The 405,172-nt window shown below is 71.7% G+C and carries 347 protein-coding genes, 1 tRNA gene, 1 rRNA gene, 2 pseudogenes and 1 riboswitch (1 of these 352 only partly in view); of the genes and pseudogenes, 145 read left to right on the forward strand and 206 right to left on the reverse strand.

Features of this window, described 5'->3' with window-relative positions; translation table 11 throughout:
• Positions 1 to 331, reverse strand: partial view of a hypothetical protein gene (locus tag ACF06X_RS09095; protein ID WP_392286560.1) — the start only. The gene continues 1,562 nt to the left of window position 1, outside the view; 331 of the gene's 1,893 nt are visible here — the first part of the coding sequence; its start codon is at positions 329 to 331; its stop codon lies off the left edge, out of view.
• Positions 332 to 395: 64 nt separating this feature from the next.
• Entirely contained in the window at positions 396 to 1,400 is a 1,005-nt protein-coding gene (locus ACF06X_RS09100) for a fibronectin type III domain-containing protein (protein WP_392286900.1), read from the reverse strand.
• A 142-nt stretch (positions 1,401 to 1,542) separates the two neighbouring features.
• Here ACF06X_RS09100 and ACF06X_RS09105 point away from each other — a divergent pair, with 142 nt between their 5' ends.
• Positions 1,543 to 2,121 carry a hypothetical protein gene (locus ACF06X_RS09105; RefSeq protein WP_392286561.1) on the forward strand — a complete coding sequence of 193 codons (579 nt, stop codon included), beginning with the start codon at positions 1,543 to 1,545 and terminating at the stop codon, positions 2,119 to 2,121.
• A 54-nt stretch (positions 2,122 to 2,175) separates the two neighbouring features.
• Positions 2,176 to 2,787 carry a TIGR03086 family metal-binding protein gene (locus ACF06X_RS09110; RefSeq protein ID WP_392286562.1) on the forward strand — a complete coding sequence of 204 codons (612 nt, stop codon included), beginning with the start codon at positions 2,176 to 2,178 and terminating at the stop codon, positions 2,785 to 2,787.
• Positions 2,788 to 2,926: 139 nt separating this feature from the next.
• On the opposite strand, the gene ACF06X_RS09115 is transcribed toward ACF06X_RS09110, so the two are convergent.
• The 9 genes from ACF06X_RS09115 to ACF06X_RS09155 all read right to left on the reverse strand — a co-directional run bounded on the left by ACF06X_RS09115 (position 2,927) and on the right by ACF06X_RS09155 (position 11,129).
• The gene (locus ACF06X_RS09115; protein ID WP_392286563.1) at positions 2,927 to 3,706 is read right to left on the reverse strand and encodes an aspartate/glutamate racemase family protein; all 780 of its coding nucleotides are present in this window, start codon (positions 3,704 to 3,706) and stop codon (positions 2,927 to 2,929) included.
• A gap of 62 nt (positions 3,707 to 3,768) precedes the next feature.
• Complete coding sequence (locus tag ACF06X_RS09120) at positions 3,769 to 5,223, reverse strand: nucleobase:cation symporter-2 family protein (protein ID WP_392286564.1); 1,455 nt, start codon at positions 5,221 to 5,223, stop codon at positions 3,769 to 3,771.
• A gap of 363 nt (positions 5,224 to 5,586) precedes the next feature.
• Positions 5,587 to 6,975 carry an 8-oxoguanine deaminase gene (locus ACF06X_RS09125; protein WP_392286565.1) on the reverse strand — a complete coding sequence of 463 codons (1,389 nt, stop codon included), beginning with the start codon at positions 6,973 to 6,975 and terminating at the stop codon, positions 5,587 to 5,589.
• A gap of 48 nt (positions 6,976 to 7,023) precedes the next feature.
• Positions 7,024 to 8,430, reverse strand: coding sequence for a nucleobase:cation symporter-2 family protein (locus ACF06X_RS09130; RefSeq protein WP_392286566.1), 1,407 nt, complete (start codon positions 8,428 to 8,430; stop codon positions 7,024 to 7,026).
• Positions 8,431 to 8,503: 73 nt separating this feature from the next.
• Entirely contained in the window at positions 8,504 to 9,427 is a 924-nt protein-coding gene (pucL, locus tag ACF06X_RS09135; protein WP_392286567.1) for a factor-independent urate hydroxylase, read from the reverse strand.
• A 5-nt stretch (positions 9,428 to 9,432) separates the two neighbouring features.
• Entirely contained in the window at positions 9,433 to 9,822 is a 390-nt protein-coding gene (gene uraH / locus ACF06X_RS09140; protein WP_392286568.1) for a hydroxyisourate hydrolase, read from the reverse strand.
• Complete coding sequence (gene uraD, locus ACF06X_RS09145) at positions 9,819 to 10,334, reverse strand: 2-oxo-4-hydroxy-4-carboxy-5-ureidoimidazoline decarboxylase (protein ID WP_392286569.1); 516 nt, start codon at positions 10,332 to 10,334, stop codon at positions 9,819 to 9,821. The genes uraH and uraD overlap by 4 nt, the downstream gene beginning before the upstream one ends.
• Positions 10,335 to 10,491: 157 nt before the next feature.
• Complete coding sequence (locus ACF06X_RS09150) at positions 10,492 to 10,812, reverse strand: helix-turn-helix domain-containing protein (protein WP_158994831.1); 321 nt, start codon at positions 10,810 to 10,812, stop codon at positions 10,492 to 10,494.
• Between the two features lie 44 nt (positions 10,813 to 10,856).
• Positions 10,857 to 11,129: a thiamine-binding protein gene (locus ACF06X_RS09155; RefSeq protein WP_392286901.1), complete on the reverse strand. Its 273-nt coding sequence runs from the start codon at positions 11,127 to 11,129 to the stop codon at positions 10,857 to 10,859.
• A gap of 140 nt (positions 11,130 to 11,269) precedes the next feature.
• Here ACF06X_RS09155 and ACF06X_RS09160 point away from each other — a divergent pair, with 140 nt between their 5' ends.
• The 4 genes from ACF06X_RS09160 to ACF06X_RS09175 all read left to right on the forward strand — a co-directional run bounded on the left by ACF06X_RS09160 (position 11,270) and on the right by ACF06X_RS09175 (position 15,870).
• The gene (locus ACF06X_RS09160; protein WP_392286570.1) at positions 11,270 to 12,103 is read left to right on the forward strand and encodes a TIM barrel protein; all 834 of its coding nucleotides are present in this window, start codon (positions 11,270 to 11,272) and stop codon (positions 12,101 to 12,103) included.
• Between the two features lie 56 nt (positions 12,104 to 12,159).
• Positions 12,160 to 13,050 (forward strand): 2-hydroxy-3-oxopropionate reductase, encoded by an 891-nt coding sequence (locus ACF06X_RS09165; protein WP_392286571.1) that lies wholly within the window; start codon positions 12,160 to 12,162, stop codon positions 13,048 to 13,050.
• A 188-nt stretch (positions 13,051 to 13,238) separates the two neighbouring features.
• Positions 13,239 to 14,696, forward strand: a complete 1,458-nt coding sequence (locus ACF06X_RS09170; RefSeq protein WP_392286572.1) for a catalase — start codon at positions 13,239 to 13,241, stop codon at positions 14,694 to 14,696.
• A 493-nt stretch (positions 14,697 to 15,189) separates the two neighbouring features.
• Complete coding sequence (locus ACF06X_RS09175) at positions 15,190 to 15,870, forward strand: HNH endonuclease family protein (protein WP_392286573.1); 681 nt, start codon at positions 15,190 to 15,192, stop codon at positions 15,868 to 15,870.
• A 75-nt stretch (positions 15,871 to 15,945) separates the two neighbouring features.
• On the opposite strand, the gene gcl is transcribed toward ACF06X_RS09175, so the two are convergent.
• Positions 15,946 to 17,724 (reverse strand): glyoxylate carboligase, encoded by a 1,779-nt coding sequence (gene gcl / locus ACF06X_RS09180; RefSeq protein ID WP_392286902.1) that lies wholly within the window; start codon positions 17,722 to 17,724, stop codon positions 15,946 to 15,948.
• Between the two features lie 468 nt (positions 17,725 to 18,192).
• Between gcl and ACF06X_RS09185 the strand changes: the two genes are divergently transcribed.
• The 3 genes from ACF06X_RS09185 to ACF06X_RS09195 all read left to right on the forward strand — a co-directional run bounded on the left by ACF06X_RS09185 (position 18,193) and on the right by ACF06X_RS09195 (position 20,537).
• The gene (locus tag ACF06X_RS09185) at positions 18,193 to 19,035 is read left to right on the forward strand and encodes a hypothetical protein (protein ID WP_392286903.1); all 843 of its coding nucleotides are present in this window, start codon (positions 18,193 to 18,195) and stop codon (positions 19,033 to 19,035) included.
• Positions 19,036 to 19,137: 102 nt separating this feature from the next.
• Positions 19,138 to 19,965: a TIGR04222 domain-containing membrane protein gene (locus ACF06X_RS09190; protein ID WP_392286574.1), complete on the forward strand. Its 828-nt coding sequence runs from the start codon at positions 19,138 to 19,140 to the stop codon at positions 19,963 to 19,965.
• Complete coding sequence (locus ACF06X_RS09195; protein WP_392286904.1) at positions 19,962 to 20,537, forward strand: GNAT family N-acetyltransferase; 576 nt, start codon at positions 19,962 to 19,964, stop codon at positions 20,535 to 20,537. Before ACF06X_RS09190 ends, ACF06X_RS09195 begins: the two co-directional genes overlap by 4 nt.
• A 10-nt stretch (positions 20,538 to 20,547) precedes the next feature.
• On the opposite strand, the gene ACF06X_RS09200 is transcribed toward ACF06X_RS09195, so the two are convergent.
• Entirely contained in the window at positions 20,548 to 22,179 is a 1,632-nt protein-coding gene (locus ACF06X_RS09200) for an AMP-binding protein (RefSeq protein WP_392286575.1), read from the reverse strand.
• Complete coding sequence (locus tag ACF06X_RS09205) at positions 22,176 to 23,927, reverse strand: AMP-binding protein (protein WP_392286576.1); 1,752 nt, start codon at positions 23,925 to 23,927, stop codon at positions 22,176 to 22,178. The genes ACF06X_RS09200 and ACF06X_RS09205 overlap by 4 nt, the downstream gene beginning before the upstream one ends.
• Positions 23,928 to 24,018: 91 nt before the next feature.
• Here ACF06X_RS09205 and ACF06X_RS09210 point away from each other — a divergent pair, with 91 nt between their 5' ends.
• Positions 24,019 to 24,858: a response regulator transcription factor gene (locus ACF06X_RS09210; RefSeq protein ID WP_392286577.1), complete on the forward strand. Its 840-nt coding sequence runs from the start codon at positions 24,019 to 24,021 to the stop codon at positions 24,856 to 24,858.
• A 21-nt stretch (positions 24,859 to 24,879) separates the two neighbouring features.
• On the opposite strand, the gene ACF06X_RS09215 is transcribed toward ACF06X_RS09210, so the two are convergent.
• Positions 24,880 to 26,001 carry a winged helix DNA-binding domain-containing protein gene (locus tag ACF06X_RS09215; RefSeq protein ID WP_392286578.1) on the reverse strand — a complete coding sequence of 374 codons (1,122 nt, stop codon included), beginning with the start codon at positions 25,999 to 26,001 and terminating at the stop codon, positions 24,880 to 24,882.
• A gap of 143 nt (positions 26,002 to 26,144) precedes the next feature.
• Between ACF06X_RS09215 and ACF06X_RS09220 the strand changes: the two genes are divergently transcribed.
• Positions 26,145 to 27,272 (forward strand): magnesium and cobalt transport protein CorA, encoded by a 1,128-nt coding sequence (locus tag ACF06X_RS09220; protein WP_392286579.1) that lies wholly within the window; start codon positions 26,145 to 26,147, stop codon positions 27,270 to 27,272.
• Positions 27,273 to 27,309: 37 nt separating this feature from the next.
• Here the strand turns inward: ACF06X_RS09220 and nhaA are convergent, their stop codons facing one another.
• Positions 27,310 to 28,611 (reverse strand): Na+/H+ antiporter NhaA, encoded by a 1,302-nt coding sequence (gene nhaA / locus ACF06X_RS09225; RefSeq protein WP_392286580.1) that lies wholly within the window; start codon positions 28,609 to 28,611, stop codon positions 27,310 to 27,312.
• 234 nt (positions 28,612 to 28,845) lie between these two features.
• Positions 28,846 to 30,390, reverse strand: a complete 1,545-nt coding sequence (locus tag ACF06X_RS09230; RefSeq protein ID WP_392286581.1) for an alanine/glycine:cation symporter family protein — start codon at positions 30,388 to 30,390, stop codon at positions 28,846 to 28,848.
• 572 nt (positions 30,391 to 30,962) lie between these two features.
• On the opposite strand from ACF06X_RS09230, the gene ACF06X_RS09235 reads away from it, so the two are divergent.
• Positions 30,963 to 32,024, forward strand: coding sequence for a PucR family transcriptional regulator (locus ACF06X_RS09235; protein WP_392286582.1), 1,062 nt, complete (start codon positions 30,963 to 30,965; stop codon positions 32,022 to 32,024).
• A gap of 64 nt (positions 32,025 to 32,088) precedes the next feature.
• Here the strand turns inward: ACF06X_RS09235 and ACF06X_RS09240 are convergent, their stop codons facing one another.
• Both ACF06X_RS09240 and ACF06X_RS09245 read right to left on the reverse strand, forming a co-directional pair.
• Positions 32,089 to 32,808: a potassium channel family protein gene (locus ACF06X_RS09240; RefSeq protein ID WP_392286583.1), complete on the reverse strand. Its 720-nt coding sequence runs from the start codon at positions 32,806 to 32,808 to the stop codon at positions 32,089 to 32,091.
• Positions 32,801 to 34,174: a TrkH family potassium uptake protein gene (locus tag ACF06X_RS09245; protein ID WP_392286584.1), complete on the reverse strand. Its 1,374-nt coding sequence runs from the start codon at positions 34,172 to 34,174 to the stop codon at positions 32,801 to 32,803. Before ACF06X_RS09245 ends, ACF06X_RS09240 begins: the two co-directional genes overlap by 8 nt.
• Positions 34,175 to 34,446: 272 nt before the next feature.
• Here ACF06X_RS09245 and ACF06X_RS09250 point away from each other — a divergent pair, with 272 nt between their 5' ends.
• Both ACF06X_RS09250 and ACF06X_RS09255 read left to right on the forward strand, forming a co-directional pair.
• Positions 34,447 to 34,953 (forward strand): hypothetical protein, encoded by a 507-nt coding sequence (locus tag ACF06X_RS09250; RefSeq protein ID WP_392286585.1) that lies wholly within the window; start codon positions 34,447 to 34,449, stop codon positions 34,951 to 34,953.
• A gap of 79 nt (positions 34,954 to 35,032) precedes the next feature.
• Positions 35,033 to 36,466 carry a flotillin family protein gene (locus ACF06X_RS09255; RefSeq protein WP_392286586.1) on the forward strand — a complete coding sequence of 478 codons (1,434 nt, stop codon included), beginning with the start codon at positions 35,033 to 35,035 and terminating at the stop codon, positions 36,464 to 36,466.
• A 557-nt stretch (positions 36,467 to 37,023) separates the two neighbouring features.
• Here the strand turns inward: ACF06X_RS09255 and ACF06X_RS09260 are convergent.
• The 6 genes from ACF06X_RS09260 to ACF06X_RS09285 form a co-directional block, all read right to left on the reverse strand.
• A complete protein-coding gene (locus tag ACF06X_RS09260; RefSeq protein WP_392286587.1) occupies positions 37,024 to 38,436 on the reverse strand; it encodes a vanadium-dependent haloperoxidase in 1,413 nt (470 codons plus the stop codon).
• A 170-nt stretch (positions 38,437 to 38,606) separates the two neighbouring features.
• Positions 38,607 to 39,311, reverse strand: coding sequence for a potassium-transporting ATPase subunit C (locus ACF06X_RS09265; RefSeq protein WP_392286588.1), 705 nt, complete (start codon positions 39,309 to 39,311; stop codon positions 38,607 to 38,609).
• 6 nt (positions 39,312 to 39,317) lie between these two features.
• Entirely contained in the window at positions 39,318 to 41,375 is a 2,058-nt protein-coding gene (gene kdpB / locus ACF06X_RS09270) for a potassium-transporting ATPase subunit KdpB (RefSeq protein ID WP_392286905.1), read from the reverse strand.
• Positions 41,376 to 41,449: 74 nt separating this feature from the next.
• Entirely contained in the window at positions 41,450 to 43,114 is a 1,665-nt protein-coding gene (kdpA, locus tag ACF06X_RS09275) for a potassium-transporting ATPase subunit KdpA (RefSeq protein ID WP_392286589.1), read from the reverse strand.
• 8 nt (positions 43,115 to 43,122) lie between these two features.
• Entirely contained in the window at positions 43,123 to 43,212 is a 90-nt protein-coding gene (gene kdpF / locus ACF06X_RS09280) for a K(+)-transporting ATPase subunit F (RefSeq protein ID WP_290111396.1), read from the reverse strand.
• Entirely contained in the window at positions 43,209 to 43,337 is a 129-nt protein-coding gene (locus ACF06X_RS09285) for a hypothetical protein (protein WP_392286590.1), read from the reverse strand. The genes kdpF and ACF06X_RS09285 overlap by 4 nt, the downstream gene beginning before the upstream one ends.
• Positions 43,338 to 43,726: 389 nt before the next feature.
• Between ACF06X_RS09285 and ACF06X_RS09290 the strand changes: the two genes are divergently transcribed.
• The 4 genes from ACF06X_RS09290 to ACF06X_RS09305 all read left to right on the forward strand — a co-directional run bounded on the left by ACF06X_RS09290 (position 43,727) and on the right by ACF06X_RS09305 (position 46,365).
• Positions 43,727 to 43,930 (forward strand): cold-shock protein, encoded by a 204-nt coding sequence (locus ACF06X_RS09290; RefSeq protein ID WP_158991800.1) that lies wholly within the window; start codon positions 43,727 to 43,729, stop codon positions 43,928 to 43,930.
• A gap of 232 nt (positions 43,931 to 44,162) precedes the next feature.
• Positions 44,163 to 45,584, forward strand: coding sequence for a DEAD/DEAH box helicase (locus ACF06X_RS09295; RefSeq protein ID WP_392286591.1), 1,422 nt, complete (start codon positions 44,163 to 44,165; stop codon positions 45,582 to 45,584).
• 119 nt (positions 45,585 to 45,703) lie between these two features.
• Positions 45,704 to 45,961, forward strand: coding sequence for a CBS domain-containing protein (locus ACF06X_RS09300; RefSeq protein WP_392286592.1), 258 nt, complete (start codon positions 45,704 to 45,706; stop codon positions 45,959 to 45,961).
• 38 nt (positions 45,962 to 45,999) lie between these two features.
• Positions 46,000 to 46,365, forward strand: a complete 366-nt coding sequence (locus tag ACF06X_RS09305) for an SCO5918 family protein (RefSeq protein WP_392286593.1) — start codon at positions 46,000 to 46,002, stop codon at positions 46,363 to 46,365.
• Positions 46,366 to 46,476: 111 nt separating this feature from the next.
• Here ACF06X_RS09305 and ACF06X_RS09310 read toward each other — a convergent pair whose 3' ends face one another.
• A complete protein-coding gene (locus ACF06X_RS09310; RefSeq protein ID WP_392286594.1) occupies positions 46,477 to 46,848 on the reverse strand; it encodes a hypothetical protein in 372 nt (123 codons plus the stop codon).
• A 485-nt stretch (positions 46,849 to 47,333) separates the two neighbouring features.
• Here ACF06X_RS09310 and ACF06X_RS09315 point away from each other — a divergent pair, with 485 nt between their 5' ends.
• Positions 47,334 to 47,672, forward strand: a complete 339-nt coding sequence (locus ACF06X_RS09315) for a MerR family transcriptional regulator (RefSeq protein ID WP_392286595.1) — start codon at positions 47,334 to 47,336, stop codon at positions 47,670 to 47,672.
• A 61-nt stretch (positions 47,673 to 47,733) separates the two neighbouring features.
• Here the strand turns inward: ACF06X_RS09315 and ACF06X_RS09320 are convergent, their stop codons facing one another.
• Positions 47,734 to 49,821, reverse strand: a complete 2,088-nt coding sequence (locus ACF06X_RS09320) for a SpoIIE family protein phosphatase (RefSeq protein ID WP_392286596.1) — start codon at positions 49,819 to 49,821, stop codon at positions 47,734 to 47,736.
• Positions 49,822 to 50,086: 265 nt separating this feature from the next.
• On the opposite strand from ACF06X_RS09320, the gene ACF06X_RS09325 reads away from it, so the two are divergent.
• From ACF06X_RS09325 to ACF06X_RS09340, 4 genes are all read left to right on the forward strand, one after another.
• Positions 50,087 to 50,404 (forward strand): hypothetical protein, encoded by a 318-nt coding sequence (locus ACF06X_RS09325; RefSeq protein ID WP_392286597.1) that lies wholly within the window; start codon positions 50,087 to 50,089, stop codon positions 50,402 to 50,404.
• Between the two features lie 109 nt (positions 50,405 to 50,513).
• Positions 50,514 to 51,665 (forward strand): acyl-CoA dehydrogenase family protein, encoded by a 1,152-nt coding sequence (locus tag ACF06X_RS09330; protein WP_392286598.1) that lies wholly within the window; start codon positions 50,514 to 50,516, stop codon positions 51,663 to 51,665.
• A gap of 28 nt (positions 51,666 to 51,693) precedes the next feature.
• A complete protein-coding gene (locus tag ACF06X_RS09335) occupies positions 51,694 to 52,479 on the forward strand; it encodes an electron transfer flavoprotein subunit beta/FixA family protein (protein WP_392286599.1) in 786 nt (261 codons plus the stop codon).
• 35 nt (positions 52,480 to 52,514) lie between these two features.
• On the forward strand, positions 52,515 to 53,471 hold the full coding sequence (locus ACF06X_RS09340) for an electron transfer flavoprotein subunit alpha/FixB family protein (RefSeq protein ID WP_392286600.1): 957 nt from the start codon (positions 52,515 to 52,517) through the stop codon (positions 53,469 to 53,471).
• Between the two features lie 77 nt (positions 53,472 to 53,548).
• Here the strand turns inward: ACF06X_RS09340 and ACF06X_RS09345 are convergent, their stop codons facing one another.
• The 4 genes from ACF06X_RS09345 to ACF06X_RS09360 all read right to left on the reverse strand — a co-directional run bounded on the left by ACF06X_RS09345 (position 53,549) and on the right by ACF06X_RS09360 (position 56,857).
• The gene (locus tag ACF06X_RS09345) at positions 53,549 to 53,935 is read right to left on the reverse strand and encodes a zinc ribbon domain-containing protein (RefSeq protein WP_392286601.1); all 387 of its coding nucleotides are present in this window, start codon (positions 53,933 to 53,935) and stop codon (positions 53,549 to 53,551) included.
• A gap of 133 nt (positions 53,936 to 54,068) precedes the next feature.
• Positions 54,069 to 54,743: a TetR/AcrR family transcriptional regulator gene (locus ACF06X_RS09350; RefSeq protein WP_392286906.1), complete on the reverse strand. Its 675-nt coding sequence runs from the start codon at positions 54,741 to 54,743 to the stop codon at positions 54,069 to 54,071.
• Between the two features lie 131 nt (positions 54,744 to 54,874).
• Positions 54,875 to 55,636: an SDR family NAD(P)-dependent oxidoreductase gene (locus tag ACF06X_RS09355; protein WP_392286602.1), complete on the reverse strand. Its 762-nt coding sequence runs from the start codon at positions 55,634 to 55,636 to the stop codon at positions 54,875 to 54,877.
• Between the two features lie 75 nt (positions 55,637 to 55,711).
• Complete coding sequence (locus ACF06X_RS09360) at positions 55,712 to 56,857, reverse strand: acyl-CoA dehydrogenase family protein (protein ID WP_392286603.1); 1,146 nt, start codon at positions 56,855 to 56,857, stop codon at positions 55,712 to 55,714.
• Between the two features lie 124 nt (positions 56,858 to 56,981).
• On the opposite strand from ACF06X_RS09360, the gene ACF06X_RS09365 reads away from it, so the two are divergent.
• From ACF06X_RS09365 to ACF06X_RS09375, 3 genes are all read left to right on the forward strand, one after another.
• On the forward strand, positions 56,982 to 57,587 hold the full coding sequence (locus tag ACF06X_RS09365; protein ID WP_392286604.1) for a TetR/AcrR family transcriptional regulator: 606 nt from the start codon (positions 56,982 to 56,984) through the stop codon (positions 57,585 to 57,587).
• Positions 57,588 to 57,778: 191 nt separating this feature from the next.
• On the forward strand, positions 57,779 to 58,426 hold the full coding sequence (locus ACF06X_RS09370) for a TNT domain-containing protein (protein WP_392286907.1): 648 nt from the start codon (positions 57,779 to 57,781) through the stop codon (positions 58,424 to 58,426).
• Positions 58,423 to 58,659, forward strand: a complete 237-nt coding sequence (locus ACF06X_RS09375) for a hypothetical protein (protein WP_392286605.1) — start codon at positions 58,423 to 58,425, stop codon at positions 58,657 to 58,659. The genes ACF06X_RS09370 and ACF06X_RS09375 overlap by 4 nt, the downstream gene beginning before the upstream one ends.
• Here the strand turns inward: ACF06X_RS09375 and ACF06X_RS09380 are convergent.
• From ACF06X_RS09380 to ACF06X_RS09405, 6 genes are all read right to left on the reverse strand, one after another.
• Positions 58,656 to 59,894 carry a GNAT family N-acetyltransferase gene (locus ACF06X_RS09380; protein ID WP_392286606.1) on the reverse strand — a complete coding sequence of 413 codons (1,239 nt, stop codon included), beginning with the start codon at positions 59,892 to 59,894 and terminating at the stop codon, positions 58,656 to 58,658. The genes ACF06X_RS09375 and ACF06X_RS09380 overlap by 4 nt on opposite strands.
• Before the next feature lie 60 nt (positions 59,895 to 59,954).
• Complete coding sequence (locus tag ACF06X_RS09385; protein ID WP_392286607.1) at positions 59,955 to 61,103, reverse strand: XdhC family protein; 1,149 nt, start codon at positions 61,101 to 61,103, stop codon at positions 59,955 to 59,957.
• Between the two features lie 42 nt (positions 61,104 to 61,145).
• On the reverse strand, positions 61,146 to 62,621 hold the full coding sequence (locus tag ACF06X_RS09390) for an NCS2 family permease (RefSeq protein ID WP_392286608.1): 1,476 nt from the start codon (positions 62,619 to 62,621) through the stop codon (positions 61,146 to 61,148).
• Positions 62,622 to 62,871: 250 nt separating this feature from the next.
• On the reverse strand, positions 62,872 to 65,271 hold the full coding sequence (locus ACF06X_RS09395; RefSeq protein WP_392286609.1) for a xanthine dehydrogenase family protein molybdopterin-binding subunit: 2,400 nt from the start codon (positions 65,269 to 65,271) through the stop codon (positions 62,872 to 62,874).
• A gap of 1 nt (position 65,272) precedes the next feature.
• Positions 65,273 to 65,866 carry a (2Fe-2S)-binding protein gene (locus tag ACF06X_RS09400; RefSeq protein WP_392286610.1) on the reverse strand — a complete coding sequence of 198 codons (594 nt, stop codon included), beginning with the start codon at positions 65,864 to 65,866 and terminating at the stop codon, positions 65,273 to 65,275.
• 2 nt (positions 65,867 to 65,868) lie between these two features.
• Positions 65,869 to 66,759 (reverse strand): FAD binding domain-containing protein, encoded by an 891-nt coding sequence (locus tag ACF06X_RS09405; protein WP_392286611.1) that lies wholly within the window; start codon positions 66,757 to 66,759, stop codon positions 65,869 to 65,871.
• 311 nt (positions 66,760 to 67,070) lie between these two features.
• On the opposite strand from ACF06X_RS09405, the gene ACF06X_RS09410 reads away from it, so the two are divergent.
• The 3 genes from ACF06X_RS09410 to ACF06X_RS09420 all read left to right on the forward strand — a co-directional run bounded on the left by ACF06X_RS09410 (position 67,071) and on the right by ACF06X_RS09420 (position 70,253).
• Complete coding sequence (locus ACF06X_RS09410) at positions 67,071 to 68,765, forward strand: PucR family transcriptional regulator (RefSeq protein WP_392286612.1); 1,695 nt, start codon at positions 67,071 to 67,073, stop codon at positions 68,763 to 68,765.
• Between the two features lie 318 nt (positions 68,766 to 69,083).
• Complete coding sequence (locus tag ACF06X_RS09415; RefSeq protein ID WP_392286613.1) at positions 69,084 to 69,287, forward strand: hypothetical protein; 204 nt, start codon at positions 69,084 to 69,086, stop codon at positions 69,285 to 69,287.
• 177 nt (positions 69,288 to 69,464) lie between these two features.
• Entirely contained in the window at positions 69,465 to 70,253 is a 789-nt protein-coding gene (locus ACF06X_RS09420) for a hypothetical protein (RefSeq protein ID WP_392286614.1), read from the forward strand.
• Between the two features lie 72 nt (positions 70,254 to 70,325).
• Here the strand turns inward: ACF06X_RS09420 and ACF06X_RS09425 are convergent, their stop codons facing one another.
• Both ACF06X_RS09425 and ACF06X_RS09430 read right to left on the reverse strand, forming a co-directional pair.
• Positions 70,326 to 72,275 carry a WD40 repeat domain-containing protein gene (locus ACF06X_RS09425; protein ID WP_392286615.1) on the reverse strand — a complete coding sequence of 650 codons (1,950 nt, stop codon included), beginning with the start codon at positions 72,273 to 72,275 and terminating at the stop codon, positions 70,326 to 70,328.
• Between the two features lie 134 nt (positions 72,276 to 72,409).
• Entirely contained in the window at positions 72,410 to 73,312 is a 903-nt protein-coding gene (locus ACF06X_RS09430) for a GntR family transcriptional regulator (protein WP_392286616.1), read from the reverse strand.
• A gap of 148 nt (positions 73,313 to 73,460) precedes the next feature.
• On the opposite strand from ACF06X_RS09430, the gene ACF06X_RS09435 reads away from it, so the two are divergent.
• Together ACF06X_RS09435 and ACF06X_RS09440 are read left to right on the forward strand one after the other, a co-directional pair.
• Positions 73,461 to 74,318 (forward strand): (2Fe-2S)-binding protein, encoded by an 858-nt coding sequence (locus ACF06X_RS09435; RefSeq protein ID WP_392286617.1) that lies wholly within the window; start codon positions 73,461 to 73,463, stop codon positions 74,316 to 74,318.
• 206 nt (positions 74,319 to 74,524) lie between these two features.
• Complete coding sequence (locus ACF06X_RS09440; RefSeq protein ID WP_392286618.1) at positions 74,525 to 75,604, forward strand: DUF2637 domain-containing protein; 1,080 nt, start codon at positions 74,525 to 74,527, stop codon at positions 75,602 to 75,604.
• A 54-nt stretch (positions 75,605 to 75,658) separates the two neighbouring features.
• On the opposite strand, the gene ACF06X_RS09445 is transcribed toward ACF06X_RS09440, so the two are convergent.
• From ACF06X_RS09445 to ACF06X_RS09460, 4 genes are all read right to left on the reverse strand, one after another.
• Positions 75,659 to 76,141 (reverse strand): ATP-binding protein, encoded by a 483-nt coding sequence (locus ACF06X_RS09445; RefSeq protein WP_392286619.1) that lies wholly within the window; start codon positions 76,139 to 76,141, stop codon positions 75,659 to 75,661.
• Between the two features lie 191 nt (positions 76,142 to 76,332).
• Positions 76,333 to 78,075, reverse strand: a complete 1,743-nt coding sequence (locus ACF06X_RS09450; RefSeq protein ID WP_392286620.1) for a pyruvate dehydrogenase — start codon at positions 78,073 to 78,075, stop codon at positions 76,333 to 76,335.
• A 27-nt stretch (positions 78,076 to 78,102) separates the two neighbouring features.
• Entirely contained in the window at positions 78,103 to 79,545 is a 1,443-nt protein-coding gene (locus ACF06X_RS09455) for a protein phosphatase 2C domain-containing protein (RefSeq protein WP_392286621.1), read from the reverse strand.
• A 110-nt stretch (positions 79,546 to 79,655) separates the two neighbouring features.
• The gene (locus ACF06X_RS09460; protein ID WP_392286622.1) at positions 79,656 to 79,901 is read right to left on the reverse strand and encodes a hypothetical protein; all 246 of its coding nucleotides are present in this window, start codon (positions 79,899 to 79,901) and stop codon (positions 79,656 to 79,658) included.
• Between the two features lie 35 nt (positions 79,902 to 79,936).
• Between ACF06X_RS09460 and ACF06X_RS09465 the strand changes: the two genes are divergently transcribed.
• The 3 genes from ACF06X_RS09465 to ACF06X_RS09475 all read left to right on the forward strand — a co-directional run bounded on the left by ACF06X_RS09465 (position 79,937) and on the right by ACF06X_RS09475 (position 81,925).
• Complete coding sequence (locus ACF06X_RS09465; RefSeq protein ID WP_392286623.1) at positions 79,937 to 80,101, forward strand: hypothetical protein; 165 nt, start codon at positions 79,937 to 79,939, stop codon at positions 80,099 to 80,101.
• Positions 80,102 to 80,335: 234 nt separating this feature from the next.
• Positions 80,336 to 81,319, forward strand: coding sequence for a helix-turn-helix domain-containing protein (locus tag ACF06X_RS09470; protein WP_392286624.1), 984 nt, complete (start codon positions 80,336 to 80,338; stop codon positions 81,317 to 81,319).
• Between the two features lie 123 nt (positions 81,320 to 81,442).
• Entirely contained in the window at positions 81,443 to 81,925 is a 483-nt protein-coding gene (locus ACF06X_RS09475; RefSeq protein WP_392286625.1) for a DUF456 domain-containing protein, read from the forward strand.
• A gap of 44 nt (positions 81,926 to 81,969) precedes the next feature.
• Here ACF06X_RS09475 and ACF06X_RS09480 read toward each other — a convergent pair whose 3' ends face one another.
• The 3 genes from ACF06X_RS09480 to rsgA form a co-directional block, all read right to left on the reverse strand.
• A complete protein-coding gene (locus ACF06X_RS09480; RefSeq protein WP_392286626.1) occupies positions 81,970 to 82,443 on the reverse strand; it encodes a GNAT family N-acetyltransferase in 474 nt (157 codons plus the stop codon).
• Between the two features lie 17 nt (positions 82,444 to 82,460).
• The gene (locus tag ACF06X_RS09485; RefSeq protein ID WP_392286627.1) at positions 82,461 to 83,927 is read right to left on the reverse strand and encodes a bifunctional transcriptional activator/DNA repair enzyme AdaA; all 1,467 of its coding nucleotides are present in this window, start codon (positions 83,925 to 83,927) and stop codon (positions 82,461 to 82,463) included.
• A gap of 70 nt (positions 83,928 to 83,997) precedes the next feature.
• Complete coding sequence (gene rsgA, locus ACF06X_RS09490) at positions 83,998 to 85,116, reverse strand: ribosome small subunit-dependent GTPase A (protein ID WP_392286628.1); 1,119 nt, start codon at positions 85,114 to 85,116, stop codon at positions 83,998 to 84,000.
• Between the two features lie 367 nt (positions 85,117 to 85,483).
• Here rsgA and ACF06X_RS09495 point away from each other — a divergent pair, with 367 nt between their 5' ends.
• Positions 85,484 to 85,882: a VOC family protein gene (locus ACF06X_RS09495; RefSeq protein ID WP_392286629.1), complete on the forward strand. Its 399-nt coding sequence runs from the start codon at positions 85,484 to 85,486 to the stop codon at positions 85,880 to 85,882.
• Here the strand turns inward: ACF06X_RS09495 and ACF06X_RS09500 are convergent.
• Together ACF06X_RS09500 and ACF06X_RS09505 are read right to left on the reverse strand one after the other, a co-directional pair.
• Positions 85,819 to 86,595 carry a helix-turn-helix domain-containing protein gene (locus ACF06X_RS09500; RefSeq protein WP_392286630.1) on the reverse strand — a complete coding sequence of 259 codons (777 nt, stop codon included), beginning with the start codon at positions 86,593 to 86,595 and terminating at the stop codon, positions 85,819 to 85,821. The genes ACF06X_RS09495 and ACF06X_RS09500 overlap by 64 nt on opposite strands.
• 48 nt (positions 86,596 to 86,643) lie before the next feature.
• A complete protein-coding gene (locus ACF06X_RS09505) occupies positions 86,644 to 87,759 on the reverse strand; it encodes a YihY/virulence factor BrkB family protein (RefSeq protein WP_392286631.1) in 1,116 nt (371 codons plus the stop codon).
• Between the two features lie 17 nt (positions 87,760 to 87,776).
• Here ACF06X_RS09505 and ACF06X_RS09510 point away from each other — a divergent pair, with 17 nt between their 5' ends.
• Positions 87,777 to 89,414 carry an acyl-CoA dehydrogenase family protein gene (locus ACF06X_RS09510; RefSeq protein WP_392286632.1) on the forward strand — a complete coding sequence of 546 codons (1,638 nt, stop codon included), beginning with the start codon at positions 87,777 to 87,779 and terminating at the stop codon, positions 89,412 to 89,414.
• Positions 89,415 to 89,668: 254 nt separating this feature from the next.
• On the forward strand, positions 89,669 to 90,967 hold the full coding sequence (locus tag ACF06X_RS09515; protein WP_392286633.1) for a GAF domain-containing protein: 1,299 nt from the start codon (positions 89,669 to 89,671) through the stop codon (positions 90,965 to 90,967).
• Positions 90,968 to 91,049: 82 nt separating this feature from the next.
• Here the strand turns inward: ACF06X_RS09515 and ACF06X_RS09520 are convergent, their stop codons facing one another.
• Both ACF06X_RS09520 and ACF06X_RS09525 read right to left on the reverse strand, forming a co-directional pair.
• The gene (locus tag ACF06X_RS09520; protein WP_392286634.1) at positions 91,050 to 92,006 is read right to left on the reverse strand and encodes a carbohydrate kinase; all 957 of its coding nucleotides are present in this window, start codon (positions 92,004 to 92,006) and stop codon (positions 91,050 to 91,052) included.
• Between the two features lie 47 nt (positions 92,007 to 92,053).
• A complete protein-coding gene (locus ACF06X_RS09525; RefSeq protein WP_392286635.1) occupies positions 92,054 to 94,099 on the reverse strand; it encodes a glycoside hydrolase family 32 protein in 2,046 nt (681 codons plus the stop codon).
• 138 nt (positions 94,100 to 94,237) lie between these two features.
• On the opposite strand from ACF06X_RS09525, the gene ACF06X_RS09530 reads away from it, so the two are divergent.
• The 16 genes from ACF06X_RS09530 to ACF06X_RS09605 all read left to right on the forward strand — a co-directional run bounded on the left by ACF06X_RS09530 (position 94,238) and on the right by ACF06X_RS09605 (position 108,519).
• Positions 94,238 to 95,290 (forward strand): sugar ABC transporter substrate-binding protein, encoded by a 1,053-nt coding sequence (locus ACF06X_RS09530; protein WP_392286636.1) that lies wholly within the window; start codon positions 94,238 to 94,240, stop codon positions 95,288 to 95,290.
• A gap of 101 nt (positions 95,291 to 95,391) precedes the next feature.
• Entirely contained in the window at positions 95,392 to 96,408 is a 1,017-nt protein-coding gene (locus ACF06X_RS09535; RefSeq protein ID WP_392286637.1) for an ABC transporter permease, read from the forward strand.
• On the forward strand, positions 96,405 to 97,199 hold the full coding sequence (locus tag ACF06X_RS09540; protein ID WP_392286638.1) for an ATP-binding cassette domain-containing protein: 795 nt from the start codon (positions 96,405 to 96,407) through the stop codon (positions 97,197 to 97,199). The genes ACF06X_RS09535 and ACF06X_RS09540 overlap by 4 nt, the downstream gene beginning before the upstream one ends.
• 24 nt (positions 97,200 to 97,223) lie before the next feature.
• Positions 97,224 to 98,270 (forward strand): LacI family DNA-binding transcriptional regulator, encoded by a 1,047-nt coding sequence (locus tag ACF06X_RS09545; RefSeq protein WP_392286639.1) that lies wholly within the window; start codon positions 97,224 to 97,226, stop codon positions 98,268 to 98,270.
• 95 nt (positions 98,271 to 98,365) lie between these two features.
• Positions 98,366 to 98,932, forward strand: coding sequence for a GNAT family N-acetyltransferase (locus ACF06X_RS09550; RefSeq protein ID WP_392286640.1), 567 nt, complete (start codon positions 98,366 to 98,368; stop codon positions 98,930 to 98,932).
• 119 nt (positions 98,933 to 99,051) lie between these two features.
• Complete coding sequence (locus tag ACF06X_RS09555; protein WP_310591794.1) at positions 99,052 to 99,135, forward strand: putative leader peptide; 84 nt, start codon at positions 99,052 to 99,054, stop codon at positions 99,133 to 99,135.
• 126 nt (positions 99,136 to 99,261) lie between these two features.
• Complete coding sequence (locus tag ACF06X_RS09560) at positions 99,262 to 100,959, forward strand: nitrite/sulfite reductase (protein ID WP_392286641.1); 1,698 nt, start codon at positions 99,262 to 99,264, stop codon at positions 100,957 to 100,959.
• A gap of 31 nt (positions 100,960 to 100,990) precedes the next feature.
• A complete protein-coding gene (locus ACF06X_RS09565) occupies positions 100,991 to 101,170 on the forward strand; it encodes a hypothetical protein (RefSeq protein ID WP_392286642.1) in 180 nt (59 codons plus the stop codon).
• Positions 101,167 to 101,874, forward strand: a complete 708-nt coding sequence (locus tag ACF06X_RS09570; RefSeq protein ID WP_392286643.1) for a phosphoadenylyl-sulfate reductase — start codon at positions 101,167 to 101,169, stop codon at positions 101,872 to 101,874. Before ACF06X_RS09565 ends, ACF06X_RS09570 begins: the two co-directional genes overlap by 4 nt.
• On the forward strand, positions 101,874 to 102,440 hold the full coding sequence (cysC, locus tag ACF06X_RS09575) for an adenylyl-sulfate kinase (RefSeq protein ID WP_392286644.1): 567 nt from the start codon (positions 101,874 to 101,876) through the stop codon (positions 102,438 to 102,440). The genes ACF06X_RS09570 and cysC overlap by 1 nt, the downstream gene beginning before the upstream one ends.
• A complete protein-coding gene (gene cysD / locus ACF06X_RS09580; protein ID WP_392286645.1) occupies positions 102,437 to 103,372 on the forward strand; it encodes a sulfate adenylyltransferase subunit CysD in 936 nt (311 codons plus the stop codon). The genes cysC and cysD overlap by 4 nt, the downstream gene beginning before the upstream one ends.
• A gap of 2 nt (positions 103,373 to 103,374) precedes the next feature.
• Positions 103,375 to 104,733 (forward strand): sulfate adenylyltransferase subunit 1, encoded by a 1,359-nt coding sequence (locus ACF06X_RS09585; RefSeq protein WP_392286646.1) that lies wholly within the window; start codon positions 103,375 to 103,377, stop codon positions 104,731 to 104,733.
• A 200-nt stretch (positions 104,734 to 104,933) separates the two neighbouring features.
• Complete coding sequence (locus ACF06X_RS09590) at positions 104,934 to 106,040, forward strand: aliphatic sulfonate ABC transporter substrate-binding protein (RefSeq protein ID WP_392286647.1); 1,107 nt, start codon at positions 104,934 to 104,936, stop codon at positions 106,038 to 106,040.
• 34 nt (positions 106,041 to 106,074) lie between these two features.
• The gene (locus ACF06X_RS09595) at positions 106,075 to 106,872 is read left to right on the forward strand and encodes an ABC transporter ATP-binding protein (protein ID WP_392286648.1); all 798 of its coding nucleotides are present in this window, start codon (positions 106,075 to 106,077) and stop codon (positions 106,870 to 106,872) included.
• Positions 106,859 to 107,773 (forward strand): ABC transporter permease, encoded by a 915-nt coding sequence (locus ACF06X_RS09600; RefSeq protein ID WP_392286649.1) that lies wholly within the window; start codon positions 106,859 to 106,861, stop codon positions 107,771 to 107,773. Before ACF06X_RS09595 ends, ACF06X_RS09600 begins: the two co-directional genes overlap by 14 nt.
• A gap of 8 nt (positions 107,774 to 107,781) precedes the next feature.
• Complete coding sequence (locus tag ACF06X_RS09605) at positions 107,782 to 108,519, forward strand: sirohydrochlorin chelatase (protein ID WP_392286650.1); 738 nt, start codon at positions 107,782 to 107,784, stop codon at positions 108,517 to 108,519.
• A 40-nt stretch (positions 108,520 to 108,559) separates the two neighbouring features.
• Here ACF06X_RS09605 and ACF06X_RS09610 read toward each other — a convergent pair whose 3' ends face one another.
• From ACF06X_RS09610 to ACF06X_RS09640, 7 genes and pseudogenes are all read right to left on the reverse strand, one after another.
• A complete protein-coding gene (locus ACF06X_RS09610) occupies positions 108,560 to 109,183 on the reverse strand; it encodes a DsbA family protein (RefSeq protein ID WP_392286651.1) in 624 nt (207 codons plus the stop codon).
• A gap of 76 nt (positions 109,184 to 109,259) precedes the next feature.
• Positions 109,260 to 109,814 carry a DUF1697 domain-containing protein gene (locus tag ACF06X_RS09615; protein WP_392286652.1) on the reverse strand — a complete coding sequence of 185 codons (555 nt, stop codon included), beginning with the start codon at positions 109,812 to 109,814 and terminating at the stop codon, positions 109,260 to 109,262.
• A 73-nt stretch (positions 109,815 to 109,887) separates the two neighbouring features.
• Positions 109,888 to 111,090, reverse strand: a complete 1,203-nt coding sequence (locus tag ACF06X_RS09620) for a S8 family serine peptidase (RefSeq protein WP_392286653.1) — start codon at positions 111,088 to 111,090, stop codon at positions 109,888 to 109,890.
• A 232-nt stretch (positions 111,091 to 111,322) separates the two neighbouring features.
• Positions 111,323 to 112,516: a macrolide-inactivating glycosyltransferase gene (gene mgt, locus ACF06X_RS09625; RefSeq protein ID WP_392286654.1), complete on the reverse strand. Its 1,194-nt coding sequence runs from the start codon at positions 112,514 to 112,516 to the stop codon at positions 111,323 to 111,325.
• A gap of 65 nt (positions 112,517 to 112,581) precedes the next feature.
• Positions 112,582 to 113,892: an ABC transporter substrate-binding protein gene (locus ACF06X_RS09630; RefSeq protein ID WP_392286655.1), complete on the reverse strand. Its 1,311-nt coding sequence runs from the start codon at positions 113,890 to 113,892 to the stop codon at positions 112,582 to 112,584.
• Positions 113,892 to 114,730 (reverse strand): annotated as a pseudogene (locus ACF06X_RS09635) (carbohydrate ABC transporter permease). The gene ACF06X_RS09630 and the pseudogene ACF06X_RS09635 overlap by 1 nt, the downstream one beginning before the upstream one ends.
• A complete protein-coding gene (locus tag ACF06X_RS09640) occupies positions 114,727 to 115,668 on the reverse strand; it encodes a carbohydrate ABC transporter permease (RefSeq protein WP_392286908.1) in 942 nt (313 codons plus the stop codon). The pseudogene ACF06X_RS09635 and the gene ACF06X_RS09640 overlap by 4 nt, the downstream one beginning before the upstream one ends.
• A 149-nt stretch (positions 115,669 to 115,817) precedes the next feature.
• On the opposite strand from ACF06X_RS09640, the gene ACF06X_RS09645 reads away from it, so the two are divergent.
• Positions 115,818 to 116,681, forward strand: a complete 864-nt coding sequence (locus ACF06X_RS09645) for a phosphotransferase enzyme family protein (protein WP_392286656.1) — start codon at positions 115,818 to 115,820, stop codon at positions 116,679 to 116,681.
• A gap of 46 nt (positions 116,682 to 116,727) precedes the next feature.
• Positions 116,728 to 117,561, forward strand: a complete 834-nt coding sequence (locus ACF06X_RS09650) for an alpha/beta fold hydrolase (protein ID WP_392286657.1) — start codon at positions 116,728 to 116,730, stop codon at positions 117,559 to 117,561.
• Between the two features lie 39 nt (positions 117,562 to 117,600).
• Here the strand turns inward: ACF06X_RS09650 and ACF06X_RS09655 are convergent, their stop codons facing one another.
• The 4 genes from ACF06X_RS09655 to ACF06X_RS09670 all read right to left on the reverse strand — a co-directional run bounded on the left by ACF06X_RS09655 (position 117,601) and on the right by ACF06X_RS09670 (position 122,020).
• Positions 117,601 to 118,323, reverse strand: a complete 723-nt coding sequence (locus tag ACF06X_RS09655; RefSeq protein WP_392286658.1) for a 3'-5' exonuclease — start codon at positions 118,321 to 118,323, stop codon at positions 117,601 to 117,603.
• 75 nt (positions 118,324 to 118,398) lie between these two features.
• Positions 118,399 to 119,652 carry an SAV2148 family HEPN domain-containing protein gene (locus ACF06X_RS09660; protein ID WP_392286659.1) on the reverse strand — a complete coding sequence of 418 codons (1,254 nt, stop codon included), beginning with the start codon at positions 119,650 to 119,652 and terminating at the stop codon, positions 118,399 to 118,401.
• A 109-nt stretch (positions 119,653 to 119,761) separates the two neighbouring features.
• On the reverse strand, positions 119,762 to 121,069 hold the full coding sequence (locus ACF06X_RS09665; RefSeq protein WP_392286660.1) for a copper amine oxidase: 1,308 nt from the start codon (positions 121,067 to 121,069) through the stop codon (positions 119,762 to 119,764).
• A 102-nt stretch (positions 121,070 to 121,171) separates the two neighbouring features.
• Complete coding sequence (locus ACF06X_RS09670; protein ID WP_392286661.1) at positions 121,172 to 122,020, reverse strand: Tat pathway signal sequence domain protein; 849 nt, start codon at positions 122,018 to 122,020, stop codon at positions 121,172 to 121,174.
• A gap of 146 nt (positions 122,021 to 122,166) precedes the next feature.
• Between ACF06X_RS09670 and glgX the strand changes: the two genes are divergently transcribed.
• Positions 122,167 to 124,287, forward strand: a complete 2,121-nt coding sequence (glgX, locus tag ACF06X_RS09675; protein ID WP_392286662.1) for a glycogen debranching protein GlgX — start codon at positions 122,167 to 122,169, stop codon at positions 124,285 to 124,287.
• Positions 124,288 to 124,639: 352 nt separating this feature from the next.
• On the opposite strand, the gene ACF06X_RS09680 is transcribed toward glgX, so the two are convergent.
• On the reverse strand, positions 124,640 to 125,851 hold the full coding sequence (locus ACF06X_RS09680) for an MFS transporter (protein WP_392286663.1): 1,212 nt from the start codon (positions 125,849 to 125,851) through the stop codon (positions 124,640 to 124,642).
• An 81-nt stretch (positions 125,852 to 125,932) separates the two neighbouring features.
• Here ACF06X_RS09680 and treY point away from each other — a divergent pair, with 81 nt between their 5' ends.
• A complete protein-coding gene (treY, locus tag ACF06X_RS09685; RefSeq protein ID WP_392286664.1) occupies positions 125,933 to 128,302 on the forward strand; it encodes a malto-oligosyltrehalose synthase in 2,370 nt (789 codons plus the stop codon).
• On the opposite strand, the gene ACF06X_RS09690 is transcribed toward treY, so the two are convergent.
• The 3 genes from ACF06X_RS09690 to ACF06X_RS09700 all read right to left on the reverse strand — a co-directional run bounded on the left by ACF06X_RS09690 (position 128,259) and on the right by ACF06X_RS09700 (position 132,366).
• Positions 128,259 to 129,332 (reverse strand): cytochrome P450, encoded by a 1,074-nt coding sequence (locus ACF06X_RS09690; protein ID WP_392286665.1) that lies wholly within the window; start codon positions 129,330 to 129,332, stop codon positions 128,259 to 128,261. The two genes, treY and ACF06X_RS09690, sit on opposite strands and share 44 nt — an antisense overlap.
• Before the next feature lie 94 nt (positions 129,333 to 129,426).
• Complete coding sequence (locus ACF06X_RS09695; RefSeq protein WP_392286666.1) at positions 129,427 to 131,691, reverse strand: MMPL family transporter; 2,265 nt, start codon at positions 131,689 to 131,691, stop codon at positions 129,427 to 129,429.
• 126 nt (positions 131,692 to 131,817) lie between these two features.
• Complete coding sequence (locus tag ACF06X_RS09700) at positions 131,818 to 132,366, reverse strand: DUF1707 and FHA domain-containing protein (protein WP_392286667.1); 549 nt, start codon at positions 132,364 to 132,366, stop codon at positions 131,818 to 131,820.
• A gap of 252 nt (positions 132,367 to 132,618) precedes the next feature.
• Between ACF06X_RS09700 and treZ the strand changes: the two genes are divergently transcribed.
• A complete protein-coding gene (treZ, locus tag ACF06X_RS09705; protein ID WP_392286668.1) occupies positions 132,619 to 134,370 on the forward strand; it encodes a malto-oligosyltrehalose trehalohydrolase in 1,752 nt (583 codons plus the stop codon).
• Positions 134,371 to 134,428: 58 nt separating this feature from the next.
• On the opposite strand, the gene ACF06X_RS09710 is transcribed toward treZ, so the two are convergent.
• The 4 genes from ACF06X_RS09710 to ACF06X_RS09725 form a co-directional block, all read right to left on the reverse strand.
• Positions 134,429 to 135,562, reverse strand: a complete 1,134-nt coding sequence (locus tag ACF06X_RS09710; RefSeq protein ID WP_392286669.1) for an aminopeptidase P family protein — start codon at positions 135,560 to 135,562, stop codon at positions 134,429 to 134,431.
• A 56-nt stretch (positions 135,563 to 135,618) separates the two neighbouring features.
• A complete protein-coding gene (locus tag ACF06X_RS09715; RefSeq protein WP_392286670.1) occupies positions 135,619 to 136,614 on the reverse strand; it encodes a hypothetical protein in 996 nt (331 codons plus the stop codon).
• A 200-nt stretch (positions 136,615 to 136,814) separates the two neighbouring features.
• The gene (locus ACF06X_RS09720) at positions 136,815 to 137,720 is read right to left on the reverse strand and encodes a poly-gamma-glutamate hydrolase family protein (RefSeq protein WP_392286671.1); all 906 of its coding nucleotides are present in this window, start codon (positions 137,718 to 137,720) and stop codon (positions 136,815 to 136,817) included.
• Positions 137,721 to 137,764: 44 nt separating this feature from the next.
• The gene (locus tag ACF06X_RS09725) at positions 137,765 to 138,391 is read right to left on the reverse strand and encodes a nucleoside/nucleotide kinase family protein (protein ID WP_392286672.1); all 627 of its coding nucleotides are present in this window, start codon (positions 138,389 to 138,391) and stop codon (positions 137,765 to 137,767) included.
• Positions 138,392 to 138,608: 217 nt separating this feature from the next.
• Here ACF06X_RS09725 and ACF06X_RS09730 point away from each other — a divergent pair, with 217 nt between their 5' ends.
• From ACF06X_RS09730 to ACF06X_RS09750, 5 genes are all read left to right on the forward strand, one after another.
• A complete protein-coding gene (locus ACF06X_RS09730) occupies positions 138,609 to 139,034 on the forward strand; it encodes a VOC family protein (protein WP_392286673.1) in 426 nt (141 codons plus the stop codon).
• 245 nt (positions 139,035 to 139,279) lie between these two features.
• Positions 139,280 to 140,542, forward strand: coding sequence for a hypothetical protein (locus ACF06X_RS09735; RefSeq protein ID WP_392286674.1), 1,263 nt, complete (start codon positions 139,280 to 139,282; stop codon positions 140,540 to 140,542).
• Between the two features lie 90 nt (positions 140,543 to 140,632).
• On the forward strand, positions 140,633 to 141,718 hold the full coding sequence (locus ACF06X_RS09740; RefSeq protein ID WP_392286675.1) for a hypothetical protein: 1,086 nt from the start codon (positions 140,633 to 140,635) through the stop codon (positions 141,716 to 141,718).
• Positions 141,715 to 142,746: a hypothetical protein gene (locus ACF06X_RS09745; RefSeq protein WP_392286676.1), complete on the forward strand. Its 1,032-nt coding sequence runs from the start codon at positions 141,715 to 141,717 to the stop codon at positions 142,744 to 142,746. Before ACF06X_RS09740 ends, ACF06X_RS09745 begins: the two co-directional genes overlap by 4 nt.
• 27 nt (positions 142,747 to 142,773) lie before the next feature.
• A complete protein-coding gene (locus tag ACF06X_RS09750) occupies positions 142,774 to 145,269 on the forward strand; it encodes a hypothetical protein (protein ID WP_392286677.1) in 2,496 nt (831 codons plus the stop codon).
• Here ACF06X_RS09750 and ACF06X_RS09755 read toward each other — a convergent pair.
• From ACF06X_RS09755 to fxsA, 3 genes are all read right to left on the reverse strand, one after another.
• Positions 145,244 to 146,308 carry a hypothetical protein gene (locus tag ACF06X_RS09755; protein WP_392286678.1) on the reverse strand — a complete coding sequence of 355 codons (1,065 nt, stop codon included), beginning with the start codon at positions 146,306 to 146,308 and terminating at the stop codon, positions 145,244 to 145,246. The genes ACF06X_RS09750 and ACF06X_RS09755 overlap by 26 nt on opposite strands.
• A 173-nt stretch (positions 146,309 to 146,481) precedes the next feature.
• Entirely contained in the window at positions 146,482 to 150,231 is a 3,750-nt protein-coding gene (fxsT, locus tag ACF06X_RS09760) for an FxSxx-COOH system tetratricopeptide repeat protein (protein WP_392286679.1), read from the reverse strand.
• A gap of 166 nt (positions 150,232 to 150,397) precedes the next feature.
• Positions 150,398 to 150,625, reverse strand: coding sequence for an FxSxx-COOH cyclophane-containing RiPP peptide (gene fxsA / locus ACF06X_RS09765; RefSeq protein WP_392286680.1), 228 nt, complete (start codon positions 150,623 to 150,625; stop codon positions 150,398 to 150,400).
• Between the two features lie 251 nt (positions 150,626 to 150,876).
• On the opposite strand from fxsA, the gene ACF06X_RS09770 reads away from it, so the two are divergent.
• The 3 genes from ACF06X_RS09770 (at position 150,877) to ACF06X_RS09780 (ending at position 155,134) form a co-directional block, all read left to right on the forward strand.
• Entirely contained in the window at positions 150,877 to 152,124 is a 1,248-nt protein-coding gene (locus ACF06X_RS09770) for an FxsB family cyclophane-forming radical SAM/SPASM peptide maturase (protein ID WP_392286681.1), read from the forward strand.
• Entirely contained in the window at positions 152,121 to 153,452 is a 1,332-nt protein-coding gene (locus ACF06X_RS09775) for an aKG-HExxH-type peptide beta-hydroxylase (protein WP_392286682.1), read from the forward strand. Before ACF06X_RS09770 ends, ACF06X_RS09775 begins: the two co-directional genes overlap by 4 nt.
• 335 nt (positions 153,453 to 153,787) lie before the next feature.
• Positions 153,788 to 155,134 (forward strand): hypothetical protein, encoded by a 1,347-nt coding sequence (locus ACF06X_RS09780; RefSeq protein ID WP_392286683.1) that lies wholly within the window; start codon positions 153,788 to 153,790, stop codon positions 155,132 to 155,134.
• Positions 155,135 to 155,166: 32 nt separating this feature from the next.
• Here the strand turns inward: ACF06X_RS09780 and ACF06X_RS09785 are convergent, their stop codons facing one another.
• Positions 155,167 to 155,601 carry an ATP-binding protein gene (locus ACF06X_RS09785; protein ID WP_392286684.1) on the reverse strand — a complete coding sequence of 145 codons (435 nt, stop codon included), beginning with the start codon at positions 155,599 to 155,601 and terminating at the stop codon, positions 155,167 to 155,169.
• Positions 155,602 to 155,729: 128 nt separating this feature from the next.
• Between ACF06X_RS09785 and ACF06X_RS09790 the strand changes: the two genes are divergently transcribed.
• Together ACF06X_RS09790 and ACF06X_RS09795 are read left to right on the forward strand one after the other, a co-directional pair.
• Positions 155,730 to 156,554, forward strand: coding sequence for a Scr1 family TA system antitoxin-like transcriptional regulator (locus ACF06X_RS09790; RefSeq protein ID WP_392286909.1), 825 nt, complete (start codon positions 155,730 to 155,732; stop codon positions 156,552 to 156,554).
• Positions 156,551 to 156,796 (forward strand): DUF397 domain-containing protein, encoded by a 246-nt coding sequence (locus ACF06X_RS09795; RefSeq protein ID WP_392286685.1) that lies wholly within the window; start codon positions 156,551 to 156,553, stop codon positions 156,794 to 156,796. Before ACF06X_RS09790 ends, ACF06X_RS09795 begins: the two co-directional genes overlap by 4 nt.
• 50 nt (positions 156,797 to 156,846) lie before the next feature.
• Here ACF06X_RS09795 and ACF06X_RS09800 read toward each other — a convergent pair whose 3' ends face one another.
• Both ACF06X_RS09800 and ACF06X_RS09805 read right to left on the reverse strand, forming a co-directional pair.
• Positions 156,847 to 158,205 carry a TerD family protein gene (locus ACF06X_RS09800; RefSeq protein WP_392286686.1) on the reverse strand — a complete coding sequence of 453 codons (1,359 nt, stop codon included), beginning with the start codon at positions 158,203 to 158,205 and terminating at the stop codon, positions 156,847 to 156,849.
• Between the two features lie 79 nt (positions 158,206 to 158,284).
• Positions 158,285 to 159,577 (reverse strand): TerD family protein, encoded by a 1,293-nt coding sequence (locus ACF06X_RS09805; RefSeq protein WP_392286687.1) that lies wholly within the window; start codon positions 159,575 to 159,577, stop codon positions 158,285 to 158,287.
• Between the two features lie 132 nt (positions 159,578 to 159,709).
• Between ACF06X_RS09805 and ACF06X_RS09810 the strand changes: the two genes are divergently transcribed.
• The 6 genes from ACF06X_RS09810 to ACF06X_RS09835 are packed head-to-tail and all read left to right on the forward strand — an operon-like array spanning position 159,710 to position 163,765.
• Positions 159,710 to 160,099 carry a WXG100 family type VII secretion target gene (locus tag ACF06X_RS09810; protein ID WP_392286688.1) on the forward strand — a complete coding sequence of 130 codons (390 nt, stop codon included), beginning with the start codon at positions 159,710 to 159,712 and terminating at the stop codon, positions 160,097 to 160,099.
• Positions 160,100 to 160,126: 27 nt separating this feature from the next.
• Positions 160,127 to 160,426, forward strand: coding sequence for a WXG100 family type VII secretion target (locus ACF06X_RS09815; RefSeq protein WP_391934534.1), 300 nt, complete (start codon positions 160,127 to 160,129; stop codon positions 160,424 to 160,426).
• On the forward strand, positions 160,426 to 162,138 hold the full coding sequence (locus ACF06X_RS09820; protein ID WP_392286689.1) for an RNase A-like domain-containing protein: 1,713 nt from the start codon (positions 160,426 to 160,428) through the stop codon (positions 162,136 to 162,138). The genes ACF06X_RS09815 and ACF06X_RS09820 overlap by 1 nt, the downstream gene beginning before the upstream one ends.
• Positions 162,135 to 162,803, forward strand: coding sequence for a hypothetical protein (locus ACF06X_RS09825; protein ID WP_392286690.1), 669 nt, complete (start codon positions 162,135 to 162,137; stop codon positions 162,801 to 162,803). The genes ACF06X_RS09820 and ACF06X_RS09825 overlap by 4 nt, the downstream gene beginning before the upstream one ends.
• Positions 162,800 to 163,120, forward strand: coding sequence for an RNase A-like domain-containing protein (locus ACF06X_RS09830; RefSeq protein ID WP_392286691.1), 321 nt, complete (start codon positions 162,800 to 162,802; stop codon positions 163,118 to 163,120). Before ACF06X_RS09825 ends, ACF06X_RS09830 begins: the two co-directional genes overlap by 4 nt.
• 9 nt (positions 163,121 to 163,129) lie before the next feature.
• On the forward strand, positions 163,130 to 163,765 hold the full coding sequence (locus ACF06X_RS09835; protein WP_392286692.1) for a contact-dependent growth inhibition system immunity protein: 636 nt from the start codon (positions 163,130 to 163,132) through the stop codon (positions 163,763 to 163,765).
• 49 nt (positions 163,766 to 163,814) lie between these two features.
• On the opposite strand, the gene msrB is transcribed toward ACF06X_RS09835, so the two are convergent.
• The 4 genes from msrB to ACF06X_RS09855 all read right to left on the reverse strand — a co-directional run bounded on the left by msrB (position 163,815) and on the right by ACF06X_RS09855 (position 167,240).
• Complete coding sequence (gene msrB, locus ACF06X_RS09840; RefSeq protein ID WP_392286693.1) at positions 163,815 to 164,219, reverse strand: peptide-methionine (R)-S-oxide reductase MsrB; 405 nt, start codon at positions 164,217 to 164,219, stop codon at positions 163,815 to 163,817.
• A gap of 36 nt (positions 164,220 to 164,255) precedes the next feature.
• Entirely contained in the window at positions 164,256 to 165,662 is a 1,407-nt protein-coding gene (murC, locus tag ACF06X_RS09845; RefSeq protein ID WP_392286694.1) for a UDP-N-acetylmuramate--L-alanine ligase, read from the reverse strand.
• A 219-nt stretch (positions 165,663 to 165,881) separates the two neighbouring features.
• A complete protein-coding gene (locus ACF06X_RS09850) occupies positions 165,882 to 166,355 on the reverse strand; it encodes an indole-3-glycerol phosphate synthase (protein ID WP_392286695.1) in 474 nt (157 codons plus the stop codon).
• 105 nt (positions 166,356 to 166,460) lie between these two features.
• On the reverse strand, positions 166,461 to 167,240 hold the full coding sequence (locus ACF06X_RS09855; protein ID WP_392286696.1) for a pyrimidine reductase family protein: 780 nt from the start codon (positions 167,238 to 167,240) through the stop codon (positions 166,461 to 166,463).
• A 78-nt stretch (positions 167,241 to 167,318) separates the two neighbouring features.
• Here ACF06X_RS09855 and zapE point away from each other — a divergent pair, with 78 nt between their 5' ends.
• The 4 genes from zapE to ACF06X_RS09875 all read left to right on the forward strand — a co-directional run bounded on the left by zapE (position 167,319) and on the right by ACF06X_RS09875 (position 171,415).
• Complete coding sequence (gene zapE / locus ACF06X_RS09860) at positions 167,319 to 168,401, forward strand: cell division protein ZapE (protein ID WP_392286910.1); 1,083 nt, start codon at positions 167,319 to 167,321, stop codon at positions 168,399 to 168,401.
• 34 nt (positions 168,402 to 168,435) lie between these two features.
• Positions 168,436 to 168,864, forward strand: coding sequence for an OsmC family protein (locus ACF06X_RS09865; RefSeq protein ID WP_392286697.1), 429 nt, complete (start codon positions 168,436 to 168,438; stop codon positions 168,862 to 168,864).
• A gap of 159 nt (positions 168,865 to 169,023) precedes the next feature.
• A complete protein-coding gene (locus ACF06X_RS09870; RefSeq protein ID WP_392286698.1) occupies positions 169,024 to 170,382 on the forward strand; it encodes an alkaline phosphatase PhoX in 1,359 nt (452 codons plus the stop codon).
• Between the two features lie 121 nt (positions 170,383 to 170,503).
• The gene (locus ACF06X_RS09875; protein ID WP_392286699.1) at positions 170,504 to 171,415 is read left to right on the forward strand and encodes a polyphosphate kinase 2 family protein; all 912 of its coding nucleotides are present in this window, start codon (positions 170,504 to 170,506) and stop codon (positions 171,413 to 171,415) included.
• Here the strand turns inward: ACF06X_RS09875 and ACF06X_RS09880 are convergent.
• Positions 171,401 to 172,918 (reverse strand): helix-turn-helix domain-containing protein, encoded by a 1,518-nt coding sequence (locus tag ACF06X_RS09880; RefSeq protein WP_392286700.1) that lies wholly within the window; start codon positions 172,916 to 172,918, stop codon positions 171,401 to 171,403. The genes ACF06X_RS09875 and ACF06X_RS09880 overlap by 15 nt on opposite strands.
• A gap of 195 nt (positions 172,919 to 173,113) precedes the next feature.
• Here ACF06X_RS09880 and ACF06X_RS09885 point away from each other — a divergent pair, with 195 nt between their 5' ends.
• Genes ACF06X_RS09885 through ACF06X_RS09895 form a run of 3 tightly spaced genes read left to right on the forward strand, consistent with a single transcriptional unit; the run spans position 173,114 to position 174,589 of the window.
• Positions 173,114 to 173,311 carry a hypothetical protein gene (locus ACF06X_RS09885; protein WP_391934523.1) on the forward strand — a complete coding sequence of 66 codons (198 nt, stop codon included), beginning with the start codon at positions 173,114 to 173,116 and terminating at the stop codon, positions 173,309 to 173,311.
• A gap of 47 nt (positions 173,312 to 173,358) precedes the next feature.
• Positions 173,359 to 174,201, forward strand: a complete 843-nt coding sequence (locus ACF06X_RS09890) for a polysaccharide deacetylase family protein (protein ID WP_392286701.1) — start codon at positions 173,359 to 173,361, stop codon at positions 174,199 to 174,201.
• Positions 174,202 to 174,226: 25 nt separating this feature from the next.
• Entirely contained in the window at positions 174,227 to 174,589 is a 363-nt protein-coding gene (locus ACF06X_RS09895; RefSeq protein WP_392286702.1) for a DUF4180 domain-containing protein, read from the forward strand.
• Positions 174,590 to 174,616: 27 nt separating this feature from the next.
• Here ACF06X_RS09895 and ACF06X_RS09900 read toward each other — a convergent pair whose 3' ends face one another.
• The 5 genes from ACF06X_RS09900 to ACF06X_RS09920 all read right to left on the reverse strand — a co-directional run bounded on the left by ACF06X_RS09900 (position 174,617) and on the right by ACF06X_RS09920 (position 177,836).
• Positions 174,617 to 175,249: a methyltransferase domain-containing protein gene (locus tag ACF06X_RS09900; protein WP_392286911.1), complete on the reverse strand. Its 633-nt coding sequence runs from the start codon at positions 175,247 to 175,249 to the stop codon at positions 174,617 to 174,619.
• A 101-nt stretch (positions 175,250 to 175,350) separates the two neighbouring features.
• Positions 175,351 to 175,536 (reverse strand): hypothetical protein, encoded by a 186-nt coding sequence (locus ACF06X_RS09905; protein WP_392286703.1) that lies wholly within the window; start codon positions 175,534 to 175,536, stop codon positions 175,351 to 175,353.
• A gap of 20 nt (positions 175,537 to 175,556) precedes the next feature.
• Positions 175,557 to 176,207, reverse strand: a complete 651-nt coding sequence (locus ACF06X_RS09910; RefSeq protein WP_392286704.1) for an ABC transporter — start codon at positions 176,205 to 176,207, stop codon at positions 175,557 to 175,559.
• A 20-nt stretch (positions 176,208 to 176,227) separates the two neighbouring features.
• Positions 176,228 to 177,151 carry an ATP-binding cassette domain-containing protein gene (locus ACF06X_RS09915; protein WP_392286705.1) on the reverse strand — a complete coding sequence of 308 codons (924 nt, stop codon included), beginning with the start codon at positions 177,149 to 177,151 and terminating at the stop codon, positions 176,228 to 176,230.
• Between the two features lie 7 nt (positions 177,152 to 177,158).
• Positions 177,159 to 177,836, reverse strand: coding sequence for an AIM24 family protein (locus ACF06X_RS09920; protein WP_392286706.1), 678 nt, complete (start codon positions 177,834 to 177,836; stop codon positions 177,159 to 177,161).
• A gap of 86 nt (positions 177,837 to 177,922) precedes the next feature.
• Between ACF06X_RS09920 and ACF06X_RS09925 the strand changes: the two genes are divergently transcribed.
• The 5 genes from ACF06X_RS09925 (at position 177,923) to ACF06X_RS09945 (ending at position 184,302) form a co-directional block, all read left to right on the forward strand.
• The gene (locus ACF06X_RS09925; protein ID WP_392286707.1) at positions 177,923 to 178,639 is read left to right on the forward strand and encodes a peptidyl-tRNA hydrolase; all 717 of its coding nucleotides are present in this window, start codon (positions 177,923 to 177,925) and stop codon (positions 178,637 to 178,639) included.
• A gap of 119 nt (positions 178,640 to 178,758) precedes the next feature.
• Positions 178,759 to 179,508: a DUF4142 domain-containing protein gene (locus tag ACF06X_RS09930; RefSeq protein ID WP_392286708.1), complete on the forward strand. Its 750-nt coding sequence runs from the start codon at positions 178,759 to 178,761 to the stop codon at positions 179,506 to 179,508.
• 127 nt (positions 179,509 to 179,635) lie between these two features.
• Positions 179,636 to 181,537, forward strand: coding sequence for a DUF692 family multinuclear iron-containing protein (locus ACF06X_RS09935; RefSeq protein WP_392286709.1), 1,902 nt, complete (start codon positions 179,636 to 179,638; stop codon positions 181,535 to 181,537).
• A gap of 7 nt (positions 181,538 to 181,544) precedes the next feature.
• Entirely contained in the window at positions 181,545 to 182,582 is a 1,038-nt protein-coding gene (locus ACF06X_RS09940) for a TIGR04222 domain-containing membrane protein (RefSeq protein ID WP_392286710.1), read from the forward strand.
• 109 nt (positions 182,583 to 182,691) lie between these two features.
• The gene (locus ACF06X_RS09945; protein ID WP_392286912.1) at positions 182,692 to 184,302 is read left to right on the forward strand and encodes an alpha/beta hydrolase; all 1,611 of its coding nucleotides are present in this window, start codon (positions 182,692 to 182,694) and stop codon (positions 184,300 to 184,302) included.
• 63 nt (positions 184,303 to 184,365) lie between these two features.
• Here the strand turns inward: ACF06X_RS09945 and hemQ are convergent, their stop codons facing one another.
• Both hemQ and hemG read right to left on the reverse strand, forming a co-directional pair.
• Positions 184,366 to 185,079 carry a hydrogen peroxide-dependent heme synthase gene (gene hemQ, locus ACF06X_RS09950; protein ID WP_392286711.1) on the reverse strand — a complete coding sequence of 238 codons (714 nt, stop codon included), beginning with the start codon at positions 185,077 to 185,079 and terminating at the stop codon, positions 184,366 to 184,368.
• Positions 185,080 to 185,171: 92 nt separating this feature from the next.
• Entirely contained in the window at positions 185,172 to 186,698 is a 1,527-nt protein-coding gene (gene hemG, locus ACF06X_RS09955; protein WP_392286712.1) for a protoporphyrinogen oxidase, read from the reverse strand.
• 127 nt (positions 186,699 to 186,825) lie between these two features.
• Here hemG and ACF06X_RS09960 point away from each other — a divergent pair, with 127 nt between their 5' ends.
• The 3 genes from ACF06X_RS09960 (at position 186,826) to ACF06X_RS09970 (ending at position 189,759) form a co-directional block, all read left to right on the forward strand.
• On the forward strand, positions 186,826 to 187,860 hold the full coding sequence (locus tag ACF06X_RS09960) for a DUF4349 domain-containing protein (RefSeq protein WP_392286713.1): 1,035 nt from the start codon (positions 186,826 to 186,828) through the stop codon (positions 187,858 to 187,860).
• Between the two features lie 27 nt (positions 187,861 to 187,887).
• Positions 187,888 to 189,261 (forward strand): FAD-dependent oxidoreductase, encoded by a 1,374-nt coding sequence (locus ACF06X_RS09965; protein ID WP_392286714.1) that lies wholly within the window; start codon positions 187,888 to 187,890, stop codon positions 189,259 to 189,261.
• 66 nt (positions 189,262 to 189,327) lie between these two features.
• Positions 189,328 to 189,759, forward strand: a complete 432-nt coding sequence (locus ACF06X_RS09970) for a hypothetical protein (protein WP_392286715.1) — start codon at positions 189,328 to 189,330, stop codon at positions 189,757 to 189,759.
• An 81-nt stretch (positions 189,760 to 189,840) separates the two neighbouring features.
• On the opposite strand, the gene hemE is transcribed toward ACF06X_RS09970, so the two are convergent.
• Positions 189,841 to 190,917, reverse strand: coding sequence for a uroporphyrinogen decarboxylase (gene hemE, locus ACF06X_RS09975; protein WP_392286716.1), 1,077 nt, complete (start codon positions 190,915 to 190,917; stop codon positions 189,841 to 189,843).
• A gap of 92 nt (positions 190,918 to 191,009) precedes the next feature.
• Here hemE and ACF06X_RS09980 point away from each other — a divergent pair, with 92 nt between their 5' ends.
• The 7 genes from ACF06X_RS09980 to ACF06X_RS10010 all read left to right on the forward strand — a co-directional run bounded on the left by ACF06X_RS09980 (position 191,010) and on the right by ACF06X_RS10010 (position 199,158).
• Positions 191,010 to 191,714, forward strand: a complete 705-nt coding sequence (locus ACF06X_RS09980) for a DUF3000 domain-containing protein (RefSeq protein ID WP_392286717.1) — start codon at positions 191,010 to 191,012, stop codon at positions 191,712 to 191,714.
• Between the two features lie 235 nt (positions 191,715 to 191,949).
• A complete protein-coding gene (locus tag ACF06X_RS09985; RefSeq protein WP_015037008.1) occupies positions 191,950 to 192,615 on the forward strand; it encodes a response regulator transcription factor in 666 nt (221 codons plus the stop codon).
• A gap of 113 nt (positions 192,616 to 192,728) precedes the next feature.
• The gene (locus ACF06X_RS09990) at positions 192,729 to 194,012 is read left to right on the forward strand and encodes a ribonuclease D (protein WP_392286718.1); all 1,284 of its coding nucleotides are present in this window, start codon (positions 192,729 to 192,731) and stop codon (positions 194,010 to 194,012) included.
• Positions 194,013 to 194,213: 201 nt separating this feature from the next.
• Positions 194,214 to 195,440, forward strand: a complete 1,227-nt coding sequence (locus tag ACF06X_RS09995) for a thiolase family protein (protein WP_392286719.1) — start codon at positions 194,214 to 194,216, stop codon at positions 195,438 to 195,440.
• Entirely contained in the window at positions 195,437 to 197,566 is a 2,130-nt protein-coding gene (locus ACF06X_RS10000) for a 3-hydroxyacyl-CoA dehydrogenase NAD-binding domain-containing protein (protein ID WP_392286720.1), read from the forward strand. Before ACF06X_RS09995 ends, ACF06X_RS10000 begins: the two co-directional genes overlap by 4 nt.
• A gap of 125 nt (positions 197,567 to 197,691) precedes the next feature.
• Positions 197,692 to 198,762, forward strand: a complete 1,071-nt coding sequence (locus tag ACF06X_RS10005) for an LCP family protein (protein ID WP_392286721.1) — start codon at positions 197,692 to 197,694, stop codon at positions 198,760 to 198,762.
• A 12-nt stretch (positions 198,763 to 198,774) separates the two neighbouring features.
• The gene (locus ACF06X_RS10010) at positions 198,775 to 199,158 is read left to right on the forward strand and encodes an NTP pyrophosphohydrolase (protein WP_392286722.1); all 384 of its coding nucleotides are present in this window, start codon (positions 198,775 to 198,777) and stop codon (positions 199,156 to 199,158) included.
• Here the strand turns inward: ACF06X_RS10010 and ACF06X_RS10015 are convergent.
• The 9 genes from ACF06X_RS10015 to ngcE all read right to left on the reverse strand — a co-directional run bounded on the left by ACF06X_RS10015 (position 199,155) and on the right by ngcE (position 211,567).
• Positions 199,155 to 200,630 (reverse strand): amino acid permease, encoded by a 1,476-nt coding sequence (locus ACF06X_RS10015; RefSeq protein ID WP_392286913.1) that lies wholly within the window; start codon positions 200,628 to 200,630, stop codon positions 199,155 to 199,157. The genes ACF06X_RS10010 and ACF06X_RS10015 overlap by 4 nt on opposite strands.
• 220 nt (positions 200,631 to 200,850) lie before the next feature.
• Positions 200,851 to 202,770 carry a 1-deoxy-D-xylulose-5-phosphate synthase gene (gene dxs / locus ACF06X_RS10020; protein ID WP_392286723.1) on the reverse strand — a complete coding sequence of 640 codons (1,920 nt, stop codon included), beginning with the start codon at positions 202,768 to 202,770 and terminating at the stop codon, positions 200,851 to 200,853.
• Positions 202,771 to 202,942: 172 nt separating this feature from the next.
• Positions 202,943 to 204,325, reverse strand: a complete 1,383-nt coding sequence (locus ACF06X_RS10025; RefSeq protein WP_392286724.1) for a sugar ABC transporter permease — start codon at positions 204,323 to 204,325, stop codon at positions 202,943 to 202,945.
• The gene (locus tag ACF06X_RS10030) at positions 204,322 to 205,128 is read right to left on the reverse strand and encodes an ATP-binding cassette domain-containing protein (RefSeq protein ID WP_392286725.1); all 807 of its coding nucleotides are present in this window, start codon (positions 205,126 to 205,128) and stop codon (positions 204,322 to 204,324) included. Before ACF06X_RS10030 ends, ACF06X_RS10025 begins: the two co-directional genes overlap by 4 nt.
• Before the next feature lie 190 nt (positions 205,129 to 205,318).
• Positions 205,319 to 206,419, reverse strand: a complete 1,101-nt coding sequence (locus ACF06X_RS10035) for a substrate-binding domain-containing protein (protein WP_392286726.1) — start codon at positions 206,417 to 206,419, stop codon at positions 205,319 to 205,321.
• Positions 206,420 to 206,542: 123 nt separating this feature from the next.
• Positions 206,543 to 207,766, reverse strand: a complete 1,224-nt coding sequence (locus ACF06X_RS10040; protein ID WP_392286727.1) for an ROK family protein — start codon at positions 207,764 to 207,766, stop codon at positions 206,543 to 206,545.
• A 202-nt stretch (positions 207,767 to 207,968) separates the two neighbouring features.
• Positions 207,969 to 208,898 carry a carbohydrate ABC transporter permease gene (locus tag ACF06X_RS10045; RefSeq protein ID WP_392286914.1) on the reverse strand — a complete coding sequence of 310 codons (930 nt, stop codon included), beginning with the start codon at positions 208,896 to 208,898 and terminating at the stop codon, positions 207,969 to 207,971.
• A gap of 139 nt (positions 208,899 to 209,037) precedes the next feature.
• On the reverse strand, positions 209,038 to 209,967 hold the full coding sequence (locus tag ACF06X_RS10050; protein ID WP_392286728.1) for a carbohydrate ABC transporter permease: 930 nt from the start codon (positions 209,965 to 209,967) through the stop codon (positions 209,038 to 209,040).
• 154 nt (positions 209,968 to 210,121) lie between these two features.
• Positions 210,122 to 211,567, reverse strand: coding sequence for an N-acetylglucosamine/diacetylchitobiose ABC transporter substrate-binding protein (gene ngcE / locus ACF06X_RS10055; RefSeq protein ID WP_392286729.1), 1,446 nt, complete (start codon positions 211,565 to 211,567; stop codon positions 210,122 to 210,124).
• 363 nt (positions 211,568 to 211,930) lie between these two features.
• Here ngcE and ACF06X_RS10060 point away from each other — a divergent pair, with 363 nt between their 5' ends.
• A complete protein-coding gene (locus ACF06X_RS10060) occupies positions 211,931 to 215,782 on the forward strand; it encodes a GH92 family glycosyl hydrolase (RefSeq protein WP_392286730.1) in 3,852 nt (1,283 codons plus the stop codon).
• 150 nt (positions 215,783 to 215,932) lie between these two features.
• Complete coding sequence (locus ACF06X_RS10065; protein WP_392286731.1) at positions 215,933 to 216,841, forward strand: FG-GAP repeat domain-containing protein; 909 nt, start codon at positions 215,933 to 215,935, stop codon at positions 216,839 to 216,841.
• 112 nt (positions 216,842 to 216,953) lie between these two features.
• Here the strand turns inward: ACF06X_RS10065 and acnA are convergent, their stop codons facing one another.
• Positions 216,954 to 219,671, reverse strand: coding sequence for an aconitate hydratase AcnA (acnA, locus tag ACF06X_RS10070; RefSeq protein WP_392286732.1), 2,718 nt, complete (start codon positions 219,669 to 219,671; stop codon positions 216,954 to 216,956).
• 355 nt (positions 219,672 to 220,026) lie between these two features.
• On the opposite strand from acnA, the gene ACF06X_RS10075 reads away from it, so the two are divergent.
• A complete protein-coding gene (locus ACF06X_RS10075; protein WP_392286733.1) occupies positions 220,027 to 220,383 on the forward strand; it encodes a VOC family protein in 357 nt (118 codons plus the stop codon).
• A 50-nt stretch (positions 220,384 to 220,433) separates the two neighbouring features.
• Positions 220,434 to 221,963, forward strand: coding sequence for a helix-turn-helix domain-containing protein (locus ACF06X_RS10080; protein ID WP_392286734.1), 1,530 nt, complete (start codon positions 220,434 to 220,436; stop codon positions 221,961 to 221,963).
• 88 nt (positions 221,964 to 222,051) lie between these two features.
• Here ACF06X_RS10080 and ACF06X_RS10085 read toward each other — a convergent pair whose 3' ends face one another.
• Genes ACF06X_RS10085 through ACF06X_RS10095 form a run of 3 tightly spaced genes read right to left on the reverse strand, consistent with a single transcriptional unit; the run spans position 222,052 to position 223,886 of the window.
• The gene (locus ACF06X_RS10085; protein ID WP_392286735.1) at positions 222,052 to 223,113 is read right to left on the reverse strand and encodes a threonine aldolase family protein; all 1,062 of its coding nucleotides are present in this window, start codon (positions 223,111 to 223,113) and stop codon (positions 222,052 to 222,054) included.
• Positions 223,114 to 223,137: 24 nt separating this feature from the next.
• Positions 223,138 to 223,716 (reverse strand): helix-turn-helix domain-containing protein, encoded by a 579-nt coding sequence (locus ACF06X_RS10090; protein WP_392286736.1) that lies wholly within the window; start codon positions 223,714 to 223,716, stop codon positions 223,138 to 223,140.
• Positions 223,716 to 223,886 (reverse strand): hypothetical protein, encoded by a 171-nt coding sequence (locus ACF06X_RS10095; protein ID WP_392286737.1) that lies wholly within the window; start codon positions 223,884 to 223,886, stop codon positions 223,716 to 223,718. The genes ACF06X_RS10090 and ACF06X_RS10095 overlap by 1 nt, the downstream gene beginning before the upstream one ends.
• A 182-nt stretch (positions 223,887 to 224,068) precedes the next feature.
• Between ACF06X_RS10095 and ACF06X_RS10100 the strand changes: the two genes are divergently transcribed.
• The 3 genes from ACF06X_RS10100 to ACF06X_RS10110 all read left to right on the forward strand — a co-directional run bounded on the left by ACF06X_RS10100 (position 224,069) and on the right by ACF06X_RS10110 (position 228,146).
• Positions 224,069 to 225,259: a PP2C family protein-serine/threonine phosphatase gene (locus ACF06X_RS10100; RefSeq protein WP_392286738.1), complete on the forward strand. Its 1,191-nt coding sequence runs from the start codon at positions 224,069 to 224,071 to the stop codon at positions 225,257 to 225,259.
• Between the two features lie 415 nt (positions 225,260 to 225,674).
• A complete protein-coding gene (locus ACF06X_RS10105; protein WP_392286739.1) occupies positions 225,675 to 226,067 on the forward strand; it encodes a DUF2267 domain-containing protein in 393 nt (130 codons plus the stop codon).
• A 504-nt stretch (positions 226,068 to 226,571) separates the two neighbouring features.
• The gene (locus ACF06X_RS10110) at positions 226,572 to 228,146 is read left to right on the forward strand and encodes a carbohydrate-binding protein (RefSeq protein ID WP_392286740.1); all 1,575 of its coding nucleotides are present in this window, start codon (positions 226,572 to 226,574) and stop codon (positions 228,144 to 228,146) included.
• A gap of 74 nt (positions 228,147 to 228,220) precedes the next feature.
• Here the strand turns inward: ACF06X_RS10110 and ACF06X_RS10115 are convergent, their stop codons facing one another.
• The 3 genes from ACF06X_RS10115 to ACF06X_RS10125 all read right to left on the reverse strand — a co-directional run bounded on the left by ACF06X_RS10115 (position 228,221) and on the right by ACF06X_RS10125 (position 231,576).
• Positions 228,221 to 229,774, reverse strand: a complete 1,554-nt coding sequence (locus ACF06X_RS10115; RefSeq protein ID WP_392286741.1) for an MFS transporter — start codon at positions 229,772 to 229,774, stop codon at positions 228,221 to 228,223.
• A gap of 159 nt (positions 229,775 to 229,933) precedes the next feature.
• On the reverse strand, positions 229,934 to 230,332 hold the full coding sequence (locus ACF06X_RS10120; RefSeq protein WP_392286742.1) for a RidA family protein: 399 nt from the start codon (positions 230,330 to 230,332) through the stop codon (positions 229,934 to 229,936).
• On the reverse strand, positions 230,329 to 231,576 hold the full coding sequence (locus tag ACF06X_RS10125) for an acyl-CoA dehydrogenase family protein (RefSeq protein ID WP_392286743.1): 1,248 nt from the start codon (positions 231,574 to 231,576) through the stop codon (positions 230,329 to 230,331). The genes ACF06X_RS10120 and ACF06X_RS10125 overlap by 4 nt, the downstream gene beginning before the upstream one ends.
• Before the next feature lie 130 nt (positions 231,577 to 231,706).
• Here ACF06X_RS10125 and ACF06X_RS10130 point away from each other — a divergent pair, with 130 nt between their 5' ends.
• Both ACF06X_RS10130 and ACF06X_RS10135 read left to right on the forward strand, forming a co-directional pair.
• Positions 231,707 to 233,362, forward strand: coding sequence for an AMP-binding protein (locus ACF06X_RS10130; RefSeq protein WP_392286744.1), 1,656 nt, complete (start codon positions 231,707 to 231,709; stop codon positions 233,360 to 233,362).
• 55 nt (positions 233,363 to 233,417) lie between these two features.
• Positions 233,418 to 234,239: a PaaX family transcriptional regulator C-terminal domain-containing protein gene (locus ACF06X_RS10135; protein ID WP_392286745.1), complete on the forward strand. Its 822-nt coding sequence runs from the start codon at positions 233,418 to 233,420 to the stop codon at positions 234,237 to 234,239.
• Here the strand turns inward: ACF06X_RS10135 and ACF06X_RS10140 are convergent.
• From ACF06X_RS10140 to ACF06X_RS10180, 9 genes are all read right to left on the reverse strand, one after another.
• Positions 234,175 to 236,541, reverse strand: coding sequence for a bifunctional salicylyl-CoA 5-hydroxylase/oxidoreductase (locus ACF06X_RS10140; protein WP_392286746.1), 2,367 nt, complete (start codon positions 236,539 to 236,541; stop codon positions 234,175 to 234,177). The two genes, ACF06X_RS10135 and ACF06X_RS10140, sit on opposite strands and share 65 nt — an antisense overlap.
• Before the next feature lie 2 nt (positions 236,542 to 236,543).
• Positions 236,544 to 237,371: an enoyl-CoA hydratase family protein gene (locus ACF06X_RS10145; RefSeq protein WP_392286747.1), complete on the reverse strand. Its 828-nt coding sequence runs from the start codon at positions 237,369 to 237,371 to the stop codon at positions 236,544 to 236,546.
• Between the two features lie 116 nt (positions 237,372 to 237,487).
• Positions 237,488 to 238,495, reverse strand: coding sequence for an ornithine carbamoyltransferase (gene argF / locus ACF06X_RS10150; protein ID WP_392286748.1), 1,008 nt, complete (start codon positions 238,493 to 238,495; stop codon positions 237,488 to 237,490).
• 110 nt (positions 238,496 to 238,605) lie between these two features.
• Positions 238,606 to 239,838, reverse strand: coding sequence for an arginine deiminase (locus tag ACF06X_RS10155; protein WP_392286749.1), 1,233 nt, complete (start codon positions 239,836 to 239,838; stop codon positions 238,606 to 238,608).
• Positions 239,839 to 239,887: 49 nt separating this feature from the next.
• Entirely contained in the window at positions 239,888 to 240,130 is a 243-nt protein-coding gene (locus ACF06X_RS10160; protein WP_392286750.1) for a hypothetical protein, read from the reverse strand.
• Positions 240,131 to 240,330: 200 nt separating this feature from the next.
• On the reverse strand, positions 240,331 to 242,886 hold the full coding sequence (locus tag ACF06X_RS10165) for a polynucleotide kinase-phosphatase (RefSeq protein WP_392286751.1): 2,556 nt from the start codon (positions 242,884 to 242,886) through the stop codon (positions 240,331 to 240,333).
• Positions 242,883 to 244,394 (reverse strand): 3' terminal RNA ribose 2'-O-methyltransferase Hen1, encoded by a 1,512-nt coding sequence (locus tag ACF06X_RS10170; protein ID WP_392286752.1) that lies wholly within the window; start codon positions 244,392 to 244,394, stop codon positions 242,883 to 242,885. The genes ACF06X_RS10165 and ACF06X_RS10170 overlap by 4 nt, the downstream gene beginning before the upstream one ends.
• 154 nt (positions 244,395 to 244,548) lie before the next feature.
• On the reverse strand, positions 244,549 to 245,478 hold the full coding sequence (mmuM, locus tag ACF06X_RS10175) for a homocysteine S-methyltransferase (RefSeq protein ID WP_392286753.1): 930 nt from the start codon (positions 245,476 to 245,478) through the stop codon (positions 244,549 to 244,551).
• A 55-nt stretch (positions 245,479 to 245,533) separates the two neighbouring features.
• Positions 245,534 to 246,457 carry an LLM class F420-dependent oxidoreductase gene (locus ACF06X_RS10180; protein WP_392286754.1) on the reverse strand — a complete coding sequence of 308 codons (924 nt, stop codon included), beginning with the start codon at positions 246,455 to 246,457 and terminating at the stop codon, positions 245,534 to 245,536.
• 249 nt (positions 246,458 to 246,706) lie between these two features.
• Here ACF06X_RS10180 and ACF06X_RS10185 point away from each other — a divergent pair, with 249 nt between their 5' ends.
• The gene (locus tag ACF06X_RS10185) at positions 246,707 to 246,934 is read left to right on the forward strand and encodes a hypothetical protein (RefSeq protein WP_392286755.1); all 228 of its coding nucleotides are present in this window, start codon (positions 246,707 to 246,709) and stop codon (positions 246,932 to 246,934) included.
• 20 nt (positions 246,935 to 246,954) lie between these two features.
• Here ACF06X_RS10185 and ACF06X_RS10190 read toward each other — a convergent pair whose 3' ends face one another.
• The 5 genes from ACF06X_RS10190 to ACF06X_RS10210 form a co-directional block, all read right to left on the reverse strand.
• Positions 246,955 to 247,452 (reverse strand): DUF6099 family protein, encoded by a 498-nt coding sequence (locus tag ACF06X_RS10190; RefSeq protein WP_392286756.1) that lies wholly within the window; start codon positions 247,450 to 247,452, stop codon positions 246,955 to 246,957.
• Positions 247,453 to 247,577: 125 nt separating this feature from the next.
• The gene (locus ACF06X_RS10195) at positions 247,578 to 247,958 is read right to left on the reverse strand and encodes a nucleotide pyrophosphohydrolase (RefSeq protein ID WP_392286757.1); all 381 of its coding nucleotides are present in this window, start codon (positions 247,956 to 247,958) and stop codon (positions 247,578 to 247,580) included.
• A complete protein-coding gene (locus ACF06X_RS10200; protein WP_392286758.1) occupies positions 247,951 to 249,255 on the reverse strand; it encodes an ATP-binding protein in 1,305 nt (434 codons plus the stop codon). The genes ACF06X_RS10195 and ACF06X_RS10200 overlap by 8 nt, the downstream gene beginning before the upstream one ends.
• 55 nt (positions 249,256 to 249,310) lie before the next feature.
• Positions 249,311 to 249,724 carry a cell division protein SepF gene (locus tag ACF06X_RS10205; RefSeq protein ID WP_392286759.1) on the reverse strand — a complete coding sequence of 138 codons (414 nt, stop codon included), beginning with the start codon at positions 249,722 to 249,724 and terminating at the stop codon, positions 249,311 to 249,313.
• Positions 249,725 to 249,824: 100 nt separating this feature from the next.
• Positions 249,825 to 250,280 carry an Lrp/AsnC family transcriptional regulator gene (locus ACF06X_RS10210; protein WP_158991425.1) on the reverse strand — a complete coding sequence of 152 codons (456 nt, stop codon included), beginning with the start codon at positions 250,278 to 250,280 and terminating at the stop codon, positions 249,825 to 249,827.
• A 130-nt stretch (positions 250,281 to 250,410) separates the two neighbouring features.
• Here ACF06X_RS10210 and ACF06X_RS10215 point away from each other — a divergent pair, with 130 nt between their 5' ends.
• Positions 250,411 to 251,496: an asparaginase gene (locus ACF06X_RS10215; protein ID WP_392286760.1), complete on the forward strand. Its 1,086-nt coding sequence runs from the start codon at positions 250,411 to 250,413 to the stop codon at positions 251,494 to 251,496.
• 91 nt (positions 251,497 to 251,587) lie between these two features.
• The gene (gene aspA, locus ACF06X_RS10220; protein WP_392286915.1) at positions 251,588 to 253,027 is read left to right on the forward strand and encodes an aspartate ammonia-lyase; all 1,440 of its coding nucleotides are present in this window, start codon (positions 251,588 to 251,590) and stop codon (positions 253,025 to 253,027) included.
• Here aspA and ACF06X_RS10225 read toward each other — a convergent pair.
• From ACF06X_RS10225 to ACF06X_RS10235, 3 genes are all read right to left on the reverse strand, one after another.
• Positions 253,024 to 254,286 (reverse strand): NAD(P)/FAD-dependent oxidoreductase, encoded by a 1,263-nt coding sequence (locus ACF06X_RS10225; protein ID WP_392286761.1) that lies wholly within the window; start codon positions 254,284 to 254,286, stop codon positions 253,024 to 253,026. The genes aspA and ACF06X_RS10225 overlap by 4 nt on opposite strands.
• A gap of 159 nt (positions 254,287 to 254,445) precedes the next feature.
• Entirely contained in the window at positions 254,446 to 255,765 is a 1,320-nt protein-coding gene (locus tag ACF06X_RS10230) for a class I SAM-dependent RNA methyltransferase (RefSeq protein ID WP_392286762.1), read from the reverse strand.
• Positions 255,766 to 255,822: 57 nt separating this feature from the next.
• Positions 255,823 to 257,874, reverse strand: a complete 2,052-nt coding sequence (locus tag ACF06X_RS10235; protein WP_392286763.1) for an APC family permease — start codon at positions 257,872 to 257,874, stop codon at positions 255,823 to 255,825.
• Positions 257,875 to 258,109: 235 nt separating this feature from the next.
• Here ACF06X_RS10235 and ACF06X_RS10240 point away from each other — a divergent pair, with 235 nt between their 5' ends.
• Together ACF06X_RS10240 and ACF06X_RS10245 are read left to right on the forward strand one after the other, a co-directional pair.
• Positions 258,110 to 258,778, forward strand: a complete 669-nt coding sequence (locus tag ACF06X_RS10240) for a potassium channel family protein (RefSeq protein WP_392286764.1) — start codon at positions 258,110 to 258,112, stop codon at positions 258,776 to 258,778.
• Positions 258,778 to 259,461 carry a potassium channel family protein gene (locus ACF06X_RS10245; RefSeq protein ID WP_392286765.1) on the forward strand — a complete coding sequence of 228 codons (684 nt, stop codon included), beginning with the start codon at positions 258,778 to 258,780 and terminating at the stop codon, positions 259,459 to 259,461. The genes ACF06X_RS10240 and ACF06X_RS10245 overlap by 1 nt, the downstream gene beginning before the upstream one ends.
• 136 nt (positions 259,462 to 259,597) lie before the next feature.
• Here ACF06X_RS10245 and ACF06X_RS10250 read toward each other — a convergent pair whose 3' ends face one another.
• The 8 genes from ACF06X_RS10250 to ACF06X_RS10285 form a co-directional block, all read right to left on the reverse strand.
• Positions 259,598 to 260,335: a DUF3159 domain-containing protein gene (locus ACF06X_RS10250; protein WP_392286766.1), complete on the reverse strand. Its 738-nt coding sequence runs from the start codon at positions 260,333 to 260,335 to the stop codon at positions 259,598 to 259,600.
• A 3-nt stretch (positions 260,336 to 260,338) separates the two neighbouring features.
• Positions 260,339 to 260,737: an OB-fold nucleic acid binding domain-containing protein gene (locus ACF06X_RS10255; RefSeq protein WP_189601845.1), complete on the reverse strand. Its 399-nt coding sequence runs from the start codon at positions 260,735 to 260,737 to the stop codon at positions 260,339 to 260,341.
• A 54-nt stretch (positions 260,738 to 260,791) separates the two neighbouring features.
• Positions 260,792 to 261,478, reverse strand: a complete 687-nt coding sequence (locus tag ACF06X_RS10260; protein ID WP_392286767.1) for a response regulator — start codon at positions 261,476 to 261,478, stop codon at positions 260,792 to 260,794.
• The gene (locus tag ACF06X_RS10265) at positions 261,475 to 264,024 is read right to left on the reverse strand and encodes an ATP-binding protein (protein ID WP_392286768.1); all 2,550 of its coding nucleotides are present in this window, start codon (positions 264,022 to 264,024) and stop codon (positions 261,475 to 261,477) included. Before ACF06X_RS10265 ends, ACF06X_RS10260 begins: the two co-directional genes overlap by 4 nt.
• A gap of 129 nt (positions 264,025 to 264,153) precedes the next feature.
• Positions 264,154 to 264,855 carry an ABC transporter ATP-binding protein gene (locus tag ACF06X_RS10270; protein WP_392286916.1) on the reverse strand — a complete coding sequence of 234 codons (702 nt, stop codon included), beginning with the start codon at positions 264,853 to 264,855 and terminating at the stop codon, positions 264,154 to 264,156.
• 201 nt (positions 264,856 to 265,056) lie between these two features.
• Entirely contained in the window at positions 265,057 to 265,818 is a 762-nt protein-coding gene (locus ACF06X_RS10275) for a DUF3710 domain-containing protein (protein ID WP_158991356.1), read from the reverse strand.
• Between the two features lies 1 nt (position 265,819).
• The gene (gene dut / locus ACF06X_RS10280) at positions 265,820 to 266,341 is read right to left on the reverse strand and encodes a dUTP diphosphatase (RefSeq protein ID WP_392286769.1); all 522 of its coding nucleotides are present in this window, start codon (positions 266,339 to 266,341) and stop codon (positions 265,820 to 265,822) included.
• Positions 266,341 to 266,925, reverse strand: coding sequence for a PaaI family thioesterase (locus ACF06X_RS10285; RefSeq protein WP_158991350.1), 585 nt, complete (start codon positions 266,923 to 266,925; stop codon positions 266,341 to 266,343). The genes dut and ACF06X_RS10285 overlap by 1 nt, the downstream gene beginning before the upstream one ends.
• Positions 266,926 to 266,983: 58 nt before the next feature.
• Between ACF06X_RS10285 and ACF06X_RS10290 the strand changes: the two genes are divergently transcribed.
• Positions 266,984 to 267,511: a DUF3093 domain-containing protein gene (locus ACF06X_RS10290; RefSeq protein WP_392286770.1), complete on the forward strand. Its 528-nt coding sequence runs from the start codon at positions 266,984 to 266,986 to the stop codon at positions 267,509 to 267,511.
• Positions 267,512 to 267,519: 8 nt separating this feature from the next.
• Here ACF06X_RS10290 and ACF06X_RS10295 read toward each other — a convergent pair whose 3' ends face one another.
• The 4 genes from ACF06X_RS10295 to ACF06X_RS10310 all read right to left on the reverse strand — a co-directional run bounded on the left by ACF06X_RS10295 (position 267,520) and on the right by ACF06X_RS10310 (position 271,107).
• Complete coding sequence (locus ACF06X_RS10295) at positions 267,520 to 268,506, reverse strand: hypothetical protein (protein WP_392286771.1); 987 nt, start codon at positions 268,504 to 268,506, stop codon at positions 267,520 to 267,522.
• A gap of 12 nt (positions 268,507 to 268,518) precedes the next feature.
• Complete coding sequence (locus tag ACF06X_RS10300; protein ID WP_003955561.1) at positions 268,519 to 268,815, reverse strand: DUF4193 domain-containing protein; 297 nt, start codon at positions 268,813 to 268,815, stop codon at positions 268,519 to 268,521.
• 395 nt (positions 268,816 to 269,210) lie between these two features.
• Entirely contained in the window at positions 269,211 to 270,446 is a 1,236-nt protein-coding gene (locus tag ACF06X_RS10305) for a sensor histidine kinase (RefSeq protein ID WP_392286772.1), read from the reverse strand.
• A gap of 7 nt (positions 270,447 to 270,453) precedes the next feature.
• Positions 270,454 to 271,107 carry a response regulator transcription factor gene (locus ACF06X_RS10310; protein WP_158991339.1) on the reverse strand — a complete coding sequence of 218 codons (654 nt, stop codon included), beginning with the start codon at positions 271,105 to 271,107 and terminating at the stop codon, positions 270,454 to 270,456.
• 359 nt (positions 271,108 to 271,466) lie between these two features.
• Here ACF06X_RS10310 and ACF06X_RS10315 point away from each other — a divergent pair, with 359 nt between their 5' ends.
• Complete coding sequence (locus ACF06X_RS10315; RefSeq protein WP_189601841.1) at positions 271,467 to 271,640, forward strand: hypothetical protein; 174 nt, start codon at positions 271,467 to 271,469, stop codon at positions 271,638 to 271,640.
• Between the two features lie 71 nt (positions 271,641 to 271,711).
• Here ACF06X_RS10315 and ACF06X_RS10320 read toward each other — a convergent pair whose 3' ends face one another.
• Positions 271,712 to 272,515, reverse strand: coding sequence for an inositol monophosphatase family protein (locus ACF06X_RS10320; protein WP_392286917.1), 804 nt, complete (start codon positions 272,513 to 272,515; stop codon positions 271,712 to 271,714).
• 60 nt (positions 272,516 to 272,575) lie between these two features.
• On the reverse strand, positions 272,576 to 273,703 hold the full coding sequence (locus tag ACF06X_RS10325) for a ferrochelatase (protein WP_392286773.1): 1,128 nt from the start codon (positions 273,701 to 273,703) through the stop codon (positions 272,576 to 272,578).
• A gap of 148 nt (positions 273,704 to 273,851) precedes the next feature.
• Here ACF06X_RS10325 and ACF06X_RS10330 point away from each other — a divergent pair, with 148 nt between their 5' ends.
• The 3 genes from ACF06X_RS10330 (at position 273,852) to sepH (ending at position 277,882) form a co-directional block, all read left to right on the forward strand.
• A complete protein-coding gene (locus tag ACF06X_RS10330) occupies positions 273,852 to 275,123 on the forward strand; it encodes an MFS transporter (RefSeq protein ID WP_392286774.1) in 1,272 nt (423 codons plus the stop codon).
• Complete coding sequence (locus tag ACF06X_RS10335; protein ID WP_392286775.1) at positions 275,095 to 276,402, forward strand: D-arabinono-1,4-lactone oxidase; 1,308 nt, start codon at positions 275,095 to 275,097, stop codon at positions 276,400 to 276,402. The genes ACF06X_RS10330 and ACF06X_RS10335 overlap by 29 nt, the downstream gene beginning before the upstream one ends.
• Positions 276,403 to 276,814: 412 nt before the next feature.
• Positions 276,815 to 277,882, forward strand: a complete 1,068-nt coding sequence (sepH, locus tag ACF06X_RS10340) for a septation protein SepH (protein ID WP_392286776.1) — start codon at positions 276,815 to 276,817, stop codon at positions 277,880 to 277,882.
• Positions 277,883 to 277,946: 64 nt separating this feature from the next.
• Here sepH and ACF06X_RS10345 read toward each other — a convergent pair whose 3' ends face one another.
• Positions 277,947 to 278,786 carry a sulfurtransferase gene (locus tag ACF06X_RS10345; protein WP_392286777.1) on the reverse strand — a complete coding sequence of 280 codons (840 nt, stop codon included), beginning with the start codon at positions 278,784 to 278,786 and terminating at the stop codon, positions 277,947 to 277,949.
• A gap of 299 nt (positions 278,787 to 279,085) precedes the next feature.
• On the opposite strand from ACF06X_RS10345, the gene ACF06X_RS10350 reads away from it, so the two are divergent.
• Complete coding sequence (locus tag ACF06X_RS10350; protein WP_392286778.1) at positions 279,086 to 279,859, forward strand: VOC family protein; 774 nt, start codon at positions 279,086 to 279,088, stop codon at positions 279,857 to 279,859.
• 31 nt (positions 279,860 to 279,890) lie between these two features.
• On the opposite strand, the gene ACF06X_RS10355 is transcribed toward ACF06X_RS10350, so the two are convergent.
• The 7 genes from ACF06X_RS10355 to ACF06X_RS10385 form a co-directional block, all read right to left on the reverse strand.
• A complete protein-coding gene (locus ACF06X_RS10355; RefSeq protein ID WP_392286779.1) occupies positions 279,891 to 281,246 on the reverse strand; it encodes a polysialyltransferase family glycosyltransferase in 1,356 nt (451 codons plus the stop codon).
• A 2-nt stretch (positions 281,247 to 281,248) separates the two neighbouring features.
• Positions 281,249 to 282,214 (reverse strand): glycosyltransferase family 2 protein, encoded by a 966-nt coding sequence (locus tag ACF06X_RS10360; RefSeq protein WP_392286780.1) that lies wholly within the window; start codon positions 282,212 to 282,214, stop codon positions 281,249 to 281,251.
• A 114-nt stretch (positions 282,215 to 282,328) separates the two neighbouring features.
• Complete coding sequence (locus ACF06X_RS10365; protein WP_392286781.1) at positions 282,329 to 285,151, reverse strand: YfhO family protein; 2,823 nt, start codon at positions 285,149 to 285,151, stop codon at positions 282,329 to 282,331.
• A gap of 170 nt (positions 285,152 to 285,321) precedes the next feature.
• The gene (locus ACF06X_RS10370; RefSeq protein ID WP_392286782.1) at positions 285,322 to 285,969 is read right to left on the reverse strand and encodes a thymidine kinase; all 648 of its coding nucleotides are present in this window, start codon (positions 285,967 to 285,969) and stop codon (positions 285,322 to 285,324) included.
• Between the two features lie 74 nt (positions 285,970 to 286,043).
• Positions 286,044 to 287,246 (reverse strand): alkaline phosphatase family protein, encoded by a 1,203-nt coding sequence (locus ACF06X_RS10375; protein WP_392286783.1) that lies wholly within the window; start codon positions 287,244 to 287,246, stop codon positions 286,044 to 286,046.
• Positions 287,246 to 287,830, reverse strand: coding sequence for a DUF5998 family protein (locus ACF06X_RS10380; protein WP_158991310.1), 585 nt, complete (start codon positions 287,828 to 287,830; stop codon positions 287,246 to 287,248). The genes ACF06X_RS10375 and ACF06X_RS10380 overlap by 1 nt, the downstream gene beginning before the upstream one ends.
• 57 nt (positions 287,831 to 287,887) lie before the next feature.
• A complete protein-coding gene (locus ACF06X_RS10385; protein ID WP_392286784.1) occupies positions 287,888 to 290,989 on the reverse strand; it encodes a GNAT family N-acetyltransferase in 3,102 nt (1,033 codons plus the stop codon).
• Between the two features lie 184 nt (positions 290,990 to 291,173).
• Between ACF06X_RS10385 and ACF06X_RS10390 the strand changes: the two genes are divergently transcribed.
• A complete protein-coding gene (locus ACF06X_RS10390; protein ID WP_215067828.1) occupies positions 291,174 to 291,455 on the forward strand; it encodes an HPr family phosphocarrier protein in 282 nt (93 codons plus the stop codon).
• Positions 291,456 to 291,694: 239 nt separating this feature from the next.
• On the opposite strand, the gene ACF06X_RS10395 is transcribed toward ACF06X_RS10390, so the two are convergent.
• From ACF06X_RS10395 to ACF06X_RS10410, 4 genes are all read right to left on the reverse strand, one after another.
• Entirely contained in the window at positions 291,695 to 292,378 is a 684-nt protein-coding gene (locus tag ACF06X_RS10395; RefSeq protein WP_392286785.1) for a GntR family transcriptional regulator, read from the reverse strand.
• Positions 292,379 to 292,621: 243 nt separating this feature from the next.
• The gene (locus tag ACF06X_RS10400) at positions 292,622 to 293,404 is read right to left on the reverse strand and encodes a M23 family metallopeptidase (protein WP_392286786.1); all 783 of its coding nucleotides are present in this window, start codon (positions 293,402 to 293,404) and stop codon (positions 292,622 to 292,624) included.
• A gap of 12 nt (positions 293,405 to 293,416) precedes the next feature.
• A riboswitch (cyclic di-AMP (ydaO/yuaA leader) is annotated at positions 293,417 to 293,583 on the reverse strand.
• Positions 293,584 to 293,785: 202 nt separating this feature from the next.
• Positions 293,786 to 295,153, reverse strand: coding sequence for a M16 family metallopeptidase (locus tag ACF06X_RS10405; RefSeq protein ID WP_392286918.1), 1,368 nt, complete (start codon positions 295,151 to 295,153; stop codon positions 293,786 to 293,788).
• Positions 295,154 to 295,179: 26 nt separating this feature from the next.
• Complete coding sequence (locus tag ACF06X_RS10410) at positions 295,180 to 296,526, reverse strand: M16 family metallopeptidase (protein ID WP_392286787.1); 1,347 nt, start codon at positions 296,524 to 296,526, stop codon at positions 295,180 to 295,182.
• A 317-nt stretch (positions 296,527 to 296,843) separates the two neighbouring features.
• Between ACF06X_RS10410 and ACF06X_RS10415 the strand changes: the two genes are divergently transcribed.
• Entirely contained in the window at positions 296,844 to 299,300 is a 2,457-nt protein-coding gene (locus tag ACF06X_RS10415) for a DNA topoisomerase (ATP-hydrolyzing) subunit A (RefSeq protein WP_392286788.1), read from the forward strand.
• Here ACF06X_RS10415 and ACF06X_RS10420 read toward each other — a convergent pair.
• On the reverse strand, positions 299,297 to 300,436 hold the full coding sequence (locus tag ACF06X_RS10420) for a CobW family GTP-binding protein (RefSeq protein ID WP_392286789.1): 1,140 nt from the start codon (positions 300,434 to 300,436) through the stop codon (positions 299,297 to 299,299). The two genes, ACF06X_RS10415 and ACF06X_RS10420, sit on opposite strands and share 4 nt — an antisense overlap.
• Before the next feature lie 217 nt (positions 300,437 to 300,653).
• On the opposite strand from ACF06X_RS10420, the gene ACF06X_RS10425 reads away from it, so the two are divergent.
• Positions 300,654 to 302,360 carry an ATP-binding protein gene (locus tag ACF06X_RS10425; protein ID WP_392286790.1) on the forward strand — a complete coding sequence of 569 codons (1,707 nt, stop codon included), beginning with the start codon at positions 300,654 to 300,656 and terminating at the stop codon, positions 302,358 to 302,360.
• A complete protein-coding gene (locus tag ACF06X_RS10430; protein WP_392286791.1) occupies positions 302,357 to 303,046 on the forward strand; it encodes a response regulator in 690 nt (229 codons plus the stop codon). Before ACF06X_RS10425 ends, ACF06X_RS10430 begins: the two co-directional genes overlap by 4 nt.
• 16 nt (positions 303,047 to 303,062) lie before the next feature.
• On the opposite strand, the gene ACF06X_RS10435 is transcribed toward ACF06X_RS10430, so the two are convergent.
• From ACF06X_RS10435 to ACF06X_RS10445, 3 genes are all read right to left on the reverse strand, one after another.
• Positions 303,063 to 304,661, reverse strand: a complete 1,599-nt coding sequence (locus tag ACF06X_RS10435; protein WP_392286792.1) for a cation acetate symporter — start codon at positions 304,659 to 304,661, stop codon at positions 303,063 to 303,065.
• A complete protein-coding gene (locus ACF06X_RS10440; RefSeq protein ID WP_392286793.1) occupies positions 304,658 to 305,152 on the reverse strand; it encodes a DUF485 domain-containing protein in 495 nt (164 codons plus the stop codon). The genes ACF06X_RS10435 and ACF06X_RS10440 overlap by 4 nt, the downstream gene beginning before the upstream one ends.
• A 185-nt stretch (positions 305,153 to 305,337) precedes the next feature.
• The gene (locus ACF06X_RS10445) at positions 305,338 to 307,455 is read right to left on the reverse strand and encodes a type IIA DNA topoisomerase subunit B (RefSeq protein WP_392286794.1); all 2,118 of its coding nucleotides are present in this window, start codon (positions 307,453 to 307,455) and stop codon (positions 305,338 to 305,340) included.
• 431 nt (positions 307,456 to 307,886) lie between these two features.
• Between ACF06X_RS10445 and ACF06X_RS10450 the strand changes: the two genes are divergently transcribed.
• Complete coding sequence (locus ACF06X_RS10450; RefSeq protein ID WP_392286795.1) at positions 307,887 to 308,117, forward strand: hypothetical protein; 231 nt, start codon at positions 307,887 to 307,889, stop codon at positions 308,115 to 308,117.
• A gap of 147 nt (positions 308,118 to 308,264) precedes the next feature.
• Here ACF06X_RS10450 and ACF06X_RS10455 read toward each other — a convergent pair whose 3' ends face one another.
• From ACF06X_RS10455 to ACF06X_RS10485, 7 genes are all read right to left on the reverse strand, one after another.
• Positions 308,265 to 309,101, reverse strand: a complete 837-nt coding sequence (locus tag ACF06X_RS10455) for a serine protease (protein WP_392286796.1) — start codon at positions 309,099 to 309,101, stop codon at positions 308,265 to 308,267.
• Positions 309,102 to 309,256: 155 nt separating this feature from the next.
• Positions 309,257 to 310,804, reverse strand: a complete 1,548-nt coding sequence (locus tag ACF06X_RS10460; RefSeq protein ID WP_392286797.1) for an RNA polymerase sigma factor — start codon at positions 310,802 to 310,804, stop codon at positions 309,257 to 309,259.
• A gap of 375 nt (positions 310,805 to 311,179) precedes the next feature.
• Positions 311,180 to 312,067, reverse strand: coding sequence for a FadR/GntR family transcriptional regulator (locus ACF06X_RS10465; protein ID WP_392286798.1), 888 nt, complete (start codon positions 312,065 to 312,067; stop codon positions 311,180 to 311,182).
• Positions 312,068 to 312,227: 160 nt separating this feature from the next.
• Positions 312,228 to 314,012: an ATP-binding cassette domain-containing protein gene (locus ACF06X_RS10470; RefSeq protein WP_392286799.1), complete on the reverse strand. Its 1,785-nt coding sequence runs from the start codon at positions 314,010 to 314,012 to the stop codon at positions 312,228 to 312,230.
• Positions 314,013 to 314,132: 120 nt separating this feature from the next.
• Complete coding sequence (locus ACF06X_RS10475; protein ID WP_392286800.1) at positions 314,133 to 314,903, reverse strand: NUDIX domain-containing protein; 771 nt, start codon at positions 314,901 to 314,903, stop codon at positions 314,133 to 314,135.
• Positions 314,904 to 315,021: 118 nt separating this feature from the next.
• On the reverse strand, positions 315,022 to 317,073 hold the full coding sequence (locus ACF06X_RS10480) for a glycogen debranching N-terminal domain-containing protein (RefSeq protein WP_392286801.1): 2,052 nt from the start codon (positions 317,071 to 317,073) through the stop codon (positions 315,022 to 315,024).
• A gap of 115 nt (positions 317,074 to 317,188) precedes the next feature.
• Positions 317,189 to 318,655, reverse strand: coding sequence for a DUF4192 domain-containing protein (locus tag ACF06X_RS10485; RefSeq protein WP_392286802.1), 1,467 nt, complete (start codon positions 318,653 to 318,655; stop codon positions 317,189 to 317,191).
• A gap of 153 nt (positions 318,656 to 318,808) precedes the next feature.
• Here ACF06X_RS10485 and ACF06X_RS10490 point away from each other — a divergent pair, with 153 nt between their 5' ends.
• Both ACF06X_RS10490 and ACF06X_RS10495 read left to right on the forward strand, forming a co-directional pair.
• Entirely contained in the window at positions 318,809 to 320,992 is a 2,184-nt protein-coding gene (locus tag ACF06X_RS10490) for a RecQ family ATP-dependent DNA helicase (protein ID WP_392286803.1), read from the forward strand.
• A gap of 216 nt (positions 320,993 to 321,208) precedes the next feature.
• Positions 321,209 to 321,838 carry a hypothetical protein gene (locus ACF06X_RS10495; RefSeq protein WP_392286804.1) on the forward strand — a complete coding sequence of 210 codons (630 nt, stop codon included), beginning with the start codon at positions 321,209 to 321,211 and terminating at the stop codon, positions 321,836 to 321,838.
• A gap of 154 nt (positions 321,839 to 321,992) precedes the next feature.
• Here ACF06X_RS10495 and ACF06X_RS10500 read toward each other — a convergent pair whose 3' ends face one another.
• The 3 genes from ACF06X_RS10500 to ACF06X_RS10510 all read right to left on the reverse strand — a co-directional run bounded on the left by ACF06X_RS10500 (position 321,993) and on the right by ACF06X_RS10510 (position 324,147).
• Positions 321,993 to 322,640 (reverse strand): hypothetical protein, encoded by a 648-nt coding sequence (locus tag ACF06X_RS10500; protein ID WP_392286805.1) that lies wholly within the window; start codon positions 322,638 to 322,640, stop codon positions 321,993 to 321,995.
• 91 nt (positions 322,641 to 322,731) lie between these two features.
• A complete protein-coding gene (locus ACF06X_RS10505; protein WP_392286806.1) occupies positions 322,732 to 323,442 on the reverse strand; it encodes a ribonuclease HII in 711 nt (236 codons plus the stop codon).
• A gap of 75 nt (positions 323,443 to 323,517) precedes the next feature.
• On the reverse strand, positions 323,518 to 324,147 hold the full coding sequence (locus ACF06X_RS10510; RefSeq protein WP_392286807.1) for a TetR/AcrR family transcriptional regulator: 630 nt from the start codon (positions 324,145 to 324,147) through the stop codon (positions 323,518 to 323,520).
• 134 nt (positions 324,148 to 324,281) lie between these two features.
• Here ACF06X_RS10510 and ACF06X_RS10515 point away from each other — a divergent pair, with 134 nt between their 5' ends.
• Entirely contained in the window at positions 324,282 to 325,835 is a 1,554-nt protein-coding gene (locus ACF06X_RS10515; RefSeq protein ID WP_392286808.1) for an MFS transporter, read from the forward strand.
• A gap of 60 nt (positions 325,836 to 325,895) precedes the next feature.
• Here the strand turns inward: ACF06X_RS10515 and ACF06X_RS10520 are convergent, their stop codons facing one another.
• From ACF06X_RS10520 to ACF06X_RS10535, 4 genes are all read right to left on the reverse strand, one after another.
• Complete coding sequence (locus tag ACF06X_RS10520) at positions 325,896 to 327,737, reverse strand: DUF4153 domain-containing protein (RefSeq protein WP_392286809.1); 1,842 nt, start codon at positions 327,735 to 327,737, stop codon at positions 325,896 to 325,898.
• Positions 327,738 to 327,965: 228 nt separating this feature from the next.
• Complete coding sequence (locus ACF06X_RS10525) at positions 327,966 to 328,877, reverse strand: ADP-ribosylglycohydrolase family protein (protein ID WP_392286810.1); 912 nt, start codon at positions 328,875 to 328,877, stop codon at positions 327,966 to 327,968.
• 12 nt (positions 328,878 to 328,889) lie between these two features.
• Positions 328,890 to 329,549 (reverse strand): histidine phosphatase family protein, encoded by a 660-nt coding sequence (locus ACF06X_RS10530; RefSeq protein WP_392286811.1) that lies wholly within the window; start codon positions 329,547 to 329,549, stop codon positions 328,890 to 328,892.
• Between the two features lie 170 nt (positions 329,550 to 329,719).
• On the reverse strand, positions 329,720 to 330,325 hold the full coding sequence (locus ACF06X_RS10535; RefSeq protein WP_392286812.1) for a YdbC family protein: 606 nt from the start codon (positions 330,323 to 330,325) through the stop codon (positions 329,720 to 329,722).
• Between the two features lie 164 nt (positions 330,326 to 330,489).
• Here ACF06X_RS10535 and ACF06X_RS10540 point away from each other — a divergent pair, with 164 nt between their 5' ends.
• Positions 330,490 to 331,020, forward strand: coding sequence for a TerD family protein (locus tag ACF06X_RS10540; RefSeq protein WP_392286813.1), 531 nt, complete (start codon positions 330,490 to 330,492; stop codon positions 331,018 to 331,020).
• A gap of 115 nt (positions 331,021 to 331,135) precedes the next feature.
• Here ACF06X_RS10540 and ACF06X_RS10545 read toward each other — a convergent pair whose 3' ends face one another.
• On the reverse strand, positions 331,136 to 334,024 hold the full coding sequence (locus tag ACF06X_RS10545) for a vitamin B12-dependent ribonucleotide reductase (RefSeq protein ID WP_392286814.1): 2,889 nt from the start codon (positions 334,022 to 334,024) through the stop codon (positions 331,136 to 331,138).
• Positions 334,025 to 334,187: 163 nt separating this feature from the next.
• Entirely contained in the window at positions 334,188 to 334,700 is a 513-nt protein-coding gene (gene nrdR / locus ACF06X_RS10550) for a transcriptional regulator NrdR (protein WP_392286815.1), read from the reverse strand.
• 478 nt (positions 334,701 to 335,178) lie between these two features.
• Between nrdR and lexA the strand changes: the two genes are divergently transcribed.
• Positions 335,179 to 335,970, forward strand: coding sequence for a transcriptional repressor LexA (gene lexA / locus ACF06X_RS10555; RefSeq protein ID WP_392286816.1), 792 nt, complete (start codon positions 335,179 to 335,181; stop codon positions 335,968 to 335,970).
• Between the two features lie 161 nt (positions 335,971 to 336,131).
• On the opposite strand, the gene ACF06X_RS10560 is transcribed toward lexA, so the two are convergent.
• The 5 genes from ACF06X_RS10560 to ACF06X_RS10580 form a co-directional block, all read right to left on the reverse strand.
• Positions 336,132 to 338,105, reverse strand: a complete 1,974-nt coding sequence (locus ACF06X_RS10560; RefSeq protein WP_392286817.1) for an ATP-dependent DNA helicase — start codon at positions 338,103 to 338,105, stop codon at positions 336,132 to 336,134.
• Between the two features lie 37 nt (positions 338,106 to 338,142).
• Entirely contained in the window at positions 338,143 to 339,972 is a 1,830-nt protein-coding gene (locus ACF06X_RS10565; RefSeq protein ID WP_392286818.1) for an IucA/IucC family protein, read from the reverse strand.
• Positions 339,973 to 340,033: 61 nt separating this feature from the next.
• On the reverse strand, positions 340,034 to 340,768 hold the full coding sequence (locus ACF06X_RS10570; RefSeq protein ID WP_392286819.1) for a GNAT family N-acetyltransferase: 735 nt from the start codon (positions 340,766 to 340,768) through the stop codon (positions 340,034 to 340,036).
• 40 nt (positions 340,769 to 340,808) lie between these two features.
• The gene (locus ACF06X_RS10575; protein WP_392286820.1) at positions 340,809 to 342,707 is read right to left on the reverse strand and encodes an IucA/IucC family protein; all 1,899 of its coding nucleotides are present in this window, start codon (positions 342,705 to 342,707) and stop codon (positions 340,809 to 340,811) included.
• A gap of 39 nt (positions 342,708 to 342,746) precedes the next feature.
• Positions 342,747 to 344,192, reverse strand: coding sequence for a diaminobutyrate--2-oxoglutarate transaminase family protein (locus ACF06X_RS10580; protein WP_392286821.1), 1,446 nt, complete (start codon positions 344,190 to 344,192; stop codon positions 342,747 to 342,749).
• Positions 344,193 to 344,512: 320 nt separating this feature from the next.
• On the opposite strand from ACF06X_RS10580, the gene ACF06X_RS10585 reads away from it, so the two are divergent.
• Together ACF06X_RS10585 and ACF06X_RS10590 are read left to right on the forward strand one after the other, a co-directional pair.
• Positions 344,513 to 345,688 (forward strand): trypsin-like serine peptidase, encoded by a 1,176-nt coding sequence (locus tag ACF06X_RS10585; RefSeq protein ID WP_392286822.1) that lies wholly within the window; start codon positions 344,513 to 344,515, stop codon positions 345,686 to 345,688.
• Between the two features lie 231 nt (positions 345,689 to 345,919).
• Positions 345,920 to 347,080 (forward strand): trypsin-like serine peptidase, encoded by a 1,161-nt coding sequence (locus ACF06X_RS10590; RefSeq protein WP_392286823.1) that lies wholly within the window; start codon positions 345,920 to 345,922, stop codon positions 347,078 to 347,080.
• 103 nt (positions 347,081 to 347,183) lie between these two features.
• Here ACF06X_RS10590 and hflX read toward each other — a convergent pair whose 3' ends face one another.
• From hflX to miaA, 6 genes are all read right to left on the reverse strand, one after another.
• Positions 347,184 to 348,677 carry a GTPase HflX gene (hflX, locus tag ACF06X_RS10595; RefSeq protein WP_392286824.1) on the reverse strand — a complete coding sequence of 498 codons (1,494 nt, stop codon included), beginning with the start codon at positions 348,675 to 348,677 and terminating at the stop codon, positions 347,184 to 347,186.
• A gap of 119 nt (positions 348,678 to 348,796) precedes the next feature.
• Positions 348,797 to 350,290, reverse strand: a complete 1,494-nt coding sequence (locus ACF06X_RS10600; RefSeq protein WP_392286825.1) for a M1 family metallopeptidase — start codon at positions 350,288 to 350,290, stop codon at positions 348,797 to 348,799.
• A gap of 88 nt (positions 350,291 to 350,378) precedes the next feature.
• Positions 350,379 to 352,511: a RelA/SpoT family protein gene (locus tag ACF06X_RS10605; protein WP_392286826.1), complete on the reverse strand. Its 2,133-nt coding sequence runs from the start codon at positions 352,509 to 352,511 to the stop codon at positions 350,379 to 350,381.
• Between the two features lie 139 nt (positions 352,512 to 352,650).
• Positions 352,651 to 353,550: a diaminopimelate epimerase gene (gene dapF, locus ACF06X_RS10610; RefSeq protein ID WP_392286827.1), complete on the reverse strand. Its 900-nt coding sequence runs from the start codon at positions 353,548 to 353,550 to the stop codon at positions 352,651 to 352,653.
• 203 nt (positions 353,551 to 353,753) lie between these two features.
• Complete coding sequence (locus ACF06X_RS10615; protein ID WP_392286919.1) at positions 353,754 to 354,218, reverse strand: hypothetical protein; 465 nt, start codon at positions 354,216 to 354,218, stop codon at positions 353,754 to 353,756.
• 108 nt (positions 354,219 to 354,326) lie between these two features.
• Complete coding sequence (miaA, locus tag ACF06X_RS10620; protein WP_392286828.1) at positions 354,327 to 355,265, reverse strand: tRNA (adenosine(37)-N6)-dimethylallyltransferase MiaA; 939 nt, start codon at positions 355,263 to 355,265, stop codon at positions 354,327 to 354,329.
• Positions 355,266 to 355,447: 182 nt separating this feature from the next.
• On the opposite strand from miaA, the gene ACF06X_RS10625 reads away from it, so the two are divergent.
• Positions 355,448 to 355,717 (forward strand): hypothetical protein, encoded by a 270-nt coding sequence (locus ACF06X_RS10625; RefSeq protein ID WP_392286829.1) that lies wholly within the window; start codon positions 355,448 to 355,450, stop codon positions 355,715 to 355,717.
• A gap of 52 nt (positions 355,718 to 355,769) precedes the next feature.
• A complete protein-coding gene (locus tag ACF06X_RS10630; protein ID WP_392286830.1) occupies positions 355,770 to 356,024 on the forward strand; it encodes an antitoxin in 255 nt (84 codons plus the stop codon).
• 103 nt (positions 356,025 to 356,127) lie between these two features.
• Here ACF06X_RS10630 and ACF06X_RS10635 read toward each other — a convergent pair whose 3' ends face one another.
• The 5 genes from ACF06X_RS10635 to ACF06X_RS10655 form a co-directional block, all read right to left on the reverse strand.
• Positions 356,128 to 356,835, reverse strand: a complete 708-nt coding sequence (locus ACF06X_RS10635) for a class III extradiol dioxygenase subunit B-like domain-containing protein (RefSeq protein ID WP_392286831.1) — start codon at positions 356,833 to 356,835, stop codon at positions 356,128 to 356,130.
• 29 nt (positions 356,836 to 356,864) lie between these two features.
• Positions 356,865 to 358,385 (reverse strand): tRNA (N6-isopentenyl adenosine(37)-C2)-methylthiotransferase MiaB, encoded by a 1,521-nt coding sequence (gene miaB, locus ACF06X_RS10640; RefSeq protein WP_392286832.1) that lies wholly within the window; start codon positions 358,383 to 358,385, stop codon positions 356,865 to 356,867.
• A gap of 65 nt (positions 358,386 to 358,450) precedes the next feature.
• Positions 358,451 to 359,146: a HisA/HisF-related TIM barrel protein gene (locus ACF06X_RS10645; protein ID WP_392286833.1), complete on the reverse strand. Its 696-nt coding sequence runs from the start codon at positions 359,144 to 359,146 to the stop codon at positions 358,451 to 358,453.
• A complete protein-coding gene (gene pdxA / locus ACF06X_RS10650) occupies positions 359,118 to 360,191 on the reverse strand; it encodes a 4-hydroxythreonine-4-phosphate dehydrogenase PdxA (RefSeq protein WP_392286834.1) in 1,074 nt (357 codons plus the stop codon). Before pdxA ends, ACF06X_RS10645 begins: the two co-directional genes overlap by 29 nt.
• Entirely contained in the window at positions 360,188 to 361,462 is a 1,275-nt protein-coding gene (locus ACF06X_RS10655) for a four-carbon acid sugar kinase family protein (protein ID WP_392286835.1), read from the reverse strand. The genes pdxA and ACF06X_RS10655 overlap by 4 nt, the downstream gene beginning before the upstream one ends.
• A gap of 135 nt (positions 361,463 to 361,597) precedes the next feature.
• Between ACF06X_RS10655 and ACF06X_RS10660 the strand changes: the two genes are divergently transcribed.
• Entirely contained in the window at positions 361,598 to 362,497 is a 900-nt protein-coding gene (locus ACF06X_RS10660) for a LysR substrate-binding domain-containing protein (protein ID WP_392286836.1), read from the forward strand.
• Positions 362,498 to 362,586: 89 nt separating this feature from the next.
• Complete coding sequence (locus tag ACF06X_RS10665) at positions 362,587 to 363,585, forward strand: TAXI family TRAP transporter solute-binding subunit (RefSeq protein ID WP_392286837.1); 999 nt, start codon at positions 362,587 to 362,589, stop codon at positions 363,583 to 363,585.
• Between the two features lie 91 nt (positions 363,586 to 363,676).
• On the opposite strand, the gene ACF06X_RS10670 is transcribed toward ACF06X_RS10665, so the two are convergent.
• Together ACF06X_RS10670 and ACF06X_RS10675 are read right to left on the reverse strand one after the other, a co-directional pair.
• Entirely contained in the window at positions 363,677 to 365,074 is a 1,398-nt protein-coding gene (locus tag ACF06X_RS10670) for an ATP-binding protein (protein ID WP_392286838.1), read from the reverse strand.
• A 22-nt stretch (positions 365,075 to 365,096) separates the two neighbouring features.
• Entirely contained in the window at positions 365,097 to 365,801 is a 705-nt protein-coding gene (locus tag ACF06X_RS10675; RefSeq protein ID WP_392286839.1) for a response regulator transcription factor, read from the reverse strand.
• 329 nt (positions 365,802 to 366,130) lie between these two features.
• On the opposite strand from ACF06X_RS10675, the gene ACF06X_RS10680 reads away from it, so the two are divergent.
• From ACF06X_RS10680 to ACF06X_RS10715, 8 genes are all read left to right on the forward strand, one after another.
• Entirely contained in the window at positions 366,131 to 366,916 is a 786-nt protein-coding gene (locus ACF06X_RS10680; protein ID WP_392286840.1) for an amino acid ABC transporter ATP-binding protein, read from the forward strand.
• Between the two features lie 62 nt (positions 366,917 to 366,978).
• Entirely contained in the window at positions 366,979 to 367,896 is a 918-nt protein-coding gene (locus tag ACF06X_RS10685) for a glutamate ABC transporter substrate-binding protein (protein WP_392286841.1), read from the forward strand.
• 153 nt (positions 367,897 to 368,049) lie between these two features.
• Positions 368,050 to 368,697, forward strand: a complete 648-nt coding sequence (locus ACF06X_RS10690; RefSeq protein WP_392286842.1) for an amino acid ABC transporter permease — start codon at positions 368,050 to 368,052, stop codon at positions 368,695 to 368,697.
• Positions 368,694 to 369,620 carry an amino acid ABC transporter permease gene (locus ACF06X_RS10695; RefSeq protein WP_392286843.1) on the forward strand — a complete coding sequence of 309 codons (927 nt, stop codon included), beginning with the start codon at positions 368,694 to 368,696 and terminating at the stop codon, positions 369,618 to 369,620. The genes ACF06X_RS10690 and ACF06X_RS10695 overlap by 4 nt, the downstream gene beginning before the upstream one ends.
• A 163-nt stretch (positions 369,621 to 369,783) precedes the next feature.
• Positions 369,784 to 371,670, forward strand: coding sequence for an FAD-dependent monooxygenase (locus ACF06X_RS10700; RefSeq protein WP_392286844.1), 1,887 nt, complete (start codon positions 369,784 to 369,786; stop codon positions 371,668 to 371,670).
• A gap of 47 nt (positions 371,671 to 371,717) precedes the next feature.
• Positions 371,718 to 371,789, forward strand: coding sequence for a putative leader peptide (locus ACF06X_RS10705; RefSeq protein WP_309544753.1), 72 nt, complete (start codon positions 371,718 to 371,720; stop codon positions 371,787 to 371,789).
• Positions 371,790 to 371,979: 190 nt separating this feature from the next.
• Positions 371,980 to 372,483, forward strand: a complete 504-nt coding sequence (locus ACF06X_RS10710; protein ID WP_392286845.1) for a cysteine dioxygenase — start codon at positions 371,980 to 371,982, stop codon at positions 372,481 to 372,483.
• Complete coding sequence (locus ACF06X_RS10715; RefSeq protein ID WP_392286846.1) at positions 372,480 to 372,887, forward strand: rhodanese-like domain-containing protein; 408 nt, start codon at positions 372,480 to 372,482, stop codon at positions 372,885 to 372,887. The genes ACF06X_RS10710 and ACF06X_RS10715 overlap by 4 nt, the downstream gene beginning before the upstream one ends.
• Before the next feature lie 145 nt (positions 372,888 to 373,032).
• Here the strand turns inward: ACF06X_RS10715 and recX are convergent, their stop codons facing one another.
• The 4 genes and pseudogenes from recX to ACF06X_RS10735 all read right to left on the reverse strand — a co-directional run bounded on the left by recX (position 373,033) and on the right by ACF06X_RS10735 (position 376,640).
• Entirely contained in the window at positions 373,033 to 373,743 is a 711-nt protein-coding gene (gene recX, locus ACF06X_RS10720; protein ID WP_392286847.1) for a recombination regulator RecX, read from the reverse strand.
• Between the two features lie 64 nt (positions 373,744 to 373,807).
• Positions 373,808 to 374,881, reverse strand: a pseudogene (recA, locus tag ACF06X_RS10725) (recombinase RecA); the annotation flags it as partial.
• 73 nt (positions 374,882 to 374,954) lie between these two features.
• Entirely contained in the window at positions 374,955 to 376,112 is a 1,158-nt protein-coding gene (locus ACF06X_RS10730) for an AI-2E family transporter (protein WP_392286920.1), read from the reverse strand.
• A 333-nt stretch (positions 376,113 to 376,445) separates the two neighbouring features.
• Complete coding sequence (locus ACF06X_RS10735; protein ID WP_392286848.1) at positions 376,446 to 376,640, reverse strand: DUF3046 domain-containing protein; 195 nt, start codon at positions 376,638 to 376,640, stop codon at positions 376,446 to 376,448.
• A gap of 79 nt (positions 376,641 to 376,719) precedes the next feature.
• Here ACF06X_RS10735 and ACF06X_RS10740 point away from each other — a divergent pair, with 79 nt between their 5' ends.
• On the forward strand, positions 376,720 to 377,649 hold the full coding sequence (locus tag ACF06X_RS10740) for a hypothetical protein (RefSeq protein ID WP_392286849.1): 930 nt from the start codon (positions 376,720 to 376,722) through the stop codon (positions 377,647 to 377,649).
• A gap of 77 nt (positions 377,650 to 377,726) precedes the next feature.
• Here ACF06X_RS10740 and ACF06X_RS10745 read toward each other — a convergent pair whose 3' ends face one another.
• The 5 genes from ACF06X_RS10745 to ACF06X_RS10765 all read right to left on the reverse strand — a co-directional run bounded on the left by ACF06X_RS10745 (position 377,727) and on the right by ACF06X_RS10765 (position 380,521).
• The gene (locus ACF06X_RS10745; RefSeq protein ID WP_392286850.1) at positions 377,727 to 378,122 is read right to left on the reverse strand and encodes a PucR family transcriptional regulator; all 396 of its coding nucleotides are present in this window, start codon (positions 378,120 to 378,122) and stop codon (positions 377,727 to 377,729) included.
• Entirely contained in the window at positions 378,119 to 378,448 is a 330-nt protein-coding gene (locus tag ACF06X_RS10750) for a hypothetical protein (RefSeq protein ID WP_392286851.1), read from the reverse strand. The genes ACF06X_RS10745 and ACF06X_RS10750 overlap by 4 nt, the downstream gene beginning before the upstream one ends.
• Before the next feature lie 114 nt (positions 378,449 to 378,562).
• The gene (locus ACF06X_RS10755) at positions 378,563 to 378,874 is read right to left on the reverse strand and encodes an AzlD domain-containing protein (RefSeq protein ID WP_392286852.1); all 312 of its coding nucleotides are present in this window, start codon (positions 378,872 to 378,874) and stop codon (positions 378,563 to 378,565) included.
• Entirely contained in the window at positions 378,871 to 379,608 is a 738-nt protein-coding gene (locus ACF06X_RS10760) for an AzlC family ABC transporter permease (protein WP_392286853.1), read from the reverse strand. The genes ACF06X_RS10755 and ACF06X_RS10760 overlap by 4 nt, the downstream gene beginning before the upstream one ends.
• 70 nt (positions 379,609 to 379,678) lie before the next feature.
• Positions 379,679 to 380,521, reverse strand: a complete 843-nt coding sequence (locus ACF06X_RS10765) for an AraC family transcriptional regulator (RefSeq protein WP_392286854.1) — start codon at positions 380,519 to 380,521, stop codon at positions 379,679 to 379,681.
• A gap of 91 nt (positions 380,522 to 380,612) precedes the next feature.
• On the opposite strand from ACF06X_RS10765, the gene ACF06X_RS10770 reads away from it, so the two are divergent.
• Genes ACF06X_RS10770 through ACF06X_RS10780 form a run of 3 tightly spaced genes read left to right on the forward strand, consistent with a single transcriptional unit; the run spans position 380,613 to position 386,901 of the window.
• Positions 380,613 to 385,238, forward strand: a complete 4,626-nt coding sequence (locus ACF06X_RS10770) for an ATP-dependent helicase (RefSeq protein ID WP_392286855.1) — start codon at positions 380,613 to 380,615, stop codon at positions 385,236 to 385,238.
• 59 nt (positions 385,239 to 385,297) lie between these two features.
• Positions 385,298 to 386,104 (forward strand): Fpg/Nei family DNA glycosylase, encoded by an 807-nt coding sequence (locus tag ACF06X_RS10775; protein WP_392286856.1) that lies wholly within the window; start codon positions 385,298 to 385,300, stop codon positions 386,102 to 386,104.
• Positions 386,105 to 386,136: 32 nt separating this feature from the next.
• On the forward strand, positions 386,137 to 386,901 hold the full coding sequence (locus ACF06X_RS10780) for an SDR family NAD(P)-dependent oxidoreductase (RefSeq protein WP_392286857.1): 765 nt from the start codon (positions 386,137 to 386,139) through the stop codon (positions 386,899 to 386,901).
• Here ACF06X_RS10780 and ACF06X_RS10785 read toward each other — a convergent pair.
• The 10 genes from ACF06X_RS10785 to ACF06X_RS10830 form a co-directional block, all read right to left on the reverse strand.
• On the reverse strand, positions 386,849 to 387,148 hold the full coding sequence (locus ACF06X_RS10785) for a hypothetical protein (RefSeq protein WP_392286858.1): 300 nt from the start codon (positions 387,146 to 387,148) through the stop codon (positions 386,849 to 386,851). The two genes, ACF06X_RS10780 and ACF06X_RS10785, sit on opposite strands and share 53 nt — an antisense overlap.
• Positions 387,149 to 387,352: 204 nt before the next feature.
• Positions 387,353 to 387,823: a Dps family protein gene (locus tag ACF06X_RS10790; RefSeq protein ID WP_392286859.1), complete on the reverse strand. Its 471-nt coding sequence runs from the start codon at positions 387,821 to 387,823 to the stop codon at positions 387,353 to 387,355.
• Positions 387,824 to 388,065: 242 nt separating this feature from the next.
• On the reverse strand, positions 388,066 to 388,449 hold the full coding sequence (locus tag ACF06X_RS10795; RefSeq protein WP_392286860.1) for a helix-turn-helix domain-containing protein: 384 nt from the start codon (positions 388,447 to 388,449) through the stop codon (positions 388,066 to 388,068).
• Between the two features lie 109 nt (positions 388,450 to 388,558).
• Positions 388,559 to 389,068, reverse strand: coding sequence for a CinA family protein (locus ACF06X_RS10800; RefSeq protein WP_392286861.1), 510 nt, complete (start codon positions 389,066 to 389,068; stop codon positions 388,559 to 388,561).
• Positions 389,065 to 389,793 carry a CDP-diacylglycerol--glycerol-3-phosphate 3-phosphatidyltransferase gene (gene pgsA, locus ACF06X_RS10805; RefSeq protein ID WP_392286862.1) on the reverse strand — a complete coding sequence of 243 codons (729 nt, stop codon included), beginning with the start codon at positions 389,791 to 389,793 and terminating at the stop codon, positions 389,065 to 389,067. Before pgsA ends, ACF06X_RS10800 begins: the two co-directional genes overlap by 4 nt.
• The gene (gene rimO / locus ACF06X_RS10810) at positions 389,790 to 391,304 is read right to left on the reverse strand and encodes a 30S ribosomal protein S12 methylthiotransferase RimO (RefSeq protein ID WP_392286863.1); all 1,515 of its coding nucleotides are present in this window, start codon (positions 391,302 to 391,304) and stop codon (positions 389,790 to 389,792) included. The genes pgsA and rimO overlap by 4 nt, the downstream gene beginning before the upstream one ends.
• A gap of 193 nt (positions 391,305 to 391,497) precedes the next feature.
• Entirely contained in the window at positions 391,498 to 392,325 is an 828-nt protein-coding gene (locus ACF06X_RS10815) for a helix-turn-helix domain-containing protein (RefSeq protein ID WP_392286864.1), read from the reverse strand.
• A gap of 239 nt (positions 392,326 to 392,564) precedes the next feature.
• Positions 392,565 to 395,417 carry a DNA translocase FtsK gene (locus ACF06X_RS10820; protein WP_392286865.1) on the reverse strand — a complete coding sequence of 951 codons (2,853 nt, stop codon included), beginning with the start codon at positions 395,415 to 395,417 and terminating at the stop codon, positions 392,565 to 392,567.
• A gap of 126 nt (positions 395,418 to 395,543) precedes the next feature.
• Complete coding sequence (locus tag ACF06X_RS10825) at positions 395,544 to 396,218, reverse strand: two-component system response regulator (RefSeq protein WP_392286866.1); 675 nt, start codon at positions 396,216 to 396,218, stop codon at positions 395,544 to 395,546.
• 250 nt (positions 396,219 to 396,468) lie between these two features.
• A complete protein-coding gene (locus tag ACF06X_RS10830) occupies positions 396,469 to 401,970 on the reverse strand; it encodes a HAMP domain-containing protein (protein WP_392286867.1) in 5,502 nt (1,833 codons plus the stop codon).
• Positions 401,971 to 402,238: 268 nt separating this feature from the next.
• On the opposite strand from ACF06X_RS10830, the gene ACF06X_RS10835 reads away from it, so the two are divergent.
• Positions 402,239 to 404,890, forward strand: coding sequence for a SpoIIE family protein phosphatase (locus ACF06X_RS10835; RefSeq protein ID WP_392286868.1), 2,652 nt, complete (start codon positions 402,239 to 402,241; stop codon positions 404,888 to 404,890).
• A 111-nt stretch (positions 404,891 to 405,001) separates the two neighbouring features.
• On the opposite strand, the gene ACF06X_RS10840 is transcribed toward ACF06X_RS10835, so the two are convergent.
• A tRNA-Thr gene (locus tag ACF06X_RS10840) sits at positions 405,002 to 405,074 on the reverse strand.
• A 5-nt stretch (positions 405,075 to 405,079) separates the two neighbouring features.
• Positions 405,080 to 405,172 (reverse strand): 5S ribosomal RNA (gene rrf, locus ACF06X_RS10845); the annotation flags it as partial.

The raw sequence follows: 405,172 nt of genomic DNA on the forward strand, positions 1-405,172 counted from the left end.
CGGTCTCCATGATCGCGGCCACGATCCGCGCCTGCCGCTTCCGGTTGAGCCGCCCGGCCTCGCGCACCCGCTCGGTCAGCGCCACGAGCACGGCCGGGTAGGCGGCCAGCTCCTCGGGCGTCGCGTAGACGAAGGCCGGCAGGTCCTCGACGAGCACATGCCGTACGAGATCGACGGTGGGCTCGGGCAGCCCGCTCCTGCGGTCGGCCCCGCGCAGGGACAACAGCCCGAGCAGGGCGTCGGCGGCGCGCGTGTACGAGGGGTCGCGGGACTCGGGGGTTCCGTCGAGGAACGTCTCGAGCCCGGTGTTGGTGAGCACGGTGACTGCCACCTTTCCCAGGGTAGTTCCGCAGCGGGCCGGACGCCGAGGCGGCGGCCGTCGGCGGGGAGCGCTGTCATATGACAACAACGGTGCGCTGGGCGGAGAAGTCACCCCAGGTGCCGTCCGGGAGCTTGGCGCGGAGTTTGACGCTGTAGCGGGTGCCGGGGCTGTCGGGGACGGTGAAGGTGTAGGTCGCGCGGCCGAGGGGCGGTTCGGCGCCCCAGACGATGGTCGTGGCGAACTTTTCGTTGAGGTAGAGCTGGTGCTCCTTGACCACGGCGCCGGTCTTCGGCGGGGTCCAGGTCAGGGTGATCCCGTCCTTGGTGGCGGTCGCCTTCAGGTCGGTGGGGGCGGTGTTCGCCGGGGCGCCGGGGGCGCGGGCGGTGGTGAGGTCGGCGGGGGCGCTGTCCGGGGAGGAGTTCTCGGCGGCGTCGCGGGCGCGGACGGTGAAGGTGTAGACGGTGCCGGGGCGCAGGCCGGTGACGCGGGCGGTGGTGGCGGTGCCGGAGACGGTGTGGATCCGGGAGTCGGCCTGGTAGACGTCGTAGGCGGTGACCTTGGTGTCGTCGCGGGCCGGTGTCCAGGTCAGGGTGGCCGCGCGACCGCCGTCAGGGGTGGCGCGCAGGGCGGCGGGGGCGGTGGGGGGTGTGCGGTCCCGGGCGGTGGCGGCGAGGGTGGTGGCGGGGACGGCGGCGCTGTGCGGGGAGCGGTTTCCGGCGGCGTCGCGGGCGCGGACGGTGAAGGTGTAGGGGGTGGCCGGGGTGAGGTTCACGATGTCGGTCATGAGGGTCGTGGCCCGGAGCTCCTTCACCTTGCGGCCCTGCTGGTAGACCTCGTAGGCGGTGACGGCGCGGTCGTCGGTGGCCGCGCTCCACATGACGTGGACCGTGCGGGCGCTGCCGGAGGCGGCGGTGACGCCGGTGGGGGCGGTGGGGGCGGCGGTGTCCTCAGCGGGGGCCGGGGAGCAGGCCGCGACGCAGAGCGCGGCGGCGGTCAGGAGGGGTACGGCGGCCAAGCGGGGTACGGCGGCCAAGCGGGTTGCGGGGGTCAAGTGGGTTGCGGCCAGCGGGCGTTGCACGGGAATGCCTCCGTCCGTCGACATGGTCCAGACCTTTATTGCACCTGGGTGGGAGCCGCGACAAGAGGGCGGGGCGGGGTCGTTGTCAGTGGGGTGCGCTTCACTGGATTCATCACTCTCCGTGACGGGTTCTGGGGGAATCATGACGGACCGTATGACCTATACGACGCTCGGCGGACTGCGCGAGCGCGGCTGGACGGACGCGATGGTGCGCGACCTGCTGGGCGAGCCCGATGTGCAGGGCCGGGATCCGCGGCGCTGGTCGCTCGCGCCCGTGCGGCTCTATCTGCTGGCGCGGGTGGAGGCGGTGGAGCGGACGCCCGAGTTCGCGCAGTGCGCTGCCGCCTCGGGGTCGAGGTCCGCGGCCGCGGAGGCGGGGGCGGAGCGCCGGCGCCGGGCGGTGCTGGCGGCGATCCGCGCGGAGCCGATCGAGGTGCCCCGGCTCCCCGCCGCGGAGCTGGAGCGCAGGGCGGTCCGCCACCGGCACCTGCTCGGCGCCCGCGGCCCGGGCGGGGTCGCCGCGGGGGCTCTGGTGCGGTGGCAGGTGAGCTATTTACGGCACGCGCTGTCGCGGTACGACACGCTGCTCGACGGGCTGTACGGCTCGACGGGCCGGGCGGAGGCCGAACGGCTGCTGAGCAGAAGGCTGTACGAAGCGATCGCGGCGGCCTATCCGGCGCTGGCGCGGGAGTGCTCGCGGCGCATGGGAGCGGAGCGGTGAGCACCGATGAGTTCCGGCGGTGGGGACGGTCTTCCACCTATGGAGAACATGGAAATGGAAAGCATGGAGAAGGCCGAGAAGACGGCGCACATCGATCTGGGCGCGGCCGCGGAGCGGGTCGCGCGGCTGGCGGCGCGCGTCGGCGACGAGCGGCTGGACGACCCGACGCCGTGTCCCGCCTATGCGGTACGGGAGGTGCTCGGGCACCTGGCGGGGCTGAGCGTGGCCTTCCGCGACGCGGCGCGCAAGGACTTCGGCCCGACGACGAACACGCCGCCCGGATCGTCCCTGCCGGTCCTGCCGGACGACTGGCGTACGGCGCTGCCGCGGGCGCTGGACGAGCTGGCGGCGGCCTGGCGGGAGCCGGGCGCCTGGGAGGGGGACACCCGGGCGGGCGGGGTCGAGCTGCCGGCCGTGGTGATGGGCCGGGTCGCGCTCAACGAGCTGGTGATCCACGGCTGGGACCTGGCCCGGGCGACGGGCCAGGAGTACGGGGTGAGCGAGGAGGAACTGACGGTCTCCGAGACCCTGCTGGCTCCGGCGGAGGACGCCGCCCCCGGGGACGAGGGCTTCTTCGGCCCGATCGTGCCGGTCTCCCCGACGGCCCCTCGCCTGGACCGCGTGATCGGTCTGAGCGGCCGCCACCCGGACTGGCGCGCCGCGTAGGGAGGTTCGGGAGCGGGGACGGGCGCGGGGGCGGGGGCGGGGGCGAGGCTCGGGGAACTGCTCGCCCGGTCGGGCCCTGCGGGGCCGGTACGCGGTGGTGGCGTGGTGCGCGTGGTGGTGCGGGTCGCTGGTTCGGGGCTCACGCCCCCGAAGGCGTTGCCGTCAGGCGTGTGACGAGGCGGCAGGCCGCGGGGATCGGGGCGATCAGGGGGACGTCGAAGTCGGGGCGGAGGGACTCCGCCGCGTCGGACAAGGGGCCGCCGGCGATGACGATCGCGCGGGCTCCGTCCCGTAGGACGCAGCGCTCCCCCGCGAGCGCCAGACTCTCGCGCAGTGACTCCGGTCGGGCGGCGAGCTTCTCGGGGGCGCCCTGCGTCAGGCGGAGGCCGGTGAAGAGGTGCGTGAGGCCGAGGCGGGCGACCTGGTCGGCGATCGAGTCCGCGAGCAGGGGGGTCGTCGTCGCGATGCCGAACGGAGTGCCTCCGGCGGACGCCTCCAGGAGGGCGGCCTCGCCGATCCCCACGACCGGCACGCCACCACCCGCCAGTGCCCGCAGGTCGTCCAGGCCCGGGTCGCCGAAGGCGGCCACGATCAGGGCCGCCCCGTCTCCGGCGGCCAGCGCCCGGCGGCCGGCCGCGACCACCTCGGGGGCCGCGGCCCGCAGCGCGGCGGGTTCGGTGAGCATGCGGGGGCCGCGCTCCACGGTCACGCCCTGGACGGGGACCGCCGGACCCAGGGTCCGCCGTGCGACGGCGGTCATCATCGCCGTCGTACTGACGGAGGTGTTGGGGTTGATGAGCACGACCCCGCGCCCGCCGACGCCCTGGTTCGTCCCGCCGAGGCCCTGGTTCGTCTGGCCGAGGCTCTGGTTCGTCCCGCCGACGCCCTGGTTCGTCCGGCCGGCGCCCCGGCCGGGCACGCGCGCGAGGCCGGCCCCCGCGTGGTGTGCGGGGGCCGGCTCGGCGGCGGGGCGGGGCGTGTTCAGTGGACGTGCGCCGCCTTGGCCGTACGGGTCTCGGAGATCTCCTCGCCCGGTTCCATGGGCGCCGTGACCTCGTCGTCGTCCCGGCGCCTGCCGAGGTGGTTGAAGACCAGGTTCAGCAGGACCGCCGCGACGCAGCCGGTCGAGATGCCCGAGTCCAGGATGATCTTCGCGGTCTCCGGGAAGGCGTGATAGAACTCCGGCTCCGTGATCGGGATGATGCCGACGGCCAGCGATACCGCCACGATCAGCACGTTGTTGTCCTTCTCCAGGCCGGCCTTGACCAGGGTCTGGATGCCGCTGGCCGCGACCGAGCCGAAGAGGACCACGCCCGCGCCGCCGAGCACCGGGCGCGGGACGACCGAGATCAGCGAGGCGGCCACCGGCGAGAGGCCCATCAGGACCAGGAAGCCGCCGCCGCAGGCGACGACGAAGCGGCTGCGGATCTTGGTCATCGCGACCAGACCGATGTTCTGGGCGAACGCGCTGCACATGAAGCCGTTGAAGAGCGGGCTGATGGCGGAGCCGAGGGTGTCGGCGCGCAGGCCGGCCGCGATGGTCTTCTCGTCGGCGGGCCGGTCGACGATCTCGCCGAGCGCCAGCATGTCGGCGGTCGACTCGGTCATCGAGACCAGCATGACCACGCACATGGAGATGATCGCGGCGAGCGCGAACTGCGGGGCGCCGAAGTGGAAGGGGTTCGGGAAGCCGACGACGGACGCCTCGGTCACCGGGCTGAAGTCCGTGACGCCGAAGGGGATCGCGATGAGCGTGCCGATGACGAGACCGACCAGGACGGCGATCTGCTTCAGGAAGCCCCGGGTGAAGCGGCGCAGGACCAGGACCACCGCGAGGGTGATGCCCGCGAGGGTGAGGTACGTGGTCGAACCGTAGTCGTCGGCCGCGGGGTTGGGCCCCTGGGCCCAGCCGAAGGCGACCGGGAGCAGCGAGACGCCGATGAGCGTGATCACCGTGCCGGTGACGACCGGCGGGAAGAAGCGGACCAGCTTGGAGAAGTAGGGAGCGGCTATGAAGCCCAGTACACCGGCGACGATGATCGCGCCGAAGATGATGGGCAGGGCGTCGGCCTTGTCGTCGGTCGTGTCGATGATGGCGAGCATCGGCGCGACGCCGGCGAAGGTGACGCCGTTGACGAAGGGGAGCCGGGCGCCGATGTTCCAGACGCCGAGCGTCTGGAGGAAGGTGGCGAGTCCGGCGGTGAAGAGGCTGGCTCCGGTGAGGAAGGTCAGCTCGGTGCCGGAGAGCCCGACAGCCGCACCGACGATCAACGGCGGGGCCACCACGCCCGCGTACATGGCGGCCACGTGCTGCAGACCGCTGGTGATCATTTTCAGGGGCGGCAGAGTCTCGTCGACCGGATGCTTCTCGCTCCGGTCTTCGGTGTCGGCGCCTGCGTCTTGTGCATCATTGCGAAACCTGGGCTTGGCGGCCACGGCGGTTCCTCCGGTCGGTTACACGTCAGCGAAGACGTGGATGTCAGGGAGGTGGTGCAAGGTGGTGCAAAGTGGTGCAGAAATGCGCCTCACGGTGTGCGGCTCATGAGGAACGCTGGGGTGGTGCGGGGCTGCTGCTTTTCTTCGTGTGGTCGCGCAGGCCTGGGGGTGCCGTGCGTTTGTCGTGCGTTTGTCGTGTGTCGAGCGTCGTGTGTCCGGGATGGGTGGACACACGTCGACCGTCCGGGGGGCGCCGTACCTCTTTACGTACGGACACCCCCCGTCGGGCCGGCCACGGGCCCCGCTCGGGTCCGTGGCGACCGACCGAGGGCCGTCCCCCTCGGTCGGACTCCTTGGGGTGGATCAGCCCTGGGCCGTGATGCGGGCCAGGCGCTGAGCCTCCGCGCGCGCGTCGCGCGCGATCGCCTCTTCGTCCGCGAACAGCAGGCGGTTGTTCTCGACGATCTGCTTGCCGTTGACGAACGAGGCCGTCACCGGGGCAGCGGCGCCGAAGACGATCGCGGTCACCGGGTCGGCGATCGAGGAGTGGCCGAGCCCGTCGATCTTCCAGAGCACGAAGTCGGCGAGCTTGCCGGCCTCCAGCGAACCGATCGAGTCGGCCCGGCCGAGGACCTGGGCGCCGCCGTACGTGCCGAGGCGCAGGGCCTGGCGGGCGTTGAGCGCGGCCTCGCGGTGGGCGCCGAGGCGGTTGACGAGGAGCGCGTTGCGCAGCTCGGTGTGGAGCTCGCCCGACTCGTTGGACGCCGTGCCGTCGACGCCGAGGCCGACCGGCACGCCCGCCTTGAGCATGTCGGGGACCCGGGCGATGCCTGCGGCGAGGCGCGCGTTGGAGGAGGGGCAGTGCGCCACGCCCGTACCGGTACGGGCGAAGGCGGCGATGTCGGAGTCGTTCATGTGGACGCAGTGCGCCATCCACACGTCCTCACCGAGGAAGCCGGTCGACTCGAAGTAGTCGGTCGGGCCCATGCCGAAGAGCTCGTGGCAGAACTTCTCCTCCTCCACCGTCTCCGAGCCGTGGGTGTGCATCCGCACGCCGAGGCGGCGGGCCAGCTCGGCACCCTCCTTGAGGAGGCGGGTGGAGATGGAGAAGGGGGAGCAGGGGGCGACGGCGACCTGGGTCATCGCGTCGAAGGAGGCGTCGTGGAACTTCTTGACCGTCTCCTCGGTCGCGGCGAGCGCGCCCTCGGTAGTCTCCACGGCGAAGTCCGGCGGGAGGAAGCCGTCCTTCTCGCTCATGTCCATCGAGCCGCGGGCGAGGGTGAAGCGCACGCCCATGTCCGAGGCGGCGCCGATGATGGCGCCGGACAGGTCGCCGGAGTTCTTCGGGAAGACGTAGTGGTGGTCCATGGCCGTGGTGACACCACCGCGGGCCATCATGGCCAGCGAGCCCTGGGCGGCGACGCGGACCATCGACTCGTCGATGCGGGCCCACGTCGGGTAGAGCGCGACGAGCCAGTTGAAGAGGTTGTGGTCGGTGGCCAGGCCCCGGGTGATCCACTGGTAGAAGTGGTGGTGCGTGTTGATCAGACCGGGCGTCACCAGGTGACCGGTGGCGTCGATCCGGCGTACCACGTTCTCCAGGCCCTCGGGCGCCTTGCCGGCGCCGATGGACTCGATCTTGTTGCCGGCGACGACCAGGTACCCGGAGGCGTACTCGGTGTCGTTGGCGTCTACGGTCGCGATCGCACAGTTCTCGATGACGATGCGCTGGGCTGCCGAAGGTGCTGCCATGGCGGTGGTTCCTTCATTCCTCTGCGGTGGTGTGGGCACGGCAGGACCCTAGGAGGATTTGAGTGCCGGGGCCGCGTGACGGCTCCGGGTGCCGAGATGGTGGAAGAACAGATTGAGCATGACCGCCGCCAGCGCTCCGGCGCTGATGCCGGAGCCGAGCACGGTCTGCGCCCAGGCGGGGAAGTCCGTGTAGAAGGTGGGTGCGGCGAGCGGGATGATGCCCGCTCCGAGCGCCACCGCCACCAGGACGATGTTGGAGCTGTCGTCGAGCCCGGCTTCGGAGAGGGTACGGATACCGCTGACCGCGATCGAGCCGAAGAGGACGATGCCGGCGCCGCCGAGGACGGGCATCGGCACCATGGAGACGACCGCGCCGAGGACCGGGAAGGCGCCGAGGACCAGCAGGGCGCCGCCGGCGGCGGCGACGACGTAGCGGGAGCGGACGCGGGTCAGCGAGACCACGCCGACGTTCTGGGCGAAGGCCGAGGTGGGGAAGCCGCCGAAGACGGGGCCGAGGAGGGTCGCGACGCCGTCGGTCCGCAGGCCGCGGGTGATCGTCCGCCCGTCGCTGCGGCGCTCGCAGATCTCGCCGAGGGCGAGCATGCCCGCGCTGGACTCGGTCATGAGGACGAGCATCACGATGCACAGCGAGAGGATCGCGGCGGGCTGGAACTCCGGTGCGCCGAAGGCGAAGAGCGAGGGCAGTGCCGCGACCGGCGCCTCCCTCAGGGCGGAGAAGTCGGCCATCCCGAAGGGGACCGCGGCGAGCGTTCCGATGAAGAGGCCGAGCAGCAGGGCGATCTGCTTGAGGAAGCCCTTGCAGAAGCGCTGGAAGAGCAGGATCACGACGAGCGTGAAGGCGGCGAGCGCGAGGTACTTGGCGGCGCCGAAGTCGACGGCCTCCTTGTCGCCTCCCTGGGCCCAGCTCACCGGTACGGGCATCAGGGTGACGCCGATGAGGGTGATCACGACGCCCGTGACGAGCGGCGGGAAGAAGCGCAGGAGCCGGCCGAAGAAGGGGCCGACGGCGAGGCAGAAGACTCCGGCGACCATCACCGCGCCGTAGATGGCGGGCAGTTGGTGACCCGGGGCGCTGGTCTCGGCGATCGCCAGCATCGGTGCGATGCCGGCGGACGAGGCCGCGTTGACGAACGGGAGCCGGTTGCCGGCGAACCGCCCGGCACCGATGGTCTGCAGGAGCGTGGCACAGCCGGCGATGAGCAGACTCGCGGCGATGAGGCGGGTCATCCCGGCGGCGTCCAGACCGACCGCCTGGCCGATGATGAGCGGAGGGGTGACGACGCCCGCGTACATGGCCGCGATGTGCTGGAGTGCGGCGGGTACGAGCCGCGAGGCGGGAAGCTTCTCGTCCACCGGGTGGACCTCGGTCGAGGTGGCCGGCGGGGTGGAACACGGGCCTGCGGCAGGTGCCGGCCCCGTTGCGGGCTGTGCCATGGGTACGTCCCTCCGGTCTGGTGGTCGGCCCCCGCCCGACTGCGGGCGGGCGGGGGCGACCACACAGGGCCGCTTAGAGGTTGGTCATGTCGACCGGGATCTGTGCCGTGGCTCCGTCGCGCAGCACGGTCGCCTCGATGAGGCCGTACGGGCGGTCGGCGGCGTAGTAGACCTCGTTGTCGTTCTTGAGCCCGAAGGGCTCCAGGTCCACCAGGAAGTGGTGCTTGTTCGGGAGCGAGAAGCGGACCTCGTCGATCTCCGAACGGTGGCTGATGATCCGGGTGGCCATCTGGTACAGCGTCTGCTGCAGCGAGTACGAGTACGTCTCGGCGAAGGCCTGGAGCATGTGCTTGCGCGTCTGCTCGTAGGACTTCTCCCAGTTCGGCATCCGCTGCTCGTCGTCGGTCCAGTTGAACCGCCAGCGGCCGGAGACCTGCGTGGCCAGGATGCGGTCGTACGCCTCCTGGAGCGTCGTGTACTTGTCCTTGATGTAGCCCCAGAACTCCGAGTTGGTGGAGTTCATGACGATGAGGTCCTTGAGGCCGGAGATGACCTCCCACTTCTCACCGTCGTACGTGATCTGGGTGACGCGGGTCTCCTGGCCCTTGCGGGCGAAGGAGTGGTTGACGTCGTCGGCCCCGATGAACTTGGAGTTGGCGTCGGAGGTGGCGATGCGCTCCCAGGAGTACTCCTCGATCCGGATCCGGGCCCGGTGGATGGGCTCCTGGCTGGTCACGAAGTGACGCGCCAGGTGGATGCCGAACTGCTCGGCCGACTCGATCCCGTACTCCTTGGCGAAGGCGTAGACGGTGTTCTTCGTCGTGTCGGTGGGCAGGCAGTGGGCGTTGGAGCCGGTGAGGTGGACGTCGTCGAGGTCGCCGGAGAGGGCGACGGAGACGTTGAGGTCCTTGATGTGGTGGGTGTCGCCGTCCCGCGTGATCTTGACGACGCGGTTCTCTGCTTTGCCGTACTGGTTCTGGCCGAGAATCGTGGGCATGTCTGCTAGCTCCCTCGGTAAACGGAGTAGCCGAACGGGTTGAGCAGCAGCGGTACGTGGTAATGCTCGCCCGGCTTGACGGCGAACGTGATCGCCACCTCCGGGAAGAACGCACCGCTGTCCCTTACGCGGGGGGCGTCCTGCTGCGCCTCGGCTTGCTTCTTGGAGAAGTACTCCTCGACCTCGAAGTCGAGTCGTACGTGGGTGGTGCCCTCCGGCAGGGCCGGCAGGTCCTTGCAGCGCCCGTCCGCGTCGGTGGCGGAGCCGCCGAGTGCGACCCACTCCGCGTCGAAGCCGCTGCGGGCCGCGAGCGAGATGGCGACGCCCTCGGCGGGGCGGCCGATGCTGGTGTCCAGGATGTGCGTGGACACCGAGGCGGTGGTGTCGGTGCTCATGCGGCGCTCTCTTCCTCTACGAGACGGGTCAGGCGGATGCGGTTGATCTTGCCCAGTTCGGTGCGGACGATCTCCCGCTCCTGCTCGGGCGAGTGCTCGATCCGCTCGCGGACCGCGTCGCGCATCTCTTCGCCGGTCTTGCCGGTGGCGCAGATCAGGAAGACATGACCGAACTTGTCCTGGTAGGCCAGGTTGAGTTCGAGCATCTCGGCCTTGAGCTCCTCGGAGGCACCGGCCATCCCGCTCTGCTCGCGGGAAGAGGTCGGGTCCCCTGCCTTCGGACGACCGATCGGCGGGTGGCCCGCCATCGCCTCTGCCAGGTCCTCGGCGGTCAGCTCGGCCATGGCGGCGTCGCTGGCGCGGAAGAGGGCTTCGACGGTGGCGTACGGGCGCTGGGCGAGGATCTTGCTCCCCCACGCCGAACTGGAACACACCTCGTGGAGCGCGGCGACAGCGTCGCTGTCCGCCGAGGTGTTGAACCGGGTGAGGCCCGGTGTCGTACCTGAAGTCACGGGAAGCCTCCGTGGCTGTTTTTCGCTGTGCGTCGGACGGGCTGCGGATAGCTAACGCCCTCCCGCAACACCACGTCAACACTTTGTTGAAAACTCGGCCACACAAAAGCCGTCGTCCCGACATCCGGACGACGGCTCATGGTCAACACATGATCGACTAGCCGTTCTTGGCGGCGTTTTCCCTGTTCAGGTAGTTGTACACGGTGAAGCGGCTGACACCCAGTGCCCCGGCCACGGTCTCCACTCCATGCCGTACGGAGAAGGCCCCGCGGGCTTCGAGCAGGCGGACCGCCTCCTGCTTGGCCTTGCGGTCGAGCTCGGCCAGTGGCATCCCGTGCCGCCGTTCCATCGCGGCCAGGATGTGATCGAGCGAGTCGGAGAGCTGCGGCAGGCGGACGGCGAGCACGTCCTCGCCCTCCCAGGCGAGGACCACGTCGTCCGGCTCGGCCTGCTCGGGGCCCAGTATCTCCGCGCCCATCGCGTCGACCAGCGGTTTCACCGCGGCGACCAGGGGGTGTTCGTTCACTTCTCGCCCTCCCCGCCACCATCGGCGGCGCCGTCGATCACATTGACCTGGAGGGAGACACGGGTCGCACCGGCCGCCAGTGACTTGCGCAGCAGGGCGTCGACGGCGGTCAGCACCTCGTCGGCGGCGCCCTCCGCCGTATTGCCGAAGGGGCCGACGTCGACCGCGTCGAGCTCGGCCGCCTGGATGACCTCACGCGCCACGACGGCGTGCGCGGGCGCCTCGTCCAGGTCGAACGGCTCGGTCGTGAACTCCACTCTCAAACGCACCATGGCCCCACGCTACTGGTCAGGAGGCGGCCGGCGGCAGCCCGGAGCGGCCGGGCCCTCTTGACACCCCCGCACACCTCCGTGCAACATTCCGTCAGACAGAAACTTACTTCCGCAATACGGAAGGAGCGCCGCCCCTCATGGGATACACGGACCAGCGCTTCGATGTGAACCTGTCGATCCTCTTCACGGAACTCCCGCTTCTGGAGCGCCCCGCGGCCGCCGCCGCGGCGGGCTTCACCGCGGTCGAGCTGTGGTGGCCCTGGATCGACACCGCCACCCCCGACCAGAGCGAGCTCGACGCGCTCAAGAAGGCTCTGGACGACGCCGGCACCCAGCTGGTGGGCCTGAACTTCTACGCCGGACAGCTGCCTGGACCGGACCGCGGCGCCCTCTCGGTGCCCGGTGAGGAGTCCGACCGCTTCCGCGCCAACATCGACGTGGCGGCCGACTTCGCCGCCTCGGTCGGCTGCAAGGCGCTCAACGCGCTCTACGGCAACCGCGTCGACGGCGTCGACCCGCAGATCCAGGACTCCCTCGCCCTGGAGAACCTGGTCCTCGCCGCCCGCGCGGCGGACCGGATCGGCGCGATCCTGCTGATCGAGACCCTGAACAAGCCGGAGTCGCCGCTCTACCCGCTGGTGAGCGCCCCCTCCGCGATCGAGGTCGTCGACAAGGTCAACGCGGCCACCGGGCTCGGCAACGCCAAGTTCCTCCTCGACATCTACCACCTGTCGATGAACGGCGAGAACGTGAGCGAGGTCATCGCCCAGTACGCGGACAAGACCGGCCACGTCCAGATCGCCGACAACCCGGGCCGCGGCGCGCCGGGCACCGGCGACCTGCCGCTGGAGCAGCTCCTCGACGAGCTCAAGAAGGCCGGCTACGACGGCTGGGTCGGCCTGGAGTACAAGGCCGCCGACGCCGCCGCGTCCTTCGAGTGGCTCCCGGCCGAGGCCCGCGCGGCCCGCTGACGGCCGACCCGCCGACTTCCTCCCCGTACCACCAGTTTTTGAGAGGCACCCTCATCATGAGCACACTCCCCAAGATCGCGTGGATCGGTCTCGGCATCATGGGCTCCCCCATGTCCGAGAACCTGATCAAGGCCGGCTACTCGGTCACCGGCTTCACCCTGGAGCAGGACAAGCTGGACCGCCTGGCCAAGGCCGGCGGCACCGCCGCCGCGTCGATCGCCGAGGCCGTCAAGGACGCCGACGTCGTCATCACGATGGTTCCGGCCTCCCCGCAGGTCGAGGCCATCGCCTACGGTGAGAACGGCATCCTGGAGAACGCGAAGTCCGGTGCGCTGATCATCGACATGTCGTCGATCACCCCGCAGACCTCCGTCGACCTGGCCAAGAACGCCAAGGAGAAGGGCATCCGCGTCCTCGACGCGCCCGTCTCCGGCGGCGAGGCCGGCGCCATCGAGGCCGTCCTGTCGATCATGGTGGGTGGCGAGCAGGCCGACTTCGACGAGGCCCTGCCGATCCTCGAGGCCCTCGGCAAGACCATCGTCCTGTGCGGTCCGCACGGCTCCGGCCAGACGGTGAAGGCGGCCAACCAGCTCATCGTCGCGGTCAACATCCAGGCCTGCGCCGAGGCCGTCGTCTTCCTCGAGAAGTCCGGCGTGAACCTCCAGGCCGCCCTGGACGTCCTCAACGGCGGTCTGGCCGGCTCCACGGTCCTGACCCGCAAGAAGGACAACTTCCTGAACCGGGACTTCAAGCCCGGCTTCCGGATCGACCTGCACCACAAGGACATGGGCATCGTCACCGACGCCGCCCGCAACGTCGGCGCGGCCCTCCCGGTCGGCGCGGTCGTCGCCCAGCTCGTCGCCTCCCTGCGTGCGCAGGGCGACGGCGGCCTGGACCACTCGGCCCTGCTGCGCGCCGTCGAGCGCCTCTCCGGCCAGCAGGTCTGACCCTCCACCCCTGAGAAGGGGCCCAGATTTCCGGACGGCGGCGGCGCTGACACCTGTCCTGTCGCGCCCAGGCGTCGTCGCCGTCCGGAACACCCACTTCATTTTCAACAAACTGTTGACGTTGGCTCCGGGACGTACTTACGCTCCAGCCACCCCCCAGCAGTGCAGCTCCCGTACGGAAGGTCACGATGTCGAAGCGCGTGCTTACGACCGAGTCCGGCGCCCCGGTCGCCGACAACCAGAACTCCGCCACCGCCGGCGTCGGTGGCCCCATCCTGCTGCAGGACCAGCACCTGCTGGAGAAGCTCGCGCGCTTCAACCGTGAGCGGATCCCGGAGCGCGTGGTCCACGCCCGCGGCTCCGGCGCGTACGGCTACTTCGAGGTGACCGACGACGTCACCGGCTTCACGAAGGCCGCCTTCCTCTCCGAGGTCGGCAAGCGGACCGAGACCTTCATCCGGTTCTCGACCGTGGCCGACTCGCTCGGTGGCGCGGACGCCGTCCGCGACCCGCGCGGCTTCGCGCTGAAGTTCTACACCGAAGAGGGCAACTACGACCTCGTCGGCAACAACACCCCGGTGTTCTTCATCAAGGACCCGATCAAGTTCCCCGACTTCATCCACTCCCAGAAGCGCGACCCGTTCACGGGCAAGCAGGAGCCGGACAACGTCTGGGACTTCTGGGCGCACTCCCCCGAGGCGACCCACCAGATCACCTGGCTGATGGGTGACCGCGGCATCCCGGCCTCGTACCGTCACATGAACGGCTACGGCTCGCACACCTACCAGTGGACCAACGAGGCGGGCGAGGCCTTCTTCGTCAAGTACCACTTCAAGACGAACCAGGGCATCCGCTCGCTCTCCGCCGAGCAGGCCGCCGAGCTCGTCGGCAAGGACGCGAACTCGCACCAGACCGACCTGCTGCAGGCCATCGAGCGCGGTGTGAACCCCTCCTGGACCCTGTACGTCCAGGTCATGCCGGCCTCCGAGGCCGCGGACTACCGCTTCAACCCGTTCGACCTCACCAAGGTGTGGCCGCACGCCGACTACCCGCTGCAGCGCGTGGGCCGTCTGGTCCTCGACCGCAACCCGGACAACGTCTTCGCCGAGGTCGAGCAGGCCGCGTTCTCGCCGAACAACTTCGTCCCGGGCATCGGCCCCTCGCCGGACAAGATGCTCCAGGGCCGCCTCTTCGCCTACGCGGACGCCCACCGCTACCGCCTCGGTGTCAACCACACCCAGCTGCCGGTGAACGCCCCGAAGGCGACCGTGGCCGACAACTACGGCCGCGACGGCTTCATGGCCACCCGCAACGGCTCGCGCACGGACAAGAACTACGAGCCCAACTCGTACTCCGGTCCCTCGCAGACCGACGCGGCGCTCTCCGCCCCGCTGGCCATCGCCGGCTGGACCGGCACGCACGAGGCCCCGCGGCACAACAAGGACGACGACTTCTTCCAGGCCGGTGAGCTCTACCGCCTGATGTCGGAGGACGAGAAGAGCCGTCTGATCGCCAACATCGCCGGTGGCCTCTCGCAGGTCTCCCGCGAGGACGTCATCGAGAAGAACATCGCGCACTTCGCCGCCGCCGACCCGGAGTACGGCAAGCGCGTCGAGGAGGCGGTCCGCGCCCTGCGCGAGGACTGATCTCCAGCGGTTTCCAGACCGCGTACGGCACATGACGGGAGGTCAGGTGTCGTACGCCGTCCGGCCCGCCGGCCCGGATGAGGGGTGGTCGGCGGTACGGACAGCGTGAGGACCGCGGCGGTGCGCGAGCCAGTGCGGTGGTAAGGGCGAGCCGGGCCCCTTCTTGACCTGAAGGAAGGGTGCCCCGGACATCCCGTCGTCACCGCCGCGGTCCCAACGCCCCACCACCTCCCCCCTATGCTCCGCCCGGCGGCGCGAACGTCCTGTCGCGCCAGCCTCGCACCGTCGGGCGGGTTTCAGACGAGAGCGCGGAACCAGGTTTACGGTCCCTGGTTCCGCGCTCTTCTGCGTGCGCTCTCTCCGTGCGCCCCCGGGTGTTCCTCGTGTACGCCCCTCAGCGCATCGTTTCTGCGGTGAAGATCCACACCCGCTCGGGGGAGCGCACCGCGTTTCGGCCCCTGTGCGCCCCGTCCGCGCCGCTATCCCCTCGTACATGATGAAGAACGTGCTGCGCGGTCTGACCCCGCTCGCCCTGATCCTGTCCCCGCTGGCCGTGCCCTCCCCGGCCCTCCTGTCCCCCGCGCTCGCCGCCAACGTCGTCCTCCTCCCCGACGCCCTCGCCGACATCCCGGAGGCGACCGAGGACCCCGAGGGCTACCGGATGTCCGCGTTCCCCCACTGGAACGAGGGACGCGACCTCGCCGACGGCTGCGACACCCGCGCCGAGGTGCTCCTGGAGGAGGCCGTGGACGCCCCGACGACCGGATCGGGCTGCGTGCTCACGGGCGGCAGATGGACCTCGTACTACGACGGCCAGAACGTCACCGACTCCGCGTCCCTCCGCGTCGACCACGTCGTCTCCCTCGACGAGGCCTGGGAGTCCGGCGCCTCCGGCTGGACCGCGGCCCGGCGCGAGAGGTACGCCAACGACCTGGGCGCGCGCGGCACCCTCGTCGCCGTCACCGCCCGCAGCCAGAAGGACAAGGCCGGCCGTGACCCGGCCGACTGGCTCCCGTCCGAGTCCGCTCAGTACTGCCGTTACGTCACCGACTGGGTGAGCACCAAGCTGCGCTGGGGGCTGTCCGCCGACAAGGAGGAGATGGACGCCCTCAAGCTGCTCGCGGACGGCCCCTGCGAGGAGACCGTCGTGGTCCGCTCGAAGGCCCCTCAGTGAGTCGTCCGGACACAGAGCGGCCCCCGCTCCGATGCACTCGGGGCGGGGGCCGGTCCGTCAGGGTGAGGCTCGCGGTCAGACCTTGAGGGTCTTGATCGCGGTCGGCGCGTGGCCGGGCTCGGTGGCGAGCTCCTCGAACTCGGTGACGTCGCTCATGTCGACCGTCTTGCTCATCGCGATGTTGGTGATGCGCTCCAGGATGGCCTCGACGACGACCGGGACCTGGTGCTCGACGGCCAGCTTCTTGGCCTCCTCGAAGGCCTCGCCCAGCTTCTCCGGGTCGGTGACGCGGATGGCCTTGACGCCCAGGCCCTCGGCGACCTTGACGTGGTCGACGCCGTAGACGCCGATCTCCGGGGTGTTGATGTTCTCGAACTCGAGGTTGACCTCGAAGTTGATGCCGAGGCCGCCCTGCGCCTGACGGATCAGACCGAGGTAGGCGTTGTTCACCAGCACGTGGACGTAGGGGACCTTGTGCTGGGCGGCGACCGCCAGCTCCTCGATCATGAACTGGAAGTCGTAGTCGCCGGACAGCGCGACGATCGGGGTCTCCGGGTCGGCGGTGGCGGCGCCGATGGCGGCCGGGATGGTCCAGCCGAGCGGGCCGGCCTGGCCGCAGTTGATCCAGTGGCGCGGCTTGTAGACGTGCAGGAACTGCGCGGCGGCGATCTGGGAGAGGCCGATGGTGGTGACGTAGCGGGTCTCCGGGCCGAAGGCCTTGTTCATCTCCTCGTAGACGCGCTGCGGCTTGATCGGGACGTTCTCGAAGTGCGTACGGCGCTGCAGCGTGGCCTTGCGCTCCTGGGCGGAGGCGGCCCAGGCGCTGAAGTCCGGCAGCTTGCCCGCGGCCTTGAGCTCCTTGGCGATCTCGATGAAGAGCTCGAGGGCGGCCTTGGCGTCGGAGGCGATGCCGTAGTCCGGGGCGAAGATCTTGCCGAGCTGGGTGGGCTCGATGTCGACGTGGACGAACTTGCGTCCCTTGGTGTACGCCTCCATGTTGTAGCCCGTGTGGCGGTTGGCCCAGCGGTTGCCGATGCCGAGGACGAAGTCCGACTCGAGGAACGTCGCGTTGCCGTAGCGGTGCGCGGTCTGCACACCGACCATGCCGGCGGCCAGCTCGTGGTCGTCCGGGATGGTGCCCCAGCCCATCAGGGTGGAGATGACCGGGATGTTCGTCAGCTCGGCGAACTCGACCAGCAGGTCGGAGGCGTCGGCGTTGATGATGCCGCCGCCGGCGACGATCAGCGGACGCTCGGACTCCAGCAGGAAGTTCAGGGCCTTCGCGGCCTGGGCGCGGGTCGCCTGCGGCTTGTAGACCGGCAGCGGCTCGTAGGTCTCCGGGTCGAACTCGATCTCGGTCAGCTGGACGTCGATCGGCAGGTCGATGAGGACCGGGCCGGGGCGGCCGGAGCGCATCAGGTGGAACGCCTGCTGGAAGACGCCGGGGACCTGCGCGGCCTCCAGGACCGTGGTGGCGGCCTTGGTGACGGGCTTGGCGATCGAGGCGATGTCGACGGCCTGGAAGTCCTCCTTGTGGAGCTTCGAGACCGGGGCCTGGCCGGTGATGCACAGGATCGGGATCGAGTCCGCGATCGCGGAGTACAGACCGGTGATCATGTCGGTGCCGGCGGGGCCGGAGGTACCGATGCAGACACCGATGTTGCCGGCCTTGGCACGGGTGTAGCCCTCGGCCATGTGGGACGCGCCCTCGACGTGGCGGGCGAGGGTGTGGCTGATACCGCCGACGTTCTTGAGCTCGCGGTAGAAGGGGTTGATCGCCGCGCCGGGCACGCCGAACGCGTTGGTGACGCCTTCGCGCTTGAGGATCTCAACGGCCGCTGCGGCGGCGGTCATACGAGGCATGGGAGGGCTCCTGCTTCAACCGGCGGAACCGGGCGCGCCACCGTCTCTCGCGGTCTCGCGGAACCCGTTTCCGTATTGCGGAAGTATTGTTCTGCTATACGGAAGCAATGTAGGTCGGGGGGCCGAGAGCCGTCAAGGGAGTAGGGGTCGGCCGTTGGCCGAAGTCCCTCCCCTCGCGTGGCGGATTGGTGGACGATGGGGCGGGACGACAGGGGGTTGGGCGTGAGCTTCGGGGTGGGGTTCGGTATGGGTGAATCGGTACCGGTGCGCTGTCCGGAATGCCTCCGCACGCAGCGGTACGCGGCGCCGGTCTTCCCCTGCGCCTGCGGCGCTCCGGTCGCGCCGCCGGTCATAGCGGGCGTGACGGGCGAGCCCGTCACGCACCGCAACTGGACGGACGAGTGGGTCGCGGTGCGGTGCCTCTCCTGCGGCCGCGAGGACGAGTGGCCGCACCCGGAGCTGGGCTGCGCCTGCGGGGCGGTCCTGCGGGTGCCGGTCAGGGGGCCTGGCGAGGGAAAGGGCACGGGAGAAGGCGGTGGGGAGGGCCCGAGCGCGGCTGCGGGCGCGGGAGAGGGCCCGGGGGCGGGTGCGGGCCCGGGCGCGGGTGCGGGCCTCTCGGAGGCCGGGCCTGGGCCTGGGCCGGATCACGGGGCGGGGTCACCCCTCGCCATGGGTACGTGGGCGTGTACGGGCTCCGGCCCGGCCTCCGGCCCCGACGGCGCGCCCGGCCGCGACGGCGAGCCCGGCCCCGACGCCGGCCCCCACCCCGAGCCGGATACCGGTTTCGGTACGGAGGTCACGCCCTGGGCGGCCGAACCGGAGGCCCGGAGCGGCGTGCGTGGCGACGGCCACCGCCCCTTCGCCGAGCGCTACCCCGCCCACATACCGCTGCCGCCCACGGCCCGGCGCCCCGCCCCGCCGAGGCCCTCGTTCCGGCCGGTGACCATCCGTACGGCCAGGGACGCCGTCGCCGCGTCCGCCGGTTATCTGCGCTGGCTGGGCTTCCGGGACGTCGTCCAGCCCGAGGAGCGGTCCGCGTCCGGCGTCGACCTGCGGGCCCCGGGGCTCGTCGCCCAGGTCGACCCGAGCACCCGCCCCGCCACCCCGAAGGCCGTGGAGTGCCTCTGGCTCACCGGGCTCAGCAATTCGTCCGTGAGCGTCTTCTTCTCCCTCGCCGGCTACACCCCGGAGGCCCGCTCCCGCGCCGACGAGCTCGGGATCCCCCTCTTCGTCCTGGACCTGACGGGCACCCCTCAGCCCGTCAACGCCCCCGCCGACGAACTGATCATCACCGGCGCCTAGAGGCCGCCCCCGGCCCCACGCACGCCGCCCCGATCTGAATTCGGCCATTCACGCGTGATGATCATGCTTCCCCGGGCACAACACTCTCGGGGGGTGGGCGTCATGCCGACGGCAATGTGGTGGTTCATCGGCGCGTCCTGCGCGCAAATGCTGGGCGCGGTGGCTCTGCTGCGCACGCGCGGCCCGGAGCAGGGCGAACTCGCCCCGCAGGCGCTCGCGCTGCTCCGTGGCGGGCGGCTGGCCGCCGTCACCGTGGCGCTCGTGGCGCTGCACCAGCGCGGGGCCGTGGCCGCCGGCCGGAAGGGAACGATTCGGGCCAATGGCGGCCCCGGGCGAACCCGTGACCCCATTCAGCTCGGCGTGCACGGTTCACTTCAACGGGCGCTGGGAGTAAGGGCGCTGGCCTCCCGCCCCGAGGCGCGGCGGGCCGTCGACGAGCTGCGGGCCGAGCTCGACCGGGCCGGGCTGCTGCGTCCGCTCGGGCGCCTGCGGGCGGCGCGCGTGCTGCTCCTCGGCGCGGCGGCGACGATCCCGGCGGGGCTCATGCTCACGGCACACACCGGCACGGAGTTCGCCCTCGCGGCCGGTGTCGGCGCCGTGCCGGGCATCGCCGCGCTCGTGCTGCTCCGACTGCCCTCGACGCCCCGCGCCGCGCGCGACCTCCTCGCGGGCCTGCGCGAACGCCACCCCCTGCCGGCCCACCGCCGGGAGGTGACGGACGGCCGTCTCGTGCAGCTGTACGTGGCGCTCTACGGCGATCCGGCGCTCGCCCTCTTCCTGCCGCGCTTCTCGCGTGACGGCGGGCTGCTCGGCCAGGGCGGCGACGACGACGGCTACGCCGGCCGCCGCCACGGAAGGGGGGCCGGAGGAGGAGGGGACCGAGGAGGAGCGGCCGGAAGCGGTGTCGGCGGGGGCGGCGGCTCGGACTGACCTCGCGCCATACTCGTCGTATGCGCATCCGAGCGGCCGCACCGGCCGAACTCCCGCTGCTCCAGGACATCGAACGGGCCGCGGGCGAGCCCTTCCGCTCCCTCGGCATGGCGGTCATCGCCGACGACGAACCCCTGCCGCTGGACGTCCTGGAGGCCTACCGGCTCGCCGGCCGCGCCTGGGTGGCCGCCGACGAGGCCGACCGGCCGGTCGCGTACCTGCTGACGGACACGGTGGACGGCGCCGCCCACATCGAGCAGGTGTCCGTGCACCCGGCCGCTGCCCGCCGGGGCATCGGCCGTGCGCTCATCGAGCACCTCGCGGCGGGGGCCGCGGCGCGGGGCCTGACAGCGGTCACCCTGACGACCTTCACGGAGGTCCCCTGGAACGCCCCGTACTACACCCGCCTCGGCTTTCGGGCCCTCACGGAGTCCGACCCGGCCCTCACCGCCGGCCTGCGCGCCATCCAGCGGGCCGAGGCCGCCCACGGCCTGGCGACCTGGCCCCGGGTCTGCATGCGCCGCGATCTCGTCCCGACCCCCCGCCCGCGCCCTCGACCCTCGGCCGGCTGAGCCCGCACGGTCACGCCCCGTCTTCCCCGAAGCGCTGCCTCAGCTCCACCTTGCGCACCTTGCCGCTGACCGTCAGGGGGAACTCGCCGAGGATCTCCACCCTCCTCGGGATCTTGTAGTGCGCGAGCCGGTCGCGGCAGAAGTCCGTGATGTCCTCGAGAGTGGGCGGGTCGGCGGGGTCGCGCGGGATCACGCAGGCCAGGATCTCCTCGCCGTAGCGCTCGTCGGGGACGCCGACGACCTGGACGTCGGCGATCTTGTCGTACCCGTGGAGCAACTCCTCGATCTCGCGCGGGTACACGTTCTCGCCACCCCGGATGATCATGTCCTTGATGCGGCCGACGATCTGGACGTAACCGTCCTCGCGCATCACGGCCAGGTCGCCGGTGTGCATCCAGCGGCCCGCGTCGACGGCCTCGGCGGTCTTCTCCGGCTCGTTCCAGTAGCCCAGCATGACGCTGTAGCCGCGGGTGCACAGCTCTCCGGCGGTCCCCCGGGGCACGGTGAGGCCGGTGGCCGGGTCGACGACCTTCACCTCGACGTGCGGCATGACGCGGCCGACCGTGCCCGTCCGGCGTTCGAGGTCGTCGTCGCGCCGGGTCTGGGTGGAGACCGGCGAGGTCTCCGTCATGCCGTAGCAGATGGACACCTCCGCCATGTTCATCTCGGCGACCACCCGCTTCATCACCTCCACCGGGCAGGGCGAGCCGGCCATGATCCCGGTCCGCAGCGTGGAGAGGTCGTACGAGGCGAAGTCGGGGAGGTTCAGCTCGGCGATGAACATCGTCGGCACGCCGTACAGCGAGGTGCACCGCTCCTCCTGCACCGCGCGCAGAGCCGCGGCGGGGTCGAAGGACGGGGCCGGGATCACGATGCAGGCGCCGTGCGAGGTGGCCGCGAGGTTCCCCATGACCATGCCGAAGCAGTGGTAGAAGGGGACGGGGACGCAGATGCGGTCATGCTCGGTGTAGGCGATCATCTCGCCCACGAAGTAACCGTTGTTGAGGATGTTGTGGTGGGAGAGGGTCGCCCCCTTGGGGAAGCCCGTGGTGCCCGAGGTGTACTGGACGTTGACCGGCTCGTCGCAGGACAGCTCGGCCGGCCGGAGGCCACCTGCCGTACGGCTGAGGAGCGCGTCCCAGCTCGCGTCGCCGAAGTAGACCGTCTCGCGCAACTCCGGGCACTCACCGCCGACTTGCCCGACCATCGCGCGGTAGTCGCTCGTCTTGTGCGCCAGCGAGGCGAAGAGCAACGAGACCCCTGCCTGCCGCAGGACGTACTCCAACTCGTGGGCGCGGTAGGCCGGGTTGATGTTCACCATGATGGCGCCGATGCGGGCGGTCGCGTACTGGACGAGCACCCACTCGGCGCAGTTGACCGCCCAGATCCCCACCCGATCGCCCTTGGCGACCCCGCTGCCGAGCAGAGCGGACGCCAGGCGCTCGACGTCGGCGCCGAATTCGGCGTACGTCCAGCGGCGTCCGGTCGGGACGTCGACCAGCGCCTCACGGTCGGGCCAGGTGGCGACGGCGCGGTCCAGATTGGCCCCGATGGTGTCGCCGAGGAGCGCGGTGCCGGACACCCCGTGGGCGTACGAGAGTTCCCCCGAGGCTTCCCACCGCTGCGTCGCGTCGCTGCTCATGCGAGGTCACCCTCCACGTACTCCTTGCCGCCGCCTTCCGCCGTCAGCCGCCGCAGCTCCACCCGCCGGATCTTGCCCGAGACGGTCTTGGGCAGCTCGGCGAACTCGATGCGCCGCACCCGCTTGTACGGGGCGAGGACCGCGCGCGAGTGCGCGAAGAGGAGCCTCGCGGTCTCCTCGTCCGCCTCCCAGCCCGCCGCGAGGACGACGTACGCCTTGGGGACGGCGAGCCGCACCGGGTCGGGGGCGGGGACGACCGCCGCCTCGGCCACCGCCTCGTGCTCCAGGAGGGCGCTCTCCAGCTCGAACGGCGAGATCTTGTAGTCGGAGGCCTTGAATACGTCGTCGGCGCGCCCGATGTACGTGATGTAGCCGTCGGCGTCGCGGGAGCCGATGTCGCCGGTGCGGTAGTAGCCGCCGGCCATCGCCTCGGCCGTGCGCTCCGGGTCCCCGTGGTAGCCGGTCATCAGACCGACCGGGTCGGTGGAGAGGTCGAGGCAGATCTCGCCCTCCTCGACGTCCGCGCGACCGCTCACCGGGTCGACCAGCGTGACCCGGAAGCCGGGGCTCGGCCGGCCCATGGAGCCCTCCTTGAGGCGCTGGCCGGGGCTGTTGGAGACCTGCACGGCGGTCTCGGTCTGTCCGAAACCGTCCCGGATGGTGACGCCCCAGGCCCGGCGCACGGACTCGATCACCTCGGGGTTGAGGGGCTCGCCGGCGGCGACGACCTCGCGCGGGGGCTTCCTCAGCTGCGTCAGGTCGGCCTGGATCAGCATGCGCCAGACGGTCGGCGGCGCGCAGAAGCTGGTGACGCCGCCGCGCTCCATCTCGGCCATCAGCCGCGCCGGGTCGAAGCGCGTGTAGTTGTGGATGAAGACGGTCGCCTCGGCGTTCCAGGGGGCGAAGAGGTTGGACCAGGCGTGCTTGGCCCAGCCCGGCGAGGAGATGTTCAGGTGCACGTCGCCGGGCTGGAGGCCGATCCAGTACATGGTGGCGAGGTGGCCGATGGGGTACGAGGTGTGGGTGTGCTCGACGAGTTTGGGGCGGGCGGTCGTGCCGGAGGTGAAGTAGAGCATCAGCGGGTCGTCGGCGAGGGTGACGCCGTCGGGGACGAAGGCCGCGGACTCGTCGTACGCCCGCTCGTAGCGGAGCCAGCCCGTCCGCCCGGCGGTGCGGTCACCGGCACCGGAACCGTCACGGTCACCGTCACCGTCACCGTCACCGTCACCGTCACCGTCACCGTCACCGACGACGATCCGGGTGTACTCCCCCGGTACGTCGTCGAACTTGGCGGTGTCCTCGGCGCGCACGATCACATGCCGGGCCCGGCCGCGCTCGACGCGGTCCCGCAGGTCGGCGGGGCCCAGGAGAGGAGTGGCCGGGATGACGACGGCGCGCAGCTTCATGGCGGCGAGCGAGGTCTCCCACAGCTCGGCCTGGTTGCCGAGCATGACGACGATCCGGTCCCCGGCCCGTACGCCTTGGGCGCGCAGCCAGTTGGCGGCCCGGTCCGAGCGGGCGGACATCTCGGCGAAGCTCAGCTTCGTCTCGCCGCCGTCCTCCTCGACGATGTGGAGGGCGGTCCTGTCGTTGCCGGCCGCGATGACGTCGAACCAGTCGAGGGCCCAGTTGAACCGGTCGGGGCGCGGCCAGGCGAAGCCCTCGTAGGCCGTCTCGTAGTCCTCGCGGTGCCGCAGCAGGAAGTCGCGGGCGGTCCGGAACCTCTCCGTGGCGGTGGCTTCCGTCATGTGTCCTCCTCGTTGCGGGACCGGTCACGGACATCGTGTAATCAGTGACCCAGGTCTCACTACCCCCGTTCGGGGGTGAAGGAGTGGTTCCGTGCCCGAGCGGATGGAAGTGGTGGAGATGCGCGCGGCGCTGCTGCGGCTGCGCCGGGCCACCGGGCTCCAGGTGGTCTTCGGCGGACTGCCGCAGGACGGCCGCGTGCTGCGGATCGCGGAGCTGAACGGGGCGGTGACCCCGGCCCTGCACGGCCTGGCGATCTCGGCCGGCAGTGGCCTTGGCGGCAAGTGCCTGGCTCTGGCGCGGCCCTGCGCGGTCACCGACTATCCGTCGGCGCGGCACATCACCCACGAGTACGACGGGCCGGTGTCGGCGGAGGGTCTGCGTTCGGTGATCGCCGTGCCGGTGGTCGTACGGCGGAAGGTGCGGGGCGTGCTGTACGGAGCGCTGCGGGACGCCCTCCCGCTCGGCGAGCGGGTCTTCGACGCGGCGGTGGCGGCGGCGCGGGACGTGGAACAGGCGCTGGCGGTACGGGACGAGATGGGGGGCGAGGTGCGGCGGCACCTGCCGGAGCCCCCGTCCGGCCCTTCCTGGGAGGAGGTCCGGCAGGCGCACGGCGAGCTGCGGGAGCTGGCGGCCCGGATCGAGGACCCGGAGTTGCGCGGGCGGCTGCTCGCGGTGTGCGGCCGCCTGGAGACGGCGTCGGCCGTGGCGCCGGGCGGGGCGCCGGGCGGCGCGGGCGTGAGGTTGACGCCGCGGGAGCTGGACGTCCTGGCGGCGGTGGCCCCGGGGGCGACGAACGCGGCGGCGGCGGAGCGGCTCGGGCTGCGCCCGGAGACGGTGAAGGGCTATCTGCGCTCGGCGATGCGGAAGCTGGGTGCGCACACCCGGATGGAGGCGGTGGTGGCGGCCCGCAGGGCGGGCGTGCTGCCGTAGCCCCGGCCGACAAGACACCCCCTAGGCCTCCGTCTCCCCACTGCCGAAGACGATGTCGTACGGAAGCTCCGGCGGGGCCATGACTCCCAGCATCCGCTCGGCCTCCTGCGTCAGCTCGGCGCGCTGGGCCCTGCTCGTACGGTCGAAGGGCTGGATGGTCATCGTCGTGCGCTGTCGGGTCTCCTCCAGGCGCCACAGCCCGGCGAGGAGGCCGTCGAGCAGGAAGCAGCAGGAGGCCTGGTTGCCCTTCCAGGTGAGGTTCCTGGCGTCGCCGGGTACGACGCGGCCGCGGTCGGCGTGGGAGAGGAGCAGGTTGTCGAACTCCGGCAGGAAGCGCGGCGGTGCCGGGGTGTCCTCGTCGGGGCGGGGCGCGTCGGGCAGGTCGAAGAGTTCGGTGCCGTGCTCGTCCTGGAAGGTGAGGAGCCGGGGCCGCAGGCGCTCGAAGGCGTCGCGGAGGCGGGTGAGGCCGCACCAGGTCTGCATGTCCTTGACGGAGGCGGGCCCGAAGGCGGCGAGGTAGCGCAGGACGGTTTCGTCGGGTGCGGGGACGGCTCCGGCGGGCCGGCCGAACCAGGTCTCGGCGGTGGTCAGACGGACCTGCCCGCTCTGGCGCCACAGGCCGCGGGGGGTGACCTGGACCAGCGGGAGCAGGCAGCGGGCGGCGACGGAGAGAGCCTGCGGATCGGCGTCGGGCCACTCGACGAGGAGGGCCTCGCGGATCTCCTTCGGCGTACGGGGCCGCTCCTCGACCAGTTCCCGGGCGAGGACGGCGAGCCGGTCGAGGTCGACGCCGACGAGGCCTTTGCGGAAGATGCCGAGCTCGCGGTCGCGGGCCGCCTGGACCAGGGGGCGCAGGGTGAAGACGTCGTCGGCGGTGTGGGTGTGGATGGTGGAGCGCATGGTGACGATCCGGCCGACCTCGCGGGCCTCCATGAGCGCGGAGAGGTCTTCGGGCCGGAATCCGTCGAGCCGGGCGGCGAGGGCGTAGTACGGCGGCTTGGTGTTCTGCGCCTGGAGCCCGAGGAGGTGGGAGACGGCATCCTTCGCGGACATCGCGGCGGGGGTGAGGAGCAGCTGGCGGGCGAGCGTGGCGCGGCCCAGCGCGCGGGTGGAGAGGACCGGGTGCGTCGTCTTGGAGGCCATGCGTGGCACGCTACTCCGGCTTGCGGACAGGTACGGTCCGCAATTCCGGGGGGCGACCCGGGCGCCACCACACCGGCACGATTCACCCCGTATATCCTGCCGGGAGACCCTGGCCCGATCATGTACGCGGAGGTGTACCCACGATGTCGGAGCGCCGCCCCCGCGCCGCCTGGCGCCGCCAGCCGGAGCCCCCGGCCGCCGGACCGCCGGCCCGGCCGTCCGCGAAGGCCCTCGCCGCTCCGCCGGACACGCCGAGCGTGGTGCAGGCCACGCTGTACCGGGACGGCCGCCGGGTCGCCTCCCCCGGTTCGCTCGCGGAGACCTTCCGTCAGCTGCGGCAGTACCCGGACGGCATGGCGTGGATCGGCCTGCACCGCCCGACGGAGTCTGAACTGCACTCCCTGGCCGGGGAGTTCGACCTCCATGAACTGGCGATCGAGGACGCGCTCGAGGCCCATCAGCGCCCGAAGCTGGAACGTTACGGCGACACCCTCTTCGTCGTGCTGCGGGCGGCCCGCTACCTCGACGCCCAGGAGGAGGTCGACTTCGGCGAGCTGCACGTCTTCGTGGGCCGGGATTTCGTCATCACCGTCCGCCACGGAGCGGCCCCTGACCTCTCGGCGGTCCGCCACCGCATGGAGGAGAACCCGGACCTCCTGGCGCTGGGCCCGGAGGCGGTGCTGTACGCGATCCTCGACGCGGTGGTGGACGGCTACGCCCCGGTCGTGGCGGGCGTCCAGAACGACATCGACGAGATCGAGACCGAGGTCTTCGGCGGCGACCCGTCCGTCTCCCGCCGCATCTACGAACTCTCCCGCGAAATGGTCGAGTTCCAGCGCGCGACCCGCCCCCTGGTCGCCATGCTCCACGGCCTGATGGCCGGCTTCGCCAAATACGGCACGGACGAGGAACTCCAACGCTACCTCCGCGACGTCGCCGACCACGTCACCCACACCAGCGAACGCGTCGACGGCTTCCGCCAGGCCCTGACCGAAATCCTGACGGTGAACGCGACCCTGGTGACCCAACAACAGAACGCGGAGATGCGCGCGTTGGCGGAGGCAGGCTTCGAGCAGAACGAGGAGATCAAGAAGATCTCCTCCTGGGCGGCCATCCTCTTCGCCCCCACCCTGGTCGGCACGATCTACGGCATGAACTTCGACGCGATGCCGGAACTGAAGTGGGCGTACGGCTACCCCTTCGCGATCCTGCTGATGGCGGGGGTGTGCACGAGCCTGTACTTCATCTTCAAGCGGCGCGACTGGCTGTAGACCGGTGGCGGACCTCCAGGTCCGCCACGAGGGACGTTCATCCGGAGCTGCTGGACCGTGTGCTGGTCTGGTAGATGTCGGGGATGCCGTCGGCGTCCTCGTCGCGTTCCTCCTCTTCCCAGAGCTGCTTGTAGACGCGGTTGCGGCGGCGCAGGAGGACCGCGGCGAGGACGGCGGCGATGAGGGAGCCGGCCAGGACGGCGGCCTTGACGTGTTCGCCGGCGGCCGGGTCCGGGAAGGCCAGTTCGCCGATGAGGAGGGCGACGGTGAAGCCGATCCCGGCCAGGGTCGCGAGGCCCAGGACGTCGGCCCAGGCGAGGTCGGGGTTGAGCTCGGCGCGGGTGAAGCGGGCGGCGAAGTAGGTGCCGAGGAAGATGCCGAGGACCTTGCCCGCGACGAGGCCGATGACGACGCCGAGGGGTTCGGGGTCGGTGAAGACGTGGCCGAGTGCGGCGCCCGACACGCCGACGCCTGCGGCGAAGAGGGCGAAGAGGGGGACGGCGACACCCGCCGAGACGGGGTGGACGAGGTGGGAGACGCGGGCGGCCGGGGAGGCTTTCTCGCCCTTGTCGCGGGTGGTGCGCAGGATGAGGCCCATGGCGACTCCGGCGACGGTCGCGTGGACACCGGAGTTGTACATCAGCGCCCAGGTCGTGACGCCGAGTGGCACGTACCACCACCAGCCGCGTATCCGGAAACGCTGGAGCGCGTAGAAGAGGGCCAGGCCGGCGAACGCCCCGCCCAGGGCCCAGAAGTTGAGGTCCGAGGTGAAGAAGACGGCGATGATGAGGATGGCGCCGAGGTCGTCGACGACGGCCAGGGTGAGCAGGAACGCCCGCAACGCCGAGGGCAGATGAGTGCTGATCACCGCGAGGACGGCGAGCGCGAAGGCGATGTCGGTGGCCATCGGAACGGCCCAGCCCGCCAGGCTTCCGCCGCCCGACGCGGCGACGAGGAGGTAGAGCGCTGCCGGTACGACCATTCCGCAGAGGGCGGCGATGACGGGCAGTGCGGCCGTGGCGGGGGTGCGCAGTTCGCCGACGACCAGTTCACGCTTCAGCTCGATGCCCGCGACGAGGAAGAAGATCGCGAGGAGGCCGTCGGCGGTCCAGTGCCCCACCGACAGGTCCAGGCCGAGGGCGGGTATGCCGAAGTGGAAGTCACGTATCTGCTCGTACGTTTCGCTCCACGGGCTGTTCGCCCAGACGAGGGCGACGACAGCGGCGGCGAGGAGGACCAGCCCGCCCACGGTCTCGGTCCGGAGCGCCTCGGAGATCGCCTGCCGTTCGGGCCATGGCAGCACGCCGAGGAGGGGGCCGCGCTGGCGTGGCTGCGTCATGGGATGAGCCTCCGGGAGGGGGTGTCGACAGATGGGCACACAGGTCCCTCGGACGCCGACCAGACTTCCCGGCACACCAGCATCATTTTGATGCGTTCTTCACACCCTATCGGGTGACCGAGGGTCTCACCATTGCGTCCCTCACCTGCCGGGACGGGCGAGAGGGCCCGTGACCACCAAGGCGCGAGGTGGGTACGGGCCCTCTCGAGGGGCCGGGCCGCCGGGGGGGGGCGGTCAGACGGTGGTCTTCACCGGCTCCTGGTCGGGGTCGGCCTCGTCATCGGTGTCGAGGCCGGCGTCGCGCTTCTTCACGAAGGCGAGGAACGAGTTCAGCTCGCGCTTGACGACCGGGGCGAGGAGGTACAGGCCGATGATGTTGATGACGGCGAGCATGAAGAGCACCGCGTCGGCCATGTCGATGAGGGTCTGGAGCGTGAGCAGGGAACCGGCCACCGCGAACACGGTGTAGAGCACCTTGAAGGTCAGCTCGCTGCCCTTGCTGCGGCCGAACAGGTGCGTCCACGCCTTCATGCAGTAGTAGCCCCAGGTCAGCACCGTGGAGATGGCGAACAGCATCACCGCGATGGTGAGGATGTACGGGAACCAGGGCAGGACCGTGGCGAAGGCGTCGGAGGTGATGGTCACGCCGCCGATGGACTCACCGCCGTTACGGAGCTCGACATAGCTGGCCGGGTTGGCGATGACGATCGTCAGCGCGGTCATGGTGCAGATGACGACCGTGTCGATGAACGGCTCGAGGAGCGCGACCAGGCCCTCGCTCGCGGGGTGCTTCGTCTTCACCGCGGAGTGGGCGATCGGGGCGGAGCCGAGACCGGCCTCGTTGGAGAACGCGGCCCGCTTGAAGCCGATGATCAAGGCGCCGAGGACACCGCCGGCGACGCCCTGCGGGTTGAAGGCGCCCTCGATGATCGTGGAGATCGCGGTGGGGATGGCGCTCGCGTTGACGGCGATGACGACGAGACAGGCGGCGATGTAGATGCCGGCCATGGCGGGCACCAGCTTGCTGGTGACGGAGGCGATGGAGCGGATGCCGCCGAGGAGCACGATGCCGACGAGGGCCGCGATCAGGATGCCGAAGAACAGCGCACCGGCCGACGAGCCCATCAGGCCGTCGTCGCCGCCGGTGACGGAGACCAGCTGCGCGTAGGACTGGTTGACCTGGAAGAGGTTGCCGCCGAAGAGACCGAAGAACAGGATCATGAAGGAGGCGAGGACCGCGAGGACCTTGCCGAGGGTCTTGCCGTTCTTGCCGAAGCGCTCGGTCAGGCCCTTGGGCAGGTAGTGCATGGGGCCGCCGGAGACGGTGCCGTCGGCGTGCACCTCGCGGTACTTCACACCGAGGGTGACCTCGACGAACTTCGTGGCCATGCCGAGGAGCCCGCAGAGGATCATCCAGAACGTGGCGCCGGGACCACCGATGGAGACGGCGACGGCCACGCCCGCGATGTTGCCGAGGCCGACCGTGCCGGAGACGGCGGCCGTCAGGGCCTGGAAGTGGTTGACCTCACCGGCCGACCCCTTCTCGTCGTACTTGCCGCGCACGACGTCGACCGCGAGGCGGAACTTGCGCAGCTGGACGAAGCCGAACCAGCCGGTGAAGACGACGCCGGCCACGACGAGCCAGGCCACGATCAGCGGCAGCTGGGTACCGCCGACGGGGACGGAGTAGAAGACGATGTCGCCGAGCCACTTGGCTATGGGCTCGAAGAAGCCGCTGACGGCGTCGTCGACGGACTGGGTGAAGGAATCGAGTGACACGGTGGGGACCTCAGTGCGCAGGACCGGCGCGCGGGAGGCTGCGCCGGTGAGGGTGCGGTGTGTGAGCGAACGCCGCTGTCCGATCGGCGACCAGAGGAGTCACGTCCGTGGACTCGGAGCGTGATCACCTTGAGCGGTACTGCCGGTGCGTGCCGGCACTACGCAGGATGGCGAGGGGTGGTGCCACCTGCGGAGTTGCGCATTCCTACCACGACACGACCCCTCTGTCGTGTGATGCAGATCACGCTACGTACGGTGATCTCAGGAAAGCCCAGGAGCTGTGATGCGACCGTTATCCGGACAGCGCTGTCCGTTCACCGTGCATCTAATTTCGCTGGTCAGGAGCCTGCGGCGAAACACCCCTGTCGGTGTGCGGCCTGGCACGGTCGGGTCGCCGGCCGCGAAGCGTGGCGGGAAGCCTGACGCGAAGCCGTCCGAAGGCGGCGGAGACCGCGATCATCAGCACGGCGGGCGAGAGCGGCGCCGTCGCGAGCGCCGGCGAGCGACGTGCCAGTCTTGATCCCCGCACGTCAAGAGCTTGTCAGAGACGCATCAGGAATCCGGGAGGGACCGTGACGGCGAGAGGGCCGGCCGAAGAGTACCTGGAGGGGTACGCCGAGATCCTCAGGGGTGTGTGCACGGCTCGCCGCAGGCTCACCCGGGAGGAACGCGAGGCCCTGCGCTCACTCGGGGAGCGAGCCGCGGAGGCCGGCATCGGACTGCGGGTCCTCGTCCGGGCGCATCTCTCCGCCGCTCAGCGGGTACGTCCCGAGTTGCCGCCGGCCGGCGCGGACCATCTCCTGTCCGCCGTGGAGCAGGCCGTCGACGCCTTCGCCGAGGGACACGAGCGAGCGCAGCATGTCGCGATGCGGCAGGAGGAGGCCGCCCGGCGCGAGTTCATCGACGACCTCCTCTACGGCCGGAGTGACCTCGGCAGGCTGGCCGAGCGCGCCGAGCGCTTCGGGCTGCTCCTTTCCCACGCCCACGCCGTGGCCGTCGCGCAGGGCCCGGAACCGTACAGCGACGGTTACGCGGTCACCCGTACCGTCGAGTCCTCGCTCGTGGCCCGCTTCGGCAATCGCCGCATTCTGCTCACCACCAAGGACGGGCGGTTGATCTGCATCGCACCGGCGGACGAACCCGAGGTGCTGGCCCACTTCGCCAAGCAGGCGCACGCCGCGACCGACGGCGGCCAGGTCGCCATCGGCCGGTCCCACCCGGGCGCCGGTGGCGTCGTCCACTCCTACGAGGAAGCCCTCAACGCTCTCGACCTCGCCGCCCGCATGAACCTGGACGAACCCGTCCTGCACGCCGCCGACCTGCTCGTCTACCCCGTCCTCACGCGCGACCGACAGGCCATGGCCGACCTCGTGGGCACCGTCCTCGGCCCGCTCCAGCAAGCACGCGGCGGCGCGAAGCCGCTCCTGGACACCCTCACGGCGTACTTCGACACCGGCTGCGTCACCGCGCAGGCGGCCCGCCGCCTCAGCCTCAGCGTGCGGGCGATGACCTACCGCCTGGACCGCATCCACCGCCTGACCGGCGCGGACCCTGGTGATCCCGTCCAGCGCTACACCCTCCAGACGGCCGTCGTCGGCGCCCGCCTGCTGGACTGGCCCGACCAGCAGCTGTGACCACGGGGCGGCCGTGGCCGCTGAGGTGGGGGTGTGGTGTGCACCCTTGGGTCGATCCTCGTCGTCAGGGCAGCTCGGTGAAGGTTTCCACCGCCCCGGTCTTGCCGGTGACGACGATGATGTCGCCCTCCTCGACGACCGTGTCGGCGGTGGCGTAGGTGAAGTCCTCGCCGGGGCGCTTGATCCCGACGACGGTGATGCCGTACGCGCTGCGCACCCTGGACTGGCCGAGAGTCTGTCCGGTGGCGACCCTGGGGGCGACGGTCTTGACGAGGGCGTAGTCGTCGTCGAACTCGATGAAGTCGAGCATGCGGCCGGTGACGAGGTGGGCGACGCGCTCGCCCATCTCGTGCTCGGGAAGCACGACGTGGTGCACGCCGAGGCGTTCGAGGATCTTGCCGTGCTGACGGCTGATGGCCTTGGCCCAGATGTTGGGGACGCCGGCTTCGAGGAGGTTGGAGCTGACGAGGATGCTCGCCTCGATGTCGCTGCCGATGCCGACGACGGCGCTGGAGAACTCGTGGACGCCGAGCTGGTTCAGGACTTCGGGGTCGGTGGAGTCGGCGACGGCGGCGTGGGTGAGGCTGTCGCTGTACCTCTGTACCAGTCGGGCGTCGGTGTCGATGCCGAGGACGTCCCAGCCCCGGCGCATCAGCTCGTTGGCCAGCGAGCTGCCGAAGCGCCCCAGACCGATGACGGCCACGCGCTGGTCACCGGCGGGCCGGAGCGGTTCGGCGGGCCGTTGGCGGCGCCGCTTGCGCAGGTTGTGGAGGTAGTTAGCCAATGACGGGTCGCTCCTCGGGCAGTTCGTACCGTCGCGTGCGTTCGCGCAGCGCGAGCGCGGAGACCAGCGTGATGGGACCGATGCGCCCGACGAACATCAGGGCGACCAGGATGAGTTGTCCGACGGCGGGCAGGTCGGCGGTGATGCCGGTGGACAGGCCCACGGTCGCGAAGGCGGACACGGCCTCGAACAGCACCGCCTCGAACGGCGCCTTGCTCACCGAGAGCAGGGCGAGAGTGGCGCTCATGACGATCCCCACGCCGAGGAGCGCCACCGTCAGGGCCTGACGCAGCACGTGCGGGGCGAGACGCCGGCCGAGGACGACGGAGTTCGGCTCGCCGCGCACTTCGGCGAGGATCGCGGCGGCCAGGACGGCGAAGGTGGTGACCTTGATGCCACCCGCGGTTCCCGCGCTGCCGCCGCCGATGAACATCAGCACGCACGTCGTCAGGAGGGTGGAGGCCTGCAGGGCGCCGATGTCAAGGGAGTTGAAGCCCGCGGTGCGGCTCATCGCCGAATGGAAGAAGCTGTTGAGGAGCTTGCCCCAGACGTCATGCGCACCGAGCGTGGCCGGGTTGCTCCACTCGAGCAGGCCGGTGAGCACCGTGCCGAGCACCAGCAGTACGGCGCTGGTGAGGACGGTGAGCTTGGTGTGCAGCGTCCAGTTCTTCCGGCCGGTGGTGCGGGCCCTGTTGCGGTGGCGCAGCATCTCCAGCAGGACCGGGAAGCCGATGCCGCCCAGGATGACGGCGACGGCGATCGGCAGGGTGACCCACGGGTCCTGGGCATAGCGAGTGAGATTGTCCGCGTGCAGGCCGAAGCCCGCGTTGTTGAACGCGGACACGGCGTGGAAGAAACCGAGGTAGACGGCCTCGCCGATGCCGTTTCCGTACGCGAAACGGAACCGCAGCGCCAGGAAGGCGCCCACGGCCAGCTCGACCATCAGCGTGGTGCCGGCGACGCCGAGCAGGACGCGGCGTACGTCTCCGATGCCCAGGCTCTTCGTCTCGGCCTGCGCCGTCAGCTGCATGCGCAGCCGCAGCCGGCCCGAGACCAGCAGGGCGAGAAGCGAGGCCATCGTCATGATGCCGAAGCCGCCGACCTGGATCAGGGCCAGGATGACGCCTTCGCCGAAGCCGCTCCAGTACGTGCCCGTGTCCACGACCGCGAGGCCTGTCACGCAGACGGCGGATGTCGACGTGAACAGCGCGGTCAGAACGCTGGGGGCGCCGCCGTCCTCGGCCGCGAGCGGCAGCGTCAGCAGGACCGTGCCGACCGCCACGACGCCGGCGAAGGCGAGGACGACGGTCCGGGCGGGATGCGCCGAGAAGAACGAGCGCGCACGGTGCTGTGCGACGGTGACCACGGTTCCGAGGCCTCCTTTCCGGCGGTTGCGCGATGCCTCACTACTGATGCCTCACGTACTGACGACGCGTCAGCCGACGCGTCAAGAACGGCCGCCACCCTACCCGCGCCTCTGCTGAGGGGACGGCATGCCGCGTTGTCGACGGCGCCGGCCGTGTGGGGACGGCATTAAGAAGGCGTAAAGATTGCCGGATTCCGGCAGTGAACACCTGTGCTGCTCCGTGAAACCATCCCTGGACAACGGGAGAGGCGAGGCGGGGGCGGGTGGCGTACATGGGCTGGTTTCTCGGTCTCGGCATCGCGGGTCTTGTGCTTCTGGTCCTGGCGTTGGTCTTCGACGGGGTGCTGGAAGGCGTCCTCGACTCGATCGGTGGCGGTCTCGACGGGTTTCTTTCCTTGCCGGTGATCGCCGGGTTCGTGTCGGCGCTCGGGTTCACGGGCGCGATCGTCCTGGGGACCACGGGTACGGGGGCGGGGGGCGCCGCCGGTGCGGGCGCGGTTGCGGGGGTCGTCGTGGGGTGGGTGACCTGGCGGTTCAGCCGTGCCCTCCTCCGGGACGGCGCCGCGCCCGCACCGCGTGGCCGGGATCTGACCGGTACGTCGGGTTCGGTGGTGACGGAGATCCCGGCGGGCGGGTACGGCGAGGTGCTGCTGTATCTCGCGGGCCAGCCGGTGAAGTACGCGGCGAAAGCGGCGACTCCCGTCACGCGAGGCACCGAAGTGTGGGTGGAGTCCGTGCTCTCACCGACATCCGTCGCCGTCCGCCCGGTCGAGCGCTGACCGGGCGCCGCGTTCCGTTCTTTTCATTCTGTTCTTTTTCATTCTGATCGAATTCATTCTGATCGAAGGGGGTTTCTTCATGAGCCCTGTCCTCACCGCCGTGGTGGGCATCGTCGTCCTTCTGGTGCTGCTCGGACTCGTCGTCATCACCCGCTACAAGGTCGCCGGGCCCAGCGAGGCGTTCATCATCACCGGCCGGCGCGGCAAGCAGGCCACCGACCCGCAGACCGGCCGCGTGTTCACCGACAACAGCGGCCAGAAGGTCGTGGTCGGCGGCGGCGTGTTCGTCGTGCCGTTCGTCCAGCAGAAGTTCACCCTCGACCTCTCCAGCCGGCACATCCCCGTCGCCGTGCGCGGCGCGGTCACCCTGCGCGGGGTGAAGGCCAATCTGGAAGGCGTCGCGATCGTCAAGGTCGGCGGCACCGAGGACTCGATCCGGGCCGCCGCCCAGCGGTTCCTGATGCAGCAGGACGGCATCGTCGGCTTCACCCAGGAAGTGCTGTCCGGCGCGCTGCGCTCCATCGTGGGCCGGATGTCGGTCGAGGACATCATTCGCGACCGGGCCGCGTTCGCCGGTCAGGTCGCGGAAGAGGCGGAGGCCAGCCTCTCCGGTCAGGGCCTGGTCCTGGACGCGTTCCAGATCCAGGACATCACCACCGAGGGCTCCTATCTGGAGGACCTCGGCCGCCCGGAGGCCGCCCGCGCCAAGCAGGAGGCCGACATCGCCGAGGCCGTCGCCCGCCGCGCCGCCGAACAGGCCCGGCTCAAGGCGGAGGAGGAGATCGCCATCGCGCAGCGGACCCTGTACCTGAAGCAGGCCGAGATCAAGGCCCAGACCGACGAGGCCGCCGCCCAGGCGAATGCCGCGGGGCCGCTCGCCGAAGCCGACCGCCAGCAGCAGATCCTCGCCGAGCAGGAGAAGGTCGCCGAACGGCAGGCGGCACTGACCGACCGTCAGCTCGACACGCAGGTCCGCAAGCCCGCCGACGCCGCCCGCTACCAGGCCGAACAGGAGGCCGAGGCGCGCCGGATCGCCCTGGTCAAGCAGGCCGAGGCCGACGCCCAGCGCTCCCGCCTGACCGGTGAGGGCGAGAAGGCCCACCGCGCGGCGCTCGCCGACGCCGTACGCATCGAGGGCGAGGCCCAGGCCGCCGCCATCGCCGCCAGGGGCTCCGCCGAGGCCGAGGCCATGCGGAAGAAGGCCGACGCGTTCGCCCAGTACGGCGACGCCGCCGTCCTCCAGATGCTCGTCGAGGTCCTTCCCCAGGTCGTCGCCAAGGCGTCCGAACCGCTCTCCGCCATCGACAAGATGACGGTCATCTCCACCGACGGGGCGAGCCGGCTGTCCCGAACGGTCGCCGACAACGTGGCCCAGGGCATGGAACTCCTCTCCTCCACCACTGGAGTGGACCTGGCCCAGCTCCTCCAGGGCATCACCCAGAAGAAGCCCGTGCCGGCCCCCGCCCCGGCGACGACACCCGCCGACAACGGAGCCGTCGAGATCACCGATTAGGACAGGTCCTCAGAGGGGCCGGTGCACCGCGGTCGACACCTCCGGCCCGCGCCACACGCGGGTCACCGTCACCAAGGGCGAATACGACGCCCTACGGAAGCAGGAGCAGCGGCCCATGTTCGCGATCTACGGGCTCATTGCCGCGGGCGGCGGCGCCTTCACTCTCGTCGTCGCGGAGCTCGACGCCTCCACCCGGCTCCCGGCCCGTGCCCCTGCCCCTGCGGAGGGGGCATGAGCCTCCACCCGCAGGGCCGCCGAGTTCCGGCCGGTCACCGCCTCACACCACGACGGCGAACACCGGCAACTGCTGTGGGAACTCCACCCCGGCTACGTCCTGCGCCCGGAGGACCGCGTCGTCATCGCCGTCACGCGCCGCGGCTCGCCGAACTCCTGGGACGGCATCGGGCGGACGCGGACCACTGACCCGCGTCCGTCCGATGCCGGTGCCCCCGCCAGGCCGCCAGGTGGAGCTGCCGGGCGTCCGCTCCGGCCCGGGGGGAGCGCGGGTTCACACCGTGCGCCAGGGGACGGCATCGGGCCAGGACGTGCCCGCCCGCTCAGAGCGTGCGCAGCTTGGTGGTGAAGACGTGGTGGGCGATCTTGTCGCCGAGGGTGAGGCCGTCCTCGGCGTCCCACGGGAAGTGGACGCCGAGCCAGATCCTGCTGTACGCGTCCTCCCGGGCGGCGGCGCTGAAGCTCGTGAAGTGACGGGACTTGACCGGCGAGCGCGGCTCGTCGGTGGTCATGTCGAAGGCGATGCCGTCCGAGCCGAAGTACCGCGTCATGATGCCCGCCCAGGCCGCTCCGAACGTGGCGTGGCCGGAGGCCCACGCGGGGAAGCAGGGGGTGACGTTGACCCCGGCGGGGTTCTTCAGGAGGGGCTTCCACTCCGGGTCGAGCCCGCCTTCCCGGATGGCGGAGACCGGGCGCCACAGGTCGATGGGCGTCAAGAACTTCACGTCGCGGACAGCGATGCCGGCGTCGGCCATCGCGATCGACACGAGGGCGAACAGCTTCGCGTTCTGGTACGTGTTCAGCCCGCGCGTGGTGGCGATCTCGCGGGTGGCCTGGAGGAGCTGGCCGGGCGGCTTGTACGTGCCGTCGTTGTCGTTGGCCCAGAACCAGGCGGCGGCCTCCTGGTCGGGAGTGCGATTGATCACCGGGGTCTTCGCGGTCGGCTTGTCGGCGCCGGCCGCCCGGACGGCCTCCACCTGCGCCTTGTAGACGTCGCCGGCGAGCAGCTTCTCGTACGTGCCGTAGAGCCCGGGGGTCGGCGGCCGGAACTGCGATCCGGAGGTGAGGGCGAAGGGCTTGACCAGTCCCCAGTACGGCGTGACGGCCTGGCTCGCCTGGGTGCAGCTCGGGTCCTGCATGTCCGGGTAGCTCGTCGGCCGCCAAGCCCCCGGCGCGGAATCGCCGGCATAGACGCGGTTGTCGTCCGAACCGTCGCCGTTGCGGGCATCCATCATCTGGGTCACCATCTTGCCGACGACGGTGGCGTCGAGGAGGTCGAACTCGGTCGGCTCGGTGCCGAACCGCTCCCGGAAGCGGGCGTCGAGGTAGGCCGTCTGGTTCTTGCCGTAGAGCTTGAGCAGGATGTTGTAGGCCGTGCGCCCGACGACCCGCTCCTCCTCGTCCGGTCCCTCGAGCCAGCCGGCGTACTTCTCGGCGTGGATGTACGGCTCGGAGGTGATCCGGCCCTTCCACTTGAGCTGGTAGGAGCTCTCGGCGTCGTAGATCGCCGCGTTCATCATGGCCGCGGCGCGCGCCATCGGCCCGGGGCCGCCGCCCTCGCGCCGGACCACGTTCAGCAGGACGTCGTTCCAGTAGTGGACGGGATCCTTGATCGTCTGCGGTGGCAGGGCCGCCTGCGCGGGCTGCGGGGAGGCCGCCAGAAGCGTCCCGGTCGTGGCGAGGACGGCGGCGACCGCCAGGGCTCTGAGCCGGTTGCGTCGCGGAGTGGGTGCCATCACGATGCTCCTTTGTGACCACGTCGGCTGATCACCACACGTCTGGTGGCGCGCGAGAGCATGGCGCGCCCAGTGCGCGGACCGGCTCCGTACCGGCGCGGAATGGCCGACCCCGCGCCCGTAGATGACCGAAAAGCCGGTGCCCCCACCGCCAGACGTCGCGATGGGCCTCAGCCGGCAGGCGCGATGGGCGTACTCCGGCCGCCCTTCTGACGCAGGCGTTCCTTCAGGGCGAGGTTGAGCTGGAGGACGTTGACGCGGGGTTCGCCGATGAAGCCGAGGAGGCGGGTGTCGGTGTGGGCGGCGACGAGCTGTTCGACCTGGGGGACGGGGAGGCCGTTGCGTTCCGCGACGCGGGGGATCTGGAGGGTCGCGTACTCCGGGGAGATGTGGGGGTCCAGGCCCGAGCCGGAGGAGGTGACGGCGTCGGCGGGGACGTCCTCCGGTCTCACCGTGTGGGTGGCGGTGGAGTTGTCCCTGATCACCGCCGCCTTGGCGGCCTTGACCCACTGGATCAGGTCGGCGTTGTCGGCGGAGCGGTTCGTCGCGCCGGAGAGGATCAGGTCGTACCGCGTGTTGAGGGTGTTGGAGCCCAGGCCGTTCGAGGGGCGGGGCTGGAACCAGCGCAGGTCCGGGGCCGGAGTCGCGTCGCCGTCCTTCGTCGGCAGGTCGTAGCGCTGGCCGATGAGTTCCGAGCCGACGGTCCTGCCGCTCGCGTCCTTGATCTCGGAGCCGTTCGCCTTGTGGGGGAAGAGGCCCTGGGCGAGGCCCGTGACGGCCAGCGGGTAGAGCACGCCGCACACGACGGTGAGGACGAGGAGGGCCCGGAGTCCCGCCCACAGGACACGGCCGGTGTTCGCTGCTGAGTTGTTCATCGTGGGTCAGCCGATTCCGGGGATGAGGGAGAGGAGCAGGTCGATGAGTTTGATGCCGACGAACGGGGCGATCAGGCCGCCCAGACCGTAGACGCCGAGGTTCCGGCGGAGCATCGAGTCCGCGCTGGACGGGCGGTAGCGCACGCCCTTCAGCGCCAGCGGGACCAGAGCCACGATGATCAGCGCGTTGAAGACGACGGCCGACAGGATCGCCGACTCCGGGGAGGCGAGGCCCATGATGTTGAGCCTGTCCAGCGACGGGTAGGCCACCGCGAACATCGCCGGGATGATCGCGAAGTACTTCGCCACGTCGTTGGCGATCGAGAATGTCGTCAACGCTCCCCGGGTGATGAGGAGTTGCTTGCCGATCTCGACGATTTCGATGAGCTTGGTCGGGTCGGAGTCGAGGTCGACCATGTTGCCGGCCTCCTTCGCGGCCGACGTGCCCGTGTTCATCGCCACGCCGACGTCCGCCTGGGCGAGCGCCGGGGCGTCGTTCGTACCGTCACCCGTCATCGCGACGAGCTTGCCGCCGGCCTGCTCGCGCTTGATGAGGGCCATCTTGTCCTCGGGGGTGGCCTCGGCGAGGAAGTCGTCGACGCCCGCCTCCTCGGCGATGGCCTTCGCGGTCAGCGGGTTGTCACCCGTGATCATGATCGTCTTGATACCCATACGGCGCAGCTCGTCGAACCGCTCCCGCATGCCCTCCTTGACGACGTCCTTCAGGTGGACGACCCCGAGCACCCGCGCGCCCCTGTCGTCCTCCACGGCCACCAGCAGCGGCGTGCCGCCGGCCTGGGAGATCGTGTCGGTGAGTGTCCGGGTGTCGGCGGCGACGGTGCCGCCCTGCTCCTCGACCCAGGTGATGACCGAACCGGCCGCGCCCTTGCGGACCTTGCGGCCGTCGACGTCCACACCCGACATACGGGTCTGGGCGGTGAAGGGGATCCACTCGGCGTGGGCGATCTCGCCCTGGTGACGTTCGCGCAGGCCGTACGTGTTCTTCGCCAGGACCACGATGGAGCGGCCCTCCGGTGTCTCGTCCGCGAGGGAGGAGAGCTGGGCGGCGTCGGCGACCTCCGCCTCCGTCGTCCCGCGCACGGGGACGAACGCGGCGGCCCGGCGGTTGCCGAGCGTGATGGTGCCGGTCTTGTCCAGGAGCAGTGTGGAGACGTCGCCGGCGGCCTCGACGGCCCGGCCGGACATGGCGAGGACGTTGCGCTGAACCAGCCGGTCCATGCCCGCGATGCCGATCGCCGAGAGCAGCGCGCCGATCGTGGTCGGGATCAGGCAGACCAGCAGAGCCGTGAGGACGATCAGCGACTGCTCGGCACCCGCGTAGATCGCGAAGGGCTGCAGGGTGACCACGGCCAGCAGGAAGACGATGGTGAGGGCCGCCAGGAGGATGTTGAGGGCGATCTCGTTGGGGGTCTTCTGCCGGGCCGCGCCCTCGACCAGGCTGATCATCCGGTCGATGAAGGTCTCCCCCGGCTTGGTCGTGATCTTGACGACGATCCGGTCGGACAGCACCTTCGTACCGCCGGTCACGGCCGAGCGGTCGCCGCCGGACTCGCGGATGACGGGGGCCGACTCGCCGGTGATCGCGGACTCGTCGACGGACGCCACACCCTCGACGACGTCCCCGTCGCCGGGGATGATGTCGCCGGCCTCGCAGACCACCAGATCACCGATGCGCAGCTCGGTGCCGGGGACCTTCTCCTCGCCCGTCGCGGCGAGGCGGCGGGCGACGGTGTCGGTCTTGGCCTTGCGGAGCGTGTCCGCCTGCGCCTTGCCACGGCCCTCGGCCACCGCCTCCGCCAGGTTGGCGAAGATCGTGGTCAGCCACAGCCAGGCGGTGATCGCCCAGCCGAACCAGTCCCCCGGGTTCGCGACCGCCAGCACGGTGGTGACCACCGAGCCGACAAACACCACGAACATCACGGGCGACTTGACCATCACGCGGGGGTCGAGCTTGCGCATCGCGTCCGGGAAGGACGCGGCCACCTGCTTCGGGTCGAACAGGCCCCCGCCGACCCGGCCGGCCGGCGGCCGCCCCCCGGCCATCGTGTCCTCGTGCTTCTCCACGTCGGTCTTCTGTGCGTCCGTCTTCTCCACGTCGGTCGTCTTCACGTTGATGGTCATGCCGCGAGCCCTTCGGCGAGCGGGCCCAGGGCGAGGGCCGGGAAGTACGTCAGACCGGTGATGATCATGATGGTGCCGACGAGAAGGCCGGTGAACAGCGGCTTCTCGGTCCGCAGAGTGCCCGCGGTCTCGGGGACGGGCTTCTGCTCGGCGAGCGAGCCGGCCAGCGCGAGGACGAACACCATGGGCAGGAACCGGCCGAGCAGCATCGCGATGCCGATCGTCGTGTTGAACCACTGGGTGTCGGCATTGAGGCCGGCGAAGGCGGAACCGTTGTTGTTCGCGCCGGAGGTGTACGCGTAGAGGATCTCGGAGAACCCGTGCGCACCGGAGTTCGTCATCGAGTGCGCGGGCGTCGGCAGGGCCATCGCCGCGGCCGTGAAGGAGAGCACCAGCGCCGGCGTGACCAGGATGAAGCAGGCGGCGTACGTGATCTCCCGGGTGCCGATCTTCTTGCCCAGGTACTCGGGCGTCCGGCCGACCATCAGACCCGCGAGGAACACCGCGACGATCGCCATGACCAGCATGCCGTAGAGGCCGGAGCCGACCCCGCCGGGCGCGATCTCGCCGAGCTGCATGCCCAGCATGGCGATGCCGCCGCCGAAGCCGGTGTAGGAGGAGTGGAAGGAGTTGACCGCGCCGGTGGAGGTGAGGGTGGTGGCCACGGCGAAGATCGACGAGCCGCCGATGCCGAACCGGGTCTCCTTGCCCTCCATGGCGCCGCCGGCGATGTCGAAGGCCGGGCCCTTGCCCGCGAACTCGGTCCACATCATCAGACCCGTGAACACGAGCCAGATGGTGACCATCGTCGCCAGGATCGCGTAACCCTGCCTGAGCGAGCCGACCATGCGACCGAAGGTGCGGGTCAGCGCGAAGGGGATGAGCAGGATCAGGTAGATCTCGAAGAGGTTCGAGAGCCCGTTGGGGTTCTCGAAGGGGTGGGCGGAGTTGGCGTTGAAGTAACCGCCGCCGTTGGTGCCCAGCTCCTTGATGACCTCCTGCGAGGCGACCGCGCCGCCGTTCCACTGCTGCGACCCGCCCGCGAACCGGCCCACTTCGTGGATGCCCGCGAAGTTCTGGATCGCGCCGCACGCCACGAGGACGAGCGCGCCGATCACGGAGAGGGGCAGCAGGACGCGTACGACACCGCGGACCAGGTCGGCCCAGAAGTTGCCCAGCTCACCGGTGTTCGAGCGCGCGAAACCGCGCACGAGGGCGACCGCGACCGCGATGCCCACCGCCGCCGAGACGAAGTTCTGCACCGCCAGGCCGCCGGTCTGCACCACATGGCCCATCGCCTGCTCACCGGCGTACGACTGCCAGTTGGTGTTCGCGACGAACGAGGCGGCCGTGTTGAACGCCTGGTCCGGGTCGATCGAGGCGAAGCCGAGCGATCCGGGCAGGGAGCCCTGCAGCCGCTGGAGCAGGTAGAGGAAGAGCACGCTCACGGCGGAGAAGGCGAGGACGCCGCGCAGGTAGGCGGGCCGGCGCATCTCCGTGTCCGGGTCGGCGCCGATCGCCTGGTAGATCCACTTCTCGGGCCGCAGATGCCGCTCGGAGGAGTAGACCCGCGCCATGTGGTCACCCAGCGGCCGGTACGACAGGCCGAGGGCGCCGATGAGCGCCAGAAGCTGGAGAACCCCAGCGAGAACGGGACTCATGGCCGGGCTCAGAACCTCTCCGGCTTGACGAGGGCGAGGACGAGATAGCCCAGCAGGGCGGCGGCCACGAGCAGGCCGACGACGTTTTCGGCGGTCACAGCTTGGCCACCCCCTTGGCGATGAAGGCCACCAGCGCGAAGACCGCGACCGTGGTGACGACGAAGGCCGCGTCGGCCATCGTGAGCTCCTGAGTGAAGAACGGATTCTCTGACGAGATGAGCAAACCGTTCCCCCGCCGGGCCACCGCGTTCGTTGACGCCTCCCATACGGTCCGCGGCGTCCTCTTGACGCATCCCCTACGCCGGACGGCCTGCGGAGACGGCCGCCCCGGAATATCTGTGACCGCGAAGTGAGAAATCAGAGCAAGGCGCGGTGAGGGTATCTGGCACAAACACGGTGTGTGGAATTCTTCACCGCACATGACCGATCGCGCCGTGCTACTGTCGATCTCAGTTGCAGTTGTGGTTCCCAAAACTCCAAGCGCCCATCGGTACTTCGTACCGTCGGCAGCGCTTCTGTATTTCCGGTCATTTTTCCGGGCGGGGCAATCATCGCGGCGACGCGGAGTCCGCACAGTGTGGGCTCCGGGCACTGCCCCTAAGGAGATCTGACATGACGACTGGCACCGTGAAGTGGTTCAACGCTGAAAAGGGCTTCGGCTTCATCGAGCAGGACGGTGGCGGCCCCGACGTCTTCGCCCACTACTCGAACATCGCCGCCCAGGGCTTCCGTGAGCTCCAGGAAGGCCAGAAGGTGAACTTCGACATCGCGCAGGGCCAGAAGGGCCCGACGGCGGAGAACATCGTTCCCGCCTGACGCTGACGCGTAGTACGAGCTGGGGCCCGCACCTTGGGGTGCGGGCCCCAGCTCGTTGCCGTTCCGGGAGCGCTTGCCGTTCCGGGATCGCTCGCTCCATTCATGCCGGCGATTCATACCGGCGATTCCCCCTTTCCTTTTCATTCTCGAGGTTGGCTCGTTCTGCGATTCTCCGTGCTCGTCACATGTTGCGGAAATTCCCTGATACGTGCCGCATCAAGGAAGGTTCCACATGAACCGCACACGCACGAACGACCGCTTCTCCCGCAGCTCCAGGGGCTCGTACGGCCGCAGGCCGGCCCCCGTACAGGGTGAGTTCGCTCTCCCCAGGACGATCACCCCCGCGCTGCCCGCCGTCGAGGCTTTCGCCGATCTCGACATGCCCGCGCCGCTGCTCGCCGCGCTCAGCGCACAGGGCGTCTCCGTACCGTTCCCGATCCAGGGCGCGACCCTGCCGAACACGCTCGCGGGACGCGACGTCCTCGGACGCGGCCGCACCGGCTCCGGAAAGACGCTGGCCTTCGGGCTTGCCCTGCTGGCCCGCACCGCCGGCCGGCGCGCCGAGCCCCGGCAGCCGCTCGCGCTGGTCCTCGTCCCGACCCGGGAACTGGCCCAGCAGGTGACCGACGCGCTCGCTCCGTACGCCCGCTCCGTCAAGCTGCGGCTGGCCACGGTCGTCGGCGGGATGTCGATCGGCCGCCAGGCGCACGCCCTGCGCGGCGGCGCCGAGGTCGTCGTCGCCACGCCCGGCCGGCTGGCGGACCTCATCGAGCGCGGCGACTGCCGGCTCGACGCGGTGGACGTCACCGTCCTCGACGAGGCCGACCAGATGGCCGACATGGGGTTCATGCCGCAGGTCACGGCGCTGCTCGACCTGGTCCGTCCCGGCGGTCAGCGGATGCTGTTCTCCGCCACCCTGGACCGCAATGTCGACCTGCTGGTACGCCGCTACCTGAGCGACCCGGTCGTGCACTCGGTCGACCCCTCCGCCGGCGCCGTCACGACGATGGAGCACCACGTCCTCCACGTCCACGGCTCCGACAAGGAGGCCACCACGACGGAGATCGCCGCCCGCGACGGGCGCGTGATCATGTTCCTCGACACCAAGCACGCCGTCGACCGGCTGACCAAGGATCTGCTGGCCAACGGCGTACGGGCGGCGTCGCTGCACGGTGGCAAGTCGCAGCCGCAGCGCACCCGGACCCTGGCGCAGTTCAAGACCGGGCACGTCACCGTGCTCGTCGCGACCAACGTCGCCGCGCGCGGCATCCACGTCGACAACCTCGACCTCGTCGTCAACGTCGACCCGCCGACCGACCACAAGGACTACCTGCACCGCGGCGGACGCACCGCCCGCGCCGGCGAGTCGGGCAGCGTCGTCACGCTCGTCACGCCGAACCAGCGCCGCAGCATGGTGCGTCTGATGTCGGACGCGGGGATCCGTCCGCAGATCACCGAGGTCCGCTCCGGTGGGACCGAACTGCGGCGCATCACCGGCGCGCAGGCCCCTTCCGGCGTCCCCGTGGTCATCGCGGCGCCGGTCGTCGAGCGCTCCCGCCCCAGCGCCTCCACCCGCCCGCGGCGCAACCGCCCCTCCCGGGCGGCCGCCCACCGGACCGCCCAGCGGCGGTCCTCCTACGACCCGGCGGCGTAGGACCTTCGTACCCCCGTCGTCGCTCCGACGGCCGCCCACACGGCCGTCAGTACGGCAGTCAGTACGGGCCGTCGGATCGACGACGCCCACACCCTTCGCACTCTCCGCAGGAGGCCCTCGTGACACTGGTTTCTCCGCAGTCCGGCCCCGCGACCGCTCACGACGAGTCCGGGCCGCAGGTCGGTGACTACATGACCGTCGAGGTGGCGCTCTCCGTCATGGCCGGCGCCCGCGCCGGGCATCTGGTCGTCCGCGACGACGACGGGCGGCGCACCGGCCTGGTCACCCGCGCTCAGCTGACCGCCGTCCGTGACGGCTCCACGTACACGGACCGGATCCGCCTGCGCGAGCTCGCCGGCGTCCGCCGCTCCCACTGAACCACGGGACCCGTTCCCCCTCCCCCTTTGAGGCCGCATTGCGCTGTGTCATCGCCCGCTTCCCATTCGACCTGACCAAGAACGACGTGCTGGAATCGATGAAGGGCATCAAGCCCGAGCCGATCACCGGCGAGTCCGTGATCATCGGCCGTCGTTCCTACCCCGTCAAGCAAGTGGGTGAGGTCATCACCCGCCAGGACCGCCGTGACTTCAGCGCCGGCGAGGTCGTCCGGGCCATGACCCTCCTGGGCTTCACCTGCCGCCCCTTCCCCGGCGCCGGGTCCACGGCCACCACCGCGGCCACCACCACGTCCGGCTCCGTGCCGACGCATGGGCACACGCGCGCGCACGTCAGCGCGATGGAACGCGCCTCGGCGCTGCTGGGCGCGCCCGCGCCCGTGTGACCCGCCGCACCAAGCATTGACGAGAGGGCCCGGCCTGCGTACGCAGGCCGGGCCCTCTCGTCATGCCTCGTCATACTGGATCAGGATCGGTGGACCAAGAGGGACGGCGGATCAGTGGTCGGAGTAGCTGAAGTCGCCCACGGTCCACGCGGTGACATCATCGATGGAGACGCGGTACATCCCACCCGTCTCGGGGATCCCCACCGTGCCCTGCAGGATCCGGGCGACGTGGAAGTGCAGATGCCTGGGCGGCCCGTCCTCCCCCGTGGTGGTACCCGTCGTGGTACCGAAGATCCCGGAGAACTCGTTCAGTCGCTCCGAATCGTTCAGGACCTCCGAAACGCGCTGTCTCCAGACCGCTTCGGGGGCCAGCCGACCCGTGATGACGGCGCCACCCGTGACCACGGTCAGGGACATCTGGTTGCTCTGCCCGGACTCCACCATGGCGGCGATGTCAACGAGCAACTCGTCAGGCTTCGACATGAGCGCTGATTCTATTCGGGCCGCGCCGGTCGCCGGGGCGCCGGGGCCTCACGTCTGCCCCTCCGACCGTTCGAAGCCGATTCCTCACCGTCGAACACCCGAAAATCTGCCTTCGCCGGAGTAGACATTGGGGCTCGATGGGGCTACGGTTTCTCTCGTACCCAAGATCGGAAGAGCCCGGCAGAGACGAACTGCCGGGAAGCGGTTCAGTACAAGGTGTCAGCAAGCGAGAACGGAGGAACGAGCGCCATCAGGATCGCCCGGGCAGCGAAGACTCGGCCCGGGTACCGCAAGACCCCGGATTGGAAGGTGGTCCCCGGTCACGCATCCACGATCCCCGCACTCCCGCCCTTCTCCAGGGCGTGACGGCGGAAACAGAAGGTCGGCGCAGCACTAGGGCCGACAGATGGTGTTGAATTTCCTTCGGGGCCTTGGTGCCGTACGGCACCAAGGCCCCTCGACGCGTTCCCCAGGAAGAGGTGCAGATGACAGCGGATAATGCGCTCGGCGGCCGACTCGACGATGACGACTACCCCGCCTACACGATGGGCCGGGCGGCCGAGATGCTCGGCACCACCCCCGGCTTCCTCCGTGCCATCGGCGAGGCCCGGCTGATCACGCCGCTGCGCTCCGAGGGCGGGCACCGGCGCTACTCCCGGTATCAGCTGCGGATCGCGGCCCGCGCCCGGGAACTCGTCGACCAGGGCACCCCCATCGAGGCCGCCTGCCGCATCGTCATCCTCGAGGACCAGCTCGAAGAGGCCCAGCGCATCAACGCCGAGTACCGCCGCGCCGCGGCCGCCTCGGACGAGAACTCCCGCTGAGTCGACGCACCCACCGCCCCGATCAGCGCATCCGCACGGCTCAGCACATGGTCACCAGGGATCACCGCGCCGGTCGGACGACCCGGGCGATGAGCAGCGCGACGTCGTCGTGGTTCCCGGGGTGCCGCAGTGAGCGCAGGAGCATGTCGCAGGTCTCCTCCAGGGAGTCCAGCGGCGTGGCGAGCAGGGCGACCAGCGCCTCCAGGCGCTCGTCGATGGCCTGGTCCCGCGTCTCCACCAGACCGTCGGTGTAGAGAACCAGGGCGTCTCCGGGGTGCAGGGCGACCGTGGTCGTGGCGAAGGGGACGTCGCCGACGCCGAGCGGCGCGCCCGTGGGCAGGTCGAGCAGTTCGGGCGGTCGCCCCGGACGCAGCACCACCGGCGGCAGGTGCCCGGCGCTGGAGATGAGGCAGGTGGCGCCTTCGGGGTCGTAGACGGCGTGGACGCAGGTGGTGATGGTCTGCTCCATCCGGTCGGCGATCCGGTCGAGGTGGTGCAGCACCTGGGCGGGGTCGAGGTCGAGTTCGGCCAGCGTGCGGGTGGCGGTACGGAGCTGGCCCATCGTGGCGGCGGCGCTGATGCCGCTGCCCATGACGTCACCGACGACGAGGGCGGTCTTCTCGCCCGTCAGGGGGATGACGTCGAACCAGTCGCCGCCCACCTCGTCGGCCGCCTGGGCGGGCTGGTAGCGGTAGGCGATCTCCAGGCCGGGTGGGTTCGGCGGCCGCTGCGGCAGGAGGCTGCGCTGGAGGGTGAGGCCGGTGTCGCGGGCCTGCTGGTACCAGCGGGCGTTGTCGATGCAGACGGCGGCCCGCGCGGCGAGTTCGCCGGCGAGGGTCTCGTCGTCGGCGGTGAAGGGTTCCGGGTTGCGGGTGCGCTTGAGGTCGAGGGCGCCGAGGACCTCGCCGCGGGCGATCAGCGGCACGGCGAGATACGAGCGCAGGCCGGCGGCGGCCAGCTGGGCGGCGGCCTCGGGGCTGCGGGCGATCCGGATCAGGTCGTCGGCCGTCACGTGCGGCACACGGACCGGGCGGCCGGTCTTCACGCACCGGGTGACGAGCCGGTCGGCGTCGTAGCGCGCCATCTCCCCCGGCGGGTCCGCCGCGCGGGTCGCGTCGGTGGGGTACGCGGAGGCGAGGGCCAGCGCCCTGAAGACGGCCGAGCCCTCGTCCGCCCCCGAGGTGGCCGCGCGGCCGTGCAGGATGCTGTCGAGGACGTCCACGGCGGCCACGTCGGCCAGCTCCGGCACCGACACGTCGGCGAGCTCGCGGGCGGTCTGGTCGAGGTCGAGCGTGGTCCCGATACGGATGGAGGCGTCGGCGACGACCGCCAGGCGCTGCCGGGCCCGCGCGGCCTCGGCGGTGGCGTGGTGCCGCTCGGTGACGTCCACGACCGAGGTGGCGACGCCGAGCACCTTCCGGTCGGGCGCCTCCAGGCGGTAGAACGACGCCGACCAGACGTGCTCATGCTCCGGGTCGGCCGGGGTGTGTCCGGCGAACTCGCGGTCGATGATCGGGATCCCGGTGGCCAGGACCTGGCGCATCGCGGACTCGATGCCCTCGGCGTCCAGGAAGGGCAGGGCCTCCCGGACGCCGCGGCCCACGTGCTCGGCGGCCGGGAGTCCGTTGATGGCCTCCAGGGCCGGGTTGACCGTCACGTACCGCAGATCGGTGTCGACCACCGCGAGCCCGATCGGGGACTGCGAGATCAGCCGTGTGGAGAGTGCCAGGTCGCGTTCCGTCTGCCGAACCGTCGCCTGGTCGGTCGCCAGGCCGAGGGCGTACACGCCGTTACGGCCGTCCTCGAGGCGCATGTTCCGGAACTCCACGAGGCGGGTGCCGCCGTCCTTGTGGCGCACGGGGAACACGCCCGCCCAGCTGCCCTCGCCCGCCATGACCCGGGCGAAAAGGGCGATCACCCGCTCCAGGTCCCGCTCGTGGACCATGAGCCGGCCCGCGAACTGCCCGAGGGCCTCGTCGGCGGTGTAGCCGAACAGCTCCTCCGCCTGCGGGCTCCAGAGCATGATCCGTCCGTCCGCGTCCAGGACCACGGCCGCGACGTTCAGGACGTCCAGCAGGCCCCCCGGGCGGAGTGCATCGCCCGCCGTCGTCCGGCCGGACGGGGCCGGGGAGGATTCGGCCGCGCGCATCCGGTACTCCTTCCACCCGCCGCCGGGGCCGGACGTCCCGCGCCCGACCGCTGCCGGCGCGCCTGCGGCTCCCGAAACTCCCGACGCCTCCCATCCTCTCCCCGCGACGGCCGACCCCGCACTTCTGCGCGCCGGCAAGATCCCCGATGAGTCCCCGCACGCCGTCGGAGTTCCACGCGTCCCGTCGGCGACACTGGGGGTCCGGGCGCCGCTCATCCCCGAGCCGCCCCTGCGGTGCTGTCCTGGCCCGAACGGGAGACCGAACATGCTGATCAGCCACATCGCCCGGGAGGGCACCCTGCACGTCACGCTGAACCAGCACCTGGACATCACCAACCGCGCGGCGGCGGCCCTGCAGATCGAAGCCCTCGTCTACGCCCACCAGCCCGCGCGGGTCACCCTGGAGCTGCCCTCGGGCGAGACGACCCCCGCGACGCTCAGCGCCGTCGCCCGCGCGCGCCGGATGTGCCAGAGCATCGGCGTCCCCCTCACCCTGACCGGCTCCGGCGCTCCACTCGCCGACCGGAGCGCCGGCCAGGCGGCTGAGCGGCGGCTCGAGTACGGGGCCCGGCAGGACCACTGACCGGACGGCCCCCCGGAACGGGTAGCACCCCCGGCACTGGCATCATGGCACTGAGTGTGTTTTGCTGAGGGTACTCAGTGCCAAAAGCGTTCTAGGGGAGCTCACGATCATGGGCAATGACTTCGACCTGTATCGACTGTCGGAAGAGCACGACATGCTCCGGGAGACGGTGCGTGCGCTGGCGGAGGCGAAGATCACGCCGTTCGCCGCGGCGGTCGACGAGGAGGCGCGGTTCCCCCAGGAGGCGCTGGACGCGCTGGTGGCGGCCGACCTGCAGGCCGTGCACGTGCCGGAGTCGTACGGGGGTGCGGGGGCGGACGCCCTGGCGACCGTGATCGTGATCGAGGAGGTCGCGCGCGCGTGCGGTTCCTCCTCGCTGATCCCGGCCGTCAACAAGCTGGGCTCGCTGCCGGTGATCCTGTCCGGCTCGGAGGAGCTGAAGAAGAAGTACCTCGCTCCGCTGGCGCGGGGCGAGGCGATGTTCTCGTACTGCCTCTCGGAGCCGGACGCCGGTTCCGACGCGGCCGGCATGAAGACCCGCGCGGTCCGTGACGGCGACTTCTGGGTCCTCAACGGCGTCAAGCGGTGGATCACCAACGCGGGCGTGTCGGAGTACTACACGGTGATGGCCGTCACCGACCCGGAGAAGCGCTCCAAGGGCATCTCCGCGTTCGTCGTCGAGAAGAGCGACGAGGGCGTGTCCTTCGGCGCCCCGGAGAAGAAGCTCGGCATCAAGGGCTCCCCGACCCGCGAGGTCTACCTCGACAACGTACGGATCCCCGCGGACCGGATGATCGGCGCGGAGGGCACCGGTTTCGCCACCGCGATGAAGACCCTGGACCACACCCGGATCACGATCGCCGCGCAGGCCATCGGCATCGCCCAGGGCGCCCTCGACTACGCCAAGGGCTATGTCCAGGAGCGCAAGCAGTTCGGCAAGCCGATCGCCGACTTCCAGGGTGTGCAGTTCATGCTCGCCGACATGGCGATGAAGCTCGAGGCCGCCCGTCAGCTCACCTACGCCGCCGCCGCCAAGTCCGAGCGCGTCGACAGCGACCTGACGTTCTTCGGCGCCGCGGCCAAGTGCTTCGCCTCCGACGTCGCCATGGAGGTCACCACCGACGCCGTCCAGCTCCTCGGCGGCTATGGCTACACCCGTGACTACCCCGTCGAGCGCATGATGCGCGACGCCAAGATCACCCAGATCTACGAGGGCACCAACCAGGTCCAGCGCATCGTCATGGCCCGCAACCTCCCGTAACCGTCCGCCACTTGAAAGGAGCCAGGCCGTGACCCTGAGGATCGCTGTCTGTGTGAAGTACGTACCCGACGCGACCGGCGACCGCGGCTTCGCGGACGACCTGACCGTCGACCGCGACGAGGTCGACGGCCTCCTCTCGGAGCTCGACGAGTACGCGGTCGAGCAGGCGCTGCGCATCTCCGAGGAGTCCGACGACGCCGAGGTCACCGTCATCACCGTCGGCCCGGACGACGCCAAGGACGCGCTGCGCAAGGCGCTGTCCATGGGCGCCGACAAGGCCGTCCACGTCAACGACGACGACATCCACGGCAGCGACGTCATCGGCACCTCGGCGATCGTCGCCAAGGCACTGGAGAAGACCGGTTTCGACCTGGTCATCTGCGGCATGGCGTCGACCGACGGCACCATGGGCGTGCTGCCGGCACTGCTGGCCGAGCGGCTGAACCTGCCCCAGGTGACGCTGCTGTCCGAGGTCTCGGTCGAGGGTGAGCTGGTGAAGGGCCGCCGTGACGGCGACGCCGCCACCGAGCTCCTGGAGGCCCCGCTGCCGGCCGTCGTCTCGGTCACCGACCAGTCCGGCGAGGCGCGTTACCCCTCCTTCAAGGGGATCATGGCCGCCAAGAAGAAGCCGGTCGAGGAGCTGGACCTGGACGACCTCGGCATCGACGCCGACGAGGTCGGTCTGGCCGGGTCCTGGACCAAGGTCGGCGAGGTCACCGCGCGCCCGCCCCGTACCGCGGGCACGATCGTCACGGACGAGGGCGACGGCGGCAAGCAGCTGGCCGCGTTCCTGTCCTCGCAGAAGTTCATCTGACCGCTCACCGTTCACCGTTTCAGGAGCAATGAATCATGGCTGAGATCCTGGTTCTCGTGGACCACGCCGACGGTGCGGTCCGCAAGCCGGCGCTCGAACTGCTCACCCTGGCCCGCCGTCTCGGCGAGCCCTCGGCCGTCGTCCTCGGCGCGGGCGAGGCGGCGGCGTCGATCGCCGCCACCGCGGGCGAGTACGGCGCGGCCACCGTGTACGTCGCGGACGGCGCGGAGTTCGCCGAGCAGCTCGTCGTGCCGAAGGTCGACGCGCTCACCCAGATCGCCCAGGACAAGGGCGTCGCCGCCGTCCTGGTGACCTCCTCCGGCGAGGGCAAAGAGGTCGCCGCCCGCGTCGCCCTGCGCCTCGGCTCCGGCCTCATCACCGACGCCGTGGAGCTGGAGGCCGGCGACAGCGGCCCCGTCGCGACGCAGTCCGTCTTCGCCGCCTCGTACCAGGTGAAGTCGACCGTCTCGCACGGCGTCCCGGTCATCACCGTCAAGCCCAACTCCGCCGCGCCGGAGGCCCTCCCGGCCGCCGGCACGGTCGAGAACGTGGCCGTCGCCTTCACCGGCAACGCCGCCAAGGTCGTCTCGCGCACCCCGCGCGTCTCCACCGGCCGCCCGGAGCTGACCGAGTCCGCGATCGTCGTCTCCGGCGGCCGTGGCGTCGGCGCGGCCGAGGGCTTCGAGGTCGTCGAGAAGCTCGCCGACTCGCTCGGCGCGGCGGTCGGCGCCTCGCGCGCCGCGGTCGACGCCGGCTGGTACCCGCACTCCAACCAGGTCGGCCAGACGGGCAAGCAGGTCTCGCCGCAGCTGTACATCGCGGCGGGCATCTCCGGTGCGATCCAGCACCGGGCCGGTATGCAGACCTCGAAGACGATCGTGGCCGTCAACAAGGACCCGGAGGCCCCGATCTTCGACCTGGTCGACTACGGCGTGGTCGGCGACCTGTTCGCCGTACTGCCGCAGCTGACGGACGAGATCGGCGCGCGGTAGGCGCTCGTCCCGCAAGAGAAAGATCGGGCGGTGGCACTCTGTGCCACCGCCCGATCTTTCGTCTCCGCGTGCGCGGCTCAGATCCAGCCGTCGAGGGGAACCTCCTCGCAGAGGCGGACGACCGGCTGGCAGCCGGACGCCGAGACCCCGGAGGCGAGCTTGACCCGGACTCCGGGGCGCACCGCGTGCAGCGGTCCGTCGACCCGGCAGCGGACGACGAAGCCCTCGGTCATGTGGACCGGCCACAGGTCGGCGTCGGCGGCGGTGACCCCGCGGCGTACGGAGATCACGCCCTCTCCGTCGCTGCGCTCGGGCGCGAGGTCCGTCGACCCGCAGGTCGGACAGAGCAGGCGCTGGAATGTCGTGGTGTGGCACCAGCGGCAGCGCTGGAAGTAGAGCTCGGCGCCGGTGGCCGATTCCTCGGTCCGGACGGCGCTTGCGTTCCTCAGTCCCGTGTGGAACACGATGCCTTCTCCTTGCACTCGGCGACTCGACCGTGCATGGAGCAAAGATATGGCACTGAGTGCCATCAAATAAAGACCTGAGTTCCCTCAATTCAAGACACTGAGATCCCTAGGTCTCGCGGTGGTGTGCCGTTCAGCCCTCTCCGAGGCTCGATTCCACCTCGCGCACCACGCGCCACATGGGGGTGGAGCGCTTGGTGATCACCACGACGACGTCCTCGGCCTCCTCGGCCGGCGTCTCGGAGGCGGCGCCGTCCGGGCGCCAGGTGTCCCGGACGAACTCCAGGGCCCGGTCCACCTCGGCCAGCGGGTCCCCCTCGCCGCCCGAGCGGAGCCAGTGCCGCAGCGCGTGGTTGTGCGCGGCGACCACCGCGGCGGCGACCACGTTGGCGCGCAGGGTCCCGTCGCGGCGGTCGGCGAAGCGGCTGCGCAGATAGTCCCCGAGCGTCTTCTCGTACCGCCAGACGACCGAGAGCTCGTACGTCCGGAGGCCCGCGACCTCGCGGGTGAGGCGGTAGCGCTGCACGGAGAACGTGGGGTTCTCGGCGTACATCCGCATCACGAGCCGGGCGGCGTCGCAGACCCGCGCCAGCGGGTCGTCGGTGTCCGCGCTCGCGGCGAGGAACTCGGTCATGTCGGCGAGGCACTGCTCGTGGTCGGGGAAGACCACGTCCTCCTTCGACGGGAAGTACCGGAAGAAGGAGCGCCGGCCGACCCCCGCGGTCTTCACGATGTCGTCGACCGTCGTCTGCTCGTAGCCGCGTTCCAGGAAGAGCTGGAAGGCCGCCGCGACGAGGGAGTCACGCATCGAGGGCTTGGCAGGGTGGGTGCTCATGCCCCGAACCTAACACTCGGACCCCTCGCACGGCGGCACTTGGTGCCACGGGCCAGGTCGACGCCCCGCCATGGGCAGGGCCCGAGACCCGGCCATCGGCGAGGTCAGCGGGCGGCCATGCGCAGGGCGCCGTCCATCCGGATCGTCTCGCCGTTGAGGTAGTCGTGCTCGGCGATCATGGTGACGAGCCGGGCGTACTCCTCGGGGCGGGCAAGGCGCTGCGGGAAGGTGACGCTCGCGGCGAGTCCGGCCCGGATCTCCTCGCTGAATCCGGCCATCATCGGGGTGTCGACGATGCCGGGGGCGATGGTGACGACCCGGATGCCGTACTGCGCGAGGTCGCGGGCGGCGGTGACGGTCATGCCGGCGACGCCCGCCTTGGAGGCGGCGTAGGCGATCTGGCCGACCTGGCCCTCGAAGGCGGCGATCGAGGCGGTGTTGACCACCAGGCCACGCTGGCCGTGCTCGTCCGGTTCCTGACGTGCGATGGCCTCGGCGGCCAGGCGCATCACGTTGAACGTACCGAGCAGATTGACGTTCAGGACCGTGCGGAAGAGGTCGAGGTCATGCGGTCCCCCGCGGCCCAGGACGCGGGCCGAGGGGGCGATCCCGGCGCAGTTGACGGCGAGGCGCAGCGCGGCGCCGTCCGCCTCGATCCGAGCGAGGGCTTCGCGGACCGGCTCCTCCTCGGTGACGTCGGCCGCGAGCAGGGTGACGCCGTCGGGGCGCGGGCCCGCCGCGACGACGGCCTTGTCCAGGTCCAGGCCGTAGACGGTGGCGCCCCGGGCGGCGAGAGCGGCGGCGGTGGCGGCACCCAGGCCGGATGCGGCGCCGGTGACGAGCGCGGCGGAGCCGGCGATGTCCATGGAACTCCTCGATCGTGTGCGAAGGGTCGACGAGCGGATCGTCGAGCGGGAGGGCGGAGGGCGGGAGCGGGTCGGTCAGCGGGCGAGCTGGCGGCTGATGACGAGCCGCTGGATCTGGTTCGTCCCCTCGAAGATCTGCATGATCTTCGCCTCGCGCATGTAGCGCTCGACGGGGAAGTCGCGGGTGTAGCCATACCCGCCGAGGACCTGCACCGCGTCCGTGGTCACCTTCATGGCGGCGTCGGTCGCGATCAGCTTGGCGGCGCTGGCCTGGCGGCTGAAGGGGCGGCCGAGGTCCCGGCGGCGGGCCGCGTCGAGGTAGGTGGCGCGGGCGGAGTCGACGGCGGCGGCCATGTCGGCGAGGAGGAAGCCGAGCCCCTGGTGGTCGACGATCCTGCGGCCGAAGGTGGTGCGTTCGTTGGCGTACTCGACGGCGGCGGCCAGCGCCGCCTGCGCGAGCCCCGTGGCGCAGGCGGCGATGCCGAGGCGGCCGCAGTCGAGCGCGCTGAAGGCGATCTGGAGGCCCTGGCCCTCGTCGCCGATGAGCCGGTCGGCGTCGAGCAGGGCGCCGTCCCAGTGGGCGGAGGTGGTGGGGACGGCCTGGAGTCCCATCTTCCGCTCCGGCCTGCCGAAGGTGAGCCCGTCGGCCTCTCCGGGGGCGAGGAAGCAGGAGACGCCGTGGCTGCCGGGGGCGGTGCGGGCGAAGAGGGCGTAGAAGCCGGCCTTGCCGCCGTGGGTGATCCAGGCCTTGTTGCCGGTGATCCGGTACGCCGCGCCGTCGTCGGTGCGCTCGGCCTTGCAGGTCAGGGCGGCGGCGTCGGAACCGGCCTGGGGCTCAGAGAGGCTGTAGCCGCCGATGGTCTCGCCCGCGAGCATCGCGGGGAGCCAGCGCTCCTTCTGCTCGGTGGTGCCGAACGAGTGCAGGGGGTGGCAGGCGAGCGTGTGGACGCTGGTGGCGACGGCGACGGCCGCCCAGCGGGCCGCCAGCTCCTCAAGGACCTGCAGGTAGACCTCGTACGGCTGTCCTCCGCCGCCGAACTCCTCGGGGTACGCGAGGCCGAGCAGTCCGGCCTCTCCGAGGGTGGTGAAGAGACCTTCGGGGTACGTCTCGGCGGCCTCGTGCTCGTTCACGCGGGGAGAGAGCTCCTTGTCGGCGATCTCCCGGGTGAGGGCGATGAGGTCCGCTGCCTCGGGGGTGGGAAGCAGGCGGTCGACATCCATGGCGACTCCAGTGACACTCAGCGCCGCCGAAGCGGTACTGGGGGCGGTACGGCAGTACCGTTGAGAGTAGCGCAGAAGGGTGCTGCCGTAACCCCCTGAACAGGTCGACCGGCATACTGTTCGGGTGATCGAGACCTCAGCCACCAACGCTCCGAAGCTGACGGGCCGCGGCGCGGCCCGCCGGTCCGCCCTGTTCGAGGAGCTGGTGGCCCTCCTGGTCGGCGAGGGCTTCGCCCAGCTGACGCTGGACGATCTCGCCGCCCGGCTGCGCTGCTCCAAGCGCACCCTGTACGGCCTGGCGGGCAGCAAGGAGCAGCTTGTCCGGGCGGCCGTGGTCCACTTCTTCCGGCGGGCGACCACACGGGTGGAGGCGGTCCTGGCGGCGGAGACGGAACCGGCGGAGCGCCTGGCGGCGTATCTGCGCGCGGTCGCGGCGGAGCTGGCCCCGGTCTCCCCCCGGTTCTTCGACGACGTCGCCGCCTTTGAACCGGCCGCCGAGGTGTACGAACGCAACACGCGGGCGGCGGCGGGCCGGGTGCAGCAGCTGATCGAGGAGGGCGTGACCGCGGGCGTCTTCCGCGAGGTCCATGTGACCTTCGCGGCCGATGTCATCGCCTCCGTCATGGTCCGCATCCAGCAACGGCAGGTCGCCGCGGCGACCGGGCTCGCGGACGCGGAGGCGTACGAGCAGCTGGCGGAGCTGCTCCTGAACGGACTGCGCAAGGGCTGAACGGCCTAAGGGGCCGGCCGACCCCTCCCGCCGGATCCTGGCCCATCCCGACGTCACCGTAGGTCACTCTCCGCAGGCGATCCACTACTGTGTGCGGCGCATCGACCATGCCGTGCCACACCACGAGACACAGGGAGATCCGCGTGGAGCGCAGCCGTACCGACCTGAGGATCCGTGCCGTACTCGCCGCGATGGGCGTCACCGTCGCCCTGGCGACGGCCCCCGCGGCGCAGGCCGCACCCGCACCCGCACCCGCCCCCGCCGGGAGCTACGCGCCGCCCGCGCCGTGCACCGGCGAGTTCGAGGGCGACAAGCGGCTCGGCCCGGCGCACCTGCCGAAGAAGAAGCAGGCGCCGGTGGGCCCGCTGCTCCATCACTACGAGCGGACCGGAAAGCTCTCCTCGGCGGACTTCCTGAAGAAGTACTGGGAGGGCCCGGCTGACACCGGCAGCTGGAAGTACCCGCCGAACGACGGCTTCGCGGAGGTCAACGGCGAGCTGGACAAGGGGCCGGACGTCCTGCAGGTGGGCGAGCGGCTGGACCGCTTCGGCTCCGAGTACGGCGCGTACCTCGCCCCGGCCGGTGATCCGTACACCAAGCGCGCGCTGCCCCCGCAGAACCTCAACACCCGGGACGCGGCCTTCCCCTGCGACTACCACCTGTACGAGGTGACGAAGCAGTTCATCGTCTGGGCGGGCGGGATCGCGCCCTGGTTCGAGCAGCCGGGCGGCGGCCGCCAGATCAAGCTGGACCCGGTCTTCCTGAACCCGGGCGAGGGGCAGCGGCTGAACGTGAAGTGGCTCCTCGATCACGGTTATCTGAAGTCCGTCACCGCGTGAACCGAACCGCCCTGGCCAGGGCACTCCGCGAGGCCGGGGTGCCCGACGGCCACTACTGGATCGAGGGCGTCCACGAACCGGCGCCCACCCCGCCGGACTTCGTCTACCTGCGCACCGCGCCGGGCGGCGGGGGCTGGGAGACGGGCGTGTACGAGCGGGGCGGCCACGAGCCGGTGGCCACCCACGCCACCGAGGCGGAGGCCTGCGCGCATCTGCGTGGCCTCATCCTCTAGAACTCGTCGTCGGTGTGCGGGAGTCGGGCCGTGCGCAGGGCCGTGTCGAACGTCTCGGCCGCGCCCGGGATGTGTTCCTCCACCAGGCCCGCGGCGACCAGGTCCACGACCCGGGTGCCGCCGAGGCAGCAGGCGGCGAGGTCCCGTACGTCGAGGGCGAGATCGGCCGGGTCGACGGTCGGCTCGTACCGTGCGCCGCGACCGCCGCCGGCACCGCCGGCGCCCGCGTCCGTCGTGAGGCGGAAGCGGCCGGAGTTGGCCGGGATCCGGCTGTCGTGCACCTCCAGGACGAGCTCGGCCGGGGCGGCCCAGCTCCGCGCGGTCAGCACCGCGCCGACGTCGATCAGCCGCACCCACAGGGCGGGGTACGTCCCGGTGACCTTCACCTGGTCGCGGTCCGCGGCGAGGAGGAGGAGCGGGTCGTCGAGCGGCCTGCCCCAGGCGCGGACGGTTTCGGTGAGGTCGATCGAGGCGAGGTAGCGCCAGAGCGCGGCGGCGACGGCCGGGGTCTCGGCCTCCACCTCGTCGACGCGGACGAGGGCGGGCGTGCCCGCGTCCTCGTTCTCGCCCTTGGTGCGGTAGACGGCGTAGCCGGCGAGCGGCTCGCCGAGGGCCACGATCCGGGGCGGGGAGAGCGCGTCGTCCTCCTCGTCCTCGTCCTGGAGCCACTCGCCGCTCCAGCGCTCCTCGTCGCGGGCGACCCGGCCGGCCCGGTGGGCGCGCGTGGACTCGTAGAACGGGCCGAGGACGGCGGGCGCGTCGGCGGGGTCGACGAGCCGCAGGGGGCGTTCGTCCGGGTCGACGCGCAGGGCGAGGGGGCGCCGGGAGTCGATCTCGACGGAGGCGCCCTGGGTGGCGGGCCCGAAGCCGAAGCGGCCGTAGATGGCGTCCTCGGAGGCCCACAGCGCGGCGATCGGCACGCCCCGCCCGGCGCACCGGTCGTACAGCTCGGCGAGCATGGCGGAGAGCACACCGCGGCGCCGGTGGGTGGGGGCGACGGAGACGAACGTCAGGCCGGGGCAGGGCAGATCGCCGCCGGGCACGGAGAGGGTGAAGTGGTGGGCGGCGATGAAGCCGACCAGCGTCTCGCCGTCGTACGCCCCGATCCGTTCGCAGGGCAGCAGCAGTTCGCGGTGGTGCTTGCGCTTCTCGTCTTCTGGACGCTCGTGGAAGACGAGGTACGCGAGGTCGAGGGCCCGGTCGATATGCGCTTCTGGTACGTCGCGAATGTCCATGTCGCGGACCCTAACGCTCCGTGCCTCCCGGCCCGGTCGGGCGGGCCGGATCCGGCCAGGTCAGGCGACGGAACCTATCCGTCCGGCGGGTTCGCGCGGGACGTCGTGGTGGATCGGGGTGTGGGCCCCCGTCAGGGAGGCGCCGGAGCCGCCGCGGCGGTTGGCGACGATCTCGGCGGCGATGGACAGGGCCGTCTCCTCCGGGGTGCGGGCGCCGAGGTCGAGGCCGATCGGGGAGCGCAGCCGGGTGAGTTCGAGTTCGGTGACGCCGACCTCGCGCAGCCGCTTGTTGCGGTCCTCGTGGGTGCGGCGGGAGCCCATCGCGCCGATGTAGGCGACGGGAAGCTTGAGGGCGGCTTCGAGGAGCGGGACGTCGAACTTGGCGTCGTGGGTGAGCACGCACAGGACGGTCCGCGCGTCGACGTCGCCGGAGGCGGCGGCCGCCTCCAGGTAGCGGTGGGGCCATTCGACGACGATCTCGTCGGCCTCGGGGAAGCGGGCCGGGGTCGCGAAGACCGGGCGGGCGTCGCAGACGGTCACGTGGTAGCCGAGGAACTTGCCGACCCGGACGAGCGCGGAGGCGAAGTCGATGGCGCCGAAGACGATCATGCGGGGGGCGGGGACGGAGGATTCGACGAGGAGGGTGAGCGGCTGGCCGCAACGGCTGCCGTCCTCGCCGATCTCCACGGTGCCGGTCCGGCCGGCGTCCAGCATCGCGTGGGCCTCGCCCGCCGCGGTGCGGTCCAGCTCGGGGTGGCCGCCGAGGCCACCCTCGTACGAGCCGTCGGGGCGGACGAGCAGCGCCCGCCCCCTCAGCTCCTCGGGCCCGGAGACGATCCGGGCCAGGGCCGCCGGCTGCTTGGCGGCCGCCGCCGCCAGCGCGGCGGGGAAGACCCCGCCGCGTACCGGCGTGACGAGAATGTCGATGACGCCGCCGCAGGTCAGACCCACGGCGAAGGCATCCTCGTCGCTGTATCCGAAGCGCTCGACGACGGTCTTGCCGTCCTCGAGGGCCTGTTGGCACAGCTCGTAGACCGCGCCCTCCACACACCCGCCGGAGACCGATCCGATCGCCGTGCCGTCGCTGTCGACGGCGAGTGCGGCGCCCGGCTGCCGGGGCGCGCTGCCGCCGACCGCCACCACGGTGGCGACGGCGAACGCGCGTCCCTGCTCGACCCACCGGTGCAGCTCTTCGGCGATGTCCAGCATGTCGAACTCCTCGATGCGTGTGGGGAGGGCGGCGGTGCGACGTCAGCCGACGCCGAGCCAGCTCTCGATCGGATGGATCGCGAAGTACACCACGAAGATCGCGGTCAGGCCCCACATGAAGGCGCCCACCTCGCGTGCCTTGCCCTGCGCCACCTTGATGACGGCGTAGGAGATGACACCGGCCGCGACACCCGTGGTGATGGTGTACGTGAACGGCATGAGGACCACGGTGAGGAACACCGGGATCGCCACGGAGCGGTCGCTCCAGTCGACGTGCTTGGCGTTCTGCATCATCATCGCGCCGATGACGACCAGGGCCGCGGAGGCGACCTCGGCGGGGACGATCGCGGTGAGCGGGGTGAAGAAGAGGCAGGCCGCGAAGAAGACGCCGGTGACGACGGAGGACAGACCCGTGCGGGCTCCCTCGCCGACGCCGGTGGCCGACTCGACGAAGACGGTCTGGCCGGAGCCGCCGACGCCGCCGCCGATGACGCCGCCGGCGCCGTCGATGAACAGGGCCTTGGAGAGGCCCGGCATGCGTCCCTTGTCGTCGGCCAGGTTGGCCTCGGAGCCGACACCGATGATGGTGGCCATGGCGTCGAAGAAGCCGGCCAGGACCAGGGTGAAGACGATCATGGTGATCGTGATGTAGCCGACGTCGCCCCAGCCGCTGAAGGACACTTCGCCGATGAGCGAGAAGTCCGGTGCGGAGACGGCGCTGCCGTTGAGCTCCGGCGCGCCGGAGAACCAGGCGCCCGCGCCCTTGGCCGGGATGTCGGCGACGGCGTTGACGATCATGGCGACGACGGTGCCCGCGACGATGCCGATGAGGATGGCGCCGGGGATGTTGCGGGCCTGGAGGGCGAAGATCAGCAGCAGGGTGACCGCGAAGATCAGTACGGGCCAGCCCTGGAGTTCACCGAGGGGGCCGAGGGTGACCGGGCCGCCGCCGGGCGAGGGGTTCTCGTGGACGAAGCCGGCCTTGACGAAGCCGATGATCGCGATGAAGAGGCCGATGCCTATGGTGATCGCGTGCTTGATCGCCAGCGGGATCGCGTTCATGATCATCTCACGGAGGCCGGTGACGACCAGGAGACAGATGATCACACCGTAGGCCACACACATGGCCATGGCCTGCGGCCAGGTCATGACGGAGATGACCTGCGAGGAGAGCACGCCGGAGACGCTGAGACCGGCTGCCAGGGCGAGCGGGACCTTGCCCCAGAAGCCCATGAGCAGAGTGGTCACAGCGGCGGCCAGAGCAGTCGCCGTGATGAGTGCGGGCTGGCTGAGGACGTTGCCTTCAACGTCCTTGCCGCCGAGGATCAGAGGGTTGAGGAGGAGAATGTACGCCATCGCCATGAAGGTGGTGACGCCGCCGCGGATCTCCGTCGCGACGGAGGATCCTCTCTCCGAGATGTGAAAGTACCGGTCGAGCCAAGAGCGGCCGGCGGGGACGTTCGAGCCGGGGCCCGCGTCCTCCGAGGCGGTCTTGGGCTCCACTGACGACTGGGTCATGGGGCCTACTCCCAAGGTTCAAAGGGGCACCCGCGTAAGACTGGGAAGTCAGACAAGCCTGCGGGATTTGGGATGCTGCGTGGGCTGCACGACCCGGGGGACGGCCCGAGACGAACTGGGTGAATCAGTGACGCTGGTACTGCGGGTACTGCGGTACTACGGGGGTGGTGCGGGTACTGCCGGGTTGCTCCGGGCGGTGCGGGCTGGGGAAGTGTGACGTTCCTGGGAGGCACGCACCGCCCGGAGAGTCCTACAGGGTGCCGGTGAGCGCCTCGGGGCGGACCGGCGTCTTGTTGAGCTCCAGGCCCGTCGCGTTCCGGATCGCCGCGAGGACGGCCGGGGTGGACGACAGGGTCGGGGCCTCACCGATGCCGCGTACTCCGTACGGGGCGTTCGGGTCCGCCAGCTCGAGGTAGTCGACCGGGATGGTCGGCGTGTCGAGGATGGTGGGGATCAGGTAGTCCGTGAAGGACGGGTTCTTCACCTTCGCGGTCTTCGGGTCGACGATGATCTCCTCCATCACCGCGACGCCCAGGCCCTGGGTGGTTCCACCCTGGATCTGGCCGACCACGGAGAGGGGGTTGACCGCCTTGCCGACGTCCTGGGCGCAGGCCAGTTCGATGACCTTGACCAGGCCGAGCTCGGTGTCGACCTCCACCACCGCGCGGTGCGCGGCGAAGGCGTACTGGACGTGGCCGTTGCCCTGTCCGGTGACGAGGTCGAAGGCCTGGGTGGGGCGGTGCCGGAACTCCTCCTCCACCTCCACGACCTGGTCCTCGAGGACGTCCGCGATGGTGGCGAGGGCCTCGCCGCCGTCGGTGACGACCTTGCCGCCCTCCAGGAGGAGTTCGGCGTTGGCCCACGCCGGGTGGTACGAACCGAACTTGCGCCGGCCGATCTCCAGGACCTTCTCGCGGACGATCTCGCAGGAGTTCTTGATGGCGCCGCCGGTCATGTACGTCTGGCGGCCCGCGGAGGTCGAACCGGCCGAGCCCACCTGGGTGTCGGCGGGGGCGATGGTCACCTGCTGGACGCCCAGCTCCGTGCGGGCGATCTGGGCGTGGATGGTGACACCACCCTGGCCGACCTCCGCCATGGCCGTGTGGACCGTGGCGACCGGCTCGCCGTTGATGACCTCCATGCGGATCTTGGCGGTCGAGTAGTCGTCGAAGCCCTCGGAGAAGCCGACGTTCTTGATGCCGACCGCGTAGCCGACACCGCGGACGACGCCCTCGCCGTGGCTGGTGTTGGACAGGCCGCCCGGCAGCGCGCGGACGTCCGCGCCCTCGCCGGCGGTCTCCCACTGGCGCTCCGGCGGCATCGGGCGGGCCTTGACGCGGCGCAGCAGCTCGGCGACCGGGGCCGGGGAGTCGACCGGCTGGCCGGTCGGCATGATCGTGCCCTGCTCCATGGCGTTGATCTGGCGGAACTCCACCGGGTCCATGTCGAGCTTGGCGGCGAGCTTGTCCATCTGGGCCTCGTAGGCGAAGCACGCCTGGACCGCGCCGAAGCCGCGCATGGCGCCGCAGGGCGGGTTGTTGGAGTAGAGGCCGATCGCCTCGATCTGCACGTCGTCGATGACGTACGGGCCGACCGAGAGGGAGGCGGCGTTGCCGACGACCGAGGCCGTGGACGACGCGTAGGCGCCGCCGTCGAGCACGATCTTGCACTTCATGTGCGTGAGCTTGCCGTCCTTGGTGGCGCCGTGCTCGTAGTAGAGCTTCGCCGGGTGCCGGTGGACGTGCCCGAAGAAGGACTCGTAACGGTTGTAGACCATCTTCACCGGCTTGCCGGTGCGCAGGGCCAGCACGGAGGCGAGGATCTGCATCGAGATGTCCTCGCGGCCGCCGAACGCGCCGCCGACGCCGGCCATCGTCATACGGACCTTCTCCTCGGGCAGGCCGAGGCAGGGCGCGATCTGCTTGAGGTCCGAGTGCAGCCACTGGGTGGCGACGTACAGGTCGACACCGCCGTCCTCGGCGGGCACCGCGAGGCCGGACTCCGGGCCGAGGAAGGCCTGGTCCTGCATGCCGAAGGTGTACTCGCCCTTGACGATGACGTCGGCGCGCTTGGCGGCCTCGTCGGCGTTGCCGCGGATGATCGGCTGGCGGTGCACGATGTTGGGGTGCGGCACGTGGCCGGCGTGGTGGTCGTCCCGGTTCTCGTGGACCAGGATCGCGTCCGGGGCGAGCGCCGAGGCCTCATCGGTGATGAGGGGCAGCTCCCGGTACTCGATCTTGATCTTCGCGGCGGCGCGGCGCGCGGTCTCCGGGTGGTCGGCGGCCACGAGGGCGACCGGCTCACCGTGGTGACGGACCTTGCCGTAGGCCAGGACCGGGGTGTCCTGGAACTCCATGCCGTAGTTCTTCGCGGCCGGCAGGTCCTCGTGCGTCAGAACGGCGTAGACGCCGTCCATCGTGAGGGCCTCGGAGGTGTCGATTGACACGATCTCGGCGTGCGCGACCGTGGACCGCAGGATCTGGCCCCACAGCATGTCCTCGTGCCACATGTCCGAGGAGTAGGCGAACTCGCCGGTGACCTTGAGAGTGCCGTCCGGGCGGAGGGTGGACTCGCCGACGCCGCCCTTGGTGTGGTTCTGGGTGACCTCGGTGGGCGTGCCCACCGGAACGGTGCGTGTGTTCTGAGCCATGTCAGACCGCCTCTCCCTGGCGCTCCTGGCGAGCGGCCGCGAGGCGGACCGCGTCGAGGATCTTCTCGTAACCCGTGCAGCGGCAGAGGTTGCCGGAGAGCGCCTCGCGGATGTCCGCGTCCGTCGGGGACGGGTTGCGCTCCAGCATCTCGTCGGCCGCGACCAGCAGACCGGGGGTGCAGAAGCCGCACTGCACGGCGCCGGCGTCGATGAACGCCTGCTGGATCGGGGACAGCTCGATGCCCTCGCCGGTCTGCGAGTCCTGGCCGGGCTTGGCCTCCCACTTCTTGGCCGCGTCGAGCGGGGTGCCGCAGGCGCCGGAGGCACAGCCGTGCTCCTCGCGCTGCTTGGCGTACTCCGCCAGGCCCTCGACGGTGACGACCTCGCGGCCCTCGACCTGACCAGCCGCGACGAGACAGGAGCAGACCGGCACGCCGTCGAGACGGACGGTGCAGGAACCGCACTCGCCCTGCTCGCAGGCGTTCTTGGAGCCGGGCAGACCCAGGCGCTCACGCAGGACGTAGAGGAGGGACTCGCCCTCCCAGACGTCGTCGGCTTCCTGCCGACGACCGTTGACGGTGAAGTTGACGCGCATGGTTATGCAGCTCCCTCAAGCGTGCGGCCGGCGCCGCGGTACTGCTCCCAGGTCCAGCCGAGCTGGCGGCGAGCCATGATTCCGACGGCGTGGCGGCGGTACTTGGCGGTGCCTCGGACGTCGTCGATGGGGTTGGCGGCCGCCGAGCAGAGGTCGGCGAACTGCTTGGCGATCGACGGGGTGATGATCTTGCCGTTGTCCCAGAAGCCGCCCTCTTCCAGGGCCGCGTTCAGGAACTCCTCGGCCTCCTTGGCGCGGATCGGGGTCGGCGCGGCCGAACCGATGCCGGTGCGCACGGTCCGGGTCTCCGGGTGGAGGGCCAGGCCGAAGGCGCAGACGGCGATGACCATCGCGTTGCGGGTGCCGACCTTGGAGTACTGCTGGGGGCCGTCCGCCTTCTTGATGTGGACGGTCTTGATGAGCTCGTCGGGCTGGAGCGCGTTGCGCTTCACGCCCGTGTAGAACTCGTCGATCGGGATGAACCGGTTGCCGCGCACCGACTCGACCTCGACCTCGGCACCGGCGGCGAGCAGCGCGGGGTGCGCGTCACCGGCCGGGGACGCGGTGCCCAGGTTGCCGCCGACGCCGCCGCGGTTGCGGATCTGCGGCGAGGCCACCGTGTGCGAGGCGAGCGCCAGGCCCGGCAGCTCGGCCCGCAGCTCCTCCATGATCTGGGTGTACGGAACGGAGGCGCCGAGGCGGACGTTCTCCTCGCCGACCTCCCACTCGCGCAGGAGCTCGATACGGTTCAGGTCCAGGAGGTACTCGGGACGCCGGTGGTCGAAGTTGATCTCGACCATGATGTCGGTGCCACCGGCGATGGGCACGGCCGTGGGGTGCTCGGCCTTGGCGGCGAGCGCCTCCTCCCAGCTGGCGGGGCGAAGGAAGTCCATGGTGGCTCTCTTCTAGTGCTTCTAGTGATCGGGGTCCGTCGCGCGGGCCCGGGGGGACGGCCGGCCCTTCGACTTCGATTTCGTGTTCACGTGCTGTTCACGATGTGTGGCCTAGTACACAAGCCAGGTCTCGCCCGGGTGCAGTCACCGAAAACATGAAGGAGTTGGCTGGTGACCTTCCTCGTCTTGTAGATTCGAACGAAAGGCGAGGCTCAGTAACCTCGCCGTTTCCCCCTGGAAACGGTGGCACCGGGCCACCGACGACAACGCGACAGTTTTCGCGAACGACGAGAAGGAACGGCGGCGACGAGATGCGGCTGCGCGCACTGCTGGAAACCGACGCGCTGGGGCTGCGCCTGCTCGGCGGTGAGGACGAGCTGGACCGCTCCGTGCGGGGCGTGATGACGACCGACCTGAAGGACCCCAGCCGGTATCTCTCGGGAGGTGAGCTGGTCCTCACCGGGCTCGCCTGGTATCGGGTGCCGGAGGACGCGGAGCCGTTCGTCCGGATTCTCGCCTCCGCCGGGGTCGCCGGGCTCGCGGCCGGCGAGGCGGAGCTCGGGGACATCCCCGACGATCTCGTACAGGCGTGTTCGCGCCATCGGCTGCCGCTGTTCGCAGTGAACGAATCCGTTGCGTTCGCGACGATCACCGAGCACGTTGTTCGACAGGTCTCCGGTGAGCGGGCGGGAGACCTGGCGGCCGTCGTAGACCGCCACCGGCGCCTCATGACCTCCGGTCCCGCGGGCGGCGGCCCCGAGGTCGTCCTCGACCTCCTCGGCTCCGACCTGGACCTGCGGGCCTGGGTCCTGTCCCCCACCGGCCGCCAGATCGCGGGTGCCGGGGCGCCGCTGGAGAGCGGCCTCGCCGCCACCCTGGCGGGCGAGCACCTGGCCGCCACGAGGACCGGCCGGCGCGGGCCGCACCGGCTGACCACCGGCGGAACCACGTTCTCCCTCTTCCCGATCCGCAACACCGGGCGCGGCGCCGCGCCCGCCTCGCGCGACGTGCGCGAGACGGTGCTCTCGGACTGGCTGCTGGCCGTCGAGGCGGACGCGAGCGACTGGCCGGCGGCCCGGCTCGACCTGCTGCAGGGCGTCACGCAGCTGATCGCGGTCGAACGGGACCGGCGGGACGCGGCGCGTACGGTACGGCGCCGGCTCGCGCAGGAGGTCCTCGAACTGGTCCAGACGGGCGCCGCGCCCGCCGAGATCGCCGCACGCCTGCGGGTGGCCGCGCCCGTGCTGCTGCCGGGGCTCGGGACCGCGCCGCACTGGCAGGTCGTCGTGGCGCGCGTGGAGTGGGACCCGGAGAGCGGGTCGGGCGTCGTGGACGGCGGTCCGATCGCCCAGGCGCTCCTTGAGGAGATCCTGGTCGACCCGGCGACCGTGGGCGCCGACTCCGCCGACCGGATCGCCGTCGCCCACCACGGCGACGAGGCCATCGCCCTGGTCCCGCTGCCCGCCGGTCCGCTCCCGGACAGCGAGGACGAGGGCCAGGTCGCCGAGATCGGCCTGCACGCCGACGCGCTGCTCGCGGCGGTACGGGAGCCGCTGTCGTCCGGCCTGGACGGCGACGGGCGCCTCACCCTGGGCGTCAGCGCGGCCGTCCACTCGGCGGAGGGCCTGCGGGGCGCCCTGGAGGAGGCCCGCCACGCCCGCCGCGTCGCCGCCGCCCGCCCGGGCCGCGTCTGCGCGGCCGGCCACCACGAACTGGCCTCCCACGTCCTGCTCCTCCCGTTCGTCCCGGACGACGTCCGCCGCGCCTTCACGGCCCGCCTCCTGGACCCGCTCCGCGACTACGACCGGCGCCACCGCGCGGAACTCATCCCGACCCTGGAAGCCTTCCTCGACTGCGACGGCTCCTGGACCCGCTGCGCGACGCGCCTGCACCTGCATGTGAACACCCTGCGCTACCGAGTGGGCAGGATCGAGCAACTGACGGGCAGGGACTTGTCGCGTCTGGAGGACAAGCTGGACTTCTTCCTGGCGCTGCGGATGAGCTGATCTTTGAGGGGGGTGGGGCCGGGCGGGGGCTGAGTCGGGGGCTGGGGCCCCGCGCGGCGCCGCGCGGGGGCGCGCGGCGCCGGGGAGGCTGGCGCGCCTCCGGGGGCGCTTCCCCCGGCCGGGACGGCGAGACTCGCGGCGCCGTCGGTGGGCGCTTGCCCCGGCCGGAACGGCGAGGCTCGCGGCGCCTTCGGGTGGTCCCTGGTCCGGCCGGGGCCACCACCACCTGCGGCTGGACCCGGTCCGCCGCACCCTTGGTCCCGCGTCCGCGGCGGGCCTGCGGACCTGGGGCGCGGCAGCCTGCCGCTGCCCGCCCCGGTGGGCGGCACGCCGTGGGACGGCGGCCAGCGGCGGGTGCTCGCGGCCTCGCCGGGCGACGCGTACACCGCCGTCACCCGTGGCGGTCACGGCGAGATTCATCTCTTCGAGGGAGAGCGCACCCCGACCGTGCGGAAGATGCCGACACCTCTGGACGACGGCGGGCATCTCGCCCTGTTCGCGCCGGGCGACGGAGCCCAGTAAGACCGGGTCGGCCGCTGAGCCGACGCGGTCACCGTGTCCGTATACCGGATGAACACACGGCACTTGTGAAATGATTCACCTGACCCCTTGGCCCGGCCCACCCCTTCGTGCTGAGATGCGAGCCTGACTCAACAGCTCAATGGCGCGCTCGGGGAGGGCAATGTGGCGGACACCGCCATGTCTGGTTCCGAAACAACGGGTGGCGACGATCCGTCCCTTGCCTACGGCAGGGCGACCCCCATGGAGACCGCCATATGGCGGCTGCGCTCACGAGGCTGCTGGACGGACGCCGCGGCGCTGCTCCTGCCCCGCGCGGCCGAGCCGGCCGCGGCGCTGGAGCGGGCGGCGCTGCTGATCGAACGCTGTCTGTACACCGAACAGGGCTGGGCGGAGGCGGAGGAGGCGCTCCGGGCGGCCGAGGCGGTCGCACAGAGCGACGAGGAGCGCGGGGCGGCGGCGTGCGAACGGGGCTATCTCGCCTACGCGTCGACACTGCTGGGCGTACGGGACCGGGCGGACGAGGCGACGGCCGCGCTCGGCCGCGCGGCGGCGCTGATCGGCCCCTCGGCGGAGGGGCGGCCACTGCTCGACTACCGGCGGGGCCTTGTCGCCCAGAACATCGGGGACTCCCCGCAGGCGGCCCGCGCCGCCTACCGTCGCGCCCACGCGGGAGCGGCGGCCCAGGGCGACTCCCTGCTGCTCTCCTCCACCTGGCGCCATCTCGCCGGACTCGCCCTGCGCGAGGGCGAGTTGGCGGAGGCGCGGCATGGCTTCGCGGAGTCGCTGCGGATCCGTGAGGAGCTCGGCTACCTGGTGGGCACGGCTCCGGCGCTGACCGCTCTCGCCGGCACGGAGACCGAGCCGGAGGCGGGGCGCCTGCGGGCGGAGGCGGCGCGCCTCTTCCGGCTCCTGGGCGGGGTGCCGACCTGGCTCGCGACCCAGCTGGCGCCTCAGACGGCGGCTTGAGGGTCGGTCCCGTAGTGTGACGGGGCGTCACCAGCCTTGGCGTGACGCCCTGTCCGGCGAATCGGCGCTTCGTCACTTCCTCCCATATAGCGCCCTGTCCAGGCGGACCAGCGCTTCGTCCATGCCCACGACGACGCCTCCGTCCTCGCTCAGCGTCACCGCGCGGACGGGCGGGCCGGGGCGGAAGGAGAGCCGGTCCTCCGTGTCGAGCAGGCGGAGTTCGACCAGGCCGTCGGCCCAGGCGATCACCAGGGCAGGGCCCTCGGGAGTCGGGGCGGCGGCCAACGCCACGACGGGCGTGGGGCGTTCGGCGAGCGGCTCCGGGTGCGGGTCCTGGCCCGGGATCCACCGGCGCACCGTGCCGTCGAGGCCGCCGCTGCAGAGGAAGGGCGCGGGCGTCTCGACGGCGGTCACGGCCGTGACCCGGCCGCTGTGCAGCGCCGCCTGGTGGATGCCGGTCAGACCGAAGGCGTGCACGGATCCGAGCCGGTCCCCCACCACCACGGAACCGCTGATCGCGGCGAGCGCCGTACCGGGGTGCCGGGTGAGGGTCGCGGTGACGGCGGCGGTGAGCCGCTCCAGATAGGGCGGGCGCGGCGCCGGTCCGTGGACGGTGTGCAGCCGGCCCCGCTCGTCCAGGAGGAGGACGCTGCCGTCCGGCACGGGCGCCAGCGCCTCGACCCGGCCCGCCGGGCTCGTGAGCGGCTCCCCTACGGGGGTGGCGTCGGCCGGGTCGAGGAGCCGTACGGTGCCGTTCGGGCCGCCCACGAGCAGCCGGTCGCCGATCGCGGCGAGGGCGGTGACGGGGCCGGGCCAGGGAGGGGTCAGGTCGCCACGGACCCGTGACCACCTCACCCGCCATGGCTCGTCGGCGGCCAGCTCCTCCAGGGCCGGCCGCAGCCGGGGATCGGCGCCGTCCCCGAGGGCGGCGCGCAGGACGAGGGCGCGCGTGGCGGGTTCCTGGTCTCGTGAGAGGGACTGCCCGGCGCGCAGCCAGGCGGCGCGCAGCCCGCCGTGGTCGTTCTCGGCCTCCGCCACGTAGCGGGCGGTCACCTGCCGCGGATCCGCCCGGCAGACGGCGACGGGGTCGGCCGGGTCCAACTCGACGTGGGTCGGGTGGGGTTGAGGCCGAGTGACGGGGCCGGACGCGGGCGTCGCGAGGCCGGACGGGTCCAACCCGAGCCCCTCCCCTCTCGGTTGCGACTCCTGCTCTCCACCCCGCCCGGCCGGCCGGGGCGTGCGGGCGTCCGGGGCTCCTCCGGGTTCCTCAGACTCTGCGAGCTCCGGGGGCTCCGGGGGCTCCGCGAACGCCTGGGCATCCCGAGGCTCGGCAACCTCCCCGGGCTCGGGAAAGTCCGCACTCGCCCCGGCGGTTCGGCCGGCGCCTCGGGTTCCTCCAGCCTCTCCGGCCGCACCGAGGTCCCGGGAGTCGCCGACGGCCGTTCGGGGCTGTCCGGGCTCGTCGGACTCGCCGAAGTCCCGGGCAGCACCGAGGTCGATGACCGTGGCGCGGCAGGCCGTCAGGAGTGCGTGCGACGGCGTTCCCGTGCGGGTCTCGACGACCAGGCGGATTCGGCCGAGAGCGGCGAGTTCCGCGATCAGTTCGGCGAGGGCGTCCGGTTCGGCGGCGGCGTGCAGGTCCGGGAGGAGGAGCGTCGCGCGGCGCGTTTCGGTGGTGGCGAGCACGTGGATCAGCTCGCCCGGCGTTCTGGCCACGACGCCGAGGCGGTCGGCGATCACCCAGGCCGCGCCGAGCGCGCTCTGGCCCGCCAGTGGGACCACGGTCCGAGCCGCGCGCTTGCGGCGCGGTCCGGAGCGACCACCGGATCGACCGCCGGGGCGCCTGCCGGAGCGGCCGCCCGATCGCGTGCCGTGTGCGGCGAACCAGGCGAGCAGCGCGGACTTGCCCGTTCCTGGCCCGCCCGTGACCAGGCAGAGGCGGGGAGCGTCCGGGTCGGTGAGCCAGCCCAGCAAGGCCGCGGCCTGGGCCTCCGTACCGGCGGCGGATCCGAATCCGGTCACGGGCACCCTCGCGCCGGGGTCGGGGTCACGGACGGCATGGGACACCTCACGGACGCGCTGTGCGGGCGGGAAAGCGGGGACAAGGGGGGAGGACGGGAGGGACGGTAACGGGCCGAGGGCAACGACCTTAGTCGTCAGCCTTCCGAACCGGTGAAGTGCTCCCGTACGAGTGACTGCACCACGGTCAGGTCCTGCGCGACGAGCGCGTCGAGGAGAGCCGTGTGCTCGGCCGCGTCCGCGACGAGATCGCCGTGCCGGGTCGCCGGGGCGCTCGTCAACGGCCACTGGGACCGCCGGTGCAGGTCGTCGGCGACGGCGAGGAGCTGTTCGTTGCCGGCGAGCGAGAGGACCGCGCGGTGGAACGCGCGGTCGGCCTCCGCGTAGTGCGCGCGGTCGCCGCGGGCGGCGGCCGCGCCGGTCGCCTCGGCGAGGGGCCGGAGCTCGGCCCAGCGGGCGGCCGGGACGGTACGGGCGAGCCTCAGCATCACGGGGACTTCGATGAGCGCGCGGACCTCGGCCAGCTCGGCGAGCTCGCGCGGGGTGCGTTCGGCGACCCGGAAGCCGCGGTTCGGTACGACCTCGACGGCGCCCTCGGTGGCCAGCTGCTGCATCGCCTCGCGCACGGGGGTCGCCGAGACGCCGAAGCGCTCGGCGAGCACCGGGGCGGAGTACACCTCGCCGGGGACGAGCTCGCCGCCGACGAGCGCGGTACGCAGGGCCTGGAGGATCTGACCCCGCACGGAGTGGCGCTGCACGGACCGGGGCGCGAGCCCGGGCACGGGCACCTCGCCGAGAGCGCTGACAGCACCGACCGTGCTGATAGAGCTGACGGAGCTCGGGGAGCCCACAGACCGCGCCGCGAGCCCCGGCGCGCCCGGCTCGCTGTGGGTGTGTTCGCCGCGCGCCCTCGCCCCGTGCGCCTCCGAGGGGGCCGCGGGCAGGCCGCCTCGCGCCTGTTCCGGGACCCGTACGGCGTCGTCGTCGAACGGCGGATACGTCGCCTCCGCCGCCCGCTCACGCGCTCTGCCCTGCTCCACCCGGGTCCTCCTGCGGGCTCGTGCCGGGCCCGGCTCGCGATACCGGCGCCCCCTGTGCACCATAGGCGGACAGGGCAGCAGTTCAAACATCGCGCACATCGGGTAAGGTAAGGCTTACCTGCTAACGATCGCGATTCGGTGGTCCCGTATGGCCGTCCCCGCCCTGCTCCCCGCCCCCTTCACCTCGCCCGTCGCGGCCTCGTACGCCCGTCTCGGTGAGGTGTTCTCCGGCCTGCGGATAGAGGAGCTGGGCCAGGACGAGCGGTCGCCGCGCGGCGGCGGCTGGGTGGGCGCGGACGAGCTCGCGGCCGGTGGCGCCGCCCTCGACGCCTTCCTCGCCTGGGACAACGCGCAGGTGCTGCGCGACTACGGTCGGCAGGCGCGCCCCGACGTGATCGCCAGTTTCGGACTGCACCGGTACGCCTGGCCCGCCTGCCTCCTGGTCACGGTCCCCTGGTTCCTGCACCGCAGGGTCCCGCGCGTGCCGGCCCGGAACGTCGCCTTCCAGCGCGCGCTCGGGCGGATGACCGTCCGCGTCGAGTCGTTCGCCTGCCTGCCCGGCGACCCCGCCGCCGCACTGCCGGGCGCCCGGGTCGTACCGGACGAGGAGGCGCTGCGCGCCGAGGTCCGCGCCTCGCTGGCCGAGCACTTCGAGGACGTCCTGGCCGGCTTCGGACCCCGGATGCGGCGGGGCAAGAGGGCCCTGTGGGGCATGGCGACCGACGAGATCGTCGAAGGGCTCTGGTACATCGCCGCCCTGCTGGGCGAGGAGCAGCGGGCCATGGAGGAGCTGGAGCTGTTGATGCCCGGCACCGCCAAGCCGTACGTCGGCGCCGCGGGCTTCCGCGAGCTGGCCGGTTCGGACGCCGCCGGCGGAACGCTCCACTCCACCCGCGACCGTGCGACGTGCTGCTTCTTCTACACCCTCCGCCCCGAGGACACCTGCATGACGTGCCCGCGCACCTGCGACGCCGAGCGGGTCCGCAGGCTCGCCGCGACCGCCTGACCCGAACGCCGTGATTACGCCACCCTCACGGGTGGCGGGAATCGAACGCAACTCCCTTGCATCGTGCGGTCGTTCGACCAGATCGCACCTATTCGTATGCTGTGCGGCCCCGATGGCGTGCTCTTGCCGGGAAACCCCCTGAGGTGCCCGTGGGGTCGGCCAGTATGGGCCGCCGAAACGCCTTACTGCGATGCAAGGGACACCGCATGAGACTGACCGACATATCGCTGGACTGGCTGCTTCCGGGCGGCGTCATGGTGGCCGGAGTCCTGACGGCGGTGGCGGTGCTCGCGCGCGGCAAGCGCGCCGGTGACCAGGCCGCGGCCGAGGACTCCTGGGAGCGCAGCGAGGAACGCCGCAGACGCAAGGAAGCCATCTACGGAACCGCCTCCTACGTCCTGCTGTTCTGCTGCGCGGCGGTCGCCGCAGCACTCTCCTTCCACGGGCTCGTCGGCTTCGGCCGGCAGAACCTCAATCTCACCGGGGGCTGGGAGTACCTCGTCCCCTTCGGCCTCGACGGCGCGGCCATGTTCTGCTCGGTGCTCGCGGTCCGCGAGGCGAGCCACGGTGACGCCGCCCTCGGCTCGCGCCTTCTCGTGTGGACGTTCGCCGGCGCCGCGGCCTGGTTCAACTGGGTGCACGCGCCCCGGGGCCTGGGCCACGCGGGAGCCCCGCAGTTCTTCGCGGGCATGTCCCTCTCGGCGGCGGTCCTCTTCGACCGGGCTCTCAAGCAGACCCGCAGGGCGGCCCTGCGGGAGCAGGGCCTGGTGCCCCGCCCGCTGCCGCAGATCCGGATCGTACGGTGGCTCCGCGCCCCTCGGGAGACCTTCGGCGCCTGGTCGCTGATGCTCCTCGAGGGCGTACGGACCCTGGACGAGGCGGTCGACGAGGTCCGGGAGGACCGGCGCGAGAAGCAGCAGAACCGGCTGCGCAGGCGCGAGCAGCAGAAGCTGGACCGGGCGAGACTCAAGGCGATCAACCGGCAGCACCGGGCCTTCAGTCTCGGCCGCGGCGGGGGCGGTGGCGGTGGCGGCCGTCAGGTCGAGGTCGCGGCGCTGAACTCCGGCGCGGGCTCCGCGACGTCGTCCATGGGGACGGCTGTCGCGGAGCCCGCCATAGCGGACCCCGGACAACTGCCGCTTCGACACCGGCCCTCCCTCCAAGCCGTGAAGGGCGACGCTGAACCGCGGACTGTGGACCTCACCGCCGAGGACGACACCCAGACGCTGCCCCGGCTCGACTCCCTGGAGCGCAAACTCAAGGACCTCGAGCAGCAGTTCGGCTGAGCGGGACCATCGGACGGACCGGACGGACCGGACGGCGGGGCCGCCGATCGCCACTCAGGCGGCGGCGGCCCCGCCGTTCAGTTCGAACCAGACCACCTTGCCCACGCCGTGGTTCTCCACCCCCCAGGAGTCGGCCAGCGCCTGGACCAGGACGAGGCCCCTGCCGTTCGTACTCTCCCCGTCCGCCGCCACCACGTCCGTATCTGTGCCGTCCGAACCCGTGCCGTCCGAACCCGTGCCGTCCGAACCCGTGCCGTCCGAACCCGTGCCGTCCGTACCGTTGTCGGCGGCCGGTACGTCCAGTGGGTGCGGCGCGGTCAGGCCCGAGACAAAGTCCCGCACCTCGACCCGGAGGCTGTCGGGGACGACGGTGGCGGTGACCACCGCGCCGTGGTCGGTGTGGATCAGCGCGTTCGTGACCAGCTCGCTGGTGAGCAGCTCCGCCACGTCGGAGGCGCCCGGCCCTCCCCACTTCCGCAGCATCTTCCGCAGCGCATGCCGCACCTCCGGCACCGCGGTGAGATCGGCGCATCCCACCTTCCTGAGCAGTTGAGTCGGCTGTCTCGCCTCCCCTGCCATAACCCCCACCCACATGTCGGAACGGCATCGCGCCGCTCGCCTCGAACAGGCTCACGGGGATGCATGCCCCACCACATCGCCCGCATTCATGCGATGCGGTAGCCCACGCCCGGATTCGTGGTGATGACGCGGGGTTCCGACACGATCCCTCAGGGCCGGGGAACGTTGCGCAGGTTGGAGCGGGCCATCTGGAGCATGCGGCCCACACCGCCGTCCAGGACGATCTTCCCGGCGGAGAGGGCGAAGCCGGAGACCATCTCGCGGCTGATCTTCGGCGGCATGGAGAGGGCGTTGGGGTCGGTGACGACGTCGACGAGGGCCGGGCCCTTGTGCTTGAAGGCGTCCTTGAGGGCGCCCGCGAGCTGCTTGGGCTTCTCGACGCGGACGCCGTAGGCGCCGGCCGCGCGGGCGATCGCGGCGAAGTCGGGGTTGTGGTTCGTCGTTCCGTACGAAGGGAGTCCGGCGACCAGCATCTCCAACTCCACCATGCCGAGAGAGGAGTTGTTGAAAAGAACGATCTTCACGGGCAGGTCGTGCTGGACCAGCGTGAGGAAGTCGCCCATCAGCATGGAGAATCCGCCGTCACCCGACATCGAGATCACCTGGCGGCCACGGTCCACGAACTGGGCGCCGATGGCCTGGGGCAGGGCGTTGGCCATGGAGCCGTGCGAGAAGGAGCCGATGATCCGGCGGCGTCCGTTGGGCGAGATGTAGCGGGCGGCCCAGACGTTGCACATGCCGGTGTCGACGGTGAACACGGCATCGTCGTCGGCGAGTTCGTCGAGGACCGAGGCGACGTACTCCGGGTGGATCGGCACGTGCTTCTCGACCTTGCGGGTGTACGCCTTGACGACGCCCTCCAAGGCGTCGGCGTGTTTCTTCAGCATCTTGTCGAGGAAACGGCGGTCGGTCTTGGCGCGCACGCGCGGGATGACGCAGCGCAGGGTCTCGCGGACGTCGCCCCAGACGGCGAGGTCGAGCTTGGTGCGGCGGCCGAGGTGCTCGGGCCTGATGTCCACCTGGGCGATGGTGACGTCGTCGGGCAGGAAGGCGTTGTACGGGAAGTCGGTGCCGAGCAGGAGCAGCAGGTCGCACTCGTGGGTGGCCTCGTAGGCGGCGCCGTAGCCGAGCAGTCCGCTCATGCCGACGTCGAACGGATTGTCGTACTGAATCCATTCCTTGCCGCGCAGCGCGTGGCCGACGGGCGCCTTCAGCCGTTCGGCGAACTGCATCACCTCGGCGTGCGCGCCGGCGGTGCCGCTACCGCAGAACAGCGTCACCCGTTTGGCGGCGTCGATCATCCGCACCAGGGCGTCGATCTCGGCGTCACCCGGCCGGGCGGTGGGCCGGGCGGTGACGAGGTCGTGCTCCACGGCCTCCTTCGGGGCCGGCTCGGAGGCGATGTCGCCGGGCAGCGCGACGACGCTGACGCCGCCCCGGCCGACGGCGCGCTGAATGGCCGTCCGTAGCAGCCGGGGCATCTGCTGCGGACTGGAGATCAGCTCGCTGTAGTGGCTGCACTCGGTGAACAGCCGGTCGGGGTGGGTCTCCTGGAAGAAGCCGAGGCCGATCTCGCTCGACGGGATGTGCGAGGCGAGGGCGAGAACGGGGGCCATCGAGCGGTGGGCGTCGTACAGGCCGTTGATCAGGTGCAGATTGCCCGGGCCGCAGGAGCCCGCGCAGGCGGCGAGGCGGCCGGTGATCTGCGCCTCGGCCCCGGCGGCGAAGGCGGCGGCCTCCTCGTGTCTGACGTGGACCCAGTCGATGCCGGGGGTGCGGCGCACGGCGTCGACGACGGGGTTCAGGCTGTCGCCGACGACTCCGTACAGGCGCTGCACGCCCGCGCGGACGAGGATGTCGACGAACTGTTCTGCGACATTCTGTTTGGCCATGGGTCCATCAACACATGGGCAGGAGCGTTACGCCTCCCAGACGGCCACCCCCGTACGGTCATCGGCGTACCCCTTCACCCTCAGCTGGATGTCGGCGAGGAAGGCGGCGAGTCCGGGCGGCTCGGCGCCGGCCGCCCAGCGCTCGGCGAGCTCCTCGGCCAGGGCGGGCTCGCCGCGCATCGGCTCGGCGAGTCCTTCGGAGGCGAGCAGCAGGGTGTCGCCGGGGCGGGCGACCGAGGCGCGGAAGCGGAACGGCTCCGCGGGCGGGGCGAGCGAAGCGAGATGGGCGGGGTCCCCCCGGCCGGAGGCTGGGGGAGGAGCCTCTACGAAGGGGCCGGGCGGGGTCGTGATGCCGAGGTCCATGGTGAGCCGGTCGCCTTCCTCGGTCTCCGCCGGCACGTCGGACGACGGGGGTGAGCCGAAGCCGACGACGGGCGCGCCGCTCAGCGCCGACCGTTCGGGGATCGGCGGCTCTATGTCCTGCCAGGCGCCGTCGCGCAGCCGGAACAGACCGCCGGGGCCGATGCCGAAGAAGACCCGGGTGCGGCAGCCGGGGTCGGCGGAGAGCAGCAGGCAGCGCAGGCTCGCGGTGTACTCCTCGGGCTCCAGGCCCCGTTCGGCGGCGCGGGCGCGGAGCTTGCCGTAGGTGCGGTCGGTGAGGCGGTGGAGCCCCGACTTGAGGTCGCCGCGGCGGCCGGCCCTGACGTCCTCCGAGAGCCGGGCGTGGCTGCGTCCGACGGCGTCGCCGATCCAGCGGCAGGCCTCGGCGGCGGCGAGGTGGGCGCCTTCGGCGGCGCGGGCGCCGGTCGCCACGGCGACGAGGAGGAGCGCGGCCTCGTCGTGGCCGAAGCGTGCGGTGAGCAGGGTGTCCCTGCGGGGTTCGCCGCGGTAGCGGGCGGAGTCGCCGCGCAGGGAGGCGGCGCGCAGGGTGCAGGGGCCGTAGCGGGCGCCGTCGAGGACGGTGTCGGGGACCAGGTCGGCGAGTTCACCGGGGCGGGCGGGGGGCAGCGCGGTGGGCTCGGCCTCGTAGGTGGGCGGGCGGCTGCCGAGGTGGCCGGTACGGGGCCGGGGGACGGCGGTGATGCCGGCCGCCCGGATTGCCGACGGGGCCTCGACGGGCGGCGCCGGAGAGGGTGGGGCCGCTGGTGCCGGAGGCGGTGGCGGCGGAGGCGGTGAGGCCGCTGGTGTCGGAGGCGGTGGCGCCGGTGATGGGGACGGGGTCGGCGGCGGGGCGTCGGGGGGCCGCGGCGGGAAGGCCCGGGGGTCTCCCCCGCCCTCCTCGGTGTCGAGGGGTTCCCACGGGGGCCGCTCCGGCCGCGGCGGGGCGCTGTCCCTTCGTACGGCGGCGGGCATGGCCCGGGACGCGGAGTCGAAGCGGTCGTCCAGCGTGTCACCCGTCGCGGTCGGCGCCGTGTCCGGTGCCGACTCGTCGTAGAGCTTGTCCCACCAGTTGTCCCCCTGCTGAGTCATGCCCTTATTGTCCACCGCGCAGGCCGCATGAAAACGGGACATCCGGAAAAAGGTGGGTCCGCCGGGCGACCCCACCCCCCACGGGAAGGACGCCCGGCGGACCGGCGTGGTCAGCGCACGTCGTCAGCGCGGACCACGGTCTGGGTGACGGAGTTACCGTGGGCGTCCGTCAGTCCGTCGTAGGAGTACGAGAGCCTGGCCGAGGTGAGCGCGGCGGGCGTGTAGCCCGCGTGACCCGTCGCGCTGAGGCCGATCTTCGGGCCGTCGGTCGCGGCGAGGGTCTTGAGGCCGTCCTCCGGCAGGTCGTACCGGGGGGAAGAGAATCGGGATGCTTCGAGAGTAGACGCTCTCGTCAAGCTTCGAGGTGAATTCCCACACGGAGTTGACGTAGATGGAGCGCGCCCACACCTTGCTGCCGATTTTCATGACGTTCTGTTCGAGCGTGAACGTGCTGTTCCCGGACGGCACTTCGAAGACACCGAACGGCCATGCGCTCTCGCCGAGCGGCGCCCCCAGGGCCGTACGCGAAATCGGGCGTATCACTCTCCTCATCTGATTCCGGACATAGGCAGGCAAAGCCCCTGGACCCGGGAGCTGTTGGTGCTGCGGTGCCGCCACATTGGCAGAGGTGAGGGTGGTGCGGGGATGATGGGCGCGGCGGGAATGCGTCGTGGCCGATTCCCGCCATGGCACCAACGGAACGAATGCGTCCGCTGAACGTCCGGGGCAGGTCCGGGACGTCCGGGGCGTCGGGCACGTCCGGAGACATCCGGCGAGGGGTGGGGCAACGATGCTGGGAGCGATAGGTCTCGACGAACGGCAGGAGTCCGCGTACCGCGCGCTCGTCGCACTGGGCGCGGCCGAGGTGACCGACCTGGCCCACCGGCTCGCCCTTCCGGAGACGGACACCGAGCGGGCGCTGCGCCGTCTCGAGTCGCAGGGCCTGGCCGCGCAGTCCTCGGCCAGGAGCGGGCGGTGGGTGGCGGCCCCGCCGGGGGTCGCGCTGGGCGCGCTGCTCACCCAGCAGCGGCACGAACTGGAGCAGGCGGAACTGGCCGCGGCGCTGCTCGCGGAGGAGTACCGGGCGGAGGCGGCGGAGCCGGCCGTCCACGACCTCGTGGAGGTCGTGACCGGGGCGAGCGCCGTCACGCACCGATTCCTCCAGCTGCAGCTGGGCGCGACGGAGGAGGTCTGCGCGCTCGTGACGGGCAAGCCGGTCGCGGTGACCGGCGTGGAGAACGACGCGGAGGAGCTGGCGGCGGGCCGGGGCGTCGCCTACCGGGTGGTCGTCGAGCGCGAGGTGCTGACGCAGCCGTCGGGGCTCGTCGAGCTGTCCGCGGCGCTCGGCCGCGAGGAGCGGATCCGGGTGGTGGACCGGGTCCCCACCAAGCTGGTGGTCGCGGACCGGAGCCTGGCGATGGTCCCGCTGACGGGCCGGGGCGCGGAGCCGGCGGTGCTGGTGGTGCACGCGAGCGGGCTCCTGGAGTCCCTGATGGGCCTCTTCGAGGCGGTCTGGCGCGACGCGCTGCCGCTCCGCCTGGGCGCGGGGGCGCAGGTCATGGAGGCGGAGGCGCCGGGCCCCGACGCGACGGACCTGGAGATCCTCTCGCTGCTGCTGGCCGGCATGACGGACGCGAGCGTGGCGAAACAACTGGACCTGGGCCTGCGCACGGTCCAGCGCCGCGTGAAGGGCCTGATGGAACTGACGGGCGTGACGACCCGCCTCCAGCTGGGCTGGCACGCCTACGAGAAGGGATGGGTGGCCCGGAGGTAGGGGGCGGGGGGCTCTCGACGCCGGCGTGGGGCGGCGGCCACGGGGGGCTTCGCGTACGTATGCCCGTAGCCCGGACGTACGGCGCGACCTGCGGGAACACGTGCCGTCCTGCACGCTGGGCAGATGGGTGTGTGGCAGCTGTTGCTCGTCGCGATGGTCATGCTGCTCGGCCTGTTCGGGGTACTGGCTCCCGGCGTGCCCGGGCCGTGGCTGGTGTGGGCGGCCATGCTCTGGTGGTCCCTCCACGAGCAGAGCGGTCTCGCCTGGATCCTGCTCGTCTCCTCCACGGCGCTGCTCCTGCTCACCCAGGTGGTCGTCTGGCAGCTGCCGCAGCGGCGGATCCGCGGGGTGGGGATCACCCGCCGGATGGTGACGTACGCCGGTGTCGGCGCGTTCCTCGGCTTCTTCCTGGTCCCCGTGCTCGGCGCGATCCCCGGATTCATCGGCGGGATCTACCTCTCCGAGCGCCTCCGCCTCGGCGGCCACGGCCAGGCCCGGGCCTCCACGAGGACCGTGATGCGGGCGGCCGGGAGGAGCATCCTCGTCGAGCTGTTCGCGTGTTTGCTGATCGTCGGCGCGTGGGCGGGGGCGGTGATCTGGGGCTGAGACGCGCCGGATCCACAGCTGCGGTCCTCCCGGGCCGGAGGGCGCTACGGAAGATCGATCTGGTACTTGATGAACCCGGTGTTCCTCGCCACCTTGTCGTAGAGGCGCCGGGCCGTGGTGTTGGACTCCTGGGTGTTCCAGTACACCCGGTCGCAGCCCTCGCTCCGCGCCCACTCGGCGACGGCCGCGATGAGGGCGCGCGCCACACCCTTGCCGCGCGCCTCGGGCTCGGTGAAGAGGTCCTGGAGGTAGCAGACGTCCGGTCCCGAGGTGCTGGGGTGGACGAAGAAGTGGGTGAAGCCGACGAGCCGTCCGTCGAGCCGGGCGGCTCGCGCGTGGAGCCGGGTGTCGTCCTGGAACTCCCGCCAGGCGCGGTCGTACATCTCGGGGCCTGCGGTGCGGCCGTAGAAGTCGATGTAGGCGCGGAAGTGCCGCTCCCAGGCCTCGCGGTCCTCCGGACGGAGCCGGTCGACGGTGATCATGGCGTCCTTGGCGTCCTTGGCGTTCATGGCGTTCATGAGGGCATTGTGCCTGGTCAGGCCGCGGGCACCGGCACCGCGTCCAGGTAGCGGAGGGCGTACGACCGCCAGGGGCGCCAGGCCTCGGCGTCGGGGCCGTCCACGGGGCTGCCGGCCGGGGCGGCGTCGGGGTCGCCGAGGGCGCGCATGCGGACGAGCGCGGCCCGGGCGGCGGTCATGCCGGGGACGCCGCGCAGGGCCTGCTCGGCCTCCTCGCGGTCGGCGCCCGCGTCCAGGCGCAGGGCCCCGGTGGCGAGCGCCGTCGCGAGCGGGCCGGCGACGGGGTGGCCGGTGAGTGCGGCGGGCTCGGGGAAGAGGCGGGTGAGCGTGGAGCAGGCGGTGTCCAGGGCGGTGCCGTGCGCCAGGACGAGCCGCGCCGCCTCCTCGGGACCGACCAGGGTCCGCAGCGCGAACTCCTCGGGGTCCGCCGCGCCCGGCGACCGTACGCCGGGGCGGGCCGCGACCCGACCGGCGAGAACGGGGTCGGCGCCGAGGCGCTCGGCGACCGCGTAGGGGTCGGCGTCGAGGTCGAACAGGCGGCGCAGCCGCTGGACGGCGGTGGTCAGATCGCGCAGGTCGGTGAGGTGGATCCGCGCCTCAAGCCAGGGCCCGGCGGCGCGCTCGTCGACGGAGACGACGCCGGTTCCGTACGGGAGGCGGAGCGTACGGCGGTAGGTGCGGGCGCCGGGGGCGCCGAGGATCTCCTCGACGTGCGGCAGGGCCTCGGCGGCGAGCAGGTCGAACACCTCACGGGCGGCGTACGGCCCCCGGTACGCGAGCCGCAGGGGCACTCCGGCGGCGAGCGCGGCCTGGTGACGGGGGGCGGGGGTGGGGGTGGGGGTGGGGGTGGTGAGGGGGCGGGTGCGGGGGCTGGTGCCGGACTCGGTGCGGAGTTCGGTGGGGGTACGGGCGTAGATGCGGCGGATCGTGTCGTTGAACTGGCGCACGCTGGCGAAGCCGGACGCGAAGGCGATCTCGGTGATCGGGAGTTCGGTGGTCTGCAGGAGCAGCCGGGCGGTGTGCGCCCGCTGGGCGCGGGCGAGGGCGATCGGGCCGGCGCCTAGCTCGGCGGTGAGCTGCCGCTGGACCTGCCGGGGGCTGTAGCCGAGCCGCCCGGCGAGTCCGGGCACGCCCTCGCGGTCGACGACGCCGTCGCCGATCATCCGCATGGCGCGCCCGACGACATCGGCGCGGACGTTCCAGGCGGCGGACCCGGGCACGGCGTCCGGCCGGCACCGCCGGCAGGCCCGGAATCCGTGCCCCTGCGCGGCGGCGGCGGTCGGGAAGAAGGTGACGTTCTTGCGCCGGGGAGTGACGGCGGGACAGCTGGGCCGACAGTAGATCCCGGTCGTCCGCACGGCGAAGAAGAACTCCCCGTCGAACCGCGCGTCGCGGCTACTGACCGCCTCGTACCTGGTGTCCTCATCCGTCACGGGATCCAGTGTGCGGGAGCCCGGGGGGCGGGTCTGGCGGTTTTCGGACATCGCGTTGCGCCGGGGCGGGTGGGGGCCGCCCGTCGGCGGCCCCGAGCCGTGCCCGCTCCCCGTACCGCCCCTACCGCCCCCTGCCGCCCCGCTTCGCCTCCAGGGCCGCGCGGCCCGACGCGTGGCGGCGCTTCCAGTCCTTGAGCAGCTCGGCGCGGAGGCGGGCGTCCGTCTTGGCGACGATGCGCTGGTTCTCGCGGAGGAGCTTGTGGTAGCTCTCCAGCCGGCGTACCGACAGAGAACCGTCGTCCAACGCCGCGCGCACCGCGCAATCCGGCTCCGCCTCGTGGGCGCAGTCGTGGAAGCGGCAGTCCGCCGCCAGCTCCTCGATCTCCGAGAAGACCTGGCCCACGCCGGTCCCGGCGTCCCAGAGCCCGACTCCGCGCAGCCCCGGGGTGTCGATGAGGACACCGCCCTCCGGCAGGAGGAGCAGGTTCCGCGTGGTCGTGGTGTGACGGCCCTTGCCGTCGACGTCACGCGCGGCCTGGACGGTCATGAGGTCCTCGCCGAGCAGGGTGTTGGCGAGCGTGGACTTCCCGGCGCCCGAGACCCCGAGCAGCACACTCGTCCCGCTCGCCACGATCGCGGCGAGCACCTCGACGCCCTCCCCGGTGGCGGCGCTGACCGGCAGCACCTGCGCGCCGGGGGCCACGCTCTCCACGTCCTCGACGAGGTAGGAGAGGCCGACGGGGTCGGGGACGAGGTCCGCCTTGCTGAGCACGACGAGCGGCTGCGCGCCCGACTCCCACGCGAGGGCGAGGAAGCGTTCGATACGGCCGAGGTCGAGCTCGACGGCGAGCGAGACGGTGATGATCGCGTGGTCGACGTTGGCGGCGAGGATCTGGCCCTCGGACCGCTTGGACGAGGTGGACCGCGCGAACGCCGTCCGCCGAGGCAGCAGCGTCCGTACGTACCGGGGGTCGCCGTCCGCGTCGACGGCGGCCCAGTCGCCCGTGCAGACGACCTTCAACGGATCGCGCGGCACGACGAATTCGGTGTCCGCCCGGACGGTCCCCAGAGGGGTGACCAGGTCGCACTGCCCCCGGTCGACGCGCAGCACCCGCCCCGGCATAAGCCCCTGCCGGGCGTACGGGGCGAACGCGGCCGCCCAGTCCTCGTCCCAGCCGTACGGGGCGAGGTCATGCGAAGCCGAAGCCTGAAGAGAAGAGATGGACGAAGAGAAAGACAAGGGGTGACCCTTCACAAGGGTGGCCCCGGCACGCGCACTTGGGCGCGAGGGATGAGTCAGGAAGGTCAGCCGGAGACCACAGAGGTGGAGTTGACGCGCTTCTGGATGAGGGCAGGGCCCGGCGTCATGACAGCCATCGGTCACACCTCCTGGATCACACACAGCGACACACTCGCGGACGGCCGTGCGGCCGTCCCGGGAACGACCCCACCCTAGAACGGAGATGCGGGACCGCGCGAGGTATTTTCCCGCGTCTCCCTCTCCGTCGCCATCTCCGTCGCCGTCGCCGCCGTGGGGGACGCCGCCGCCCGGGGCCGCGTCCGATTCGTTCAAGACGCGGTGCCGGGGCCCGTCCTAGCGTGGCGGCATGAACGCACCACGACTCGATGTCATCGGCCTGGTGGTCTCCGACATGGCCGCCTCGCTCGCCTTCTACCGCCGCCTCGGGCTCGACGTGCCGGCCGGCGCCGACACAGCGCCGCACGTGGAGGTCGTGCTGCCCGGCGGGATGCGGATCGCCTGGGACACGGAGGAGGTCATCCGCTCCTTCGACCCCGGCTGGGCGCGGCCCGAGGGCGGCGACCGGATCGGGCTCGCCTTCCGCTGTGCCTCGCCCCAGGAGGTGGACGACACGTACGACTCGCTCGTCTCGGCCGGATACCGCGGGCACCTCAAGCCCTGGGACGCGGTCTGGGGGCAGCGCTACGCCGTGGTTCTCGACCCGGACGGCTGCGGCGTCTCCCTCTTCGCCCAGGCGGCCGCGTAGGCGGACAGCGTGGTCCCGGCGAGCGCCCGCGTCTCGCGCGCCAGATGGGCCTGGTCGGCGCAGCCGGCGCGCAGCGCCGCCTCGGCGTACGGCAGTCCGGCCCTGACCAGGGCCAGGGCGCGCTGGAGCCGGAGGATCCGGGCGAGGGTCTTGGGGCCGTAGCCGAACGCGTCGAGTGACCGGCGGTGCAGCGCCCGGGGTCCGATGCCGACGGCGTCGGCCGTCTCGGCCACGGGGCGGCCGGCGTTCAGGCGCCGGACGACGGCCCGGAGCAGCGGATCGGGGGCCGGGGCCTCCGCGGCCCGACGCAGGACGAGTTCCTCCAGCGCGGCGGCCGGGTCGGCGGCCTCGGCGATCCGCTCGCCGAGCCGCCGGGCCCGCGCCTCGCCCCAGAGGGCGCCGAGCCCGACCCGCCGGTCGCGCAGTTCGCGCGCGGGGACGCCGAGGAACACGGGCCCGTCGCCGGGTGCGAAGCGGACGCCGGTGTAGTGGGCGGCCGAGTTGTCCGGGACGAACGCCCGGGTGTCGGGTCCCGCCACGAGCAGCCGCCCGTCGCACCACATCAGGTCCATGCAGCCGTCCGGCAGTACGGCGAACGGCTCGGCCGGCCGGGCGGCCGCACCGCCGCCGGGCCCGGGCGCCCGGGACCAGACGACGGCACCGTCAAGGCGCGCGGCCCTCTCCTCGTACACCGAGGTTCTCTCCTCGTACACGCCAACGAGGGTAGGCGGCCCGCCGGGCGACCCGGAGAAGCTCCGCCCTCAGTCCTTCTCCCAGCCCGAATGCAGCCGCGACTTCACGTCGTCGGGGGGCAGGAACCTGGACCAGCGTTCCGGGAACTCCGACGGCATGTCCGGGTCGTCCTCGTCCACCTCGTCCGCCTCCGCCCGCAGCCGTGCCACGAGGTCCGCCGCCTGGGCCGCGCGTGCCCGGTCGGAGGCCTCGCGGGCCGCGGCGGTCGCGACCGAGGGCCAGACGCGGTCGATCGCCGCGTTCACCGCCGCGCCGACCAGCACGGCGAAGGCCGAGATGCCGATCCAGAGCAGGACGGCGATCGGGGCGGCGAGGGAGCCGTAGATGGTGGGGCCCTCGACCTGGCTGGTCAGGTAGATCCGGAGCAGGAAGCTGCCCAGGACCCACATCCCGAGCGCCATCAGCGCGCCCGGGATGTCCTCGATCCACGGCGAGCGGACCGGGACGGACACGTGGTAGAGCGTGGTGAGGAAGGCGATGGAGAGCAGGATGACGGCCGGCCAGTACAAGACGGAGACGACCTCCGTGCCCCAGGGCACCAGCTCCACGACCCGGTCGGGTCCGACCACCGCGAGCGGCAGGACGACCGCGCCGATGAGCAGCGCGACGATGTAGAGCAGGAAGGCGAGGAGCCGGGTCTTGACGATGCCGCGGTGGCCGTCGAGCCCGTACATCACGGTGATGGTGTCGATGAAGACGTTCACGGCGCGCGACCCGGACCACAGGGCGAAGGCGAAGCCGAGGGAGATCAGCTCCGGCCGCTTGCCGTGCGTGACGTCCGCGAGGAGGGGCTGGGCGATCTCGCGGACGCCCCGGTCGGAGAGGACGGTCCGGGCGGCGTTGAGGATGTTCTCCTCGATGCTGGCGACCGTGTTGGTGTTGGTCCAGTCGTCCGCGTAGCCGAGGAGCGCGATCATGCCGAGCAGCAGTGGAGGCAGGGACAGCAGGGTGAAGAACGCCGCCTCGGCGGCCAGGCCGAGGATGCGGTACTCGATGCACGAATTGACGGTGTCCTTCAGGAGCAGCCAGACCATCTTCCGCTTGGATACGTTGCGGTAGAGGACTCGCGCCCGGTGGAGCCTGCTCCCGGGCCGCCGCTCGGGTGTTTCCTTTGCTGCCTGCACCTCCTTACCGTATCGGCATGGCAGCCACCACCCACACAGTGACCAACCAGGCTCCGCCCCTGGTGGGATACGACGTCTTCGCCTCCGACCGGGCTCTGGCGGAGGCCGTCGAGCGCCATCTGGCACCGGAGGTCCTCCCGGACGCGCGCGGGGAGCTTCAGACCCTGGGCCGGTCCGCCGGGTCGGCGCAGGGGCAGGCGTGGGGGACGCTCGCCAACGAGTTTCCGCCGCGGCTGCGGACGCACGACCGCTACGGCAACCGGATCGACGAGGTCGAGTTCCATCCGTCCTGGCACCGGCTCCTCGGCAAGTCCGTCAACGCCGGGCTGACGGCGGCCTGGGGCCGTCCGGGTGGTCATGTGCGCCGGGCCGCCGGGTTCATGGTGATGACCCAGGTCGACGCGGGCCACGGCTGCCCGCTGTCGATGACGCACGCCGCGGTGCCCGCGCTGCGGGCGGATCCGGCTCTGGCCGGCGCCTGGGAGCCGCTGCTGACCTCGCTCGTCTACGAGGAGGGGCTGCGGCCGCCTCACCAGAAGGCCGGGGTGCTCCTCGGCATGGGGATGACGGAGAAGCAGGGCGGCAGCGACGTACGGGCGAACACGACCGAGGCCCGGCCGCTGGCGGCGGACGGGGAGTACGTCCTGACGGGGCACAAGTGGTTCTGCTCGGCGCCGATGTCGGACGGGTTCCTGGTCCTGGCCCAGACGGCCGGGGGGCCGACGTGCTTCCTGGTGCCGCGGGTCCTGGAGGACGGCACGCGCAACCCGTTCCTGATCCAGCGGCTCAAGGACAAGCTCGGCAACCGGTCGAACGCCTCGGCGGAGGTGGAGTTCGACGGGACGACGTGGGCGCGCCGCGTCGGTGAGGAGGGGCGCGGGGTCCGCACGATCATCGAGATGGTGGCGGCGACCCGGCTCGACTGCGTGCTCGGCTCGGCGGCGCTGATGCGCCAGGCGGTGGCACAGGCGGTGCACCACGCCGCGTACCGCGGAGCTTTCGGAGGGCTCCTGATCGACAAGCCGCTGATGCGCAACGTACTGGCCGATCTGGCGCTGGAGTCGGAGGCGGCGACGGTGCTCGGGATGCGGCTGGCGGCGGCCTGGGACGCCGGTACGGAACGGGAGCGGGCGTTCACGCGGATCGCGGTGCCGGCGGCGAAGTACTGGGTGACGAAGCGGTGCGCGCCGCTGGTGGCGGAGGCGCTCGAATGCCTGGGCGGCAATGGTTACGTGGAGGAGTCGGGGATGCCCCGCCTGCTGCGCGAATCGCCCCTGAACTCGATCTGGGAGGGCTCCGGCAACATCCAGGCGCTGGACGTGCTGCGGGCGTTGCGGCAGGAGCCGGCGGCGCTGGACGCGTTCCTGACGGAGGTGGGGCGGGCGCGGGGGGCGGACCACCGGCTCGACCGGGCGATCACGGGAATGCTGACGGAGCTGGCCGATCTGGACGGGATCGAGGCGCGGGCGCGGCGGCTCGCGGAGCGGATGGCGCTGGTACTGCAGGGTTCGCTGCTGGTGCGGTGGGCGCCGCCGGAGGTGGCGGACGCGTTCTGCGCCTCGCGGCTCGGGGGCGACTGGGGGGCGGCGTTCGGGACGCTGCCGCACACCTTGGACCTGGGGACGGTGGTGGAGCGGGCGCGGGTGGAGGTCTGAGCCGACCGGCCCGAGACCGCGCTGCGAAGCGGGGTCCGAGGGCGTACGAAAGCGGAGGGTGGTGCTGCGCCGACACGGCACCACCCTCCGCTGTGCACAGCCTCATGCACCGGGCGGGCGACTGCCAGAGTTGCAAAGGGTTGCAGGATTACCCGAACCGCCCTTCAGCGGGGAGCGGCGGGCGGCACGATGGGCTCCACGACTCCGTAGTTGCGCAGAACCGATACAGCACCGCGGGTGGCTGGGAGAGACCGATGAAGAACACTCAGCTCGACATGAACCGGCTCGCCACCATGGACGCCGCCCAGGCGACCCGACTGTTGCACCGGGTACGGGAGGAGACCCTGGCGGGCCGGACGCCGCCGATCGCGCCGCGCCCGGTCATCGACGCGTCCTGGCGACGGATGTTCCGGCTCGGCCTCGATCCCGACCAGGGCACCAGCAGTGTGCTGCTCCGGCGCGACGAGCTGGAGCAGCGGCGGCGCGCGACGGTCCTCGGCGAGGTCATGCGGACGCTGAGCACCGGGCTCGCCGGGATCGCGGACGCCTCGATGCAGATCATGGTGGTCACCGACGAGCAGGGCCGGGTGCTGTGGCGCGAGGGCAACAACGCGGTGCTGCGGCAGGCGCACACCATCTGCCTGGAGGAGGGCGCGGCCTGGTCCGAGCACGCCACCGGGACGAACGCGGTGGGGACGGCGCTCGCCATGGGCCGGCCGGTCCAGGTCCACTCCGCCGAGCACTACGTCCACACGCTGCACAACTGGACCTGCGCCGCGGCCCCCGTCCACGACCCGCGCGACCAGCGGCTCCTGGGGATCGTCGACGTGAGCGGTCCGGCCTCCAGTTTCCATCCCGCGACCCTGGCGCTTGTCCGCTCGGTGGCGCAGCTCGCCGAGGCGGAGATGCGTGAGCGCCATCTGCGGTCGATCGAGCGGCTGCGGTCGGTGGCCGCACCGATCCTGTGCCGGGTGGGCGGCCGGGCGGTCGCGGTGGACACGCACGGCTGGACGGCGGCGGTGACCGGGATGGCGCCCGTGGACCGGATCGCGCTGCCCAAGTCCTTTCGTGCCGGGCGGGTCTGGCTGCCGTCGCTGGGGATGTGCGCGGTGGAGCCGCTGCCGGGCGGCTGGCTGCTGCGGGTGGAGGAGGAGCGGGCCGCGGTGGACGGCGCCTCGGGCGCGGCGAGCCGGGTGGTGCTGGACCTGAGCCGGCCGCGCCGCTGGTCGGTGGCGGTGTCGGGGGCGGCCGGCAGCTGGACGCAGGAGCTGAGCCCGCGCCACGCCGAGCTGCTGTACGTCCTGGCGCTGCACCGCGACGGCCGGACGGCGGCGGAGCTGGCGCAGGACGTGTTCGGCGACCGGACGAGGACGGTGACGGTACGGGCGGAGATGTCGCGGGTCCGCCGGAACCTGGCGAGCGTGCTGGCCCACCGTCCGTACCGCTTCAGCGAGGAGGTCGAGGTCGAGATCGTCCACCCGCCCCACCCGGACGACCTGCTCCCGCACTCGACGGCCCCGGCGGTCCGCGCGGCGCGCAGGGGCGCGGCCTGAAGGAGGGCGGCCGGAAGGAGGGCGGCCTGACGGAGGGCGGCCTGAAGGAGGCCGGTGGCTTCGCGAGGCGGGCCGGCCGGGCTCATACGGGGGCGGCCACGTCCTCCGCGTACGGCGGGTTCGCGCCGCGGACGGCGCAGGTGGCGGCGGCGACCTTCGTGCCGAAGGCGACGGCGTCCTGGAGGGTGTCCCACGTCAGCGCGGAGAGGCGTCCGCCGAGCGCGCCGGCCGTGTGGAGCCGGTGGAGGAGGCCGGCCGTGAAGGCGTCGCCCGCGCCGACGGTGTCGACGACGTCGACGGGCGGGGCCGGGACCAGCCGGCGGACGCCGTCGTACGAGACGAGGGCGCCTGCCCCGCCGAGGGTGACGAGCACGAGCGGGACGCCCGCGCGGTGCCAGGTGTCGCAGGCGGCCTCGGGGGACGTCCCAGGGTGGAGGTGGGCGAGGTCGTCCTCGCTGAGGCGGAGGAGGTCGGCCAGGGCGCACCAGCGCGGCAGGCGGGCCCGGTACCGCTCGGGCGCCACGAGCAGCGGGCGGACGTTGGGATCGAGGGAGATCGTGGTGGTGGGGCGCAGGGTGTCGAGGAGTTCCTCGACGGCCGGCGCCCCGGGCTCCCGCACCAGTGCGAGCGAGCCGGTGTGGAGGCAGGCCGCGTCCAGGCGGCCGACGGGGGCCAGTTCGCGGCGGGTCCACTGCCAGTCGGCGGTGGCCTCGGCGTGGAAGGAGTATTCGGCGGCGCCGTCCGGGCCGAGGCCGGCGACGGCCAGGGTGCTGGGTTCGGCGGCGTCGGGGCAGAGGTCGATGCGGACTCCGGACTCGGTGAGCCGGCGGCGGAAGAGGCCACCGAAGACGTCGCCGGAGAGCCGGGCGAGGAAGTGGGTGGGGGTGCCGAGGCGGGCGAGCGCCACGGCGGTGTTCGCGGGCCCGCCGCCCGGCAGTACGTCGAGCCGGAGGCCTGGGCCTTCGGCGCCCGTGGGGGCGACGAAGGCGTCGGCGACGCATTCGCCGAGGACTGCCACGGGGCGGCGGGTCGCGGTCATGCGGGGAACCTTTCAGGGAGTGCGGGGATGTGGCGGGGGACGGTGGGTCAGTCGGGGAGGACGGCGGAGCCGAGCGGGGTCAAGGAGGCGCTCCTGAGGCGTAGTTGTCCGCCGGTGGCGGTGAACTCGACGGCATCGGACTCGCGGTAGCGCGGATACACGCGGGCGGTGAGGGCCTCGCCGTCACCGGTGAAGACCTCGACCGACGAGCGGTCGACGAAGACGTCGAGGGAGAGGGTCCCGTCCGCCGCCGGCTCGACATGGGTGGTGTACGTGGCTCGGGTGCCGTAGCCCGCCCCGGTGGTGTCCAGGGTGAGGGTGCCGGTGGACTTCTCGTACCGCAGGAGGGTCGCCTCCGCCGGGGACGCCTTCAGCCGGAGGGTGACGGTGTCGGCGGTGCTGCCGGCCACGTCGAGGACGGCCTTGATCCGTGCGGTGTCGCCCCGGCCCAGCCGCCAGGTTCCGTCGACCGCCTTGTCGGTGACGCGGACCGGCCGGCTCGAGGCCAGCGAGTCGGCGGCGGCGAGCGGCCGTTGACCGAGACGCCCGTCGGCGGTGAGGAAGAGTTCCCGGTGGAGGGACTGGGCCCCGGCCCAACCGCCCACCCTGGTGGGCTCCTTGGCGCTCCAGTCGCTCATCCAGGCGGTCATCAGCCGCCGTCCGGCGTCGTCGCGGTAGCTCTGGCCGGCGTAGATGTCACCGCCGCCGTCGAGGACGCCGTGCCGCTCGGCGCGGAAGCGGCTGCCGTCGTAGGCGCCGACGGCGTACCGCTGGAGCGACTGCCCGCCCTCGTTGGTGGAGTAGAGCAGCACCCACTTCCCGTCGAGCTCGAAGAGGTCGGGGCACTCCCACATGGCGCCGGTCGTGCCGTCGCCCTCGGTGAGGACGCCCGTGTACGTCCAGGCGCGCAGGTCGTCGGAGGCGTAGAGGTGCACCTTGCCGCGTCCGCCGTCGCCCGATCCGACGACCATCTTCCACCGGCCGTCGACCGGGTCGCGGAAGAGCTTGGGGTCGCGGAATCCGGCGGAGGAGCCGGGCGGGGCCTCGCCGATGACCTCGGTGCCGGGGGTGAAGGTGACGCCGTCGGCGCTGGTGGCGATCTCCACGGTCTCCGGGGTGGCGCCGGGGTGCGCGCTCGTGTCGGTGAACCGGGTGTACGCGACGGTCAGGGTGCCGTCGTCGTCGACGGCGCTGCCGCTGAAGATCCCGCTGTTGTCGGTGGGGGTCGCGCGCGGCGGCGGGGTGAGGGCGACCGGCAGGTCCCGCCAGTGGACGGCGTCGGGGCCTTCGGCGTGCGACCAGTGCATCGGCCCCCACTTGGGGGCGTCCGGGTAGTACTGGCTGAAGAGGTGGTGGCGGCCGCGCCACTGGATCACGCCGTTGGGGTCGTTGATCCAGCCCTGGTAGGGCGTGTGGTGGAACTGCGGCCGCAGCGGGTCGGCGGCGTAGTCCCTGGTCGCCGTGGGGTGGTTGGCCTGTCCGAGCGTACGGAAGGTGAGGCCGTTGTCGTCCCGGACGGCGGCGTCCCCGGTGCGTACGTCGTCGAGGTTGACGTGTCCCCAGCCGCCGGTCTTGCGGTCGACGACTTCGAGGTGGACGGCCTGGCCGCGCCAGGCGGAGGTGTCCCAGACGATCCTGACGTACGCCTCGTCCTCGGGTCCGGTCTGCCGCAGCAGCGTGCGGCCGTCGCTGTCCCTGACGAGGGCGACGTAGAGGCGCTCGGGGTCCCAGCCGCCGCCGACCAGGAAGCTGATGCGCGCGGGGGCGGCGAAGGTGGAGGAGCGGAGCGTGCCGGTGGCGTCGTCGCCGGCGGCGGCGTGGCCCCAGAGGTGGTGGCTGCCCCGGTGGTGGAAGGGGCCTCCCCAGTAGGTGTCGGTGGCGGTGACGGCGGCGGGACCGAAGGCGGTGCCCTCGGTGACCGTCCAGCCGGTGAGATCCCCGGTGTCGAATCCGGGGTTGACCGGGCCGGTGGCCTGGGGTCGGGGTGTCGCGGCGTAGGCGTGGTGCGGGGTGACGTTCGCGCTGATGGGCAGGGTCGCGGCGACGAGCAGGGCCGCGACGCTGATCAGTTTCGGTGCTCTCCAGCGGCTCATCCGGAAGCCTCCGTTGCCGACTCGTTACGAGTAAGGGGCATTGACGTTGCTCGCGGCGGAGTCCATCATCCTGGCCAGTCGATGTCAACGTTGACATAAGTCAACGATGACAGTCCTGCGTCCTCGAGGAGCCGCGCCATGAAGCGCACTTTCCGCACCGCGTTCCCCCTCCCCCTCCCGCGCCGCCTCCCGCTCCCGCTCCCCCTCGCCGCGAGCCTCGCCTCGGCGGCCCTGCTGCTCACCGCCTGCGGCGAGGGGGCGAAGGGTTCCGCCGGCAGTGGCAGCAGCGGCGGCCCGGTGAAGGTCGGCCTGATCACCAAGACGGACACCAACCCGTTCTTCGTGAAGATGAAGGAGGGCGCCGAGGCGGCGGCCGAGAAGTCCGGCGCCGAACTCTCCACGGCCGCAGGCAAGTTCGACGGCGACAACGAAGGCCAGGTCACCGCGATCGAGAACATGGTGGCGGCCGGGGTGAAGGGCATCCTGATCACGCCGAACGACTCCAAGGCGATCGTCCCCGCCATCCAGCAGGCCCGGAAGAAGGGTGTCCTGGTGATCGCCCTGGACAGCCCGACCGACCCGCAGGACGCCGCCGACGCCCTCTTCGCCACGGACAACCTCAAGGCCGGCGAACTGATCGGCCGGTACGCCAAGGCCGCGATGGCCGGCAGGCCCGCGAAGATCGCCACGCTCGACCTCGCGCCCGGCGTCGCCGTCGGGCAACTGCGCCACGACGGCTTCCTGAAGGGGTACGGCATCGAGGACGGCGACCCGGCCGTGGTCTGCTCCCAGGACACCGGAGGCGACCAGGCCAAGGGGCAGACGGCCATGGAGAACTGTCTGCAGAAGGCCCCGGACATCAATGTCGTCTACACCATCAACGAGCCCGCGGCGCTGGGCGCCTACACCGCGCTCAAGGCGAAGGGCCGGGAGAAGGACGTCCTGATCGTCTCGGTCGACGGCGGCTGCACCGGCACGGAGGCGGTCAAGTCCGGGAAGATCGCGGCCACTTCACAGCAGTACCCGCTCCTCATGGCCGCCAAGGGTGTCGACGCGGTCGTGTCGTACGCCAAGGGCGGCACGAAGGCGTCCGGGTACGTCGACACGGGCGTGAACCTCATCACGGACAAGGCGGCCCCCGGAGTGAGCGCGAAGGACACGGCGTACGGCCTGGAGAACTGCTGGGGCTGAGCCGCGAGCCGGCCCGCCGCCCCCTCACCGACCACTTCCCTGCGCTCAACCGGCCCGCCGCCCCCCTTCACCGACCAATCCCCTTTGCTTGAGGAGCATCGTTGACCACGACCGCCGCACCCCCGACCGCCGCACCTCCGGCCGCCCCGCGTCGCCTCCCCGGCGCGGCCCGCGGCCTCGTCACCCATCCCACCGCGGGGCCGCTCGTCGCCCTGCTCGCCGCCTGCCTCTTCTTCTCCTTCCAGAGCGAGCAGTTCCTCTCCGGCGGCAACCTCTCCCTCGTCGTCCAGCAGGTGATGGTCGTCGGCACGCTCGCCCTCGGCCAGACCCTGATCATCCTCACCGCCGGCATCGACCTGTCCTGCGGCGCCGTGATGGCGTTCGGCACGATCGTGATGGCCAAGCTCGCCGCCGAGGGCACCCTCCCGCCGCTCGTCGCGATCGCGGCCGGCATCGGGATCTGCGCGCTGTTCGGGCTCGCCAACGGCGCCCTCGTCACCTTCGTCAAGCTGCCGCCGTTCATCGTGACGCTCGGCATGCTCAACATCGCCTTCGCCCTCACCCACATCTACTCGGAGGAGCAGACCGTCACCGAACTGCCCGGCCTCCTCACCGGGTTGGGCGAGACGTTCCCGCTGGGCCGCACCGACATCACGTACGGCTCGGTCCTCACCATCGTGCTCTTCCTCTGCTTCGCCTACCTCCTCGGCCGCACCGCCTGGGGCAAGCACACCTACGCGCTCGGCAACAGCCCCGAGGTCGCCCGGCTCACCGGCATCCGCACGACCCGGCTCCAGCTCGGCATCTACACCCTCGCCGGCGTGATCTACGGCATCGCCGCCCTGCTGCTCGTCTCCCGCACCGGCGTCGGCGACCCGAAGGCCGGCCAGACCGACAACCTGGACGCGATCACCGCCGTGGTGCTCGGCGGGACGAGCCTGTTCGGCGGCCGCGGCGCCGTCCTGGGCACGCTCGTCGGCGCGCTGATCGTCGGCGTGTTCCGCAACGGGCTGCAGCTGATGGGCGTCGGCTCGATCTACCAGACCCTCATCACCGGCGGCCTGGTGATCCTCGCCGTGACCGTCGACCAGATCTCCCGCAGGAAGGCCCGCCGATGACCACCCCTGTTCTGAAGGCCCGCGGCCTGGTGAAGCGGTACGGCCAGGTCACCGCGCTCGACGGCGCCGACTTCGATCTGCTGCCCGGCGAGGTGCTCGCCGTCATCGGCGACAACGGCGCCGGCAAGTCCAGTCTGATCAAGGCCCTCACGGGTGCGCTCCAGCCCGACGAGGGCACCCTCGAGCTCGACGGCGCTCCCGTCCGGTTCCGCGATCCGGCCGACGCGCGCCGGCACGGCATCGAGACCGTCTACCAGGACCTGGCCGTCGCCGCCTCGCTCGACATCGCGAGCAACATGTTCCTCGGCCGCGAGGTCCGCCGCCGGGGGCCGCTCGGCTCGGTGCTGCGGATGCTCGACAACAAGAGGATGCGCGAGGAGTCCGCCGCCCACATGGCGGACCTGAAGATCGGGCTGCGCTCCCTCACCCAGGCCGTCGAGACCCTCTCGGGCGGCCAGCGGCAGGGTGTCGCGGTGGCGCGGGCGGTCGCGTGGGCCCGGCACGTGGTGGTGATGGACGAGCCGACGGCCGCGCTGGGGGTGAAGGAGTCCGGTCAGGTCCTGGACATGATCCGGCGGGTCCGGGACCGGGGGCTGCCGGTGGTGCTGATCAGCCACAACATGCCGCACGTCTTCGAGATCGCGGACCGGATCCACGTCCAACGTCTTGGCCGCCGGGTGGCGCAGATCCGGCCCTCGGACCACTCGATGTCGGACGTGGTGGCGATCATGACCGGGGCCCTGACCGTGGCGCCCGAGAACGGCGGTACCGTCGGAGCCGAGCAACGCTGAATCGACGACGGAGATGCGGTGACCATGGGGAGCACCCGACGGCCGACCCTGGCCGATGTGGCGGCGCGGGTCGGCGTGACCCCGAAGACCGTGTCACGGGTGCTCAACGAGGACGGGCCGGTCTCCGAGGCGACCCGGGCGAAGGTGCTCGCGGTCGTCGAGGAGCTGGGTTTCCGCCCCAACCTCATGGCCCGCAACATGCGGGTCGGGGCGCGGGACTCGACGGTGGGCCTCGTCGTGCCGGACATGGGCAACCCCTTCTTCGGCACGGTCGCGGGCGGCGTCGAGGAGGTCGTACGGGACCGGGGGCTGACCCTTCTCATGGGGTCGTCGGCGGAGCGCGAGCCGCTGGAGCACGCGCTCATCACGACCTTCCTCGCCCGCCGGATCAGCGGGCTGCTCGTCGTGCCCGCGGCCGGCAGCGACCACCGCTTCCTGCGCCGGGAGCGGGAGAGCGGCCTGCCGGTGGTGTTCGTGGACCGGCCGGGGGCCGGTCTCGCGGCGGACGCGGTGGTCAGCGCCAACGAGGAGGGAGCGCGGGTGGGCGTGGCCCATCTGATCGCGCACGGGCACCGGCGGATCGCCTTCGTCGGGGACCGGCCGGCCACCCTCTACACCCGCAAGACGCGGCAGCGCGGCTACCGGTCGGCGCTGGAGGCGGCGGGGATCGGCCACGACCCGGCGCTGGTGGTCACCGCCCACGACCCGTACGCCGCGGGGGTGGCCGTGCGGCGCCTCCTGGCGCTCGCGGACCCGCCGACCGCCGTCTTCGCGGCGAACAACTTCGCCTCGCTCGGGATCGTGCCGGCGCTGGCCGAGGCGGGGCGGCGGGACGTGGCCCTGGTCGGCTTCGACGACCTGCCGCTGGCGGCGGTCCTGGAGCCGGGCCTGACGGTGGTCGCCCAGGACCCGGCCGCGATCGGCCGGGCGGCGGCGGAGCAGGTCCTCGCCCGCCTGGGCGGTGACCGCTCCCGCGCGGTGACCCGCACGGTCCCGGTCGCCCTGATCCCCCGGGGCTCCGGCGAACTGCCACCGCCGCCGGCCTCGCCTTCGTCCTCGACCTCGCGCTGAGCGAGGGCGCGGAGGCCGCGGAGCCACCGGTCGGCCGGCGGCGGGCCGCGGAGGCCGCTGTGGGAATCGGGCGCTCCGCATGATCCGATGGACGTATGAGCATCTCCCTGACCACCTGGTCCCTCGAACAGACCTCGCCGTCCGACCTGCGTCCCGCGGCCCCGCCCGAGGGCGACGACATCACGATCGCGCGGGCCGAGGTGCCTTCTCCCGAGTTCAGCCGCTTCCTCTATACGGCGGTCGGCGGCGACATCCGCTGGAACGACCGGCTGTCGCTGACGTACAAGCAGTGGCAGGAGATCGTCGAGAAGCCGGGGGCGGAGGTCTGGGTGGCGTACGAGAAGGGGACGCCGGCCGGGTACGTGGAGCTGGACCCGCAGGACGACGGGGTGGTGGAGATCGTCTACTTCGGTCTGATCCCGGCCTTCCGGGGTCGCCGGATCGGCGGCCATCTGCTGTCGTACGGTGTCGAGCGCGCCTGGGACCTGGCCGAGCGCTGGCCGAAGCGCGAGCCGACCCGGCGCGTGTGGCTGCACACCTGCTCGCTGGACGGGCCGCACGCGATGGACAACTATCTTCGACGGGGCTTCCGGCTCTTCGACACCAAGGTGGAGGAGGTCGAGGAGTCCGAGGCTCCCGGCCCCTGGCCCGGTGCCCACTGACACCTTGAAGCCGCCCCTCTGAAGTGACCCAGGACACACCGTCTCGCGATGCGGGACGGCTGTGTCCACATTTTGGACGAAGCTGGACTGGGTCCAAAGTCCCGTGACACGCTTCCGTCATGTCTGGAACTGGAATTGCCTTGGTGAGTCGGCGGCACGTCGACCTCGGCCGCATGTCCAGCGCCATCTGTCCGGCGCGCTGAGAGAACCAGCACCGCCGCGATCCCACTTCTGCCCGACCCTGCTGCGCACCGTCGCGCCATCCCCTGACCCGCGTACGAGTGTGCTGGTCAGAGCCGCCCTCCCGCAGTCCCGAAGGACAAAACGCCATGGCCGCCACCCCGGAAAACCCCGCACCCGCAACGCCCCGCCGCAAGGTGAGCCGTCACCGTGGCGAGGGTCAGTGGGCCGTGGGGCACTTCACCCCGCTGAACGGCAATGAGCAGTTCAAGAAGGACGACGACGGTCTCAACGTGCGGACACGTATTGAGACGGTCTACTCGAAGCGCGGATTCGACTCCATCGACCCCAACGACCTGCGCGGTCGCATGCGCTGGTGGGGCCTCTACACCCAGCGCAAGCAGGGTCTGGACGGCACCAAGACGGGCGTCCTGGAGCCGGAGGAGCTGGACGACGAGTTCTTCATGCTCCGGGTCCGCATCGACGGCGGTCGGCTGACGACGCAGCAGCTCCGGGTCATCGGCGAGATCTCGCAGGAGTTCGCGCGCGGCACCGCCGACATCACGGACCGGCAGAACGTGCAGTACCACTGGATCCGCATCGAGGACGTCCCCGAGATCTGGAACCGGCTGGAAGCGGTCGGCCTGTCCACCACCGAGGCCTGCGGCGACACCCCGCGCGTCATCCTCGGCTCCCCGGTGGCCGGGATCGCCGAGGACGAGATCATCGACGGCACCCCCGCCATCGACGAGATCTACCGCCGGATCGTGGGCAACAAGGACTTCTCCAACCTGCCCCGTAAGTTCAAGTCCGCCGTCTCCGGCTCGCCGCTGCTCGACGTGGCGCACGAGATCAACGACATCGCCTTCGTCGGCGTGCACCACCCGGAGCACGGCCCCGGATTCGACGTCTGGGTCGGCGGCGGTCTCTCCACCAACCCCAAGCTCGGTGTGCGCCTGGGCACCTGGGTCTCGCTCGACGAGGTCCCGGACGTCTACGAGGGCGTCATCTCGATCTTCCGCGACTACGGCTACCGCCGGCTGCGCACCCGCGCCCGCCTGAAGTTCCTCGTCGCCGACTGGGGCCCGGAGAAGTTCCGCCAGGTCCTGGAGGACGAGTACCTGAAGCGCAAGCTGACCGACGGTCCGGCTCCGGCCCAGCCCGCCGGCCAGTGGCGCGACCACGTCGGCGTGCACCGGCAGAAGGACGGCCGGTTCTACGTCGGCTTCGCGCCGCGCGTCGGCCGGGTCGACGGCGCCACGCTGACCAAGATCGCCGAGATCGCCGAGGCGCACGGCTCGGGCCGGCTCCGTACCACCGCCGAGCAGAAGATGATCGTCCTCGACATCGAGGAGGCGCAGGTCGAGTCCCTCGTCTCCGCCCTGGAGGCGCTGGACCTGCGGGTCACCCCCTCGCCCTTCCGGCGCGGCACGATGGCCTGCACCGGCATCGAGTTCTGCAAGCTGGCGATCGTCGAGACGAAGGCGCGCGGCGCCTCGCTGATCGACGAGCTCGAGCGCCGCATCCCGGAGTTCGACGAGCCGATCACCATCAACATCAACGGCTGCCCGAACGCCTGTGCCCGTATCCAGGTGGCGGACATCGGTCTCAAGGGCCAGCTGGTCCTGGACGACGACGGCAACCGGGTCGAGGGCTACCAGGTCCACCTGGGCGGCGCACTCGGCCTGGAGGCGGGCTTCGGCCGCAAGGTCCGCGGCCTGAAGGTCACCGCGGCCGAGCTGCCGGACTACGTCGAGCGGGTCCTCACGCGGTTCCAGGAGCAGCGCGAGGACGGCGAGCGCTTCGCCACGTGGGCGGCGCGCGCCTCCGAGGAAGCACTGTCGTGAGCGGCGGCGAACGGCAGCGAACGGAGGGGCCATGAGCGAGCGTGCCGCGCCGTTCTTCTGCCCGTACTGCGGCGACGAGGACCTGCGCCCGAACGAGCAGGGCCACGGCGCCTGGGAATGCCGGGCATGCGGTCGAGCCTTCCAGCTGAAGTTCCTGGGGCTCCTCGCCCCGGGCAGCCTCAGCGAATCCCATGGAGGGGAAGAGATATGACGACGACTCAGCTCACCGAGGACACCGATCTGAAGGCGCTGGCCGAGCAGGCGGGCCGCGACCTGGAGGACGCCTCCGCGCTGGAGATCCTCCAGTGGGCGGCCGACACCTTCGGTCCCGCCTTCTGCGTCACCTCCTCCATGGAGGACGCGGTGGTCGCCCACCTCGCCTCGCGTGCCATGCCCGGCGTCGACGTCGTCTTCCTCGACACCGGCTACCACTTCCCCGAGACCATCGGCACCCGTGACGCGGTCGAGGCGGTGATGGACGTCAACGTCATCACCCTGACCCCGCGCCAGTCGGTCGCGGAGCAGGACGCCGAGTACGGTCCGAAGCTGCACGACCGCGACCCGGACCTGTGCTGCGCGCTGCGCAAGGTCAAGCCCCTCGAAGAGGGCCTGACCGCCTACCGGGCGTGGGCGACGGGCCTGCGCCGCGACGAGTCCCCGACCCGGGCGAACACCCCGGTCGTCGGCTGGGACGAGAAGCGGCGGAAGGTCAAGATCTCCCCCATCGCCCGCTGGACGCAGGACGACGTCGACGCGTACGTCGCCGAGCACGGCGTCCTCACCAACCCGCTGCTCATGGACGGTTACGCCTCCGTCGGCTGCGCGCCCTGCACCCGCCGCGTCGCGGAGGGCGAGGACGCCCGGGCCGGCCGCTGGGCCGGCCGGGCCAAGACCGAGTGCGGACTGCACGGCTGATGACCACCACCCAGACTTTCCAGGAGAACCACGTGACCGGTGCCACCATCTGGCTCACGGGCCTGCCGAGCGCCGGCAAGACCACCATCGCGTACGAGCTGGCCGGCCGCCTGCGCGGCGAGGGCCACCGTGTGGAGGTGCTCGACGGCGACGAGATCCGCGAGTTCCTCTCCGCGGGCCTCGGCTTCACCCGCGAGGACCGCCACACCAACGTGCAGCGGATCGGCTTCGTCGCCGAGCTGCTCGCCTCGAACGGCGTGAAGGTCCTGGTCCCGGTCATCGCTCCGTACGAGGACAGCCGCGAGGCCGTCCGCAAGCGCCACCAGTCCGAGGGCACCGCCTATGTCGAGGTGCATGTCGCCACTCCGGTGGACGTGTGCTCCGTGCGCGATGTGAAGGGGCTGTACGCCAAGCAGGCCGCGGGCGAGATCAGTGGTCTCACCGGGGTCGACGACCCGTACGACGAGCCGCGGAACCCGGATCTGCGGATCGAGTCCCAGAACCAGACCGTGCAGGAGTCCGCGGCGCAGCTCCACGCGCTGCTCACCGAGAGGGGTCTCGCATGACGACCGCCGTCACCGTCCACGAGGCGACCGACAGTCCGTTCGCGCTGTCGCACCTGGACTCCCTGGAGTCCGAGGCCGTCCACATCTTCCGTGAGGTGGCGGGCGAGTTCGAGCGGCCGGTGATCCTCTTCTCCGGCGGCAAGGACTCCATCGTCATGCTGCACCTGGCGCTCAAGGCGTTCGCGCCGGCGCCGGTGCCGTTCACGCTGCTGCACGTCGACACCGGGCACAACTTCCCCGAGGTCATCGAGTACCGCGACCGTGTGGTCGCGCAGCACGGTCTGCGGCTCCACGTCGCCTCCGTGCAGGAGTACATCGACGCCGGGAAGCTGCGCGAGCGTCCCGACGGGACGCGCAACCCGCTCCAGACGGTGCCGCTGACCGAGGCGATCCAGCAGCACCGTTTCGACGCGGTGTTCGGCGGTGGCCGGCGCGACGAGGAGAAGGCCCGCGCCAAGGAGCGGGTGTTCAGCCTCCGCGACGAGTTCTCGCAGTGGGACCCGCGCCGGCAGCGCCCGGAGCTGTGGCAGCTCTACAACGGCCGCCACGCCCCCGGCGAGCACGTCCGGGTGTTCCCGCTGTCGAACTGGACCGAGCTCGACGTGTGGCAGTACATCCAGCGGGAGAAGATCGAGCTCCCGGAGATCTACTTCGCCCACGAGCGCGAGGTGTTCGCCCGCCACGGCATGTGGCTGACGGCCGGCGAGTGGGGCGGCCCGAAGGAGACCGAGAAGGTCGAGACGCGGCTGATCCGCTACCGCACCGTCGGTGACATGTCCTGCACGGGCGCCGTCGACTCCGACGCCACCACGCTGGAGGCGGTCATCGCCGAGATCGCCGCCTCCCGCCTCACCGAGCGGGGCGCGACCCGCGCCGACGACAAGATGTCCGAGGCCGCGATGGAAGACCGCAAGCGCGAAGGGTACTTCTAGCCATGACGAGCACGAGTACGAGCACACCCGAGCAGTTCGCCGACGTCTCGGCGACCACCCTGCTGCGCTTCGCCACCGCCGGTTCCGTCGACGACGGCAAGTCGACCCTGGTCGGCCGGCTCCTGCACGACTCCAAGTCGGTCCTCACCGACCAGCTGGAGGCCGTGGAGGCCGCGTCCCTCAAGCGCGGTCAGGAGGCGCCGGACCTGGCGCTGCTGACCGACGGCCTGCGGGCCGAGCGCGAGCAGGGCATCACCATCGACGTGGCCTACCGCTACTTCGCCACGCCGCGCCGCCGTTTCATCCTCGCCGACACCCCCGGGCACGTGCAGTACACCCGGAACATGGTGACCGGCGCCTCGACCGCGGAGCTGGCCGTGGTCCTTGTCGACGCCCGTAACGGCGTCGTCGAGCAGACCCGCCGGCACGCCGCCGTCGCCGCGCTGCTGCGCGTGCCGCACGTGGTCCTCGCCGTGAACAAGATGGACCTCGTCGACTACGCGGAGCCCGTCTTCGCCGCGATCGCCGAGGAGTTCACGACGTACGCCTCCGAGCTCGGCGTCCCGGAGATCACCGCGATCCCCATCTCGGCGCTGGCCGGCGACAACGTCGTGGAGCCGTCGGCGAACATGGACTGGTACGGCGGCCCGACCGTCCTGGAGCACCTGGAGACCGTCCCGGTCAGTCACGACCTGACGGCCTGCCACGCCCGCTTCCCGGTCCAGTACGTCATCCGGCCGCAGACGGCCGAACACCCCGACTACCGCGGTTACGCCGGTCAGATCGCGGCCGGTGCCTTCCGGGTCGGCGAGCCGGTCACCGTCCTGCCCTCGGGGCGGACGTCGACGATCGCCGGGATCGACGCGCTCGGCGAGTCGGTCGACATCGCCTGGGCGCCGCAGTCGGTGACGATCCGGCTCACCGACGACATCGACATCTCGCGCGGCGATCTGCTCGCCCCGAGCGGTGACGCCCCGGCGACCACGCAGGACGTCGAGGCGACGGTCTGCCACGTGGCCGACCAGCCGCTCACCGTCGGCCAGCGGGTGCTGCTCAAGCACACCACCCGCACGGTCAAGGCGATCGTCAAGGAGATCCCGTCCCGGCTGACCCTGGACGACCTCTCCCAGCACCCCGAGCCGGGACAGCTGGTCGCCAACGACATCGGCCTGGTCCGGGTCCGTACCGCCGAGCCGCTCGCGCTCGACTCCTACGCGGACTCGCGCCGTACCGGCTCCTTCCTGCTGATCGACCCCGCGGACGGCACCACGCTCGCGGCCGGCATGGCGGGCGACTCCTTCGCCACCGCCAAGGCCGTGGTCGTGGCGGACACCGCCGACGACGAGGGCTGGGACTTCTGATGATCCGGAACGTGTACGCCACCTTCGCCAAGGAGGGCGGCCGGGTGGGTTCCGGCGCCCTCGGCGCGGGCCGGGGAGGTGTCGCGCGATGTGCGTGCTGACGCCGACGCGCCGCGTACGCGGCGCGCACCCGCTGTACCCGCTCCACCCCGATCGACATAGACGAAGAAGACTTCGAAGACCCTGAGGGGACAACCTCCGTGCCTGCCTCCCGTACCACCGTGCGCCGCTCACTCGCCGCCGTCGCCGCTCTGCCGCTGCTGATCGGCGCGCTCGCCTCCTGCGGCTACGGCTCCCAGGCCAAGAACGACGAGAAGAAGGTGGCCGCCGAGGGCGAGAAGCTCTCGGCCGACAAGGTCCGGCTCGGGTACTTCCCGAACCTGACCCACGCCACCGCCCTGGTGGGCGACGAGCAGGGCATCATCCAGAAGGAGCTGGGCGGCACGAAGCTGGAGGTCGCCACCTTCAACGCCGGACCCTCCGAGATCGAGGCGCTCAACGCCGACTCGATCGACATCGGCTTCATCGGCCCCTCCCCCGCGATCAACGGCTACGTCAAGTCCAAGGGCAAGAACCTGCGGATCATCGGCGGCTCGGCCTCCGGCGGCGTGAAGCTGGTGGTGAACCCGGAGAAGATCAAGACGGTCGACGACCTCAAGGGCAAGAGGATCGCCACCCCGCAGCACGGCAACACGCAGGACGTGGCCTTCCTCAACTGGATCTCGGAGAAGGGCTGGAAGGTCGACGCCCAGAGCGGCAAGGGCGACGTCTCCGTGGTCCGTACGGACAACAAGGTCACCCCGAACGCCTACGGGTCCGGTTCCATCGACGGTGCCTGGGTGCCGGAGCCGACCGCGTCGAAGCTGGTCACCGAGGGCGCGAAGGTGCTGCTCGACGAGTCGGACCTGTGGCCCGACAAGAAGTTCGTGATCACGAACATCATCGTGTCGCAGAAGTTCCTCGCCGAGCACCCGGACGTCGTCGAAGCGGTGCTGCGCGGTTCCGTGAAGACCAACGCGTGGATCAACGCCAACCCGGACAAGGCGAAGGCCTCGGCCAACCGCCAGCTGAAGGAGCTGTCCGGGAAGCCGCTCGGCGACAAGGTCATCGACGCCGCCTGGCCGTCGATCCGGTTCACCGACGACCCGCTGGCCGCCACGCTCCAGGCGCAGGCGGACCACGCCGTGAAGGCCGGCCTGCTGAAGCAGCCCGACCTGAGCGGGATCTACGACCTGAAGCCGCTCAACAAGGTCCTCAAGGCCGCGGGGCGGCCCGAGGTCGCCGACGCCGGTCTCGGCGTCAAGTAACAAGTCCGCAGCTGAGCCCCAGGAGGTGACGACCATGGCCACGACCGCGACGCTCGCCAAGGCCGAGGAGGACCGTGCGGTAGTGACGCACGCCGCCCGGATCCAGCACGTCTCGAAGTCCTTCGGCGGACCCGCCGCTTCGCAGCTCGTGCTCGACGACATCTCGCTCGATGTCGCCCCGGGCGAGTTCGTCACCCTCCTGGGAGCCTCCGGGTGCGGCAAGTCCACCCTGCTCAACCTGGTCGCCGGGCTCGACCGGCCGTCCGCGGGGTCCATCGAGACCCCCGGCGGCCGGCCGGCCCTGATGTTCCAGGAGCACGCCCTCTTCCCGTGGCTCACCGCGGGCAAGAACATCGAACTGGCCCTGCGGCTGCGCGGGGTGCCGAAGGCCGAGCGGCGCCCGGAGGCGGAGCGCCTGCTCGAACTGGTCCGGCTCTCCGGCTCGTACCGCAAGCGGGTCCACGAGCTGTCCGGCGGCATGCGCCAGCGCGTGGCGCTGGCCCGGGCGCTCGCCCAGGACAGCGATCTGCTGCTGATGGACGAGCCGTTCGCGGCGCTCGACGCCATCACCCGTGACGTGCTGCACGACGAGCTGACCCGGATCTGGCGGGAGACGAAGCTCTCGGTGCTCTTCGTCACGCACAACGTGCGTGAGGCCGTACGCCTTGCCGAGCGGGTCGTGCTGCTGTCGTCCCGGCCGGGGCGGATCGCCCGGGAGTGGACCATCGACATCCCGCAGCCGCGCCGTATCGAGGACGCCGCCGTGGCGGAGCTGTCCGTCGAGATCACCGAAGAACTGCGTGGGGAGATCCGCCGTCATGGCCAGCACTGATACGACCACCAAGGCGAGCGCGGGGAGCGCGGCGGCCGGGAAGGCCGACGACCTGGCCGGCCTGGAGGCGGGTCTCGACGCCCTCGACGCGGTGCAGGTGCGCCGTACGCCGGTGCGCGAGGTCCTGCTGAGGAAGGTGCTGCCGCCGGTCACGGCCGTGCTGCTGGTGCTCGTGGTCTGGCAGTTGCTGGTGACGGCCCAGGTCACCGACGAGTTCAAGCTGCCGCCGCCGTCCGCCGTCTGGGACAGCGTGTCCACGATGTGGTTGGAGGGCACGCTCCTCGACGTCCTGTGGACGAGTGTGTCGCGGGCCCTGCTCGGCTTCCTGATGGCCCTCGCCATCGGTACGCCGCTGGGACTGCTGGTGGCGCGGGTGAAGTTCGTCCGCGCGGCGATCGGCCCGATCCTCTCGGGCCTGCAGTCGCTGCCCTCGGTGGCCTGGGTCGCCCCCGCCGTCCTCTGGATCGGCCTCAACGACCAGATGATGTACACGGTGATCCTGCTGGGCGCGGTCCCCTCGATCGCCAACGGTCTGGTCGCCGGTGTCGACCAGGTCCCGCCGCTCTTCCTGCGCGCCGGGCGGACGCTGGGCGCGACGGGCCTCAGGGGTGCCTGGCACATCGTGATGCCGGCCGCGCTGCCGGGTTATCTGGCGGGTCTGAAGCAGGGCTGGGCGTTCTCCTGGCGTTCGCTGATGGCCGCGGAGATCATCGCGTCCTCCCCCGAGCTCGGCTTGGGCCTCGGTCAGTTGCTGGAGAACGGCCGGAACAACATCGACATGCCGGGGATCTTCCTGGCGATCATCCTGATCCTTCTCGTCGGCATCGCCATCGACCTGCTGATCTTCAGCCCGCTGGAGCGCGCGGTGCTGCGCAGCCGCGGCCTGCTGGTGAAGAGCTGAGTCACGCCATGAATGCTCCTGTCCTTCTCGTCGTCGCCCACGGCAGCCGCGATCCGCGGCACGCGGCGACCGTGCACGCGCTGGTGCGCCGGGCCCGGTCGCTGCGGCCGGGGCTGCGCGTGGAGACGGCGTTCCTGGACTTCAATCTGCCGTCGGTGCCGGGTGTCCTGGACCGGCTCGCGGCCGAGGGGGTACGGGAGGTGGTGGCGCTGCCGCTGCTGCTGACCCGTGCCTTCCACGCCAAGGCCGACATCCCGGCCGTGCTGCGGCAGGCCCCGCCGTCGCTGCGCGTCCGCCAGGCGGAGGTGCTCGGCCCGTCGCCGCTGCTCGTGGCCGCGGTGGAGCGACGGCTGTACGAGGCCGGGCTGACGCCCGGCGACAAGAGCGCGACCGGGGTCGTCCTGGCCTCGGCGGGCTCCACGGACCCGGAGGCGATCGCGGTGATCGCAGAAACGGCGCGGGAGCTGCGGCGCACCGGTTGGTGCTCCGTGCGGCCTGCTTTCGCCTCCGCATCTCTGCCGAGGACCGAGGACGCGGTCCGGGCTCTGCGCGCGGACGGCGTGCGCCGGGTGGCGGTGGCGCCGTACGTCATCGCTCCGGGCCGGCTGCCGGACCGCATCGCGGCGGGCGCGGCGGAGGCCGACGTCCTGGCGGACGTCCTCGGCCCCTCGCCGGAACTGGCGCGCCTGCTGATCGCGCGGTACGAGGAGGCGCGGATCGACAAGGCGCTGGTGGCCGCCGGCTGAGATCGGCCTCAGCCGGGGCGGGCCTCCGCTGCGGTCGCGATCAGCTGAAGTCGAGGCCGCCGGTCCTGGTCCGCTTGAGTTCGAACAGGTCGGGGTGGCCGGCGAGGACCCGGAAGCTGTCGAAGAGTTCGGCCGCCTTCGCGCCGTGCGGGACGGCCCGCAGGACCGGTCCGAACCAGACCGTGCCGTCGACGTGGATCGTGGGCGTGCCGACGTAGCCGTCCGCCTCCGGGTCCTTGCCCGAGTCGTGGCTGGCGCGGACCGCCTCGTCGTACGTCGCGTCGTGCGCGGCCTCGGCGAGCTCGGCCGGAAGTCCGAGCTCCGCGAGGGACTCGGCGACGACGGCGTCGAAGTCCGTCTGCTTCTCGTGGTGGATGCGGGTCCCGTACGCGGTGTAGAGCGGGCGCAGGATCTCCTCGCCGTGCTGCTGGGCCGCCGCTGCCGCCACCCGGACCGGGCCGATCGACTTGTCGACGAGTTCCCGGTACCACTCGGGCAGTTCGTTGCCGATGTTGTGGAGGTACAGGCTCATCACCCGGAAGCGCAGGTCGATGTCGCGCTGCTGCTCGACCTCCAGCATCCAGCGGGAGGTGATCCAGGCGAAGGGGCAGGCGGGGTCGAAGTAGAAGTCGACGACGGTCCTGGGCTGCGTCTGTGTGGTCATGGCGTGAGCCTAGCCAGCGGGCCCGGCGAATCGGCGGGCCGTTCGCGACTCCGTCAACTGGGCCGATCGCCGCTGGTCACGCGCGCGTCATCTCGACCAGCTTCACGACCGTGTTCCAGTTGCGGGAGGTGGCGACGAGCCCCTTGAGCCGGGCGGGCCGGGAGAGCGCCTCCGCGAGCTTCGACCGCCCGAGCCCCTCGGGCGCGTAGAGGTAGAGCGCGTGGTCGCCGAGCCGGAACTCCTCGGGCAGGAAGGCCGCCGGGTCGAGCGCGGCGAACCGCTCGGGCCCGACCGGCTGGTCGAAGAACGTGACGTGGAGCTGTTTGCCCTCCAGTTCCGCGGCCGGGAACGGGCAGGCTTCGGCGACGGCGGCGAGGTACTGGCCGCCGCGGACGAGGCAGTCGACGCGGAAGCCGAACCGCTTCTCCAGGGCGTCCTCGACGGCCGCGGTCCGCTCCTCCTCGGCCGGCGCGTCGTCGTCCGTGGTGAAGACGGCGTTGCCGCTCTGCAGATAGGTCCGCACGTCGCGGTGGCCGAGGTCGGTCAGGAGTGAACGGAGCTCCGCCATGGGCACCTTGCGGTGCCCGCCCACGTTGATCCCGCGCAGCAGAGCGGCGTACGTCGTCGTCATGGGTCACACGATAGGCGGCCGCCGCGCCCCGTGGGGGAGGGCACGGCGGCCGCCGGTCATCGGGGCGGTGCGGCTACTCGACGATCTTGAGCAGCTTGTTGGCGGTGCCCGGCGAAGGGTTGCCGATCTTGTCCGCGGTGGCTCCGGCGAGCAGCGCCTGAGCGACCTGGTCCGGGGTGGCGCCGGTGTGCGCCCCGAGGTAGACGGCGGCGGCTCCGACGACGTGCGGGGTCGCCATGGACGTACCGGAGATGGTCTTCGTGCCGGTGTCGCTGTCGTTCCAGGCGGAGGTGATGTCCGAGCCGGGCGCGTAAAGGTCCACGACAGAGCCGAAGTTGGAGAAGCTGGACTGCTGGTCGTCCTTGGTGGAGGAGGCGACGGTGAGCGCCTCCGGGACGCGGGAGGGGGAGCCGTCGCCGGCGTCGGCGGACTCGTTGCCGGCCGCGACGCCGAAGGTGACGCCGGAGGCGATGGCCTTCTTGACGGCCTCGTCGAGGGCCGGGTCGGCGCCGCCGCCGAGGCTCATGTTGGCGACGGAGGGGCCCTGGTGGTTCTTGGTGACCCAGTCGATGCCGGCGACGACCTGCTCGGTGGTGCCGGAGCCGTTGTCGTCGAGGACGCGGACGGCGACGATCTTCGCCTTCTTGGCGACACCGTGGGCGGTCCCGGCGATGGTTCCGGCGACGTGCGTGCCGTGGCCGTTGCCGTCCTGGGCGGTGTCGTCGTTGTCGACGGCGTCGAAGCCGTCGGAGGCGCGGCCGCCGAAGTCCTGGTGGCTGACGCGGACTCCGGTGTCGATGACGTACGCGGTGACGCCCTCGCCGGCGCTGTCGGGGTAGGTGTACTTCGCGTCCCCGGCGGTGTCGGTCTGGTCGACCCGGTCGAGGCCCCAGGAGGGCGGATCGCCCTGGGTGGCGTTGATGGTGAACTTCTTGTTCTGGACCACCTTGGCGACGGCCGGGTCGGCGGCGAGGCGCTTGGCCTCGGTCTCCGTCAGGCCGTTCACCGAGAAGCCGTTGACGGCGGAGTCGTAGCTGCGGCGCAGGGTGCCGCCGTACTCCTTGGCCAGTCGGCCCTTGTCGGCCTTCTCGTCGAGCAGAACGATGAAGCTGCCGCTGACGGCGTCTTCGACGCCGAGTCCGTGAACCGTTCCGAGGGCGGGCGTGGGGGCCGCGCCGGCGAAAGAGGTCCCGAGGACGGTCAGCCCGGCCGCGGCCGCTGTCGCGGTCGCGACGGCGATGAGCTTCGTCCTACGGACACGCTTGTGTGTTGCCATGAAGAGGGGTCTCCTCGTCAGGATTTGTGGGGGGTTGGGCCACCGGAAGGAAACTCTCCGGCGGCTGACTCGAAACCCTGACCGATTGACGAGTGCAAATCAAGACCTTCATACACCTGTGACTTATTCAACAAGGTTTCTTAATAATAAAGCGGTCATCTCCCACCAACTCGGGCCATGGGAAAGGCCCCCTGGCTTTCCAGGGGCCTTCCGATGTGATGTCGGGCTGTTCTCAGGCCAGTTCGGCCTCGATCAGGTCCGCCGCCCGGCGCGTGCCGCCCTCGCCGGCCATCCCGGCCTGGATCTCCTTCAGCCGCACGGCCACCCTCGGGTCGTCGACGAGGCCGAGCACGGCTTCCCGAAGGCGATCGGCCGTCGCCTCCTCCATCGGCACATGGCGGGCCACGCCGAGCGACTGGAGCATGTCCGCGTTGCCGAACTGGTCGACGGCCTGCGGGACGGCGACCATCGGGGTGGCGGTGGCGAGCCCCTCCTGGCTGCCGCCCGCCCCGGCGTGGGTGATGAAGGCGTCGGCCTCCCGGAGGATCGCCAGTTGCGGCACCCAGGAACGCACCTCGACGTTGGCCGGGACCTCGCCGAGGTCGGCGGGGTCGACGAACTTGCCGATCTGCAGCACGACATGCCAGCCGGGCAGGTCGCCGAAGGCGGCGACGCAGGCCCTGTAGAAGTCGGGCTGCTTGGTGAAGGCCGAGCCGAGCGACACGAGGAACACCTTCTCGGCGCCCTCCGGCCGCCGCCACTCCCCCTGGTCGGCCCGCTCACCCTGGCAGGCGCCGACGAAGGTGAAGACGGAGGTGTCGACCCGCTCGGCGTGCGGCTGGAGCGCCTCGGGGATGAGCACCAGCGCGCGGCGGGGGCGCGAGATGAGCCGGTCGGGGTGGGTGTCGACGCCGTGTTCGGCGAGCCACGCCTCGAAGCGCGCGTAGTACGCCTGTCCGCGCTCGGAGGCCTTGAGCTTCGCGAACATCGGTTCCGCCACCTCTTCTTCGTACCCCTCCCAGGGGACGAGGTTCGGCCAGAGCCCGACGGCGGGCACGCCCCAGCGGTGAGCGAGGACCGGCGCGGGGTAGGCGGTGATGTCGTGCAGGACGAGGTCCGGCGGGTCGGCGTCGAAGGCCCGCGCGAGCTGGGGCAGCGCCTGGATCGCGTCGTCGAGGAAGGGCTCGATGTTGTCGATGAGCTCGGTGCCCCACGCCTCCGGGTCGTCGTCGGTGGGGAGCGTCGAGGTGTAGACGACGGGGGTGGCGCCGGTCGCGGCGACCTTCTCGGCGAAGGACGCCGGGATGGCGTAGCTGACGCGGTGCTCGCGGGCGACGAGCTCGCGGATCACTTCGAGGCTCGGGTTCACATGGCCGTGGGCGGCGATGGAGAACATGGCGATATGGGCACGCGGGGTGGTGGTCATGACCCCAACTTAAACGAGACGAGACGTCTCGTCCACTCCCTTTCTTTCGACCGCCCCCTCGCGGCTCAGCCGCGCTGGTAGCGGGCGAGCACCAGATTGCCGTCCTCCACCAACCGTCTGCGCAGCTCATCGGCGTCGATGGCCCCGCTGTAGTACTCCTGGAACGCCGGCGTGGCCACCTTGTCCTTCCACTCGGGATAGCCGCGGACCGACTGCGCCGGAGCCGGGCGCAGCTGCTCGGCGACCGCCACCCCCGTCGCCCAGCCGTCCTTCGCGGTGTGCAGGGACGGGTCCGCGAGCGCCGCCGTACCGGTCGGCAGCATCCAGTCGCCGCGCGCCAGACGGACCATGTTGCGGGGCTGGAGGAAGAAGTCGAGGAACCGCGCCGCCTCCTTCTTGTACGGGCTGTCCTCGGCGATCGACAGCGTCTGCGGGCTGACGCCCTGGGCGAGTCCTTCCTTGCCGGCCGGCGCGGGCAGCACGATCCACTCGAAACCCTTCGGCGCCTGCTGGGTGATCTGCTGCCGGTAGGAGAAACCCAGCGGGACCATCGCGTACTTGCCGCCGAAGAAACCGGGCAGGGCGTCCGAGCCGCCCGTGCCGAGAGTGGAACGCGAGGCGCTGCGGTCGGTGTTGACCTGGTCGTGGACGGTTCCGGGCACGATCCCGTCGGCCTCGGTGAAGCGGACCGTGACCTTGCCGTCCGCGCCGCGGTGGAAGAGCTGTCCGCCGGCCGAGAGCCCGAGGTTGAGGCTGACCGAGACCGGCTCCTTGAGCGGCCAGGCGATCGCGTACCTCCCCTTGCCCATGGTCGCCGTCAGCTCCTTGGTGACCTGCCGGAACTCCTCCCAGCTCCACGGCCGTTCGGGGGTCGGGATCCGGACGCCCGAGGATTCCAGGATCTTCTTGTTCGCCATGATCACGCGCGGTTCCTGGAGGAACGGCACGCCGTAGATCCCCTCGCCGAAGGTCGTGGTCCGCCAGCTGCGCGCGGGGATGTCCGCCTTCAGCCGCGCGGGCAGGAGCGTGGTCAGGTCGGCGAGGTAGCCGCCGTAGGCGAAGTCGGCGAGGTCGTCGGAGGCGTCATGGATGATGTCGGGCGCCTCGCCGCCCTCGAAGGAGGTCAGGAGCTGGTCGTGGACGGAGTCCCAGCTGCCCTGGACGTACTCCACCTGGATGTCGGGGTGGGCGGCGTTCCACTCCGCCACCAGCTCCTTGTTGGCCTCGACGGACTCCTGCTGCCAGGCCAGGGACTGGAAGCGGAGCCGGATCTTCCCGCCCTCCGCGCGGTCCCCGTCCGAGGAGCAGCCGGCGAGCAGCAGGGCCAGCGCGGCCGCCGCCGCGGTGAGCACCCTGCGGGGACGTCCGGCGCGCATCAGGACTTCACCGCCCCTGCCAGCATCCCGCCCGTGATGCGTTTCTGGATGATCGCGAAGATCACCAGCGAGGGGATCGTGGCGAGGAACGCCGCCGCGGCCAGCGGCCCGAGGTCGGCGACGCCCTCGGCGCCGAGGAAGTGGGTGAGGACGACCGGCAAGGTCTGCTTCTCCGGGGTCTTGAGCAGGACGAGCGCGAAGAAGAACTCGTTCCATGCGGTGATGAAGGCGAAGAGCGCGGTGGCGACGATGCCGGGGGCGAGCAGCGGGGCGGTGACCGAGACGAGCGTACGGAGCTTCCCGGCGCCGTCGACGGCCGCGGCCTCCTCCAGCTCGGCCGGGACGGCCCGTACGTACCCGGCCAGCATCCACAGCGCGAACGGCAGCGACCAGACGACGTACACCAGGACCAGTCCGAAGAGGCTGTTGATCAGGTGCAGGTTCTTGAGGACGAGAGCGGGATGATCACCAGGACGAAGGGGAACGCCTGGCTGATCACCACCCAGCCGGTGGCGGCCGTGGCGAGCCGGCCGCGGTGGCGGGCCATCACATAGGCCATGGGCGTGGCGATGAGGACGGCGATCAGGGCCGCGGAGAGGGCGGCGAGCAGGCTGTTCCCGGCGGCCCGGAGCAGCGGCTGCTCGTCGAAGGCCTGCCGGAAGTTGGCGAGGGTGGGCTCCTCCGGGATCCAGGTGGGGTGGAGCGAGCCGAGTTCGGTGGCCGGCTTGAAGGCGGTGGAGATCAGCCAGAGGAACGGGAAGGCGAGGAACACCAGATACGCGAGAAGCGCGAGGTACTGGCCGAACCTCGCGGGCCTGCTGGTACGGAGTGTGCTCACCGGTCCTGGTCCCCCTTCAGCCGTCCGACGAGATAGAGGGCGAGGAGCACGGAGATGACGGCGACCATGACACAGCCCATGGCGGCGGCGTACCCGAACTGTCCGTAACGGAAGGCCTCTTCGTAGGCGAAGAGCATGGGAAGCCGGGTGCGGCCGCCGGGTCCGCCGTTGGTCAGGACGTAGACCAGGGCGAAGGAGTTGAAGTTCCAGATGAAGTTGAGCGCGGTGATGGCGAGGGCGACCGGCTTGAGGGCGGGCCAGGTGACGGTACGGAAGCGGCGCCAGGCGCCCGCGCCGTCGAGGGCGGCGGCCTCGTGGAGTTCGTGCGGGGTGTTCTGCAGCCCGGCGAGCAGGGCGACCGTGGTCTGCGGCATGCCGGCCCAGACGCCGACGAGGATCACGGCCGGCAGGGCGGTGGCGAGCCCGGTGAGCCAGTCGCGCCCGTCGCCCAGGCCCAGGTCGCGGAGGGTCTCGTTGAGGATGCCGGCGTCGGGGTTGTAGACCAGCCGCCACATGATGCCGACCACGACCTCGGGCATCGCCCAGGGGATGATCGCGAGCGCCCGCGCCAGCCAGCGGAAGCGGAGGTTCTGGTTGAGCAGCAGCGCGAGGCCGAGGGCGAGCAGGAACTGCGGGACGGTGACGCCGACGGCCCAGAGCAGGCCGATCCGGAAGGACTCCCAGAAGAGCGAGTCGTGCAGCAGGTCCTGGAAGTTGAGCGTGCCCACCCACCGGGTGGCCTGGGTGCGGCCGGACTGGGCGTCGGTGAAGGCGAGGAGGATGCCGTAGACCAGCGGCCCGACGCTCAGGATCAGGATGGGGATCAGGGCGGGCAGCACGAGGAACCAGGCGCCGTGGTCCCGCCCCGGCGGCCGCGCGCGTCCGGGTCTCTCGCCGGCGGCCGCTGTTCCGCCGGACCGCTTCGTCGCGGTCTCCACACTCACAGATTCGACCCCTTATGCGCCTTTTGCCACGTTGCATCGGCCTCCGTCATGGTCCTGACGGTCCGTCGCTTCGTCAAGGCCACCTGCACGGATGCGAGACTTTGGCTGATTCGCACACGCATCGGTGAGATACGGAGAGACGGATGGACGAGGCGCGGGCACGGGAGATCCTGGCCGCCGCGGGGCTGCCGGCCCGGGAGCCGGAGGCGTCGCTGCTCGCCCTCGGCGAGAACGCGGTCTTCGCCGTGGGCGGTCTCGTGGTCAAGATCGGCCGGGACGCGGAGCTGCTGGCCCGCGCCGAGCGGGAGCTGGCGCTCGCCGACTGGCTCGCCGAGAGCGGCGTCCCTGCCGTACGGGCGGCCGAGCCGAAGCCGCGTCTGGTGGACGGCCACCCGGTCACCCTCTGGCACCGGCTGCCGCAGGCCGTCCGGCCGGCCGAACCCCGCGACCTCGCGCCGCTGCTGCGCCGGGTCCACACGCTGCCGGAGCCGACGTCCTTCACCCTCCCCCGCCGCGAACTGCTCGACGGGGTCGAGCGGTGGCTGCGGCTCGCCGGTGACGCCATCGACCCGGCCGACGCGGCCTTCCTGCGGGAGCGGCGCGACTCCTTCGCCCCGGCGGCGGCCGCGCTCACCCCGCACCTCACCCCGGGCCCGGTCCACGGCGACGCGCTGCCCCGCAACGTCCACGTCGGCCCCGACGGGCCGGTCCTCGTCGACCTGGAGACCTTCTCCTCCGACCTGCGCGAGCACGACCTCGTGGTCCTCGCCCTCTCCCGCGACCGGTACGGGCTCGACCCCGCCGCCTACGACGCCTTCACCGAGGCGTACGGCTGGGACGTGCGCGACTGGGAGGGATGCGCTGTGCTGCGCGGGGCCCGGGAGACCGCGAGCTGCGCCTGGGTGGCCCAGCACGCGCCGGCGAACCCGAAGGCGCTGGCCGAGTTCGAGCGGCGGGTGGCCTCGCTGCGGGACGGTGACCCCGAGGTGCGCTGGTACCCGTTCTGACATCATGACCGGGACCGGAAAAGGCCTTCGGGAACGGGGTGTTGTGATGCGTGTGGAGCTGGCCGAGGTGGCCCTGGACGTCGAGGTGAGCGGCGAGGGCCCCACCGTGCTGCTGGTGCACGGCTTCCCCGACAGCCACCACCTCTGGCGCCATCAGGTGCCGGCCCTGACCGCCGCCGGATACCGGTGCGTGGCTCCGACGCTGCGCGGCTTCGGCGCCTCGGACCGGCCCGAGGGCGGCCCGGAGGCGTACCACCCGGCCAAGCACGTCGGCGATCTGCTCCAGCTCCTCGACCGGCTGGGGGCCGCCGGGCCGGTCCATCTGATCGGTCACGACTGGGGCTCGGGCATCGTGCAGGGCCTCGCCCAGGTCGCGCCCGACCGGATGGCCAGCTTGAGCATCCTGTCCGTGGGGCATCTCGCGGCGATCCGTGACGCGGGCTGGGAGCAGAGGCAGCGGTCCTGGTACATGGTCCTCTTCCAGCTCGCGGGGCTCGCCGAGGACTGGCTCGCGCGGGACGACTTCGCCAACTTCCGGGACATGCTGGGCGAACACCCCGACGCGGAGGCGGTCGTCGAGCCGCTGCGCGCGCCCGGCGCGCTCACGGCCGCCCTGAACATCTACCGTGCCGGCCTTCCGGCCGAGGTGCAGTTCGGTCCGGCCCTGCCGGTGCCGCCGCTGCCCGGTCCCGTGATGGGTGTCTGGTCCACCGGCGACCGCTTCCTCACGGAGCGGTCGATGACCGGCACCGCCAAGCACGTGGACGGCACCTGGCGCTACGAGCGCGTCGAGAACGCGGGCCACTGGCTCCCGCTGGACCGTCCGGAGCGCGTCAACGAACTGCTCCTGGACTTCCTCGCCGAGAACCCGGCGGGCTGACGGTCCCGCCCACGTCCCGCCCGTCAGGAGGCCACCGGCTCAGGAGGCCACCGGCGCGAGCTCCCGCAGGGGCCACGACGGGTCGACGACCGCCTCCGGGCTCCCCTTGCGGCGCAGGAAGTCCTGGAAGTCCTCCGCCCAGACGCGGTACCAGTCGATCTGACGCTCGTGCAGTTCGACCGGGGTGAGCGCGGCGACCGACGGGTGCCGCTCGGCTATCGCCACGGCCACCCGCACGGCGGCCAGCGCGTCGGCGGCGGCCTGGTGCGCGGTGTCGAGGACCACGCCGTACTCCCCGCAGACCGCCTCCAGATTCCGCTTCCCCCGGCGGTAGCGGTCGACGGCCCGGTCGATGGTGTACGGGTCGACGACCGGGCCGATGCCCGCGCCGCCGAGCCGGTCGCTCAGCGAGGGGAGTCCGTGGCGGCGCAGTTCGGCGGAGAGCAGGGTCAGGTCGAAGGCCGCGTTGTACGCCACGACCGGGACGCCCTGGCGCCAGTACCCCGTCAGGGTCTCGGCGATCTCGTCGGCCACCTCGCGCACCGGGCGGCCTTCGGCGGCCGCCCGTTCGTTGCTGATGCCGTGGATCGCGGACGCCTGTGCCGGGATGCGGATCCCCGGGTCGGCGAGCCAGTCCCGCTGCCGCACCACCCGTCCACCGTGGACGCCGACGATCGAGGCCGTCACGATCCGTGCCTCCAGCGGTTCGGTGCCGGTCGTCTCCAGGTCGAAACCGACCAGCTCTTCCCCATGCCAAGCCATCGGGTCCTCCTTACGTGATCTCCCCCGTGGTGCTGAACACCCTCGCACGCGCCACTGACAACGCCCTCGGGAGACTCAGGAGACCGGACGGGAGTCGAGCCACACCGACTCGAACTCCTCCCTGTATGTCTCGAAAAGTCCGTGTTCGCCGTCCCGGCCGTCCGGCCCACCGGCCCGCACCACGTTCCGCCCGCCGCCGCGCAGCACGAGCACCGGCGCCTCCATCCCGCGCGCCCGCCGCAGATAGGACTGGACGACGGCGACCCCGTCCGGACCGTCCCCGTCGACGAGGTAGGCGGTGAAGCGCGGGGTCTCGTCGAAGACGTGGATCTGGAAGGCGCCCGGGTCCCGCAGCTTGGAGCGCACCCGGCGCATGTGGAGGATGTTCATCTCCACCGAGCGGCTCAGCTCCCCCTTCTTCAGACCCAGTTCGCGCTCGCGCCGCTTGACGGCGCTGCTGGCCGGGTTGAGGAACAGCAGCCGTATCCGGCAGCCCGACTCGGCGAGCCTGACCAGACGCCGCCCGGAGAAGTTCTGCACCAGCAGGTTCAGACCTATCCCGGTGGCGTCGAGGCGCCGCGCCCCGCCGAACAGGTCCTCGGCGGGGATCTGCCGCTGCAACCGCACCCGGTCGGAGTGGACCGAGACCACGTCCGCGTACCGGTCGCCGACCAGGTCCTCGACCGCGTCCACGGGGAGCCGGTCGGCGGACGGCACACCCGCCCCGCTGCCGAGGATCTCCAGAAGACGGGCCGAGGCCCGTTCGGACTGGGCGAGGACGGTCAGCGAGAGGGCGCGGTTGCGGGAGACGACGTTCCGCGTCACCTCCAGCTCGTCCAGGGCGAGTTCGACCTCGCGCCGGTCGTCGAAGTAGGGCTCGAAGCAGGGCCAGTGCTGCACCATCAGCTCCCGCAGCTGCGGGAGCGTGAGGAAGCTGAGGACGTTGTCGTCGGCCGGGTCGAGGAGATAGCCCTTGCGCCGCGAGACCTCCCGGACGGCGACCGCCCGCTGCACCCACTCCTGGCCGGCCGGACCGGCCGCGGCCACCACCCAGTCCTCGCCGTGCACCGGCTCGTACACCGGCCGCAGGACGGCGGCGACCACCGCCCGCAACCGCTGCTCGACGAGATTCAGCCAAATGTACGCCCGCCCCGCCCGCTGGGCCCGGGTGCGCACCTCGCTCCAGGCCTCGGCGCCCCAGTCGAGCTCCGCCCCGATCTCCATCGGCCTGGCGACCGAGACCGCTCCGGGCGGCACGTCCACGGGGTCCGAGGAGTCCCCCTCGTGACCCGCGTCACCTGGGGGCAGCTCCAGACCTCCCGAGCTCACCCGCGCACCGCCTTCTGCTCCCGAACGCCCGATCCGACCGTCTGTCAACGATCAAGGAAGGGTACTCCGGGAGCGGGAGGCGGTGCAGCAGGATCGGCAGGCTCGTGACTCAACTGCCCTGTCGCGGAGCCCCGTTCTGGTCGGCGAGATCGGCGGGAGTGAGCGGATTCATAGCGGTCACGTCCCTGGGCGCGAGCTGGAAGCCCTGCCAGTGCACCGGCATCGGCTGCTGGTCCTCGTCCCGGGCGATGTGGTGGAACCCGATGTTGACCCAGACGGCGGGGTCGGTCAGCGTCTCGCCGTTGACCCACTTGTCCACGCTGTCGGGTGCGTTCGGGCCGCAGTTCAGGATGTTGTTGCTGGCGAACTGCTCACAGGCGCGGCTCTGGGTGAAGTAGATGTCGTGCTTGGTGAAGCCGCGCCCCGCGTGGGTGTTCGAGGGGCCGGGCACGATCTCGTACGAGCGGGGGTGGCCGTCCTTGTTCTTGCCGGTGGCGCTGACCACCCGCCACCAGCGCATGTTCTTCGCGTCCCCGGCGAGCTCCTTGGTGACCGGGGTACGGGTGGTCTTGACGGTCGGGCCGCCGTTGCGGCTCGGGGCGGTGACCTTGGAGTCGTACTGCTCGATCCGGTCCTTGACGCTGCCGTCGAGGCCGAAGTCGAGCCGCCAGAAGACGTTGTGGGCGTGGCTGGTGGCGTAGGAGCGGGCGCCGTGGCCGATGGGCCAGCCGCGCCCGTCGGTCCCGTTGTAGTCGCCGGGCGCGAGGCTGCCGGTGGCCCCGACGTTGGCGGCGATGGTGCCGTCGGAGGAGAAGCGCCACTCGGTGATGTACTCGTACCAGGCGACCTTGTTGACGGTGTAGACGAGCAGGTCCTTGCCCTGGGACTGCCAGACCTTGGTGCCCTCGTCGTTGGCCATCCGGTAGGCGTGTCCCCGCGCCCGGGTCGTGGTGCACAGGCCGCTCACGTCGCCGAGCTCGGGGACCTTGACCTTGGCGATGGTGCCGCCGGGGCACTCGGCCGGCTTCAGGTTCTGCAGACCCCAGCCGAACCCGGCGCCGGTGAGGTCGTCGTACTCGGCGTTGCCGTCGTCGTACGGCACATGGATCTGGGCGAGCTTGGCGCTGGTCAGGACGCGTATCGGGGTGGCCTGGTTCTTGGGCTGGTAGGTCACCTTGTCCAGGACGAGCCCGGAGTCGGTGTCGTACCGCCAGCACATGCGCCAGGTGGTCCCGCCGTCGAGCTTCTGCTCGATGCGGTAGGCGGCGGAGCAGTCGGGCCGGGGCGGCGCGGGCGCGGCGGGGGCCGCGGTGGCGGAGGTCACCGGTCCCGCGGCGGCCGTGGCGGTGGCGAGCAGGGCGGCCGCGGCGAGCACGGCGCCGTGCTTGCGGGCGCCGGTGAGCGACGGAGCGGGCATGGATACGAACTCCCTCGTACGGGCGTACAGGCGTACGGACGTTCAGATGGCGGATGGACGTGCGGGTGGTCGGTCCGCACGGGACGCCGGCGGCGCCGGAGGTCAGCCGACGCGGGTGACGGTCCTGGCGCTCAGGTCGACGATCAGGTTCCGGGTGTCGATCCAGGAACCGTTGAGGATCTTGGTGACCAGCCGGACGCAGCGGTGTTCGCCGCACTTCACGAGCGGCGCCGGGACGTTCGCCTCGCGGTACGGGCGGTAGACGTCCCCGTTGAACCAGAGCTGGTCGGCCGAGGTCAGAGGCTTGCCGGTGGCGTCCTTGTAGTCCTCGCGGACGCCGTCGCCGAGCTTGCCCGCCAGGATGAGTTCGAGGGCCTCGCGCAGCTCGTCGGGGTGCGCCGAGGGCTGGACCCCGCGCTGCACGGCCGCGTTCTCGACCTTGCCGGTGGCGAGGTTGATGGTCCGGGTGATCAGCTCGTCGCGTTCGTAGTCGTAGAACCGCACCTCGGCGCGGCGTGGCGCGGCCGGGTCGTCGATCTCCTCGGGGCGCGGGTCGGCCAGCTCGGTGGCCAGGTGCTGGGGCCCGCGGGCCCCCTCGACATCGCGCTGGGCGGCCCTGGCCGGCGGGGTCAGCGCCAGCGCGGCGGCCCGCCGCAGCTCGTCGTCGGTGAGCGGATCGGTGCCCACCCCCTTCTCCCCCTCCGGCGGCGCGGTGGCCATGGTCGCCGGCCCCGGCGGGCTCCCCGCCCCCTCGGCGGCGCCCGTCCCCCCGTCCGTCCCCTCGGGCGCCGCCGATCCGGCGCCACGCCCGGCGGCGGCTCCGGTTCTCGCGGTGTCCTCGGCCCCCGCGGTCCCCGGCAGGGTGATCCCCACCATGACGGCGGTCCCGGTCACCGCGATGGCCGCGCCCGCCACCACCTTCCCCAGATGGCGGCGCACTATTTCGTACACACTTCCCCCTTGTACTGCGGTTCTCCCCTATTTCCCTGCGGTCACCCGGTAGGACGGGCCGAAGTCCTAGGAGGTTGCCCGTCTTTCGGGCAGGATTTGGCCGGAGTGCACCCCCACACCCGGATCAGAATGGAAGAGTCTTATCTATGCAGGTCTGGCCGGGACAGGCGTATCCCCTGGGCGCCACCTACGACGGCGCCGGAACAAATTTCGCGGTCTTCTCCGAGGCCGCCGACAGAATCGAGCTGTGTCTGCTCCACGACGACGGCTCGGAGACCGCGGTGGAGCTGCGCGAGACGGACGCCTTCGTCCGGCACGCCTATCTGCCGGGAGTGATGCCGGGTCAGCGGTACGGATTCCGGGTCCACGGGCCGTACGCGCCGGAGCGCGGGCAGCGCTGCAACTCGGCGAAGCTGCTCCTCGACCCCTACGCCCGCGCGGTGTCGGGCTCCATCGACTGGAGCGAGGCGGTGTACGGCTACCACTTCGGGCGGCCGGACTCGCGCAACGACCTCGACTCCGCGCCGCACACGATGTCCTCGGTCGTGGTCAATCCCTACTTCGACTGGGGTGACGACCGGCGGCCGCGTACCGACTACCACCGGACGGTGATCTACGAGGCCCATGTGAAGGGCCTCACGATGCTCCATCCGGAGCTGCCCGAGGAGCTGCGCGGGACGTACGCGGGGCTCGCGCACCCCTCGGTGATCGGTCACCTGAAGGAACTGGGTGTCACGGCCCTGGAGTTGATGCCGGTCCACCAGTTCGTCAACGACCACCGCCTGGTGGACGCGGGCCTGGCGAACTACTGGGGCTACAACACCATCGGCTTCTTCGCGCCGCACAACGCGTACGCCTCCTGGGGCGACCGGGGCCAGCAGGTCCTGGAGTTCAAGTCGGCGGTGCGGGCGCTGCACCAGGCCGGTATCGAGGTCATCCTCGACGTCGTCTACAACCACACGGCCGAGGGCAATCACCTGGGCCCGACGCTCTCCTTCCGGGGGCTCGACAACCCCTCGTACTACCGGCTCTCGAACGACCGCCGCTACTACACCGACACCACCGGCACCGGAAACTCGCTGCTCATGCGGTCGCCGCACGTGCTGCAGCTGATCATGGACAGCCTGCGGTACTGGGTGACGGAGATGCATGTCGACGGCTTCCGCTTCGACCTGGCGGCGACGCTGGCGAGGCAGTTCCACGAGGTGGACCGGCTGTCGTCCTTCTTCGACCTGGTGCAGCAGGATCCGGTGGTCAGCCAGGTGAAGCTGATCGCCGAGCCCTGGGACGTGGGCGAGGGCGGCTACCAGGTGGGGAACTTCCCGCCGCTGTGGACCGAGTGGAACGGCAAGTACCGCGACTGCGTGCGCGATCTGTGGCGCGGCGAGCCGCGGACGCTGGCGGAGTTCGCGTCCCGGCTTACCGGCTCCTCCGACCTCTACCAGGACGACGGCCGGCGCCCGCTGGCCTCGGTCAACTTCGTGACCTGCCACGACGGGTTCACGCTGCGCGACCTCGTCTCGTACGACCACAAGCACAACGAGGCGAACGGCGAGGGCAACCGGGACGGGGAGAGCCACAACCGGTCCTGGAACTGCGGCGCCGAGGGCGACACGGACGACATCGGCATCCGGGAGCTGCGGGCCCGCCAGATGCGGAACTTCCTGGCGACGCTGATGCTGTCGCAGGGCGTGCCGATGCTGAGCCACGGCGACGAGTTCGGGCGGACGCAGGGCGGCAACAACAACGCGTACTGCCAGGACAACGAGGTCGCGTGGGTGCGGTGGCCGGAGCCGGGGGCCGAGGAGGAGGGCACGCTGCTCGAGTTCACCCGGGCGATGGTGCGGCTGCGCCGCGACCACCCGGTGTTCAGGCGGCGCCGCTTCTTCCACGGGCGTCCCGTGGAGGGCACGCACGACGAGCTGACGGACATCGCCTGGTTCACGCCGGAGGGCGAGGAGATGACGTCGCGGGACTGGCAGGCGGCGCACGCGCAGGCCCTGACGGTCTTCCTGAACGGGAACGCGATCTCGGAGCCGGGACCGCAGGGGGAACGGATCGCGGACGACTCGTTCCTGCTGATGTTCAACGCGTCGTCGCAGGAGCTGGAGTTCGAGGTGCCGGTCAACCACGGGCAGACCTGGCGCGTGGTCGTCGACACGTCCCACCCGGAGGGGATCCCGCCGCAGGAGGGCCCGAAGGTGGCGGCCGGCGAACGGGTGACCCTGGCCCCCCTCAGCCTGACGGTCCTCCGCCGCCCGGCTTAGGCCCCGGAGGCCCGCCCGCCCCGTTGCGCCCCCGGCCCCGCCGGGGCGGGCCCCCGCCCTGAACCCCCACCCCGCCCCGTGTGGGCAATCGTCCCGCAGGGCGGGACGGGTGGGCACACGGGACGGCGCCCTTGCCGGGCCCAGGCTCCCGGTCCGTACGGTCACCACAGGTGCGGCGCCGTCGTGGGGTTGTGCCCACCCTCCCCCAGACTCCGTCCGGGGGGATTCCCATCGCCCTGCGGAACAGTTGCCCACAAACCGGCGGGGCGGTGCGGGTGGCCGCAACGTGGCGGGGTGGGCGTGGAGCCCGGCCGGCGGAGCGGGCGCGCGCAACGGGGCGGGCGGGCGGCGGTCAGGAGGTCCGCGCGGGCTTCTGGTGCACGGGGGCCCAGGAGAGGGGGACGCAGAGGAGGGCCGCCGCCACCGCCACCGCGAAGGCCGCCGGCGCCCCGTAGCCTTCCGCCAGGCGGCCCGAGAGGGCCAGCGCCAGCGCCTGGCCGCCGACGACCCCGCTCGTCAGGAAGGCCATGGACTCGGCGAGCCGGGACGCCGGGACCGTCCGCTCCGTCAGGCCGAAGACCGTGATGAGGTGCGGCGCGTACGCCGCGCCGAGCACGACCACCACCACGTACAACCCCACGAGCGAGTCGACGAACAGCAGCGGAACCGAAAGCACCACGAGCGCCCCCGTCGCCACCCGCCACCTCGTCGCGAGCCCGATCCGCGCCGGCACCGCCGCCATCGACAGCCCGACGGCCGCGCTCATCACCCCCATCGCGGCGTAGACGAGCCCCGCCTGGGCCGGAGCGCCGAGCTTCTCGGTGAGCGCGGTGATCCCCGCCTGCGAGGCGCCGAACATGGCGCCCTGAAGCACCATCGTGACCCGAAGGGCGTACGCGGACCGGGGCAGCCGCCCCCGTTGGGCCGCGCCCGTCCGAGTGGTGCCCGCCCCTCCCCGCGCCTCCGCCACCCCCGCCGACGGGTGCAGGGCGAACGCCGTGCCACACGTCGCCAGGAGAACCGCCGCCAGGACCAGCGCCGCCGCCGGATGCGCGAGCGCCGCGGCGAGCCCGACCAGCGCGGGGCCGAGGACGAACGACACCTCGTCCAGCGTCCCTTCGAACGACAGCAGCGCCCCCACCCGGCGGTCGTCCGCCCCCGAGCGTCGCGCCAGGGCGACCGACCGGGTCCGGGCGAGCGGCCCGACCTGCGGGACGGTCGCACCGGCGAGCGCCCCGAGCAGCACCAGCCACCCCGTCGCCGCGTGCCCGAGCGCCGCGACCACCAGCGCCGCCACGGCCACCGCGTTGGCCAGCGAGGCCGCGAGGACGACCCCGCGCTGTCCGCGCCGGTCGGCGAGCCGGCCGATGACCGGTCCGGCGACCGTCTGTCCCGCCGCGAGCGCCCCTCCCGCGAGCCCCGCCGTGGTGAGGGATCCGCTGGTCTCCGCGACCAGGAGCAGGCTGCCGAGCTGGCACATGGCGGTCGGCAGCCGCCCCAGGAACGAGACGACCGGAAGCACCGGTCCGAGCAGGGAGAGGGTGTCGCGATACATCCGAAGCATCGGCCGAACGTAACGCGATGCACCCGAACGGACGCATGAGGCGATGACACAGAAGCCTCTCAGGCGGGTACGTACGTTCGCATGACGCCCTCGCCCACCGCCTCGACGCTTCCCACCGCCACCTACCGGCTCCAGATCCAACCGGAGTTCCCGTTCTCGGCCGCCGAGCGGGCCGTCCCGTATCTCGCCGGCCTCGGGGTGTCCCACCTGCACCTCTCGCCGGTCCTGGAGGCCGTGCCAGGCTCGACGCACGGCTACGACGTCACCGACCACCGCGCGGTCCGGGCCGAGCTGGGCGGCGAAGAGGGCCTGCGGGCGCTCGCCGCGACAGCCCGGGCGCACGGCCTGGGCCTGGTCGTGGACCTGGTGCCCAATCACATGGCCGCCTCCCCCCGGCACAACCACGCGCTGCGCGCGGTGCTCCGCGACGGCCCGGACTCCCCCTACGCCCGCTGGTTCGACATCGACTGGGCGGCGGAGGACGGCCGGATGCTGCTGCCCGTCCTGCCTGGCCGGCTTCCCGAAGTGCGGGAGCGGATGCGGGTCGCCGACGGGGCGCTGCACCTCGACGGGCAGGACTTCCCGCTGCGCGCCGGCACGGAGGACCTGCCCCTGACCGAGCTGCTCGACGCCCAGTGGTACCGCCTCGCCTGGTGGCGGCTGGCCCGCACCGAGCTCAACTACCGCCGCTTCTTCACCATCTCGGATCTGATCGGGGTCCGGGCGGAGGACCCCGAGGTCTTCGCGGCGACCCACGAGAAGATCGTGGAGCTGGTACGGGACGGGGTGATCGAGGGCCTGCGGATCGACCACCCGGACGGGCTCGTCGACCCCGAGGGGTATCTGGAGCGGCTGCGCGAGGCGACGGAGGGCCGTTGCTGGACGGTCGTGGAGAAGATCCTCACCGGCACGGAACCGCTTCCGTCGTCCTGGCCCGTCGCGGGGACCACCGGCTACGACGCCCTGCGCTACGTCGACGGAGTCTTCGTCGACCCCGTCGGCTTCGACGAACTGCTCGACCTCTACCGGGACTTCGTCGGACGGGCCGGGGACAGGGGCGGCTACTGGGAGGCGACCGCCCGGCGGGCCGCCTACAAGGTCGTGACGCACGAACTGGCCGCGGAGACGGCCGCCCTGACCCGGATCGCCGGGCGGATCTGCGCCGCCGACCCCGACCTGCGCGACCACGCGCCCTGGGCGCTGCTGACGGCGATCCGCGAACTCCTCGTCCGCGTCCCCGTCTACCGCACGTACCGGACGGGCGGCGAGAGCGTCCTCACCCCGGACGCGGCCCGTGGGGCGAAGGCGGCCTTCGCCGTGCCCGAGGAGGCCTCGGCGGTCGACACCGTACGGGACCTGGCGCTCGGCCGGCTCGGCGAGGGGCCCGAACACCAGGCCTTCCAGGCGCGGTTCGCGCAGACCTCCTCGGCGCTGCGCGCCAAGTCCGTGGAGGACACGGCCTTCTACCGCTACACCCCTCTCCTGTCGGCCAACGAGGTCGGCGGCGATCCCGGACGTCCCGCCGTGACACCGGAGGAGTTCCACGCCTACTGCCTGCGGCTCGCCCGGGACTGGCCCGCCACCGGGACCGTCCTGACCACGCACGACACCAAGCGCAGCGCCGACGTCCGGGCCGGGATCGCCGTGCTGTCCCAGTGCCCGCGCGTGTGGGCCGGCCTGCTGGAGGAGGTGGCCGGGGTGCCCGCGCCCGACCCGCATCTGGCGTGGACCGCGTGGCAGACCGCGTTCGGCTTCGGCACCCCGGACGCCGGCCGGCTTGGGCCCGCGGTGCTGAAGTCCGTACGGGAGGCGGGGCTGCACACCAGCTGGACCGAGCCCGATCCGGCGTACGAGCGGGCCGTGAACGAGTTCGTGGCGGCCGGCCCCGGCCGGATTCCGCTGCGGGCCGCGTCCGAGGCGGCCTTCGCCCTGGAGCCGCACATCCGGGCGCAGGTCCTCGGCGCGGCCCTGGTGCAGCTGACGATGCCGGGGGTGCCGGAGCTGTACCAGGGGACGGAGCGGGAGTACCGCGCGCTCGTCGACCCCGACAACCGGCGGCCGTTCACGGTCGGTCCCGACGACGAGAAGACGGTGGTGGTCCGGGCGGCCCTTGCCCTGCGGCGCCGGCACCCGGAGCTCTTCGGCGAGGCGGGCGGCTACGCCCCGCTGGCCGCGGCCGGGCCCGCGGCCGGCCACTGCCTGGCCTTCACCCGCTCCGACGAGGTGGTCACGGCGGTCACCCGGCTGCCGCTGCGGCTCGCGGAGGCGGGCGGCTGGCAGGACACGGAGCTGGTCCTTCCGGCCGGCCGCTGGTTCGATCTCCTCGACGGTGTACGGGAGTTCACCGGTGGCCCGGACTCGGAGGTGAAGCTGGCGGAGCTGTTCGCCGAGCGTCCGGTGGCGCTGCTCAGCCGCCGGGCCGTACGAGAAGGGTCCGGGGGGCTCGGGTGATCAGACCGGCCGGCTCGGGCCGGAAGCCGTCGGCGAGGCGCAGCTTCGGCATGGCGTCGAGCAGCGCGCGCACGGCGTACTCGGCCTCCAGGGCGGCGAGGAGGACCGCGGGGCAGGTGCCGCTGCCGTAGGTGAGCTGGCCGGGGTCGTCGCGCTGCGGGTCGTAGCGGTCGGGGTCGCGGAACCGTTCGGGGTCCCGGCCGGCCGCTCCGATCAGCAGGGCGACCGACTCCCCCGCCGGGATGGTGCCGCCGCTGACCCGGACCTCGGCGCCGGTGCGGCGTACGGCGATCTGGACGGGCGGGTCCCGGCGGAGCGATTCGGTCCAGGCGCGGGCGATCTGGCCGGCCGGGGCGTCCTGGAGCGCCGCGGCGCGCTCGCGGTCGGCGAGGACGTTGGCGAGGAAGGAGGCCAGGGCCTTCTCCCGTACCGAGATCTGGCCGGTGCACTGGCCGGCGAGCGCGGAGGCGGCCCGGCCGCGCACGAGGCGCATCATGTCGCGGTAGGGCACGCCGATCGCGGCGGCGACGGTCCCGGCGGGCAGCCAGCGGCAGAAGTCGGCGACCAGGTCGGCCTGGGTCCGGTCGGCGATCCGCCGGGCGAGGAGGTACGCGGTGTGGGCGGCGACGCGGCGCAGCTCGCCCTCGTCGACCTCGGCATGGGTCTGCGCGCAGGGCGGGTCGCCGGGCCGGTGGCCGTGGGTGAACCGGGCATCGGTGAGGGCGGCGGCGACGTCGGCGTACCGGCTGAGGACCCAGGCCCGCAGCAGCGGGTCGTAGGTGAGCGGGAACTCCTCGCGGAGCACGCGGTGGACGGGGTACGGGTCGCGCGCGGCTCCGGGGTCGAGCGGACTGGGCGCGACGGTCCGCGCGGCGGAGGCCTCGCCCGCCGCGGGCCGGGCGGTCATGAGCCGCCCGGCGGCGGTGGGGGGCACGACGGCGCTGCTCGCCGGTGATCCGGCCGGCGCCATCGGCGGAAGCTCCGCCCATCCGCCGCGCCGCCGTATGCCCGGCTTCGACGTGTCGCTCATCGCGCCCCCTGTCGTTTCGGCTGAGGCTGCGCGTGCCGAGACACCCGGGCACGCGTCTCCCCACCCCACCACCGCCCCGTTCCCCCCGCAGCCCTCATACCGCCGAACGGGTGAATTCCTGAGCTCTCGGACGGGGGGCCGAGGGGTGGGCCGGCCACCAGGTGCGGTCGCCCAGGAGGGACATCGCCGAGGGGAGGATCACCGCGCGGAGGACGATCGCGTCGAAGAGGACGGCGACCGTCAGGCCCACGGCGATCTGCTTCATCTCGATGCGGTCGATGAAGAGGAAGCTGACGAAGACCGACACCATGATCACCGCCGCGCTGGTCACCACGCTCGCCGAGCCGGCGATCCCGTCGACCACCGCCTCGCGCGTCGGCACCCCGCGCCGCACCGCCTCCCGGATCCGGCTGACCACGAAGATCTGGTAGTCGGTGGAGAGCCCGACCAGGATGGCGAAGACCATCAGCGGCGTGCGGGAGCCGACGAAGCCCAGCGACTCGAAGCCGAGCAGCCCCTCCGCCCAGGTCCCCTGGAAGACGAGGGTGAGCACGCCCCAGGAGACCAGCACCGCCGCCAGGTTGAGCAGCATGCCGAGCGCCGCCGCCACGAGCGAGCGGAACGCCGCGTACATGACCGCCAGTGTGGCGAGCGAGACGAAGAGGATCACCCAGGGCAGGCGCCGTTCCTGATGGGCCGCGTAGTCCGCGCCGGCCGCGATCTCCCCGGAGACCGCCCACTCCGTCGCGGGCGCACCGGACGCCCCGGATGTCCCGGCGGCGGACGCTCCGGCGACGGCCGCGGGCAGCAGCCGCTCCCGCACCCGCTCCAGGGAGCGGCTCGCCTCCGCCGAGTTCGCCGCGTACGGGACGGGCAGCGCCAGCAGCGCCGTGCGCCCGTCCTCCGCGATCCGCACCACCGGCGCCCGGTCCTGGGCGAAGAGCGCGTCCCCCCGCGTGGCCTCCGCCAGCCTGCGCAGCGGCGCGGCCGGGTCCTCTCCCCGTACGAGAACGAGATGCGCGGGCCCCTCCGAGGGGAAGGCGGCCACGAGCCGGTCGTACGCGGCGACGGCCGGAACGCTGTCCGGGAAGGTCTCCTTGCCCTCCGTGCCGAGCCTCATGGAGAGCGCGGGCGCGGCGAGCGCGACCGTCACGACGAGTCCGGCGACCAGCGCGAGAAGCGGCCGGCGCACGACGGGCCGCAGCACCGCGGCCCACATCCGCCCCTCGGCCCGCCGCCCCCTTCGACGGGCGAACCGGCCGCCGTCCATCCGGTGCCCGAGGAGCGCGAGCAGAGCGGGCAGAACGGTCAGCGAACCGCCCACGGCGACCAGCGTGACCAGGATCGCCCCGGTGGCGATGGAGGAGAAGACGACGTCCCCGACGAGGTACAGGCCGGCGAGCGCGAGCGCGACGGCGAGGCCGGAGTCGACGACGGCCCGTCCCGAGGTCGCGGCGGCCAGTTCGACGGCCCGGACGTGGGAGATCGTGGAGCCGGAGCGCTCGCGCTCCTCGCGGGCCCGCTTGAGGTAGAAGAGCGAGTAGTCGACGCCGACGGCCATGCCCATCATGAAGATGACGCTCAGCGCCGCGCCTCCCGCGTCCGGGAAGACCCAGGACGCCAGCCCGTACAGGCCGACCGCGCCGACGAAGGCGAAGAGGGCGAGCAGGACGGGGATCCCGGCGGCGAGGACGGCGCCGAAGACGACGAGGAGGATCAGGAAGGTGACCGGGAGACTGATCATCTCGGTCCGTCCCAGCTCCTCGCCCTGCTTGTCGTTGACGGCGACGGAGATCGACGCGCTGCCCGTCTGCTCGATCAGCAGTCCGGGATGCGCCTGCTGGACGGCGGCGGTCTGCGCGAGCAGCGCTTCGACGTCCTGCTTCGCGGTCTCCTTGTCGCCGCGCAGGGTGACCGCGACCCGGACGGCATCGCCGTCCCGGGCGACGACCGGCTCCGCGACCGACTCGACGGCGGGCAGCGCCGCCATCCGCGCCCGGATCTCGGCCGCGGCGGCCTCGGCCTCGCCCTCGCCCTCGGCCTCCGAGCCGACCGCCGCCCCGCCTCCGCCCCCGCCCCCGCCCCCGCCCGGGCCCGCGCGCTCGATCAACACCTGCTCGACCGGCGGCGGCGTGAGCCCGCTGTCCGACGCCATGGCCTCCGCCCGCCCGGCCTCACCGACCCAGAAGTCCGCGAACGACCCCTTGTTGGTCCCCGCCGCCGCCCCCGCGCCGACGCAGAGCGCGAGCAGGAGCACCCATCCGGCGATCGCCTTCCAGGGGTGGGTGGCGCACCACTGCGCCGTGCGGACCGTGACCGGCACTCTGCTGACCGGGGACTGCTGACCTGTGCTTCTCATGCCGGTCAGCCTCCCGTCGGAGGCGCCGCGCGGTCACTGGTGGACTCCGGTGTACGAGAGGGGGGTTACCCCCACCCGTAAGGGAAAGCCCTGAAATCCCTGAACGCCCTCACGGACGGGGAGACTTCAGCGCAGCGAGAGCCGGAAGGACATCTGGCCGAACCCGACCATGTCGCCCTCCCGGACCGCCACCGCGCCCGTGACCCGGCGACCGTTCACGGTCGTGCCGTTGGTCGAGCCGAGGTCCCGCAGGACCCACAGGCCGCCCTGGAGGGAGAGTTCGGCGTGCACCCGGGAGACGGTCTCGTGGCTGAGCCGCAGTCCGTTCACCGGGTCGCGGCCGATCCGCAGCGGGTACGGGCCCGGTTCGGGCAGGAGCAGCTTCGGCAGCCGCTCGGCCCGCCAGGCACGTCCGACCTTGGCCGTGAACGCCGACATCTTCTCGACCGCGCCGACCACCCGCCGGGTCCACGTGGACTCGGTCCGCAGATCGGCGGTGAGGAGGGCGAGTTCGTCCGGCCGGCGCGCGATGAGCGCCCGCTCCATCCGGAACAGGAAGGTGTCGTGCGAGAGCCGGCCCTGCGCGGCACCCTCACGGAGCAGCACCAGCGCACGGTCCCGCTCGGCGTCGGTGAGCCGAGCGGAGTGCGTGGAGAACTCGAAAGGCGTCGTCACATCCGTGATTGTCGGCCCGAGGGGCCGGAAGTGTCCAGAACGGGGCCCGTACCAGGTATGTGGCCGGCCGCCACCGGGTACGTGACCTGGCCGGGACGAGTACGTGACGAGGTACGTGACGAGATAGGTGACCTGGCGGGACGACGTACATGACCTGGCCGGGACGAGGTACGTGACGCGCCGGGCGGCGGCGGCGCCCGGCTGCCAGGATGGACGCCGTAGTCGTTGGCCCATCGACGAGGGGATCGGCCGGTGCTGTTCGAGGTGTGGGCTCCGCAGGCCCGTGACCGGGTGTCGCTGGAACTGAACGGGGCCGGGCACCCGCTGGAGCGGGACGCCGAGCGCCCCGGCTGGTGGACCGGCGTGGCGCCGGCCCGGGACGGCGACCGGTACGGCTTCTCCCTGGACGGCGGCCCCGTGCTGCCCGACCCCCGCTCCCGGCGCCAGCCCGACGGACCGGACGGCCTGAGCGCGGTCGTCGACCACGACGCCTTCGTCTGGTTCAACGAACCCCCACGGCTCCGCCTGCGCGCCGGAGTCCTGTACGAACTGCACGTGGGGACCTTCACCCGCGACGGAACCCTGGACGCGGCGGCGGAGCGGCTGGGCGACCTGGCGGGCCTCGGCATCACCCATGTGGAGCTGATGCCGCTCTGTCCTTTCCCGGGGAAGTGGGGCTGGGGGTACGACGGCGTCGCGCCCTGGGCGGTCCATGAGCCGTACGGCGGTCCCACGGCCCTCAAGCGTTTCGTCGACACGGCGCACGGGCTCGGGATGGGGGTGATCCTGGACGTGGTCCACAACCACCTCGGCCCGTCCGGGAACCACCTGCCGGCCTTCGGCCCGTACTTCACCGACACCCACCACACGCCGTGGGGCGCGGCGGTGAACCTGGACGCGCCGGGCTCCGACGAGGTCCGCGCCTATCTGCTGGGCAGCGCGCTCGCCTGGCTGCGGGACTACCGGATCGACGGGCTCCGCCTCGACGCGGTGCACGCCCTCGCGGACACCCGGGCGCTGACGTTCCTGGAGGAGCTGTCGGAGGCCGTCGACGAGCTGGCCAGGGAGCAGGGCCGTCAGCACTTCCTGATCGCCGAGTCGGATCTCGCCGATCCCCGGACGACCAGACCGCGCCCGGCGGGCGGTCTGGGCCTGCACGCCCAGTGGAACGACGACTTCCACCATGCCCTGCACACGGCGCTCACCGGGGAGTCCCAGGGCTACTACGCCGACTTCGCCCGGGCCCCGCTGGCCGCGCTCGCCAAGACGCTGACCCGGGTCTTCTTCCACGACGGTACGTTCTCGAGCTTCCGGGGCCGTTCCCACGGCCGCCCGGTGGACCGGGTCCGCACGCCTGCGCACCGCTTCCTCGGCTACGCCCAGACGCACGACCAGATCGGCAACCGGGCGCTCGGCGACCGGCTCTCGGCGACGCTCTCCCCCGGGCTGCTCGCCTGCGCGGCGACGCTGGTCCTGACCGCCCCCTCGGTCCCGATGCTCTTCATGGGCGAGGAGTGGGGGGCGACGACGCCCTGGCAGTACTTCACCGACCACACGGACCCGGAGCTGGCGGAGGCGGTACGGCAGGGCAGGCGGCGGGAGTTCGCGGAGCACGGCTGGGCGGAGGAGGACATTCCGGACCCGCAGGACCCGGCCACCCGGGACCGCTCGGTCCTGGACCGCTCCGAGCGCGAACGCCCCCCGCACAACCGGCTGCTGGCCTGGCACCGGGAGCTGATCGCGCTGCGCCGGACGCTGCCGGACCTGACCGACCCGGATCTGGCGGCGGTGCGGGTCGCCTTCGACGAGGACGCCCGCTGGCTGGCCCTCCGCCGCGGAGTGGTCCGGGTCGCGGTCAACCTCGGCAAGGAGCCGACGGAGATCGCCCTCGGCACGAACGGCCGCGACCGGGTCCTCGCCGCCTGGGAGCCGGTCGAGCCCCCGGGCCGTGACGGCCTGCTGCGCCTGCCGGCGGAGTGCGCGGTGATCCTGACGGACGGGTGACATGACGGTCGGGTGACGTGACGGTCGGGACCGGCCTGCGGCGGCTACGGCGGGGGCTTCATTCCACGATCGCCATCTCCCGCGGGGTGTTGTTGAACCGCCGGCCCCCGCCGTCCTCCGTCGCCGTCACGATGTCCTCGATGCGGACGCCGAAGCGGCCCGGCAGGTACACGCCCGGCTCGATGGAGAAGCACATGCCGGGCACGATCGGCCGCTCCTCGCCCTCGATCATGTACGGAGGTTCGTGGGTCGTGACCCCGATGCCGTGGCCCGTGCGGTGGATGAAGTACGCGCCGTAGCCCGCGTCCGTGATCACCTTGCGTGCGGCCCGGTCCACCTCCTGGCAGGCCACGCCCGGCCGGACCGCCTCGAAGCCGGCCTGCTGCGCCTCGCGGACCAGGTCGTGGACGCGCCGCTCCTCGTCCGTGGGTTCGCCGACGTGGACGGTACGGGTGGTGTCGGAGCCGTAACCGTCCTTGAGGCCGCCGAAGTCGAGGACCACCATGTCCCCGCGCTCGATGACCCGCTCCCCCGCCTCGTGGTGCGGGTTGGCGCCGTTGGGCCCGGAGCCGACGACGGTGAAGTCGACCTGGGAGTGGCCGAAGCGCATCAGCGCGGCCGCGAGGTCGGCCGCCACCTCCGTCTCCCTGCGGCCCTCGAAGCGGACCGTGAGGATCTCCCGGTACGCCTCGTCGGCGGCCGCCCCGGCGGCGGCGATCCGCTCCAGCTCGCGGGCGTCCTTGACGGCCCGGAGCATCGGCAGCGCCTCGGTCAGCGAGACGTACGACGTGGCAGGCAGCGCCTTCTGGAGGCCGAGGAGGTGCAGGGCCCAGGTGTTGTCGCTGACGCCGAACCGCCCACCGGTGTCGAGGAGGGGGGCGGTGACGGCGTACGGGTCCTTGCCGTCGGTCCAGTCCCGCAGGGTGAGCGCGGCGGCGCCCGGGGCCCGCTCGGCGTCCGGGGCCTCCAGCGTCGGGACGACGAGGACCGGTTCCCGGCCGGGGGCGAGGACGAGGACGGTGAGCCGCTCGGTGGTCGCGGTCGGCTGATAGCCGGTCAGGTGGACCAGGTCGGGGCCGGGGGCGACGAGGATGCCGGCGAGTCCGGCGTCGGCCGCCGCGGCGGCGGCGCGGTCCATCCTGGCCCGGTAGTCCTCGGCGGTGAAGGGGGCGGGTGGGGTGCTGGTGGACATGGGTCTCCTCCTCGACGTACAGCATCCTGCCGGTGTCGGGGACGGGCCGCGACCCCTCAGCGCCGGTCCGGCCCCGACCCCGACCCCCTCCCCGGTCCCGGTCCCGGTCCCTGGGCGATGAGCCGTTCGAGCAGCGCCTGGAAGTCGTCGCCGACGACGATCCGCAGCTCCCCGCCGTCCTCGTCGCGCTCGCTGAGCTGGGTGAGCGTGCCGTCGCGCCACCAGAAGACGTACGGGCTGATGGCGCCGGGGGTGTCCTCGTAGCCGGAGGCGGCGAACGAGGCCATCGCGCCGAGCGCGGGGACGATCGTGGTGTCCCGGATCGGGTGGAAGGCGAGCTGGTGGCGGAACGGCAGGGCGACCAGGGCCCCGTGCTCGCCGAGCGGCCGGCCCGTGACCCGCCGTACCACCGCGTCCAGGTCGAGGACGCGGCTCGCGGTGTAGAAGGAGTCGCCGAGGATCACCTCGAAGCACATGCCGTCGGCGTCCCGCACCGTCTCGTGGCCCTCGACCGGCAGCCCGCGCAGGTTGTCCAGCGCCCGGTCGCGCAGCCGCTTGAGGTCGCCGAGGGGTTCCAGGGCCTCGTCGGTGAGCATCATGACGCTCTCCGGCAGGTCGAGGGCGAGGATCTCGTACAGTCCGGGCGCGACGGACCTGGCGTAGCCGAAGGTCCCGGGGTCGATGCCCTCGCCGCTGACCACGCGGGGGTAGAGCTGGGAGCGGATCTGCTCGGCCGGGAGCGTGTCGAGCGCGGAGGGGCCGTCCATGGTGCGCAGGACCAGGCCGACGTGGCGGCGGACGATCTGGGGCCAGACGCGCGGTCCGCGCCGGTCGTTGTGGCAGACGGCGGCGAGGTTGCCGAGCCCGAACTGGCGCCCGGCGTCGTCGCGGACGTAGTCGGCGTAGACGGTGACTTCCAGGCCGAGTTCGGCGAACGACTCTCTGACGAGGCTGCGGAAGAGGGCCGCCTCGCGCTCGGAGAAGTAGGCGAACTCGGGATCCCTGGGGACCTCGTCGCCGTCCCGCCTGGGCCCTCGCCGGAACAACCCCACGTGCGCCGCCTTCCGTCGCCGTTGCGTCGTCGTCGTGCGGTCCAGCGTAGCGAGAGCCCGGCGGGGCGCGGCAGGTCGGGCGGTCGCACCGGCTCGGGCGGTACGACCCCGGCTCGGGCCCGGGCGGTGCGACCCGGGCGGTGCGGCTCCGGCTCCGGCTCCGGCCCCGGCTCCGGCGAGTTCGTGCGGCCCGGCCTCGCCTACAGCGAGTCGAGGCCCCGCTCGTGGCGGTCGACGGCCTCGCGTACGGCTCCGACGAACCCGTTCCAGAAGTGCGCCTGGTTCGCGGTTCCCACGCCGGCGGTCGTCCTGCGGGCGGAGGCGCTGCTGAAGTCGCCGAACATCGCCCTGCGCAGTTCGGTGGAGATCTCCAGCTGGGCGCCGGCTCCGGTGCGGGTGCGGTTGACGATGTTCGCCGGGTCGTCGCCGTTCAGGGGGCTGTTGACGCCCGCGATGAGCACCGTCACGTCCAGCGCGCTGTTGCTGTTCCCGGTCTTGAGCCCGTGCGCGGCGAAGGCCGCCCCGAGGTTCCGCATCAGCCGCTGGTCCCGGCCGCCGATGAGTATCTGCTTGGCCGGGGTGCCCGCGTCCGGGGCGAAGCCGTGCAGGGAGACGGCGTACATGTTGTTGCCGCAGACGGCGAGGGCGGCGGGGTCGTCGCAGTGGGTGGAGGTGACGTGGAGCGCGCTGGAGGACGCGAGCCCCTCGAACATCCAGTAGTCGCGCTGCGGCACTCCGGTCTCCGCCACCGGGTCCGTGCCGGCCCCGACCCGGCTGTAGCCCGCGAGGGTGAGGCACAGCTCGCTGGTGCCCGCCTCGATACCGCCGCCGTGCGGGGCGATGACCGCCGTGCTGCGGACCGGGTCGCTGGTGGCGCTGACGTTGTCGAAGAGCTCGGCCCGGGGGTGGGTGCGGAAGCGCCGCATCCAGTGGGTGCCTTCCTGGTACTCGCTGCTGCTGTAGAGCGCCGAGTTGGAGGGGAAGTTGTCCGCGGTGGTGGCTGCGGCGGCGGTGGAGCCGTTCCCGGCGAGGTCGTTGAGCAGCGGCAGCGTGGCGGCCGCGGCGGCCACAGAGGTCAGGAGGGTGCGTCGGCTGGTGAGATTCATGCGCTGATCATCGCCGACGCCCGCCCGACGGCTCCGGGCGGGTATCAGCTCATCCGGACGACGAGGTGGGCGCGGTCGCGGCCGCGCGCGACGAGCCGGGCGTTCGCCTCGTCGGAGTCCCGGACCCAGCGCTCGGCGTGGGCCCGGTCCTTGCCGAAACGGACATGGCGTTCGACGAGCCGTGGCACCCGGCGCCGGTCGTCCAGTTCGAGGTACCACGCCTCGTCGAGGAGCGGCAGGACGCCGGCCCAGGGGCCCTCGTCGTGCAGCAGGTAGTTGCCCTCGGTGACGACGAGCGGGATGTCCGCCGGGACGGGTATCGCCCCCGCGACGGGCTCCTCCAGGGCGCGGTCGAAGGCGGGGGCGTAGACGGTGGTGCGGGGTTCGGGGGTACGGAGGCGGGCGAGGAGCGCGGTGTATCCGGCGGCGTCGAAGGTGTCCGGGGCGCCCTTGCGCCCGGCGCGGCCGAGCCGGACCAGCTCGCTCTGGGCCAGGTGGAAGCCGTCCATGGGCACGAGCGCGGCGCGTCCGTCGAGGCGGGCGACGAGCCGGGCCGCCAGGGTGGACTTCCCGGCTCCGGGCGCGCCGGCGATGCCCAGGATCCGGCGCCGGCCGGGGACGGCGAGGAGCAGGGCGCGGGCGGTGAGCTCGGCGAGCGGCTGGGCGTCCATGCGGGGATTCTCCCACCGCGCCCGCGCCGGACCGGCTCCGTCCGCGAGGGGCCAGCTCTGTTCGACCCGCGCTGTCCGCCACGGGCCAGCTCGGTCCGACCCGGACCGCTCCGTCACCACGGCCCCGCTCCGTCCGGCCCGCGCTGTCCGGCCCGCGCTGTCCGGCCCGGACCCGCTCCGTTTGACACGGACTAGTTGTACGTATGACGTTGGGCCCATGTCCTCCCTCGCTCTTGTCGCCCTCGTCGTCCGTGACTACGACGAGGCCATCGCCTTCTACACCGACGCCCTCGGCTTCGACCTGGTCGAGGACACCGACCGGGGCGACGGCAGCCGCTGGGTGGTCGTCCGCCCGCCCGCCGGTCCCGGCGCCGCCACCACCGCCACCGCCGGCACGGGGCTGCTGCTCGCCCGCGCGAAGAACGGTGCCCAGGAGTCCCGCGTGGGTGACCAGACGGGCGGCCGGGTCGGCTTCTTCCTCCACACCGACGACTTCGCGCGCGACCACGCCCGGATGACCGCGGCCGGGGTGCGCTTCCTGGAGGAGCCGCGCCACGAACCGTACGGCTCGGTCGCCGTCTTCGAGGACCTGTACGGCAACCGCTGGGACCTGCTCCAGCCGGTGTCGCCGGAGAACGGGTGAACTCCTCGACACACCACGGACAGCGTGTTCGGCCGGGCCCCCGGCAGGGCATCCTCACGACAGGAGCGCCCCACTCACACAGGTGAGCGAAAAGGCCAACTGCCGTACGAGAGGCTGGAGTCCGGCTTCCGACGCACCGTCCTGGGCCCCTACGATTCATCTGTCCCCCGGTGCCGGACGGCCGCGGGGCCACTTCGACACGTTGGTACGTCGGCACGTCGGCACGTCAGGGGGAGGAAGACGCGGTGGCGACATCCGGACGCGCCCGGACCTGGCGGCTTCCCGCGTCGGTCCCCGGCGTCATGGCCGGCGCGGCCGGCACGCTGCTCCTCGGCCTCGCGGTCGGCCTGGTGGCCGATCCGCACGCGCTGGTCGGCACCGGCGGTTATCTCTTCGGCGCGGGCCTCCTCCTCGCCGTCGGCCTGTACGGCAGCACGTACTCGATGGATCTCACGGCGCTGCGCGCGGACGTGTCCGGGGTGGTCGCGGCCGTGACGCTCGGGGTCTTCCTGAAGGCCTCGCTCATCGCGGGCGTGATGGTGCTGTCCTTCGGGCGGCCGGAGTACGTGGTGCTCGGCATCGCGGTGGCGCAGATCGATCCGCTCTCCGTCGCCGCGCTGGGCAGGAGCGGACGCATGTCGCCGCGCGCCCGGTCGCTTCTGACGGCATGGGCGTCTTTCGACGATCCGATGACGGTACTGCTGACGCTGTACGTCGCCGCCTACGCCCATACGGCGGCGGGGCACGCGGGCGCACCGGCGATCGCGGGCGACGGCGCGCGCGGTTACGCGACCGGGCTCGCGCTGAACGCCGCGCTGCTGGCGGGCGTGGTCCTGCTGTGGTGGGCCGGGCGGCGGGTGGCGGCCTCGGCGGCGGCGTCGGCATCGGTGGCCCGTGCGTCGTGGTTCCGGCACGCCGGGAGGGTCCTGACGGGGGCGCTCGTGGTGGCGATGCTGGTGCTCGCCGCGGCGGACATGCTGATGCTCGCGGTGGCGGTGGCCGGTCTCGTCGTCCGTTCGGCGGTGCTCGACAAGGCGGTCGACCGGGCCGTCACGGTCGCCTACCTGGCCGCGTTCCTGGCGCTCGGCCTCTTCCTCGCGCAGGGTGTGGCGCTGCTGCCGGGCGTCGTCCTCGGTCTGGCGGCGTTCGGCGCGCAGGCGGTGGTGGCGCTGGGTGTGATGCCGCTGTTCGTGCGGGGCCTGGAGCGGCGGGACAGGATCGCGCTCGGGCTCGGGCAGCAGAACGGCATCACCGCCGTTCTCATCGCGCTCGCCCTGGAGCGCGACTTCCCCGGCACGGTCGCGACCGTCGGTCCCGCCGTCATCACCGTCAATCTGCTGCACGCCACGTCGCAGGCGCTCCTGGCGCGGCGCCCCGCCCCGGGGGAACCCGGCGCCGCCGAGGAGCGTCCCCCGGGAGGATGCGACCAGCCGGCGGCACGCGTGACACCGGCGAGCGGAGGCCCCTTGCCGAAGGGCCCGTTGACGGAACGGCGCTCGCCCGCCTGAGCGGAGGCGGTACGAACGGTAGGCAGGACACGAAGGGACGTCGACGCACGGCGGAGACCCGGCCTGGGGCGGCCGGACGGGGAGGGGCGCATGAGTCACAGAACGAGACACGGCACGGCGCCGACACCGCCCGCCGTCGGGCCGGGCCCCGCCACCACAGCGGTGCCGGCACCCCCCGGCCGCCGGGCGGGCCCCGGAACTGCCGCCACGGCGACGGCCGCGCCGTCCGGCCGCCGGCCGAAGGGCAAGGTCGCCGCCACAGCGGGCAGGACCTCGGCAGGGGCCGGCCCGGCCGGTCGCAGGAGGAAAATCCCGGCCGCCGCGGCGGTGGTCGCGCTGTTCGCCGTCGCCGCGCCGGCGTTCGTGCTGCTCGTCGACGCCCCGCCGGCGTTCGCCGCGCCCCCCGGTTCCAAGGAGCGTGACGTCCAGCTCGTGTACTGCCTCGACTCCGCGCACCGCGAGGACCTCGTCACTGCCGCCGTACGCCTCGGCCTGCTACGGCCCGACGTGTCGACCCCGGACAGCGTCATGCCGACCGCGCCCGTCGGGCGCATGAGCCCGGAGGCGTGGGCGGTGCGCCACGAGGGCGACTTCTCACGTGCCTGTTCCGCGCTCATGGCGGCCGCCGCCGACGCGCCCGGCGCCTCGGCCGAGAAGAAGGAGGACGGCTGGTTCGAGGCGTTCCTGACCTCGCTGCCGCTTCTCGCGGTGGGCGCGCTGCTCACCCTCGGCGGGCAGATGTCGGAGCGTCTCTCCTCCGAACGGCGCCTTCTCAAGCAGCAGTTGGACGCGGGTGCGACGGCCTTCCGGACGGCCGCCCGCGCCTATCTGACGGCGTACGAAGCGGATCCCCACGCGGACCACACCCCCGTCGCGGGCGCACGTGAGACTCTGCTCGGCGCCCTCGCGCAGGTCGGCGGGCCCGGTGCGCGGCGCGAGCGGGCCCAGTCGCTCGCCGACGGGCTGCCCCTGGCGCAGCCCCTCCCTGGCGCCCGCGCCGGCACCCTGCTCGGTACGGCGGCCCGCGCCCGCGACGCGCAGGAGGTGCGGCGGTCGGTGGAACGGGAGCTGCGCGCCGTCGCCGAGCTCAAAGGCCGCGCGCTGTACTGGAGATGGCGTACCGTCCGCGCGCGTCCGACCCGCCCGACCCGCCCGACCCCCGAGGCGGCGCCATGACGATCCCGGCCCAGCACAATCCGTACGGCGTCTTCGTGCCGAGAAGCAGACAGAGCCTGCCCCACGCCCCCGCCCGGCCGATGGACGACCACCCACTCGTTCCGTGGGACGACACCAGCCACATCGAGCAGTGGGTGGACGTCGATCACGCCCAGGAGCAGCTGGACGTCTTCCGGCTCTGTCTGGACCGGCTGCCGGAGCTGGTCAACGACGGCGTGGACCACGGCCGTCTGGTGGTGGTGACGGGCCCGGCCGGCATGGGCAAGACGACGCTCATCCACCGGTGCGTCCACGAAGCACGCCAGTACATCGCCCAGTTGGCCCCGCAGGCGGAGGGCGAGCCCGCGCCCCTGACGGACGTCGTGGCGATGGCGGCCGGTTACGACAACAACGGCAGGGCCATCAGCACGGACGAGAACGGCGACTTCGCCTCGACTCCGGCGATCAACTCCACCATCCGGGACAAGGTCGTCGCCGCCCTGGGCAGGCACTTCGCCAACCTCGACCCGGCGATCTCCCAGGAGGCCCCGGCCAAGGCGTTCAGCGCGATCAGCACCCTGCTGTTCCGGCAGGACGCGCTGCTCTTCGTGATCGTGCCCCACATCGACTGGCGGGACGCCGGTGTGCGGACCAAGTTCCTCAAGACCTGTCTGAAACACGCGCAGAGCAGGATCGTCCTGTTCGTCGAGATCAGTCACGGGGCGGACGAGTCCGCGGACGAGGTGGTGAGGGAGCTCCTGCCGCACCCGGCCGTCACCCACCTCGCCCTCAAGAACCTCAGGGGAGAGGACAGGGTGCGGTTCAGCCGGAGCGCGCGCTCGGACCACCCCGACCCCGACGGCACGCTCCTGAACGGCTGGGAACCGGCGGACGTACGGGAGCTGCGGCAGGTCTACCACGCGACGGCCGAACGTCTCATACGCGAGGGCAGACCGGTCCGCATCACCGCCGAAGAGCTGAGCGAGCACACAGGAGGCGTGGATTTGGCCACCCTGGGACGTGACCTGCCGCCGGCCCACCACCCCTGACCGCACCGACCACCGAGGAGTGCCGTCGTGGCCCCAGACAGCGGAGAGATCTGGCACAGCAACCCCTTCCCCCTGACCCCTGTCGTGCGCCTCGGCCCCTCCGCCGACCTCGGGGACGTGCCCGTCGAGGCGGCGGACTCGGGCAACGCGACGATCCTGACGCCGACCCTCGACGAGCTGCGTCACCTGGTCGGCGACTATCTCGCCACGCCGGCCGCCGGTGGCCGGCGCGGCCGGGCGATCGCGCTGGTCGGCGAGTTCGGCCTGGGCAAGAGCCACGCGCTGCGCGAGGTGTACGCGACGCTCGGTGCCCGCCCGGACGCCCCGGCGACCTGGATCGTGGACGAGCCCGCGGAGGACATGGGCGGGATGTACCGGGACCGGCTGCGCGGCCCCGGCGACACGCCTCAGGGCCGGCGCGCCTTCGAGGAACTGGTCAGGGACTACTACGCGTACGTGACCGCGAACCGGGTCGGCGCGCAGGGCAGCGACCCACGCCTGGGCGCGCTCGACGGGATCGCGGCGGGGCTGCGGGACCGCAGCCTCGACCCGGACAAGGTGGTCTCCGCGCTGCGTTACGACCCCGAGGTGATCCACGCGGACCTGCGCGGCACGCTGGGCGAGGTGACGGAGCACCGCCGGTTCGCCACCGCGCTCGCGCTGCTCCAGGAGCCGCCGTTCACCCGGATGGTGTGGGAGTGGCTGACCGGCGGCGAGCCCGCCGAGCCGCTGCGCGAGCGCGGCATCACGGCGGCCATCGGTCCCTCGGCGGGCCACGGCGGGCAGCAGCACCCGGCGGGCGGCATCGACCGGGTCTTCGACGCACTGGCGGTGCAGGGCTTTCTGCACGGCCGGGTGGGCAGCCCGTACGCGCTGCTGATGGACTCCCTGGAGAAGGTCCTGGAGTGGCCGGAGGCGACCAGACGCCCCTTCGTGGACGCCTTCGAACGCCTCGTCAACATCTACGTCAGCCGGGGTGGCCTGCTGGTCTTCTGCGTCTCGCCGCAAGGGCTGCGGGCACTACGGCCGAGCGTCCACGAACGGATCGTCCAACTGTGGCCCACCGGCTTCGACGAGCGTCTCACCGGTCAACTGGTCTCCGCGTACGTGGGGACGAGCCGCGGCGGCGGCACGAGCCGGGACGGCAGGACGAGCCGGGGCGGCGGGGCCGACCATGACGGCCGGACGAGCCGGGACGGCAGGACCGACCGTGACGCGAGGACGAGCCGTGACGGCCGGACCGGCCCGGACGGCGCGACCGGCCCCGAGCGCCCCGAGCGCCCCGAGCGCGCCGAGGCGGCTCCCGAGCGGTCCTCGGGCCCGTTCTCGGCCGAGGCGCTGCGGCTGCTGCACGAGCTGACCGAGGGTGTGCCCCGCGAGGTGCTCAAGACCTGCCGGCAAGCCTGGCAGCTCAGTGCCGAGCCGGGCGGGGCGGTACGGAACGTGTCCGCCGCGGCCGTGCTGCGGGCGGTGCGCGACCTGCACGAGAAGGTGTCCCGGGAGCAGGTCGTCTCGGATGTGCAGGAGGCCCTCAACCTCGGGCAGTGGCGCATCGCCTCCCACCAGCCGGTCCCGGCCCGCCTGTCGTCCCCGCCGGGCGCCCCGGAGGAGGTGCGGTACTGGCTCTCCCCCGCCCCGAACGCGTACCTCGCGGTGATCCTCACCCGCTCGGTCCTCGTCGCCGACGACGCGGAGCGGATCGCCGCCCAGGTGCACGGTCTGCGCAGCGCGGTGCGTCCGGGGTGGTGCGAGGCGCTGCTCGTGGTCAACGGCCATGTGTCGCGGCCCATGCGGGACCGTCTTGGCCGCTCCATCGGCTCACGGCCGCTGGTGTACCGGCAGACCACCGACTTCCCGCGCCAGGTGCACGAGGCGCTGCGGCAGCTGTCCGGCCGGGTCGCCGAGGGCCGGCGCGAGGAGGGTCTGGTCCAGCTCGGCGAGCGCATGCGCCGCGATCTGGAGCAGCAGACGGTCCAGCTCGCCGAACTGAGCCGGACGGTGGCCACGATGACCTCGGCCGGCCGGGGCGTCGGCCCGCCCTCGTACCGGCAGCCGACCACGTCCGTCCACGGTGAGCCCTTACCGGAGGCCGAGGTCCCCGCCGAGCGGGAGGCGGCCGCGGAGAGCCTTCCGGTGGCGGTACGGCGCCGGTTCCAGGAGGCCCTCACGGTCCTGGACACGGTCACCCGGCGCGTGGCCGGGCTGACCATGAGACGGCGCTCGACCGCGACGCCGGCCGAGCTGGGCGTTCTGGGCTGCGCCACGCTCGTACGGACGCTGACGGAGGAGTTCCGGGGCGCCGTGGTGGTCTGGCACGGCGCCGCGCTCCCGGGTGCGCCGAGTGAGCAGCAATGGCGCGAACTGCGACGGATCTGCCGGGAGTACGAACGGGCGGTGGAGGTGCTGCCGGTGCACCTCCTGGGCAGCGCGGGCCCCCCTCACCCGCGGACCGCGGCCCGTACGGTCGAGGTGCTGGCGGAGGAGGTGTGGTCCACGCTCAGCTCGACGGCTGTGCCGGGGTGACCCCGCGCAGGGCGCTCGCGAGCCGGTTCAGCCGGATGTCGGCGTTGCGGACCTGGGTCTGGTCGAGGGTGACACCGATGAGGAACTCGCGGGCCGAGGTCCACACGACGTACACCGCGCCCTCCTGCACGTCCAGGACCAGCCGGTCGAGCGGTGGCCGGCCGTCCTCGGCCGGGGCGACGAGGTGGAGCGCGTCGGTGAGCCGGACGAGGTGCCCGCGCAGGCCCCGGGAGAGGTCCCGGTAGGCGGTGCGCCTGCTGCGTACGCTGACGTCGATGAAGCGGGGCCCGAGGTCGGGCGCGTCGAAGACGTCCCCGGCGCACACCAGGGTCAGGTCGCGGTAGTAGCCGGCGTACTGCAGGTCGGTGGTGTTGACGTGCTGGCGCCAGAGGGCGCGCAGCCGCTCCTCGTACGCGGGGTCCGGTGCGGCGGCCGTACCGAAGTCGACGCGCGGCGCGGCGCCCCCGGCGTCGGTGCCTGGCGCGCCGAGCGAGACGGAGCGCGAGGCGGAGACAGGGGTGAGGCCGGGGCGGGGCTCGGCAGAGACGTCACCGCCGGGCAGTTCGTCGGGCAGGCTGTGCACGTCCGTACGGATCCGGGTGACCAGCCGGTTCATGGCGGCGTCCACGGCGTCGACGGACGCGCCGCTGTCGGTGAGCGCGGCGAGGTACTCACCCGGCTTCACGCGCCCGCCCCACAAGCCGCCCTGCCCGTTGGCGACGACGGTGCGCATCAGCTCGCCGGTGCCCAGGGGGCGCAGGAGCGCGCCGAGGTCCTGGGCGCACAGCAGCAGCCGGCTGCCCGGCAGGGACTCGTCCTGCCGTTCGTCGCCCGTCTCGGCGACCATGCTGCTGAGGGGAGGACGGTCGGTGCGGCCGACGACGAAGTCGAGGATGCCGTTGCTGTAGTGGGACAGCGACCGCATCCCCGGTTCCGAGGCGACCGCCTCTTCGCACAACTGGGTTATGCGACCGTGCCGTTCGGGAGACCAGTGGTGCTCGGTGAGGGTCTCGGTGCGATGCGGTGCGGGGGCTGCCACGTACGCTCGCCTTTCGCTGGACGGTCTCGTGTCGTCCGCCGGGGGTCGTCCTGCGACCGTGTCCGTCGTCCGGCTCTGTCCGTCTTCCGTCTGTCTGTCGTATGTCTTCCGTCAGTCTTCGGTCTGCCTACGGTCAGTCTTCGGCCTCTCGTGGCCGGTGTCTGTATTCCTTCTTACAGTCCCGGAAGCTCCAGGTCGATGTCGAAGCCCGACGGAGGGACCGCGATGTCGCTTCCGGTCAGCCGGGCGTGGTGCGCCTTCACCCGCCGTCCGTCGGGGCGGTCGGCGATGCCCAGGTCGCGCATCCGGTCCAGGGCACTGCGCGCCAACTCCACGGCCTCCTCGGTCCGGCCGTCGGCCGCGAGGGTCGCGGCCAGGGAGTTCTCGGCCGCGGCGACCCACGGGTGGGCGCGGCCGAGTTTGTGACCGAGGCGGTCGAGCGCCCACCGGCCCGCCACTTCGGCGCGCTGCAGGTCGCCGGTCGCCCGCAGGTACACGCCGTGGCGGACGTCGCTGAGCGCGGTGTACGGATGGCCCGTGCCGAACCGTTCCCCGAGGATCTTCCCGCACTGCCGCGCCTGCAGTTCGGCCTCGTCCGCCTTGCCGAGGGCGTGCAGGTCGGCGGCGTAACTGAACTGGCAGCGCAGGGTGTCGAGCCGGTCGGCACCGAAGCGGCTGATGTACTCCCGCAGGGTCCGCAGGTCGCGCTCGTGCGCCATCTCGAAGCCGTAACGCGGGTCCCTGGCCGCGGGGAAGCCGTCGGCGAGGCGGCGCTCGCTGACGGCCAGGCCGACCTCGGTCCGCAGCCGCGCCGCGTCCCAGGCGTCGCCGTGCCGGCGCAGGCGCTGGCGCAGCAGGTCGCGGGATTCGCCGTCGCGGCCGGTCGCGCGGTAGAGGTGGGCCAGGAGGTCGGCGGAGCTCCAGGCGACCGGGTCGTCCTTGCCTCCGACGGCCTGGCGGTAGCGGAAGCGCTCCTCGACCCGGCCGAGGGCGGCGGTGACGCGTCCGGTGAGGGCCTCGGTGAGGGCGAGGTTGCGCTCGACCTGGATGGTGGCGGGGTGCTTCCAGCCGAGCAGCAGGGTGAGCCCTTCCACGGCGGGCCTGATCTGCATCAGGGCGTCCTCGAAGCGGCCGAGCGCGCGCAGGGTCGCGGCGTGCGAGTCGGCGGAGAGCAGGGTGCGCGGGTGGGTGAGGCCGAGGAGCCTGCGGTGGCCGCGCAGGGCGGCCTGGGACAGTTCGCGGGACTGCTCGTACGCGCCGCCGAGGCGGTGGGCGCGGGCGGTGAGGTTGAGCAGGCGCAGGTATTCGGGCGTCGGCTCGTCGCCGTCGTCGTCGCCGGCCCATTCCCGGCGGGCCTCCTCGGCGATGGCGAGGAGGCGGGCGAGGTCGGCGCTCTCGCCGCGGGAGGCGAGCGCGTTCAGGTGCCGCAGCAGTGAGCGGCGCACCCGGGGCCGGGTGTCCTCCCACAGGCGCAGCGAGTTGACCTCGCGGGCCCAGTCGGGCGGCAGGTCCTCGTCTCGTGGCCCGTACTCGGCGAGGACACCGCGCAGCACCGACTCGACGTGCCGCCGCTCCTCGGGGTCCATCCCGTCGCGGATCAGGTCGCGCAGCGCGTGGTGCTGCCCCAGCGGCTGCTCCTTGTGGTCGAAGTCGACCTCCAGGAGTCCCACTTGGGCGAGCGACCACAGGGCGACGCTCACCATGTGCTCGTCGGGGAGCTGGACGTCGTCGGGATGGCGGGGCCGGGGGCGGGCGTCGGCGCCTGGGCCTGGACCCGGGCCTGTGGGATCGGGCCCCGCCGAGTCGTCGCGGGCCAGTTCGGACAGGATGCGGCGCGAGAGCAGCAGCTCGAGGCCCATGCCGCGGCCGGTGAGCAGGGAGGCGGCGTTGAGGAGCCAGCCCAGGGCGTCGTGCGCGGGGCTCTCGGCGCGCCACGCGGCCGCCCCCGGGGTGGTGGCGGCGAACTGGCGGGCGACGCGGACCATGACGGCGACGGGCGGTGCGGCGTCCGCCTCGCCGAGGATCTCGGTCTTGCCGGTGCGGTACGCGGCGAGCAGGTCGCCGACGGCCGCGCGGACGGCGGTCTCCTGGCTCATGTGGTCGTCGCGGCGGTGGGCGGCGGCCCGTGCGGCGAGGCAGTGGGCGGCGAGGCGGAGGGCGAGCGGAACGAAGTCCACCGTGCTGCCGACCTGTTGGGCCTGCTCCTCGGTGAGCTCGGGCACGTGTTCGCCAAGCAGCGCGACGCACTCGGCGGGCTCCATGGGCCGCATGGCACAGCCCGCCAGGTGCGGCGGTACGGCGTCGGGCGGCGTCTCCGCAGGCGCGACCCGGCTGGTGATCAGCAGGTGGCCGCGCTCGTGCGGGACGGGCAGCAGGCCGTCCAGGTCGGCGGGGTCCGCCACACCGTCGTAGACGATCAGCCAGCTGGTGGCGGAGTCGCCGGGCCGCGAGAGGCGGGTCAGGAGCGGGGAGAGGTCACCGTCGGCGGCGACCGTGCCCAGCCGGTCCCCGGTGGCGCCGAGGCGGGCCGCGAGCCGGGTCATCCCCCGGCGCATGCGCTGCGGCTCCCAGGCGCGCACCCACCACACCACGTCGTATCCGGCGCCGTAGCGGTGGCACAGCTCGCGGGCGGTCTCGCTCTTGCCCCAGCCGCTGGGTCCGTGCAGGACCAGGCCGGCGCCGCCGCGGGCGGCCTCCCGCAGCTTCTCCTCAAGGGTGGTGAGCAGGTCGTCGCGGTCGACGAAACCACCGCCGCGCGGCGCGATGTTGGTGGTCTCGGGCAGGCGTGGGAAGCGGGTGTCCGCGGTGTGCTCGCGGGGGCCCGCCGGACCGAGCCCCAGTCCGTTGTAGAGGCGCCGCAGCGCCTCGTCCTCGGTGGGGACGCGCAGGTCGATCAGTTCGTGGTGCGCCGCCTCGGCGTTCGGGAAGGCCTCGTCGACCAGGACGATCCGTACGTCGGTGTGGGAGAGGGTGCCGATCTGGGCGAGGAGCGTGTCGTCGCCGTCGCCGGGCGAGAGGAAGAGCAGGGCCGTGCCGGGCTCGGGGCGCCATCCGGTGTACGTGTCGGCCCGGCGCAGCTCGATCCGGAGGTTCTTCTCCGCCAGCCGGTCGCGCAGCCAGGCCGCCCACAGGACGTGCCGGCCGGAGTGCACGACGGTGACGCCGTCGAGCCGCGCGGGGCGGCGCTCCCGCAGCCAGTCGGCGAGCCGCTCGTAGTACGGGCGCAGGCCGGCGACGGTGCCGGCGTCCTCGGTCTCGACGGCGAGGCTGCGGCTGTCGAGGTAGAGCGGGTTGTACGGGATCTCCAGGAAGGGGAACTCGCGCTCGCCGAGGGTCCGGGCGAGCGCGGAGAACTTGCGGCGGGCCCGCTCACGGCTCTCGCGCAGCCGGTCGCGCACGCCGACGTCGCTCTTGAGCCCGAGGGTCAGCAGCCGTACCGGCCGCCCGGTGCGGCGGGCGGACAGGTCCTCGGCGAGGGCGGCGGCACCATCGATGGACCAGGCCGTCAGCGCGAAGCAGATGACGACCGCGTCGGCGAACTCCATCAGCCCGCCGTGCTCCACGGCGCCGGGCGCCTCGGGCACGGGCGCCTCGATCAGGACATGGTCGTAGCGAGCCGCCATGGGGTCGTCGCCGATGGCGGCGAGCAGGTCGGGGGTGGGGGCGGCCACGGCGGCGACCTGTCCCGCCACGGGTTCGGGCACCGTGACGCCGACGGCGGTCGCGGTCGCGGTCGTGCTCGCGCTCACGGGGTCGTCGCGCCGCCGGGCACGGGGCCGGCCGTCGACGAGCAGGACACTGCGGTTCCCCTCGGCGAGGATGTCCGCCGCGTTGCGCAGGGTGGTGCTCAGGCCGAGGTTCTCCGAGGTGGTGAAGAAGACGGCGAACGAACCTGCGCGGTCCAGGGTGTTGGCGTCCGGCATGACCTCTCCGCTCGGCGAGGTGGCGGCAAATAAAGGTGGACATAACAGACATGCGGGGAGGTCAGTATAGGACCCGCCCGGTCCCAGGCCGGCCCCGCCGGACTCGCGTCGCCCACGTCGCTCGCGTCGCCCACGTCGCTCGCGTCGCCCACGTCGCTCGCGTCACTCACGCGCTCTCCGTGTGCCCGGTGACGAACGGGTCGCCCGCCGCGCAACTGTCACGCACCCGGCGCAGCACGCCACCGAGCACCGAGTCGGGAAGGGCCGCGACCTCGTCGAGAGCGAGCCCGGCGAGGTCGAGGACGACGGATTCCGCGTCGGCGGAATGCGCGTCGGCGGAATCCGCGTCGGGCCCCGGAGAGACCGGGGTTGCGGCGCCCTCGGCAACTGCCATGGTGTCCACTCCGTGGGGTCGCAGGGGGGTGGGACCGGGAGACCGGTGTCCCTCCCAGCCTAGCGCCGCCCCCTCCGAACACGGCAGTCGGCGGACCTCCCGAACCGCCCCAACTTCGTTGGCATGGCCATCCGTTGGCTCATTCATGATATTGACGGCCGACGCACCGCAACCGAATACTGGGCGAACGGAGTGGGCCCGGTCCCGATGCTGCTCGACGGATCGCCGGCACACGCTTTCAGGGGGAGCGGATGAGCCGACCGCCACTGCGCCATGGCGAGCCGCCCTGGCCGAGCTCCACGGACGTGGTGACACGTGAGCGGGCGGGCTGGGTGCCGTATCCGCTCCACTCCTTCGTCCTCAAGGTGCACAGCCGCTGCGACCTGGCCTGCGACTACTGCTACATGTACCGCTCGGCGGACCAGGGTTGGCGCGCCCAGCCCCGGACGATGGCCCCGGCCACCGTGGACCGGACGGCGCTGCGGATCGCCGAGCACCTGTCCGCGCACGGGCTGACCGAGGCGGGTGTCGTCCTCCACGGCGGGGAACCCCTCCTCGCCGGCGACGACGCGCTCGCCCGCACGGTCCGGACGCTGCGGGCGGCGGTCGGCCCCGGCGTGCGGCTGCGTTTCTCCCTCCAGACCAACGGCGTCCGCCTCACCGAGCGGCGGCTCGACCTCTGCGGCGAGCTGGGCGTCCGGATCGGGGTGAGCGTCGACGGCGGTCGCGCCGCCCACGACCGGCACCGGCGCGGCGCCGACGGGCGCGGCAGCCACGCACGGGTCCGCGCGGCCCTGCGGCTGCTCGCGGAGGAGCCGTACCGGCCGCTGTTCGCCGCCCTGCTGTGCACGATCGACCTGCGCAACGACCCGGTCCGGACGTACGAGGAGCTGCTCGTCCACCGCCCGCCCGCCGTCGACTTCCTGCTCCCGCTGGGGCACTGGCGCACCCCGCCGCCCGGCCTCGTCCCCGGCGCGCGCCGCACCCCGTACGCGGACTGGCTGTGGGCGGTCTTCGAGCGCTGGTACGGAGCGCCGTCGCGCGAGACGGGCGTACGCCTCCTCGACGACCTGATGGCCCTGCTGCTCGGCGCCGCGCCGCGGACCGAGGCGCTCGGCCTCTCCCCGGTGCGGTACGCGGTGGTGGAGACCGACGGCTCCCTCGCCCAGGACGACACCCTGCGCACCGCGTACGACGGCGCGGCCCGCACGGGCCTTGACGTGTGGCGCCACTCCTTCGACGAGCTGCTGCGCCACCCGGGCATCGCGGCGCGCCAATGGGGCGCCGACGCCCTGTGCGCGACCTGCCGGTCCTGCCCCCTCCACCGGGTGTGCGGCGGCGGCCACTACGCCAACCGTTACCGCCCCGACACGGGCTTCGCCAACCCGAGCGTCTACTGCGCGGACCTGACGGCGTTGATCGGCCGCGTCCGGGGCCGGCTGGCGGCGGACCTGGCGGACCTGAACCTGACCGCCGCGCTGTCGACGGAGCGAGCATGACGCCGCTGCCGCACCGCGTGCCGGGCGCGATGTTCGACGCGCTCGCCGCGGGCGGGGGTGGGGCCGAGGCCATGGGGCTGCTCGCGCGTGCCGAGCACAGCAGGCGGCTGGCCTGCCTGTACGCGGTGGTGACGGCCGCCCGCGAGGCGGGGGGCGCCGTGGCCGAAGCGGCGGAAGAGGCCTGGGAGTTGCTGGTCGCCACAGGTCGGGCGGAGCCGGATGCCGTGACGGCCGTCCTGACGCACCCGTCGGCGGGTCCCGCCCTGCTCGGCCTGCTCACCCGTCTGACCGGACGTTCCGGCGGGCAGGCCCCTCCCCTGCACCGGCTGACGGCGCTCGCCGCAGCGGCGGCGGTCCGCGCCCGGGTCCCCGCGCAGCTGCTGTGGCCGGCGCCGGGCCCCGTGGTGGCACTGCCGTCGCTCGGCCGGGCCCACTTCCCCGGCGCCCGCCCCGGCGCCCCCGTCGACCTGCGCGTCGACACAGACGGCCGCGCCCGCCTGACCGTCCCCGGCAGCGCCCCGGTCACGGTGCCGACAACCCCGGACCGCTGGCGCGCCCCACACCTCCTGACCACACTGGGCACCGGCGCGCCCCTACTGCTCGACACCCTGGACCCGGCGTCCTTCCCGAGCGCCTCGGGCCGCCCCGGCGAGCTGGCCGCGGACGAGGTCCGCGCGTGGGCCTCGGGTGCGCGGGGCGCATGCGCGCTGCTGCGCGCCGACCACCCGGACGTCCACGCGGAACTGGCCGCCGGCCCCCGCCTCCTCGTCCCCCTGACCGGCACCGGCCGCGGCAACGTCAGCGGCAGCAGCGCGGAGACCTTCGGCTGCATGGCGATGTCCCTGCCGCGGACCGCGTCCGTCTTCGCGGCGACGCTGGCGCACGAACTCCAGCACAACAAGTTCGCGGCCCTCCTCCACCTCTTCGACCTCTTCGAAGCGGACGGCGACGAACTCTTCTACGCCCCCTGGCGCCCAGACCCGCGCCCCCTCCTCGGCCTCTTCCACGGGGCGTACGCACACCTGGGAGTGGCCCGCTTCTGGGGCCGCCGCAGCGAGACGGAACCCGACCCCACCGAGCGCGCCGCCGCCCAGACCCGCTTCGCCCGCTGGCGCTCGGCCACCCACGAGGCAACCACGGTCCTCCTGACCTCCGGCCACCTCACCCCCCTCGGCCACCGCTTCGCCACCCACATGCTGAACTCCCTCGACACCCTGTGCCGCGTCCCCCTCCCCCCGTCAGCCCTCCGCCACGCGGAAGCCGCATCCCAAGCCCACCGCTCAGCCTGGAACACCACCCGAGGCAGCGCCCCGCCGCTCCCCGTCTAAGCTCGACGTTTAGCGTTTCAGGCCGAACAACGCTTCACCTACCCCGGAGGTCCCACCTCCGGCCGGCCTCCCCACCTCGCGGGAACATCTGGCTGGGCCACGGCCATCACCGGTATCTACTAGCTCCAGACCTCTGGCGCATCCAGCGAGCGGGCCGCCCTCTTGAAAGGGCGGCCCGCCCTCTGCCCACCGCCCCGCCTCCGGCGGCAGGCGCCGTTCCAAGCACAACGACCACGTCAAGCCGACCGCACACTGTGAAGGATTCCGTGAAAAGAGCAGCACGCCGTATAGCCACCCTGAGCGCCGCTACCGGTCTGCTGACCGTGGCAACCCTCGTGAACTCCACTCCGTCCATAGCCGAGGAGACCGTTCGGCTCTCCACGCAGGACCAGTCTGCTGCTCCCGGCACCGCTCCCCGCCTGGGCCCGAAGGTGGAGTCCGGGACCGCCGACGGCAAGACCGTGATCGCCTTCTCCACCAAGCCACTGACGGGCCCGCCCGGTGACGGTGCAGGAGTCCCGGCAGGGTTCATCGCGAACCGCAACGACTGCACGGAGGTAGCAGGGCTCGTCGCCGTCTACGTGTGCGGCCCCGCTGGTATGCGGCCACAATTCCTCATCCCCAACGACGCGGCAGACATGACAGCCGTCTACTGGGGCTTCGCGTACGTCCCCAGGGGCGGTGACCTCGCCGCCGGCATAGAGGCGGCCCGCACCGCCGGAGCCCGTCCCGCGGATGCTACTCACGGCAGCGCCGTCCTCACCGTCAAGACCGCCGCGCACGCCGCACTGAACACCGTCGACTTCGACCTGCCGGCACTCCCCGCCGGAGGCACGGCACCCCAGCAGCTCCGCGTCCACGCCAACGACGCCGGAAGGCTGCTCCTCCGCTTCGCCCTGGCCGAAGGGCAACTGACGCACACGCCCGAACCGATCAGCATCGGCAGCCTCACCACCGGCCCCGGAGCCACCTGCACGGTGACCGCGACCACACTGCTGTCCGCTCCTCCGAATCTCGTGTGCGACCTGCAGCCGGGTGACCACACCATCGGCTACGAACTGACCAGCCCCCAAAGCCAGTACGCCCTGAAGTTCCAGGCAATCACGCGCTACGGCATCTACGACTTCGGCTTCTACCACTCCGACGTGACCCAGACGAGCGCCCCCTTCGCCACACTCGGCAAAACCGTGCTCCCGCTTCACTCTGTCCTGGCCCGCGACAGCTCCGGTGCCCTGTGGTGGTACGACGGAACCGGCAACGCCACCACGCCCTTCTACAGCCGGGAGCAGATCGGCACCGGCTGGCAGGCCTACAACACACTCACCGCGCTCTCCCCGCACAAACAGGGCCCCTACTACCGCACCGACATCGAGCCGTCCGCCCTCACCCAGGGCCTGGGCGACGTCGTCGCCCGCGACGCCTCCGGCACCCTTTGGTACTACGACTACCAGTTCGTGAGCGGCAAGCCCTACGCGCCCCGCGTCAAGGCCGGCACCGGCTGGAACATCTACAACCAGCTCACCCTCGCCGGAGACCTCACCGACGACGGCAAGCCCGACGCCATCACCCGCGACAAGGCCGGGGACCTCTGGCTGTACAAGGGCACCGGCAACCCCACCACCCCCTTCGCCGCCCGTACCAAGGCCGGCACCGGCTGGAACATCTACAACCGGATCTTCTGACCCCGACCGTGGCCCGGGACACCCGTCCCGGGTCATGTCAGGTCCAGCTCGGCGCGGACGGTTTTGCCGACCGGGGCGCGTTGCAGGACCGTCCAGCGGGTGGCGAGGGTCTCGACGAGGAGGAGGCCGCGGCCGGTGTCGGCGAGGGGGAGGGTGGGGGCGAGGCGGGGGCGGCCTTCGGTGCGGGTGTCGGTGACGTCGACGCGGAGGAGGAGACCGGGGGTGTACGAGAGGGAGAGCTCGAAGTCGCGGCCGGGAACGCGACCGTGGGTGACGGCGTTGGCGGCCAGCTCGGCGACGAGGAGGGCGGCCGTGTCGGAGACGGTGGTGCCGTGCGGGATGCCCCAGCGGTCGAGCTGGAGGAGAGCGAGCCGCCGGGCGAGGCGGGCGCCGCGCGGGGTCGAGCTGAAGCGCTGGGTGAACACACGTACGGTGACGGGGTCTTCGCGGGTCTGCGGGGTGGTCATGGGGCCAATGTGGCGCTGTTGGGGGCTGGTTGCCAGGTCAGGAACTCGTACGCTGAGTGAGCGTACGAGTTCGGAGGGTGGACAGTGGCCGTTACGGACCGTGACCATTTCCGGTGGAGGTGCACGTGATGACGGACGGCAATGCGGAACCCGAGATCTCGGACAGCCTGAAGACCTTCGGAGAGGTCGTCAAGACCTTCCGGAAGCGGGCCAGACTCACCCAGGAGGAGTACGCCCAGCGAGTGCGGTACTCGGTGCAGACAGTGTCGTCCATCGAGCAGGGCCGGCGGTTTCCGTCGGCCGAGTTCGTGGAGCGGGCGGAGGAGGTACTGGACGCCTTCGGCGTGATCCGGGCGGCGGCGAAACACGTGGCCAGGCAGCCGGGGCTTGCGAGCTGGTTCCAGAAGTGGGCGAAGCTGGAGACAGAGGCGCTGTGCCTCTACACGTACGAGAACCGGCTGATTCCGGGGCTGCTCCAGATCGAGCCGCACGCGCGCACTCTCTTCGAGGAGCGGATCCCGCCCCTGAGTGACGATGAGATCGAGGAGAAGCTCCTCGCGCGCGTGGAGCGGCAGGCGCTGCTGACCGGGCGGCCCAACACCGCGTACAACTTCATCATCGAGGAGAACGTGCTCCGGAGGCAGACCGGCGGGTCCGAGGCACACCGTGAGCAGATCGAACACATCCTGCGCATGTCCGAACGACGGAACATCGAGGTTCAGGTGATGCCTGGGGACCGGGGACATCATGCGGGGCTCGGCGGGCCTTTGCAGTTACTCGAGACGGAGGACAACCGGTGGTTCGCCTACTGCGAGGCCCAACGAGGTGGGCTGCTGTTCGCCGACGCGAAAGAGGTCGGCATCCTGCAGATGCGGTATGCCAGGATGCGAACACAGGCTCTCACCCTGGAAGACTCCCAGAGCCTGTTGCGGCGGATGCGAGGAGCTACATGAGCACCACAGACCTGGCCTGGTTCAAAAGCAGCTACAGCAGCAGCGGCGACGGCGACTGCGTCGAAGTGGCCCTCTCCTGGCACAAGTCCAGCTACAGCAGCGGCGACGGAGACGACTGCGTCGAGGTCGCCACCTGCCCCACCACCGTCCACGTCCGTGACTCCAAGAACCCCGAGGGCCCCCAACTCGCCCTCACCCCCGCCACCTGGGGCGACTTCGTGGCCTACGCCACCCACGTCTGACCTGCCCCCCGCTCCCGCCGTGCGTCACGGCGGGAGCGGCAGGCGGACGGTCAGCGCCTGCCCCACCACGACTTGCCCTCGGCCTGGCGGATGTCCGTCACCTCGGCCAGGCCGCCGCCGCCCGTGTTGTGCGGTGCGCTGTGAGGCTGTACGTGCTTCAGCTGGGCACGCCACGGGCCGTCCGCCATCTCCATGTGGACGATGAGAGGGCCCTCGGGCAGCGGCACGGTCTCCCGTCGCTTGCCGATCTCGTTGACGACATTGTCGTCCGTGGGCAGGGTCGTGGGGTCGTCGTGACCCGTCAGCTCGTAGAGGTTGACGATGAGGTTGTCATCGCCCTTGTAGTGGAGCGAAAGGTCGGCGACTCCCCCGGTGTGCAGCAGGACGTCGGGGCCGCGGCTCTCCACCTGTTCCTCCGTCAGGAGCGTCGCCGCGGACAGCGGGAGCACCTGGAGCTGCCAGGGGCCGTCCGCCTTCAGCTGCAGACGCAGACGGCCGTTTCCGGGTACGAGGGTGAGCACCCGGCCCCGGAAGTCGTCCTCGGTGCTGTTGACGAGGGTGTCGCCCTCCTTGTTGAACCGGGTGAGGGGCCACAGGCCGGTGTACCCGTCGCCCCGGACGGAGAGATCGACGATGACCGGCCCCGGCGGGAGCCCGTCCACCGTGATGACGTCGTTGTCCCGGCCGGTCTTCGTGTACGGCTCGAAGACGGCGCCGAACGTCCAGGGCACGTTCGCCTGCGGAACGTTCGCCTGCGGAACATGCGTCTGCGGAAGACTCGGCTGCGGCACCTGAAACGGGACCGGCTGCGGCGCCTCGAACGGTGGCGGCGCCTGGAACGGGATCGGAGACGGCGACGGAGCCTGAACCGGAACCGGAACCGGAACCGGGCTCTGGGCGGCCGGGGCGGCCGGGGTGGCCTCGGCAACGTCCACACCGTGGTCCGTCGCCAGGCCGGTGAGGCCGTTCACGTAACCCTGGCCCACCGCGCGGAACTTCCAGCCTCCCGCCCGCCGGTACAGCTCCGCGAGGACCATGGCCGTCTCCCCGCCGGCATCGGTCACGTCGTACCGCGCGACCGACGTGCCGTCCGGCGCGAACGCCTCCACGGACAGCCCGTGCACGTCCCGCATCGCGCCGCTCTCCGTCGACCCGACCACCAGAACGCGGGCGATGTCCGCCTCGACCGCCGTGAGGCCCACCTCCAGCCATCCGGTGCCGTTCTCGTCCCCGGACGCAGCCAGCCGTACAGCCCCCGACGGGTGAACCGGAGCGCCGTGGAACACGATGTCCCCGTCCCCCCGGACCCGGCCCGCCTCCGTCAGCAGCAACGCCGTGACATCGACCCCGCCCCATACCGCGATCCGCAACGGCACCGTCGGAACGAAGGCGTTGCCTCCCTTGATCATGTCCCCTCCACGTTCGATCACCTATGGATCTTCCGGCCGCCGAGGCCCATGAGGCAAGCGACGTGCCAGGAGGTCTCGGTCAGCGGCTGCTCCGCCGCAGCCAGCCCTGCACCTTGCGGGTCTCCGGCAGCCTGGGCACGGCACCGTACGAGGACTCGCGGCTATGCGGCTGCACTCTCTTCAGACGCCCGCGCCACGGGCCGTCCGCGCTCTTCAGGTGGACGACGACCGGGCCTTCGGGCAGCGGCAGCGTCTCCCGCCGCCTACCGATCTCGTTGACGGCGGACCGCGTCTCCGGAATGGTGGTCGGGTCGTCGTGCTCCGCCAGTTCGTACACGTAGATGATGAAGTTGCTGCTGCCGCGGTAGTGGAGGGCGAGATCGGCCGTTCCCCCCGTGTGCAGCAGGACGTCGGGGCCGAAGCACTCCAACGTTTCCTCCGTCAGACGCCGGGCGGCGGCCAGCGGCAGGACCTGGAGCCGCCAGGGGCCGTCCGCCCTCAGCCGCAGACGCAGGAGTCCGTCCTCCGGGACGATGGGGAGCACTCGACCTCGGAAGTTGTCCTCGGTGCTGTTGATGAGGCTCTGCCCTTCCTTGTTGGACCGGTTGAGGGGCCACAGGCCGGTGTACCCTTCGCCCTCGACGGCGAGGTCGACGACGACCGGGCCCGGCGGGAGTCCCTCCACGGTGATCACGTCGTTGTTCCGGCCGGTCTTCGTGTACGGCTCGAAGACGCCGCCGAACGTCCAGTCCGTCAGGCGCGGATCCGGCGCGGGTACGGGTTGCGGTACGGGCGCCGATACGGGTACGGGAGCGGGCACCGTGGCCTCCGGAGCCGGAACCTTGGCCACCGGAACCGGAACCGGGCCCGCTGCCTCCTCCGCCACCTCCACGCCGTGGTCCGTCGCCAAACCGGCGAGGCCATTCACGTAACCCTGGCCCACCGCGCGGAACTTCCAGCCGCCCGCCCGCCGGTACAGCTCCGCCAGCACCATCGCCGTCTCCCCGCCGGCCTCCGTCACGTCGTACCGCGCGACCGACGTGCCGTCCGGCGCGAACGCCTCCACGGACAGCCCGCGCGCGTCCCGCATCGCACCGCTCTCCGTCGAACCGACCACCAGGACACGGGCGACCTCCGCCTCGACCGCCGTGAGGCCCACCTCCAGCCACCCGGTGCCGTCGTCCTCCCCGGCCCCGGCCCCGGCCAGCCGCACCGCTCCCGACGGATGGACCGGCGCGCCGTGGAACACGACATCGCCGTCCCCCCGCACCCGGCCCGCCTCCGTCAGCAGCAGCGCCGTGACATCGACCCCGCCCCGTACCGCGATCCGCAACGGCACCGTCGGAACGAAGGCGTTGCCTCCCTTGATCATGTCCCCTCCACGCTCGATCACCCATCGATCTTGCAGCCGTTCAAGCCTGAGGGACAAGGCCCAACAAGGCCCAACCCCCTTGCCTGTCTTACCCGGTTGGTAGAGTCAAGATCGCGACGAAAGGCGGGGGCCATGGCGATCGACGCTCATCTGAAGGTGTCCGAAGACGATCTGACGCGTCTGGCGGGCGACTTGGATGACATGCAGCGGCACATCGACAGTCAAGTGCGCCGGATGGACGGCATCGTCGACCGGATCGAAGCCGGCTGGAAGGGCGAGACGGGGAAGGCGTATCGCGCCCTGCATCGTGCCGCGGCCGAGGACGCGGTACGCATCCGGGAGATCCTCGGCGTCCTTGAGGAAGCCATGCGGATGAGCCGTGACGGGTTCACCGAGCAGGAGCTCGAGACACTGCGCCGCCTCCAGCGCATGGAGAGCGCGGTGGACGCGGCGCTGGAGGCCGAGAAGCTTCAGGCCGTCAGCCCACCGCCGGCTCCGCGCAGCAGCATCCTCGACATCTGAACCTGAGACATCCGAGCGGGGGCTCCCATGTCCGACGACCACATAGGCGTCAACTTCACTACGCTCCGGGATCTGGCATCAGACCTGGAGGACATTCTCAAGCAGCTCAATCTCAAGCTCGAAACCCTGTACACGCGGACCGAGAAGGTCGTGCTGAGCTGGGACGGTGAGGCGCGCGAGGCCTTCGTCGACGAGCTCGACCGGTGGGACCGCGAGATGCAGGAGCTCCAGGCCGCTCAGCGCTGGCTGCACGAGGTGGTGACGACGGGTCAGTCGAATTACGGCGCCGCCCACCTGGCCGTGCTGCGCGGGTGGGGTGCGGCCTGATGGGTACCCCTCCCGCACCCGCCCAGACCGGCGGGTTCGACGTCACGCCCACCAAGCTGTACGGCGTGGCGGGCACCGTGGTCCTCCACCAGGACAAGCTGGACAAGGCCGCGAAGGATTTCATCTACGAGATCGTGGAGTACATGGACTGCGGCGGTTACGGGGCGTCCGCCGAGGCCGTCTCCACCGCCTACGTCAAGGTGGGCAACAAGTTCCTCGACACCCTGGCACGGACCGTGGCCGGCGTCGGCGGTGTCGCGACCGGCTTCGTCACGACCGCCAACAACTACGCGCGGGCGGAGGCCGCCAGCCATCCCTCGGGCTCGGCCCAGCCCGTCCAGTTCCCGCTCCCCAAGGTCATCGACACTCCCCCGACGTATCAGCGCATCGTCGACCTGAAGTGGGGTGACATGGATGACTACAGCACCGGTCTCACCTCGTGGCTCCTGGAGGGAGTGCCGGACTTCGCGCTGGACATCATCCGCGGGCTGCTGAACAAGGTGTACCGGTGGGGTGAGGTGGCCGACATCCTGCCCCTGCCCGACTACCTGCAGATCGACAAGCTGGCGCTCGCCTGGCTGCAGCCCGGCTTCACGATCACCCAGGTGGAGAGCGACCTGCAGCGAGAGGTGGGGACCATCGCGGACCCCAACAACGGTGAATGGCAGGCCGCGATGCGCCAGTTCACCAGTTCGCTCTGGGGCACCACGGCGTGGGGCGGGTCGACGGCCGGATACCAGTGGAAGCACGACACCCCCGGGCCTCAGGGTACGGCCAGTCATCCCGTGACGACCGTCCTGTGGGACACCACTCAGGAGGTCAGCCAGGCCCTGCGGGCCTTCGCCGAGGCCGCCGAGACGATGCGCAACGAGGTCTGGCGGATCTTCAAGAAGGCGATCTGGGACGCCCTGCCGCACATCAAGGACGGCATCGGCATGGACGATGTGAAGAAGATCGGCAAAGGCCTGCTGTCCATGGGGAAGAACCTGGGCATCGGTATCACGCTGGAGATCGACAAGGGCGCCCTGAACCGGGCGGTGGCCAAGTACGAGGGCGAGCTGCTCGGGGTCGAGGCCCGGCTCAACAAGCTGATACCTCCCCTCGAAGAGGCGTACCGCGCCGTACCCACCTACCAGGCGGAGCAGGCCAGGGCGCAGGCCTTCGGGGCGCGCTCGCTCAACGACTTCAAGCCGGAGCACCGGTTCGCCGTTCCGGGCGAGGACGCGGACAACCAGTTCTTCCCCTTGGACCTGACCAGCCAGGAAGGTCTCTACGGGAGCCACCCGATCGACAAGCACGTGGGGCTCACCGACGACCAGTTGAGAATGCGGCTGCGGGATCAGTCGGGCGCACCCAGCGCTTCGACCTTCACGGACCTGGAATCGGGGCAGCGGTACACGCAGGCGGTCCTCAATGACGTCGACAATGTGCAACGTATCGAGAAGTGGATCGAGGGCGTCAAGCAGAAGGACGCCAACCCTCAGCTTCCGAATTTCGACCCGAACAGGTCGGAGCTTCAGCCCCCGCTCTACCTGCAATTCCCCGGCGAGACCGTCGGCCGCGGTGTAACGCGTGACGACTACACTGCTGACGGCATGAACGCGAAAGCGGAGGACAGGAACACGGTCCAGGTGCGGTTGATCTACAAGGAAGACCTGGATCCCCCCTTCATCGTGCTCACGGCCATGCCGCACGAGGGGCCGAAACCATGAGAGAGGTACGTGACGTGCAGGCAACCCCGGTGTCGCTGTTCTCGGACGGTCCGGTGCCCCGCCTCCTCGACCTCGCCGTTTCGGCTCAGGAGTCGGGAGGCGAGATCTCGCTCGACGACGAGATCCGGCGTTACATCCGTCTGGTCCGCGGGGACTGGGTGGCCGACTGGAACTGCTCCGTCCACGCGGCTTCCGGTGCCCTGGAATTCGCCGCCGACTCCGTGGAGCGCCTGGGCTCGCTCGACGGTTTTCCTTCCGCGTTCCGGGAGAAGGCCGCACGCGCCGCCGGTGACATGGATCCGGCCGAATACCTTCGTACGCTCGCCGGACTGGTCCGCATCATGGACCGGGAAAGCGTACGCGAATACACGGAACTCCCCATGGCAGGCTGGGAATTCCTTCGGATCTTTCCTTATCTCTTCGGTCTCGACGCGATCCTCATGGACGAGGGCGGTCCGCTCGCGGACAGCGTCCGCGAGCGGCTGGCGAACGAGCACCCCTACTGCCAGGAACTCGCCGCCGGCTACGCCACCGAGGCCCAGCGGGCGCTCGTCCTCTTCCCCGGCGCCGACGGCCTCCGGGCCCGCCTCTCCTGGGCCACCCGGGACGGTCTGCGCGTCATCATCGACACCGTCAACGACCACATGCAGCGAGAGCACTCATGACCGCCATGTCCGACGTCCGCCAGAACCGTGCCGCGACCTACCCCGACCGGGAGACCGCCCAGTGGGCCACTCAGCAGGTCGTCACCCGTAACGAGCAGGTGATCCACCGCTGGCTGGCGCAGTCCACCCGGCAGCGGCTCACCATCGAGGCCGCCTGGCCCTCGCGCCCGGAGCCGGTCGGGCGCGTCATGCTGGACGCGATGATGCTGGCCGGGCGGGACGCCGTGGAGGTGCGCGCCGCCCGGGTCACCCTCAAGCGGAGCGAGACCAGTCCGCACGGCTTCACCGTGCACGCCACCTTCCCGATCTACCTCTAGAGGCTCCGTATGTCCCTCAAGCCCCTCGAACACGACCGGAAGTACGGCGAACTGGACCAGGTCGTCCGCGCCCATCTCGGCTGCACCGCCGACAGCGAGGAGGCCATGGAGGCGTACCTCCGGCACTGCTGGCGAACGCGGCCGTGGGCCATCGCGGTCGCCGAGCACCAGCTGCGCGAGTACGCCCAGAATCCGCCCGGCCGCCTCCGGCTGCGGCTCGGTGAGTTCTATCCGGTGCCGGACGTCGGACTGCCGGACAGCGAGATCCAGGAGTGGCTGCTGCGGCTCGCCGACCGGCTCAGGGAGAGCGTCGAGTCGGGCACCGCGCCACCACCGAAGACGCCTCAGACCCACTGGGAGTGGCACGCGCGCTTTCCCGAGCTGGGTCAGCTCCTGGGCGGCTGGTTCGGGCAGGACATGGCTGACGAGTTCGCCGACCACGATGCCGCGATCGCCGACTACCTCGAGGGAACGGACCCCGGCCTGATCGGCCAGCTCGCGGGCGAACTGCACGATCTGCTCTCGCTGCCGCTCGACGAGTCGGACTACGCCCTCGCCTTGGCCGAACTGGGCATGGAGGTCGACCCTCCGCAGCCCCTGTCCCCCGGCGCCTGGCTCGCGGAACTGGCCGACCGGCTCCGCTGAGGGCTGGGCGGCGGGCCGGGGCGCGGCAGCGCCCCGGGGACGGCCGCGGTCACGGCTCCGGCGTCAGGCGCAGGGAGATCGAGTTGATGCAGTAGCGCTGGTCCGTCGGGGTCGGGTAGCCCTCGCCCTCGAAGACGTGACCGAGGTGCGAGCCGCAGCGCGCGCAGCGGACCTCGGTGCGGAGCATGCCGTGGGAGCGGTCCTCGATCAGTTCGACGGCCTCGGAGTCCTTCGGGTCGTAGAAGGACGGCCAGCCGCAGTGCGACTCGAACTTCTCCGTCGAGGTGAACAGCTCCGCGCCGCACGCCCGGCAGGAGTAGACGCCCTTGGTCGTGGTGTCGGTGTACTCGCCCCGGAAGGCCGGCTCCGTGCCCGCCTGGCGCAGTACCTGGTACTCAGCCGGGGACAGCTCCGCGCGCCACTGCTCGTCCGGCTTCTCGACGTCGTACGACATCGGCTCACTCCCTCTCCTTCGACCTCTACTCGGCCGCTACTTCGACAGGTGGGCGAGGATCCGCGGGCCGAGGTCCGTGACGTCGCCCGCGCCCATCGTCAGAACGAGATCGCCGGGCTTGGCCATTCCCGCGATCACGTCGGGGACGGCTCCCTTGTCGGAGACGGCCGTCACGTCGGCGCCGGCCGCGCGGGCCGCCGTGATGATCAGGTCGCTGGTGACGCCGGGGATCGGGTCCTCGCGGGCCGGGTAGATGTCGAGGACCACCGAGGCGTCGGCGAGGGCCAGCGCGTCGCCCATCTCCTTGCCGAGCTCCTGGGTGCGGGAGAAGAGGTGGGGCTGGAAGACGACGAGGAGCCGGGAGCCTCCGGCGGCGCCGCGCATGGCCTCCAGGTCGGCGGTCATCTCGGTGGGGTGGTGGGCGTACGAGTCGATGACCTGGACCCCGGCTGCCTCGCCCTTCAGCTGGAGGCGGCGGCCGACGCCGGTGTACGCGGTGAGGGCCCGGGCCAGCTCCGCCGGCTCGATGCCCACCCGGGCGCCGGCGGCGAGGGCCGCGGCCGCGTTGTGGGCGTAGTGGCGGCCGGGGACCGAGACGGTGAAAACGTACTCGACGCCGTCCATGACGACGGTGACCTCGCTGGTCATGCCGTTCGGGACGATCTTCCGGATCCACACGTCGGAGGTCTCGGACTCGCCGACCGTGACGATGCGGAGGTCACGGCGGCCGGAGACCCGCCCGGCCAGCTCGCGGGCGCCGGGGTGCTCGCCGACGACGAGGGCGCCGCCGGGGCGGACCTTGGCGACGAACGCCTCGAAGGACTCGTAGATCTCGTCCATCGACGCGTAGTTCGCGTGGTGGTCCAGTTCGACGTTGAGGACGATCGCGACCTCGGGGTCGTACTTCTGGAAGCTCCGGTCGCTCTCGTCGGCCTCGGCGACGAAGACCTGTCCATCGCCGTGGCGGGCGTTGGTGCCGGGCCCCGCGAGGTCGCCGCCGATGGCGTACGAGGGGTCGAGGCCGAGCTCGGTGAGCGCGACGGCCAGCATGGAGGTGGTCGTCGTCTTGCCGTGCGTACCGGCGACGGCGATCGCGCGCAGGCCGTCCATGAGGGAGGCGAGCGCGTCGGAGCGGTGCACGACCGGGATGCCGAGCTCGGCGGCGCGGGCCAGCTCGGGGTTGTCGGCGCGGATGGCGCTGGAGACGACCACGGCGGTGGCGTCGTCGGCGAGGTGGTGGGCGGCGTGCCCGATGTGGACGGTGGCGCCGAGCGCGCGCAGGGCCTCGGCGGTCGCCGACTCCTTGGCGTCGCTTCCGGCGACCTTCGCGCCGCGCTGGGCGAGGATCTTCGCGATGCCCGACATCCCGGCACCGCCGATGCCGATGAAGTGCGGCCGCTCCATGGCGGCGGGGACAGCGGCGGCAGGGGTGGCGGGTGCCATGCGAGGTTCTCCCCGGGGTGCGTCGTATGTGCTGGGTGTACGTCGTGTGCTGGGTGTGCGTCGTGCGTCGTCCGTACCCGAGGGTCCGGTACCGAGGGTCCAGCCTAGTAGCTCGGGAGGGCCGCCCCGGGCGCCGTGCCCCGGGGCGGCCCTCGCCGCCCTCTCCGCCGTGCCGCTCCCCGCCTCCCCCGTCTCCCCCGCCGCTCTCGCTACTCCTCGCTACTCCTCGCTGTGGGCGAAGAGCTTCAGGACCGGTACGCCGACCTTGTGGCGTGCCCGGGACGCCCAGTCCCGGTGGAAGAACTCCTCCACGTAGTGCGGGGCCGTCAGCACGATCACCTCGTCGGCGTCCGATTCCTCCACGACCGCCTTCATCTTGTCCAGGGGATGGTCCTCGACGACCTGCCCCACCGCCTCGCAGCCGGCGTCCCGCAGCGCCTGGAGCGAGCGCTCCAGCGCCGCCTCCGCGGGGACCCGGGCCGCCTTGCCCTCCGGCTTCTCGCCCTCGCGGGCCGCTTCCTTCAGATCGCCCATGGCGACGTCGTCGATGGCACGCAGCAGTACATCGGCCTGGTCGCCACGCGGCTGCATCAGCACGATGAAGGACACGCCCTCGTCGCCGTGCAGGGTGGTGACGAATTCCACGTCGACGGACGACAGGGGCTTCTCGATCATCAAAACGCTTGTGAACACCTCAGGAGCCCTTCTGCGGAAACCATCCTTCCCCGTGTCCGCACGGGGACTGCAGGGTAAGTGTGCCCAGCGGAAGCTAACCGGAACGGCAAATTCCGGTTCGTGTCAGATCCGACGGTAGCGGGTGAAAAGGAACCCGGCCTCCTCCAGCACCGACGCCACGGAGAACCGCTGCGGGACGGCCACCGAAGGGCCTCCCGCGATCCGCTGGGCCGTGCCCGCGGTCATCGTCGGCGAGACCGTCAGGCACAGCTCGTCGAGGACTCCGGCCGCCACGAACTGCCCGAGCAGCCGGGGCCCGCCCTCGGTCAGCTGCCGCCGCAGACCCCGCTCGGCCAGTGCCGCCACCGCCCGGGCGGGCTCCACCCCTGGCCCGTCGCCCGCGATCACCACCTCCGCGCCCGCCTTCTCGGCCGCCTTCACCCGCTCGGCGGAGGCCGCGGCCCCGGTCAGGATCAGGGTCGGTACGAGCGGCTCGGTGAACAGGGGCAGCGAGAAGTCCAGCCGCAGGGAGGCGCTCACCACGGCGATCGTCGGCGCGGGGCCCTGCCCGGCCGCCTCCCGGCGGGCCGCGAAGGCCTCCCGGGCGCGGGCGGGACGGTACCCCTCCAGACGTACCGTCTCCGCCCCCACGACCACCACGTCCGCCAGGCCGCGCAGCGTCCCGAAGATCCGCATGTCGGTCTCGGAGGAGAGCGGCTGGGAGCGGCCCTCGTGCTGACCGGCGCCGTCGAGGGAGGAGACCATGTTGGCCCGCAGCCAGACGCCGCCGGGCGGCAGCGCCGGGTAGGCGTAGGCGTCGGCCAGCTCGTCGAGGGACCACTCCCGGTCCCCGGCGGTGGCGTCGTCGGCTGTCATGTCCGTCACAGGGAGCAGGCGTCGCATCCTCGCAGTCTGACACGGCGCTTACAGTGGGGAACTGTGTCGACCCGTGCCTCCCACGCCTCCCGCGCCCCGCGCGCCATAACCGAAGCGGCCTCCCACGAAGCCGCTCCGGTCTCCCTCTGTGCCCGGGAGCCGCATGTGCCCGCGGACCGGCTCGTCGCCGAGATGGTGCCGCCGCCGCGCTTCGACTCCGTACGGTTCGACACGTACATCCCGGACCCGAACCAGCCCAGCCAGATCGACGCGGTCAAGATCCTCGGCGGCTTCGCCGAGGGTCTGGGCGGGGCGCACGCCACCGGCGCGGGCAGGCGTCCGGTCCTCGGCCGCCTGTTCGCCAGGAAGCCGGCCGCGCCCACCGGGCCCCGCGGGGTCTATCTGGACGGCGGCTACGGCGTCGGCAAGACCCACCTGCTCGCCTCCCTCTGGCACGCCACGCCCGCCGAGCCGGCCCTCAAGGCCTTCGGCACCTTCGTGGAGCTGACAAACCTCGTGGGCGCGCTCGGCTTCCAGCAGACGGTGAAGACCCTCAGCGGGCACCGGCTGCTCTGCATCGACGAATTCGAACTGGACGACCCGGGCGACACCGTCCTCGTCTCCTCCCTGCTCAGCAGGCTCGTCGAGTCGGGCGTCGCGCTGGCCGCCACCTCCAACACGCTGCCCGGCAAGCTCGGCGAGGGCCGCTTCGCCGCCGCCGACTTCCTCCGCGAGATCCAGGGCCTGTCCGCCCACTTCCGCCCGCTGCGGATCGACGGCGAGGACTACCGCCACCGGGGGCTGCCCGAGGCGCCCGCGCCGTACTCCGACGAGCAGGTGACGAAGGCGGCGTACGCGACCCCGGGCGCCTCCCTCGACGACTTCCCGCACCTCCTCGACCACCTGGCCAAGGTCCACCCCAGTCGGTACGGCGCGCTGACCGACGGCCTGTCCGCCGTCTGCCTCACCGACGTGCGGCCGGTCCCGGACCAGTCGACGGCGCTGCGGCTCGTCGTCCTCGCCGACCGTCTGTACGACCGGGAGGTGCCGGTGCTGGCCTCCGGACTCCCCTTCGACCGGCTGTTCAGTGAAGAGATGCTGAAGGGCGGGTACCGAAAGAAGTACTTCCGGGCGATCTCCCGGCTCACCGCACTGGCTCGCGACGCAAAGGGACTGGTGGAGCAGTAGGTTGGGGGCCATACCCGATCGAAAGGGATTCATCATGGCCGCAACCCGTTCCGCCCGCGCCGCCTGGGAGGGCGACCTCCTCAAGGGCTCGGGAACCGTCTCCCTCGACTCGTCCGGCATCGGCGAGTACCCGGTGTCCTGGCCGGCCCGTACCGACGAGGCGGCGAACGGCAGGACCAGCCCCGAGGAGCTGATCGCCGCCGCGCACTCCTCCTGCTTCAACATGGCCTTCTCCAACATCCTGGCCAAGGCCGGCAACCCGCCGACCCGCCTGGAGACGAAGGCCGACGTCACCTTCGTGCCGGGCCAGGGCATCACGGGCAGCCACCTCACCGTCCGCGGCGAGGTCCCGGGCCTGGACGCGGACGAGTTCCAGTCCCTGGCCGAGGACGCCAAGAAGAACTGCCCGGTGAGCCAGGCGCTCGCGGGCACGACGATCACGCTGACCGCCGAGCTGGCCTGACCGATCGTCACCTGAGGCCGTTGTGGCCCGCATGGGTTCACGTGTCACCACGACGCGTGATACACATGCGGGCCATACGTCATACGTGACACGTTCACGCCAGGCGTGTGTCACTTTCACGTCACACCTGTCCGCCAACAGGAAGTGGGCTGCCGCCTCATGTCCGCAACACGACGTCAGATCCTGTCCCGCACCGGCGCGTCCGTCGCCGGGATCGCGTTCTCGGGCGCGTTCTCCGAACTCTTCGCGGGCAGTGCCGCCGCGAGCAGCGGCGCCGGATACGGCCCGCTCGTCCCCGACCCCGCCGGGCTCCTCGACCTCCCCGAGGGCTTCCGCTACAAGGTCCTCTCCCGCCAGGGCGACCCCCTCCGCTCCGGCGAGGGCCTGGTCCCCAGCAACCACGACGGCATGGGCGCCTTCGCCGGCCGCCGCGGCCGGGTGCATCTGGTCCGCAACCACGAGAACCGGGTCACCGGCAGGATAGGCGTCCCCACCGTCGAGGGGCTGACGTACGACCCCGCCGCCAAGGGCGGCTGCACGGCGCTGGAGCTCGACGGGCGCAACAACGTCCTCGGCGAGCGGGTCGCCATCGCGGGCACCGCCGTCAACTGCGCGGGCGGCCCGACCCCCTGGGGCACCTGGCTCACCTGCGAGGAGACCGAGGACAAGGCCGGCACGAACGGCTACACCAAGGACCACGGCTTCATCTTCGAGGTCGACGGCGCCGACCCGCACCGCACCGGGGCCGTACCGCTCACGGCGATGGGCCGCTTCCAGCACGAGGCGATCGCCGTCGACCCGAAGAGCGGGATCGTGTACGAGACGGAGGACGCCTTCCAGCATCCCTTCGGGCTCTTCTACCGCTTCCTGCCGGAGAAGCCGCTCGGCGGCCACGGTTCGCTGCGCGCGGGCGGCGCCCTGGAGGCCATGCGGGTGCCGGGGGTGCCCGACCTCTCCGTGATCCAGGAGACCGGGGCGAGCTTCGAGGGCGTCGAGTGGGTGCCCGTCCCGGACCCGCAGGCGGTCCAGACGCCGATCAGGCTGCAGGACTTCGGGCCGAAGGGCATCACGCACGCGCAGAAGCTGGAGGGCTGCTACTGGGGCGGGCGCGCGGTGTACTTCGTCTCCAGCTTCGCGCGCGCCAAGGACGGGTCCGGGGCGACCCACTTCGGCCAGGTGTGGAAGTACGAGCCGCACCGCCGCCGGCTCACCCTCGTCGTCGTCTTCGGCCCGAGCACCGACATCCAGCTGCCGGGCGAGTCGCCCGACAACATCTGCCTCGCGCCGGGCGGCGGCCTGATGGTCAGCGAGGACGGCGACGGCGCGCAGCACGTCTACGGCCTCAGCCGGAAGGGCGAGCTGTACCCGGTGGCGCGCGGGGCCCAGAACATCGGGACGCCCGAGGCCCCGGAGTGGGGCGAGTTCGCGGGCGTCACGTTCTCGCCGGACGGACAGACGATGTACGTCAACTGTTACGCGCCGGGGACGACGTTCGCGGTGACGGGCCCGTGGTGCTGACGTAGGCCCCCGCACCCGCACCCGCACCCGCTTCCGGTCGCGTCGGCGCGGCCGGTCGCGGGTGTGTCGATTCCGTCGCAGGATCGGGGGAAGGCGAGCGACGGACGGAAAGGGGCCCGGGGTGCAGAAGAAGAAGGACGGGGATGGGGAGAAGGAGAGGGACAAGGCGGCGCGGCCGGAGGTTCCGGCGCGGCCCCCGCTCCTACGTGACCGGCTGCGCGTCCCCGTCGGCGAGCCGGTCGACCTCTCCTCGTACGGCACCTCCGACATCCCGGCGGGACCGGCCGACAAGGCGGTCGGCATCGAGGCCATGACCGAGCTCGCCCCGCGCCTCGCCGACCTCCAGGAGCGGCTGTACGCGTCGAGCACGGCGGGCGACCGGCGCCGGATGCTCCTGATCCTGCAGGGCATGGACACCAGCGGCAAGGGCGGCACCGTCAAGCACGTGATCGGCTTCTTCAACCCCTCCGGCTGCCGGGTCCGGGCCTTCAAGGCGCCCACGGCACAGGAGCGAAGCCACCACTTCCTCTGGCGGATCAAGCGCTCGCTGCCGCTGCCGGGCGAGATCGGCATCTTCGACCGCTCGCACTACGAGGACGTCCTGGTCGCCCGCGTCCACGAACTGGTCCCCCATCGCGACCTCGGCCCCCGCTACGGCCAGATCAACCGCTTCGAGGAGTCCCTCGCCGAAGACGGCGTCACGGTCGTCAAGGTCTTCCTCCACCTCTCGTACGAGGAGCAGCGCAGGCGCCTGCTGGCGCGCCTCGACAACCCGGAGAAGCACTGGAAGTTCAGCCCGGGCGACATCGAGGAGCGGGCGCTGTGGTCGGCGTACCAGCGGGCGTACGAGATCGCCCTGGAGCGCTGCTCGACGGCCGCGGCACCGTGGTACGTGGTCCCGGCGGACCGCAAGTGGTACCGCAATTGGGCGATCAGCACGCTGCTCCTGGAACACCTGGAGTCCCTGGATCCGCGCTATCCGGAGGGCGACTTCGACGTGGCGGAGTGCCGCAGGAGGCTACTGGCCACGTGAGGGGTGACGCTCGTCGACGTAGCGCCTCAGCTCGCCAGAGATGTGGGGCGTCCCGTCCTCGGCCTTCCCCGCGAGTAGGGCGAGTGCGCCGCGCGATGCCAGCACGTCCAGCAGGTGGTCGATCGGGCGGAGGTCGTCCTGACCCCCTCGGTACAAGCGATCGGCGAAGCGTCCCATGAGTCTGTCCCTGCCGATCCCGGCCATGAAGGCGTACAGGGTCTCGCGTGCCGAGGCATTGAGCTGTTGGACGCCTTGGGAGAACCACACATCCTCGGATGTCGGCCGCCTTCTCGGCGCACCTCCGCCCAGCGACAGATGGGTGAGGATGCTGCTCGCCACACCCGGCAGTCCTGCCTCCACGAGGCCGAGCACGACAAGGAACGGGAACGTTTCGTCCGTACTCAGACGCAACGCCACCGAGCGAGCCGTGAACCGTAGGGGTGCGGCCGAGCCGTCGACGGCGTTGCGGATGAGTCCGACCGCCTGGGACGGCGTACCGGTACGGCGCATCACCCGGGAGAGGACGAGGTCGCCCTGTGAGCGGAACGGGCTCTCGAGATCTTCCAAGCCCTTGTAGAAGACGGCGACATTCCGTTCGGTCACCCGGGAGGACAGGGCCCCCACCCACGCATCCAGGACTCCGGCGCGAACGGATCGGTCCTCCAGCTCGGCGCGAAACCGGGCCACCTCCGGCGCGAACCGGACAAGGTCCTCCACCGCACGCAGCCTGCCGACATCGGTGACCAGCGTCTCCGGTGCCACCAGGCCCTCGCCCTGGTCCGCCAGCCAGCGCAGCAGCTCCCCCACCTCCTCCAGCGGCCGCGACCACGCCGCCTCCGTCAGTTCCCTCGCCGCCTCGGGGAAGTTCTCCTCCTCCCACAAACACAGCAGCTGGTCCTTGAAGGCCTCCAGGGGGACGTCCTCCGCCGGGCCCCGCTCCGCGAGCTCTTCCTCCAGGCGCAGGACGTGCTCCCGCAGGTCCTCGCTGCGGCGCTCGGCGTCCGCGCGGAGGCGTTCGGCGTCCTCGAGGTCCTTCCTCAGCTGTTCGATCTCCCGCAGGAGTCCCTGCTGTGAGGCGCCCCAGTCCAGGCGCAGCCGCGTGAGGTCGTCGGCGACGTGTCGGACCTCGGACTCCTTCTTCTCCAGGAGCGCGTGCAGGGCCTCGATGTTGCGGTGCGCGCGGTCGGTGTCCCGGCGGGAGCGGGCCAGTTCTCCCCGCAGGCTCTCCAGTTCGAACTCGGCCGGGTTGCAGACGCGCAGCGCCTCCAGGCGCTGGTTGCGCAGGGCCTCCTTGGCCGGCAGCTGGAGGGGGACCCCGACGTGCTCCTCGACCTCCGCGACGAGTCGGTCGATGAACTCCTGGGGCGCGAGCCGCTGCCCGCCCAAGTAGCGGGAGACGGCGGACTTGTCGAGATGGACGCGGTGCGCGTACTGGTTCTGGCTGATGCCGAGCCTGTTGAACAGCTCCCGCAACACGTTGCCCAGGGCCGCAACTTCGGCCACCTCGCCGCGCTCCACGCGCGACGAATTCCCCCGCGTACGGGCCACTTCGGTCATGCCGCTCCCCCCAAGGTGTTGACGCCGCTTCGGCAATCGGTTGCGGCTTTCGCAACGTACCTGATCGGACTGACGGTGATCTCGCCCGTCCGGGCCGACCACTCCGTCACTCCGTCCACCGAGGAAGGACCCACTCCGCTCATGCGTACTCTCCGCTGGGCACAGCGCGCGCTCATCGTGCTGGTGTCGACCCTGCCCCTGCTCGTCGTGACGCTGGCCTTCGTGCCCGCGCTGCTCGTTCTGCCGTTCTTGCGGCACCGTGCGCCGCACTCGCAGGCGATGGTGCGTCAGCTCACCGCGTGGACTCGCGCGCTGCTGCTGTCGAGCCGCGAGCGGTGAGCGATGCGATCGGATAACTTCCGTTCGTGACGATTTCTGTACGAAGAATGTCGGTGTTCGCTCTGTTGGGCGCCGTTCTTGTCGGCTGTGGCGGGTGCACGGCCGACACGGCGCCGCCCACCTCCGGTCCCACCGCCCGGGCGTCCGCCTCCGCCGCGCCCGGGCCGGCGACGGTGCGGAAGGCGCCGCCCACCATGGCGCCCGGGCCCGGCGGGGTGACCCCGGTCTACACGCGCCGCGCGCGGGGCGGGGACAAGGTCGTCGCGCTCACCTTCGACGCCGACATGACGGCCGATCAGGGCCCCCGGGCCGCCGGCGGGGAACGCTTCGACAACCCCCCGCTGATCGAGACCCTGCGGCGGCTGAAGGTCGACTCCACGATCTTCATGACGGGCCGCTGGGCCGAGGAGTACCCCGACCAGGCCCGGTCCATCGGCACCGATCCCCGCTTCGAGATCGCCAACCACTCCTACAGCCACTACGCCTTCGCCTCGCCCTGCTACGGCCTGCCGACGGTGGAGAAGCAGGACATGGCCGCCGACGTACGCCGGGCCTTCGACGCCTTCCGGAAGGCGGGGGCGCGCAATGTCGTGCCGTACTTCCGCTTCCCCGGCGGCTGCTACGACGACGAGGCGCTGCGCGCGCTCGGGCCCGCGAAGGTGACCGCGGTCCAGTGGGACGTGGTCAGCGGCGACGCGTTCGCCGAGGACGCGGACGCGGTCGCCGAACAGGTCCTCGCGGGCGTCCGGCCCGGCTCGCTCGTGGTCATGCACTGCACCCGCAGCGCCGCCCCCGTCACCGAGCAGGCGATCCGCCGGATCGTCCCGGAACTGCGGGCGCGGGGCTACCGCTTCGTCAAGGTCTCCGACCTGATGGCGACGACACCCTGACGACGACGCCCTAGCCTTGATCGCCATGACCACCATGGAGAAGATCCACGACATACCCGTCCTGATGTACCCCGCCGACGGCGAGATCATCGGCGGCGAGCGCGACGCCCTGGATCTCGTCGGCAACGCCATGTACCAGGGCGCGGCGTGGGTCGTGATCCCCGCCGACCGCCTCGACGAGTCCTTCTTCCAGCTGCGCACGCGGGTGGCCGGGGACATCGTCCAGAAGTTCGTCAACTACCGCGTGGGCCTGGCCGTGGTCGGCGACATCTCCCACCACATCGAGGGCAGCCCCGCGCTGCGGGACTTCGTCCGGGAGTGCGACCGGGGCACGCAGACGTGGTTCCCGGCCGACCTCGAGGAGCTGCGGGAGCGGCTGCGCAGATAGGGAGCCCCGGTGGGGGACAGGGCGTCCCTAGGGGAGGCGGGCCAGCACGTGGGCGTCGAGGAAGCCCCGCTCGGCGGCCGGGTCGTGGAGCAGCCGGGCGAACGGGACGAGGCCGGCCCCCGCCAGCAGCTCGGCGAACCGGTCCACCGGCCAGCTGTAGGCGGGCGTCACCTTGTGGTCGAAGCGGACCGGATCCGGTGCGTCGGTCCCGAAGAACGACACCAGGAGCAGACCGCCCGGTGCCAGGACACGCGCCTGCTCGGCGAGCAGCGCGGGCAGTTCCGCAGGCGGGGTATGGATCATCGAGTAGTGGGCCAGCAGGCCGCCGAGCGAGCGGTCCTCGACCGGCAGGGCCTCCATCCGCGCCTCGTCGAAGCGCAGCGCCGGGTGGGCCCGCCGGGCGTGGTCGACCATGGCCGGGGAGAGGTCGAGCCCGAAGGCGTCAAGGCCCAGGTCGTGCAGCATGGCCGTCAGATGTCCGGGCCCGCACCCGACGTCGGCCGCCCGTGGGTTCCCCGTCCCGCGCACCAGCTCGGCGAAGGTGCCGATCATGGCCCGCGCGAACGGCCGCGTCTCCAGCCGGTCGGCGAACATCGAGGCGTACAGCTCGACGACCCCGTCGTAGGCCGCCCTGGTCTCGTCCTGGTGCTCCTGCTCCATCACGGGGAGGAAGCTAACATCCGCGCACGCGTCGCCGGCCGGGGTGCGGGACAGGGCTCGCGGCCAGGCGGGACTTCGCGGCCGCGGACGCCGACGCGGCCTCAGCCGGAGCAGGCCGTGCGCTCGGCCTCGCGCCACTCGCAGACCGGGCAGAGGGTGATGCCCTTCGTCGACTCCGGGTACTCGGTCGGCTGCCGGCACAGCACGCACTCGGCGTACGGCCCCTCGACCGCCGTGGGCCCCGGCGTGGTGTCCGCGGGCTCGCAGTACGACGTGTTCTCGTCCATGTATTCGAGCGTACCCACTCTCACTCCCGCCAGGCAGTGGCCCGGCAGGCCAGGGCCACCGCGGCGGCCGAGACCGCCAGGGCGCCGGCGCACGCGAGCCAGGGCAGGTGGACGGTGGCCGTGCGCGAGCCGGTGATCAGTCCCGTCACCGCGTACTTCGCCGGGGAACCGCTCGTCACCAGGGCGAGGAGCGAGGCGAGGACGAGGGCGGCGAGCGACCAGCCCGGGGCGTGCAGGAGCGGCCGGGTGCACAGCGCGCCGACCGCCGCGCCGGTCAGGACACAGACGGCCGCGGCGAGAAGGCCGGCGGCGCCGGCCGCCACCGGTCCCACCCCGCGGAGGTCGCTCACCGCCGTCACCCCGAGAACCGCGACCGTGCCGAGGAGCGCCGCGCAGGCGACGGCCGCCAGGACCGCCGCCAGGTGCGCCCGCTCCCGCCCGGCCGCCGCGGCCACCACGGTGCGGGCGGCGGGCGGTTCCTGGTTCAGACAGATCCGTACGATCCAGGCCGTGACGGGGAGCAGCGCGGCGGAGGTGTACCCGAGGGCGCCGAGCACGGGCTCCCCGGCCCGCACGCCGACGCCGAGGAAGACCGCGTACAGCAGCAGCGGTGCGAGCCAGCGCTGGGAGCGCAGGAAGAGGTCGGTCTGATAGCGCAGCAGTGCGGTCATACCCGGACCCATACCCGGACTCATACCCGGACGCCTTCGGTGCTCAACTGGTGGATGTGCCAGGGCGGACGGGCGGCGAGCAGCGCCCGCAGCAGCGCGTCGGAGTGCGCGGCGTCGACGGTGCAGATGGTCGTCGTCCCGTCGACGCCGGGCGCGTAGGAGGGCGCGTACGAGGGCGAGCCGGGGAGCCCGTCGGGCAGCGCGCCCCCGCCCGAGACCACGATCCGTACGCGTGGGTCCATGCGGTGCGGTCGCCGGGCGCTCTCGGGCCGCACCCGTCCTCCCTCGGGCCGTGCCGGTGCCGGTCCCGCCTCGTGCCCTCGCGCTCGCGGCGCCTCGGGGCGCACCCGTCCCGTCTCCACCGTGAACACCGCGTCCGCCTCCCCCGCGAGCCGGCGCGGATCGTGGTCGACGAAGACCACCGTGCCGCCCGCCGCCACCCGGTCGCGGACCGCCCGGTCCAGTGCGTCGCGCGCGCCGGCGTCCAGACCGGTCCACGCCTCGTCGAGGACGAGCAGCGGCGGGTCCGCGAGCAGGGCCTGGGCGACGGCGACCTTCTGGCAGCTGCCCTTGGAGAGTTCGGCGAGCGGGGTGGCGGCGAACGCGCCCGCGCCGAAGCGCTCCAACCACTCCCCCGCCCTGGCGGCGGCCTCGGACCGCCCGAGGCCCTGGATACGACCGAGGTGCAGCAGGTAGCCGCCGGCCGTGAACGGCAGGGCGGCCGGGAACCGCTCCGGGACGTACGCCGTGCGCACCGGCCGGTCCGTGATCCGGCCGCGCGTCGGCGCGTCGATGCCCGCGATCAGCCGCAGGAGCGTCGACTTGCCGGTGCCGTTGGTGCCGGTGATCCGCACCAGGGCGCCGGCGGGCAGGCCGAGGTCGACCTCCCGCAGCACCCACGGGCCGCGCGGGCCGTAGCGGCGGCCGACGCCGTCGAGCCTCACGCCGGCCTCAGTTCGCCGAGGCCTTCTGCGCGGTCAGCTCGCTCGGCCGGACGATGACGAAGCCCTCGCCCTCCAGCTTCAGCTGGACCGCCTCGCCCGAACCGCCCCGCATCATCGAGCCGAGGGACTGCGAGCGGTGCAGCGAGGGGTGCAGCCGCTCGCTCCAGCCGACGACGGCGTCGGTGTCGACGAAGACCGGGGCCTGCGCGGTGACCGGGATGACGATCGGGGCGCCCTCGCAGACCAGGGCGATCTTTCCGTACCCGGAGAAGACGCTGTTGAAGAGGCCGCCGCCGGTCATGCCGGCGCCCTTCACCGTCTTGATCTCGTACGAGAGGGTGGGGTCGAAGCACAGGACGTTGCGGCCGTTCACGGTGAGCGCGTCGCCCTGCTCGATCTCGACGATGAAGCAGTTCTGCGCCTCGTGCGCGAACCAGGCCTCGCCCTGGCCTCGGACGGCCATCAGCGCGAGGCCCTCGCCCGTGACGGCGCGCTTGAGCATGCCGCCGATGCCCTGGCCCTTGCGCTCGAACCGGAGGTCGCCGCGGAAGGCGATCATCGAGCCCTGGCGCGCGTGCATCTCGCCGTTGACGACGTATCTGACGGCCTTGGCGTTCTGCAGGCTCATGCCCGGGAACGTCGCGGTCTCGGCGAGGTGCTCACCGGCGAAAAGATCGCTCTTCATGGAAGGCATCCTGGCCCGGAAGCGAGCGTTCCCACAAGAATCCCCGGTGAGGGCGGTGCCGGTGAGGGCGGTGGCAGACTTGCCGGGTGAGCAGCAACGAGACCGACACCCGTGACCTCAAGCCCCAGTTCGTCCTGCCCCTGGTCGTACGGATCGAGCGGGCCGAGCCCCCGGCCCGTACCGACGCGCTGGAGACGGCGGCCCGCGCCGTGCTTGAGATCCTCGCCGACGAGCGGTCCCACGGCGACGGGGAGTGGGCGCGGGCGATCACGGACTGGCAGGACGCCCGGATCCGCAAGGTGGTGCGCCGGGCGCGCGGCGCGGAGTGGCGCCGGGCGTCGGCGCTGCCGGGCATCACGGTGACCGGCGAGGCCGCGGAGGTACGGGTGTTCCCGCCGGTCCCGCTGGACGGCTGGCCCAAGGAGCTGGTCAAGCTCCAGGTGTCGGGCACCGACCTGGAGGACCCGGCCGAGCCCGGCGAGGTACCGGCGGGGGCGGCGGTCCTCTGGCTCAACCCGGAGCTGGACATGTCGGCGGGCAAGACGATGGCGCAGGCGGGGCACGGGGCGCAGCTGCTGTGGTGGCAGATGTCGGAGGCGGACCGCAAGGCGTGGCGTGGGGCCGGATTCCCGCTGGCCGTGCGGACCGCGCCGGCGGAGCGCTGGGCCGAACTGACCACGAGCGGGCTGCCGGTGGTACGGGACGCCGGGTTCACGGAGATCGCGCCCGGTTCGTGCACGGTCGTGTCCGCGTTCCCCGCGTCCCCCGTGATCGACGCGTCTGTCGGACCGCTCGGCGACTGAACGGAGCCGCTTCCCGATCCGTATCCCCCGATACCGCCAAGTGGCTTGTACGGCATTCCGGTTGGCGGTTCAGTCTGCGGTGACATCGACCGACAGCACGGGACAGTACGGGAGACATCTTGTCGCTACGCGTCAACGGGACGGCACTCATCATCGCGGCGCTCGTCGCCACGGTCGGCGCACTGGCCTTTCCGATCTGGTCCTACGCCGACCGCTCCGGCACCGGCCAGGCCAATCTCAACGCGTCGACCGTGGCCACCCAGTGGGGCCCGCTCTCGGCCACGGACCGGGATCTGCTGGTGAAGGTGCGGCTCGCCGGACTCTGGGAGCTTCCGGCGGGCCAGCAGGCCATCGAACGCGCCCCCAGCCGGGCGATGGTGGAGTGCGGCGACCATCTCGTCGTCGGCCACACCGACCTGGACCGGCGGGCGCGGGACGTGGCCGCGAAGCTCGGCGTCGAGCTGCCCAACCAGCCCACCGAGCAGCAGCAGGGATGGCTCAGGGAGCTGACGGCGGCGCGCGGGGAGGAGTACGAGCGGAAGTTCGCGAACCTGCTGCGCAACGCGCACGGGAAGGTGTTCGCGCTCATCGCGGAGGTCCGGCACACCACCCGTAACGCGCTGATACGGCAGCTGGCGAGCGACGCCAACCAGACGGTGCTCGACCACATCACCATGCTGGAGGCGACCGGGATGGTCGACTACGACGCGCTGGCGAACGAGGCGGCGGGCCGGAAGACGACGCCGCCGACCGGCCCGCCGGTGGTGCCGTCGCCCGCCGTGCCCTCGCCGGTCCGCCCGTCGGGGACGGACCAGTCGTACACCTCGCGCCCGGTGCCGGAGGCGGGGATCATGACGCCGCACGGCTGAGGTGGCGAGGCGGCGAGGCGGCCGGTGAACGCGTGCGAGGAACCTCAAATCAACCTCTGAACGTCCCCTCGACGGGATTCGAACGTCACCGGCGGGGCCATCACGTGGGGGACTGAAGGAGGGGGACATGACGGAACTCGGCACGGAACTCGGCACGGAACTCGGCATAGGCATCGGCTGGCGTCCCGAGATCGCGGAGGCGGTGGAGGCCCTGCCCGGCGTGGACTGGGTGGAGGTCGTCGCGGAGAACGTCTGCGTGGGACACCTCCCGGACTCGCTGACGCGGCTGCGTGCGCGCGGGGTCACGGTCGTCCCGCACGGGGTCTCGCTCGGGCTCGGCGGCGCGGACCGGCCGGACGCGGGGCGGCTCGCGGAGCTGGCGGCGAAGGCGACGGCGCTGGGAGCGCCGCTGGTGACGGAGCACATCGCGTTCGTCCGGGCCGGGGGGCCGCTCACCGCGACGCCGGCCCTGGAGGCGGGGCACCTGCTGCCGGTGCCGCGGACCCGGGACGCGCTGGACGTGCTCTGCGAGAACGTCCGGATCGCGCAGGACGCGCTGCCGGTGCCGCTGGCCCTGGAGAACATCGCGGCGCTGATCGCCTGGCCGGGCGAGGAGCTGACGGAGGGGCAGTTCCTGGCGGAGCTGGTGGAGCGTACGGGGGTACGGCTCCTGATCGACGTCGCCAACCTCCACACCAACCACGTCAACCGGGGCGAGGACCCGGCGAAGGCCCTCTCGGAGCTGCCGGTCGAGTCGATCGCGTACGTCCATGTCGCGGGCGGCCTCGCCCGCGACGGCGTCTGGCACGACACCCACGCCCACCCGGTCCCGGCCCCGGTCCTCGACATCCTGGCGGACCTGGCGTCCCGGATCTCCCCACCGGGCGTCCTGCTGGAACGGGACGACAACTTCCCGCCGCCCGAAGAACTGGCCTCGGAACTCCGATCGATCCGCCACACGCTGGCGGAGGCGTCCGGGACCGTCCCCGGGGCCGGCGGCGGGAAGGCCGCGCGGGCCGGGGCAGGCCGCGAGGGCGTCGCCGACGACGCGCGGGCGACCGCGCGCGATACCGCCGCCGGGTCCCCCACGGCGGCGACCGGCGGGTCGGGGCACCGGCCGGCAGCCGCGCCATCCGACGCCGGCGCACGAGCCGCCCTGAGGCCGGACGCACCGGCCGCCGGCGCCGGGTCCCCGACGCCAGCGACCGGCGGGGCAGGGCACCGGCCGGCAGCCGCGCCATCCGACGCCGGCGCACGAGCCGCCCTCAGGCCCGACGCACCGGCCGCCGCTGGCCGGCCGGATGCGGCCCGCCCGCTCCTCATCGGCGCGGGCGCCCGCGTCTCCGGCGGCCCGATGCCGAGGCCACCGGCCGCCCCGGCCGCCCCGGCCCCGGAGCCTCCGGCCGCCGCCGTGGTGGTCCCCGCGGTCGCCCCGGCACCGGAACCACCGACCGCCGACGTGGTGGTCCCCGCGGTCGCCCCGGCACCGGAACCACCGACCGACCCGGCCACGGCTCACGCGCACGGCACCGCCCGCCGGACGGTGGCGCCGGAGGCCGCCCGCCCCACCGAGGCGCCGGGAGCCGAAGGCCCCACCCCGACCGAGCCGGAGGGAGTCGACCGGGCGCGGGCTCGGGTCGCGCTCGCGCAGGTCGCGCTGTTGTCCGCGCTTGTCGCCGGGACGCCCGCGCCCGAGGGGTTCGACACGCGGCGGCTCGGGGTGCAGAGCCGGGCGCTCGTGGCCAAGCGGGCCGGGGTCGTCGCCAAGGTCGCCCCGGAGCTGCCCGAGATCCTCGGCGACGGCTACCGGCCCGCGTTCCTCGCGTACGCCAAGTCCCGTCCCATGTCGGGCGGTTACCGCCGTGACGCCCTCGACTTCGCCGAGCACCTGCTCGTCGCGGGACGGCCCGAGGACCCCGGCGCCCGCCGCCGCCTCACCCACTGGTGGCAGGACCGCGCGGGCGCCCGCCCCCCGGGCCGCGCCACCCGCATCGCCCGCGCCGCCCGCGCCGCACTGGTCAGGAGGTGAGGGGAGCGTGAACGCACTCGCCGTCGTCTTCCACCTGGCCGCCGTCACCTGCGCCGTCCTCCTGATCGTCAAGGTGTCCCGCACCCGCGCCGGTACCGGCGGCCCCGTCCACGACCGCCACGAGGCGGCCTTCCTGAACGGCGGTCCCGCCCGGGTCGTCGACGCGGCCCTCGCCGCGCTGCAGGCCGACGGCCGGATCGCGATCGGCGGCCCCGGTATCGTCGCCGTCGTGCGCCCGACGGCCCACGACCCCGTCGAACGCGCCGTCCTGCAGGCCCACGCGGCCGCCCCGCACGGCGCGCTGCACCACCTGCGCCTGACGGTCATGCGCCACCCGGCCGTCCAGGAGATCGGCGACGCGCTCGCCGCGCGCGGGCTCATCGTCACGCCCGCCGCCCGCCGCTCGGCGGTCCGCCTGAGCGCCGCCCTCGGCGTCGCCTGCGTCGTCCTGGTCCCCGTCTGCCTCGTCCTCACGGTCGTCGACCTGGCGCGGGCGGACGCCTTCGACCTTCCCGTCCCGTTCGTCCTCAAGGTGCTGCCCGCGCTGGCGGGCGCCGGCATCACGGCCGTGGTGTGCGGCTCGATCGCCTCCGGCCGGGTCACCCCGGCGGGCCGCCGCGCCGTCGCCGCGTACGCGCGGGCGTCCGGCCATCTCGCCGACGCGGGCCATCTGGTCGCCCTGCACGGGCTGCGCGCCCTGCCGGACCCGGTCCTGCGGGAGCAGTTGCTGGCGGCGGCCCGCGTGTACGCGCCCCGGCGCCGGGGCGGCGGCGGGGCCCAGGCCCCGTACTCACCGGCGTACACGGACGACACCGCCGGCCTGGTCACCGTCTGGTGCGCGACCGGAGCGGGCGGCGGCAGCGGCGGAGGCGGCTGCGGGGGCGGGAGTGGGAGCGGTTGCTCCGCCGGTTCCTGTTCCGGCGGAGGCTCCAGCTGTTCGGGCTCCGGCGGGTCGAGCTGCTCCAGCGGGTCGAGCGGGTCCGGCGGAAGTTCCTGTTCCAGCAGCAGCGGGTCGAGCTGTTCCAGTTCGAGCTCCAGCTCCTGACGGCCATCGGGGGCATTGCCCCCGACACCCCCCGGCGGTCCTTGTACAAGTGGTGCGCTCGTGCCGACCATCCTTCCGTCCGTCCGCGTACGAAGGAAGGGAAGTGGCGATGAGAACGCTCGCGCTGTTCGGGGCCGCCGGGTCGTTGGTGCTGTCCTCACTCGCCGGCTCACTCGCCGCCGCGCCCGCCACCGCCGCCCTGGACGCCCCGCCCGCCGAGGAGCGCGGCACCCTCCTCGCCGCCCGCAGAGCCGCCGCCGAGGGCATCGACTTCACCACCTGCCCGGCGGTGGAGCAGCTCCCGGCGTCCGTCCGGTGCGGCACGGTCCGGGTCCCCCTCGACTACGCGAACCCCGACGGCGCCCGGATCCCGCTCACCGTCAGCCGGGTCAAGGCCTCGGGCCCGGCGGGCAGCCGTCAGGGCGCGCTCGTCTACAACCCGGGCGGCCCCGGCGCCTCCTCGACCTACTTCCCGATGGCGGCGGGGCTCCCCGCCTGGAAGCGGATCGCGGCCGTGTACGACCTGGTCGGCTACGCCCCGCGCGGTGTGGGCCGCTCCGCCCCCGTCTCCTGCCAGGACCCGGCCGACCGCGCCAAGGGCCCGACGCCCGCGCCCTCCGAGCCCTCGGAGGTCTTCAAGCAGGAGCGCGTCGCCCGCGCGAAGACGTACGCGCGGGGCTGCGCGCAGCGCACCGGCGCGGCCCTGCGGCACTACCACTCGCTCAACAACGCGCGCGACCTGGAAGTGCTCAGGGCGGCTCTCGGCGAGCCGCGACTGACGTACATGGGCGCCTCGTACGGCACCTACTTCGGCGCGCTGTACGCGACGCTCTTCCCGCAGCGGGTGCGCCGGATGGTCTTCGACTCGCCGGTCCATCCCGCGCCACGGCATATCTGGTACGTCAACAACCTCGACCAGTCGCTCGCCTTCGAGCGCCGCTGGGCCGACTTCCGCACCTGGGTGGCCAAGCACCACAAGGTGTACGGCCTGGGGAGCACGGCGCAGGAGGTGCTGGTGAGCTACGAGAAGGTCCGCGTCGAGCTCGCGGCGCGGCCCGCGGGCGGCACCGTGGGCCCGGGGCAGCTGCACGCGGCGATGCTCCAGACCGGCTACCACGACCGTTTCTGGGCGCCCCGGGCGCACGCGCTCTCCCGCTTTCTGAAGGGGGATCCGAAGCCGCTGATCGAGCAGGCCGCGCCGAAGGACGAGGGGTTCGCCGAGGCCTCCAACGGCAGGGCCGTCTACACGGCGGTGCAGTGCAACGACGCTCCCTGGCCGGAGGACTTCGCCGTATGGGACCGGGACAACACCCGGCTCGCGAAGATCGCCCCGTTCGAGACGTGGGACAACGTCTGGATGAATCTCCCCTGCGCCTACTGGAAGGCGCCCCGGCAGAAGCCGCTGGACGTGCGGACGGGCGTCGGCGTGCTGCCGCCGGTGCTGATCCTGGCCGCCGAGCGCGACGCGGCCACTCCGTACGAAGGAGCCCTGGAGCTGCAGCGCAGGCTGTCGGGTGCGGCCCTCGTGACCGAGCGGGACGCCGGTACGCACGGCATCGGCGGGGGTCCGAACGCCTGCGTCAACGGGCACCTGGAGACGTACCTGCTGACGGGCGCGGTCCCCGGAAAGACGCCGGTGCGGCGCGCGTCGTGCGCGCCGCACCCGGAGCCGGACCCGGTGTCGCTGGAGCGGCGGAGGGAGCTCCCGCCCGCCGTCTGATCTTCCGGGTCAAGGGGTGAGGGCCCGGCTGGACGCCGGGCCGTCACCAAGTTCGTACGGCCGTCAGGCCAGGCCGGAGACGAGCTCCGCGACGGAGCGGCGGCGGCCGGTGTAGAACGGGACCTCCTCGCGGACGTGCATCCGCGCCTCGGACGCGCGCAGGTGGCGCATGAGGTCGACGATGCGGTGCAGCTCGTCGGCCTCGAAGGCGAGGATCCACTCGTAGTCGCCGAGCGAGAACGAGGCGACCGTGTTGGCGCGGACGTCGGGGAAGCCCCGCGCCATCTTGCCGTGGTCGGCGAGCATGCGGCGGCGGTCCTCGTCCGGCAGCAGGTACCAGTCGTAGGAGCGCACGAAGGGGTAGACGCTCACGTAGTCGCGGGGCGTCTCGTCGGCCAGGAAGGCCGGGATGTGCGACTTGTTGAACTCGGCGGGGCGGTGCAGCGCCATGTTCGACCAGACCGGCACGAGCGCACGGCCCAGCTTGGTGCGGCGGAAGAGGTTGTACGCCTCCTGGAGCTCGTCGCTCGTCTCGGCGTGCCACCAGATCATGACATCGGCGTCGGCGCGCAGACCGGAGAGGTCGTACGTGCCGCGGATGGTGATGTCCTTGGCCGCGAGCTGGTCGAAGAGGTCCTGGACCTCCTCGGCGTAGCCGGCGCGGTCCTCGGGCAGGTTGTCGCGCAGCTTGAACACGGACCACAGGGTGTAGCGGATGACCTCGTTGAGGTCCTTCGCCTTCTTACCGGCGTTCGGGATCTTTTCGGGCGCACTCATACGCCTATTCTCGCCCGTCACGGACAGTGCCCCGCACCAGGGTCCACCGTTTTCGACGTGGCGATGATCTCGTCCGCGATATGCCCCGCGATCTACCCCGCGATCTCCCGCGCGATCTCGTCGGCGGCGCGGGTCGCCGACGCGATGCAGGCGGGGATGCCGACGCCGTCGTACACCGCCCCGGCGAGGCGCAGTCCGGGCACGGCCGCGACGGCCGCGCGGATGCGGGAGACCCGGGCGAGATGGCCGACGGGGTACTGCGGCAGGCCGTCGATCCAGCGGGTGACGGTGGTGGCGACGGGCCGGACGGTCAGTCCGGTCGCGGCGCCGAGGTCCTTCAGGGACACCTCCACGAGGTCGGCGTCGTCGCGGTGGACCTGCTCCTCCTCGCCGTAGCGGCCGACGGAGGTGCGCAGTACGAAGAGGTCGGGGGCGGCGTCCGTCACCCACCGCCACTTCTGGCTGGAGAACGTGGACGCCTTGATGGTGTGCCCGTCGACGGGCGGCACGAGGAACCCGGACCCGGGCAGGCCGTGGAGGTCGGAGCGCCGGAAGGCGAGGGTGACCAGCGCCATCGAGGCGTACTCGACGGCGCCGAGTTCGGCGGAGGCGGCCGGCACCTCGTCGGCGAGGAGCTCGGCGGCGGACCAGGCCGGGGCGGCGACGACGACACCGTCGGCGAGGAGGGTCCGGCCGGGCGTGACGACCTGCCATCGGGTGCCGGGCGCCGCCGCGGCCCCGGGGCCGTGGGTCGCCACGACGCGGCGGAGGGCGATGACCGGGGCGTGGTTAAGGATCTCGCCGCCCGCGGTGCGGATCGCGTCCGCGACGGCGCCGGGCAGGGTGCCGATCCCGCCCTCGATGCCCATGAACGCCGGGCCGCCGAGGCCGGTGGCCGCACCGGCGGCGTCGGCCGGGGTCGCCGCGCCGGCCTGCTGGACGGCGCGGACGGCCGCGGTGAGCGTCCGGTGAACGCGGGCCGCGTCGAAGAGCTTGGGCACGGCGGCCCGCAGGGAGATCCGGTACGCGTCACCGGCGTACACCCCGCCGAGCAGCGGCTCCACGAGCCGGTCGACGACCTCGTGGCCCATCCGCTCGGCGACGTACGCGCCGATGGCGATGTCGTCGCCGATGTCGGTCGGGGGGAGTTCGCGGTCCTGACCGACCCGGCGCACGCCCTGCTCGGAGAGGAGCCCGACGAGCGCCTCGCCGTCCGCGGGGACGCCCATCACATGGCCCTTGGGCATCGGGATCAGCGTTCCGCGCGACCAGACGGAGGCGGTGGTGGTGGCCGGGGCCTGGAGGCGGTCGCCGAGGCCGACGGCCCCCGCGAGGGCGACCGCCTCGGGGCGGCGGGCGAGCAGCGACTCCGCGCCGAGGTCGACGGGGGCGCCGGCGATCTCGCCGGCGAGCAGCTTGCCGCCGAGCCGGTCGCCGCCTTCGAGCAGCGTCACCCGCACGCCGGCGGAGGTCAGCCGGTGGGCGGCGGCGAGTCCGGCGATCCCGCCTCCCACGACGACGACGTGAGCCCGTGTCGCCGGAGCCGCCTGAGCCGCCGGTGCCGCCGGTGTGCGCCTCGATGCCTGCCCGGATGCCCCGGCCGTGGTGTCCGCGTTCATGGCTCCACTCTCTCAAACCCGTTCCGAGGCCAGAACGTGACCGCTTCGCTACCGCCCCAGGGCAACCCGCGCCCCCCTCCCGTACGTCGAACCGTCAACACTCACCATCACCCCCGGGGGGATCCACATGCGTGGAGCGCGAATGGCGGCCGCGGCGCTGCTGACGGCCTCGCTGGCGCTGGCCGGCTGCGGAGCGTCGGACAGCGGCGACGGCGGCGGCGCACAGAAGGGCCTGAGTGACGCCAAGGGGGCCGAGGGCGCGGCCGACAGAGGGTACGAACAGGCGGCGCCGGACGCGGCCAGGTCCTCAGGCACGGGTACGGGCGCGGGCGCCGACGCGGGCACGGGCAAGAAGCCGGCCGCGCCCCGGCAGCACGTCATCCGTACCGCCGAGGTCTTCGTGGAGGTCAAGGACGCCGCCAAGGCACTGGACACGGCCCGCCGGATCACCGTGGGCGCGGGCGGACAGATCGCGAACGAGTCGACCGAGCGGGTCGACGACACGCACGTGACCTCGCGGATCGTGCTGCGGGTGCCGCAGGAGCGGTACGAGTCGGTGCTCGCGGAGCTGGCGGGCACCGGCAAGCTGTTGTCCCGGAAGGCGGAGGCCAAGGACGTCACCGAGCAGGTGGTCGACGTGGAGAGCCGGATCGCCACCCAGCGGGCGAGCGTCGCGCGGGTGCGGGCGCTGATGGACCGGGCGACGAGGCTCGAGGACGTGGTGACCCTGGAGGGCGAGCTGAGCCGCCGTCAGGCGGACCTGGAGTCGCTGCTGGCCCAGCAGGCCTCGCTGAAGGACCGTACGTCCCTGTCGACGATCACCCTCGAACTGACCGAGAAGGAGGCGGAGAAGCCGGCCGGGAAGGAGGACCGTCCCGGCTTCCTGGACGCGCTCGCCGGCGGCTGGAGCGCGCTGGTGACGGCGCTCGCGTGGGTGGCGATCGTGCTGGCGGCGGTCGCCCCGTGGCTCGCGCTGGTCGCGGTCCTGTACGCGGTGTGGCGGTGGCTGCTCCGGCCGCGCCTGACGCGACGCGGTGTCCCGGCCGCTCCCGCTCCCGCCCCGGGCGGTACATCCCCGGCACCGATCCCGGCACCGGCCTCCGCCCCCGCCGCGGGACCCGCTCCGGGATCTGACACGTCTTCGGGCGGGCGGCGGGACTGAACGACCGCCGGGACGTAGCGTGTTCGTATGAGTGAACGACTGGTGGTCATCGGTGGCGACGCGGCGGGCATGTCCGCCGCGTCGCAGGCACGCAGGCTCAAGAAGTCCGGGGAACTGGAGATCGTCGCCTTCGAACGCGGCCACTTCGCCTCGTTCTCGGCCTGCGGCATCCCGTACTGGGTCGGCGGCGACGTCGCCGAACGCGACCAGCTGATCGCGCGCACCCCCGAGGAGCACCGGGAGCGGGACATCGATCTGCGGATGCGGACCGAGGTCACCGAGCTGGACGTCGAGCGGCAGCGGGTCCGTACCCGCGACCTGGAGTCGGGCGCGGAGGCGTGGACCGGCTTCGACAAACTGGTGATCGCGACCGGGGCCCGTCCGCTGCGGCCGCCGCTGCCGGGGATCGACGCCCCGGGGGTGCACGGGGTGCAGACCCTGGACGACGGGCAGGCGCTGCTCGACTCGCTGGAGCGTACGGAGGGCCGGCGGGCGGTGGTCGTCGGCGCCGGGTACATCGGTGTGGAGATGGCCGAGGCGCTGCTGAACCGGGGCTATGAGGTGACCGTCCTGAACCGGGGCGAGCAGCCGATGGCGACGCTCGACCCGGACATGGGACGGCTGGTGCACCGGGCGATGGACGGCCTGGGCATCACGACGGTCGGCTCGTCGGCCGTCACCAAGATCCTCACCGGTGACGACGGCCGGGTCCGGGCGGTGGCGACGGACGACGCGGAGTACCCGGCGGACGTGGTGGTCCTCGGCACGGGCGTGGTGCCGGAGACGGGTCTGGCACGGGCGGCCGGGCTGCCGCTGGGGGCGTACGGAGGGCTGCTGACCGATCTCGCGATGCGGGTGCGGGGTCACGAGAACATCTGGGCGGGCGGGGACTGCGTCGAGGTCCTCGACCTGGTCTCGGGCCGCGAGCGCCACATCGCGCTGGGCACGCACGCCAACAAGCACGGCCAGGTCATCGGGTCGAACGTGGGCGGCGGCTACGCCACGTTCCCGGGCGTGGTCGGTACGGCGGTGTCGAAGGTGTGCTCGCTGGAGATCGCCCGGACGGGGCTGCGCGAGAAGGACGCCCGCGAGGTCGGTCTCGCGTATGTGACGGTGACGGTGGAGTCGACCAGCAGGGCGGGTTACTACCCGGGCGCGGCTCCGATGACGGTGAAGATGCTGGCGGAGCGCCGTACGGGCCGGCTGCTCGGCGTGCAGATCGTCGGGCGGGAGGGCGCGGCGAAGCGGGTGGACATCGCGGCCGTGGCGCTGACGGCGGGGATGACGGTGGAGCAGATGACGGCGCTCGATCTGGGGTACGCGCCGCCGTTCTCCCCGGTGTGGGACCCCGTTCTGGTCGCCGCGCGGAAAGCGCTGGCAGCCGTTCGGGCGGCGGGCTGACCCGGGCGGAGCAGCGACGCGTCGTGACAGTTTGCGAGCCATCATTCACCATGCGTCACTGATCGCATGATCCGACACACCGTGCGAGCGCTCTGCGCCGCTTCACTCATCGTCGCCCCGCTCGCTCTGAGCACCCCCGCGCACGCCGTGACCTGCACGGTCAACGGCTTCTCCCGAACCGCCACCCACCTGACCGGCACGGCCGGCAACGACTACATCCGCTGTGCGTCGATTCCCGCCGGCCACTCGGTCGACGGCCTCGGCGGCAACGACTACATCTCCGTCACCGGCACCGTGGCGCAGGGCGCCGAGGTACGCGGCGGCACCGGCAACGACTACATGCAGGTCAGCACCAACAACGGCCTCGTCGCCGGCAACGAGGGCGACGACTACATCCAGGTCAACACCAACAACGGTGTCGTCTCCGGCGGCGCCGGCACCGACTCCTGCCAGGTCGCCTCGGGCAACGCCCCGCAGGCCGACTGCGAGGTGGGTTGACGCTCACCGGAAACGGTCCCGGCCCGCCACCCCGAACAGAGAGGGTGGCGGGCCGGGCCCCGTGTCGTGTCCGTAGGGCCGTCAGACGGCGGTGCGCGTGTGGACGTACTCCACCAGGCGCGTCAGCGCGTCCGGGTCGGTCGTCGGCAGCACTCCGTGCCCCAGGTTGAAGACGTGCCCTTCGAGAGCCTTCGCGGCGGCCAGGACCTCGTCCGTCTTCGCCTCCACGGCCTCCCGCGAGGAGAACAGCACGGCAGGGTCGAGGTTGCCCTGGAGCGCCTTGCCGGGGCCGACGCGGCGGGCGGCCTCGTCCAGCGGGACGCGCCAGTCGACGCCGACGACGTCCGCGCCCGCCTCGCCCATGAGGCCGAGCAGCTCACCCGTACCGACACCGAAGTGGATGCGCGGGACGCCGTACGGGGCGACCGCGTCGAAGACCTTGGTGGAGGCGGGCATCACCGAGCGGCGGTAGTCGGCGGGGGCCAGGGCGCCCACCCAGGAGTCGAAGAGCTGGACGGCGGAGACGCCGGCCTCGATCTGGACCGTGAGGAAGGCCGAGGTGATCTCGGCGAGCCGGTCGAGCAGATCGGCCCAGAGCTCCGGGTCTCCGTACATCAGCGCCTTGGTGTGCTCGTGGTTGCGGGACGGACCGCCCTCGACGAGGTAGCTCGCGAGGGTGAAAGGTGCGCCCGCGAAGCCGATGAGCGGGGTGGAGCCCAGCTCGCCGGTGAGCATCCCGATGGCCTCGGTGACGTAGTGGACGTCCTCGGGGGTCAGGTCGCGCAGCCGGGCCAGGTCGGCGCGGGTACGGATGGGCTCGGCGACGACCGGGCCGACGCCGGGCTTGATGTCGAGGTCGATGCCGATGGCCTTGAGGGGGACGACGATGTCGCTGAAGAAGATCGCCGCGTCCACCTTGTGGCGGCGCACGGGCTGCAGCGTGATCTCGGTGACCAGCTCGGGCCGCATGCAGGACTCGAGCATCGGGATGCCCTCGCGGACCTTCAGGTACTCGGGCAGCGAGCGCCCGGCCTGCCGCATGAACCAGACCGGCGTGTGCGGCACCGGCTCCCGCCTGCACGCCTTCAGGAACGGGGAGTCGTACGTCTGCGCTGGCGGCTGTGTCCGCTGGCCCGAGGGGCTGTCGTTGGCACTCACGCCCAGAATCTTCGCATGTGCGCTGAAAGCCGCTCGCCCGGGCCGGGTGTCCCTCCCTGCGCGAGGCCCCCGTTCCGCCTACTCTTCCCCGCATGGCTGCGGCGCAGGGACATTTTTCCGATCATTCCGACGGCGACGGAGGGGCGGGCGACACGGCGGGCACCACCTCGAACGGCACGGAGGCGAACCCGATGCCACCCGTTTTCCGGCGGGCGGTGGAGGCGCTGCGTGCGGCCCGGCCGCGGCCGGAGATCGAGATCGATCCGACCCGGCCGCCGCAGCGGCTGGCGCCGTACGCGTACGCGCTGGAGGCGGCCGTCGTCGAGGGCGAGGAGGACCTGGCCGACGGCCGGCTCGTCCTGCTGCACGACCCGGCCGGGCACGACGCATGGAAGGGCACGTTCCGCCTGGTGACGCTGGTCCGGGCGGAGCTGGAGCCCGAGATGGCGGCGGACCCGCTGCTTCCGGAGGTCTGCTGGTCCTGGCTGACGGGCGCACTGGAGGCGCGCGGGCTCGGGTACGGGGAGGCGAGCGGTACGGTCACGCAGGCGGGCTCCCATTACTTCGGGGGTCTCGCGGAGCGGCGTCCGGCGACCCAGATCGAGATCCGGGCGTCCTGGACTCCGCAGGAGGTGGTGGCGGGCGTGCCGGACACGGGGGCGCATCTGGCGGCCTGGTGCGATCTGCTCTGCCAGATCGCGGGCCTGCCGCCGACCGCGCCGGATCCGGGCGCGGGCACGACCTCGGGCGCGGGCATCGTGTCGCTGCCCCAGCGCAGGGGCCCGCAGCAGCCGTAGGGCGGCCCGGCCCGACAGCTCCTCAGGCGCTGTCCCGGGCCCCCCGGACGGAGGCTCACTCGTAGGATGATCGATCACGCGTCCGAATTGCCCGAATTGTTACTCACCAAATCGTGATCTTTCCCTAAAGGCGGGCGCCCGAGCTGCCGAAGAGGTCAATGACCCCTTCACCGCTCGGGTCGCCCCCGGCTTCTTCCCCGAGCCGGCTCCGTCCCGCATCTCCCCAGGAGGCCGTGTGTCCGTTCTCCTCGAGCAGCCCGCAAGCCTGGTCGCCTACCGACCGAACAAGCCGACCGCCATGGTCGTCGTGGCCGACCCGCGCGTCCGCTCCACCGTCACCCGCCACCTGTGGGCCCTTGGAGTACGCGACGTCATCGAGGCGTCCTCCATCGCGGAGGCCCGCCCCCGCGTCGGGAACCCCCGCGACATCTGCGTGGCCGACGTCCACCTCCCCGACGGCAGCGGCCTGACGCTGCTCTCCGAAACCCGCGCGGCGGGCTGGCCCAACGGCCTCGCCCTCTCCGCGGCCGACGACATCGGTGCCGTACGCAACGCCCTGGCCGGCGGCGTCAAGGGTTACGTCGTCACCGGTACGCGTACGAACATCGGGCACCCCACCCGCCCCGGCGCCGCCCCCATCGGCGCCGCGGCCGCCCGCCTCGGCCACCGCCGCCCCCCGGGTGCCCCGAGCCACCCGGGCGGCTACCGCGAGCTCTCCGGCCGTGAGGTCGAGGTGCTCCGGCTGGTCGCCGAAGGCCAGTCGAACAAGGCCATCGGTGTCTCGATGGGCCTGTCCGCCCTGACCGTGAAGAGCCACCTCGCCCGCATCGCCCGCAAGCTGGGCACCGGCGACCGCGCCGGCATGGTCGCGGTGGCGCTGCGCACCGGGATCATCCACTGAACGGGACGGCTCCGCCGCACCCGACGGCCCCCTGAGCGGTCGAGGAAAGATCAGCGCCTGTCGACGGAACGTTCCGTCGGCAGGCGCTTGCCGTTCACAGATACCCTTGACACGTGACCGACGCCCAAGAGACCGCAGCAGACACAGCACTGCGAACCACCGGGGGCGCTCCCCCGGACGACGACGTCCCTGCGAATGGGCTGCCGATCCCGCTGCTGGAGCCCCGCGAGGGCATCCCGCCGGTGGTCGCGAGCGACGACGCCCTGCGGGACGTCATCGCCGCCTTCGCCGCCGGCCGGGGCCCCGTAGCCGTCGACGCCGAGCGCGCCTCCGGCTACCGCTACGGGCAGCGCGCCTATCTCGTCCAGCTCCGCCGCGAGGGCGCCGGGACCGCGCTCGTCGACCCGGTGGGCTGCCCGGACCTCTCCGGTCTTGGCGAGGCGCTCGCCGGGACCGAGTGGATCCTGCACGCGGCGACCCAGGACCTGCCCTGCCTGCGGGACATAGGCATGGTGCCGACGCGGCTGTTCGACACCGAGCTGGCCGGCCGGCTCGCCGGCTTTCCCCGGGTCGGGCTCGGCGCGATGGTCGAGTCCGTCCTCGGCTACGCCCTGGAGAAGGGCCACTCCGCCGTCGACTGGTCCACCCGTCCGCTGCCCGAGCCGTGGCTCCGGTACGCCGCGCTGGACGTCGAGCTCCTCGTCGACCTGCGTGACGCGCTGGAGAAGGAGCTCGACCGGCAGGGCAAGCTGGAGTGGGCCCACCAGGAGTTCGACGCCATCGCCGCGGCCCCGCCCGCGCCGCCGCGCCAGGACCCGTGGCGGCGTACGTCCGGCATGCACAAGGTGCGGCGCCGGCGTCAGATGGCGGTCGTGCGCGAGCTGTGGACGGCGCGGGACCGGATCGCCCAGAAGCGCGACGTCTCGCCGGGCAAGGTGCTCAGCGACGCGGCGATCGTGGAGGCCGCCCTCGCGGTGCCGCCGAACGTCGCCGCCCTGACCGCGCTGCCGGGCTTCGGCCACCGCATGGGCCGGCGCCAGCTGGAGCAGTGGCAGGCCGCCGTCGACCGCGCGAAGGCGCTTCCCGACCTGGAGCTGCCCCAGCCGGGCCAGCCGCTCGCCGGGCCGCCCCCGCCGCGCGCGTGGGCGGACAAGGACCCGGTGGCCGCAGCCCGCCTGTCGGCGGCGCGCACCGCGATCTCGGCCCTCGCGGAGGAGCTGAACCTCCCCCAGGAGAACCTGATCACCCCGGACACGGTCCGCCGGGTCTGCTGGGAGCCGCCGGCCCCGGTGTCCGCCGAGACGATCGCGGAGGCCCTGACGGCCTGCGGCGCCCGCCGCTGGCAGGTCGGCCTCGTGACGCCGCTCCTGCTGACGGCGCTCGCCGCGACCGAGTAGGCCCGAAGCCATGAACGACGTGAAAGCCCCCGGCACCCCGCCGGGGGCTTTCGCGTCCCCCTTTCGGGGTGTGACCTTCGCCGCTTGGGCCCCAAGGGCTGGGCAGCCTGGTTACCCACAAGTAGCATGGGGGAAGCAAGCGCGCGCTTAGGCGTGCGCCGCAGCAGTGCAGTGCCATCCCGCACCTGGAGGAGAGCCATCGTGCCTCGTACCGTCAGGGACGTCGTCTTCGTCGACGGCGTCCGCACCCCGTTCGGCAAGGCGGGCCCGAAGGGCATCTACCACGAGACCCGCGCCGACGATCTCGTCGTGAAGGCCATCCGGGAGCTGCTGCGGCGCAACCCCGGCCTCGACCCCGCGAAGATCGACGAGGTCGCCATCGCCGCGACCACGCAGATCGGTGACCAGGGCCTCACCCTCGGCCGCACCGCCGGCATCCTCGCCGGGCTGCCGCAGTCCGTCCCGGGCTACTCCATCGACCGCATGTGCGCCGGCGCCCTCACCGCCGTGACCAGCGTCGCCGGTTCGATCGCCTTCGGCGCGTACGACGCCGTCATCGCCGGTGGTGTCGAGCACATGGGCCGCCACCCCATGGGCGAGGGCGTCGACCCGAACCCGCGCTTCGTGTCGGAGAAGCTCGTCGACGAGTCCGCCCTGTTCATGGGCATGACCGCCGAGAACCTGCACGACCGCTACCCGAGCATCACCAAGCGGCGCGCCGACGAGTACGCCGTGCGCTCGCAGGAGAAGGCCGCCAAGGCGTACGCCGACGGCAAGATCCAGCAGGACCTGGTGCCGGTCTCGGTCCGCCGCACCTCCCCCGAGGCCGGCGAGACCGGCTGGGGCCTGGTCACCGCCGACGAGCCGATGCGCCCGGGCACGACCCTGGAGTCGCTGGCCGGCCTGAAGACGCCGTTCCGCGTCCACGGCAACGTCACCGCCGGTAACGCGGCCGGTCTCAACGACGGCGCCACCGCCTCGATCATCGCCTCCGAGGACTTCGCCCGCGAGAACGACCTCCCGGTGAAGATGCGCCTCGTCTCGTACGCCTTCGCCGGCGTCGAGCCCGAGGTCATGGGCTACGGCCCGATCCCGGCGACCGAGAAGGCCCTCGCGAAGGCCGGTCTGTCGATCGAGGACATCAACCTCTTCGAGATCAACGAGGCCTTCGCCGTCCAGGTCCTCGCGTTCCTGGAGCACTACGGCATCGCCGACGACGACGCCCGCGTCAACCAGTACGGCGGCGCGATCGCCTACGGTCACCCGCTGGCCTCCTCCGGCGTGCGTCTGATGACGCAGCTGGCCCGCCAGTTCGAGGAGCAGCCGGAGGTCCGCTACGGCCTCACCACCATGTGCGTCGGCTTCGGCATGGGCGCCACGGTCATCTGGGAGAACCCGAACCACAAGGACGCCGGAGGCAGCAAGTGAGCACCACCGCTGAGCTTTTGAAGGGTGCGGCCGAGCTGTTCCCGGACGAGGTCGTCACCAGCGCCCACGTACGGCACTTCGAACTGCCCGCGGGTGCGGGCCGGTTCGCGCTGATCACGCTGGACAACGGCTTCGACCACACCAAGCCGACCACCTTCGGCCCGCAGTCGCTGGCCAACCTCAACCTGGCCATCGACCAGGTCGAGAAGGAGGCGTCCGAGGGCGCCATCGTCGGTGTCGGCATCACCGGCAAGCCGTTCATCTTCGCCGTCGGCGCCGACCTCAAGGGTGTCGAGCTGCTGAAGCGCCACGAGGACGCGCTCGCCATCGGCAAGGGCGGCCACGACGTCTTCAAGCGCCTCTCCGCGCTCGCCGTGCCGACCTTCGCGTACTACAACGGCGCGGCGATGGGCGGCGGTGTCGAGGTCGGTCTGCACTGCACCTACCGCACCGTCTCCAAGGCCCTGCCGGCCTTCTCGCTGCCCGAGGTCTTCCTCGGTCTGGTCCCCGGCTGGGGCGGCTGCACGATCCTGCCGAACCTGATCGGTGCCGACAAGGCCGTCTCGGTCATCATCGAGAACTCGCTGAACCAGAACCGTCAGCTCAAGGGCGCGCAGGTCTTCGAGCTCGGCATCGCCGACGCCATCTTCGAGGGCGCCGACTTCCTGGAGCAGTCGCTGATCTGGACGGCCTCCGTCCTCAACGGGACCGTCACGGTCGAGCGTCCCGAGATCGACCGCGGTGAGGGCTGGGACCAGGCCGTCGCCAAGGGCCGGTTCATCGCCGACTCCAAGGTGCACGGCGCCGCCCCGGCCGCCTACCGCGCCCTGGACATCATCGAGGCGTCCAAGGACGGCGACCTGCAGAAGGGCTTCGACGCCGAGGACCAGGCCCTCGCGGACCTGATCATGGGCGGCGAGCTGCGGGCCGGCATCTACGCCTTCAACCTGGTGCAGAAGCGGGCCAAGCGCCCGGCCGGTGCCCCGGACAAGTCGCTGGCCCGCCCGGTCACCAAGGTCGGTGTCGTCGGCGCCGGTCTGATGGCCTCCCAGCTGGCCCTGCTCTTCCTGCGCCGCCTGGAGGTGCCGGTCGTCCTGACCGACATCGACCAGGAGCGGGTCGACAAGGGTGTGGGCTACGTCCACGCCGAGATCGAGAAGCTGCTCGGCAAGGGCCGGATCAACCAGGACAAGGCCAACCGTCTCAAGGGCCTCGTCTCCGGTGTCCTGGACAAGGCCGAGGGCTTCGCGGACGCGGACTTCGTCATCGAGGCCGTGTTCGAGGAGATGTCCGTCAAGCAGAAGGTGTTCGCGGAGGTCGAGGCGGTCGCCCCGGCGCACGCGATCCTCGCCACCAACACCTCCTCGCTCTCCGTCTCGGAGATGGCCTCCAAGCTCCAGCACCCGGAGCGCGTGGTCGGCTTCCACTTCTTCAACCCGGTCGCGATCCTCCCGCTCCTGGAGATCGTGCGCGGCGAGCAGACGGACGACGCCTCGCTCGCCACCGCCTTCGGCGTGGCGAAGAAGCTGAAGAAGACCGCGGTCCTCACCAAGGACGCCCCGGCGTTCGTCGTGAACCGCATCCTGACCCGCTTCATGGGCGAGATCCAGAACGTCATCGACGAGGGCACCCCGGTCGAGACGGCCGAGAAGGCCATCGAGCCGCTCGGTCTGCCGATGTCGCCGCTGGTGCTCCTGGAGCTGGTCGGCCCGGCGATCGGTCTGCACGTCTCGGAGACGCTCAACAAGGCGTTCCCGGACCGCTTCAAGGTCTCCCCGAACCTCGCCGCCGTCGTCAAGGCGGGCAAGCGCGGCTTCTACGTCTACGACTCCGGCAAGCCGGAGCTGGACCCCGAGGTCGCCGCGCTCCTCAAGCAGGGCGATGTCGTCCTGACCGAGCAGCAGGTCCGGGACCGTGTCCTCGACGCGGTCGCGCAGGAGATCGGCCTGATGCTTCAGGAGGGTGTCGTCGCCGAGGCGCAGGACATCGACCTCTGCCTGATCACGGGCGCGGGCTGGCCCTTCCACCTGGGCGGCATCACGCCGTACCTGGACCGTGAGGGCGTCTCGGAGCGGGTGAACGGGAAGCGCTTCCTGCCCCAGGGCGTGGCAAGCGTCCCCGCGTAACCACCACCGCACGCACGACCGGCGGCCCCGGCACCTCTTCCTGGTGCCGGGGCCGCCGGCCTTCGGGCGGCCGTGAAGTCCCGTACGCCGAACGGGAGTCGAAAGCCTGTCTATAGTGCGCAACCATGACGGAGAACTCGACCCCGGCCCGCTCCCGTGCCTCCCGGCGCAGACCCCGCACCCGCGGGCAGCGCGTCCGGCGCGCTCTGCTCTGGACGCTGCTGGTCGCCGTGGTGGCGGCCGGTGCCACCGCGTACTGGACGTACTCCCGCATCGACGGCAACATCAAGGCCGTCGACCTGGACAAGGCGCTCGGTGACGACCGTCCGCCGCGGCTGCCGACGGCCGGCCAGAACCTGCTCGTGCTCGGCTCCGACTCGCGGGCCGGCGCCAACGCGGCCCTGGACGGCGGGAAGGTCTCCGGCGCCCGCTCGGACACCGCGCTCGTGGTGCACATACCCGAGGGCCGGACCCGGGCCACCGCGATCAGCATCCCGCGCGACACGCTCGTCACCCGGCCCGAGTGCCAGAAGTCCGGCGGCGGCACGGCGCCGTCCGCGCGGCGGGTGATGTTCAACTCCGTGTACGCGCAGTACGGTCCGGCCTGTGTGGTGAAGACGGTCGAGAAGATGTCGGGCATCCGGCTCGACCACTACCTGGAGATCGACTTCTCCGGTTTCAAGGAGCTGGTCGACGCGATCGGCGGCGTCACCGTCGACATCGACGAGCCCATCGAGAACGGCCCCGGCGGGCTCGACCTGGCGGCCGGCCCGCAGCGTCTGAACGGCACCCAGTCCCTCGCGTACGTACGGACCCGGTACGGCGTCAAGGACGGCAGCGACCTCGGGCGGATCGGCAACCAGCAGAAGTTCCTCATGGCCCTGCTCGGCGAGGTGAAGAAGCAGGACCTGCTGGGCAGCCCCGCCAAGACGTACAAGATCGCCGACTCGGCGACGAAGGCGCTCACCACCGACTCCGGGCTCGCCTCGCTGACCGCGCTCAGCGACTTCGCGCGGTCGATGAACGGCGTCGACCCGAACTCCATGGAGACGATCATGCTGCCGGTCGCGTACGACAAGCAGGACCCGAACCGGGTCGTCGCCGCCGAGCCGAACGCCTCCCGGCTCTGGAAGGCGATCCGTGAGGACGCGCCGATCCCCGCGTCGGCGAAGAAGTCCCCCGCCACCGGCGGCTGACATCCTGGCGCCATGGACCGTAGGGATCGTGTGGATCTGCCTCTTCTGATCGTCGACGGCGCCAATGTCGTCGGTTCCGTGCCCGACGGGTGGTGGCGCGACCGGCGCGGGGCCGCCGAGCGGCTGCGGGACCGGCTGGTGACCGGGCCGGCCTTGGAGGGCGGCCCCTTCGAGGTCGTCCTGGTCGTCGAGGGCGCGGCCCGGGGCGTCGCGTCCGTGCCGGGGGTACGGGTCGAGGAGGCGCCCGGCAGCGGCGACGACCTGATCGTGGAGCTGGCCCGGAACGCGGCCGGTCGGCCGTGCCTGGTGGTCACGGCCGACCGGGAGCTGCGGCACAGGGTGAGCGAGCACGGAGCCCGCTGCGTGGGCCCCCGCGCCCTGCGGGCCACCCCCTAATAGAGCGCGTTGGGGCCGGCCTTGCCGAGGCGGCTGTTGCGGCGGCCGTACAGGAAGTAGACGACGATGCCGACGGCCATCCAGACGGCGAAGCGGAACCAGGTCTCGCCCGGCAGGTTGAGCATCAGCCAGACCGACGCGGCGATGGACGCGATCGGGAGCACCGGCACCCACGGGGTGCGGAAGGCGCGGGGCAGGTCGGGGCGGGAGCGGCGCAGCACCATCACGCCGAAGGCCACGACGACGAAGGCGAAGAGCGTTCCGATGTTCACCAGGGTCGCCAGCTCCTCGATGCTGGTGAAGCCGGCGACGATCGCGATGACCACGCCGAGCAGGATGGTCGGCCGGTACGGGGTCCTGAAGCGCGGGTGGGTGACGGAGAAGAAGCGCGGCAGGAGGCCGTCGCGGCTCATCGCGAAGAACACGCGCGTCTGGCCGAGCAGCAGGATGAGGCAGACGGTGGTGAGACCGACGGCGGCGCCGAAGCTGATCACACCGGCGTAGAAGGGGTGGCCGGTGGCCTTGAAGGCGTCGGCGAGCGGGGCGCTCACCGACAGTTGGCTGTAGTGCTGCATGCCGGTCACGACCAGCGCGACGGCGACGTAGAGCACCGTGCAGATGAAGAGCGAGCCCAGGATGCCGCGGGGCATGTCGCGCTGCGGGACCTTGGTCTCCTCGGCGGCGGTGGCCACCACGTCGAAGCCGATGAAGGCGAAGAAGACGACGGAGGCGGCGGTGAAGATGCCCATGACGCCGAAGTTGGTGGGCTCGTAACCGAAGATCGTCTGGACCAGCGGGGCGTCCCAGCCCGAGCCGGCGGGCGGTGTCACGGGGTCGGGGATGAACGGCGAGTAGTTGTCGCCGACGATGAAGAAGAGACCGGCGACGATCACGATCATGACCACGGTCACCTTGATGGCGACGACGAGCGCGGTGATCCGGGCGGAGAGCTTCATGCCGAGGACGAGGATCACGGTCAGGACCAGGACGAGCAGGAAGGCGAGGACGTCGAAGACGCCGTCGGCGACGTCGGGTCCTTCCAGCGCCGCTGGTAGATGCCAGCCGACGTTGTCCATCAGGGAGCGGACGTAGCCGGACCAGCCGACCGCGACGACGGCGGTGCCCAGCGCGAACTCCAGGACGAGGTCCCAGCCGATGATCCAGGCGGGCAGTTCGCCGAGGGAGGCGTACGCGAAGGTGTACGCCGATCCGGCGACGGGGACCGTCGAGGCGAACTCGGCGTAGCAGAGCGCCGCGAGCGCGCAGACGATGCCCGCGGCGACGAAGGCCAGCGCCGTCGCCGGGCCGGCGTTCTCCTTGGCCACCTTGCCCGTGAGCACGAAGATGCCGGTGCCGATGATGACGCCGACGCCGAAGACGGTCAGGTCCCACGCGGAGAGGGACTTCCTGAGTGCGTGTTCGGGTTCTTCCGTGTCGCGGATCGACTGCTCGACCGTCTTGGTCCGGAACATGCCGGTGCTCGCCTGTGGCGGCTGCTGGTCCGTGCTCACCGTCGTACCTCCGTGCCGTCGGTCACAGGACCCATGATCGAGAGGGTTCGGGGTTCCCGCCTGCCCCGGAAACGGTGTTTCACACGAAAGGACCGGTCGGCCACCCCGTAAGGTGGTCCGACCGGCCCAATGGTGACACTCCGTCACCGGTGCGCGTGGCGCGTGTGTCGCGGGGCGCGGGTCAGTCGCGCGCGGGCTCCACGGCCTGGCTGCTGTCCTCGTACCGGCCGTCCAGGCGCGAGACGAGGCCGGTGACCTGGCGGGCGATGTCCGGGGCGGTCAGCCCGATCTCGGCCATGACCTCCTTGCGGGAGGCGTGGTCCAGGAAGCGCGGCGGAATGCCGAAGTCGCGCAGCGGTACGTCCACTCCCGCGTCGCGCAGGGACTGCGCGACGGCCGAGCCGACACCGCCGACGCGGCTGTTGTCCTCGACCGTGACGACGACCCGGTGCTGCTCGGCGAGGGGTGCCATGGCCTCGTCGACCGGCTTGACCCAGCGGGGGTCGACGACGGTGGTGGTGATGCCCTGCTTGTCGAGGAGGTCGGCGATCTCCAGGCACATCGGCGCGAGCGCGCCGACCGAGACCAGGAGCACGTCGGGCCGGTCGCTGCCCGGTTGGCGCAGGACGTCCATGCCGCCGATCCGGCGCAGGGCGGGTACGGCGGGGCCGACGGCGCCCTTGGAGAAGCGGACGACGGTCGGGGCGTCGGTGACCTCGACGGCCTCGCGCAGCTGGGCGCGGACCTGGTCGGCGTCGCGCGGGGCGGCGAGCCGCAGGCCGGGGACGACCTGGAGGATCGACATGTCCCACATGCCGTTGTGGGAGGCGCCGTCGGTGCCGGTGACGCCCGCGCGGTCCAGGACGAAGGTGACGCCGCACTTGTGCAGGGCCACGTCCATCAGGACCTGGTCGAAGGCGCGGTTGAGGAAGGTCGCGTACACCGCGAAGACGGGGTGCAGACCGCCCGTGGCGAGGCCGGCGGCGGAGACGGCGGCGTGCTGCTCGGCGATGCCGACGTCGTACACCCGCTCGGGGAATGCCTTGGCGAACCTGTCGAGGCCGACGGGCTGGAGCATGGCCGCCGTGATGGCGACGATGTCCTCGCGCTCCTTGCCGAGCTTGACCATCTCCTCGCCGAAGACCGAGGTCCAGTCGGCGCCGGAGGAGGCGATCGGCAGGCCGGTGTCGGGGTGGATCTTGCCGACGGCGTGGAAGCGGTCGGCCTCGTCGGCCAGGGCCGGCTGGTAGCCGCGGCCCTTCTCGGTGAGGCAGTGGACGATCACGGGGCCGCCGAAGCGCTTGGCGCGCGTCAGGGCGGACTCCAGGGCCTCGATGTCGTGGCCGTCGATGGGGCCGACGTACTTCAGGCCGAGGTCCTCGAACATGCCCTGGGGCGCGATGAAGTCCTTCAGGCCCTTCTTGGCGCCGTGCAAAGTCTCGTAGAGCGGCTTCCCGACGACGGGGGTGCGCTCCAGGATGTCCTTGCCGCGGGCGAGGAAGCGTTCGTAGCCGTCGGTGGTACGGAGGGTGGCCAGGTGGTTGGCGAGGCCGCCGATCGTGGGGGCGTACGAGCGTTCGTTGTCGTTGACGACGATGACCAGCGGGCGGTCCTTGGCGGCGGCGATGTTGTTCAGCGCCTCCCAGGCCATGCCGCCCGTGAGGGCTCCGTCGCCGATGACGGCGACGACGTGGTCGTCCTTCTTCAGCACCTCGTTGGCCTTGGCGAGGCCGTCGGCCCAGCCGAGGACCGTGGAGGCGTGCGAGTTCTCGATGATGTCGTGCTCGGACTCGGCCTGCGAGGGGTAGCCGGACAGGCCGCCCTTCATCTTGAGCTTGGAGAAGTCCTGACGGCCGGTGAGCAGCTTGTGGACGTAGCTCTGGTGGCCGGTGTCCCAGAGGACCTTGTCCTTCGGGGAGTCGAAGACGCGGTGCAGGGCGATGGTCAGCTCGACCACGCCGAGGTTCGGGCCGAGGTGGCCGCCGGTCTTGGAGACGGCGTCCACGAGAAACGTCCTGATCTCCTCGGCCAGCTGTTCCAGCTGCTCCGGGGAGAGCCGGTCCAGATCGCGCGGTCCCCTGATACGGGTCAGCAATGCCACCCGTGCCTCCTTGCCATTGAGCTGGTCGAGCTTGCCGATTTGTCGAGTCTAATGTTCCGCCGGTGGCCGCCGTCATCGGGCGGCCGGTTCCGCGTCCCTCGTGTGGGGTACACAGGGCCAGACGCAGCAGTGCCCGGCGCCGGTTCTCCGGCGCCGGGCACTGTGGGGTTCCTTACGCGCGACCCGCGGTCTTCTGGGTGCGTCGCGAGATGGAGTCGATCACGACGGCGGCGAGCAGCACCGCGCCGGTGATCATGTACTGGATCTCGTTGGCCATGCCGATCATGTTCAGGCCCTGCTGGATCGACTGGATGACGATCATGCCGAGGAGCGCCGACCAGACCTTGCCGCGGCCGCCGAAGAGGCTGGTGCCGCCGATGACGGCCGCCGCGATGACGAGCATCAGCGTGTTGCCGCTGCCGAGGCTCTTGGTGGCGCCGCCGGAGAGGCTGGCCACGAAGAGGCCGCCGAAGGCGGCGAGCATGCCGGAGACGCCGAAGACCAGGATCCGGATGCGGTCGACGTTGATGCCGGCGCGGCGGGCCGCCTCGGCGTTGCCGCCGACCGCGAAGACCTTGCGGCCGAAGAGGGTGCGGCGGGCGACGAAGTCGGCGATCACCAGGACGGCCAGGAAGAGGACCAGGGCGAGCGGCAGGCCGCGGGCGCCCTCGGGCTCGTTCAGGACGTAGGCGACGACGAAGCAGAGGGTCGCGACGACGGCCGTGCGCAGCACGATCTCGCTGACGGGGCGGGACGGCAGGGCCGCGGCCTTGCGGCGCTTGGCGTCGAGGAGCAGCGAGCCCGCGTAGGCGAGGACCGCGACGAGGGCGAGGCCGTAGGCGGCGGCCTTGTCCTCGAAGTAGTACGCCGTGAGGTTCTCCACGATCGAGCCGGAGGGGGCGTTGATCGAGCCCTCCTTGCCCATCAGCCAGATCTGCAGGCCGCTCCAGCCGAGGAAGCCGGCGAGGGTGACCACGAAGGCGGGGACGCCGATCTTGGCGAAGAAGAAGCCGTGCAGCAGGCCGATGAGGAGGCCGGAGACCACGGCGAGCACGACCGACAGCAGGTCGCTCACGCCGTTGGTGACGTTGAGCACGGCCCAGACGGCGGCGCCGACGCCGGCGACCGAGCCCATCGAGAGGTCGATCTCGCCCAGGATGAGGACGAAGACGATGCCGACGGCCATGATGCCGAGGCCGGAGGAGTAGACCGCGATGTTGGCGACGGAGCTCGCGGAGAGGAAGTTGCTGTTCTGGACCTGGAAGACGAGTCCGATGACGATCAGGCCGAGGACGACGGGCAGGGAGCCGAGCTCGCCGCCGCGGATCTTGCGGGTGAACTCGGTCCAGTAGCCCTTGAGGCCCTCCTCGCGGACCAGCAGACGCGGGTCGACGGCGGGGATGGGCGCGGCGGAGGCGGCCGCGGCCGTCGCGGCCTCGGGGGCCGGGGCGGTGGTGGCCTCGGCGCTCTCGGCCGCCGTGGGCTCGGTGGCCGGGGCGGTGGTGGCCGGGGCCGGCGTGGCCTCGGGCTCGGGGGTCTTGGCGAGGTCGCTCACTTCGCGTCCTCCTTCGTGGCCGCTACCGAGGCCGTACGGGCCTGCCGACGGGTCACGGCGTTGTCCGTGGCACCGGTGATGGCGGCGATGATCGTCTCGTGGCTGGTGTCGGCGACCTTGAAGTCGCCGTTGTTGCGGCCCAGGCGCAGGACCGCGACCCGGTCCGCGACGGCGCGCACGTCGGCCATGTTGTGGCTGATGAGGATGACTCCGTGGCCGCGCTCGCGCAGCCGCTCCACGAGGTCGAGCACCTGTGCGGTCTGCTCGACGCCGAGGGCGGCGGTCGGCTCGTCCAGGATGACGATCTTCGGGTCGCCGATCAGGGCGCGGGCGATGGCGACGACCTGACGCTGTCCGCCGGAGAGGGCCGCGACCGGGATGCGGACGCTGGGGATGCGAATGGACAGCGTGTCCAGGAGCTCCTTGGCGCGCTTCTCCATCGCGATCTCGTCGAGGACGGACGCGGAGCGCAGCTCGCTGCCGAGGAAGAGGTTGGCGACGACGTCGAGGTTGTCGCAGAGCGCCAGGTCCTGGTAGACGGTGGCGACTCCGAGGTTCTGGGCGTCGTGCGGCTTGGTGATCTGGACGGGACGGCCGTCCCACTCGATGACGCCCTCGTCGATCGGGTGGACACCCGAGATCGTCTTGACGAGGGTCGACTTGCCGGCGCCGTTGTCGCCGACCAGGGCGACCACCTCACCGGCGTGGATCTCCAGTTCAACGTCGGTGAGCACCTGGACGGCGCCGAACCGCTTGGAGACTCCGCGCAACGCCAGCACGGGCGTAGCGGACACGTGAATCATCTCCTTCGCCGCCTGACCGGCGGGGATGGTGGTGCGAAGAGCACAGAGGGGGGCTGGCTGTGAGAGGAGTCCGGCGCCCCGCCCCCGCTTGCGGGGCGTTGAACGGGGCGGGGTGGCGCCGGACCGGACCGGGGTGGCCGTTCGGAGGAGCTCGGTCGAGTCCGAACGGCCGTACCGGCAGCGGGGGTCGTTACTTGATGCCCGCCGCCTCGCAGGCCGCCTTGTACTCGGCGGTGCAGATGTCGGCGGCCTTGTAGACGCCGTCCTTGATGATCGTGCCGGCGATGTCGGACTTGGTGACGATCTGCGCGTCGTACAGCTTGGCCGGGATGTCCTTGAACTCGCCGGTCAGGCTCGTGACCTTGGTGGGGACCAGGTCGTCGATCTTCTCGCCCTTGAGCAGGCGGACCGCGATCTCGGCGGTGGTCTCGGCCTCCGGCTTGATCTGCTTGTAGATCGTGAAGGCCTGGTCGCCCTTCAGGATGCGCTGCAGGCCCGCGAGCTCGGCGTCCTGGCCGCCGACCGGGACCTTGATGCCCTGCTTGGAGAGGGCGGTGATGATGCCGCCGGCCATGCCGTCGTTGGCCGAGTAGACGCCCTGGAAGCCGTTCTCACCGAGGGAGTCGATGGCGGCGCCCATCTTCTTGTTGGCCTCGTCCGGGGACCAGTCCGGGATGTCCTGCTCGTAGACGACCTTCTTGACCTGCGTGTCGAGGACGCTGTGGGCGCCCTTCTTGAACAGCGGGGCGTTGGGGTCGGTCGGCGAGCCGTTGATCATGACAACGTTGGCGTCCTTGGCCTTGTCGCCGAGCGCCTTCACGAGGCCCTCGCCCTGCAGGCGGCCGATCTTCTCGTTGTCGTAGCTGACGTAGGCGGCGATCGGGCCCTCGGCCAGACGGTCGTACGCGACGACCTTGACGCCCTTCTTCTCGGCCTGCTGGACCCAGGTCTTGGTGGCCTTGTAGTCGACCGAGTCCAGGATGATGACCTTCACGCCCTGCGTCACCAGCGCGTCGAACTGCTTCTTCTGCGTCTCGGTGTCCTGCGCGGCGTTGTTGTACTTGACCTCGCAGTCCGAGCAGAGGGCCTTGATCTTCGCCTCGATGATCGGGCGGTCGAAGGTCTCGTAACGCGTGGTCTTGTTCTCCGGAAGCAGCAGACCGATGGTCTTGCCGTCTCCGCCGTTCCCGCTACCCGAGTCGCTGTCGCCCGCCTTGCCACAGGCGGCCACGGAGAGGGCCATCGAAACCGCGGCCGTGCCTATGACGATGCGACGCGTCACTGCGTTCATGTTGGGGTTGCCTCCCTGACGAGGCCGCGACATTGCGGCCGAGGTGGCTGGAAGTCAACTCGGCCGCACCCCCGACGTCAAGGAGTAAATCCTTAACGAGATGACAACGGTGCCATCCGTTATCTAAGTGAAGGCAGGCGTCGCGGCACGGGCAGCGGCGGGCGACGGGCTGGGAAGGGCGCTCTCCAACAGGGTCGAATCGCCCATCTCGCTCAGGACGAGGGCCAGCGCGCCGAGCACCTCGGCCCGGCCGCCGAGCGCACCGGGGGCCAGCGAGAGCTGCCGGGCGGCGCTGGGGATGGCGTACCGCGAGACCGAGTCGCGGATCGGCGAGAGCACCAGCTCACCGGCCTCGGCGAGGTCGCCGCCGAGCACCACGCGGCTGGGGTTGAGCAGGTTGCAGAGGTTGGCGATACCGCTGCCGATGTGCCGGCCGACGTCGGCGACCACCCGGCGGCAGCCGGGGTCGCCCTCGCGGGCCAGCTGGACGACCCGCTCCATGGTCAGATCGGCGCCGTGGCTGGGCTGGAGCAGCGGCAGGACGTAGCGGGCCGCGGTGAAGGTCTCCAGGCAGCCGCGGTTGCCGCACCGGCAGACAGGGCCTGACTCGTCGAGCGTGATGTGGCCGATCTCGCCGGCCGTGCCGCCGGGGCCGCGGTAGACGCGTCCGTCGATGACGAGGCCCGCGCCCACGCCGCTGGCGACCTTGATGTACGCCAGGTCCTTGACCCCGCGCCCGCTGCCCCAGACGAGCTCGCCGAGCGCGCCGAGGTTGGCGTCGTTGTCGACGTACACGGGCACACCGAGGCGGCCGGAGAGCTCGTCGGCGGGGTTGATGCCGCTCCAGCCCGGCAGGATCGAGGTGGAGCCGAGCGTGCCCGAGGAGACGTCGATGGGTCCCGGCACGCCGAGGCCGACGCCGATGACCTTGTCCTGACCGATGCCGGTGGCCGCGATCAGCCGCTTGACCAGCTGTTCCGCCCGGTCGAAGCCCTCCGCGGCGGAGGCGTCGACGTCCAGCGGCTCGGACTCCTCGGCGAGGACCTGGTGGGCGAGGTTGCCGACGGCGATCCGCAGGTGGGTGTGGCCGAAGTCGACGCCGATCACGATGCCGGCGTCCCCGGCGAGCGAGACGCTGCGGGCCCGGCGGCCGCCCGCGGAGGTCGGCGTGACGTCGACCGTCCCGCCGTCCTTCAGCTCCCGCACGATGTTGGACACCGTGGCGGCCGACAGGCCCGTCGCACGGGCGATCTCCGCCTGGGTGAGCGAGCCGGCCATGCGCACGGCGCGCACGACCCGCTCGAGATTGGCCCTGTGCAGAGACGTCTGCGACCCCGGAGTCTCCATCGACTCATCCACTCCCGCCTGCGGTTCTCCAACTTGTGAACTCTAAGATGACTCTTTCGGGGTGTTCCCCGTCAAGACCTTGAGCGGGGCGGGGCTCGGATGAGCCCGGTGGCCGGGCATGCGGAAGGCCCCGGCGGGAGCTCCCGCCGGGGCCTTGCTGCTGGGTCGGTGTCGCCTGAGGGGGCGTGCCGACTGAGGGGTCCTACTTGACCGCGCCCGCCGTCAGGCCGGCCACCACCTGTCGCTGGAAGATGATGTACGCGGCGAGCACCGGCAGCATGGCCATGACGAGGCCGGCGAAGAGTCCCGACCAGTCGCCCTTGTAGCCCTGGCTCACCGCGAGCTGGACCAGGCCCTGCGAGAGGACCTTCTTCTCCTGCTCCGTGTTCAGCACGGTGGGCAGGAGGTACTGGTTCCACTGCCCGAGGAAGTTGAAGATCCCGACGCTGATCAGGCCGGGCTTGGCCATCGGCAGCATCACCTGGAAGAACGTACGGGTGTGCGAGGCGCCGTCCATGAAGGCCGCTTCCGCCACCGAGGTCGGCAGGGTGCGGAAGAAGGCCGTCAGGAAGAAGACGGTGAACGGCAGCGAGTACGCGATGTAGACCAGGATCAGCCCGTGCAGCGTGTTGAGCAGGGCCATGTTCTGCAGCACGTAGAAGAGCGGCACCAGCGCGAGGATGATCGGGAAGCTCATCCCGCCGATGAAGAGGAAGTAGATGAAGCGGTTGCCCGGGAAGTCGAAGCGGGCCAGGACGTAGGCCGCCATGGACCCGAAGAGCAGTGTGCCGACGAGCGAACCGCCCACCACCAGGACGGTATTGAGGAAGTAGTCGCTCATGTGCGCCTCGGTCCAGGCGCGCGACCAGTTCTCGAAGTGCAGTCTGTCCGGCAGCGCCCAGGGAGAGGTGAAGATCGCCCGGTCCGTCTTGAAGGAGGTCATGACCGCCCAGAGCAGCGGCATGATCACCATGATCGCCCAGAGGACGAGGATGCCGTGCGAGAAGACGTTGAGGGTCGCGCCCTCGGCCTTGCTCTCCTTGCGCGGCGCGGCGGGCGCGGTCTTCGTCACCTGCGCGTCGTCGGGCTCCGGCGGCTCCGGCAGTGCCGAGCCGGCGGGAGGGGTGTCAATGGCTTTCACCGGAGGTCACCTCGTGCTGTCGTGCCGGCCACCGCGACCGAGCTGCTTTGCTGCCGGGGGTCCGGGGGCTGTCCCCCGGGAGGACACAGGTGCGGGTGGTCCGGGGGGCGTCCCCCGGGAGGACACGGCATCAGTACTCCAGCCGCTCGCGCCGGCCGAACCGCATCACGACGGCCGCGAAGGCGAGCGTGACCACGAGCAGGGCGACACCGATCGTCGTCGCGTAGGCGGCCTGACCGTCCCGGAAGGCCTTCTGGTAGACGTACAGCGGCATGACGATCGTGGAGTAGTCCGGGCCGCCGCCGTTGGGGCCCACCGTCATGATCTGGACGACGGCGAAGGACTCCGCGCCCAGCGCCAGGATGCCCATGTAGATCCAGCCGGACTGCACGGTGTCCCAGAGCAGCGGCAGGGTGATCTTGAAGAAGGTGGTGATCCGGTTGGCGCCGTCGAGCAGCGCCGCTTCGTAGAAGTCCTTGGGGATGGAGGCCATGCCCGCCGAGAAGAGGACCACGAAGAAGCCGACCGTCGACCAGACCAGGACGACCATCACACAGATCAGGGCCAGGTCCGGGTCGCCCAGCCAGTCCGGCTGGACGCTGCCGAGCCCGACTCCCTTCAGTACGGAGTTGATGGCGCCGCTGTTGGGGTTGTACGCGAACTGGAAGAGCAGCGCCACGATCGCGATGGACAGCACCTGCGGGAAGAAGTACACGATCTTGTAGAAGGCTGAGCCGCGCACACCGGCGACGGCCGCTCCCCTGCGGCGCCGACCGCCGACATTGAGCATGAACGCGAAGAACAGCGCCAGACCCACGGTCACCAGCGGCAGCACGACCGCGAAGGTCAGGCTGTGCTGCAGCGACTTCCAGAAGACGTCGTCCTCCAGCATCCGGCTGTAGTTGTCGAACCCGACCATCTGGAAATCGGGGCTGAGACCGCTCCAGTCCGTGAACGAGTAATAGATGGACTGGATGAAGGGCCATACGACGAACAACGCGTACATGGCCAGGGGGATCGCCAGGAACCCCACGATGAAACGGTACTTGCCGTGTTGCATTCCTACCGACCCCGATCTTCCCGCGGAAAAGCCGCTGGTGCCGTGCGTGGCGTGCCTGCGGTGCGCCGTGGCGTGTGTGCCGTACGCCGCGTGTGTGCCGTACGCAGGGGGCCGGGGCCCGCTCCCGGTCGGCGGGAAGGGGCCCCGGCAGAGCTCACTGGTGCTTGTAGTGCTTGATGGAGGAGTCCTTGGCCGCCTCGTCGGCGAACTTCTGGATCTTCTTGATCGTCTCGGCCGGGGTCGCGCGACCGGCCATCATCTCGCCGATGCCGGCGACTCCGATCTTCTCCTTCTGAAGCGCCACATACCAGTCCTGCAGGCGCGGGTTGACGACATTCTGGCCGGCCTTGTCGAGGGCGGCGACGCCCGACTTCAGACCCGGGGTCAGCTCGATGCCGTCGGTGCCGCCGTTGAACGCGGTCAGCGACTTCACGGACTGGGTGAAGTTCTTCGAGGAGGCCTCGCTGAGCATGATGCGCAGCTGCTCCATGCCGCCCTCGACGTTCTTCGCCTTCGCCGGGACGATGAACGGCTCGCCGCCGGAGGCCCAGATGGTGCCGAACGGCATCTTGTCGGACGAGTCGATGCCGGTCGGCGCCGAGACGGCGAGGTTGAAGTCCGCGGGCATGGTCTTCGCGGCCTCGTTCTCCACCCACGAACCGTTCGGGATGAAGAGTGCCTTGCCCTCGGTCCAGGCGGTCTGCGACTGGATGTGGTCGAGACCGGGCGTGCCCTGGAGGATGTAGCCCTTGCGCTGGAGCTCGTAGTACGCCTCGAAGCAGGTCTTGACGGCCGGGTGCTCCCAGGCCTTCGGCTCCAGGTTGTCGATCGCGTCGAGGACCTCGCGGCCGCCGACCTTGCCGATCATCGGGTAGAGCGAGAAGGGGACGTAGTACGGGTGCTTGCCGGCGTAGGTCCAGCCGGCGATGCCCTTCTTCTTGGCCTTCTCGCAGACGGCCAGCATCTCGTCCCACGTCTCGGGGTACTTCGCGTCGAGGGAGTCGAGCAGCTTCTGCGAGTACCAGACGCCATAGACGGTGTACGCGTAGTACAGGATCCAGACCGGGTCGCCGTCGAACTGGCCCATCTCCACGATGCCCGGGCGGAGCGTGTCGCGGACCTTCTTGTTCGGGTCGTCGATGGAGGCCGCGTCGAGCAGCGGGGTGAGGTCGGCAAGCTGCTTCTGGCCGACCAGGACGCCCATGTCCATCTGCTCGGCGCCGGAGTTGTCGATCAGGTCCGGCGGGTTGCCGCCGTTGAACCGCGGCTGCAGCTCGGTGGTGATCTTCTGGGTGGCGGTGAACTTGACCTTGGCGTTCGGATAGGTGGTCTCGTAGACCTTCACCGCGTCCTTGGCGTACTGCTGCCCGAAACCGCCGTCGAAGAGGACGAAGTCCAGCGGAGCCGACTCGTTCACGCCGAGCGGGTTCTTCGCGGTCTTGGTTCCCTTCGCGACCTTTTCGCCGCCGCCGCTGTCGCTGCTGGCGCAGGCCGACAGGAAACTCATCGTCGGCACCGAGATCAGACCGAGAGCGGCGGAGCGCTTGATCAGATCGCGGCGGCCGAGGCCCTCGGAGGTGTGCGCGGAGGTGGATCCCATGCTCAAGTCCTCGCCTTCATTCAGGACTCAGGCGGTGTACCGGTCGCCCGTACTCTCGCCTCAGGCGAAGGGCCCCGCCACCGCATTCGAATGCAGCTTGGGTCGTGCGCCGACAGGTATAGTCCACTTCTCGTCAACGGGGCAAGATCGAAAGCCGGTTTCGACGGCAGTCTTTCCCTAGTTGAGACCTCGGGGATATCCGCGCCGCATCTGCCCCGGTTTCTCCCCCGCCCTGTCGCGGGTTTCTTCCCCAACTCGCCGTGAACACCCTTGACACGTGGCGCCACTTGGACTCCTACTGGTCCCTGCGCGTTTGAATTGACAACGTTGTCTAATGACGAGCGGCGGGAGTGACGACACCGAATGCAGGCCCGACTTCGCCCCGGACCCGGACCCAGACCCCGACCCCAATCCCGATCCCCACGGACACCGCACGCAGCTGTACCGGCGGCCGCCCTGCTCGCGGCCGCCGCCCTCATCGTGACAGGGACGCCGTCCCCGTCCCTCGCCCTTCCCGCCGAGTCCGGGCGGCCGGACCGCGAGTTCGCCACCTCCTTCGAGGCGGACGAGACCCAGCCGACCTGGCGCGACACGGTGGACGTCGGTCCGGACGGCGCCACCCGTTCGTCGGGCGTCGACGGCGGCTTCTCCAGCGGGATACCCGGCAACGTCACCGACAGAGTGGTGGAGGTGCGCGCCAGCGGCGAGCACGCGAGCGCCGGCGAGACCAAGGAGAACCTGGTCGACCTCCAGCCCGGCACCAAGTGGCTGGTGTTCGAACCGACCGCCTGGATCGAGTTCGACCTCGACGAGCCGGTCAAGGTGGTGACGTACGCGCTGACTTCGGCGAACGACGCCGCCGAGCGCGATCCGCGCGACTGGACCCTGAAGGGGTCGGCGGACGGCAAGGAGTGGAAGGTCCTCGACACCCGGGAGGGCCAGAGCTTCGCCAAGCGCTTCGAGACGAAGCAGTACGACTTCGCCGCCGAGACGGCGTACGCCCACTACCGGCTGGAGATCACCGGAAATGGTGGTGCGGGCCTGACCCAACTGGCGGATGTTCAGTTCTCGAACGGTGACACCTCCGCTCCCGTACCGCCGGAGATGCGCAGCCATGTCGACCGGGGACCGGGCGGCTCCCCCACCGCCAAGGCGAACGCCGGTTTCACCGGCAAGCGGGCGCTGCGCTACGCCGGGACGCACAGGGCCGACGGCCGGGCGTACTCGTACAACAAGATCTTCGACGTGCACACGGCCGTCGTGCGGAACACCGAGCTCTCCTACCGGGTCTTCCCCTCCCTCCCCGAGACGGACCTGAACTACCCGGCCACGAACGTGTCGGTGGACCTCGCCTTCACCGACGGCACCTATCTGAGTGACCTGCGGGCCACCGACTCCCACGGCGGGCTGCTCACACCGCAGGGTCAGGGCGCGGCCAAGCGGCTCTACGTCAACCAGTGGAACCAGGTCGGTGCGCGGATCGGCGCGGTCGCGGCCGGGAAGACCGTGGACCGGATCCTGGTGGCGTACGACTCCCCGAAGGGCCCGGCGAAGTTCCAGGGCTGGATCGACGACGTCGTCCTGCGGCCGAAGGCGCCCGAGCAGCGGCTCGACCGGCTCTCCGACTACGCCTCCACCACCCGGGGCACCCACTCGAGCGGCTCCTTCTCGCGCGGTAACACCTTTCCCGCGACGGCTGTCCCGCACGGCTTCAACTTCTGGACGCCGGTGACCAACTCCGCGTCCAAGAGCTGGCTGTACGAGTACGCCCGCGCCAACAACGCGGACAATCTGCCGACCCTGCAGGCCTTCGCCGCCAGCCATGAGCCGAGCCCCTGGATGGGCGACCGGCAGACCTTCCAGGTGATGCCGTCGGCGGCGGCCGGCGCTCCGGTGACCGACCGGGTGCGGCGGGCCCTCGCCTTCCGCCACGAGAACGAGACGGCCAGGCCGCACCACTACGGCGTCACGTTCGAGAACGGCCTGAAGGCCGAGATGACGCCGACCGACCACGCGGCGATGATGCGCTTCACCTATCCGGGTGAGGACGCGAGCGTGATCCTCGACAACGTCACCGAGGAGGGCGGGCTGACCCTCGACGCGGCGAACGGCTCCTTCACCGGCTACTCCGACGTCAAGAGCGGCCTGTCCACCGGCGCCGGCCGGATGTTCGTGTACGGCGTCTTCGACGCGCCCGTCACCGCCTCCGGCGCACAGGGCGTCAAGGGCCACCTCCGCTTCGACGCGGGCGCGGACCGCACGGTCACCCTGCGGATCGCGACCTCGCTCATCTCCGTCGACCAGGCGAAGGCGAACCTGGCCGACGAGATCCCAGAAGGCGCCGGCTTCGAGCAGGTGAGGGAGCGGGCGCAGGACGCGTGGGACGCGGTCCTCGGACGGGTGGAGGTCGAGGGCGCGAGCCACGACCAGCTGGTGACCCTCTACTCCAGCCTCTACCGGCTCTACCTCTACCCGAACTCCGGCTTCGAGAAGGTGGGGACGGAGCACCGGTACGCCAGCCCGTTCTCCCCCGCCGTGGGCGCCGACACCCCGACCCGTACCGGCTCGAAGATCGTCGACGGGAAGGTGTACGTCAACAACGGCTTCTGGGACACCTACCGCACGACCTGGCCCGCCTACTCCTTCCTGACGCCGAAGAAGGCGGGCGAGCTGGTCGACGGTTTCGTCCAGCAGTACAAGGACGGCGGCTGGATCTCCCGCTGGTCCTCGCCCGGCTACGCCGACCTGATGACCGGCACCTCCTCCGATGTCGCGTTCGCCGACGCCTACGTCAAGGGCGTCGACTTCGACGCGGAGGCGGCGTACGAGGCCGCGCTGAAGAACGCGACCGTCGTCCCGCCGAGCCGGGGCGTGGGCCGCAAGGGCATGGAGACCTCTCCCTTCCTCGGCTACGCGTCGACCGAGACCCACGAGGGCCTGTCCTGGTCCCTGGAGGGTTACCTCAACGACTACGGCATCGCGAAGATGGCCGAGGCGCTGCACGAGAGGACCGGCAAGAAGCGGTACCGGGAGGAGGCGGCGTACTTCCTCTCCCGCGCCCAGAAGTACGTCTCCCTCTTCGACGCGAAGGCCGGCTTCTTCCAGGGCCGCGACCTCCGGGGCGACTGGCGGGTGCCCTCGGAGCGGTACGACCCGAGGATCTGGGGTCACGACTACACCGAGACCAACGGCTGGGGGTACGCCTTCACCGCCCCGCAGGACTCGCGCGGCCTGGCCAACCTCTACGGCGGGCGCCGGGCCCTGGGCGAGAAGCTGGACACGTACTTCTCCACCCCGGAGACGGCGAGCCCGGAGTTCACCGGCTCGTACGGCAGCGTCATCCACGAGATGACCGAGGCGCGGGACGTCCGGATGGGCATGTACGGCCACTCCAACCAAGTCGCCCACCACGTCCCGTACATGTACAACGCGGCCGGGCAGCCGTGGAAGACGCAGGAGAAGGTCCGCGAGGTGCTCTCCCGGCTCTACACCGGCAGCGAGATCGGGCAGGGCTACCACGGCGACGAGGACAACGGCGAGCAGTCGGCCTGGTACCTCTTCTCCGCGCTCGGCTTCTACCCGCTGGTGATGGGCAGCGGGGAGTACGCGATCGGCTCGCCGCTCTTCACCAAGGCGACCGTCCACATGGACAACGGCCGCACGCTGGTCGTCGAGGCACCGCGCAACAGCGCGCGGAACCTCTATGTGCGGGGCGTGAAGGTGAACGGCGAGCGCTGGAACTCCACGGCGCTCCCGCACGACCTGCTCGCGAAGGGCGGCACGCTGAAGTTCGACATGGGTCCGAGTCCTTCGGCCTGGGGCACGGGCGCGCAGGCGGGCCCGGTCTCGATCACCCGCGACGACAAGGTGCCGTCGCCGCGCACGGACGCGATCACCGGCGCCGGCGCTCTCTTCGACGACACCTCGGCGACATCGGCGGCGTTCACCTCGCTGGATCTGCCGGTGGCGTCGGAGACCCGGGCGGTGCAGTACACCCTGACGTCGGGAGCCCGGAGCGCGGCGCCGTCGTCCTGGGTCCTCCAGGGTTCGACGGACGGCAGGACATGGCTCGACGTCGACCGGCGGACGGACGAGTCCTTCGCCTGGGACCGGCAGACGCGGGTGTTCACGGTCGCGGCGCCGGGTTCGTACACGAGCTATCGTCTGGTGCCCGCCCGGGAAGGGCAGTTGGCCGAGGTGGAGCTCCTGAGGTGACAAACCAGACATAGCTCCCGCATCGAAACAGCTGTGTCACAAACCAGTTGGCACGTGAATTTCTTGTGCAAAGATCAGTGCGCATGAGTGGTCCGTCGCGCCCTCGACAGGTGCGGCGGACCACGTGTTTCGACCACAGATGGAGATCACGTGGCCAAGACTTCTGGCCTGAACCGCACGGGCATCCTGTCCCGTGTCACCGTCGCGGCGATAACCGCCGCTCTGGTGTCCACCACCACGGCCGCGGTGGCGGCCGACCAGCCGCGGTCCGCCGACGACACCAAGCAGTCGGCTCCCGCCGCGAGCACCTTCTCCACGCAGGGCGCTTCCGCCGTCGCCGACGGCGAGCTGCGCGGTGTGGACAAGGACGGCTTCATGTACGCCTACCTGCCCACCGGCACCGGCGGCTTCGGCCCGCGCGAGTTCGTCGGCAGCGGCTGGGAGTACACGGCCCACATCACCATGGCCGACATGGACGCCGACGGTCACACCGACGGCGCCTGGGATGTCACGGGCGGCCGCCTGTACTACACGCCCTGGGACGAGGCCGAGACCGACCTCGGCGGTGGTTGGGGCGTGTTCAACAAGGTCGTCTCCGCGGGCAACCTCGGTGGCGCGGCCCCGTACGACCTGCTCGCGCGGGACGGCGCCGGCAACCTGTACCTGTACACCGCGTACAGCAACGGCAAGCTGGCCCCGCGTTACAAGGTCGGCACCGGCTGGCAGGGCTTCAACCAGATCACCGGCAAGGGCGACCTGAACAACGACGGCAAGGACGACGTCCTCGCCCGCGACAACTCGGGCAACCTGTGGCTGTACCCGGGCACGGGCAACTACCAGAAGCCGCTCGGCCCGCGCGTCAAGGCCGGCTCCGGCTGGAACAGCCTCCCGACCTTCCTCTCCACCGGTGACGTGGACTTCGACGGCGTCGCCGACGTGGTGGCTCGCGACTCCTCGGGCAACCTGTACCTGTACCCGGGCACGGGCGTCGCCTCCCCGGCGTTCAAGCCGCGCACGAAGATCGGCACCGGCTGGAACACCTACCGCCTGATGTTCTGATCGCCGACGTTCTGATTCCCGGCGCTTCGCGGCGCTGAGATGAGAAACGCGAACGGGCCCCGCTCCTCGGAAGAGGAGCGGGGCCCGCTTCGTGTGACGTCGACCCCGTGGGTCAGCCGCGGATCAGGTTCCGCAGGACGTACTGCATGATGCCGCCGTTGCGGTAGTAGTCCGCCTCGCCGGGGGTGTCGATGCGGACGACCGCGTCGAACTCGACACCGGTGTCGGTGGTGACCTTGACCGTGCGCGGCGTACGGCCCTCGTTCAGCTCGGTCACGCCGGTGAAGGAGAAGGTCTCCTCGCCGGTCAGGCCGAGGGAGGCCGCCGAGGCGCCCTCCGGGAACTGGAGCGGCAGGACGCCCATGCCGATGAGGTTCGAGCGGTGGATGCGCTCGTACGACTCGGCGATGACGGCCTTGACGCCGAGGAGCGCGGTGCCCTTGGCGGCCCAGTCGCGGGACGAGCCGGAGCCGTACTCCTTGCCCGCGAGCACGACGAGCGGGATGCCCTGCTCGATGTAGTTGCGGGAGGCGTCGTAGATGAAGGAGACGGGGGCGTCGTCCTTCGTGAAGTCGCGGGTGAAGCCGCCCTCGGTGCCCGGCGCGATCTGGTTGCGCAGGCGGATGTTGGCGAACGTGCCGCGGATCATGACCTCGTGGTTGCCTCGGCGCGAGCCGTAGGAGTTGAAGTCACGACGCTCCACACCGTGCTCGGTGAGGTACTTGCCGGCCGGGGTGTCGGCCTTGATGGCACCGGCCGGGGAGATGTGGTCGGTGGTGACCGAGTCGCCGAGCTTCGCCAGCACGCGCGCGCCGGTGATGTCGGTGACCGGGGTGGTCTCCATCGTCATGCCCTCGAAGTACGGGGGCTTACGGACGTAGGTGGACTGCGGGTCCCACTCGAAGGTGTTGCCGGTCGGGATCGGCAGCGCCTGCCACTGGGCGTCGCCCGCGAAGACGTCCTGGTAGGACTTGTTGAACATGTCCTCGCCGATGGCGTTGGCGACGACGTCGTTGACCTCGGCCTCCGAGGGCCAGATGTCCTTGAGGTAGACCGGGTTGCCGTCGGTGTCGATGCCGAGGGCGTCCTTGGTGATGTCCACCTTCATGGAGCCGGCGAGGGCGTACGCGACGACCAGCGGCGGCGAGGCCAGGTAGTTCATCTTGACGTCGGGGTTGATCCGGCCCTCGAAGTTCCGGTTGCCGGAGAGGACCGAGGTGACCGCGAGGTCGTGCTCGTTGACCGCCTTGGAGACCTCCTCCGGCAGCGGGCCGGAGTTGCCGATGCAGGTGGTGCAGCCGTAGCCGACGAGGTTGAAGCCGACCTTGTCGAGGTACGGGGTCAGGCCCGCCTTGTCGAAGTAGTCGGTGACGACCTTCGAGCCCGGGGCGAGGGTGGTCTTGACCCACGGCTTGCGGGTCAGGCCCTTCTCCACGGCCTTCTTCGCGACGAGCGCGGCGGCGACCATGACGTACGGGTTCGAGGTGTTGGTGCAGGAGGTGATCGCGGCGACGGTGACGGCGCCGTGGTCGATCTCGTACGTCGAGCCGTCGGGGGCGGTCACGAGGACCGGCTTCGACGGGGCGCCGTTCGGGGTGTTCGCCGGGGCGTCGGAGGCCGGGAAGGACTCCTTGCCGGCCTCGTCGATGTCGTCGACGTAGTTGCGGACGTCCTGGGCGAACTGCTCGGCGGCGTTCGCGAGGACGATGCGGTCCTGCGGGCGCTTGGGGCCGGCGATGGAGGGGACGACCGTGGAGAGGTCGAGCTCCAGCTTCTCGGAGAAGTCGGGCTCGGCGGACGGGTCCAGCCAGAGGCCCTGCTCCTTGGCGTACGCCTCGACGAGCGCGAGCTGCTGGGCGTCGCGGCCCGTCAGCTTCAGGTACTTGATGGTCTCGTCGTCGATCGGGAAGATCGCGGCGGTGGAGCCGAACTCCGGCGACATGTTGCCGATGGTGGCGCGGTTCGCGAGGGAGGTGGCGGCGACGCCCTCACCGTAGAACTCGACGAACTTGCCGACGACGCCGTGCTTGCGCAGCATCTCGGTGATCGTGAGGACCAGGTCGGTGGCGGTGGTGCCAGCCGGGAGCTCGCCGGTCAGCTTGAAGCCGACGACGCGCGGGATGAGCATGGAGACCGGCTGGCCGAGCATCGCGGCCTCGGCCTCGATGCCGCCGACGCCCCAGCCGAGCACACCGAGGCCGTTGACCATGGTGGTGTGGGAGTCGGTGCCGACGAGGGTGTCGGGGTACGCCTGGCCATTACGGACCATGACGGTACGGGCCAGGTGCTCGATGTTGACCTGGTGGACGATGCCGGTGCCGGGCGGGACGACCTTGAACTCGTCGAAGGCGGTCTGGCCCCAGCGCAGGAACTGGTAGCGCTCCTTGTTGCGGCCGTACTCCAGCTCGACGTTCTGGCCGAAGGCGTCCGCCGTGCCGAACTTGTCGGCGATGACGGAGTGGTCGATGACCAGCTCGGCCGGGGCCAGCGGGTTGATCTTGGCCGGGTCGCCGCCGAGCTCCTTGACGGCCTCGCGCATGGTGGCGAGGTCGACGACACAGGGCACACCGGTGAAGTCCTGCATGATCACGCGGGCCGGCGTGAACTGGATCTCCTGGGTCGGCTGGGCCTGGGAGTCCCAGCCGCCCAGGGCCCGGATGTGGTCGGCGGTGATGTTCGCGCCGTCCTCGGTGCGGAGGAGGTTCTCCAGAAGCACCTTCAGGCTGTAGGGAAGGCGCGCGGAGCCCTCGACCTTGTCCAGCTTGAAGATCTCGTACGACTCGTCGCCCACGCGCAGCGTGCTGCGGGCGTCGAAGCTGTTCGCCGACACGACAGTCTCCTTCATCAATGTGCGCGGTTACCGCGCAGCGACAATATGCGGCTGCCGCCGCGTGGTGCCGCCCGACTCCCCGCCGATCCGCTAAGGTACGACTAAGTTAGGTAACCCTTACCGGTCCTTACCGGGTGGGCGGCTGCGGTGCGCCGTAAGCAGTTATCTCGATGTCGAGATAACTCTAGTGCATGCCCGCCCCCCGGTCATGCTCGGCATGCCCTGAAAGCCTTGCGGGTGCCCGCGCGGCCCCTTGCGGCCCCGCACTGCCCCCTACGGCCCCGCACTGCCCCTCACGACCCCGTACGGCCGCGCTGCGATTGCCGCCCTCGCGGGGCGGGCCGAGGATCGGGGCATGTTCAGCGGCGCGCATGTGATCCTCTACACCTCCGACGCGGACGCCGACCGCGCGTTCCTCAAGGACGTGCTCGGGTTCGGCCACGTCGACGCCGGGCACGGCTGGCTCATCTTCGCGCTGCCGCCGGCCGAGGTCGCCGTACACCCCACCGAGGACGAGCCGAAGCACGAGCTGTATCTGATGTGCGACGACATCGCCGGCACGCTGACCACCCTGGAGGACCGCGGGGCCGTCATCTCACGGCCCATCAGCGACCAGGGCTGGGGGCAGCTCGCCGCGATCCGGCTGCCGAGCGGGACCGAACTGCCGCTGTACGAACCGCATCACCCCACTGCCCACACTCCGTCACCCTGATGGCCCACCCCCTCGCGAGCGTCATCTCATATCTGAGATAGCGTGACGCCATGGCAGACGACTACCTCGTACGCATCGGCAAGCTCATCCGTGACGCCCGCCAGCACCGCGGCTGGACCCAGACGCAGCTGGCCGAGGCCCTGGCCACCAGCCAGAGCGCCGTCAACAGGATCGAACGCGGCAACCAGAACATCAGCCTTGAGATGATCGCCCGTATCGGCGAAGCGCTCGACAGCGAGATCGTGTCACTGGGTTACGCCGGCCCGATGCATCTGCGGGTCGTCGGCCGGCGCCGGCTCTCCGGCGCCATCGACGTCAAGACGAGCAAGAACGCCTGTGTCGCGCTGCTCTGCGCCTCCCTCCTCAACAAGGGCCGCACCGTGCTGCGCCGGGTCGCCCGGATCGAGGAGGTCTTCCGGCTCCTGGAGGTCCTCAACTCCATCGGGGTGCGCACGCGGTGGATCAACGAGGGCGTCGACCTGGAGATCGTGCCGCCCGCCGAGCTGGACATGGACTCGATCGACGCCGAGGCGGCGATCCGCACGCGCTCCATCATCATGTTCCTCGGCCCGCTGCTGCACCGCCTCGATCGTTTCAAGCTTCCGTACGCGGGCGGCTGCGACCTCGGTACGCGCACGATCGAGCCGCACATGATCGCGCTGCGCCGCTTCGGTCTCGACATCACCGCCACCGAGGGGCTCTACCACGCGCAGGTCGAGCGGTCGGTCAGCCCCGGCCGCCCGATCGTGCTGACCGAGCGCGGCGACACCGTGACCGAGAACGCGCTGCTCGCCGCGGCCCGCCACGCCGGTGTGACGGTCATCCGCAACGCCTCCTCCAACTACATGGTCCAGGACCTCTGCTTCTTCCTGGAGGCGCTGGGGGTACGGGTCGAGGGCATCGGCACCACCACGCTGACCGTGCACGGTGTGCCCCAGATCGACGTGGACGTGGACTACTCCCCCTCGGAGGACCCGGTCGAGGCGATGAGCCTGCTGGCCGCCGCCGTCGTCACCGAGTCCGAGCTGACGATCCGTCGCGTCCCGATCGAGTTCATGGAGATCGAGCTCGCGGTCCTGGAGGAGATGGGCCTGGACCACGACCGCACCCCGGAGTACGCCGCCGACAACGGCCGCACCCGCCTGGTCGACCTCACGGTCCGCCCCTCCAAGCTGGAGGCGCCGATCGACAAGATCCACCCGATGCCGTTCCCCGGCCTCAACATCGACAACGTGCCGTTCTTCGCGGCGATCGCGGCGACGGCCCAGGGCAAGACCCTGATCCACGACTGGGTTTACGACAACCGCGCCATCTACCTCACCGACCTCAACCGCCTCGGCGGCCGCCTCCAACTCCTCGACCCCCACCGCGTCCTGGTCGAGGGCCCGACCCGCTGGCGCGCGGCCGAGATGATGTGCCCCCCGGCCCTGCGCCCGGCGGTGGTCGTCCTCCTGGCGATGATGGCGGCCGAGGGTACGTCGGTCCTGCGGAACGTGTACGTCATCAACCGCGGCTACGAGGAACTGGCGGAGCGCCTGAACTCGGTGGGCGCGCAGATCGAGATCTTCCGCGACATCTGACGAAGCGGCACCGCGACTTCGGGTCGCTCACGGAACCAGACCTCGTCACAGCGTGACGTGAAAGTTCGGGCCGGTTCCGGTCAGGTGTTCAGTGGGTGTGGTGGCGGACCGCGTCGAGGAGCTGGTCGATGTCTTCGGGGGTGTGGGCGAAGGAGGTGACGAACCGGACGATGCCCGGTGCCCAGCGGTCGTGGTAGAAGGTGTAGCCCTCCGCGAGGAGGCCTGCGGTTGCCTGTGGGGGCAGGCGGCAGAAGACGATGTTGGCCTGCGGGCTGCCCAGGAGTTCGGTGCCGGGGACGGCCTTGAGACCGTCGCCGAGCCGGGCGGCCATCGTGTTGGCCTGGCGGGCGTTGCGCAGCCACAGGCCGTCGGTGAGGTAGGCGGCGAGCTGGGCCGTGTGGAAGCGCATCTTGGAGGAGAGCTGGCCGGCCCGCTTGGTACGGAAGGCGAGTTCGGTGGCCAGTACCGGGTCGAAGGAGACGATGGCGTCGGCGGTCATCGCGCCGTTCTTGGTGGCGCCGAAGGACAGCACGTCGATGCCGGCCTTCCAGGTCATCTCGGCCGGGGTGGCGCCGAGGTGGTCCACGGCGTTGGCGAAGCGCGCGCCGTCCATGTGGACGCGGAGTCCCGCGTCCTTGGCGATGGTGGCCAGACGGCGGATCTCGTCGAGGGTGTAGACGCTGCCGCTCTCCGTGGCCTGACTGATGCTCACCACCGTCGGCTGCACACTGTGCACGTCACCCGCCTTGCGGCGCACCGCCTCAAGGAGCGCGCCGGGGTCGATCTTGCTGTCGTCGCCGCGGACCGTGACGAGTTTGGCGCCGTTGGTGAAGAACTCCGGGGCGCCGCATTCGTCATTGTTGACGTGGCTGTCCGGGTGGCACAGCACGCTGCCCCAGGGTGGGGTCAGGGCGGCCAGGCCCAGGCAGTTCGCGGCGGTTCCGGTGGAGACGGGAAAGACGTCGACGTCGCGTTCGAAGATCTCGCTCAGCGTGCGGCGGACGCTGCCGGTGAAGGGGTCGTTGCCGTACGGCAGGGCGTGCCCGGCCGCCGCCGCGGCGACGGCCTGCGCTATTTCGGGCGAGGCGCCCGCCATGTTGTCGCTGATGAAGGCCCGACCGGAGGGGATGACGTCGGTGGTGGTGGTCATGGGTGGGGGTTCCTCGGCTCAGGCTCAGGTGCTGATGGGGGAGGCGAAGACGACGGTGATGTCCACCGCCTCGGTGCCGGTGCGGTAGAAGTGCGGGGCGTCGCCGGCGAAGGCGAGCATGTCGCCGGGGCCCAGGTCCTGCGGGGCGTCGACCGGCCCGGCGGTCACGTGCCCGGCGGCGATCAGCAGGTGCTCGATCGTGCCGGTGGCGTGGGGGACGCCGGTCAGCTCCGTCTCGGGCGGGATGCGCAGCCGCCAGATCTCCAAGCTGTTGCCGCTGCTGATGCGGCGCAGCAGCTCCCGGGCGACCTCGCCCGGTTCGGCGGGCGTGCCCGGCCGGTAGACCGGCCCGGTGTCGGCGTCGCGCGCCAACAGGTCCGCGATCGGGATGCGCAGCGCGACGGCGATCGCGTCCAGGGTGTCGATCGTCGGGTTGCCCTTGCCCGCCTCCAGCTGCGACAGCGTCGCCTTGCTCAGCCCGGCGCGCCGGGCCATCTCCGCGGCGCTCATGCCGCGCTGCTGCCGGCGCAGACGGATCTTCGCGCCGACCGCGGCCGCGGTACTGCTCACCGGCTGCCGGCCGGACCCGGATGAGGCGGCCATCAGTGGCTCCGGTGGGTGGCGCCGTAGGACAAGCGGATACGGCCCTTCTTCACCTTCAGCGTCGGCATGACCACCTCGGCCGGCAGCTTGCCGCCCCCGGGCGCCACCGCCACGACCGGCGCGGACTCCCGGTCCCGGACCGGGACGACTTCCCTGCTTGAACGAACCATTCGTTCACTGTAACGAACGAACGAGTCGATGAACAGTTCGTTCACTAAAACGAACGCCCCCCGTGCCCGCCGCTGCGGCCGGGGCCCTCCTTCGCGACGGTTCCCTCGGGCGCGGGGCGGCATCACGTCCTGCGCCTGGTCGTGGGTGGTGGCGCGCGGCTCTTCGTCGCAGGATGAGGCTTATGGCCGCCGCCGACGATTACGCGCGCATGCTGGGAGGGTTGCTCCGGGCCAGCCACGCGGCCGCTTTCGAACAGCTGCCGGCGCTGGTGCGGCGGCATGCCTCCCCGGCGGGCTTCCATCAGGCGCGCCCGTTCGTCGTGGACCTGCGCGAGGACACCCTGCGTGAGGTCACCGGAGAGGGCATCGACGCAGGTCACGGCGGGCAGGAAATGAAGGTCGACGGCACGCTGGCGGGGCGGGTCTTCCAGACGATGACAGTCCGCTCGACCCCCAGCGGGTCGGGCACCCTCTACTGGCTCCCGCTCCTGGACGGTACGGAGCGCCTCGGCGTCCTCGGCCTCACGCTCGACGGAGAGCCGGACGCGGAAGCCGAACAGGCCATGGAGGACCTCGCCAGCGTCGTGGGCCTGATGCTGGTGTCCCAGCGGCCGCACAGCGACTCCTACGCCCGGCTCACCCGTCTGGAGCCCCTGTCGGTCTCGGCGGAGATGCAGTGGACGCTGATGCCCCCGCGTACCTACTCCGGCCCCAAGGTCACCATCGCGGCCGCCATGGAACCGGCCTACGCCACCGCCGGCGACGCCTTCGACTACGCGCTGGCGGGCCATGTCGCCCACCTCGCGATCTTCGACGCCATGGGCCACGACACGGCCGCCGGTCTCACCGCCAATCTGGCGATGGCCACCTGCCGCAACCAGCGCCGCCAGGGTTTCGGCCTCCACCAGGCGCGCGACAGCATCGAGGGCACGCTGATCGAGCAGTTCGCCCATGACCGCTACGCCACCGCCGTCCTGGCCGACCTCGACCTGGACACGGGCGTCCTCTCCTGGATCAACTGCGGTCACCTGCCGCCCATCCTCATCCGCGAGGGACGCTGGATCACCGCGCTCGACCGCCCGCCCACCCACCCGCTGGGCACCGAGCTCGGTCTCCCCGCCGAGGTCCACCGGGAGCAGCTGCAGACGGGCGACCGGCTGATCCTCTACACCGACGGCATCACCGAGGCCCGCGACCGCCACGGCCGCGAGTTCGGCCTCGACCGCTTCGTCGACTTCATCGTCCGCCAGCAGGCAGCCGCCCTCCCCGTCCCCGAAACCCTGCGCCGCCTCGTCCACGCCGTCATCGACCACCACGCCGGAGAACTCAACGACGACGCCACCGTCCTCCTCGCCGAATGGCACAGCACGTGAGCGGCATGTTTTCCATGACGGCCGGCCGGTGAGGGCAGCTGTGGGCTTCGGCCGTCCCTGGAGGCGGTGGGCTGGAACCGGACGTGCGCGGGCGCCGACCGACGCCCCACGGCAGCGGGGCCTTGCGATGTCCGCACCGAGGACGCCCTTCCGCGGCGGCGGGCACCCTGTTGCGGCGCCCGCAGGCCGGGCAGGCGACGACGAGGCCGTCTCCACGGCCCGGTTCCGCGCTCATGCCGCCTCCTCTCGCGCCGCAGGCGCCGCGTCGATGAGGAGGGGTCCGGCGGGACACGTGCCCACGCCTTCCCGGAGGTCCCCCTGGCCGGGCTCCGCGATCTCCATAATCTCTCCCGATCCGGTTCATTTGTTTCAGCACCCGAGACTGTCACTCCCAGCGGGTGACGAAGGGACCGCCATGAAGTACGACGGCTTTCTCGCCCGTGTCCGCGAGCGCGGCGAGTACACCGATCAGGACGAGGCCGCGAAGGTCACCGCCGCGGTCCTGGAGGTCCTCGCCCACCGCATCACCCCCGGCGAGGCCGAGGACCTCGCCTCGCAGCTGCCCGGCCCCCTGCAGGAGCCGCTCACCCGGGACGGCGACCGGCAGGCGGAGAAGTTCGGGATCGAGGAGTTCTACCGCCGCGTCGCCGAGCGCACCGGCGCCCGGCCCCGTACCGCCCAGTGGGACGCCAGCGCCGTCCTGACCACCGTGGCCGACGCCGTCTCCGGCGGAGAGCTCAACCAGGTCATCAGCCAGCTCCCCTCCAGCTACGCCGTCCTCTTCGGAAAGCCCGACCTGTCCGACTGACGCCCGCCCGACGCACGGGCGCCTCCCGGGCGTGGGAAGCCGTACCGGGGCCGGCTGTCGGTGGCGTGCGTCATCCTGGTGGGATGGCGTATCCGAGAGCGCGTTGCCCGCAGTGCGGCAGGGAGGCCGCGGTGTCTCCCCTCACCCGCCACCTGGCCCGTCACGACCCTCCAGGAGGGCAGGACCGGCGGGGTGGTCTTCCTCCCGTCTCCTGTACGGGGTCGGGGCGGACGGTCCCGGTGGGGTCCGAGCTGCTGTTGCCGTTGTGGGAGGAGCCGGGGGCCGCGGCCGCCGAGGGGTTGACGTTGTTCTGAGGCGAAGCCGAGGCCCCCTCGCTCCTCCTGATGGAGCGTGAGGGGGCCTCGTACGCACACATCCCAGCGGTTCATCCACGTGAATCGAAATCAGATGCACGTCCATTGACGCGTCCACGACGACAGCTCTACGGTTCCGAGAAAGCGCTTTCTGACGCGCTTCCCGCCCCCCTCAACCTGGAGTGAAACGATGCAACGGAGCCCCGTCATCGCCTGCGTCGGCCTCGTGGCCGGCACGCTCGTCGCGCTGTCCGGCAACACGGCGCACGCCGCCTCCACCCGGTACGAGGCCGAGGTCTCGCCCGCGGTCTGTACCGGGACGGTCGACTCCGACTGGGGCGGCTACACCGGCAGCGGTTTCTGCAACGGCACCAACGCGGTCGGCGCCCACGCGCAGTTCACGGTGAACGCCGCCGCCTCCGGCACGGCGACGCTGACGGTCCGCTTCGCCAACGGGAGCGCCGCCGCGCGGCCGGCGAGCGTCACCGTCAACGGATCGGCGGCCGGCTCCGTCTCCTTCGAGACCACCGGTACGTGGGCGACCTGGGTGACCAAGACGCTGAGCGTGCCGGTGAATTCGGGCGCCAACACCGTACGGATCAGCCCCACCGCCTCCGCCGGGCTGCCCAACATCGACCACCTCGACGCCGAGGTGGCCGGCACCACGCCGCCGCCCTCGGGCGCCGCGCTGTACGTGGCGCCGAACGGGCGCGACGGCGCGGCCGGAACGGTGTCCGACCCGACGACGCTCACCTCCGCCATCAGCCGGGTCACCGCCGGTGGGACGATCTATCTGCGGGGCGGGACCTACGCCCACGCGCAGACGGTCACCATCCCGGCCGGCAAGAACGGCACCGCCGGTGCGCGTACGGCGCTCTCCGCCTACCCGGGCGAGACCCCGGTGCTGAACTTCTCGGCCATGGCCGAGGACCCGGCGAACCGGGGGCTCGCCCTCAACGGCTCGTACTGGCACGTCAAGGGGATCGTCGTCGAGCACGCCGGCGACAACGGCATCTTCGTCGGCGGAAGCAACAACGTCATCGAGCGTACGGTGACGCGCTTCAACCACGACACCGGGCTTCAGCTCTCGCGGATGGCCTCCACCACCCCCCGCGAGCAGTGGCCGTCGCACAACCTCATCCTGAGCGCGGAGTCGCACGACAACGCCGACTCCGACGGTGAGGACGCCGACGGCTTCGCCGCGAAGCTCACCGTCGGCGCCGGGAACGTCTTCCGCTACGCCGTCGCCCACCACAACATCGACGACGGCTGGGACCTCTACACCAAGACCGACACCGGCCCCATCGGGACGGTGACCATCGAGGACTCCCTCGCCTATGACAACGGCACCCTCAGCGACGGGTCGCAGGCCGGCGCCGGCGACCGCAACGGCTTCAAGCTCGGCGGCGAGGACATCGCGGTCGACCATGTCGTCCGGCGCACGATCGCCTTCCACAACGGCAAGCACGGGTTCACCTACAACAGCAACCCGGGCCGGATGACGGTGTCGAACAACCTCAGCATCGACAACGCCCAGCGCAACTTCACCTGGGACGCGGGCACTTCGGTCTTCCGGAACAACGTCTCCTGCCGCAGCGGCAGCGGGACGAACGACAGGATCGTCGGCGACGCCGACGGCTCGAACCAGTTCTGGTCCGGTACGAACGGCTCCAAGTGCTCCTCGTACACCGGCGCCCTGAACTGGTCCTACGCCTCGGACGGCCGTCTCCTGGTGACCCTCGGCGGCAAGCCGGTCACCCTGTAGGGCGGAGCGGGCAGAGCGACGTCCGTCGGCGGTGCCCACGGGAGGGGCACCGCCGGCGGACGTCGTTCTGCGGATCAGTCGGCGGCCGGTGGGCCGAGACCTCCCTTGAGGCGTTCGATGTCGGAGGGGCGTACCTGGATCGCGAAGAGCGCGATCACCGCGCCGACGATCGCGAAGGCCGCCGCCGTGACGAAGCCGGCCGAGACGCCGGAGGTCAGCACCTGGTCGCTCCAGGGCGGCGGCAGCTGACCGGTCTGGGCGAACTGCGCCTTCTCCGCGGGTCCCGCCTGGGAGAGGAAGGCGGGCACCTGCTTGTCGGCCTCTCCGCGGCTGGCCGTGCCGAAGACGGTCACCAGGATCGACAGGCCGAGCGAGCCGCCCACCTGCTGGGTGGCGTTGAGCAGGCCGGAGGCCGCGCCGGACTCCCTGGTCTCGACGTTGGACAGCGCCATCAGGGTCAGCGAGACGAACATCAGGCCCATGCCGAGACCGAAAACCAGGATCGGGCCGAGGATGGAGCCCAGATAGGTGGAGTGCACATCGGTCAGGGTCAGCCAGGACAGGCCGGCCGCGGCGAGCACCGAACCCACCACCATGAAGGGTTTCGGCCCGTACTTGGGCAGCAACTGGGAGGTGATCCCGGCGCCGACCGCGATGATCGCGCTGACCGGCAGGAACGCCAGGCCGGCCCGCAGCGGGCTGAAATCCAGCACGGTCTGCACGAACAGCGTCAGGAAGAAGAACATCCCGAAGATCGCCGCGGCGAGGCAGAGCATGATGGCGTACGTGCCCGCGCGATTGCGGTCGGCGAACATGTGCAGCGGGGTGATCGGCTGCCGGGAGCGCCGCTCCACCAGGAAGAACAGGGCCAGGAGCACGACCGAGGCGCCGAACGAGGCGAGCGTGTACGGGTCGCGCCAGCCCTCCTGGGCGGCGCGGATGAACCCGTACACCAGCGCCACCATGCCGAGGGTGGAGGTCAGCGCGCCGGTGAAGTCGAAGTGTCCGGGGTGCCGCGCGGACTCTTTGATGTGCCGAGGGGTGAAGAAGGCGATGAGGAGCGCGATCGGCACGTTGACGAAGAAGATCCAGCGCCAGTCGAGCCATTCGACGAGCACCCCGCCGGCGACCAGGCCGATCGCGCCGCCGCCGGCCGAGACTGCCGCGAAGACGCCGAAGGCCCGGTTGCGTTCGGGCCCTTCGTCGAAGTTCGTGGTGATCAGGGAGAGCGAGGTCGGTGAGGCGATCGCGCCGCCGACGCCCTGGAGCGCCCGGGCCGCGAGGAGTTGCCAGTCGGTCTGGGCGACTCCGCAGAACAGCGAGGCGAGCCCGAACAGCAGCACGCCGAAGACGAAGACGCGGCGCCGTCCGAGGATGTCGCCCGCGCGTCCACCGAGGAGCAGCAGACCGCCGAAGGTCAGTGTGTAGGCGTTGACCACCCAGGAGAGGCTGGTGGTGGAGAACTCCAGCGAGCTCTGGATGTGCGGCAGGGCGATGTTCACGATGGTGATGTCGAGGACCACCATCAGCTGGCAGGAGGCGATCACGAACAGGGCGATGCCCTTGCCGTCACCGCCCTTCTTACGGGCGGCCGTCTGTCCGGGTGCCGTCGGCTTCGGTGTACTCATGGCGCATCGCGCCCTCGCGGGTGAGGGAGCCGTGGGCCGGTCAGTCCACCTTTCCGACCCTAAGCCCGGCTCCGGCGAGGGACCAGTCGATCAAGCGCGGCCGAGCCGGGCGACGCGAACTGGCCCGGCCCCCGGGACGGTTTGCCCCCGCTCCGGGGTCTACTCCAGTACGGCGAAGCCGTCCAGCTCCACGTGGGCCAGGTCGTCCCACAGCCGTACGACGCCGATCACGGCCATCGCCGGATAGTCCCGTCCGGCCAAGCGGCGCCAGATCAGGCCCAGTTCGTGGGCGTGGTGGCGGTAGTCGGCGACATCGGTGGCGTAGATGGTGACGCGGGCCAGGTCGGCGGGGGTGCCGCCGGCGTGGCGGAGGGCGGCGAGGAGGTTGGCGAGGGCGGTCTCGAACTGCTCGGGCAGGGTCTCCCCCACGATCTTGCCGTCGCGGTCGAGGCTCGTCTGTCCGGCGAGGAAGACCAGGCGGGAGCCGGTCGCGGTCACGGCGTGGGAGAAGCCGGTGGGCGGGGACAGTTCGGCGGGGTTGTGCCGGTGCAGGCTCATGCGGACGGCTCCTTCGACGGCTCCTTGGACGGCTCGGCGGCGGATCGGACGCCGGCGCCCTCGGCGGCGGATCGGACGTCGACGGCCGCCGCGGACGGCTTCGCGGACCCGCCGCCGTCGGACACGGCGGGCGCCCCGTACAGCTCCTTGGCGATGATGGTGCGCTGCACCTCCGTGGCGCCCTCGTAGATGCGCGGGGCGCGGACCTCTCGGTAGAGGTGTTCCAGCAGGTGGCCCCGTTGAAGCGCCCTGGCCCCGTGGAGCTGGACGGCGGCGTCGACGACGTACTGCGCCGTCTCGGTCGCGAGGAGTTTCGCCATCGCCGAGCGTTTGGGCACGTCGGGCGCGCCCGCGTCGTACGCCGCGGCCGCCGCGTAGACGAGCAGGCGGGCCGCTTCGGTACGGGTGGCCATCTCGGCGACCTGGTGGGAGACGGCCTGCAGGTCGCGCAGGACGCCGCCGAAGGCGGGTCGGGCGGCGGTGTGCGTGAGGGTCGCGTCGAGCGCCGCCTGGGCCATGCCGACGGCGAAGGCGCCGACGCTGGGGCGGAAGAGGTTGAGGGTGGTCATGGCCACGCGGAAGCCTCGGTCGACCTCGCCGAGGACGTCCGCGCGTCCGACGGGGACCCCGTCGAAGACGAGGGAGCCCAGTGCGTGCGGGGCGAGCATGTCGAGGGGGCTGCCGGAGAGCCCCGGCCGGTCGGCGGGGACGAGGAAGGCGGTGACGCCCCGGGCCCCGGCGCCGGGGGTGGTCCGGGCGAAGACGGTGGCGAAGTCGGCCTCGGGCGCGTTGGAGATCCAGCGTTTCTCGCCGTGGAGCAGCCAGCCGCCGGCGCCGTCGGGTCGCGCTTCGAGGGCGAGGGCGGCGGCGTCGGAGCCCGCGTCGGGCTCGCTGAGCGCGAAGGCGGCGACCGCGCGGCCCGTGACGATCTCGGGGAGCCAGCGGTCGCGCTGCTCGGGGGTTCCGAAGGCGGCGATCGGGTGGCCGCCGAGGCCTTGGAGCGCGAGGGCGGTCTCGGCCTCCGTGCACGCGTACGCGAGGGATTCGCGCAGCAGGCAGAGGTCGAGGGCGCCGGCCTCGAAGAGGCCCGCGAGCAGGCCGTACTCGCCGAGGGCGGCGACGAGGGGACGGTTGACCCGGCCGGGTTCGCCCTTCTCGGCGAGCGGCCGGAGGCGTTCGGCGGCGAGCGCACGGAGCGCCGCACACCGGGCGGTCTGGCCTTGATCGAGTGAGAATACGGACATTCGGACCCCTGTCTCGTGCGTATCTCGTCGTGTCTCGCTCGCCTGCATCACTTCTATCGCGCACCGTTGACTGTCGTCACCATCACGATACGCTCGATGGGCGACCCCACCACGACAAGGGGACGAACTCATGGAGCTGACCCCCTCGGCCCACCACGACACCTTCGCGCGCGACCATCTGCCGCCGCCGGACCAGTGGCCGCGGCTGCTCTTCGATCTGCCGGAGCTCGCCTATCCGGACCGGCTCAACTGCGGGACGGAACTGCTCGACCGCACGGTGGAACGCTTCGGCGCGCGGCGCCCGGCGTTCCGGGACGGCACGGGCCACGTCTGGACGTACGGGCAGCTGCTCGAACGGGTGAACCGGATCGCGCACGTCCTGACCTCCGACCTCGGGGTCAGGCCGGGCAACCGGGTGCTGCTGCGCGGCCCCACGACACCCTGGCTGGCCGCCTGCTGGCTCGCCGTCATGAAGGCGGGCGGGGTCGCCGTCACCGTCCTGGCGCAACAGCGCGCCCAGGAGCTCGCCGTCATGTGCGAGATGGCCCGCTGCACCCACGCGCTGTGCGACGTCAGGACCGTCGACGACCTGGTGAAGGCCGAGGTCCCCGGGCTGCGGATCACCACCTTCGGCGGTGACGCCCCGGACGACCTGCTCTCCCTCGCCATGGGCAGGCCGGAGGTCTACGAGGCGGTGGACACGGCCGCCGACGACGTGGCGCTGATCGCCTTCACCTCCGGGACGACGGGCCGGCCCAAGGGGTGCATGCACTTCCACCGCGATGTGCTGGCCGTCGCCGACACCTTCTCGGCGCACGTCCTGCGGCCGGAGCCGGACGACCTCTTCGCCGGCTCGCCGCCGCTCGGCTTCACCTTCGGCCTCGGCGGGCTCGTCGTCTTCCCGCTGCGGGCGGGAGCCACCGCGCTCCTGCTCGAACAGTCGGGCCCGGCCCAGCTGTTGGAGGCGATCGCGCGGGAGCGGGTGTCGGTGCTGTTCACGGCGCCGACCGCCTACCGGGTGATGCTGGAGGAGCTCGACCGGCACGGCGGCCACGACATCAGCTCCCTGCGGCGGTGCGTGTCGGCGGGCGAGAACCTGCCGGCGGCGACCTGGGAGGCCTGGCACGAACGGACCGGTCTGAAGCTCATCAACGGCATCGGGGCGACCGAGCTGCTCCACATCTTCATCTCCGCGGCGGACGACGACATCCGGCCGGGCACCACCGGCCGGCCCGTGCCGGGCTGGCAGGCGCGGGTGGTGGACCGCGAGGGCGTCGAGGTCCCGGACGGGGAGGAGGGGCTGCTCGCGGTGCGCGGCCCGGTCGGCTGCCGCTATCTGGCCGACCCGCGCCAGAGCGAGTACGTCCACGACGGCTGGAACCTGACGGGAGACACGTACGTCCGCGACGGCGACGGCCGGTTCCGCTACGTCGCCCGCGCCGACGACATGATCATCTCGGCGGGGTACAACATCGCGGGCCCCCAGGTGGAGGAGGCGCTGCTCGCCCACCCGGACGTGGTCGAGGTGGCGGTGGTGGGCCACCCGGACGAGCTGCGCGGCCAGACGGTCGTCGCGTACACGGTCGTACGGGACGGTGTTCCCCGGGACGAGGAGACGGCGTCGGCGCTGCGGGCCTTCGTACGGGCCCGGCTGGTGCCGTACAAGAGTCCCCGGAAGATCGTCTTCCTGGACGCGCTGCCACGGACGGCCACGGGCAAGCTCCAGCGCTTCCGGCTGCGCGCCGAGGAGCCGGCGGCGGCGCGCGCCATAGAGGGCGTCCCGTGACAGCTGCCCCGCGGCTGTCCCGTGCCGGTTCTCCCGTGGCCGATAGAGTGATCACGTGGCCGAGCAGCACACCCCCCGTTCCCTGATCGTCTCGCTGTACGGCGCGTACGGCCGGGACCTCGCGCGCGGCGAGGAACCGATGCCCGTGGCGGCGCTGATCCGTCTCCTCGCCGTGCTCGGCGTGGACGCGCCCTCGGTGCGTTCCTCGGTGTCCCGGCTGAAGCGGCGGGGCCTGCTGCTGCCGCGCCGGACGGCGGACGGGGCGGCCGGATACGCGCTGTCCGACGACGCGCGCCAGCTCCTGGAGGACGGCGACCGCCGGATCTACGCGCGGGCGGAACCGAAGCTCTCCGACGGCTGGGTGCTCGCCGTCTTCTCCGTGCCCGAGGCCGAGCGGCACAAGCGGCATCTGCTCCGCTCCCGGCTGGCCCGGCTGGGCTTCGGCACGGCGGCCCCCGGCGTGTGGATCGCCCCGGCGCGGCTGCACGAGGAGACCCGCCACACCCTGGAGCGCCTGGGCCTCTCCGCGTACGTGGATCTCTTCCGCGGCGAGCACCTGGGCTACGCGCCGACGGCCGAGGCGGTGGGCCGCTGGTGGGACCTGCCGTCGATCGCCAAGCTCCACGAGGAGTTCCTGGCCGCCCATGAGCCGGTCCTGCGGACCTGGTCGGCCTCCCCGGGGACGGCGGAGGAGGCCTATCGCGCCTATCTGTTCGCGCTCGACTCCTGGCGGCGGCTCCCCTACGCGGACCCGGTCCTGCCGACCGAGCTGCTCCCCGCCGACTGGCCGGGCGCCCGCTCGGCGGAGGTCTTCACGGCGCTGCACGAGCGGTTGCGGGACGAGGGGGCACGGTTCGTGGCGGCCGGCCGAGGGTGAGCCGCGGCTTCGGCGCGTCCGTGCGGCCCGTCGGGGGCGGGCGGCTGCCCGCGCGGTACGGGTCGGGCCACGGGGCCGCCGGGCCCTGGTAGGTCTGGGCGGCGGCCGCGTGCAGTGTCCAGTGCGGGTCGTAGAGGTGAGGCCTGGCCAGGGCGCAGAGGTCGGCGCGGCCCGCCAGCAGGAGGGAGTTGACGTCGTCCCAGGAGGAGATCGCGCCGACCGCGATCACGGGGACGGCGAGCGCGTTGCGGATCCGGTCGGCGTACGGCGTCTGGTAGGAGCGGCCGTACTCGGGGCGTTCGTCGGGGACGACCTGGCCGGTGGAGACGTCGAGCGCGTCGGCGCCGTGCGCGGCGAAGGCGCGGGCGATCTCGACGGCGTCCTCGGCCGTGGTCCCGCCCTCCGCCCAGTCGGTGGCGGAGATGCGGACGGTCGTCGGGCGGTCGTCCGGCCACACCTCCCGTACCGCGTCGAAGACTTCGAGGGGGAAGCGCAACCGGTTCTCCAGCGGCCCGCCGTAGGCGTCGTCCCGCAGGTTGGTCAGCGGCGAGAGGAAGCCGGAGAGCAGATAGCCGTGGGCGCAGTGCAGTTCGAGCAGGTCGAAGCCGGCGCGCGCCGCCCGCCGGGCAGCGGCGACGAACTCCTTCCGTACGGCGGTCAGTCCGGCCCGGTCCAGGGCGTGCGGGATCTGGTTGACGCCGGGGCGGTAGGGAAGCGGTGAGGCGGCGGTGAGCGGCCAGTTGCCGTCGGGGAGCGGCTGGTCGATGCCCTCCCACATCCGGCGGGTGGAGCCCTTGCGTCCGGAGTGGCCGAGCTGGACGCCGATCGCGGTGCCGGGCGACCGCTCGTGGACGAAGGCGGTGATCCGGCTCCAGGCGTCGGCCTGTTCGTCCGTCCAGAGGCCGGTGCAGCCGGGGGTGATCCTGCCTTCCGGGCTGACGCAGACCATCTCGGTCATGACGAGTCCGGCGCCGCCGAGCGCCCGTGCGCCGAGGTGGACGAGGTGGAAGTCGCCGGGGATCCCGTCCTCGGCGACGTAGAGGTCCATGGGCGAGACCACGATCCGGTTGCGCAGGGTCAGTCCGCGCAGCCGGAAGGGGGTGAACATCGGCGGGGTGCCGGGCGGGCAGCCGAAGTCGCGCTCGACGGAGTCGGTGAAGGCGGGGTCGCGCAGCCGCAGGTTGTCGTGGGTGACGCGGCGGCTGCGGGTCAGGAGGTTGAAGGCGAACTGGCGCGGCGGCTGGTCCAGATATCCGGCCAGCTCCTCGAACCAGCGCAGGCTGGCCGCCGCGGCCCGCTGGGTGGACTCGACGACCGGCCGGCGTTCGCTCTCGTAGGCCGCGAGGGCCTCTTCCAGGGTGGGCCGCTCCTCGACGCAGGCGGCGAGGGCGAGGGCGTCCTCGACGGCGAGCTTGGTGCCGGAGCCGATGGAGAAGTGCGCGGTGTGGGCGGCGTCGCCGAGGAGGACCGTACGGCCGTGGGACCAGCGCGCGTTGGAGACGGTACGGAACGCGGTCCAGGAGGACTTGTTGGAGCGCAGGGCGCGTCCGCCGAGCGCCTCGGCGAAGATCTTGGCGCAGCGGGAGGTGGATTCCGCCTCGTCGAGTTCGTCGAATCCGGCGGCCCGCCAGACCTCTTCGCGCATCTCGACGATGACAGTGGAGGAGTCGGCGGAGAAGGGGTAGGCGTGCAGCTGCATCACGCCGTGCTCGGTCTCGGCGATCTCGAAGCGGAAGGCGTCGAAGGCGAAGTCGGCGGCGAGCCAGATGTAGCGGCAGCGGTGGGTGGTGATCCGGGGGCGGAAGACGTCGGCGTGGGCCTCGCGGGTCCGGCTGTGGACGCCGTCGGCGGCGACGACCAGGTCGTGCGTGGCGGCCAGCTCGGCGGCCGGCGGGGCCTCGGTGCGGAAGCGGAGCCGTACGCCGAGTTCGGCGCAGCGGGCGTGCAGGATCTCCAGGAGCCGGCGCCTGCCGAGTGCGGCGAAGCCGTGGCCGGAGGAGGTGAGGAGGTGTCCTCGGTGGGCGATGTGGATGTCGTCCCACCGTACGAAGGCGTCCTGGAGCGCCTGGTAGACGGCGGGGTCGGCGTGCTCGATGCCGCCGAGGGTCTCGTCGGAGAGGACGACGCCGAAGCCGAAGGTGTCTTCGGGTGCGTTCCGCTCCCAGACGGTGATCTCGCGGGCGGGGTCGAGCCGCTTGAGGAGCGCGGCGGCGTACAGCCCGCCGGGCCCGCCGCCGATGACGGCGACGCGCAGGGCGGGTGACGGCGAGGTGTGGGGGTCCGGTCGGGCGGGCCGCCCCATCGTCACCGCCCCCGCCACTTCGGGGACCGCTTCGCGGTGAAGGCCGCGTGGAACTCGGCGTAGTCCTCGCCGTTCATCAGCAGGGCCTGGGTGGCGGCGTCCAGCTCGACGGAGGCGGCCAGCGGCATGTCCAGCTCGGCCGTGAGCAGGGCCTTGGTCTGGGCGTGGGCGAGCGCGGGTCCGTCGGCGAGGCGGCGGGCCAGTTCGGCGGCCCGGGCGTCCGCGCCGCCCTCCTCGGTGAGCTCGCTGAGCAGGCCGATGCGCTCGGCCTCGGCGGCGCGGACCGGTTCGCCGAGCATGAGCAGCCGGGTGGCGTGGCCGAGGCCGACGACCCTGGGCAGCAGATAGGCCGCGCCCATGTCGCCGCCGGAGAGTCCGACGCGGGTGAAGAGGAACGCGAAGCGTGCGCTGGGGTCGGCGATCCGGAAGTCGGCGGCGAGGGCGAGGACCGCCCCGGCTCCGGCCGCGACGCCGTGGACGGCGGCGATCACGGGGAAGGGGCATTCGCGGATCGCCCGGACGACCTGCCCCGTCATCCGGTTGAAGTCGAGGAGCTGCGCCGTGTCCATGGACAGGGTCGCGCCGATGATCTCGTCCACGTCGCCGCCCGAGCAGAAACCGCGCCCCTCGCCGCCGAGGACGAGGGCGCGCACGGCCCGTTCCCGGGAGAGTTCGGCGAGGAGATCGCGCAGGTCGGCGTAGGCGCCGAAGGTGAGCGCGTTGAGCTTCTCGGGGCGGGCGAGGGTCACGGTGGCGACGCCGTCGTCGACGACCAGACGCAGATGGCGCCACTGTTCGGTACGGGGTGCGGAGCCGATAAAGGGGCTCATACGGAACGGCCTCCCTCCTCCTGACGGGAGCGTATCACTCATCCGTGACTGTCGTCATGAGTGCGCGATAAGGGGAGGTGGGCCGTCCCGCGTGTCAGGCGGTGCCTGGGCGGCGCCTATGCGGTGCCCGCGAGGGTGGCGACCAGGACCGCCTTGATGGTGTGCATCCGGTTCTCCGCCTCGTCGAAGACGACCGAATGGGCCGACTCGAAGACCTCGTCGGAGACCTCCAGCTCCGTCAGGCCGTGGCGCTCGTGGATGTCCCGGCCGACCGCCGTACCCAGGTCGTGGAAGGCCGGCAGGCAGTGCAGGAACTTGACGTCCGGGTTCCCGGTGGCGCGCAGGACGTCCATGGTCACGGCGTACGGGGAGAGGTCGGCGATCCGCTCGTCCCAGACCTCCTTGGGCTCACCCATGGAGACCCACACGTCGGTCGCGACGAAGTCCGCGCCGCGGACACCCTCGGCCACCTCCTCGGTGAGGGTGATCGTGGCACCGCTCGTCTCGGCGAGCGCGCGCGCCGAGGCGACGACCTCGCTTTTCGGCCAGTACGCCTTCGGGGCGACGATCCGTACGTCCATGCCGAGCAGCGCGCCGGTGACCAGGTAGGAGTTGCCCATGTTGAAGCGGGCGTCGCCGAGGTAGGCGAAGGCCACCTGGTCCAGCGGCTTGTCCGTGTGCTCGGTCATGGTGAGCACGTCGGCGAGCATCTGGGTGGGGTGCCAGTCGTCGGTCAGACCGTTGAAGACGGGGACACCGGCATGGGCGGCCAGCTCCTCGACGTTCTCCTGGCTGTCGCCCCGGTACTCGATGGCGTCGAACATCCGGCCGAGGACGCGCGCGGTGTCCTTGACGGACTCCTTGTGGCCCATCTGCGAGCCGGAGGGGTCGAGGTAGGTGGCGGAGGCGCCCTGGTCCGCGACGGCGACCTCGAAGGCGCAACGGGTCCGGGTCGAGGTCTTCTCGAAGATCAGGGCGATGTTCTTGCCCCGCAGCCGCTGAACCTCGGCGCCCGCCTTCTTGGCGGCCTTCAGCTCGGCGGCCAGGACGATCAGACCGCGGAACTCCTCGGCGGTGAAGTCCAGCTCCTTGAGGAAGTGGCGGCCGATGAGGTCAGTGGCCATGGGGCGCTCCCGTGGGTACGGCGAACAGAACGCTGGAAGTCTATACGTACTTCAGTATTCCTATACGGTGACGCGGGCCACTCCACCGCGCCGACCACTCCCCCGGCCGTTCAGACGGCGTCCCGCTGCACCGGGCAGCTCATGCAGCGCGGGCCACCTCTGCCCCGCCCCAGCTCGCTGCCCGGGATCTCGATCACCTCGATGCCCTGTTTGCGCAGATGCGTGTTGGTCGTGACGTTCCGCTCGTACGCCACGACCACGCCGGGCTCGACGGCGAGGACGTTGCAGCCGTCGTCCCACTGCTCGCGCTCCGCGGCGTGGACGTCCTGGGTCGCCGTCAGGACGCGCACGTCCTGGAGGCCGAGGGCGGCGGCGATGGCGCTGTGCATGTGCTCCGGCGGGTGGTCGGTGACCCGCAGGGACTGTCCCTCGTCGCCCGGTTCGATCGTGTACGAGCGGAGCATCCCGAGCCCCGCGTACTGGGTGAAGGTGTCGTGGTCGACCATCGTCATCACCGTGTCGAGATGCATGAACGCGCGCCGCTTCGGCATGTCGAGGGCGATGATCGTCCGCGCCGATTCGGCGGCGAACATGCCGCGGGCCAGCATCTCCACGGCCTGTGGGGTCGTCCGCTCGCTCATCCCGATCAGGACGGCGCCGTTGCCGATGACGAGGACGTCCCCGCCCTCGATCGTGGACGGATAGTCGGTCTGTCCCTCGCTCCAGTGGTGGAAGCCGCCGGCCTCGGGGCCGGTGAAGAGCGGATGGTGCTTGTAGATCGCCTCGAAGTGGACCGTCTCGCGCTGACGGGCCGGCCAGCGCATCGCGTTGATGGAGACGCCGTCGTAGATCCAGGCGGAGGTGTCCCGGGTGAAGAGGTGGTTCGGCAGCGGCTTGAGGAGGAAGTCGTCCAGGTCCATGGCGTGGAACCGGACCGAGGTCGGCTCGCGGTGCCCCGCCAGGAACTCCCGCTTCGTCATCCCGCCGACCAGCGCCTCGACGAGCTGAGCGGTCCCGAGGGAGTCGAAGGCGGCGCGCAGATGGTCGGCGGCGAGCGGCCCGTACTCCTTCTCGTGGAAGACGCGCTCGAGCACGAGCGCGCGGGCGGCGGGCAGCTCCAGTGCCTCCCGCAGCAGGTCCCCGAAGAGGTGGACCTCCACCCCCCGGTCGCGCAGGACGTCCGCGAAACCGTCGTGCTCCTGGCGGGCGCGGCGCACCCAGAGCACGTCGTCGAAGAGAAGAGCGTCCTTGTTGGAGGGGGTCAGCCGCTTCAGCTCCAGATCGGGCCGGTGCAGGATGACGCGGCGAAGCCGCCCGGTCTCGGAATCGACATGGAATCCCATGCGTCCATCCTGACGGAGCCGGACGGCTCGCGCGTGGTTCTGGAGGCGGTCAACCGCCGACGGCCTCGCCGGAGCCGCGCAGGGCGAGAATGAGCCGGGTGCCGCGTTCGGTCGCGACGGAGACGACGGCCCGGCCGGACATCCGGGCGAGGACGTACGCGGAGGTGTCCCGCTTCCGGATCATGACCTCGCCGGGCTCGTAGGAGCGCGGGGTTCCCTCGGCGAGGAGCGCGCGGCGGTCCCGGTCGGGGAGGGCATGGAGGAGGGACCGATCCTGGCCGAAAAGACTCAACTCGTTCACCCCCGCCCCGCCCGCCACGTTCTGAAACCCACGGGCCGAGACGTGCCGAAGCGCGCACCTCCGAGCGCCTGTCCCCACCTCAAGAGGCGTGCGCGTTCACTCTGTTGGCGCTGCGTCACGTCGTGGGGTGAAGAACAGGCCGCCTGGGGCCGGGCCCCGGCGGCCATCCCGGCCCTCCCCGGAGGGGGCCCTCAGAGGCGGGGGTCCACCGGTTCCGATTCCAGGGCGAGGACCGCGAAGACCGCCTCGTGGACGCGCCAGAGCGGCTCGCCCGCCGCCAGGCGGTCCAGGGCCTCCAGGCCGAGGGCGTACTCCCGCAGGGCCAGCGAGCGCTTGTGGCCGAGGAAACGCCGGCGCAGACGCTCCAGGTTCTCCGGGCGGGTGTACTCGGGGCCGTAGATGATCCGCAGGTACTCCCGGCCCCTGACCTTCACCCCCGGCTGCGCGAGCCGGCCCTTGCCGTCCCGGACCAGCGCCGCCAGCGGCTTGACGACCATGCCCTCGCCGCCGGCCGCCGTCATCTCCAGCCACCAGTCGACACCGGCCCGCACCGACGCCTCGTCGCCCGTGTCGACGACGAGCCGGCGGGTGAGCCGCAGCAGGCCCGTCGGGTCGTGCTCGACCAGCCGGTCCAGCCACCCCAGCTGCTCGTCGTGCGGCACGGCCGCCAGTGAGCGGCCCCGCACCGCGAGGACCTGGAAGGGGGCGAAGCGCACCCCGTCGAGTCCCTCCGTCGGCCAGCAGTACCTGCGGTACGCCTCGGTGAACGCCTCCGCGTCCGCCGCCCGCTCCCGCTGCTTGGCGAGGAGCGCCTCGACATCGCCGCCCACCCCTCGCGCCGCCGCCCGCTCAAGCGCGTCGAGCGCGCCGGGGAAGACGGCGCGCGAGGCCGCGCCGACCGCCGCGTACTGCGCGCGCAGCAGCCCGGCCGACTTCAGCGACCACGGCATCAGCTCGCCGTCGAGCAGCACCCAGTCCGTGTCGAGCTCGTCCCACAGGCCGGCGGCCGTGACGGCCGCCCGCAACCGCTCGAGGACCTGCTCCGTGACGGCCGGGTCGTCGAAGAACGGCCGTCCCGTACGGGTGTGCAGGGCGCCGGTCACCCCCTCCGCGGGGTCGATCCCGAAGCGCTCGCGCGCCGCCTCCGCGTCCCGGCACACCAGCGCGACCGCCCGCGAGCCCATGTGCTTCTCCTCGCACACGACCCGCTCCACGCCGTCGGCCGCGTACTGCGCGAACGCCTCCGCCGGGTGCTCCAGGTAGCCCTCGGCCTTCGACGTCGCCGTCGGGGCCATCGTCGGCGGCAGGTAGGCGAGCAGTCGCGGGTCGACCGCGAACCGGCTCATCACCTCCAGGGCCGCCGCCGCGTTCTCCTCCCGCACCCCGACGTTCCCCATCTCCCGGGTCTCCACGACCCGGCGGCCGTGCACGTCGGCGAGGTCGAGCGGCCTGCCCTGGTGCCCGCCGGGCGCCTCGGTGGCGAGCGGCCGGGCCGGCTCGTACCAGACCTTCTCCGCCGGTACGTCGACGAGTTCGCGCTCCGGCCAGCGCAGCGCGGTCATCTTGCCGCCGAAGACGGCGCCCGTGTCCAGGCAGATGGTGTTGTTGATCCAGGACGTGTTCGGCACGGGCGTGTGCCCGTAGACGACGGTGGCCCGGCCGCGGTACTCCTCCGCCCACGGATAGCGCACCGGCAGCCCGAACTCGTCGGTCTCGCCGGTGGTGTCGCCGTAGAGCGCGTGCGAGCGCACCCGGCCGGAGGTCCGGCCGTGGTACTTCTCCGGCAGCCCGGCGTGGCAGACCACCAGCTTCCCCTCGTCGAGGACGTAGTGGCTGACGAGCCCGTCGATGAACGCGCCCACCTCGGCGCGGAACTCCTCGCTCTCCCGCCCGAGCTGCTCGATGGTCTCGGCGAGCCCGTGGGTCTCCTGGACCTTGCGGCCCTTGAGCCAGCGGCCCAGCTTGTTCTCGTGGTTCCCGGGCACGCAGAGCGCGTCGCCCGCGGCGACCATGCCCATCACCCGGCGCAGCACGCCCGGGCTGTCGGGGCCCCGGTCGACGAGGTCGCCGACGAAGACCGCCGTCCGCCCCTCGGGGTGGTGGCCGTCGACGTAGCCGAGCTTGGCGAGCAGCGTCTCCAGCTCGGAGCGGCAGCCGTGGATGTCACCGATGATGTCGAAGGGGCCGGTGAGGTGGCGCAGGTCGTTGAAACGCTTCTCCAGGACGACCTCGGCGGCCTCCACCTCCTCGACGCCGCGCAGGACGTGGACCTTGCGGAAGCCCTCGCGCTCCAGGCCGCGCAGCGAACGGCGCAGTTCGCGGCGGTGGCGCTGGACGACGTGGCGGGGCATGTCCGCCCGGTCGGGGCGGGCCGCGTTGCGTGCCTGGCACACCTCCTCGGGCAAGTCGAGGACGATCGCGATCGGCAGCACGTCGTACCGCCGGGCCAGCTGGACGAGCTGGCGGCGGGCCTCCTGCTGCACGTTGGTGGCGTCGACGACGGTCAGCCGGCCGGCCTCCAGGCGCTTTCCTGCGATGTAGTGCAGGACGTCGAAGGCGTCCCGGCTGGCGCTCTGGTCGTTCTCGTCGTCGGCGACCAGGCCGCGGCAGAAGTCGGAGGAGACGACCTCGGTCGGCTTGAAGTGACGCCGGGCGAAGGTGGACTTGCCGGAGCCGCTGGCGCCGATCAGGACCACGAGGGACAGGTCGGTGACGGGCAGCGTGCGGATGGTGTCGGTGTCGGTCATGCCGTGTCCTCCTTCGTGGTGGTCCGGCTCGTCTGCGTGAAGACGGCCATCTGGGTGGGCGGTCCGACCTCGGGGTCGTCGGGGCCGATCGGGGTGAACTCCACGCCGTATCCGTACTGTTCGGCGACGCGCGCCGCCCACGTACGGAACTCCCGGCGGGTCCACTCGAAGCGGTGGTCGCCGTGCCGGACGTGCCCGGCGGGCAGGGACTCCCAGCGCACGTTGTACTCGACGTTGGGGGTGGTGACGAGCACCGTGCGGGGGCGCGCGGATCCGAACACGGCGTACTCGAGGGCCGGCAGCCGGGGCAGGTCCACGTGCTCGACGACCTCGCTGAGGACGGCCGCGTCGTAGCCGGTGAGCCGCTTGTCGGTGTACGCGAGCGAGCCCTGGAGCAGCGTGATCCGGCCGGCCTGCCGCTCACCGAGGCGCTCCAGCCTCAGCCGGCGGCCGGCGACGGTCAGCGCCCGTACGGACACGTCGACCCCGACAATGTCGGTGAAGCGCACGTCCTTCAGCAGCTCCTGAAGCAACTGCCCCTGGCCGCAGCCGAGGTCGAGGACGCGGGTGGCATCGGCGGCACGCAGCGCGGCGAGGATCGCCGCACGCCGCTGCTCGGCGAGCGGTACCGGCTTCTCCTCGGTGTCGGTGGTCTCGTCGACGGCGTTGTCGACGTCCTCGACCTCCAGGCCGTCGCTCTCCGCGAGCCGCACCAGCTCCAGCCGCTCCATGGCGTCCCGGGTCAGGCCCCAGCGGCGGGAGAGATAGCGGCTGGTGATGAGCTTCTGCTCGGGGTGCTCGGCGAGCCAGCCGTCACCGGCGCGCAGCAGCTTGTCGACCTCGTCCGGCGCGACCCAGTAGTGCTTGGCGTCGTCGAGGACCGGCAGCAGGACATAGAGCTGGTTCAGCGCGTCGGCGAGCCGCAGCTCCCCTTCGAGGACGAGACACACATAGCGCGAGTCGCCCCACTCGGGGAAGGCGGTGTCCAGCGCCACCGGCTCCGCCTCGACCGTCTCCCAGCCGAGCGGCCCGAAGAGCTTGCGGACCAGTTCGGCCCCGCCGCGGGCCGGGAGCGCCGGCACCTCGATCCGCAGCGGGAGCGGCGCGGCCGCTCGCTCGGGCATCGCCCGGCAGGCCCCGCGCAGCGCGCTCTTGAAGACCGTGGACAGCGCGACGGCGAGCAGCGAGGACGCGGCGTAGGGCCGGTCGTTCACATACTGCGCGAGCGCGGAGTCGGGGGCGCCGCCCCGGCCCTTGCCCTTGCCGCGCCGCACCAGCCCCACGGGGTCCACCTCGAGAAGCAACGCGGCCGTGCACCGCTCGGCGGTCGCCTCGGGGTAGAGGACGTGCGCCGTGCCGTGCGAGGTCGAGAACGTCTGCGCGTTGTCGGGATGCTTGTGCAGCAGAAAGCTCAGATCGGTCGCGGGACGCTCGGGGGTGCCGGTGGTACTGATCGTCAGGAACACACGTCCGAGTATGGTCCGCCTCTCTCGTCGCCGACCAGGCATTTTCCGGTGCCCGGCGATCGCCCGACCGCTCGTCGTACCGCCACGCGTCGCCCCCGGCCGACCGGCCCCCTCCCCCCGCTCACCGCCTTCCGCTCACCTCCCTCCGGTCATCACCTCCCTCGGGTAACTCCCTCGGGTCACCGCCTCCCTCGGGTCACCTCCCTCCGGGCGTCGCTGTCACGGCGGCGGCCAGCGCGGCGATCCGGTCCGGACCGACACGGCAGCAACCGCCGATCAGCCGCGCCCCGGCGGCCGGCCACTCCCGCATACGGCCGGGGTCGAAGGCCCCGGTCCCGCGCCAAGTACGGGCGCCGGCATCCCACTCCTCTCCGCTGTTGGGGTAGACGACCACCGGCTTCCCCGTCACCCCCGCCGCTCTCTCCACCGCCCGGGCCGCGTCGCCCGGCTCGCAGCAGTTGACCCCGACCGCGACGACCTGGTCATTGCCCGCCACGAGCCCGAACGCCTCTGTCAGCCCCTGCCCGGCGCGCGTACGCTCCCCCTCGATCGTGTACGAGAGCCACACCGGCACCCCGCACCCCTCGACCGCCCGCAGCAGCGCCTCGGCCTCGTCGGTGTCCGGCACCGTCTCCAGAGCGAGCACATCGGGCCCCGCCTCCACGAGCGCCTCGATCCGAGGCCGGTGGAACCGTTCGAGCTCCCGCACCGTGAGCCCGTACCGGCCCCGGTACTCGCTGCCGTCGGCCAGCATGGCTCCGTAGGGGCCGACCGACCCGGCGACCCACACCTGCTCCGCCGCCCCCTGCCCCGCCTCGCGGGCCAGCTCCACACTCCGCCCGATCAGCCGCGCCGCCCCGGCCCGGTCCACTCCACGGCGGGCGAAGCCCTCGAAGGTGGCCTGGTAGCTGGCGGTGATGAGGACGCGGGCGCCGGCTCGCACATACGCCGTGTGCGCCGCCTCGATCTGCTCGGGGCCGTCGGCGAGCAGCCGAGCCGACCACAGTTCGTCGCTCAGGTCACAGCCCTGGGCCTCCAGCTGGTTGGAGAGCCCTCCGTCGAGCACGAGCACCTCGTCGGCGATCGCCGAGGCCAGCGACCGTGCGTTTCCGGGGGTGGGTGCCATCGGTCTTCCTTCTCCCGCGTCCGTCTCTTCTTCCTTCTTACGCCCTGCCTTTCGTTCAGCCCAGCTGGGACTGGACCTGGGCGGAGATCAGCTCCAGGTGGTCCAGGTCGTCCAGGTCGAGGACCTGGAGGTAGATCCTGGACGACCCGATGGCCCCGTACCGGCCGATCTTGTCGACGACCTCGGCCGGCGAACCGGCCAGGCCGTTCGCCTTCAGCTCCTCCACCTCGCGGCCGATCGCGGCCGCCCGACGGGCTACCTCCGCGTCGCTCCTGCCGACGCAGACGACCAGGGCGTTGGAGTACACCAGCGCGTCGGCCGGCCGGCCCGCGGCCACGGCGGCTTCCCTGACCCGGCCGAACTGCCGCTCACTGTCCTCCAGCGAGGCGAAGGGGATGTTGAACTCGTCGGCGTACCGCGCGGCGAGACGCGGGGTACGGGTCGCGCCGTGGCCGCCGATGAGCACCGGGACCTTGGCCTGGGCCGGCTTGGGCAGCGCGGGCGAGTCGGCGAGCTGGTAGTACCGCCCCTCGTAGGAGAACGTCTTGCCCAGCTCGGTCTCCCACAGCCCGGTGACGATCGCCAGCTGCTCCTCCAGCCGGCCGAACTTCTCCTTGGGGAACGGAATTCCGTACGCCCGGTGCTCCTCCTCGAACCAGCCCGCGCCAAGGCCCAGTTCGACCCGGCCGCCGGACATCTGGTCGACCTGGGCGACCTGGATGGCCAGAACACCCGGGAGCCGGAACGTACCGGCGGTCATGAGCGTGCCGAGACGGATTCGCTTTGTCTCCCGGGCCAGGCCGGCCAGGGTGATCCACGCGTCCGTGGGCCCGGGCAGCCCGTTGGCGGAGCCCATGCTGACGTAGTGATCGGACCGGAAGAAGGCGTCGAAACCGAGGTCCTCGGTGGCCTTGGCGACCGTGAGCAGGGTGTCGTAGTCGGCCCCTTGCTGGGGCTCGGTGAAGATTCGAAGATCCATACTTCCATCCTGCACCGCCCCCCGGCCGTCAACCGCTCCGTCAGCGCCCGGTACCCACCGGCTCGGTCGGGTGAATAACTCGCACCCGGGCGGGCCGCGGCCCGCCGGGCCAGTGACCGTGACCGGGCACCCGTCGTTGGCTCGGGCGGAGCCGGACCGCCCGGCCCGCGCGCCGGCGGCCCCTGCCGGTGCGTCGTTCTCACGTGTGGCCCCTCCCCTGCGGGCGGGGCCTGGGCCGAGGAGGCCGCCATGTCCCAGGAAGCCGCGCCCGAGCGGGCGCTGCCCGAGCAGTCGGAGGAGCAGTCCGTGCCCGAGCAGAAGGGCAGCGGCGCCCCCAAGGGCCTGCTGCAGCAGATGGAGGAACTGATGGCGGCGCTCACCGCCGACCTCTCGCAGCTGGACGCCGACCTTCAGTCCTCGTCCGACCGCCACGAGCCCCGAACCCCCGACGGACCCTTCGGGGGCCGCTCCCTCTGACCGGGCCCCACGGCCCCCGTTCATGACAGTCCCGCCGTCGGACCCGCCCGGCCCCGGGCGGCGTCGGGTGGCCGGTCCCGCTCCCGGATCGCGAGTCGGCGCAGCATCCCCCGTACCCGGTCGTTCGATTCGTCGGCGGCGTCGATCGCCTCGATGCACTGCCAGTACAGCCCCTCCTCGTCGGTCGCGCAGGCCACACCGACGAGGGCGATCCCCACCTCTCCCAGAAGCGCGCCGAGCGCGGTCAACGCCCGCCGCGCGTCGGCCACTTCGGTCAGCTGGGTGGCCCTCGGCCCGCCCGTCCGCAGCACGGGATGGTCGATCGCCCCGCGACCGCCGCCGATCTCGCTCAGCCCGCGCGCCTCGCTCCGCACCTCCTGCGGTCCGCAGAGCGCGAGCTGACTTCCTATCGCCTGCGCGAGGGCCTGGGCCTGCCAGGCCTCGGCCACGATGTCCAGCGCCGTCCTGCTCTGTGCCAGCGCGTGCCGGCCTGCCGCGATGAGTCGCTCCGCTTCCATGTACGCCGCCCCCGTTCGTACGACTTACTGCCCACTAGTCCACTACCCAGAGTGAAGCTGCCTGAGCCCAAACACCAGAGGAATTCGGAAATCTGTGGACAGCAAGCTCGATGGGGACAACTCGATCACTCCGAAGAGTGACGATCGCCCTTCTCGGTGGCGCGCGCACTCCGTCCCGGCGGTCTGCCGACGGGAAAACGGAGTTCGTTCCGGTCGATCTTCGCGGACAAGGCGGCGAGCGGATCGACGCCCAGCACCCCGCAGAACTGCAGCAGATACGCCAGCACGTCCGCGACCTCGTCGGCCACCCGGTGCGCCGTCTCCGGATCCTCCATGACCCGGTCCGCCTCCTCCGGCGTCAACCACTGAAAAATTTCCAGCAGTTCGGCCGCCTCGACACTGAGCGCCGCCGCCAGATTCTTCGGCGTGTGGTACGGCTGCCACTCCCGCGAGGCCGCGAACTCCGCCAGCCTGCGCTGCAATCCCGCTACATCCAGTTCACTCACGGCTCAGGTCTACCACCGACACCCCTGGCACCTCCCGCACGCCTCCTGCGGCCGCCTCCCCGACCGCCCCCACAAGCCGGATGTGCCCGCCGGCGCAGACCGAGGCCGCGAGACCGAGCAGTTCGCGGAGCTGACGCCGGTCGAGCCCCCGGTCGAGACGGTCCGCGAGCACGGTCAGCGTCCGCATGGCCGGGGGCACTTCGGCGAGCTGGTCCATGGCGAGGACACCCGGACCGGTGAGCAGCACGAGCGCCAGCGCCAGGTAACGCAACTCCCCGTCGCCGAGCCGCCCCAGCGGCGTCACCCACGAGCCCCGCTCAGCCCGCTCCCCCCGTTCCCCTCGATCGCCCCGATCCCCCGACGCCGCGGCCGACCCGGCGACCGCCCCGGCCCGCTCCAGCACCGCCCGTACCCTGGCGCCGGGCAGTTCCTCCACGCCGAGCCCCGTCACCGGTCCGACACAACCGGCGCCGGCCACCGAGGCCAACCGGGCATGGCGGCGCGGACAGTCGGTACGGGTGCGGTGCAGCACCTCCGCGAGGTTGTCGCATCCGCGCCGCAACCGGCCCTCGCCCGTCGGCACCGGCGCCCGCATCCGGTCCGGCATCGGGTCGCAGGCGAACACCGAACGCAGCGCGACGACCACCTGCTCCGCCGCGGCCAGGACCTCCAGCTGTCCCTGCGTCTTGCCCGCCACCCGCAGCGGCAGCAGGGCGGTACCCAGCAGATCGTCGGGGAGCGGCGCGCGAGTGACGGGCGTGGCACCGGCGGTGTGCCATTCGGCCTGGACGGAGGAGCGACCGGGGTCGCGGAGCGCGGTGGCGAGCAGCGTACGGCCGCGGCAGGTGAGCCGCTCGCCGACGACGCGGAGGTCGGGCTCGGCCTGAACGGCGACGTCGAGCCGCACCGGCCCGGCCGGTCCGTCGACCGTGCAGCCGATCCGGAACCCTCGCCTCCCCTGGGCGTCGGGCCTGGCCCGCTCGGGCACGCAGTCGGCCGCGTCGGGGAAGGCGGTGGCCAGATCCTCTCCCGCGCCCAGCCGCGCCAGCGCCTCGTACGCCCGCAGAGCGGTGGACTTACCGCTGCCGCTCGCTCCGGCGAAGAGGGTCACCGGCCCGAGGGCGTGGACGGCGGCGCGGTGGGAGGCGAAGGCGGAGAGGCGCAGCTCGGTGACCGCCGGTCGGGCGGGCCGCCGCACAGAGGAAGAGGACGAGGACGACGGAGAGGAAGAGGGAGAAGAGGAGGAAGAGGAAGTGGAAGGAAGGACCTCGGGCGTGGAACCGCCGGTGGAGTGCATGATCGGACCGTACGCAGCCGCGCGTATGACGAACCGTTCCGGCGTACGGACCTTCCTACGATCGAGGGACGGCGGCCTCCTCGGCCTCCGCCGATTCCGAGCCCTCGACCTCGGTGCCGGCCGGGGTCAGCAGGAAGACGTTACGGTCGACACGGTGCATGGCACTGCCGAGCCCGAAGACGACGCCGCTACTGAAGTCCAGGATCCGCTTGGCGACTTCGGTGTCGGCGCCGGTCAGGTCGAGCAGGACCGGGATCTGGGCGATGAGGTACTCGGCGACCTCCCGGGCGTCGGCGAAGACCTGCACCCGCAGCACGATCATGCGGCGCTGTTCGGCGGCCTCGTACTGGTCGGGGACCGTGCGGTGGTCGACTCTGGACGGCCACTCGTCGCGGCCGCGCAGGGGGACGACCTGGGCGAGGCCCTCCCACTGCTCGTCGGTGACGTCGTACCTCTCGTACCTACTCATGCACCCATCCTCCCGTTCCTCACTCGTTCGGCCCAACAGCGACACGACACGACTCGGTCACCACGGCACACAAGATCATTCGAACGCCTGCGCTGTCACCTCAGCGTTCGACCGGGAGCCCGCGAGGTTCCTTGACCCGCTTCATGATGATCTGGGAGTTCACCTCGGTGACCCCGGTGAGCGAGGTCAGCCGCTCGATCCACAGACGTTCGTACGCGGCGAGGTCGGCCACCGCGATCCGCAGGAGGCATCCGGGGCTACCGAAGAGGCGGTACGCCTCGATGACGTCCGGGATGTCCTGCAGCGCGGCCTCGAATGCCTCGACGGTCTCCCGGTCGCGGCGCACCTCGATGGAGACCAGCACCTCGAAGCCGCGCCCGACCGCCTCGGGGTCGATGACGGCCCGGTAGCCCTGGATCACCCCGCTCTCCTCCAGGTGCCGCACCCTGCGCATGCACGCCGAGGCGCTGAGGCCGATCCGCTGGGCGAGGTCGAGGTTGGTCAGACGGCCGTCCTCCTGAAGCTCACGCAAGATACTGCGGTCGATTCTGTCCATTGCGCAATTATGCACGACACAGTCGCCGACTCATGGGTCGAATTCGCAATCGCATTGCGCACCGACTGTCCTATCGTTGCGACGCGACGACCTCCCCCACCCGCCCCCTCGATCATCGGGACAGACAGACATGCAGTGGACACGCGACGACCGGCCGCGCCGGGTCACCCTCATCAGCACCGGTGGAACCATCGCCAGCCGCTGGCAGGGGACCGGTTACGCCGCCGACGCGTCCGGCGACGACGTCCTGGCCACCTCTTCCCTCCCCGAGGGGGTCACGGTCGAGGTCGTCGACCTCTTCAACGTCAACAGCTCGCGCATGACCACCGCCCGGCAGCTCACGCTGCTGCGCGCGGTCCACGCGGCGCTGGCCGACCCCGGCGTGGACGGTGTCGTGGTCACCCACGGCACGGACACCCTGGAGGAGTCGGCCTTCTTCCTGGACCTGCACCACTCCGATCCGCGCCCGGTCGTGTTCACCGGCGCACAGCGCCCGCTCGGTACGGGTGACGGCGACGGCCCCGGCAATGTGTACGACGCGCTGCAGGTGGCCGCCTCCGTGCGGGACCTCGGCGTGCTCGTCGTCTTCGACGGTCGCGTCCACGCGGCCCGCGGCACGGTGAAGACGCAGACACTGGCGGCCGACGCGTTCGCCGACCCGTGCGAGCAGAGCCTCGGGAAGGTCGGCTTCGGCAGCGTGGCCGTCCGCCGCCGACCGGACCGGTCCACTCCGCTGCCGCTTCCGGCGGCCGCCGCCCCAGCCCCGGGCCCCGAGGGAGCCGGTCCGCTGCCCCGGGTCGACCTGGTGATGCACCACAGCGACGGTGACCCCCTCCTGCTGAACACGGCCGTCGCCGCCGGCGCCCAGGGCGTCGTGCTGGTCGGCACCGGCGCGGGCAACGCCACGCCGGAGATAGCCGAGGCCGTCGCCGACGCGGTCGCCCAGGGCACGCTGGTCGCCCTGAGCACGCGGGTCAACTCAGGGCCGGTCGCGGAGATCTACACCGGCGGCGGCGCCGTCGACCTGGTGGCCGCGGGCGCGGTACCGACCGGCACACTGCGGGCCGGCCAGGCCCGGATGGCCGTCCTGGCGACCCTGCTGACCGACATCGCCCCGGCCCGGCGCCCGGCGCTGCTGCACACCCTCCTCAACGGCCCCGCCCGCCCGGAACCGGCCCTGACGGCCGCCGGCTCCCGCTTCTCGGGCGGCTCCTAGCCCCCCTTCGACCCCCGCCGGCTTCCCCTCCCCACCAGCACCTCCAGAAGGCCCCACCTCCGTGAAGACCGCCTCCGTGAACACCGCCTCCATGAAAACCGCCTCCCGTCGTGAGCACGACCTCCTCGGAGAGCGGGAGGTGCCGGCCGACGCGTACTGGGGCATCCACTCCCTGCGCGCCATGGAGAACTTCCCGATCACGGGACTCCCGATCTCCGTGTACCCGCAGCTGATCGACGCTCTGGCCGCCGTCAAGGAGGCGGCGGCCCTGGCCAACGAGGAGCTCGGCCTGCTGGCCCCGGAGAAGGCGGCGGCGATCGTGGCGGCGTGCCGGGAGATCCGCGCCGGCCAACTGCACGACCAGTTCGTCGTCGACGTCATCCAGGGCGGCGCCGGAACGTCGACGAACATGAACGCCAACGAGGTGGTGGCCAACCGGGCCCTGGAACTCCTCGGCCACACCAAGGGCGCGTACGAGTACCTGCACCCGAACGAGGACGTCAACCTCAGCCAGTCCACCAATGACGTCTACCCGACGGCCGTCCGCATCGCGGCCATCACGGCCGTCCACGGACTGCTCCAGGCGACGGCCGTGCTGCAGGACGCGTTCGCGGCGAAGGCCGTCGAGTTCCGCGACGTCCTGAAGATGGGGCGCACCCAGCTCCAGGACGCGGTGCCCATGACGCTGGGCCAGGAGTTCTCCACGTACGCGGTGATGCTGGACGAGGACCGCAACCGCCTGAGCGAGGCCGTCGAGCTGATCCACGAGATCAACCTCGGTGCCACGGCGATCGGTACGGGCCTCAACGCCCCGGCCGGCTATGCCGAGACGGCCCGCCGCCACCTCGCCGCGATCACCGGCATGCCCCTGGTGACCTCCGCCAACCTGGTGGAGGCCACCCAGGACTGCGGCGCGTTCGTCCAGCTCTCCGGGGTCCTCAAGCGCCTGGCGGTCAAGCTCTCCAAGACCTGCAACGACCTGCGCCTGCTCTCCTCGGGCCCGCGCGCGGGCCTGGGCGAGATCAACCTCCCGGCCGTACAGGCGGGTTCGAGCATCATGCCCGGCAAGGTCAATCCGGTGATCCCGGAGGTCGTCAACCAGGTCGCCTTCGAGGTGATCGGCAACGACATCACGATCACGATGGCGGCGGAGGGCGGCCAGCTCCAGCTCAACGCCTTCGAGCCGGTCATCCTGCACTCCCTGGCGAAGAGCATCACCTCCCTGCGGGCGGCCTGCCTCACCCTCGCCGAACGCTGCGTCGTCGGCATCACGGCCAACACCGAGGACCTGCGCGCGACCGTGGAGAACTCCATCGGCCTCGCGACGGCTCTCAACCCCCACATCGGCTACACCGCCGCCACCGCCATCGCGCAGGAGGCCCTCCGCACCGGCCGCGGCGTCGCCGAACTCACCCTGGAACGCGGCCTCCTCCCTGCGGCCCGCATCGCCGAGCTCCTCACCCCGGAACGCCTGACGGGCACGGGCACGGGCACAGGTACGGGCACGGGCACGGGAACCGCGAGCGCCTAGGGGTTGTCCGCGACCGCGCGCCGATGCCTGATGTTGACGGCCGCAGCCTTGGCCAGCGCCGCCGGGTTCAGGAAGCGGGCGGGACCGATCAGGCGGGACGCGAACAGGTGCATGTGCCGCGCCACCGACTCGTCACGCGCGGCAGCGGAGAACATCAGCCGCTCGAGAGGGTTGAACGGACGGCCCTTGGCGAAGTCCGCCCCCAAGTACTGGTGGCCGCGCAGCCGGCGTTGGTGTCGGCGTTCGTACGTCGCGAGCGACCGGTCGAGGTCGCCCCGACCGGTCGCGGCGGGGGCGACCGCCTCTGCCAGCCATCGCGCGGACTGGAGAGCCCATCCGCACCCGACTCCCCACAGGGGATCGCCGGTCAGGGCGGCGTCGCCGATGAGCGCGAGGCCGGGAGCGGTCGGTTTTCGGCTGTGAAGCGGGTAGTTCACAGTCCCGATGATCTTCGTGATGCGTTCGGCGGAGTCGATGGGCGGAGCCTCGGGCAGGGCGCGGACGAACGCGAAGAAGCTGCCCTCCAGGTCTTCCCGGAAGGCCGGCAGCTTTTTCTTGTCCGGGAGTACGGCGAGGACCGTCACCCCGTCGTCGTTCGGAAACGCGTACGCCATGTCGGGCTCGAGGAACCAGGTCTGTCCGATGCCGCCGTGCAGCGGGAGGCCGCGGAAGTGCGCGAGATAGCCGAACCGCGTGTTCTCGTACACCCGTGCGGGCACCTCGGCGCACTTGGCCACGGCCGAGTCCTTGCCGTCGGCGCCGACCACCAGCCGGGCCCGGATCTCCCGCTCTCCCTGTGCTGTCGACGCACGCACCCCCACGGTCCGCCCGCCATCCCGGACCAGCCCGGTCACACGGCGCCCGAGAAGCAGCTCGACGCCAGGGGTGCCGGCCGCATGGGACCTGATCAACGGATCGAGAACGCTGCGCCGAATGTTGTACGCGTACGGCAACTCGGGCCCCGCCGGGGCTGCCCTCGGCTCGATCCACCCCCAGCGCGTGTACCAACGCGCCTCGTTCCGGACGGCTCCCGCCTTCTCCAGAGCGGGCACAAGGCCCAGCTCGTCCAGCACCGGATAGGCGTTGGCGGTGACGGAGTGGGTGCACAGCTGTTTGTACGCTTCGGGGTCCGAACGGCGTTCCAGCAGTGCGACACGGACCCCGCGCCGAGCGAGCAGGATCGCCGCGGCACAGCCGGCGAGGCTCGCTCCGCTGATCACGACGTCGTAGTCGTACACCGCGCTCTCAGGCCTGGTCATGCGCTGATCGCCCCCTTCGGGGAGTGGGGTGCGGATGACGGGAGTGACGAAGTGCCACTCCTGTCAGGCACATGACCAGCTGTCAAGTCGGCACAACATGTCGGAGCCGACCCGGACGCCTTCCTCGACGCTGAAGGCGGCGATCTCTGTCGTCTCTGCTTACTTCACCGGCTCCAGGATCGCCACGCACTCGACATGGTGCGTCATCGGGAAGAGGTCGAACGCCCGCAGCGTACGGACCCGGTAGCCGCCCTCCTTGAAGTAGGCGATGTCGCGGGCCAGAGCCGCCGGGTCGCAGGCGACGTAGGCGATGCGGCGGGCTCCCAGGCCTGCGAGGTGCTTGACCGTCTGCTTGCCGGCGCCCGCGCGCGGGGGGTCCAGGACGATCAGGTCGACCTCGGTGATGCGGGTGCGCGGGAGGACCGTCTCGACCTTGCCCTGTTCGATGCGGACGCGGTCGTAGTCCTGGAGGTTGTGGCGGGCGTCCTCCACCGCGCGCTTGCCGGACTCGATGCCCAGGACCGCGCCCTCGTCGCCGACGCGGTCGGCGATCGCGCCGGCGAAGAGGCCGACGCCGCAGTAGAGGTCGAGGGCGGTGTCGCCCTTGCGGGGCAGCAGGCCCTGCATGACGGCGAGGACGAGCGTCTGCGCGGCCTTCGGGTGGACCTGCCAGAAACCGCCGTTGCCGACGCGGTACGTGCGGTCGTCGGCGCGCTCGCGGACGAAGGGGCGGCCGTGGACGCGGTGCACCCCGCCGTCGTGCTCGTCGACGCGGAGGACGGAGACCGGCTTGTCCAGCTCGACCAGGGGAAGGCGGGCGCCCGGCTTCGGCGTCAGGATGACCTGGCGGTCACCGGAGCCGGAGGCGGCGATGGCCTCGACCGAGGCCATGCCCTCCCAGGTGCGCTTCTCGATGCCGAGCTCGCTGACGCCCTCGGCCGCGATCATGCAGTGGTCGATGACCTCGACATCGTGCGAGCGGTGCTTGCGCAGACCCGCGTGGCCCTCGGCGTCGACGGCGTACTGGACGCGGGTGCGCCACTGCGGGACCTCGCCCGCCGGGAGCTTGTCCCCCTCGGCCGGCATGACGGTGCCGTCCCAGCCGGCCTCCTCGGGGGTCAGCCCGGCCAGCCGCTGGAGCTGCTCGGCGATGACCTCGCCCTTGAGGCGGCGCTGGGCGCCCGGCTTGGCGTGCTGCCAGTCGCAGCCGCCGCACTTGCCGGGGCCGGCGAAGGGACAGGGGGCCTCCACCCGGTCCTTGGAGGCTTCGAGGACGGTGACGGCGTCCGCGCGCAGGAAGCGGGAGGTCTCCTCGCCCTCGGTGACCCGGGCGACGACGCGCTCGCCCGGCAGCGCGTGGCGGACGAAGAGGACCCGGCCCGCCTCCGTACGCGCGATGCAGTGGCCGCCGTGGGCCACGGGGCCGACCTCGACCTCGTACTCCTCCCCGACCAACGAAGAAACAGGTGCGTTCTGCATGACGGGGTGACTCCAGAGAAAGAGGGAGGTGGGCTGCCGTAGCGGCAGCCCACCAGTCTACGTGCCCTTGCCGACCGATTCCTTCGGCCGCTTTTCGACCGGACCGCGGCGCACCGAACCCGGCGCGTTCCAGTCCTGGCGCTTCCGTTCCCGCTTCTTGGCGGCCTCGGAGGAGCGCAGCTGGTACGGCACGGAGGTGACCATCACGCCCGGGGTGAACAGCAGCCGCCCCTTGAGCCGCAGCGCGCTCTGGTTGTGGAGCAGATGCTCGTACCAGTGGCCGACGACGTACTCGGGGATGTAGACGGAGACCGCGTCGCGCGGGCTCTCGCGGCGGATGTTCTTGACGTACTCGATGACCGGCCGGGTGATCTCCCGGTACGGAGAGTCGAGGATCTTGAGCGGAACGTTGATGCCCCGCCGCTCCCACTCGGCCTTGAGGGCCTTGGTCTCCGCCGGATCGACGTTGACGCTCAGTGCCTCCAGCTCGTTGGCGTGCAGCAGCTTGGCGTAGGCGAGCGCGCGCAGCGTCGGCTTGTGGAGCTTGGAGACGAGGACGACGGAGCGGACGCGCGAGGGGCGTACGTACTCGTCGGGGCGCTCCTCGGCGGCGGCGATCTCCGCCGACACCGAGTCGTAGTGCCGGCGGATCGCGGTCATCGTCCCGTAGAAGATCACCATGCCGAGCAGGGCGACCCAGGCGCCGTGGGTGAACTTGGTGGCGAGGACGACGACGAGGACGAGGCCGGTGAAGAAGGCGCCGAAGGTGTTGATCGCGCGGGAGCGGATCATGCGGCGGCGCTGCGCCGGGTCCCTCTCCGTCTTCAGGTGCCGGTTCCAGTGCCGGACCATGCCGGTCTGGCTGAGGGTGAAGGAGACGAAGACGCCGACGATGTAGAGCTGGATGAGCTTCGTCGAGTCCGCCCCGTAGACCCAGACGAGGAGGGCGGCGGCGCCGGCGAGGAGCACGATGCCGTTGGAGAAGGCGAGCCGGTCGCCGCGGGTGTGCAGCTGGCGCGGCAGGTAGCGGTCCTGGGCGAGGATCGAGCCGAGGAGCGGGAAGCCGTTGTACGCCGTGTTGGCGGCCAGGAAGAGGACGAGCGCCGTGGCCGCGGCGAGGACGACGAAGAGGAAGGTGCCGTCGCCGAAGACGGCGGCCGCGACCTGCGAGATGACCGGGTCCTGGACGTAGCTCTCGCCGACCGGTACGCCGTTGTCCAGCAGGTCGATCGCGGGGTGCTCGGCCATCCGGACGTCGGTGGCCATCGCCAGGAAGATGATGCCGCAGAACATGGTGACGGCCAGGCCGCCCATGAGGGCGAGGGTGGTCGCCGCGTTCTTCGACTTCGGCTTGCGGAAGGCGGGCACGCCGTTGGAGATGGCCTCGACGCCGGTGAGGGCCGCGCAGCCGGAGGAGAAGGCGCGCAGCAGGAGGAAGAGCAGCGCGAAGCCGGCCAGGCCCTCCTGTTCGGGCTTGATCTCGAAGTGGGCGGTGGGGGCCTTCATCGTCTCGTCGAGGACGATCCCCTGGTAGGCCCCCCACGCGATCATGATGAAGACGCCGGCGACGAAGACGTACGTCGGGATGGCGAAGAGGCTGCCCGACTCCTTCACCCCGCGCAGGTTCATCACCGTCAGCAGCACGATGACGCCGACCGCGCAGGCGACCTTGTGCTCGACGACGAACGGGATGGCCGAGCCGAGGTTCTCGATCCCGGAGGAGATGGAGACGGCGACGGTCAGGACGTAGTCGACGAGCAGGGCGCTGGCGACGGTGAGTCCGGCCTTCGGGCCGAGGTTGGTGTTGGCGACCTCGTAGTCGCCGCCGCCGCTCGGATAGGCGTGGACGTTCTGCCGGTACGAGGCGACGACGGTGAACATCAGGACCACGACGGCCAGCGCGATCCACGGGCTGAAGTGGTAGGCCGACAGACCCGCGATCGAGAGGACGAGCAGCACCTCACCGGGTGCGTACGCCACCGAGGACAGCGGGTCGGAGGCGAAGACGGGGAGAGCGATCCGCTTGGGGAGGAGGGTTTCCCCGAGCCTGTCGCTCCGCAGAGCCCGTCCGATCAGGATCCGTTTGGGCAGGTCGGTCAGTTTGGACACAACAGAGGATCGTAAGCGTTCGAAAAGAGCCATGCTCACCACCACCCCCAATCGGCACCGAATCTCCCTGACCGTCACCTCGGATGAGGTCCCGTCCCGGGTTGCCGCATAAGCTCGGATCGGGCAGCCCGGCAGGGTGCTGCCCGCCACGGCCCGGGCCAGTCGGGTGAGGAAAGTTGTGAGCAGGGTGTTTTCGCAGGTCAGCAAGACGATCAGGAGTGCGGGGTAAGGGGACGTGCACATCGTCATCATGGGCTGCGGGCGAGTGGGAGCCGCTCTCGCGCAGACCCTGGAGCAGCAGGGGCACACCGTCGCCGTCGTGGACCAGGACCCGACGGCTTTCCGCCGTCTGGGCTCCGGCTTCGGCGGTCGCCGCGTGACCGGCGTCGGCTTCGACCAGGACACGCTGCGTGAGGCCGGGATCGAGGACGCGGGTGCCTTCGCCGCCGTGAGCAGCGGCGACAACTCCAACATCATCGCGGCGCGGGTCGCGCGCGAGATGTTCGGCATCGAGAACGTGGCGGCGCGGATCTACGACCCCCGCCGCGCCGAGGTCTACCAGCGGCTCGGCATCCCGACCGTCGCGACCGTCCGCTGGACCGCCGACCAGATGCTGCGGCGGCTGCTCCCCTCCGGCGCGGAGCCGCTGTGGACGGACCCGAGCGGCGGCGTGCAGCTCGCCGAGGTGCACACCTCCTCGGCGTGGATCGGCCACAAGGTCAGCAGGCTGCAGGACGAGACGGGCGTGCGCGTGGCGTTCCTCACGCGGCTGGGCGAGGCGGTCATCCCGTCCTCCCAGACGGTGCTGCAGGAGGGCGACCTCGTGCACGTGATGATGCGTACGGACGAGATCGCGAAGGTCGAGGCGGCCTTCGCCGAGGGGCCTGAGGAGGGCGGTCACTGATGCGTGTCGCTATTGCGGGCGCGGGTGCGGTGGGCCGTTCCATCGCGGGCGAGCTCCTGGAGAACGGTCACGAGATCCTGCTGATCGACAAGGCGCCGACCGCCATCTCGGTGGAGCGGGTGCCGCAGGCGGAGTGGCTGCTGGCCGACGCCTGCGAGATCACGTCGCTGGACGAGGCGGCGCTGCAGCGCTGCAACGTGGTGATCGCGGCCACCGGCGACGACAAGGTGAACCTGGTCGTCTCGCTGCTGGCGAAGACCGAGTACGGCGTGCCGCGCGTGGTCGCCCGGGTGAACAACCCGAAGAACGAGTGGCTCTTCAACGAGTCGTGGGGCGTGGACGTCGCCGTGTCGACGCCGCGCCTGATGTCCGCGCTGGTGGAGGAGGCGGTGAGCGTCGGTGACCTGGTCCGGCTGCTGCGCTTCAGCCACGGTGACGCGAACCTGGTGGAGCTGACGCTTCCGCCGGAGTCGGCGATCGCGGGGACGCAGGTGGGCGACGTGGCCTGGCCGCAGGACACCTCGCTGGTGACGATCATCCGCGGCTCGCGGGTGCTGACCCCGAGCCCGGAGGAGACCCTGGAGGCGGGCGACGAGCTCCTCTTCGTGGCCGCCCAGGCGCGCGAGGAGCAGCTGGAGGACCTGTTGTCGGTCCGCCGGGCGGAGGGCTCGCCGGCGAGCTGACACGCACGCCGGACACACACGCCCGACCGCACGGCGGACAGGCACAGCGGATACGGGAAGGGCCCGGGACCTCTCAAGGTCCCGGGCCCTTCCCGTAAATCCCCTACGTAAATCCCCCACGCGTACGTACGTGGGGCTACGCCTCCGGCTGCTGGGCCGCGGCCGCCTTGCGGGCCTTCTCGGCCTCCTCCTCCGCCTCCATCTCGGCGAAGACGTCGATCGGCGGCGGGGCCTTCGAGAGGAAGAACCAGGTCAGATACACCGCGAGCAGGAAGGGTGGGATCTTCAGCGCGACGAGGACCCAGCCGAACTTGGTCGTGTCCGCCCACCAGTACATCGGGAAGAGGATCGCGCACTTGCCGAGCAGGATCAGGCCCCACGCCCAGCTCGCCTTCGCGTACGCCTTCTTACGGCCGGGGTTACGGGTCCGCCAGGAGAGGTTCTCCTTGAAGACCGGGCCCAGCATCAGACCGATCAGCGGGACGCCCGCGAGCGTGGTGATGATGTACGCGAGGGCGAGTCCGAGGGTGTAGAGCATGCCGGGCAGGTAGAAGTCCTTGGCGTTGCCGGTCATCATCGCGAAGACGACACCGAACGCCACGCCGAAGACCCCGCTGAACGCGTGCTTGACGGTGTCCCGGCGGACCAGCCGGACGGCGACGAGGACCAGCGAGACCGCCAGCGCGGCGATCGCCGAGAGGTGCAGGTCCTTGTTGATCGTGAAGATCGTGACGAACAGCAGGCCGGGCAGGACCGTCTCGACCATGCCTCGTACGCCGCCGAAGGCCTCGAAGAGCGCGGCCTCGGTGACCTCCTTCGAGGCCTGGGCGTCCTGATCCGTATCCGTCGTCGTCGGCTTGTCGAGAGACGTCACCGGCTACTCCTGTCCGAGCGGTCGGAGCTCGTATTTGGGGTTGAAGAGGACCCGCCGGCCGTGGCTCATGGAGATCCGGCCGGAGGCGATCATTTTGCGGCCCGGCTCGATGCCCACGATGGAACGCCGGCCCAGCCACACCACGTCCAGCGGGGCCGTGCCGTCGAAGAGCTCGGCCTCGAGGGCCGGAACCCCCGCCCGCGGACGCAGAGTGACCGTGCGCAAGGTACCAGTCACCTTGACTATCTGGCGGTCGGAGCAGTCGCAGATACGCGTGCACCCCGACGCCTCGGTGTCCTCCTGGAGCTCTACGGACTCCAGCTCCTCCTGAGAGGTGGACAGCCGGTCGAGCATCCGGCGGAATCGTCCGGCCGGCTTCTCTGTACGCGGTGCAGCACTCATACAGAAAGCGTACCGGCCACCTCGGAGAGCGGAACGGGCCCTGTGGACGACGGATCAGTGCTCGAAGCGGTAGCCCATGCCCGGTTCGGTGACGAAGTGCCGCGGGTGCGAGGGGTCGGCCTCCAGCTTGCGCCGCAGCTGCGCCATGTACACCCGCAGATAGTTGGTCTCGGTGCCGTACGAAGGGCCCCAGACCTCCTGGAGGAGCTGCTTCTGGCTGACCAGGCGCCCACTGTTGCGGACCAGCACTTCGAGGAGGTGCCACTCGGTGGGGGTGAGGCGGACGTCACGCCCGTCGCGGTGGACCTTCTTCGCGGCGAGGTCGACCGTGAAGCCCTCGGTCTCCACCACCACGACGCCGTCCTCGCCGCCGCCGACCGGCTCGGCCCTGCGGACCGCGGCGCGCAGCCGGGCCAGGAGCTCGTCCATCCCGAAGGGCTTGGTGACGTAGTCGTCGGCGCCCGCGTCCAGCGCCTCGACCTTCTCGTCGGAGGTCTGCCGCGCCGAGAGCACCAGGATCGGCACCCGGGTCCAGCCGCGCAGCCCCCTGATGACGTCGACGCCGTCGATGTCGGGCAGTCCCAGGTCGAGGACGATCACGTCGGGATGGCGCTCGGCGGCCAGCCGAAGGGCGGTGGCGCCGTCGGGCGCCGAGTCCACCTCGTACTTCCGCGCCTTGAGGTTGATCACCAGCGCGCGGACGATCTGCGGCTCGTCGTCGACGACGAGGACCCGGGTCATCGAAGGCATCCTTCTCTCTCTGTCTGGCTTCCGTCCGGCGGCAGCCGCCTGGTCACGGCCTTGAGGGTGAGGGTCATGGTCAGCCCGCCGCCGGGGGTGTCCTCGGCGGTGATGGTGCCGCCCATGGCCTCGACGAAGCCGCGGGCGACCGCGAGACCGAGGCCGACGCCGGAGCCGCGCGGTGCGTCCCCGAAGCGCTGGAACGGTTCGAAGATGCCGTCCTTGCTCTCCTCGGGCACGCCCGGGCCCCGGTCGACGACGCGCAGCTCGACCCGGTCGCCGAGGGCGCTCGCCGCGACGACCACGGGCACGCCGGGCGGGCTGTACTTCACCGCGTTCTCGACGATGTTGGCGACGGCCCGTTCCAGGAGGCCCTTGTCGACCTCGACCATCGGCAGGCTCTCGGGGACGTCCAGCTCGGCGCTGCCGTCGGGGACGCCGCCGAGCGCCATGGGCACGACCTCGTCCAGGTCGATGGCGCGGATCAGCGGGGTGACGGTGCCGGTCTGGAGCCGGGACATGTCCAGCAGGTTCCCCACCAGGTGGTCGAGCCGGTCGGAGCCCTCCTCGATCCCGGCGAGGAGTTCGGCCCGGTCCTCCTCGGACCACTCGACGTCGTCCGAGCGCAGGGAGGAGACGGCCGCCTTGATCCCGGCCAGCGGGGTACGCAGGTCATGGCTGACGGCGGCGAGCAGGGACGTACGGATCTTGTTGCCCTCGGCCAGTTTGCGGGCCTCCTCCGCCTCGCCGACGAGCCGCTGCCGGTCCAGGGCCACCGCGGCCTGGGCGGCGAAGGCGCCCAGCACGCGCCGGTCCTCGGCCGGCAGCACCCGGCCCGTCAGGGCGAGCGCCAGGTGTTCACCGACGGGCATGTCCACGTCGGCGTCCTCGGGCCGCGCGACGGGGCGCGTGCCGACGCTCGCCGCGCAGGTCCACGGCTCCACGTCGCTCGCGCGCTCCAGCAGGGCCACCGACTCCATGGAGAAGGTCTCCCGGACCCGCTCAAGCAGGGCGTCCAGGCTCGACTCGCCGCGCAGCACGCCGCCGGCGAGGTAGGACAGCACCTCGGACTCGGCGCGCAGCCGGGCCGCCTGGTGGGTGCGCCGGGCCGCGAGGTCCACCACGGAGGCGACGGCCGCGGCGACACCGAAGAAGACGGCGATGGCGACGATGTTCTTGGGGTCGGCGATGGAGAGCCGGTGCAGGGGCGGGCTGAAGAACCAGTTCAGCAGGAAGGAGCCGAAGGCGGCCGAGGCGAGCGCCGGGAGGAGTCCGCCGAGCAGGGCGGAGGCGACGGTGAGAGCCAGGAAGAGCAGCATGTCGTTGGCGAGACCGAGGTCGGCGTCGACATGGGTGAGGAGCAGGGTGAGCAGCGCTGGTCCGACGACGCCGGCGAGCCAGCCCCAGATGATCCGGGAGCGGCCGAGGCGGGCGCCGCGGGAGACGGGCAGTCCGCGCCCCTTGGCCACTTCCTCGTGGGTGACGATGTGGACGTCGAGGTCCGGTCCTGACTCGCGGGCGACGGTCTGGCCGACGCCGGGTCCGAGGATGTACTGCCAGGTCTTGCGCCGGCTGGAGCCGAGGACGATCTGGGTGGCGTTGACGCCTCGGGCGAACTCCAGCAGGCCGGAGGGTATGTCGTCGCCTATGACGTGGTGGAACGTTCCGCCGAGGTCTTCGACGAGCGTCCGCTGGAGGGCGAGTTCCTTGGGCGAGGCGGCGGTGAGACCGTCGCTGCGGGCGATGTAGACGGCGAGCACCTCGCCGCCCGCGCCCTTCTCGGCGAGGCGGGTGGCGCGCCGGATGAGGGTACGGCCCTCCGGTCCGCCGGTGAGCCCGACGACGATCCGTTCCCGGGCCTGCCAGGTGGAGCGGATGTTGTGCTCGCCGCGGTACCGCCGGAGGTACTCGTCGACCCGGTCGGCCGTCCACAGCAGGGCGAGCTCGCGCAGCGCGGTCAGGTTCCCCGGCCGGAAGTAGTGGGAGAGGGAGGCGTCGATGCGGTCCGGTTTGTAGATGTTGCCGTGCGCCATCCGGCGGCGCAGCGCCTCGGGCGACATGTCGACCAGCTCGATCTGGTCGGCGCGGCGTACGACCTCGTCGGGGACGGTCTCCTGCTGCCGTACGCCCGTGATCGACTCGACGACGTCGCCGAGCGATTCGAGGTGCTGGATGTTGACGGTGGAGATGACGTCGATGCCGGCGGCGAGCAGCTCCTCGATGTCCTGCCAGCGCTTGCCGTTGCGGGAGCCGGGCACGTTGGTGTGGGCGAGCTCGTCGACGAGCGCGACGGCGGGGCGGCGGGCCAGGACCGCGTCCACGTCCATCTCGGTGAAGGTGGTGCCCCGGTGGGCGAGGGAGCGGCGCGGGACCTGCTCGAGGCCGTGCAGCATGACCTCCGTACGCGGACGGTCGTGGTGCTCGACGAAGGCGACGACACAGTCCGTACCGCGCTCGACGCGCCGGTGCCCCTCGGAGAGCATCGCGTACGTCTTGCCGACGCCCGGTGCCGCGCCGAGATAGATCCGTAGCCTGCCGCGTCCCATGGCATGACCTTACGTCCAGCGAATCGGACATTCCGCGCCTGGGGTGAGGGCCGTGGAGCGTCTTGACAGGATCCTGATGCGGGCCCAGGGGCGGGACGCGAGGAGCCCGGCGGCGGACCGCCGCGGGGCTCAGTGCTCGATGATCTCGCCGTCGCTCAGCTCGAGGACCCGGTCCGCGAGGCCGAGGAGCTGGGCGTCATGGGTGGCGACGAGGGCCGTGACCCCCTCGCCGCGGACCACCGCGCGCAGGAGCTCCATCACGGCGAGCCCGGTCTCCGCGTCGAGCTGGCCCGTCGGCTCGTCGGCGATGATCAGGGCGGGCTTGTTGGCCAGGGCGCGGGCGATGGCGACGCGCTGCTGCTGGCCGCCCGAGAGCTCGCCGGGGCGCTGGGCCGCGTGGTCGGCGAGGCCGACCAGCGCGAGGAGCAGGGCGACGCGCTCCTCCCGCTCCTTCGGGTCCGCCTTGCGCAGCCGCAGGGGCACGCCGACGTTCTCCGCCGCGGTCAGGATCGGGATGAGTCCGAAGGACTGGAAGACGAAGCCGACGCGGTCCCGTCGCAGCTCCAGGAGTCCGTTCTCGCCGAGCTCCGCGAGGTCCGTGCCGTCGATGGTGATCCGGCCGTCGTCGGGGCTGTCGAGGCCGCCGACGAGGTTGAGCAGCGTGGTCTTGCCGGAGCCCGAGCGGCCCTTGAGCGCGACGAGCTCTCCGCGCGGGATGTCGAAGGAGACGCCGCGCAGGGCGTGGACGGCGGCCGCGCCCGTACCGTACGAGCGGTGGAGGTTCTCGACGCGGACCATGGGGCCGCCGGACGGGTCCTCGACCACCGCCATGCCGGAACGCGCGCTGCTCCCACTCACCCTGGTCTCCCCCGTCGTCGAACGTGTGCGCCCGTCAGTATGGGCCGCCCGGGGGCCGCGGTGCCAGGGAACGCCGGAAGATCGGGCTTCCGAAGGCCGATGGGCCGCCTCCCGCGCGTGTGGCACGGAAGGCGGCCCATCGGTCCTGGTCGGAAACCTGTGTCGGCGGACCGGTCAGCGGACCTCGGTGATCTCCGGTCCGCGCTGGAGCTGGCCCATGCCTCCGGAGAAGCGCGAGCCTTCCTGCTCCTCCTGCTGCACGCCGTCCGGCACCATCTGCGCGTCGTTCGGGAGCTTGAGGACGATCGGGTCGCGCGGGGCCATCGGGCCCTCGCCGCGGACCACCACGGTGTCCCGGACGATCTGCTCCAGGAGACCGGCCGCCTCCGGCTGCACCGCGCCCTGGCCGGAGATCACTCCGCGCAGGAACCAGCGGGGCCCGTCGACGCCCACGAAACGCACCAGCTGCACACCGCCGGTGCCGTCGGGCAGCTGCACCGGGACCTGGGCCCGCAGCTCCCAGCCCAGCGGGCCCTCGACCTCGTCGATGACACCGCCCTGCTGGGTGATGCCGCTGGCGATCTCCTCGCGGACCTCGCCCCAGATGCCTTCCTTCTTCGGTGCGGCGAACGCCTGCAGCTGCACGGCGCTGTCGCGCAGGACGACGGTGGCCGCGACGATCGCGTCGCCCGCCACCTCGACCCGCAGTTCCATGCCCTCGACTCCGGGCACGAACATGCCGCCCAGGTCCACCCGGCCGTCCTCCGGCCTGGAGACCTCGGAGATGTCCCACGGTCCGTCGGGCCGGGGCGCCGGCGGAAGGTTCACCCGACGCGGCGCACCGGCCGTGTCGTCAGTGTCGACCGCGTCGACGACCTGCTCGGCCTCGCCCGCTGCGTCCTCAGCGGCACCGCTCTTCTTGCGACGTCCGAACACGTCACTGTCCTTCCCGGTCGGATACGACCGAAGCGTATCGATTCCCACCCGTTGTGCCGTCTGTGCCGTCCACGGCGGCATGACCGCCGGTGGAACCGAAGCCCCCCTCGGCCCGCGCCGAACCGGGAAGCTCCGCCACCTCGTGGAAGCGGACCTTCTCGACCTGCTGGACGACAAGTTGGGCAATCCGGTCGAACCGTTCGAACCGCACGCTCTCGCGCGGGTCCAGATTGACCACGATCACCTTGATCTCTCCACGGTACCCGGCATCCACCGTCCCCGGGGCATTCACGAGCGCGACTCCGCAGCGAGCGGCAAGCCCGGAACGCGGGTGCACGAAGGCGGCGTAGCCGTCGGGCAGCGCGATGGAGACCCCCGTGGGCAGTACGGCCCGCTCACCGGGGGCCAGGACCGCCGCCTCGGTGGTCACCAGATCGGCACCGGCGTCGCCGGGGTGGCCGTAGGCCGGGATCGGCACGTCCGGGTCCACGCGCCGGATGAGTACGTCGACAGGGTTGCGCATCAGGGGTTCACCTCGAAGGCGCGGGCGCGCCGGACCTGGTCGGGGTCGGACATGGCCGCCTGGATCTCCTCCGGACGGCCGTTGTCGATGAAGTGGTCGACCTTGACCTCGATGAAGAGGGCGTCGGCGCGGACGGCGACGGGGCCGTCGGGCCCGCCGATCCGGCCGGTGGCGGTCGAGTAGATCTTGCGCCCGTGCACGGCGGTGACCTCGGCCTCCAGGTGCAGGACGGTGCCGACCGGGACGGGCCGCGCGAAGTCGGTCTCGAGCCGGCCGGTGACGGCGATGACCCGCAGCAGCCAGTTCAGGGAGCCGAGGGTCTCGTCGAGCGCGGTGGCGAGGACGCCGCCGTGCGCGAGGCCGGGGGCGCCCTGGTGGTCGGGGGTCACGGTGAACTCGGCGGTGACCGTCACGCCCTCGCCGGCCCGGGCCTCCAGGTGGAGCCCGTGGGGCTGGCCGCCGCCGCACCCGAAGCAGTGCTCATAGTGCGCGCCGAGCAGCTCGCCGGGGGCGGGCGCGTCGGGGTGGCGTACCGGCGGTATGGCGTCGGCCGGCGGGGTGAGGGCGGCAGATGTTGCAGTCACAGCCGCAGACCTTACCCGCGCGGGTAGGGGCGGGTCGCGCCGTGCCAAGCTTGGACGCATGCAGCCTTCCGTACCGTCCTCCGCGCCGCGCTACGACGAACGTCTGACCGCTCCCCGCTCCTGGTGGGTCATCACGGCTCTGCTGGGCCTGTCCGGTGGTCTGGTCATGTTCCCGCTGGGGACGGTTCCGACGCTCGGCGGTGTGATCGCGGCGGCCGCGCTGGCGGCCGTGGTCGTCTCTTCGTACGGCTCCGCGCGCATCCGGGTCGTGGCCGGCTCGCTGGTCGCGGGCGACGCGCGGATCCCGGTGACGGCTCTGGGGGCTCCCGAGGCGCTGGACGCGGAGGAGGCGCGCGCCTGGCGCACGTTCAAGGCCGATCCGCGCGCGTTCATGCTGCTGCGCGGCTACGTCCCCGGCGCGGTCCGTGTCGAGGTGACCGACCCGGCGGACCCGACGCCGTACGTCTATCTGTCCAGCCGTGACCCGGAGGGCCTGGTGGCGGCTCTGGAGGCGGCCCGTGCGGACGCGGCCCGTGCGGACGCGCGGGGCGCCGAGAGCGTCGGCGCGGACGGCGCGGAGGCCTAAAGCGGAGCCTAGAAGCCGATCTCCTTGGGGTTCTCGGGCTGCTCCAGCGGGGGCAGTCCCCGCAGGGCGTCCCAGGGCACCTGGCGACGGCGCAGATCCTTGCGGACGTTGTCGGCGAGCTTCTTGGTGTCGCGGCGGTTCATCAGCGCTCCGACCGCGGCTCCGACCATGAACGGCATGAGGCTGGGCAGATTGCGCACCATGCGCTTCGTGATCTGCTGACGCAGTTCACGCTTCAGCTGGCCGCCGAGCGCCGCGTTGACGGTGGTGGGCCGGGTGGGGTCGATGCCCCGTTCCTCGGTCCAGGCGGTGAGGTAGGCCGTGGAGCGCTGGGTGAGCGTGCCGGGCGGCCGCACTCCGTACACCTCGTGCAGTTCGGCGACGAGCTTGAGCTCGATCGCCGCGACTCCGGTGATCTCCGCCGCGAGCTCGGCGGGCATAGCGGGGGGTACGGGGAGCATCGCGGCGGCTCCGACGCCCGCGCCGACGGTCGAGCTGGCGTTGGCGGCGCCCGCGACGAGTTTGTCGGCGATCTGCTCGGGGCCGAGCCCGGGGAACTGCCTGCGCAGGGTCGCCAGATCCCGGACCGGTACCCGGGGGGCGATCTCGATGAGCCGGTCGGCGAGATGACCGATACCGGCTTTCGCGCTCTCGCCGCCACGCTTCACGCCGCGTTTGACGGCGTCGATCCGCGCGCGGTCGAGTTTCATGCGGTCGAACTGTGCGCGCGCCGGGCCGGTGACGCGCTGGACGGCGCCGCGACGGCGCCCGCCGTGCGGTGCCTCCCTTTCCTCCTGGTCCGACGCCGTGACCGCCTCGAGCGAGGCCGAGGGGCCTCGCTCGTCGTCACGTGCGCCGAGGGAGGGCAGGGGGGCGGCGTGCTCGGCTCCGGGAGCCTCAGGGGCACCCTCGGTCGGGCCTTGACCGCTCTGATGCGCCTCCGGCTTACCCACAAGCCGGAAGCGCCGCTTCCGAGACGGTGTGTCGCCTGCCACGGCCGACCGATCTCAGTCGCAGTCGCGGCAGATCGGCTGACCGTTCTTCTCCCGAGCCAGCTGGCTGCGGTGGTGCACGAGGAAGCAGCTCATGCAGGTGAACTCGTCGGCCTGCTTGGGCAGGACCCGTACGGCGAGCTCCTCGTTCGACAGATCGGCGCCCGGCAGCTCAAGACCTTCGGCGGCCTCGAACTCGTCGACGTCGACCGTCGACGTCGACTTGTCGTTCCGGCGGGCCTTCAGTTCCTCAAGGCTGTCCGAATCGACGTCGTCGTCGGTCTTGCGTGGGGTGTCGTAATCCGTTGCCATGTCGCTCTCCCCCTCTGGGTGGTTGCGGTGTCTCCAGCGCACGTAACGCGTGAGAGGCCGGACTTGTGCCCGACCCGAGGCGGAGATTTTGCCTCACATCAAGGTCTGTTACTCAATCGACACCCAATCCGCTCTCTCATGAGTGACCGGCTTTGGGTGGCGAACGGGACCGTACACGGTCCACCTACCGTCCCTCACGGGCGCCACCCCGTGTACTTCCCGTCATCCCGACCCCCGGAAACCCGGACTTTTCCAGGTTTTCCGATGGAATTCCCGATCACGGAGAGTAGAGGGACGGATGCCTGCTCCTGTGATCGATCACACATGGCCGTCTCAGGAACGGGGTCCGAAAATTCCGCGCAAAGCGAACGGAACCGGCTGGTACCCGAAGTGTGTCAGATCGGGAGAGTGACACGCATCACGAGACCACCGCCTTCGCGGGGCTCGGCGATGATACGGCCACCGTGGGCCCGCGCGACGGAGCGGGCGATCGACAGGCCGAGACCCACGCCCCGGTCGCTGCCGGTCCGCTCCTGCCGCAGCCGTCTGAACGGCTCGAAGAGGTTGTCGATCTCGTACGCGGGAACCACGGGACCCGTGTTCGACACCACCAGGACCGCCTGGCCGTGCTCGGTCGAGGTCGTGACCTCCACCCAGCCGTCCTCCGGGATGTTGTACCGGACGGCGTTCTGGACCAGGTTCAGCGCGATCCGCTCCAGGAGGACGCCGTTGCCCTGGACCACGGCGGGTGCCCGCTCGCCGCGGATCTCCACGCCCTTGGCCTCGGCCTCGGCGTGCAGCTGGTCGATGGCGTGCGAGGCGACCTCGGCGAGGTCGACGGGCTTGCGCTCGACGATCTGGTTGTCGCTCCGGGCGAGCAGCAGCAGACCTTCCACGAGCTGCTCGCTGCGCTCGTTGGTGGCGAGCAGCGTCTTGCCGAGCTGCTGCAGCTCCACGGGCGCCCCGGGGTCCGAGAGGTGGACCTCCAGGAGGGTGCGGTTGATCGCCAGCGGCGTGCGCAGCTCGTGCGAGGCGTTCGCGACGAACCGCTGCTGGGCGGTGAAGGCCCGCTCCAGGCGCTCCAGCATCTCGTCGAAGGTGTCCGCGAGCTCCTTCAGCTCGTCGTCCGGGCCGTCCAGCTCGATCCGCCGGGCCAGATCGGATCCGGCCACCTGGCGGGCGGTACGGGTGATCCGGCCCAGCGGGGACAGGACGCGGCCCGCCATGGCGTAGCCGAAGGCGAAGGCGATGATGCTCAGCCCGAGGAGGGCGAACAGGGAGCGGCGCAGCAGGTCGTCGAGCGCCAGGTCACGCTGGTGCTGGAGACAGGCTGAGACGGCCTGGTGGAGCTGGTCGCCGGTGCCCGAGTCGGGCAGCCTGCACCAGGACGTGGTGGGCTGGACCGTGCCGCTGACCACCTTGAAGGGCAGCTCCGAGGCGCTGTCGCCCAGCGCCTGCGCGGTGAAGAGGTAGATGATCGACAGCAGCAGGATGCCGGCGATCAGGAACATCCCGCCGTACAGCAGGGTGAGCCGTATCCGGATCGTCGGACGGAGCAGGGGCCGGACGGGGTCCCTGGGGTCCCAGGTGGGCTTCGGAGGCGCCTGAGGGGGCGCGGGAGTCGCGGCCACCGGGGGATCAGATCCGGTAGCCGGAGCCGGGGACGGTGACGATGACGGGCGGCTCCCCCAGCTTGCGGCGCAGGGTCATCACCGTGACCCGTACGACGTTGGTGAAGGGGTCGGTGTTCTCGTCCCAGGCCTTCTCCAGGAGCTGCTCGGCCGAGACGACCGCGCCCTCGCTGCGCATCAGCACCTCCAGGACCGCGAACTCCTTCGGCGCGAGCTGGACCTCCTTGCCGTCGCGGAAGACCTCGCGGCGGTTGGGGTCGAGCTTGATCCCGGCGCGTTCCAGGACGGGCGGCAGCGGCACGGTGGTGCGCCGGCCGAGGGCCCGCACGCGCGCGGTGAGCTCGGTGAAGGCGAAGGGCTTGGGGAGGTAGTCGTCGGCGCCGAGCTCCAGGCCCTCGACGCGGTCGCTGACGTCACCGGAGGCGGTGAGCATCAGGACGCGGGTCGGCATGCCGAGTTCGACGATCTTGCGGCAGACGTCGTCGCCGTGGACCAGGGGGAGGTCCCGGTCGAGGACGACCACGTCGTAGTCGTTCACCCCGACGCGTTCCAGGGCGGCGGCGCCGTCGTACACGACGTCGACGGCCATGGCCTCCCGGCGCAGACCGGTGGCCACCGCATCGGCGAGCAGCTGCTCGTCCTCGACGACGAGTACGCGCACGTCGTAATTCCTTCCTGCGAGCCCTTGCCCTCGCCTGTTCTCGACGTGGACCCGGGCGGTTTCTGCGCACGGACTGTGCGCGTCCATCCTGCCCCGTACGCGCGTAAACCGGCTGTAAGACGGCTTGGGGCCGGCGACACCCGGGCAGGGGACGGGCGAGGGGTGGGAAGAATTCACCTGAATCACGGGCCAGTTGAGGTTTCTGTGAGGAAGCTCCCGGGGAGGACGTCTGCACACCCCGCGATCACGCTCTGTTCCGTGTACGCCACGAGCCGCTCTGTCCCCCCAGAGTTGCAGTGAGTGATCGACCCACCCTCGGCACACCCCCGTGCCACCGACCCATGACGAGGGGGCGCACGATGGACGCTTTCACCGCAGGACTGCTGCAGCGCATCAGGACCGCGCAGACCGACCTCACACGGGCTCGCGAGACGGGCGACGACTTCCTCGCGGACGTCGAGCAGGCCGAGCTCGACGACCTGCACCGCCTGGCCGCCGAGCACGGCGTGGAGGTCGGCGCCGCCAGCGCCTGACCCTTGACGCGCAGGGGCCCCGACGCCGTCGGCGTCGGGGCCCCTGCGCGTCCGGGCGCGGCCGGCGCACGTCAGTCGTGCCAGGCGCCGAACTCCTCCAGGAGCTCCTGGAGCGGCTCGAAGACGCCGGGCGGGGCCGCGACCGTCAGCTCGCCCGAGGGACGCTCACCGGGGCGTCCACCGGTCAGGGCGCCCGCCTCCCTGGCGATCAGGTCGCCTGCCGCGAGGTCCCACGGGTTGAGCCCGCGTTCGTAGTAGCCGTCGAGGCGGCCGGCCGCGACGTCGCAGAGGTCGATGGCGGCGGAGCCGCCGCGGCGGATGTCGCGCAGCCGGGGGACGAGGTGCCGGGCGACCTCTGCCTGACGGGCGCGGCGGGTCTGGACGTAGGCGAACCCGGTGGAGATCAGGGCCTGGTCCAGCGGGGCCGGGGGGCGGGCGGCGAGCCGGCGCTCGCCGGCGTACGCGCCGCCGCCGAGGACCGCGTGGTACGTCTCGCGGCGCATCGGGGCCTCGACCACCCCGACGAGCGTCTCGCCGTCCCGTTCGGCGGCGATGGAGACGGCCCAGGTCGGCAGCCCGTAGAGATAGTTCACGGTGCCGTCGAGCGGGTCGATCACCCAGCGGACGCCGCTGGAGCCGGGGCTGGCGGCGCCCTCCTCACCGAGGAAGCCGTCCTCGGGACGGTGTTCGGCGAGGAAGCCGGTGATCAGCTTCTCGGCGGCGATGTCCATCTCGGTGACGACGTCGATCGGGCTGGTCTTGGTCCTCGCCACCGCGAGGTCGTCCGGCCGCCCGTCGCGCAGCAGCGCGCCCGCCCTGCGCCCGGCCTCCAGGGCGAGGGCGAGCAGCTCGGCCCGGAGCGGGTCGGCCGGCACCGGGCCGGCCGGCGGGGAATCGGCGGGAACGGGGTTCACGGGCTCGGTCACAGGCGCTCCTCAGGCGTACGGACTGTCGGCACCGGCCGCCGCCGGCCGCTCCACCCTGGCCGGGCAGCAGCCGATCGGGCAGAGGTCGTGGGAGGGCCCCAGGGCGCCCAGGGCACACCGCTCGGCCCTGGCCCCGCGCTCGTGGGCCGCGCGCTCCAGGAGGAGGTCGCGCACGGCGGCCGCGAACCGGGGGTCTGCGCCGACGGTCGCCGAGCGCCGCACCGGGAGTCCCAGCTCGGCGGCCTTGGCGGTGGCCTCCGTGTCGAGGTCGTAGAGGACCTCCATGTGGTCGGAGACGAAGCCGATCGGGACCATGACGGCGGCCGGGGCCCCGGCCGCGTGCAGCTCCTCCAGGTGGTCGCAGATGTCCGGCTCCAGCCACGGGATGTGGGGGGCGCCGCTGCGGGACTGGTAGACGAGCTTCCAGGGGTGTTCGACGCCGGTCTCCTCACGGACCGCGTCGACGATCAGACGGGCCACGTCCAGATGCTGCTTCACATAGGCGCCGCCCTTTCCGTGGTCACCGACGGGTCCGGAGGTGTCGGCCGCGGACTCGGGGATGGAGTGGGTGGTGAAGGCGAGGTGCGCGCCGGCGCGGACCGGCTCGTCGAGCTCTGCCAGCGAGGCGAGGACGCCTTCGACCATGGGCCGGACGAAGCCAGGGTGGTTGAAATAGTGCCGGAGCTTGTCGACCCGGGGCAGCGGCAGTCCCTCGGCCTCCAGCTCGGCCAGCGCGTCGGCGAGGTTCTCGCGGTACTGGCGGCAGCCGGAGTAGGAGGCGTACGCGCTGGTGGTGAGGACGGCGATGTGGCGCCTGCCGTCGGTGACCATCTCGCGCAGAGTGTCGGTGAGGTACGGCGCCCAGTTCCGGTTTCCCCAGTAGACCGGCAGGTCGAGGCCGGCCCGCCGGAAGTCCGTGCGCAGCGCGTCGAGCAGCGCGCGGTTCTGGTCGTTGATCGGGCTGACGCCGCCGAAGAGGAAGTAGTGCTGCCCCACTTCCTTGAGCCGCTCCTTGGGGATGCCTCGGCCGCGGGTGACGTTCTCCAGGAAGGGGACGACGTCGTCCGGCCCCTCGGGGCCGCCGAAGGAGAGCAGCAGGAGGGCGTCGTACGGGGCGGGATCGTGCTGATCGGACATGGCACCGATCCTCCCACCCGGCGCTGACAGCCGGTGGCGCGGCCCGTCCGAAAAAGAAGCTGCCCGCATCCAGTTCAACACCGTAGGCTTTAGTAATTAATTACACGTGTTGAGCAGACGCGTGATGAGCAGACGCCCGGAGATCCTCTTGCCCAGTCCCTATCGCGCGATCTTCGCGGCGCCCGGCACCCGGTCCTTCTCGGTGGCGGGCTTCTTCGGCCGTATGCCGCTCTCCATGATGGGCATCGGCATCGTGACCATGATCTCCCAGGTCACCGGGCGGTACGGCCTGGCGGGCGCCCTGTCCGCGGCGCTGGCGATGTCGGCGGCCGTGCTGGGCCCGCAGATCTCCCGGATGGTCGACCGCTACGGCCAGCGGCGGGTGCTGCGTCCGGCGACCCTCGTCTCGCTCGTGGCGGGCGCGGGGCTGCTGATCTGCGTCCAGCGGGAGGCCCCCGACTGGACCCTGTTCGTCTTCACGGCCCTCGTGGGCTGTGTGCCGAGCGTCGGCGCCATGACCCGGGCCCGATGGGCGGAGATCTACCGGGGCTCGGCGCGCGAGCTGCACACCGCGTACAGCTGGGAGTCGATCGTCGACGAGGTGTGCTTCATCTTCGGTCCGATCATCTCCATCGGTCTGTCGACCGTCTGGTTCCCCGAGGCCGGCCCGCTGTTCGCGGGCGTCTTCCTCGCCATCGGCGTCTTCTGGCTGACCTCACAGCGCGCCACCGAGCCGCGCCCGCACCCCAAGGGGGAGCACTCCGGCGGTTCCGCGCTCCGCTCCCCCGGTCTGCGGGTGCTCGCGCTCGCCTTCGTCGCCACCGGCGCGATCTTCGGCTCGGTGGACGTCGTGACGGTCGCCTTCGCCGAGGAGGAGGGCCACAAGGCCGCCGCCAGCCTGGTGCTCGCGGTGTACGCGCTGGGCTCCTGCCTGGCCGGCGCCGTGTTCGGTCTGCTCCACCTGAAGAGCGAGCCGTCCCGCAGGTGGCTCCTGGGTGTCTGCGCGATGGCCGTGAGTATGATCCCCCTCCTACTGGCCGGGAACTTGCCGTTGCTGGCCGTGGCGCTCTTTGTCGCGGGCCTGTCCATCGCACCGACGATGGTGACCACCATGGCCCTCGTCGAAGCGCACGTACCGCGCACCAAACTGACCGAGGGCATGACCTGGACAGGGACCGGGCTCGCCATCGGGGTGGCGCTCGGCTCCTCGGCCGCCGGCTGGGTCGTCGACGCGTCGGGTGCGGAGGCGGGGTACGTGGTGCCCGTCGTCTCGGGCGCGCTCGCGGTCGCGGTGGGGCTCCTGGGGTACCGCCGGCTGCGCAGGCCGGTGCCGACTGGGGAGGGGCAGCGTGAGCGGGCCGACGACAGGGCAGTCACAGCGATCGACGAGCGTGAGGACGGCGAGCACCCCGTGGCGTAACTGGGCGGGCAATGTCACCTCCCGTCCGGTACGGGAGGTGAGCCCGGCCTCGGCCGAGGAGCTCGCCGACGCGGTGCGGAAGGCCGCGGCGGACGGGCTGCGGGTGAAGACGGTCGGGACCGGCCACTCCTTCACCTCGATCGCCGCCACGGACGGCGTGCTGATCCGCCCGGACCTGCTGACGGGAATCCGGCGGATCGACCGCGAGGCCATGACCGTCACCGTGGAGTCGGGCACTCCGCTGAAGCGGCTCAACGTGGCGCTGGCCCGGGAGGGCCTGTCGCTCACGAACATGGGCGACATCATGGAGCAGACGGTCGCCGGTGCGACCTCGACCGGCACCCACGGCACGGGCCGCGACTCGGCCTCGATCGCCGCCCAGATCCGCGAGCTGGAGCTGGTCACCGCCGACGGGCGGCTGATGACCTGTTCGGAGAAGGAGCGGCCCGAGGTCTTCGCCGCCGCCCGGATCGGGCTCGGCGCGCTCGGCGTCGTCACCGCGATCACCTTCGCCGTGGAGCCGATTTTCCTGCTCACCGCGCGCGAGGAGCCGATGACCTTCGACCGGGTCACCTCGGAGTTCGACGCGCTGCACGCCGAGAACGAGCACTTCGAGTTCTACTGGTTCCCCCACACGGACAACTGCAACACCAAGCGCAACAACCGCAGCGCCGGCCCCGCCGCCCCGCCCGGCACGGTCAGCGGCTGGATCGAGGACGAGCTGCTCTCCAACGGCCTCTTCCAGGTCGCCTGTTCCCTGGGCCGCGCGGTCCCCCCGGTCATCCCGTCGATCGCCCGGATCTCCAGCCGCGCGCTGTCCGCCCGTACGTACACCGACATTCCGTACAAGGTCTTCACCTCCCCGCGCCGCGTGCGCTTCCTGGAGATGGAGTACGCCCTTCCGCGCGAGGCGGCCGTCGCGGCGCTGCGCGAGCTGAAGGCGATGATCGAACGCTCGCCGCTGAAGGTGAGCTTCCCGGTGGAGGTGCGTACGGCGCCGGCCGACGACATCGCGCTCTCCACGGCCTCGGGCCGTGAGACCGCGTACATCGCCGTGCACCTCTACAAGGGGACGCCCCACCGCGGGTACTTCACCGCGGTGGAGCGCATCATGACGGCGCACAGCGGCCGGCCGCACTGGGGCAAGGTGCACACGCGGGACGCCGCGTACTTCTCCGAGGTCTATCCGCGCTTCGCGGAGTTCACGGAGGTACGGGACCGGCTGGACCCGGACCGGCTGTTCGCCAACGACTATCTGCGCCGGGTCCTGGGCGACTGACGGTCGATCAGGCGGGGGCGAATGGTTTCGTTTCTGGTTTTTCTGTGAAGAGTGACACGTAAGGGTGAGGCCGGCGGAGACTCAACTCCCGTACCTCGGGAGAACTTGGGCGGCGTGCCGGTCCACCCAGGTGGTCCGAATGGAGTACTGTGTCGAGCCCTGGGTCCGTGCTCCCGCGAGGGTGCTCGGCTCTGCGGGAGGGGGCCGAAGGCGGCACTCGAACCGGCGGCGCCGCGGCACCGCACGGGCGCCTGCTGCACAGCGTGACCACCGGTCACTCTGCGTTGCAAAATAGGTAACCGTGCCATAACGGCGTACCAGGGTCCATGCCCGACACGCCGGGCAACTCGGCAAGGTTGTGGCAGGCTGCACCCGGGCAGGCCACACTCGACTAGCGGAAGCAGCGACGCACGTGACGTCGGCAGGCACCACCCGGGAGGTCCCCATGCCCGAACTGCGTGTCGTGGCCGTCTCCAACGACGGCACACGACTGGTGCTGAAGGCTGCTGACAGCACGGAGTACACGCTTCCGATCGACGAGCGGCTGCGCGCCGCCGTGCGCAACGACCGAGCGCGGCTCGGTCAGATCGAGATCGAGGTGGAGAGCCACCTCCGCCCCCGCGACATCCAGGCGCGGATACGCGCCGGAGCCTCCGCGGAGGAGGTCGCCCAGCTCGCCGGGATCCCCGTCGACCGCGTGCGGCGCTTCGAGGGCCCCGTCCTCGCGGAGCGGGCGTTCATGGCGGAGCGGGCCCGCAAGACTCCCGTACGCCGGCCCGGGGAGAACACCGGACCGCAGCTCGGCGAGGCCGTGCAGGAGCGGCTGCTGCTGCGCGGGGCCGAGAAGGACACCGTGCAGTGGGACTCCTGGCGCCGCGACGACGGCACGTGGGAGGTGCTGCTCGTCTACCGCGTGGCGGGCGAGGTCCACACGGCGAGCTGGACGTACGACCCGCCCAGGCGGCTCGTCCAGGCCGTGGACGACGAGGCGCGCGCGCTCATCGGCGAGACCGACGACACCATCGCCGCCGCGCCCGAGCCGAGCTTCCCGTTCGTGCCGCGGATCGCCCGGCTGCCGCGCGACCGGCCGCTGGACCGCGCCCTGGACCGCCAGTTGGAGCGTGCGCCCGTGCCCGCCCCGGAGCCGGAGGAGGAACGGGACTCGCTGACCAGCCTGCTGGAGGCGGTGCCGAGCTTCCGCGGCGACCTGGTCGTCCCCGACCGGACCGCCGAACCGGTCCCGATCGATCCCTCCGACGACCCGGAGGCGGAGGAGCCCCCGGCTCCGGCGGCCTCCGCGGGCGCCGGCTCGGCCTACGCCGACGTCCTGATGCCCCGTGCGGTCTCCGGACACCGCGACCGCCTGACGGGCACGACGGACCGTCAGGCCGAGGCGGACGGCGTCCGACCGGGCCGCCGCGCGGCGGTCCCGAGCTGGGACGAGATCGTCTTCGGAACCCGGCGGAAGAAGCAGGACTGACGCTGTACGGGAGAGAGGGGCCGCGCCGTTTCGGCGCGGCCCCCCTTCCTTTTTCGGCTTCGCCCTACTTCGGGGCGGGGCCCTTCGCCACCGGGCGGGCCGGGTCGCGGGACCACTCCGACCAGGAGCCCGCGTAGAGGGCGGCCGGGATGCCGGCGATCTCCAGGGCGAGAACCTCGTGGGCGCCGGAGACGCCCGAGCCGCAGTAGACGGCGACCTCCTTGTCCGCGGTGGCGCCGAGCGCGGAGAAGCGGGCGGCCAGGGCCTCCGCCGGCAGGAAGCGGCCCTCCTCGTCCACGTTCTGGGTCGTCGGGGCCGACACCGCGCCGGGGATGTGCCCGCCGACCGGATCGATGGGCTCCACATCGCCCCGGTACCGCTCCGCGGCCCGCGCGTCGAGCAGCAATCCCGCCTCGGGCCCCGCGCCGGCGAGGGCCGCCGCACCGTCCGCGTCGAGCAGCCCGAGCGCGCCCGGCACGGGGACGAAGTCGCCCGGTTCCGGCCTCGGGGTCTCCTTCGACAGCTCCCCCGTCCAGGCCGCGAGCCCTCCGTCCAGGACGCGTACGTCCGGGTGGCCGGTCCAGCGCAGCAGCCACCAGGCGCGGGCCGCGCCCCAGCCGAGCCCGCCGTCGTAGACGACGACCGGCGTGTCCGCCGAGACCCCCGCCCGGCGCATCGTCGCCCCGAACGCCGCCACGTCGGGCAGCGGGTGCCGGCCGCCGGCGCCGGGCGGACCGGCCAGTTCCGCGTCCAGGTCGACGTAGACCGCGCCGGGGAGATGGCCGGCCTCGTACGCGGGCCGTCCGGGCGGGCCGCCGAGCTCCCAGCGGACGTCGAGCAGGACGGGGGGCCTGGCTCCCGCGGACTCGCTCACGAGTTCGCTTGCCGTGATGATGGGCTTCATGGGTGCCATCCTCGCGCAGCGCGCGCCGACGATGGCCCGAACAGCCGACGGCAATCCAGGCATCCTCCTGTGGGATCGCGCCAAAATCCGGCGCGGCCGTGGCGCACGGCGCGCCCGGTGGTGCGAGCATCGACCCGGGCACGCGACCGAGGCGTGCGTACGACGGCCGCACGGCGGGTACGGATGCGCCACGAATTCCCCACGGACCTGGTGTTCCGCCCCCGTCGCCTCGTACGACCTCGCGCGCATGCACCTGTCCCCCCGCACGGCCACGACGATGGTCCGAGGAGAGAGTGACGATGACCGCGGCGACTCGGCGCACACCGGGTACACCCTGTTGGGTGAGTTTGATGGTGCATGGGATTGACGCGACGCAGGAGTTCTACGGAGCTCTCTTCGGCTGGGAGTTCGCGCCCGGCCCTCAGCAGCTCGGCCCGTACGTCCGCGCGCTGCTCGACGGCAGGGAGCTGGCCGGCATCGGCCAGCTGCCGCCCGACCGCCACCTGCCCGTCGCCTGGACGACCTATCTGGCCTCGGACGACGCCGGCGAGACGGCGGAGTCCATCCGCAGCTGCGGCGGAACAGTCGCGGTCGGGCCGCTGGACGCGGGCGAGGCCGGGCGGATGGTGATCTGCTCGGACCCGACCGGGGCCGTCTTCGGCGTCTGGCAGGCCGGGCTGCACCACGGCGCCGCGGCGGCGGGCCCGCCCGGGACGCCGGTCTGGAACGAACTGCTGACGTACGAGACGTCGGCGGTCGGCAAGTTCTACCGGACGGTCTTCGGGTACGAGGCCGAGCCGACCGTCTCCGCCGACTTCGACTACCTCACCCTGCGCGTCGACGGCAGGCCGGTGGCGTCGCTGCACGGCGTCGGCTCCGCGCTCCCGCGTGACCGGGGACCCCACTGGATGACGTACTTCGAGGTCGCCGACACGGACGCGGCCGCCGACCTCGTCACCGAGCTGGGCGGCCAGGTGCTGAAGCCGCCCGCCGAGGGCACGACGGGCCGTCATGCCCTGGTGGCGGACCCGGAGGGCGCGGTCTTCACGATCGTCCGCTCGGCCGGCGACTGAGACCGCTGCCGCCCGCGCCCGCCCCGGGGTGTCAGCTCCTGCCGCTCCGGGCCAGGCTCCGGCGGAGCCGGGACGCGGAGCGGGGGGAGCCGCCGGGCAGTCCGAGCTCGGTCAGCCGTTCCACCGGGAAGTACCGCGCGGTGGTCTCGTCGCCCTGTCGGGCGGCGAGGAACCGGGCGGTCTCGTCCCGCAGCAGGGGGTGGAGCCTCGGCTGCATGCAGTACCCCACCGCGCGGACGAGCGGCGTCAAGGTCGGCGGAGCGTTCCCCGGCACGGCGGGACCCGAGCCGGATTCGAGGTCCGGCACGATGTGGTCCACGACGGTCAGCGGCACGCGGTTGCTGTTCTCGTAGGGCCGCAGCCGCTCCAGGACCGTCTCGGTGCCCACCCGGGCGATCGGCACGTCGTAGTACACGGACGCGGTGAGCATCGCGGTGGAGAAGCAGCCCACGACGAGCCGGGGCCGGCAGCGCTCGTAGAACGTCTCGGCGAGCAGCGGGCCGTCCAGGACGGTCAGCCGTACGCCGATCTCCTCGGCCGCCTCGTGCAGGGCGAGCGAGTAGCGGGCGGGCGCGGTCGGATGCGGCTTGAAGACCACCGATGTGTGTCCGGCGGCCGCGGCTCCGCGCACCATGCGGACGTGCAGTTCCTCCTCCTCGTCGGCGGTGAGGATGGAGAGGGCGGCGAGGTACTGGCCGAGAAGGAGGGCGGTGGGGGCGGCCGCGACCGCCTCCGCGAGGCGTCGGTCGCCCTTGGCGTCCTCGGCGTCTTTGGCGTCCTCGGCGATCTCCGCGAGGACGCCGCGGAAGGCGGCGTCGGGTACGAGTTCGGGTTCGACGCCGTACTCGGAGAGGAGCAGCGGACGCAGCCCCGGCACCAGGTCGAGATGGAGCAGCCGATGGACGCGGCAGGCGATCGACTGCGGCAGCTCGGCGCGGGTCGGCCCGTAGCTCATGAGCCCGTCGGCGTAGAGCTGGACGGAGCTCTCGGCGAAGACGGCGGCGAGCGCCTTGGCGGGGTTGACCTGGATGGACTCGACGATCAGCTCGACCGGCGCGCCGCCCAGGTCCCACGCCGTCCGGAACACCCGCTGCCACAGCGGCGCCTCCTCGGGGCGGGGCGCCCAGGAGCTCGGGTGGTGGGGGTGGATCGCCTCGTTCCAGTCGATCGTCTCGTCGAAGCGGGCGGCGATGCGGCCGTAGCCGGTCATCTCGTCGAGCCGCAGCGCCGTCTCCGGGATCTCGGCGTTGTTCGCCACGAGCAGGACGCGCCGGGCGTCCTCGCGGGCGCCGAACAGGCCGGCGTCGAGCGCCGCCGCCAGGGTGGCCGCTCCGTACAGCGTCGACACCTGGAAGATCTGCGTCGGGGTACGCGGATGCGGGTTCATGGTCAGGCGGTCCTTCCGGTGGCGCGCAGGCTCCGGAGCAGCGTGGCACGTGCGCTGTCCATCGTCGCCAGGGTCTCGTCGAGCACCTGCTGCGGCATGCGGCGCAGGGCGTCCGTCACGTTCTGCTTGAGCCGCTTGGTGACGGCGGGCTCGTACTGGCCGGCCTTGCCCATGTGGAAGGCGATCATGGCGCAGTAGGTGCGGACCGCCTTCGGCAGGAAGCGGTCGGCCTCGGCGTCCTTCGACACCTCTTCGAGGAGAAGGTCGTAGGACGGGATGAAGTCGAGCTGGCGATGGTCGGTGATCTGGGTGAGAGACGTGGTGACACCGCGCCGGTAGAAGACGCCGTGCAGGCTGAGCGCCGCGAATGTGGTGGCTTTCAGATGGAGGCGCCAGATCCAGAGCCGGTCTTCGGCGGTGCGCAATGTCGTCTCGAATCGGGAGGCGCCGTTCTCGAAAAGGCGGCCGCTGTAGATCCCGAAGGGGACGAAGGGATAGTCGACCATCGTGACCATGCTCGCCGGGGCGATTCCGTCCCGCGGATCCATCACCGTGTCGCGCTTCTTGGCGGGCGCGTAGCGAATTGCGCGCGACCTTCCGTTCGACTGCACATGGTCGGTACGGGCGAAGTCGCAGCCCAGGGCCTCGATGGAGTCGACCATGGCGCGCAGGTGGCCGGGGGCGTACCAGTCGTCGCCGTCGAGGAAGGTGACGTACTCCCCGGTCGCGGCGTCCAGACCGGTGTTGCGCGCCTGGGCCACCCCGAGGTTCGTCTCGTGGCGGATCACGGTGGCGTGCGGGATACGACTCCGCCAACGGTCGAGGACATACGGTGTGTCGTCCGTGGAGCAGTCGTCGATCAGCAGGAACTCGAAGTCCGGGTCCGCGTTGTTCGCGAGGCTGCGCATGGTGTCGGGGGCGTAGATCCCGACATTGTGGAGAGGCACGATGACGGACAGTTTCGGCACACGGAATCCCAACACTCACACAGTCGATCAATCGATCGCTCGACCTCTTGAGCGATCGTGGCGCCCGAGCGTTCACACGGACGAAAGCCGGTCAGGTCGGCAGCGTATCGATCGTCAATTCCCGTCGGACGAGCCGGATGTGCACTGCGGATGAATTCTTGTCGTCCCGCGGAGAAACCGGTTCGGGAGAAACCGGTGCCGGAATCCGATCGCCGCCAGGCAGAGCAGTGCGAGGGCGCCGATGGCGCCGCCGAGTCGTAGTCCCGGGGGCCGGAAGGCGCAGCTGACGGTGGTCGCCTCGCCGTCGAGGGGGACGGCCAGGAGGCCGAGGTACCGCTGGGCGGGCGCGGGCGGCGCCTCGCCGGCGGCGCAGCTCCAGCCGGGGATCCGGGGGACGGCGACGACGGCGGTCCCGGTGCTTCCGGCCGGGAGTTCGGCGGTGAGGGTGTGGCCGGTGGTCCGTACGGCGGTGGCGCCCGTCGCCGTCAGCCGCCGTACCGCCGTGTCCAGTTTCTCCTGGACCAGACAGCCGACCGGCTGCCTCGGAAGGACCGGCGTGCCCTCGGCGCTCCGGACCTCGATCCGTACCGAGCCGGACGCCGGGACGGTGCCGAGCGACCGCATGGGGCCCTGTACGGACGGCAGGCCGCCGGCGAAGTCCACGGGCGGGCGGCCGGCCAAGGTCGCCGTGCCCGTGAATTCCGGCGCCCAGAACCAGAGTCGGGCGTCGGCGGGGCAAGAGGCCGTCAGCGTGGTGGCACCGCCGGGGCCGTCCGTGCGGCGGAGTCCGGCCGGGGTCGCGTACACCTGGGCGCCGAGCAGCAGTTCCTGGTTGGCGAAGGAGGAGTCGCCGAAGCGGATGCCGGACGCGGGCAGCCTTAGGTCCGGGCGGACGGTGACGAGCGGCGGCACGGCGGTCCGGGTGGTGGTGATCGCGGCCTCGGGCGGCTCGTCGGTCCGTACGGGCGCGGAGGGCCGGGACCGCATCCGGGTGCCGATCGAGAAGATCGCGTCGGTGACCGGGTGGTCGAGGCCGACGGGGTGGCGGCCCTTGGCGTAGAAGCCGAAGCCGAGGGCGGTGAGCGTACGGGAGTACGTGTCCGAGGTCAGGCTGGAGTAGTAGTCGGCGCCCTGCCCGCCGACGAGCAGGGCGTCGTTGCCGCCCGGCACCTCACCCGGCTCCGTACGGTGGCGCGGCCAGGCGTCCTCGCGTGCGGTGGCCCGCGCCATGTCCTGGTGCCAGGGTCCGAGGCGCGGGGCCCAGGCGACCTTGGCGAGCTGCTGTTCCTCGATCCTGCCCGCCGTGGCCGCGGTCTCGCCGGCCTGGGCGAGGACGAGGAGGATCACGGCGACGGCGGGCAGGGCGCGGGCGCCGGCGCCCGGGCGCCCGGGGAAGCGCCGGGCCAGGAGCCGGGCGAGGAGCGGGGCGAGGAATACGGCGGCCGCGGCGAGCACGGCGAGGGTCAGCGCGGCGGCGAAGGCGGGGTAGGTCCAGCGGTCGACGACGGCGCTGTCCCGGGCCGCGTACGCCATCCCGGCGAGGAGAGCGCCGGCCGCGAGCAGAGCGGGTGCCCGGGGCAGCCCCTGCGCGGTGGAGAGCCAGGCGGCCATCAGCAACAGGCCGCAGAGGACGAAGGTCTGACGGTACGGGATGCCGTTGGGGGAGGCACCGGCGTGCCAGAGCAGATGGGTGGGTTCCCACTGCGTCGAGAGCGCGACGAGGCAGATGGCGGCGGTCCAGGCGGCGCGGACGCGGGGGGCCACCGCGCCGTTGAAGGGCAGCGTCAGCGCGAGGGCGAGGGCCGGGGTGCCGATGAAGAGAGCGGGGCTGGCCACGCTCGCCGTGGCCGGCAGCAGCCGGGCGAAGACCTCCGTCCAGGCGACGGCGGTGAACGTCACCTCGGGGGTGGGATCCGCGACCCGGGTGGCCAGGAAGATCACCAGGACGAGCGGCGCCGCGAGGCCGACGCCCACGAGGACCGCCCGAGCGGCGCGCAGCAGCCCGGCCAGGCGACGACGCCCGGCGTCGTCGGCCGTCAGCAGCCGGACCATGAGGACAACGGCCGCGCCGACGGTCGCCATGTAGGCCGTGTAGAAGTTGGCGTACCAGGCCACCGCCACGACCAGCGGGCCGAGCACCGGGCGGCGCCCGGCCCTCGCCCACTCACCGACCAGGCACAGCAGCGGGAAGGCCAGCAGACCGTCGAGCCACATCGGGACGGTGGCGCCGTAGTTCAGGGTCCAGCCGCACAGCGCGTACGCCGCTCCCAGCACGGCGGCCACGGGCCAGGGGCCGCGGCGCAGGATCAGGAGCAGCGCCGCCATCGCCCCGCCGGCGGCGGTGATCTTGGCGGCGGTGATGACGTAGAGGGCGAGTTCGATCCGGTCCGCCGGGAAGAGCACGACCATCAGGTCGAACGGGCTGCTGAGGTACGTGCCGTAGTCGCCCAGGAAGTTCGAGCCGAATCCCGCACTCCAGTTGAGGAACAGATCGCCGTCGGCCCGGCCGAGCAGCAGGCTGCGCCAGTAGGCGTGGAAGGGGAGGTACTGCTGGCCGAGGTCGACGATGTTGCGGGTGGTGGGCCCGAAGGGATGGCTGCCTGCCAGCGCCCCGCCGAGACAGAGGACGACGCAGCTCAGGAACGCGGCCGCGGAGGCGGCGCGCAGGCGCGCGCTCTGCCGGATCCGCGCGAGCACCCGGCCGCGCGGGGGGCCTTCGGGTTCCGCGTCGCCGGGCCTGGCGCCTCCGTGCTGGGCGTCTCCCTGCTTGGCGCCTTCGCGCTGGGCATCTCCGTCCTTGGCGGCATCGTGCTGGGCGCCTTCGTGTTTGGCGCCTTGGAACGTGGCGTCTTCCCGCTGGGCGTTTTCCCGCTCGTCGGGCTTCGCGGGCCTGGCGCCTTCGCCCCGGTCGGGCACGGTCTCGGCAGCAGGGGGCACACGTCCTCCGGGGTGTCGCGCGGCGCGCGGGATGCGCGGAGGCCCGGCGTCCACGTCACGGGCCGACGGCCATGACAGCCGAGCCGGGCGACTCGCATCCGATCAGGAGACGGTCCCCGGGTTCCCCCGAGGTGAACACGAGGTGCGTCGACACCAGGTGCCGAGCAAGGTCACATCGGGGTGACCGGCAGGACGTCGGGAGAGAGGGCCGCCGCACGGGCGGTGGCGGCCGTCATGCGGCGGCGGTGGTGGCGCCGGCAGAGCACTTCGTAACCGATCTCGTCGCCCGCGTCCACGTCGCCGACCACGACCTGCGCGCCCTCGACGACCATCTCGCCGCCGACCGTGCGCGCGTTGTGGGTCGCCCGGGCTCCGCACCAGCACAGGGCCTCGACCTGGAGCACCTCGACGCGGTCGGCGAGTTCCACCAGCCGCTGGGAGCCGGGGAACAGCTTGGAGCGGAAGTCGGTCGTGATGCCGAAGGCGAAGACGTCGAGTTCGAGGTCGTCGACGACCCGGGCGAGCTGGTCGATCTGCTCGGGCGAGAGGAACTGCGCCTCGTCCGCGATGACGTAGTCGCAGCGGCCGCCCTTCGACAGATGGCCGATGAGGTACGCGTAGAAGTCGAACCCCTCCGCCGCCTCCACGGCGTCGGTGACCAGGCCGAGACGGGAGGACAGTTTGCCCTCCCCCGCACGGTCGTCCCGCGTGAAGATCATGCCCTGCAGCCCGCGGGCGGACCGGTTGTGCTCGATCTGAAGAGCGAGGGTGCTCTTTCCGCAGTCCATCGTTCCGGAGAAGAACACCAGCTCGGGCATGGGAGGTCGAGGACCTTTCAGGTCGGGGGCGGAAGGCGGAGCAGCGGGCGGAAGGCGGAAGAGCGGGCGGAGGGTCAGGAACGGACTTCGAGGAGCGGGACCAGCTGCTCCGCGGCGGTCATCGATCCGTGCATGCCGACCATCGCCGACTCGTGCGGCTCGTTGACGGACGCGGTGATGACGACGTCGTCATGGGCCGCCGCGACGACGTCACCGATCCTGCCGTACACCCGCTCGTCGACCGTGTCACCGAACCAGCCGAGGTCGAGCGCCTCGTCGCGGCTCGCCACCCAGAACTGCTCACCGAGGACCTCGCGCCAGCACGTCAGGACGTCGGTCTCGGCGCCGGGCACGGCGTAGACATGGCGGGCGCGGCCCTCCCCGCCGAGCAGCGCGACACCGGCGCGGAGCTCCCAGTCCTCGTCGAAGTCGATCCGGGACTGCTCGTCGAAGGGGATGTCGACCATGCCGTGGTCGGCGGTGACGTACAGCGCGGAGCGGGCCGGCAGCTGCTCGGCGAGGCGCTGGACGAGCCGGTCGACGAACATCAGCTGGCCGCGCCAGGCGTCGGAGTCGATGCCGAAGCGGTGTCCGGCGCCGTCCAGCTCGCTGTAGTACGTGTAGACGAGGGACCGGTCGCCGGCGGCGAGCTGTTCGGCGGAGAAGTCCATGCGCTCCTCGCCGGAGAGCCTGCCGTGAAACGTTCCGCCGCTCAGCGCGATCTTGGTGAGCGGGGTGTCCTGGAAGATCGGCGAGGAGACCTGGGAGGTGTGGATCCCGGCCTCGTGCGCGAGCTGGAAGACGGTGGGGTACGGCTGCCAGACCTGCGGCGGCGTCCACGGCTTCCAGCGGAGCTGGTTCATCAGCTCGCCGGTCTCGGGGTTGCGGACGGTGTAGCCCGGCAGGCCGTGCGCGCCGGGGAACCGGCCGGTGCCCACCGAGGCGAGCGAGGTCGCGGTGGTGGCGGGGAATCCGGCGGTGATCGGTCGGCCCGTGCCGCCCCGGGAGGAGGCGAGGAGCGAGGTGAGGTACGGCGCCTCGTCCGGGTGGGCCTTGATCTGCTCCCAGCCCAGGCCGTCGATCAGGAAGACGCAGTTCCGGTCGGCGGGGGTGAGCTCGGCGATGCGGGCCTCGCATCCGGCCGCGCCCTGTCCGGCGACGAGCGTCGGCAGGAGGTCGGCCAGCGAACCGGAGCCGTACTCGGGGACGGGCGCGGTGTCGAGGGCGAGCGGAAGCGGTTCGTCGGGCCAGCCGGTGACGGTGGTGGGCTGGACCATCAGCGGGTCGCCGCGGTGGCTTCGGAGAGCGACTGCGCGAAGGCCAGGGTCTGGCGGACCGTGTCCGGGCCGTCGCCGGCGTCGCTCACGCGCAGGCTGAGGTCGTCGGCGGTGGCGTTGCCGGTGTAGCCGTGGTCGGCGTCGCAGTTCGGGTCGCCGCAGGCGGCGGGCTCCAGGTCGATCCGCGAGACGGCGCCCCAGCCGATGGTGAGGACGACCTCGCGGGGCAGGGTGCCGGGGGTGTACGACTCCGGGTTGGCGACGACGCGGCTGACGACGACCGAGGAGATCCGGTCGAGCTTGACCGACTCCGTCGAGGTCGTGGCGTACGGCGTCGGGGAGCTGGTGTCGGCGGCCTGCTCGTCGGTGTGGCTGACGATGAAACGGTTGGCCGTCAGGACCAGGACCGTGACATGGCGGCGGACCTCGTTGGAGTCGAACGTGGTCTCCTGGTGCACCAGGTACGACGCGATCGCCTCGCCACCGACGGCGGCCTCCACCGCCTCGGCCACGAGGGCCGGGTAGTAGCCGCTGCGCTCGATCGCCGCGCGCAGCCCTTGGGTCGTCGTACCGGTCTTCGCCATGGACTCCATCCTAATCCGTCGCAGGGGGCGCTCCTGGCCGCTTCGGCGGGGGGGTCGTCAGTAGTTCGGGAGCCGCCGCGGGCCGAGGTCGGTGCGGGGCGGCGGCGGTGCGAGACGGACGGTGGCGCCGAGGACGGAGAGGCCCTGGGTGGCGACGACGACGGGTTCCAGGGAGATGGCGACGACCTCGGGGTGGTCGTCGACGAGCCGGGAGACCCGCAGCAGCAGTGCTTCCAGGGCCGGGGTGTCGACGGGCGCCGAGCCCCGCCAGCCGAAGAGGAGGGGGGCGGTGCGGATGGACCGTACGAGCTCGGCGGCGTCCCGGTCGGTGGCCGGGACCAGCCGGTGCGACATGTCCCCGAGCAGTTCGGAGGCGGCTCCGGCGAGGCCGAAGGAGAGCACGGCGCCGACGGCCGGGTCGATGGCCGAGCGGACGACGGTGTCGACCCCGCGCGGCACCATGGCCTGGACGACCGGCTGGAGCTCCTCGGGCTTGCCGAGGGAGTCGGTCAGTTCGGCGTAGGCGGTGCGGAGTTGTTCCTCGGTGGCCAGGTCGAGCCGTACGCCGCCGAGGTCGGGGCGGTGGCGCAGGTGGGGCGCGGTCGTCTTCAGGGCGACGGGGTAGCCGAGGCGGGCGGCGGCCGCGACGGCGCTGTCGGGGGACGGTGCGGGGAGGGTGGGCAGGATGGTGATGCCGTACCGGGCGAGGAGTTCGCTGGCCGCGTCGGCGCCGAGGGTGACGCCCCGGGCGTCCACGTCGTCTCCGAGCAGCCGCTCGATCTGGGCGGCGGCCCCGCTCTCGTCGATGTCGTCGTACTCCGGCACCCGCCCGGGCTCCGCCGCCTGCCGCCGCCACTGCCCGTACCGCACGGCCTCGGCGAGCGCCCGCACGGCCCGCTCGGCGGCGGGGTAGGCCGGGATGTTGCCCTCTGCGGCACCACCGCCGGCCGGTGTCACGGCGGATTCATCCCTCTGGGAGGCGCCGCTCGACGACCGATCCCCGGCGACCCGGGGAGCGGCGGCCCCGGGAGTGGCGACCGGGCCGGACGGGCCGGACGGCGCCGTCCCGGAGACGCCGGTCGGCGCGGGCCCGCCCGCGCCGGCGGGGCGGCCACCTGCTGCCAGGGGGGAGCCGGTGCCCGTGCGGGGGGCCGAGCCGGGGGTCGTGCCCGCGTCGGCGACAGGCGAGTCCGTACCGGACGTCGGTTCGCCGGCGGGTTCCGAGCCGCCAGGGGCGGCCGCGCCGGGGCGCAGACCCGGGGTCGCGGTCGGGCGGGTGCTCGTCGCGGCGGAGAGGGCCTCGGCGAGGCCGCCCATCTCCACGTGGACCACGACCACCGGCTTCGCCGGGGCCGGGGCGGAGGCGACCGCTTCGCGGAGGAAGGCCGCGAGGACCTCGCCGTCGCCGGATTCCACGGCGCCGTTCTCCCCCACCCAGGGGATCGCCGTCACGACGACCGCGTCGCAGGTCTCGTCCACGAGCGCCGCCGCCAGCGCGGCGCGGAAGTCCGCCGGGCTCGCCCCCGTCGTCAGGTCCAGCGGCCGGAGCGGCCGGAGCCCCTCCGTGAGACAGGCGTCGTACGTCAGCAGGCCCAGCGACTCGGAGTTGCCGAGGATCGCGATCCTCGGCCCGGCCGGCAGCGGCTGGCCGGCGAGGAGCAGGCCGGCGTCGACCAGTTCGGTGACCGTGTCGACGCGGATGACCCCGGCCTGCCGGAGCAGCGCGGAGACCGTGGCGTGCGGGATCCGGGTGACCGGGACCCGGTGTCCGGGCGGCGCACTCCCGCTGTGGCGCGCCCCCTTGACGACCACGACCGGCTTGACCGCGGCCGTGCGGCGGGCCAGCCGGGTGAACTTGCGGGGGTTGCCGATCGATTCCAGGTACAGCAGCACGACGTCCGTCTCGGGGTCGTCGTACCAGTGCTGCAGCAGGTCGTTCCCTGAGACGTCCGCCCGGTTGCCGGCCGAGATGAAGGAGGAGAGCCCGGCGCCCCTGCGGTGCAGCCCGGCGAGGAGCGCGATGCCGATCGCGCCGGACTGGGTGAAGAGCCCGATCCGTCCGGCCGTCGGCATCTGCGGGGCGAGCGAGGCGTTCAGCCGGACATCGGACGTGGTGTTGATGATCCCGAAGGCGTTCGGGCCGATGATCCGCATTCCGTACGAGCGGGCCTGCCGCACCAGTTCACGCTGGCGTTCCCTGCCCTCCGCCCCGCTCTCCGCATAGCCCGCGGAGAGGACGACCAGGCCGCGTACGCCGTGTTCACCGCAGTCGGCGACCGCCTCCGGCACCCGTTCGGCGGGGACGGCCACGACCGCCAGGTCCACCGGCTCGCCGATGGCCCCCACCGAGCGGAAGGCCGGCACCCCGTCGAGCGAGTCCGTGCCCTCGTCCAGAGCTCGGTTCACCGCGTACGTACGTCCGGTGTATCCGGCGTCGAGGAGGTTGCGCAGGACGGTCCTGCCGACACCGCCGGGGGTCCGCCCGGCTCCGATCACGGCGACCGAGCCCGGCGCGAGGAGCCGCTGCACGGAGCGGGCCTCGGCCCGCTGCTCCCGCGCGCGCTGGACGGCGAGCGAGCGGTCGGTGGGCTCCAGGTCGAGATGGAGCCGTACGGAACCGTCCTCGAAGCTGCGCTTCTGGGTGTACCCGGCGTCCGTGAAGACCTTGATCATCTTGGTGTTGGCGGGCAGCACCTCCGCCGCGAACCGCCGGATGTCCCGCTCCCGCGCCACCGCCGCGATGTGTTCGAGGAGCGCGGAGGCCACGCCCCGCCCCTGGTGGGCGTCCTGGACCAGGAAGGCGACCTCGGCCTCGTCGGCCGGCGCCGAGGCGGGCAGGCCCTGGGCGTTGATGCGGTCGTACCGCACGGTGGCGATGAACTCCCCGCCGATGGTGGCCGCGAGTCCCACCCTGTCCACGAAGTCGTGATGGGTGAAGCGGTGGACGTCCTTGGCGGAGAGACGCGGGTAGGGCGCGAAGAAGCGGTAGTACTTCGACTCGTCCGAGACCTGCTCGTAGAAGCTGACCAGCCGGTCGGCGTCGTCGACGGTGATGGGCCTGATGCGCGCGGTGCCGCCGTCACGGAGGACCACGTCCGCTTCCCAGTGGTCGGGGTATGCGTGTTCCGGCTGTGCCGCCTGTTCCGACGCGCTCTGCATGGGGCAAGCCTACGGCCGGGGTACGACAGCGGCACCGGTCGTGCGTGGCGTGCGCGCCCCGCGCGGCGCGGGCAGGGTAGGAAGGCCGCACGCCGTCCCGCCGGGACCGGAGGCCGGTACGAGCACCTCTTCGACCCGTGAGAGACTGGTCTAGACAACCCGCTAAGACTTGAAGGGCAACACCATGGCTGAGCGCCGCGTCAACGTCGGTTGGGCCGAGGGCCTGCACGCCCGCCCCGCCTCCATCTTCGTCCGTGCGGCCACGGCTTCCGGCGTCCCGGTGACGATCGCGAAGGCCGATGGCAACCCGGTGAACGCCGCGTCGATGCTCGCGGTGCTCGGCCTGGGCGCTCAGGGCGGCGAGGAGATCGTGCTCGCTTCGGACGCGGAGGGCGCCGAGGCCGCGCTCGACCGCCTGGCGAAGCTGGTCGCCGAGGGGCTCGACGAGCTTCCCGAGACGGTCTGACCTTCCCGGAACGGTCCGACGGACCATTCCCGAGACGCCGCACCCGCCGGAATCACGGCGGCTGCGGCGTCTTCCTTTTCCGGGACCCCTCGGACGCCCAATCCGGAGAACGCGAATTCCAGGCAGCGTGAATTCCAGGCAGCGTGAATTCCAGGCAGCCCTAATTTCCGGGCAGCCCTAATTTCCGGGCAGCACGCCTCCGCCCGCCGAATAACCCCTCTTTGTATACGGCCCCGTCGTTAATTCCGGACACCCGCGGTGTTTACGACATGTTGCGAAACCCTCACACGTCCCCGCTCCGGCCGCTTGAGCCGATGGAGAGCCAGGGAGCGCTCGGCGTGCAGCGCGGTCAGCGCGCGCGCCCTCTCGGCGTCGCCGCGCGCCACGGCGTCCACGATCGCCCCGTGCTCGGCCCATGCCTCCACGGGCTGGGCGGCGGGCTCGACCGCGTACATCCAGGCGATCTTGTGACGCAGCTGGGTGAGCAGCGCGGTGAGCGCCGGGCTGCCGGAGGCCTGGGCGAGCGTCTCGTGGAACCAGCCGCCCAGTGACCGCAGATCCTCGCCCTGCCCACGCCGTGCCCGCTCCTGCCCCAGCCTGACCAGGCCCCGCAGCACCTTGAGATGGGCCTCGGTCCGCCGCTGGGCGGCGCGGGCGGCCCCGAGCGGCTCCAGGAGCGCCCGTACGTCCAGCAGGTCCGCCGCCTCCTGCTCGGTGGGCTCGGCGACCTGGGCCCCCGCGTGGCGGCGGGTGGTCACGAAGCCCTCGGACTCCAGGGTGCGCAGCGCCTCGCGGACCGGGACGCGGGAGACTCCGTAACGGCGGGCCAGCTGCTCCTCCGTCAGCCGGCTGCCGGGCTCAAGGACACCGGAGACGATGTCGTCCCGGATCGCCGTGCATACCGAGTGCGCGGGAATGCGCATGTTCGACCTCCGCCTTGATCCGCGCGAAACCCATCCGATTGATGTCCGCTCGACGTCCGTTGACGTCTGTTCGTCGACTCTTCGGTGACTCTATTGCAGCAGGGCGGAATTTCCGATGGTTACCGGTGATCCATGGATATCTTTTGGCCAGCGAAAAGCCCCGGCTCTGTACGAGCCGGGGCTTTTCTGACGTGTGCGTGTATGACGTGTGCGTGTATGACGTGCGCGTGGGGGACGGGCGGGTCAGACGTTCACGCCGCGGGCGCGCAGGTACGCGACCGGGTTGATGTCGGAGCCGTACTCGGCGCTCGTGCGGGCCTCGAAGTGGAGGTGCGGGCCGGTCGAGTTGCCGGTGGAGCCGGAGATGCCTATTTGCTGGCCCGGCGTGACGGACTGGCCGACCGAGACGGTGACGGCCGACAGGTGGCCGTACTGGGTGTAGGTGCCGTCGTGCATCCGGATGACGACGTTGTTGCCGTACGCGCCGCCCCAGCCGGCCTCGACGACGGTGCCGGTGCCGACCGAGACGACCGTGCTGCCGTAGGCGGCGTGGAAGTCGACGCCGGAGTGGCTGCCGGAGGACCAGAGCGAGCCGCCGGTCTGGTAGCCCGTGGTGACGTACGAGCCGGCCACGGGAAGCTGGAAGGAGTTCAGGCGCTTGCGCTCGGCCTCGCGGGCGGCGCGCTCCTTGGCCTCGCGGATCTCCTTGGCGCGGGCCTCGGCCTTGCGCTTGGCCTCGGCCTTCCGCGCGGCCTCGGCCTTCGCCCGGGCCTCCGCCTCGGCGGCCTCGCGCTCCTGCGCGGCGGCCTGGGCGTCGATCGTGTCGGCGAGGGCGTCGGCGGCGACGACCTGGGTCAGGCCGGTGTCCTCGACGGAGCGGGTGTCCGCGTCGGCGGCGAACGCCGGGGAGGCGAGGGTTCCGATGACGCCGGTGGTGGCGAGGGTCGCGACGCCGGCGATGCCCGCGCCTCGGCGCGACAGACGGCTCGGACCACGATGCTTCCCGGTGGCACGGGTGAACGCCATGTAGTGGCTGATCCTTTCCTTCCTTCTCGCCTACCGGGTTAGCTGACGGGTTCGGAGCAGGAAGGTCTCCTACGGGCCCCTCCGCACGGGTGCGAAGGCGTCCGATTCACCCCAGGGACTTGGTGTGGGTCCCCGGCTCCCCAGGCTCGCGCCTGACGGGGACTCGGCGATGACTGTCCGATGCCGCGGGTGCGGCGGGTGCAACTGGCGAACAGCCGGACCGACGCTAAGCGGACCGTCTTTCAATCACCAAACAGACACGGATATTTGTAAGACATGCCACAGGGCAGACAGCCACCCTCCGCCTCAATCCGGACAAACGGCGAGGACCCCGACGTACCCTGACGTCGGGGTCCTCCAGGTGAGGTTCGGGAGCCTCGATCAGCCGGGGACAACCGTCACTTCGCCGATGCCGAGGGCGCGCACCGGCTCCTCGATCTGCGCCGCGTCACCGACGAGCACGGTGACCAGACGGTCCACCGGGAAGGCGTTGACGACGGCCGCCGTCGCCTCCACCGTGCCGGTCTCCGCAAGGCGCGCGTACAACTGCGCCTGGAAATCGTCCGGAAGGTGCTGCTCGACCTGGTCGGCGAGCGTCCCCGCGACGGAGGCCGCGGTCTCGTACTTCAGCGGGGCAACGCCCACCAGGTTCTGCACGGCCACATCACGCTCGGCGTCCGTCAGGCCCTCCGCCGCGAGGGTGCGCAGCACCTTCCACAGGTCGTCGAGGGCCGGCCCGGTGTTGGGCGTGTCGACGGAGCCGCTGATGGCGAGCATCGAGGCGCCGTTGCCCTTGCCGTCGGAGCGGAGCACCTGCCCGAACGCCCGCACACCGTAGGTGTAGCCCTTCTCCTCCCGCAGGACGCGGTCCAGGCGGGAGGTGAGGGTGCCGCCGAGGCAGTACGTGCCGAGGACCTGGGCCGGCCAGACGCGGTCGTGCCGGTCGGCGCCGACGCGGCCGATCAGCAGCTGCGTCTGGACGGCGCCCGGGCGGTCCACGACGACCACACGGCCGGTGTCGTCGGCCGTGATCGGGGGGACCGGACGAGGCTCCGCCGTGTCCCCGGTCCAGGCGCCCAGCGTCTCGGCGAGGACCTTGTCCAGGTCCACGTCGGTCAGATCGCCCACGATGACGGCGGTGGCCGTGGCGGGCCGGACGTATCCCTCGTAGAAGGCGCGGACCGCGGCCGCGTCGATCGCGGCGACGGTCTCCTCGGTGCCCTGGCGGGGCCGGGACATGCGCGAGTCGGCCGGGAAGAGCTCCTTGGAGAGCTGCTTGGCCGCCCGGCGGGCCGGGTTGGCCGTCTCGTGCGGGATCTCGTCGAGCCGGTTGCGCACCAGGCGCTCGATCTCGGTCTCCACGAAGGCCGGCGCGATCAGCGCCTCGGAGACCAGACCGAGGGCCTTGGGCAGCCGGGAGACGGGGACCTCCAGGGAGACCCGTACGCCCGGGTGGTCGGCGTGCGCGTCGAGCGTCGCGCCGCAGCGCTCCAGCTCGGCGGCGAACTCCTCCGCCGTGTGCTTGTCCGTCCCCTCGGAGAGGGCGCGGGCCATGATCGTGGCCACGCCGTCCAGACCGGCCGGCTCGGCGTCCAGCGGGGCGTCGAGGATGATCTCGACGGCCACCACCTTCTGGCCGGGGCGGTGGCAGCGCAGCACGGTCAGGCCGTTGTCCAGCGCACCGCGCTCCGGAGCCGGGAAGGCCCAGGGGCGGGCGGTGCCCGGCTGCGGCTGCGGGTGGAACTCCATGCTCGTCAAAGACGCGGCAGCGTCGCTCACTGGTCCGCTCCCTCTTCCTCGTCGCTGTCGCTCTGTTCGGTGGTGAGCGGCTCGTAGACCAGCACCGCGCGGTTGTCCGGGCGCAGACGGGCCTCGGCGACCTGCCGCACCTCCTCGGCGGTGACGTCCAGGACGCGGTTCACCGCGGTGAGGGCGAGCTGCGGGTCGCCGAACAGCACCGCGTAGCGGCACAGTTCGTCGGCGCGTCCCGCGACGGTCCCGAGCCGGTCGAGCCACTCGCGCTCCAGCTGGGCCTGGGCGCGCTCCATCTCCTCGGGCGTCGGGCCCTCGGCGGCGAAGCGGGCCAGCTCCTCGTCGACGGCGGCCTCGATCTCGGGGACCTCGACGCCGCCGGAGGTCTTGACGTCCAGCCAGCCCAGCGAGGGCGCGCCGGCGAGCCGCAGCAGGCCGAAGCCGGCGGCCACGGCGGTGCGGTCGCGGCGGACCAGCCGGTTGTGGAGCCGGGAGGACTCGCCGCCGCCGAGCACGGTCAGGGCGATGTCGGCGGCGTCGCACTCGCGCGTGCCGTCGTGCGGAAGCCGGTAGGCGGCCATCAGCGCGCGGGCCGGCACCTCCTCCTCGACCACCTCGCGCAGCTGCTCGCCGATGGTCTCGGGCAGCGCGCCGTCACGCGGCGGCAGCTTGCCGTCGTGGGACGGGATGGAACCGAAGTACTTCTCGATCCAGGCGAGCGTCTGCTGGGGGTCGATGTCGCCGACGACCGAGAGCACCGCGTTGTTCGGCGCGTAGTACGTACGGAAGAAGCTCCGCGCGTCCTCGAGGGTGGCCGCGTCCAGGTCGGCCATGGAGCCGATCGGCGTGTGGTGGTACGGATGGCCCTCCGGGTACGCGAGGGCGGTGAGCTTCTCGAAGGCAGTGCCGTACGGCACGTTGTCGTACCGCTGACGGCGCTCGTTCTTGACGACGTCCCGCTGGTTCTCCATGGACTCGTCGTCCAGGGCGGCCAGCAGCGACCCCATGCGGTCCGCCTCGAGCCAGAGCGCGAGCTCCAGCTGGTGGGTCGGCATGGTCTCGAAGTAGTTGGTGCGCTCGAAGCTCGTCGTGCCGTTGAGCGAGCCGCCGGCACCCTGGACCAACTCGAAGTGACCGTTGCCGTGGACCTGCTTCGACCCCTGGAACATCAGGTGCTCGAAGAGGTGGGCGAGACCGGTGCGGCCCTCCACCTCGTGGCGCGAGCCGACGTCGTACCAGAGGCAGACCGCGGCGACCGGGGTCAGGTGGTCCTCGGAGAGCACCACGCGCAGGCCGTTGGCCAGCCGGTGCTCGGTCGCTGTCAGGCCGCCGGAGCCGGCCTCGGCCGTGGCCGTGTGACCCATGGGCATGTACGTCCCTTCGATCGCGATATGGAAAAGTCCTGCCACTGTATGCAAGCGCACCGACACCTCGCGAAGTTCCCGCAGGTTCGCGGCGTCCCTCTTCCGGGTCGCGCGGTGTCGCGGACGGGACGGCGTCGGCCGGCTGACCGACTGTGCCGGCCGGGCGACGGACGGTTTCCGGTGCGGCCGTCGCCGGGTGTCGGCGCGGCCGCCGAAGGGCCCGTGGCGGGGGGCATTCCCGGGTCGCGGTCGGCGTTGTCGGTGGGACGGTCCACAATGGTCCGCGTCAGATCAACCTTGTTGGTGAAGGAGCCGCAGCCGCGATGGCCCGCCGCAGCACGAAGACACCGCCGCCGGACGACGCGTTCGAGGAGCGAATCCTCGACATCGACGTCGTCGACGAGATGCAGGGCTCCTTCCTCGAGTACGCGTACTCGGTGATCTACTCCCGCGCGCTGCCGGACGCCCGCGACGGCATGAAGCCGGTGCAGCGCCGCATCGTCTATCAGATGAACGAAATGGGCCTGCGGCCCGACCGCGGCTATGTGAAGTGCGCCCGCGTCGTCGGCGAGGTGATGGGAAAGCTGCACCCGCACGGCGACGCGTCGATCTACGACGCGATGGTGCGCATGGCGCAGCCCTTCTCCATGCGGCTGCCCCTGGTCGACGGCCACGGCAACTTCGGTTCGCTGGGCAACGACGACCCGCCGGCCGCGATGCGGTACACCGAGTCCCGGATGGCCGCCGCCGCGCTGATGATGACGGAGTCGATCGACGAGGACACCGTCGACTTCTCGCCGAACTACGACGGCCAGGAGCGGGAGCCGGTCGCGCTCCCCGCCGCGTACCCGAACCTGCTCGTCAACGGAGCGTCCGGGATCGCGGTCGGCATGGCGACCAACATGCCCCCGCACAACCTGGGCGAGGTCATCGCGGCGGCCCGGCACCTGATCCGGTACCCGAACGCGGACCTCGACGCGCTGATGCGCTTCGTGCCCGGCCCCGACCTGCCGACCGGCGGCCGGATCGTCGGCCTGTCCGGGATCAAGGACGCGTACGAATCGGGGCGCGGCACGTTCAAGATCCGCGCCACCGCGACGGTGGAGACCGTGACGGCGCGCCGCAAGGGCATCGTCGTCACCGAACTGCCCTTCTCGGTCGGCCCGGAGAAGGTCATCTCCAAGATCAAGGATCTGGTCGGCTCCAAGAAGCTGCAGGGCATCGCGGACGTCAAGGACCTCACCGACCGGAACCACGGCCTCCGGCTGGTGATCGAGGTCAAGAACGGCTTCGTTCCGGAGGCCGTCCTGGAGCAGCTCTACAAGCTGACGCCGATGGAGGAGTCCTTCGGCATCAACAACGTGGCACTGGTCGACGGCCAGCCGCTCACGCTGGGCCTCAAGGAGCTCCTTGAGGTCTATCTCGACCACCGCTTCACCGTGGTGCGCCGCCGCTCGGAGTTCCGCCGCAGCAAGAAGCAGGACAGGCTGCACCTGGTCGAGGGGCTGCTCGTCGCCCTGCTCGACATCGACGAGGTCATCCGTCTCATCCGCTCCAGCGAGAACTCGGCGCAGGCCAAGGAACGCCTGATCGAGCACTTCTCGCTGAGCGAGGTCCAGACGCAGTACATCCTGGACACGCCGCTGCGCCGGCTCACGAAGTTCGACCGGATCGAGCTGGAGAGCGAGCGCGACCGGCTCAACGGCGAGATCGACGAGCTGACCGGGATCCTGGAGTCCGACTCCGAGCTGCGCAAGCTGGTCTCGTCGGAACTGGCGGCCGTGGCCAAGAAGTTCGGCACCGACCGCCGTACGGTCCTGCTGGAGTCGGCCGGGGCGCCGGTCGCCGCCGCGTCGCTTGAGGTCGCGGACGACCCGTGCCGGGTGCTGCTCTCCTCGACGGGTCTGCTGGCCCGCACGGCGACGGCGGAGCTGCCGTCCGCCGAGGACGGCAGGCGCGTCAAGCACGACGCGATCGTCTCGGCGGTCCCGGCGACCCAGCGCGGTGACGTCGGCGTGGTGACCTCCTCCGGCCGTCTGCTGCGGCTCGCGGTGATCGACCTGCCGCAGCTGCCGGACACCGCCGCCGCTCCGAACCTGGCGGGCGGGGCGCCGCTGGCGGAGTTCCTCACCCTGGCGGAGGACGAGACGGTCGTCTGCCTGACCACGCTCGACGAGTCCTCGCCCGGCCTGGCGCTCGGCACGCTGCAGGGTGTGGTGAAGCGCGTGGTGCCGGACTATCCGGCGAACAAGGAGGAGCTGGAGGTCATCACCCTCAAGGAGGGTGACCGGATCATCGGCGGGACCGAGCTGCGCACGGGCGAGGAGGACCTGGTCTTCATCACCTCCGACGCCCAGCTGCTGCGCTTCCAGGCCTCGCAGGTACGGCCCCAGGGACGTCCGGCGGGCGGCATGGCGGGCGTCAAGCTGACGGCCGGCGCCGAGGTGATCTCGTTCACGGCCGTGGACCCGGCGGCGGACGCGGTGGTGTTCACCGTCGCGGGCTCCACGGGCACGCTGGACGGCGGGGCCGGTACGTCGGCGAAGCTGACGCCGTTCGACCAGTACCCCCGCAAGGGGCGTGCGACGGGCGGCGTGCGCTGCCAGCGGTTCCTCAAGGGCGAGGACGTGCTGGTCCTGGCCTGGGCGGGCGCGACGCCGGCACGGGCGGCCCAGAAGAACGGCACCCCGGTGGACCTGCCGGAGATCGACCCCCGCCGCGACGGCTCGGGCACACCCCTCGCCAAGCCGGTCGCGGTGGTGGCGGGCCCGGCGAGCTAGGCCTCGGAGGGTTCGGAGGGTTCGGAGGGTTCGGCCGGCGCCGACTCCTCGTCCGGCTGCTCCGTCGGCGCCCGCTCCTCGTCCGGCTGTTGTACGTACCGCAGGACGCCCCACATCGCGTGTTCGTCGGGGGCGTCCTGCGGGCCGCCGAGCTCGCAGCCGGCGAGCTCCTTGCGGAGGGAGTCGGCGTCGATGCCCGCGCCGATCAGGACGAGTTGGGTCTGTCGCTCCTCGCCGGCGGGCCAGGGCTCGGGGTAGAAGCGCAGGAACCGGCCGACGGCGTGGACCGCGTAGCGGTTGACGGGGTCGGCGTCGCCGAAGTCGACGAACCCCTTGAGGCGGTAGAGGCCCTGCGGCCGGGAGTCCAGGAACTCCATCAGGCGCCGGGGATGCAGGGCGGTCCGGGTCGCCACCGAGAGCGTCTCGTAGCGCGCGTGCGGATGGGCCGTTCCGTCCGCGCCGTCGCCGTCGTCGGGGTCTCCGTACAGCAGGTCCTCGATGGACATCTGCCCGTCGATCTCGCCCTCGGGCACGACCTTGTCGAAGAGGACCTCCGGGTCGATCCGTCCGTGCGCGGCGCGGATCACGGCGGCGCGCCCGGCGATCGCGGCGACGGTCTCGTGGACGGAGTCCAGCTCCCGCTCCCCCACCCGGTCGGCCTTGTTGACGACGACGAGGTCGGCGAGGGCGAGATGCCGGTCGATCTCCGGGTGCCGCTCGCGCGTGGCGGCGAACTCGGCGGCGTCGACAACCTGCACCAGCCCGCCGTACACGATCCGCTCGTTCTCGCTGGCGAGCACCATCCGCACCAGCTCCTGGGGCTCCGCGAGCCCGCTCGCCTCGATGACGATCACGTCGAGGCGAGCGGCGGGCCGGGTGAGTACCTCCAGGTACTCGTCCAGCTCGCTCGCGTCGACGGCGCAGCACAGACAGCCGTTGCCGAGCGAGACGGTCGACCCGACCTGTCCCGCGACGGTCATGGCGTCGATCCCGATGTCCCCGAAGTCGTTGACCATGACCCCGATCCGGGTGCCCCGGGCGCTGCGGAGCAGATGGTTGAGCAGCGTCGTCTTGCCCGACCCCAGAAACCCGGAGAGGACCACGACGGGGATCTGCTGCGCCTGCTGGGTGCTCAAGGAAAGCCCTTTCGATGTCTCTCGGCGACCGTCTGCGGCCGCCCTGTCGCCGGCCGAAGATCCCAGAATAGGCACGGGCCCCGGCACGCTCCGCCCACCGGCCCCGCACCCACCGTGGTGTCCTGCCGCCTCGACGTGGGGTCCGGCCGTCTCGGCGCGCAGCGGCCGTCGTACGGAGATTTCCGGTCGGTCTCCCCCGCCCCGTACCGTTCCTGCCATGAGCCCCGCACCGACCACCCCCGCGCGGCCCCCGTCGCGCCGCCGGCGGTTCGGCTGGCCGCAGCGGGTGTTCTCCCAGGTCCTCCTCATGCAGCTGGCCATCGCCACCGGCGTCACCGTGCTGGCCACCGGCCTCTTCCTCGCCCCGCTCAGCGCCCAGCTCGACGACCAGGCCATGCGACGCGCCCTCGCGATCGCCGACACCGCCGCCTCTCCCCAGGTCGCCGCCGCCCTGCTCGGTTCCTCCCCGTCCCCTCGGGGCGCCGTGCAGGCGGAGGCCGAGCGGATCCGGCGGACCACCGGCGCCGAGTACGTCGTCGTCATGGACACCCGGGGCGTGCGCTGGTCGCACACCGACCCCGCACAGATCGGCAAGATCGTCTCCACGGACCCCAGCGCGGCTCTCGCGGGGCGGAAGGTCATGGAGATCGACAGCGGCACCCTCGGCCGCTCGGCACGCGGCAAGACGCCGCTGCGGGGCTCCGACGGAGCCATCGTCGGCGCGGTGTCGGTCGGCATCGAGTACGACAGCGTCCACGACCGACTGCTCGGGGCGATCCCGGGGCTCCTCGCCTACGCGGGTGGCGCCCTGGCCGCGGGCGCGCTGGCCGCCTATCTCATCTCCCGCCGGCTCCAGCGGCAGACCCACGACCTGGCCTTCTCGGACATCTCCGCACTGCTCGCCGAGCGGGAGGCCATGCTGCACGGCATCCGCGAGGGCGTCGTCGCCCTCGACCGGACCGGTCGCGTGCGGCTGCTGAATGACGAGGCGCAGCGTCTCCTCGGGATCGGCCCCGAGGCCATCGGACGGCCCCTGGAGGAGGCGCTCGGCCAGGGTCGTACGGCCGATGTGCTGGCCGGCCGGGTCACGGGCGAGGATCTGGTGACCGTGCGCGGCCACCGGGTGCTCATCGCCAACCGGATGCCGACGGACGACGGGGGCGCCGTCGCCACCCTCCGCGACCGCACCGAGCTGGAGCGGCTCGGGCGCGAGCTGGACTCCACGCGCGGTCTGATCGACGCCCTGCGGGCCCAGGACCATGAGCACGCCAACCGCCTCCACACCCTCCTCGGCCTCCTGGAGCTGGAGATGCACGACGAGGCGGTCGAGTTCGTGACCGAGGTCGTCGGGGTGCACCGCGCCACCGCCGAGCAGGTCACGGAGAAGGTCCACGATCCCCTCCTCGCCGCGCTGCTCGTCGGCAAGGCCACGGTCGCCGCCGAGCGCGGCGTCTCGCTGCGGATCGCGCCCGACTCGCTGCTTCCCGACCGCCTGGTCGATCCGCGCGAGCTGGTCACCGTCGTCGGCAACCTGGTCGACAACGCCCTGGACGCCGCCGCCGGCACCGCCGAAGCGCGGGTGGAGATCGCCCTGCGCGCCGAAGGCCGTACGGCCGTCCTGCGGGTCTGCGACAGCGGCCCGGGCGTCCCCGAGGACCGGCGTGAGCTGATCTTCACCGAGGGCTGGACCACCAAGGCGCTGCCCTCCCACGGCAAGCGCGGCCTGGGCCTCGCCCTGGTGCGCCGGCTCGCCGAACGGCGGGGCGGCAGCGCCCGGGTCGGCGAGGGCGTGGACGGGGGCGCCGAGTTCACCGTCGTCCTTCCGGAGGCGCTGGCCGATCCGGATCCCGCCGCGGAGCCGGACCCGGTCACGCCGACACCCGGGGCGGGTCCTGCCCGCGAGTCGGTCGGGGAGGCGCGGTGATCGACGTCCTCGTCGTGGACGACGACGTACGGGTCGCGCGGATCAACGCGGCCTACGTCGCCAAGGTGCCCGGCTTCCGAGTCGTCGCCACCGCCCATTCGACCGGCGAGGCGCTCGCCCGTCTCGCCGAGGTCCCCGTCGATCTGATCCTCCTCGACCACTATCTGCCGGACGAGAACGGCCTGGCGGTGGTACGGGAACTTCGCCGGCTCGGTCATCAGACCGACGTGATCATGGTGACGGCCGCACGCGACGTGGCGACCGTCCAGGCGGCGATGCGCCATGGTGCGCTGCAGTACCTGGTCAAGCCGTTCACGTTCGCCGGCCTTCGCACCAAGCTGGAGGCGTACGCGGCGCTGCGCCACACCCTGGAGGGCGGTGGCGAGGCGGAACAGGCCGAGGTGGACCGGATCTTCGGCGCCCTCTCCGCGGGCGGGGCGGAGCACGACCTGCCCAAGGGCCACTCCCCCACCACGGCTGAGCTGGTGAGACAGGTCCTGCTCAGCGCCGACGGGCCGCTGTCGACGCAGGAGATCGCCGAGCGGGCGGGGGTCAGCCGGCAGACCGCCCAGCGCTATCTCAAGCTGCTCGAACGCACCGGCCGCGTGCGCCTCTCGCTGAAGTACGGCGAGACGGGCCGCCCCGAACACCGGTACGTCTGGGCCGCGTCGACCGCCTCCGGCTGACCCGCTCGTCCGACGGTCAGACGGCGCCCGCTCCCGTCAGGGCCCTGACCTCCGTCTCCGCGTGCTTGGCCGCGTCCGGCGGCTCGGCGGAGGTGACCGTTCCGATCCAGCCGGCCAGGAAGCCCAGCGGGATCGAGACCACCCCCGGGTTCTGGAGCGGGAAGACATGGAAGTCGACGCCCGGGAAGAGCGCGTCGGGGCTGCCGGAGACGACCGGCGAGAGGACGACCAGCAGGACGGCCGGGACCAGCCCTCCGTACACCGACCACACCGCGCCCCTGGTGGTGAAGTTCCGCCAGAACAGCGAGTAGAGCAGCACCGGCAGGTTGGCGGAGGCGGCGACCGCGAAGGCGAGTCCGACGAGGAAGGCCACATTGAGGTCGCGTGCGAGCAGGCCGAGGCCGATCGCGGCCGCTCCGATGCCGGCGGCGGCGAGCCGCGCCACGGTCACCTCGCTGTACGGCTTGGCGTGCGCGTCGCGGCGGCGCAGCGAGGCGTAGAGATCGTGGGCGACGGAGGCCGAGGAGGCGAGGGTGATGCCGGCGACCACGGCCAGGATGGTCGCGAAGGCGACGGCGGCGACGATCGCGAAGAGCACGGTGCCGCCGGTCGAGCCGGCGCCGCCGCCGAGGTCGAGGGCGAGGAGCGGTACGGCCGTGTTGCCGGCGGCGTTGGAGGCGCGGACGGCGTCGGGGCCGATGATGGCGGCGGCGCCGAAGCCGAGGACGATCGTCATCAGGTAGAAGCTGCCGATGAGGCCGATGGACCAGACGACCGAGCGGCGGGCGGCCCGGGCGGTCGGCACGGTGTAGAAGCGGGACAGGATGTGGGGCAGGCCGGCGGTGCCGAGGACGAGCGCGATCCCGAGGCTGATGAAGTCGAGCCGCGCGGTCCAGTCGCCGCCGTAGCGCAGGCCCGGGGCGAGGAAGTCGGTGCCGTGTCCGCTGCGTTCGGCGGCGGTGGCGAGCAGGTGGTCGAAGTCGCCGTGGAAGCGGAGCAGGACGAGCACGGTCAGCGCGATCGTGCCGGCCATGAGGAGCACGGCTTTGACGATCTGGATCCAGGTGGTGGCCCGCATCCCGCCCAGCGACACGTAGATCACCATCAGCGCGCCGACGCCGATCACGGTCCAGGAGCGCGCGGCCTCGCTGGTGCCGCCGAGGAGCAGGGCGACGAGGCTGCCGGCGCCGACCATCTGGGCCACCAGGTAGAGCACGGAGACGGTGACGGAGGAGGTCCCGGCGGCGATCCTGACGGGACGCTCGGCCATGCGGGCGGCGACGACGTCGGCGAGGGTGAACCGGCCGCAGTTGCGGACCAGTTCGGCGACCAGGAGCAGGACGACCAGCCAGGCGACCAGGAAGCCGACGGAGTACAGCATGCCGTCGTAGCCGAAGAGCGCGATCAGGCCGGAGATGCCGAGGAAGGAGGCGGCGGACATGTAGTCGCCCGCGATGGCGAAACCGTTCTCCATGGGGGAGAAGAGTCGGCCGCCGGCGTAGAACTCCTCCGCCGAACCGTGCCGGTTGCGGCTCACCCAGGTGGTGATCGCCAGGGTGACCGCGATGAACGCGCTGAACAGCAGCAGCGCGAGGGTCTGATGGTCTCCGGTCACCGCTGCGTCCCCCGTGTCATCTCCTGGGTGTCCCAGCGCAGGTCCAGCGCCGCCCGGTCCCGTCGCAGACGGGCGTGACGGGCATAGGCCCAGGTCAGGAGGAAGGTGGAGAGGAACTGGCCGAGTCCGGCGAGCATGGCCACGTTGATCGACCCGCTGACCGGCCGCGCCATGAGGCCGGGCGCCGCCGTCGCCGCCACGACGTAGGCGAGGTACCAGAGCAGGAAGGCGAGCACCGCGGGGATCACGAACCGCCGGTAGCGGCTGCGTACTTCCTGGAAGGCGGGGCTGCGCTGGACCTCCAGGTAGATGTCGGACGCGCTGCGGACGGGCTGCTGCCGCGGCACGGCGCCGGGTGCCGCGGGGGCGTGCGCTCCCGCGCCGTCGGGTGCCTCGGCGTCGGCGGACTCTCCCCAGCCGGCGGCCAGTGCGTCGTACCAGGGGTCGTCGATCCGCACCGCGGGGGCGCCCGGCCCTTCGTGCTTCTCCACCGGTGAACTCTCCTTGTCAGCGAACCGTTTCGGCCGCGTGCCCAAGGATGGACAGAGCAGGAAGATCCCGGACTCTTCTCCCCGTTCACTTCACCCCATCAGGTGACGGATCCCCTGGCGCCCTGACAAGCGTGATCGCCGTGGGGGCGGAGCCGGCGGCTCCGCCCCCACGGCGATCACGTGGCTCAGGCGTCGATCCGCGAGCGGTCGAGGGTCGCCGCCGAGCTGGTGATGAACTCCTTGCGGGGCGCCACGTCGTTGCCCATGAGCAGGTCGAAGATCTGCTCGGCGGAGTCCAGGTCCCCGATGTTGATCCGGCGCAGGGTGCGGTGGCGCGGGTCCATCGTGGTCTCCGCCAGCTGGTCGGCGTCCATCTCGCCCAGACCCTTGTAGCGCTGGATGGCGTCCTTGTAGCGGATGCCCTTGCGCTGGTACTCGAGCAGGGTCTGGCGCAGTTCGTTGTCCGAGTACGTGTAGACGTACTTGTCCTGGCCCTTCTTGGGCTGGACGAGCTCGATCCGGTGCAGCGGCGGCACCGCGGCGAAGACCCGGCCGGCCTCGACCATGGGGCGCATGTAGCGCTGGAAGAGGGTCAGCAGGAGGCAGCGGATGTGCGCTCCGTCGACGTCGGCGTCGACGAGGAGCACGATCTTGCCGTAACGGGCCGCGTCGATGTCGAAGGTGCGGCCGGAGCCCGCCCCTATGACCTGGATGATCGCTCCGCACTCGGCGTTCTTGAGCATGTCCGATACGGAGGACTTCTGGACGTTGAGGATCTTGCCGCGGATCGGCAGCAGCGCCTGGAACTCGCTGTTGCGGGCGAGCTTGGCGGTGCCGAGCGCGGAGTCTCCCTCGACGATGAAGAGCTCGCTGCGCTCCACGTCGTCGCTGCGGCAGTCGGCGAGCTTGGCCGGCAGCGAGGAGGTCTCGAGCGCGGTCTTCCTGCGCTGTGCCTCCTTGTGCTGGCGGGCCGCGATGCGCGTCCTGGCGGCCGCCACGGCCTTCTCCAGGACGGCCCGGGCCTGCGCCTTGGCGTCTCGCTTGGTCGACGTCAGGAAGGCCTTCAGTTCCTTCGCCACCACGTTGGCGACGATCCTGCGGGCCGCCGAGGTGCCGAGCACCTCCTTGGTCTGGCCCTCGAACTGCGGCTCCGCGAGCCGGACCGTGACCACCGCCGTGAGCCCTTCGAGGGCGTCGTCCTTGACGATGTCGTCCTCGGCGACGCGCAGCATCTTCGCGGAGCGCAGCACCTCGTTCACCGTCTTGGTGATGGCCTGCTCGAAGCCGGAGACGTGGGTGCCGCCCTTGGGGGTGGCGATGATGTTGACGAAGGACTTGACCGTGGTGTCGTAGCCGGTGCCCCAGCGCAGGGCGACGTCGACGCCGAGCTCGCGGGTGACCTCGGTGGGTGTCATGTGCCCGCGGTCGTCGAGGACCGGGACGGTCTCCTTGAAGGTGCCCTGGCCGGTCAGCCGCAGCACGTCGCAGACGGCCTTGTCCTGGGCGAGGAACTCGCAGAACTCGCTGATGCCGCCGTCGAAGCGGAAGGTCTCCTCGCTCTTACCCACGCCGTCCAGGTCGCGCTCGTCGCGGACGACGATGGTGAGACCCGGCACCAGGAAGGCGGTCTGGCGGGCGCGCTGGTGCAGGTGCTCCAGCGAGAGCTTGGCGTCCTTGAGGAAGATCTGCCGGTCGGCCCAGTACCGCACCCGGGTGCCGGTGCGGGTCTTCGGCACGCGCTTGATCTTGCGCAGGCCGTTGCCGGGGTCGAAGGGGCTGTCGGGGCCCTGCTCGGTGAAGATGCCGGGGACGCCGCGGCGGAAGCTGATCGCGTGCGTGGAGCCGTTCCGGTCGACCTCGACGTCGAGCCGGGCCGACAGCGCGTTCACCACGGAGGCGCCCACGCCGTGCAGACCGCCGGAGGCCGCGTACGAGCCTCCGCCGAACTTTCCGCCGGCGTGCAGCTTGGTCATGACGACCTCGACACCCGAGAGCCCGGTCTTGGGCTCGACGTCCACCGGGATGCCCCGGCCGTTGTCGCACACTTCGACGGAGCCGTCCTCGTGGAGGGTCACGTCGATGTGGTCGCAGTAGCCACCGAGGGCTTCGTCGACGGAGTTGTCGATGATCTCCCAGAGGCAGTGCATGAGGCCGCGGCTGTCGGTCGACCCGATGTACATGCCAGGGCGCTTGCGGACCGCTTCGAGCCCTTCGAGTACGAGCAGGTGCCGCGCGGTGTAGTTGGAACCGTCACGGTCTGCGGTCAGCAGCGCACTGGACGGCACGGACGTATCGGCGGTCACGCGGTTCGCTCCTCGCTGAATTTGAAAACTGGCTCGATGGGGTAAGGCCCGGCGTCGGTCACCGGTCAGAGGGTACCGATGCCTGGTAGAGCCGTTGTCACGCCACCCTCCTGATTTCTCATGCTAGTGCAGAGTCGCATGGGTGTTCGATCCCTCGAAGGGGTGACGTGAACATCACGTTCCCTTCCTGGCATGAACCATTTAGGCTCCGGGCACGTCCTCATGAACAACCGGCAACCCAGCCGGGAGGACGGACCGAGACAAGCAATGCGAAATCCGTAGAGCGACGCAATACGGCTCATTCGCCGCCAACCGGCAGCAGACAGCCACCTGGGAAGAAGTTTCGAGGAAAAGCCACGAGCGGGAACGTTTTCGGCCTGGTTGGATGTTGACCCTGGTACGACAGCTCGTCGAGCTAGAGAAGAGGCGACGTGACTACTGTTCTGACCCCCGCGAGCCCCCTGACGGCCGCTGACCGCTGCGACCGCTGTGGCGCCCAGGCGTACCTGCGCGTCGTCCTGACCAGCGGTGGTGACTTGCTCTTCTGCGCCCACCACGGGCGTAAGTTCGAGCCGGAACTCAAGAAGATCGCCGCCGAAATACAGGATGAGACGGACCGGCTCACCGACGTGCCGGCCAAGGCAGCAGACGAGGACCGCTGACGCCTCGCATCCACGACGAGCCAAGGGCCGGTCGCTGACCGGACGACGGGCGGCGCCCCCGCAGTCACAGGGGGCGACCGCCCGTTCTCATGCCCGGGCCCGGTTCCTCACGGCTCCCGGGCGCCCGGGTTCACCCTCGGCGCGCGTTCACCCTCGTACGGGCCGCAGCGTCGACGACGGCAGGACCGCCGACACCCGGGTGTACACACCGGGGCTCTCCGCCTGTCCGCAGCCGCTGCCCCAGGACACGAGGCCGATGAGCCGCCCACCGGCCACCAGCGGCCCTCCACTGTCCCCCTGGCACGCGTCCTTGCCGCCCTCCGGGTCTCCGGCGCACAGCATCGTCCCGGCGCGGTACGCCGTACCGAAGCCTCCCGGGTAGGCCCGCTCGCACGCGGCGTCGGACAGCACCTGGACGGGGGCCGACCGCAGGGACGAGGCGTAGGCGCCGTTGCCGGTCGTGTCGCCCCATCCGTACACGGTCGCGGGCGTTCCCGGGGCCTCGACGGCGTCACCGGGGGCGGCGGTCGGGATCACGGAGGACTGCGGGAGCGCGCTCGCCAGCGTGAGCACGGCCAGGTCGCCGACGTTGGTGGCCGCGTCGTAGGACGGGTTGACCCAGGTCCCGGAGATCCGGATCTCCTCCCCGCCCTCCGCGCGCAGGGCGCTGCGGCCCGCGATGACCTTGAAGTCGGAGACCTCCCACGGTTCGCCGCCGAGGACCTCCCGGCCGAGGCAGTGGGCGGCGGTGAGCACCCGGGTGGGCGCCACGACCACGCCCCCGCAGAACTGACCCGCGCGCGTACCCCCGAACCGGTCACGGCTGGAGAGCGCCACGACCCATGGCGCGTCGGCGATCCTGGCGGGCTGGCCGCCGACCACGACGCTGTCGGCGGTTGCGGGCGCGGCGGTGGCGAGCGGCCCGGCCGCGGCCGCGATCAGGCCCAGGGCAGTGGTCACCGTTCGGGCGATGGGGCGACGCATAGAGCCTCCTGACTCTCCGGTGATGTCCGTTCACCCAGGGTCGTCCACGCGCCGCGTCCCTGCACCCCCGCACGGCCGAAGGGCCCGGTTCCCCTTTCGGGAAACCGGGCCCTTCGGATGCCGGTGAGTCGCCGGTGACCGATCCTCGCGAAGGATCAGTCGAGGTAGTCCCGCAGGACCTGCGAACGGGACGGGTGCCGCAGCTTCGACATCGTCTTGGACTCGATCTGACGGATCCGCTCACGGGTCACGCCGTAGACCTTGCCGATCTCGTCGAGCGTCTTCGGCTGACCGTCGGTGAGACCGAAGCGCATGGAGACGACGCCGGCCTCACGCTCGGAGAGCGTGTCGAGGACGGAGTGCAGCTGCTCCTGGAGAAGCGTGAAGCTGACCGCGTCGGCCGGGACGACCGCCTCGGAGTCCTCGATCAGGTCGCCGAACTCGCTGTCGCCGTCCTCACCCAGCGGGGTGTGGAGGGAGATCGGCTCACGGCCGTACTTCTGGACCTCGATGACCTTCTCCGGGGTCATGTCGAGCTCCTTGGCCAGCTCCTCCGGCGTGGGCTCGCGGCCCAGGTCCTGGAGCATCTGGCGCTGGACGCGCGCGAGCTTGTTGATGACCTCGACCATGTGCACCGGGATACGGATGGTGCGGGCCTGGTCGGCCATGGCGCGGGTGATCGCCTGACGGATCCACCAGGTGGCGTACGTGGAGAACTTGTAGCCCTTGGTGTAGTCGAACTTCTCGACGGCGCGGATCAGACCCAGGTTGCCCTCCTGGATCAGGTCCAGGAAGAGCATGCCGCGGCCGGTGTAGCGCTTGGCCAGCGAGACGACCAGTCGGAGGTTGGCCTCCAGGAGGTGGTTCTTGGCGCGGCGGCCGTCCTCGGCGATGATCTCCAGCTCGCGCTTGAGCTTGGGCGCCAGCTTGTCGGAGTTGGCCAGCTTGTCCTCGGCGAACAGACCGGCCTCGATGCGCTTGGCGAGCTCGACCTCCTGCTCGGCGTTGAGCAGGGGTACCTTGCCGATCTGCTTCAGGTAGTCCTTGACCGGGTCGGCGGTGGCACCGGCGACGGCGACCTGCTGCGCCGGAGCGTCGTCCTCGTCCTCGTCGGACAGGACGAAGCCCTTGTTCTCGCCCTCGGCCTCTTCGTCCTCGCCCTTGCCGGGCGCGACGTCGTCGAGGAGCTCCTCGCCCTCGAGGACCTCGTCGGCGTCCTTCTTGGCGGCGGTCTTCTTGGCCGTCGTCTTCTTGGCGGCGGTCTTCTTCGCCACCGTCTTCTTGGCCGCAACCTTCTTGGCGGCAGCCTTCTTGGCCGGCGTTCCGGCCTCGTCGGCCGGGTCCGCGCTCTCTGCCGCCGGGGCCGCCGCGGCGGCCGTGGCGGTCTTCGTCACGGTCGTCTTGGCGGTGACGGTCTTGGTGGCGGTGCGCTTGGCCGGGCTCTTCGCAGCGACGCTCTTGCGGGCGCGCTTCGGCGACTCCGCTGCACTGACCATCAGCGTCACACCCTCTTCCTCGAGGATCTGGTTGAGGCTGCGCAGAACATTCTTCCACTGGGTTGGCGGAATCTGGTCAGCCTCGAAGGCCCGACGCACGTCATCGCCGGCGATCTGCCCATCAGCCTTTCCCCGCTCGATGAGCGCCATCACAGACTCGGACTCGGCGATCTCCGGCGGGAGCGTACGGGATGTGCTGGCCGACACGAACAACCTCTCGGAACGATGGAAACGGCTTCCGGCCCCGCCCATGATCGGGCTGGAGCCGACGACCGTCGACGGGGAATGTGCCGACGGCGCGGGCTGGACCGGGGAACTGCACAGCGCCTCACGCGGCTGCTGTATTCCTTCCTCGGCTGTCACCTCTTAGGTCATCGCACGGCTTCGAGGAGTGTTACGCCCAATCCGCGTGGCCCGAGTCACACCTCATTTGCGACGAAACGGCCAGAACGGTTGTTCGTCGTACATCAGAGCCGCCGGAACCCGCGCGGCCCCCGGGGATACGTCATGATCCCCGGGTTCCGCGCGGGTCCGGCGACACGCGATGCGTACGGCTCCGCGCCCTTGGCCATGGCCCGCGGGTCAGTGCTCACGGGGAGCGGGTACGACCCGCTCCACCTCCGGGTGGACCGTGAGCAGCTGCCGCATGGCCGCCTCGGCGCCGTTGGCGTCCCCCGCGGCGAGGCAGTCGACGATGCGCGCGTGGTGCGCGAGGCCGGACTCGCCGGGGCGGTCGCAGCCGATGACCGGGCCGCCGGAGACCTGGAGCGCGGCGCAGACGATCCCGGAGAGGTGCTCCAGCATGCGGTTCCCGGCGAGCTGGATGAGCAGGGAGTGGAACTCGGTGTCGGCCCGGGAGAAGGTGATGCCGTCGCCCTGGGCGTAGGCGTGGCCCATGATCTCGACCATGTCGGCGAGGCGCTGCTGGACGTCCTCACGGCCGTGGCCGGCGGCGAGCCGGGCGGCCAGCGGCTCGATCGTCCAGCGGAGCTCGTTCAGCTCGCGGCGCTGGTCGTCTCGCTGCGGGCCGAACGCCCGCCACTCGATGATGTCGGGGTCCAGCAGGTTCCAGTCGCTGACGGGCCTGACCCGCGTGCCGACATTGGGCCGGGCACTGACGAGGCCCTTGGCCTCCAGGACGCGCAGCGATTCGCGCACGACGGTGCGGGAGACCTCGAAGCGCTGACCGATCTCTTCGGGGACCAGCGGGCGGTCGGCGCCGAGGTCGCCGGAGACGATCATCTGACCGAGCTGCTGGACGAGCTGGCCGTGCAGTCCGCGACCGCGGCTGCCGGTGCTGCGGCGACCGACCCGGCCGAGGTCCGTCTCCACTCCTTCCCAGGAGGGCGGGGCCACGCGGTCGGCGACCGGCGTCTCCGCGTACGGGTATCGATCGAGATCGCCCGGGGCGCCGAGGCCGGAGTCGACGGGGCGGGCGGCGGTCATCATGGTGTGCGCAAGGGTACTCACGCATCCTTTGTCGGCGTTGATTCCGTGACCCTTGAGGTCTTTGGTGAAAAGCACACGAAAGGGTGATCGGCACCCGCTACACAATTGACGATTAGTCGGACATGTAGGGCCAATCGCAAGCGAGTTGCCGACCGACCGGAAGTTTTCGATCCGAAACCGGTCACCAACGCGCTTTACGGCGAAGGCCGGTGAGCAGATAGGCGCAGAGCAGAGCGGTCAACGCCAGTGCAAGCGCCACCCCCACAGGCTGGGCGAGCACGCGTACGGCGCCCGTCAGCCACTGGTCGACGGCGGACGGCCATCCCATGCTGACGAGTCCCCGAAGCCGGGCGGGGAGTCCGGCGATCGTGCGGCCCGAGGGGGCTGAGGGGATGTTGTTCACGAGCGGAACGAGGAGCACCGGCACCGAGAGCACCGCCGCCACTCCGGCGGCGGCGACCCGGAAGACCCCCGCGCCGAGCACACCGGCCCAGGCGCAGCCGATGATCAGCCCGAGCCAACTCGCGCAGAGGGTCGGCCAGTTTTCCGGTACGGGGGTCAAGTCGCCGCCGTAGACCAGCCGGACGGCCTCCAGGTCTGCCACCACGACGAGCACGGCGAGGAAGAGACCGACCGCCGCCGCGACCACGAGCTTGGCGAGCAGCAGGCCGAGACGGCGTGGGACCGTCCCGCGCCCGGTGGTGAGCGCCGGGTAGCGGTACTCGTCCGCGAAGGAGAAGGCACCGAGCAGGCCCGCGCCGAGGGCGGCGGGTGGCAGCGGGGAGAGAGGGGGCCAGCCGGCGAGGACGGCAGGGAGGGGCGTCCGGCCGCCGCGCGCGAGCAGCAGGGCGATCAGGACGGAGGCGACCAGGACCGAGGCGACGACGAGCGGGGTGGCCGGGACTCCGAGGAGCCTGTGGATCTCGTACCGGAGCGGGCGCAGTGGCGATCGGGAGGGCCGCCGTCGCGCGGAGGGCGTCACCTGCTCGCGGCCCGCGCCGGCGGCGTCGGCCGGTCTGGCGCCGGCGGCTTTCCGGACGTCGGCGGCTCCGGTCTCGGGAGCGGTCCGGGTGGTCTTCGGGGCGGCCTCGGGGCGCGGGTCACCCACCTCGTCGGCGAGTTGGTGGATCAGCACTCCGTGCCGGAAGGCCGTCTCGCCGATCTCGGCGCAGTCGCTTCCGTAGACGGAGAGGCGGTTGCCCTTCTCGGCGACGACCTCGACGGAACGGCGGGCGGCGCGCGCCTCCTGCGTGACGGCGGCGGCGAGCCGCGCGGCATGCGGAGTACGGACGACCACGCGTGGCCGCAGCCGGGTACGGGCGAAGTCGGCGACGTCCTGGTCGGCGACGAGCCGACCGTCGTGGAGGGTGATCACCCGGTCCGCGTGGCGGGCCGCCTCCTTGGGGTCCTTGGTGGTGTAGAGGACGGTCCCGCCGTCGGTGGCGTGGGCGCGCAGGAGTTCGTGCAGCCAGGCGGTCTCCCGGGTGGACAGGCCGGCGCCCGGCTCGTCGAGCAGCAGCGTGTGCGGATCGCCCAACAGGGCCGAGGCGAGCCCCAGTCGGCGGTCCATCCCGCGCGACAGGGTGCCGATGCGCTGGTCGTGGAGGCCGGTGAGGCCTACGGCCCGGAGCATGTCGTCGGCCCTCGTCGCGGGAACCCCGGTGGCGGCGCACAGCATCCGCAACTGGCTGCGCAAGGTCCGCGAGGGATGCCCCGGCACGTCACCGAGCAGGACGCCGACCTCTCCGGCGGGATGCGCGATGCGCCGGAGGGGGCGACCTCGGAAGTAGGTGACGCCGCGGCCCGGCTCGAGCTCGAGCATCAGCCGCAGGGTGGTGGTCTTGCCGGAACCGGCAGGGCCCAGAAGGGCCGTGACCTGGCCCGGCCGGACCTCGAAGGTGAGATCTTCCACGGCGGGCGGGAGGTCGCGCCGGGGGCTGCTGGTGAGTCCGATGGCCTGGAGCATCGCTTCTCTCGCGGTAGGTGAGACCGCTCCGCGGCAGGGCGGCTGTCGAAGCAAGATAACGCTACATTTCGGACTTTTGGCGCAGGGTTGGGGGGTCGGGTCGCCCCAGGGCCGTCCTCGTCAGATCTCGGGTCGCAGCATCGGCGGGTTGAGCAGGGTCGCCCCGCCCGCCCTGAACAGCTGCGCGGGGCGGCCACCCTGGCGAGTGGTCGTGCCGCCGGCCGGAACGAGGAAGCCGGGCGTACCCGTCACCTTGCGGTGGAAGTTGCGCGGGTCGAGCGCCACTCCCCACACCGCCTCGTACACCCTCCTGAGCTCACCGACGGTGAACTCCTGCGGGCAGAAAGCCGTGGCCAGTGAGGAGTACTCGATCTTCGAGCGGGCCCGCTCCACTCCGTCGGCGAGGATCCGGGCGTGGTCGAAGGCGAGCGGCCCGGACTGATCGTCCTCGCCCTCCGCGCCGCCGTCCCGGCCGAGCAGCTCCTCGACCGGTGCCCAGCGGGCGCTGTTCGCGTCACCGCCGGCCCGTGGCGCCGGAAGATCCGGTGCCAGGGCCAGATGCGCGACGCTGACCACGCGCATCCGGGGGTCGCGGTCCGGGTCTCCGTAGGTCGCCAGCTGTTCCAGATGGGCGCCGTTGCCGAGAGCGGGCGGCGGAGCGGCGGGGTCGTGGACACAGAGCCCGGTCTCCTCGACCAGTTCACGCGCCGCGGCGGCGCCCAGATCCTCGTCTCCCCGGACGAAGCCGCCGGGCAGCGCCCACCGTCCCTGGAAGGGAGGCTCTCCCCGCCGTACGACCAAGGCGCACAGGGCATCGCGCCGAACGGTGAGCACGACCAGATCGACGGTGACGGCGAAGGGCGGGAAGGCCGACGGGTCGTAGGGAGACATGCCGCGATCATAGTCGTCTTCCTGACGATAAACACGCCCCTCGGACGTATCGCCCGCGACTTGTTCTCCCCGTCGCAGAGCTTCCGTCGCTTCCGTCGCGGGGTGCGTCCGCATCCGTTCAGCCCCCCAGCTGGAGGCCCTCGGCGGCCTCCTCGACCATGCCGAGTCCGAGCCTGCTGACGCGGACGGCGAAGGGCTCCTCCGCCACCCTGAGCCCCGAAAGCCGTACCGCCCCGAGCGGGGCCGACCGGACGGGGTGCAGGGCGACGGTCCGGTCGGGCGCGTCGGGGCGGATCCCCGCGAGCGTGGTCAGCAGATGGACACCGGCGGCCGCGGCCACGGCGGCGGGCCGGCAGGCGGCGGGGTGCGGCACCGGAAGGGATCCGGCGGTGCGCTGTTCCCCGGCGTACATCTCGGGCAGTCGGTGTCCGAACGCCTCGGCGGCGTCGAGGACGCCGCGCAGCAGGGACGCCGCCTCTCGCTCGTATCCCGCCGCGGCGAGCCCGCCGACGGCCACCGCGGTCTCGTGCACCCGCACCGTGCCGGCCCGATGGCCGAAGGGGTTGTGGCCGGGTTCCTTGGTTCCGAGGCTCCGCAGCCCCCAGCCGGAGTCCAGCACCGGGGTGCCGAGCAGCCTCGCGAGCTGATCGGTACCGGCCTTGTCCAGCAGACCGGGTGCGTACCGGCCGCCGCCCGACAGGCCGGTGTCCAGCAGGTGGGCCGCCCAGCCGCCCAGCTGGGTCCACGGCCGCCCGCCCGGCACGCGGGCCGCGGCCGGCCTGCCGCCGGACCGGTCCTCGAGCCAGAACTCGGCACGGAACCGCTCGCGCAGAACGCCGGCCCACTGCCTCCACGCGTCTGCGCCGGGCCGGCCGCACGCGTCGAGCAGCTCGGCTCCGAGTACGGCCGCGCGATGGGCGTGCGCCTGCGTCTCCGCCCGCCACGGCCCGGTGGGCCCCGGGTCCGGCACGAACCCGTCCGAGTCGGCGGCGGCACGCAGCCACCCGAGGCACCGCTCAGCCGCGGGAAGCAGCTCGGCGAGGTCGTGCTCGGGCAGCCCCCACCGCCTGGCCTCGGCCAGGACGACGGGGAACGCCAGGGTGGCCTCGATTCCGGTGCAGCGGGGCGGGAGGTACGGTCCGGCGTCCCTGAGGGGGCCGGGGATGCGGCCCGATTCCGGCCCCGGGCCTCCGAGCTGTACGCGGGCCAGCGCACGGAGGGTCGTGACGGCGAGCCGGGTGCCGAGCGGCAGGACCATGCGCGCCGCCCAGAGCGCCTCAGCGGTGGCCGGCCCGCAGCGCCAGGGCACCCCGGCCGCGAGATGGATGTCGGCGGGGTGCGAGGGATCGCGCTGGAGCAGCGCCCGCAGGTCGTCGACGGACGTGCGCAGGAGCTCCCCCACGCGCGGATCGTCCCCTTCGGCGCGGGCGTCGGCGAGGATCTGTCCGCCGGGGCGCCCGCTGCCGGACCCCTGGGGCCCGGCAAGACGGGGTGTGCGGTCCCCGCGCACCCTGAGCTCGATGGTGCGGGCCGCTCCGGGCTCCAACTCGATGTCCCAGCGCAGGAGTCCGGCCGCGGCCATGGCATCCGTCGGCGCCGGGTCGGCGGTGACGGCCACGGACCGGCCGTCGTCCGCGGTCCACCGCAATCCCGTGCCGTGGACGCCGGCGGGGAGCTCGGGCCCGGCCCGCCCGGCCGCCACCGCGCCCAGATCCGCGAGATCCGTGCCCAGAGCGATCTCGACCGGGAGCCGGAGTGGTCTGCCGACGGCGCTGCGCAGGGTGATCCGCTCGGTCCCGTCGGCGCCGCGCGAACGCTCGACGACGAGTCCCGGGTCGGGGCCGAGGTCTCCGGCGGTCCGCAGGACTCCGAGGAAGGCGGCGCGGTCGGCGCCCGCCGTTCTGCCCTGGACGGCGAGCGGCTCGCGGCCGGCCACCCGCAGGACGCAGCGGGAGAGCAGCCGCCGTCCGGCCAGGTAGACGCCTTCGAGACCGTGCCCGGTGAGCTGCCCGTGCTCGGCGCTGACGGCCAGGGCGGGCAGGGCGACGCAGATGAGGGCGTTGTGGACCGACGGCAGCTCACCGGGCCGTGTGCTGCCGGAGGGCGCGTGGCCGGCGGGGGGCGTGTGTCCGGCCGGGAGTCCGGAGGCCGGGGCGGGACTGGAGGCCATGAGTGGTCTGCTGTGCTCTCTGTGCGGTCCGGACAGCCGGTCGGATGTCGGCGGCACGGGTCGTCGGTCTCCGCCACAGAGCTGAACGCCGCTTCGGGGGGCCTGGTCACGGGCGTCATCGCCCGCTCCTCGTCCCACGCTGCCCGCTGCGCCGGGCGCCGGGGTCCCGAAGCACCCGGGAGGAGGCCGTGCCGGGCCGGGCGCTGTCGGCCGGTCCGTTCCTCTTCTCTGCCGGGCCGTTCCTCCTCCCGGCCGGCCCGCTGCTCTTTCCGGCGGACGCGCTCCTCTTCACCGGCTGCCGTGCCTGGGCACGGGCGGCGCGAGAGCGGACGCGGCGCGCCGCGTGGCGCGTTTCCGCGGCCGCGGCCTCCCGGGCCTCCCGTTCCTCTCGCAGGCAGCTGCGCAGTGATTCGGGGTCGAGCCCCTCGTTGCAGGCCTGGTGCAGCAGACGGGCGAAGACGTACTCGGGATCCGCCTCGAGGGCGAGGCCCAGGGCGACGCGGGCAGCCGGTTCGTCGCCGGTGGACCAGGCCACCCAGCCCGCGAGGGTGAGCGGCGCCGCGGCATGCTCTCCGTAGGGAGCGACGCAGCGCCGCGCGAGCACCCGCCACAGCCGCAGGGCGGCCTTGGCGTCCGGGCCCTCCATCCATTCGGCCGCCCGGTCTCGGGTCTCGCGGTCCTGGAGTCCGAGGATCAGGGTGGCGGCCTCGTCGGGCGTGATCAGCGCGTCGTCGGCCGCGTCGCTCTCCGCCGTCCCCGTGCGGCGCGGCAGACCGGCCACCGGCGTCCGCTCGAGGCCGTCGCCTTCCGATGGCGCGGCCGAGCCGCTGGCCGCCGCGGACGGCCGTCCGAACCGTCGGAGCATCTCGCGAGCGAGCGTCAGCGTCGTCTCTCGGATCTCCTCCCGGCCCTGGCCCGGCGGGCCGTCGAGGATCTTGGGGACGATGACGGCGGCGGCCGCGTTCAGCGCGGTGCGCTGCCGGTCGTCACCCGGCGACTCGCGCGGCTTGAGCCGCGCCTGCATCTCCCGCAGGGATCCCCTCACCTGGATTCCGGCGTAGGCCGCCGACGCCGCCATGACCGACGTACCGGTCAACGCGAGAGGTGTGCCGTCGGGCGGGCAGCAGCGGGTGTCGGGACAGCAGTAGGAGAAGTAGAGACCGTCGGAGATGCAGAGGACTTCGTAGACCGGGATGTCGAGCTCGCCGCAGGCGGTGCGCAGCCGCTGGGCGAACGGGCGCAGGCGCTCCATCGTCCGCCGGGCGGTCTCGCCGGGCTCCGGGTCCTGGCAGAGGAAGACGACGATCCCGTCCGGGCGGGTGCCGCGCCGGGCGCAGCCGTCGACGAGGCACTCCGCGAGGTGCTCCGCCGTCGAAGGCCATTCCTTGGGCGAGCGCGGGATGCCGAGCCTGACCCGGCCCCCGAACCGTCCGTGCTCGCCGTGGAGCGCGACCAGGACGACCGAGTCGTTGGGGTGGAAACCCAGCATGAACGGCAGGGCGTCGGCCAGTTCGGCGGGGCCGCGCAGGGTGATGTGCTGCGTTTCGGACGGTCCGTGTGATTCGCGGGGGTTCGTGTTCATGGTCACGACGGTCTCGCGACCGACGCCGACCGCGAAACCCCTGTGGATAACTCTCGCGGACCACCCGGATCGGACTCGCCCGCCCCCCGTCGGTTGTCCACAGGATTCGCGGCTCGTTCGCGCATTGTCCGAACCATCGGGTTGCATGGGGGCATGACCAACGCAGACCGCCTCGAAGACCGCGCGGCCCTCCGAGCCGACGCCGATGCCGTACTCGCCCGCCTCGTCGGCGACACCAGCGGCACGGCGAGACTCCGCGAGGACCAGTGGCGAGCCATCGAGGCACTCGTCGCGGAGAAGCGGCGCGCGCTGGTCGTGCAGCGGACCGGGTGGGGGAAGTCCGCCGTCTATTTCGTGGCGACCTCGCTCCTGCGCGAGCTCGGCAGCGGCCCCACCGTGATCGTCTCCCCGCTGCTCGCTCTGATGCGCAACCAGGTGGAGGCGGCGGCCCGGGCGGGTATCACCGCCCGCACGATCAACTCGTCGAACACGGAGGAATGGGAGACCGTCCAGCAGGAGGTGGCGGACGGCGCGGTGGACGTGCTGCTGGTCAGCCCGGAGCGGCTCAACAATCCCGACTTCCGCGACCAGGTCCTGCCGAGGCTCGCCGCAGCCACCGGCCTGCTCGTCGTCGACGAGGCACACTGCATCTCCGACTGGGGCCACGACTTCCGGCCCGACTACCGGCGTCTGCGCACGATGCTGGCCGACCTTCCGGCCGGCGTCCCGGTGCTCGCCACCACGGCGACGGCCAATGCCCGGGTCACGGCGGACGTGGCGGAGCAGCTCGGGACGGGTGCCGGGACGGACGCGCTGGTGCTGCGCGGTCCGCTGGACCGGGAGAGCCTGAGCCTCGGCGTGGTCAGACTCCCCGACGCGGCGCACCGGCTGGCCTGGCTGGCCGATCACCTCGGCGAGCTGCCCGGCTCCGGCATCATCTACACGCTCACGGTGGCGGCCGCGGAGGAGGTGACCGCCTATCTGCGCCAGTGCGGGCACACGGTGTCCTCGTACACGGGCCGCACGGAGAACGCCGACCGCCAGCAGGCGGAGGAGGATCTGCTGGCCAACCGCGTCAAGGCGCTGGTCGCGACGTCGGCGCTGGGCATGGGGTTCGACAAGCCCGACCTCGGCTTCGTCGTGCACCTGGGCTCGCCCTCCTCCCCCATCGCGTACTACCAGCAGGTGGGCCGCGCCGGGCGTGGGGTGGACCATGCCGAGGTGCTGCTGCTGCCGGGCAAGGAGGACGAGGCGATCTGGCAGTACTTCGCGTCCGTCGCCTTCCCTCCGGAGGAGCAGGTGCGCCGCACGCTGGACGTTCTGGCGCACGCCGACCGCCCCCTGTCGCTGCCCGCTCTCGAGCCGCTGGTCGAGCTGCGGCGGACCAGGCTGGAGACGATGCTCAAGGTGCTGGACGTCGACGGCGCGGTGCACCGGGTGAAGGGCGGCTGGACCAGCACGGGCAGGCCCTGGACCTACGACTCCGAGCGGTACGCGTGGGTGGCGCGCCAGCGGGCCGCCGAACAGCAGGCGATGCGTGACTACGCGTCGGGGACGGGCTGCCGGATGGAGTTCCTGCGGCGCCAGCTGGACGACGAGGAGGCCGCGCCGTGCGGGCGCTGCGACAACTGCTCGGGGCCCCGGTTCGACCCGAAGGTGACCGGTGCCGCCCTCGACGCCGCCAAGGGGGAGCTGGGACGACCGGGTGTGGACGTGGAGCCGCGCAAGATGTGGCCGACCGGACTCACGGCGGTCGGCGTCGATCTGAAGGGCCGTATCCCCGCCACGGAGCAGTCGTTCGGCGGACGGGCCCTGGGCCGGCTCTCGGACATCGGCTGGGGGAACCGGCTGCGTCCGATGCTCTCGGAGCACGCTCCGGACGGCCCGGTCCCCGACGACGTCGTGCAGGCCGTGGTTCGCGTGCTCGCCGACTGGGCGAAGGGACCGGGGGGTTGGGCCTCGGGGGCGCCGGACGCTCCCGCCCGGCCGGCCGGTGTGGTCACGGTCGCCTCGCGCAGCAAGCCGCACCTCGTGGGCTCGCTCGGGCAGCGGATCGCCGAGATCGGCCGGATGCCGCTGCTGGGCGCCGTGGAGTACACGCCGGAGTCGGAGGACGTGCGGATCTCACGGACGAACAGCGCTCAGCGGGTGATCGGGCTCCATCAGGCGCTCACCGTTCCGCCGGCGCTGGCCGAGCGGCTGGCCTCAGCGGGCGGGCTGGTTCTGCTTGTTGACGACCTGTCGGACAGCGGCTGGACGCTCGCCGTGGCGTCGAGACTGCTGCGCCGGGCGGGAGCGGAGGGAGTGTTCCCGCTGGTGCTCGCTGTCCAGGGCTGAAACGGGGAGTGAACAGGGGGCGACCGGGCAAGGATATGAGTGTCATACCGGCTCATTCCAGTCAGCGGCCTCAATTGCTCGTTGCCGCCCGCGCACGGGCCAGGAAGAATTGGGAATCCGCCCCGCACAGCCCGTATGCGGTCCTGAAGGACTGTGCCGTGGCGCGCCCTCACTCGACCCTGCCCGCCCAGCGGGCGCGTATCCGAAGGGAGGACCGTGACCTTCGGATTCGCTCCGTCCGCAGCCACCTCGATCAGCTCGTCGTCCGGGTCCGCCAGTCGCCTCGCTCGGATGCTCGAACCGTCCGAGTGGGCGGCAGCCGGAATCCCGCTGCTGCGCAACCCTCGCGAGATCGTCAGCGGTCTGCACAGCCGCCATCGGCCGACGCCCGCGACCGCGGTCGTCGCCGTTCTCGACCATGAGGAACGACTCGCCGCCAGCGCGTCGTTCGTCCGTCGCTCCGTCCCCGCGGACGGGTGGGAGTTCCGCAACGCGCTGCTCGCGCATCTGCGCCGCGTCCTCCCGCACGACCTGCGGCGCCGCGCCCCGGTGCGGACGGCGGTGCTCCTCTACTGCCGCGACGGCGACGAGCGGTGGACGGAGGAGGACGGCGCCTGGATGTGGGGACTGCGGGACGCCTGCACCCTCCACGGCCTGCGCTGCGGGGCGTACATCACCCTGACGCGTGGCGGTTGGCAGGTGCTGGGCGAGGGCCGTGGTGGCCGGCAGCCCGCCTCGGACTCGCGGCCGACGGCTCTGGGAGACGTCGGCTCCGAGGTCGGCGCCCTCACCCCGCGTACGGCGTCGGGCGCGGCCGAGCCACTGCGCCGGACGGCGGCCCGCTGAGGGGCTCTGCGCCGGGCCTCTGGGCATCCATGCACCGGCATCCATGCACCGGCATCCGTGCACCAACGTCCGGGCATCCGCGGAACCACATGCGCCACGGCCCGGCCGCCCCACGTGGGGCGGCCGGGTCAGGGTCGCGATATGTGCTTCGGCGTCAGACGCCCGCGCCGAGCGCGGCGTTGACGCGCTGCGGGTCGCCGCAGACGATGAGCAGCGCGGTCGCCCGCCCCCTCGCCAGGGGCAGGGCCCGGGCGGTGGCGTCATCGGCTCCGCCGTTGACCGCCACGACCACGACCGGGCGCGCGGCGGCGCGCTCCACGGCGGCCGCGTCCGCGAAGAACACGTCGTCGCGGGCGTCCTGCTGAGCCCAGTAGGCGGCGTCGCCGAAGGACAGCTCGTGCGTAGCCCACGGATGCTGTTCACCGGTGGTGAGAACGAGGATGTCACCGGGCGCGCGCCCGGTCTCCAGGAGCAGATCCACCGCCTCCTCGGCCGCGTCGAGCGCGCCGTCGGCGGGGGCAGGGATCAGCTGGAGCTGCGGACCGGATCGCTGCTCGGAACGATTCTCCGGGCCGGAGGACGCGGACTGCCCGGCACCGGAGTGCGTGCGCTGAGCGGGCGGCGCGGGCTGAGCGGGCGGCGCGGGCCTGGCCGGTCCGGGGACGGGGCGCCCTGGACGCGGCGACGCCGCGGAACGCGGACCGGGTACGGGACGAGGGGTCGGCGCGGGGTGGCCGGCGGCCGTGGCGCGGGGACCCTGGGCACTCTCGTGAATCTGAGGCTCCTCGGGGATGAGAGGCATGGGTGGATGTCTATCAAACGCCGGTGCGCGGGGCTCCGGCGGGTGGGCACAATCGTGCGACCCGGCTGCTGAGGCAGGTCTGCCGGGGAGTTCAGAAGTCGAAGCCGAGTTGGCCCCCGCTTTCCAGTGCGGCCGCCTCGGCGGAGATGCGGACCTTCTTGAGGTGCCGCCACCGGGGCAGCGCGTCGAGGTAGGCCCAGGAGAGCCGGTGGTAGGCCGTGGGGCCCAGCTCCGCGAGGGCGGCCTTGTGGACCGGCGACGGGTAGCCCGCGTTGGCCGCGAAGCCGTAGGCCAGGCATTCCTCCGCCTCGACCTCCAGCCGGGCCATGATCTCGTCGCGCCGGACCTTGGCGATCACCGAGGCCGCCGCCACGGCGACGCAGGACTGGTCGCCCTTGATCACCGTACGGACCTGCCAGGGGTCCCCGAGGTAGTCGTGCTTGCCGTCGAGTATCACCGCGTCCGGGCGCATCGGCAGTCCGTCCAGGGCGCGCTCCGCCGCCAGCCTGAGCGCCGCGGTCATGCCGAGTTCGTCGATCTCCTCCGGGGAGGCGTGCCCGAGGGCGTGGGCGGTGACCCACTTCTCCAGCTCCGCGGCCAGGGCGGTGCGGCGCTTGGGGGTGATCAGTTTGGAGTCGGTGAGCCCCTCGGGGGCCCGGCGCAGACCGGTGACGGCCGCGCACACGGTGACGGGACCGGCCCACGCTCCGCGTCCGACCTCGTCGACCCCAGCGATGATCTTGGCGCCGGTGGTGGCTCGGAGCGATCGCTCGACGCTGTGGGTGGGTGGTTCGTACGGCATGGCGCCAGACAGATTACGCCGATCGGCGCCGCCCGCGATACCCGGATTCCCGTCGGATGTCCGAACCCGTTCGCCTCAGGTGGTCCGGGGCCGGAGCAGCGGCAGGAGGATCTGATCGATCATGGCCGCCATCTCGGGATCCGTCCATTCGCTGGCGCACATCTTCGCGCGGTACATCATCATCGCCGGGATGACGTCGAAGAGCAGATCGTCGGTGGCGTCGGACCGAACGTCCCCCCGCCTGATCCCTCGCTGCACCACCTCGCGGAAGAGGCGGGTGGTGGGTTCGATCACTCCGCTCACGATCAGCCCGTGAAACCGCTCGGCGGCCTCCCGGTCGCATTCGTGAATCACGGCCCGCAGGGCGAATCCGGGCTTCGAGTACATCGCCGCCCGTACTCGCCGGCACAGCTGATAGAGGTCCTCGCGGACGCTCCCGCGGTCGGGCGCCTCGTCGAGCGTCGGCAGTCCGGCCTGGAGCGCGTCCGCGACCAGGTCCTCCTTCGACGGCCAGCGCCGGTACACGGCGGCCTTGCCGGTCCGCGCCCCGACCGCGACGCCCTCCATGGTCAGACCGTTCCAGCCGACCGTGCTCAACTGCTCGAGCGCGGCCTCCAGAATGGCGCGTTCCAGTACCGGGCCACGGCGTCGCGACGACGACACCCCTTGCGGCCGAGCGGCGGCCGCGGAGCGCGAAGTAACCATCAGGGACTCTCCATTGAGACGGGTCGGGGACAACCGGCAGTGGTCAGTGAACGGTTGCGTTCACTGACGGGGACTCACTACCGTGGAAGGCAGTGAACGGGTGCGTTCACTACATCTTCCGTGGGGGATCCATAGTGACAACATCTCCAGTGGACACACAGACCACGCCGGGCGCCGCGCGGCGCGAAGGGCGACCGGGAATCGCCCTCACCGTGATCGCCGCCTGCCAGCTGATGGTCGTGCTGGACGCCACCATCGTGAACATCGCGCTCCCGCACATCCAGGACGCGCTCTCCTTCTCCACCACCGACCTGTCGTGGGTGCTCAGCGCCTACACCCTCACCTTCGGCGGACTTCTCCTGCTCGGCGGCAGGGCCGGAGACATCCTGGGGCGCCGTCGCGTCTTCCTGACCGGCATCCTGCTCTTCACCTTCGCCTCCCTGCTCGGCGGCTTCGCCCAGGAGCCATGGCACCTCCTGGCCGCACGGGCCCTCCAGGGCGTCGGCGGTGCGATCGCCTCTCCGACATCGCTCGCGCTGATCACGACGACCTTCCCCGAAGGCCCGGAGCGGAACCGGGCGTTCGGCGTCTTCGCCGCCGTCTCCGCAGGCGGCGGCGCGATCGGCCTGCTGGCCGGCGGCATGCTCACCGAGTGGCTCGACTGGCGCTGGGTGCTGTTCGTGAACGTACCCATCGGCCTGCTGATCGCTTTCCTGACTCCCCGTTACATCAACGAGTCGGAGCGCCACCCCGGCCGTTTCGACATCGCGGGCGCCCTGTCCTCGACCCTCGGCATGGCCTCGCTGGTCTACGGGTTCATACGGGCGTCCGAGGAGGGCTGGCGGGACCCGCTCACGATCGGCTCCTTCGTCGCTGCCCTGATTCTGCTCGCGGCCTTCGCGATCGTGGAGTCACGGGCCCGAGAGCCCATCACCCCCCTCAGGATGTTCGCCGACCGCAATCGGTCGGGCACGTACATCATCATGCTGAGCCTGGCGGCCGCCATGTTCGGCATGTTCTTCTTCATCGTTCTGTTCGTGCAGAACGTCCTCGGCTACAGCCCGATCCGCGCCGGACTCGCCTTCCTGCCGGTGACGGTCGCGATCGTCACCGGTGCCGGGCTCTCACAGCGGCTGCTGCCGGTCCTCGGCCCGAAGCCGTTCATGGTGACCGGCTCGGCGATCACCGGTGTCGGTCTGTTCTGGCAGACTTTCATCACCCCCGACAGTTCGTACGTCGGCGGCGTCCTCGGCCCCATGGTGCTGTTCGGCTTCGGCATGGGCCTGAACTTCGTGACGCTCACGCTGACGGCCGTCTCGGGCGTGGCGCAGCACGAGGCGGGCGCCGCTTCCGGGCTGCTCAACGCGACGCAGCAGGTGGGCGGTTCGCTGGGCCTGTCCATCCTGGTCACGGTCTTCGGCACGGCCGGCCGCGACGAGGCGGAGAAGCAGGTGCCGTCCTTCCTCGCGACCGCGACCCCGGAGCAGAAGGCACGGTTCGCGGCCACCGGGGAGATGCCGGCGCCCTGGGGCCACGACGTGCTGACGACGGGCATGTCGACGGCCTTCATGGCCGCCGTCGGCATGGTCGCGCTCGCGCTGATCACGGCGGTGGCGGTGATCCGCGTGCGCAAGAGCGACCTGGAGGCCCTCAGCGGCAAGGCCGAGGCCGCGGGCCCACCGGCCTAGACGGGCGAGGGCAGGCCCGGGGCGGAGGGGCCCGAGCCGGGCGCTCCTCCGCCCCCCGGTTCAGGAAGGGCCGTAGGGCTCGCCCTCCGCGTACGGGTCGTACTCGCCCTCCCTGCTCGGCCTGCCGCACTGCTCCGGGGACAGGGACCGGTCGATCCCGCGTTCGGCCAGGATCGCCCGGGCCCTCGACTCCGACCAGCTCGTCGCGTACCAACCGCCGTCGTCCTCCCGCAGCCGGGCCTCGATGTCCAGCAGCGCACAGGAGCGCTGCGGCTCGGGCAGCCGGTCGAGGGCGGGCACGGCGTCGGTCGAGAGCCCCTCCAGATAGGGAAGGTCGATCTTCCCGAGGCGTTCGTACCGCTCGACATTGCGCTCGGCGACGAGCGCGTCGGGCGAGATGACCCCGAAGGCCAGCATGGCCACGGCCGCGCTGACAGCCAGCGCACGCGGCAGGAGACGCGCGCCGAGGATCCCCGCGGCCATGATCAGCAGGATGACCACCCCGAGCCAGATCTCCATCGCGGTGACGGAGACGCGAAGCCGGGTGAGACCGTACGCGTCCACGTACAGGTCCATCCTGCGCAGGGCGGAGGCGACGACGACGAGCGTGAGCACGCACAGGGTGCCGAGCACGGCGCGGACGAGTGTCCGGTCCCGGGCGTCGGTCCGGGGCGCCCAGCGCAGGGCGAGGCCGATCACCACGAGGGTGAGGAGAGTGGCCGTCAGGAGCTGCCAGAAGCCCTGACGCGCGTACTCGGAGTACGTCAGTCCGGTCTCCGCGAGGACCTTGTCGTAGCCGCCGAAGAGAACGCCGAGTTGGACCGCGTTGAAGGCGGCGAAGAGCAGGTTCAGGACGATGAGCGGCAGGGCCCATTCCCACCGGGCGCGTGCCCGGCCGGGGCGGATGACCATCCGGTCCCAGCGCAGGGGCGCCGCGGCGGTGCGGGCCACGGCGATCGCGCCGAAGAGACCGAGCAGGAAGTAGGAGAGCCGCCAGGGCGTCTGCTCCACGGAGACGTCGGGGATCAGCGCGCCGAGCAGATCGGCGAAGGCCGCGTCCGCGCCCGCGAACAGGGCGCCGAAGACGACGAGCAGGACGACGGCCACCCCGGTCGTACGCACGGCAGGACCCCAGCGGCCCCGAGAACCGTCCGCCCGGTCGCGGAGTCCTCGCCAGGCCCAGGTCGTACCGGAGCCCAGGGAGTCGATCAGGCCGATGGGCCCGAACAGGATGCTGGGCCAGCCACCGCCGCCGTGCAGGGCGAAGGCGGTCAGCACGAGGGCGGAGACGATCGCGAGGAACGTCGGCCAGCCCGCGTCCCGCAGGGCCGGTACGGCGAGGAGGGCGAGGCCGCCGACCGCCCACACCAGCGTCCAGGGGCGCGGTCGGCGGCCGGCGGCGCGGGCGGCGAAGGAGGCGGCGAGGACCGCGGGAACGGCCACGATCACCAGATTCAGACCGAGTCCGTCGCCGAACAGCAGCGCGCTGAGGAGGGCGGTGGCCAGGATGGCGAAGAGGGTCGGTCCGGTCACCCGGGCCGGCGGGTCGGGACGCAGCCGGGTGAGCCAGGTCTCCGCCCGGGGCGGCGGGCCCCAGGGGTTGCGCGGTCCGGCCCCGCCGGGCCGCCCCGCGGACGCCGCTGCCCGCGCCTGCGCCTGCGCCTGCGCCTGCGGCGAAACGGGTGGTACGGCACCACCGTGCTTCACCACCGGTACGGCGGGTACGGCTCCGGCGGGCGTGGCGGGTACGGCTCCGGGCGGCGTAGCGGGTACGGCTCCAGTCGGCGTCGGCGTGGCGCCGGGCCGGGGCTCCGGTTCCTCCGGAGTGCTGTCGTGTGGTGTCGGTACGGACGGTGTATCGGGCACGGGACCCCCTCCCGACCCGGGCGCGCACGGGGCCATGACGGCGGAGTCCTGCGGTCCGGGTGTCTCGTCGGCGCGCTTCTTGTCATGATCAGCGCTTCGAAGTGGCCGACTCTAACCCCGCCCCGGACGTTCGCCCGGAGCCGAGCGGCGCTGTGGCAGGACCGTGACACTCACCCCCGGACATTCCCACCGGTACGGGCAAGATCGCCCCAGGGAGCCCGTCGAGGCCGTGTCAGCCGGCCGTCGGCTGTCGGCCGAGGGGCTTCAGGGACGCACGGCGGTCGGCAGCCAGTCCGGCAGCTCCTCCGTCTGCTCCAGCCAGGCGGCGGGCGGCGCGCCCGCGGCGCCGGCGGAGACCACCCCGCCCGCGATGGCGCAGGTCGTGTCGACATCGCCGCCCACCTGAGCGGTCGTCCAGAACACCCGCTCGAAGTCACCGAGGCCGCGGGCCGCGGACCACAGCGCGAACGGCACGGTGTCGTGGGCGCTGGTGCGGCGCCCGCTTCCCAGCACCGCCGCCACGGTCGCGGCGTCGCCGTAGTCGAGCATGTCGCGGGCTCTGCGCAGCCCCGCGCCGACGGCGCTGCGCGGCACGAGCGCGATGACGCCGTCGAGGAGGTCCTCGGGGGTGGGCGGCCCGGCCGGGTTCGCGGCCAGCGCGGCGGCGGCCGCGACGGCCATCGCGCCCACCACGGCTTCGCGGTGCTGGTGCGTGGTGTAGGCGGAGATCTCGGCCTGGTGCGTGGCCTGCTCCGGGTCGTCCGCGTACCAGGCGCCGAGCGGGGCGATCCGCATCGCGGCGCCGTTGCCCCACGAGCCCTGGCCCTTGAAGAGCGCGGCGGCCAGCTCCCGCCAGTCGCCGCCCTCCCTGATGAGCCGGAGCATCCGGTTGACGGCGGGGCCGTACCCCCGGTCGAAATCGTGGTGCTCGGCGAACGAGTGGGCGAGCGCGTCCTGCTCGATCCGCTCGTGCCGTGCGAGCACGGCCAGGACCGAGCAGGCCATCTCGGTGTCGTCGGTCCACTGCCAGGGACCGGGCGGCACCTCGCGTCGTTTCAGCAGCGGAAGGTTGGCGGGGACGAAGAACTGGGAGCCCAGGGCGTCTCCCACGGCCAGCCCTCGGAGGCTGGCCAGGGCGCGGTCGAAGCGCCGGTCGAGAGAGAAGTCAGCGGTCATCGCCCTGCCACTCTATCCGGTGTACCCGTACGGTTCCGGGGTACGCCAGCGTTCGAACGGCCGGTCCAGGGTGTACTTGCCGGACTCGCCGAGGAGCAGCATCCTCGTCTCGCCGTTGCCCGGATTGGACAGCGACTCGAATTCGGCGACCGTCCAGTGGAACCAGCGCATGCAGAACAGGCGCATGGTGAGCCCGTGGGTGACCAGCAGCACGTTCGGCGGGTGGTCGGGCGCCTCGAAACTGCGGTACAGACTCTCCAGGAACGCACCGACCCGGTCGTACACGTCGGCCCCGGACTCACCCTGCGCGAAGCGGTAGAAGAAGTGTCCGTACGCGTCGCGGTACGCCCTCTGCAGGCGGACGTCCTCCCTGTCCTGCCAGTTTCCCCAGTCCTGCTCCCGCAGCCGCGGTTCCTCCCTGACCCGGACGCGCGCCGGATCGAGCCGGAAGGCACGGAGCGTCTCGTGGGTGCGGCGGTACGGCGAGACGTAGACGCTGACCCGTTCCTCCCCGAACAGTTCCCGAAGCCGCGCCCCCGCCTCCTCCGCCTGCCGCAGCCCGGTCGGCGTGAGCCTGAGCGCGTGGTCGGGCTCTCGTTCGTACACGGTGTCGTCGGCATTGCCCTCGGACTCTCCGTGCCGTACGAGAACGATTCGACGTGGTCGGGCCATGCCACGACCCTAGATCGCCCGCCCCCACCGGGCTCAGTCGAGTAGGTGCCCGGACTCCATCCGGCGTATCCGGGAGGAGTCGTGGAGTCGAGGAGTCGAGGACTCGTCGATGGCGTCGGCGACGGTGCGGCCGGCGGCGAGGCGGGGAGTCCGGCCGCGCCGCTGCCTGATCAGACCGTCCAGGACGGCTCGAGCGCCACCACGTCCCCGGTCAGGGCCGCCACGTCGGCCTCCGTCTGGGCGCGCAGCCCGAGCCGTTCGACGCGCTCCGTCCGGTACTTCCCGTGCTCGGCGGCGGACCGCCACATCGACAGCACGATGAACTCGTTCCCGGGCGCCTCCCCGAAGAGACCGCGCAGCATTCCGGGGGATCCGGCCATCGCCGGGTTCCACACCTTCTCCTGCATCAGAGCGAAGTGCTCGACACGGTCCGCGTGCACACGGCAGTGCGCCACCCGGGCCACGTCGGCGTCCGTGAACCTCGGCTCGAAGCCCGTCTTCACGTCGAAGCGGTGGTCGAAGAGCTTGGCCTGGATGTTCTTGTACGTGCCCGTCTGCGCGGCCGCGAGCCGGTCGTGCGACCGCGCCATGAACGAGTCGTAGAAGGCACGGCTCTCCCAGAAGGCGAAGATGTGGGCGACGTCGGGCCGCGCCCGGCTCCACCCTCCGCCCTGTCCCCGGAATCCCGGCTCACCCAGCAACCCCGCCCATTTCCGCTGTCCCCGCTCGAACCCCCGACGGTCCACCACGGTGCAGCGAATCCACTTGACCAGCACCGCGCCATCCTAGGGGGCCGGGCCCGGCGCCCGTCAGCCCACGGCGGAGTGCACCCGCGTTCCGCCCGTGCGACATGACACCATGAACAACCTGCTCGGGACCACGGGCAGTTGACCGGACCAGCGGTGCGCTTCGTACGCGGAGAGCGGAGAGGGGAATCACGGTGAGCGGACTCAACAAGGGGGTCGGCAAGGTCGAGGTGACGCTCAAGTGGGACCCCAGCCCGGTCGGCGCTCCGCCGCACGACCTGGATCTGGTGGCCGGTGTCTACACGGCCGACGATCCATACGGTTCGGCGGCCTATCTGGTGCACTTCGACAGCCGCTCCCCCGACGGCACGATCACGCTCAACCGGGAGAGCCGCACGGGGCAGGGCTTCGGCTACGACGAGGCGATGACCCTGGAACTGGACCGGCTCGCGCCCCGCTACACGCGCGTGGTGGTGGGCGTGGCCATACAGCAGGGCGCCGGCCGGCTCACCTTCGGCGCCGTCGCCAACACCGGCGTACGGATCCGCGAGGGCTACACGGAGCTGACCTCCCACGACTTCGCCGACGCCGCCGACGCCACGGCGGCGACGATCGCGGAGTTCACCCGGGACGGCTCGAACGCCTGGTCCTACCGCTCGCTGCGCCGCGGCTTCGACGCCGACCCGCAGACCTTCGCGACGGTGATGGGCGCCCCGCCGGCCTGACCCCCGCCCGCGGCGGCGCGCACGAGAAAGGGGACCGGCCCCCGGCCGGTCCCCTTCTTCACGCGATGTCCTTCACGCGATGTCCGCTGTCATACGGTGCTCAGCGGCGGACGGTTCAGCTGCACCCGCTGGTCGAGCCGCAGCCCTCGCAGATGTAGCAGGAGCCGGCGCGCTGCATCTTCGTACCGCAGGAGAAGCAGAGCGGGGCGTCCGCGCTGATGCCGAGCTGCATCTCGACGAGCTCCGCCGAGGTGTGCGCCTGCTTGGGAGCGGGGACCTCGGCCTTGACGACCGGGTCGACGGCCTTCAGGGTCTCCGTCTGGCGCGGTGCGGACTGCGCCAGGCCCTCGACGTCCACCTCGTCCTCGGCGGGCTCGTAGGAGCCCGTCTCCAGGTGGCGCTGACGCTCCTCGGCGGAGTGGATGCCGAGCGCGGAGCGGGTCTCGAAGGGCAGGAAGTCCAGCGCCAGGCGGCGGAAGATGTAGTCGACGATCGACTGCGCCATCCGCACATCCGGGTCGTCCGTCATGCCGGCCGGCTCGAAGCGCATGTTGGTGAACTTGGAGACGTACGTCTCCAGCGGAACGCCGTACTGCAGACCGACGGAGACGGCGATGGAGAAGGCGTCCATCATCCCCGCGAGGGTCGAACCCTGCTTGGACATCTTCAGGAAGACCTCGCCGAGACCGTCGTCCGGGTAGGAGTTCGCGGTCATGTAGCCCTCGGCGCCACCGACCGTGAAGGAGGTGGTGATCCCCGGGCGGCCCTTGGGAAGGCGCTTGCGGACGGGGCGGTACTCGACCACCTTCTCGACCGCGGTACGGATCGTGTCCTCGGCCTTCTCGGTGATCTCGGCCTTCTCCTGCTCCTTCTTCTTCGCGGAGAGGGGCTGGCCGACCTTGCAGTTGTCGCGGTAGATCGCGAGCGCCTTGACGCCCATCTTCCACGCCTCGAAGTAGACCTCCTCGACGTCCTCGACCGTGGCCGTCTCCGGCAGGTTCACGGTCTTGGAGAGGGCGCCGGAGATCCACGGCTGGATGGCGGCCATCATGCGGACGTGGCCCATCGCGGAGATGGAGCGCTCGCCCATGGCGCAGTCGAAGACCTCGTAGTGCTCGGTCTTCAGGCCGGGGGCGTCGATCACGTTGCCGTGCTCGGCGATGTGGGCGACGATCGCCTCGATCTGCTCCTCCTGGTAACCCAGGCGGCGCAGGGCCTGCGGGACGGTGCCGTTGACGATCTGCATCGAGCCGCCGCCGACCAGCTTCTTGAACTTGACCAGGGCGAGGTCGGGCTCGAGGCCGGTGGTGTCGCAGGACATCGCGAGACCGATGGTGCCGGTGGGGGCGATGACCGAGGCCTGGGCGTTGCGGAAGCCGTTCTTGGCGCCGAGGCGGATCACGTCCTGCCACGCCTCGGTGGCGGCGGCCCAGATCGGCGAGTCGAGGTCGTCCATGCGGACGGCCGCGGTGTTGGCGTCGGCGTGCTGCTTCATGACGCGCTGGTGCGGCTCGGCGTTGCGGGCGTAGCCGTCGTACGGGCCGACGACCGCGGCGAGCTCCGCGGAGCGCTTGTACGAAGTGCCGGTCATCAACGAGGTGATGGCACCGGCCAGGGCGCGGCCGCCGTCGGAGTCGTACGCGTGGCCGGTCGCCATCAGCAGGGCGCCGAGGTTGGCGTAGCCGATGCCGAGCTGGCGGAAGGCGCGGGTGTTCTCACCGATCTTCTGGGTGGGGAAGTCGGCGAAGCAGATGGAGATGTCCATCGCGGTGATGACGAGCTCGACGACCTTGGCGAAGCGCTCCGAGTCGAACGACTGGTTGCCCTTGCCGTCGTCCTTGAGGAACTTCATCAGGTTCAGCGAGGCGAGGTTGCAGGACGTGTTGTCCAGGTGCATGTACTCGCTGCACGGGTTCGAGCCGTTGATGCGGCCGGACTCGGGGCAGGTGTGCCAGCGGTTGATCGTGTCGTCGTACTGGATGCCCGGGTCGGCGCAGGCCCAGGCGGCCTCGGCCATCTTGCGGAACAGCGCCTTGGCGTCGACCTCCTCGATGACCTCGCCGGTCATACGGGACGTGAGGCCGAACTTGCCGCCCTGCTCGACCGCCTTCATGAACGTGTCGTTCACGCGGACCGAGTTGTTGGCGTTCTGGTACTGGACGGACGTGATGTCGTCGCCGCCCAGGTCCATGTCGAAGCCCGCGTCACGCAGGGCGCGGATCTTCTCCTCCTCCTTGACCTTGGTCTGGATGAAGTCCTCGATGTCGGGGTGGTCGACGTCGAGGATGACCATCTTGGCCGCGCGGCGGGTGGCACCACCGGACTTGATCGTTCCTGCGGAGGCGTCGGCGCCGCGCATGAAGGAGACCGGGCCGGAGGCGTTGCCGCCGGAGGAGAGGAGCTCCTTGGAGGAGCGGATACGGGAGAGGTTCAGGCCGGCACCGGAGCCGCCCTTGAAGATCATGCCCTCTTCCTTGTACCAGTCGAGGATCGACTCCATGGAGTCGTCGACGGACAGGATGAAGCAGGCGGAGACCTGCTGCGGCTGCGGCGTGCCGACGTTGAACCACACCGGGGAGTTGAAGCTGAAGATCTGGTGCAGGAGGGCGTAGGCCAGCTCGTGCTCGAAGATCTCGGCGTCGGCGGGCGACGCGAAGTAGCCGTGCTCCTCACCGGCCTTCGTGTACGTCTTCACGATCCGGTCGATGAGCTGCTTGAGCCCGGTCTCGCGCTGCGGGGTGCCGACGGCGCCCCGGAAGTACTTGCTGGTGACGATGTTGACCGCGTTCACCGACCAGAAGTCGGGGAACTCGACGCCACGCTGCTCGAAGTTGATCGAGCCGTCGCGCCAGTTGGTCATGACGACGTCACGACGCTCCCAGACCACCTCGTCGTACGGATGCACGCCAGGAGTGGTGTGGATGCGCTCGATACGCAGGCCCTTGCTCGCCTTGGTTCCCTTGGCGCGGGAACCTCGTGCCGGACCGCTCGCCGTCTCTGTCATGCCGCCTCCCATATACGGGCAAAACACCCTGAAGTGCCCAGAAAGTCCCGGGGCACCGTCTTCTTGTCTGCTGCCGCGAGCCCCACCGAGGGCACTCGCGACACGTTTTTCGGCCGCTCACGACCGGTCCCGGCCGGGCTCTCGCCCCGGCCCGGCCCCCCGGTCAGTCGGCGGCGGTGGCGGGAACGGGGACCTCGGGGGTCGCTCCGGTCCCGCGTTCCTCCGTGAGAGGCCGCTGATCGCGGAGTTCCGCGACGGCGGCCTCGAAGTCGTCGAGGCTGTCGAAAGCCTTGTAAACGGATGCGAAGCGCAGGTACGCGACGAGATCGAGCTCCTGCAACGGGCCGAGGATGGCCAGTCCCACGTCGTGGGTGGTCAGCTCGGCGCTCCCGGTGGCGCGCACCGCCTCCTCGACCCGCTGGCCGAGCTTGGCGAGGGCGTCCTCGGTCACGGGCCGCCCCTGGCACGCCTTGCGCACGCCGGAGATGACCTTGGTACGACTGAAGGGTTCGGTCACTCCGGACCGCTTGATCACCATCAGCGACGCGGTCTCCACCGTCGTGAAACGACGGGAGCAGTCGGGGCACTGGCGGCGGCGTCGGATCGACGTCCCGTCGTCGGTGGTGCGACTGTCGACGACACGGCTGTCGGGGTGCCTGCAGAAGGGGCAATGCATGGCTCCGACCCTCCCTCATGGCACGACTGAATAGCCTCGCCGAGCCCGTCAAGGCCCCTCGAAGCGACCCCCAGCATAGGCGATGCGTGCCCCCCGGACAGACCGGGGACCACAACCTCTAGGTGGCTGATGCAATCCAACCACTAGATCTGGGGTTGGGCGGCTTTTACGGCGCTTCGCGCGTGTCGTGCACCCGCGACACCGGCGACCGGCCACGAGGGTACGGGAAGCGCGCGGCTACGCCGATTCGGACCCCTCGGATGCCACACTGGCAGGGCGGCCCCGGTGCCGGACGCGTCGAACGCGAACGCTACCGTAATGACCGAATTGCCACCGCGACCGGGCGCGCGCATACACCCACCTGCGGAGACACGTAAGGCAATCTGCGATTTTTCACTCGAACGTGTGTTTGGCGCAACCTTTCGAAAGCCACTACCGTTGTGCCAGCCAGGGAGACCATTCGAGAGGGGCCGCCGACGTGACCACCACCGCAGACAGTGCCACCATCACTGCCCAGGACCGCTCCCAGGGCCGACTCGAGCCGGTGCATGCCATGAACGACACAGTCATGAACGGAGACGGGGAGCCAGGCCGGCCCGCGCGCTCCCTGCCCGGACGACCTCCAGGCATCAGGGCCGACAGCTCCGGCCTCACGGACCGCCAGCGGAGGGTCATCGAGGTCATCCGCGACTCGGTCCAGCGTCGCGGGTACCCGCCGTCGATGCGCGAGATCGGTCAGGCGGTGGGCCTCTCCAGCACCTCCTCGGTCGCTCACCAGCTGATGGCCCTGGAGCGCAAGGGCTTCCTCCGCCGTGACCCGCACCGACCGCGAGCGTACGAGGTGCGGGGCTCGGACCAGCCCAGCACCCAGCCGACGGACACCACCGGCAAGCCCGCCGCCTCGTACGTACCGCTGGTCGGCCGGATCGCCGCCGGCGGTCCGATCCTCGCCGAGGAGTCGGTCGAGGACGTCTTCCCGCTGCCTCGGCAGCTGGTCGGCGACGGCGAGCTGTTCGTGCTGAAGGTCGTCGGAGACTCGATGATCGAGGCCGCGATCTGTGACGGCGACTGGGTGACCGTGCGCCGCCAGCCGGTCGCGGAGAACGGCGACATCGTGGCCGCCATGCTCGACGGCGAGGCGACGGTCAAGCGCTTCAAGCGCGAGGACGGCCACGTCTGGCTGCTGCCGCACAACGCCGCGTACCAGCCGATCCCCGGTGACGAGGCCACCATCCTCGGCAAGGTCGTCGCCGTGCTGCGGCGGGTGTGACGCCACCTCGCCCGCTCTGACCGGGCCCCGGGACCCACTGCGCCGGTCCCGGGGCCTGCTCCGTCCTCCCATGGCTCTCAGGGCCCCTGCCCACTCGGCAGGGGCCCTGAGGCGTTTCCAGGCCGTTCGAGCGGCCTCCCGGGACACGGGGAGGCCGCCCCTCAGACGCCTGCCGCCTTCGACGCGGCGTCGATCGCCGCCAGCGACTTGCGGACCTGGTTGCGGTCCGTGGTGTACCAGAAGTCGGGCAGTGACGACTTCAGATAGCCGCCGTACCGGGCCGTGGCGAGCCGCGGGTCCAGCACGGCGACGACCCCGCGGTCTCCGGACGCTCGTACGAGTCGTCCCGCGCCCTGTGCCATCAGCAGGGCCGCGTGCGTGGCGGCCACGGCCATGAAGCCGTTGCCGCCGGCCTCCTCCACCGCCTTCTGGCGCGCGCTCATCAGCGGGTCGTCCGGACGCGGGAAGGGGATCTTGTCCATCACCACCAGCTGGCAGCTGGCACCGGGCACGTCCACGCCCTGCCACAGCGAGAGCGTCCCGAACAGGCAGGTCTGCGGCTCGGCCGAGAAGGTCTTGATCAGCTCACCGAGGGTGTCCTCGCCCTGGAGCAGGATCGGGAACTCGGGGATGCGGGAGCGCAGCTCCTCCGCGGCGAGCTGAGCGGCGCGCATCGAGGAGAACAGACCGAGCGTGCGGCCGCCCGCCGCCTGCATCAGCTCGGTCAGCTCGTCGAGCATGTCGGCGCGGTCGCCGTCGCGGGCGGGCCGGGCCAGGTGCTTGGCCACGTAGAGAATGCCCTGCTTGGGGTAGTCGAACGGCGAGCCGACGTCGATGCCCTTCCACACCGGGACGTCGTCGCCCTCCGTCCCCTCCGGGGCGAGTCCCAGCGAGGCGCCGACCCCGTTGAAGTCGCCGCCGAGCTTCAGGGTGGCCGAGGTGAGCACCACCGACCGGTCCGCGAAGAGCTTCTCGCGCAGCAGGCCGGAGACCGAGAGCGGGGCCACCCGCAGGGAGGCGCCGAAACGGTCGTGCCGTTCGTACCAGACGACGTCGTACTCGGAGCCCTGCGTGATCCGCTCCGCGACGCCATGGACGGTCTCGACCGACGCCATGGCCTGCTTGCGGACCGCGTCCTCGTCCTGGACGGACTTGTCCCGGGTGGAGCCGAGCGCCGTGATCACCGCACGGGCGGCGTCGCGCAGCGCCATCAGGGCGTAGCCCAGGTCCTCCGGGATCTCCTCCAGGCGGCCCGGTAGCGCCAGCTCCATCACCCGCTCGAAACCCTCGGCGGCGGTCTGGAGCTGGTCGGCTGTCTTCTCGTCGACCAGCTTCGCGGCGCGGCGGACCGCCCGGTTGACCTGGCCGGGGGTGAGCTCGCCGGTGGCCACGCCGGTCACACGGGACACCAGCTCGTGGGCCTCGTCGACGATCAGCACTTCGTGCTGCGGCAGGACGGGGGCGCCCTCGATCGCGTCGATGGCGAGCAGCGCGTGATTGGTGACGACGACGTCGGCGAGCTTGGCCCGCTCGCGGGCCGCCTCGGCGAAGCACTCCGCCCCGTACGCGCACTTGCTCGCCCCCAGGCACTCACGGGAGGAGACCGACACCTGCGCCCAGGCCCGGTCGGAGACGCCGGGCGTCAGATTGTCCCGGTCGCCGGTCTCCGTCTCGTCGGACCAGTCCCGCAGCCGGAGCAGGTCCTGGCCCAGCTTGCTGGTGGGGGCCGCGGCCTCGAAGGGGTCGAAGAGGCCGTCCTCCTCGTCCTGGGGAACGCCCTCGTGGAGGCGGTGCAGGCAGAGGTAGTTCGACCGCCCCTTGAGCATGGCGAACTCCGGGCGGCGGCGCAGCTGCGGGTGGAGCGCCTCGACCGTGCGCGGAAGGTCACGCTCGACCAGCTGACGCTGCAGGGCCAGGGTGGCCGTGGCCACCACCACGCGCTCGCCGTGCGCCAGGGCGGGCACCAGGTAGCCGAGGGACTTTCCGGTGCCGGTGCCGGCCTGGACGAGGAGGTGGGAGCTGTCGTCGATGGCCTCGGCAACTGCCTCGGCCATGGTGACCTGGCCGGGCCGCTCCACACCGCCGACGGCGGAGACGGCGGCGTGGAGGAGGTCGGGGAGGGATGGCTTCGTCATAGCGCGTCCAGCCTACGGCGCGGCACTGACAGTCGGATCACGCGAGCGGATTCGGGACCGTCCCGTGGACGGCGGCGTGCGGCCGCTCGGGGCGGTCGCGGTAGCCGTCCAGGTGCAGACGGTTGCGGTTGAGGCACAGCCGCTCGATGCGCGGGGTGAGCAGATCGAAGAGCTCGAACCGTTCCTTCAGCTCGGGGAAGCGTGCCTGGTGGCTCAGGATCTGGGCGCGCACGAGCGCCCAGAAGTCGGCCTCCGGCACCGCCAGTTGTTCCTCGCAGAGCGGTGCCAGGTAGCGGAAGACCCCGACGAAGAGCCCTGAATGGATGAACTGGGTCAGGAAGTCGGGTTCCTCCGTCAGAAGGACGGCCCGCACGTCGTCCGGCATCGCGTCGTGCTCGGGCAGCGGGCGCGCGCTGATGTTCACGTCGTCGACGAAGTCCTTGATCGCCAGGCGTACCGGGACGTCCTGCTCGTCGTAGACGACGATGGCGTTCTCGCCGTGCGGGGAGAACACGGTGCCGTACTGGTAGAGGAAGTGCAGCAGCGGCGGCAGGAGCGAGGTGAAGAGGTGCTGGAGCCAGACCTCGGGAGCGAGGCCGGAGCGCTCGACCAGCTCGGCGACGAAGGCCCGGCCGTCCGGATCGGTGTGGAGCAGGGAGGCGAGCGTGCGGGCCCGCTCGCCCGGCGGCAGCCTGAGCGGTTCGCGCCAGATCGCGCCAAGCAGTTCCTTGTACTGGTAGGGAACCTCGGGCAACCGGTCGTAGAGAGGGTGCTCGACGGTGACGGAGGCGACCTCGCCGAGCAGGATCACCCCGCACTCGTCGCGCAGGAACGGATCGGCGTCGCGCAGCCCGTGGACCCAGGAGGTGACGGCGGGGGCGGCGAGGGTCCGCTCCGTGGGGAGGCCGCGCCACACCAGGGTGTTGAGGACGGAGAGCGGCAGCTTCACCGTGTGCCGGTCGGGCCTGCTCGTGTTGAGGAAGGTGCGGACGGACTGCTGCGGCAGCCGGAGATCGCCGTCGGCGGGGAGCGGCACGACGGCCCCGGCGGCGACGGCCGGAGCGTAGAGCGGGAGCAGGACCTCGTCCCACTGCCAGGGGTGGACGGGCAGGAGGAGGTACCTCTCGGGGTCGAGGCCCCGGGCCCGGAGCACGGCGTGGAAGGTGTCGAGGACCTCGGCGTCGAGCTCGCGCGCGTAGAGCCGGTCGGGGGTGTCGAGACCCGGGACTCCTCGGTAGGAGGCGAGGTCGGTGCTGACCGCGATCCAGGGCAGGCGGGAGGCGCGGCGGGCCTCGGGGGCCCACCGGGCGGCGTCGCCGGCGGAGAAGCCGATCCGGCCCTTGTTGAGGACGAGCCACGGGTGGCCGGTCTGGTGACCTTCGAGTTCGGCGTACGGGAGATCGGCGAGGCGGTCGGCGGTCAGCGCCGTCTGCTCGAGCCGTGCGTCCGCGGCGAGGGTGGTGGTGAGCTCGCGGATCATATGGCCGAGGGTGGCTCCATCGAGACCGAGGAGTCGCCGGGCTCGGACGAGGAAGTCGAGGGGGTCGGTCAGCGCCTGCCCGTCGAGGGTGATCGAGTCGGCTGCGACCCGCCAGCTTCCGTACGCACCGCGCCGGGCGGTGAAGCGGAGCGCCGAGCCGTCGTCGAGGCGCAGCTCGTATCGGTCGGGGCGACCGGGGTCATCGGGGCCGGCGGACTCGTCGGGGGCGTCGGGGTCGTCGGCGGGGACGGGCTCGACGATCTCCTCGTACGCGAACTCGCCCACCGTCTTGGCCAGCAGGCGGGCGGACGCGCGGGTCCAGGCGGCCGGGTTCAGCTCGGGAGGCGAGAACAGTGCGGAGTCGTGGGTGGCAGGGGACGACGGCACGGGGACTCCTCGGGGTGGGAACCGCTGTGGGTCGGGCGGTGTATGTAAGGCGGAGGGGCGTTCACAGGACGTGCCGAAGGGTGCGGTCACGGACCATGAGGGCGGCTCGCTTGTCGGGAAGGTCGACCTCCGCGGAGAAGCGGAAGCCGGCGCTCAGGAAGGCGGAGACGGAGGGGGTGTTGCGCAGGTCTGGTTCGGCGACGACACGGGAGCACCGAGGGCGGTGGTCGAGGACGAGATCGGCGACGGCTCGCAGGAGCGTCGTGCCGATTCCGCGGCCGCGGTCGGCGACGCTGCCCAGGAGCAGATGGATCCCTGTGTCGTGGGGGCGTGCCGGGTAGTGGCGGGCGAGCGGGTCGAGGTCGGCCCGGTAGATCTCGAAGTAGCTCATGGGGGTGGAGTCCAGGACACCGAGGCAGGGCACGCTGCGGCCGTCGCCGTCGAGTTGGGCCCGGATGTGGGAGGCGGTCACGGTCTCGGGGCCGGCCAGCTCCCAGAAGGCGGCCACGGCCGGGTCGTTCATCCAGCGGCTGATGAGCGTCAGGTCCCGTTCGAGCCGCACGGGTACGAGTCGGAAGGATCCGACCGGGGTCGGGGCCGGACTCCATGCGGCGACGGCGTCGAGGAGGTCGCCGTCGGCGGTCGCCGTGCTGTCGCCCGCCGCGAAGAGGGCGATGAGTTCGTCCGAGAGGTGCAGGTCCAGGGTGTCCTCTCCGCCGGTGTCCGCCGGGGGCGGGGGGCTGGTTCCGGCGCCGGCGAGGTCGTCGGTGTCGGCGCTCGCGTCGGTGGGAGGCACGGAGCCATTCTCCTCTCTGCGGTGCGGTCGGCGTGGTCTTTCAGGCACGAAGGGGGTTGGTGATGGTGACGTAGACGGACTGGGTGTCGACGGGTCCGACGAGCTCGTCCAGGCCGTGCAGGCGGGTGAGCAGGTTGGCCTTGCAGCGCAGGGTCGCGGCTTCCAGGAGGCGGTGGGGCAGGGGGGAGCCGAGGCCGGTGGCGGAGGTGAGGAACTGGCGGAAGCCTGCGAGCAGGACGCGTTCGTCGGCGAGACGTTGGGAGCCGAAGGCGCCGATCAGGCCGAGGACGTTATTGATGCCGAGGTAGTAGGCGAAGCGTTCGTCGGTCACCTGGTCGGAGACGAAGGTGTCGCTGGCGGCGCCGATGCCGGGGAGGCGGCTCTCCAGCTCGTCGCGGCGGGACTCGCGGAAGTAGTAGCCCTGGTTGTCGCGGTAGCGGCCGCCGACCGGCCAGCCGTCGGGGTCGAGGAGCACGAGGGTGTTCTGCTGGTGGGCCTCGAGGGCGACTCCGGCGGTGCCGTCGAGCCAGAGCACGGGCCGGACGACCTGGTCGAGGTAGCGCAGGAACCACTCGGCGGCGACGGCGGGGGTGGGACGGCCGGTGCGGGCGGCGAGCCGGGTGACAAGGTCGGCGAGGCGGGAGCTCATCCGGGTCGTGCCGGGCCAGGGACGGGGGGCGGTGAGGGCGGCGATGCAGACGGCGTCGTCCCCGGCGGCGAAGGGATTGTGTCGGATCATCACGTCCAGGCCGGGTACGGGGGCGCCGTCCGGGGTGTCGACCGCGAGCCAGGCGGGGTCGCGGACGATGTCGAAGCCGGGGTGGGCGGCCTGCCACTGGTCGACGAGCCCGGTGCGCAGGAGCCGGTGGACCTCGACGCCGCGGTGGAGTTCCTTGCGGAGGTTCTCACGCCGCGAGTTGGTGATGCGGACGCCGAGGGAGAGCTTGAGCATCGTCCGGGCGCCGGGGCGGTGGACGGTGCGCACGGAGGAGGTGGGGTGCCAGGAGGCGCCGTGGGGGCCGAGGTCGTGGAGGAGACCGGAGTCGAGGAGGGCGGCGACGGCCGGGCGGTGCGGGAGTTCGCGGGCCTGCCAGGGATGGAGCGGCAACGGCACTGTTCCGGCGGGGACTTCGAGCCCTTCGGCGAGGGCGAGTCCGGTGGCGAGCTGCGCGGCGGTGACCGCGCGGCCCTGTTCGGTCCAGGCGGAGTCGGAGGCGAGGACGGTGTGGTCGACGGCCATCCAGTGCAGGGGGAAGGAGCCGTACAGCTCGGGTGAGAAGAGCCGGGCCTCGGAGTCGGAGAGCCCTTCGCGGCTCTTGGGGGTGGGGTGCAGGGGGTGGCCGAGCAGCAGGGACTGTTCGGCGGTGAGGAAGAGGTCGGCCTCGGGGCCGGGGTTGGGGCGGCGCCGCCGGTCGGCGATGAAGTCGGCGGTGCGGCGGGCCGAGTCGGCGACGCGGCCGACGAGTTCGGTGCCCTCGGGGCGGCCGGTCTCGCGGCTGAGCAGGGCGGCGACGGTGACGGCGTCGGCCGTGGGAGCGGAGGCACGGAGCCCTTCGAGGGCCGGGGCGCCGAAGCGGTGCCATCCCGTGGGCGACCAGTAGCGGACCGGGACGAGGAGGGCGGTGCCACTGGCTTCGAGGGGGATACGGAGCGTGGTGGAGTCGGGGGCGGGGGCGGGCAGGTTCTTCTCCCGCACCCAGCAGCGCAGCAGGTTCTCGATGGTCGCCGTGTCGGCGGCGCGCCGGGCGTCCGGGTCGTCGAGGTGGTCCTGCCACGCGGACGCGCCGCTCGCGGCCGTGGGCGCGTACGGGACGGTGCGGGTGGGTTGCCGGTCGTACGGGCCGGAGTGCTGGCGGGGGACGGTGGCCTGTTCGACGGTGAGCGGGCCGCTGGCGGCGCTGCCGGTGTCGGACGCTTCGGAGGCGGGGCTGGCGTTCACGGGGGCTTCCTTGTGAGGGTGTCCGGCTTCGGTCCGGAATCAGTGGGACGGTCCGGTGTCGTTCCGGAGTCGCGCGTCGTGCGCGGGCGGACCCGGGCGGTGGGCGCGCTCGGCGGCGGCCAGGGCGTCGGCGAAGCGGTCGAGGACGGCCTCGGCCTGCTCGTCGCTGAGGGTGAGCGGCGGCAGGAGCCGGACGACTCCCGAGTGGCGGCCGCCGAGTTCGACGATGAGGCCGCGGTCGAGGCACGCGCGCTGGACGGCCACGGCGAGGGCGGGGTCGACCGGTGGGGCGAGGGCGTCGGGGTCGTCGGTGTGGGGCGCCACGAGTTCGACGCCGATCATCAGCCCGCGGCCGCGCACATCGCCGATGCAGGGGTGGGCGGCGGCCAGGCCCTGGAGGCGGCCGAGCATCCGTGCGCCGAGGGTGGCCGCGCGGTCGGCGAGCCGGTTCTCCCGTACGTACGCGAGAGTGGCGGCTCCGGCGGCCATGGCCAGCTGGTTGCCCCGGAAGGTGCCGGCGTGGGCGCCGGGCTCCCAGGCGTCGAGTTCCGACCGGTAGACGATGACCGCGAGCGGGAGGGAACCGCCGATGGCTTTGGAGAGGACCATGACATCGGGGACGATGCCGCTGTGTTCGACGGCCCAGAAGGCGCCGGTGCGGCCGACGCCGGTCTGGACCTCGTCGGCGATGAGCGGGATGGAGCGGGCGGCGGTGATCGCCCGCATCCGGCGCATCCAGGCGTCGGGGGCGGGGATGACACCGCCCTCGCCCTGGACGGGTTCGAGGATCATGCCGGCGGGGGTGGTGACACCGCTCTTGGGGTCGTCGAGGAGGCTCTCGGTCCAGCGCGCGGCCAGTTCGGCGCCGCGTTCGCCGCCGACGCCGAAGGGGCAGCGGTAGTTCTGCGGGTAGGGCAGCCGGGTGACCCGTACGTCCGTCGCGCCTCCCGAGGCGTCGAGGGCCCCGGCGGTCATGCCGTGGTAGGCGCCGGTGAAACTGAGCAGCCCGCTGCGGCCGGTGGCCGTGCGGACGAGTTTGAGGGCGGCCTCGACCGCGTCCGTCCCGGCGGGTCCGCAGAACTGGATGCGGGCGTCGTCGGCGAACGCCGGGGGAAGGGTGGCGAACAGTTCGGTGGTGAAGGCGTCCTTGACCGGGGTGGCGAGGTCGAGGACGTGGAGGGGGGCGCCGGAGTCGAGGACCTTCTTGATGGCTTCGAGGACCACCGGGTGGTTGTGTCCGAGGGCCAGCGTGCCGGCGCCGGAGAGGCAGTCGAGGTAACGGCGGCCGTCCGCGCCCTCGATGGTCAGTCCCCGGGCTCGTACGGGGACGATCGGCAGTGACCGGGCGTAGGTGCGCGCCGCCGATTCGCGCAGGGACTGGCGGCGGAGGATGCCTTCGAGGGCACCGCCCCCGGCTGCGGTCCGATCCGCTGGGCGGGCGGGCGCGGCCGACGGTACGGCCGGAGCTGGTTCGGTCACGGCCACGGCTCGGTGTCCTCCCGCTGTAACAGTTGCGTTGCACATCGGTACGTTGCTCGACCGTGTGAACGGCGCCTCTGAACGCTGCCTTCCTGTCCCCCGTACGTACCAACGACGAGGGCTGCCAAGGATCACGGGAGAAACCAAGATCCTTGGAGTGGCGGGGATCACGGGCAGGCAACGGCTGCGCGGGGGCCGGAACCGCGGACCTGCCTCGTACCGTCCCCTCCGGCACCGGCATAGTGGGGGCCGCACTTCGGCGCCGGTCCCGGCGCCACCACCGTTCACTCATGCACAAGTTGACGTAGTCCCAGGGGGATCACGAGATGCGATCGATTCGTCCGCTGCTGGCCGCGGCAGCCGCCGTCGCGGCGTTGACGCTGACGGCGACGGGCTGCGGCCCGACCGAGGAGAACGCGGGAGACAAGCCCAGCGCGCCCGCGATCCCGTCCGCCGGCGACAAGATCACTATTCCGGACGATCTGAAGGACCGGCTCAAGGAGCACGGGATCGATCTGGACAAGTGGCGGAACGGCGAGTGGAAGAACTGGGACCGCGACAAGTGGCTGCGTGAGGCCAAGGACTACGTCAACCCGATCATCGAGGACCTCTGGGACCCGGACCGCATGCGGGACGCCCAGCGGCCCGACAAGCCGGTCGAGGAGGAGGACATCTCGGGCGACGAGGGTGTCACCGACCCGACCCCCGCGCCCGTGAAGGCGAAGGGTGTGCCGGCGCCGTACCACTCCAGCGCCCCCGAGGCGGGCAAGGTGTTCTTCGACGGGCCCGAGGGTTCGATGGTCTGCTCGGCCACGGTCGTGAAGGACCCGGCCAACCCGGGCAGGTCCAACATGGTCTGGACGGCCGGTCACTGCGTGCACGCCGGCAAGAAGGGCGGCTGGTACCGCAACATCGCCTTCGTCCCCTCGTACAACGACCGCGCCCTGCCGACCGCGCAGCTGGAGAACGCGACGCGGGAGCAGGTCGCTCCGTACGGCGTGTGGTGGGGCGACTGGGCGCAGACGTCCGAGCAGTGGATCGCGGAGGGCGCGACGACCGGCGGTCAGGGCGCTCCGTACGACTTCGCGGTGATCCACGTGACGCCGGAGAAGGGCAGCACGGGCAAGTCGCTGGAGGAGACGGTCGGTTCGGCGCTCCCGGTGGAGTTCGCCGCGCCGGCGGTGTCGAAGATCGCGAACATGACGGCGACGGGGTACCCGGCGGGTCCGCCGTTCGACGGCCAGAAGCTGTTCCAGTGCCAGGACAAGCCGGGCCGGCTGTCGGTGAAGGCGGCACAGCCGACGATGTACCGCATCGGCTGCACCATGACCGGTGGTTCGTCCGGCGGTGGCTGGGTCGCCGCGGGGCGAGACGGGAAGCCGGCGCTGGTCTCCAACACCTCGATCGGCCCGGTGAAGGCCGGCTGGCTGGCCGGTCCGCGCCTGGGCGACGAGGCCAAGGGCATCTACGACGAGGTCAGCAAGAAGTTCGCCGGCCGCTAGGCGTTTCGCGTCCGGCCGTGAGCGGCCGGACGGATCCGGCGCGTGCGGCCGGACCGCTCCGGCACGTGCGATCGGGCAGCTCCGGCACGTGCGATCGGGAGGCGGGGCCCGTCGGGTCCCGCCTCCTTCCTACGGGCATACTGTGCACCGCTAATGACGCGTCCATGGCAAGCATTTCTTAGCACTTCTTGCGATGCCCGGACGCGAGAACATCCCAGGGGGATCTCACACATGCGTTCCGTACGACTCCTGCCGGCCTTCGCCGCCTTGGGCGCGACGCTGGCCCTGACGGCCACCGCCTGCGGCCCGACCGAGACACCGGCGGCCGACAAGCCCTCGGCGGAGGCCAGTGCCTCCGCCACCGGCGGCGGCGGAGCCGCCCTTCCGAAGGACCTCGCCGACAAGCTGAAGAAGCACGGCGTCGACCCCGACAAGTGGAAGGACGGCGAGTGGAAGAACTGGGACAAGGACACCTGGCTCCGTGAGGCCGAGGACTTCGTCAACCCGGTGATCGAGGGGCTCTGGGACTCCCGGCGCATGCAGACGGCCAAGAGCCCGGACCAGACGATCGCCACCACGGCCGGCGCCGGCGGCAGCGACCCCGTGCCGCGGCCCGTCCAGGCCCAGCGCGAGAAGACGCCGTACCACCGCAACGCGGCCCCGGTCGGCAAGATCTTCTTCGACTCGCCGCAGGGCCACATGGTCTGCTCGGGCACGATCGTGAAGGACCCGCGCCGGCCCGGCAGGTCCAACATGGTCTGGACGGCCGGCCACTGCGTCCACGCCGGTCAGCGCGGCGGCTGGTACCGCAACATCACCTTCGTCCCCGCCTACAACGACCTCGGCAAGTCGCCGGCGGCGCTGCGCAACGCGCAGCCGCACGAGGAGGCGCCCTACGGCCAGTACTGGGCCGACTGGGCCGTCACCTCGGGCGAGTGGATCAACCGCGGCGGCACGAACGCCGCGTGGCCGTACGACTACGCCGTCCTGCACGTGCAGCCGGAGCGCGGCAAGAAGTCGCTGGAGGAGACGGTCGGCGCCGCGCTGGCGGTCGACTTCTCGGCTCCGACGGCCGCGCAGGCCGGGACGATCGGCGCCTGGGGCTACCCGTCGGCACCTCCGTACAACGGTCTGATCATGCACAAGTGCCTCGACCGTGCGAGCCGCATGACCACGACGCCCGCCACGCCCACCATGTACCGCATCGGCTGCACCATGACCGCCGGCTCCTCCGGCGGCGGCTGGTTCCGCGCGCTGCCGAACGGCAAGACCGTGCTGGTGTCGAACACCTCGATCGGCCCGGCCGGCGGCAACGGCTGGCTGGCCGGCCCGCAGCTCGGCAGGGGCGCGAAGGACGCGCACGAGATGGTGAGCAAGAAGTTCGCCCGCTGACCGAAGGCCCCCGACCGGCCTCAGGTCACCGCATGCGGAAGGCCCCGCCCCTCGACGAGGGGCGGGGCCTTCCGCATGAAGCGGATGTCCGAGCGGAGAGCCGTCAGTGCGCGGCCGGAACGAACGGCATCAGGAACGCCGCCAGCTCCTCGTGCACGCGCGCCTTGAGCAGCGTGCCCTCAGGCGTGTGCTCCTCGGAGAGCACCTCACCCTCGGCGTGCGCCCGCGAGACGAGACCGCCCTGGGTGTACGGCACGAGTGCCTCGATCTCGACCTGCGGCCGGGGCAGCTCGGCGTCGATGAGCAGGAGCAGCTCCTCGATGCCCTCGCCCGTACGCGCCGAGACGGCGATGGCGTGGCGCTCGGCCCGCATCAGCCGCTGCAGCACGAGCGGGTCGGCCGCGTCCGCCTTGTTGATGACCACGACCTCCGGCACGTTCACCGCGCCGACGTCGCGGAACACCTCGCGCACGGCCGCCAGCTGCTCCTCCGGAGCCGGGTGCGAGCCGTCCACCACGTGCAGGATGAGATCGGAGTCACCGACCTCCTCCATGGTGGAGCGGAACGCCTCGACCAGGTGGTGCGGCAGGTGCCGTACGAACCCGACGGTGTCGGCCAGCGTGTACAGCCGGCCGCTCGGGGTCTCGGCCCGGCGCACGGTCGGGTCGAGGGTGGCGAACAGTGCGTTCTCCACCAGCACGCCCGCGCCGGTCAGCCGGTTGAGCAGGGAGGACTTGCCGGCGTTGGTGTACCCGGCGATGGCGACCGACGGCACCTTGTGACGGCGCCGCTCCTGCCGCTTGATGTCGCGGCCGGTCTTCATGTCCGCGATCTCCCGGCGCATCTTCGCCATCTTCTCGCGGATCCGACGCCGGTCGGTCTCGATCTTGGTCTCACCGGGGCCACGGGTGGCCATGCCGCCACCGCCGCCGCCACCCATCTGACGGGAGAGCGACTGACCCCAGCCTCGCAGTCGCGGCAGCATGTACTGCATCTGCGCGAGCGCGACCTGCGCCTTGCCCTCTCGGGACTTGGCGTGCTGGGCGAAGATGTCCAGGATCAGGGCGGTCCGGTCGACCACCTTCACCTTGACGACGTCTTCGAGGGCGATGAGCTGGCCGGGGCTGAGCTCGCCGTCGCAGACGACGGTGTCGGCGCCGGTCTCGACCACGATGTCCCGCAGCTCGCGCGCCTTGCCCGATCCGATGAAGGTGGCCGGGTCCGGCTTGTCGCGGCGCTGGATCACGCCGTCGAGCACCAGGGCACCCGCCGTCTCGGCGAGAGCCGCCAGCTCCGCGAGGGAGTTCTCCGCGTCCTGAACGGTCCCCGAGGTCCATACGCCGACCAGCACCACGCGCTCCAGGCGCAGCTGCCGGTACTCGACCTCGGTGACGTCCTCGAGCTCGGTGGAGAGGCCCGCCACGCGGCGCAGAGCCGCGCGCTCGGAGCGGTCGAACTGATCGCCGTCCCGCTCCCCGTCGATCTCGTGGCTCCAGGCGACGTCCTCTTCCATCAGGGCATCGGCCCGAAGGCTCTCGGTGCGGCTCGTCTCGGCGAAGCTCTGCTCGTCCTGGGAAGGGGAAGAAGAGGAGGTCATTGGATCCTTACGTCGATAGGAAAGTCGTTACGTCGATCACAACGTGTGACGGCACCGAAGAATTCCCGGGCCGGCCGCGGCGTCGACCTGACGATGGTGACACGGTCGGCCCGGGCCCGTCACCCCGGTTTCGCGGCGCTCGGGGCGGCCGTGGCCGGCTGGCTGCGCCAGTCGGGGTGGCCGGGCATGGCGGGCGTCTTCCGGGCGTACAGCCAGCCGGCGAAGAACGAGGTGAGGTCGCGCTCGGCCACCGCGGAGGCCAGGGCCGTGAAGTCGGCGGTGGAGGCGGTCCCGTCGCGGTGCTCGCTCACCCAGCGGCGCTCCAGAAGCTGGAAGGCGTCCTTGCCGATCTCCTGGCGCAGCGCGTACAGGACCAGGGCGCTCCCGTCGTACACGACCGGCCGGAAGAGGCTGATCTTCTGGCCGGGCTTGGGGGGCTCGGGGGCCGCCGGAGGGCCGCCGGCGGCCCTCCACCGGTCGGATGCGGCGTACGCCGCCTTCATGCGCCGCTCCAGGGACTGCTTCGCGGTCTCCTCCGCGTACAGCGCCTCGTACCAGCTCGCGTGCCCCTCGTTGAGCCACAGGTCGGACCAGGTGCGGGGCGAGACGCTGTTGCCGAACCAGTGATGGGCCAGCTCGTGGACCATGATCGAGTCGACGTACCACTCGGGGAACGCGGGCTCCGTGAACAGTCTTCTCTCGAAGAGAGACAGGGTCTGGGTCTCCAGCTCGAAGCCGGTGTCCGCGTCCGCGACGAGGATGCCGTACGTCTCGAACGGGTACCGGCCGACCTGGCGCTCCATCCACTCCAGGTGGCCCGGGGTGCGCTTCAGCCAGGGCTCCATCAGCTCACGGTCGGCGGTCGGCACCACGTCCCGGAGGGGAAGGCCGTGGGTTCCCGTCCGGTGGACCACGGTGGTGCGCCCGATGGAGACCTGGGCGAGCTCGGTGGCCATCGGGTGTGCCGTGCGGTAGATCCAGGTGGTGGTGGCGCCGGCCGTGGTCCGACCCGCCGGCAGACCGTTGGCGACGGCTGTGAGGCCGCTGGGGGCGGTGATCCGGAAGGTGAAGTACGCCTTGTCGGCCGGGTGGTCGTTGGACGGGAAGACCCGGTGGGCGGCGTCGGCCTGGTTCGCCATGGCGAGGCCGTCGCCGGTGCGGACCCAGCCGCCGGAGGCGGCGGATCCGCCGGGGTCGCTGGTGTGGGCGACCTCGATGGTCAGGGCCTCGCCCTCCTCGGTCTCCCGGGCCGGCGTGATCACCAGGTCCTCGCCGCTGGTCACGAACTCGGCCGGTTCGCCGTCCACGGCGACGGAGCGGACCTTGCCGTGCGTGAAGTCCAGGTTGATCCGCTCCAGGTCGGCGGTGGTGAGCGCCTCGATCCGGGTCACGGCCTCGAGCGGGCGGGTGTTCTCCCCCTGATAGGTGAAGGCGATGTCGTACGAGAGGACGTCGTAACCCGGGTTTCCGAGGTGGGGGAAGAGGGGGTCCCCGATGCCGAGCGGCGCGGGCGCGAGGAGGGCGGCGGCGACGAGCCCGGCCGAGGCGGCGACCAGGACGGCGGAGCGCATCCACCGCGCGCGTGGGGAGGGATGACGGGGTGTGAGCGGCATGAGCTACGGCTACCAGTGCGCCCCGCGCTCCCCCGGGCGGCGCGCTCGCCGGCCACTCGAAGGGGGCACGGCCGGGTGCCCGCCGGAGTCAGTCCTCCTGGGACGCCGGGCGCCGGGCGCGGCTCACGTCGTAGACACCGGCCACGTCCCGCATGGCGCGCATGAGAGCGGGCAGCCCTGCCGCGTCCGGGAGTTGGAGGGTGTAGGTGTGCCGGACCCGCTGCTCGACGGGCGGTTCGACGGTCGCGGAGACGACGGCGACGCCCGCCGCGGCGATGGCCTCGGTGAGGTCCGCGAGGAGCCGGGGCCGGCCGAAGGACTCGGCGACGAGCGTGACGCGGCATTCGGCGGTGTCGCCCCAGTGGACGGTGACGGGTTCGCGCCCGAGCCGTCTCATGGTGTCGACGGCGGTGCAGCCGGTGCGGTGGACGGTGACGGACCCGCCGCGCACCTGGAAGCCGGTGATCTCGTCCGGGGGTACGGGGGTGCAGCAGCCCGCCGGCCGTACGGCGGTGGCCGGGGTGCCCGGCAGGTCGGCGAGGAGCCTGGCGCCGGAGCGGCGGTCGGCGGTGACGGAGGAGGGCGGCCGGGGGGCGGCGGAGGGCGCCTTCGCGGTCTCCGGGTGCGCCTGGAGCCATGCCGTGATCGCGATGCGCGCGGCGGGTGTACGGGCGTGCTCCAGCCACTCGGGGGACGGCCCGGAGGCGGTGTCCTGGGCCAGGAGCAGCTGCACGGTGTCGCCGTCGTTCAGGACCGTGCTGAGCGTCGCCAGGCGCCCGTTGACGCGTGCGCCGAGGCAGGCGTGCGCGGCCTCGCCGTGCTGCGCGTACGCGGCGTCGACGCAGCTCGCCCCGGCGGGCAGGCCGAGCGTCCCGCCGTCGGCGCGGAAGACGGTGATCTCCTGGTCCTCGGCGAGGTCCGCGCGCAGCGAGGTCCAGAAGGTGTCGGGATCGGGGGTGGCCTGCTGCCAGTCGAGCAGTCGGGAGAGCCAGCCGGGGCGGGTGGGGTCGGCGCGCTCTCCGTCCTCGGCCGGTTCGGCGGCGCCCTCCCCCGTCGCCGCGGGGACGTACGGGTTGCCGAGGGCGACGACTCCGGCCTCGGCGACCTTGTGCATCTGGTGCGTACGGATGAGGACTTCGGCGACGGCGCCGTCGGGGGCGGCGACGGCGGTGTGCAGCGACTGGTACAGGTTGAACTTGGGCGCCGCGATGAAGTCCTTGAACTCGGAGATCACCGGCGTGAAACAGGTGTGGAGCTCGCCGAGGACCGCGTAACAGTCGGCGTCCTCGCCCACGAGGACGAGGAGGCGGCCGAAGTCGCTGCCGCGCAGGTCGCCGCGCTTGAGCCGGACGCGGTGGACGGAGACGAAGTGCCGGGGTCTGACGAGGACTTCGGCGGCGATGCCCGCCTCGCGCAGGACGGCCGAGACGTGTTCGGCGATGGCGGCGAGCGCGTCGCCCGCGCCGGTGTTCTCGGCGATGAGGGCGCGGGTGTTCTCGTACTCCTCGGGGTGGAGGATCGCGAAGACGAGGTCCTCCAGCTCGGTCTTGAGCGCCTGGACGCCCAGCCGTTCGGCGAGCGGGATGAGGACGTCGCGGGTGACCTTGGCGATCCTGGCCTGTTTCTCGGGGCGCATCACCCCGAGGGTGCGCATGTTGTGGAGCCGGTCGGCGAGTTTGATCGACATGACCCGGACGTCGTTGCCGGTGGCGACGAGCATCTTGCGGAAGGTCTCGGGCTCGGCGGCTGCGCCGTAGTCGACCTTCTCCAGCTTGGTCACGCCGTCGACCAGATAGGCGACCTCGTCGCCGAACTCCTCGCGGACCTGATCGAGGGTCACCTCGGTGTCCTCCACGGTGTCGTGGAGGAGGGAGGCGGTCAAGGTCGTCGTCTCCGCACCGAGTTCGGCCAGGATGAGGGTGACCGCGAGCGGATGGGTGATGTACGGCTCGCCGCTCTTGCGGAACTGGCCGCGGTGCGAGGACTCGGCGAGGACGTACGCCCTGCGCAGCACGGCCAGGTCGGCGTCCGGGTGATGGGCGCGGTGGGCCTCGGCGACGTGCCCGATGGCGTCGGGCAGCCGGTCCCTCGTGGTGGGACCGAGCAGAGCGGCACGGCCCAGCCTGCGGAGATCGATCCTCGGACGGGCGCGCCTGCGGCTGGGAGCGTCGGGGCCCGTGGCCTCCGCTGCGTTCACAGGATTGGTGGCCTCTGCACTCATGGGCACCTCCGGCGGCGTCGACCGGCGGTGAGCGGGCAAGGCGTGCCCGCCGGGCCGGTGCTTGATGCTACCGACCCCACCACGTGGCGCAGTCGCGCTCTCGCCCAGCGTGAAACGGATCACCCATTCGAGGGAACGATCAGTCGTTGACTGTTTCGATTTCTCCGTCGGCGAGCCACGAAGGGTCGATCGTGCCCTCGGCGACGATCACGGCCGGGCCGGTCATCTCGATCTCGCCGTCGGGGTGCTCGGTGATGATCAGCGTGCCGCCGAGGACGTCGACGGTGTACGTGACGGGGGTGCCGGTCAGGGCGGGGTCGGCGCCGTCCCGGCGCGCGGCGGCCACGGCGACGGCGCACGCGCCCGTGCCGCAGGAGCGGGTTTCGGCGGCGCCGCGCTCGTGCACGCGCATGGCGACGTGGCGGGGGCCGCGGTCGGCGACGAACTCGATGTTCACGCCGTGCGGGTACACCTCGGCGGGGCTGTAGGGCGGCTCGGTGAAGAGGCTTCCCGCGTGGTCGAGGCTCTCCACGAAGGCGACGGCGTGCGGGTTGCCCATGTTCACGTTGCGGGCGGGCCAGCTGCGGCCGTCCACGGTGACGGTGACGCCGTCCTCGGGGAGCAGGGCGCGGCCCATGGAGACGGTGACGGAGCCGTCCTTGTCGAGGTGGACCCGCTTGACCCCGCCCCGGGTGGCGACGGCGACCTCGCCGGCGGTGACGTGGCCGGCGTGCTGCAGATAGCGGGCGAAGACGCGGACCCCGTTGCCGCACATCTCGGCGACCGATCCGTCCGCGTTGCGGTAGTCCATGAACCACTCGGCCTCGTCGGCCATGCCCCGGGCCTCGGGGTGGGCGGCACTGCGGACCACGTGCAGCAGCCCGTCGCCGCCGATCCCGGCGCGTCGGTCGCACAGCCGCGCGACGGCCGCGGCGGGCAGGTCGACGGCGTTGTCGGCGTCCGGAACGATCACGAAGTCGTTCTCGGTCCCGTGGCCCTTGAGGAAGGGGAGCGGCGAGGAGGTCTGCGTGCTGGTCACGGATCAACTCTACGGGTCGGGTCCGACAGCGGCCTCGACGGTCCACGGGGTGGGCGTCGAGGGGCTCAGGCCCAGGCCTCGGGGTCGGGCGTCGGGCGTCGGGCGTCGGGCGTCGGGCGTCGGGCGTCGGGCGTCGGGCGTCGGGCGTCGGGCGTCGGGCGTCGGGCGTCGGGCGTCGGGGGAGGCTGCCCGTCTGGTGGCCGTCAGCGGAGGCGGGCCACGCGCCAGACGGCCAGCGCCACCAGGAGCGCGCTGACGGAGACGTACAAGGCGATCACCCGCCAGTTCGGACGTTCGCCGGAGCCGCGGGCCGGCAGGCCGGGCCAGGTGTGGCCGACCTTGCGGGCGGCCATCATGCCCCAGCCGGCCGCGCAGCAGCTGATCAGAAGTCCCAGCATGGCGACGACGGCGCCGCCCTCGCCGGAACCGAAGGCGAGGGGGAAGGCGAACATCAGCGAGCCGACGGCGGCGAGGCCGACGATGGGCGCGAGCTGCCAGATCCGCAGGCGTCGCTGCGGCCGCAGTTCGACCTCGACCTCGCCGGTGTCGACCTCGACGGAGGTGCCTTCGGCGTCGTCGGGACCGTCCGGCGTCAAACCGGGCGCGTCACCCGCGCCTTCGCCGCGGACGGCGTCGTGCTGTTCTCTGTCGCGAGGGCCGGCCTCCATCGCCACGCGCCCTCCCAACTCGGACTCCACTTGGTCGATCGATGCTCGATGATGGCACGCCGAAGACCGCTGGAATGACGGGCGTGGCGTCCCGATGCCATCACGTGATCAGGCTGTGACCGCTCGTTCGACCAACGTCAGCGCCTCCCGGGGGAGTTCCCCCCGGTGGTCGGCGGCGCCGCTCAGCCAGTGGACCCGCGGGTCGCGCCGGAACCACGAGTCCTGACGGCGCGCGAAGCGCTTGGTGGCGCGTACGGTCTCCGCGCGCGCCTCGTCCTCGGTGCACTCCCCCGCGAGCGCGGCGAGGACCTGCTGATACCCGAGCGCGCGCGCCGCCGTGCGCCCCTCCCGCAGTCCGAGCGCCTCCAGCGTGCGCACCTCCTCCACGAGGCCGGCCTCCCACATCCGGTCCACGCGCGCGGTGATCCGTTCGTCGAGTTCGGGGCGCTCCACGTCCACACCGATCTGCACCGTGTCGTAGACCGAGTCCGGGCCGGGCAGGTTGGCCGTGAAGGGTTTGCCGGTGATCTCGATGACCTCCAGGGCGCGGACGATGCGGCGGCCGTTGCTCGGCAGGATCGCACGGGCGGCCTCGGGGTCGGCCGCGGCCAGGCGGGCGTGCAGAGCGCCGGAGCCCCGCTCCTCCAGTTCCGCCTCCAGGCGGGCCCGTACGGCAGGGTCGGTACCGGGGAACTCGAGGGCGTCGATGGCTCCGCGTACGTACAGGCCGGAGCCGCCGACCAGGACCGGTGTGCGGCCGGCGGCGAGCAGTCGGTCGATCTCCGCCCGGGCGAGTCGCTGGTATTCGGCGACGCTGGCGGCCTCCGTCACGTCCCAGATGTCGAGGAGGTGGTGCGGCACGCCGCCGCGCTCCTCGAGCGTCAGCTTGGCGGTACCGATGTCCATCCCTCGGTAGAGCTGCATCGAGTCGGCGTTGACGACCTCGCCGCCGAGCTGCTGGGCGAGGAAAACACCCAGATCGGACTTTCCGGCCGCTGTGGGACCGACGACGGCGATGACCCGCGGAGCGGGAGCTGCACTTCTCACCGCCCCAGTCTCGCAAACCTCTCGGCGGGTCCCCGAATGAGCGACGTGACGGCCCGCATCCGGGTTCGTTGCCAGTTGCGAGGTTCCGACCGCCGGTTTCCGTACCGGCTGCACCGGGTGGCGCAATGGGGCGCACCGGGCGCCGCGGGGCTTCTCCCACACGAGTACGCTATGGAGTGGAAATGGGCGTTTTTGCAATGTTTCGCCGCAAGGGCAAGGGAGCTGCCGAGGCGTCAACGGAGGAGGCCCAGGCCGTCACCCTGACGGGCGAAGCGGAGGGCGCGGAGGTTGCCACCGAGGCTCCCGACGCCGAGGCGGCGGAGGGTGCCGAGCGCGGGGAGACCGCCGCGGCGGCCGACGTGGTGGAGACGGCGGAGGCCGTGGAGATCCCGAAGCAGCAGTCGGCCGAGGAGGCCGCGGACAACGAGGCCGGCGAAAGCGCCCGGAAGTAGGTCCTGGACACAGGGCAGACGGCATACGGACTCACCGGAGGGAAGGTGACCCATGGGTCTCCTGGATTCACTGAAGGCCAAGCTCGCCCCGGCCAAGGAGAAGGTCTCCGACCTCGCCCAGCAGCACGGGGACAAGATCGACCACGGCCTGGAGAAGGCCGCGAAGCTGGTCGACGAGAAGACCAAGGGCAAGTACAGCGACAAGATCGAATCGGGTACCGGCAAGGCCAAGAACGCGCTGGACCGGATCGCCCACAAGGACGGCGACGCGAAGGGCGAAGGCCCGACGCCGCCACCGGCCGCCTGAGGCCCGGCCGCCTCACCTGAACGACCCTCCGCACGGCGGACGGCCGCGGAGCGCTTCGCTCCGCGGCCGTCCGCCGTTCCGCGTTCGTCGTTCGTCGTTCCTCCTACGACCAGGCGGCGACGATGTAGCCGACGCCGTAGGGGGCGTCCTCGTACAGGAGCCTGCCTTCGAGGCCCGCGTCTTCGGCGGCGCCGGCGAGAACCTGCCAGGGGGCCCGGCCGGCCGCCTTCAGCTCGTGGGCGAGTTCGGCGTCGATCGCCCGCAGGGCGTCCAGGTCCGCCGCGCCGAGTGCCCGGGCGGCCTCGGCGTCGAAGGGGGCGGCGCGCTCGTCCAGATAGCCGGGCGCCTTGAGGGTCCGGCAGGCCGATCCGTCGCCCATCACGAGAAGCGCCACGCGGTCGGCGGACGCGGCGAGCTCACGGCCCGTGGCGGTGCACCGGGCCGCCTCCAGCCGCTCCGGGACGCCGATTCCCTCGATCGGCTCGTCGGCCCAGCGGGCGCGGTCCAGCAGCCATGCGCCGACGGCGAGGGAGGCGGGCAGCGGGCGCTCTCCCGCCGGTCCGGCACCGAGCCGCACGGAGAGATCGACGCCGAAACCGGCGAAGCCTCCGACGGAACCGGCGGGGAAGGTCTCGACGGCGCCCCGGTCGGTGGGCCCGACGACGTACAGCCGGTCGGGCCTGGACGCGGCCAGGAGCCCGGTGGCGTCGGAACACGCCGTCCGCGCTCTGTCGAGCTCGTCGGCGGCCCCCGCAGCCACCTCGGGCACGAGCAGGGGTGGGCAGGGACAGACGGCTGCGGCGACAAGCATGATCCGCAGCCTACTGCGACGTCAGGCGGTCAGTGGCTTCCGCAGGCGGGGGCCACGGCCTCGGGAAGCGGCTCCGGGACACCGATCTTCGGCAGCCCCAGCAGGACCCCCGCCGGCTTGGCGGCGGCCGCGGTGGTGCGCTTCTCCCAGGCGTCGCCGGCGCGGGTACGGCGTACCGACGCCGTCGGGCCCTCGGCGAGCAGGTGGTGCGGGGCGGCGTACGTGATCTCGGCGGTCACCACGTCGCCGGGGCGGACCTCCTGCTCCGGCTTGGTGAAGTGGACGAGCCGGTTGTCGGGGGCCCGACCGGAAAGCCGGTGCGTGGCGCCGTCCTTGCGGCCCTCGCCCTCGGCGACCATGACCTCCAGCGTCCGGCCGACCTGCTTCTTGTTCTCCTCCCAGGAGATCTCCTCCTGGAGGGCGACGAGACGTTCGTAGCGCGCCTGCACGACCTCCTTGGGGATCTGCCCGTCCATCTCGGCGGCGGGGGTGCCGGGGCGCTTGGAGTACTGGAAGGTGAAGGCGTTGGCGAACCGTGCCTCGCGGACCGTGTGCATCGTCTGCTCGAAGTCCTCCTCGGTCTCGCCCGGGAAGCCCACGATGATGTCCGTGGAGATCGCGGCGTGTGGGATGGCCGCCCGCACCTTCTCGATGATGCCGAGGAAACGCTCCTGCCGGTACGAGCGGCGCATCGCCTTCAGGACGGTGTCCGAACCCGACTGCAGCGGCATGTGCAGCTGCGGCATGACGTTCGGCGTCTCGGCCATCGCCGCGATGACGTCGTCCGTGAAGTCACGGGGGTGCGGCGAGGTGAAGCGGACGCGCTCCAGTCCCTCGATGTTCCCGCAGGCGCGCAGCAGCTTGGAGAAGGCCTCGCGGTCGCCGATGTCGGAGCCGTACGCGTTGACGTTCTGGCCGAGCAGGGTGATCTCGGAGACGCCCTCGGCGACGAGGGCCTCGATCTCGGCGAGGATGTCGCCGGGGCGGCGGTCCTTCTCCTTGCCGCGCAGGGCCGGGACGATGCAGAAGGTGCAGGTGTTGTTGCAGCCGACGGAGATCGAGACCCAGGCGGCGTACGCGGACTCGCGGCGGGTCGGCAGCGTGGAGGGGAAGGCCTCCAGCGACTCGGCGATCTCGATCTGCGCCTCTTCCTGGATGCGGGCGCGCTCCAGGAGGACCGGCAGCTTGCCGATGTTGTGGGTGCCGAAGACGACGTCGACCCAGGGGGCCTTCTTGACGATGGTCTCGCGGTCCTTCTGCGCGAGACAGCCGCCGACGGCGATCTGCATGCCGGGGCGCGTGGTCTTCATGGGAGCGAGCCGGCCGAGGTTGCCGTACAGCTTGTTGTCGGCGTTCTCGCGGACGGCGCAGGTGTTGAAGACGACGACGTCGGCGTCACCGTCGGAGCCCTCGGGGGCTCGGACGTAGCCGGCGTCTTCCAGCAGACCGGAGAGCCGCTCGGAGTCGTGGACGTTCATCTGGCACCCGTAGGTGCGCACTTCGTAGGTTCGCTGGACGTCCACTGCCTGGCTCCGGTCGCTGCTGGTCATGGGACAAGGGTATGCGGTGCCCGGTGCTCGCCCCGCCCCGAGCCGTCCCCCGCCCTCCGCGCCCGTCAGCGGGTGGCGGCGGCCGCCGCCTCGACGGCGGTGGCGAGCTGGGACAGGAGGGTGCCCGCGTCCGGCCGGAGTGCGCCGCCGAAGGCCGCGGAGCCGATGGTGAAGGCGTCCGCACCGGCGGCGGCGAGGGCGGCTATCTGCTCGGCGGTCGTGATGCTGCCGGCCACCACAAGGCGGCCGGTGGTGGCGGCGCGGGCGGCACGGACGAGGTCGAGCGGGTCGGCGTCGACGGCCCGGTGGGCGAGGAGGTCGACTCCGGCGCAGCCCGCCGCCTCGGCCCGGCGGCAGTCGGCGGCGATGCGCGCCGGGTCTCCGGCCAGGCGGGTGGGGTGGCCGTGCGGCCCGCCGGCGAAGGGGAGGTACTCGATGCCCGTGCCGGCGAGCAGGGTGAGCGTCTCCTCGATCCAGGTGCCGCCCATGAGCCGGTCGACGCCGAGGTCTACGGCGGTTTTCACCGAGGCGAGTGCCTCGTCACGCGTGGTGCTGACCACTTCGAGGTAACTGGTGGCGCCCATGTCCTTGATCCGCCGGTGGAGCCGGGCGAGTGTTCCGTGATCGACGCCGACGTCCTTGAACCCGATGTGGCCGATGTGACCGATGTGACCGGTGGCGAGCTGACCGACGGCGTCGAGGACGTCGAGGCAGTCCGTGACGGTCCTGTCGTCACGGGTGAGCATGAAGATGAAGTCCACAAGGGTCCTCCGGGTCGTGAGCTGTTGCCGGGGCGGGGGCCGGGGCCGAGGCCGAGGGGCGGGTCGCGGCCAGTTCGTCGGCGTGGTGCAGGGCGGTGAGGAGGCTGGTGTGGTCGGCGGTGCCCTGGCCCGCGATGTCGAAGGCGGTCCCGTGGTCGACGCTGGTGCGCACGAAGGGCAGGCCGATGGTGATATTCACGCCCTGTTCCAGGCCCAGGTACTTGACGGGGATCAGCCCCTGGTCGTGGTACTGGGCGACGACGGCGTCGAACTCTCCGGCGCGGGCCCGCATGAAGACCGTGTCGGCGGGCCAGGGTCCGCTGGCGTCGATGCCTTCACGCCGGGCGGCTCGGACGGCCGGTTCGAGGATGTCGAGGTCCTCGCGTCCGAAGAGGCCGTTCTCCCCCGCGTGCGGGTTGAGGGCGGCGACGGCGATGCGCGGACGGGCACCGGCCGCTCCGCCGCGCGCGAGGGTGCGGTGGGTAAGCCGGATGATCTCCAGCTCGCGGGCTGTCGTGAGCGAGTCCAGAGCCGTACGCAGCGACTGGTGGACGGTGACGAGGACGACCCGGAGGTCGTCGTTGGCCATCATCATCGCGTAGTCCCTGGTGCCCGAGAGCTCGGCCAGGATCTCTGTGTGCCCCGGGTAGGGCAGTCCGGCCAGTCGCAGCGCCTCCTTGCTGATCGGTGCCGTGGTGAGGGCGCGGATCTCGCCGCGGAGCGCGAGCTCGATGCCCCGGCGCACGTACCGGAAGGAGGCGGCACCGGCGCGGGCGTCCACCGTGCCGAGCGTCAGGTCGGGTGGCAGCGCCCCCTCGGCATCGGTGAGGACCTCCAGCACACCGGGTGCGGGGGCGGCGTCGGCGATCGAGGCGACGGGCCGCACGGTCAGTTCCGTGCCGGTCGTGCGGCAGGCCCGGGCGAGGGTGGCCGGGTCGCCGATGACGACGACGGGAACCCGGCGCCGCGGGTCCGCGTACGCCTTGACGGTGATCTCGGGCCCGATGCCGTTCGGGTCGCCCATGGTGACGGCGATGGGGTTCACGCGTCGCCTCCCGTTCCCTGACCGGTGTGATCGGTGCCGCCTGCGGTGAGGAGCCGGCACAGCCGGTCGAGCGTCGTGCGGTCACCGAATCCGCCCGCCTTGATCAGGACGGGGAGGGTCGGCGGGCCGAGCAGCAGGCCGCGGGCGACGCCGGGCTCCGGCTCGTCGTACAGCTCGAGGCCGGCCGTTCCGAGCGCTTCGAGCACCATGACGGCGGTCTCCCCACCCGTCAGGACCAGCCCGTCGACCGCCCCGTCAGACACCAGTTCCCGCACCACCCGGGCGAGGTCGCGCGAGAGCGTGTCGGAGGCGGCGGGAGCACGGCGCCCGTCCGGGGTGTGGACCACCAGGATCGGCGCGGAGGTTCGCCGCAGGAGGTCGACGGCCGCGGCGGGGTCGTCGCTGTCCGCGCAGGCCACGCCCTGCCGTGCGCGCAGCGGTTCCAGTTGGCGCCGGGACGCGGGATGCGCGCTGCCGACGGCGATCAGCGGGCGGTGGACGGCGGGCAGGCGGGGTGGCGCGGCGGCGGGGGTACGGGGATGGCGACGGGCCAGGGCCGCGGCGAGCCCCGGAGAGCCGACCCAGAGCACGTCCCCGGGCCGGGGGACCGAGGAGACCAGGCGGTCGAGATCGGCATCGGTGGCGGCCGAGCAGACGAAGAGGCCGCCCTTGCCGATCAGGTCGGGCAGCCGCCCCAGCTCGTCCGGTTCGACGACGGCGGCTTCCGGCAGGAGGTCCCTGAGATCCGAGGTGCGCACGGGATGCGCCGGGTCGCGCGCGAAGTCGGTCTCGTGCACCGGCACACCATGGACGTGCTGGACGCCGCGCACCGTGGTCCGGCCCTCCGCGGGGAAGGCGGGGGCGATCACGACGGACCGCCGCCCCGATCCCGCGTGCGCGGCGCGGATCTCCGCCGCGAGATGGCCCCGCAGCGTGGAGTCGACCGTCTTCAGGAGCAGTCCGGCGCCGGCGAACGCCCGGGCGGCCCGCTCCGTCCGGCGCACGGCCTCCGCCTCCGCCAGCAGCCGGCTGCCGAGATCGACGGCGATCACACCCTCGGCCCCGTGCGGGGAGGTCTCGGGAGTCCCGTCGGCCTCGGGGGTTGGAGGAATCCCCGGAGTCCCAGGTGTGTGGAGCAGGGCGCGGGCCCGATGGCCCGCTCTGCGGAACGGCGCCGCCCCGTCGCCCGCACTGGTCAGGTCGTCCGCGAGGACGGCGACGCTCGCCACGGAATCGGCCCGTGCGGCTGCCTGGTCCTCAGCCGCCGACATACACATACGCCGCGAATCCAGCCTCATGCCGTGTCACCCTCCCCGATCGCCCGTCGTGACGACATCAACACTGGCGTTCGGAAAGCCGCTGGACAAGCGATTCCTTCTCACGGCATCTGTGAGTAGATTTCACACATGCGCTGGCCCGACCTCCCTCCGCTGAACTCCCTGCTCCCCTTCGAAGCGACCGTGCGGCACGCGAGCATGACCCGGGCCGCCCAAGAGCTCCATGTCACCCACGGCGCGGTCAGCCGCCAGATCCAGTCGCTGGAAAAAGCCCTGGGCACCACGCTCTTCGAGCGCGGGACCCGGTCGCTGCGACCGACCGCGCAGGCCCGCCACCTCGCCGCGGCCGTCCGTGACGCGCTCGACCAGGTCGACGCGGCCGCCCGGGAGGTCTCGCGCCGGGAGCGCGGAGGGCCGCTGGCGCTGTCCTGCGAACCGACCCTGCTGATGCGCTGGCTGATCCCACGCCTCCCGGACCTGGCCTCCCAGGTGCCCGGCCTCACCGTGCACCTCTCGGCGGGCGGCGGTCCCGTCTCCTTCGAACGGGACCCCATCGACGTGGCCCTGCGCCGCGACGACTTTCCCGTGCCCGAGACGGTGAGCCGGGCGCCGCTCTTCACCGAGCGGATCGGTCCGGTGTGCAGCCCTGAGCTGGCGGCGCGGATCACCGCGGCGGCGTCCCGCTCCCGGGCGGAGTGCTTCGCCGGCCTGACGATCCTCCACACCAGCACCCGGCCCGGGGCATGGGACGACTGGCGGCGGATCACCCGCACCCGCGTCGAGGGCGCCGCGGAGCAGACCTTCGAGCACTTCTACCTGGCGCTGCAGGCCGCCGTCGCGGGCGTCGGCGTCGCCATCGGCCCGTACGCGCTCGTGCACGACGATCTGCTCCGTGGGCAGCTGGTGGCGCCCTTCGGCCTCGTCGCCGACGGCACCGGCTACCACCTGCTCAGCCCGAGGCCGCCCGAGCAGGACAGCCGCATCGCTCTCCTCCTCGGCTGGCTGCGGAGCCAGGCGGCCCAGTTGTGACGCCATGGGCGGGCCGACGCGGTCCTCGCCACCAAGGCCTCATCGGCACGCCCTGGCCAGCACGGGGCGTGAGCTGGCAGGATCGCGCCATGCTCGCCTCCCTGTCCCGCGTCGCCCGTAGCCGCCTCCTGCAGGTGTCGGCGGCGCTGCTCGTGGTGGGCGGGCTGCTGATCTGGTGGCTCGTTCCGTTCGGCAAGCAGACACCGAGCGGCCACGTCACCTTCAGTACGGGCGTGCCCACCGGCGTCTACCAGCGTTACGGGAAGCTGTTGCGGGAGGCGCTCGCCCGCGACCTGCCGGATGTGTCGATAACGCTCAAGAACAGCGAGGGCTCGCAGCAGAACCTCGCCCGCCTTGCCTCCGGCGAGGCGGACTTCACCATCGCCACGGCCGATGCCGTGGCCCAGTACCAGAGGGACCGGAAACCCGGCTTCGAACGGCTGCGCGGCTGTGCCCGCCTCTACGACGACTACCTGCAGCTGGTGGTCCGTAAGGGATCCGCCGTACGCTCCGTGGCCGATCTGCGCGGGCTGCGGGTCGGCGTCGGCCAGGAGGGCTCCGGCGTCCGGCTCATCGCGGACCGGGTCCTCGCGGCGGGCGGCCTCACTCCCGACGTCGACATCCAGCCGGTCTCGGCGGGCATCGACACCATGCCGGCCCTTCTGGAGCAGGGGCGGCTGGACGCGTTCTTCTGGTCCGGCGGCCTGCCCACCCATGCCGTGCAGACCCTCTCCGAGCGCCTTCCGGTACGGCTCGTACCGCTGGACGCGGCCCTGGTGGACAACCTCCACGACGTCAGCGAGTCCACCCGCCACTACCGCTCGGCGGTCATCCCGGCGGACGCCTACACCAAGGCCCAGAACGGGCAGCCGGTGAAGACCCTGGCCGTGGCGAACCTCCTGGTCACGACGGCCACCGCCGATCCGGCACTGGTGGAGGGTTTCACCCGTACCGTGATCAGAAGCCGGGACCGGATCGGCAGCCAGGTCCACCCCGCGCAACTGGTGGATCTGCGGACCGCCATCTATACCGAACCGCTGACGCTCCACGAGGGCGCGCGGCGCTATTACCGCTCGGTGAAGCCGTAGCCGTAGCCCTAGCCCTAGCCGTGGCCGTAGCCGTAGGGGCCGCCGACGCCGAAGGGCGCCCTTAGAGACTCTCGGAACGCCCTCAGCGCCCTCAGCGCCCCTGCGGCGCCGTCCGCGGCACCGTGACCGTCACCCGCAGCCCGTGCGGTTCGTTCGGCGCGTAGTCGATCGAGGCGCCGCCCGCCGCCAGCAGCACCCGGGAGATGGACAGACCGAGGCCGGACCCCTTGACGTTCTGGTGGCGGTTGCTGCGCCAGAAGCGGTCCCCGACCCGTTCCAGCTCCTCGCTCGTGAGCCCTGGCCCGTGGTCCGCGACCACGATCGTGCAGGTGTCTCCCTCGGACGCCACGGTGACGGTGACCTCCTCGCCGGCCGGCGTGAACTTCAGCGCGTTGTCGATCACCGCGTCCAGGGCGCTGGAGAGCGCCACCGGGTCCGCCCACGCCGTCACCGCCCGGCCGTCCCCGACCAGCCGGACGCCCTTCTCCTCGGCGAGGGGGCGCCAGGCGGCGATCCGTTCGGCCGACAGGGCGCCGATGTCGGTGAGCCGCAGGTCGGCGGCGGCGTGCTCGGCGAGCGCGAGGTCGAGCAGGTCGTCGAGGACCTGTGCGAGCCGCTTGCCCTCGGTACGTACGGAGGCGATCTCCTCGTTGCCCTCGGGGAGTTCGAGGGCGAGCAGCTCGATGCGCAGCAGCAGCGCGGAGAGCGGGTTGCGCAACTGGTGGGAGGCGTCGGCGACGAAGGCCCGCTGCTGTTCGAGGACGTCTTCGACGTTGTCGGCCATCTCGTTGAAGGAGCGGGCCAGGCGGCGCAGTTCGGGCGGTCCGCCGGCCGCGGCGACCCGGGACTTCATCCGGCCGGTGGCGATGTCGTGGGTGACGGCGTCGAGCACGCGAACCGGTCGCAGCACCCATCCGGTGAGCCGGAAGGCGGCTCCGACGGCGAGCAGCATCGCGGCGGACTCGCCCGCCGCGATGATCAGCCAGCCGGCCAGGATGCGGGAACGCAGCTGCCCGGTGGGCGAGTCGGTGACCACGACGGCGACGACGTCGCCGTCGCGTACGACCGGCGAGGCGATGGTGAGGCGGGCGTCCGGCTGCCACGGCCAGACCTGCGGCGGGTCATGGCTGCGGCGACCGAGCAGCGCCTCCTTGAACGCCCGGCGGCCCTCCCCCTCCGAGGGGACCACCCAGTCCTCGGGCGCGGCGGCCATGGCACGGTTGTCGCGGTAGAAGATCCCGGCACGAATGCCGTAGACGTCGTGGTAACTGGCGAGTTCGCCGCGGAGCGTCGTACGGCGCTCGTCCGGGCCGGCGTCGGACTCGCTGACGAACTGGGCGAGCGCGGCGAACCGCGCCCCGTCGTCGAGCCGGTCGACGACCACACGCTGCTGCTCGGAGGCGGCGAGGCTGGCGGCGAGCGGGAAGCCGAGCGCGAGCAGCACACCGGCCATCAGGACGATGAGGAGCGGGAGGAGACGCGTACGCACGTGAGGTCCGTTGTCCGGGCGGTTACGCGGCCGGGGCGACCAGGCGGTAGCCGACGCCGCGCACGGTCTCGATCAGGGCGGGCATCCGCAGCTTGGAACGGAGTGAGGCGACGTGCACCTCGAGCGTGCGGCCGGTCCCCTCCCAGCTGGTGCGCCAGACCTCGCTGATGATCTGCTCGCGCCGGAAGACCACGCCGGGCCGCTGGGCGAGCAGCGCGAGCAGGTCGAACTCCTTGCGGGTGAGCTGGACCGGGGCGCCGTCGACGCTGACCCGGCGGGTGGGCAGCTCGATGACGACGGAGCCGAGCCGGAGCGCCGCGTCGTCGCCGGACCCGCCGGATTCCTCGCTTCCGGCGGCACGCCGGCTGACCGCGTGGATCCGGGCGAGCAGCTCCCCGGTGTCGTACGGCTTGACGACGTAGTCGTCGGCCCCGAGGTTGAGCCCGTGTATGCGCGAACGCACGTCGGCCCGCGCGGTCACCATGATCACCGGGGTGGTGGTGAGCTTACGGATGCGGCCGCAGACCTGATAGCCGTCCTGATCGGGCAGACCGAGGTCGAGCAGGATCACTCCGTACGAAGGGCGCTCGCCGTGCGCCGCCGGGAGCACCGCCTGGAGCGCCTCCTCGCCGTTACGGGCGTGCGTGACCGTGAACCCGTGCTTCGCCAGTACGGCGGACAGGGCCGCGGCGACGTGATCGTCGTCCTCGACGAGCAGCAGTCTCATGACCCTCCTCCTGCGTGCCGGGGGACAGAACCGGGCGGTCGGGCCGGACGCTGTCGCATGTGCTGACGCTGACGCATGTGCTGATGATGACCCCCTGTGTACCAGCTGGGCACCAGGGCATGAACGCTGATCGTCGGCGTCACAGTCAAGTGTCCCCCCGTTACCCGGGCGTTTCCGTTATGGACCCGGTACGCGTGCGCCGCCCCGTTCACCCAGTGTGTCCGGTTGCGGCCGGATCGTTATCCTCAATTTCCGCTCAGATGTAATGACGCTCGTCCTACCGCGTGCCTAGTGTCCTCCCCAACCGAGGAGGACGGAGCAAGAAGCCGATGAGCGGAGTGTCAGTGACCAAGGGCTCGAAGGACGCCGTACCGGCGGCGGGCGACCTGGTCGTGCTGTCCAACGTGAACAAGCACTTCGGCGCGCTGCATGTGCTCCAGGACATCGACCTGACGATCGCCCGTGGCGAGGTCGTGGTCGTCATCGGACCCTCCGGGTCCGGCAAGTCCACACTGTGCCGCACCATCAACCGCCTGGAGACGATCGACTCCGGCACCATCACCATCGACGACCGGCCGCTGCCCCAGGAGGGCAAGGAGCTGGCCCGGCTGCGCGCCGACGTCGGCATGGTCTTCCAGTCCTTCAATCTCTTCGCGCACAAGACCGTGCTCGAGAACGTCATGCTGGGCCAGGTCAAGGTCCGCAGGACGGAGAAGAAGGCCGCCGAGGCCAAGGCCCGCGCGCTGCTCGACCGGGTGGGTGTCGGCACCCAGGCGGACAAGTACCCGGCGCAGCTCTCCGGCGGACAGCAGCAGCGTGTCGCGATCGCGCGCGCGCTGGCCATGGACCCCAAGGTCATGCTGTTCGACGAGCCGACCTCGGCACTCGACCCCGAGATGATCAACGAGGTTCTCGAGGTCATGCAGCAACTGGCGCGCGACGGCATGACGATGGTCGTCGTCACCCACGAGATGGGCTTCGCGCGCTCCGCCGCCAACCGCGTCGTGTTCATGGCCGACGGCAAGATCGTCGAACAGGCCACGCCCGAGGAGTTCTTCAGCAACCCCCGAAGTGACCGGGCCAAGGACTTCCTTTCGAAAATCCTGCACCACTGACGACGGTCATCCCCCATGCTTCACCTGCCGATCAACAACCCACGAACAAAGGGATGTTCACCATGAAGCTCCGCAAGTCCGCGGCCGTGGCCGTCGCCGTGCTCGCCCTGACCGCGACCGCCTGTGGTGGCAAGGAGGGCTCCGCCGGCGACAAGCCCGCCGTGAAGCCCGGCGACTCCAGCGCCCCGCAGCTCCCCAAGTACATCGTCGCCAGCGACGTGAAGCTGGACTCGCCCACCTTCAAGGAGGCGCAGAAGCGCGGCAAGCTGATCATCGGTTCCAAGGCCGACCAGCCGTACCTCGGCTTCGAGGACCAGGCGACCAAGGAGCGGTCCGGCTTCGACGTCGAGATCGCCAAGATGATCGCGGCGGAGCTGGGCTTCACGGAGGACAAGATCGAGTGGATGACCGTCGACTCGAAGTCCCGTGAGTCGACGATCTCGCTCGGCAAGATCGACTACTACGTCGGTACGTACACGATCAACGACAAGCGCAAGGCGCTCGTCGGCTTCGCCGGTCCGTACTACAAGGCCGGCGCCGACCTCCTGGTCCGCAAGGACGAGACCGCGATCACGGGTCCGGAGAGCCTCAAGGGCAAGAAGGTCTGCTCCATCACGGGCTCGACCCCGCTGCAGGAGATCAAGAAGCCCGAGTACGGTGCCCAGACCGTCGAGCTCGGCAAGTACTCCGACTGCGTGCAGCAGCTGCTCACCAAGCAGGTCGACGCCGTCACCACGGACGACTCGATCCTCAAGGGCTACGCCGCCGCCAACGCCGGCAAGCTCAAGGTCGTGGGCAAGCCGTTCACCGAGGAGCCCTACGGCATCGGCCTGAACAAGGACGACAAGGTCCTGCGTACCAAGATCAACGACATCCTCGAGAAGAACATCAAGGACGGCACGTACAAGAAGATCTACGAGGCGACTCTGGGTCTGTCGGGCTCCGCGTACGTCGCGCCGCCGGCGATCAACCGCTACTGATCCTCGCCTGGACGCGGGCGCCCCGTACGGACGTACGGGGCGCCGCTCCCTGCCCGTATGCCCTTGAAGCACCCGTAAGCCCTTGACGCACCCGTAAGTCTGCCCGCAGGCGCCGCCTGCAAGACCGCCGCTGACCGCCGACGCGGAGACCTCATGAACGTACTGCTCGACCATTTCCCGGAGTTCCGCGACGGCTTCATAGGAACCGTGTCGATCACCGCCGTCAGCTCGGTCATCGCGCTGGTCCTCGGCGTCCTCGTCGCCGGCTTCCGGGTCTCGCCCGTCCCGCCCCTGCGCTTCTTCGGCACCCTCTGGGTCAATCTGCTGCGCAACACCCCGCTGACGCTGCTCTTCCTCGTCTCGTTCTTCGTGGTCCCGGAGATCCTCTTCCCGGGCATGAGCCCGTTCGTGCTCGGGGCGCTCGCGCTGGGCTTCTACACCTCGGCCTTCGTCGCCGAGGCCGTCCGCTCCGGCATCAGCACCGTGCCGCTCGGCCAGGCCGAGGCCGCCCGTTCGCTCGGCATGACGTTCTCGCAGACGCTGCGGATGATCGTGCTGCCGCAGGCGACCCGCACCGTGCTGCCCCCGCTGAGCTCGATCTTCATCGCGCTCACCAAGAACTCGGCCATCGCCGGCGCCTTCAGCGTCACCGAGCTCTTCGGCTGGCAGACGCTGATGAGCGAGCAGGGCTACGCGATCGGCCCGATCTTCGTCTGGGTGGCCGCCGCGTACCTGGTCGTCACCTTCACCATCAGCGGGATCTTCCGTCTCCTTGAGCGCCGCATGGAGGTCGCCCGATGAGTGCCAGTGTTCTCTTCGACACGCCGGGCCCCAAGGCGCGTGCCCGCAACCGGATCTACGCGGTCCTGGGCACGGTCGCCATCGTCGCGCTGCTCGCCGTGAGCGTGATCAGGCTGAGCGACAAGGGCCATCTCGACCCCGCGATGTGGGACATCTTCAACTACGCGGGCATCCGGCAGAACATCGCCGACGCCCTCCTGGCCACCCTGAAGGCGTTCGGTCTCGCGGCCGTCGGCTCGCTCGTCCTCGGTGTGCTGCTCGCCGTCGCCCGGCTCTCGGACCACGCCCCGATCCGCATCGTGGCCACGGGGTTCATCGAGGTCTTCCGCTCCATCCCGCTGCTGATCACGATCTACGCCGTCTGGGTCGGGTTCCTCGTCGACTACTCGATGTGGGCCCTCGCCATCGGCCTGTCGATCTACAACGGCTGTGTGCAGGCCGAGGTGCTGCGCGCCGGCGTCAACTCGGTCCCCAAGGGCCAGCGCGAGGCGGCGTACGCACTGGGCATGACGAAGACGCAGGTGATGACGACCGTCCTGATGCCGCAGGCGGTCAGGGCGATGCTGCCGACGATCATCAGCCAGCTGGTGGTCACCCTGAAGGACACCTCGCTCGGTTTCGTCATCCTCTATCCCGAACTGCTCTACTCGGCCCGGCTGATCGCCTCCAACACGCAGGTCAACGGCCAGTACCCGTACGTCTCCACCATCGTGGTCTTCGGCGTCATCTACATCGCGCTGTGCGTGGTGCTCTCCGCGCTGGCCACCTGGATCGAGAAGCGGGGGCGCCGGGCGAAGACGGGGATCGTCGTCCCGGACGCCGCCGCGAAGCAGGTCGTGCTCGGCGCCGACGCCGGTCAGGCCTTCGGGAACACGGCGGGCGGTGCCGACGGCACCGACGGGCCCGGTATCACGAAGAACTGACAGTATGTGACATCATCCGGGGGCAGTGGCGGTCGCGCCGCTGCCCCCGTCGCTTGACGCAAGCACCCGCAATGGGTTGCATACGTTCTGTGATCACGCACCGGGCTCGCGCCACACTTCGCTGTGCTACCCGCATGACCGAACGGCCTTCAGGAGCCGCGCCGTGGACCCGGTGATCATCGTCGGCGCGGGGCCCGTGGGCCTCGCGCTCTCCCTTGCCCTGGCCTCGCAGGGCGTGCCCAGCGTCGTCCTCGACGAGGGGCCCGGCAAGGAGGAGCCACGCCCCGCCCGAACGGTCGTGCTGCGCGCCGACATGGCCGCGATGATGGAGCGGCTCGGCTGCACCACCCTGCGTGACGAAGGGGTCAGGTGGGTCGGCTGGCGTTCCATGCGACGCAAGCAACAGATGAGGCACATCGAGCTGGATCTCGGCCTCGGCGGTACGGAGAGTGACGGTGGCGGCGGCCCGGCGGCTCCGCTGCACATCCCCCAGCACGCCCTCGCCCGGGGTCTTCGCGACGCGATCGCCGGGCAGGAACTCGTCCACCTCGTCACCGAGGCCCGGCTCGACGCGATCGAGCAGGACGCCGACGGGATCACCGCCCACACCCGCGGCCCCGGCGGGACGTGGTGGCGCGGCAGCCATCTGGTCGGCTGCGACGGCGCCCGCTCGACCGTGCGCAAACTGCTCTCCGTCCGCTTTCCCGGGCGCACGGCGGTGGAACGGCACGCGGTCGCCGCGCTGCGGACCGAACTTCCCTGGGCAGGCGAGGCCCTGTTGCACCGTCAGCCGCCGTGGCGCGGCGGCGGCGACGAGATCACGGCCCGCCCGCTGCCCGACGGGGTCTGGCGGATCGACTGGCTGCTGCCGCCGCGCGGAGACCTCGTCACCCCCGATGCCCTGGTCACCAAGATCCGCGACACGCTGGCGGGCTGGTGCGGCGGCGAGACCCCGCCGTACGAACTGATCGACACCGGTGTCCACACGCTGCACCACCGGCTCGCCCGGCGCTGGCGGATCGACCGGGTCTTCCTCGCGGGCGACGCGGCACATCTGCTCGGCGCGGTCGGCACCCAGGGCGTCGACGAAGGCCTGCGGGACGCCGACAACCTGGCCTGGAAGCTGGCCCACGCCTGGCACCACGGGGCGTCCGACATGCTGCTCGACAGCTACCAGAGCGAGCGCCGGGCCGCCGTCGCCTCCCGGCTGCGGGCCGCCGACCAGTCCCTGCCCGTCCTGCGCGGCGGTGGCGGCCTGCGGACGTACATCCCCGGTGGTACGCGCGGACACGACAGCCTCCTCACCGACGGGCACCTGGGGCGTGGCCCACTCGGCGCGCCCCCTTCGTACCCGCACTCCCCCCTCGCGCCCCCGGACGCCGGGGCTTCCCGCGTCCCGGTGGCTACGGAGGAGGGCTCGCCGGTGGAGGACGTGCGGGTGACCGCGCCGGACGGTACGAGCGTACGGCTCCGGGACCGGCTGGGGCGGGGACGGCTCCTGGTGGTCCTGGTCGCGCCCGGCACGGGGGTCTGGGACCGGCGGCACTGGATGAGCGCGGGTGTGATGCCGCGTCTCGTCGACGCGGTGCGCGCGCTGCCGGTGAAGGCCGAGCTGCTGGTGACCGAGGCCTACCCGGGCGCGGTGGCGCACACCGTCCTGCTGGTGCGCCCGGACGGACATCTGGTCGCCGCGTTCTCGGGCGTCCAGCCGGCGGAGCTGTACGCGGCGGCGGACGCGACGCGGGGCGGGGCGGCGAAGCCGTCCGAGGGACCGGCGGCTCCGAAGGACGCGCGGGGCGTGAAGGACGCGAGGGACGCCAGGGACGGGAAAGTTGCGAAGGGCGTGAAGGTTGCGAAGGGCGTCAAAGCGGCAACCGTGGTGAAGGCGGCGCAGGCGACGGACTCCGGCGCCGGGAAGCGGGCCGCCGTCCCCCGGACGCCGTCCCAGGTGGCGGCCGAAACGCCCGCCACCACTCCGCCGCAAGTGGTGCCCAAGAAGTCGTCGAAGAAGGTGTCCAAGACGAGCGACCGCACGGCGGACATCAATTGACCCTCACGGGCGCACATGGTGTACTCCGGAGCGTGACCGACACCGATGTGCGCCTGTGGCGGAGGGTCCATATGGACCTCGTCCGCTATGCGGGTTGCGTGTGTCGCCCGTCCTGCTGAACTCGCCTCTCCCCTCGCGCGCCCATCGCCGCTGACGTCGGCGTATCCCCCCGCGCGCGTTCCTCGCGAACCCTCAGGACGGTCCTCCGTGTCCCAGCGCGTCTCCACGCCTGCGTCTGCCGCTGTTTCCGCTTCTGTCTCCGCTTCTGTCTCCGCTTCTCCGCCTGCCCCCGTCGCCGCCGGTCGCTCAGTGGGCTCTTCGGCCCCGACCGCGGCCGACCTGTTGGACTTCGTTCGCCGTACCGCCGCGGACACCGAACTCATCGACTCCCTGCCGCTCGACCCCGAGGGCCGTACCTGGGTGCGGCTCGACGGACCCGGCGGCAGCGAGGCCTGGCTCATCGGCTGGCCGCCCGGCACCGGTACCGGCTGGCACGACCACGCCGAGTCGTACGGTGCCTTCACCACCGCCCGCGGCGCCCTGAAGGAGCACTCCCTCGCGGTACGGCTCCCGGCGGGCGGCTGGAAAACCCTGGAGCTCGCCGACGGGGTCGACAGGGAGCGGCAGTTGACGGCAGGCCGGGGGCGCGCGTTCGGGCAGCACCATGTGCACGAGGTGCTCAACGAGTCCCGGGACACGCACGCCGTGTCGGTGCACGCGTACTATCCCCCGCTCCCGCTCCTCCGGCGCTTCAGCCGGTCGGGATCGGTGCTCCGTCTTGAGCAGGTCGAGCGTCCGGAGGACTGGCAGTGAACAGCGAGCGCGTGGGAATCGACGAGTACCTGGAGCGGGTCAGGTCCGGCCTGGACCGGATCGAGGCCGGTGCCGCCCACGAGGCGCACGAGGCGGGTGACGCGCTCCTCGTCGACACCCGGTACGCGGCCCTACGGGAGCGGGACGGGCTCATCCCGGGCGCGCTGATCGTGGAGCGCAACGAGCTGGAGTGGCGGCTCGATCCGCTGGGTAGCCATCGCGTGCCGCAGGCGGTCAGCCACGACCTGCGGGTGGTGGTGCTCTGCGACGAGGGGTACGCGTCCTCGCTGGCCGCGGCCTCGCTGCGGCAGTTGGGGCTGCACCGCGCGACCGATGTGATCGGCGGCTTCCAGGCGTGGAAGGCGGCGGGCCTCCCGGTGCTGCCGCCGACGGCTCGGCCGTAGTCCGCTCCCCTGCGACGGGCCGGTCGACGGGCCGGCCGGTCGAGGGGCACGCCGGTCGGCGGGCCGTACCGCCGGTGCCGCTGACCGCGCCCGGGCCGGAGCCCGGGCCGGCACCCACCCCTCCGGCGCCCCCGTCCAGAAGGGCTCAGAAGGGCTCTTCCAGCCCCTCCGTGTCCTCGCCCTCTTCCTCCAGGGCCTGTCTGACGACTCGCAGGGCCATGCCCTCCGCGTACCCCTTGCGGGCGAGCATCCCCGCGAGCCGGCGCAGTCTGCGGTCGCGGTCGAGGCCGCGGGTGGCGCGGAGTTTGCGGTCGACGAGCTCGCGCGCGGTGATCTCCTCCTGCTCGGAGTCCAGTTGGCCCACCGCTTCCTGGATCAGGGAGGGGTCGACACCCTTGGTACGGAGCTCCCGGGCGAGGGCCCGGCGGGCAAGGCCCCGCCCGTGGTGCCGGGATTCCACCCAGGCGTCCGCGAAAGCGGCGTCGTCGATCAGCCCGACGTCTTCGAAGCGGGCGAGGACCTCTTCGGCGACCTCGTCGGGGATCTCCCGCTTGCGCAGGGCGTCGGCGAGCTGCTTACGGGTGCGGGGGGTCCCGGTGAGCAGGCGCAGGCAGATCGCCCGCGCCCGCTCAGCCGGTTCCTGGGGCGACAGCTCCTTCTCGGCCCTCGACGAGTCGGGGCTGTCGCCCGGCCATTCGGTACGACCGGTCACGGGGTCAGCTCTTGGCCGCCGGGGCCTTGGTCGCCTTCGCCGCCTTGGCCACCGGAGCGGACTTGGCCGCCTCGTCCGTGGCCGCCGCCTCCGTGCCCGCGGCGTCCGTGACCGGCTCGGCCGACGCGGCCTCCGGGCGGACACCGACGCCGAGCTTCTCCTTGATCTTCTTCTCGATCTCGTCGGCGAGGTCGGGGTTGTCCTTCAGGAAGTTACGGGCGTTCTCCTTGCCCTGGCCGAGCTGGTCGCCCTCGTACGTGTACCAGGCACCGGCCTTGCGGACGAAGCCGTGCTCCACGCCCATGTCGATCAGGCCGCCCTCACGGCTGATGCCCTGGCCGTAGAGGATGTCGAACTCGGCCTGCTTGAAGGGCGGCGCGACCTTGTTCTTGACGACCTTGACGCGGGTGCGGTTGCCGACCGCGTCCGTGCCGTCCTTCAGGGTCTCGATGCGGCGGATGTCGAGGCGCACGGAGGCGTAGAACTTCAGGGCACGGCCACCGGTCGTGGTCTCCGGCGAGCCGAACATCACGCCGATCTTCTCGCGGAGCTGGTTGATGAAGATCGCGGTGGTCTTGGACTGGTTGAGCGCGCTGGTGATCTTGCGGAGGGCCTGGCTCATCAGACGGGCCTGCAGACCGACGTGCGAGTCGCCCATCTCGCCCTCGATCTCCGCACGCGGGACGAGCGCGGCGACGGAGTCGATGACGATCAGGTCGAGGGCGCCGGAGCGGACGAGCATGTCGACGATCTCGAGCGCCTGCTCGCCGTTGTCCGGCTGGGAGAGGATGAGGTTGTCGATGTCGACGCCGAGCTTCTTGGCGTACTCGGGGTCGAGGGCGTGCTCGGCGTCGACGAACGCGACCTGGCCGCCGGCCTTCTGGGCGTTCGCGACGGCGTGCAGGGTCAGGGTCGTCTTGCCGGAGGACTCCGGGCCATAGACCTCCACGACACGGCCGCGGGGCAGGCCGCCGACGCCGAGGGCGATGTCGAGGGCGGTCGAACCGGTGGGGATCACCTCGATCGGCTCCTGCGTACGGTCACCCATGCGCATCACGGCACCCTTGCCGAATTGCCGTTCAATCTGTGCGAGCGCGGCTTCGAGAGCCTTCTCGCGGTCGGTTCCTGCCATGGGTTCCACCCGGTTTGCTTGAGTCGATCGCTTCATGTGAAAGACGCTAACCCCTGCCACTGACAATGGGCCCCGGCGTCCCCCCGGCCTGTGGAAAACTCGGCGGCATCCCTGCCGAGAAGCCCGTGATTCCAGGGACCGGACCTTCATAAGAATGGATGTTCGATTTTGGTGTCAAGCGCACCACGCGGGCGTCAGCGACCTGCCCGGTGCCGGCCCGCGGTCAGGTGCCGTCCTCGCCGGACGGTGTCCCGCCCTGCTCCCTCTCCCTCTCCTTCTTGTGGTGCAGGGCCTTCTGCAGCCGGGCGACGACGGCCTCCCCGTAGCGCCGGTGTCCGTGGACCCGGGGATCGTCGGTGACGTCGTACCGCTTCACGTAGGCACCGAGGAAGGCCTGGAGCGTGGCAACGGCCGGGATCGCGATCAGCGCGCCGACCGCGCCGAGAAGCGCGGTGCCGGCGATCACGGAACCGAAGGCCACCGCGGGATGGATGTGGACGGTCTTGGACGTCAGCTTCGGCTGGAGGACGTAGTTCTCGAACTGCTGGTAGATGACGACGAAGACCAGCACCCACAGCGCGTACCAGGGGTTCTCGGTGAACGCGATCAGCATCGGCAGCGCGCCGGCCAGATACGTACCGATGGTGGGGATGAACTGGGAGACCAGGCCGACCCAGACCGCGAGGGCGGGGGCGTACGGGACGTTGAGGACCTCCAGCAGGACGAAGTGCGCGGCGCCGGAGATCAGTGCCATCAGGCCGCGGGAGTAGAGGTAGCCGCCGGTCTTGTCGACGGCGATCTCCCAGGCGCGCAGCACCTCGCTCTGGCGGGCCGGCGGCAGGACGGAGCACAGGGCGCGGCGCAGCCGGGGTCCGTCGGCCGCGAAGTAGAACGAGAACAGGAAGATCGTCAGCAGCTTGAACAGGCCGCCGAGGACGGTGGCGGAGACGTCGAGCACCCCGCTGGCGCTGTTCTGCACGTACTTCCGCAGCCAGTCGGAGCGCAGCAGGCTGTCCTGGACCTCGACCCGGGAGAGCTCGGTGCGGAAGGTCTGGTTGATCCAGTTGATCAACGAGTCGAGGTACTTGGGGAAGTTCTCGAACATGTCGACGATCTGGCCGGCCAGCATCGAACCGAGGAGCACGACGAAGCCGACGCCGACGACCATGACGGCGAGGAAGACGAGGAACGTGGCGAGGCCGCGTCGCATGCCGCGGGCGGCCATCCGGCCGACGGCGGGTTCGATGGCGAGGGCGAGGAAGAAGGCGACGAGGATGTTGACGAGCAGCCCGACGAGCTGGTGGAAGGCCCAGCTGCCGAGCTGGAAGCAGGCGTAGAGCGCGAGGGCGAGCACCAGGGCGCGGGGCAGCCAGCGGGGCATCCGCGCGGCGGAGTCCGCGGTGCCCGGGCCGCCGGGGGCGGGGGGTTCCGCGGAACCGGCGCCCGCGGCCGCGCGCTGGGCCGCACCGGGCGCGGCGGCGAACGCGGCGCCGGGAGCCGGCGCGGCAGCGCTCCCCGCGTCCGGACGGCCGCCCTCGGTCACGCCCTGGGCGGAGGTCTCGTCGGAGCTCTCGCCGGAACCCTCTCCGGCGCGCTGGTCGGCGGTCCCGTCGGAGGTCGTCTTGTCGGTCTCGTCGGATTCGTCAGTCGGAGCCACCCCGCCAGTCTCGCGCACCGCGCGGACATTCCTCCCCCGAGGGGAGCAAGAGGGCTCTCAGCGCTTGTCGGCGGGCACGCTCATCGCCTCGCAGACCGCCCGCCACACGTCCTTCGCCTCCCAGCCGGCGTCCAGTGCCTGGTGCACCGTACGACCGCCCAGTTCGGACATCACATGGTCCCGTGCGAAGGACTCGGCGTAGGACGCACCGAAGTGGTCCGCCATCCGCTCCCAGAAAATCGTCAACCGCATGACCCCAGTATCCCGCCCCCAAGAGTGCAGCCCCGTCGGTAACCCTTGTCACACGGTCTTTCCGCCCTACGGTCGGACCATGGCTGGAACTCCTCTCGCGGCTCCGCACGCGACCCCCCTCGAGCGCGCCGAGCACTTCATCTGGCTGACGGCCCGCGTGCTCGAACAGCGGCGGTTCGCCTACCACTTCCTGCGCGGTGGCGCGGACCCCGTCGAGGCCGCCCTCTCGGCGTACCTCAACGAGGACGGCGGCTACGGCCACGCCCTCGAACCGGACCTGCGCGGCCCGGTCAGCCAGCCGCTGCACACCGGGCACGCGCTGCGCGTCCTCGACTCCATCGGCCGGTGCGGCGGGCTGCGGGTCGAGCGGATCTGCCGCTACCTCACCGAGGTGTCCACGCACGACGGGGCACTGCCCGCCGTCCACCCCTCCCAGCGCGGCTATCCGGCCGCGCCCTTCGTGCCGATCGTCGACGACCCGCCCAGCTCGCTGCTGTCCACCGGCCCCGTGGTCGGCCTGCTCCACCGCAACCAGGTGTGGCACGCCTGGCTGTTCCGCGCCACGGAGTTCTGTTGGGAGGCGGTCGAGACCCTGGAGAAGTCCCACCCGTACGAGATCGAGGCCGCCGTCGCCTTCCTCGACGGGGTCCCCGACCGGGCCAGGGCGCAGGCGGTGGCCGACCGGCTGGGGCGCCTGGTGCGGGAGCAGCGCCTCGCGGTGCTCGACCCGGACCGCGTCGACGCGTTCCCGGTGGCTCCGGGGTACGCGCCGGGCGAGCACCACTTTCCGTACGACTACGCGCGCGTGCCGGACTCCCTGGCCCGCCGCTGGTTCACGGACGAGGAGCTGGCGCGCTCGCTCGACCACCTCGCCGCCGGCCAGGAGGAGGACGGCGGCTGGCCGGTCAACTGGCGCCGGTGGGCGCCGGGCACGGCACTGGAATCGCGCCCGATCGTCACGATCGAGGCCCTGCGGACACTGCGCGCGCACGGGCGCGCGATCGGCTGACCGGCCGGTTCCCGCCGCCGCGCGCACGGCCCGCCGCCGCCTCCCCCATGCCGAGCCTCGTCCCACCCACCGCCCCGCTACCCCTCCGGGGCGTCCCGGAGCAGCAGAGCCGCGATGGCGGTCGCCGTACCGCGTGGGGTGGACAGGTCGATCCCGGTGCGTTCGGCGGTCTTGGCCAGCCGGTTGTCGACGGTGTTGGGATGGAGGCCGAGCGCGACGGCGGTCGCCCGCCGGTCCTGCCCCTGGGCGAGATGGACCCGCAGGGTCTCCAGCAGCTCCGGGCGGTCGGCGACCAGGTCGAGGAGGGCGGCGATCCGCCGGCCGCTCTCGCCCGGCCGGGAGAGGTGGAACTCCAGCAGGACGTCGTCGAGCCGGTGGAGTCCGGGCGGCACCCCACAGGCGCGTGCGACCCGAAGGATCTCGCCCGCCGTGCGCGCGGCCTCCGGTACGTCGGCGGGCGTCGCGGCGGTCACGGCGGCGACCCGCAGCCCGGTGCCCGCGGCCCGTGAGAGCCGTACCGCCGGGTACGACCCGGCCGACGTCGGCCCCGGCGTCGAGGAGGGCGGGCCCCAGCGCGTGGGTGCAGCAGCAGGTGGAGCGGCATGCCCTCCTCCGCGCGCTGGGCGGCCCGCTCGCGGAACAGCCGCATGCCGGCGGGCGGCGCGGGCGCGTCCGGCTCCAGGACCCGCCGCAGGAAGAGCCCTACACCGTGGCGTACGGTCGCCGCGATCTCCAGGTCCTTCGTCTCGGCGGGCAGAGCGGCGTAGCCGGGGAGCTGCTCGAAGGAGTCGCGGGACATCCGCCGCGCGAGTTCGTTGACCTTGGGCTCGCAGCGCAGGGCCGGCGCGCGGCCGCCTCGGACACCTCGGCCATGATCACGCCTCTCGACTGTGACGGGTCACAGTACCGAGGGTCAGCCGCCGGCCAGCGCTCTGACTGCCGCCGTGACCACCACGGCCACTCCGACGACGACCAGGAACGGCGCCCGCAGGAGCAGGGCGGCCGCTGCGGCCGCGAGGCCGGCGGCGCGGGCGTCGAGGACGAGGGCGCCCTGTGCGCTGAAGGTCTGCTGGGCGGTGAGCGCCGCCAGGAGGGCGACGGGCAGCAGCGCCGCCAGGCGCTGGACGAGCGGTCGTTCCAGTGCGCCGGCGGGCACCAGGAGCCCGATCAGCTTGACGAGGTAACACCCGACGGCGGTGAGGCCGATCGCGATCCAGACACTCATCGGGCGTCCTCCTTCCGGGCCGGCCCGGACATGCGACGGCCGCGCGCCCACAGCACGAGGGGCGCCGCGAGCGCCGCCGCGAGCACGGGAACGCCGGCCGGCAGGACGGGCAGCAGTGCGAGGCCGAGCAGGACGGCGATGGCGGCGGTGGCCCGTTCGGTGGCGGTCTTGAGCATCGGCGCGAGCAGTGCCAGGAAGGTGGCGGGTCCGGCGGCGTCGAGCCCCCAGGCGGCGGTGTCGCCGAGAGCCTCGGCCCCGAGCGCCCCCAGCAGGGTCGTCAGGTTCCACAGCACGTAGAGCGTGAGCCCGGTGACGGTGAACCCGATCCGTACGGCCCGCCGGGTGGGCTGCGCGAGCGCCACCGCCGTCGTCTCGTCGATCACCCAGTGCGCGGCGAAGGGCCTGACCGCACGGGGCAGCGCGAGCAGCTGGGACAGTCGCAGTCCGTAGAAGGCGTTACGGGTGCCGAGGAAGAAGGCTCCGGCCGCTGCCGTGAACGGGTTCCCGCCCGCCGCGAGCGCTCCCACCAGCGCGAACTGCGAGGCGCCGGTGAAGACGAGCAGGCTGAGCGCGCAGGTCTGGAGCAGGCTGAGCCCGGATCCCGCGGAGGTCACGCCGAAGGCGAAGCCGGAGAGTCCCACGGCGATCCCGACCCCGAGCGCGTCGCGCACGACCGCCGAGTCCGCCTTGGTCCCGTCGTCCTGTATGACTGGGGTTGCTGTCTGTTCTGCCACGTCAGGGACGTTACGGAGCGCGCCCGCCGCCGGTCTTGTACGTTCTTGCGCCCCGCGTTCCTGGAAACTCCTACGCCCTCGCGCCCCGGGGGCGCACGCCGCGCGAGCGCTGGTAGGCACCCGGCGGGACGCCGACGCTCCGGGTGAAGTGCCGGTTCAGGTGCGGCTGATCGGTGAACCCGACCGCGACGGCCGCCTCCGCCGGGGCCGTACCGGCGTCCAGCAGGCGCCGGGCCCGCCGCACGCGCGCGTCGGTGAGCCAGGTGTGCGGCGGCATGCCGTAGGCGTCCCGGAAGGCCCGCAACAGGGCGAACGGGCTGGTTCCGAGGTCCGCGGCGAGCCGCTCCAGCGTCGGCGGGTCGACCATCCGCTCCTCCAGCACGGCACGCGCGCGTGCCGCGTCGCGGGCCCCGGCCGCGCGCGGCGGCAGCGGGGTGATCCGGCCGCCGTGGCTGCGCAGCATCCTCGCAGTGACCAGCCGCAGCAGGCTGTCGGCGGCCAGGGCGTTGCCCTCCTCGGCGGCCCGGTGGACGCCGACGACGAGCTGCGCGGCGTACGGGTCGTCCACGACGGGCTGGGTGAAGCCGACGTCTCCCCGCAGGGCGAGGGTGTCGGCGGCGATGGACCGGATCAGCTCCGCGTCCGGATAGATCGTGCGGTACGTCCAGCCCTCGGGCACGCCGGCGTGGCCGGTGTGCGGGGTGTCGGGATTGACCAGGGCGATCTGCCCGGGGCCGGCGTGCACGAGTGCGTCGCGGTAGTGGAAGGCCTCCACGCCTTCGGTGATCGCGGCGAAGACGAAGGTCTCGTGGGTGTGGCGGGCGAAGGCCTTGCGGACGTAGTGGGCGTGTAGCAGATCGACGCCGGGCAGCTCGGGATACCGCCAGTACCGTGCCCGCTCCCCGCTCGCCATACCCCCATTCTGCGCCACCGCCGCGCCCCGCCACGAGGCGGGTTTCCCCAGGTCCGGGCGGTTGTCAGTGGTGGGGTGCACGATGGATGCCATGGTCAGGTCTGCGCTCGACTCGTTCTCCCCCGCGACCCGCGGCTGGTTCACCGGGGCCTTCCGCGCGCCCACGGCGGCGCAGGAAGGTGCCTGGCAGGCCATCGGCGCGGGCTCCGACGTGCTCGTCGTCGCCCCGACCGGTTCCGGCAAGACCCTGGCCGCCTTCCTGGCCTCGCTGGACCAGCTCGCCTCCACTCCCCCGCCCGCGGACCCCAAGAAGCGCTGCCGGGTGCTGTACGTGTCGCCGCTCAAGGCGCTGGCCGTCGACGTCGAGCGCAATCTGCGCTCCCCGCTGACCGGCATCCGCCAGGAGGCGGTCCGGCTCGGGCTTCCCGAGCCGGAGGTGCGGGTCGGGATCCGGTCCGGGGACACCCCGCCCGCCGAGCGCCGGGCGCTGGCCACGAAACCGCCGGACATCCTGATCACGACTCCCGAGTCGCTGTTTCTGATGCTTACCTCCGCCACGCGGGAAGCGTTGTCCGGGATCGAGACGGTGATCCTGGACGAGGTGCACGCGGTCGCCGCGACCAAGCGCGGCGCCCATCTCGCGCTGTCCCTGGAGCGGCTCGACGAGCTGCTGCCGCGCCCGGCCCGCCGGATCGGCCTGTCGGCGACGGTCCGGCCGGTGGACGAGGTGGCCCGTTATCTCTCCCCGCAGCGCAAGGTGGAGATCGTCCAGCCGCCGTCCGGCAAGGAGTTCGACCTCTCGGTGGTCGTCCCGGTCGAGGACATGGGCGAGCTGGGCGGTTCGCCCGCCTCCGAGGCCTCGGAGGGCGGTGACAAGCCGTCGATCTGGCCCCATGTCGAGGAGCGCATCGCCGACCTCGTCCAGGCCCACCGCTCCACGATCGTCTTCGCCAACTCGCGCCGGCTCGCCGAGCGGCTGTGCAACCGCCTGAACGAGATCGCGTACGAACGTGCCATGGGTGAGCCCCTCCCCGAGGGGCGCCCGCCGGCCGAGATCATGGCCCAGTCCGGTGCCGCGCAAGGGGCTCCCGCCCTGCTCGCCCGCGCCCACCACGGCTCCGTGTCCAAGGAGCAGCGCGCCCAGGTCGAGGAGGACCTGAAGGCCGGCCGGCTGCCCGCCGTGGTGGCCACCTCCAGCCTGGAGCTGGGCATCGACATGGGCGCGGTGGACCTGGTCGTGCAGGTCGAGTCGCCGCCCTCGGTCGCCTCCGGGCTCCAGCGCGTGGGCCGCGCCGGACACCAGGTCGGCGCCGTCTCCACGGGCGTGGTGTTCCCCAAGTACCGCGGCGACCTGGTCCAGGCGGCCGTGGTCACGGAGCGGATGCGCAGCGGTTCGATCGAGTCGATGCGGATCCCCACGAACCCCTTGGACGTCCTCGCCCAGCAGCTGGTCGCGATGGTCGCCCTGGACACCTGGCAGGTGGACGACCTGCTGGCGGTGGCCCGCCGGGCCGCGCCCTTCGCCTCCCTGCCCGAGTCCGCCTTCACGGCCGTCCTGGACATGCTGGCCGGCCGGTACCCCTCGGACGCGTTCGCCGAGCTGCGCCCGCGCGTGGTCTGGGACCGGGTCGCCGGGACGGTCACGGGCCGCCCGGGCGCGCAGCGGCTCGCCGTCACCTCCGGCGGCACGATCCCCGACCGGGGCCTGTTCGGGGTCTTCCTGGCGGGCGCGGACCCGAAGAAGGGCGGAGGCCGGGTCGGCGAGCTCGACGAGGAGATGGTCTACGAGTCCAGGGTCGGCGACGTCTTCACCCTCGGGACGACCTCCTGGCGCATCGAGGACATCACCCGGGACCGGGTGCTGGTCTCCCCGGCCCCCGGAGTGCCGGGCCGGCTGCCCTTCTGGAAGGGCGACCAGCTGGGCCGCCCGCTCGAACTGGGCCGCGCGGTGGGCGCGTTCCTGCGCGAGGTCGGTTCGCTGGACACGGAGGACGCCCGGCTGCGGCTGGTCGCCGCGGGCCTGGACGCCTGGGCCGCCGACAACGTCCTGGCGTATCTGGACGAGCAGCGCCAGGCCTGCGGCCATGTGCCAGACGACCGCACGATCCTGGTCGAGCGCTTCCGGGACGAGCTCGGCGACTGGCGGGTCGTCATCCACTCCCCCTTCGGGGCCCAGGTGCACGCGCCGTGGGCGCTGGCCCTCGGCGCCCGGCTCGCCGAGCGGTACGGCATGGACGCCCAGGTCATGCACGCCGACGACGGGATCGTACTGCGGCTGCCCGACGCCGATCTGATGGGCCTGGATCTCCTGGACCAGGATCCGGCCCACCTGGACACGACGTACGACTCCGACCAGGCGCCGATCGGGGCGGCCGACGCCCTCTTCGACAAGGGCGAGATCAGCCAGATCGTCACCGACCAGGTCGGCGGTTCGGCCCTGTTCGCCTCCCGCTTCCGCGAGTGCGCGGCGCGGGCCCTGCTGCTGCCCAAGCGCAACCCGGGCAAGCGCACCCCGCTCTGGCAGCAGCGCCAGCGCGCCGCCCAGCTGCTGCAGGTGGCGAGCGAGTTCGGTTCCTTCCCGATCGTCCTCGAAGCCGTGCGGGAGTGTCTCCAGGACGTCTTCGACGTCCCCGGACTCACCGAGCTGATGGGCGACATCGAGTCCCGCCGGGTCCGCCTGGTCGAGGTGACCACCCCCGAGCCGTCCCCCTTCGCCCGCTCCCTCCTCTTCGGATACGTCGCCCAGTTCCTGTACGAGGGCGACTCCCCGCTCGCCGAGCGACGGGCCGCCGCGCTCTCGCTCGACTCCCGCCTCCTCGCCGAGCTGCTCGGCCAGGCCGAGCTGCGTGAGCTGCTCGACGCGGACGTGCTGACCGAGCTGGAGCGGGAGCTGCAGTGGCTCAGCGAGGACCGCCGTATCAAGGACGTGGAGGGGGTCGCCGACCTCCTGCGCGTCCTCGGCCCGCTCAGCGACGCCGAACTGGCCGAGCGCGGCGCCGATCCGGAGTGGGCCCCCGCACTCGGAGCGGCCCGCCGGGCCATCCGGGTCCGGATCGCCGGCGCCGACCACTGGGCCGCGATCGAGGACGCGGGCCGCTTGCGGGACGCGCTCGGCACCGCGCTGCCGGTGGGCGTCCCCGAGGCGTTCACCGAGCCGGTCAAGGACCCGCTGGGCGACCTCCTCGCCCGGTACGCCCGCACCCACGGCCCGTTCACCTCCTCCGCGGCGGCCGCCCGCTTCGGCCTCGGCGCGGCGGTCACCGACGGCGCCCTCCAGCGCCTCGCCGCCGCCGGCCGCGTCGTCCAGGGCGAGTTCCACCCCTCCGGGATCGGCCAGGAGTGGTGCGACGCCGCCGTCCTTCGCCGCCTGCGCCGCCGTTCGCTCGCCGCGCTCCGCCACGAACTGGAGCCCGTGCCCCCGGCCGCGCTCGCGACCTTCCTGCCCCAGTGGCAGCATCTGGGCGGCAACAGCCTGCGCGGGATCGACGGGCTGGCCCGCGCCGTCGAGCAGTTGCAGGGCGCTCCCGTACCCGCCTCCGCGCTGGAGAAGCTGATCCTGCCGTCCCGGGTCAGGGACTACTCCCCCGCCCTGCTCGACGAGCTGACCACCACCGGCGAGGTCGTCTGGGCCGGCGCCGGAGCCCTGCCCGGCAAGGACGGCTGGGTCTCCCTCTATCTCGCCGACGCGGCGCCCCTGCTGCTACCGCCCCCGCACCCGTTGGAGACCACCGCGCTCCACGAGTCGGTGCTCACCACCCTGTCCGGGGGTTACGGCCTGTTCTTCCGCCAGATCGCCGACCAGGTCAGGGCCACCACCCACCCGGACGCCACCGATCCCCAACTCGCCGACGCCCTCTGGGACCTGGCCTGGTCGGGCCGGCTCACCAACGACACCCTCGCCCCGCTGCGCTCCCTGCTCGGCTCGGGCCGTACGGCGGGATCCACGGCCCACCGCGCCAAGCGCACGGTTCCGCGCGGCCGTTACGGCACGCTCACCGCCGCGGCGCGTCCGGCCTCGCGGACCGGACCCCCCACGGTCAGCGGCCGCTGGTCCCTGCTCCCGCCCGCCGAGCCCGAGCCGACCCACCGCGCCCACGCGCTCGCCCGCACTCTCCTGGACCGGCACGGCGTGGTCACCCGGGGAGCGGTGGCCGCCGAGGGCGTCGAGGGCGGATTCTCGGCGACGTACCGCATCCTGTCCGCCTTCGAGGACAGCGGCCAGGCGCGCCGCGGCTATGTCGTCGAGGGGCTCGGAGCGGCCCAGTTCGCCATGGACGGCGCCGTCGACCGACTGCGCGCGGCGGCCACCGCCCGCGACCGCGGGGCGGAGGCGGGCGCGGGCCCGCGCGCGGTGGTCCTGGCCGCCGCCGACCCGGCCAACGCCTACGGAGCGGCGCTGCCCTGGCCCGAGCCGCCCACCGGCGCCGGTCACAAGCCGGGCCGCAAGGCGGGCTCGATGGTCGTGCTGGTCGACGGCGAGCTCACGCTCTACATGGAGCGCGGCGGCAAGACCCTGCTGTGCTGGCCCGACGACCCGGACGATCCGGCGCTCAGGGCGGCGGCGGAATCCCTGGCCGCGTCGGCCCTGTCGGGATCTCTGGGCACGGTCACGGTGGAGCGGGTCAACGGGACGGCCGCCCTCACCTCCCCCCTCGCCCGCCCCCTGGAGACCGCCGGCTTCCACGCCACCCCACGCGGACTCCGCCTGCGCCCCTAGGAGGCCTCCGCACCCGGTGCGGGATCCCCCGGCCGCTGCCGATCCCGCATGATGGAGCCATGCCCGAAGGAGACACCGTCTGGCGGACCGCCCACCGACTGCACTCGGCGCTGGCCGGACACGTCCTGACCCGGTCCGATCTGCGGGTGCCCCGGTTCGCCACCGCCGATCTCACGGGACGGGCGGTCCTGGACGTGACCCCACGCGGAAAGCACCTTCTCACCCGGTTCGAGGGCGGCCTCACCCTCCACTCGCATCTGCGGATGGACGGGTCGTGGCAGGTGTACGCCGCCGGTGAGCGCTGGCGCGGCGGACCCGACCACCAGGTCCGGGCGATCCTCGCCACCGCCGACCACACGGCCGTCGGCTACCGCCTCCCCGTCCTCGAACTGATCCGCACGGCCGAGGAGCAGAACGTGGTGGGCCATCTGGGCCCGGACCTCCTCGGCCCGGACTGGGACCCGGAGGAGGCCGTCCGCAGGCTCACCGCCGAGCCGTCGCGCACGCTCGGCGAGGCCCTCTTGGACCAGCGCAACCTGGCGGGCATCGGGAATGTCTACAAGTCCGAGCTGGCCTTCCTCGCCGCGGTGACCCCGTGGCTCCCGGTCGGCGAGCTCGCTCCCGGCGTCCCCGAGCGGCTCGTCGCCACCGCCCGACGCCTCCTCGACGCCAACAAGGACCGCCCCGACCGCCGTACCACCACCTACCCCCGGAGCCGGGAACGTCTCTACGTCTACGGTCGTGAGAACCGCCCCTGTCCGCGCTGTGGCACACCCATCCGCAAGGCGGAACTCGGCGACCGCGTCACCTACTGGTGCCCCGGCTGCCAGCAGGGACCGTCGGAACCGCCCACCCCCAGTAATTGACGATCCGTCAGATACGGTCGTACGGTCCGCTCATGCCCTTCAGCGCGTACGACCTCACCGGCCGCACGGCCTTCGTCACGGGCGCCGCCGGCGGCATCGGCCGGGCGGCCGCCGTCCTCCTCGCGGAGGCGGGCGCCACCGTTCACTGCGCGGACCGCGACGAAGCGGGCCTCCAGGAGACGGCCGCTCTCGTCGCCCAGCAGGGCGGGACCGCACACGTCCACCCTCTGGACGTCACGGACCGGCCCGCCCTCGCCGCGGCCGTCGCCGCCGCGGGCCCGCTCCACGTCATGGCCGCGATCGCCGGAATCATGCACACGAGCACGGTCCTGGAGACCCGCGAGGAGGACCTCGACCGGGTCCTCGCCGTCAACTTCAAGGGGGTTCTCCACGCCTGCCAGGAGGCGGCGCGCTCGATGATCGACGCCCGAATCCCCGGTTCCATCGTCACGATGGCCTCCGGGGCGATGGACGCCGCGAGCCCGGGACTGCTCTGTTACAGCGTCACCAAGGCGGCAGTCGTCCAGCTGACCAAGACCCTGGCCGCCGAGGTCGGCCGGTACGGCATCCGGGCGAACGCGATCGCGCCCGGGTGGATCCGTACACCCATGACCGACCGCCACGAACCGGCCGCACAGGAACAGGCGGAGGCGGCCATGGCCCGGCGCTCCCCCCTGGGCCGCGTCGGCGAACCGGAGGACATCGCGCACGCGGTCCTCCATCTCGCCTGCGACGCCTCCTCGTTCACGACGGGTCAGATTCTCCGTCCGAACGGCGGCGTCGCGATGCCGTGGTGAACCGCTTTCCCCCCATGCCCTCCAGGGCCCGGCCGACACGCGTCCGGCCGCCTGCGGCGGCGGACGCCGTCACGTGCACCGGCAGCAGACTCAGCCCCCAGCCGCCGGCCGCGACCGCCCCCTCCACCAGCCCCGACCGCTCCGGGACCAGCACCAGTCGCAGCACCGCCCACCACCACAGCCCGCCGACCACCAGCCCGCCCGCCGTCAGTGCGAGCGTCACCAGCGGAACCCGTCGCCGTACCATGGCCGCCTCCTGCGGTCGACGCTAGACCGGCCGTATCACCCGGCGGGAGGGCGCACCGGAGGCAGACCCGGCGCACGCAGCGCACGCCCAGCCCGCACCGGCCGCACCGGCCGCACGTCGACCGCCTGAGCCCAAGGCCGCACGTCGACCGGCCGAGCCCACTCCCGGCATCGCCCCAGCAGGCCGCACTCCGCGCCGCACGAGCTAGGCGCTCTCCGCCTGGAACATCCAGGCGTGCTTCTCGAGATCGGCCGTGAGCCCGATCAGGATGTCCTGGGTGACCGGGTCCGGCTCGTCCGTGACCTCGATCCGCTCCCGCATCCGGGCGATCACCGCGACCAGCGCGTCGACCATGATCTTCACCGCGTCCGTGTCCTTGATCCAGCCCGTGGGCACCTCACCGATCGCGCTGCCCGAGGCCACCGACGCGGCCCGGCCGTCCGGATTGACGCCCACCGCCGAGGCACGCTCGGCCACCACGTCGGAGTGCTGCCGGGCGGTGGCCACGACCTCGTCGAGCTGCAGGTGGACGGAGCGGAAGCGGGGTCCCACCACGTTCCAGTGAACCTGCTTGGCGACCAGGCCGAGGTCGACCAGATCGAGCAGCGCGCCCTGCAAGGCGTCACCGACCGTCTTCAGGTCGGTGTCGGACAGCGAACTCTTCACGACGGACATGCGTGTTCTCCAACCAGTCGTACGTTTCTCCTCACCATGGCACGCATCACCTGAATCGGGCATCTCAAACGCAGCCACTCGAACAGCCCGAACAGTCCGCACAGTCCGAAGAGTCCGCACAGTCCGAACAGCCCACACACCGGGGGCCGCCTGCAAGGCCCCTGACAACGCGAAAGCCCCGGTCGCGCCCACACGGGGCATCGACCGGGGCTTTCACCCACTTCACTTCACATCACGTCACGTCAGGCAGCGACGACGTCCACCGCTTCCGCGGGCGCCTTGATGGTCACCCGCTCGGTGGGCACACCGGCCACCGACGTCACCGACACCGAATTGAGCATCGGGCGCACCGGCGTCGGCACCGGTTCCCTCGCCGCTGCCGACTCGGCCAGTTCGGCCAGTGACAGCTCGTCGCTCACTTCACGCATGAGCTCGGACATCCGTACGTCAAGCGCGTCGCAGATCGCGGAGAGCAGCTCGGAGGAAGCCTCCTTCTGCCCCCGCTCCACCTCGGAGAGATAGCCGAGCGAAACTCGGGCGGACGAGGAGACTTCGCGCAGAGTACGGCCCTGGCGCTGGCGCTGCCGACGCAGCACGTCACCCAACAGGCGACGGAGCAGAATCATCGGTGGCTCCCTCCTCGGACCGCGTAGCCGCATCCTTCACGCCCCACCGTACCGCCTCGCGCTGCGGCCGTGCGGGGAGCGATGTCGTGTTCACTCAGGGCTGCAAACATCAATTCCCCCCGTTCTGTTCCGTATCCTGTGCCCGCGCATTTCCCGAGAGTTCGTCGCCGAGCAGTTCCAGCACGCTCCGTACACTCTCTCTACGGATTTCCGCACGGTCGCCGTTCAACCGCAATGCGGCCACTTTCCCCGCTCCGACGGGCCCGGCGACGGCCACGTACACGGTCCCGACCGGCTGTCCGTCCTGGGGTTCGGGGCCGGCGACCCCGGTCGTCGCGACACCCCAGTCGGCACCGAGCCGAAGCCGCACACCGGCCGCCATCTGCAGTGCGACCTCCGGATCCACCGCGCCGCGCTCCGCCAGAAGGGTCCCGTCGACCCCCAGAAGTTCCCGCTTCAGGGCCGTTGCGTACGCCGTGACGGACCCACGGAAGCTTTTCGAGGCTCCAGGGACCTCCGTCAGCTCTCCGGCCACGAGACCGCCCGTGAGGGACTCCGCGGCGGCCAGCGTCTGACCACGCTCCGCGAGCAGACCCAGCACCCGGGCGGCCGCGCTCATCGCCCCGACCCCGACCCGGACCCCGGCCCAGGCCGCTCCGCGGCCGCCGCGGCCCGCTCCTCCGCCAGGCCCCTGCGCCGCAGCACGATCGCCTGGCGTACGTAATCCAGGCCGGTGACGACCGTCAGCACGACGGCCACCACCATCACCCAGAAGCGCAGGGTGGCGAGTGGACCGGTGAGCACGAGGACGTACATGCCGACCGCCGTGCCCTGTGCCAATGTCTTCATCTTGCCGCCGCGGCTGGCCGGAATCACCCCGTGCCGGATCACCCAGAACCGCATCAGCGTGATCCCGAGCTCCCGCGCCAGGATCACGATCGTCACCCACCAGGGCAGGTCGCCGAGCAGGGACAGACAGATCAGGCCGGCCGCCATGATCGCCTTGTCGGCGATCGGATCGGCGATCTTCCCGAAGTCGGTGACCAGGTTGTACGTCCGGGCGAGATGTCCGTCGAAGATGTCCGTGATCATGGCGACGGCGAACGCGGCCCACGCCCAGGCACGCCAGGCCGGATCGTGTCCGCCGTCCTGGAGCAGCAGCACCACGAAGCCGGGCACGAGAACCAGCCGGATCATGGTGAGGATGTTGGCGATGTTCCACAGGCCGGCCTGATCGACGGCCTTGGCTCCCCCGACGCCCGGGGGGCGCGGGGGGACCCCCAGCTTTCCGCCGGGCGCAGGCCTACCGCTCCCGCCCGTAGCGGATGCCGGGACTCCGGTCATCTGCCCGCCTCCTCAAAAAGACACTCGGCCACCAGGTCGACGCCTTCCGTGCCCACGACCTTCGCCATGACCATACGGCCGGGGGCCAGGCCGAGGCCCGCCGCGGATTCCGCGGTGATGACCACCTGGCCGTCCGTCTCCGGAGCCTGGTGGGCAGCACGACCGATCACGCCCTCGTCCTCGGCGGAGTCGACCGATTCGACCAGTACTTCCAGGGTCTCTCCGATCCGCTCCTCCGCGCGCTGGGCGGTGAGCTCCTCGGCGAGCCGCGAGAGGTGGGCGAGCCGCTCGTCCACGACCTCCTGGTCGAGCTTGTGCTCGTACGTGGCGGCTTCCGTGCCGTCCTCGTCGGAGTAGCCGAAGACGCCGATCGCGTCGAGCCGCGCGTGCGTGACGAAGCGTTCCAGCTCGGCGAAGTCGGCCTCGGTCTCGCCGGGGAAGCCGACGATGAAGTTGGAGCGGGCACCGGCCTGCGGGGCCTTGGAGCGGATGGTTTCCAGGAGCTCCAGGAAGCGGTCGGTGTCCCCGAAGCGGCGCATGGCCCGCAGGACGTCGGGAGCGCTGTGCTGGAAGGACAGGTCGAAGTAGGGGGCGACCTTCTCGGTGGAGGTCAGCACGTCGATCAGTCCGGGCCGCATCTCGGCGGGCTGCAGGTAGCTCACCCGGACCCGCTCGATGCCGTCGACGGAGGCCAGCTCGGGGAGCAGCGTCTCCAGGAGCCGGATGTCGCCGAGGTCCTTGCCGTAGGAGGTGTTGTTCTCGGAGACCAGCATGATCTCCTTCACCCCCTGCTCGGCGAGCCAGCGCGTCTCGCCGAGGACGTCGGAGGGACGCCGCGAGACGAAGGAGCCGCGGAAGGACGGGATGGCGCAGAAGGAGCAGCGCCGGTCACAGCCGGAGGCCAGCTTCACGGAGGCGACGGGGCTGGTGTCGAGCCGGCGCCGCAGCGGGGCGCGCGGTCCGGAGGCCGGCGCCAGCCCCTCGGGGAGGTCGCTCGGCACGTTCTCCGGGGCCTGCGGGACCTCGGGGGCCTCCGGGGCACCGTGTCCGGGCAGGGCCACCCCGGCGGCGGCCTTCTGCCGCTCCACGGGCGACAGCGGCAGCAGCTTGCGCCGGTCGCGGGGGGTGTGGGCCTCGACACTGCCGCCGCTGAGGATGGTCTGCAGGCGGTCGGAGATGTCGGCGTAGTCGTCGAAGCCGAGCACGCCGTCGGCTTCGGGAAGGGCGTCGGCGAGCTCCTTGCCGTACCGCTCGGCCATGCAGCCGACCGCGACGACGGCCTGGGTCTTGCCGTGGTCCTTCAGATCGTTGGCTTCGAGGAGGGCGTCGACGGAGTCCTTCTTGGCGGCCTCGACGAATCCACAGGTGTTGACGACGGCGACATCGGCGTCCTGGGCGTTCTCGACGAGCTCCCAGCCGTCCGCTGCCAAGCGGCCTGCGAGCTCCTCCGAGTCCACCTCGTTACGGGCGCAGCCGAGAGTGACAAGGGCGACGGTACGGCGTTCGGGCATGGACTCAAGACTACTTTGTCCTGGCCGTACCCCCGCCGCGCAGGGTTCACCTGCGCGACGGCGGGCGGTGGACCGCCGGGTCGGTGGTGCGGCGGACCGTCGGGTCGGTGGTGCGGCGGACCGTCGGGTCGGTGAGGCGGACCGTCGGGTCGGTGAGGCCGGTGGACCGCCGGGCCCGGGCGGCCCGCGCAGGTCATCCGGCCTCGGGGTCGCCCTTGGTGTACGAGAGCCGCTCGACCTGGCCGGCCTCGAAGGAGTCCTCGATCTTCTTGCCGTTCACGTACAGCTCGATCGCTCCGGCGTTGCCGAGGATCAGGTCGAGGCGCTCGTCGTCCTGGAAGGTCTTGGACTCGCCCTTGAGGAGCAGGCCGTCGAAGAGCAGCTTGCCGTCGTGCGCCTTGGCCGAGATCCAGCTCTTGTCGTCGATCGCGGTCATCTTGACGGTGACCTTGTCCTTCGGGACCGCGGCGATGGCGCTCTCGGAGGGCCCCGGCTTGGTGCCGGGCGTCTTGGTGGCCTTCGGCTTCGGGGTGGTGGTCTTCTTCTCCGGGGCGGGTCCTTCCGCCACGGTTCCGGTCCCGCCCCGCACGTCGTTCCCGTTGAACATCGAGAAGCCGACGAAGCCGACCACGGCGACGATCGCGGCGACCATGGCGGCGGTCCAGTTGGGGCGGCGCGGCTCGGGGCGGATGCGTTCCGCCTCGAAGAGCGGCGCGGCGGGGGTGGGCGCGGGACGGCCGCCGTGCTCGGCGTCGTACTGCTCGACGAGCGGCGCGGGATCGAGCCCGACGGCGCGTGCGAGCGTACGGATGTGACCGCGCGCGTAGACGTCGCCGCCGCAGCGCGAGAAGTCGTCCTCCTCGATCGCGTGCACGATCGGAATCCGGACGCGGGTGGACGCACTGACCTCTTCGACGGTGAGACCGGAGGCGATCCGCCCCTGCTGGAGGGCACGGCCGATCGAATCCCGGTCTTCCGGCGGGAAGTTCCGGTCGTCTTCGGGGGAGTTGCCGATGGACACGAGAGCGCCTTTCGAGCGTGTAACCACCTGCTGGAGGTTCAGTCTATGGGTGGTACGAAAGGGTGGGGCAACCGGGCGGACGCGGTTTGTACGCCATGAGGCTGGGACATCGTTCTGTCCCTCCCTCCAACTTGACGTATGGCCAAGGGAAACGGTTGCCCTGTGTTCCCTTACGAGTGAGTCTCGGCCAGGTCTCGTTTTCGGCCGCCCGATTACTCCTCCTGACCTACTTCCCCCGCCTACTCGGCCGACTCCCCGCGGATGACGGCCAGTACCCCGTCCAGTTCGTCCGGCTTGACGAGCACGTCCCGCGCCTTGGACCCCTCGCTCGGGCCGACGATGTTCCGCGACTCCATCAGGTCCATGAGCCGCCCGGCCTTGGCGAAGCCGACGCGCAGCTTGCGCTGGAGCATCGACGTGGAGCCGAACTGGGTGGAGACGACCAGCTCGGCCGCCTGGCACAGCAGGTCGAGGTCGTCGCCGATGTCCTCGTCGGTCTCCTTCTTCTGCTTGGTTCCGACGGTGACGTCGTCGCGGAAGACCGGCGCCATCTGGTCCTTGCAGTGCTGGACGACGGCCGCCACCTCCGCCTCGGTGACGAAGGCGCCCTGCATACGGACCGGCTTGTTCGCACCCATCGGCAGGAACAGACCGTCACCCTTTCCGATGAGCTTCTCCGCGCCCGGCTGGTCCAGGATGACCCGGCTGTCGGCGAGCGAGGAGGTGGCAAACGCGAGCCGCGAGGGCACGTTCGCCTTGATCAGGCCGGTGACGACGTCCACGGAGGGCCGCTGCGTGGCGAGCACCAGGTGGATGCCGGCGGCGCGCGCCAGCTGGGTGATGCGGACGATGGCGTCCTCGACGTCCCGGGGCGCGACCATCATCAGGTCGGCCAGCTCGTCCACGATCACCAGCAGGTACGGGTAGGGCTGGAGCTCGCGTTCGCTGCCCTCGGGGAGCTTGACCTTGCCCTGGCGGATGGCCTGGTTGAAGTCGTCGATGTGCCGGAAGCCGAAGGCGGCCAGGTCGTCGTAGCGCAGGTCCATCTCGCGCACCACCCACTGCAGGGCCTCGGCGGCCCGCTTGGGGTTGGTGATGATCGGGGTGATCAGGTGCGGGATGCCCTCGTACGCGGTGAGCTCGACCCGCTTGGGGTCGACCAGGACCATCCGGACGTCCTCGGGGGTGGCTCTTATCATCACCGAGGTGATGAGGCAGTTGATGCACGAGGACTTTCCGGAACCGGTGGCTCCGGCGACCAGGATGTGCGGCATCTTCGCCAGGTTGGCCATTTCGTAGCCGCCCTCGACGTTCTTGCCGAGCGCGACGAGCATCGGGTGGTCGTCCTCCGCCGCGGCCGCGAGCCGCAGCACGTCGCCGAGGTTGACCATCTCGCGGTCGCTGTTCGGGATCTCGATGCCGACGGCCGACTTGCCCGGGATCGGCGAGATGATCCGGACGTCCGGGGAGGCGACGGCGTAGGCGATGTTCTTGGTCAGGGCCGTGATCTTCTCGACCTTCACGGCGGGGCCGAGTTCGACCTCGTACCGCGTGACCGTCGGCCCGCGGGTGAAGCCGGTGACGGCCGCGTCGACCTTGAACTCGCTGAAGACGGTGGTGAGCGACGCCACCACGGCGTCGTTGGCGGCGCTGCGCGTCTTGCCGGGCCCGCCACGCTCCAGCAGGTCGAGCGAGGGCAGCGCGTAGGTGATGTCGCCGGAGAGCTGCAGCTGCTCCGCGCGGGGCGGCAGCTCGGTGTGCTCGGGCGCGGGCTTGGTCAGATCCGGTACGGCTCCGGGAACGCGCCCGGGCTCGGCGCCACGGGCCGTCGGCACCGGCGCGGCAACGGAGGCCTCCCCACCCCGCGTCTCCCCGCCCCGCCCGCCCTCGGCGGCCTCCGCCGCCTCCGCGGCCGCGGCCCGCGCGGCGGCCCGCTCCGCGGTGACGTCCCGGGTCAGATCGGCGACCACCGGGGAGGGCGGCATGCCGTTGAGCACGGCCCCGTCGAGGGCGGCGGCGGCCGCCGCCGCGACGTCCACGGCGTCCATGGGCCGGTCGAGGGCGGGCTTGCCGGAGGGCCGGCGGGGGCGTCCACGCCGGGCGGTGAGCGCCTCCTCCTCGACCCGGTCCACGTCGTACAGCTGCGAGGGAGCGCTCGCCCCGCGCCGGCCCCGGGCGGGCGGCGGCGCGGCGGAGCGCCAGCCTTCGTCGTACTCCTCCACGTCGTCGTACGCGCTCTCCGGGTCGTACGCGGGCTCGACGAGGCCGAGCCTGGTCCCGAGCGCGCGCAGCCGCTGCGGGATGGCGTTGACGGGGGTCGCGGTGACGACGAGCAGGCCGAAGACGGTGAGCAGGACGAGCAGCGGTACGGCGAGCACCTCGCCCATCATGAAGATCAACGGCTTGGACGCGGCCCAGCCGATGAGCCCGCCGGCGTCCTGCATCGCCTTGGTGCCCGCGTCCCGGCCGGGCGAGCCGCAGGCGATGTGGACCTGCCCAAGGACGCCGATGACGAGGGCGGAAAGACCGATGACGATCCGGCCGTTGGCCTCGGGCTTCTCCGGATAGAGGATCAGCCGGATGCCGATCGCGCCGACCAGCAGCGGCACCAGCAGGTCGAGGCGGCCGAAGGCGCCGGTGACCAGCATCTCGACGAGGTCGCCGACCGGGCCGCGCAGGTGGGACCAGGTTCCGGCGGCGACGACGAGCGCGACGCCGAGCAGCAGCAGCGCCATGCCGTCCTTGCGGTGGGCGGGGTCGAGGCCCTTGGCTCCCCGCCCTATCCCGCGGAACATCGCCCCCACGCCGTGCGCGAGACCGAGCCAGAGTCCCCGGGCGAGCCGGTAGACGCCCCCCGTCGGGGACGGGGCGGGCCTGGGCGCGGCCTTCTTCGCCGCGGTCCTCTTCGCGGGCGCGCGCTTGGCCGGAGCGGCCTTCTTGGCCGTGGTCCTCTTCGCGGGAGGCTTGGCGGGCGACTTCGCGGCGGACTTGGCGGGCGCCGCTTTCTTCGCGACGCCGGTCGTACGGCCGGCGCGCGGCTTCGCGGTGCCCGCCGTGCCGTGGGAACCCTTGCCGGACGTACGTGAGGCCATGATGCTGAGGTTACCGGTGTGAGCGGCGGTGGACACGTGCGCGTCCTGCCTCACCCGTTCGTGTCGTCCTTGCCGAGGCGTGAAACTGACGCCCGCTCACGGCGGGCGCCGATACTTGACGGCACGTCAGCTCTGCGAGGGGAGCGCGGCCGGACCGCCGGCGCCGGGCTCCAGGGCGTCGAGGGCCCGCCGCAGGCCGGTGAGCTTGCGCTCCAGATGCGCGGCGGTGGCCACGGCCGCGGCGTCGGCCGAGTCGTCGTCGAGCTGCTTGGAGAGCGCCTCCGCCTGCTCCTCGACGGCGGCGAGACGGGCGGAGAGCTCGGCGAGCAGCCCCGCCGACTCCTTGGCGTGGCCGCCATGTCCGCCGCCCTCCAGCTGGAGCCGGAGCAGTGCGGCCTGCTCACGCAGCTGGCAGTTCTTCATGTACAGCTCGACGAAGACCGAGACCTTGGCGCGCAGCACCCACGGGTCGAACGGCTTGGAGATGTAGTCGACCGCGCCGGCCGCGTAGCCCCGGAAGGTGTGGTGGGGGCCGTGGTTGATGGCGGTGAGGAAGATGATCGGGATGTCCCGGGTCCGCTCCCGCCGCTTGATGTGCGCGGCCGTCTCGAACCCGTCCATTCCGGGCATCTGGACGTCGAGAAGAATGACCGCGAAATCGTCGGTCAGCAGCGCCTTGAGCGCTTCCTCCCCTGACGATGCCCGTACCAGTGTCTGATCGAGCGCGGAGAGAATGGCCTCCAGCGCCAGCAGATTCTCCGGCCGGTCATCGACCAGGAGGATCTTGGCCTTCTGCACCATGCCCCGTCCTCCTCGCCCCGGCATCGGCTCTCCCCGACTCGCCGAGTCGGGGGAAGCACCGGGCGCCGCCCCAGAAGACGACTCCCATGCGCCGTCCGTCCTTGTGCCGGTCATGGTAGCCGCACCCCGCCTGTCGCCACACCCTGTCACCACGATGTCACTGTGCACGTAGCAGAAACGTGGTGAGAGACCAGAAGGTTCCCCGCATACCGGCCTCTCACACGCCCGTGGCGACAGTCAGTCAGCAAGCTCAGCTTCCGTTTCCGCGCATCCACTGCTCCATCACCGACAGCAGATGATCGGGATCGACCGGCTTGGTGACGTAGTCGGAGGCGCCGGACTCGATCGCCTTCTCCCGGTCGCCCTTCATCGCCTTCGCCGTCAGCGCGATGATCGGCAGCCCGGCGAACTGCGGCATCCGCCGGATCGCCGTCGTCGTCGCGTACCCGTCCATCTCCGGCATCATGATGTCCATCAGAACGACCGTCACATCGTCGTGCTGCTCCAGCACTTCGATGCCCTCACGGCCGTTCTCCGCGTAGAGCACCGCCAGCCCGTGCTGCTCCAGGACGCTCGTGAGCGCGAAGACGTTGCGGATGTCGTCGTCGACGATCAGCACCTTCTCGCCTGCGAAGGAGTAGGTGCGGCGCGGCTCCGGCTCCATCCGCTCGTCGGCCGCCTGCTGATCGGTCTGGCCCTGCCGCCCTGGCTGTCCCGGCAGCGCCGGCCGCCCGTCCAGGCCGGACTGGGCCGCCTTCCTCCGGTGCCGGAAGAGGGCGCCCGCACCGGAGCGCATGTCGGCCGTCATGGGCGCGGGCGAGAAGTGCGCGACCCCGTCGAGCGTGACGTCCTCCACACCCGAGGTCCCCGACTGCGGGTCCATCGACCCCGGCCCTCCCTGCCCGTACCCCTGCGGCGGCAGCTCGGTGGGGCTCAACGGCAGGTAGAGGGTGAACGTGGAGCCGCGGCCCGGCTCGCTCGCCGCGTAGATCTCGCCGCCGAGCAGCCGCGCGATCTCCCGGCTGATCGAGAGACCCAGGCCCGTACCGCCGTACTTGCGGCTGGTCGTCCCGTCCGCCTGCTTGAACGCCTCGAAGATCACCCGCATCTTGCTCGCCGCGATGCCGATGCCGGTGTCCGTCACCGAGAACGCGATCAGATCGGCCTCCGGGTCGCGCAGCGAACCGGCCTCCAGGAGCTGCTCCCGGATCGACTGCGGTACGTCCGTCCCGGCCGGCCGGATCACCAGCTCCACCGCGCCCGTGTCGGTGAACTTCACCGCGTTGGACAGCAGGTTGCGCAGCACCTGCAGCAGCCGCTGCTCGTCGGTGTGGAGCGTGGCGGGCAGTTCGGGCGAGACCCGGACCGAGAAGTCGAGCCCCTTCTCCGCGGTCAGCGGCCGGAAGGTCGCCTCCACGTAGTCCACGAGCTGCACCAGCGCGATACGGGTCGGGGAGACGTCCATCTTCCCCGCCTCGACCTTCGACAGGTCGAGGATGTCGTTGATCAGCTGGAGCAGGTCCGAACCGGCGCCGTGGATGGTCTCGGCGAACTCCACCTGCTTCGGCGACAGGTTGGCGTCCGCGTTGTCGGCGAGCAGCTTGGCCAGGATCAGCAGCGAGTTGAGCGGAGTGCGCAGCTCGTGCGACATGTTGGCCAGGAACTCCGACTTGTACCGCATGGAGACCGCGAGCTGTTCGGCACGCTCCTCCAGGACCTGCCGGGCCTCCTCGATCTCGGTGTTCTTCACCTCGATGTCCCGGTTCTGGCGGGCCAGGAGCTCCGCCTTCTCCTCCAGCTCCGCGTTCGAGCCCTGGAGCTCCTTCTGCCGGTGCTCCAGCTCCGCCGAGCGCTCCCGCAGCTGCTCGGTCAGCTCCTGCGACTGCTTCAGCAGCACCTCGGTCTTGGTGTTGACGCTGATGGTGTTGACGGTGGTCGCGATCAGCTCGGCGAGCTGGTTGAGGAAGTCCCGCTGGATCTGGGTGAACGGCTGGAAGGAGGCCAGCTCGATCACCCCGAGGACCTTCCCCTCGAAGAGGACCGGAAGCACGATCACATGCGCCGGCGCGGCCTCACCGAGCCCGGAGGAGATCTTCAGATAGCCCGGCGGCACGTTGACCTGGATGGTCCGCTTCTCCTCGGCCGCGGTCCCGATCAGCGTCTCGCCGGGCCGGAAGGAGGTCGGCATGGAACCGGCGGAGTATCCGTAACTCCCGCGCATCCGCAGCTCGTACGAGCCCTCCCGCTGCCCGCCCAGTTCGGTACCGCCCCCCGCCGAGCCGGTCGGCATCGCCACGAAGAAGGCGCCGTGCTGGGCCGAGACGACCGGCGTCAGCTCGCTCATGATGAGCGAGGCGACGTCGTCCAGATCCCGCCGGCCCTGCATCAGACCGGAGATCCGGGCCAGGTTGCCCTTGAGCCAGTCCTGCTCCTCGTTGGCGAGGGTGGTGTCGCGCAGGTTGGCGATCATGGTGTTGATGTTGTCCTGGAGCGCCTGGATCTCGCCGGCCGCGTCCACCCCGTCGATCTTCAGGTTCAGGTCGCCGCGGGTCACCGCCGTCGCCACGGCCGCGATCGCGCGCACCTGCCGCGTCAGGTTCCCGGCCATCTCGTTCACGGACTCGGTCAGGTCCCGCCAGGTGCCGTCGACGTCCCGGACCCGCGCCTGGCCGCCGAGGATGCCCTCCGTACCCACCTCACGGGCCACCCGGGTCACCTCCTCGGCGAAGGAGGAGAGCTGGTCGACCATCGTGTTGATGGTGTTCTTCAGCTCCTGGATCTCACCGCGCGCGTCGATGTCGATCTTCTTGGTCAGGTCGCCCTTGGCGATGGCGGTCGTGACCGCCGCGATCTGACGCACCTGACCCGTCAGGTTGGACGCCATCGAGTTCACCGACTCGGTCAGGTCCTTCCAGGTGCCCGAGACGCCCGGCACCCGCGCCTGACCGCCCAGCTCCCCTTCCGTACCCACCTCACGGGCGACTCGCGTCACCTCGTCGGCGAACGACGACAGGGTCGTCACCATCGTGTTGACGGTGTCGGCGAGCTCGGCCACCTCGCCGCGCGCCTCGACCGTCACCTTCTTCGTCAGGTCGCCGTTGGCGACCGCCGAGGAGACCCGGGAGATGTTCCGCACCTGACTGGTCAGGTTGTTGGCCATCAGGTTGACGTTGTCGCTCAGGTCCTTCCAGATGCCCGTGACCCCGCGCACCCGCGCCTGACCGCCGAGGATGCCCTCCGTACCCACCTCACGGGCGACTCGCGTCACCTCGTCGGCGAAGTTGGACAGCTGGTCGACCATCGTGTTGACGGTCGTCACCAGCTCCAGGATCTCGCCCTTGGCGTCGACGGTGATCTTCTTCGACAGGTCGCCCTTGGCGACCGCCGTGGTGACCTCGGCGATGTTGCGCACCTGACTGGTCAGGTTGTTCGCCATGAAGTTCACGGACTGGGTCAGGTCCTTCCAGGTGCCGGAGACCCCCTGCACCTCGGCCTGACCGCCCAGGATGCCCTCCGTACCCACCTCACGGGCCACCCGGGTCACCTGCTCCGCGAAGCTGGAGAGCTGGTCGACCATCGTGTTGAGGGTGTTCTTCAGCTCCAGGATCTCGCCGCGCGCGTCCACGTCGATCTTCTGCGACAGATCACCGCGCGCCACGGCGGTGGCGACCTGCGCGATGTTACGGACCTGGGCGGTGAGGTTCCCGGCCATGCCGTTCACCGAGTCGGTCAGGTCGCGCCACACACCGGCGACACCCGGCACCTGCGCCTGACCCCCGAGCCGCCCGTCCGTACCCACCTCACGGGCCACCCGGGTCACCTGCTCCGCGAAGGCGGACAGCTGGTCGACCATCGTGTTGATGGTGTTCTTCAGCTCCAGGATCTCGCCGCGCGCGTCCACGTCGATCTTCTGCGACAGGTCACCGCGCGCCACGGCCGTCGTCACCTGCGCGATCTGGCGCACCTGGGACGTCAGGTTGCCGGCCATGAAGTTGACGGAGTCGGTGAGTTCCTTCCACGTACCGGAGACACCGTCGACGCGGGCCTGACCGCCGAGACGGCCCTCGGTGCCCACGTCCCGCGCCATCCGCGTCACCTGGTCGGCGAAGGACGACAGCTGCGACACCATCGTGTTGACGGTGTTCTTCAGCTCCAGCATCTCGCCGGCCACGTCGACGGTGACCTTCTGCGACAGATCGCCGTTGGCGACCGCCGTCGTCACCTGCGCGATGTCCCGCACCTGACCGGTCAGGTTGCGGAACGCCGTGTTCACCGAATCGGTCAGGTCCTTCCACTTCCCCGCCGCGCCCGGCACCTCGGCCTGACCGCCGAGCAGACCCTCGACACCGACCTCACGCGCGACCCGGGTGACCTCGGAACCGAACGCGGACAGCTGGTCCACCATCGTGTTGACGGTGTTCTTCAGCTCCAGCATCTCGCCGGCCACGTCGACGGTGACCTTCTGCGACAGGTCGCCGTTGGCGACCGCCGTCGTCACCTGCGCGATGTCCCGCACCTGCGTGGTGATGTTCCGGAAGACGGTGTTGACCGAGTCCGTCAGGTCCTTCCACGTCCCGGCCGCGCCCGGCACCTGCGCCTGACCGCCGAGCAGACCCTGCGCACCGACCTCGCCGGAGACCCGGGTCACCTCGTCGGCGAACGTCCGCAGCGTCTCGGTCATCTGGTTGATGGTGTCCGCGAGCTGCGCGACCTCACCGCGCGCGCTCACCCTGACCTTCTGCGACAGGTCGCCGTTGGCGACCGCCGTGGTGACCTCGGCGATACCCCTCACCTGATTGGTCAGATTCCCCGCCATCGTGTTGACGGAGTCGGTGAGGTCCTTCCACACACCCGCGACACCGGCCACCTCGGCCTGACCGCCCAGCTCGCCCTCGGTACCCACCTCGCGCGCGACCCGGGTCACCTCGGAGGAGAACGAGGAGAGCTGGTCCACCATCGTGTTGACGGTGTTCTTCAGCTCCAGCATCTCGCCGTCGACATGCGCGGTGACCTTCTGCGACAGATCACCGTTGGCGACCGCCGTCGTGACGAGAGCAATGTCACGTACCTGAGCCGTCAGCCGGTACGCCATGGTGTTGACCGAATCCGTGAGATCCTTCCACGAACCGGACATACCGCGCACCTGCGCCTGACCGCCCAGCTTTCCTTCCGTACCGACCTCGAGCGCGACCCGGGTCACCTCGTCCGTGAACGCCGACAGCTGATCGACGAGATTGTTCACGGTCCTGGCGACCTTCAGGAACTCCCCGCGCAGCGGCCTCGCGGTCCCGTCGGGACCGTCCGAACGCAGGTCCATCCGCTGGTCCAGATCGCCCTCGGCCACCGCCGACAGGACCCGCCCCACCTCGGAGACCGGCCGCGTCATGTCGTCCACGAGCGCGTTCGCGGCCTCGATCGCCGCCGCCCAGGCACCCTCCCCCGCGCCGGCCTCCAGACGCTCCGACAGCTTGCCCTCACGCCCCACCACCCGGCGCACCCGCGAGAGTTCGCCGGTCAGATGCATCTGCCGGTCCGCGACCTCGTTGAAGACGGCCGAGATCTCCGCCATCACCCCGTCGCCGGCCACGGTCAGTCGTTTACGGAAGTTCCCGTCCCGCATCGAGACCAGGGCGGCGAGCAACCGCTCCATCGCCGCCGCGTCCACCTGCACCGTCCCACCACTCCGGGACCGTCCGCCCTTTGCCCGCGTGCCGCTGCCGCTGCCGCGCCGCGCCGCCGTGCCAGACTCCACCGTGTCCCTCCCGAAGGGGTTGAGCGTCCTGCTCGGGCCGTCACCACAAGCCTGCCCAGTGTTTCATCGCAGCCGAACCAGGCCATAACAGTTCGGCAGCTTCGCATAACGTCCCCACCCTCGGGGGACGGAAACTGCGGTGACCGGCATCCGCCCGGACAGCGAAGGTAAGTAACCTGGCATCCGGCTGTCCAACCGCCCCGGTCCGCCCGGCGGGGGCGGGGCGGCGCGAGGACGAGCACGGGGCAGCGGGAGGGGCACACCGACCATGGCAGAGCCGGGCGTCGAAACGCGTACGAGGAGTTCTGTGATCACCGCGCGGGCGGCTGCCACTTTCGACCCTGTCGGGCGGTCCGTCGCGACCGCCCGCGCCTTCGTCCGGGACACCCTCCAGGGCTGGGGGTACGCCGAGGTCGTCGACGACGCCGTCGTCCTCACCAGCGAACTCGTCACGAACGCCGTGATCCACGCCGGCACCGCCGCGGAGGTCCTCTGCCTGCGCAGCGACGACGGGATCCGCATCGAGGTGGCCGACCGCTATCCCGAGCGCGAGATCCCCGTCCAGGGGGGCCGCACGCTCGCCCACCCCGACCGGGAGAACGGCCGGGGACTGCTGCTGTGCGCCGCCCTCGCCACCCGCTGGGGCGTCGACTACACACCGACCCAGAAGCACGTCTGGTTCCAGCTCGACCTGCCCGAGCGACCGATCGGCACCCGCGCGGCCGGTCCGGTCCTCCCTGACGCCCTCCTGCCCGTCAGCGACGGCCGCGTCCGCGTCGCCGTCGCCCAGATCGACCGCGGCGGCACCATCACCGCGTGGAACGAGGACGCCGAGGAGCTCTTCGGGTACGGCGCGGAACAGGTCACCGGCAAACCCCTCGGCGACCTCGCCGCCTGGCCGCACACCCCCGGCATCGGCACCGGCCTCGTCGAGGCCCTCCAGCTCTCCCGCTGGGAGGGCAGCTACGGCATCCGCTGCGCCGACGGCCGGGTCATCCCCGTCTACGCCTCCCACCTGCGCATCCGCGACGCCGAGGGCGAGCCCTCCACGGTCTGTCTCCTGGTACGGGAGTACGAGCGCGCGGTCCTCCAGACCCCGCAGCGCCAGCCGGTCTCCGACTCCGGCTCCGAGAGCCGCTCCGCGGACCCCTTCGAGGTCTTCATCGGCTCCCCCGCCCCCGACGACCTCGACGGCCTCCTCCAGCGCACGGTGGAGCGCGCCCGCGACATGCTCGACGGCGACTCCGCCTTCCTCCTGCTCGCCACGGACGACGAGACGGAGCTGGAGGTACGGGCCACCACGGGCCTTCCCTCCGCCCGTCAGCGCTTCGCCCGCGTCCCGGTCGAGACGGGCGCCAGCCGCTACGGCTCCGCCCGGATGCCGGCCGTCCACGAGGACCTGGCGGCCGTCCCCGGTGCGGCCCCGCTCCTCGAAGGCACCGGCATGCGCTCGGTCGTCACGGTCCCCCTCAAGGTCGAGGGCCGGCTCACCGGCTCGCTCGGCGTCGCCGCCGAGAGCCCGAACCGCTACTCCAACGAGGAGGCGCTGCGCCTCCAGTTCGCCGCCGACCGCATCGCGCTCGCCGTCGAGTCGGCCCGTCTCGGCGAGCTCGAGCGCCTGCGCCGAGGCTCCCTCAGCTTCCTGGTGGAGGCCTCGGACCTGCTGGCCGGCACCCTGGACCGCGACCAGACCCTGGCCCTGATGGCCCAGATGACGGTCCCCACCCTGGCCACCTGGTGCGCGGTCTACACGATCGCCGACCAGTCGTCGGACCCGTACCTCTCCTATGTCCTGCACGAGGACGAGGACCGCATCGACGGCCTGAAGGCCCTGCTGTCCTCCATCGCGCCGCCGGACCCGGTGCCCACTCCGGGCGCCCGCGTCTGGGCGGCCCCCGCGGACGCCGCGCACCGAGCGGCGCTCTCCACCTCCATGCGCGAACTGGACCACGGCAGCGGTCCGTTGTCCTCCGGTATCGACTCGACGCTCGCCACCGCGGCCGCGGTCGGCGGCGAGACGGTGGTCCTGCCGCTCGTCGCCCGCAACCGGGTCATCGGCATGCTGACGCTCGGCAAGCCGTCGGACGACCACTTCCGCCAGGAGATCCTGGAGCTCGCCGAGGACCTCTCCCGCCGGGCGGCCCTCGCCCTCGACAACGCCCGCCTCTACTCCGAGCGCGTGGCGATCAGCCAGTCCCTCCAGCGCAGCCTGCTGCCCCCCGGCCTGCCCGACATCCCGGGCGTCGAGGTGGACGTCATCTACCGCGCGGCCGGCGAGGGCAACGAAGTGGGCGGCGACTTCTACGACCTCTTCCCGATCCGCGACAACGCCTACGGTTTCGCCATCGGCGACGTCTGCGGTACGGGACCGGAGGCCGCGGCCGTCACAGGCCTGGCCCGGCACGCGCTGCGCCTCCTGGCCCGTGAGGGCTTCGGCGGCCCGGCGGTCCTGGAGCGCCTCAACGCCGCGATCCTCGACGAGGGCGCCCGCAGCCGCTTCCTCACCCTGCTGTACGGCGAGCTGTGGCCGCAGGAGGACGGCTCGGCCGTCCTCAAGGTCGTCTGCGCCGGCCATCCGCTGCCACTCCGCCTTCGCCAGGACGGCACGGTCGTCCCTGCCGCCGACCCGCAGCCGCTCCTCGGCGTCCTGGAGGACCTGGAGCTGTACGAGCAGACCGTCACGCTCGAGCCGGGCGACGTCCTCCTGTGCGTCACGGACGGCGTCACGGAGCGCCGTGAGGGCAGCCGCATGCTCGGCGACGACGGCCTCGCCGAAGTCCTGAAGACGTGTACGGGCCTCACGGCCGGCGCGGTGGCCGCCCGCATCCTCCGCGCGGTCGAACGCTTCGCCCAGGAGCCCGCCTCCGACGACATGGCCATCCTGGCCATGCGCCTCCCCGAGCCCCACCACGGCGACTGAGACCAGCGGCCCTGGACCACCCGCTTCCCGGCGGGAGGTTCCAGGGCTTTCCGTTCCCTGGAAACAAAAAAGACCCCCACCGACTGGTGGGGGTCTTTCTCTTTTCTTCTGAGCCCTTTAACGGAATCGAACCGTTGACCTTCTCCTTACCATGGAGACGCTCTACCGACTGAGCTAAAAGGGCGGGTTGTTCGGCGGCGTCCTACTCTCCCACAGGGTCCCCCCTGCAGTACCATCGGCGCTGAAAGGCTTAGCTTCCGGGTTCGGAATGTAACCGGGCGT

It is taken from the genome of Streptomyces sp. NPDC015346, from assembly GCF_043078785.1.
GTDB lineage: Bacteria > Actinomycetota > Actinomycetes > Streptomycetales > Streptomycetaceae > Streptomyces.

Excerpts from the sequence above, each read along its gene's own strand:
- ACF06X_RS09105 (WP_392286561.1), top strand. The coding sequence starts at position 1,543 with ATGACGGACCGTATGACCTATACGACGCTCGGCGGACTGCGCGAGCGC.
- ACF06X_RS09110 (WP_392286562.1), top strand. The coding sequence starts at position 2,176 with ATGGAAAGCATGGAGAAGGCCGAGAAGACGGCGCACATCGATCTGGGC.
- ACF06X_RS09125 (WP_392286565.1), bottom strand. The coding sequence starts at position 6,975 with ATGGCAGCACCTTCGGCAGCCCAGCGCATCGTCATCGAGAACTGTGCG.
- ACF06X_RS09130 (WP_392286566.1), bottom strand. The coding sequence starts at position 8,430 with ATGGCACAGCCCGCAACGGGGCCGGCACCTGCCGCAGGCCCGTGTTCC.
- pucL (WP_392286567.1), bottom strand. The coding sequence starts at position 9,427 with ATGCCCACGATTCTCGGCCAGAACCAGTACGGCAAAGCAGAGAACCGC.
- uraH (WP_392286568.1), bottom strand. The coding sequence starts at position 9,822 with ATGAGCACCGACACCACCGCCTCGGTGTCCACGCACATCCTGGACACC.
- ACF06X_RS09150 (WP_158994831.1), bottom strand. The coding sequence starts at position 10,812 with ATGGGCGCGGAGATACTGGGCCCCGAGCAGGCCGAGCCGGACGACGTG.
- ACF06X_RS09160 (WP_392286570.1), top strand. The coding sequence starts at position 11,270 with ATGGGATACACGGACCAGCGCTTCGATGTGAACCTGTCGATCCTCTTC.
- ACF06X_RS09165 (WP_392286571.1), top strand. The coding sequence starts at position 12,160 with ATGAGCACACTCCCCAAGATCGCGTGGATCGGTCTCGGCATCATGGGC.
- ACF06X_RS09170 (WP_392286572.1), top strand. The coding sequence starts at position 13,239 with ATGTCGAAGCGCGTGCTTACGACCGAGTCCGGCGCCCCGGTCGCCGAC.
- ACF06X_RS09175 (WP_392286573.1), top strand. The coding sequence starts at position 15,190 with ATGATGAAGAACGTGCTGCGCGGTCTGACCCCGCTCGCCCTGATCCTG.
- gcl (WP_392286902.1), bottom strand. The coding sequence starts at position 17,724 with ATGACCGCCGCCGCAGCGGCCGTTGAGATCCTCAAGCGCGAAGGCGTC.
- ACF06X_RS09190 (WP_392286574.1), top strand. The coding sequence starts at position 19,138 with ATGCCGACGGCAATGTGGTGGTTCATCGGCGCGTCCTGCGCGCAAATG.
- ACF06X_RS09200 (WP_392286575.1), bottom strand. The coding sequence starts at position 22,179 with ATGAGCAGCGACGCGACGCAGCGGTGGGAAGCCTCGGGGGAACTCTCG.
- ACF06X_RS09205 (WP_392286576.1), bottom strand. The coding sequence starts at position 23,927 with ATGACGGAAGCCACCGCCACGGAGAGGTTCCGGACCGCCCGCGACTTC.
- ACF06X_RS09215 (WP_392286578.1), bottom strand. The coding sequence starts at position 26,001 with ATGGCCTCCAAGACGACGCACCCGGTCCTCTCCACCCGCGCGCTGGGC.
- ACF06X_RS09220 (WP_392286579.1), top strand. The coding sequence starts at position 26,145 with ATGTCGGAGCGCCGCCCCCGCGCCGCCTGGCGCCGCCAGCCGGAGCCC.
- nhaA (WP_392286580.1), bottom strand. The coding sequence starts at position 28,611 with ATGACGCAGCCACGCCAGCGCGGCCCCCTCCTCGGCGTGCTGCCATGG.
- ACF06X_RS09250 (WP_392286585.1), top strand. The coding sequence starts at position 34,447 with ATGGGCTGGTTTCTCGGTCTCGGCATCGCGGGTCTTGTGCTTCTGGTC.
- ACF06X_RS09255 (WP_392286586.1), top strand. The coding sequence starts at position 35,033 with ATGAGCCCTGTCCTCACCGCCGTGGTGGGCATCGTCGTCCTTCTGGTG.
- ACF06X_RS09260 (WP_392286587.1), bottom strand. The coding sequence starts at position 38,436 with ATGGCACCCACTCCGCGACGCAACCGGCTCAGAGCCCTGGCGGTCGCC.
- ACF06X_RS09265 (WP_392286588.1), bottom strand. The coding sequence starts at position 39,311 with ATGAACAACTCAGCAGCGAACACCGGCCGTGTCCTGTGGGCGGGACTC.
- kdpB (WP_392286905.1), bottom strand. The coding sequence starts at position 41,375 with ATGGCCGGGGGGCGGCCGCCGGCCGGCCGGGTCGGCGGGGGCCTGTTC.
- kdpA (WP_392286589.1), bottom strand. The coding sequence starts at position 43,114 with ATGAGTCCCGTTCTCGCTGGGGTTCTCCAGCTTCTGGCGCTCATCGGC.
- ACF06X_RS09290 (WP_158991800.1), top strand. The coding sequence starts at position 43,727 with ATGACGACTGGCACCGTGAAGTGGTTCAACGCTGAAAAGGGCTTCGGC.
- ACF06X_RS09295 (WP_392286591.1), top strand. The coding sequence starts at position 44,163 with ATGAACCGCACACGCACGAACGACCGCTTCTCCCGCAGCTCCAGGGGC.
- ACF06X_RS09310 (WP_392286594.1), bottom strand. The coding sequence starts at position 46,848 with ATGTCGAAGCCTGACGAGTTGCTCGTTGACATCGCCGCCATGGTGGAG.
- ACF06X_RS09315 (WP_392286595.1), top strand. The coding sequence starts at position 47,334 with ATGACAGCGGATAATGCGCTCGGCGGCCGACTCGACGATGACGACTAC.
- ACF06X_RS09320 (WP_392286596.1), bottom strand. The coding sequence starts at position 49,821 with ATGCGCGCGGCCGAATCCTCCCCGGCCCCGTCCGGCCGGACGACGGCG.
- ACF06X_RS09325 (WP_392286597.1), top strand. The coding sequence starts at position 50,087 with ATGCTGATCAGCCACATCGCCCGGGAGGGCACCCTGCACGTCACGCTG.
- ACF06X_RS09330 (WP_392286598.1), top strand. The coding sequence starts at position 50,514 with ATGGGCAATGACTTCGACCTGTATCGACTGTCGGAAGAGCACGACATG.
- ACF06X_RS09340 (WP_392286600.1), top strand. The coding sequence starts at position 52,515 with ATGGCTGAGATCCTGGTTCTCGTGGACCACGCCGACGGTGCGGTCCGC.
- ACF06X_RS09350 (WP_392286906.1), bottom strand. The coding sequence starts at position 54,743 with ATGCGTGACTCCCTCGTCGCGGCGGCCTTCCAGCTCTTCCTGGAACGC.
- ACF06X_RS09355 (WP_392286602.1), bottom strand. The coding sequence starts at position 55,636 with ATGGACATCGCCGGCTCCGCCGCGCTCGTCACCGGCGCCGCATCCGGC.
- ACF06X_RS09360 (WP_392286603.1), bottom strand. The coding sequence starts at position 56,857 with ATGGATGTCGACCGCCTGCTTCCCACCCCCGAGGCAGCGGACCTCATC.
- ACF06X_RS09370 (WP_392286907.1), top strand. The coding sequence starts at position 57,779 with ATGGGCGTCACCGTCGCCCTGGCGACGGCCCCCGCGGCGCAGGCCGCA.
- ACF06X_RS09380 (WP_392286606.1), bottom strand. The coding sequence starts at position 59,894 with ATGGACATTCGCGACGTACCAGAAGCGCATATCGACCGGGCCCTCGAC.
- ACF06X_RS09385 (WP_392286607.1), bottom strand. The coding sequence starts at position 61,103 with ATGCTGGACATCGCCGAAGAGCTGCACCGGTGGGTCGAGCAGGGACGC.
- ACF06X_RS09390 (WP_392286608.1), bottom strand. The coding sequence starts at position 62,621 with ATGACCCAGTCGTCAGTGGAGCCCAAGACCGCCTCGGAGGACGCGGGC.
- ACF06X_RS09395 (WP_392286609.1), bottom strand. The coding sequence starts at position 65,271 with ATGGCTCAGAACACACGCACCGTTCCGGTGGGCACGCCCACCGAGGTC.
- ACF06X_RS09400 (WP_392286610.1), bottom strand. The coding sequence starts at position 65,866 with ATGCGCGTCAACTTCACCGTCAACGGTCGTCGGCAGGAAGCCGACGAC.
- ACF06X_RS09405 (WP_392286611.1), bottom strand. The coding sequence starts at position 66,759 with ATGGACTTCCTTCGCCCCGCCAGCTGGGAGGAGGCGCTCGCCGCCAAG.
- ACF06X_RS09410 (WP_392286612.1), top strand. The coding sequence starts at position 67,071 with ATGCGGCTGCGCGCACTGCTGGAAACCGACGCGCTGGGGCTGCGCCTG.
- ACF06X_RS09420 (WP_392286614.1), top strand. The coding sequence starts at position 69,465 with ATGTCTGGTTCCGAAACAACGGGTGGCGACGATCCGTCCCTTGCCTAC.
- ACF06X_RS09435 (WP_392286617.1), top strand. The coding sequence starts at position 73,461 with ATGGCCGTCCCCGCCCTGCTCCCCGCCCCCTTCACCTCGCCCGTCGCG.
- ACF06X_RS09440 (WP_392286618.1), top strand. The coding sequence starts at position 74,525 with ATGAGACTGACCGACATATCGCTGGACTGGCTGCTTCCGGGCGGCGTC.
- ACF06X_RS09450 (WP_392286620.1), bottom strand. The coding sequence starts at position 78,075 with ATGGCCAAACAGAATGTCGCAGAACAGTTCGTCGACATCCTCGTCCGC.
- ACF06X_RS09455 (WP_392286621.1), bottom strand. The coding sequence starts at position 79,545 with ATGACTCAGCAGGGGGACAACTGGTGGGACAAGCTCTACGACGAGTCG.
- ACF06X_RS09465 (WP_392286623.1), top strand. The coding sequence starts at position 79,937 with ATGGAGCGCGCCCACACCTTGCTGCCGATTTTCATGACGTTCTGTTCG.
- ACF06X_RS09470 (WP_392286624.1), top strand. The coding sequence starts at position 80,336 with ATGCTGGGAGCGATAGGTCTCGACGAACGGCAGGAGTCCGCGTACCGC.
- ACF06X_RS09475 (WP_392286625.1), top strand. The coding sequence starts at position 81,443 with ATGGGTGTGTGGCAGCTGTTGCTCGTCGCGATGGTCATGCTGCTCGGC.
- ACF06X_RS09480 (WP_392286626.1), bottom strand. The coding sequence starts at position 82,443 with ATGAACGCCATGAACGCCAAGGACGCCAAGGACGCCATGATCACCGTC.
- ACF06X_RS09485 (WP_392286627.1), bottom strand. The coding sequence starts at position 83,927 with ATGTCCGAAAACCGCCAGACCCGCCCCCCGGGCTCCCGCACACTGGAT.
- ACF06X_RS09495 (WP_392286629.1), top strand. The coding sequence starts at position 85,484 with ATGAACGCACCACGACTCGATGTCATCGGCCTGGTGGTCTCCGACATG.
- ACF06X_RS09510 (WP_392286632.1), top strand. The coding sequence starts at position 87,777 with ATGGCAGCCACCACCCACACAGTGACCAACCAGGCTCCGCCCCTGGTG.
- ACF06X_RS09515 (WP_392286633.1), top strand. The coding sequence starts at position 89,669 with ATGAAGAACACTCAGCTCGACATGAACCGGCTCGCCACCATGGACGCC.
- ACF06X_RS09520 (WP_392286634.1), bottom strand. The coding sequence starts at position 92,006 with ATGACCGCGACCCGCCGCCCCGTGGCAGTCCTCGGCGAATGCGTCGCC.
- ACF06X_RS09525 (WP_392286635.1), bottom strand. The coding sequence starts at position 94,099 with ATGAGCCGCTGGAGAGCACCGAAACTGATCAGCGTCGCGGCCCTGCTC.
- ACF06X_RS09530 (WP_392286636.1), top strand. The coding sequence starts at position 94,238 with ATGAAGCGCACTTTCCGCACCGCGTTCCCCCTCCCCCTCCCGCGCCGC.
- ACF06X_RS09540 (WP_392286638.1), top strand. The coding sequence starts at position 96,405 with ATGACCACCCCTGTTCTGAAGGCCCGCGGCCTGGTGAAGCGGTACGGC.
- ACF06X_RS09545 (WP_392286639.1), top strand. The coding sequence starts at position 97,224 with ATGGGGAGCACCCGACGGCCGACCCTGGCCGATGTGGCGGCGCGGGTC.
- ACF06X_RS09550 (WP_392286640.1), top strand. The coding sequence starts at position 98,366 with ATGAGCATCTCCCTGACCACCTGGTCCCTCGAACAGACCTCGCCGTCC.
- ACF06X_RS09555 (WP_310591794.1), top strand. The coding sequence starts at position 99,052 with ATGTCTGGAACTGGAATTGCCTTGGTGAGTCGGCGGCACGTCGACCTC.
- ACF06X_RS09560 (WP_392286641.1), top strand. The coding sequence starts at position 99,262 with ATGGCCGCCACCCCGGAAAACCCCGCACCCGCAACGCCCCGCCGCAAG.
- ACF06X_RS09565 (WP_392286642.1), top strand. The coding sequence starts at position 100,991 with ATGAGCGAGCGTGCCGCGCCGTTCTTCTGCCCGTACTGCGGCGACGAG.
- ACF06X_RS09570 (WP_392286643.1), top strand. The coding sequence starts at position 101,167 with ATGACGACGACTCAGCTCACCGAGGACACCGATCTGAAGGCGCTGGCC.
- cysC (WP_392286644.1), top strand. The coding sequence starts at position 101,874 with ATGACCACCACCCAGACTTTCCAGGAGAACCACGTGACCGGTGCCACC.
- cysD (WP_392286645.1), top strand. The coding sequence starts at position 102,437 with ATGACGACCGCCGTCACCGTCCACGAGGCGACCGACAGTCCGTTCGCG.
- ACF06X_RS09585 (WP_392286646.1), top strand. The coding sequence starts at position 103,375 with ATGACGAGCACGAGTACGAGCACACCCGAGCAGTTCGCCGACGTCTCG.
- ACF06X_RS09595 (WP_392286648.1), top strand. The coding sequence starts at position 106,075 with ATGGCCACGACCGCGACGCTCGCCAAGGCCGAGGAGGACCGTGCGGTA.
- ACF06X_RS09600 (WP_392286649.1), top strand. The coding sequence starts at position 106,859 with ATGGCCAGCACTGATACGACCACCAAGGCGAGCGCGGGGAGCGCGGCG.
- ACF06X_RS09605 (WP_392286650.1), top strand. The coding sequence starts at position 107,782 with ATGAATGCTCCTGTCCTTCTCGTCGTCGCCCACGGCAGCCGCGATCCG.
- ACF06X_RS09610 (WP_392286651.1), bottom strand. The coding sequence starts at position 109,183 with ATGACCACACAGACGCAGCCCAGGACCGTCGTCGACTTCTACTTCGAC.
- ACF06X_RS09615 (WP_392286652.1), bottom strand. The coding sequence starts at position 109,814 with ATGACGACGACGTACGCCGCTCTGCTGCGCGGGATCAACGTGGGCGGG.
- ACF06X_RS09620 (WP_392286653.1), bottom strand. The coding sequence starts at position 111,090 with ATGGCAACACACAAGCGTGTCCGTAGGACGAAGCTCATCGCCGTCGCG.
- mgt (WP_392286654.1), bottom strand. The coding sequence starts at position 112,516 with ATGACCACCACCCCGCGTGCCCATATCGCCATGTTCTCCATCGCCGCC.
- ACF06X_RS09630 (WP_392286655.1), bottom strand. The coding sequence starts at position 113,892 with ATGCGCGCCGGACGTCCCCGCAGGGTGCTCACCGCGGCGGCGGCCGCG.
- ACF06X_RS09645 (WP_392286656.1), top strand. The coding sequence starts at position 115,818 with ATGGACGAGGCGCGGGCACGGGAGATCCTGGCCGCCGCGGGGCTGCCG.
- ACF06X_RS09650 (WP_392286657.1), top strand. The coding sequence starts at position 116,728 with ATGCGTGTGGAGCTGGCCGAGGTGGCCCTGGACGTCGAGGTGAGCGGC.
- ACF06X_RS09655 (WP_392286658.1), bottom strand. The coding sequence starts at position 118,323 with ATGGCTTGGCATGGGGAAGAGCTGGTCGGTTTCGACCTGGAGACGACC.
- ACF06X_RS09665 (WP_392286660.1), bottom strand. The coding sequence starts at position 121,069 with ATGCCCGCTCCGTCGCTCACCGGCGCCCGCAAGCACGGCGCCGTGCTC.
- glgX (WP_392286662.1), top strand. The coding sequence starts at position 122,167 with ATGCAGGTCTGGCCGGGACAGGCGTATCCCCTGGGCGCCACCTACGAC.
- ACF06X_RS09680 (WP_392286663.1), bottom strand. The coding sequence starts at position 125,851 with ATGCTTCGGATGTATCGCGACACCCTCTCCCTGCTCGGACCGGTGCTT.
- treY (WP_392286664.1), top strand. The coding sequence starts at position 125,933 with ATGACGCCCTCGCCCACCGCCTCGACGCTTCCCACCGCCACCTACCGG.
- ACF06X_RS09690 (WP_392286665.1), bottom strand. The coding sequence starts at position 129,332 with ATGAGCGACACGTCGAAGCCGGGCATACGGCGGCGCGGCGGATGGGCG.
- ACF06X_RS09695 (WP_392286666.1), bottom strand. The coding sequence starts at position 131,691 with ATGAGAAGCACAGGTCAGCAGTCCCCGGTCAGCAGAGTGCCGGTCACG.
- ACF06X_RS09710 (WP_392286669.1), bottom strand. The coding sequence starts at position 135,562 with ATGTCCACCAGCACCCCACCCGCCCCCTTCACCGCCGAGGACTACCGG.
- ACF06X_RS09720 (WP_392286671.1), bottom strand. The coding sequence starts at position 137,720 with ATGAATCTCACCAGCCGACGCACCCTCCTGACCTCTGTGGCCGCCGCG.
- ACF06X_RS09725 (WP_392286672.1), bottom strand. The coding sequence starts at position 138,391 with ATGGACGCCCAGCCGCTCGCCGAGCTCACCGCCCGCGCCCTGCTCCTC.
- ACF06X_RS09730 (WP_392286673.1), top strand. The coding sequence starts at position 138,609 with ATGTCCTCCCTCGCTCTTGTCGCCCTCGTCGTCCGTGACTACGACGAG.
- ACF06X_RS09740 (WP_392286675.1), top strand. The coding sequence starts at position 140,633 with ATGAGTCACAGAACGAGACACGGCACGGCGCCGACACCGCCCGCCGTC.
- ACF06X_RS09745 (WP_392286676.1), top strand. The coding sequence starts at position 141,715 with ATGACGATCCCGGCCCAGCACAATCCGTACGGCGTCTTCGTGCCGAGA.
- fxsT (WP_392286679.1), bottom strand. The coding sequence starts at position 150,231 with ATGCCGGACGCCAACACCCTGGACCGCGCAGGTTCGTTCGCCGTCTTC.
- fxsA (WP_392286680.1), bottom strand. The coding sequence starts at position 150,625 with ATGGCAGTTGCCGAGGGCGCCGCAACCCCGGTCTCTCCGGGGCCCGAC.
- ACF06X_RS09770 (WP_392286681.1), top strand. The coding sequence starts at position 150,877 with ATGAGCCGACCGCCACTGCGCCATGGCGAGCCGCCCTGGCCGAGCTCC.
- ACF06X_RS09775 (WP_392286682.1), top strand. The coding sequence starts at position 152,121 with ATGACGCCGCTGCCGCACCGCGTGCCGGGCGCGATGTTCGACGCGCTC.
- ACF06X_RS09785 (WP_392286684.1), bottom strand. The coding sequence starts at position 155,601 with ATGACCACCCCGCAGACCCGCGAAGACCCCGTCACCGTACGTGTGTTC.
- ACF06X_RS09790 (WP_392286909.1), top strand. The coding sequence starts at position 155,730 with ATGACGGACGGCAATGCGGAACCCGAGATCTCGGACAGCCTGAAGACC.
- ACF06X_RS09795 (WP_392286685.1), top strand. The coding sequence starts at position 156,551 with ATGAGCACCACAGACCTGGCCTGGTTCAAAAGCAGCTACAGCAGCAGC.
- ACF06X_RS09800 (WP_392286686.1), bottom strand. The coding sequence starts at position 158,205 with ATGATCAAGGGAGGCAACGCCTTCGTTCCGACGGTGCCGTTGCGGATC.
- ACF06X_RS09805 (WP_392286687.1), bottom strand. The coding sequence starts at position 159,577 with ATGATCAAGGGAGGCAACGCCTTCGTTCCGACGGTGCCGTTGCGGATC.
- ACF06X_RS09810 (WP_392286688.1), top strand. The coding sequence starts at position 159,710 with ATGGCGATCGACGCTCATCTGAAGGTGTCCGAAGACGATCTGACGCGT.
- ACF06X_RS09815 (WP_391934534.1), top strand. The coding sequence starts at position 160,127 with ATGTCCGACGACCACATAGGCGTCAACTTCACTACGCTCCGGGATCTG.
- ACF06X_RS09820 (WP_392286689.1), top strand. The coding sequence starts at position 160,426 with ATGGGTACCCCTCCCGCACCCGCCCAGACCGGCGGGTTCGACGTCACG.
- ACF06X_RS09825 (WP_392286690.1), top strand. The coding sequence starts at position 162,135 with ATGAGAGAGGTACGTGACGTGCAGGCAACCCCGGTGTCGCTGTTCTCG.
- ACF06X_RS09830 (WP_392286691.1), top strand. The coding sequence starts at position 162,800 with ATGACCGCCATGTCCGACGTCCGCCAGAACCGTGCCGCGACCTACCCC.
- ACF06X_RS09835 (WP_392286692.1), top strand. The coding sequence starts at position 163,130 with ATGTCCCTCAAGCCCCTCGAACACGACCGGAAGTACGGCGAACTGGAC.
- msrB (WP_392286693.1), bottom strand. The coding sequence starts at position 164,219 with ATGTCGTACGACGTCGAGAAGCCGGACGAGCAGTGGCGCGCGGAGCTG.
- murC (WP_392286694.1), bottom strand. The coding sequence starts at position 165,662 with ATGGCACCCGCCACCCCTGCCGCCGCTGTCCCCGCCGCCATGGAGCGG.
- ACF06X_RS09855 (WP_392286696.1), bottom strand. The coding sequence starts at position 167,240 with ATGCGACGCCTGCTCCCTGTGACGGACATGACAGCCGACGACGCCACC.
- ACF06X_RS09865 (WP_392286697.1), top strand. The coding sequence starts at position 168,436 with ATGGCCGCAACCCGTTCCGCCCGCGCCGCCTGGGAGGGCGACCTCCTC.
- ACF06X_RS09870 (WP_392286698.1), top strand. The coding sequence starts at position 169,024 with ATGTCCGCAACACGACGTCAGATCCTGTCCCGCACCGGCGCGTCCGTC.
- ACF06X_RS09885 (WP_391934523.1), top strand. The coding sequence starts at position 173,114 with ATGCGTACTCTCCGCTGGGCACAGCGCGCGCTCATCGTGCTGGTGTCG.
- ACF06X_RS09890 (WP_392286701.1), top strand. The coding sequence starts at position 173,359 with ATGTCGGTGTTCGCTCTGTTGGGCGCCGTTCTTGTCGGCTGTGGCGGG.
- ACF06X_RS09895 (WP_392286702.1), top strand. The coding sequence starts at position 174,227 with ATGACCACCATGGAGAAGATCCACGACATACCCGTCCTGATGTACCCC.
- ACF06X_RS09900 (WP_392286911.1), bottom strand. The coding sequence starts at position 175,249 with ATGGAGCAGGAGCACCAGGACGAGACCAGGGCGGCCTACGACGGGGTC.
- ACF06X_RS09905 (WP_392286703.1), bottom strand. The coding sequence starts at position 175,536 with ATGGACGAGAACACGTCGTACTGCGAGCCCGCGGACACCACGCCGGGG.
- ACF06X_RS09910 (WP_392286704.1), bottom strand. The coding sequence starts at position 176,207 with ATGACCGCACTGCTGCGCTATCAGACCGACCTCTTCCTGCGCTCCCAG.
- ACF06X_RS09920 (WP_392286706.1), bottom strand. The coding sequence starts at position 177,836 with ATGAAGAGCGATCTTTTCGCCGGTGAGCACCTCGCCGAGACCGCGACG.
- ACF06X_RS09935 (WP_392286709.1), top strand. The coding sequence starts at position 179,636 with ATGACGGAACTCGGCACGGAACTCGGCACGGAACTCGGCATAGGCATC.
- ACF06X_RS09945 (WP_392286912.1), top strand. The coding sequence starts at position 182,692 with ATGAGAACGCTCGCGCTGTTCGGGGCCGCCGGGTCGTTGGTGCTGTCC.
- hemQ (WP_392286711.1), bottom strand. The coding sequence starts at position 185,079 with ATGAGTGCGCCCGAAAAGATCCCGAACGCCGGTAAGAAGGCGAAGGAC.
- hemG (WP_392286712.1), bottom strand. The coding sequence starts at position 186,698 with ATGAACGCGGACACCACGGCCGGGGCATCCGGGCAGGCATCGAGGCGC.
- ACF06X_RS09960 (WP_392286713.1), top strand. The coding sequence starts at position 186,826 with ATGCGTGGAGCGCGAATGGCGGCCGCGGCGCTGCTGACGGCCTCGCTG.
- ACF06X_RS09965 (WP_392286714.1), top strand. The coding sequence starts at position 187,888 with ATGAGTGAACGACTGGTGGTCATCGGTGGCGACGCGGCGGGCATGTCC.
- ACF06X_RS09970 (WP_392286715.1), top strand. The coding sequence starts at position 189,328 with ATGATCCGACACACCGTGCGAGCGCTCTGCGCCGCTTCACTCATCGTC.
- ACF06X_RS09980 (WP_392286717.1), top strand. The coding sequence starts at position 191,010 with ATGGCTGCGGCGCAGGGACATTTTTCCGATCATTCCGACGGCGACGGA.
- ACF06X_RS10005 (WP_392286721.1), top strand. The coding sequence starts at position 197,692 with ATGACGGAGAACTCGACCCCGGCCCGCTCCCGTGCCTCCCGGCGCAGA.
- ACF06X_RS10010 (WP_392286722.1), top strand. The coding sequence starts at position 198,775 with ATGGACCGTAGGGATCGTGTGGATCTGCCTCTTCTGATCGTCGACGGC.
- ACF06X_RS10015 (WP_392286913.1), bottom strand. The coding sequence starts at position 200,630 with ATGTTCCGGACCAAGACGGTCGAGCAGTCGATCCGCGACACGGAAGAA.
- ACF06X_RS10030 (WP_392286725.1), bottom strand. The coding sequence starts at position 205,128 with ATGATTCACGTGTCCGCTACGCCCGTGCTGGCGTTGCGCGGAGTCTCC.
- ACF06X_RS10035 (WP_392286726.1), bottom strand. The coding sequence starts at position 206,419 with ATGAACGCAGTGACGCGTCGCATCGTCATAGGCACGGCCGCGGTTTCG.
- ACF06X_RS10040 (WP_392286727.1), bottom strand. The coding sequence starts at position 207,766 with ATGGAGACTCCGGGGTCGCAGACGTCTCTGCACAGGGCCAATCTCGAG.
- ACF06X_RS10050 (WP_392286728.1), bottom strand. The coding sequence starts at position 209,967 with ATGCAACACGGCAAGTACCGTTTCATCGTGGGGTTCCTGGCGATCCCC.
- ngcE (WP_392286729.1), bottom strand. The coding sequence starts at position 211,567 with ATGGGATCCACCTCCGCGCACACCTCCGAGGGCCTCGGCCGCCGCGAT.
- ACF06X_RS10060 (WP_392286730.1), top strand. The coding sequence starts at position 211,931 with ATGCAGGCCCGACTTCGCCCCGGACCCGGACCCAGACCCCGACCCCAA.
- ACF06X_RS10075 (WP_392286733.1), top strand. The coding sequence starts at position 220,027 with ATGTTCAGCGGCGCGCATGTGATCCTCTACACCTCCGACGCGGACGCC.
- ACF06X_RS10080 (WP_392286734.1), top strand. The coding sequence starts at position 220,434 with ATGGCAGACGACTACCTCGTACGCATCGGCAAGCTCATCCGTGACGCC.
- ACF06X_RS10085 (WP_392286735.1), bottom strand. The coding sequence starts at position 223,113 with ATGACCACCACCACCGACGTCATCCCCTCCGGTCGGGCCTTCATCAGC.
- ACF06X_RS10090 (WP_392286736.1), bottom strand. The coding sequence starts at position 223,716 with ATGGCCGCCTCATCCGGGTCCGGCCGGCAGCCGGTGAGCAGTACCGCG.
- ACF06X_RS10095 (WP_392286737.1), bottom strand. The coding sequence starts at position 223,886 with ATGGTTCGTTCAAGCAGGGAAGTCGTCCCGGTCCGGGACCGGGAGTCC.
- ACF06X_RS10100 (WP_392286738.1), top strand. The coding sequence starts at position 224,069 with ATGGCCGCCGCCGACGATTACGCGCGCATGCTGGGAGGGTTGCTCCGG.
- ACF06X_RS10105 (WP_392286739.1), top strand. The coding sequence starts at position 225,675 with ATGAAGTACGACGGCTTTCTCGCCCGTGTCCGCGAGCGCGGCGAGTAC.
- ACF06X_RS10110 (WP_392286740.1), top strand. The coding sequence starts at position 226,572 with ATGCAACGGAGCCCCGTCATCGCCTGCGTCGGCCTCGTGGCCGGCACG.
- ACF06X_RS10115 (WP_392286741.1), bottom strand. The coding sequence starts at position 229,774 with ATGAGTACACCGAAGCCGACGGCACCCGGACAGACGGCCGCCCGTAAG.
- ACF06X_RS10120 (WP_392286742.1), bottom strand. The coding sequence starts at position 230,332 with ATGAGCCTGCACCGGCACAACCCCGCCGAACTGTCCCCGCCCACCGGC.
- ACF06X_RS10125 (WP_392286743.1), bottom strand. The coding sequence starts at position 231,576 with ATGTCCGTATTCTCACTCGATCAAGGCCAGACCGCCCGGTGTGCGGCG.
- ACF06X_RS10130 (WP_392286744.1), top strand. The coding sequence starts at position 231,707 with ATGGAGCTGACCCCCTCGGCCCACCACGACACCTTCGCGCGCGACCAT.
- ACF06X_RS10140 (WP_392286746.1), bottom strand. The coding sequence starts at position 236,541 with ATGGGGCGGCCCGCCCGACCGGACCCCCACACCTCGCCGTCACCCGCC.
- ACF06X_RS10145 (WP_392286747.1), bottom strand. The coding sequence starts at position 237,371 with ATGAGCCCCTTTATCGGCTCCGCACCCCGTACCGAACAGTGGCGCCAT.
- argF (WP_392286748.1), bottom strand. The coding sequence starts at position 238,495 with ATGGCCACTGACCTCATCGGCCGCCACTTCCTCAAGGAGCTGGACTTC.
- ACF06X_RS10155 (WP_392286749.1), bottom strand. The coding sequence starts at position 239,838 with ATGGGATTCCATGTCGATTCCGAGACCGGGCGGCTTCGCCGCGTCATC.
- ACF06X_RS10165 (WP_392286751.1), bottom strand. The coding sequence starts at position 242,886 with ATGACCGACACCGACACCATCCGCACGCTGCCCGTCACCGACCTGTCC.
- ACF06X_RS10170 (WP_392286752.1), bottom strand. The coding sequence starts at position 244,394 with ATGCCTGGTCGGCGACGAGAGAGGCGGACCATACTCGGACGTGTGTTC.
- mmuM (WP_392286753.1), bottom strand. The coding sequence starts at position 245,478 with ATGGCACCCACCCCCGGAAACGCACGGTCGCTGGCCTCGGCGATCGCC.
- ACF06X_RS10180 (WP_392286754.1), bottom strand. The coding sequence starts at position 246,457 with ATGGATCTTCGAATCTTCACCGAGCCCCAGCAAGGGGCCGACTACGAC.
- ACF06X_RS10185 (WP_392286755.1), top strand. The coding sequence starts at position 246,707 with ATGTCCCAGGAAGCCGCGCCCGAGCGGGCGCTGCCCGAGCAGTCGGAG.
- ACF06X_RS10190 (WP_392286756.1), bottom strand. The coding sequence starts at position 247,452 with ATGGAAGCGGAGCGACTCATCGCGGCAGGCCGGCACGCGCTGGCACAG.
- ACF06X_RS10200 (WP_392286758.1), bottom strand. The coding sequence starts at position 249,255 with ATGCACTCCACCGGCGGTTCCACGCCCGAGGTCCTTCCTTCCACTTCC.
- ACF06X_RS10205 (WP_392286759.1), bottom strand. The coding sequence starts at position 249,724 with ATGAGTAGGTACGAGAGGTACGACGTCACCGACGAGCAGTGGGAGGGC.
- ACF06X_RS10210 (WP_158991425.1), bottom strand. The coding sequence starts at position 250,280 with ATGGACAGAATCGACCGCAGTATCTTGCGTGAGCTTCAGGAGGACGGC.
- ACF06X_RS10215 (WP_392286760.1), top strand. The coding sequence starts at position 250,411 with ATGCAGTGGACACGCGACGACCGGCCGCGCCGGGTCACCCTCATCAGC.
- aspA (WP_392286915.1), top strand. The coding sequence starts at position 251,588 with ATGAAAACCGCCTCCCGTCGTGAGCACGACCTCCTCGGAGAGCGGGAG.
- ACF06X_RS10225 (WP_392286761.1), bottom strand. The coding sequence starts at position 254,286 with ATGACCAGGCCTGAGAGCGCGGTGTACGACTACGACGTCGTGATCAGC.
- ACF06X_RS10230 (WP_392286762.1), bottom strand. The coding sequence starts at position 255,765 with ATGCAGAACGCACCTGTTTCTTCGTTGGTCGGGGAGGAGTACGAGGTC.
- ACF06X_RS10245 (WP_392286765.1), top strand. The coding sequence starts at position 258,778 with ATGCGTGTCGCTATTGCGGGCGCGGGTGCGGTGGGCCGTTCCATCGCG.
- ACF06X_RS10255 (WP_189601845.1), bottom strand. The coding sequence starts at position 260,737 with ATGAGTGCTGCACCGCGTACAGAGAAGCCGGCCGGACGATTCCGCCGG.
- ACF06X_RS10260 (WP_392286767.1), bottom strand. The coding sequence starts at position 261,478 with ATGACCCGGGTCCTCGTCGTCGACGACGAGCCGCAGATCGTCCGCGCG.
- ACF06X_RS10265 (WP_392286768.1), bottom strand. The coding sequence starts at position 264,024 with ATGGGACGCGGCAGGCTACGGATCTATCTCGGCGCGGCACCGGGCGTC.
- ACF06X_RS10270 (WP_392286916.1), bottom strand. The coding sequence starts at position 264,855 with ATGGCGGTGGTCGAGGACCCGTCCGGCGGCCCCATGGTCCGCGTCGAG.
- dut (WP_392286769.1), bottom strand. The coding sequence starts at position 266,341 with ATGCGCAACCCTGTCGACGTACTCATCCGGCGCGTGGACCCGGACGTG.
- ACF06X_RS10290 (WP_392286770.1), top strand. The coding sequence starts at position 266,984 with ATGCAGCCTTCCGTACCGTCCTCCGCGCCGCGCTACGACGAACGTCTG.
- ACF06X_RS10300 (WP_003955561.1), bottom strand. The coding sequence starts at position 268,815 with ATGGCAACGGATTACGACACCCCACGCAAGACCGACGACGACGTCGAT.
- ACF06X_RS10315 (WP_189601841.1), top strand. The coding sequence starts at position 271,467 with ATGGACGCTTTCACCGCAGGACTGCTGCAGCGCATCAGGACCGCGCAG.
- ACF06X_RS10325 (WP_392286773.1), bottom strand. The coding sequence starts at position 273,703 with ATGTCCGATCAGCACGATCCCGCCCCGTACGACGCCCTCCTGCTGCTC.
- ACF06X_RS10345 (WP_392286777.1), bottom strand. The coding sequence starts at position 278,786 with ATGAAGCCCATCATCACGGCAAGCGAACTCGTGAGCGAGTCCGCGGGA.
- ACF06X_RS10350 (WP_392286778.1), top strand. The coding sequence starts at position 279,086 with ATGACCGCGGCGACTCGGCGCACACCGGGTACACCCTGTTGGGTGAGT.
- ACF06X_RS10355 (WP_392286779.1), bottom strand. The coding sequence starts at position 281,246 with ATGAACCCGCATCCGCGTACCCCGACGCAGATCTTCCAGGTGTCGACG.
- ACF06X_RS10370 (WP_392286782.1), bottom strand. The coding sequence starts at position 285,969 with ATGCCCGAGCTGGTGTTCTTCTCCGGAACGATGGACTGCGGAAAGAGC.
- ACF06X_RS10375 (WP_392286783.1), bottom strand. The coding sequence starts at position 287,246 with ATGGTCCAGCCCACCACCGTCACCGGCTGGCCCGACGAACCGCTTCCG.
- ACF06X_RS10380 (WP_158991310.1), bottom strand. The coding sequence starts at position 287,830 with ATGGCGAAGACCGGTACGACGACCCAAGGGCTGCGCGCGGCGATCGAG.
- ACF06X_RS10385 (WP_392286784.1), bottom strand. The coding sequence starts at position 290,989 with ATGCAGAGCGCGTCGGAACAGGCGGCACAGCCGGAACACGCATACCCC.
- ACF06X_RS10390 (WP_215067828.1), top strand. The coding sequence starts at position 291,174 with ATGGCTGAGCGCCGCGTCAACGTCGGTTGGGCCGAGGGCCTGCACGCC.
- ACF06X_RS10395 (WP_392286785.1), bottom strand. The coding sequence starts at position 292,378 with ATGCGCATTCCCGCGCACTCGGTATGCACGGCGATCCGGGACGACATC.
- ACF06X_RS10400 (WP_392286786.1), bottom strand. The coding sequence starts at position 293,404 with ATGGCGTTCACCCGTGCCACCGGGAAGCATCGTGGTCCGAGCCGTCTG.
- ACF06X_RS10405 (WP_392286918.1), bottom strand. The coding sequence starts at position 295,153 with ATGGAGTTCCACCCGCAGCCGCAGCCGGGCACCGCCCGCCCCTGGGCC.
- ACF06X_RS10410 (WP_392286787.1), bottom strand. The coding sequence starts at position 296,526 with ATGCCCATGGGTCACACGGCCACGGCCGAGGCCGGCTCCGGCGGCCTG.
- ACF06X_RS10415 (WP_392286788.1), top strand. The coding sequence starts at position 296,844 with ATGGCCCGCCGCAGCACGAAGACACCGCCGCCGGACGACGCGTTCGAG.
- ACF06X_RS10425 (WP_392286790.1), top strand. The coding sequence starts at position 300,654 with ATGAGCCCCGCACCGACCACCCCCGCGCGGCCCCCGTCGCGCCGCCGG.
- ACF06X_RS10455 (WP_392286796.1), bottom strand. The coding sequence starts at position 309,101 with ATGCGTCGCCCCATCGCCCGAACGGTGACCACTGCCCTGGGCCTGATC.
- ACF06X_RS10470 (WP_392286799.1), bottom strand. The coding sequence starts at position 314,012 with ATGCTCCAGGCCATCGGACTCACCAGCAGCCCCCGGCGCGACCTCCCG.
- ACF06X_RS10475 (WP_392286800.1), bottom strand. The coding sequence starts at position 314,903 with ATGTCTCCCTACGACCCGTCGGCCTTCCCGCCCTTCGCCGTCACCGTC.
- ACF06X_RS10480 (WP_392286801.1), bottom strand. The coding sequence starts at position 317,073 with ATGGCCTCCAGTCCCGCCCCGGCCTCCGGACTCCCGGCCGGACACACG.
- ACF06X_RS10485 (WP_392286802.1), bottom strand. The coding sequence starts at position 318,655 with ATGAACACGAACCCCCGCGAATCACACGGACCGTCCGAAACGCAGCAC.
- ACF06X_RS10490 (WP_392286803.1), top strand. The coding sequence starts at position 318,809 with ATGACCAACGCAGACCGCCTCGAAGACCGCGCGGCCCTCCGAGCCGAC.
- ACF06X_RS10500 (WP_392286805.1), bottom strand. The coding sequence starts at position 322,640 with ATGCCTCTCATCCCCGAGGAGCCTCAGATTCACGAGAGTGCCCAGGGT.
- ACF06X_RS10505 (WP_392286806.1), bottom strand. The coding sequence starts at position 323,442 with ATGCCGTACGAACCACCCACCCACAGCGTCGAGCGATCGCTCCGAGCC.
- ACF06X_RS10510 (WP_392286807.1), bottom strand. The coding sequence starts at position 324,147 with ATGGTTACTTCGCGCTCCGCGGCCGCCGCTCGGCCGCAAGGGGTGTCG.
- ACF06X_RS10520 (WP_392286809.1), bottom strand. The coding sequence starts at position 327,737 with ATGGCCCCGTGCGCGCCCGGGTCGGGAGGGGGTCCCGTGCCCGATACA.
- ACF06X_RS10525 (WP_392286810.1), bottom strand. The coding sequence starts at position 328,877 with ATGACCGCTGACTTCTCTCTCGACCGGCGCTTCGACCGCGCCCTGGCC.
- ACF06X_RS10530 (WP_392286811.1), bottom strand. The coding sequence starts at position 329,549 with ATGGCCCGACCACGTCGAATCGTTCTCGTACGGCACGGAGAGTCCGAG.
- ACF06X_RS10545 (WP_392286814.1), bottom strand. The coding sequence starts at position 334,024 with ATGACAGAGACGGCGAGCGGTCCGGCACGAGGTTCCCGCGCCAAGGGA.
- nrdR (WP_392286815.1), bottom strand. The coding sequence starts at position 334,700 with ATGCATTGCCCCTTCTGCAGGCACCCCGACAGCCGTGTCGTCGACAGT.
- ACF06X_RS10560 (WP_392286817.1), bottom strand. The coding sequence starts at position 338,105 with ATGACGAAGCCATCCCTCCCCGACCTCCTCCACGCCGCCGTCTCCGCC.
- ACF06X_RS10585 (WP_392286822.1), top strand. The coding sequence starts at position 344,513 with ATGCGATCGATTCGTCCGCTGCTGGCCGCGGCAGCCGCCGTCGCGGCG.
- ACF06X_RS10590 (WP_392286823.1), top strand. The coding sequence starts at position 345,920 with ATGCGTTCCGTACGACTCCTGCCGGCCTTCGCCGCCTTGGGCGCGACG.
- hflX (WP_392286824.1), bottom strand. The coding sequence starts at position 348,677 with ATGACCTCCTCTTCTTCCCCTTCCCAGGACGAGCAGAGCTTCGCCGAG.
- ACF06X_RS10600 (WP_392286825.1), bottom strand. The coding sequence starts at position 350,290 with ATGCCGCTCACACCCCGTCATCCCTCCCCACGCGCGCGGTGGATGCGC.
- ACF06X_RS10605 (WP_392286826.1), bottom strand. The coding sequence starts at position 352,511 with ATGAGTGCAGAGGCCACCAATCCTGTGAACGCAGCGGAGGCCACGGGC.
- ACF06X_RS10615 (WP_392286919.1), bottom strand. The coding sequence starts at position 354,218 with ATGGAGGCCGGCCCTCGCGACAGAGAACAGCACGACGCCGTCCGCGGC.
- ACF06X_RS10625 (WP_392286829.1), top strand. The coding sequence starts at position 355,448 with ATGGGCGTTTTTGCAATGTTTCGCCGCAAGGGCAAGGGAGCTGCCGAG.
- ACF06X_RS10630 (WP_392286830.1), top strand. The coding sequence starts at position 355,770 with ATGGGTCTCCTGGATTCACTGAAGGCCAAGCTCGCCCCGGCCAAGGAG.
- ACF06X_RS10635 (WP_392286831.1), bottom strand. The coding sequence starts at position 356,835 with ATGCTTGTCGCCGCAGCCGTCTGTCCCTGCCCACCCCTGCTCGTGCCC.
- miaB (WP_392286832.1), bottom strand. The coding sequence starts at position 358,385 with ATGACCAGCAGCGACCGGAGCCAGGCAGTGGACGTCCAGCGAACCTAC.
- ACF06X_RS10655 (WP_392286835.1), bottom strand. The coding sequence starts at position 361,462 with ATGTCGGCGGCTGAGGACCAGGCAGCCGCACGGGCCGATTCCGTGGCG.
- ACF06X_RS10660 (WP_392286836.1), top strand. The coding sequence starts at position 361,598 with ATGCGCTGGCCCGACCTCCCTCCGCTGAACTCCCTGCTCCCCTTCGAA.
- ACF06X_RS10665 (WP_392286837.1), top strand. The coding sequence starts at position 362,587 with ATGCTCGCCTCCCTGTCCCGCGTCGCCCGTAGCCGCCTCCTGCAGGTG.
- ACF06X_RS10675 (WP_392286839.1), bottom strand. The coding sequence starts at position 365,801 with ATGAGACTGCTGCTCGTCGAGGACGACGATCACGTCGCCGCGGCCCTG.
- ACF06X_RS10680 (WP_392286840.1), top strand. The coding sequence starts at position 366,131 with ATGAGCGGAGTGTCAGTGACCAAGGGCTCGAAGGACGCCGTACCGGCG.
- ACF06X_RS10685 (WP_392286841.1), top strand. The coding sequence starts at position 366,979 with ATGAAGCTCCGCAAGTCCGCGGCCGTGGCCGTCGCCGTGCTCGCCCTG.
- ACF06X_RS10690 (WP_392286842.1), top strand. The coding sequence starts at position 368,050 with ATGAACGTACTGCTCGACCATTTCCCGGAGTTCCGCGACGGCTTCATA.
- ACF06X_RS10695 (WP_392286843.1), top strand. The coding sequence starts at position 368,694 with ATGAGTGCCAGTGTTCTCTTCGACACGCCGGGCCCCAAGGCGCGTGCC.
- ACF06X_RS10730 (WP_392286920.1), bottom strand. The coding sequence starts at position 376,112 with ATGCCCCGCTGGCTGCCCCGCGCCCTGGTGCTCGCCCTCGCGCTCTAC.
- ACF06X_RS10735 (WP_392286848.1), bottom strand. The coding sequence starts at position 376,640 with ATGCGGTTGACGATTTTCTGGGAGCGGATGGCGGACCACTTCGGTGCG.
- ACF06X_RS10740 (WP_392286849.1), top strand. The coding sequence starts at position 376,720 with ATGGCTGGAACTCCTCTCGCGGCTCCGCACGCGACCCCCCTCGAGCGC.
- ACF06X_RS10750 (WP_392286851.1), bottom strand. The coding sequence starts at position 378,448 with ATGTCCCGCGACTCCTTCGAGCAGCTCCCCGGCTACGCCGCTCTGCCC.
- ACF06X_RS10755 (WP_392286852.1), bottom strand. The coding sequence starts at position 378,874 with ATGAGTGTCTGGATCGCGATCGGCCTCACCGCCGTCGGGTGTTACCTC.
- ACF06X_RS10765 (WP_392286854.1), bottom strand. The coding sequence starts at position 380,521 with ATGGCGAGCGGGGAGCGGGCACGGTACTGGCGGTATCCCGAGCTGCCC.
- ACF06X_RS10770 (WP_392286855.1), top strand. The coding sequence starts at position 380,613 with ATGGTCAGGTCTGCGCTCGACTCGTTCTCCCCCGCGACCCGCGGCTGG.
- ACF06X_RS10775 (WP_392286856.1), top strand. The coding sequence starts at position 385,298 with ATGCCCGAAGGAGACACCGTCTGGCGGACCGCCCACCGACTGCACTCG.
- ACF06X_RS10780 (WP_392286857.1), top strand. The coding sequence starts at position 386,137 with ATGCCCTTCAGCGCGTACGACCTCACCGGCCGCACGGCCTTCGTCACG.
- ACF06X_RS10785 (WP_392286858.1), bottom strand. The coding sequence starts at position 387,148 with ATGGTACGGCGACGGGTTCCGCTGGTGACGCTCGCACTGACGGCGGGC.
- ACF06X_RS10790 (WP_392286859.1), bottom strand. The coding sequence starts at position 387,823 with ATGTCCGTCGTGAAGAGTTCGCTGTCCGACACCGACCTGAAGACGGTC.
- ACF06X_RS10795 (WP_392286860.1), bottom strand. The coding sequence starts at position 388,449 with ATGATTCTGCTCCGTCGCCTGTTGGGTGACGTGCTGCGTCGGCAGCGC.
- ACF06X_RS10800 (WP_392286861.1), bottom strand. The coding sequence starts at position 389,068 with ATGAGCGCGGCCGCCCGGGTGCTGGGTCTGCTCGCGGAGCGTGGTCAG.
- pgsA (WP_392286862.1), bottom strand. The coding sequence starts at position 389,793 with ATGACCGGAGTCCCGGCATCCGCTACGGGCGGGAGCGGTAGGCCTGCG.
- rimO (WP_392286863.1), bottom strand. The coding sequence starts at position 391,304 with ATGCCCGAACGCCGTACCGTCGCCCTTGTCACTCTCGGCTGCGCCCGT.
- ACF06X_RS10820 (WP_392286865.1), bottom strand. The coding sequence starts at position 395,417 with ATGGCCTCACGTACGTCCGGCAAGGGTTCCCACGGCACGGCGGGCACC.
- ACF06X_RS10825 (WP_392286866.1), bottom strand. The coding sequence starts at position 396,218 with ATGGTGCAGAAGGCCAAGATCCTCCTGGTCGATGACCGGCCGGAGAAT.
- ACF06X_RS10835 (WP_392286868.1), top strand. The coding sequence starts at position 402,239 with ATGGCAGAGCCGGGCGTCGAAACGCGTACGAGGAGTTCTGTGATCACC.